Raw genomic sequence first — 454,783 nt, 5'->3', positions numbered from 1 at the left:
TCAGCGCACCGCGACCCCCGGCCCCAGCGGTATCCCGAGCGCCCACCACGCGAGGAACAGCAGCGTCCACGCCGCGGTCATCGCGATCGCCAGCGGCAGCGTGTACGCGGCGAGGGTGCCGATGCCCGCGTCCTTGCGGTAGCGCTGGAGGAAGCCGAGGGCCATCACGAAGTACGGGCTCATCGGTGTGATCGCGGTCGACCCGGAGTCCGCGATGCGGAACAGGGCCTGCGTCGTCTCGGCCGGCACGTGCGCAAGCATCAGCATCGGTACGAGGACGGGCGCCGCCAGGGCCCACATCGCGGACCCGCTGGTCACCATGACGTTGACGACGGTCAGCAGAAGCAGGATCAGCAGGAACACCACCACGATCGGCATCCCGCTGTGCTCCAGGAGTTCCGCTGCCCGCACCGCCAGTACGTCGCCGATGTGCGTCCAGTCGAAGTAGGCGAGGAACTGGGCGATCGCGAAGAACAGCACCAGTACCGGCGCCATCTGCTTCACGCCCGCCGCCATCAGCTTCGGTACGTCGCCGGGCTTCGCGATCGAACCCGAGCGCGCCCCGTACACGATGCCGGTGAGCGCGAACAGGACGGCCACCACCGCCGCGATGCCGTCGATGAACGGCGACTCGACGATGCTGCCGCCGTCCCCGCGCAGCGGAGAGGACGTCGGGGCGAGCGCCGCCACGACCAGCAGCAGGCCGCCGCCGAGCGCGAGCAGCGCCCGCCGCAGCGCGGACCGCTCCCGGTCGCTGAGGTCCAGCGTGCCCAGGTCCTCGACGTCGGCGTCCGGGTCCGGGTCGAGATCGGGCCGCTTCGCCAGCACCCAGCGCGTGACCAGCGTGATGACGGTGGCGAGCAGGAGGGAGGAGGCGATGTTGAAGAACCAGTTGGACAGCGGTGACACGTACGCGTCGTCGCCGCCCGTGATCTTCGCGGCGGCCGTCGTGATGCCCGCGAAGATCGCGTCGTTCGGCGTGGGCACCGGGCTCGCGTCGTACCCGGACGCGATCGCCGTGTACGCCACGACGATGCCGAGGATCGGGGAACGCCCCACGGCACGGAAGGCGAGCCCGCCGAGCGGAACCAGGATGATGTACGCGGCGGCCGACGCGACGTGCGCCACCGTCCCGGCGAACGCGACGGCGAACACCACCCACGACGCGGGCACCCGCGCGACCCCGACCTTCATCGCGGCGGACAGGAAGCCGCTGCGCTCGGCGACCGCGACGCCCATGATGACGACCACGATCGTCGCCATCGGCGGGAACTCGGCGAAGTTCGACACCATCGTCGACACCGCCATGGCGAGCCCGTCGCCGCTGAGCAGGTTCTGCACGGCGACCGTCTTGTGGTCGGCGGGCGATACCACGGACACGTCGAACCCGGCGAGCACCGCGCTGACGACGGCGAGCACCGCCGACAGGATCCAGAACAGCCAGAACGGGTGCGGCAGTCGGTTCCCCGCCCGCTCGACGACACCGAGCGCGCGGATGACGAACGGCAGCCGTGCCGCCTCGGACCCGGCTTCGGCCTCACCGGGCGATGGTGCCTCTCTCTGTACGGTCATGGTGACGGCTCCGAACTAGCGTGGCGGGGACGGGAGTTGGTGGTTCCGGAAGAACGCCCACATCACCTTGTGGGCCTGGATCGTCTGCGTCGTGTAGCCGCCGCCGCTGTAGCCGTCGGCGCCCGGCCAGGTGTGCCCGCCGTCGGTGACCGCGACGTGCTCCACCTCCGCGCCGCCCGCGCAGCCCGTCCACCGCGACGTCGTGATGTCGGGGCCGGTGACCTTGTCGGGTGTCCGGCCGCGGCAGCCGTCCCGGTCGGCCCACTCGCGCACCCAGTCCTGGATGGCGGGCAGCCCGCGGTCGGCGTCACCCGCGTACGGGATGGTGGTGTCGCCGGTGCCGTGGAAGTCGAGGACGGGCACCGGGCGCTCCGGGGCGCAGCCGCCCTCGCGTGTGCCCGGGTAGAAGGCCCCGGCGACCGGTGCGACGGCCGCGAACCGGTCGGACATCCGGCAGGCGAGCAGGCCGGTGAACCCGGCGCCGTTCGACTTGCCGGTGGCGTACACCCGCCGCTCGTTCACGCACAGCGAGCTTTCGAGGGAGTCGAGGAGATCCTTCGTGAACGCGACGTCGTCGACGCCGGCCGCCGCGTACGGCGCGCCCTGCCAGGCCTGCCGCTCACCGTCGCCGGTGCCGATGACGCCGTTCGGGTAGGCGACGATCGCGGGCAGCGTGGAGAGGCGCGAGAACGCCTCCGTGCCGGCCCCGGTGTTCCCGCGCCCGTGGTAGGCGACGATGAGCGGCCAACTGCGGTCTGGCGTATAGCCGTTGGGAAGGTGCAGTTGATACGTGCGCTCGCGGCCGCCGTTGGTCATGGTGTGCTGGGCGCTGGTGCCGGGTGGCTGCGGGGCGGGGGCTTCGCAGCCGGTGGAGTGGGCGGCCGACGAGGTGTGGGCCGGGGACGCGTGGGCCGGTGCGAACGGTACGGCGGCGAGCGCGGCGGCCAGTACGCAGGCACGCCGAAGTAGACCCTTCATGTGCGGCTCCAAATGAGGGTTGCTGGGAGGGGCGGGGGCTTACAGGTCGAGCCATTCCTCGACGAACGCCGATACGCGGTCCACGGCGGCGGCCACGATGGCCCGCCCGTCCTCGGCCGTGACCGACGTCGGGTCGCCGAGCACCCCGTTGGCGCTCAGTTCGTCGTAGGGCAGGGTCAGCGTCGGCTGCGAGAAGGAGCGGGCGAGTCGGGCCTCGGGCTTCAGTCCGTCGAGGGCCACGGAACCCGGCTCCAGGCGGTCCTGGTGCACCAAGTCCGGTGCCAGGTGCAACATTTGGGCGGTCTCCGCCTCCCCGCTGTGCCCGCTGACCTCGCTCACGCCCAGCTCCGCGATCACGCCGGACGCGAGCGACGTGACCGGCGTCCAGGCGAAGCGCACGTCGGGGTGGGACACGAGGAGGTCCTGCGCCACCGTGGTGAGCGTCGCGTTGTTGCCGCCGTGCCCGGTGAGCACGAGGAACCGCCGCCAGCCGTGCCGCCGCAGGCTCTCCACGTACTCGCGCACGACGGCGGCGAACGTGGTCGTCGTCAGTGTCACCGTCCCGGCGAACGCCATGTGGTGCGGGGAGACGCCGACCGGGAGCGGCGGGCCGATCACCACGCGTCCGGCGAGCCGGGCCCCGACGAGGTCCGCGATCCGCTCGGCGCGGATGGTGTCCGTGGCGATGGGCATGCCCGGGCCGTGCTGCTCGTAGGCGCCGGCGGGGATGAGGACGACGGGGGCGCGGGTGACGGCCTCGGCGGCCTCCTCGGTCGTCAACTCGGCGAGTTTCAGCGGCTGTTCGGTGGTCACGCCGGTTCACCTCCGTCGGGGAACTCGGCGCCGAGCACGGTGTCGCGGATCGCGGTCAGGTGCGCCCGGGTCAGCCGCTCCGCCGCCGTCGCGTCGCCTTCGCGTACCGCCTCGACGATCTGGAGGTGCTCGGCGTGGTCGCGCTCCCGGTCGTTATAGCGGTGCCGGATCTCGACCTGGTCGCGGGCGCGGACCTGGAGCAGCGCCTCGACGGTCTCCTTCAGCAGCGCGTTCCCGCTGGCCGTCGCGAGCGCCACGTGGAAGTGCACGGAGCGGCGCAGCGACTCCTCGGGCGGGAGCAGGGCGTTGGCCGCGGCGTGCTCCAACTGCTCGACTCCTTGCGGGAGTCGGATGCGGGCCGCCTCGGCCGCCACCGCCGGTTCGACGACGAGGCGTGCCTCGACGAGTTCGAGCACGGACCGCCGGGTGGTGCGCGGTCGGTGCGGATTGGCGAGCAGCCGCCGCTCGATGCCGGGCCCGACGTACGTCCCCGAGCCGTGCCGGAACTCCACGACCTGCATGGCCTCCAGGCGCCGCAGCGCCTCCCGCACGGTCGGCGTCGTCACCTCGAACCGCTTGGCCAGTTCGCGCGAGGAGGCCAGGGCGTCGCCGGGGATGAGCCGTTCGGTGCGGATGATCTCGACTATGTCGTCCGCGAGGCGCTCGGACAGCGAGGGTTGGTCGGCGTAACTCATAAAGTGAATAGATCACTTGCTCAGTGAGAGTGTCAACGGTTGTGAGACTCGGGGTGGCCGGTCTGGGATCGGCTGCCAGGGTGGTGTCGGTCGTCCCGCCGTGTCGTGACTCTTGTCAACGGTGGCCCTCAGAAGGTGCCTTCGCATGGACTTGTCCGACGTGGTGGGAGCCGACGCCGCTCTGGCCCACCTCGGTGTCCTGATCAGGAGATTGCCCGCCGTTCACGGCGTGGCCCGTCACAGTCCTGGCCCGGAGTGACTCTCACCCAGACCGACGCCGGCCGTCAGCGGCCGAACCGTTGGTCCCCGGAGGGAAAGGCACCCGACCACCGTGACGATCGTCGCGCACAGCCACCCGTACGTCATCGGCGTAGACACCCACGCCCGCAACCATGTCCTGGTCGTCCTGGCCGCCCCGACCGGCGAACTGCTCGATACGGCCGAGTTTCCCACCAGCAGATCCGGCATGACCCGGGCGGTTGCCTGGGCCGCTCGCCGCACCGGCGGCGACCTCACCGCACTATGGGTCATGGAATGCATCGCGACCTACGGCGCTCAGTTCGCCCGCACCGTCGCCGACGCCGGCTACCAGGTCATCGAAGCACCTCGGATGGGGGTACATCGCGGCAAGGGCAAGTCCGACCCGATCGACGCACGGCGCATGGCCGAGGCCGCGCTCCCGCTCGAGGAGCACGAGCTGCGCCACCCTCGCGCCGACGAGGGAGAACGCGCCGCGTTACGCGTTCTGGTGACTGCCAGAGACCAGATGACTGACGAGCGGACCGCGCACGTCAACGCGCTGAACGCATTGGTCCGGGCCGTGGACCTCGGCATCGATGGGCGTCGGGCACTAAACGGTCGGCAAATTCTCGAAATCTCCCGCTGGCGCACCCGCGAAGAGCCTGTCGCAGCGATGGCTGCTCGGGCGGAAGCCATGCGCCTGGCCAAGCGCATCGTCGCCCTCGACGAGGAACTGAGCGCCAACGTGAAGTCGATGACAGCGTTGGTGCGGGCAACGCCGGCCGCGGGGCTGCTGGACAAACCCGGGATCGGGCCCGTCACCGCAGCTGTCGTGATGACGGCCTGGTCCCACCACGGGCGGGTGCGTTCCGAAGCCGCCTTCGCCTGCCTGGCCGGCGTGAACCCGATCCCTGCCTCCTCGGGGAACACCGTGCGCCACCGACTCAACCGCGGTGGAGACAGACGCCTGAACCGAGCCCTGCACATGGCCACAGTCAGCCGCATGATCCACGACTCCGACACCCGCGCATACGTCGAACGCCGGACCGCTGAAGGCCGCACCAGCAAGGAGATTCGGCGGAGCCTAAAGCGCTATCTCGCACGCCAGATCTACCGCCATCTCAACAGAGCCGACAGCCCACCCCCATCGACTTGCGCATCATAGGAGAGTCCGTGCACGACTCGGTCGAGCAGGCCTACAGCACCCCGCGCTCCATCGCCACGACCACCGCCCGCGTCCGGTCGCTGACGTCCAGCTTCGCGAAGATGCGCAGCAGGTGTGTCTTCACGGTCGCTTCGCCGATCACGAGGCGCTTCGCGATGTCGGGGTTGGACAGGCCGTCCGCGACCGCCGTCAGGACGTCCACCTCGCGCACGGTCAGCGCCGTCTGCGTCGGCCGGCGCAGCTTCGCCACCAGTTTCTGCGCCACCCGCGGGGCGAGCACCGTCTCGCCGCGCGCCGCCGAGCGGATCGCGTCGACGAGCTGTTCGCGCGTGGTGTCCTTGAGCAGGTAGCCGATCGCGCCCGCCTCCACGGCCCGTTCGATCTCGGTGTCCGTGTCGTACGTCGTCAGGATCAGGACGCGGGTGCGGCTCGGCCCCGCGACGATCCGCTCGGTCGCCGCCACCCCGTCGAGCCCCGGCATCCGCAGGTCGAGCAGCGCCACGTCGGGGCGCAGCTCCTCGGCGAGCGCCACGCCGGAGCGGCCGTCGTCCGCCTCGCCGACGACCTCGATGCCGGGCTCCGGCGCGAGCAGGGCGACGACGCCGGCCCGCATCACGGTGTGGTCGTCGACCACGACGACACGCAGCTTGTCCGGTTCCGTCATGCCGTCTCCGTAGGTTGTGGGGCGGGCAGGGAGGCGAGGACCCGGGTGCCGTCGCCGAGCGAACTGGTCACGGACAGCTCGCCGCCGAGCTCGGCGAGCCTTCTGCGCATTCCGTCGAGGCCGAAGCCGCGGGCCTCGGCGACGTCGAAGCCGTTCCCGTCGTCGGTGATCTCCAGATCGATGGCGTCCGGGCCCGGCGTCAGGACCACGATCACCGTGGAGGCCCCGGCGTGCTTGCGGACGTTGGCGAGCGACTCCTGCGTGCAGCGCAGCAGCGCGATCCGGGTGTGCTGGTCGCAATCGACGTCCACAAGCTCCGCGTCGACGGCGATCCCGGTGTCCTCGGCGAACCGGTCCAGGGTGCGCCGCAGCGTCCCGGCCACCGGCCCCTGCTCGGCACCGCCCGGCGGTGGCGTCGCGCCGACGAGGGCGCGCGCCTCCGCGAGGTTCTCCCGCGCCGTGTGCTCGATGGACGTCAACTGCTGTGCCGTGCGGGCCGGTTCGGTGTCGATTCCCGCGCGGGCCGCCTCCGCGAGGACCACGATGGAGGCGAAGCCCTGCGCGAGCGTGTCGTGGATCTCCCGGGCGAGGCGGGCCCGCTCGGCCGCCGCGCCCTCCCGGCGCAGCGCCTCGGACAGATCCGCCTGCGTGCTGGCCAGTTCCTCCCGCAACCGGGCCCGGTCGTCGCGTACTTCGAGGGCGCGCGGCGTCACCGTCACGATCAGCACGGCGGCCGCGTACACCGCGAGGGTGGAGACGCCGTTGCGGGTCAGTGCCTGCGCTCCCCAGCCCTCCCGCAACAGCCCGCCCACCGTGATGGCGACGGCCCCGAGGCCACTGCCGATCAGGGCGCCGCGCCGGCTGTCCGCGTAGACCACGAACTGGGCGAGCGTCACGGTGAACAGAACGCCGAACCCGTCGCGCAGATAGGCCAGTTCACCGAGTACGACGACCAGCAGCGCCAGGTACGCGTATCCGCCGACCGCCCCGTCGCGCCCCCACCGCCGCACCGCCAGGTTCGCGGTACCGAGCACGGCCAGCAGCGCGAGCGACCCGTACCGCTGCCCCGCCGGGGAGTCGCCCAGGACGGTGATCAGGGCCAGCAGGCCCAGGATCGCCCAGGAGAACAGGTCCCAGGAGTGCAGGAGCCAGACCCAGAAGGGGTCGCCGCGCCGCGGCCGTTGCAACATCGTTTCAGCCTACGTTCGTCAGGACCCGGTCCGCCGGACTCCCGGACGTCTCCCGGTTCCGGCGCCGCCCGGGCCACCAACTCCGCTCACCCAGCAGCAACATGAGGGCGGGCAGGATCAGTACGCGGATGACGAAGGCGTCCAGGAGTACCGCGACGGCCAGGCTGAACCCGATCTGCTTCATCTCGATGAAGTGCAGCGACACGAAGCTCGCGAACACGGTCACCATCACGAACGCCGCGCTGGTCACCACCCCGGCCGAGCTGCCGACTCCGTCGAGCACCGCCTGCCGCGTCGGCACCCCGCGCTCGGCGGCCTCCTTGATGCGGCTGATCACGAACACCTGGTAGTCCATGGAAAGACCGAAGAGGATCACGAAGAGGAACAGCGGGACCCGGGAACCGATGGTGCCGGTCGAGTGGAAGTCGAGCAGCCCCTCGGCCCAACTCCCCTGGAAGGCAAGGGTGAGCACGCCCAGTGATGCCGCCGCCGAGAGCAGGTTCAGTACGACTCCGACGACACCGAGCACGACGGACCGGAACGCCCACACGGTCATCGCGAACGTCACGAGCAGCAACGCCCCGATGATCAGCGGGAGTTTCTGCTTCTGGTGCTCGGGATAGTCGGCGTAGCGGGCCACGTCACCGGAGACCGCCGCGTCGACGTCACCGCTCAACTTGCCGACGGTCTCCGGGAGATACTCCGTGCGAAGCCGCTCAAGGGACTCCTGTGCCGGCTTGGTGCTGACGTAGTGCGGGACGGGCAGTTCGAGCGAGGTGACGCGGTGGTCGGCGGAGGTCCGCAGGGTGTACGTGCCGTTGAGGCCGGGGTCGTCCTTGGCGTCGGCGGCGAGGGCGCGAAGGGCCCCGGCGACCTCGTCGGTGCGGTCGGCACCGGCTCGTACGAGGACCTGGTGTGACGCCTTGACCTCGGGGAACGCCGCGTTCAGCCGGTCGAAGGTAGGCATGGACTGGGTCTGCCGGGAGTGGGTCTCCCGGCCCATGTCGGTCAGCTTCATGCCGAGCAGGGGTGCGGCCAGGGCCAGCATCGCGAGTACCGCGACCATCAGCACGGCGCCGGGCCTGCGGGCGGTGAGCCGCAGCAGCGCGTTGTGCCGAACGGCCTTCTGCGGCTTCGCCTTTCGGGGCTTGCGGGCGGCGCGGCGCTCGGCCCGCGTACCGATCTTCACGAGCAGCGCGGGCAACACCGTCAGCGAACTGACCACGGCGACCAGCGTCACCACGATCGCGGCGGTCGCGATCGACGAGAAGATCACGTCGTCGGCGAGATAGAGCGTGGCGCTGGAGACGGCGACGGCGAAACCGGACAGCACGACGGCGCGACCGGAGGTGGCGGCGGCCAGCTCCACGAGCGCCCGGGTGCTCAACTTCCCGTCTGCGCGGGCCCGTTCCTCCCTCTCTCGCTTCAGATAGAAAAGCGTGTAGTCGACGCCGACGGCGAGCCCGATGAGCAGAATGATGTTCGTGCCGACCCCCGCGTCGGGGAAGACGTGCGAGGCGAGCATCGACAGGCCGATCGACGCGACGATCGCGGACAGCGCGAGCAGCAGCGGCACGGTCGCCATGGCCACCGACCGGAACACGAGGAGGAGCGTGAGCAGCGTGATGGGCAGCGCGATCATCTCCGTACGGGAGAGGTCGCTGCCGCGCAGCTTGTCGACGCCCTGGCTGATGGACGGCCCGCCGGTCTCCTCGACGCGAAGCTCCGGGTGTGCCTTCTGCGCCGCGGCGGTCTGCGCCCGCAGCGGGTCGACGTGCTTCTTCCCTTCGAGCTCGGCGCCCTTCATGGTGACGTCGACGCGGACCGCCCGGCCGTCCTTGGACCACACGGGCGTGGCCACGGACCGTACCTCGGGCAGCTTCCGCATCCGGCCGGTGATGTCATCGGCGACGGAGGCGCCCGTCGCCCGGTCCAGCGTCCCGGAGTCGCGGGTCTCGATCAGCACCCGCTCGACGGGCCGCTGCGCGAGCCCGCCGTCCCGGGCGATCGCCTCGCCGCGGCCGGCCTCGCCGACACCGAAGTCGGCCGACGTGGCGGCGTTGCCGCCCACGGCGATCCCGGCGCCGAGACACAGGACGACGAACAGGAACCAGCCGGCGATCGCCCTCCAGGGGTGTCCAGCGCTCCAACGAGCCATACGTACGGGGTAGTTGGTCATGACGTCCATGCTGGTCGCGGGGGCATGGGCGCGGACAGCGGCGACCGGTGGAACCGGGGGTCCACCGGTCGGTGGACACGGGGCCGGTCCACGACTCGGACGCCCGCCGGGATAAATGCCGCCTACAGCTACTCTCGGTGCGGCGCACGGCGAAACAGGAGGGGCCATGAACGGGACGGACGGGAACCGGGGCGACGGGCGCGAGGTGGCCGCCCTCGACGGCGTGAGCATGCGCCGCTACACCACCGGCCAGGTCATCCTCGACGGCATCGACTGGACCGTGCGGTCCGGCGAGCACTGGGCGCTGCTCGGGCCGAACGGTGCGGGCAAGACCAGTATCCTGCGTCTCATCGGCGCCACGAACTTCCCCACCACCGGCACCGTCGAGGTCCTCGGCCACCGGCTCGGCCGCGTCGACGTCCGCGAGCTGCGCGCCCTCATCGGCCACGTCTCCACCTCGCAGCGCGTCCCGCAGGACCTTCCCGGTCACACCGTCGTCCTCACCGGCCACAGCGGCACCGTCCAGCCGCTCTGGAAGTCGTACGACGACGAGGTGCGCGAGCGGGCCCACGCGCTGCTCGCCGAGCTCCAGATCAAGGAGCTCGCCGACCGCCCCTACGGTGTCTGCTCCGGCGGCCAGCGCGCCCGCCTCCTCATCGCCCGCGCCCTGATGGCGGACCCGGCGCTGCTCCTGCTCGACGAGCCGTTCAACGCGCTCGACCTGCCCTCCCGCGAGGACCTCATCGACACGATGCGCCAACTCGCGGCCGGACGGCCGGAGTTGGCGACGGTGACCGTGACCCATCACCTTGAGGAACTCTCCCCGGCCATCAGCCACGCCCTCCTGCTGCGCGAGGGCCGCGTACTCGCCCGCGGCACGGTGGAGGACGTCCTGACCAAGGACCTGATGACGTCGTGCTTCGGCCGCCCGATCGAGGTCACGCGCCACGCCGGGCGCTGGCTGGCGCGCTCCGGTGACCTGGTGTGACCGGACGCACGCGCTCCGGGCCGTGTCGGTGTTGGGCCGAACGGGTTACATGACGTAAGAATTGGGCGGTGCAGACAACAGTGCGAGCCCAAACGGGGTGGGGGAACTGAACAGCCACGACGTCACCGACGAACAGTGGGAAGGGCTCGCCCAGGTCGTCCCGCTGCGCAGCCGCAACGAGTGGCCGTCAGCCGTCGACCACCGGGCGATGCCGGAAGCGGAGACCGAACCGCGGCGCCGCTTCGTGGTGCTGCGCGTCAACGTCTTCGGCGACGCGCGCGAGGTCGCCGAGACCGTCATGTCCGGCATACCGGTCCTGCTCGACCTGACCGGCGCCGAGACCGAAGTGGCCAAGCGGGTCCTGGACTTCAGCAGCGGCGTCGTGCTCGGCCTCGGCTGCGGCATGCACCGCGTCGACCGCAATGTCTTCCTCCTGGCGCCTCCCGGCACGGAGGTACAGGGTCTTGTGCAGGGCGCCGTCTCCTGACCGCGCCTGTGTGCGGCACCTCCGGGCCGTCCGGCCTCTGAGGTCGCGACGACGGTCGGCCGGGGTGGACGTCGGGGCAAGCCCGATGGGCATAGTCCCCCGATCGTAGGAAGGGCCCTCTGCGCAAACGGTTCTGCGCCACTGACCCGCCTACGTTCGTCCCATGACCGTGCTACACCGGGCCTCGCCCCCGCCCCCCGGCACGTCCCCCGACCGCCCGCGCGTGACCCGGCTCAGGCTCGCCGCCTTCGCCCGGCACCGCGGCACCACCGTCCCCCTCGGCCCGTTCACCGCCGTGTCGGGCCCCAGTGGCAGCGGCAAGACCAGCATGCTGCGCGCCTTCGCCGCGCTCGCCGGACTCGGCGGCGGCGCACACCTGGCGGACGTCTTCCCCGACCCCCGCGCCTACGTTCCCGAGCGCGCACGGCCCGACGCCGAACGCCGCCGCGGCTTCCACATCGGCTGCACCGTCGAGGGCCCGGTGGGCCCCGTGCGTCTCGATCTGGCCGTGCAGGCCGAACCCGAACTCCGGGTCGTCGGCGAACGGTTGACCGGGCCCGACATCACCTACCTGGAGACCGCCCTGCGCGATCCCGGCCGGCGCGACGTCCAGGCCGCCTGGTACACGGCCGGTTCGGTGCCCGTGACGCGCGGGCCGCTCCCCGACGACCTGCTCGGTACGGCGATGCTCCCGCTGCGCGTCGCGGGCCGCACCGAGGGCCAGCGCAAGGTGCTCGCCGCGGCCGAACAGGTCGTCGTGGGCCTGCGCTCCACCTTCTCCTGCGACCCCGACCCCGCGCGGATGCGCGCCCCGTCCTCCGCCCCGACCTCCGCGGCGGCCGACCGGCTGCACGGCGGCTGCGGCAACCTCGCCGCGGTGCTGCGCCGCACCGGAGCCGAGTGCGGGAACCGGCACGCGCTGCTCGTCGCGGCGGCGCGCGCGGGCCTCGTGGGGCCGGTGGCCGACGTACGCGCCGAGACCGCGCCCGACGGGTCCGTGCGCGCCGTCGTGGACCGGGGCGGCGGGGTGATCAGCCCCGTCGAGCGGCTCGGGGACGGCGAGTTGAGGTACCTCGCCCTCGCGCTCGTCCTGCTCACCGGGCCCCGCGTGCTCGCCGTCGACGCGGCGGCCGAGGTCCCGGAGGCGTACCAGAGCCTGACCGTCCTCGCGGACGGCTTCGACCGGGGCCTCGACCGCGCCCAGTGCGCCGAACTCACCGCGCTGGCCGCCCGTATGTGCGCCCGCGGCCACATCCGGCTCGTCGCCGCGGTGGGCGAGGGCTCGGAGGCGGAGCGGGGGGCGCGGGCCGAGGGGGCGGCGATGGTAGACCTGGGGCGATGAACGAGGAACGTGAAGAACACCGCCCGCTCGACGTCGCGGCACTTCAGGCGCGCCTGGCCCGGTTCGCGGTCGCCCGCGACTGGCAGCCCTTCCACACGCCGAAGAACCTGGCGGCGGCGCTGAGCGTCGAAGCGTCCGAACTGGTCGAGATCTTCCAGTGGTTGACCCCCGAGCAGTCGGCCCGCGTTATGGAGGACCCGGACTCGGCCCACCGCGTGGAGGACGAGGTCGCCGACGTCCTCGCGTATCTGCTGCAACTGTGCGAGGTGCTGGGCATCGACGTGCTGGCCGCGCTGTCGGCGAAGATCGACCGCAACGAGCGGCGGTTCCCGGTGCCGGGCGAAGGGGTCGGATAGGGCGGGGGTCGGGTAGGGCGGAGGGCCGGCCAGGGCGGAGGCCGCGCCTCCGCCAACTGCCCACCCGGACACCGATTGTCACTCTCCGGAGTCGCTGACTTATCCACATCGAACCTTGTGTCCACAGATTTCGGGCTTCCCCTGGCTTTTCGACGCCCGTGCCTTCACTCTGGGTAGTGGACGAAGGAGTTCGGGCGGGACACGGACGGGGACGCGATGGATGCGGTGCGGCTCATCGGCGTCGGCCGACGGGCCCTGGCGGAGAGTCAGGACCCGCGGGACATCATGAGGGAGGCGTGGCAGGCGCAGGCTTTGGCGCAGGCGATAGGGAGTCGCCTCGCGATGCAGGGGCCGCCGGAGTTACGGGGCGAGGCGGTGGGGCTGAGCGAGGCGGGGGCGCGCGGCAGCGGGGGTTCGGCGACACCGGTCGTGGGGGCCGGCGGGATACGGGCGGCGCAGCTGACCGAACTGGGCGATGTGCACCGGGCGTTGATGGATCTCGGCGTACTGCTCGGTGACGTGGGCATCGCGCTCGTCGGGGTGGCGAGCGCGTCGTTCGAGGAAGGGGCCTATTGGCAGTGCATGGAAGCGATCGACGCGGCGGACGAGTCGCGGGACAGAATCCTCGAGATACTGCGGCGGCTCCCGGAGGGCTGTCGCGCGCTGCCCCTCGCCGGCCGGGAACCCGCGTCGCCTGAGCCGGACTCGGCGGCCTGAGGCCTGAGGACTGCGACCTGAGGCCTGAGGCCTGAGGGCTGCGACCGGAGACCGGTGGGCGCGCGGGCGCCCCGGGGTCCTGGGCGGACCCTGGGCGGCGCCGCGGGCGCCTGACGCGGTGGGGTGGTCCCGTCAGCTGTTCTCGCCGGTCGGTGGCGGCGTCCTGGGCGGCTGCTGGAGGTCGGCGTCGAGCTGGGTCAGGTCGGCGTTGAGCGCGGCCATCAGCTCTTCCATCTGCTGTAGCAGACCCTTGGGTGCGCCTTGCTGCTCCGGTTCGGTCGTGTCGTGCACGGCCTCATCGGGCACGGCTTCCTGGGACATGGCGGCCTCCTCGGCCCTCGCCCTCCCGCGGGGGAGGGCAGTTGACGCGATCGTGACGCCCGGCAGCGACCGCCGGCGCGGGTGCCGGGCGGTCCGGCTCCGCCCGAGTCAACGATCTCGACCGGGGCCGGGTCACTGCACGTCGCCGCCACCACGCGCCGGGTTGACGCGATTTCACCCGACCGTGGTGACGGGTCCGAAGGGTTCCCCGCTCAGCTGAGCTGCGGGACCACATCCGAGGCGATCAGTTCGAGTTGGTCCAGGTCGTCGAGGTCGAGCATTCTGGAGGTACATCCGTTGGGAGCCGACAGCTTGGTACGCGGCGAGGCGTTCGACGACCTCGGCGGGGGAGCCGGCGAGACCGTTGGCCTTGAGTTCGTCGACATCGCGGCCGATGGCGTCCGCGCGGCGCTTGACCTCGGCGTCGGTGCGGCCGACGCAGGCGATGAGGGCGTTGGAGTAGGTGAGCGCGTCCTGGGCGCGCCCGTGCTCGACGGCCGCGGCCCGCACGCGCTTGAACTGCTGCTCCGTGTCGGCGATCGAGGCGAAGGGGATGTTGAACTCGGTGGCGAACCTCGCGGCGAGCGCAGGGGTCTTCTTGGCGCCGTGGCCGCCGACGAGGATCGGGACGCGCGGCTGGGCGGGCTTGGGCAGGGCCGGGGAGTCCTTCAACTGGTAGAAGGTTCCGTCGTAGTTGAAGCGCTGCCCGACCGGCGTCTCCCACAGGCCCGTCACGATGGCGAGCTGCTCCTCGAGGCGGCCGAACTTCTCCTTCGGGAACGGGATGCCGTACGCGGAGTGCTCCTCCTCGTACCAGCCGGAGCCGAGCCCCAGCTCGACGCGGCCGCCGGACATCTGGTCGACCTGGGCGACCTGGATGGCGAGCACGCCGGGCAGCCGGAAGGTGCCGGCCGTCATCAGCGTGCCGAGCCGGATCCGGCTCGTCTCGCGGGCGAGGCCGGCGAGCGTCGTCCAGGCGTCCGTGGGCCCCGGCAGGCCGTCGACGGAGCCCATGTGGAGGTAGTGGTCGGACCGGAAAAAGGCTCCGTAGTTCAAGTCCTCGGCGGCCTTGGCGACGCGGAGCAGCGTCTCGTAGGTCGCGCCCTGCTGCGGTTCGGTGAATACGCGAAGATCCATGTACCCATCATGCAGGTCAGGGGCGCGCGCTTCGATGATGCGGACGCCGTCGCGCGGGCGAAAACCCATGGTGGCCGGCGGACGGCGGGAGCCATACTCGGCCGTGTGCTTCTGACGATCTCGACCACAGGCAATGCCGCGAATCCGGCCACCGACCTGGGCTTTCTGCTGCACAAGCATCCGGCGAACGCCCAGGCCTTCAGCACGGCGCACGGCACCGCGCACGTCCTCTACCCCGAGGCGGACGACGAGCGGTGCACGGCCGCGCTGCTGCTTGAGGTGGATCCCGTGGCGCTCGCCCGGCGGGGCAGGGGCAAGGGCCGGGGCGGCGCGCCCGACGCGGCGCTCGCGCAGTACGTCAACGACCGGCCCTACGCCGCGTCGTCGCTGCTGGCCGTCGCGTTGAGCAATGTCTTCTCCAGCGCGCTGCGCGGCGTGTGCAAGGCCCGCCCGGAGCGCGCGGAGCAGGCGCTGCCGCTGCGCATCGAGGTGCCCGCGCTGCCCGCGCGCGGTGGGCCCGACCTCGTACGGAAGCTGTTCGAGCCGCTCGGGTGGGCGGTCGAGGCGACACCGATTCCTCTGGACGAGCGGTTCCCCGAGTGGGGTGACTCGCGGTACGTGCGGCTCGTCCTGGAGGGCGAGTTGCGGCTCGCGCACGCGCTGCGGCACCTCTATGTGCTGCTGCCGGTGCTCGACGACGCCAAGCACTACTGGGTCTCGGCCGACGAGGTCGACAAGCTGCTGCGCGCGGGGGACGGCTGGCTGGCCGGGCACCCCGAGCAGAAGCTCATCGTCGGCCGGTATCTGGCGCGGCGCCGTTCGCTGACCCGGGAGGCCATGGAGCGCCTGGAGCTGGCCCGGCTCGCGGACGCCGACGACACGGACGTGGACGCGATCGACAACGCCGTGGACGAGGAGAGCGACACCGAGGAGCGGCCGGTCACGCTGGCCGTGCGGCGCCGGGAGGCGATCCTCGCCGAGCTCCGGGAGTCCGGCGCCGCCCGGGTGCTCGATCTGGGCTGCGGTCAGGGCCAGTTGGTGGGCGAGCTGCTCAAGGACGTCCGGTTCACCGAGATCGTGGGCGTCGACGTGTCGGTGCGGGCGCTCACCGTGGCATCCCGACTGCTCAAGCAGGACCGGATGAGCGAGCGGCAGGCCGCGCGCGTACGGCTCGTGCAGGGCTCGCTCGCGTACACCGACAAGCGGCTCAAGGGGTACGACGCCGCGGTGCTCAGCGAGGTCATCGAGCACCTCGACCTGCCGCGGCTGCCCGCGCTCGAGTACGCGGTGTTCGGTTCGGCGCGGCCCCGGACGGTCGTCGTGACCACGCCGAACGTCGAGTACAACGTCCGCTGGGAGTCCCTGCCCGCCGGGCATGTCCGGCACGGCGACCACCGGTTCGAGTGGTCGCGGGCCGAGTTCCGCGGCTGGGCGGAGCGGGTCGCGGGGCGGCACGGGTACGCCGTGCGGTTCGTGCCGGTGGGGCCCGACGATCCCGAGGTGGGGCCGCCGACACAGATGGCGGTGTTCACGATGACCGGTACCGCGGCCACCGCGGTCGACGACGAGAAGGAGGCGAAGGCCGTATGACCGCCACCGACACCGCAGGGCGCGTGCTGCCCGTGACCGACCTCGCCCTCGTCGTGCTGATCGGCGCGTCCGGTTCGGGCAAGTCCACGTTCGCGCACGCCCACTTCAAGCCGACCGAGGTGATCTCCAGCGACTTCTGCCGCGGTCTGGTCGCCGACGACGAGAACGACCAGAGCGCCAGCCGCGACGCCTTCGACGTGCTGCACTACATCGCGGGCAAGCGGCTCGCGGCCGGCCGCCTGACCGTCGTCGACGCGACCAACGTGCAGCAGGAGTCCCGCCGCCAACTCGTCGAGCTGGCACGGAAGTACGACGTGCTGCCCATCGCCATCGTGCTCGACGTTCCGGAGGATGTGTGCGCCGCACGGAACGCAGGGCGCACCGACCGCGCCGGCATGCCGCGCCGCGTCATCACCCGGCACACCCGCGAGCTGCGCCGCTCCCTCAAGCACCTGGAGCGCGAGGGCTTCCGCAAGGTGCACGTCCTGCGCGGCGCCGCGGAGGTCGAGGGCGCGGGCGTCGTGCGCGAGAAGCGGTTCAACGACCTGACGCACCTCACCGGCCCGTTCGACATCATCGGCGACATCCACGGCTGCGCGAGCGAACTCGACACCCTGCTCGGCAAGTTGGGTTACGTGGACGGGGAGCACCCCGAGGGCCGGACCGCCGTCTTCGTCGGTGACCTCGTCGACCGCGGCCCCGACACACCCGGCGTGCTGCGCCGTGTGATGGACATGGTGCGGGCAGGGACCGCGCTGTGCGTCCCCGGCAACCACGAGAACAAGCTGAGCCGCTGGCTCAAGGGTCGCAACGTGCAGCACACGCACGGACTCGCGGAGACAATCGCCCAGTTGGAGGGGGAGAGCGAGGAGTTCCGCGAAGAGGTGCGTACGTTCGTCGACGGCCTGGTCAGCCACTACGTCCTCGACGGCGGGAAGCTCGTCGTGTGTCACGCCGGGCTGCCCGAGAAGTACCACGGCCGCACGTCCGGCCGGGTCCGCTCGCACGCGCTGTACGGGGACACGACCGGTGAGACCGACGAGTTCGGCCTTCCGGTGCGCTACCCGTGGGCGGAGGAGTACCGCGGCCAGGCGGCCGTGGTCTACGGCCACACCCCGGTCCCGACCGCTACGTGGCTCAACAACACCATCTGCCTCGACACCGGCGCCGTGTTCGGCGGGAAACTCACCGCGCTGCGCTGGCCCGAGCGGGAGCTGGTCGACGTACCGGCCGAGCAGGTCTGGTACGAGCCGGCCAGGCCGCTGTCGACGGAGGCGCCGGGCGGGCACGAGGGGCGGCCGCTGGACCTCGCCGATGTGCACGGCCGCCGGATCGTCGAGACCCGGCACACGGGCCGGGTGACCGTGCGCGAGGAGAACGCGGCGGCGGCCCTGGAGGTCATGAGCCGGTTCGCGGTCGACCCGCGCCTTGTGCCGTATCTGCCGCCGACGATGGCGCCGACCGCGACGTCCCAGGTGGAGGGCTACCTGGAGCACCCCGCCGAGGCGTTCGCCCAGTACGCCGCCGACGGTGTGGAGCGGGTCGTGTGCGAGGAGAAGCACATGGGCTCGCGGGCCGTGGTCCTGGTCTGCCGGGACGCGGAGGCCGCGCGGGAGCGGTTCGGGGTCGCGGAGGACGACGGCGGATCGGTCACCGGCTCGGTCTACACGCGCACCGGCCGACCGTTCTTCGACGACGCGGCGACCACCGAGGCGGTCCTCGGGCGGGTGCGGGACGCCGTCACCGCCGCCGGTCTCTGGGCGGAGCTGGACACCGACTGGCTGCTGCTGGACGCCGAGTTGATGCCGTGGTCGCTCAAGGCGTCCGGGCTGCTGCGCGCGCAGTACGCGGCGGTGGGCGCGGCGTCCGGCGCCGTGTTCCCGAGCGCGCTCGGGGCGCTGGAGGCGGCGGCCGACCGGGGCGTCGACGTGGGCGACCTGCTTGAGCGGCAGCGGGGGCGGGCGGCCGACGCCGCCGCGTTCACGGACGCGTACCGCCGCTACTGCTGGAGCACCGACGGCCTCGACGGGGTGCGGCTCGCGCCGTTCCAGATCCTGGCCGCGCGGGGCCGCTCGCTCGCCGCGCTGCCGCACGACGAGCAGCTCGCGCTCATCGACCGGGTCGTCGCGCACGACACGACCGGGCTGCTGCGGACGACGCGGCGGCTGTACGTCGACACGGGGGACGCCGCGTCGGTGCGGGCCGGGGTCGACTGGTGGCTGGAGATGACCGGGCGGGGCGGCGAGGGCATGGTCGTCAAGCCGGTCGGGGCGCTGGTGCGGGACGCGAAGGGGCGGCTCGTGCAGCCGGGGGTGAAGTGCCGCGGTCGCGAGTACCTCCGGATCATCTACGGGCCGGAGTACACGCGGCCGGAGAATCTGGCGAAGCTGCGGCAGCGCTTTCTCGGGCACAAGCGGTCGTTGGCGATCCGTGAGTACGGGTTGGGCCTTGAGGCCCTGGACCGGTTGGCGGAGGGGGAGCCGTTGTGGCGGGTGCACGAGGCGGTGTTCGCGGTCCTGGCACTCGAGTCGGAACCGGTCGATCCTCGGCTCTGACCCCTGCCCCGCCCCCGGGTGGGCAAATAGAGCCCCTGCGGCGATTGAGCAGCGGGGGCCGGGGCGGAGCCCCAGGAGCGCAACCACGGTGTGGCGGGGAAGGATGGCCGCATGGGATTCCACGTCGACTCCGAGGCCGGCCGCCTACGCCGAGTGATTCTGCATCGGCCCGATCTGGAGCTGAAGCGCCTCACGCCCAGCAATAAGGACCAGTTGCTCTTCGACGACGTGCTGTGGGTGCGCCGGGCCCGGCAGGAGCACGACGGGTTCGCCGACGTGCTGCGCGACCGCGGCGTCGACGTCCACCTCTTCGGTGACCTGCTCACCGAGGCGCTGGACGTCGACGCCGCCCGCGGCCTCGTCCTGGACCGCGTCTTCGACGAGAAGGAGTACGGCCCGCTGGCCACGGCCCACCTGCGCGAGGCCTTCGAGACGCTGCCGTCCACGGCGCTCGCCGAGGCACTCATCGGCGGAATGACGAAGCGGGAGTTCCTGGCGGCGCACCCGGAGCCGACCTCCGTGCGCTTCCACGTCATGGAGCTCGACGACTTCCTGCTCGGCCCGCTGCCCAACCACCTGTTCACCCGCGACACCTCGGCCTGGATCTACGACGGGGTGTCCATCAACGCGATGCGCTGGCCGGCCCGGCAGCGCGAGACCGTCCACTTCGAGGCGATCTACCGCCACCATCCACTGTTCCGGGACGCCGGCTTCAACCTCTGGTCGGAGGGCCAGGTCGACTTCCCGTCGACCATCGAGGGCGGCGACGTACTCGTCATCGGGCAGGGCGCCGTCCTCATCGGGATGAGCGAGCGGACCACGCCGCAGGCCGTCGAGATGCTCGCGCACAAGCTGTTCGCGGCGGGCTCGGCCCGCACCATCGTCGCCCTCGACATGCCGAAGAGACGCGCCTTCATGCACCTCGACACGGTCATGACGATGGTCGACGGCGATACGTTCACGCAGTACGCGGGGCTCGGCATGCTGCGCTCGTACACCATCGAACCGGGCACGCCCGGCGCGGAGCTGAAGGTCACCGACCATCCGCCCGAGCACATGCACCGGGCGATCGCCGCGGCGCTCGGGCTCCCCGAGATCCGGGTGCTGACCGCGACGCAGGACGTGCACGCCGCCGAGCGCGAGCAGTGGGACGACGGCTGCAACGTGCTCGCGGTCGAGCCGGGCGTCGTCGTCGCGTACGAGCGGAACGCCACGACGAACACGTTCCTGCGCAAGCAGGGCATCGAGGTCATCGAGATCCCCGGCAGCGAGCTGGGCCGCGGCCGCGGCGGCCCGCGCTGCATGAGCTGCCCGGTGGAGCGGGACCCCGTCGACCGATGATGCCCCCTGCCCCCTGCCCCCTGCCCCCTGCCCCACGACCCCGAATGAATCCTGAATAGAAATGTGGAACATCGTATAGACTTCCAGTGTCCCGACCCCGTCCCCGAGTCATGCGCAGGAGCCCCGAATGAACCTCACCGGCCGCCACTTCCTCAAGGAGCTGGACTTCACCGCCGAGGAGTTCCGAGGCCTCGTCGACCTGGCCGCGGAGCTGAAGGCGGCCAAGAAGGCGGGGACCGAGACGCAGCACCTCAAGGGCAAGAACGTCGCGCTGATCTTCGAGAAGGCGTCCACGCGTACGCGCTGCTCCTTCGAGGTCGCGGCCGCCGACCAGGGCGCGTCGACGACGTACATCGACCCGGCCGGTTCGCACATAGGCAAGAAGGAGTCGAGCAAGGACACGGCTCGCGTCCTCGGCCGGATGTTCGATGCCATCGAGTTCCGGGGTGACGAGCAGTCCATCGTCGAGACGCTCGCCGAGTACGCGGGCGTCCCGGTCTACAACGGCCTGACCGACGACTGGCACCCCACCCAGATGCTCGCCGACGTGCTCACGATGACCGAGCACAGCTCCAAGCCGCTCACCGGGATGTCCTTCGCCTACCTCGGCGACGCTCGGTTCAACATGGGCAACTCGTACCTCGTCACCGGCGCCCTGCTCGGCATGGACGTACGCATCGTCGCGCCGAAGGCCTACTGGCCGGCCGACGAGGTCGTCGCCAAGGCCCGCGAGCTGGCCGCCGCCAGCGGCGCGCGCATCACGCTCACCGAGACCGTCGAGGAGGGCGTCGCCGGCGCCGACTTCGTGGTCACCGACGTGTGGGTGTCGATGGGCGAGCCGGAGGAGATCTGGGACGAGCGGATCAAGGCGCTCGCGCCGTACGCGGTGACGATGGACGTCCTGCGCGCGACGGGGAACGCGGACGTGAAGTTCCTGCACTGCCTCCCCGCCTTCCACGACCTGGGCACGAAGGTCGGCCGCGAGATCCACGCCAAGTACGGCCTGGAGTCCCTCGAGGTCACCGACGAGGTCTTCGAGTCGGAGCACTCCGTCGTCTTCGACGAGGCCGAGAACCGGATGCACACCATCAAGGCCGTCATGGTCGCCACGCTCGGCCAGCCGTAATAAACCACCCAAGTCATACATAACTGTTCAAACTGGTGGGGCCGGAACACCTTCCCGGCCCCACCGGCATGTGGCACACCCCGCCACTCCCGCACCACCAGAAAAGAGCACCACCCATGTCGCCGTCGCCGACGCCTGCCGGCCTGCGCATCAAGTCGCCCGAGTCCCTCATCGCCGAATCGGGCGCCGACCTCGAAGGCCACGGCCTCAAGCGCACCATGGGGCTCTTCCAGCTCGTGTGCTTCGGCGTCGGCGCGATCGTCGGCACCGGCATCTTCGTCGGCCTGTCCGACACGGTCGCCGAGGCCGGCCCCGCCGTCATCCTGTCCTTCATCCTGGCCGCGATCACCTGCATCTTCACGGCGTTCTCCTTCGCCGAGCTGGGCGGCGCGATCCCGGTCTCCGGATCCTCGTACTCCTTCGCGTACGCGACCCTCGGCGAGCGCGTCGCGTTCCTCGTCGGCTGGTGCCTGCTCCTGGAGTACGGGGTCTCGGTGTCGGCCGTGGCGGTCGGCTGGAGCCAGTACCTCAACGAACTGCTCGACAGCGTCTTCGGCTGGCAGCTGCCCGACGCCCTGTCCGCCGGGCCCGCCGACGGCGGCGTGATCAACCTGCCCGCCGTGCTCGTGATGCTGATGGCCGCAGCCCTGCTGGTGCGCGGCATCCGGGAGAGCGCGGGGGCGACCGCCGCGATGGCCGTGCTCAAGATCGGCATCCTGATCGTGTTCTGCGCGATCGCCTACTCCGCCTTCGAGGCCGGCAACCTGACCCCGTTCCTGAAGGACGGCATGGCCGGTGTCACCTCCGGCGCCTCGCTCGCCTTCTTCTCGTACATCGGCTTCGACGCGGTCACCACGGCCGGCGAAGAGGTCAAGAACCCGCGGCGCAACATCCCGCTCGCGATCCTCATCTGCATCGGCATCGTCACGCTGCTCTACGTCGCGGTGGCCGTCGCCGCCATCGGCGCGCTCGGCGCGGACGCCGTCGGGGACAAGCCGGCCGCGCTCTCCCTCGTCGTCGACCAGGTCACCGGGTCGAGCGTCGGAGGCGGCGTCATCGCCTTCGGCGCGGTCGTCGCCATCGCCTCGGTCGTGCTCGCGGTCATGTACGGGCAGACGCGGATCCTGATGTCGATGTCCCGTGACGGACTGATCCCGCGGGTCTTCGAGCGGGTCTCGCCGAAGACGCACACGCCGGTCGCGAACACGTGGATCGTGGCGATCGTCTTCGCGATCCCGGCCGCGTTCGCCTCGCTCGACGCCGTCGTCAACCTGACCACCATCGGCACCCTCGCCACGATGGTCGTCGTGAACATCGCGGTGATCGCGCTGCGCCGCTCGCACCCCGGCCTGAAGCGCTCGTTCCGGGTGCCGCTGTACCCCGTCAGCCCGATCCTGGGCGTCGGCTTCTGCCTCTACCTGATCTGGGGCACGGGCTGGACGACATGGGTCCAGTTCGCGGTGTTCCTCGTCGTGGGCGCGCTCGTGTACGCGCTGTACGGCCGCCGCAACTCGCGCCTCGGCGAAGGCGAAGGCGGGGGTGACGGCGAGGGGACTACGCCTCGGACGCCGGGCGCTGCGCCGGCACCGTAGACGGAAGGGTGAACCACACCGCCTTGCCGGAATCGGTGGGGCGGTGCCCGCACGACGAGCTGAGCGTGCGGATGAGGAGCAGGCCGCGACCGTGCTCCTGCCAGGGGTCGGGCGGCCCGTCGTCCTCGGGATTGGTGAGGTCGGCCGGCGGCGCCGGGTCCGTGTCGTGCACCTCGACCTGGCAGCCGGAGTCGAGCAGCTCCACGACCAGCTCGATCGGCGTCTCCCCCGTGGTGTGCTCCACCGCGTTCGCCACCAGCTCCGCCGTCAGCAGCTCCGCCGTGTCCGCGTCCGCGGCCGGTGACTCCAGCTCGGACAGCGCGGTCCGCACGAGGGCGCGAGCGACCGGCACGGCCGCGGCCGTGTGCGGCAGCGCTATGCGCCACGACGTGGGCGTGGGGGGACCGGAGAAGGGAATCACGGCGGAATCCTGGGGGCGGAGGGCGCGTCAGCGGCTCGGGGGCGGGCTCGGAGGAACGGGCTCAAGGGGGACTGTCCTGCGTTCAACCTTATGAATGGTACGGCGTGGGGCGAAAGAGGCTCCCGTCGGTGCAGGTCGAGACGTCCGGCCCTTTCTGTCTTATCGCGTACTCGTGACGGCGGTCACGATGCGGTGATACGGTCGACAGGTCTCGCCCCCTCCTCGGCACGCCCGCCACCAGCCGGAGGCATCGCATGAGTCCCTTCACCGGCTCCACCCCGCGCACCGACTCCTGGCAGCACCTGACGTACGCCGTGGACGAGAGCGGCGTCGCCACCGTCACGCTCGCCCGCCCCGAGAAACTCAACGCGCTCACCTTCGGCGCCTACGCCGACCTGCGCGACCTCCTCGCCGAACTGTCCCGCGAGAAGACCGTGCGCGCCCTCGTCCTCACCGGCGAGGGCCGCGGCTTCTGCTCCGGCGGCGACGTCGACGAGATCATCGGCGCCACGCTCTCCATGGACACCGCGCAGATCCTCGACTTCAACCGGATGACCGGGCAGGTCGTCCGGGCCGTGCGCGAGGCCCCCTTCCCGGTGATCGCCGCCGTGCACGGGGTCGCGGCCGGGGCGGGCGCCGTCCTGGCGCTCGCCTCCGACTTCCGCGTCGCCGACCCGAGCGCCCGCTTCGCGTTCCTGTTCACGAAGGTCGGCCTGTCCGGCGGCGACATGGGCGCGGCTTATCTGCTGCCCCGCGTCGTCGGCCTCGGCCACGCCACCCGCCTCCTGATGCTCGGCGACGCGGTCCGCGCGCCCGAGGCCGAGCGGATCGGCCTGATCAGCGAGCTGACCGACGAGGGCCGGGCCGACGAGGCCGCGCTCGCCCTCGCCGCGCGGCTCGCCGAGGGCCCGGCGCTCGCGTACGCGCAGACGAAGGCGCTCCTGACGGCGGAGCTGGACATGCCGCTCGCCGGGGCCATCGAGATGGACGCCGCCACGCAGGCGCTGCTCATGCACGGCGAGGACTACGCCGAGTTCCACGCGGCGTTCACCGACAAGCGGCCGCCGAAGTGGCAGGGGAGGTGAGCGTCGGATGACCGTACGCGCCCGGCGCATCGCCGTCATCGGAGGCGGCCCCGGCGGCCTGTACGCCGCCGCCCTCCTCAAGCGCCTCGACCCGGACCGGGAGATCACGGTCTGGGAGCGCAACGCCCCGTACGACACGTTCGGCTTCGGCGTCGTCCTGTCCGACGAGACCCTCGGCGGCATCGAGCACGCCGACCCGGTGGTCTACCGGGCGCTCCAGGACGAGTTCGTGCGCTGGGACGACATCGACGTCGTGCACCGGGGGCAGCGCCACACCTCGACGGGCCACGGGTTCGCGGCGCTCGGCCGGCGCCGCCTCCTGGAGATCCTGCACAGCCGCTGCCGCGCACTCGGCGTGGATCTGCGCTTCCAGGAGGAGGCGCCGCCGATTGCCGAACTCCGCGACGCGTACGACCTGGTGATCGCCGCGGACGGTGTGCACAGCAAGACCCGCGACGCGTACGCCGACGCGTTCGGGCCGCACATCGAGGAGCACCGCAACCGCTACATCTGGCTCGCCGCCGACTTCGCGTTCGAAGCCTTCCGCTTCGACATCGCGGAGACCGAGCACGGCGTGATGCAACTGCACGGGTACCCGTACAGCGATCACGAGTCGACGGTCATCGTGGAGATGCGCGAAGAGGTGTGGCGTGCGGCCGGGTTCGCCGACATGGACGTACGGGAGTCGATCGAGAGCTGCGCGAAGATCTTCTCGGACGCGCTCGGCGGTCGGTCCCTGAAGATGAACAACTCCTCGTGGCTCACCTTCCGCACCGTCGTCAACGACCGCTGGTCGCACGGCAATTGCGTGCTCATCGGCGACGCCGCGCACACCGCGCACTTCTCCATCGGCTCCGGTACGAAGCTCGCCGTCGAGGACGCGCTCGCGCTCGCCGCGTGCCTGACCGAGCAGCCCACGACGGGCGCGGCGCTGGCCGCGTACGAGGAGGAGCGCAGGCCCGTCGTGGCGTCGACGCAGCGGGCGGCGCGGGCCAGCCTCCAGTGGTTCGAGGAGCTGGGCCGCTATCTCGACCAGCCGCCGCGCCAGTTCGCGTTCAACCTGCTCACGCGCTCGCGCCGGGTGACGCACGACAACCTGCGGCTGCGCGACGCGGGCTTCACGCAGGCGGTGGAGCGGGAGTTCGGCTGCCCCGAGGGTACACCCCCGATGTTCACGCCGTTCCGGCTCGGCGGCCTTGAGCTGCGCAACCGGGTCGTCGTCTCGCCGATGGACATGTACTCGGCGGTGGACGGGGTGCCGGGCGACTTCCACCTCGTGCACCTGGGGGCGCGGGCCCTCGGCGGCGCCGGTCTCGTCATGACGGAAATGGTGTGCGTGAGCCCCGAGGGCCGCATCACGCCCGGCTGCGCTGGCCTCTACACGCCCGAACAGGCCGCGTCCTGGCGCAGGATCGTGGACTTTGTGCACACGCGGGCGCCCGGCACGGCGATCGGCGTGCAGCTCGGCCACTCGGGCCGCAAGGGCTCCACGCGCCTCATGTGGGAGGGCATGGACGAGCCGCTCCCGGACGCGGACGACAACTGGCCGCTGGTCGCGGCGTCCGCACTCCGCTACCGGCCGGACAGCCAGCTGCCGCGCGAGCTCACGACGGCCGAACTGGCCGACGTACGCGAGCAGTTCACGTCCGCGGCCCGGCATGCGGCGCGTTCGGGCTTCGACCTCCTCGAACTCCACTGCGCGCACGGCTACTTGCTGTCCGGCTTCCTCTCCCCGCTGACGAACCGGCGCACGGACGCGTACGGCGGCTCGCTGGAGGGCCGGCTGCGGTTCCCGCTGGAGGTCTTCGACGCCGTACGAGAAGTGTGGCCAGATGGACGGCCGATGACGGTCCGGATCTCCGCAACGGACTGGGCGGAGGGCGGCACCAGCGAGGAGGAGGCCGTCGCGATCGCCCGCGCGTTCGCCGCGCACGGTGCCGACGCCATCGACGTGTCCACGGGACAGGTCGTCTCCGACGAGCGGCCCGCGTTCGGGCGCTCCTACCAGGTGCCGTACGCGGACCGGATCCGCGCGGAGGCCGGTGTCCCCGTCGTCGCGGTCGGCGCGATCTCCTCGTGGGACGACGTCAACTCCCTTGTCCTGGCGGGCCGTACGGACCTCTGCGCCCTGGCCCGCCCCCACCTGTACGACCCGAACTGGACGCTGCACGCGGCGGCGGAACAGGGCTACACGGGGCCGGGCGTGGTGTGGCCCCAGCAGTACGGCGCGGGCAGCCGCCGCCCCCAGACGGGCCGCCTGGACGCACCGAAGCCGCGGCTCTCCCTGCCGGGGTGAGCGGGAGTACGCGACCGCCGGTCGCGCCGTGCTCCGGTTCGCGCAGTTCCCCGCGCCCCTGAAGTGCGCACTTCGTGCGCTCCCAGGGGCGTCACGTCAGGGGTGTGACGCGAACTCCGCCCCCGCCTCCCGCAGCCGCTCGTCCAGCGCCCGGAAGACCTCCGCCGCACGCACCCCCGGCCACCCGTCCGGCAGCAGCTCGGCCGGCAGGCCCGGGTCCGCGTACGGCAGGTGGCGCCATGAGTCGAGGGCAAGCAGGTAGTCGCGGTACGCCTCGCGGGGAGGGGTCGCGGAGCGGGACTGCCAGGCGCGCAGCACCGGTTCGTGCTCGTCCAGGAACGCCTCGTGGAGCTTGGCGAGGGCCGACAGGTCCCACCACCGCGCCACCGCGTCGGCCGTCGCCGCGAAGCCAAGGTGTTCGCCGCGGAACAGCTCCACGTACCCGGAGCAGCCGATGCGCTCCAGGGTGTGCCGGGTCTCCTCGTAGACGCCGAGCGGCGCGAGCCACACGCCGGGCGCCGCCGTGCCGAAGCCGAGGCCGGTGAGCGTGGAGCGCAGCACGTGCCGCTTGGCGCGCTCGGACTCCGGTACGGAGAACACGGCGAGCACCCAGCCGTCGGCGGACGAACCGCTGCCGTAGATGCGCCGGTCGCCGTCGTCGAGGAGCTGGCGTGCGTCGTCCGAGAGCGCGTACCCCGCGGCCCCGGCCTCCGTGCGGGCCGGGAGCAGCAGGCCGCGGCGCTTCAGGCGCGACACCGCCGAGCGGACGGACGGCGCGTCGACACCCACCGCACCGAGCAGCCGGATCAGCTCGGCGACGGGAAGCGGCCCCGGCAGGTCACGGCCGTAGGCGCCGTACAGGGTGACGATGAGGGAGCGGGGCGTATGCGTGGGCTGCTCGGGCACGTGATCACTCTACGGCTGAGGGCTCGCGGAGCCGGAACCGCTGGAGCTTTCCCGTGGCCGTGCGCGGCAGCGCGTCCAGGAACTCGATCGCGCGCGGACACTTGTAGGGCACGAGCTCGGCCTTCACGAACTCCCGCAGGCCCTCCGCGTCCTGGCGCGCCCCCGGCCGCAGCACCACGTACGCCACGGCCACCTGTCCGCGCTCCTCGTCGGGCCGCCCGACCACGGCCGCCTCCGCCACGTCCGGGTGGCGAAGCAGCGCGTCCTCGACCTCCGGGCCCGCGATGTTGTACCCGGCGGAAATGATCATGTCGTCGGCGCGGGCCACGTACCGGAAGTAGCCGTCGGGCTCGCGGACGTACGTGTCCCCGGTGACGTTCCAGCCGTGCCGTACGTACACGGTCTGCCGCTCGTCGGCGAGATAGCGGCAGCCGACGGGCCCGCGCACGGCGAGCAACCCCGCTTCCCCGTCCGGGAGTTGACGGCCCTCGGTGTCGATGATGCGGGCCTCCCAGCCGGGCACGGGAAGGCCCGTGGTGCCCGGCCGGATCGCGTCGTCGGCCGCCGAGATGAAGATGTGGAGCAGTTCCGTCGCGCCGATCCCGTTGATGATGCGCAGCCCGGTCGCCTCCTGCCAGGCCCGCCAGGTCGCCGCGGGCAGATTCTCGCCCGCGGACACGCAGCGGCGCAGCGAGGAGATGTCGAACGAGGGTGTCTCGGCGAGCAGGGCCAGCATCGCCCGGTACGCGGTCGGCGCGGTGAACACGACCGACACCCGGTGCTCGGCGATCGCGGGCAGCAGCTTCTGCGGGCCCGCCTGTTCGAGCAGCAGCGCCGAGGCCCCCGCCCGCAGCGGGAAGATCACGAGGCCGCCGAGCCCGAACGTGAAGCCCAGCGGCGGGCTCCCCGCGAACACGTCGTCGGGGCCGGCCTTCAGCACGTGCCGCGCGAAGGTGTCCGCGACCGCGAGCACGTCCCGGTGGAAGTGCATGCACCCCTTGGGGCGCCCGGTGGTCCCCGAGGTGAAGGCGATCAGCGCGACGTCGTCGGCGGCGGTGTCCACGGCCTCGTACGCCGCCGGTTTCCCGGCCGCGCGGTGCAGCAGGTCGTCGGGCCCGTCCCCGCCGAACGTGGTGACGCGAAGCCCCGGCACCTCGGCCTTCGCCAGGTCGTCGACCGAGCGGATGTCGCACAGGGCGTGCCCCACCCGCGCGATCCCGCACACGGTGGCCAGCTCGCCCGCCCGCGCCCCCGCGAGGACGGTCACGGCGACGGCCCCCGCCTTCATCACGGCGAGCCAGCAGGCAGCGAGATGCCGGGTGGTGGGGCCGCGCAGCAGCACCCGGTTGCCGGGGACGACGCCCAGGTCGTCGGTGAGCACGTGCGCGATCCGGTCGACCGTCGCCTTCAACTCACCGTAGGACCAGGGGGTTCGGCCGGGGGAGTGGAAGGCGGGGCGGTCCGCGCCGTGCCGTTCCACGGTGGCGTCGAGGAGTTCGGCGCCGCAGTTGAGCCGCTGCGGGTAGCGCAGCTCGGGCAGATCGAAGCGGAGGCCGGGCCACAGCTCGGCGGGCGGCAGGTGGTCGCGCGCGAAGGTGTCGACGTGCCCAGAAGGAAGCAGTGGGCTGGGCGGATGGTGGGTCATGGCCTGGCGCCCCCTCGTGGTGAGTGGCTCGCATGCCGTCGCCGGGTGAGGCGGCGCGCATCGAGCGTATCGTGATGGTGACGACAGTCAACGGGGCGCGATACGGTTCCTGTGTCGGGCCGGTAGGCAGTCGTGAGAGGAGCACCACGTATGGGGACATTCTCGCTCGAACCGGAGCAGCTCGCGTGGTGTGGTGAGCTGCGGGCCCTCGCGGCCGACCGCCTCGCCCCGCTCGCCGAGAAGGGTGAGCCGGGCCGCGTCAACCGCCCGCTCCTCGCGGAACTCGGCCAACTCGGGCTTCTTGAGCGCCTGTTCACCTCCGGCGCCCTCGATCTGTGTCTGCTGCGCGAGTCCCTGGCCCGCGTCTGCACGGAGGCCGAGACGGCGCTCGCGTTGCAGGGGCTCGGGGCGCACCCGATCCACGCGTACGGCGCCGCGGCGGTGCGCGAGCGGTGGATTCCCGAGGTGGGCGCGGGCCGGGCCGTGGCGGCGTTCGCGCTGAGCGAGCCGGGGGCGGGCTCGGACGCGGCGGCGCTGTCCCTGGAGGCCCGGCCCGACGACGGCGACGGCTGGCGGCTCACCGGCGAGAAGTGCTGGATCTCGAACGCCCCCGAGGCCGACGTCTACACCGTCTTCGCCCGCACCACCCCCGGCGCCGGCGCGCGCGGCGTGACGGCCTTCGCGGTCCCCGCCGACCGCCCGGGCCTCACCGGCGAGCACCTCGACATGATCTCGCCGCACCCCATCGGCACGCTCGCCTTCGACGGCGTCCCGGTCACCCGCGACGACGTGCTCGGAGAGGTCGACGTCGGGTTCCGCGTCGCGATGGGCACGCTGAACCTGTTCCGGCCCAGCGTCGGCGCGTTCGCCGTCGGCATGGCGCAGGCGGCGCTCGACGCGACGCTCACGCACACCGGTGAACGGGAGGCGTTCGGCGCCCCGTTGAAGGAACTCCAGACCGTCGCGCACCAGGTCGCCGACATGTCGGTCCGGGTCGAGTCCGCGCGCCTCATGGTCTACGCGGCGGCGTCCGCGTACGACGAGGGTGCCCCGGATGTCCCGCGCCGCGCCGCCGCCGCGAAGCTCATCGCCACGGAAGCGGCCCAGCAAGTCGTCGACACAGCAGTCCAGTTGCACGGCGCGCGGGCACTGCGCCGCGGGCACGTCCTTGAGCACCTGTACCGGGAGGTCCGGGCACCCCGCATCTACGAAGGGGCATCAGAGGTCCAACGGGCCATCATCGCCCGCGAGTTGTACAAGGAGGCGGCGCAGTGAGCGAAGGCATCGACCGGGTCAACCCGCCCGAACTCTCCCCGCCCACCGGCTTCTCCCACGCCGTCGTCGCGACGGGCGGCCGCCTGGTGATGCTCGCGGGCCAGACGTCCCTGGACGCCGACGGCAAGATCGTGGGCGACACCCTCCCCGCACAGTTCACCCGCGCCCTGACGAACCTGCTCACCGCCCTGCGCGCCTCCGGCGGCACCCCGGAGCACCTGGCGCGCGTCACGGTCTACGCCACGGACGTGGCGGACTACCGGGAGCACGCCCGCGAACTCGGCCGGATCTGGCGCGAGTTGGCGGGCCGCGACTACCCGGCGATGGCCGTGATCGGAGTGACCCGCCTGTGGGACGAACAGGCCATGCTGGAACTGGACGGCGTCGCGGTCCTGCCCTGAGCCCGGCGGGAGCCTAGGCTCGGCCGCATGACGCAGAAGACGGAACTCTCGGTGGACCTCTCCGTGGGCCCGATCGCGTACGAGGACACGGGGGGCGACGGCACGACCGTCGTCCTTCTCCACGGGCTCGCCCAGGACGGCACGGTGTGGCGGCACGTCGTCGACGAACTGGGCACGTCCGTACGGTGCATCGTGCCCACCCTCCCGTACGGGAGCAACCGCGTGCCCGTGCGCCCCGGCGCCCGGATCACGCCGCACTCCGTGGCGCTGCTCATCGGCGAGTTCGCCGACGCGCTCAAGCTGGGCGACGACACGGTGTTCGTGGAGAACGACGCGGGCCGCCTCCAGCAGCTCGCCGCGGAACGGCCCGACCGGGTCGGCCGCATGGTCATCGCGGGCTGCGAGGCCTTCGACAACTATCCGCCGGGGCCCGCGGGCAAGCTCCTGGAGGTCATGTCCCGGATCCCCGGCGGCATCACGCTGCTGGTGCGCACCCTGTCCGTCCGCCCCTTGCGCCGCATGCCCGGCACGGGGTACGCGGTGATGTCGCAGCGCCCGGTCCCGCACGAGCTCATCGACGGCTGGATCGAACCGCTGCGCAAGGACCCGGCGGCACGGAAGCTGCTGCTCCACTACCTCCGCTCCGGGGTGAAGACGGAGATGCTGGAAGCGGCGGAAGCGCTGCGCACCTACGACCGCCCGGCCCTGGTCGTCTGGGGCAAACAAGACCGCATGATGCCCCTCGCCCACGGCCGCCGCCTGGCGGACCTGCTCCCGCAGGGCCGCCTCCTGGAACTGGACGACTGCGGCACGCTGATCCCCTTGGACCAGCCACGTGCCTTGGCGGCGGCGATCCGCGAGTTCGCCCACTCAAGCCCCGCCGGCGATTGAGGCGCAGGGGCTTGAGTGGCTCAGATGTCCCGGAACGTCTCGATCTGGGCGCCGACGGAGTTGAGCCGCTCCGCCAGGTCCTCGTAGCCGCGGTTGATGACGTACACGTTGCGCAGCACCGACGTACCCTCCGCCGCCATCATCGCGAGGAGCACGACCACGGCGGGGCGCAGGGCCGGCGGGCACATCATCTCGGCGGCGCGCCAGCGGGTCGGGCCCTCGACCAACACCCGGTGCGGGTCGAGGAGTTGGAGGCGGCCGCCCAGGCGGTTCAGGTCCGTCAGGTAGATCGCCCGGTTGTCGTAGACCCAGTCGTGGATGAGGGTCTTGCCCTGGGCCGACGCCGCGATCGCCGCGAAGAACGGCACGTTGTCGATGTTCAGGCCGGGGAACGGCATCGGGTGGATCTTGTCGATGGGGGCTTCGAGCTTCGACGGGCGGACCGTCAGGTCGATGAGCCGCGTGCGCCCGTTGTCGGCGGGGTACTCCGCGGAGCGGTCGTGGTCGAGGCCCATCTCCTCCAGGACCGCCAGCTCGATCTCCAGGAACTCGACCGGCACGCGCTTGACCGTGAGTTCGGACTGCGTGACGACGGCCGCGGTCAGCAGGCTCATCGCCTCGACCGGGTCCTCGGACGGCGAGTAGTCCACGTCGACGTCGATGTGCGGCACGCCGTGCACGGTGAGCGTGGTCGTGCCGACGCCCTCGACCTCGACGCCCAGCGCCTCCAGGAAGAAGCACAGGTCCTGGACCATGTAGTTGGAGGAGGCGTTGCGGATGATCGTCGTGCCGTCGGCGCGGGCGGCGGCGAGCAGCGCGTTCTCCGTCACGGTGTCGCCGCGCTCGGTCAGCACGATGGGGCGGTCCGGCGCGATGTCCGGCTGCACCTCCGCGTGGTAGAGGCCCTCGGTCGCCGTGATGTCGAGACCGAAGCGGCGCAGCGCGATCATGTGCGGCTCGATCGTGCGGGTGCCGAGGTCGCAGCCGCCCGCGTAGGGCAGCTTGAAGCGGTCCATGCGGTGCAGCAGCGGGCCGAGGAACATGATGATCGACCGGGTGCGGCGCGCGGCGTCCGCGTCGATGGCGTTCATGTCGAGCTCGGCGGGCGGCACGATCTCCAGGTCCGCGCCGTCGTTGATCCAGCGGGCGCGGACGCCGATCGAGCCGAGTACCTCCAGAAGGCGGTACACCTCCTCGATGCGGGCGACCCGGCGCAGCACGGTGCGGCCCTTGTTGAGCAGCGAGGCGCACAGCAGCGCCACGCACGCGTTCTTGCTCGTCTTCACTTCGATCGAACCCGACAGCCGGCGTCCGCCGACCACGCGCAGATGCATCGGTCCCGCGTACCCGAGGGAGACGATTTCACTGTCGAGGGCTTCGCCAATTCGAGCGATCATCTCAAGGCTGATGTTTTGATTCCCGCGCTCGATGCGGTTCACCGCGCTCTGGCTGGTATTGAGCGCCTCCGCGAGCTGCGACTGCGTCCAGCCCCGGTGCTGGCGGGCGTCGCGGATGAGCTTGCCGATGCGTTCGAGGTAGTCGTCTGCCATGGCGGCAGGTTATCTCAGATATGAGATGTTGCATCTCGTGGGGCGCCCATGGGTGACCGCCGGCGTTCGCGGGTGTATCAGGGGGTGACGAGTCGCCGAGGTTCGCGGCCCGTACGACGATGAAGGGTGCGGGGTGCGGGTACGCGCCCAGGCGTGGGCTCGGCGGCACCGCTTGATGGCACCACCGGGTGATGTATTAGAGTTATCTCGACATCGAGATATCTACCGAGGCGCACCGAGGCCGCACGGTATCGAGGGTCGGACGGTAAGGGTTACCTAACTTAGCCTTACCTTAGAGGATCGTCGAGTCGGCGTGGCGGCAGGATGCGGTGGAACGCGCACTTATATGAAGGAGACTGTCGTGTCGGCGAACAGCTTCGACGCCCGCAGCACGCTGCGCGTGGGCGACGAGTCGTACGAGATCTTCAAGCTGGACAAGGTTGAGGGCTCGGCCCGCCTGCCCTACAGCCTGAAGGTCCTTCTGGAGAACCTGCTCCGCACCGAGGACGGCGCGAACATCACCGCCGACCACATCCGTGCGCTCGGCAACTGGGACTCCCAGGCTCAGCCCGCCCAGGAGATCCAGTTCACGCCGGCCCGCGTGATCATGCAGGACTTCACCGGCGTCCCCTGCGTCGTGGACCTCGCCACCATGCGTGAGGCCGTGAAGGCCCTCGGCGGCGACCCGGCGAAGATCAACCCGCTGTCCCCGGCCGAGATGGTCATCGACCACTCCGTCATCGCCGACAAGTTCGGCACCTCGGACGCGTTCAAGCAGAACGTGGACCTGGAGTACGGCCGCAACAAGGAGCGCTACCAGTTCCTGCGCTGGGGCCAGACCGCGTTCGACGACTTCAAGGTCGTCCCCCCGGGCACCGGCATCGTCCACCAGGTCAACATCGAGAAGCTGGCCCGTACGGTCATGGTCCGGGGTGGCCAGGCCTACCCCGACACCCTGGTCGGCACGGACTCGCACACCACGATGGTCAACGGCCTGGGCGTCCTCGGCTGGGGCGTCGGCGGCATCGAGGCCGAGGCCGCGATGCTCGGCCAGCCGGTCTCGATGCTCATCCCGCGCGTCGTCGGCTTCAAGCTGACCGGCGAGCTGCCGGCCGGCACGACCGCCACCGACCTCGTGCTCACGATCACCGAGATGCTGCGCAAGCACGGCGTCGTCGGCAAGTTCGTCGAGTTCTACGGCGAGGGTGTGGCCGCCACGTCGCTCGCCAACCGCGCCACCATCGGCAACATGTCGCCTGAGTTCGGCTCCACCGCCGCGATCTTCCCGATCGACGACGAGACGCTGAACTACCTGCGTCTGACCGGCCGCGACGCCCAGCAGGTCGCGCTCGTCGAGGCGTACGCCAAGGAGCAGGGCCTCTGGCTCGACCCGGCCGCCGAGCCCGACTTCTCCGAGAAGCTGGAGCTCGACCTCTCCACGGTCGTCCCGTCGATCGCCGGTCCGAAGCGCCCGCAGGACCGCATCGTCCTCGCGAACGCCGCCGAGCAGTTCAAGCAGGACGTGCGCAACTACGTCTCGGACGACTCCGAGGCGGGCAAGGAGTCCTTCCCGGCCTCCGACGCCCCGGCCGTCTCCAACGGCGTCCCGTCGAACCCGGTCACCGTGACCGCCCCCGACGGCTCGACGTACGAGCTGGACCACGGCGCCGTCACCGTCGCCGCGATCACCTCCTGCACCAACACCTCGAACCCGTACGTGATGGTGGCCGCGGCCCTCGTCGCGAAGAAGGCCGTCGAGAAGGGCCTGACCCGCAAGCCGTGGGTCAAGACCACGCTCGCCCCGGGCTCGAAGGTCGTCACCGACTACTTCGACAAGTCGGGTCTCACCCCGTACCTCGACAAGGTCGGCTTCAACCTCGTCGGCTACGGCTGCACCACCTGCATCGGCAACTCGGGCCCGCTGCCCGACGAGGTCTCGAAGGCCGTCAACGACCACGACCTGGCCGTGACGTCCGTCCTCTCCGGCAACCGGAACTTCGAGGGCCGCATCAACCCCGACGTCAAGATGAACTACCTGGCGTCCCCGCCGCTGGTCGTCGCGTACGCCATCGCCGGTTCGATGAAGGTCAACATCACCAAGGACGCCCTCGGCGTCGACCAGGATGGCAAGCCGGTCTACCTGGCCGACATCTGGCCGACGGAGGCCGAGGTCAACGACGTCGTCGCCAACTCCATCGGCGAGGACATGTTCTCGAAGTCCTACGAGGACGTCTTCGCGGGCGACGCCCAGTGGCAGGCGCTGTCGGTCCCGACCGGCAACACCTTCGAGTGGGACGACGAGTCGACCTACGTCCGCAAGCCCCCGTACTTCGAGGGCATGCAGATGGAGCCGGCCCCGGTTCAGGACATCGCGAACGCCCGCGTCCTCGCGAAGCTCGGGGACTCGGTCACCACCGACCACATCTCCCCGGCCGGTGCGATCAAGGCCGACACCCCGGCCGGCAAGTACCTGTCGGAGCACGGCGTCGAGCGCCGCGACTTCAACTCGTACGGCTCGCGTCGCGGCAACCACGAGATCATGATCCGTGGCACGTTCGCCAACATCCGCCTGCGCAACCAGATCGCGCCGGGCACCGAGGGCGGCTACACCCGCGACTTCACGAAGGACGACGCCCCCGTCTCCTTCATCTACGACGCCTCGCAGAACTACCAGGCCGAGGGCACCCCGCTCGTCATCCTGGGCGGCAAGGAGTACGGCTCCGGTTCGTCCCGCGACTGGGCCGCCAAGGGCACCGCGCTCCTCGGCGTCAAGGCCGTCATCACCGAGTCGTACGAGCGCATCCACCGCTCGAACCTCATCGGCATGGGCGTCCTGCCGCTCCAGTTCCCGGAGGGCCAGTCGGCCGACACGCTGGGCCTGACCGGCGAGGAGTCCTTCTCGATCTCCGGCGTCACCGAGCTCAACAACGGCACCACGCCGTCCACGGTGAAGGTCACCACCGACACCGGCGTCGAGTTCGACGCGGTCGTCCGCATCGACACCCCCGGTGAGGCGGACTACTACCGCAACGGCGGCATCCTGCAGTACGTGCTGCGCAGCCTGATCAGCGAGTAAGCAGGTCCGGCAGTAAGGCAGTTGGGCCGCGATCCCCGGTGGGGTCGCGGCCCTTCGCCATTCACGCGTCGGGGCCCTGCGCGCGCACGCGCCGCACCTGCTCGAGGGACTCGCTCAGCTCGCTCAGCCAGTCCTCCGCGTTGCGCTGCACGAGCCGTACGCACCACCCGAGCGCGTCGCTGCGGCTGCGGGCCACGCCCCCGGCGACCAGGGTGTCGAGCACCTGCCGCTCGGGCTGGCGCAGGCGGGTCATGACCGGGGCGGACACGTGCGTGAACAGGGCCTGCTCGGCGCCGCAGCGCACGCCCCACGACACCTTCTTGCCGAACCTGTGCTCGGCTTCCCGCGCGACCCCTACGCGTTCGTCGCGCGTACGCTCCCGGAACTCCTGGATGCGGCCTTCGACGGCGGCGGCCCGCTCCGCGTCGGAGGCGTCCTTGGCGAGCTGTGGCTCGGCGATGGACCCGACGAGGGTGATCTCCTCACGGTCCACGGTGATGTCGACGGGCCCCTCGAAGAGCCCGTCCGGCAACCGGCCGGCGAACCAGCCGCGCAACTTCTCGTGCTGTTCGGCTGTAATCATGTAATCAACGTTGCACCGCGAGGAGTTGGTGGCAACCCCCGGCGAGCATGGCCGGGAAATGTTCCACACGCGCGTCGGCTCTGTACGTTATTCTGTACGTCATGAAGACGATGAGTGTCACGGAACTGCGCTCGGGCATCGCCGATGCGCTCGACGCGGTCGAGAACGACGCCGAGGAGCTGGTGATCACCCGGGCCGGGCACGAGCCGATGGTCATCGTGTCGCTGGCCGAGTACGAGGCGCTCAAGGAGACCGACTATCTGCTGCGGTCGCCCGCGATGGCGGAGCGCCTGCGCCGGTCGATCGAGCAGGATCGGTCGGGCGGCGGGACGGCCCGAGAGCTGCTCGACGCGGACGGCGAATCCGACCAGGGTGCGGCGTGAAGGTCCTTTTTCTCGACGACGGCTGGAACGACTACCTGTGGTGGCAGGCGAACGACCGCAAGCTAATGAAGCGGATCAACCAGCTGATCGCCGACATCGACCGGGGTGGTCACGAGGGGATCGGCAAGCCCGAACCCCTCAGGAACGACCTCGCCGGATACTGGTCGCGGCGCATCAACTCCGAACACCGGCTGGTGTATCGCCTCGACGAGGACGACGTGATCCATGTCGTGGCTTGCCGCTTCCACTACCGTCAGGCGTGACGGCCGCGCAGGAACGAGGCCCAGGCCTCCGGCGTGACCGTGAAGTGGGGGCCGCGGTCGGCGTTCTTGGAGTCGCGGACGTGGATGGCGGTGGGGTGGGCGGCGATCTCGACGCACTGGCCGCCTTCATCACTGCTGTAGCTCGACTTCCGCCAGTCGTAGGCGACTTCTAGGCAGGCGCCACCTTCGTCGCTGCTGTAACTCGACTTGAACCAGTGCAGTCCGGTGATCATGGCTCTCCTAGGAGGCGATCCAGCAGGCCCTGGGTGGCTTTGGGGGTGAGGGCCTGAGATCGCAGCATCGCATATTTGTGTGCCAGCGAGGACACGGCGTGGGCGTCGGAGACCCATTGACTGCCGCGCTGGGACTCGGTGTAGGCGAGATGCTGATGGTCCGGGGTCTCCAGGAGGGTAAAAGGCCCTGCCGACCCGGAGTTCTCCGGCGCGTCCAGCGGCAGCACCTGGAGCGACAGCCCCGGGATGTCCGCGCACTCGCGCAGGAATCTCAACTGCGCTGCACGCACCAGCGGTTCGGCGAACGCCATCTTCAGTGCGGGCTCCCACACCACGAAGCTCATCGTCGGCGGCACCTTGCGGTGCAGGATCGTCTGGCGGTCGACGCGGGCCGCCGTCTTCGTCTCGACCTCGTCGTCGCTGTACGCGGGAACTCGCTGCCCCAGCAGCGTCCGGGCGTACTCCGCGGTCTGGAGGATGCCGGGCACGACCAGCGCGTCGTACCACGACAGTGCGATGGCCTCCCGCTCGTGCTGGATATACGACTCCGCCCACAACGGAAACTGGTCCACCTCCGGCATCGCCGCCACCGCCGCCGCCAACGCCCCCTTCGTTTCCAGGAGTTGGTCCATCGACGCCGCCAGTTTCGGGACGAGTGGGCGGCGCGCCTGCTCGATCGCCGCGATCGTCGACTCGGCCACTATCAGCCGGTCCGCGAGCGCCGCCTGCGTGTAGCCGGCGGCCTTACGGAAGAGGGCGACGAGGTCGGCGACCAGCCTCATCGCCGACGGATTCCTCGGCGGATGTTGCGCAGGGCTCATGACGGGCAATCTCCCCGCCCCCGTTCCGTCTTGACCCCACTCGAACCCCGACAAAAAATCTGTCGGGGTTAATTGACTGTTGCCAGTCAATCACTCTCCGCGACATTCCACTTGTGAACCAGGAACCCCGCGAGCGCTTCTACCGCCGCGAACGCCAATCCGTCCCCGCCGTCCGCGAGTTCACCCGCGCCGCGCTCGCCGACTGGGGCGTGCGGGGCGACCGCGCGCACGACATCGTGCTCTGCGTCAGCGAACTCGCCACCAACGCGCTGCTGCACGGCGTCCCGCCCGGCCGCGGCTACCTGTTGAGGCTGCTGCCCTGCGCGGACGCGCTCCGCGTCGAGGTCCACGACAGCGGCAACGGTGTGCCGCGCACGGTGAGGCCGGACGAGGGTGGCCGCGGGCTGATCCTCGTGGAGGCGCTCGCGGACAAGTGGGGTGTGGGGGAGCGGGACCCCGGCAAGGTGGTGTGGTGCGAGTTCGGAGATCTGGTTCCGCCGCCTCGTGGACGTATGGTGGAAGGCACGTGGGCGACGGGGGTGAGCGGTGGAACTGGGCGCAATGGGGCTGAAGCTCGCGTCCTCGGTGGTGGTGCCGCTGCTGAAGCGGTTCGTGCTGCCCCCGGCGAAGGTGGCGGGCGCCGAGTTCCCCGGTGAAAAGCCCGTCCGCGTACGGTCGTTGCTGTCGTTCGTCGGCGATCATCCCGCTCTCAGCCGTGACGACATGCACCGCCTGTCCCGGGAGCTGGTGCGCCGCGCCGTGCGGGCCGTGCCGCCGCACGAGGCCAGGCTGCCCGATGACGAGCACGACGCGGTGGGGCAGGCCCTCACCCGTACGCTCTTCGCGCTCGGTCAACTCGACATGAACGACGTCGACTTGGTGCTGCTCGGGCCCGAGGAGTTGGCCGTCACGCTGTCCACGGCGGCGGAGCGGGACATCAAGGGCCTGCTCACCGCGGACGCGGCCCGCTTCCACGACGCGCTGCTCGTCACGGCCTGCGTGCACATCGTGCGGTTCTTCACCGAGCGGCCCGGCTTCGAGGCCCGCGCCCAGCTGTCGAACTCCCGCCAACTCCGTGAGCAGAAGGAGACGTTGGACGGCATGGTGCGGATCCTCATCGGCGAGGACCATCGGGCCGCCGACCTCCGCTTCGAAGAGGACTACGCCCAGTACATCGTCGGGCGGCACGGGAAACTCACCATCGTCGGCGTCGACCTGCGGGACCCCGCGGGCCCGGAATGGCCGCTCGACGAGGCCTACTTGAGCCCCACCGCCGTCCCGCTGGCGGTCGCGGAGGAGGACGGCGACTACGAGACCGTGCCCGAGGAGAGCGTCGAGAGCGCGCTCGCCGCGCACGGCAAGGTCCTGCTGCACGGCCTCGCGGGCACCGGCAAGACGACGCTTCTGCAATGGCTCGCCCTGACCACCGCGCGCCAGGAGTCCGTGCCCGTCACGCTGCCGCAGCTGATCGGACGGGTCCCGTTCGTGCTGCCGTTGCGCGTCCTCGCCCGCCAAGGGTCGGAACTCCCGCTGCCCGAGCAGTTCCTGGAGTGGACGCGCTGCGCTCTCAGCGGCAGCGAACCCGACGGCTGGGCCGTCCGCGTCCTCAGGAACGGCCGGGCGGTGCTGCTCATCGACGGCCTCGACGAGATCCCCAAGGCCGACCGGCGGCGCGCCCGCCAATGGCTGCGCGACCTCGTGCGCGATTTCCCCGGCAATCTCTGGCTGTGCACCACCCGGCCCTCCGCGCTCGAACCGGGCTGGCTGCGCAGCGACGGCTTCCACGAGCTGAGCCTCAACCCGCTCAGCCACACCGACCTGCGTCTCTTCATCGAGCGCTGGCACATCGCGGCGTTCGCGCGCCAAAGAGAGGGTGCGCGACAAGGGGACGGCCCGAGCGAAGAAGAAGAGGCTGCGCGCGAGCGACTTGTCCAGGAGCTCGTCGAGTCGCTGCGCTCCAACCCAGAACTCGGCCGCCTCGCCACCAACCCCCTGATGTGCAGCCTCATCTGCGCCCTGCACCGCGAACGCCGCGGATTTCTGCCGCAGGGCCGGGCCTCCCTCTACCGGGCCGCCCTGTCCATGCTCCTTGAGCGGCGCGACGTGGAGCGCGACGTGTACCAGCGGGGCGACGACCGGCCCCGGCTCGACGAGGAATCCGCGACCGAACCGCTCAAGCGGCTCGCGTACCGGCTGATCCGCAACGGCGACGCCCAGATGGAGCGCACCGACGCCATCCACGAGCTGCTCCGGCTCCAGCCGCACGTCCCGAGCCTGGAGCGGCTCGGCGGGCCCGAGCGCGCGCTGGAGTATCTTCTGGAGCGCTCCGGGCTGCTCCGCGAGCCCGCGCCGGGCGCCGTGGACTTCATTCATCGTACGTTTCAGGACTACCTGGGTGCCAAGGCTGTTCTTGAGGACCGTGACTTCGGCATGCTGGTGAGACACGCTCACATGGACCAGTGGGAGGACGTGGTGCAGATGGCTGTCGCGCAAGCCGATCACAAAGGGCGGGCCGACCTGCTGATGCGCCTCAGCGACCGCGGCAAGCGCGAGAAGGACGTGACCGTCCAGGCCCGGATCCGCCTCCTGGCCCTCGCCTCACTCGAACAGGCCACCCGGCTCGAACCCGCCGTGCGCCAGACCATCGAGACCGAGGCCGCGAGCATGCTCCCGCCGCGCAGCCTGCGTCAGGCGCGCGTCCTCGCGCGTACCGGGCCGCTGCTCCTCGGGCTCCTCCCGAGGGCCGACGAACTCGAAGGGGACGCCGAGCTGGCGACCGCGCACGCCATCTGCCAGATCGGCGGCGACGCGGCCATCCCGCGCCTGCGCGAGTTCCTCACCACCTCGCAGTCCACCGTGCGCGCCCAGCTCCTCGGCCACTGGGACCGCTTCGACACCGAGACGTACGCCCGCGAGATCATCGCGCCGCTCCTCGAAGCCGCGCCCGGCGAGCCCGTCACCGTCCGTTCGCGCGCCGAACTCGACGCCCTGTCACGCCTGCCGGGCTGCGAACGCGTCGGTATCCACGGTGACTTCGAACCCGGCGCCGTACGCGCCGCCCTGTCCCCGGAGCACCTGCGCGAGCTGCGGCTGCGCGGCGCGTTGCAGATCGACGACCTCTCCCTCCTCCACGACTTCCAGCACCTGGAGAGCCTCACTCTCCAGGGCTGCCGCAACGTCAAGGACCCGGAACCGCTCACCCGGCTCCCGAAGCTGCGCAGCCTCGTCCTGGAGAACGTCCCGCAGTTCGAGCCGCTGGAACAGCTCGACCAGTGCGCGCGGCTCGAAGCCCTGCACATCGGCGCGGGCGTCCCGTGGCGCGGCGTAGCCGAACTGCCCAGGCCCGGCCGGCTCAAGACGCTGTCGCTGCCGCCGGGGACCTCCGACCTCGCCGACATCACCCGGTGCGTCGCGCTGGAGGAACTGCGCCTCCAGGACGCCAGCAGCCGGCTGCTCCCCGACGACTGGGGCGGGCTCCTCGGCCGCCTGCCGCAGCTGCGCACGCTGTACCTCTCGGCCGAACAGCTCAGCACGCTCCTCTTCAACCCGGCCAGCCAGATCCCGCAACTGACCAAGCTCTTCGTCTACGCCCAGCAGGGCACCCCGCTGCAACTGCGCCGCATGTCCCGCCGCCTCACCGGACTTGAGGAGTTGCATGTGACGCAGGGCGGCGACATCGACCTCGCCCCGCTGAAGGGGATCACGTCGCTGCGCCGCGTCCGGATCGCCTACCCGGGCGGCGCCGTCCAGGGCGTCGAGCAGCTGCCCGAGGGGGCCGAGCTGGAGATTTATCCGCAACCGTGAAGGTCCCGGCAGCCTTTGCGGTCCATCTGGCAACAGGTCGGCGCCACCGGTAAGTTCTAGGGTTCACGCAGAAGTTGACGATCCCTAGGGAAGCAGGACAGCCGAAGATGGCCAGGCCCAGAGCGCCCTTTCTGTACGGGCGCGAACCCCTGGTGGGATCGCTCGTCCCCTCGCTGACCGGGCTCGCCTTCCACGAACGCGCCCGCGCCAAGCGGGAGTTCGGATCCGACGTGCCGATCGTGCTGCTCACCGGCGAGCACGGCTCCGGACGCAGCGCCCTCCTCGACGCCCTCGCCCGCGGCTACCGGGGCCGCCTCCCGCTCGCCCACGTGCGCGCCGTCGTGCCGGGCTCTCCCGCCGCAGGCCTCGCCGAAGAGGTCCCCGAGGGCAGCGTGCCGCCGCAGCCCGCCGCGTCGCCCGCCGAGATCCTGGAGCGCCTCGTGTGCGCGCTCACCCCCACGTACGGCACCTACCGGACGCTGATGCCCGCCCTGTTCGCCGTGTCCGGCTGGCGCCAAGGGCAGACGGACGAGCGCGACGAGCTCTGCCGCAGGCACGCCCGGATGCTCCTGGCGAGCGGCCTCGCCCGCGGCACCGAGCGCGAGGTCGCCCGCGACTGGGCCACGCAGGTCGAGACCTCGCTCAGCGAGGCCGCCGCCCGCGACGGCGACCCCGACGACCCGGACGGAACACAGCCCGTCACCGCCGCCCTGCTGCGCCAGCTCGGCGCCAGGATGCCCCTGGAGCCCGCCCGCTCCTGGTTCCGCAAGCGGCACACCACCCCCGACGGCACCATCGCCGTGGAGGATCCGCTGTGGCTGCTGTCCCGCCGCTTCCACCGCGGCGGCGACTACCTCCACGCGGCCGAACAGGCCCTGACCGCCGCCTTCCTGGAGGAGACGGCCCACTCGCACGGTGTGCTGCGCCGGCTCAACCGCGAGCCCTGGCCGCTGATCCTGCTCGACGAGGCGCACACCCCCGCGGGCTCCCGCTTCCTCGAACTCCTCCTGGAACAGCGGGCCCTGGGGGAGCGCAAGTACGACGACCGGACCGTCGTCATCGCCACCCGCCTCGGCGACCTGCCGACGGAGGACGCGCCGCACGCCGTGCGCCGGCAACTCGTCGACCTGCTGCCGCCCGGCGGCGTCAGACGCTCCGGACACGCCGCCACCCTGTGGAGGCGGACGGGACACGAGCCGTCCGAAGGCCTCCTCGTCCTCCCGCTCACCCCGCTGACCAGGGACGACATTCTCTCCATGCTCGACCGGGCGTCCTCACGCCTGCTCCACCCGCACCTCGCCTCCGCGCTGCACGCGCTCACCGGGGGCCACCCCTCGGCCAGCACCGTGCTGGCCGACGCCGCCGTCGAGACCGCCAAGCAGAACCGGGCCGTCGCCCCGCGCGACCTGCTCGACCTGCGCGTCGAGGGCGGCCGAGCCGTCACCGAGGTGCTGCTGCGGGACCTGCTGCCCGACCGCAGACAGCGCGACCGCCTCATCAAGCTCTGCCTCGCCAGGGACACCAAGGCGGCCGAGGCGCTCGCCCAGGACCTCGGCCTCGTCGGCCCCGAGCAACTGCCCGCCACGGCCGCCGCGCAGTACCTCGTCGAGCGCAAGTGGCAGGAACTCCCCGACGCCGACAGCCCCTTGGTCACCAGCGGACTGCTGCGCACACTCCTCGTCCACGAGGCGCGGCGCACCCTGCCGCCGGGCGACGAACCGCACAGCTGGCGCTCCGTGCACGCCTTCCTCCACCTCCACCACGTCCAGCGCGCCGAGACCGAGGAGGCCGACGCCCTGCGCCACAACCTCGCCGCCGGGAACCCGGGGCAGGTCGTCGCGATGCTCGCCGACGAGTTCGACGCGGAGGAGGCCGAACAGAGCGTCGAGCACTGGCTGTTGTGCCTCCAGCGCTGCGCGTCCGCGCCCGTACCGCCCACCGATGACACCTGGCGCGACCAGCGCGTCGAGATCGCCGACGGCGAGCACGCGGCCCGCTACGCGCGCCTCGACCCCTCGGGCCGCAGCATCAACCGCCTGCTGCACGCCCTGTGGTACCTCTCCGAGCCGTACGCCGACGCCGCGCTCGACCCGGACGCCGACCGGATGTGCAAGGCCGTCGGCGAGGAGCTCGGCTTCCTCGCGCGCCGCCACCCCACCTGGTACGCGGCCCTCGGCCAGGCGGCCCGCGACTGGCCGACGGCCGCCCGCAAGAGACAGGAACTGCCCGTGACCGGGGGCACCAACTCCGGGGAGGGAGGCTGATGTTCGGCAGCAGGATCAGGGAGTGGGGGCCGCTGGACTGGTGCGTCGCCGCGGTGGTCGTCCTCGCGCTCGTGGCGGGCGGGATCTACGGCGGCTCGAAACTCATGCGCAGGTGCGACGACGGGCTGAGCGACATCCACGGCCAGTGCATCGGCGTGACCACACAGTCCTTCGAGGCGGACGACGACATCGGCACGCTCCTCGACGCCATCGCCAAGGAGAACGACCGGGTCGCCTCGGAGAGCGGCACCCCCTACGTCCGTGTCGGCCTCATGATGGCCTTCACCTCGGGCGACAGGAGCGCGATGACCAGCGACATGATCCGCCGCGCGCTCGCGGGCTCCCTCGCCGCGCTCAAGGAGGCGAACGCCGGGTCGGGCGGCCCGCAGGTCCAGCTGATGCTCGCACCGGTCGGCCGGCAGCTCGACCAATGGCGTCCCGTGGTCGACAAGCTGGGCTCGCTGGCCGCCGACGACAAGCACCCGCTCGTCGGCGTCACGGGCATACCGAGCAGCCAGACGGACACCAAAGCGGCCCTCGGCGAACTGAGCGCACGCAAGATCCCCACGGTGGGCCCGGTGATCAACGCCTCGTCGATGAACTTCCCGTACTTCTTCAAGACCTCGCCGGACGACAAGGAGTTCGCGAACGCCCTGAAGCACTACCTCGACACCTACCCGCAGGGCAGGAAGAAGGGGCTGCTGCTGCTCGACCGGCACTCGGGCGACGTGTAATCGGAAGACCTGACGAGCACCCTCGAGAACCGCTTCGGCAAGACCTACGGCCTCCGGACCAACCGGTCCCTCTTCACCGGGTCCTCCGGCAGCGACGAGGGCGAACCGGGCCTCTTCGTCGACGCGATCAACAAGATCTGCGGCGGCCGCGAGCCCACGGACACGGTCTTCTTCGCGGGCCGCGACCAGGACCTCCCGGGCTTCATCGACGCCCTCTCCGACGCGGGAAGCTGCAACCAAGGCGGCCCCCTGCGCATCCTGAAGTCCGGCATCGGCCTTGAGCCCACGCTCACCAGGCCGGAGGTCGAGCGGGACCTGAAGAAGGCGAACGCCACGATCGTCGACGCCGCGTCCTTCGACCCGCGCTGGGAGAAGCGGGGCGCCGCCGACCGGCCCGCCGGCGTCGACGACTTCCTCGACCGCTTCAACACGCTCAGGACCGCGCACACGCTCGGCGACAAGCCCCTGGCCGACGGCTACGCGGCTTCGTACTACGACGGTCTCCATCTGCTCACCGAGGCGATGAAGCGCACCTTCGCCGACATGAACAGGGGCAAGGGCAAGGGCGAGAAACTGCCGACGAGCCAGGAGCTCTACACGACCCTGTCGCAGCCCACCGTCAACAGCGTGAACATGTTCCAGGGGGCGACCGGAACGTACGGCTTCGCGGGCCAGGACACCCACAACAGATGGTCGGTGTGCAAGCCGGTGCCGGTCGTGGAGTTCCCTCCCGTACGTCACGACCGCAAGCTGTCGCTGTACCGGACGTACGGCGGCGACTGCCCCGGGTGACGCGCCGCGTGCGGCACGCCACCCGGGAACGTGTCACGACAGCAGCTCCACCTCCGCCACCGTCGCCGCCCCGCCGGTGAACACGAGCCGGTAGTGCTTGTGCGCCGCCGGGGACGGCACGGAGAACACCCGTGTCTGCTTGTCCCAGTCGAAGGACTCGCCTGAGCGGGTGTCCACCGTCTTCCAGTCCTTCGCGTCGTCCGAGGCCTCAAGGCGCCAGCCCGTCGGGGCCTTCGCCTTGTCCTCGGAGGTCAGCGTGTACTGGACCGCCTTCGCGCCGTCCGTCCCGACCGGCAGCTCCACCGACTCCGAACTCGCCGATGTGGCCGAGGAGTTGTCGAAGAGCGGGCCCGATCCGGTGATCGCGTCCTTGCGCGGCGAGGGCACCTTGTCGTCGTTCGTGATCGACGTCGGCGCGGCGTCCGCACCCGTGCCCCACTTCGACGGCTTGTCGCCCATCGCGAACTCGATGACGCCGCCCTTCGCGATCGCCGAATGCGGCAGCGAAGTCTTCGTCCACGTACGGCCGTTGACCTTCACGCCCTGCACGTAGATGTTCTTCGCGCTGTTCTTCGGCGCCTTGACGACGAGGTCCTTCCCGCCGTCCAGGTGCAGCGTCATCTTCGTGAACTGCGGGGAACCGATGGCGTATTCACCGCTGCCCATGACGAGCGGGTAGAAGCCCAGCGAGGAGAACAGGTACCAGGCCGACTGCTCGCCGTTGTCCTCGTCGCCGTGGTAGCCCTGCCCGATCCCGCTGCCGGTGTAGAGCCGCGACATGACCTCGCGGACCTTCTCCTGCGTCTTCCACGGCTGACCCGCCGCGTCGTACATGTACGTGACATGGTGCGCGACCTGGTTCGAGTGGCCGTACATGCCCATCCGCACGTCACGCGCCTCGGTCATCTCGTGAATGACACCGCCGTACGAGCCGGCGACAGCGGCGGAGCCGGTCTCCGGAGTGGCGAAGAACGTGTCGAGCTTCTTGGCGAGTCCGCTACGGCCGCCGTACAGATTGGCGAGGCCGCGGCTGTCCTGGACGGCGGTGAACGCGTAGCCCCAGGCGTTGGTCTCCGTGTAGTCGTAGCCCCAGATCGCCGGGTCGAAGTCGGCCGACTTCACACGCCAGTTGCCGTCCTTGTCCTTGCCCTGGAAGAAGCCCGGGCTCGAACTCCCCTCGGCCGCCTTGTCGTCGAACATGTTGACGTAGTCACGGGCACGGTTCAGGAAATACTCCGACTCCTCCTTGTAATGCTTCTCGCCGGTCTTCTTGTAGAGCTTCCGGCCCATTTCCGCGATGCCGTAGTCGTTGAGATAGCCCTCAAGAGCCCACGACATGCCCTCGTGCGTCTCCGACGACGTGTAGCCGAGGAACGGGACGTCTCCATGCCCTTGCGGCCGACACCCGCCGACGGCGCCACCACGGTCGCGTTCTTCACGGCCGCCTTGTACGCCGACTCCACGTCGAAGTCGTCGACGCCCTTCACGTACGCGTCCGCGAACGCCACGTCGGAGGAGGTGCCGGTCATCAGGTCCGCGTAGCCCGGCGAGGACCAGCGGGAGGTCCAGCCGCCGTCCCGGTACTGCTGCACGAACCCGTCGACCAGCTCACCCGCCTTCTTCGGCGTCAGCAGCGAGTAGGCGGGCCAGGTCGTGCGGTACGTGTCCCAGAAGCCGTTGTTGACGTACGGCTTGCCCTCGACGATCTTCGCGCCGGTGTGGGTCGGAGTGTCGGGACCCGGCATGGGCGAGAACGGCGACGCGTACTTGTACGCGGACTTCTTCCCGTCCTCCGAACGGACCTTCTCGAAGCCCGAGTTGGGGTACAGGTACAGCCGGTACAGCGACGAGTAGAGGCTCGTGCGCTGATCGTCCGTCGCGCCCTCGACCTCCACCTTCTTCATCAGCGTGTCCCACTGGGCGCGCGCAGCGTTCCGTACGTCCGTGAAGGACCGCTTCTGCGGCAGCTCCTGCGCCAGGTTGTCCTTCGCCTGGTCGAGGCCGATGAGGGACGTGGCGAGGCGCAGCGTCACCGTGCGGTCCTTGCCCGCGTCGAACGTGAAGTGGCCCTTCACGCCCGACGAGTCGGCGTCCTTCACCGGCTTGTCGAAGACCCCGTAGACGAAGAGCCGCGTCGCGCCCGCCGACAGGCCGGACTTCACGTCCGAGTAGCCGGTGACGACGCCGTTCTCCTTGTCGAGCGTGAGACCGCCCTGCTCGGAGACGTTGTCGAAGACCACGCTCGCGTCGTCGTCCGGGTAGCTGAAGCGGAGCGCCGCCGCGTGATCGGTCGGCGTCATCTCCGCCTTCACGCCGTTCTGGAACTTCACGCCGTAGTACGAGGGCGTCGCCGTCTCGTCGTCGTGCTTGAACGGCAGTGCCCGCCCGGAACGCGAAGTGTCGAGCGCGTCGCCCGTCTTCGCCGACGGCATCACCTGGAACGTCTGCCGGTCGCCCATCCACGGGCTCGGCTCATGGCTCGCCGCGAACGCCTCCATCGTGGGCAGGTTGTCCGCGTTGTTGTCGCGCGCGTAGTCGTACAGCCAGCTCAGCGAGCCCGCGTTGGTCACCGGCGTCCAGAAGTTGAAGCCGTGCGGGACGGCCGTCGCCGGGAAGGTGTTGCCGCGCGAGAAGCCACCGGTGGAGTTCGTGCCGCGGGTCGTCGACGCGTAGTCGCTCAAGTGCGCCTTCGGCTTCGCCGGCCTGGCCTTGGCGATGCTGATGTCGTCGAGCCAGCCGCGGAACTTCGCCGGCCCCTTGGGGGAGTCGTACGCGACGAGGACCCGGTCGACCGTCTTGCCGGCCGCCACCGAACCGATGCCCGACTTCACGGCGTTCCACTGGTTCACGTACAGCCGCTTGGCCGCGCCCTGCCCCTGCGGGGTGAGCAGCCCGCCGTAGGAGTCGACGGCCTTGAGGTCGCTCAGGTACGTGCCGTCGGTGAAGGCGAGGTCGACGGAGACGTTCGTGGCGTCGTAGTCGCGGTCGCCGTCCGCCATCGACGGGAAGATCTTGTACGCGAGCTCGGTGTCCTTGGCCACCGCCACGTCGACGTCGAAGACCTTGTTGTACGAGTAGGCGCGTCCTTCACCCTTGTGCGTGCCCGCGTAGCGCAGCGCGCGCGTGCCGGTGAAGCCGACGCCCGCCTTGGCGGTCGGCGAGGCCGTCGGGCCGCGGTCCACAAGCGAGAGCATGTCCTCGGGGGCCGGGGTGGAGTCGTCGCCGGTCGAGAGCTGGAAGTCGGCGAGCTGCGTCGCGTCGCTCGCGCCGTTGTTCTTCGTGAACTCGATACGGAAGTGGGAGTAGTCCGCCGGGCTCTGGATGTCGAACGACTTCAGCTGCTGCCGCTTGTCGAACGTCTCGCCGGAGCGGGAGTCGAGCGTCGTCCACTCCTTGCCGTCCGTCGAACCCTTCAGGGTCCAGTCCTTCGGGTCGCGCTCGTCGTGGTCGTTGGCCGACGTGAGCGCGTACTTGGAGATCTTGACCGGCTCGTCGAGGTCGTACTCGACCCAGGCGGTCGGCGTGAACGCCAGCCACTTCGTCGTCGGCTCGCCGTCGACGAGGTTCTCCTTGGTCTCACCGCCGCTGGTGTTCTCGTCACTGGCGCGTATGTCGGTGACATGGCCGTTCACATTGCCCGGCATGCCGCTGCTGTACGCGCCGTCGACGCCGCTCGCCCGCTTCTTCCCGTCGGCTCCGGTGTCGACGGTGTTCAGCCAGTCGGGGGCGGGCTGGCCGGCCTCGAAGGAGGAGCGGAACTCCGGCTTGCCGCCCGCGGCGTGCGCGGCGCCGGCGGGGCCGAGGCCCTGGCCCGCCGCCGTGAGCACAAGTGCGGCCGCGCCGAGCGCGGCCACGGTCCCGAGTCTGTGTCTGGATCTGAGCTGTCTGGATCTGCCTCGCATAAAGGCGCACCCTCCGGCTACTGGACAACGTTGTCAGTTGATGAGCAGAGTCCAGTAGGGGCTCAAGTGCCCAGTGGTGTCAAGGGTGTTGACCCCTTCGGGCGGCCCGGTTCGAAAAGGCGGACCCGACACGCCGTGTGTGCTCTGCCCGACGGGCTGTGATCGCCGAATCGGTCGGGCGAATCGCCCATGTACAGTGGCAAATCTTGTTAAAAGATCCCATTTCCGGCCTTTTGCTTTACAGCCCCCACAGGAGGCGTCGTGCGCGCTCCCGCGTTCCCGTCGTGGCTCACCGCGGTCTGCCCCGGCCTCGTCGCCGCGGCCGGTGTCGCGGTGCTCGACGTGGTGCTCGGCGAGGAGGTCGGACTGCTGCCCTTGTTCGCGATCGCGCCCGCGCTCACCGCCTGCTGCTCACCGGCCCGCAAGGTGGTCACGTGCGGCTTCGTCGCGCTCCTGCTGTGCGCCGCGGTGGCCTTGTACGACGAGTTGCTCTTCACGCGGCGCGGCGTGGTGGCCCTGCTCAGTGTGGCCGCGGTGACCGTGGCCTCCGCCGTCGCCGCCCACGCGCGCGTGCGGCACGAGCGGCAGGCCACCCGGCACCGCATGATCTCCGAGTTCGTACAGAGCGTCATCCTCGCCCCGGTGCCCCAGAACACCGAGCCCGCCCGGATCGCCGCCTCCTACGTCTCGGCGACCGAAGACGCCCGGATCGGCGGCGACTTCTACGAGGTGGTGCCGGCGCGCGACGTCGTCCGCGTCGTCATCGGCGACGTACAGGGCAAGGGGCTCAGTGCCGTGCGCACGGCCGTCGTCATGCTCAGCGCCTTCCGGATGAGCGCGCACGACGCCGACGACCTGGAGGACGTCGCCGCCAGGATGTCCTGCGCGCTGCGCCGCAGAGGCGTCGACGAACAGTTCGTCACCGCGGTCCTCGCCGAACTCGACCCGTCCGGGCGGCTCACGCTGCTCTCCTTCGGGCACCCGCCGCCGCTCGTCGTGCGGGCCGACGGCAGCCATGAGCTCGCGCACCCGCCGAGCGCCGCCCTGCCGTTCGGCCTGGACTGGCTGGGGCAGGACCCGCCGCAGCCGAGCCGCGTCGACCTGGCGGACGGCGACCGCGTGCTGCTCTACACCGACGGGCTCGCCGAGGCCAGGAACGCGGAGGACGCCTTCTATCCGCTCGTCCAGCGCGTCTCACTGCTGCGCGGCGAATCCCTCGACGACTGCCTGGTGCGGTTGCGCGGAGATGTGCAGGTGCACACGGACTCCGGTGTCGACGACGATTCCGCGCTGCTGCTCATGGAATACGGCGCGGTATCCGAGTAAGCGGCCCGAACGGTTCCGCTACGCCTCCGCCGCACCCTCCGCTACACCCTTTGTAGACAAGGAAGTTGGAAAGATCGGTTCGTCGCTCGTGCGACGTATTTCCGGGAGGTCTCAACTCGGAAAAGACCGATGCCCAAACCTGCATTCGATCTTGCCCCCCTCATAGTGAGTGGACTATACCTGTCGCCACCGCCCCGGCCTGTTCGAGATCCGGGCGGGCACCACCCAGCTCCACCTGCGTTACGCAGCACATCACCGCGGTGCCGGGGAGGATCCGGTTCACCGCCTGAGTCCTGGAGAAGGCGAGGACTTGAGCATGGGATCCACTTCCGAGCAGAACACCACTGGTGGCGTCGGACGCCGTGACCTGATGAAGCGCTCGGCGGCGCTCGGCCTGGTCGCCGTGCCGTCGATGGGTCTGCTGTCCGCGTGCGCCAGCGGCAGCGACGATTCCAGCAGCAAGGACAAGGGCGGCAAGAAGTCCGCCAAGAACCCGCTGGGCATCAACGAGAGCGCCGCGCTCTCCGTGGTCATCTTCGACGGTGGTTTTGGCACGCAGTACGCCAAGGACGCCAACAAGATGTACGAGCAGGCGCACCCCAAGTCGAAGGTCAACTTCCACTCGACGCAGAAGATCCAGTCCGAACTCCAGCCGAAGTTCAACGGCGGTACCCCGCCGGACCTCATCGACAACTCCGGTGCCGAGCAGATGGACATGGGTGTCCTCTTCTCGAAGAAGCAGCTCGCCGATCTCACGCCGCTGCTCGACGCCCCGTCCGTCGACGACCCGAAGAAGAAGTTCCGCGACACGCTGCGCCCCGGCGTCGTCGAGATGGGCCAGTTCGAGGGCTCGCAGTGCGTCGTGATGTACATGGCCTACACCGTGTACGGCGTCTGGTACTCCAAGAAGGCGCTCGACGGGCTCGACGCGGAATACCCGCAGACCTGGGACGACATGCTCGCCGTCTGCGCGAAGGCGAAGAAGAAGGGCATGGCGGGCTGGACGTACGCGGGCAAGTACCCGTACTACCTGCCGTTCTCGCTCTACCCGTTCATCGCGAAGATCGGCGGCCGCGAGGTCCTCGACAAGATCGACAACCTGGAGCCGAACGCCTGGAAGGACCCGGCCGTCAAGGCCGCCTTCGAGGCGTACTACGAGCTCTTCAAGAAGGGCTACATCCTCAAGGGCACGCCCGGCATCGACCACATCCAGTCGCAGACCGCGTGGGCCAAGGGCAAGGCGCTGTTCCTCCCGAACGGCTCCTGGGTGGAGAACGAGTCGGCGAGCGTCATCCCGAAGGACTTCGAGCTCACCGTCAGCGCGCCGTCCGGCCTCGACAAGAGCGACAAGATGCCGTTCGGCACCATCTGGGCGGCCGGCTCCGAGCCGTACATCGTCCCGGCGAACGCGAAGAATGCCAAGGGCGGCATGGAGCAGCTGCGCATCATGCTCAGCGAGAAGTCCTCGCAGAACACCACGAAGCTGGTGAAGTCGCTGACCGCGTTCAACGGCGGCACCGAGGGCATCAAGCTGACCTCGGGCACGGAGTCGGCCAACGCCGCCCTCGAACTGGCCAAGGACAACGTGGTCAACCCGCGCCTCCAGGACTGGTACGCGAAGCTCCAGAAGGAGCAGATCGGCGTCGCCTGCCTGGGCGAGATGATGGCAGGGCGCATGACCCCGGCCGAGGCCATCAAGAAGATCCAGGGCTTCGCGGACGCGACGGCCAAGGACTCGTCCATCAAGCACTACAAGCACCAGTAGCAGCAGGGCACATGCGCAACTGTCACCAGCGGCGGCGCCCGCCTACCGATCGGGGTCGTTAACCATGCAACACGGCAAGTACCGCTTCATCGTGGGGTTCTTGGTGGCCCCCTTGGCGTTGTACGCCGTCTTCGTCATCTGGCCGTTCATCCAGGCGATCTACTACTCGTTCACCGACTGGACCGGACTCAGCCCCGATTTCAAGATGGTGGGCTTCGCGAACTACGAGAAGATGTTCCAGGACGACGTCTTCTGGAAGGCGTTGCAACACAGCGCCATGTTCGTGGTGTTGCTGCCGCTGGTGACGCTCGGCCTCGCCCTGTTCTTCGCCTTCATGATCAATGTGGGCGGACGGCACCGTAAGGGCAACGCCGTCTCGGGCGTGCGGGGTTCGGGCTTCTACAAGATCGCGTACTTCTTCCCGCAGGTCCTGTCGATCGCGATCGTCGCGATCCTCTTCCGGTTCGCGTACAGCCCCAACGACGGTGCCATCAACGGGGCGTTGAACGCGGTCGGCCTGGACTCGCTCGCCCAGGACTGGCTGGGCGACCCGAACGTCGCCCTGTGGTCCATCATGGCCGTCCTGGTGTGGAGCACGGTCGGGTTCTTCGTGGTCCTCTTCTCGGCGGGCATGGCGTCCATCCCGAAGGACTTCTATGAGGCGGCGCTGCTCGACGGGGCCGGCCGGGCCACCACCTTCTTCAAGATCACCATGCCGCTGCTGTGGGACACCATCCAGTCCGGCTGGATCTACATGGGCATCCTCGCCCTCGGCGCAGAGGCCTTCGCCTCGGTCCAGATCATGTCGGTGGGGCCGGGCGGCCCCGACTACTCGACGACCGTCCTTCCCCTGTACGTCTGGCAATCGGCGTTCCGCGACGCGAACGCCGCCTACGCAACGACGATCGGTGTCGCCCTGCTCGTCCTCACGCTGCTGTTCGCGGCCGTCGTGATGCGCCTCGGTCGACGCGAGCGGCTGGAGTTCTGACCATGAAGACCACCGACACCCCGCCGTCCGAGGTCCCCGCCCAGCGCGGCAGCGGCGGCGACCCGGTCGCCAAGAGCAAGACCGCGCCGCAGGACAAGCAGAAGAGCAGCGGGGGCGGCGTCCTCAACGTCTTCTCGCACGGCATGCTCATCCTCTGGGCGATCATGGTCGTGATGCCGCTGCTCTGGGCGGTGATGACGTCCTTCAAGACGGACGGCGACATCTTCGGCTCGCCGTGGTCGCTGCCCGACAAACTGCACTTCGAGAACTGGTCGCGGGCGTGGTCCGACGCCCATATGAGCGACTATTTCCTCAACACCATTATCGTCGTGGGCTTTTCGCTGGTCGGCACGCTCGTGCTCGGCTCGATGGTCGCGTACGTGCTGGCCCGCTTCGAATTCCCGGGCCGCCAGTTCATCTACTTCCTGTTCGTCGGCGGCATGAGCTTTCCGATCATGCTGGCCCTTGTGCCGTTGTTCTACGTGGTGAAGAACCTGGCCCTGCTGGACACGCTGCCCGGACTGATCCTCGCGTACATCGCGTACTCACTGCCGTTCACGGTGTTCTTCCTGACCTCGTTCTTCCGAACGCTGCCGACCTCGATCGCGGAGGCGGCCTTCGTCGACGGGGCCTCGCACACGCGGACGTTCTTCCAGATCATGCTGCCGATGGCCAAGCCCGGCCTGATCAGCGTCGGCATCTTCAATTTCCTGGGGCAGTGGAACCAGTACATGCTGCCGACGGTCCTGAATCCGAGCCCGGACAACCGCGTCCTCGCCCAGGGCCTCGTGGAGCTCGCCACGAGCCAGGGCTACAAGGGCGACTGGTCGGGCCTCTTCGCGGGCCTGGTGATGGCGATGCTGCCGGTGCTCGCGGCATACATCATCTTCCAGCGTCAGGTCGTTCAGGGGTTGACCGCGGGGGCGCTGAAGTAGCCGTCTGGTTTCTGGTGCGACGAGGGGTCCGGCCCCGGGGCAAATCCCCCGTGGCCGGACTTCTGCGCGTTTCCGCGGGAACGTATTTATGTCAAGGGCTTGACGGCGGAGACACCTTCAGCGGAGCTTGGAGTTCATAACTTGTACAAGGTCTGGTCACGTACGGTGACGTGGGCCAAGGGACTAAGGGTGGGTCAATGGAGACTCCGGGGTCGCAGTCCTCGCTGCACCGGGCCAATCTCGAGCGGGTCGTACGTGCCGTACGTCTCGCCGGTTCGCTCACGCAGGCCGAGATCGCGAGGACGACGGGCCTGTCCGCCGCGACGGTCTCCAATATCGTCCGGGAGCTCAAGGACGGCGGAACGGTCGAGGTCACACCCACGTCGGCCGGTGGCCGCCGGGCCCGCAGCGTCTCGCTGAGCGGCGACGCCGGCATCGTGATCGGCGTCGACTTCGGCCACACCCACCTGCGCGTGGCGGTCGGCAACCTCGCCCACCAGGTGCTCGCCGAGGAGTCCGAGCCGCTCGACGTGGACGCCTCCGCGGCGCAGGGCTTCGACCGCGCCGAAGAGCTGGTCGAGCGCCTCATCGTGGCCACCGGCGTCGACCGGGCGAAGGTCGCGGGCATCGGGCTCGGCGTGCCGGGCCCCATCGACGTGGAGAGCGGCACGCTGGGCTCCACGTCGATCCTGCCGGGCTGGTCCGGCACCAAGCCCGCCGAGGAGCTCGCCAGGCGCCTCGGCGTCCCCGTGCACGTCGACAACGACGCCAACCTCGGCGCGCTCGGCGAGCTGGTGTGGGGCAGCGGCCGGGGCGTGAAGGACCTCGCGTACATCAAGGTGGCCAGCGGTGTCGGCGCGGGCCTCGTGATCAGCGGGAAGATCTACCGCGGGCCGGGCGGCACGGCGGGGGAGATCGGGCACATCACGCTCGACGAGTCGGGTCCCGTGTGCCGCTGCGGCAACCGCGGCTGCCTGGAGACCTTCACCGCGGCCCGCTACGTACTGCCCCTGCTCCAGTCCAGCCACGGCACCGACCTCACGATGGAGGGCGTCGTGCGGCTCGCGCGCGACGGGGACCCGGGCTGCCGCCGCGTCGTCGCGGACGTGGGCCGGCACATCGGCTCCGGCGTCGCGAACCTGTGCAATCTGCTGAACCCCAGCCGGGTCGTCCTCGGCGGCGATCTGGCGGAGGCCGGGGAGCTGGTCCTGGGGCCCATCAGGGAGTCCGTGGGGCGCTATGCGATCCCCAGCGCCGGACGCCAACTCTCGGTCCTCCCAGGGGCCTTGGGGGGCCGTGCGGAGGTGCTCGGCGCGCTGGCCCTGGCGCTGAGCGAGATGGGCGATTCGATGCTTTTGGACGGGTCCGGTGCAGGTGCTGTGCCCGCAGCTACACCTGCCTTCACTTAGAGAACGCATGACACCGTTGCCAACCCGTTAAGGATTTACTCCTTGACGCTGCGGTTGCGGCCGAGTTGACTTCCAGCCACCTCGGCCGCAACGTCGCGGCCTCGTCAGGGAGGTTTCTGAAGTGAACACGCGTATGCGTCGTGCCGCCGTTGCATTCTGTGCCACCGCCATGGCCGTGTCTCTCGCCGCCTGTGGCAGCGCCAAGGAGTCCAAGGACGAAGGCGCCAAGTCGAGCGCCAAGAAGGGTGACGCGCTGAAGATAGGTCTGCTCCTCCCGGAGAACCAGACCGCGCGTTACGAGAAGTTCGACAAGCCCATCATCGAGCAGCAGGTCAAGAAGCTGACCAACGGCAAGGGCAAGGTCCAGTACCTCAACGCCAAGCAGGACGCGAGCGTCCAGTCGCAGCAGATCGACACGATGATCACCAACAAGGTGGACGTGCTGATCCTCGACTCGGTCGACTCCAAGGCCGTCGCCGGCGGGGTCAAGAAGGCCAAGGACGCGGGCATCCCCGTCGTCGCCTACGACCGCCTGGCCGAGGGCCCGATCTCCGCCTACACCTCCTTCGACAACGAGGAGGTCGGCAAGGAGCAGGGCAAGGCGCTCCTGAAGGCCCTGGGCGACAAGGCCAAGCCGAGCAACGAGATCGTCATGATGAACGGGGCCGCCACGGACCCGAACGCCGGTGACTTCAAGAAGGGCGCCCACTCCGTCCTCGACGGCAAGGTGAAGGTCGCCAAGGAGTACGACACCAAGGAGTGGAAGCCGGAGAACGCCAACTCCAACATGGAGGCCGCGATCTCCGCCGTCGGCAAGGACAAGATCGTCGGCGTGTACTCCGCCAACGACGGCCTCGCGGGCGGCATCATCACCGCGCTCAAGGGCGCGGGCGTCTCGAAGCTTCCCCCGGTCACCGGCCAGGACGCCGAACTCGCGGGCGTGCAGCGGATCGTGACCGGCGACCAGTACATGTCGGTCTTCAAGTCGTACCCGCAGGAGGCCGAGACCGTCGCCAAGATGGCCGTCTCGATCGCCAAGACGGGCAAGCTCGACAGCTCCCTGCAGACCACCAAGGTCGACAGCGGCACCGAGAAGAGCATCCCCTCCGTGATCGTCCCGATCGTGTCGCTGACCAAGGACAACATCAAGGACACGGTCATCAAGGAGGGTTACTACACGGTCAACGACATCTGCACGGCCAAGTACAAGGCGGCCTGCGACAAGCTCGGCCTGAAGTAACCCGCGTACGGGCGCTCGACGCCCTCTGATGCACGTCCGGCGCCCCGCCGCCAACAGCCCCGCAGCTCAACGGCGGGGTGCCGGACGGAACACCCCCCTCGTTCTTCTGAGTTCAACCTCCCGCCGGGTCAGGCCTTGGCGGTGAAGGAGATGGTTCACGTGTCCGCTACGCCCGTGCTGGCGTTGCGCGGGGTCTCCAAGCGATTCGGTGCCGTGCAGGCGCTCACCGACGTAGAGCTTGAAGTCCACGCCGGTGAGGTGGTCGCCCTGGTCGGCGACAACGGTGCCGGAAAGTCCACCCTGGTCAAGACGATCGCAGGCGTGCACCCCATCGATGACGGTGTCATCGAGTGGGACGGCAAGCCCGTCGCGGTCAACCGGCCGCACGATGCCCAGGACCTGGGCATCGCCACCGTCTACCAGGACCTCTCGCTGTGCGACAACATCGATGTCGTCGGCAACCTCTTCCTGGGCCGCGAGATCAAGAAGCGCGGCATCCTCGACGAGATCGAAATGGAGCGCCGCTCCCGGGAGCTGCTGGAGACCCTGTCGATCCGGATCCCCAGCGTGCGGATCCCGATCGCCTCGCTCTCCGGCGGTCAGCGGCAGGTCGTGGCCATCGCCCGCTCCATGCTCGGCGAGCCCAAGCTGGTCATCCTCGACGAGCCGACCGCGGCCCTCGGTGTCGAGCAGACCGCGCAGGTCCTCGACCTCGTCGAGCGGCTGCGCGAGCGCGGCCACGCGGTCATCCTCATCAGCCACAACATGGCCGATGTGAAGGCCGTCGCCGACAAGGTCGCGGTCCTGCGGCTCGGCCGCAACAACGGCGTGTTCGAGGTCAAGAGCACGTCCCAGGAAGAGATCATCTCCGCCATCACCGGCGCCACGGACAACGCCGTGACCCGTCGTGCGGCTCGCGCGAATGGGGAGGCCCAGAAGTGAGCATCGACAAGACCAAGGCACCCTCGGACGAACCCGGAGTGGCCGCCGGCGCCGCCGTCACCGCCGTCGACCCCCGCCTCCTCGTGCGCGAGCAGGGCTTCGCGGGCTACGTCAGCGAGTTCAAGCGGAAGATCAAGGGCGGTGACCTGGGTGCCATCCCGGTCGTCATCGGCCTGATCGTCATCTGCGCGATATTCCAGAGCCTGAACTCGGCGTTCCTCGGCGCGGAGAACATCAACAACATCCTCGTCGCGATGGTCGCCACCGGCATGATGTCGGTCGGCATCATCTTCGTGCTGATGCTCGGCGAGATCGACCTGTCGGTCGGCTCCGTCTCCGGTGTCTCCTCGGCGATCACCGCGGTACTGAGCGTCACGCACGGCATGAACGAGTGGCTCGCCGTCCTGATCTCGCTCGCCGCGGGCGCGGTCATCGGCGCCCTGCACGGCTTCTTCTTCGCCCGGCTCGGCGCCCCCGCGTTCGCCGTCACGCTGGCGGGCCTGCTGTTCTGGAACGGCTTCATGCTCCAGATCCTGGGCTCCAACGGCACCATCAACATCGACGACGACGGCGTGGTCGGCAAGCTCACCACGTACTACTTCTCGGACGTCGCCGCCTCCTACGGCCTCGCCGTCATCGCGGTGCTGGCCTACTTCGTGCCGACCTTCCTCGGCAACAAGCGCCGCGAGGCCGCGGGCATCCCGTCCCGGCCGCTCAGCGACATCGTGCTGCGCACGGTGCTGCTCGCCATCGCCGTCTTCGGTGTGGCGGTCATCTTCAACCAGTACAAGGGCCTGCCGCTGGCGGTGCTGCTGTTCGGCATCGTCCTCGTCGGCAGCGACTTCGTGCTGCGCCGTACCTCGTACGGCCGCAAGGTCAACGCGCTCGGTGGCAGCGTCGAGGCCTCCCGGCGTGCCGGTATCAACGTCACGGCGATCCGGATCTCGGTCTTCTCCATCGCGGGCCTGTTCGCGGCGGTCGGCGGCCTCTTCTGGGCCTCCAAGATCGCGGCGGCCAACCAGAGCGCCGGCGCCGGTGACCTCCTGATGAACGTCATCGCCGCGGCCGTCATCGGCGGCACCAGCCTCTTCGGCGGCCGGGGCCGCACCTGGAACGCGCTGCTCGGTGTGCTGGTGATCACCTCGATCCAGTACGGCCTCGCCCTCCAGGGCATCGCCACCCCGATCCAGTACATGATCACCGGCGGTGTGCTGCTCGCCACGGTCGTCATCGACTCGATCACCCGTAAGACCCAGAAGACGGCCGGCCGCGCCTAGGACCTTTCCGGCGGGTCGGGCTGGACTCGGTGGGCCAGATCATTCGGCTCCCCGAGCGGGGTAATGGGGTCTCCCCTGCTCGAGCGAAGCCGAGAGCTTGGGGAAGTGTGCAGCTGCAAGGCGGAGGAGGGCGTCGACGCGGAGCGTCGGCAACCGACGACAACGCCGCAGATGGGCGTGCCAGACCCCGCGACTCCAGCAAGAGCCGCCGGACAGGTCCTGACGGCTGCCGAGCCTCTTCTGGCCTCGACTGACTGTGCCCGGTGTCAATGGTGACGCCGGGCACAGTCACGTACGGACGCGGCTGCGCTGGTGCCATTTCGTGACGAGGGCGTGACGAGGAACGCACGGCCCGCACGCCGTCGCGACAGGCGGAACATTAGAATCGACAGGCCCGGCAAGCTCGACAGCTCAACCAGCTACTCACAGCTCTATCGCAAGGAGGCACGGGTGCCGCTGCTGACCCGCATCACGGGACCGCGCGATCTGGACCGGCTCAGCCTGGAGCAGCTGGACCAGCTGGCAGACGAGATCCGGACCTTCCTCGTCGACGCGGTCTCCAAGACCGGCGGCCACCTCGGCCCGAACCTGGGCGTCGTCGAGCTGACGATCGCCCTGCACCGCGTCTTCGAGTCCCCCCAGGACAAGGTCCTGTGGGACACCGGCCACCAGTCCTACGTGCACAAGATGCTGACCGGCCGCAAGGACTTCTCCAAGCTGAAGATGAAGGGCGGCCTCTCCGGCTACCCCTCGCAGGCCGAGTCCGAGCACGACGTGATCGAGAACAGCCACGCCTCCACCGTCCTCGGCTGGGCCGACGGCCTGGCGAAGGCGAACGAGATCCAGGAGCGCGACGACCACGTCGTCGCGGTCATCGGCGACGGCGCCCTCACCGGCGGCATGGCCTGGGAGGCGCTGAACAACATCGCCGCCGCCAAGGACCGCCCCTTGGTCATCGTCGTGAACGACAACGAGCGCTCCTACGCACCCACCATCGGCGGCCTCGCGAACCACCTCGCGACCCTGCGCACCACGGACGGCTACGAGCGCTTCCTGGCCCGCGGCAAGGACCTCCTGGAGCGCACCCCGGTCGTCGGCAAGCCGCTGTACGAGACGCTGCACGGCGCCAAGAAGGGCCTCAAGGACTTCATCGCCCCGCAGGGCATGTTCGAGGACCTGGGCCTCAAGTACGTCGGCCCCATCGACGGCCACGACATCGAGGCCCTGGAGTCCGCGCTCACCCGCGCGAAGCGCTTCGGCGGCCCCGTCATCGTCCACTGCCTCACCGAGAAGGGCCGCGGCTACAAGCCCGCCCTCCAGGACGAGGCCGACCGCTTCCACGGCATCGGCCCCATCCACCCCGACACCGGCCTCCCGATCAAGGCCTCCGGCGCCGACTGGACCTCCGTCTTCGGCGACGAGATGGTCAAGCTCGGCCGGGAGCGCGAGGACATCGTCGCGATCACGGCGGCCATGCTCCAGCCGGTCGGCCTGAAGAAGTTCCAGGACGAGTTCCCCGACCGGGTCTACGACGTCGGCATCGCCGAGCAGCACGCGGCCGTCTCGGCGGCGGGTCTGGCGACCGGCGGCCTGCACCCCGTCTTCGCGGTGTACGCGACGTTCCTCAACCGCGCCTTCGACCAGGTCCTCATGGACGTCGCCCTGCACAAGTGCGGGGTCACCTTCGTCCTCGACCGGGCCGGCATCACCGGCACCGACGGCGCCTCGCACAACGGCATGTGGGACATGTCCCTCCTCCAGGTCGTCCCCGGCGTCCGCATCGCCGCGCCGCGCGACGCCGACCAGGTCCGCGCGCAGCTCCGCGAGGCGGTGCAGGTGTCGGACGCCCCCACCGTCGTCCGCTACTCCAAGGGCGCGGTCGGCCCGGCCGTCGAGGCGGTCGGCAAGATCGGCGGCATGGACGTGCTGCGCGAGGCCTCCTCGGACCGCCCGGACGTCCTCCTGGTCTCGGTCGGCGCCCTCGCCCCGATGTGCCTGGAGATCGCCGACCTCCTCGACAAGCAGGGCATCACGACGACCGTCGTCGACCCCCGCTGGGTCAAGCCGGTCGACGAGGCGATGGCCCCGCTGGCCGAGCGCCACCGGGTCGTCGTCACGGTCGAGGACAACTCCCGCGTGGGCGGCGTCGGTTCGTCGATCGCCCAGGCCCTGCGCGACGCGGGCGTCGACGTGCCGCTGCGCGACTTCGGCATCCCGCCGCGCTTCCTCGACCACGCCTCCCGCAAGGAGATCATGGCCGAGATCGGCCTCACGGCCCCGGACATCGCCCGCCAGGTCACGGGCTTGGTGTCGAAGCTGGACGGCCGGTACGAGGAGTCGCCGACCCCCACAGCAGAACCGGCCCGCGACTGACACCTTTCGCCCATTTCAAGCCCCTGCGGCGATTGAGCAGCGGGGTCCGGGGCGGAGCCCCGCGAGCGCAACACCCTCCGGGGCCGAGGTCTCGGGGCTCCGCCCCGGACCCCGCGCCTCAATCGCCGGCGGGGCTTGATCGGGCCCGACCATCCCCCATAAGGGGGCCCGGTCGGGCCCATTCGTATGAATGCGCAGGACTCACCCGCGCGCCGAAGGCTACTCGTCTCGATCATGTCGGGGACGACGACGCCCACGGAGGTAGCCGGTGAGCCACCAGCCAGACACAGGTACGGCACGGAGCCGCGACGGCCTGTTCCGGACCAAGTCCATCGAGCAGTCCATCCAGGACACCGAGGAGCCCGAGCACCAGCTCAAGAAGACCCTCTCCGCCCTCGACCTCACCGTCTTCGGCGTCGGCGTCGTCATCGGCTCGGGCATCTTCGTCATCACCGGCACCGCCGCCACCGACTACGCGGGCCCGGCCGTCACCATCGCCTTCGTCGTCGCCGCCGTGGTCTGCGCCCTCGCGGCGCTCTGCTACGCCGAGTTCGCCTCTACGGTCCCGGTCGCCGGATCCGCGTACACCTTCGCCTTCGCCTCGCTCGGCGAGTTCCCCGCGTGGATCATCGGCTGGGACCTGATCCTCGAACTCGCCCTGGGCTGCGCGACGGTCGCGGTCGGTTGGTCCGGCTACGTCCAGTCGCTCCTCGACAGCTGGGGCATCCCACTCCCGGAGGTCCTCCAGGGCCCGGGCTCGGGCAACGGCTTCAGCTTCAACATCGCCGCGTTCCTGCTGGTCGTCGCCGTGATGACGGTCGTCGTCATCGGCATGAAGCTGTCCGCGTGGGTGACGTCCGTGGTGGTCGCCATCAAGGTGACGGTCGTCCTGATCGTGATCGCGGTGGGCGCCTTCTTCATCAACTCAGACAACTACAGCCCGTACATCCCGCCCGCCCAGGACAACAAGGGCGGCTCGGGGCTGAGCGCCACACTTCTCGAAGGGATCGCCGGTTTCACGCCGTCCAGCTTCGGCGTGATGGGCATCTTCACCGCCGCGGCCGTCGTCTTCTTCGCGTTCATCGGCTTCGACGTCGTCGCGACCGCCGCCGAGGAGACCCGCAACCCGCAGAAGGACGTCCCGCGCGGCATCCTCGGCTCCCTCGCCATCTGCACGGTCCTGTACGTGGCCGTGTCCGCGGTCGTCACCGGCATGCAGAACTACAAGGACCTCGACCCGGGCGCACCGCTCGCGGAGGCGTTCAAGTCGGTCGGCCACCCGTTCTGGGCGGGCCTGATCTCCTTCGGCGCGGTCATCGGCCTGACGACCGTCTGCATGATCCTTCTCCTCGGCCAGAGCCGCGTCTTCTTCGCGATGAGCCGCGACGGACTGCTGCCCCCGGTCTTCAGCGCCGTCCACCCCAAGTTCCGCACGCCGTACCGCTCGACGATCATCCTGGGCCTCCTGACGGCCCTGGTGGCAGGCTTCATCTCCCTCGAAGAACTCTCCAAACTGGTCAACATCGGCACGCTGTTCGCCTTCGTCGTGGTCGCCCTCGGCGTCCTCATCCTGCGCCGCACCCGCCCCGACCTCCCGCGCGCCTTCAAGGCCCCCTGGGTGCCGTTCCTGCCCATCGTCTCCGTGGCGTGCTCGGTGTGGCTGATGCTCAACCTGTCCGTGGAGACGTGGCTGCGGTTCGCGGTGTGGATGGTCGTCGGCGTGGTGATCTACTTCGTGTACGGCAGGAGCCACAGCCGCGCGGCGCAGAACGCCCGCTGATTTCCTCCGCCCCCGTATGTCCTCCTTAGTCATGGTGTGCGGGGGCGGATAGCTTGACGCACATGCTCACCGAGGCGCCCCCGTCCCTCCCGTACGTGTCCGAAGTCCGCGGCGGCCCCTCCCGTACGAGTCGCACCCGCCGCTATTGGATCCGCCTCGTCCCCGCCCTCGCGGTGCTCGCCTGCGTCACCCGCATCCCGTCCTTCACGCGCCCGCTCTGGAACCCGGACGAGGGCTATCTCGCCGTCCAGGCAAGGATGTTGGCGCACGGCGGCACGCTCTACGAAACCGTTGTCGACCGCAAACCGCCGCTGGTTCCCTGGCTCTACGAGGCGGTGTTCGCGCTCTTCGGCTCGGGCTCGCTCACGCCGGTGCGGATCTGCGCGGTGGCGGCGCACGTGGTGACGGCGGTGTTCCTGGCGGCACTGGCCCGCCGCCGCTGGGGCGACACGGCCGGCCGCACGGCGGGGGTCCTGTACCTCCTCCTCTCCATCGGCCTCAATCCGGAGGACACGCAGGCCGCGACCTTCGAGGTGTTCATGCTGCCGTGGACAGCGGCGGCGCTGTGGTGCGCGGACCGCCGCCGATGGGGCTGGTGCGGGATCGCGATCGCGGGGGCGTTCCTGGCGAAGCAGACCGGGGGAGCGGTGCTGCTGCCGGTGGCGTGGATGCTGTGGCGTGCGGGTTGTCCCCGAAGTGGTGTGCTGCGGTGCGGAGTTGGCGTACTCGCGTCGATCTCCGCCGCCGCACTGGCCACGAACCCCGCGGGCTTCGTCTTCTGGACGGTGACGGGGTCGGGCGCGTACGCCTCGATCACCGGCTCCGAACTCCACGTCCTGCTACGGGGATTGGCGAACGCGGCGATCCTGTCGGCGGCCTGTGCGGGCGTGCTGCCGCCGATCGTCCGAGTGCTGCGCCTCGCGCGGACGGGCTGCGGCGAGTTGTGGCTCTGGCTGGCGTCCTCGGCCGGCGCCGTCGTCATCGGCTTCCACTTCTTCGGCCACTACTACCTCCAACTGGTCCCGTCCCTGGCCCTGTTGGCGACGCTGGCGCTGCACATTCTCCCTCGCGAACACCTGAGGCGTTCCCTGCTCGTCTCGGCGTGCTGCGCCACCCTGTTCCTGTCCTGGGGCCTGCTCGCCCCTCGCCCCGAACTCACCCACGCGGAACGGGTGGCCGCGACCCTGCGCGAGCGCACCGCGCCGGACGACCGGATCCTGATCTGGGGCATGCACCCGGAAACGTACTGGCTCTCGAACCGCCCCCCGGCCAGCCGCTTCCTGACGGCGGGCCTGCTCACGAACTTCAGCGGGGGCCGGGACGGGGGACGCGTGGGGGAACGCTTCGCGGTGCCGGGGAGCTGGTCCACGTTCCGCGCGGAGATCCGGGGACGGCCGCCGACGGTGATCGTCGACGATTCGCGGGGCGGGCCCTACGGGCCGGAGAGGGTGGGTTCGCTGCGGCGCATCCTCGGCGCGTATCGCGAAGTGGCCCGGGTGGACGGTTCCGTGGTGTACGAACGCGTCCGCCCGGGCCGGAGTACGGCCTGACCGTCGACCGACGGCCGCCGGTCAGCCGCCCTTCGCGGGGGACTTCTTGGCCGACTCGGGGATCTCGCGGTCGCTGCGGAGCGCCTTCCACAGGGTGTCGGCCTGCGGCTGCGCGGCCACGACCCGGTTGGGGTCCACCTTGTCGTACGCGACCGGAAGCATGATCGTCTCCATGGTCGACGGGTCGACCCCCTGCATGCTCCGCCCGAACGTGGCGAGCTTGGTGAGCGAGGCGAGCCCGTCGTCGGTCGTGAGCGACGCGGTGAGACTGTCCGCGATCTTGTACGTCTTGGTGGGGCTGCCCAACAGGTCCTGCTGCTTGATCTCGCTCAACAGGGCGAGCATGAACTGCTGTTGCAGCCCGATGCGCCCGAGGTCGGACCCGTCACCGATGCCGTGCCGGGTCCGCACGAAGGCCAACGACTCGGTGCCGTTCAGCTTGTGGGTACCGGCTTCGAGGTCGAGCCCGCTGGACTTGTCGTGGATGGCCTTGTCGACGGTGACGCTGACCCCGCCGATGGCGTCGACGAGGCCCTTGAACCCGGCGAAGTCGATCTCGACGAAGTGGTCCATGCGCACCCCCGACATCGCCTCGACTGTCTTCACGACACAGGCCGGACCGGCCAGCGAGTACACGGAGTTGAACATCACGCGCTCCGCCGACGGCGTCTTCGTGCCGTCCGCCTTGGTGCACCCGGGCCGGGTCACGAGCGTGTCGCGCGGAATGCTCACCGCGGTCGCACGGGTCCGCCCCTCGGGAATGTGCAGCACCATCGCGGTGTCGGACCGCGCCCCGGCGACCTTGCCGGTCCCGAGCGAGGCGTTGGCGCCGGCTCGCGAGTCGGACCCGAGCACCAGGATGTTCTGCCCGGACGTCGGCAGCTTCTCGGGCCGATTGCTCCCGAGCGCCTTGTCGAGGTCGACGCCGTCGATGTTGCTGTTGAGGTCGCTGTAGAGCCAGTAGCCGGCGCCGCCTGCGGCCAGTACGAGTACCAGCAGACCCAACAGGATCCACCGGAGTGTGCGCCGTGGGCGACGCGTCCGTGGCTTGCGCCGGCCCCCGGTGCGATGGGACGGGGGTGCTTCGGTGTCGGAGGTCATCTCGCTCAATCCTCTGTGCCCGGCGGCCGGTTGGGGCCGCCTCACGATGCCAAGGGTCCTGACGGCCCGGCGCGCGCGAAGGCGTGCCGCATGGGGGGACCGGCGAGGGAGCCACCGCCGGGGCGATGGCCGGAGTCCGCAGGAATCGGACTGACGCCCGAACTATAGACGGCTTGTCAATGGCCGGAGGGAGCGGTTCATGGCCCGAAGGCGGATGTGGAGGCGAAGGTGCCGTTTCCTTCACAACTTGTCGCGACCAGGCCGTTTCTGATCACGGATAGTGCTGATGTGCCATAAAAAGTCGGCGGAAATGGGGCGTGAGGGGCCATACGAGTTGGGGGACTCTGGACAAAGAGATGAGCAAAGTGTGAATATCCCGTGCAGCAGTTCTACGTGCAACTGTTGCGCTGAAGACGCCTGGGGGGGCGGTGGGGTCCAACAAGGACAGTGTTGTCATGTACGGCTTCGCTGCTCACGTTGCACATCTGCCGTCCGGAGGCGATCCGGTCGGCCCTGAGACACCGGATTCGAGGCACAGCAGATGAAGCTTTCCGTCATCGTGCCCATGTACAACGTGCGGGACTACTGCGTGACCGCCCTCAAGTCCCTTGCCTTCAACGCTCGTCAGGACTTCGAGTTCATCGTCGTCGACGACTGCTCGACCGACGGCACGTTCGAGCTGTTGCAGCGGGAGATCCGCAAGGTTCCCGGTGGTGTGCTCTACCAGAACCCGCGGAACTCCGGTATCTCCGCCACCCGCAACACCGGCCTGCGCCTGGCCAGGGGCCAGTACGTGGCGTTCCTCGACGGTGACGACTGGTTCGCACCCGGCTATCTCGCCCGGCTGGTCGCCGCCATCGACCACTTCGGATGCCACTTCGTGCGTACCGACCACATCCGTGTGGTGGGCAAGAAGCGTGAGGTCGTCCGCTCGCCCCAAGCCGTGCGCAACACCCTGCTGTCGCCGATCGACTCGATCATGCCCGTGGACGCGTCCACGATGGTCGACTACCCGCTGGTGTGGGCCGGGATCTTCAATCGAGAAGTGCTCGCGAGCCGCAATCTGCTGTTCTTCGACGAGACGCTGCGCACGGCCGAGGACCGCATGTGGACCTGGCGGCTGCACCTCTACGCCGACACGTATGCCGCCGTCGACCTGGCGGGCATCTTCTACCGTCGCGATGTCACCACGTCGCTCACCCGCATCCCTGACGAGCGCCAACTCGACTTCATCCCCTGCTTCGACCGGGTCACCCAGGAGGTGGCCGCCCATCAGTGGGGGCGGCACATCATGCCCAAGGTGATCCGGACCTACTGCGCGATGATGGCGATCCACCTGGAACGGGCCGACACCTACGAGGACGACGTCCGGGCCCTGCTCAAGGGGCGATCGGCCCGCGCGCTCGAGCAACTGCCGCAGGCGCTGCTCGAGAAGACCCTGGAGGAAATGGGGGAGCGGCGGGCCAAGTTGATCAACGCGGTGCGTGACATGCCCTACGAGGCCGAGCACGCCGTGCACATCGACTCCGCGGCCAAGCGTGGCGGACGGCGCCTGTCCCGCCGCGAGCGTCGTGCCGCGCCGGAGGCGCCGAACGACCGCCGAGCCTTCGAGGCGACGGCATGATGGGCAGTCAGATATTCGTCGCCTCCACGCTGTACGGCGCCCTGACGCTGTCGGCCGCCATCGACGCCGGCCAGTTCGGCCCCGCGCACAGCGTGCGCCGCATCCTCGTCGTGTGCACCAATACGGACATCCCCGAGGTCACCACTCCGCTGCACGCCATGCGTGGTTTCGAGGCGCTGCGCCCCCGGTTCGACATGGTGGTCTCGTGGAACGACGTGATCTTCCCGTACCACCCGAGCCAGTGGGACCCGCGCGTCGAGGACGCCCCCATGTGGCGGGAACTCCTCGGCGTGCGCTGGCAGTTGCCGAATCTGCCCATGGACCTGATCGTCGAGTCGATCCAGGTGAAGCCCGCCCTCACCTTCTGCAAGATCTTCCGCAACGCCCGGATCACGGTGTACGCCGACGGGCTCATGACGTACGGGCCCACCCGTAACGCGCTCCCGCGCGATGTGTACACGCGCATCCGGCGCACCCTCTACCTGGATCTGATCCCCGGCCTGCGCCCGCTGCTCCTGAGTGAGTACGGCGTGCAGGGGGAACCGGTCGACCCCGGAGCGGTGCAGCGCGTCTTCGGCGAGTTCGGGCAGTCCTGCGGGCAGGCCCTCGCCGGCCTGATTCCGGCGGGGTTCCCGGCAGGAAGGTCCGGCGCGGCCATGCTGCTCGGTCAGTACCTGTCGAGCATCGGGCTGTTGACCGAGGAGGAGGAAGAGCGGCTCCACCTGCGGATGTTCGAGGCCGCGGTGAACCTGGGCTTCACCTCCGTGGTCTTCAAGCCGCACCCGAGCGCGCCGCAGAGCTTCAGCGACTCCCTCGTACTGCGGGCCCGTGAACTCGACGTTCAGATCGTGGTGCTGGAGACCCCCTTGCTCGCCGAGGCCGTCTTCGGGTATCTGCGGCCCCGGGTGGTGATCGGCTGCTTCTCCACGGCGCTGTTCACGGCCCGTGCGGTCTACGGGATCCCGGCCGCCGCGGTGGGCGCCCGCGAGGTCCTGCGCAAGATGCGGCCGTACCCGAACAGCAACCGGATCCCGGTGACCATCTGCGAGGTCGCACTGCCCGACCTGGAGGGCAGCGGCTTCGCGGCCACCGACCTGCTGAGCGATCCCCGGTGGATCCAGCAGGAGTTGGCCGAGTACATCGCCACCGTCGGGTACTGCATGCAGCCGGAACGGAACCCGCAGCTGCGGGAGCGTGCCGTGGCCTACGTGGCGCGTGTCCTGCCGCACATGGAGGTCCGGCCGGTCCTGCGCATGCATTTCAAGCCCGACCTGCTGTACAAGCTGTCCCTGCCGGGGGCGCCCACGGATGTCGAATGGCAGGCGCTGGAGGCGGAGAAGGCCCGCAGGGGAAAGCGGTCCCTGGGCGGACCGAAGGCGAAGCCGTCCCAGGAATCGCTCACGGTCGACTCCTTCAACGAGCACCTGGAAGCCGGCGAGACCGACACCGCGCGGCGCATCGGCGAGGCGGTCCTCAAGGACCGCAAGCCCATGGACGTCCTCATCGGGATGGCGCGCATCCACGTCATGGAAGAGGACTTCGAGCAGGCCAAGCGGATGCTCTCGCTCGCCGCGATGTCGGGCGACGAGCGGGCGATGACCTGGATCAAGATCGCGGAAGTCGCCTCCCTGCTGGGCCGTGAGGGCAAGTCCCTGCGCGTCTTCGCGGCGCAGGAGGCACTGCGGATCAACCCCGAGTCCAGCGCCGCGGCCCGGCTCGTCACGGCACGGGGAGCGCGCAAGGCGGCCAGGTCGATGGCCCCGGGGTGACTGGACGCCGTGCCGCGCCCGGCACGGCCGCCGCAGGAAGTAGCTGACCGAGTATCCGTCCGCGTATCCGTCCGCGCAGACGGAACGCCGTCGAGACCCGAAGGAACGACACAGGCGATGCGTATCCACGTACTCGCCGACTCCGACACCCGATGGAAGTGGGGTGGCGAGTTGGCGCGACGGCTCCACCCCCACCCCTGGGTGCACGCCCACATGCTCAACGGCCGGGCCACGCCCACCGCGCGGCAGATGGCGGAGGTGGGCATCGAACCCGCCGCGGTGACCCAGTCGTCGGTGGCGGAGTTCGTCACCAGCGACGAGCTCCACCGGGCCGACGTGCTCATCGTGGGCTCCGTCGGCGGCACCACCCAGGCGGTCCTGCACGGGCTCACCCGCGCCTTCGAGGGCCGCGAACGCCGCCCCGTCCTGGTCACCGGCTACGTAGGCGTCGTCTACGAGAACCTGACGGACGGGCTGCTGCTGCGGGCGGGCGCCGATGTCGTGCTGGCCAACAGCCCCTTCGACGCCCGCCGCTTCCGGGAGATCTACCGGGGCCTCGGCATCGACGACCGCTGCGTGGTGCAGACGGCGCTGCCCTTCTTCGCCGACCAGCAGTACGACCCGCTGCGCACCGGCGCCACCCATCCGTTCACGGTCACGTTCGCCGTGCAGCCCTCCGTGCCGGAGGACCGCGACGGACGTGTCTACATCCTGCGGCGCGCCATCCAGCACGCCCGGCTGCGCCCCGGCCGCGAGGTGCTGATCAAGCTGCGTTCCAGGCCGGGCGAGCAGACCACGCACATCGAGCCCTACCACTACGAGTCGCTCGCCGAGCAGCTCGGCGAACCGCTGCCGCCCAACCTGCGGTTCGTGTACGGCAACATGGCCGAGGTCCTCGACCGCACCGACCTGATGGTCACGGTCAGCTCCACGGCCGCTCTTGAATCGATGCACCGCGGCATCCCCACGGTGATCCTCAGCGACCTGGGCGTGCGCGAACCGCACGGCAACCACTACTTCACCGGCTCCGGCTGTGTCGCCTCCTGGAACGAGATAGACGAGGGCGCCCAGCCATACGCGGAGACCGGCTGGCTGGAGGAACAGGGCATCCTCGCCCATGACCCCTACGCCCAACTGCGCGACCGAATCCACCAGTTGAGCCGGTATCCGCAGTCGGAGATCCGGCCGTACTACACGATGGAGAACGCCGCGGGCTATCTGCCCCGGCTCCTGGCCAGGCGCGGCCTGGCACCCGACGGAACGCCGCTGCCCCACTCAGCCGGTTCCGCCGGGCGACGCCCCGGTCTGATGGCCCGAACATCGCGGAAGGCGCTGCGCCGCGCCTACCGGTTCGGGGTCCAGAACGTGGCACCGAAGATCCAGCGCTGGGGCGGTCTCTAGGGACCCCGGCCACGCGCCACCCCGTCTTCCCCCCTCAAGCACCTCCCCCCCACCTCGCCCCCCACGCGTGCAGCCCCACCCTGCGCGTGCCCCGTTCGGTTACCCGTAACTCCACGAGGTATGACATGTCACCATCTGAAGGTCCTGTCGTCGTCGCCGTGATACCGGCGCGCGGTGGCTCCAAGGGCATCCCTGGCAAGAATCTCGCCCCGGTGGCGGGGGTGTCTCTGGTCGGCCGCGCCGTGCGGGTCTGCCGCGACGCCCGCGGGGTGACACGAGTCGTGGTGAGCACGGACTGCGCGGACATCGCGGCCGAGGCCCGCAGGTACGGCGCCGAGGTCGTGACGCGCCCCGAGGAACTGGCCACCGACACCGCGACGAGCGAGTCGGCGCTGCTGCACGCCCTGGACACCATCGAGGAACGCCACGGCGAAGCCACCGACGTCCTCCTGTTCGTGCAGGCCACCAGCCCGTTCCTGGCGAGACAGGACGTCGAGGGCGTCGTCTCGGCCGTCCTGGAGGGCGGCGCCGACAGCGCGCTCACCGCCTCCCCCTTCCACGGGTTCGTCTGGCGGGGCGTACGTGAGGAGGGCAGGCGCGCGCTCCAGGTGGCCGAGGGGGTCAACCACGACAGCGTCGAGCGACTGCGCCGCCAGGACCGGCCCGAGGAACTCCTGGAGACGGGCGCCGCCTACGCGATGCGTGCCCAGGGTTTCCGGGACAAGACCCACCGGTTCTTCGGCAACATCGCCCTGGTGCCCGTCGACGCGGCCCGCACCCTGGAGATCGACGAGCCCGCGGACCTGGAACGGGCCCACGCGCTCGCGCAGTTCGCGGACGAGGCGCCGTTGCCGACCCGCGCCGACATCGACGCCGTCGTGCTCGACTTCGACGGAACCCAGACCGACGACCGCGTCCGGGTCGACGAACACGGCCGCGAGAGCGTGGTCGTCCACCGCGGCGACGGCATGGGCATCGCGCGCCTGCGCAAGGCCGGCGTGCCCGTCCTCATCCTTTCCAGCGAGACCAACCCCGTGGTCTCCGCCCGGGCGGCCAAGCTCGGTGTCCCCGTCATCCAGGGCGTCGAGAGCAAGGACGTCGAACTGCGCAAGTGGTACCAGGCCGAGGGCATCGACCCCGGCCGGATCCTCTACGCGGGCAACGACGTCAACGACCTGCCCTGCTTCGAACTCGTCGGCTGGCCCGTGGCCGTGGCCGACGCCCACGACATCGTCCGTGAACGAGCACGCGCCGTGACCACGTCACGCGGGGGCCACGGCGTTGTCCGCGAAATAGCGACACACCTTCTCGGAAAGGCACTTTGAGCCATGCAGCACCGCCCTGCCCGCAAGATCGGTTCCCGTCTGGTCGGCCCTGGGTCGCCCGTCTACGTGATCGCCGAGATCGGCATCAACCACAACGGTGACCTGGAGAACGCCCTCGCCCTCATCGACTCGGCCGTCGAGGCCGGCTGCGACGCCGTCAAGTTCCAGAAGCGCACCCCGGAGATCTGCACGCCGCGCGACCAGTGGGACATCGAGCGCGACACGCCCTGGGGCCGGATGACGTACATCGACTACCGGCACCGCGTCGAGTTCGGCGAGGACGAGTACCGGGCCATCGACGAGTACTGCAAGAAGAAGGGCATCGACTGGTTCGCGTCGCCCTGGGACACCGAGGCCGTCGCCTTCCTGGAGACGTTCGACGTCCCCGCCCACAAGGTGGCCTCCGCGTCCCTCACCGACGACGAACTGCTCCGTGCCCTGCGGGCCACCGGCAAGACGATCATCCTGTCCACCGGCATGTCGACGCCGGCGCAGATCCGGCACGCCGTCGAGGTGCTGGGCAGCGCGAACATCGTCCTGCTGCACGCCACGTCGACGTACCCGGCCAAGGCGGAGGAGCTCAACCTCAGCGTGATCAACACGCTGCGGACCGAGTTCCCGAACGTCCCGATCGGCTACTCAGGACACGAGATCGGCCTGCAGACCACGCTGGCCGCCGTCGCGCTCGGCGCCTGCGCGGTCGAGCGCCACATCACCCTCGACCGCGCCATGTGGGGCTCCGACCAGGCCGCCTCCGTCGAGCCGCAGGGCCTCACCCGGCTGATGCGCGACATCCGCACCATCGAGCAGTCCCTCGGTGACGGCGTCAAGAAGGTCTACGAGTCCGAGCTCGGCCCGATGAAGAAGCTGCGCCGCGTCTCCGGCGTGGTGACCGGATCGGTGGCCCCGGTCGCATGACGAGCACCCTCGCCCTGGTGGAGAGCCCCGCCCAACTGCTGAACGTGGCGGAATGGGCACACGTGGGCGACCAGGGCGGGGGAGCTTCCCTTCGGGTGGCCGTACTGCTGCCGTTGGACCCCTGGTCGCGGGTCCAGCTCGCCGGGGTCACCGAACTGGCGGTGGCGTCCGGGCTCTCGGTCACCTCGTTCGAGGTGCGCTCCGGAACGGTAAGCCGCATGCGGCAGTTCGCCGCGGTGCGCAGGCTCGTGGCGGGGGCCGGGCGTCTCGTGGTGGGCGACCTGTTCTCCGGCATGGTGCAGACGCTGGTGCCGTCGGCCACGGCGCGCGAACTCGTGATCGTGGACGACGGCACGGCGACGACGGAGTTCGTCCGCGTCGTCACGGAGGGCCGCCGGCTCACCCGCTGGCATCAACAGGCCCAGGGCGCCGGTCGCGGCGGCCGGGCCCTCGACTGGCTGTCCGAACCCTCCCTGAGCCGTACGTTGTTCACCTGCATGGACGTCGACGCCCCCACCGGGATCCACGTCGCGGCCAACGCGTACAGCTGGACCCGTACCCGCTTCCCGAGCCCCACCACCCGGGGCGGGGCCGACCTCCTCGGCACCTCGCTGGTGGAGACCGGCATCGTCGGCGATGACCACTATCTGCGGGCGGTGGAGGACATCGTGCGCAGGCGCGGGGTCGATCGGTATCTGGCCCATCGCCGGGAGAGCCGGGAGAAGCTGCGCCGGATCGCCGAGGCCACCGGTGTGCGGGTGCTCAGGCCCGACCTGCCGCTCGAACTGCTGGCGGCCCAGGGGCCCGTGGGGCACACGGTGCTGACGTTTCCCTCCACGGTGGCCCACACGCTGCCCATCGTGCTGCGTGGCCTGGGGGTCAGGATCGAGCTGTGCGAGATCGGCGAGGAGTGGTTCACGCCGGGCACCAGCGAGCACGCCGTGGGATTCCTGCGAGCCATGGCGGAGTCGGCCCGGCGCAGGCACGGGTTGCCCAGCATGCGGGCCCTGGCCCGGAGTTGACGGGCCGGTCCGCGCTCAGACGCGCCGCCACTGACCCAGCTGGAGCCCGGTCGGTGAGGTCTGCCGGGTGGCCTGCGGCACTCCGTCGGTGTCGATGATGGCCAGCACGATCCGGCCGTACGCGTCCAGGGCCACGGCGGGATCGCCGAGGCAGGGGCGGCCGACCTCGGCCCACTGCACGCCCCACTCCTCGGCGTTGGTGACGAACGCGCCGAAGATCGGGCTGTCGTTCATGCCGCGGTGCACGAGGACGGTGCAGTCCTGTCCGTCGATCAGGGTGCGCAGGGCGCAGACGGCGCCGCCGCCCGGGGCGCCCCCGATCGGCACGATCGTCCCGTCGGGGCGGATGGCCAGCAGGCCGTGCGAGTAGGCGTCCGCGATGTAGAACGTCAGTTGGTCCTCGGAGGTCTCCAGGGCCGTGCCCGTGCCGGGCACCATCGTCACGTGGACGTCGCTGCGGCGCTCGAACTGGCCGCCGGGCGAGGGTTGTTGCCAGTGGTGCACCGGCTTGTCCGAGGGCGCGAGCACGCCGACGCGTCCCCTCGCGGTGACGCCGACGGTCACCCCGTCGTGGAGGGCGCTGCCCCGCAGGTCCTGCCACGCCTTCCAGTCGCCCCCGGTGTCCTCGTGCCGCAGATGGAGGCCGCGGCCCGCGTTGCGGGCGAAGACGTACAGGGTGCCGGTCGTGTCGACCGCGCCGACGGGGCGGCCGAGGCGCGGGTGGCGCTGGTCGGTCTCCTTGTACGGGTTGGACAGCGCGCGCCAGTCGTTGAGCGGCCGCCCCGACTGGTACTGCATGGAGTACATGAGGTCGGTCGTGGCCTTCCCGGCGCCGCGCTCACGCACTCGGTGGCCCAGGAAGTGCAGATAGCCGTTGGCCCCCTGGGCGATCGATATGCCGCTCAGGCCGGGAGGGACGGGAAACACCTGCGGCCCTTCCCAGTCGGGCCCGCCGGGCCGGGTCTCCGTCCAGCGCAACAGGCCGTCGGGGGAGAGTGCGAACAGGGTGAGACGGCCGTCCGTCCCCCGGGTCAGCCACTTGCCTCCGACGGTGCGATCGGCTCGATGCGTGCCGAGAGTCGTATCGCCGGAACCGAGGTCGGGTGCGCTCGGCGCATCCTTCGTCCGTCGCCGCATCGGGCGCCCCCTTTTGCACTCCCAGAACGGCCTCCCCCCACGGTGGCCAGAACCTCCACATTATATTGCGGATCCTCGACACTTTCTTCACTTAGCCGCTCAACTCCGGTCGTGCTGCCGTCGCGCCGCGTCGTGCCGCCCGGGCATCAGGGATATACCGTCCGCGGCCCCACGCACCGTGCTCCCGACTCCGCCACCCGTTCCCGCAGTTCACGATCCGCCGTCACCACCACGCACGGCCCCGCGGCCCCCGCCGCCACCGTGACGATGTGGTCGTCCCCCTCGCCGGGCGCCTCCTCGATCCGCACGCCGGGCACCGCCTCGACGCCGCGGGCCCGGCCCTCCAGGACCAGGACCACCTCCTCGTCCGGGTGCTCCCGCGCGTACTCGGCCAACCGGTCCCGCAACCGCTCCGCCGCCCCCCGCCGGTCCCGCCACCACCCGTCAGGCACGGAACCGACCACGTTCGCGCCGTCCACCACCAGGAGCGTCGTCATGGTCGCTCGCCCTTCTGCCACACGGCCGTGACGCGGCCGACCGCCTGGACGGCACGTGCCGTGCGCTGCTCGTTCGTACGGATCCGATTGCCGAACTCGATGTGCAGGAACGGTACGTGTTCCTCCGCCGCCTTGCGGCCCTGCACATTCGTGCGGCCCTCCAGGGGGCAGGTGGCGGACCAGGCGCGGCACACGGTGAAGCCCTTCTCGTGCAGGGCGCCGGCGAGGAGGCGGCCCTCCGGGCGGGCCAGGGTGCCGCGGCTCGTGGAGGCGACGACATCGCGACCCGGAGCGGAGGCGTCGGCGAAACCGTGCACCTGCACGGCGGGCAGTCCGCGCTCGGCCAGCGCCGCGCAGACGGCGTCGAAAACGGTGTCCCTGCGGTGCGCGACATCCGCCGCGTTCCCGTCGCCGGCCTTGCGATGTGCACCCGCAATCACCATGACCCCGCCGCGTGCACCCCGCAGGATGCCGACGCCGAGGCGTTCCGTGTTCCGGTCCGCGACCGGGTGCGGCACCTGAACCGTCCAGCGGCGGCTCGTGGGAGTCGCGTCCCGTGCGAGGTAGACGCGGCCCCAGCCGCGGGGTGACGGGCTCTCGTCACTGCGGTCGGCGACCTCCGTGTAGCGCCGCCCCGTCGCGCTGTCCGTCAGCGTACGGACGGTGAAGTCGATGCCGTCCAGGGTGCGTTGGCCCCCGGCATCATCCCCTTCGAGGAGGAGGCGCACGCCCCGCGCCACCGTCTCCCGGTCGCGGCGGGACGGCTCCCGATAGCCGGAGCCGGGCCGGAAGCGGGCCGTGTAGTCCTCGACGCGGGCCATGAGATCGACGCCGGAGCGGCTTCCGGGGCGGGCGTCGGTGTCCGTCTCCTGGCCGCCGGTACAGGCCGTCAGGAGGCCGACCGAGGAGGCGGCAAAGGCGAGACTTATTGCAACTGTGACCATCTTCATCCGGTTAACCGTCATAGTCGTATAAAAATAGCCCGGTGATCAGACGCCCCTCCCGCGCCTCGCGGCGCGCCCGCCGCCGGATGTCCGGCATCGTCCTGACCGTCCTGCTCGTGGGCGCCACCGCCTGTGGTCCGTTCGGCCCGGATGACGACAAGGCCGCCGCCGACGGTCCCTCGTTCACCGTCGCCGCGGCCGGCGACATCCTCATCCACCCGGAACTCACCGACCAGGCCCGCAAGGACGCGAAGGCGACGGGCAAGGGCGAGAAGGGGATCGACTTCGGGCCGATGCTGGCCGGGGTCGAACCCGTCATCAGCAGGGCCGACCTGGCCATCTGCCACTTCGAGCCGGTCGCGGGCAAGCCCGGCGGCCCCTTCGAGGGGTTCCCGGCCTTCCGGGTGCCGCCGCAGATCGCCACGACGATCAAGGACGTCGGCTACGACACCTGCTCCACCGCCTCCAATCACACCCTCGACCACGGCGCCTCCGGTGTCACCGACACGCTGAACGTCCTCGACAAGGCAGGTCTGAAGCACACCGGTTCGGCCCGCAGCGCCGCCGAGGCCGCCGAACCGCTCGTCATGAACGTCAAGGGCGTCAAGGTCGCCCAGCTCTCCTACGCCTTCGGCTTCAACGGCAACGAACTGCCGAGGGACAAGCCCTGGCTGGCCAACGAGACCGACTTCGACCGGATCTCCGCCGCGGAGAAGCGGGCCCGCAAGGCCGGCGCGGACGTCGTGATCCTCTCCATCCACTGGGGCCGCGAATACCACTCGGACCCGAGCCGCTCGCAGCTCGCGCTGGGACGCAAGATCGCCGAGAAGACCGGCATCAACCTGGTGATTGGCCATCACGCCCACGTCGTGCAGCCGATGGAGAAGGTCGACGGCACTTGGATCGCGTACGGGCTCGGCAACGAGATCGCGCGCCACGAGGTGCCCACGGGACTGACCGAGGAAGGCGTCATCGGCTGGTTCGAGTTCAGCAAGCGGGGCGGCGACTGGGACGTGCGCGCGAAGTACGTGCCGACGCTCACCGAGATCCCGCCGGACGCCGACGAGTCGGGGGCGGTCCCGGACGGCGCGGTCGAGGACCACAGGCTCGTCGACGTGGCGACCGCGCTCCGTGGCGACGACCTGACGTCGCAGCAGCGCGCCCGCTACCGGCTCGCGTTCCAGCGCACGGAGGGCACGCTGCTCAACCGCGGCGCCGCCCAGGACGGCATCGAGCCGTTGAGGGCACTGCCGAACTGATGCCGCTGCCGAACCGGTGGGGCTCCGGGCTTTCTTCGGGGCGCGTGTGACCGGTGTGAGGCATGGGTCACATTCACGCATGAGGCGTACAACCATTTGAGTCCCGGTCGGGTCAGAAGCATCCGGATCGCCGGAATGTGCCCGTGGTCCCGCGCCCCCGCGCGCTCAGACCCGCCCGAGAGGAGCCCTCCCTTGGCCGCTTCGCGTACGAAGCGGCGGCACAAGGTCCGCCGACGTTCCGACATGTCCCTGTTGGGTGGCATACGTCCGCCCATCGCAGTGCTGTCGGTTCTGCTTCTCGCTCTCGCGGGGGTCACCGCGCTCACCCTCGGCCGCCCCGACAACGCGGGGCTGCCGAAGGCCGTCATGACGTCACAGCAGCACTTCGCCGAGGACGGAGCGATCGCGCTGCGGGCCTCCGTCGACGAGGGCGTCACCGACCTGACGCGGACGGCCGGGCTGTTCAACGCCGGTGACCCGGTGTCCGCCGACGCCGTCCTCGACAAGATCGGCAACGTCTACCAGAAGTGGACCGGCAGCGCCGTCGTCGAGATCAAGTCCGGCAAACTCCTCGCCGCCCGCGGCGAGAACGTCCCGCTGACCGCGATCGACCGCACCAAGCTCGCCACCGAGGACGGCCTCGCGCCGCGCATGGTCCGCCTCCGGAACGGCGAGAGCAGACTCCTCTCCTTCGGGCTGCTCGCCTGGAAGGGACATCCGCAGCAGCTGATCGTCACCTCCGCGAGCCTGAAGTTCCCCGGCATCAGCCTCGGCAAGTTCCGCTCCATCGCCGTGGTCGATGCCTCCGGCACCGTGCTCAGCAGCGACGGCGTCCCCGAGCCCGAACAGGTGCGCACCGACGCCCAGCGCCAGGAGGCCAAGGAGTCCGACCGGCAGCTCAAGGCGTTCGCCAGGACCGCCGCGCGCAAGGCCGAACAGAACCCCGTCCAGTCGAAGGAGCCCGGCTCCGGCGGCTTCGCCGGCGTCAGCGGGCACCTGACGGGGGACCGCTACCAGGGCGAGCGGCAGATCGCCGGATACGCGACGCTGGCCGCGCCCGAGGCCGGTGAGACCACCGTCGCCACCTCGCTCGGCCTCAGCGTCGTCGCCATGACCAAGATCGCCGAGGATCCGCTGACGACCAGCAGCCCCGTCTTCGGCCTGATCGCCGCCGCCGCGCTGCTCCTCATCGGCGGCCTCACCGTCGCGTTCCTGCTCGGCGCCGTCCAACGCCCGCTCATCCGGCTGTTCCTGGAGAGCCGTCGCCTCACCCGCGGCGACCTCGCGCGGCCGGTCGCCGTGCCCCGCCGTGGCGAGGCCGCCCGGATCGGCGTCGCCCTGGAGCGGCTGCGCGGCCAACTGCTCGACGAGCACGAGGGAGCGCGTGCCCACCGGACTCCGGTGGTACGCCGACGCTTCGGCGCCCGTGCCCTCCTGGCGGTCGCCGCGGTACTGCTGCTCGTGTGGTGCGCCCCGCTGCTGCTCCTGCTCAACCGGGCCGGCGACACCGTGGTCGTACCGCAGCAGATGGTCAGCGATCAGCGCGAGCGCACCGACACCCTCAGCGACCGGGTGCGCCGCGCCCTCAACGAGGGCCAGACGGACCTCGCGTCCGTCGCCTCGCTGATCGGCGACCGCACCCGCCCCGCGGACATGGCCGAGGTGCTGGAGCGCACGATGAACGAGCACACGCGCTACGAGTCGATCTACGTTCTCGACGGTGAGGGAGCCGTCCTCGCCAAGGCCGGCGGCGACGTGCACAGCCCCCGGGGCCAGGCCCCCTCGACCAAGGCCGTCCGGGTCCTCGACCACCGCGGCAAGAAGCCCGTCATCCTCGGGACCGCGGAACTGCCGGGCCGCGACGGCGCGGTCGTGGTCGGCGAGATCCGCATCGACTTCCTCAACGCCCTGCTGAAGCGGCCCGGACTCGGTGACGTGCGGGTCGTGGACGCCAAGCACCGCATCATCGGCGGCAACACCGGATACCTCGCCTTCCACGGGCTGCCCGGCAGCCGCCTCGACGAACTGGTCGAGGGCGCCAACCAGAAGGTGGGTCTCGCCCCGCGCCCCAGCGGAGTGCTCTTCCGCGACGGACGCGACATCCAGATCGCGGCGGCGGCACCGTTCGCCGGCGGTGGCGCGGCGAAGTCGCTCGGCTGGTCCGTCGTCAGCTGGCAACCCGCGTCCGGCCTCTCCATCCCCGCGTACTCGTACCAGAACAGGACCGTGCTCGCGGGCCTGCTCGGGGCCACGGCAGCCGCCGCGTGCCTGGGCTGGCTGCACATCGTCGTCGTACGGCCGCTGCGCGAACTCGCCCGCCAGGCCGAGCGGCTCGCGGACGGCGACCGCAAGACGGTGCTGTACCCGCGCCACCACGACGAGGTCGGCGCCGTGACCCGCAGCCTCGAACTCGTACGCCAGCAACTGCAGGGACAACGGCAACAGCAGCGACGGCAGGGCGGTCCCCCGCGCACGCCCGCCGCGGCCGGAAGGAACCAGTAACACCGTGCTCTTCCTCTACACCGTGCTCGTGGTGTGCGGAGCCGTCCTGCTGATCGCCGGAGTGATCGAACAGCGACGGCACTTCGCCAACCTCGACCACATACCGACCCGCGTGCTCGTCAACGGCATCCGCGGCAAGTCGTCCATCACCCGCCTGTGCGCCGGCGCCCTGCGCGGCGGCGACCTGACCACGGTCGCCAAGACCACCGGCACCGCCGCCCGCTTCATCCACCCCGACGCCACTGAGGAGCCGGTCTACCGCAAGTTCGGCATCGCCAACGTCGTCGAGCAGATCGGGATCGTGCGCCGCGCCGCCGCGTACCACCCGGACGCGCTGGTCATCGAGTGCATGGCCGTCATGCCCGCGCTCCAGGAGATCAACCAGTCCAAGCTGATCCGCTCCACGATCGGCGTGCTGTGCAACGTCCGCGAGGACCACCTCGCCGAGATGGGCCCCACCCTCGACGACGTCGCCCGCTCGCTGTGCCGCTCCATGCCCGAGAACGGCATCTGCGTCACCGCCGAGGTGGACCGCTTCCACATCCTCCAGGAGGAGGCGGACGCCAGGAACTGCGAACTCGTCTACGCCGACCCGGAGATGGTCAGCGACGAGGAACTGCGCGGCTTCAGCTGGTTCACGTTCAAGGAGAACGTCGCCATCGCCCTCGTCGTCGCCGACCTCCTCGGCGTCGACCGGGCCACGGCACTCCAGGGCATGTACGACGCCCCGCCGGACCCGGGCGTCCTCTCCGTCGAACGCTACTTCGCCCCCGAGGACAAGAAGCTCCGCTTCGCCAACGTCTTCGCGGCCAACGACCCCGAGTCGACGCTGATGAACATCAACCAGCTGCTCGACCTCGGCGCCATCCACCGCCCGCTCAACGTCGTCATCAACTGCCGCCCCGACCGCGTCGAACGCAACGGGCAGATGGGCGAGATCATCCCCGAGCTCGACCCCGAGCACGTCTTCGTCATCGGCCACCCCGCCAAGTCCGCGATCGACGCGATCCCCGCGGCCTACCGCGACCGCGCCGTCGACCTGGGCGGCGACCGCCGCGACCCCGACGGGTTCATGGGCCAACTCCTCGGTCGCCTCGGCCGGGACACCTCGCTCGTGGCCATCGGCAACATCCACGGCCAGGGCGAGCACCTCCTGGAGTACCTCGCCGAACTCCCGCCGGACGAGAGCCCGGACGAGAGCCTCGACGGCGGTGAGGCCGCGCCCCCGGCCGAGATGCCCCAGCACATCGAGACCGTCCAGCTCTACGCACCGCGCATCGACCCGTACCAGCAGTACCCGCCGGCGTACGAGGAGCGGTACGCCGCGCCGCCCGCCGTCCCCGTGCAGCGGACCGACAGCCACTACCCCGCACCGCTCCTCGAACCGGTCCGCCCGCGCGGCATGTTCGACCCCGTCGTACCCCCGACCCCGCCCGCCGACGACTTCGAGCAGTGGCACAACTCAGCAGGAGAGCAGCACCGTTGATCCCCTCCGTCCTCACCCCCGAGATCGCCGCGGTGGGCATCGCCATCGGGCTGCTGTTCTCCCTGATCTGCTACCTGACGACCAACCTGTCGCCCGGCGGCATGATCACGCCCGGCTGGCTGGCCCTCACCCTCGTCGAGGACCTGCAGCGCGCGGCGATGGTCGTGGGCGTCACCGTCCTCACCTACGTCTGCACCCTGCTGATGCAGAAGTTCGTGATCCTCTACGGCAAGCGGCTCTTCGCCGCCGTCGTACTGCTCGGCGTCACGCTCCAGGCCACGGTCATGATCGTGCTGTCCATCGAGTTCCCGCTGATGTACGCGAACCAGACGCTCGGCTTCATCGTGCCCGGCCTCATCGGCTATCAGCTGGTCCGCCAGCCCAAGGGACCCACGCTGCTCGCGACCGGCTCGGTGACGCTGATGGCGTACGTCGTCCTGACCGCGGGCATCCTCCTCGGCTTCATGCCGTCCACCTGACACGCCTCGTCCCCGACCGGAGCCGAACTCCCATGCCCCCCAAGAAGAAGCGCCCCGTCCTGCACGCCGTCACCGTGCTCGCCCTCCTCGGTGCCAGCGGCTACCTCACCGTGGAGCTGAGAAAGGACGCGGACGCGAAGGCCCCCACCGTGCAGGCGGTCACCGACTCGCCGCTCCTGGAGACGAGCGGCGGCGAGCAGAGCGGCAAGCAGTCCTGGGAGCGCTTGAAGAATCCCGAGCGGTCCGTGCTGCGCGGTGAGAAGGGCCAGGTCCTCGCGACGTTCACCGACGGCGCCCGCACCGCGACGCTCAAGGGCCCCTCCCGCACCTTCAGCGAACCGGAGAACACCAAGTCCAAGGTCGTGACGGAGGACTGGGTGCGCCTCATGCCGGAGGCCTGGCGCAAGGGCGCCGAGAAACAGCAGTGGTTCAAGGACTGGTTCAAGCAGTACTACGGAAGCGAAGAGGACGACATCTTCGCCTACGCCTTCCAGTACGTGCAGGGCGCGCCCGTCAAGAAGGACGACGAGGGCCTCCAGTACGCGGGCGACGCGTTCTTCGGCCCGTTCAAGAAGGACGGCGTGGACCGCCTCGAACAGAACGACTTCTACGACTACCTGGGCATCCCCTACACCTTCCGCGACGGTACGACCCTGAGGCCGCACGCGGACCGCCTCCGCTCCCTGGACTGCTCCGGCTTCATGCGCATGATCTGGGGCTACCGGGCCCGCTTCCCGCTCGCCGCCACCAACAAGGTGGGCGACGGCCTGCCGCGCACCGCCGACGGCATGGCCCGCTCCAAGGTGGGCGTCGACATCATCAAGCTCCAGGGCCCCTCACCCTGGTACACCCGCCCCACCAACATCGACGTACTCCAGCCCGGCGACCTCCTCTTCTTCAAGATGGACCACCGCACGGCCAATCACCTGGACCACGTCGCCCTGTACCTCGGCCTGGACACCAACGGCCACCGTGTCTTCGTCTCCAGCCGCAAGGAGGTCAACGGCCCGACCATGGGCGACCAGGGCGGTACCTCCCGGGTCGACGGGAACGGTTTCTACGCGGGGCTGTTCCGGAGCGCGAAGCGGTTGTGAGGCCCGGGCCGAAGGGGAGAGGACCGGGCCCCCGGCCTAAGCTGGTTCCCGTGAACGGCGACTGGCTGATGCGTGGACGTGACGGCTCGCTCTGCGCGTACGCGTACGCCCCCGGCGGCGACGCGATCGTGTGCCGTGTCGAGCGGCAGCCCGGAGGCTCCTGGTCGGCTCCCCGTACCGTCGGCGGTGAGCAGCGCGTTCACCCCGGCGGGGCCGTCGCCCGCGGTGCGCAGGGGTACGCCCACCTCGTCGCCTGGCGGCCCACCGTCTCCGGCGAGGCCGGGCTCGTGCACTCGACGCACTTCCAGTCGCACCTGGCCGCGCTCGACTGGAGCTCCATCGGCCACCCGAACAAGAAGGGCGACCGCACCGGTCCGCCCGCCGTCGCCGTCGACGCGCAGGGGCGTGCCCACGTCTTCGTACGCAACAAGGGCGGCGGGGTCAGCCTGCGTGTGCAGGAGGAGAAGGGCGGGTGGGGGCCCTGGCACGACCTCAAGGGGGAGGACGTGCGCGGGGAACTCGCGGCCGTGACAGGGGAGTCGGGGCTCGTCACCCTGTACGGGGTCACCGCCGACGGTGGTCTGCTGCGCTGGCGTCAGGAGGAGCCGGGGCAGCCTCTCGTACGGGATGAGAAGCCTTGGGCCGCCGCTGCCCGGCCCGACACTCTGCGGGCCATCGCCACGTCGTCCGAACACACCACCCTCTTCTTCACCGATGAGGACGGCGCCGTGTGCGCCTGGCGCGGGGACGAGGCGCCGGTGCGGGTTCTGGACGCGGCCGGGCCCGGGGCCGTGGCGGCGGTTCGGTGTCAACTGGACGGCGTGGACTGCACGTTGCTCGCTCAGCGCACGGCCGGCGGTCGGGTCGCCTTCGCCGCGTATCCCACCGAGACGGAGTCCGCGGGGGCCTGGTGGGCGGAGTCCGGGCCGGAGTTGCCGGCGGATGCGGGGGTCGCGCTCGCGGAGGACGTCAATGGGCTTGTGGTGGCCGGTAGTTGGGCGCCGGGGCGGCTGTATCTCACGCGGCGCAAGCGTGATGAGCCGGGGCTCGCGTTGGAGGCGTGGCGGCAAGTGGTCTGAGGCCTTTCGTACCCCCCGCAAAGAGAACTGTGACGGCTCCCCACGAATATGTCGTGGGGAGCCGTCACAGTCGTGTCAGACGCGCCCGGTTACGCGGGGACCGAAGCCACACCCGCCTCCAGGAAACGCTTGCCCGTCGCCCGCTCGGAGACGCCCGCGCGGTCCAGGTACGGAGTGATTCCGCCCAGGTGGAAGGGCCAGCCGGCGCCCGTGATGAGGCAGAGGTCGATGTCCTGGGCCTCGGCGACGACGTTCTCGTCGAGCATCAGGCGGATCTCCTGCGCCACCGCGTCGAGGACGCGGTCACGGACCTGCTCCTCCGTGAGGACCACGTCGCCCTGCTTGAGCAGCGCCGCGACCTCCGGGTCCAGCTCCGGCTTGCCGGAATCGTAGACGTAGAAGCCGCGCTTCCCGGCCTTGACGACGGCCGCCAGGTTCGGGGACACCGTGAAGCGGTCCGGGAAGGCGCGGTTCAGGGTCTCCGAGACGTGCAGGCCGATGGCCGGGCCGACCAGCTCGAGCAGGACCAGCGGTGACATCGGGAGGCCGAGGGGCTCGACCGCCTTCTCCGCCACCGCCACCGGGGTGCCCTCGTCGATGACGTTCTGGATCTCGCCCATGAAGCGGGTCAGGATGCGGTTGACCACGAACGCCGGGGCGTCCTTGACCAGGACCGCCGTCTTCTTCAGCTTCTTGGCGACGCCGAACGCCGTGGCGAGCGCCGCGTCGTCCGTCTGCTCGCCGCGGACGATCTCCAGGAGCGGGAGGATCGCGACCGGGTTGAAGAAGTGGAAGCCGACCACGCGCTCGGGGTGCTTCAGCTTCGAGGCCATCTCCGAGATGGAGAGGGACGACGTGTTCGTCGCCAGGATCGCGTGCGCCGGGGCGACCGCCTCGACCTCCGCGAACACCTGCTGCTTGACGCCGATCTCCTCGAACACGGCCTCGATGATGAAGTCCGCGTCGGAGAAGCCCTCCGCCTTGTCGAGCACGCCGGAGACGAGGCCCTTCAGGCGGTTCGCCTTGTCCTGGTTGATGCGGCCCTTGCCGAGCAGCTTCTCGATCTCGGCGTGGACGTAGCCGACGCCCTTGTCGACGCGTTCCTGGTCGATGTCCGTGAGGACGACCGGGACCTCGAGGCGGCGCAGGAAGAGCAGGGCGAGCTGCGAGGCCATCAGGCCCGCGCCGACGACGCCGACCTTCGTGACCGGCCGCGCCAGGTTCTTGTCGGGCGCTCCCGCCGGGCGCTTGGCGCGCTTCTGGACGAGGTTGAACGCGTAGATGCCCGCGCGCAGTTCGCCGCCCATGATCAGGTCCGCGAGGGCCTGGTCCTCGGCGTCGAAGCCGGCCTGGAGGTCACCGGACTTGGCGTTCGCGATGATGCCGAGCGCGCGGTACGCGGCCGGGGCGGCGCCGTGCACCTTGGAGTCGGCGATGAACTTGCCGCGCGCCACGGCCTGGTCCCAGGCCTCGCCGCGGTCGACGTCGGGGCGCTCGACCTTGACGTCGCCCTTGAGGATCTGAGCGGTCCAGATGAGGGACTGCTCAAGGAAGTCGGCGCCCTCGAAGAGCGCGTCGGCGATCCCCAGCTCGTAGACCTGCTTGCCCTTGAGCTGCTTGTTCTGGTTGAGGCTGTTCTCGATGATGACCGAGACGGCCTTGTCCGCGCCGATCAGGTTCGGGAGGAGGACGCAGCCGCCCCAGCCCGGGACCAGACCGAGGAAGACCTCGGGGAGCGAGAAGGCCGGGAGCGCCTTCGAGACGGTGCGGTAGTTGCAGTGCAGGCCGACCTCGACGCCGCCGCCCATCGCCGCGCCGTTGTAGTACGCGAAGGTGGGGACCGCGAGCGCGGAGAGGCGCTTGAAGACCTCGTGGCCGCCCTTGCCGATGGCGAGGGCGTCCTCGTGCTTCTTCAGCAGCTCGACGCCCTTGAGGTCGGCGCCGACCGCGAAGATGAACGGCTTGCCGGTGACACCGACGCCGACGATGTCGCCCTCGGCGGCCTCCTTCTCCACCTGGTCGATCGCCGCGTTCAGGTTGGCGAGCGACGCGGGGCCGAAGGTCGTCGGCTTGGTGTGGTCCAGGCCGTTGTCCAGCGTGATGAGGGCGAACTTGCCCGCACCGTACGGGAGATCGAGGTGGCGTACGTTCGCCGACGTGACGACCTCGTCGGGGAAGAGGGCGGCTGCGCCCTTCAGGAGCTCAGCGGTGGTGGTGCTCACTTGTCGCCTCCGGCGTCCTTGTGGTGCGGGTTCTCCCAGATGACCGTGGCGCCCATGCCGAAGCCGACGCACATGGTCGTGAGGCCGTAGCGGACCTCCGGCTGCTCCTCGAACTGGCGGGCCAGCTGCGTCATCAGACGGACGCCGGAGGAGGCGAGCGGGTGGCCGTACGCGATGGCGCCGCCGTACTGGTTGACGCGCGCGTCGTCGTCGGCGATGCCGTAGTGGTCCAGGAAGGCCAGGACCTGGACGGCGAACGCCTCGTTGATCTCGAAGAGGTTGATGTCCTCGATGGACAGGTCGGCCTTCGCGAGGGCCTTCTCCGTCGCCGGGATCGGGCCGTAGCCCATGACCTCCGGCTCCACGCCCGCGAAGGCGTAGGAGACGAGGCGCATCTTCACCGGGAGGTTGTTCTCGCGGGCGAAGTCCTCGGAGGCGATGATCGAGGCGGTCGCGCCGTCGTTGAGACCGGCCGCGTTGCCGGCCGTGACGCGGCCGTGCGTACGGAACGGGGTCTTGAGGCCCGCGAGGCTCTCCAGGGTCGTGCCCGGGCGCATCGGCTCGTCGGCCGTGACCAGGCCCCAGCCGGTCTCGCCGACCTCGGCGTTGGTATTGCGGACGGAGATCGGCACCAGGTCCTGCTGGATCTTGCCGTTCGCGTACGCCTTCGCCGCCTTCTCCTGCGAGCGCACGGCGTATTCGTCGGCGCGCTGCTTGGTGATGTGCGGGTAGCGGTCGTGCAGGTTCTCGGCGGTCATGCCCATGAACAGCGCCGACTCGTCGACCAGCTTCTCCGACACGAAGCGGGGGTTCGGGTCCACGCCCTCGCCCATGGGGTGGCGGCCCATGTGCTCGACACCGCCCGCGATGACGGCGTCGTACGCGCCGAAGGCGATCGAACCGGCCGTCGTCGTGACGGCGGTCAGGGCGCCCGCGCACATGCGGTCGATCGAGTAGCCGGGGACGGACTGCGGCAGGCCCGCGAGGATGCCCGCGGTGCGGCCGATGGTCAGGCCCTGGTCACCGATCTGCGTGGTCGCGGCGACGGCGACCTCGTCGATCTGCGCGGGGTCCAGGTTCGGGTTGCGGCGCAGCAGCTCCCGGATGGACTTGACGACCAGGTCGTCGGCGCGGGTCTCGTGGTAGATGCCCTTCGGGCCCGCCTTGCCGAACGGGGTGCGGACGCCGTCGACGAAGACGACGTCCCTGACGGTACGAGGCACGATGGCTCTCCTCCTGGTGCGGGAATGCGCTGCGAATACGCTCATGCTACTTGCGGGTAACCAAGTCTTGAAGCCCCCCTGGTCGGAGCGGCGAAGGTCACATCCCTTTAAGCCCCTGCGGCGATTGAGCAGCGGGGTCCGGGGCGGAGCCCCGTGGCGTGGGGGAACGGTCGCGTATGCCAACGCGCCCCCCGGCCTGGGCCGAGGGGCGCGCTGAGCGGGAGGGTGCGGTCAGGCGTGGGACGCCAGCGCCGGAAGCAGGACCGGGGTCACCTGCTCCACCTGCCAGCGCCGCGCGCCGTGGGACGCGAGCGCCTCCGCGACGGATTCCGCGTCGATCTCCGCCGGCGGCTCCCAGCACACCCGGCGCACGGTGTCCGGCGTGATCAGGTTCTCCTGCGGCATCGAGAGCGTCTCGGCGAGGGCCGAGACCGCCGCGCGCGCCGCCGAGAGGCGGGCCGCCGCGGCGGGGTCCTTGTCGGCCCAGGCGCGCGGCGGGGGCGGTCCTGTCGTGGGCTGGCCCGGCTGCGGCAGCTCGGCGTCGGACAGGGCCCGCGCCCGGTCGACCGCCGCCTGCCACTGTTCCAGCTGGCGCCGGCCCATGCGGTGGCCGAAGCCGGGCAGCGCGGACAGCGCGTGCACATTGGGCGGCAGGGCGAGCGCGGCCTCGACGATCGCCGAGTCGCCGAGCACCTTGCCCGGCGACACGTCCCGCCGCTGCGCGACCTGGTCGCGGGCCGTCCACAGCTCGCGGACGACCGCCATCTGACGCCGGCGCCGCACCTTGTGCATGCCGGACGTGCGCCGCCACGGGTCCTTGCGGGGCGGCGCGGGCGGGGCCGAGGCGATGGCGTCGAACTCCTCGTGGGCCCACTCCAGCTTGCCCTGCCGGTCGAGCTCCTTCTCCAGCGCGTCGCGCAGGTCGACGAGGAGCTCGACGTCGAGCGCGGCGTAGCGCAGCCAGGGCTCGGGCAGCGGGCGCGTCGACCAGTCGACGGCGGAGTGGCCCTTCTCCAGTACGTAGCCCAGCACGTTCTCGACCATGGCGCCGAGACCGACCCGGGGAAGCCGGCGAGCCGCCCGGCCAGCTCGGTGTCGAAGAGCTGAGTGGGCCGCATGCCTATGTCGCGCAGGCACGGCAGGTCCTGCGTGGCGGCGTGCAGGTCCCACTCGGCGTCGCCGATGGCCTCGCCGAGCGAGGAGAGGTCGGGGCAGGCGACCGGGTCGATGAGCGCGGTGCCCGCGCCCTCCCGGCGCAGCTGCACCAGATAGGCGCGCTGCCCGTAGCGGTAGCCGGACGCGCGCTCGGCGTCGACGGCGACGGGGCCCGAGCCGGCGGCGAAGGCCGCGACGACTTCGGCGAGCGAGGCCTCGTCGGCGATCACCGGCGGGATGCCCTCGCGGGGTTCGAGGAGTGGGATGGGCGCACCGTCGACTGAACCAACAGATCCTTCAACAGAAGATCCGCCGTCGTCCAGAGGCAGCGACATTTGCGGCTGCCGCCGCGGGCCTCCGGTGGTGCGCAGTGAACTGTCTGCTGCGGTCTCTTGGGCGTCGGTCACCTGTCAAGAGTATCTGTGAACGCACGGCGCCCGTCGACGGAACGTTACGTCGACGGGCGCCGTGCGGAAGTAAACCGGACGAATCCGGCCATGGGTCGATCAGTGGATGATGCCGGTGCGCAGCGCGACCGCCACCATGCCGGCCCGGTCACCCGTGCCGAGCTTGCGTGCGATGCGGGCGAGGTGGCTCTTGACGGTCAGCGCGGACAGGCCCATGGAGACGCCGATGGCCTTGTTCGACTGGCCCTCGGCGACGAGCCGGAGCACCTCCACTTCGCGTCCTGAGAGTTCGCGGTAGCCGCCCGGGTGGCTCGGGGCACCCGGGGGGCGACGGTGCATACGGGCGGCCGCGGCGCCGATCGGGGCGGCGCCGGGGCGGGTGGGCAGGCCGATGTTCGTGCGGGTGCCGGTGACGACGTAGCCCTTGACGCCGCCCGCGAGGGCGTTGCGCACGGCGCCGATGTCGTCGGCGGCGGAGAGGGCGAGCCCATTGGGCCAGCCCGCGGCTCGGGTTTCGGAGAGGAGCGTCAGGCCGGATCCATCGGGGAGGTGGACGTCGGCGACGCAGATGTCGCGGGGGTTGCCGATGCGGGGACGAGCCTCCGCGACGGACGAGGCCTCGATCACGTCACGAACACCGAGCGCCCACAGGTGGCGGGTCACGGTGGAACGGACGCGGGGGTCGGCCACGACCACCATCGCGGTCGGCTTGTTCGGGCGGTAGGCGACCAGGCTTGAGGGCTGCTCGAGGAGAACGGACACCAGGCCTCCTGGGGTGCGGGACGGAGCCGGCTCGGGGATGAAGCCGGGGATGAACCGTGCTTTCAAGGTCACAGCAACCTTCGGCACCAAACCCGCTCGCCTTTAGAGAATGATCACGATTTGGTGAGTAACAATGTGAGCAATTCGGACACAGTAGCGATCATTCGAAAGGGTGCCGAATAGTCATGAGTCGCATCCAATCGAACCAAATCAGACCGACCGGGGCCATTTCGAAAGGACCCGAAACATGAGAAGGCCGCGTCGGAGAAGCTCCGACGCGGCCGGGAATCGACCCCTGTCAAGCCGAGAAGAGATCCCTGTGGACCGGTGCTCAGGAAGGTCGCGGCCCCCGGCGCTGCGGCAGCGTCACCACCGCACCGTCCGGGCCCTGCGGCCCCGCCGCCACCGGCGGAAGGCCCGCGATCTGGCACAGCACCTCGCACCACGCCGCGAGATGCGCCGCCGTGTCCGGGACGCCGCCCAGGCCCTCGCGCGGCGTCCACGACGCCCGGATCTCGATCTGCGAGGCGGGCGCCCGGTCGCCGAGCCCGCCGAAGTAGTGCGAACTCGCACGGGTGACCGTGCCCGAAGGCTCCCCGTAGGAGAGGCCGCGGGCCTCCAGCGCGCCCGTCAGCCACGACCAGGAGACGTCCGGGAGCAGCGGGTCGGCCGCCATCTCGGGTTCGAGCTCGGCCCGGACCAGGGTCACGAGCCGGAACGTGCCGTGCCAGGCCTCGTGCCCCGCCGGATCGTGCAGCAGGACGAGCCGGCCGTCGGCCAGATCCTCGTCACCGTCGACGACCGCGGCCTCCAGCGCGTACGAAAAGGGGGCCAGGCGCTGCGGCGGCCGCGTCGGGTCGATCTCGATCTCCGGGCGGAGCCGCGCGGACCGCAGGGCGTCGACCGCCGTGCGGAAGGCCGGCGGTGTGGGGTCGTGCTCCTGTGCAGCGTTCATGTCCCGAGCGTTCTGCCCCTCCCGCACTGATTCACTCATCCCGCCTGTGTCGTCGTGGTCGTCGCGCCCGTCGTCCGACCGTCGTCCCTGAGCCGCAGCCATGCCGGGAAGGTTAAGGGGAGCGAGCCCCGCGCGCGGGGAAGGACACCCCCTCGGAGCCCCCTTCCCCATGTCCTTCACAGGCGACGCGACGGGCGTGCGAAACTTTCGGGTGTGAGTGCCAACACCGAGGCCACGGGCCAGCAGCCGACAGCGACGTACGAACCCACGAAGGTCACCGAGAATTCGGCCTTCCTCAAGGCGTGCAGGCGCGAGCCCGTGCCGCACACGCCGGTGTGGTTCATGCGCCAGGCCGGCCGCTCGCTGCCCGAGTACCACAAGGTGCGCGAGGGCATCGGGATGCTGGACTCCTGCATGCGGCCCGACCTGGTCGCCGAGATCACGATGCAGCCGGTGCGCCGCCACGATGTCGACGCGGCGATCTACTTCAGCGACATCGTCGTGCCGCTCAAGGCCATCGGCATCGACCTCGACATCAAGCCCGGCGTCGGCCCCGTCATCGCCAACCCGATCCGCTCGCGCGCCGACCTGGCGCAGCTGCGGGACCTCACCCCCGAGGACGTCTGGTACGTCACCGAGGCCATGGGGCTGCTCACCGCCGAGCTCGGCGAGAAGCCGCTCATCGGGTTCGCGGGCGCGCCGTTCACGCTCGCCAGCTACCTCGTCGAGGGCGGCCCGTCCCGCAACCACGAGCACACCAAGGCGCTCATGTACGGCGACCCGGAGCTCTGGGCCGAGCTGCTCGACCGGCTCGCCGAGATCACCTCCGCGTTCCTGAAGGTGCAGATCGAGGCCGGCGCGAGCGCCGTCCAGCTGTTCGACTCGTGGGTGGGGGCGCTCGCGCCCGCCGACTACCGGCGCTCCGTGATGCCCGCCTCGGCGAAGGTCTTCCAGGCCGTCGCGGAGTACGGGGTTCCCCGGATCCACTTCGGTGTCGGCACGGGCGAGCTGCTCGGGCTCATGGGCGAGGCCGGCGCGGACGTCGTCGGCGTCGACTGGCGCGTCCCGCTCGACGAGGCCGCGCGCCGCGTCGGCCCCGGCAAGGCGCTCCAGGGCAACTTCGACCCGGCCATCCTCTTCTCCACGCCCGAGGCCGTCGAGACCAAGGCCCGCGAGGTCCTCGACGCCGCCGCGGGCCTGGAGGGCCACGTCTTCAACCTCGGCCACGGCGTGCCGCCCAACACCGACCCGGACTCGCTGACCCGGCTCGTCGAGTACGTGCACACGCAGACCGCGTCCTGACCCGACGGGGCCCGGTGCGGGCCGGGGGCTACCCCGCCCGCACCGCCGCCACCGCCTTCCGTGCCGCCACGAGCACCGGGTCCCACACCGGTGAGAACGGCGGCGCGTACCCCAGGTCCAGCGCCGTCATCTGCTCCACCGTCATGCCCGCGGTCAGCGCGACCGCCGCCACGTCGACCCGCTTCGCCGCGCCCTCGCGGCCCACGATCTGCACGCCGAGCAGCCGGCCCGTGCGCCGCTCGGCCAGCATCTTCACCGTCATCAGCGCCGCGCCCGGGTAGTAACCCGCCCTGCTGGTCGACTCGATGGTGACGGTCACGTACTGAAGGCCCGCACGGCGCGCGTCCTTCTCGCGCAAGCCCGTGCGGGCGATCTCCAGGTCGCACACCTTGCTGACGGCCGTGCCGACGACGCCGGGGAACGTCGCGTAGTCCCCGCCGACGTTGGAACCGATGACCTGGCCGTGCTTGTTGGCGTGGGTGCCGAGCGCGATGTGCCGCTCGCTGCCGGACACCAGGTCGAGGACCTCGACGCAGTCGCCGCCCGACCAGATGTTCTCGTGGCCGCGCACCCGCATCGACCGGTCCGTGAGCAGCCCGCCGTGCGCCCCGAGCGGCAGCCCGGCCTCCCGCGCCAGGGTCGTCTCCGGACGCACGCCGATCCCCAGCACCACCACGTCCGCCGGGTATTCGGCGTCGCCCGTGGCCACCGCGCGGGCCCTGCCGTCGTCCCCGGTGAGGATCTTCGTCACCTCGGCGTCGTCGACCATGGTGATGCCCATGCCGGTCATCGCCTCGTGCACGAGCCGGCCCATGTCCGCGTCGAGCGTCGACATCGGCTCGGCGCCGCGGTTCACGACCGTCACCTCGTACCCGCGGTGGATCAGCGCCTCCGCCATCTCCACGCCGATGTACCCGGCGCCCACGACCACGGCGTGCCGCCCCCTGGTCGCCCGCAGCGTGTCGAGCAGCGCCTGACCGTCGTCGAGCGTCTGCACGCCGTGCACGCCCGGCGCGTCGATGCCGGGCAGTTCGGGACGGACGGGCCGGGCACCGGTGGCGATCACGAGCTTGTCGTACGAGGTCCAGGACTCGGCCCCGCCGTCGAGTTCGCGGGACCGTACGCGCTGCCCCGCCACGTCGATCTCCGTGACCTCTGTGCGGGTGCGGAGGTCGATGTCCCGCTCCCGGTGCTCCTCGGGGGTCCGGGCGATCAACTCGTCCCGGTCCTCGACCTGTCCGCCCACCCAGTAGGGGATGCCGCACGCCGAGTACGACGTGAAGTGGCCGCGTTCGAAGGCCACGATCTCCAGGGCGGTGGGGCCCTTGAGGCGGCGTGCCTGTGATGCGGCGGACATGCCGGTGGCGTCGCCGCCGATGATCACGAGGCGTTCGCGTGCGGTGTCGGTGCTCATTTCCTCACGCTAACCCGGGGTTGCGGTCGCGGGGCTCCGCCCCGGACCCCGCTGCTCAATCGCCGCAGGGGCTTGATTTACCGGAGGGGCTTGATTTGCGACGGGCGATGCGTAGGAGCAGGAATGTCGCCGCGCCCAGCACGACCGCGAACGGGAGGATCGCCGCCAGGGCGATTCCGATCCACTTCAGGGCCGTCGCGAAGGCGTTCCAGCCGCCCGACAGGGCGTCGAGGACGCCGGGGTCGTCGTCCTTCGCCGGCACGGCCGAAGGCGTCTCGGTCAGGCGCAGGGTGATCGTCGCCAGCGTCGTGCGGTCCTTGAGCGAGTCCTGCTGCGCGAGCAGCGCCTCCAGCTCCGACTGGCGCGTGCCCAGCTCGCCCTCCAGGGTCACCACGTCGCTCAACTTCTCGGCCCGGTCCATGAGTTCACGTACCCGCGCCACGCTCGCCCGCTGCGACTTGATCCGGCTGTCGACGTCCACGACCTGGTCCGTGACGTCCTTCGCCGTCTCGTTCCGCTCCAACAGGCGCCCGCTGCCCGAGAGTTGGCCGAGTACGTCCTCGTACGACTCCTGCGGTACGCGCAGGGTCACGCGGGAGCGCTCGTGGCCCTGGCCGTCGCGGTCGGTCGCCTCGTCGCCGACCATGCCGCCCGCGTCCTCGGCGGCGGTGCGGGCCTCGTCGAGCGCGTCCGGGACGTCCTTGACGCGTACGGAGAGGTGGGCGGTGCGGATGATGTGGACGCCGGTGAGCTTCGGCGGCTTCTTGGCCTGTCCGTCGGCGGAGCCGGCCTTGCCGCCCGCCGCGCCGCGCCCGTCCGGGGCGGCGGCCTTTCCGTCGGAGTCGGCGGCGCTCTTGTCCGCCCCGTCGCTCGACGACGCCGAACAGCCGCTCAGCGCGAGCGCCGCGGCGAACAACACCGCGATGAGGAACCGTGGACGTGTGCGTGTCGTACCGGAAACGTGCATCGACATGACCCCCGAGGGGCGGGACGGCCACGGCGGCCGTCGGACGTCTCCTTCGACGCGTGGGGTCCCCCGAAAGGTGGTTGCCGGCCGGTCCCGAAGCGGTCACGGTCGGGACACGGTCACGTGCGTCAATCTGAGGCTGACGTTCTGACAAGGTGGGGGCATGCGTGAAGCGGACACTGTGACGAAGACGGGTCGGGGCAGGCGGGGCAGGAAGGTCCTCGTCATCGGCGGCGGGATCGCCGGCCTCGCGGCAGCCCACCGACTGCTCGACGGGAGCGAGCGGGGCGCGCCGGTCCACGTGACCGTCCTGGAGGCCGGCGAACGGCTCGGCGGCAAGCTGCGCACCGGCGGGATCGCCGGCGCGCGCGTCGACCTGGGCGCCGAGTCGATGCTGGCCCGCCGCCCCGAAGCGGTCGGCCTCGCCCGCGAGGTGGGCCTCGGCGACCGGCTCCAGCCCCCGTCCACGGCGACCGCCTCCATCTGGACCCGCGGCGCCCTGCGCCCCATGCCCAAGGGCCACGTCATGGGCGTGCCCGGCACCGCCGACGCGCTCGCCGGGGTGCTGTCCGACGAGGGCCTGCGCCGCATCCGCCGCGACGACCACCTGCCGCCGACCCACCTCGGCGACGACGTCTCCGTCGGCAGGTACGTCGCCGCGCGCCTGGGCCGCGAGGTCGTCGACCGGCTCGTCGAACCGCTGCTCGGCGGCGTGTACGCGGGCGACGCCGACCTGATCTCGATGCGCAGCGCCGTGCCGCAGCTGTTCGAGGAGGCGGGCCGGCATGTGTCGCTGACGGAGGCGGTCCGCGCCATCCAGGAGCGCGCCGCGGCCAACCAGCAGACCGGACCCGTGTTCATGGGCATCGACGGCGGCATCGGCACGCTGCCGGGCGCCGTGGCCGACGCCGTGCGCGCCAAGGGTGGCGAGATCCTGCTCGGCGAGCGCGCCACCTCACTCACCACCCGTGACGGGATCTGGCGCCTCGGCACCGAATCCGGCCGGACCTTCGAGGCGGACCAGGTGATCGTCGCGCTGCCGGCCCCCGCCGCCGCGAGCCTGCTGCGCACCGCGTCCCCGATGGCCTCCCAGGAGCTGCGCCGCATCGAGTACGCCTCCATGGCCCTGATCACGATGGCGTTCCGGAAGGCGGAGGCCGACGTCCCCGAGGGCAGCGGCTTTCTCGTCCCGCCCGTCGACGGCCACACCATCAAGGCCGCCACCTTCGCCTCCCGCAAGTGGGGCTGGATCGCGGAACAGAACCCGGACCTGCTCGTCGTCCGCACCTCGGTCGGCCGGTACGGCGACGAGAAGGACCTCGCCCGCGACGACAGCGACCTCGTCGACCTGTCCCGCCAGGACCTGCGCGAGGCCACCGGCCTTGCCGCCGCCCCCGTCGACGCGCACGTCACGCGCTGGAAGGACGGACTGCCCCAGTACCCCGTCGGGCACGCCGCCCGCGTCGACCGGATCCGCGAGCACATCGCCGCCGTGCCGGGCCTCGCCGTGTGCGGAGCCGCGTACGACGGCGTCGGCATCCCGGCGTGCATCGCGAGTGCCTACGCGGCCGTCGACGTGCTCGGTGGCGACACCGCGGCGCTCGACGAGCTGAAGGCCGACCCGGTGCAGAGCATGCACGGCGGAGCAGGAGAATGAGGACATGAGCGACGACACCCCCATCACCGACGCCGCGCGCGTACCGAACAAGGGCAAGCTGGCGAAGGATCTCAACGAGACCATCCGCTACACCCTCTGGTCCGTCTTCAAGCTGAAGGACGTGCTGCCGGAGGACCGCGCCGGCTACGCCGACGAGGTCCAGGAGCTGTTCGACCAGCTCGAGGCCAAGGACGTCACGATCCGCGGCACGTACGACGTGTCGGGCCTGCGCGCCGACGCCGACCTCATGATCTGGTGGCACGCCGAGACGGCCGACCAGTTGCAGGAGGCGTACAACCTGTTCCGCCGCACCAAGCTGGGCCGCGCCCTTGAGCCGGTGTGGTCGAACATGGCGCTGCACCGCCCCGCCGAGTTCAACCGCTCGCACATCCCGGCGTTCCTCGCCGACGAGAACGCGCGCGACTACGTCTCGGTGTACCCGTTCGTGCGCTCCTACGACTGGTACCTGCTGCCCGACGACGAGCGCCGCAAGATGCTCGCCGACCACGGCAAGATGGCGCGCGGCTTCCCGGACGTGCGGGCCAACACGGTCGCGTCGTTCTCGCTGGGCGACTACGAGTGGATTCTCGCGTTCGAGGCGGACGAGTTGCACCGGATCGTGGACCTGATGCGGCATCTGCGGGCGTCCGAGGCGCGGCGTCACGTCCGTGAAGAGGTTCCGTTCTACACGGGGCGCCGGAAGTCCGTTGCGGATCTGGTGGCTGGGCTCGCGTAACCGGTGCGCCCACCCGGGGCGGGGTCGCGGGGCTCTGCCCCGGACCCCGCGCCTCAATCGCCGGCGGGGCTTTATTGACCCAGTGGTTTCGGTTCCTTGTGGGGCGCGCAGGACGCCGCACCGTTGTCCGGCAGCTCTCCGTCCAGGAGATACGCGTCGACGCGGCCGTTGACGCAGTGGTTCGGGCCCCCGGCGATGCCGTGGGTGCCCGCCTTGCGTTCCGTCACCAGGGCGGAGCCCGCCAGGCGGCGGTGCAGTTCCTGGGCGCCCTTGTACGGCGTCGCCGCGTCCCGTTCGGCCGCGAGGATCAGGGTCGGCGGGAGTTCGCCGGGGGCGGTGCGGACGTCGAGCGGCTGTTGCCGGGGCGTGGACCAGTAGGCGCACGGCAGGTTCATCCACGCGTTGTCCCACGTCTCGAACGGGGCGCGCTTCGCGAGGGCCGTGTTGTCGCGGTCCCAGGTGCGGAAGTCAGTCGGCCAGGACGCGTCGTTGCACTGGACGGCCGTGTAGACGGCGTTGCCGTTCTCGTCCTCCTTGGCGGACGCCTGGATCGGCGCGGCCTGGTCGACGAGCGGCTTCGGGTCGCCCTTCACGTAGGCGGACAGCGCGTAGGCCCGCAGCGGCCAGTAGTCGTCGTAGTACCCGGTCTGAAGGAACGCGGACTGCAACTGGGCGGGCCCGACCTTGCCCCCGGCCGGCTTCCGGGACACCTGCGCGCGCACCTTCTCGTACGCGGCCAGCACCTTCTCGGGGGTCGTGCCCAGGTGGTACGTCTTGTCGTGGCGGGCGACCCACGCCCTGAAATCGGCCCAGCGGCGCTCGAAGGCGGCCGACTGTTCGAGGTTGTTGGCGTACCAGATCCCGTCCGGCGACGGGTCGACGGCCGAGTCGAAGACCATCCGCCGTACGTGCGAGGGGAACAGCTCCGCGTACACGGCCCCGATGTACGTGCCGTACGAAGCGCCCATGAACGTCAGCTTCTTCTCGCCGAGCGCGGCCCGCAGCACGTCCAGGTCACGGGCGTTGTTCAGCGTAGTGAAGTGCTCGATGTCCGGGTTCCGCTCGGCGCACCCGCGCGCGTACGCCTTCGCCTGCGCGACGCGCTTCTTCTTGTACGCGGCCGAGGGGTGGGTCGGCGACTGCGTCGGGCCCGTGCGGAACTTCTTGGGGTCCTCGCAGGACAGCGGCGCCGACCGGCCCACGCCCCGCGGGGCGTAGCCGACCAGGTCGTACGCGGCGGCGATGTGCCGCCACTCCGGCTGCGTTCCCGCCACCGGGAAGTACATGCCGTTGCCGCCGGGGCCGCCGGGGTTGAAGACGAGCGAGCCCTGGCGGGCGACCTTGTGTGCCTTGTCCTTGCCGGCCGTGCTCTTGTCCGACGTGTTCTTGCCGGTCGCCTTCGCGCGGCTGACGGTCAGCTTGATCTGCTTGCCCATCGGGTGCGCGTAGTCGAGCGGGACGGTGACGGTGCCGCATTGGACGGGCTTCGGCAGATCCTCCGCCTTGGGGCAGGCTCCCCAGCGGATCCCCGCGTCCGCGGCCCGCAGGGCGGCGATCGTGCTGCCGGCCTTCTCGGCGGCGGGCGGGGGCATGGTCGTGGGCGCGGCGGCGCCCGCGGGGGCGGTGGCCAGAGCCGAGAGGATCAAGGATCCCGCGGTGGCGCGGAGGGCGGGGGCTGCTCGCATCGCTTGGACGTATCCCTTCGTCGAGGCCCGCGAACCCATGCGGTGAAGCTGCCCGCGAGGCCGTGCGACTCGCGCACAAAAGGGATCCTTGGGGCGGCAGTTGACGAAGTAAAGGACCAGGTCGTGGGTGTCGGAAGCATGACCCTGATGCGTGGTAACTGCCCTCATCGGCGTGCGGGGCGGCTCACTCGGTGGTATGCCGCCCCATGCCGGTCAGCGCCGCCCGCAGCTGCGGGTCGTCGACCGCCCGCACCCCGCGCACCGCGACGGCGAGCAGGCTGCCGGCGCCCAGCGGCCTGCCCGCGATCAGCCGCTGCCCGGTCGGCGAGGCCCAGCGCGTGTACGGGTGGATCTCGACGCGGGCGAGCGTCAGACAGCTCAGCGTGAGCAGCAGCGGAAGCGCGAACCACAGCGCCACCGGTCCTTCTTGCCGCGCGCCCTCGTCCGGCAGCAGGACCGCGAGCGCGCCGAGCAGCACCACGGCGGCCGTCGCCTGCCGCACCTGGCGCACCGCTCCCGCGAGCGTCGTCCGCTCCTGGTCCGGCACCGCGAGCCCGGCCGCGACCAGGCGCTCGGCGAGCGCCCGCACCGCGTCACCGGCCGCGGCCGCCGCCCGCAGCGGCGCTATCCGCGCCTGACCCTCGGGCCCGATCGCGCCGAGCACCGAACGTTCCATGGCGTCCTCGCCGACCGGGTCGACGACGGTCGCCCAGCCCGTGTGCGCGAGCAGCAGGCGCCGGCTGCGGGCCATCGACACGAGCGTCACCTCGGCGACCCGGTCGGGGCCGCCCGACAGGAAGGCGGTCTCGTACAGGGACAGTTCCCGGCCCTGGTGCGGGCCGGTGTACGTGTCGCGGCCGGTCGCGCGCTCGCTGTCGGCGGCGCGGACGGCCGCGAGACACAGCCGCCCGCAGGAGACTCCAGCGGCGGCGCAGGCGACGAGGAGGAACAGGAGCCACAACATGCGCAGTTTCTACGACAGTTGCGCGGATACCGCTACGTCCCGCCCACGATGTGGACGGCCTGTTATCGCGTCGTGACGTTCGGGTTCGGACGGGACACGGCGGGCGGCAAGGGGAACGAGGGGGTGGGTGACGGCGACACCGGGGTCGGGGTGTTCGGCGTCGGGGTCGGGCCAGGCGGGGCGGGGGAGCGGGTCGCGGGCGGAGGGCTCGCGGTGGCCCCGTCGCGGGCGAGCGCGTCGAAGTCGACGAGGCCCGTCGCCTCCAGGACCTTGATGTGGTCGAGGACGGTGGTGTTGGCGTCGTCCGCGAGTTGCCGCACGAGCGCGTTGCGGGTCGAGGCGCGTACCTGGGCGACGAGTGAGAAGACCTGTCCGTGGGCGCGGCGCAGGATGTTGGCGAACCTGCGCTCGTAGTCCTCTCCGTGTGCTGCGGTCAACTCCCGTAGCCAGCCGCGTTGTTGGGCGTTCGGCTGGCTCGGCAGCTCCAGGTTCATCCGGGCCGCGACCTCGCGCACCCGGGCGTCCAGGAACGTGTGCCCCTCGACGAGGTGCTCGCCCGCGGTCTCGACCGCCTTGCTCGGTGCCCGCTCCTCGGCCTGCTGTCCGGCGGGCAGTTCCCACAGGCCGGCGAGCCGCACCTTGGTGATGAAGAGGCGGTCGGTGGCGGACAGTGGCCCGAATCTGGTGGCCACGGTCTGGGCGTTGAGCTCGCCGAGGCCGGTGCCCGAGCGGTCCGCGTACGACCAGAGGGGGAAGACGAGGGCGGCCAGCGTCGCCACGAGTCCGGTGACGATGAGTGCGGTGCCGTTGGGTGGGAACAGTCGCATGGGGCCTCCTGGTGCGGCACCGCACGCTAGTCCGTGACCAGGGTGTCTCGGTGGGCATCCGCCGGGAGTACGTCTCCTGCGGTATGCGTGTGGGGTGTTCGCGGCCCGCACCGGCGTCGCGGTCGCGGGGCTCTGCCCCGGACCCCGCTGCTCAATCGCCGCAGGGGCTTGATTTGGTCACCCGTTGGTGCGCCTCAAGGTGAGGGCTGCTGTCCTCAGGGCCCTGGTTATCGGGCGGCCGGTCAAGGGTTTGGGGCCGGAGCGGTCGAGCCACCAGCGGGTCAACTCGCGGCGTGCTCCCGCGTCTTGGACTCGTTGCGTGAGCAGCAGGTCCTCCGCGAAGTCGAGTGCGTCGCGTCGGTAGCCGCTCGTCATCGGTCGGCGTCGTGCGTAACCGAGGAAGAGCGTCCGGTACTCGGATCCGCGCAGGATCAGGGGAAGTTCGGGCGCGACCTTCGCGACGACGTCGGCCCGCTTGCCGGCGAGGGCGCGGGCCTGCACGGCGAGCTGCGCGCGGTCGAAGCCCTCCGGGACGGGGGTGCCGGCGACGAGCGCGGACAGCAGGGCGGCCTGGTCGAGCGCGAGTCGCTGCCGCGTGGCGTCGTCGACGGGTGGGGCGGCGGGCGCGGCCGACCGGTGGTCCGGGGTCTGCGCGCGGGGCCCGGACCCGGCCGCGACCGTCTCCCGGATGGCCTCCACCTCACGGCCCAACTCCCCGAGATCCTCAGGGAAGTTGTCGTCACGTTCGAGCAGCACGCCCGGCGGGGTGACGCGCGAGGCCAGTTCGGCGAGGACGTCGAGGACGACCGGCGGCACCGGGTGGGCGTGGCTGTCGTGCCAGACGCCGTCCCGCTCGAAGCCGCCCGCGACATGCACGTACGCGATGGCCTCGACCGGCAGCTCGGCCAGCGCCTTCGCCGGGTCCTCGCCGCGGTTGACGTGGTTCGTGTGCAGGTTGGCCACGTCGATGAGCAGCCGTACGCCGGTCCGCTCCACCAGCTCGTACAGGAACTGCCCCTCCGTCAGCTCCTCGCCCGGCCAGCCGAACAATGCCGCGATGTTCTCCACCGCGAGCGGTACCGGCAGCGCGTCCTGGGCGATCCGCACGTTCTCGCACAGCACGTCGAGGGCTTCGCGGGTGCGCGGCACGGGCAGCAGGTGCCCCGCCTCCAGCGGCTGCGAAGCGGTGCGCTCGCCCCCGGCCCGTACGAACGCGATGTGCTCGCTGACCAGCGGCGAACCGAGCGCCTGCGCACACGCGGCGAGGTCGGCGAGCCGCCCCTCGTCGGGCCGGTCGGCCCCGCCGAGCCCCAGCGAGACGCCGTGCGGGACGACGGTGACGCCGCGCTCGCGCAGCCGTAGCAGGGAGTCCGGCAGATGCCCCGGACACAGATTCTCGGCGACGGCCTCGACCCAGTCGATGCCCGGCATTGCCTCGACCATCTCCGCGATCTCGGGCCGCCAGCCGATCCCGGTACCCAGCTCCATGGAACTCCCCCTCCTCCGCCTCGGCTTCCTGGTGTCCTGACCGCGACGGGACGCCCCGAACCCCGGAGGGGCGAGGTTCAGAGCAACATTTGAGCTTCACCGAGCGGCCGGGGCGCACCGGCCGCGAACGGGGCCACGCGAAGGGACCGGGGGAGCCGACCCGGACCTGCACGCAGTGGGGTAGCCTTCCGAGTGGCCCCGGCCGTCCGTCATCCCCCGTGCGGACGGGCGGGGTCTTCTCCGTTCCCGGGCCCGTTCCCAGGCCACTGCCCAGGGCTCAGAGGCGGGCCAGGCCGGACAGGAAGTCGCCCGTCCGCGGCCCCTCGGACACGACGGTGTCGCTGGGCGGGATCTCCGTGAACCCGGCGTCCCGTACGACGGGCAGCCCGCTTGTGGTCAGCGCCGGCCAGCGCTCCGGGTCCGCGGTCCGCACCGACAGCGGGAAGCCCGCCTCGCGCCACTCCTTGCGCTCCGCGTCGGACAGCTCCCACCAGGCGAGCTGCGCCCCGTGCCCGGCCTGCGCCATCGTCTTGCCCGCGGTCATGCCGAGGTCCGGGTTGAGCCACAGGACCGGGGCCGACGCGTCGGGCGCGGGCGGCGGCTCCGGGTCGTCGAGGTCCGTGCCGGAGACCTGGAGGCGGGCCAGGTCCTTGGGCCAGCCGTCGAGGGGGACCGGAGGGAAGACCCGTACCTCGGCGGACCCGGTGGTGACCGTGATCCCGTCGAGGGCCTCAGCGCGCCGCCACTCCGCGCCCCTCGCCCGCCGCACCACCTTGCGGATCCGGGCGTCCTGCCAGTCGCGCATCGCCTGCGCCCACGGTCCTTCACCGGCCGACCGCTCGTCCGAGAGGATCACCAGCACGGCGCGCGCCGCGGCCTCCAGGGCGTCCGTCCGCGTCGGGGGCGCGGCCCGCTCGATGCGGACGACGAGCGGCAGCACGAACTGCGGCGCCTCGTCGCGGGAGGTCGGCTCGGTACGGAAGGGGTTGTCGGTCTGGGCGTCGTCGCTGGTCACGCCCTCCAGTTTGCCAGTACCCGGAGGCACCCTCCCGTCCCGACCGCGGGGCGCCCCGCGGATACGGGAACATGACCGCATGCACCTCACGCTGCGCGGCGCGGGCCGCCGCTACGGACTCGGCGGTCCCTGGGTGTTGCGCGGAGTCGACCTGGACGTGCCCGAAGGAGCCGTGTTCCGGGTGCGGGGGCCCAACGGAGCCGGGAAGTCCACCCTGTTGCGCCTGGTCGCCGGGATCGACGCGCCCTCCGAGGGCCGGGTCGTAGGACGCCCGCGCACGGCCTACGTCCCCGAACGTTTCCCGCCCGCCCTGCCGTTCACCGCCCGCGCCTACCTCACGCACATGGGCCGCATCCACGGCCTCGGCCGTACGACGGCCGCGCGGCGGGCGGGGGAGTGGCTGGAGCGGTTCGGCGCCGGCGAGTACGCGGGCGCGCCCCTCGCCGAGCTGTCCAAGGGCAGCAGCCAGAAGGTGGCGGTGGCCGCCGCCCTGCTCGCGGAGCCGGAGCTGCTCGTCCTCGACGAGGCCTGGACCGGGCTCGACACCGCGGCCCGCGACACCCTCGACGGCGCCGTCGCCGAACGCGCCGGGGCCGGCGCCGCCGTGCTCTTCGTCGACCACGACCCGCGCCGCCTCGCGGCCACCGCCGACGCGACGTACGAGGTGGAGGGGGCAACTGTCGTACGGAGCGCGGGAGTCGGCGGCGCGACCGTCGTCGTCGACGCCACCGGCCCCGCCGGTCACGCGCCCGCCCTGCCGCACCCGCACACCCACGTCCGCCTCGACCCGCGCACCGTACGGATCACCACCGACGCCGCGCACTCCGACGCCGTGCTGCGCACGCTGCTCGCCGCGGACCCGCCCTGGCACATCGTCGCCGTCCGCACGCCGGAGCCCACGGAGAACACCGCATGACCACGGCCCTGCTCGCCTACCAGTCGGCCCTGCTGCTGCGCTCCCAGCGCTGGCTGGCGCCGGTCGTCCTGTACGCCGCGTTCGCCGCCGTCGGCCTTCAGGCGGGGCAGCCGGTCCTCGACTCCCTCGCGTACACCGCGGCGGCCCTGCTGCCCGTGGGGGCCTGGCTGGCGCGGATCTGCGTCACCAACGAGCCGCCCGCGGCCCGCAGTTGCACCGCCGCGGCGACGTCACCGTGGCGCGCCCATCTGGCGAGTCTGGCCGCCGCGTTCCTCGCCACGGTGGCCGTCGGCGTCGTGGCGACCGTCGTCGTGGCGCTGATCAGCGACGGGGTCAGCACCGATCGCCTGGTGCACGTGGCCAGGTGGTCGGCCGCCGTGGCCGGGCTGCTCGCCGTGCTGGTGTGCGCGCTCGTCGGCGCCGCCGTCGGGGCCGTCACGACCAGGCCCGTGGTGCGCGGTACCGGTCTCGGTGTGGCCGCCCTGGTCCTGTGCGCGCTCGTCGCGCTGATCGCCCCCGGCTCACCGGCGAAGTCGGTGGTGAGTGCCCTGGTGACGGGTTCGCAGGACGGGTCGGTGCCGGTCCTGCTGCTGCCGCTCGCGGGGGCGGTGGCCGTGGCCGGAATCTGCGCGGCGGCGTCCTGCGCCCTCGCGTCCCGCCGCTGACCCGGCCCGCTGTCCGGTCACCCGGAGCAGGCGCTGCGCTGCGCCTCCTGCCTTCCCCAAGCTCTCGGCTTCGCTCGAGCAGGGGAGACCCCATTGCAGACCGGGCACAGGGTGACGCCCTTCGTCGACTCCGGGTACTCCGTGGGCTCCCGGCACAGCACGCACTCGGCGAACGGTTCGTCCGCCGCGGCGGCGGGTGCCGGGCGCTCCTCGGGGCCACCGGCGCAGTAGTCGCTCATGCCCCCAGCGTACGTACACGAGCGCACCGCCGAGCACGGTCACGCCCCGCGGGCCGCCCCCAGCAGCTGCGACACCCGCACGAACCGGTAGCCCTCCGCCCGCAGCTTCGGCACCACCGCCCGCACCACCCGCTCCGTCGTCGGTGCCGCACTGCGCGTGCAGTGCATCACGACTACCGAACCGGGTCGCACCCCGTCGAGCACCTGCCGCGTCACGGCGTCCGCGTCCGTGGCGAACGCGTCACCGCTCACCACGTCCCACTGCACCGCCGTCACCCCGGTCGGCGTCAGCGCCCGCAGCGCCGCCCGGTCGTAGCAGCCGCCGGGGAACCGGAAGTACGGCACGACGTGCTCGACCCCCGCCTTCCGGAACGCGCCGAACGCGCGGTCGACGTCGGCCCGCATGCCCCGCGCCGGCACCCTCGGCAGGCCGTAGCAGTCACCGGTGAAGGCGTAGTGGCTGTACGAGTGGTTGGCGACCTCGAACAGCCGGTCCCGCCCGATGTCCTTGGCCTCCGCGGGGTACTCCTCGGCCCAGCGCCCGGTCATGAAGACGGTGGCCGGGACCTTCAATTTCCTTAGCGTGCGGATCAGTTGGGGGTTGTCGAAGCGCTCCCCGGACCGCGCCCGGGACCCCTGGTCGGCCGTCATGTCGGCGTCGAAGGTGAGCGCGACGGTCCGCCCCTTCGTCGCCGCGCCGCGCTTGAAGACGGGGGTGGTGCCGCCCGGGCCGGGCGCGAGGGTGGGCTTGGGGGTGGCCTTCGGTTCCGGGGAGGTCTTCGGCGAGCTCTCCTGGGAGCCGGGGGGCCGCGTCGCGCCCGGGACCCCGGACGAGGCGGCTCCGCCGCAGCTGGCGAGGCCGAGAGCGAGCGCGCCCAGGGCGCAGGCGGCGGTGACGCTGCGTACATATCTGATCACGCGCCGACGATATCGTCGTATTCACCGCAAATCGTGCAAATCGGGGCGATGGGGCGTGACCTCGTGCTGTGGGGTACTCGGCCCCCATGACGACACCAATGGCTTTCCCCGACCTCTCGACCTCGGTCGTCCCGTTCATCGCCGGCCTGGTGATCGCGCTGGCCCTGATCTGGGCGGTCTGGATGGGCATCAGGTTCCGTCGCCGTGAACCCGGCCCTCCCGACCCGGCCGACCAGCCGAAACTCCCCCGTACGGGCCCGGTCCACGAGGTCCGCGAGATGCGGGAGCCCGACGAGATGCCGCGCACGGACAACGGCGGCTCCCGCCTGACACCGCACGAGCTGCACAGTGACGGCAACGCGGGCGGCAAGCGCAGCGAGGACCAGCGGCCGCGCCGCTGGAGCCGGGGCCACAGCGGCTCGTTCGGCAGCGGCGGCCCGGGGCGCACCTGACGAGGCGGGGCGTCACGTTCCCGGTGCTACGGAGCGTGACGCCCTCCGCGGTCGCACCCGGCGGTCGTGACGTGGGGGCGTCACGCCCTCAGAGCGTGGCCTCTGCCCGCCGCTCGCGCGCGTCGGCGTTCGGCCCGCAGCAGCCCGGCGCGCTCGCCCTCCGACGTGCCTCCCCAGACCCCCGTCGTCTGACCCGTGGCGACGGCCCACCGAAGGCACTCAGTGATCACCGGGCAGCGTCGGCAGACCTCCTTGGCGGTCTCCACATCGTCCATGGCGGGCCCGGTGGTGCCGACAGGGAAGAAGAGATCCGGGTCCTCATCGACACACGCCGCGCTGTCCAGCCACTCCATCTCCGTGTTCCTCACTGGCAACGGCATGCGGCGGCGGGTGCCCCCAACACCCGCACGGAAACGCGGAGTTTGAGCGATCCGGGCCAGGGGACCCGGGTCGCGGCCGAGAGGCCAGGGGAGCGAAGGGAAGCCGGGGCCGGGGGGTATGCCACCCCCGGCCCCGGCGTCGCCCTGCGACATGGAGCGGGAGGGGCTACAACGGAAGGGAAGGGAGTGAGTCGCCATGCCGAGCGGTTCCAGTGCCAAGCGTGAGCGCCAGTACGAGAAGATCAAGCAGAGCGCCCAGGACCGCGGCGAGAGCACGTCGCGCGCCAAGGAGATCGCCGCCCGCACGGTGAACAAGGAGCGGGCGAGGAGCGGCGAGTCGAAGCAGGCGAGCCGCACGTCGACGCAGGACATCTCCTCGGGCAGGCGCGGAGGCCTGCGCTCCCACCAGGGCTCCGGCGGTCCGACAAAGGACCAGCTCTACGAGGAGGCCAAGGACAGGGGCGTCAAGGGGCGCTCGCAGATGAACAAGTCCCAGCTCGCCAAGGCACTGGGGCGCTGATCGGCTGATGGACAGGGAACCGGACGCCGTCCCGAGGGACCTCCCCGACCAGCAGGCGGACGCCGACGAGACCGAGACCGAGACGGAAACCGAGACCGAAACCGAAGTCACCGGGCCGGCCACGGACCCCGGGGCGAACGGGGCCGATGACGCCCCGGAGGACGAGACCGGACCCGACGTCACCGTCCCGGACTCGGACGTGGCGGGCACCGGCCGCGCCGGCGCACCCCACGCCCCGGGCGTCCACCCCGACCAGCCCGTCCCGGACGAGCCCGCCGACTGATCCTCCGCAGGCCCGCAGGCCCGCACGCCCATGGGTCCGTGGCGCGTCAACGTCCCCGCAGGGCCCCCGCCACCTGGTCGAAGAGCGCCGCGTGGGCGCGGGCGCTGGCGGGGACCTCCGGGTTCCACGGCAGCACCGACGCCCGTCCGGCGACGGACGCCCAGTGCGGGTCGGCCGCGTACCGCTCGCGCGGCGCCGCGTTGGCGCGCGCGTCCGACAGGACGACGTCCGGGGCGATCTCGGCGACGTCCCGCCACGTCCCGGTGTACCAGTTGGCACCGGGGCCCTCGGGCGGCGCCACCATGCCGACACCGAGCCCGCCGAGCGCGCTCAGGTCGGGCCACTTGGTGGGCCGGGCCAGATGTACCGCGTCCGCCCCGGCGGCCGAGAGCGCCAGCACCCTGACGCCGCGCGCCCCACGGGCAGCGACCCCCAACTCCCGCTCGGCGCGGGCGAGTCCGTCCCGCGTCTCCGCGGGCTCCGAGGCCCCGAGCGAGCGCCCGAGCGCCGCGAAACGCTCCCGCACCCCGCCCAACGTACGGCCCTGTCCCACGTCGATCACTGCTACGGGGACGTGCTCCTCCAGATGCTTCGCCGTATCGGGCTCGATCCCGTAGACCTGCCCGCCGCCGTATGTGAGCGCCACGACCAGGTCGGGGCGCGCCGCGAGCACGTCGTCCAGGCCGAGCCCCGCTCCGGCGCCCAGATACGCGAGATCGTCCAGCGGCAGTGCGCCGGACTTGGCGTGATCGGGCTCGTCGCCGTCGTGGAACGAGCCGAAGATCCCCACGGGGCGTATGCCCAGATCCCACAGGCTCGCCCCGGCCTGTATATAGGCGACGACGCGCTGTGGCGCCTCGCTCGCGGACGCGCGGTGCCCGCGGTCGTCGGTGAACTCCCAGGCTGTGGTTGACCGTTCTCCCATGGGGGGACCTTGCCCAGGGCGCTCGCCCGACACGCGGCGCGCCACCCGCGAAAACCGGCCATGCGAACGGCCGCCCCCTCGAACGAGGGAACGGCCGACCGGTCATGCCACGGCGCGCGGGATCGGTAACGCCTTCTGGATCCTCAGTGCCAAGGCCCCGTCACGGCGAACGTCGTCCCCGGCGTATAGCAGTTCACGAACATCGTGTCGCCGTCCGGCGAGAACGTGACGCCGGCGAACTCGCCCCACTCGGGCTTGTCGGCCGTCCCGATGTTCTGCCGGCCCCGCGCCATGGCGTACACCTCGCCCTTGCGCGTCACTCCGAACACGTGCTGCGCGCCCTCGCCGTCCTCGCACACCATCAGGCCCCCGCCGGGCGCGAGGCAGATGTTGTCGGGCTCCTCGCCGGGCAGTTGGACGTCCGTGTCGGGGCCGAACACGATGACCAGCGTCAGGCGGCGCGACGACGGGTCGTAGCGCCAGATCTGCCCGTAGTGGTCGGCGGCCGAGCCCTCGCGGCTGCGGGCGTACGACGAGACGAAGTAGACGCTCGATCCGCCCCAGTAGCAGCCCTCCAGCTTCTGCGCGTGGGTGATGCCCTTGGGGCCGAAGTCCTGGTTGCGGATGGGCGTCTGCGCGGCCAGCGGGTCCGGTACGTCGACCCACTCGACGCCGCTGAACGTGGCGCCGGTCTCCTGGACCGCCGACAGGTCCGGCACGCCGGGCACCCGCATCGCCTGGAGCTTCCCGCCCGCGCGCAGCGAACCGAGGCCGCCCTTCGCGTTCTTGGGCAGGAAGCGGTAGAAGAGGCCGAAGGGCCTGTCGAAGGCGTCCTCCGTCTCGTACACGATCCCGTGCCGCGGGTCGACGGCGATCGCCTCGTGCTGGAAGCGGCCCATCGCGGTGAGCGGCACGGCGCCGGAGCGGTGGGGGTCGGTCGGGTCGACCTCGAAGATGAAGCCGTGGTCCTTGGTGTAGCCGTTCGTACCGGCCTTGTCCTCGGTCTCCTCGCAGGTCAGCCAGGTGCCCCACGGGGTGGGCCCGCCCGCGCAGTTGACCGCCGTGCCGGCGATGCCGACCCGCTCGGACAGGACGTCGTTCTTCCGGTCGACGGTGAGCACGGTGCAGCCGCCCTTGCCCATCGGGTCGTACGTCAGACCCTCGACGGTCGGCACCGCGATCTTCGCGGTGACCCGGTTCTCGTGGTTGCGCACGAGGTGTACGCGGCCCTGTCTACCGGCGAAGGCCGCCATCCCGTCGTGGTTCGATGGCACTTTGCCCTCGCCGGAGCGGAGTTGCTCCCCCTCCCGCGACAGGACCTTGTAGCGGAACCCCTTCGGGAGGTCGAGCAGCCCGGCCGGGTCGGGCACCAACGGGCCGTATCCGGCGCGCCCTTGGGCGGCGGCGGAGCCGGCGAACAGTTCGGACAGGTTCCCCGCGAAGGCGATGCCCACTCCCAGGGCGCCGGAGCGGGCGAGGACTTGACGTCGGGTCGCGGGCTGTCGTGCGTCAGCGGTGCGTGACATGGGTGCAACCTCCTGCTGGCGGACAGGAACTGTGACCCGGCTGTGTTTATCACGTGCCTTTCGCCCCGGGAACCACGCGCGTAGCGCACACAATCAGTGCACTACCCACGTATCAATTCGCCCGGCGGTCACTCCTGTACGAGCGCCTTCGCGTCGCGCGCGAGCGCGGTCAGCCGGGAGATCGCCCGGAAGTACTTCTTCTTGTAGCCGCCGTTCAGCATCTCCTCGCTGAACAGCCTGTCGAACGGAAGGCCCGATGTGAGCACGGGTATCTCCCGGTCGTAGAGCCGGTCCGCGAGGACGACGAGCCGCAGCGCGGTCGACTGGTCGGGCACGGCCGCCACATCGGTGAGGCAGACGGCGTTCAGGTCGTCCGTCAGCGCGCCGTACCGGCTGGGGTGCACGCGCGCGAGGTGCTCGAGAAGGTGCGGGAAGTCGTCGAGCGAGGCGCCCTCGGTGGCGTACGCCGCCTTGGTGACCTGCTCGTCGGTGAACGGGGCGGGGGCCTCGGGCAGGCCGCGGTGACGGTAGTCGTCGCCGTCGATGCGCAGCGGCCTGAAGTGGGCCGAAAGGCCCTGGATCTCGCGCAGGAAGTCGGCGGCGGCGAACCGGCCCTCGCCGAGCTTGCCCGGCAGCGTGTTCGACGTCGCGGCGAGCGCGACGCCCGCCTCGACGAGCTTCCCGAGGAGGGACGAGACGAGCACCGTGTCACCCGGATCGTCCAGCTCGAACTCGTCGATGCACAGCAGCCGGTGCCCGCCGAGCGTCTTCACGGTCTGCTGGAAGCCGAGCGCGCCCACCAGGTTCGTCAGCTCGACGAACGTGCCGAACGCTTTGTACGCGGGCTCGGCGGGGGTCGCGTGCCAGAGGGAGGCGAGGAGGTGGGTCTTGCCGACGCCGTAGCCGCCGTCGAGGTAGACGCCGCGCGGACCTGTCGGGGTGGCGGGCTTCTTGGCGAACCAGCGGCGCTTGCCGGAGCCGGACGCGTGCGCCCCGCCGAGACCGGCCGCGAAGGAGCTCAGGACCTGGACGGCCTCGGTCTGGCTGGGCTGCTTCGGGTCCGGTATGTACGTGTCGAAACGCACGGAGTCGAACCGGGGCGGCGGCACCATCTCGGCGACCAGGCGCTCCGCGGGGACGTGCGGCTCGCGGGCGCACAGCGACAGCGGCGACGCGTCGGGTATCGGGCTGATGCCCATCTGGCTGGACTCCCGGGAGTCGGCGGCTTCGAGGGATGACGACACGGTTACCCACCTTAGGCCCTGCCGTCACACTCCCGTCTGCCCCGCGGCGTCTGGCACGCACGCTCGCGGCGTTGCCGAAAGGCCCCAGTAGCTCCGCTACTAGAACCTTCCGGCGCCTTGCGATCGCACTCACCAGACGCCGCGGGGCCGCCCTTTGGGCGACGACGGGAGTGTGACGGCAGGACCTAGTCGTCGTGCCACACTGCACGACATGCGACGCCTGTTCCCTGTGACGTACGAAACAGCAGATGGCAAGGGGTACGAGGGGAGGGAGGCGGGCCCGGAGGGGCGCGAGTGGAGCCTCGACGAGCTCGCCGACGCCTACGCGTACCCACCCGAGGCCGGGCACGCGCCGTGGCTGCGGGCCAACATGGTCTCCACGCTCGACGGCGCGGCCCAGCACGACGGCCGCTCCAAGCCCATCTCCAACGCCACCGACATGCGGGTCTTCGGCATGCTGCGCGGGCTCGCCGACGTCGTCGTGGTCGGCGCGGAGACGGTCCGCCTGGAGGGCTACCGCCCCGCACGCGCGCGTGAGGCGTTCGCCGAGCGCAGGAAGGCGGCCGGGCAGGGCCCCGCCCCGCAGATCGCCGTGATCAGCGCGAGCCTCGACCTCGACTTCGAACTGCCCCTGTTCACCGACCCGCTGGTCCCGACGCTGCTGCTCACCGGCGCGGGCGCCTCGGCCGACCGGATCGCGGCCGCGCGCGCGGCCGGCGTGGAGGTGCTGATCGCGGGCGACGGCGCGGCGGTCGAGCCGGACCGCGCGGTGGCGGCGCTCGGCGAGCGGGGCCTGAGGCGCCTGCTCACCGAGGGCGGTCCGAGGCTGCTCGGTCAGTTCGTGGCCGGGCGGGTACTCGACGAGCTGTGCCTGACCGTGTCGCCGATGCTGACCGCCGGGGACGCCCAGCGGATCGCGGGCGGCTCGACCCTGGCCGTGCCGGAGCGGTTCGAACTGACGTCCCTGCTGGAGGAGGACGGATTCCTCTTCAGCCGGTACGCCCGGCGGCGGGGCGGACAGTAGCCGTTGCCGTCGGCAGCACGGCGACATTCGGCGGAATGAGTCGTTCCGTTTAGCTTTGGCTGGGCACACTAAATTTCGCAGACCCCGTGCGAATGCGGGGCAGGATGGTTTCCGCAGGTCCGCTGGTCCACCCGGAGGGTCGTCGTCAGGCGGCCCACGGTAGGAGAAGAAGGGCGCCCGTCGTGTTCACGAGCGTATTGATGATCGAGAAGGCTCTGACCTCCGCCGACGTGGAGTTCGTCACCACTTTGCACGGCGAGGAGGAGGTCTCCTTCCACGTGCTGCTCCAGCCCCGCGGGGACCAGGCGGACCGCCTGCTGCGGGCCATCGACGACGTAGCGATGGGGGAGTTCGACGAGGCGGGCAAGGAGAGCGAGGTGCCCGAGGGCGACGAGGCCAAGGGCCCGGCGGAGAAGGCCCTCGCCGTCTCCCTCGCCGCGCTCCACCAGGCGGGCAGCGAGGCGGTGGGCCGGCTCATCGAGGACCACCCGCTGGACGCCCTCAAGGCGCTCGTCGGCGAGGTGAAGGCGGACGAGGTCATCGTGCTGACCGATCCGCACTACGTCGAGGAGTTCTTCCACCGCGACTGGGCCTCGCGCGCCCGCCACCAGGTCGGCGTACCGGTCCTGAAGCTGTTCTCGCACAGCAAGGCGTAACACCAAGGCGTAAACGGGAGAGGGTCGGGACGGTACGGGCCGAGGCAATAGGCTGGGGCCCGTGCCGCGGTCGTCGTGACCGCGGCCGCGAACATCCGAGAACCCAGGGGAGACCACGCATGGCACCCGGCCGCCTGCCGAATTCCGCCGCCGACACGGACCGACCGCACTTCATCGGCATCGGCGGCGCCGGCATGTCGGGCATCGCCAAGATCCTCGCCCAGCGCGGCGCGCGCGTGGCGGGCAGCGACGCCCGTGAGTCCGCGACGGCGCAGGCGCTGCGCGAGCTCGGCGTGAGCGTGCACATCGGCCACGACGCCGGGCACCTCGCCTCCGACGCCACCTGCGTGGTCGTCTCCTCGGCCATCCGCGAGGACAACCCGGAGCTGGCCCGCGCCAAGGAGCTCGGCATCCCGGTCGTGCACCGCTCCGACGCGCTCGCCTCCCTGATGGACGGCCTGCGCCCGATCGCGGTGGCGGGCACGCACGGCAAGACGACCACGACGTCGATGCTCGCGGTGTCCCTGAAGTCCCTCGGTCTGAACCCGTCCTACGCGATCGGCGGCGACCTGGACGTCCCGGGCTCCAACGCCGATCACGGCGAGGGCGAGATCTTCGTCGCCGAGGCCGACGAATCGGACCGCAGCTTCCACAAGTACGCGCCGGAAGTCGCGATCATCCTCAACGTCGAGCTCGACCACCACGCGAACTACGCGTCGATGGACGAGATCTACGAGTCCTTCGAGACGTTCACCCGGAAGATCACGCCCGGCGGCACCCTCGTCATCGCCGCGGACCAGGCGGGCGCGGCCGAGCTGACCCGCCGGGTCCGGGACACGACGTCCCTCAAGGTCGTCACGTACGGCGAGTCCGAGGGCGCGGACATCCGCATCCACAAGATCACTCCGCGCGGCCTGGCCAGCGAGGTGACCGTCCTCCTCGACGGCAAGCTGCTGACCTTCACGGTCTCCGTCCCCGGCCGCCACTACGCGCAGAACGCGGTGGCGGCGCTCGCGGCGGGCGTCGCGATGGGCATCCCGGCCCGCAACCTCGCCTCGGCGCTCAAGTCGTACACGGGCGTCAAGCGCCGCCTCCAGCTCAAGGGCGAGGTGAACGGCGTGCAGGTCATCGACTCCTACGCCCACCACCCCACGGAGATGACGGCGGACCTGGAGGCGATGCGCGCGGCGGCGGCCGACTCGCGCCTCCTCGTCCTCTTCCAGCCCCACCTCTTCTCCCGCACCCAGGAACTGGGCAAGGAGATGGGCGCCGCCCTCGCCCTCGCGGACGCCTCCGTCGTCCTCGACATCTACCCGGCCCGCGAGGACCCGATCCCCGGCATCACCAGCGCCCTGATCATCGACGCCGCGCGCGAGGCGGGCGCCGATGTGCGGGCGGCCGCAGACAAGGACGAGGCGGTCGTCGCGGTCGCGGGAATGGCGAAGCCCGGCGATCTCGTTCTCACCATGGGCGCGGGCGACGTGACGGAGCTCGGCCCGCGGATCCTTGAACAGCTGAAGGGATGAGGCACATGTCGTACGACGTCGAGAAGCCGGACGAGCAGTGGCGCACGGAGCTGACCCCGGCGGAGTACGCGGTGCTGCGCCAGGCCGGCACGGAGCCCGCGTTCGTCGGTGAGTACACCGACACGAAGACGAAGGGCGTCTACGCCTGCCGGGCCTGCGGCGCCGAGCTCTTCACGTCCACCGAGAAGTTCGAGTCGCACTGCGGCTGGCCGTCCTTCTACGACCCGAAGGACACGGACGCCGTGGAACTCATCGAGGACCGCTCCCACGGCATGGTCCGCACCGAGGTGCGCTGCGCGCGCTGCGGCTCGCACCTCGGCCACGTCTTCGAGGGCGAGGGTTACCAGACGCCCACGGATCAGCGGTACTGCATCAACTCGATCTCACTGCGGCTGGAGCCGGCGGAGGGCGAGTAGGCGCGGAGCCGTCCGTGGTGATGCCCCGTACGCGCGGAGCGTGCGGGGGCATCGGTGTTGATGTCGGCTCGATGGTGGTCAGGAGGCGTCCGCCACGACGGTCCAGGGCCAGGGGCCGCGTGTGGGCAGGCTTCCTCTTTGGTGCGCTGCCGGGCCGTCCTGAGTCGTCAGTTCGTGCTGGGATTCATGGACCTCGGCGAGCAGCGTAGCCACTTCCTCGTCGCGGTAGGGGCCCTCAGCTCCGTGGGGAGGGTGATCTATACCGGACCGCCATTGCGGGTGTCGCCGACGGCGTGGCCGAGGAGGTCCTGCTGTGTGGTCGTCGCCGTTCTCCCGGTACTGGCACCAGGGCGGGCAGGGGGCGACGAGTTCGAGCGGATGGGTCGGTGACGGCCGGGCGTTGATGGATTCCTCGGCGTCGCCGACGATGACGGTGTCGTAGCGGTGGCGCAGGCCGCGCAGGCGCAGAGCGAAGTCGTCGAGTCCATCGATGAGTTCGGTCAGGCCGGGGACGTCGAGCTCCGCGGTGGTGTCGGGCGCCGCGAGCCAGAGCCTGGGCAGTTCCGCGTGTGCCTGTTCCTCATGGCCCAGTGCGAGTTGGACGGACAGGAGCGGAATTCCGGTCGTCGGGCTGAGGGAGGCCGGAGCGGCGAGTGCGATGGGCTCGCTGATGTGGCTCCCGGTCGCCTCGGCACGCGGCTCGCGAGCGCACCAGGAGGGGCACTCGGGGCCGGCGGGGTTCAGGGCGGTGACCGTTGCGTGGTGGGTCATGGTCTCTCCTCGGGTCGGCGTTGTTGCCTGTCGAGGAGTTTTGCGGTGATGCCCGGTGCTCGCCCCGTATGCTCCCGAAACGGCTATGAGGCCCTTGGTGGAGGTCCAGGGTGCAGCCCGTCACCCGTCGGTGGCAGGGGTCCGCCGACTCGTTCAGGGGAGCGGACAGGACGCGCTTGAGGTTCCGTATTACGCGTCATACGGTGGGGTCATGGCGAAGACGCGGATCAGCATCAGCCTCGACGAGACGCAGGCTCAGCGAATCAAGGAGCATGCCGGGCGGGCGGGCCTGGACGTGTCGGCTTATCTGATGCATGCGGCTACGCGGCAGATGGCCGAGAGCGATGCCATAGAGGAACAGTTCGCCGGGGTGGATGCCGTCATTGCGGCTGCGGAGCGAGACGCCGACGGGTATGGCGGCGAGCATGCCGCGGATCCGGTGGTGCTGACCGAGCAGGAGCGGCGGGAGGTCCAGGAGGCGCTCGACCTCGTGCACGGCCAAGGCCGGCAGGGGCACCGCCCGGGGCATGCCGCGTGAGCGCACGGGTGCCGGTATATGACTCCGGGATGCTGATCGCGCTGGCCGCCCGCAAGGCCAAGGCGGTCGCCCTGCACGACGGACTTCGGTCCGCGCCGCATCGGGCGCTGGTGCTCGGCCCCGTCCTGGCCCAGGTCTGGCGGCCGAAACCGGCTCTGGTGCACGCCCTGTCCGGGACCCTCAAGGACTGCACCGTTCCGCAGGCCCGCACGTCCGAGCCGCCGATGCGCGACACGAAGGCGGGCCGCCCGGAGTGCCTGGCCTGCGCCACGGGCCCTGACCTGGCCGACTGGCGGCGCATCGGTACAGCGCTAGGGCAGGCAACGCTGCCGATCAAGAAACGCCCGGACGCCGTGGATGCCTGGGTGGCGTTGGCGGCTGCCCGGCACGGCAGCGCGGTGATCTTCACCAGCGATCCGGACGACATCCAGGCGTACCTCGAAGTGCTGCAGCCGCCGGACGTTCACGTCGTCCCGGTGTGAGTGTGGCGGAAGTGAAGTCCTGTGGCTTCTGGGGTTATTGAGTCACGGCTGCCGTCCTTCTACGACCCGAAGAACACCGACGCCGTGGAACTCATCGAGGACCGCTCCCACGGCATGGTCCGCACCGAGGTGCGCTGCGCGCGTACTGCATCAACTCGATCTCGCTGCGGCTGGAGCCGGAGGCGGACTGATCGTCCGCGCCCTTACGTGTTGCGCGGTGCGGCTTCGAGCAGTCCTACCGCAACGCGTACGAAGGCACGCACCGTGGCCGGACGCAGTCGGTTGAGTGTAGGGAAACCAGGGTCGACGAAGGCTGGTTCGAAGGGGATCGTCACCACTTGTCGTTCAGGAACTCCCAGGCGGTCGGCGGCCTGGCGGAGCCGGTGGTCCGGGCGGCTGTCCTGGATGCCCTGGATACCGAGCGCGCCCGTTCCCTGCAGAGTCACCAACGCCAGGGCGTCGTCGGCGAGTTCACCGAAGCCGGCCAGACGTATCTTGCGGAGCAACTGGGCCGCGTCGCCGATCCGATCCGGCGCTTCGGCGCTGCACACCACGAGGCGGTCGGTGAGTGAGAGTACGGGCCACACCGCGTCCTTGATCTGGTCGGACCCCCAGTCCGTCAGGACCAATGGGTAGTACGGCTCGGCGAGGGCCAGCACCCGGGCGTGCTCCTGGTCGTGATTCGGGCTCTCGGGTAGGTAGCCCCTGCGGTGTGCCGCCACGTCGAGACCGGTGGACAGCCGCGCGGTATGCCTGGCGACCTCTGGGAACGAGGTGCCCGGTGGCAGAGTGGCGAGCCGGTGCAGGGGGACGCGTGGCCCCGCCGGGAGCATCGCATTCAGCGCGGAGTACCCGGGGGCGCCGTCCACGGCCAGGATGTGCTCTTGGCGCAGGGCGGCGGTCAGATGACCGAGCGCCATGGTCGCGGTTGCCCGGCCGCTATATGAATGGGCGCCGATCAGGGTGACCCGCAGGGAGTGGTCCAGACGGCCGCGTATTGCCGCGAGGTGTCGGACGTCCTCGGCGCGGCGGCCGAAGTGTGTTCCGCGCAGCCACCAGCGGCCCCGGCGGCTGAGCGGGTCGTGGTCGTGGGAGACCGGCTGCGGAACCACGGGTGGGCGGCGGTCCACCACGGTCGGGCCGGAGGCCACGGGCGCGTGGAGGGGGGCGTGCATGGCGAGGTAGCGGGCGAAGATGTCGGCCACCTCGCGGGCGGGCGGGCGCTGGGCGGGGTCATCGGACAGGCAGTTGAGCACCTGGCGGCGCAACTGGGCCCAGGTGTCGCCCTGCCACAGTTGCATGCCGCCAGGGCGTTCGCCAGGCCTGTTTCCCGGACGACTACTGATCATCTGGAGGAGCTGGCCCAGCTCGCGCAGGTTGTCGGCGACCGTTGCTGCAGACTCGAGCAGCGGACCTCGGCCGTCTACCGAACAGCCGGAGAGATCGGTGAGATATACCTGGCGGCGCAGCACTGTCAGCCGGTCTGCGGTGAACTCCTGCGGCACAACGCCGTGTAGATGACACAGGCTGAGCGCGGTCGCCAGCTGGTGGCCCACGGAGAGCCCTGCGAGCCGGTCGAAGGGAGCGTCGTCTGTGTCCCGCGAGTCTGCGAGGACGCTGCTGAGCAGCGGCGCAACCAGCTCGGCGTCGTCGGTCCGGCCGGGGGCGGTCATGGCCAGCCAGTATGGGGGACTCGTCTCCGCGAGATCCAGCGGCTCCGGCGCGAGTCGGCCGTGCAGCCTACGGAGCGCCTCGGCCTCCGTCCGCAGCGCCTGCACCGCATCGAGTTGTGCGCTGTCGGGCACGGTGCGCACCACGACCGGAGTGCCGTCGCGGGCGCGTCCTTCGTAGCTCACGAACCGGCGCCCGCCCATTCGCCTGTGCAAGGTGTACGGGCCGAGGCGTCCCGGGTCGTCGGGGCGCAGCGGCTCCCAACCGTCGGGGCCCGGGGCCTCGGCGTCCGGTTCCAGGTGTGCGGCGCCGCCGGTCTCGCTCCAAGTGCCGATGCCGAGTCGGCGCAGCAACCGTTGCTCGACGCTGCTGAAGGCCCGGTGTGCGGCGGGTACCACTCCGGAACCGTCCGGGTGGGCCAGCCAGGCAGGGAACTCCGGTGCACGGCCGGCGAGTTGATCGATCCGTTGGCCCACAGCCCGTCCGGTAGCGAGGAGTTCGGCGTGTGGCACTGTGTCGAGAAGGGCGTTGCGAGCCTCGTCGGTGAAGTCGAATACGCGCTGTGCGGGGGTGGGGTCGGTGACGGGCGAAGGCCGTGGCTCGACCAGGCCGCCGAGGAAGACCTCGGCGAGCTGCGCGGTCTCGGCACGCAGCGCTTCCTGTACCAGACGCATCACTGGAACCGTCAAAGGGGCCACCGCCGCCAGGTGGGCGGCGAGCCGGTACGCCTCGGGTGAGGCGGCGCTGCGGAAGTGCGGGAGGTGAAGCCGGTCGCGCAGCAGCTCGCGGGAGGGTGTGCCGGAGGGCGGGGCGAGCAGCTTGAGTTCCCGGGTGGCGCCGGGCGAGGCGAGCAGGCTCGCCCAGTCGGCCAGCGGGCCAGGGGACGGCTGGAGAACGGGTACGGGAACCTCGTCGTAGCGGACGAGATCCTTGGGGAGTACCGGGTCGCTTATTTCCCACGACGTGTTGGGGCCGCCGACACGCCGACTGGTCACGCGCCAGGACTCGGCCCGAACCCCGGAGGACTCCCACAGCTCTGGTGGCAGGACCTGAAGGATCGCCGATGGACCGTGCCGAGCCCACAAAGCGAGCAGCGGATGCAGAGCGCCGCTTCGCCAGGCCGCGCCAAGCCCGTCGGTGACCGTGAGGACCAGGGTGCGGCCGGAGGTGTCCACGAGGGAGGTCGGGGTGACGGGAGCGCTTCCCGACCGGAAAGGACGGGCGTGTAGGAGTGGTTCGCGGGATCCCTGGCTGTTCAGGCCGAGCACGCGTACCGAGGTGAACGCGCCGAGGTGCGTCAGGGTGGCACGCAGGTCAGCGGCGAGCCGGTGCCACAGCAGCATCGGTAGTCCGTCGTCGACGAGTAGCACCAAATGAAGCCAGCGTTCGCGTGCGGGTCTGAGTACCACGTCGGGAAGTCCGCTCTCGGCGAGCGCGGCGGCCGTGGCCGGCTCGTCGAGCTCCCAGCGGTGTCGGCTCGGCCGGCGAAGGCGCAGGGGCCGCAGGGCGCGGGCGGTGCCCCCTCGCTCCGCGAGAGCGGCACTCTGTGCGACGCGCACGGCTTTGGCGGGACGGTCTTCGCGACGAGGCCGGTCGGACGACCTGGGGCCGGCCCGATGGCGGGCGGAGAGCAGGTCGGGCGAGGGTAACGGGCGGGCCGTGGCGAAGAGTTCGGCGGGTTGGGTCGGGCCGGCGGGCTCATCGTCTGGCTCGGGCTCCGTGACGTCGGGGAGCGCGCCGGAGGCCCGTGCGGAGTCCGGTTCCGCGACGGTGGGAGCCGGGGCGGGTGCGGGTGGCTCAGGAACGGCGAGCGCTCCGATCCGCATGCCGTCGGGAACACGGTCGGCCAGCCACAGAATGTCGAGGGTTTCCTCCGCGTCGAGCTCGCAGCCTGCGGCGCGGACGACTTCCAGGACACGGGTGAGTCGACGCCCGGCAGCCGTGTCCGGCACTCCGTTTCCCGTTCCCTTGCCCACCGCTCTCCCGCCTCCTGCTCTGTGTCCCTCGTCTTCCGTCCCTGGTACGGGTGGCCGCTGTGCCGCGCGCCGCCGCCGTGCTACATCCCATCGCTCAGCTGGTGCAGCACGGCGTCCAGCAGACCTTCCGCGTCCAGGTCGATTCCCCCCTTGCGCAGGAAGACCGCGTTGAGCAACTGGTCGGTTGCCAGCTCCCCGGAGTTGCGGCGGCCGAGGAACGCGGTGAGGAGTCCGTCCGATGCGCTCAGCGCGTCCGCGCCGAGGTGAGCGCTGACGATGGCGCGCAGCCGGTCCTCGCCCGGAGCTGGCAGATCGAGTCGAATGCAGCGGCGCAGGAACGCCGGCGGGAAGTCGCGCTCCCCGTTGCTGGTGATGACCACCACCGGGAATTCGGTGCACTGGACCAGGCCGTGGCGGATGGATACCCGATCGCGATGGTCCGCTGTGAAGACCTTGAGATCTCGCTGGTCGTCAGGGAGCCGCGCCAGCTCCGGTATCTCGAATACGCCGTCCTCGAACACGGTGAGGAGGTCGTTGGGCAGGTCGATGTCACCCTTGTCCATCTCGTCGACCAGTAGAACTCGCGGCCGATCGGCCGGGACCAGCGCGGTCCCCAGCGCACCGAGCCGGATGAACTCGCCGATGGAGGGCTCCACTTCCCCCTTGTCACGGCGGAGCGTGGACTCCCGCAGTCGGCCGATGGCGTCGTAGCGGTACAGCGCCTCCTGAACCGTGGACTGGCTGTTGACCGGCCACCGCAGCGGTTCACCGAGCGAGAGTTCATGCGCGAGGGCTCGGGCCAGGGAGGATTTCCCGGCCCCCGCGGGCCCTGTCACCAGGAGCGGGCGGCGCAGATGCAGTGCGGCATTGACCACATCCGCGTGCTGGGGCTCGATCAGGTACGGGGCGGGGCCGCGATCCCTCCGGGCATCCTGTGCGGTGAAGCGCCGCCAGGGCGGGGCATCAGGCAGGGTCACAGGGCGTGCCACGCCGTCGCCGCGGAACAGGCGCCACTGATCGCCCGGGGCGGGCCCGGCCCCGTTGCCGGCAGCGGGCAGTCGGTCGGAACTCACCGTTCGCTCTCCTCGGGTTCGGCCAGATGGAGTCGGGGCAGTGGCCGCTCCGCGTCTGCCCACCCCACGACGGGCTGCCCTGGATGTTCCGCGGGTCGACTCAGTTGTTTGGCGCGGTAGGCGCGTACCCCGTCGGGAAGTTCATGAGTGGGCACGGTGTCAAGATGGTCCAGGGCCCGGGACCCGGGGGTGCCCTCGTCCCGCTCGTGGTCCACCGGCACGTCCACGCCGCGCTCGCGGTCCCAGACCACGACGGGCACCCCCATTGACATGCAGAGCACCACCACGTCGTCCCGCACACTGGCGGGCAGGTCAACCGTGACCCGGACAGCCTCCGGATTCTCCAGGAGTTGCCCGTAGGCGGCGGTCTTCGACAAGGTCCGCCCGGACAGCGTGAGCGCCTGCCCGTCGTCGATCTGCTTCCAGCGGCTGCGCCACGCGGGGACGAACCGCTTGCTGCGCTCGATGAGTTCGGGGCAGTGCACCGTCACTGGGTACTCCGCTCCGAGTACGGCGGGAACCAGATCGTCCGGCTCCGCCGCGCTCCAGGCGTCCACGGGGGTGTTCAAGCCGGCCCGGTCCACCAGCGTGGTCACCAACGGTGGGGGCCCGTCCAGTCGGCTCAGGGCCGGCGACTCCAGTACCCGTCGGATGTGAAGTGCCGCCTGCGAGCTCGCCATGGGCTGTCCGCCGGGGACGGCCACCGGCTGTGGACCGTTACCCCGGTCGGACCAGATCCTGATCCGCCACCGGTCCGGACCGGTGGAGCGTACCTGGATCAGCAGGCGTGGCCGCTCGCCCGGTTCTGGCCGTTTGCGGGCAGCCCACTCCTTGGCGTCCGACCGCCGCTCCTGCAGCGCTCCCGGTGGGATGAACAGCCGCTGCGCGACCGCGTCCGCCCACAGTCGCAGTCCGCTCTGCTGAACCGCGGACACTGCAGTGGCCAGGAACTCGGTGGCCCGGAGCAGGGCAGGCACCCTGATGCCGTTCTCGTCGGAGCGGCTGTCACCGGGCAGGGTCTCCAGGTGTTCGAGGAGCGGCCGGGCGCCGGGGGCCGCCGGCAGGTCGAGCAGCGGCAGCGCGGCGGCAGCCGACTTGGCCAGGAGCGGGGCGGCCGGTTCACCCAATTCGTCAATCAGTCGTAGCAGTTGGTCGTGCTCGGTTGGGGCGAGCAGCAGCGGCACGGACGACATCCGGCCGGCCTCCAGGACGGCCCGAGCGGCGGCGGGGTCGGCCGAATGCAGTTTGACCGACAGCGCTGCGACGGCCCGAGGATGATCGAGCAGGAACCCGGCCAGATCCTCCGATCCGGCCACCCGGGCGCCCATCGCCACCTTGCACGACTTCGCGACGGACTGCGCGATGTCCTGTCGTCGATATCCGTATGGCAGGAACCGCTCCAGAGCGGTGACCAATGCGTGGTAGCCGTGGTCGTGTTCGTGCGCAGTCCGTGGTCCGGTCTCGTGAGATATCAGCTGCACGCCTGCCATGCGCAGGTCTTTCTCGATCCGCTGCCAGGGGATGACCCAACTGCGGCGGGTCATCTGCTGCGGGTGATACGGCTGCCCCGGGTTCGGCATGAAGTGCGCGGCGACCAACCCGACCACGTCCCCGGTGTCCAGATGGCAGAGCGGACCGCCACTGTATCCGGGCCCGATGGCCAGCCCGGTGGGGTAGCCGTCCATGAAGGCGATGGCATCGTCACATGTCTTGACCATCGCGTCGGCGAAGGTGCTCAGGGCGCCGCTACCGTGCCAGGCGCGCACCCGCTGCCCCGACCGCATGGGTGCGTACACCGGAGGCGGCGGGGCTGACTCCGCCGCGGGCGCGGTGAGTCGCAGCACCGCGAGGTCGCCAAGCCAGAAGTCGTCGAGGTCCGCCGCGACCGGGCCACCGTCCCCGGCGACCGGAGGTATCCACACGTCGACCCGCGCGGTACCGGACTGGCCGTATGCGTGGCGAGGGAGATCGACGACGACCTCCGAGTCTCCCGGAGTCTCCTGCGCGAAGTGCTCCCGGTTCAGTGCGTCGTTGACGACATGAGCGCAGGTGAGTGCCATTCCGGCGCCGAGCAGTACGCCGGCGCCCGACGACCTCTGGGCTTTGGAGCTGCGAATGGAGACCATGGTGTGCGGAGGTCGGTCGCCGACCATTCCCGGTATGTGGCCGCTCTCGAAGGCGGTGCTCACGCGGTGCCTGTCGCGGATTCACCTTCGGGCCGTGTGTCGTCCTCGCCGTCCTGGGATGTGGTCGAGGTGTCCGCGCCGTTCTGCCCGGTCTCCGATAGCTGCCAGCTCGCCGACACTGTCAGATGGGCCTGCCCATTGGCGCTGACGACGCCGAACTTGAGGTCGCTGCCGATCTGGACACCGAAACTTACGCTGAGCTCTGATGGCGGCACGGCCGTCCGGCTCGCCGCATGGTGCACTTCTTCAAGGAGAGGCTTGATCGGGCGCAGGGTTTGCCTCAGCACCTCGCCCGACATGTTGGCGACGATCTGCCCGCCGCGCCCGACCGGCACCGCGGTTCCCATTCCGTCCGGCCGGTCGGCGGCCCGTCTGGCTCGCTCCGATGTCTCCTCATCGCCGGCCGAGGGTCCGCCCCCCACCGCCGGTCCTTCGGAGACGACGAACCTGACCGGTGTGCCGTCGGCGAAGGACTCCAGCGCGGCTTGGGAGGCAGGGTTCTCGATGGCCATGTATGTATTGTGCAGAGACACGTGGCGCGAGAGTCCCCCTGGCCTCAACTCGGTTACGTAATCGATGCATTGAAGCCAAAGTTGCGTCAGGTTGTGTGCGCTCCTACTGTGCGGTCCCGGCCGTCACCGGCCGGAAGGCCGGGTTGCTCACGCAGTCGGACATGCGCTCGGTGTTGGTCTCCTTGTTGATCGGGCAGGCGCCGATGATGAAGCGCGAGGAGACTCCGCCGGGAAAGGCGACCTCCACCTGGTCGGCGTACTTGTGCGTGTCGCCGATCGTCTCGTTGACGTCGATGCCGTTCGGGGCGTCCACGTAGTAGTTGTACGCGCCGCCCCTCATCCACTTGGTCCACTTCTTGAAGAGGTCGTGATCGCGGGTGGTGGAGACGAACGGGGACGGCTGGTTCTTGAGGACGTACTTCTCCAGGTCGTACTGCCCGTGCTTCACGTCCTTCGCCTCGAAGCCCTCCTTGAAGATGACCGCCGGAGCGCGCCCGTCCGCCCGGTACAGGGTCTGGCAGTCGTTCCGGTACTCCGGGGTCGGCGAGATTTTGTAGAGGGGGACGCGGTCGATGGCCGCGTAGAGGCGGTCCGGGACGACGGGGCAGGAGGGCGCCGCCTTCGCCACGGCCGTGGGGGACTTCGCGGTGTCGGCGTCCGGGGCGCCTGCCGTGGCCGACGGCGCGGAGGCGAGGGCCAGCACGGACACCGCGGCGGCGGGCAGGGCGGTGGCGAGGCGGCGGGCGGTTCGGGGGAACTTCTTGATCATCATGAGCAGAACCATCGGGTGCCGCGACCAGGAACCCCGCCAATCACCGGATCGTGGGCGTGTGCCGGTGCACCCGTAGTTCCTTGATCCCGTTGATGAAGTTCGAGACCAGGCGTTTCGGTGGGGCCGCGAGCGTCAGGGACGGGAGCGTTCGGCCCACCTCCTCGTACAGCACCTGTAGTTGGAGGCGGGCGAAGTGGGCGCCCAGGCAGACGTGCGGGCCGTCGCCGAAGGAGACGTGCGGGTTGGGGGTGCGGGCCGGGTCCAGGGTGAACGGGTCCGGGAAGACGCGTTCGTCGTGGTTGGCGGAGGCGTGGAAGACGACCACCTTGTCGCCCCGCTTGATGGGGGTACCCGCCAGGGCCGTGTCCTCGGTCGCCGTGCGGCGGAAGGTCAGGACGGGCGGGTGGCGGCGCAGCAGCTCGTCGAGGGCGAGGGGCAAGGACGCTTTTCCCGTGCGGAGTTGCTCGTACGCGGACGGGGAACCGGCAAGCAGCGCCAGGCCGCCCGGGGCCGCGCTGCGGACCGTGTCGTTGCCCGCGACGGTGAGCAGGAAGAAGAACATCTGGCGTTCGGGTGGGGTGAGGTCGGGGTCCGTGGCGAGCGTCGTCATGATGTCGTCGGCCGGGTGGGCGCGCTTGTGGGCCGTCAGCTCGTCGGCGTACGCGAACATGTCGGCCAGCGCGGAGGGGGAGCGCGGGTTCACCGGTGGGCCGGTGGTGGCCGCGGGGGACGTCTCCTCCGGGTCCTGGTAGCCGATGACGCGGCGGGTCCAGTGCAGCAGCAGCGCGCGGTCGGACTCCGGGACGCCCAGGAGGTCGGCCAGGTTCAGGAGGGCGTAGTCGTCGGTGACCGTGGCGACCAGGTCCACCGAGGCCGTGTCCGTGTCCTCGTCAAGCGCCTTGCGCAGCAGGGTTCTTGCCCGGTTCCGTGCCGACTCCTCGAACGCCTCCACCCGGCGCGGCGTGAACGCCCGGCTCACCAGACGGCGCAGCCTGCCGTGGGCGGGCGGGTCCTGGTTGAGCATCATGCCGCGGATGAACGGGAGGTCCGCCGGGTCCGGATCGCGGATCTGGGTCGCGCCCAGGTACGAGGAGTACGCCGACGCGTCCTTGAGGACCCGCACCACGTCCGCGTGCCGGGTGACCGCCCAGAAGCCGGGGCCCTCCGGCCAGCCCAGGACCGCGGGCTCCGGCTGCCAGGCCACCGGATGGTGATCGCGCAGCGTCCGGTAGCGGTCGTGCGGGACGCCACGCGCGTACACGCGCGGGTCGAAGACATCGGGGACGGTGGGCGTCACGAGCCGTCCGCCCGCAGGAAGTCCTCCATGACGCGGATCAGCGCGAGCGGCGCCTCGTCCATCGCGTAGTGGCCGCACACGGGGAGGTCGACGAGCTCGCCGCGGGTGAACCAGGTCAGCCATGTCGACCGCATCAGGGGCGCCGCCAGGGCCGGGTCGAGCTGCCCGGTGATCGCGAGCGCGGGGACCGTACAGGGCTCCAGGTCCGCGTGGAAGTCGTCGCCGGTCCACGAGTCGAGCCAGGCCCGGAAGGCCTTGGCGTCGCTGCACGCGAGCGAGCGCGCCACCATGCGGTCCAGCCACGCGGCGGGCCGTACGCCGCCCGTCGTGACGTCGATGATCGCCCGGCGGTTGGCGGGCGAGGTGTCGGCCGACACGAAAAGCTCCCGCTGCTCGGGCGGCATCGGCAGACCGGAGGCCGGGACCGGGGACACCCCGACGATGCGCCGCACCCGCCGCGGCGCGTTCGCCACCACGCGCTGCGCGACGCTGCCGCCCATGGAGTGCCCGATCAGCGAGAACCGCTCCCAGCCGAGCCGGTCCGCGAGGTCGAGCACATCCGCGGCGGCCTCGGTCGTCGTGTACGCGCCCGGCGTCTGTTTCGCCTCCCCGTAGCCGCGCAGGTCCACGAGCGCGTACTGGAAGGTCGTGCGGTCGAGGTCGGGCACGATCGGCGCGTAGGCGGCGCGGTCGGCGAACCAGCCGTGCACCGCGATCACCTTGTGCGAGCCGTCACCGTGCAGTTCGTACGGCAGGACGAAAGAGGAGGCCACGTCGACTCCCAGGGGGTGGGACTTCGGGCGGTGCGGGACGCCTCCAAGGTGGCGCGGCGCCGTGCCCGGCCACAAGAGGGCGCACGCGCGCGTGAACGAGTGCGCCCGCTCCGATCGGCGACAATGGGCGGGTGACCTCCCCCGAAGCGCCTCTCGACCGCCCCGACCTGCGCGCCGATTGCGCCGACTGCTTCGGCCTGTGCTGCGTCGCACTCCCCTTCGCCAAGTCGCACGACTTCGCGCACAACAAGGACGCGGGCACGCCCTGCCGCAATCTTCAGGGCGACTTCCGCTGCGGCATCCACGCCGGGCTGCGCGACGAGGGATACCCCGGCTGCACCGTCTTCGACTGCTTCGGCGCGGGACAGAGAATCTCCCAGGTCACCTTCGAGGGCGTCAGCTGGCGCGAGCGGCCCGAGAGCGCCAGGGTCATGTACGAGGCCTTCCCGGTCATGCGTCAACTGCACGAGCTGCTCTGGTACTTGAGCGACGTTCTGGAGCTGGCCGCGGCCGGTGCCGTGCACGGCGACGCCCGGCGGGCCCGTGAGGACATCGAGCGGCTGACCCGCGCGCGTAGCGACGAACTCGTCGCCGCCGACGTGCCGGCCGTCCGGAGCGACGTGAACGCCCTGCTGCTGAAGGCCAGCGAACTGGTACGCGCCGACGTGCCCGGCGCCCTGGGCCGCAAGAAGAACCACCGGGGCGCCGACCTGGTGGGGGCCCGGTTCACAAAGGCCGACCTACGGGGCGCCAATCTGCGCGGCGCCCTTCTCGTCGCGGCGGATCTGACCGGCGCCGACCTCCGCTCGGCCGACCTGATCGGCGCGGACCTGCGGGACGCCCGGCTCGCGGGCGCCGACCTCACCGGGGCGCTGTTCCTCACCCAGGCGCAGGTGAACGCGGCGCGCGGCGACGCCACGACCCGCATTCCGGCGGGTCTGCGGCGCCCCGCGCACTGGGCGTAGCCCCTTCGGGAGTCAGGAGGCGCACACCGAAGGCAGCGCCCGGGCAAGGCCCTTGAGGTGCAGCGCGTCGAACCCGCGCGCGTGGGCGTCACGCAGCGCCGCCGCCGTGAGCAGCGGCCCGCAGGCGGGAGAGGTACGGGTGGCGGCGACCTCGCGCAGCGCGTCCAGGAGCCGCGTCGTGATCCGGTCGAGCTGCGGCCGCACCTCCGTCGCCAGGTCGGGGCGCTCGGTCGGGCGCTGCTCGGGGTGGGCGTCCCAGCGGGCGTAGAGGCCGCGCTGCACGACCTTGTTGGCCTCGATCTGGTCCCGGAAGACGGACTGCGCGAACGCCGGGTCGATGCCGAGGTCCGCCGAGCGCTTCGCGACGTCGTCGAGGATCACCTGCTCGCGCGCGGGGTCGTCGATCGGCGCGTCCGTGCCGTACTTCGCCGCCGCGACCTTGTCCGCGAGCGCGAGCCGCTCGGTGGCGAGCGAGGTGATCGCGGCGAGGGCGCGAGGGTCGGCGTGGGAGGCGGTGGTGGAGGCGTGGGAGATGGAGGAGGTGGTGGCCGGGGCCGCGGACGCCGGGAGGGCCGCCCCGCCGAGGGCGAGCGCGGTGGCGGCGCCCAGGGTGACCAGGCAGCGGGCGGCGGTCGACGTGGTCCTGATGCGCAACGTGGGTCCTTCGCTTCGTACGGGCAACGGGTGCAAGGCTGGGCTGGGCTGCAAGGAGTGCAGGGGTGGTGCAGGGGGTGCAGGGGGGTGCCCCTGTTGTGTATCAGGCGTCGCGCCCGCTCCCACCGGGAGGTGCTCGCTTCCCCGAACGCCCCTCGAACAATCCACGGTTCACGCGATGGTGCGATCATGTTCCGCCCCGTGGATGCCGGTTGACGGCCACGGGTAGGGCGGCGCTCATGACACACGAGTCCTCGCAGCCCTTCCGCCTGCCGCGCTTCTACATGCCGTACCGGGCCCGGCTCAATCCGCACCTGGACGAGGCGCGGGCCCATTCCACGGTGTGGGCCCGCGAGATGGGCATGCTGGAGGGCAGCGGCGTCTGGGACCAGGACGACCTCGACGCGCACGACTACGGCCTGCTCTGCGCGTACACGCACCCCGACTGCGACGGCCCGGCACTCTCCCTGATCACCGACTGGTACGTGTGGGTCTTCTTCTTCGACGACCACTTCCTGGACATGTACAAGCGCACGAATGACCGCGCGGCCGGCAAGGCGCACCTGGACCGGCTGCCGCTGTTCATGCCGATGGAGCTCGACACCCCCGTGCCCGAGCCGGAGAACCCGGTCGAGGCGGGCCTCATCGACCTGTGGCGGCGCACCGTGCCCGCCATGTCGATGGACTGGCGGCGCCGCTTCGCGGAGTCGACCGAGCACCTCCTGAACGAGTCCATGTGGGAACTGTCCAACATCAACGAAGGCCGGATCGCCAACCCCGTCGAGTACATCGAGATGCGCCGCAAGGTGGGCGGCGCCCCCTGGTCGGCGGGGCTCGTGGAGTACGCGACCGCCGAGGTCCCGGAATCCGTAGCGCGGTCGAGGCCGCTGCGCGTCCTCATGGAGACGTTCGCCGACGCGGTGCATCTGCGCAACGACCTCTTCTCCTACGAGCGCGAGGTCATGGACGAGGGCGAACTCTCCAACGGGGTCCTCGTGTTGGAGACCTTCTTCGGCTGTACGACACAGGAGGCGGCGGAAGCCGTCAACGACGTGCTGACCTCGCGGCTGCACCAGTTCGAGCACACCGCGCTGACCGAGGTGCCCGCCCTCTCCGTGGAGAAGGGGCTCGCGCCGGACCAGGTCGCCGCGATCGCCGCCTACGCGCGCGGGTTGCAGGACTGGCAGTCCGGCGGCCACGAGTGGCACATGCGCTCGAGCCGCTACATGAACAAGGAGGCCGCCGCGCGGTCCGGACCGCCCCTGGGTGGGCCGAGCGGGCTCGGGACCGACGCCGTGGACGTACGGGCGCTGCTCGACGATGTCGGCGCCGAGCGCCTGCGCGCGTACACGCACGTGCCGTTCCAGAAGGTCGGCCCCTCCCGGATCCCCGACATCCACATGCCGTTCCGGGTGCGGCTCAACCCGGAGCTCGACGGGGCCCGCGCGCGGCTGCTCCCCTGGACGCACCACATGGGCATCCTGGCGGAGGGCGTCTGGGACGAGGACAAACTCCGGGCCTACGACCTGCCGTTGTGCGCGGCGGGGCTCGACCCGGACGGGTCGGCGGAGGCGCTCGACCTCAGCTCCCAGTGGCTCGCCTGGGGCACCTACGGCGACGACTACTACCCGCTGATCTTCGGACACCGCCGGGACCCGGCCGCCGCCCGGCTGTGCACCGCGCGGCTCTCCGACTGCATGCCCGTGAACGGCGAGGAGACCCCGCCGCCGGCCAACGCCATGGAGCGCGGCCTCGCCGACCTGTGGCGGCGCACCACGGCAGGCATGACGGCGGAGCAGCGGCGCACCCTGAAGGACTCCGTCGAGGTCATGACGGAGAGCTGGGTGTGGGAGGTGGTCAACCAGCTCCAGCAGCGCATCCCCGACCCCGTCGACTACCTGGAGATGCGCCGCGCCACCTTCGGCTCCGACCTCACCCTGAGCCTGTGCCGGACGGGTCACGGACCCGCGGTGCCGCCTGAGATCTACCGCACGGGCCCGGTGCGCGCCCTGGAGAACTCGGCGATCGACTACGCGATGCTGGTCAACGACGTGTTCTCGTACCAGAAGGAGATCGAGTACGAGGGCGAGATCCACAACGCGATCCTGGTCGTGCAGAACTTCTTCGGCGCGGACTACCCGACGGCCCTCGGCATCGTGAACGACCTCATCACGCAGCGCATGCGGCAGTTCGAGCACATCGTCACGCACGAACTCCCCGTCCTCTACGAGGACTTCGGCCTCGACAAGGACGCGCGCACGGCCCTCGACGGCTACGTCGAGGAATTGCGGAACTGGACGGCGGGCATTCTCCACTGGCACCGGAACGTCGACCGGTACCGCGACGAGTGGCTCGCGGTCCGCGCCCACGGCTTCGTCCCCGGGCGCGTTCCGGCGTCTCCTGTGCCTCCGGTGCCGACGGTTCCGGTCGGTTTCAAGAACTGCACGTCCGGATTGGGCGATTCGGGGAACTTCGCTGGGGCGTCAGCCGTCTTGTGAGGTGAGACGGCCGTTCACTGCACGGCCGGACAAGACGGCCGCTCGCGGTCGTACAACGGGGACTTTGTGAGAACACACGGGGGTGTTCTTTTCATGACCGAAATCTTCGAGCGCATCACGGACAAAATCACCGGCGTCGAGGAGGCCGCGAGCGAGATCGCCGCGGCCGCCGTGGGGGAACTGGCGCCGTACGTGGCGCCGTTGACGGTGCCGCCGGTGCTGCGGCCCGACTCCGGTGACGTCCGGCAGGAAACGGAGATCGCGCTGCGGCCCACGTGGCAGCGGCTGCACCCGCAGCTCCCGCCGACACTGATGTGGGGCTACGAGGGGTCGGTGCCGGGCCCGACGATCGAGGTGCGGCGCGGGCAGCGCGTCCGCATCGCCTGGACGAACCGCATCCCGAAGGGCAGCGAGTACCCGGTGACGTCGGTGGAGGTGCAGACTCCGCCGACCCAGCCGGGGCAGGACCCGCCGCCCCCGCCGACCACGCTGCCCGGCCGCGGCGGCGTCGCGGCGAGCGCGGACGTGGCGGCGCTGCCCGCCTGGACCGTGACGCACCTGCACGGCGCGCAGACAGGCGGCGGCAACGACGGCTGGGCGGACAACGCGGTGGGCTTCGGTGACGCCCAGCTCTCCGAGTACCCGAACGACCACCAGGCGGTGCAGTGGTGGTACCACGACCACGCCATGAACATCACCAGGTGGAACGTGTACACCGGCCTCTACGGGGCGTACCTGGTCAGGGACGACGAGGAGGACGCCCTGGGGCTGCCCTCCGGGGAGCGGGAGATACCGCTGCTGCTCGCCGACCGGAACCTGGACACGGACGAGGACGGCAGGCTCAACGGCAGGCTGCTGCACAAGACCGTGATCGTCGACCCGGCGAACGAGGAGACGGGCAAGCCCGTCACCATCCCGTTCAGCGGCCCGTACACGACGGTCAACGGGCGGATCTGGCCCTACGCGCGGGTCGACGCGGGCTGGTACCGCTTCCGCCTGGTGAACGCGTCGAACGCGCGGATCTACAACCTGGTGCTCATCGACGAGGACGGCGACCCGCTGCCCGGCGTCGTGCACCAGATCGGCAGTGACGGCGGGCTGCTGCCGCGGCCCGTCCCGATCGACTTCGACGACACCCTGGCGACGCTGCCCGTCGCGCCCGCCGAGCGCATGGACCTGCTCATCGACTTCGCGTCCCTCGCGGGCAAGCGGGTGCGCCTCGTCGACAAGGGGCGGAACGAGGCACCGGGGGTGCCGGACGTGCCCGGCGACGTGCGCTACCCGCACGTCATGGAGTTCCGGGTGGGCGAGTGCGGCGACCCGGATCCGTTCGTGCTGCCCGAGGTGCTCTCCGGGTCCTTCCGGAAGCTCACCCACGACATCGAGCACGGGCACCGGCTGATCGTCCTGACACCGCCCGCGACCAAGGGCGGCGGCGGACACCCGGAGATCTGGGAGATGGAGGAGGTCACCGACGATTCCGAGGGGGCCGAGGACATCCAGGTCCCGGGCGACGGCGTCATCCAGCTCGTCGACGACAAGGGCGAGTTGAAGACGTACCGGCGCATCTCCCGGACCTTCAACGACGGGCTCGGCTTCACCGTCGGCGAGGGCACGCACGAGCAGTGGAGCTTCCTCAACCTCGCCGTGAACCCGCCGGTCGTGCACCCGATGCACATCCACCTCGCCGACTTCCAGATACTCGGCAGGGACGTGTACGACGCCTCCGGGTTCGACGTGAAGGTGGGCGGCACGGTCGAGCCGGTCGCGTTCGACCCGAACACGGTGATCCCGCTGCCGCCCAACGAGCAGGGGTACAAGGACGTGTTCCGGGCCCTGCCCGGCCAGATGCTGCGCGTCATGGGCAGGTTCGACGGGGCGTACGGCCGGTTCATGTACCACTGCCACCTCCTGGAGCACGAGGACATGGGCATGATGCGGCCCTTCGTGGTGATGCCGAAGGAGGCCATGAAGTTCGACCACGGGGCCGGGCACGGCGGTGGCCACGGGGGCCACTCCGGCTAACGGGGTGCCGGGGGCCGGCGTTCGAGCCGGGCCCCGGCAGTCTCACTCGTTCGTGGATCGTCGTGGGCGTGCGCGGAGGGTAGGGCTCTGGCCGTGGCCGAGTGAGCCAGGGACCGGAGGCGGGCGACCCGATGGAACAGACTGCGTTGCGGCCCAAGTCGATGCCGGGTTCCGGGGGCCGGGCATCGACCACGGCGTCGAGGCCGGGGCCGTCGGCCGACCCCCTGAGGAAGCGTGCGGGGGAGCCGAAGTCCGGCGGCAGGCCGCACGCCGCCCGTCGGCGCGGCAGGCGCCTGTGCGGCGTGCTGTGCGGGCTGCTGTGCGCCGTCCTGCTCGTCCTCGCGGGCATCGGCCTCGGCACCGTGGGAGCCACCGTCATCGGCATGAGCAAGCTCGCCGAACTGAAGCGGCAGGCCCCGCCGCCGAGCAGCCCCGCCCCCACGCCGAGCCCCAGCACGGCGCCCGCGCCGCCCGCGTCGCCCCTGTCGAGGGGCGGGCTCGGCGTCGAGGTCGTCGACGCTCCGAAGACGTCCGGCGCGCTCGTCGTGGCCGTGCACATTCCGGGCCCCGGCTACACGGGCGGCCTGGTCCGCGGCGACGTCCTGGTGGCCCTCGGCGCCCAGCGCGTCGGCTCCGCACTCGACCTGGCGGCGCACGTGGCCGACGTGGCGGACACCCGGCCGGGACGACAGGTCGTGGTCACGGTCCGGCACGAGAACGGGCAACTGCAGAAGCTGGCGGTCACACCCGGGGTGATCACGTGACCGGTGGGGCGGGCGGTCGTGCACGCGCGCGTACGCAATCGCGCGGGATGGAGGGGTGCTCGGCCGCGCGCGCGTACGCAACGTGTGGGACGGATGGGCGGTCGGTCACGCGCGCGTACGCCACCGCGTGGCACGGACGGGCGGTCGGTCACGCTCGCGGACCCGCCCGGTGGATCCGGGTTCGGCGCGCGCCCCGCCCGCGGCGCCTGAAATCATGGGCAGAGGTCGGTCTCGCGCCGCCCCGCGCCGCCGGGCAGGATGGCTGCCCGTACGACGCCCGCACTTCCATGAGCGCCTACCCGTACGAAAGGCCAGGACATGACGACCGGTACCCCCGCGCCCTTCACCGCCGCCGACTACAAGGCCCGCATGGACCGTGCCGCGCAGTCCGCCGCCGACGCGGGGCTCGCAGGGGTGCTGGTCGCGCCGGGACCGGACCTCGTATGGCTCACCGGGTACCACGTGCCGGCCGACACCGAGCGGCTCACGCTCCTCGTGCTCGCGCCCGGCCAGGAGCCCACGCTCGTCGTGCCGACCCTGGAGGCGCCCGACGCCGCCAAGGCCGCGGGAGCCGACGCGATGACGCTGCGTGACTGGACCGACGGCAAGGACCCGTACGACGTCACGGCCCCGCTGCTCGACATGGCGGGCCGCTTCGGGGTCAGCGACAACGCGTGGGCGATGCACCTGCTCGGCCTGCAGAGGACGCTCCCGGAGACGTCATACGTATCACTCACCGAGGCCCTGCCCATGCTGCGAGGAGTGAAGGACGCCGCCGAGCTGGAGCGCCTCGCCGCCGCGGGCGCCGCGGCGGACGCCACGTACGAGGAGATCAAGAAGGTCGCCTTCGCGGGCCGCAAGGAGAACGACATCGCCCGCGAACTCTCCGACCTGCTCAAGCGGTTCGGGCACTCCCAGGTCGACTTCACCGTCGTCGGCTCGGGCCCCAACGGTGCCAACCCGCACCACGAGGCGAGCGACCGCGTCATCCAGGACGGCGACATGGTCGTGCTCGACTTCGGCGGCCTCAAGCACGGCTACGGTTCCGACACCACCCGCACCGTGCACGTCGGCGAGCCGACCGACGAGGAGCGCGAGGTGCACGACATCGTCCGGGAGGCGCAGACCGCGGCCTGTGACGCGGTGCGGCCGGGGATCGCCTGCCAGGACGTCGACCGGGTCGCCCGCAAGGTCATCACGGACGCCGGGTACGGCGAGTACTTCATCCACCGCACCGGGCACGGCATCGGCGTCACCACCCACGAACCGCCCTACATGATCGAGGGCGAGGAGCAGGAACTGGTGCCGGGCATGTGCTTCTCCGTCGAACCAGGCATCTACCTGCCCGGCCGGTTCGGCGTCCGCGTCGAGGACATCGTGACCGTCACCGAGGACGGCGGCCGGCGCCTCAACGCGACGGCGCGCGAGATGGCGATCGTGGGCTGAGCGGCCATGCCGTCGACGCCGCGGCAGCCCACTGCCGACGCCGTGCGCCGCGTCCTGGAAGCGATGCTTCCGGACGGGGTCGCTCCGCAGGCGCGCCCCGTCACCGAGGGCGGCGAGCACTCCACGTGGTGGGTGGGCAAGGCGCACGTGCTGCGCCTCGCCACCGACGGGGAGATGTCCACGCGGCTGCGGCGCGAGGTGCGCCTTCGCGACCTCGTACGCACCCACGTCCCGGTCGCCGTGCCCGCCTCCGTCGCGACGGGGGAGTGGGCGCCCGGCCTCGCCTGCACGCTGGACAAGCGCCTGCCCGGGGAGTCCGCCGAGGTCAAGGACGTCACCGCGGCAGGCGAGGAGGATCTCGCCGGGCTGCTCGCGGGGTTGCGTGACGTGCCGGTCGCGCGGACCGTGCCGATCGGCGTGCCGAAGGTGGCGCCGCGCTCCCTGGAGAGCCTGCGCCGCGAGGCCGGCGCCGCGGCCCTGAAGCTCGACGCGGACGGCGAGTTCGAGGCCGAGCGGCTCGATCAGCTCGCCGCGCGGGCCGTCGCGCAGCTCGTCCCGCAGCCCGACCCCGTGCTCGTCCACCACGACCTCAAGGGCGAGCATCTGACCGTGTCGGCGGACGGCCGGGTGCGCGGCGTCCTCGACTGGGCGGACGCGGCCGTCGGCGACGCCGCGGAGGACATCGCCGGGCTCACGATCGCGGTGGGCGCGCGCGCCGCGGTCCGCTCCGCGACGCTCGCGGGGTACGGGCCGCGGTCGTGCCTGCGAGGGCTGTGGCTGGCCCGGTGCGATGTCCTGGTGCGGCTCGGCGACCGGCTGTACGGGGCCGACGACAGCCCTGTGGGCCTGCTGCGGGCGCAGCTGGAGCGGGCGTGGGAGGCGATCCTGCTGGAGCTGGTCTCGGAGGGCTGATCCTGCCTCTTGCCCGCTCCCGGCCCCGCCTCCTGCCTGCTCCCGCCCCCGCCAACTGCCCGCTCCCGCCTCCCGCCTCCCGCCCGCTCCCGCCTCCCGCCCGCTCCTGTGCCTACCCCTCTCCCCGTCGCCGCCCTCCTGTCCGCTGCTACGGCGCCTCGGCGACTACGCAGGACTCCGCCGGGACGGTCAGCACCCCGTCCCTGCCCGGCAGTTCCACCGGCTCCCACGCGGCGAGCAGCCGTGCCACCGGGCGGCCCAGCGGGATCGACACCGGCACGTCCGACAGGTTCACCGCCACCCGCAGGTCACCGCGCCGGTAGGCGATCCACCGAGCCTGCTCGTCGTATGCGACCTTGACCGCCGCCAGATCCGGGTTCCGGAGGTCGGGGCGGGCGCGGCGCAGGGCGATGAGTTCGCGGTACCAGGCGAGCACGCGCGCGTGGTGGCCCGTTTCGCGTTCTTCCCAGCTCAGACAGGAACGCTCACGGGTCGCCGGGTCCTGGGGATCGGGGACGTCCTCCTCGGCCCAGCCGTGTGCCGCGAACTCCCGCCGCCTGCCCTTGCGTACGGCGTCGGCGAGAGCGGCGTCCGTGTGGTCGGTGAAGTACTGCCAGGGCGTGCTCGCCGCCCACTCCTCGCCCATGAACAGCATCGGCGTGAAGGGCCCGGTGAGCACGAGCGCCGCCGCGCACGCGAGCAGCCCGGGGCCGACGAGCGCGCCGAGGCGCTCGCCCTGCGCCCGGTTGCCGACCTGGTCGTGGGTCTGCGTGTAGGCGAGCAGCCGGTGCGCGGGGACGGTGGTGCGGTCCAGCGGGCGACCGTGGTGGCGGCCGCGGAACGTCGAGTACGTGCCGTCGTGGAAGAAGCCGTGGTCGAGCGTCTTGGCGAGCGCGGCCATCGGCCGGCGCGCGAAGTCCCCGTAGTAGCCCTGCCGTTCACCGGTGACGGCCGCGTGCACGGCGTGGTGCACGTCGTCGTTCCACTGCGCGTGCAGCCCGAGCCCGCCATCGGAGCGCGCGGTGATGACGCGCGGGTCGCCGAGGTCGGACTCGCCGATCAGGAACAGCGGCCGGCCGAGCTCCTCGGCGAGCGCGTCCACGGCCGCCGAGAGCTCCTCCAGGAACGGCAGGGCGCGCCGGTCGTGGAGTTCGTGGATCGCGTCGAGCCGCAGCCCGTCGATCCGGTAGTCGCGCAGCCAGGCGAGCGCGCTGCCGATCAGGTACGCGCGTACCTCGTCGGAGCCGGGCGCGTCGAGGTTCATCGCGCTGCCCCACGGCGTGTGGTGGGTGTCGGTGAAGTACGGGCCGAACGCGGGCAGATGGTTGCCGGAGGGGCCGAGGTGGTTGTGCACGACGTCGAGCACGACACCGAGCCCGTGCTCGTGCGCGCTGTCGACAAAACGCTTCAGCGCCTCGGGCCCGCCGTACGGCTCGTGCACGGCCCACGGGCCGACCCCGTCGTAACCCCAACCGTGCCGCCCCGGCATGGGGGACAGCGGCATCAACTCCACGTGCGTGACGCCCAGGTCGGCGAGGTGGCCGAGCCGCCCCGCGGCGGCGTCGAGGGTGCCCTCCTTCGTGTACGTGCCCACATGGAGCTCGTACAGGACCGCTCCGGTCAGTCCGCGCCCGGGCGGGTCGCCGCGCCACGCGTACCGCCTGTGGTCGACGACGGCGCTCAGGCCGTCCGGGCCGTCGGGCTGTCGCCGCGAGCGCGGGTCGGGCAGCACGGGCCCGCCGTCGACCGCGAACCCGTACCGCGTGCCGTCTTCGGCCTCGGCCTCGCCGGACCACCAGCCGTCTCCGCGGTACGGGTCGCGCGTCAACGCGCGCGTGGTGCTCCGTTCGTCCTCGGCGCCCCGCACATGGAGCGTTACCTGCTCGGCCTGTGGTGCCCACACCTCGAACTGCACGGACCGTTCCCCCTCGTGACCGGATGCCTGCCGACAGTGACGACTGGTACCCATGGTGCGTCAGTTGTGATCGACACGGGGCCGTTTTGCCTCGCTGGGGTACGCGTCACACGAAGTTGATGCGCTTCTGGACCACCGGGTACCCGGCCTTCGTGAAATTCGCCGCCATGGGGACGTTGCCCTCGTCCGTGGCGGCCGCGATGAACTCGGCGCCCCCGTTCGGCGAGGAAGTACGTCGTCTCCACCAGGAGGTCGTACGCGTAGCCGTGTCCGCGCTGTTCGGGCACCACGCCGATGAACCCGACGCACGGGCCCGAGGGATTGTGCGCGGGCACATGGAGGCGGGACGCGCATGCCCGCGTCCTCGGTCGCCGCCCTGCGCGGCTCTACCGCGGCCACGACCTCCGGCCGCTCGCGCCAGTCGGGCGGCAGCAGCAGGTCGTACTCGGTGCGGAACGGCGCCCGCCGCAACAGCTCGGCGCCACCCAGGTCCACTCCGGCCGGTACTCGCCGCCCTTCTTGACGGTGCGGTACACGGAGCCGACGAGGGCGCGGCCGACCAGGCCGGGGTCGTCGAGCGACTGGAAGAGGTGGGCGTCGGCCTCGGTGAGGGCGCGCACGACGAGGGGCCGGACGGCTGAGGTCAAGAACTCTCCTTGGGGAGCGGTCTGTTGGCGGCCGTGGCGCGCCGAACGTAACAGCGCGGGTCGGCTCACGCTCCCGGTTTTCTGGACACTGCGCCCTTCGCTGCCCGACAATTCCCGTTGTGACGTCCTCTTTTGAACACCACACGTACCCGGCTCGGCTCTCGGACGCCGAGCGGGACCGTGCGCTGAGGGTACTCAGGGACGGCGTCGCCCTCGGCAGGCTCTCGCACGACACGTTCGTGCGCCGCATGGAGCTGGTGTTCACCGCCCGCAGGACCGAGGACCTCGACCGGCTCACCGCCGATCTGCACCAGGAGAGCCGCTGGTCGCGGGCGCTGTTCGGCACCGTGGGCGCGGTTTCCGGGTTCACCGTGCGGCTGCGCAGGGCGTGGACCGTGGAGCGGCTGCCGAAGCTGCTGCTGCCGCCGGCCACCTCCCCGTACCCGCTGCGCATCGGCCGCGACCCGGCCAACGGGCTGCGGCTGAGCCACGACACGGTCTCGCGGGTGCACGCCGAGCTGAGCCGGCAGGCCGGGATGTGGGTGCTGCGCGACCTCGGCTCCACCAACGGCACGTCGGTGAACGGGCGGAGGGTGATCGGCGCGGCGGTCGTCCGGGACGGCGATCAGGTCGCCTTCGGGCGCATGGCGTTCAGGCTGTCCGCCGACTGACCCGGGGGCGCGTGCTCACCCGCGCGCGTGCCGTACTGCCGCCACCGTCGTCCGCGCCTGATGCTCTATCTGGTGGGCCACCGGCACCCACCGCGCGCCGAACCGCTCGGCGTACGCCTCGCACCACCGGGTGACGAGGGCGTCGAGGCGGGGCGCCGCCAGGTCGTCGGCCTCCTCCAGGACCCGCAGGAGCATCGCCGCGGCCCGCAGCGGAAGCCGCCGGGCGAACGCGTCGATGCTGCCGATGTACGCCATCGTGGCGTCCGGCGGCGGCGGTTGGACCCAGTCGTCCGCGAGCCCCGGCACCAGGCCGAGCGCCCAGCAGGCCGCCCCGAGGAGCGGTCCGCCGGTGTCGGGGAGCCGGGGCAGGGCCTCCGCGAGGATCTCCTCCACGAGCCGGGTGTCGCGGCTGAGCCGGGCCGACAGGCGCCGCAGCGCCCGCTCGGGCGCCGGGTGCAGGGCCGGGTCGTCCACCAGGTCGCTGGCCCACATCGGGACCTCCACGATCGCCGTGGAGCCGCCGTAGCGGTGCGCGTGGTGCCACGTCGACAGGCGGGCGTCGTCGGGCAGGCTCGGGAACGCGGCCTGCGCGTCCAGGTCCGGCATCACATGGACGCCACGCCCCGACGTCGGCCAGCCCGCCGCGTCCGACGCCCCGGTCTCCACCGGTATGTGCAGCTCGGCGGCCGACTTGGCGAAGGGCTCCGCGAGCCCCGGTATGTCGCGCGTCAACTGCACCCAGCTGCCGCCAAGTTCGGTGCCGTGCAGGGACACCTGGAGGTAGGGCCGCACCTCGTCGATCACGCCGACCAGGGTCTTCGTCTCCGGCGGGAGCCGGTCCGGGGGCAGCACCGACGGCGACCACTCCGGCTGCTCCGCGCCCGTGGGCCTGAAGAAGCCCCGGTGGTAGTCGAGCAGCGAGTGCGGCTCCGGAGCGTTGTGCAGGGCCGCGCCGTCCGGGTCCGCGCACAGCAGGAAGTGCCACGACCGGTCGGTTCGCAACTCCCGGTCGAAGAGCGCCTTTTCGGCCAGGTGCAGCGCCGTGGGGCCGCCCGTGGGCTCGTTGGCGTGCGCCCCCGCCACGATGAGGACGGCGCGTCGGTCGTGCCCTACGGACAGCAGGTGCAGGGGGCGCCCGCCACGCGAGGTCCCGACCTGGCGTAGGTGACACAGGTCGGGTCGGTGAGACGCCAGCTCCCGCGCTGACTGGGCCAACTCGGCCGAGGTGGGGTACCGCTGCTCCGTCAGGTGACTCACCCCCGTTGGTGCTCCCGGCGTCAGCAATCCGCAGTACCCCATGCTCCGCTCCATGTGTCAAGAAGGCCGATCCAGCGGCCCCGGGCCGCTCGGCAGGGGAGAGTTCACGCCACCGTGGCCCCCGTGCAGGTCAGACCCGTACGTCACCCTGAGTCACCGCTGTCACTCGTACGGTGGAACGGAGGCTGCGTGACGAAGGCCTCGGTGGTGCGCTGGGGGGAGCCGCGCGCAGCGACCGGTGCGCGCCCCGGTACAGAGTGGAGTCCCGCGGTGCTGTGCCCTTCCGGACCGGTCTCCTGTCCCGACGCACCGGGCTCCTACCCGCGCGAGGGGGCCGCGACGCAGCCTCCGAGCCTCGCCGCACCGCGGACCGCCCACGATCCGTTCCCGCTGTACCGAACCCTGCGGTCCACCCACCCGCTGCACCTCGACGAGCCCTTCGGCGCGTGGCTCCTCAGCCGCTACGTGGACGTGCGCACGGCGCTCGCCGACGCCCGGCTGGTCGCCCCGCCGCCCGGCCGCACCTTCGCCCACCTGGAAGCGGACACGCACACCGCCCAGCGAGCGCTCCTCGCTCCGGCCCTCCAGGGGCGCGTGTTGGCCACGTTGAAGGCGAGCGTGGAGCGCACCGCCTACGTGCTCGCGCGTCGTCTCACCGGGCGTCAAGAGGCCGACCTGGTCGAGGAGTTCTGCCACTGGCTGCCCGCCGTGGCCGTCGTCCGCGCGCTGGGCCTGCCCTACGAGGGCGCCGCCCACGTCGCCGCCCTGTGCCGCGGGGGGCTCACCCACCTGGGCGGCGCACCCGAGGCCCTGGACGCCTTCCTGCGCCCGCAGATCGCCCGCCGCCGCGCGCACCCGACGGACGACCTCCTGGGCGCCCTGTGCGCCGCGCGGGCCGACGGGCGGCCGCTGTCCGACGACACGGTCAGCGGGCTCGCCGCGACGTTCCTCGGCGCGGGCGGGGACGCCACCGCCCGCGCCCTCGCCGCGCTCCTCGCCAACCTCCTCGACCACCCCGAGCAGTTGGCGCTGGTGCGCTCCCGCCCCGAACTCTTCGACGCCGCCTGGGCCGAGTCGCTGCGCCGCGACCCCGCCGCGCACGTCGTCCTGCGCCGGGCCCTCGCGCCGGTCCCGGTGAGCGGCGGCACGATACCGGCGGGCGCCACGGTCGCGTGCCTGGTGGGGGCGGCGGGCAGGGACGCGACCCGGTTCGCCGACGCCGACCGCTACGACCTGTTCCGCGCGGCTCCCGGGCAGCTGGCCCACGGCACCGGGCGGCACCGCTGCCCGGGTGTCCAACTCGCCCGCCTCACCGCCGAGGCGGGCCTGCGCGCCCTGCTTACGGCGCTGCCGTCGATGGCGTGGGCGCCGGGCTTCAGGCCCGCCTACGAGGGCCTGCTCACCCGCTCTCCGGCGGCTCTTCGCGTACGTCTCGGCTGAGGCCCAGTACGTCGTCGTCCTCGTCGGCGCGCACGAGGAGGGCCACGGGGAGGTGAGCGAAGAGTTCGGCCACGCGCGCGTGGCCGGTGAAGCGGCGGCCGGGGGCGAGCAGGTTGATCCAGGCGCCGTCAGGGAGGGAAAGTTCCGTGGTCCGCCAGCCGCCGGCGTCGGCGAGCCGCAGGGAGAGGCGGGTCACGGCGACGACGACGCGGCCCGAGCGCGCGTAGGCGACGCAGTGCGCCTCGCCGGGGCCTCGTGCGGCCAGCGGCCTGTAGTCGGCGGCGGCGCCGAACCAGTCGGGGCGGGCGCGGCGCAGGCGCAGTGCCACCTGCGTGAGGGCGGCTTTGGTGCTGTGATCGTCGGGAGCGAGGCGGGCGGGGGTCCGGTTGTCGGGGTCCACCAGGGCCCGGTACTCGTGCTCCGTGTCCTGGTAGAGGTCCGGCACCCCCGGCATCGTGAGGTGGACGAGGGCGGCGCCCCAGATGTTCGCCCGCACGTGAGACTTCAGGGTGTCCATGAAGCGCAGGACCTCGTCGCCCGGCGGGCCGCAGGGGCCCGAGGCCACGAAGTCCTCCACCGCCCGCTCGTAGCCCGCGTCCTGTTCCGTCCACGTCGTGAACAGGCCCGCCTCGCGCGCGTGCTTGAGCATCGCCTGCTGGACGCGCGCCGGGTCGGCGGGGCCGAGCCCTGCGACGGTCTGCCAGGCGGCCCAGGCCAGTTGGGGACCGGGGGCGTCGGCGCCGCCGCCGTGTGCGGTCAACTTGGTGACCTGCGCGAGCAGCGTCTCCCACCGCTCGGGGCACTGGGTGAGGACGCTGATCCCGGCGCGTACGTCCGCGCTGCGTTTCGTGTCGTGCGTCGACAGGGCGGTGGAGGTGGCGGGCCAGTCGCGCTGCACGCGCGCGCAGTACGCGTGGAACTCCTGGGCGGACACGGCGGGGCTCGCGGGTGAGCCTCCCACTTCCAGGGCCGACAGCAGCGGCGTGCAGCGGTAGAAGGCGGTGTCCTCCACCGACTTGGCGCGCAGCGCGGACGCCGTCTGGGCGAACCGGTCACGAAACGCCGCGTGGTCCTGGCCGGTACCGCGCCGCCCCAACGCCAGCTCGCGGACGGCGTCGACCGCGCGCGCCTCCTCGGGCACCGCGAACACGGCCTTCGCCTCGTCGGCCGCGGACGGCGTCAGAACCGTCTCGGGGGCGTCGCCGCCGCCCGCGTAGGGCCGGTAGACGGGAACCCGCACCAGGAGCTCGCACAGCGCCGTACGCAGCGCCCAGGGGGCGTGGTCGCGCAGCTCCAGGTCTTCGGCGCACAGGGCGGTGGCCTCGCGGGTGAGCCGGTCGACCTCGGCGGCCAGCTCGTGCCGTACGACGTGGTGGGCGGACCGCCGCACGGTTTCCTCCCAGACACCGCCCAGGTCGGCCGCGGCGCCCGTGAACCGGCGGAAAGCGCCCAGGAGTTGATCGGCGCCCGCCGGGTCCGTGAACAGCCCGTCGATGTGCCGCAGCGCGTCATACCCGGTCGTGCCCGCCACCGGCCATCCGGCGGGCAGGTGCTCCGCGTCCTCCAGGATCTTCTCGACGACGGTCCACCGGCCCCCGCTCGCCTCACTCAACCGCAGCAAATAGCCACCAGGATCGGCGAGCCCGTCCGGGTGGTCGATCCGCAACCCGTCGACCACCCCCTCATCCAGCAGCGACAGCACCGTGCGATGGGTCGCCTCGAAGACCTCCGGATCCTCCACCCGTACGGCGATCAGATCCGAGATCGTGAAGAACCGCCGGTAGTTCAGCTCGGTACGCGCGAGACGCCACCACCCCAGCCGGTACCACTGTGCGTCCAACAACTCGGCGAGCGGCAGGGACGCGGTGCCCTCCCGCAGCGGAAACGCGTGCTCGTAGTAGCGCAGCACGTCCCCGTCCACCGTCAGGCGCTCCATCTCCCGGCCCACCGGACCGCCCAGCACCGGCAGCAGCACCCGGCCGCCCTGCGCCTCCCAGTCGATGTCGAACCAGCGCGCGTACGCGGACGAGGGCCCCTCCCGCAGCACCTCGCGCAGCGCCCGGTTGTGGGCAACGGCCGCCGCCATGTGGTTGGGCACCAGGTCCACGATCAGGCCCAGGCCGTGCTCGTGCGCCGTGCGGGCCAGCTCCCGCAAGCCCTCCATGCCGCCCAGCTCACCACGCACGCGCGCGTGGTCCACCACGTCATAGCCGTGCGTCGAGCCGGGCACCGCCTCCAGGACCGGCGACAGATGCAGATGGGAGACCCCCAAGGAGGCCAGATACGGGACCGCCGCCGCGGCGGCGGCGAACCCGAAGTCCGGTTGCAGCTGGAGCCGATACGTCGCCGTGGGCGTCGCGGGGGTCGGCGGCGCGGGCGGTGTCGGGCGCTGAGGCGTCATACGAAGCTACGTACCCGCGCCGCCGCCTTTCGTGTCATCACCGCATGCATACGCGCACGCGTGCCTCGTTAACGTCGGACGATGCCTGGTACACGGGGTACGACATCCAACACGGCCGGTGGAACGCTCGACGCGTACCGCCGGGTGCTCGCGGCGACGGGGCGCCCGCTGCCCGTCGTGTCGTTCCTCGGACGGCTGCCGGTCGCGGTGATCCAGTTCGGCAGCGTCCTCCTGGTGACCCGCACCAGTGGCTCGCTCGCCACCGGAGGCGTCGTCGCCTGCGCCCTCGCACTCGGCCAGGTGGCCATGGGGCCCTTCGTCGGGCGGCTCGCGGACCGGCGCGGGCAGCGCCCCGTCGTCCTCTGCTTCGCACTGTTCAACGGGCTCGCGATCGCCGCCTACACGCTGGGCGCCCTCGCGGGCCTGCCGACGGCCGTGCTGATCGCGCTCGGCGTCCTCGCCGGCGCCACGGTCCCCGGGATCGGCCCGCTCGCGCGGGCCCGCGGTGTCGCCCTCGTACGCCGTGAGAGCGCAGACGGCCGGGCGGACGAGCGGGTGGTGAACGCCGTGCTGTCCCTGGAGTCGACCATGGACGAACTCAGCTTCGTCCTCGGCCCGGCGCTCATCGGGATCGCCTCCGTAGTGGCACACCCCGCCTACGCGTTCGGCGCCGCCGCGCTCCTCGTCGCCGTCTGCGGCACCGCGTTCGCGCTGCACCCGACCGCGACGGCGGTGCCGCCCGCCCCGGCGAGGACGCGGCCACGCGCGCGTGCGGACCGGCCACGGCTGCCGCGCCAGGTCCACGAGGTGCGCGCCGGGCTCGTCCTCCTCGGCGTCCTCCTCGGCGGCTGCGGCGCCGGAATCACCGCGCTCACCGAGGAGTTGGGGCACGGCGACCAGGCGGGCCTCGTCTACGCCGCGATGGGCGTCATGAGCGCCGTCGTCGGCCTGTCCATGGCGGCCGTGCCCGCCCGGTTCACGCTGCGGGCACGCTGGCGCGTCGCCACGGCGGCGGCCGCCCTCCTGTCGCTCCCGCTCCTCGTCACGCACTCCATGGCGCTCCTGTACGTCGCGGTGACCGTCTTCGGCGCCCTGTTCGCCCCGAACCTGATCACCGGCTTCGGGCTCACCGAACAGGCCGTGCCGCGCGAACGGCTCGGCGAGGGCATGACGGCAGCCGTGAGCGCGTTCGTCGGCGGACAGGCCGTCACGCTCGCCGTGGCGGGCCGTCTCGCGCAGGCCCACGGGGCCGCCGCGGCCTTCGCGGTGGGCAGCCTGGCCGCCGGGCTCGCCTTCCTCGTCGCGCTGCGCATACGGCCCCTCCAGACGCCCGGCGAGACGGTCACACCGGCCGTTGCAGCACCGTGAGGCTGCGGCCCTCCAACGTGACCCGGTCTCCGGCCTGCACCTTCGGCCCCTCGCCCGCCGAAAGCCCGTCGGGCAGCGCCGTGTCGACGACGGCCTGCCACTGACGCCCGTGGTCGACCGGGACCACGAACTCCTGTGGCTGCGGCGAGGCGTTGAACAGCAGCAGGAACGAGTCGTCCTGGATGCGCTCGCCGCGCGCGCCGGGCTCCGAGATCGCGTTGCCGTTGAGGAACACGGACAGGGCGCGGGCCTGCGCCGCCCCCCAGTCCTGCTGCGTCATCTCCTCGCCCTCCGGGGTGAACCACGCGATGTCCGACAGGTCGTCGTGCGTGCCCTCGACCGGCCGGCCGTGGAAGAAGCGCCGCCTGCGGAACACCGGATGCTCGCGGCGCAGCCGCACCATCGCGCGCGTGAACTCCAGGATCGGGTCCGGTGTGGCGTCCGGGTCGGCCCAGCGCACCCACGCCACCTCGTTGTCCTGGCAGTAGGCGTTGTTGTTGCCGCCTTGGGTGCGCCCGAACTCGTCGCCGTGGCTGAGCATCGGGACGCCCTGCGACAGCATCAACGTAGCGATGAAGTTGCGCATCTGACGGTCCCGCAGGTCGAGCACCGCCGCGTCGTCGGTCTCGCCCTCGGCGCCGCAGTTCCATGAACGGTTGTGGCTCTCGCCGTCGCGATTGCCCTCCCCGTTGGCGTCGTTGTGCTTGTCGTTGTACGACACCAGGTCGCGCAGGGTGAACCCGTCGTGGCAGGTCACGAAGTTGATGGAGGCGAGCGGGCGGCGCCCGTCGTCCTGGTAGAGGTCCGACGAGCCGGTCAGCCGGCCCGCGAACTCGGCGAGCGTGCGCGGTTCGCCGCGCCACAAGTCCCGTACGGTGTCGCGGTACTTGCCGTTCCACTCCGTCCACAAGGGCGGGAAGTTCCCCACCTGGTAGCCGCCCTCGCCGACGTCCCAGGGCTCGGCGATCAGCTTCACACGGGAGACCACCGGGTCCTGCTGCACCAGATCGAAGAACGACGACAGGCGGTCCACTTCGTGGAACTGCCGGGCCAGGGTGGCGGCCAGGTCGAAACGGAACCCGTCGATGTGCATCTCCTCGACCCAGTAGCGCAGCGAATCCATGATCATCTGGAGTACGTGCGGGGACCGCATCAGGAGCGAGTTTCCCGTCCCCGTGGTGTCCATGTAGTAACGCGGGTCGTCGGTCAGCCTGTAGTAGGACGGATTGTCGAGGCCCTTGAAGGACAGCGTCGGACCCAGGTGATTTCCTTCGGCAGTGTGGTTGTAGACGACGTCCAGAATGACTTCGATTCCGGCCTGATGCAGCGCCCGCACCGCGGACTTGAACTCCAGTACCTGCTCGCCGCGGTCGCCCCACGACGCGTACATGTTGTGCGGGGCGAAGAAGCCGATCGTGTTGTAGCCCCAGTAGTTGTTCAGCCCCATCTCGACCAGCCGGTGGTCGTTGACGAACTGGTGCACCGGCATCAACTCCAGTGCCGTGACGCCCAGTTCCGTGAGGTGATCGATGATCGCCGGATGGGCGAGCGCCGCGTACGTGCCGCGCAGCTCCTCAGGGAGCGAGGGGTGCCGCATCGTCAGGCCCTTCACATGCGCCTCGTAGAGCACCGTCTCGTGGTACTCCGTGCGCGGCAGCCGGTCGTCGCCCCAGTCGAAGTACGGATTGACCACCACCGACGCCATCGTGTGCGGCGCCGAGTCCAGGTCGTTGCGCTCGTCCGGCGCGTCGAACGGATAGCCGTACACCGATTCGTTCCAGTCGATCCGCCCGCTGATGGCGCGCGCGTACGGGTCGAGGAGCAGCTTCGCCGAGTTGCAGCGCAGCCCGCGCGCGGGCTCGTACGGCCCGTGCGCCCGGTACCCGTAGCGCTGCCCCGGCATGATCCCCGGCAGATACGCGTGCCGCACGAAGGCGTCGGCCTCCCGCAGCTCCACCGCGGTCTCCGAGCCGTCGTCGTGCAACAGGCACAGCTCGATACGGTCGGCGGCCTCCGAGAAGACCGCGAAGTTCGTCCCGGCGCCGTCGTACGTGGCACCCAATGGATACGCCTGTCCTGGCCAGACCTGCATGCTGACGACTCTTCCTTCCCCAAGTCCTCAACCATGGTCGAGCAGGGGACACCCCAGTGGCCCGGCGGTCCGGGCGGCATCGGACACTCCTTTCCCGAAAGTGAAGCAACCACACGGCAGTTGGCGCCCTCTTACTCCAAGACCACGTCGGACCGGCATGCCCTCGACCGGGGCTGCCGGGGAAGTTGGGGGAAGATGTGCGGACAACGGTAAGACGCCATCTCGGGAAGCTGATGGCGGTGGTGGCGCTCGCGGTAGCGGGCGGCGCCTTCGCGGTCGGCGTGACACTGCCGGACGACGGCGGGAGCGACATCAGCAGGGCGGGTGCCGCGCGGCAGGACGCGGTGGCCCCCGAGGGCACCGTGGAGCCCGCGCCCGCCGAGAGCGCGAAGGGGGTGGGGCGCGATCCGCTCACGGACGCCGAGACGGAGCGCGCCGAGAAACTGGCGACGGCGGGGAACGGCCTGCGGATGGACGCGCGGGACGTGGAGGGCGACCGAGGCCCCCAGCACCTGTCGACGAACCTGACGGAGGTCGACCCCGGCCTCAGTGACGCCGCCGCGGGCGAACGCCGCGCCGACGTCGTGTACTACGACTACAAGAGCGACTCCGTCGTCACGAAGACGGTGAACCTCGACACGGGGAAGGTCGAGGACAGCAGGACCGACCAGGGCGTACAGCCGCCGCCCGCCCAGGACGAACTGGCAGAAGCGGCACAGCTGTTGATAGCGGACCCGCTGGGCGCCGATCTGAAGGGCGACTACAAGGACGCCACCGGCAAGCAGCTCACGAAGCCGGACCAACTGCAGCTGAGCGGCATGGTGTTCCGCAAGAAGACCGTCGCGAACGTCCCCGCCGGCCTCAAGGAATGCGGCGAGCACCGCTGCCTGCGTGTCATCACCAAGGTCGTCAACGGACCGTGGATCGACACCCGCGCCCTCGTCGTCGACCTGAGCGCCCGCACCGTCTCCCGCCTCGGCTGAGGACTCCGCCGACCTCTCCTCCATGAAGGAGCGCTTCCGTATGCACGTCAACAGAGTTCCGCGCGCCCGCAAGAGGCCCGCACTCGCGGTCGCGGGCCTCGCGGTCACCGCGCTGCTCACCGGCCTCTTCGCCACCGCACCCGCCGCCACGGCCGCCCCGCCACAGGCGCCCGCGGCCGCCGCGCCCGCCTGCTCGGACGCGTACCGCATCGAGCAGACCCTCGACGGCGGCACCACCTGGCGCATGTGCTGGCACTACAACACGCTGTCGGGGCTCGTCCTGGACGACGTCAGCTACCAGCCCAAGGGCGAGGCGCAGCCCATCCGCGTCCTCACCAGCGCACGGCTCGCACAGGTCCATGTCCCGTACGACGACGGGGAGGCCGAGTACGACGACGTCACCGGCACCGACTTCGGGCAGGCCCTGCAGAACCTGAAGCCCGGTGAGTGCCCCGGCGGCACCATCAAGACCGTCAAGGTCCCCGACATGGGCACCGTGAAGGGGCTGTGCACGACCACGCGCTCGCGCGGGCACGCGTACCGGCTGAGCGACGACGACTCGACCGGCGGCAGCGGCAAGGTCTACAGCGCCCAGGGCAAGGACCTGCTCGTCTACACGGTCAACAAGGCGTCCTGGTACGAGTACATCACCGAGTGGCGCTTCGCCTCCGACGGCACCATCACGTCCAACGAGGGCGCCACCGGCAGCCTCTCCCCGTACGACTACGACGGCACCGACGGCAAGGGCTGGCCCATCGGCAAGGGCGCGAACGCCTACGCCGAGAGCCACAGCCACAACGTCTTCTGGAGGCTCAACTTCGGCCTGGACGGCTCGCCCAAGGCCAAGGTCGAGCAGTACGACTCCAAGGTGACGCCGCCGCGGGGCGACGGATCGCCCACCACGAAGACGACCCGCACCCCCGTCACCAAGGAACTCGCGGGCGACATGTTGGACATGCGGTGGTGGCGCGTGGTCTCCACCGCGGGCAAGAACAAGGACAACCACCCCAGGTCGTACGAGTTCGTGCCCGGCCGCTCCAACCGGTTCCCCGGACGCGCCTTCACCAAGCACGACGTCTACTTCACCGAGTACAAGAAGTGCGAGCAGTACGCGAGCGACAACCCGGCGGCGAACTGCGGCGGCACGAGCGTCAACAAGTGGGTGAACGGCCAGACACTCACGCACCCGATCACGTGGGTCAACATCGGGTTCCACCACATCGCCCGTGACGAGGACCAGCAGCCCATGCCGGTGCACTGGCAGGGCTTTTCGCTCGCCCCCAGGGACGTGACCGCTATGAATCCGCTCACTCCCGCCGACCTCGCGGGGCAGAACGGGGTTCCCCGGAACGGCAGTTGAGAAACCGGCGGCTTCATCCGGCTGCATCGCCGCCCGCTCCCGGAGTACCCTTCCTTGATCGTTGCTGGGGGCTGTCTTCCACAAGCCCGGGAGCGACAAGTTCGGGCACGACATACGCGGGGGAGCGGAAGGCGGTGCGGAGCGGGTGAGCTCGGGAGGGCTGGAGCTGCCCCCTGGTGACGACGGTCACGAGGGCCAGGACAGCCAGGAGGCAGCCTCCACGGAGATCCCGCCCGGAGCGGTGTCGCTGGCCAGGCCCATGGACGTCGCGTCCCAGATCGGACCGGAGCTGGACTGGGGCGCCGACGCCTGGGGCGAGGTCCGTACGCGCGCGCAACGCGCGGGGCGGGCCTACATCTGGCTGAACCTGGTGGAGCAGCGGCTGCGCGCCGTCGTCGCCGCCGTGCTCCGCCCCGTCTACGCACCCGTGCACGGTGAGGACTGGGTGGTCGCGGCGGCGGGGCCCGCGGGGCAGGAGTGGGTGCAGCGGGCCGTCGCCGTGCGCGAGGTCAGCCGCCGCAAGGGCTATCTCCTCGACCCGGCCGACGACAACGTGCTGTCGTTCCTGACGCTGCCGCAGCTGCGCGAGCTGATGGTGCAGCACTGGCCGTGCTTCGAGCCGTACTTCGACGACCGCCGCGACGTCGAGCTCGCCCTGGACGAGCTGGAGGTCACGCGCAACGTGGTCTCCCGCAACCGTGCCCTCTCGGAAACGGTCCTCGCCCAGGCCGAGCGCGCCTCCTCCCGCCTCCTGGACATACTCGGCGCCGGATCAGACGTGCCCTCGGCCCGCCGGCTGCCCGTCGACGCCGTCGAGGAACTGGTCGGCGACCGGTACGCGGACGTGGTGGGGGTGCACTCGGACCGGGTCAGGCTGCTGCGCCAGTTCCCCGCCGAGGACCTCTTCGGCGAGGCGCGGCGCCTGGACGCCATCGGCATAGGCCTCAACCTGCTCGCGCAGAACTTCTCGGGCCGCCGCCTGGTCCGCCTCGCCGAGTCGGGCTGCCGCATACGGCTCCTCTTCCTCAACCCGGCGTCCAGCGCGGTCAAACGGCGCGAGAGGGAACTCGGGATCAAGCGGGGCGAGTTGAGCCGCTCCGTCGAGATGAACATCCTGCACATGCGCCGGGTCAGGGCCCGCCTCAGGGACCCCGGCGCCTTCGAGATCCGCGTCTTCGACGAGACGCCGCGCTTCAACGCCTACCTCGTCGACGGCGACGGCTCGGACGGCATCGCGGTCGTCCAGTCCTATCTGCGCAGGACGCGCGGGATGGAGGCGCCGGTCCTCGTGCTGCGCGGCGGGGGCCGCGTCGTCAAGGCGAGCGCGTCGAGGGACTCGGGGGAGAACGGCCTTTTCGTGACGTACCGCGACGAATTCGAGCAGACCTGGGCGGACGCGCGGCCGGTGTCGTAGCGGCCTCCCAGGGTGCCCCCGGGCGCTTCCGGGCCGGGCCCTGACGGGTGCCCGGCCGGATTGTCAGTGGCGCGTGCGAAGGTGGTGGTCATTGGGGGAACGCACCACGAGAAGGGGGCTGCCATGGGCTGGCACCGCGAGCTGCTGATCGGCTTCGACCTGGAGACGACCGGGACCGATCCGCGCGAGGCGCGCATCGTCACCGCCGCCGTCATAGAGGTGAAGGACGGCGCGGTCCTCGGGCAGCGGCAATGGCTGGCCGACCCCGGAGTGCCGATCCCCGAAGAGGCGATCGCGGTGCACGGTGTCACCAACGAGCGGGCGGCGGCCGAGGGCGAGCCGGCCGACCGGGTCGCCGACGCCCTCGCCGAGATACTGGTGGGCTACTGGCGCACGGGCGTCCCCGTGGTCGCGTACAACGCGACGTTCGACCTCACCCTGCTCTCCGCCGAGCTCGCCCGGCACGGACTGCCGTCGCTGCGCGAGCGCCTCGCGGGCGCCGAGCCGGGACCGGTCGTCGACCCCTACACGATCGACCGCACCGTCGACCGCTACCGACGGGGCAAGCGCAACCTCGAAGCGGTCTGCACCGAGTACGGCGTCCCGCTCGACGCGGCGCACGACGCCTCGGCGGACGCCCTGGCCGCGGCCCTGCTCGCCCGCGCGATAGGCGAGCGGCACGCGAAGGTCGCGCAGCTCGGCGCGGCCGAGCTGCATCGCAGACAGGTGGAGTGGTACGCCGAGTCGGCGGCCGACTTCCAGAACTTCCTGCGCCGCAAGGGGAATCCGGACGCGGTGGTGGACACGGTGTGGCCGATGCGGGTGCTCGACACACCGGCCGCCACGTAGCCGCTCCTCGCGCCTTTCGTGCCGCGGGGCCCGTTCAGAACGGGTACCAGCGCACCTCGGGGTCCCCGTCCCGCAGCGACGCCACCCGGCGACGGAACTCCGCCAGCGCCTTCGGGTTGGACGGCGCGTGCTGCGAGACCCACGCGCAGGACGCCGTCTCCCGCGCCCCGCGCAGCACCGCACATCCCTCCCACTCCCGTACATCCCACCCATACGCGGACACGAACCCGTCGTACGCCTCGGTCGGCAGCCCGTACCGGTCCCGCGACAGGGCCATCACGACCAGATCGTGCTCCCGCAGATCGGAGGAGAACGTCTCGAGATCGACGAGGACGGGTCCCTCGGGCCCGATGTGCACATTGCGCGGCAGGGCGTCACCGTGGATCGGCCCGGACGGCAGGTGCGGGGTCAGCGCCGCGGCGGCGGCCGCGAACCCGTCCCGCCGCTCGCGCAGATAGTCCGCGTCGGCCGGGTCGATCGCGTCGCCCGCGAGCCGCAGCCAGCGCTCGACCCCGCCGAGCAGCTCCCGCCGCGGCAGCTCGAAACCGGTCGGCACCGGCAGCGCGTGCACGAGCCTGAGCAGCTCCGCCAGGTCGCGCGGCTCGGCCGGGCGGACGGCCGCCGGGATCCGGTGCCACACGGTCACCGGGTGCCCGTCCACGACGAGCGCCTCGTCCTTCGCGGCGCGCACGGCGGGGACGCTGTGCCCGGCGAGGTAGGAGGCGATGGCCAGTTCGCGGCGGGCGCGATCGAGGAGTTCGGCGCCGCCGTGCTCGATGCTGCGCCCGATCTTGACGACGAGGTCGCCGGCGGCGAACACCGCGTTCTCGCCGAGCGCGAGCAGCTTCGCGGTTCGCGCCGCGTTGGTTCGCGCCGCGCCGTCGAGCACATCCGCCTGTGCCAGCACGTCCCGTGCTTGTGCCTCGTCCATCGTGTCGCCTCCCGCGTCATGCCTGGTACGGGGTCAGTCTCGCACTCGGTCGGGGGTGGGAATTCGTTGGACGGGACGTGGGGTGTTCGTTCAGCATGTGGGGCATGTGCAGCGCAGCCATGATGGCCGTTTCGGTGACCCGCCAGGTCCTGGGCTGCGCGCATGCTGTTCGGCTGCGCGTCGGCCCGGCGCTCTGACCGTCCCGGCCACGGGGCTCCGCCCCGGACTCCGCGCCTCAAACGCCGGTGGGGCTTGATTGCCCCCACCCGGCCCACGGTCAGGGCCCTCATCCGCCCAATTTCCTTACGGATGACAAGGACCGCAGGCCATGGCCGCCCGTTCCACCGGCACGTCGCGTTCGCGTGCCCTCTCACAGAATTTCCTCGCCGACCGCGCCGCCGCGCGCCGTTTCGCACAGTTGGCGACACCGGATCCCACCCCGCTGCTTCTCGAAGTGGGCGCAGGGAGCGGCGCGTTGACCGCGCCGCTCGCCCGTCGCACACCGGACCTCGTCGCGTACGAGATCGACGGTCGGCTCGTCGCACGGCTGCGCGAGCGGTTCGCCGCGCAGGCCCACGTCCGCGTACGGCATGCGGACTTTCTCGCGGTGCGGCCGCCCCGGGTGCCGTTCGCCGTCGCCGGGAATGTGCCGTTCTCACGGACGGCCGACGTCGTGGACTGGTGCCTGCACGCCGACGCGCTGACCCGCGCCGTGCTGCTCACCCAGCTCGAGTACGCCCGCAAACGCACGGGTGGCTACGGGAGTTGGACCCGCCGCACCGTCCTCACCTGGCCGCACTTCGAGTGGCGGCTGCTCGGCCGGGTGCCGCGCACCGCGTTCCGCCCGGCCCCGCGGGTCGACGCGGGCGTGCTCCGTATCGAGCGCAGGGCGACGCCGCTGCTGACCCCGGCCGAGTACCCGGGGTACGAACGGCTCGTCACGCTCGGCTTCTCGGGGGTCGGCGGCAGCCTGCGCGCCTCGCTGGGCCGCGCCCACCCGCGCCGCCGGGTCGAGGCCGCGCTGCGCGACGCCGGGATCCCGCCCGGCGCGCTCGTCGGGGAAGCGGCCCCGGGGCAGTGGCTGCGGCTCTGGGGTTCCCTCAACCGGTGATGAACGCCCGGTGATCGGCGCCGGCCATCGATGCCCGGCGCCGATCACCGGTAGGCACCCCCTTCCCCCCTCGCATAATCATTTGCACGAGACGTCTCGTCTCGCTTACGGTGAGGGCGTGACGAACCCGAATCACGGCGAACGCGCCCATATCGCCATGTTCTCCAGCGCTCTCCACGGGCACGTGAACCCGAGTCTCGAAGTGATCCGGGAGCTCGTCGCCCGTGGGCACCGGGTCACGTACGCGATCCCGCACCTGTTCGAGGAGAAGATCGCCGAGACCGGCGCCGAGCCGGTCCTCTTCCGCACCACGCTTCCCGGCCCTGACGACGACCCGGAGGCGTGGGGCTCCACGCTGCTCGACAACGTGGAGCCGTTCCTGAACGAGGCGATCCAGGCTCTCCCGCAGCTGATCGAGGCCTACGAGGGCGAGGGCGGCGTCGGCGTCCCCGACCTCGTGATCCACGACATCACCTCGTACCCGGCAGGCGTCCTCGCCCACCGCTGGGGCGTGCCCGTGGTCACGCTCTCGCCGAACCTCGTCGCCTGGGAGGGATACCAGGAGGAGGTCGCGAAGCCGATGTGGGAGGAGCCCCGGAAGACGCCGCGCGGCAAGGCCTACTACGACAAGTTCGACGCGTGGCTCAAGGACTCCGGCGTACCGAGGACCGCCGACGAATTCTGGGGCTCCTACGACCGCACCCTCGTGCTCATTCCGAAGGCGCTCCAGCCGAATGCCGACCGGGTCGACGAGAAGAAGAACACCTTCGTCGGCGCCTGCCAGGGCGACCGGTCCGCACAGGGCGACTGGGAGCGCCCCGCCGACGCCGAGCGCGTGCTGCTCGTGTCGCTCGGCTCGTCGTTCACCAAGCAGCCCGCCTTCTACCGGGAGTGCGTGAAGGCGTTCGGCGATCTGCCGGGCTGGCATGTCGTGCTCCAGGTCGGCCGGCACATCACCGCGGAGGACCTCGGGGAGGTCCCCGGCAACGTAGAAGTGCGGCAGTGGGTGCCGCAGTTGGCGATCCTCAAGCAGGCCGACGCCTTCATCACGCACGCCGGCGCGGGCGGCAGCCAGGAGGGCCTGTCCACCGCGACGCCGATGGTCGCCGTGCCGCAGGCCGTCGACCAGTTCGGCAACGCCGACATCCTCCAGGGCCTCGGCGTCGCCCGGCACGTACCCATGGAGGAGGCGAACGCGGAGACCCTCCGCGAGGCCGTCCTCGCTCTGGTCGACGACCCGGAGGTGGCGCGCCGCCTCGCCGCCGTTCAGCAGGACATGGCGAAGGAAGGCGGAACGCGGCAGGCGGCCGACCTCATCGAGGCCGAACTGCGCCGCCCCTGACGTCGGCGGTCCTCTGACATCAGGGTGGGGTAGACGCGATTTCTTACGGAACGGTTCCAGTGTTCCGTAAGAAACGTGTGCCCAATAGGTAACGAAATTGACTCGCCTGCGGTGTACGACCAATACCCCCCAGTAAAGGTTGCGTTCGTTCGTTCTTGAACTTGGTAAGAACGGATTCTTACCTTGAGGTGAACCTACTTTTGAACAAAGGAAGCTGGCGCGCCTCATGCCCCGAGACATACCGTCATTGCCCGAAGTGCGGCGCATCACCCAGAAAAAGCGTGACGCGTGGTGGACCGTCCTGTTGGTCGACCCGATCGCCACACCTCTCGTCCGGGTCACGGCGCGCTGGACGCGCATCACCCCGAACCAGATCACCTGGGGAGCCCTCATCCTGGGGCTCGGCGCTGCCGGCTGTTTCGCGATGGGGGACTGGCGCTGGCTGATCGCCGGAGCCGTCATCTATCACCTGAGCTTCGTGCTCGACTGCATGGACGGCAAGGTCGCCCGGCTGACCGGGCAGGGCTCCGTGTTCGGCGCCTGGCTCGACTACATCTTCGACCGGGTCCGCGTCATGGCCTGCGCCGTGGCGCTGATGGGCGGCCAGTTCCAGCGCACCGGCGACCTGATCTACGTCTGGCTCGCCGTGGTCGTCGTCTTCCTCGACGGGCTGCGCTACATCAACTCGCTGGAGATCTTCAAGACCCGGCACACGATGCGCAAGCAGATCAAGGCCCGCGTGCGGGCGGCACGGCGCGCTCAGAACGCCGAGCGCATCGCGTTCATGGAGGACCTGCTGCGGGCCAACCCGTCCGCGGACATGGAGCAGGACCTGAACGGGGCGGCAGCCGAGGCCGAGCACGCCCAGGACACCGAGCGTGCCGAGCACCCCGAGTACGCCGAGGGGGAGACGCCGGCGGAGGACGTGGAGTCGGCGCCGCGTCCCAAGGTCGTCGACCTGCACCAGGAGTTCCGCAGCCGCTTCCCCGTCTATCTGCGCTTCCGGTCCTTCCTGCTGCGCCACCGGGTCCGTACGCACCTCGTGAGCGGCATCGAGTTCCAGATGGCCGTCTTCATCATCGGACCGCTGATCGACCAGGTGATCGGGGCGACCGTCGTGGCCGCCGCGCTGCTGCTCGTCTTCGAACTCGCCATCGTCTACAAGCTGTTGCTGTCCACGCGCGACTTCGGCCGCACGCTGGAGGCCTTCGAGCGGGACAGCGCCGACGAGGCCGGCGAAGAGGAAGAGAGCGAGAAGGGCCTGTCCACCGCCGCGTGACGCGAGCGGTGAACAGGCCGTACAGGCCGTACAGGCCGTGGGTCCGCGGGGCCGGGGCGCGTCAGACGCGCACCTCCTCGCCGCCCTCGCGCGGGACCGGGGCGGGCTCGATGCCCGCCTCGTCGTGCGTCAGGTCCGGCAGCCGGCGCAGCCACTTCGGCAGATACCAGTTGCGCTCCCCGAGCAGCGCCATCACCGCCGGGAGCAGCACTCCGCGGATGACGGTCGCGTCGATCAGGATCGCGGCCGCGAGGCCCACGCCCATCTGCTTCATGGACTGCATGGACAGCGTCCCGAAGATGCTGAACACGGCGACCATGATGACGGCCGCGCTGGTGACCACGCCGGCGGTGGTGACGACGCCGTGCCGGATCGCGTCCAGGTTCGTACGCCCCTGAAGACGTGCCTCCTTGATCCGGGACACCACGAACACGTGGTAGTCCATCGACAGGCCGAAGAGGATCACGAACAGGAACAGCGGCAGCCACGTGATGATGGCGCCGACCCCCTCCGCGCCGACCAGCGAGGCGCCCCAGCCGTGCTGGAAGACGGCGACGAGGATCCCGTAGGCGGCGCCCACCGACAGCAGGTTGAGCGCGATCGAGGTGATCGCGACCGTCAGTGAGCGGAACGACAGCAGCATCAGCAGGAACGCGAACGCCACGACGAACGCGAAGACCGGGACGACGGAACCGACGATCTGGTCGTTGAAGTCCTTCGACCCGGCGACCTGCCCGGTGATCGGCGCCTCGACGCCGTCCACCTCGCCGAACGTGTCGGGCCGCACCTCGTCGCGCAGCAGCGCCAGGCTCTTCTCGGCCTTGTCCTGATCGGATCCGCCGACGAGCGGTACGTCGATGACCGCCACGTTCTCGTCCGGGTGCACGGTGACCTCGACCGGCCCGCGCGAGGCGCCCGAACTCACGGCCCGCGCACGGAAGTCGGCGAGCGCGGCGCGTGCGTCGGCGGCGTTGATGTCGTCGGCCTTCACGACCACCTCGGCCGGGTCCGAGCCGCCCGGGAACGCCGCGTTGACCCGGTCGTACGTCGCCACGATCGGCAGCGAGTCGCCGAACTCCTGGTCCAGGGTGAGGTTCTGGGTCTTCATGCCGAGCGCGGGAGCGGCGATCGCGAGCAGCGCGACGATCGCGACGGCGACGGACACGGCGGGCCGCGCGAGCACGACGCTCAGCACCCGGCTCCAGAACCGACTGCCCGAACTCCCGTCCCCATCAGCCCCGTTGACTCCATTGCGCCGCTTCGTCGGGTGCAGGAACGGGATCCGTCCCTTCTCCACCCGCTCGCCGAGGAGCGAGAGCAGCGCCGGAAGCACGGTCACGGACCCCACCATCGCGACCGCCACCACCATCAGCGAGGCGAGGCCCATCGCCTGGAACTCGGCGAGCCCGGTGAACAGCATGCCCGCCATCGCCACGCACACAGTGACCCCGGAGACGATGATCGCCCGGCCGCTGGTGGCCGCAGCGACGCGCAGCGCGGTCCCCGGGTCGTGCCCCTTCATCCGTTCCTCGCGCTCGCGCCGCACGTAGAACAGGCAGTAGTCGACGCCGACCGCCAGCCCCACGAGCAGCATCACCGAGTTGGCGGTGTCGCTCATCGGCTGGAGATGGCTGACGACGCCCATCAGGCCCATCGTCGCCATGATCGCCGTGACGGCGAGCGCCACCGGGAGCAGCGCCGCGACGAGCGCGCCGAACGCGATCAGCAGAATGCCGAGCGCCACCGGCACCGCCGAATACTCGGCGCGCTGGAAGTCGTCGCCGAACGCGTCGTCGAAGGTCTTGTTCATGCTCGCGGCGCCGATCTCCTCGATCCGCAGCGCGTCATGGTCTCCGGCGACGCCGGCGACGGCCTTCTGGACCGGCTCGACGCGGTCCGCCGCGGTGTCGGGGTCGCCCCGCATGTCGAACTGGACGAGCGCGGTGCGGCCGTCCTTCGAGATGGTCCGGGTGCCGGCGGCGTACGGCGAGCGCACCGCGGTCACCTGCCGCGTGCCCTCGACGGCCTTCACCACGTCGGCGACCGCTGCCCTGAACTCCGGTGCGGTGGCCCGCAGTTCACCGTTCTTGCTCTGGACGAGCACCGTCTCGCCCGCCGGTTCGTCGACGCCCGCGTCGTCGATGATGGCCGCGGCCTGGCTCGTCTCGCCCTTGAGCTGGTCGTCCTCCGAGACGTCCACGCGCCCCGCGACGGACCCCAGGCCCATCGCCACCACGACGAACAGCACCCAGATCCCCACCGCCGCCCACCGGTGCCGGGCGCTCCATCCGCCGGCCCGCGCCGCGAATCCGCGCACCCGGCGCTCCCGCTGTTCCCCGTTCCTCGCCATCAGGTCACCTCCGGGTTCGAAGGTATGGGCGGGATAAGTCCGGTTCGTCGTGCTGGTCGGTGAGGTCCGGGAGGCGGGGGTCCGCGCGGAGGATGACCCGAGTCCCCTACATCTATCGGGGGTTGAGCCGACGAAGGATGAACCGTCGAACCTTGATCCGAACCTCCGGAACCGTCCGATTTGTTATTACGAAACCTTGTTGAGCACGTCACAGGTTCATGTAGGTCTTGATCTGATCGCGTCAATCGGTCAGGGTTTCGTCTCAACCCCCGGACATCTTCCGGAGTTTGACAACCTTCGCGAAGGATCGTCCTGGGGCGCTGGCATTCCCCCCACACCACTGAGGAGACCCCTCTTCATGGCAACAAACCAGCATGCGCGCACGATGAAGCTCACCGCGGCGATAGCCACGGCGGCTACGGCAGTGGGCGTCACCATGTTCGGCGGCTTCTCCGCCACCGCGGCCCCCGCCGAGGGCAAGGTCTACGGGCAGGACGCCAAGGGCGCCGTGTCCGGCAGCTACATCGTGCTGCTCGACCAGAAGGCGAACGCCTCCGCGAAGAAGGACCTGGCCAAGGAGTACGGAGGCACGATCGAGCGGAACTACAGCTCGGCGGTCAACGGCTTCTCGGCGAGCGGCCTCTCGGACACCGAGGCCAAGCGGCTCGCCGCCGACGGCTCCGTGTCGAAGGTCGTCCAGAACAAGAAATTCCACATCGACGCCACCCAGGACAACCCGCCGTCGTGGGGCCTGGACCGCATCGACCAGGCGGACACCGCGGGCGACGGCAAGTACACGTACCCGGACAGCGCGGGCGAGGGCGCGACCGCGTACGTCATCGACACCGGCGTCCGGATCAGCCACAAGGACTTCGGCGGCCGCGCCTCCTACGGCTTCGACGCCGTCGACAACGACGACAGCGCCGACGACGGCAACGGGCACGGCACGCACGTCGCCGGCACCATCGCCGGTGAGGCGCACGGCGTCGCCAAGAAGGCGAAGATCGTCGCCGTCCGCGTCCTCGACGACCAGGGCTCCGGCACCACCGAGCAGGTCGTCGCGGGCATCGACTGGGTGACCAAGAACCACCAGGGCCCCTCCGTCGCCAACATGTCGCTCGGCGGCGGCGTGGACGAGGCGCTCGACGCGGCGGTCAAGAAGTCCATCGACTCCGGTGTCACCTACGCGGTGGCGGCGGGCAACGAGTCGGCGGACGCCTCGCAGTCCAGCCCCGCCCGGGTCCCGGAGGCCATCACGGTCGCCTCCTCGACCAAGGACGACGAGCAGTCGGACTTCTCCAACTACGGTTCCGTCGTCGACATCTACGCGCCTGGATCGGACATCACGTCCGACTGGAACACCGGGGACGACGCCACCAACACCATCTCCGGTACGTCGATGGCGACACCGCACGTCGTCGGCGCGGCCGCCGTCTACCTGGCAGGACACAAGGACGCGGCCCCGGCCGACGTCGCCAAGGCGCTCACCGACGGGGCCACCCCGGACGCCATCAAGAACGCGTCCGACGGCACCGCGAACAAGCTCCTGAAGGTCACCGAGTAAACGTTCCGGCTCGACGACCGGCGGCCGCCGTGCCCACCCCCACGGGGAACGGCGGCCGCCTTATCGTGTGCGCATGACTCAGGGGACCTCGACCGAGGGATACGCGGCTCTGCTGCGCGGCATCAACGTCGGCGGCAACAAGAAGGTGCCGATGGCCGGGCTGCGGCCGGTGATCGAGGGCCTCGGCCTCACCGACGTACGCACCTACCTCCAGAGCGGCAACGTCGCCTTCACCGCGCCCGACGGCGGCGACGAGGACGCGCTCGCCGCCGCGATCGGCAAGGCGATCGAGGCCGGGTTCGGCTTCACCGTCGACGTCATCGTGCGCGGCCACGCCTACCTGAAGGCGGTCATGGCGGACTGCCCGTTCCCGGCCGCCGAACTGGAGGCCAAGCAGCTGCACGTCACGTACTTCTCGGAGCAGGTGACCGCCGAGCGGTTCGCCGCCGTCGACCCGGCCGCGTACGCCCCCGAGGACTTCCGCATCGGCGACCGCGCCCTCTACCTCTACGCGCCCCAGGGCCTCGGCGTCTCGAAGCTGGCGGCCCAGCTGTCCCGCCCGGCGCTCAACAAGGGCCTGATCGCGACGAGCCGGAACTGGAACACCGTGACGAAACTGGTGGAGCTCACGGCCCCACGGTGAGCGCGTCCGTGAAAAGGTCGGTGCATGCGCTACGTAATCATCGGAGCAGGAGCGGTCGGCGGCGTCATCGGCGGAAGGCTCGCGCAGTCGGGGCACAGTGACGTCGTGCTCGTCGCGCGCGGCAGTCAGTACCGGGCGCTGCGCGACAACGGACTGCGCGTCGAGACGCCCGACGGCACGCACACCCACCAACTCCCCGTCGTGGAAGGCCCGGAGGCGCTCGGCACGCTGCGCGCCGACGACGTACTGATCCTCGCCGTGAAGACACAGGACAGCGCGGCGGCGCTCGCCGCGTGGGGACCGCGCCCCGTCGAGGGCGGCGGCACGGCGGCCGGCCGGCTGCCCCTCGTCTGCGCGCAGAACGGTGTGGAGAGCGAGCGGCTCGCCCTGCGTACCTTCCAGCGGGTGTACGGGATGTGTGTGTGGCTGCCCGCCACGTTCGTCGAGCCGGGCGTCGTCCGCGCCCAGGGCGCCCCGCTCTCCGGCATCCTGCACGTCGGCCGCTACCCGTCGGGCAGCGACGACACCGTCCGCGCCATCTCGGCCGACCTGGAGAAAGGGCCCCTCGAAGCGCCCGTCGTCGACGACGTCATGCGCTGGAAGTACGCCAAGCTCCTCGCCAATCTCGCCAACTCGATCGAGGCGGTCTCCGGCGTGCTCACCAGCGAGGAGAGCATCGCCCTGTTCCGCCGGGCACGCGCCGAGGGCGAGGCGGTGCTCGACGCCGCCGGGATCGCGTACACGAGCAAGGACGAGGAGAAGGCCGCCCGCGCCGACAAGATCCGCTTCGAGCCCTTCGACAGCAGCCCGCGCGGCGGCGGCTCCTCCTGGCAGTCCCTCCAGCGCGGCGCGGGCAGCATCGAGGCCGACTACCTCAACGGCGAGATCGCCCTCCTCGGCCGCCTGCACGGAGTGCCCACGCCGATCAACGACGTCCTCCAGGAACTCGCCGACGAGGCGGCGCGGGAAGGCCGTTCGGCGGGGGAGACGAGCGTGGCGGAGCTGATCGCGGCCGTCGACGCGCGGTGCGCCGCGTAACCCTGTCGCGTTTGTTCAAGAGGGGCGGGTACCGGTCCCTGTAGCGTCCTCGCCATGACCGAACTTCGCATGGACACCCTGTACCCGTACCTCGCCGAGAGCGCCGACGAGGCCACCCGCGTCGCAGCCGGCGTCAAGCGCGACCGGCTCGACGCGGCCTCGGGCTGCGGCGATTGGGACGTGCGCACGCTCGTGAACCACTGGGTCGCGTACACCTGGCACGGCATGCGACACCGCGCGCTGCGCACGCAGTTGCCGGAGGAGCTGACCGCCCGCGACTTCACGGCCGACGCGGACTGGGCGACGACCTGCGCCGCCGATCTCGACCAGGGCATCGCCGCCTGGTCCGAACCGGCCGCCTGGGAGGGCGAGATCGACCTCGGCTTCGCCAAGCAGCCCGCCGCCGAGGTCGCCGCCCTGTTGTGGATCGAACTCGTCCTGCACGGTTGGGACGTGGCCCACGCCACCGGCCAGGAGTTCCGCGTCTCGGACGGCGCGGCGGCCCTGCTCCTCCAAGTCGTCGAGGCGAACGCCGAGCTGTACCGCCAGTACGAGGGTTTCGACGCGCCCGTCGACGTGCCGGACGACGCGTCCGTGTACGCGAAGGCGCTCGCCCTCAGCGGGCGCGATCCGCGCTGACGGCACGGCTCACTCGCCGCGCCACTGGGCGTCCCGCCGTGCCCACCGCACGGCGGGCCCCACGCCGAGGCCCGCCACCACGAACAGCGCCCCGAGCACAGCCCAGCCCGCCGTCCCGTGCTGGATCGCGGTGACCGTCACGAGCGCGGGCGCAGCCATCGAGGCCGCGGCCTGCCCGGAGTTGAACACGCCCTGATAGACGCCCTGCGCGCGGGAGTCCGCGAGGCCGTAGCCGACGGTCCAGCCGCCCGCCGCCTGCAACACCTCGGCGAGCACCTGCACCACCGCGCCGATCACCAGGACCGTCAGCGCCCCCAGCGGTGAGATCCCCGCCGAGAAGGCGAAGAACGCGCAGGACAGCGCGAGCAGCAGCCCCGAGCGGCGCATCGCCTTCACCGCGCCCGGCAGGTCCTCCACCCCGCGGGTCGCCCGCACCTGGAGCAGCGCCACCAGCACACAGTTGAGAACCATGACGAGGGCCGCCGTCCACCGCGGCGCGTCGGTGTGCTGCGAGATCCACAGCGGCAGCCCCACCTCCAACAGGGCGTATTGCAGGGCCAGTACGGCGTTGAGGAAGGTCACCGCGAGGAACGGCGCGTCGCGCACCGCCCGCCACCGGCTCTCCGCCGGGGTGTCCATGGCCGGCCGCCGCCCCGCGCCGCCGGGCAGCCGGTGCACCATCAGCGCGGACCCGGCGAACGCCACCGCGTCGAAGAGGATCAGCGCGGTGTAACCGGCGCGGCTGTCGAATTGGAGGGCGAGCGCGCCGAACGCGCCGCCCAGGCCCATGCCCACGTTGGTGACCATCCGCAGGTGCGCCCGCCCCTCGACGCGTTCCCCCACGGGCAGCACGTCCGCGTACAGCGCGTTGCGCACGCCCATGCTGCCCTGGCTCAGCGTCGCGTAGCAGATCGCCGTGACCAGGAACGAGACGTACGAGTCGATCAGCGTGTACGCCACGAGCCCCGCGCCGCACCCGACCCAGAGCCCGGTCAGTACCGGCCGCCGCCCCCACCGGTCCGAGGCCCGCCCCGCCGGCACCCCCGCCGCGAGCCCGAACACCCCGGCCACCGTGAGACCCACGCCCACCGACGTGGCGCTCAGGCCCACGGACCGCGTGAAGTACAGGACGCTGACCGGGAAGAACAGGCCACGCCCGAACGCGTTGAGCAGCGTGAGAAGGGACAGCCGGCGCAGCACCGGCACCGTGGGCAGCAGCCCGGCGAGGCGCGTCGTGGGAGGTAGGGGCCGGGGCGGAGATGTGGTCATGCCGACAGCGAAGCCGGGTTCCGGTCCGCCGCGATAATCCTTTAGCCTCTCGCTAAAGGGTGGGGAAGGTGGCAGGCGCAGTGATCGAATTCCGCTTCGTCGTGGGGGACCTCGCCCGTACGTCCTTCGCGTACTCGCCCCTCCAGGAGACCGTGTACTCGCTGCGCTGCTGGCGCGACCCCGCGCGCTACCCGCATCAGCGGCCCTGGCTGCGCCGCCTCGCCCCCGCCTTCCGGCGCCTCGACACCGAGCTGCTCGGTGCCCTCGTCGCGCCCCACCTGTGGATACCGGACTACCTGACCCCGCGTCCCACGCGCCCGCGACCGGGGTTCGCGGAGCAGCTCGCCGAGGTTCGTGCCGTCCCGCCCGAGACCCTCGAGTCCGAATTCACCGCCGCCTACGACACGGTGACGGACCGTCTGCCGCCGGTGCTGCGCGAGGGGCTCGCCGACCCGGCCGCGTTCCGCCACCGCATCGCCGACGCGCTGGAGGCCTACTGGCACACGTGCCTCGCCCCGGACTGGTGGCCCCGCGTCCAGTCCGTACTGGAGGCCGACCTCACGTACCGCGGCAAGGTGCTCGCGGACGCCGGGGTGGGCGGCCTGTTCACCAGCCTCGACCGGCGGCTTTCCTGGGACGGCGACGTGCTCACCCTCGTCCAGCGCGACAGCCTCCGCGCCTGGTCCCCGGCCGACATCCCGATCGAGGGCCGCGGGCTCGTCCTCGTCCCCACGCTCTTCTGCCACGGCGCCCACACCATGATCGACCCCGGACTGCCGCCGCTGCTCAGCTATCCGGCCCGTGGTCGCGCCACCATCTCCGAGACCCCGCCCCCGGCGGGCAGCGAAGCCCTGACCCGGCTGCTCGGCGCGGCCCGCGCCCGCATCCTGGGCCTCCTTGAGGAACCCGCGTCGACCACGGAACTGGCCCACCGCCTCGACGTCACACCGGGCGCCGTCAGCCAGCACCTGTCGATCCTGTACGACGCGGGTCTCTTGCTGCGTACGCGCAGCGGGCGGAGCGTGCGGTACGCGCGCAGCGAGCTGGGGGAGCAGCTGTGCGGTTGACCGGCGCTCAGGCGCCGACCGCCACCAACTCCCGTACGCAGGACGCCTCGTAACGCTCCATCAGGACCCGCGCCACCTCGGGCGCGGGACCCAGTACGTCAGCGAGTACGTCGGCGTCCGCGGCGCCCGCCGCGATCCGGTCGGGGAGCCGGCCGGGCGCGAGGACGTACGGGGCGACCGCCACGCGCTCGCAGCCCAGTGCACGGAGTTCGCGCACGGCGTCCTCCGTGCGGGGATGGGATGCGGAGGCGAACGCAGGCCGCACGGCGCACCAACCGGTGTGCCGCCACTCCCGCGCGATTTCAGCGATCACTGCGATCGCCTCCGGGTCGGAGGAGCCCGCCGAGGCCAGGACGACCCCGGTCGTGGGCTTGTCGGCGGGGGACAACCCCGCCTCGTACAGGCGTCGTTCGAGGGCCGCGACGAGCAGCGGGTCGGGGCCCAGGACCTCCGCCTGGCGGATCCGCATCCCGCGCGGCGCCTCGCGCAGCACCGCCGGGATGTCCGTCTTCGCGTGGAAGGCGCGGGTGAGGAGCAGCGGCAGCGCGATCACGTCACGCACGCCCTCGGCCGCCAGCGACCCCAACACCCCGTGCACCGACGGCACGTTGAAGTCCAGGAACGCCGTCTCCACCCGCACACCGGGGTTCTGCGCCCGGACCTCGCCCACGAGGGCGTGCACGGTCGCGGCATGGCGCGGGTCGCGGCTGCCGTGGGCTATCACGAGGAGAACCGGGTGGGTGGGTGAGTGGCGCATCGTCGCTCAGTTCCTGAAGGGGAGTCCGTGGGCGTCGTCTCAGTCCTTGCCGCGGCGGCGAGGGCGCCGCCGGGCGGCCGGCACACGGTCGCCCGCGTGCCGGCCCTGGGGGCTCAGAAGTCCCAACCCTCCTCGTCCACAAGGGCCTTGGGGTCCTCCGCCGAGGCGAAGGACTCGCCGGCCATGCCCGCCGCGAGCGTCGTGCCGTCCGCCGGGTCGACCAGCAGGAACGAGCCCGTGCGCCGCGAGTCCGCGTAGGAGTCGATGGCGAGCGCCTCGGCGATGCGCACCTTCACGCGGCCGATGTCGTTGGCGACGAGCTGACCCGGCTCGGGGTGCTGGGAGAGGTCGTCGAGCGTGAGCCGCGACGGGATCTCCTTGACGATCGCCTTGACCGTACGGGTGGTGTGCTTGAGCAGCACCCGCTGGCCGACGACGAGCGGGGTGTCGGCCACGTGGCACACCGTCGCCTCGATGTCCTGCGAGGTGGCGGGCGCGTCGTGGCTCGGCACGATCAGGTCGCCGCGCGAGATGTCGATGTCGTCCTCCAGGAGGAGGGTCACCGACTGCGGCGTCCACGCGACGTCGACCGCCGTACCCAGCAGGTCGATTCCCGTGACCTTCGACGTGCGGCCCGACGGGAGCACCGTGACGGACTCGCCGACGCGGAACGTGCCGGCCGCGATCTGCCCCGCGTAGCCCCGGTAGTCCGGGTGCTCGGCGGTCTGCGGGCGGATCACGTACTGCACGGGCAGCCGCGCGTGGCAGCTCGTGAGGTCGTGGCTGACCGGCACCGTCTCCAGGTGCTCCAGGACGGTGGGGCCGCCGTACCAGTCCATGTTGGCGGACGGCTCCACGACGTTGTCGCCCGCGAGCGCCGAGATCGGGATCGCGGTGATCTCCGGGACGCCCAACTGCCCAGCGTACGCGGTGAATTCCTCGGCGATCTTCGCGAAGACGGTCTCCTCGTAGTCGACGAGGTCCATCTTGTTGACGGCGAGGACGACGTGCGGGACACGGAGGAGGGCCGCGACGGCCGCGTGCCGGCGGGTCTGCTCGATGACGCCGTTGCGGGCGTCGACGAGGACCACGGCGAGGTCGGCGGTGGACGCGCCGGTCACCATGTTCCGCGTGTACTGCACGTGGCCCGGGGTGTCCGCCAGGATGAAGCGGCGCCGCGGGGTCGCGAAGTAGCGGTACGCGACGTCGATCGTGATGCCCTGCTCGCGCTCGGCGCGCAGGCCGTCCGTGAGCAGCGCGAGGTCCGGCTCGGCGGCGCCGCGCGACTTGGACGCCAGCTCGACGGCCTCCAGCTGGTCCGTGAGGACCGACTTGGAGTCGTGCAGCAGGCGGCCCACGAGCGTCGACTTGCCGTCGTCGACCGAACCGGCCGTGGCGAACCGCAGCAGGGTCGTCGCCGAAAGCCCGGCCAGCTCTTCAGCGGCGGCGGAGGTGGTGGTGCTCATCTCTAGAAGTACCCTTCGCGCTTGCGGTCTTCCATCGCGGCCTCGGACATCTTGTCGTCGGCGCGGGTGGCCCCCCGCTCGGTGAGCCGGGACACGGCGATCTCGGCGATGACCTTCTCGATGGTCGTGGCGTCCGAGTCGACGGCGCCGGTGCAGGACATGTCGCCGACGGTGCGGTAGCGGACCTGCCGCGTCTCGACCGACTCGTCGTCCTTCGGGCCGCCCCAGTCGCCCGCGGTCAGCCACATGCCGCTGCGCTTGAAGACCGGGCGCTCGTGCGCGTAGTAGATCTGCGGCAGTTCGATGTTCTCGCGGGCGATGTACTGCCACACGTCCAGCTCGGTCCAGTTGGACAGCGGGAACACGCGGACGTGCTCGCCGGGCGCGTGCTGGCCGTTGTAGAGCTGCCACAGCTCGGGGCGCTGGCGGCGCGGGTCCCACTGGGAGAACTCGTCGCGCAGGGAGAAGACGCGCTCCTTGGCGCGTGCCTTCTCCTCGTCGCGGCGGCCGCCGCCGAACACGGCGTCGAACTTCTCCGACTGGATCTTCTCGGTCAGCGGCACCGTCTGGAGCGGGTTACGGGTCCCGTCCGGACGCTCGCGCAGCTTGCCGGCGTCGATGTACTCCTGCACGGACGCGACGTGCAGGCGCAGCCCGTGCTTCTCGACGGTGCGGTCGCGGTACTCCAGGACCTCGGGGAAGTTGTGCCCGGTGTCCACGTGCAGCAGCGAGAAGGGGATCGCGGCCGGGGCGAACGCCTTCAGCGCCAGGTGCAGCATGACGATGGAGTCCTTGCCGCCGGAGAAGAGAATCACCGGCCGCTCGAACTCGCCCGCCACCTCGCGGAAGATGTGCACCGCCTCGGACTCGAGAGCGTCCAAGTGGCTGAGCGCGTAAGGGCTGTCGGTCTCCTCGGAGCCCTCGGAGACGGAAGAAGCTACGGTCGTCATGCGGCGAGACCCCTCTCGGTGAGCAGCGCACGGAGCGCTGCCGCGGACTCCTGCACGGTCTGGTTCTGCGACTCGATGCGCAGGTCGGGCGATTCGGGTGCCTCGTACGGGTCGTCGACCCCGGTGAGCCCGGACAGCTCACCGGCGGCCTGCTTGGCGTACAGGCCCTTCACATCACGGTCGGAGCACACGTCCACGGGCGTGGCGACGTGCACCTCCAGGTATCCCGTGCCACCGGTCTGGTGGCGCTTGCGGACGGCCTCCCGGCTGTCGGCGTACGGGGCGATGACCGGGACGAGCACCAACACGCCGTTACGGGCGAGGAGTTCGGCGAGGTAGCCGATGCGCTGCACGTTCGTGTGCCGGTCCTCGCGGCTGAAGCCGAGGCCCGCCGTGAGGTACTCGCGGATCTCGTCGCCGTCGAGCACCTCGACCTTGCGGCCCTCGGCGCGCAGCGTGTTCGCCAGCTCGTACGCGATGGTGGTCTTGCCGGCGGACGGCAGACCCGTGAGCCAGATCGTGGCTCCGGTCACTTGGTTCTCCAAAGTCCGTATGTCGTTCATGGGTTCAGGCCCGGTCAGCCGTGCAGTCCGCACTCGGTCTTGGCCTGGCCGGCCCACCGTCCGGCGCGCGCGTCCTCGCCCTCCAGGAGGCGGCGGGTGCACGGGGCGCAGCCCACGGAGCCGTAGCCGTCCATCAGGAGCGGGTTCGTGAGGACGCCGTGCTCCTGGATGTACGCGTCGACGTCGTCCTGCGACCAGCGAGCGATAGGCGAGACCTTGACCTTCTGCCGCTTCTCGTCCCAGCCGACGACCGGGGTGTTCGCCCGCGTCGGGGACTCGTCGCGGCGCAGTCCCGTGGCCCACGCGGCGTACCCGGCGAGACCCTCTTCGAGGGGCTTCACCTTGCGCATCGCGCAGCACAGGTCGGGGTCGCGGTCGTGCAGCTTCGGGCCGAACTCGGCGTCCTGCTCGGCGACCGTTTGCCGCGGGGTGAGCGTGATGACGTTGACGTCCATCACGGCCTCGACGGCGTCCCGGGTGCCGATCGTCTCCTCGAAGTGGTAGCCGGTGTCGAGGAACACGACGTCCACACCGGGCATCGCGCGGGAGGCGAGGTGGGCGACGACCGCGTCCTCCATGGACGAGGTCACGCAGAACTTCTTGCCGAAGGTCTGTGCCGCCCACTGGAGGATCTCCAGGGGGGTGGCGTCCTCCAGGTCGCGCCCGGCCTGCTCGGCGAGCGCCTTCAATTCGTCCGTGTCCGTGGGGGCTTGAGCTGTCGTCATATCTGTTCCCCTCCACCTTCGTTGTGCTGAAGACCGCGGGCGAGCAGCCCGCGGAACTTCAACGTGAAGGCCCGATTGCAGGCCGCGCATTCCCAGGCGCCGTGACCTTCTTCGCTGGGCCGAAGATCCTCGTCGCCGCAGTACGGGCAGAAGAACGGTGCCGCGCGCTCGCTCATGAAGGGCCTCCCTCTTTTTTGAGGCTCGGTTCGCCTCCGGGGCGCCTGTTGCCGGTGTCGAGCCGACGACCGTGCTCGACCCTCCTTCGTCGGGCCTCCGCGCGCTCGCCGTCTCGACACCGGCGCGCCCCTTCGGCTCACTCGCCAACCTCATGACAGGGCCTCCGCAGAGGCACGGGCCGCCCAGGTCGCGAAGCGCTCGCCGTTCTCGCGCTCCGCTTCGTAGTTCTTGAGGACCCGCTCGATGTAGTCGGGCAGTTCGTCCGAGGTGACCTTCAGGCCGCGGACCTTGCGGCCGAACCCGGCCTCCAGGCCGAGCGCGCCGCCGAGGTGCACCTGGTAGCCCTCGACCTGGTTGCCGTCCTTGTCGAGCACCAGCTGGCCCTTGAGACCGATGTCCGCGACCTGGATACGGGCGCAGGCGTTCGGGCAGCCGTTGAGGTTGATGGTCAGCGGCTCGTCGAACTCCGGGAGACGCTTCTCCAGCTCGTCGATGAGCTGCGAGCCGCGCGCCTTGGTCTCGACGATGGCGAGCTTGCAGAACTCGATGCCGGTGCAGGCCATCGTGCCGCGCCGGAACGGCGAGGGCTTGACCTGGAAGTCGAGGGCTTCGAGACCGGCGACCAGCGAGTTGATCTGGTCCTCCGCGACATCGAGGATGATCATCTTCTGCTCGACGGTGGTGCGCAGCCGGTCCGAGCCGTGCGCGCCGGCCAGCTCGGCGATCTTGGCGAGCGTGGCGCCGTCGACCCGGCCGACGCGCGGCGCGAACCCGACGTAGAACCGGCCGTCCCGCTGCTGGTGCACGCCGATGTGGTCGCGCCACTTCTGCGAGGGCTCGGCGGGCGCCGGACCGTCGACCAGCTTCCGCTTCAGGTACTCGTCCTCGAGGATCTGGCGGAACTTCTCCGGGCCCCAGTCGGCCATCAGGAACTTCAGACGGGCGCGGGTGCGCAGGCGGCGGTAGCCGTAGTCACGGAAGATGCCGACCACGCCGGCCCAGACGTCGGCGACCTCGTCCAGCGGCACCCACGCGCCGAGGCGCTGCGCGAGCTTGGGGTTCGTGGACAGCCCGCCGCCGACCCAGAGGTCGAAGCCGGGCCCGTGCTCGGGGTGCTCGACACCCACGAACGCCACGTCGTTGATCTCGTGGACCACATCCTGGACAGGGGAGCCCGAGATCGCGGTCTTGAACTTGCGCGGCAGGTTGGAGAATTCCTTGTTGCCGATGTACCGGTCGTGGATCTCGTCCACGGCGGGGGTGCCGTCGATGATCTCGTCGGCGGCGATGCCGGCCACCGGGGAGCCGATGATCACTCGCGGGCAGTCGCCGCACGCCTCGGTCGTGGACAGGCCCACGGCCTCCAGCTTCTCCCAGATCGCCGGAACGTCCTCGATGCGGATCCAGTGCAGCTGGATGTTCTGCCGGTCGGTGATGTCGGCGGTGCCCCGCGCGTACTGCTCGGAGACCTCGCCGATCGCGCGCAGCTGCGCCACGCTCAGCCGGCCGCCGTCCACCCGCACGCGCAGCATGAAGTACTCGTCGTCCAGCTCCTCCGGCTCCAGGACGGCCGTCTTGCCGCCGTCGATGCCGGGCTTGCGCTGGGTGTAGAGACCCCACCAGCGCATGCGTCCGCGCAGGTCCTGCGGGTCGATGGAGTCGAAGCCACGCTTGGAGTAGATCGTCTCAATACGTGTCCGTACATTGAGACCGTCGTCGTCCTTCTTGAACTGCTCGTTGCCGTTGAGCGGAGTGAAGTGGCCCACGGCCCACTGGCCCTCGCCACGGTGACGGCTCACCTTGCGGCGGGGCGTGGCGGGAGCGGGTGTTTCTGGGGTGGCAGCCATGGAGTGCGTCCTTCAGGCAGGCTTTGGGCGGCTCTGACCTGCACACTTCGCGCAGGGGCGCGGCGGTGCGCAGAGGGATCAGGTGATGCGGGGGATCGGCGGTGCTGGAGAGATCAGCGCGCCGGACAGATGGCGCTGGACATGCGGCCGAAGTCGACGTGACGTCGACTCACCAAGGCGGTTCCAGCTGTAGACATGAGGAAAGCGTGTCACGGGACTTTGGGCCCGGTCCACCATCGTCCGCAATCTGGACGAGATCGTCTCGAATCGCGGACAATGGTGGCGCCGGTCACAGTGGTGGTGCCTCGCTCGACGGGGAGGCGGGGAGTCGTGGCGGCGGGGCGCGCTCAGGCGGCGGGAAAGGCTCCCGGCCACGGCCCGGCGGTCGGAAGGTCCGGCTCCTCCTCGGTCTCCGTCCTGAACACCTTGAACCCGCGCCGCTCGTAGTTGGCCATGGCGTGCTCGCCGTCCTTGCTGCACGTGTGCAGCCACACCCGCTTCGTGGGCTCCCGGTCCGGCCACCGCTCCGCCAGGTCCCACGCGCGCGCGACCGCGTACGAGAGGAGGTGGCCGCCGATCCGCCGCCCGCGGAACGCCGGGATCAGGCCGAAGTAGACGACCTCCACGACGCCGTCGTCCTGCGCGTCCAGCTCCACGTACCCGGCGGGCGTGCCCTTCTCGTACGCGACCCATGTCTCGGCACCCGGACGCGACAGCTGCTCCTGCCACTGCGCGTAGGTCCAGCCGAGCCGGTCGAGCCAGCGGATGTCGCTGCCCACGGACGCGTACAGGTACCGGCTGAACTCCGGCGAGGGGACCTCGGCGCGCACGATGCGCACGTCGTCGCCCTCGGGCGCGCTCGCGGGGCGCAGGTCGGAGGGCGAGGTCTGCTCGAGGGACCACGTGGTGACGGTGAGGGTGTCGCTGCTGCTCATGCGGCTCATCGGATCACGGCCGACGCGCTATGGCCAAGGCTGCCCGGAATGCGGGAGGATCCGGCATCGCGCAACAGCGCGCCCCCCAGTGCCACCCTGGTCGCGCGCCCTGTACGACATCCGCCGCGCCCTCGGCGGCGGCGAAGGCGACGGTCGCGACGGCAGTACGGAAGGCCTTCGCGGACCGGGGGATCCCGGGCAATTCAAGCCCCGCCGGCGACAACTAAAGCCCCGCCGGCGATTGAGGCGCGGGGCCCGGGGCAGAGCCCCGCGACCTCGGCCCGCTCGACCGCCCGTGTCGGCGCGGCACCGGTCGGCGCGGCACCGGTCGGCGCGGCACCGGTCAGCCCCGCCCCGGTCCGCGCCGCGCCAACCGCACCGCCAGGTCGAACGCGTTCTGGATCGACCCCGTGTTCGCGGCCCCCCGCCCCACCAGGTCGAACGCAGTGCCATGCGCGGGCGTGCAGATCGGGATCGGCAGCCCGCCCGCGATGGTCACCCCACCGTCGAACCCCATCAGCTTCATCGCGATCTGCCCCTGGTCGTGGTACATCGTGAGCACCCCGTCGAACTCCCCGGCCCGCGCCTTCAGGAAGATCGTGTCCGAGGGGAACGGCCCGCTCACGTCGAGCCCGGACTCGCGCAGGCCGCCGATCGCGGGCGTGATGATGTCCAGCTCGTGGCGGCCGAAGTGGCCGTTCTCGCCCGCGTGCGGATTGAGCGCGCACACCCCGATGCGGGGCGCCTCGACGCCCGCGCCGCGCAGCACCCGGTCCAGGAGTCGGCCCGCCGCGCTCACCCGCTCGTACGTGATCCCGGCGGCGACGTCCGCGATGGACACGTGCGAGGTGACGCGGGCGGTCCAGAGACCGGGCACCACGTTCAGCTCGGAGGTGAAGGAGTCGACGCCCAAATCCTCCTCGAACCACCGCAGTTCATCGCTCTGCGTCATCCCGGCCAGATGCAGCGAGGACTTGTTGAGCGGCGCGAACAGCATCGCGCCGACCTCCCCCGCCCGCGCCAGATCGAGCCCCGTCTTCAGCCGGCCGAGCGCCCAGCGCCCGCCCTCCGCCGTCGCCGCCTTGCGCTGGAAACCGCCCTCCGGGCGCCCCACGGCGGGCGGTGCCGGGTGCAGCAACTCCCGCGCCCAGCCCAGGTCGACGCCCGCGTCCTCACCCGCCGAGCGGAGCTCCTCCTCGTCGGCGAGGAGGACGAGGTCCGCGGATGCGCGGGTCCTCGGGTCGGACAGCAGTCGGGCCACCAGCTCGGGCCCGATCCCGGCCGGATCACCGAACGTGACGGCCACACGCGGCAGTTCAGAGGTCTGCGTACTCATGAGGTCTTCTCCGGAGTCTTGGTCTCGGCGGCCGGCGCTGCGGCCTCGGGGACGGTACGGGCCCGGCGCAGCCGCCGCGTCACCGGCGGTCCTGCCACCAGCACCAGGGCGAGCAGCAGGATCGTCACGGCGGCCGGGCTGTGCAGGATGAGCAGCGAGTTCTCGCCGGACAGCGCCGACGTCTGCACCAGCGCCTTCTCGAACAGCGGGCCGATGACCAGGCCGAGGACGAGCGGGGCCACGGGGAAGTTCAGCCGCTTCATCGCGTAGCCGACGAGCCCGAAGAACAGCACGATCCAGATGCTGAACATGCTGTTCTTCACCGAGTACGCGCCGATCAGCGAGGTCACGATGATCAGCGGGTACAGGAACGCGTAACGCACGCGCAGGAGTTGGGCGAAGACCGGCGCGAGCGGCAGGTTGAGGATCAGGAGCAGGAGGTTGCCGATGAAGAAGGAGACCAGCAGGCCCCACACCAGCTCCGGCTGGTTCTCGAAGAGCAGCGGGCCCGGCTGGATGCCGTAGACGAGGAACGCGCCGAGGAGTACGGCCGTCGTCGCGCCGCCGGGGACGCCGAGGACGAGGGTCGGCACGAAGTTGGCGTTGGAGGCGGAGTTGGTGGCCGCGTCCGGGGCGACGACGCCCTCGATGGCGCCCGTGCCGAGCTGCCCCCGGTTGCGGGAGAACCGCTTCTCCGCCCCGTACGCCATGAACGACGCGAGCGTCGTGCCCGCGCCCGGCAGGCAGCCGAGCAGGAAGCCGAGGACGGTGCCGCGCGCGGTGGGCGCGGCGGCCCGCTTGAGGTCCTCCTTGGTGAGGAGCAGATCGCGGAAGCGGGCGCGGATCGGCTCGGCCATGCCGATGTGCAGCTGGTTGAGCAGCTCGCCGATCGCGAACAGCCCGATCATGACCTCGACGAACGGGATGCCGCCGAACAGGTCGATCTGTCCGAACGTGTAGCGGGGTGTGCCGCTGCCGCCGTCCACACCCACGCAGCCGATCAGCACCCCCGTGAGCCCGAGCGCCATGCCGAGCAGCAGATTGCGCCCCGAGAAGACGACGATCGTGCACAGGCCGAGGATCATCACGGCGAGCATCTCCGGCGGCCCGAAGTCGAGCGCCAGGTTCGCGAAGAACGGGGCCACCGCCATCAGCGCGACCAGTGACACCATCGCCGAGACGAACGCGCCGAGCGCCGAGATCGCGAGCGCGGGCCCGGCTCTCCCGGCGCGTGCCATGCGATAGCCGTCGAGGGTGCTGACCACCGATGACGCCTCGCCGGGTGTCGCGATGAGGATCGCGGTGATCGTCGCCCCGAACTGGGCGCCGTGGTAGATCCCGGCCAGCATGATCAGCGCGGTGAGCGGCGAGAAGGTGAGCGTGACGGGAATGAGGATGGCCACGCCGGTCGCCGAGCCGAGGCCCGGCAGAATGCCGATGACGGTGCCGAGCAGCACGCCGACGAAGCACCACAGCACGTTCTCGGGGCTGAGCGCGGCACCGAATCCGGTGACGAGATGGTCGATCACAGCTGGCTCCAGACGGCGGGGTCGAAGAGACCGAACGGCAGCGGAATGCCGAGGATCGTGACGAACAGCAGGTAGGAGACCGCGAACACGAGCACGGCCACGAGCACGCTGCGCCCGAGCGGCTGGCGCTCCACGACCGCCGTGAGGAACAGGGTCATCAGGGTCAGCGCGGGCAGCAGCCCGAGGAACGGCACGAGCAGCGCGGTGACCACCATCGTCACCACGACCACGATCAGCTTCGTGCGGACCCGCCGCGCCTCATCGGCGCTCACCTCGGCGGCCTCCTCGACGTGCCCGTCGCCCTCCAACACCGAGCCGGTACGCAGTTCCTGACGGACCAGCAGCAGTCCGAGAACGGTGAGCAGCAGCCCGGCCGTGCGCGGCATCACGCCCGCGCCGATCGTGCCGTCCTCCGGCTGGGTCCACGGGTAGGCGAAGGAGCCCGCGAAGAACAGGGCGCCGAGCGCGGTCAGCGTGCCGTACGCGAGGAGGACGGGGCGGCGCGCCCGCGCAGGAGTGGGAGTAGGGGTGGTCACTTGAGGTCCTCCTTCACCTGGGCGTCGTACTGCTTGAGATACGCGGCGAACGCCGGCCCGCTGCGATGGGCGGGCGTGAGCATGTCGGCCTTCAGGTACTCGTGGTACGCCTTCGACCGCATGGCCCGATCCAGCGCCCTGATCCAGTACCTGCGCTGTACGTCGTCGATCCCGGCGGGCGCGAACACCCCGCGCCACAGGGTGACTTCGGCGTCCAGGCCCTGCTCCTTGGCGGTCGGGACCTTGCCGAGCACCGGGTCGTCGTAACGCTTCGCGGTCATGGTGCACAGCGCCTTCATGTCACCGCTCTGCAGGTACGGCTTCGCCGAGGAGGCGCTGGAGGGCGCGATGTCGATCTGCTTGCCGAGCAGCCCGGTCAGCACCTCACCGGTCGACCCGTACGGCACGACCCCGAACTTCCCGCCCTGCTTCTTGAACTTGCCGATCACCAGCGCGTCCGCGCCCGTCTTGCCGCTCGACCCGGTGACGACACGCTTCTCGCGCGCGGCCCGCACCACGTCAGGGCAGGTCTTGTACGGGGAGTCCTTGCGGGCCACGACGATGCGGGAGTCCTCCGCGAACATCATCAGCGGCGTGAACGACTTGTAGGTGAACGGCACGTCGTACACGAGCGGAAGCGTGTTGAGGGCGCCCTCCGCGACGAGCAGCGCGTTGCCGTTGCCCTTCTCCGCGAGGAAGCCGGCCCAGCCGACGGCTCCCGAACCGCCTTCCTTGTTCTCGACGTTGACGTGGTAGCCGCCGTCGAGCTCATTGAGCCCCTGGGCCATCACGCGCGCCGAGCGGTCACTGCCGCCGCCCGGCGCGAACGCGACGAGCGCGGAGACCGAACCGCGCGGGTGCCAGTCCTTCGGCACCTCGGGCGTGGCGTTGAGCAAGGTGCACGAGGTGAGTGCGGTGACCAGTGCCGTGGCTCCGGCGAGACGGCGTGCCGCACGCGGTGGTGACGTCATCGTCGACCTTCCTGCGGATCCGAGATCCTATGGGATATGGCCGCGACCGTAGGTGCGTCGAAGGAGCCATGACAAGAGGCGTGCGTGAATTGCCGTCACGCGGGCGGAAGTTGATCCCCCGGACTCGCCGTGTCGCGCCGCGCCGCGCCGCTACGCGTCGTCGAGCGAGCGCCGCTCGACACCCTCCAGGTGCGTGCGCATCGCGTGGGCCGGCGCCTCGGGATCGCCCGACTCGAAAGCGGCCAGGATCGCCGTGTGCTCGGCGATGGCCTGGTCGATGTCGAACGTGCCGTGGTCGACGGTCTGCCGCATCCGGTGCACGTGCGCGCTCAGCGACTCGGCCATCGCCGCCATGAACCGGTTCTGCGCCGCCTGGATGATCAGCAGGTGGAACGCCCAGTCGGCGGCGAAGTATTCGCGCAGGTCGGAGTTGTCCGCGGTGGTCGCGTCCCCGCCGCGCAGCTTGCGCACGTGGTGCGCCGCGAGCACATGCCGGGCGTGCGCGGCCCGCAGCTCCGGCACCAGGTCCTCGGTGTGCGCGACGGCCCGCTCCACCGCGCCGAGCTCCAACATGATGCGGGCGTCGAAGAGTTCGGTGACCTGCTCGGGGGAGAGCGGCGGCGCCACCTTGTACCCCTTGAGCGCGACCCGGTTGACCAGCCCCGTGTGCTCCATCTGAACGAGGGCCTCACGCACGGGAGTTGGCGACACGCCCAGCTCGCGGGCGAGCGAGTCGATACCGAGGGAGGAGCCGGGCGGCGTCGAGCCGTCGAGCAGCTTCTCCAGGATCGCGTCGTAGACCCCGTCGCGCAGCGCGCGGCGTGCCACGAGGGGGGAGCCGGTGCTCTGCGGGTGGGTGCTCTTCGGGCTCATCTCGCCGTCCAGGTTATCCGAGGGGAGGTGCGGACAGTCTGTCGCAGACCGAATAGATCCTATAGGGTCTACGATTCAAAAGGGATTGTCAGCGTGGATCGCCCGGCCGACGAGGGAGTCGCCCATGCCCCGCACCGCACAAGTCGCCCCACCCGCACCGCCGTTCCGCTCGGCCCGTGACTGGCCCATCGGAGCCGCCCTCCTCCAGTTCCCCGACGTCCACGACGCGCCCGCGGAGCAATGGGCTTCCGTCCTCGACGAGGTCGCCGTCGAGGGCTTCGACCACGTCGACCTCACCGACAGCTGGGTGCGCCCCGGCGACCTCGACGCCGACCGCAGGGACGAACTCGCCCGCACACTCAAGGAGTCGGGACTCGGCGTCACCGCGATATCCGCGATCCGCCGCAGCGTCATCGACCCCGACGAGGGTGCGGCCCGCGCCCACCTCGCGTACCTCCTGCGCACGATCGACGCGGCGGCCGACCTCGGCATCGGCGTCGTATCGGTGGGTCTGCACCGGGAGTTGACGCAGATGCAGCAAGAGGCTCTGTGGTTCTGGCACGAGCCCGGGGCCACCGACCCGATCGGCGACTTCCGCACCTGGGAACTGGCCGTCACCCGCCTGCGCGAACTCGGCGAACGCGCGGCCCGCTACGGGATACGCCTCTCGCTCGAAATGTACGAGGACACCTACCTCGGCACCGCGGACAGCGCGGTGTCCCTGGTCACCGACATCGGTCTCCCGAACGTCGGCCTCAACCCCGACATCGGCAACCTCGTCCGGCTGCACCGCCCCGTCGAGGACTGGCGTTCCATGCTGGAGAAGACCCTCCCGCACACCAACTACTGGCACATCAAGAACTATTACCGCGACCACGACCTGGCCACCGGCGCCTACTTCACCCACCCCGCGCCCTGCGAGGGCGGCCTGATCGACTACCGGCGCGCCCTCTCCATGGCCCTGGAGGCCGGCTTCGACGGCCCGATCTGCGTCGAGCACTACGGCGGCGACGGCCTGGGCGTCTCGGCCGCCAACCGCGACTACCTGCGCCGCGTCCTGCGCGCCCGCCTCGACCGCGCGGGCCGCCGCGCCACCACCACGTACGAGCAGGAGGACAGCGCGTGACCCGCTGGATCGGGACCAGCTTCAAGATGACCAAGACCCGTTCCGAGGCCGCGAGTTACGCGGCGCGCGTACGAGCCGCGGTCGGTGACGGCATCGACGGGGTGCGGCCCTTCCTGATCCCCTCGGCGACCGCCGTCTCCGTCGTCGCCGACACCCTCGGCCCCGGCTCGCCCGTCCTGACCGGCGTGCAGAACGCCCACTGGGACGACGCGGGTGCCTGGACCGGCGAGATCTCGGTGCCGCAGGCCGCCGACGCGGGCGCCCGACTCGTCGAGATCGGGCACTCGGAGCGGCGCGCCCACTTCGCCGAGACCGACGACACGGTCCGCCTCAAGACGGCGGCGGCCCTGCGCCACGGCCTCACCCCGCTGGTCTGCGTCGGCGAGGACGCGGCGGCCAGGGACGCGGGGCGCGGCGCCGACGTCGTACGCGCGCAGGCCGAGGCGGCGCTCGAAGGACAGTCGGACCCGGGCGCGGTGCTGCTCGCCTACGAACCGGTCTGGGCGATCGGCGAACGCGGCAGGCCGCCCCGCCCCGAGGAGATCGCCCCCGCACTCGCGGCCCTCGCCGAACTCCCGGTACGCGCCGTGCTGTACGGAGGCTCGGTCGACCTGGCGAACGCGCCGTGGCTCCTGGAACTCCCGGGCGTACAGGGCCTGTTCGTGGGACGCGCGGCATGGGACGTGGAGACGTTCCTGAAGCTGCTCGCGCTGGGACTGTGACGGCTGACGACGACGGAGTCGCTGTTTCACGTCACAGTCCCCTTCACGTCACACGTCCCCTTCGCCTCACACATCCCCTCGCCTCACCGTCCCCTTCACGTCACCGTTCAGGTGCGGACTCCCGCGCCGACGCCACCGCGGGTGCGATCGAGTGCGGAAGCAGGTCGCGCGGGTCGTCCGGCAGCAGCACCCGCACGTCCGCGTCGTCCGCGAAGCGGTACGGGCGGTGCGCGAGGAGGGCGCCGAGGTAGCGGCGGACGCGGGACATCTCGGCGCGCACCGTCACCGTGCGGCTCGGGTCGCCGAACAGATCCTCGGCCAGCGCGGAGGCGCTGCGTCCCGCCGGGTGCAGCGCCAGGACGTACAGCAACTCGGCGTGCCGCGGGCTCAGTTCGTGGGTCCAGGTGGCCGCCGCCCCGGACACCTCCAGGGACCAGCGGCGCGGGCGGCTCACGTCGAGCGCGATACGGGTCGCGCCCAGCGGCCGCGGCTCCTCGTCCACCATCAGGAGCCAGCCCCCGGGCAACGGCGTCACGCTGCAGGCCCCGAGCGCCGGCACCCAGGCGCAGCCCTCCACGAGGGACTTGGGCAGCGCGACCCGGTCCACCGGCGGCATCCCGGTGACCGCAGCCGTCCAGCCGTACGGGTCGACCGCGAGCGCCCGCCCGCTCATCCGGGCGAGCACCGGCGCGGCGACCGAACGCAGCCGCTCCAGGCCTCCCTGCAACTGTTCGCGCAGCCGGGCCTCGGCGAGCTGCGCCACCGAGTGCACCCACGACAGCGTCGCCGGATGCATCGTGTCCATCGGCCCGCTGACGTCGACGACCCCGAGGACCCGCCCGTCGCGCGGATCCGTCACCGGGGCGCCCGTGCATATCCACGGGTGCTGAGACTGCACGAAGTGCTCGGCGGAGAAGACCTGTACGGGACGGCGGGCCACCAGCGGCGTGCCGATCCCGTTGGTGCCGACGACGTCCTCCGCCCAGTGCGCGCCCAGTTCGAAGCCGAGCTTGTCGGCCATGCGCAGCACGCCGGGGTGCCCCTCACGCCACAGGATCCGGCCGTCGGCGTCGCTGATCACCATGATGTGCTGCGCCGCGTCGGCCACCGACACCAGCGCCTCGCGCAGCATCGGAAGGAGTGGGAGGAGCGGTGAGGCCTGCCGCCGCTCCTCCAACTCCTCGGCGGTGAGCAGCCACGCCCGGACGTCGTGGTCCGGGTCCACGCCGTCCCGCAGCATCCGCTGCCAGGAGTCACCTATCACCGGCCGGGGCCGTACCCGCGGCCGCAGTCCCGAGAGCGTGGCATCGCGTACGCCCTTGAGCAGGCGGGACGAGTGCGCCACGTCCATGGCGGACAACCGTTTGAGGTCGATCGTCGAATCCTTGTTCATGCCGGAAACCTCGGTTGTGGGGAGTTGCGTCCATCCTGCACCGAGAACCCGCGCGGGCGTGGGCCTTCCCGAGGAACGTTGCAACCCCCTGCAACCCTGGTGAACAACCGTGCGGAGTTTGAAGATGGGAGCAACGCCGCCGATGCGGCGTTCGAGCTCCCCTGGGGGGCCTGATGCGCGGGGATGGTGCCGTGTCGGCGCAGCACCATCCCCGCGTCATTCGGTGAACGGACGTCACTCGGTGAACGGACGTCACTTAGTGAACGGCCCGGATCAGCCGACCGGCTGAGGTCGCGCCCGTTCCGCCAGCGCCGACAGGTCGAGCGTGTGCGGCAGCGTGCCGAACCCCGCGCCCCTGTCGCCCCCGAACCGCCCCGCGCAGAACGCGTCCGCGACGTCGTCGGGCCCGTACCGCACCAGCAGCGAACCCTGGAGCACCAGCGCGATCCGCTCCACGAGCCGGCGCGCCCGCGTCTCGATGCCGTCCAGGTCGCCGAGTTCGGTCAGCAGGTCCTTCACCGCCGCGTCGAGCCGGTGATCTGCGCCGCGCGCCTTGCCGACCTCGATCAGGAACGCGTTGAGCGCCTGCGGCTCCCGCTGCAACGCCCGCAGGACATCCAGGGCCTGGACGTTGCCCGCGCCCTCCCAGATCGAGTTCAGCGGCGACTCGCGCAGCAGCCGCGGCATGCCGGACTCCTCCACGTACCCGTTGCCGCCGAGGCATTCGAGGGCCTCCGTCACCAGCGGCGTGCAGCGCTTCGTCACCCAGTACTTGGCCGCGGGCAGCGCGAGCCGCAGGAAGGCGTGCTCCCCGTCCTCGTACGCCGCCGCGAGCCGCAGCGCGAGCGTCGTCGCGGCCTCCGACTCCAGGGCCAGATCCGCCAATACGTTGCTCATCAGCGGCTTGTCGGCCAGCTTCGCGCCGAACGCCTCGCGGTACGCGCAGTGGTGGGTCGCCTGCGCCACGGCCTGCCGCATCAGGGCCGCGGAGCCGAGCACGCAGTCGAGCCGGGTCGCCGACACCATCTCGATGATGGTGCGCACCCCGCGCCCCTCCTCGCCGACCCGGCGCGCCCACGTCCCGTCGAACTCGACCTCGGCCGACGCGTTGGACCGGTTGCCCAGCTTGTCCTTCAGGCGCTGGAGGGCGAACGCATTGCGCGTTCCGTCCTCCAGGACGCGTGGCACGAGGAAACACGTGAGTCCCCCGGCGGCCTGCGCGAGCACCAGGAAACCGTCCGACATCGGCGCACTGCAGAACCACTTGTGGCCGGTGAGCGTGTACGTCCCGTCCCCGGACAGCGGTACCGCGCGTGTCGTATTGGCCTGTACGTCGCTGCCGCCCTGCTTCTCCGTCATCGCCATGCCGAAGAGCACTCCGGCCTTCTGCCCCGCGGGCCGCAGCCCGGAGTCGTAGACCGCGGACGTCAGCCGGGGCTCCCACTCGGCGGCGAGCTCCGGCTCGGCGCGCAGCGCGGGCACCGCAGCGTGCGTCATCGACAGCGGGCACAGGTGTCCCGCCTCCACCTGGGACCACACCAGGAACGCGGCGGCGCGCCGCAGATGACCTCCCGGCCGCGTCCACGCGGACGTGAGCCCCGCCGACACACCCTTGCCGAGCAGCCGGTGCCACGCCGGATGGAACTCCACCTCGTCGATCCGGTGGCCGTAGCGGTCGTGGGTGCGAAGGCGCGGCGGGTTCGCGTTCGCGAGCCGGCCCCACTCCTGGGCCTGCATCGACCCCGCGGTGCGACCGAGAAGTGTGAGGTCCGCGAGGGTCTCGTCCAGAAGTGCCGGGTCCAGATGCCGCTTCAGACCCTGCGTCAGGGCGTGGTCGGCGGAGAAGACGTCGTATCCCGAGAGCGGAGGGACCTGGTTAGTGACGGTATGCGTGCTGCCTGCCATGTCTGCCGAACCTACCCGCGCCACCGCAAACCCCACCACAGGCCGGGCCTGACGTCGGACGCCGCCCCTCCCGGCGGATACCGTTGAGTCGTGCAGCCAGCAAGTGAATCCCCCGAGCCGCCGTCCGGACGTCTTCACCGGGTGCGTGTCCTCTATCACAACGTCTCGAAACGGAAGACGGCCTGGCTGCTGCTCAAGGACACCGTCAACTCGTGCATGGAGTACCGCATCCTGGGCCTCGCGGCCGAGGCGGCGTTCTTCACCCTCCTGTCGGTGCCGCCGCTGCTGCTGTCCCTGGTGGGGCTGCTCGCCTACGTCGACACCTGGACCGGCGCCGACACCATCGCGGGCGTCCGCGACAACATCCTGGAGGCCTCCCGCACGGTCCTCACCGACCAGGGCGTGAAGGAGATCGCACAGCCGATTCTGGACGACGTCATCAAGGGCGGCAGGCCCGACGTCATCTCCATCGGCTTCCTGCTCTCGCTCTGGTCGGGCTCGCGCGCGGTGTCGACGTTCGTGGACACGGTGACCGTGATGTACGGACTCGACGGCGTACGCGGCATCGTGAAGACGCGGCTGCTCGCCTTCCTGCTCTTCCTGGTGGGGCTCGTCGTCGGCGCGATCGCGCTGCCGCTGATGATCGCGGGCCCGGACGCGGTGATCGGCCTCGTGCCCTGGTCCCAGTCCCTCGTGCAGATCTTCTACTGGCCCGTGGTCCTCGTCCTGTCCATCGCGTTCCTCACGACGCTGTACCACGTGTCCGTGCCGGTGCGCTCGCCGTGGATCGAGGACGTGCCGGGCGCTCTCGTGGCGCTCGCGATGTGGATCCCCGGCAGTTTCCTGCTGCGTCTCTACCTCACCAACACCATCGAGGGCCCGACGATCTACGGCTCCCTCGCCGCGCCGGTCGCCGTGCTGCTGTGGATCGGCGTCTCGGCGTTCGCGGTGCTCGTCGGCGCCGCGGTGAACGCCGCGATCGACCGGGTGTGGCCGTCGGTCGCGACGGGGGCGGCGCGCGCCGCGAACGAGCGTGTCCGCACGGCGGCCGCCGCCCAGCAGGTGGCGCGGGCGGCAGCCCTGGACCTCCCGGACGACGACGAGGAGCTGGAGGACGGCGACGACCCGGGCATGCCGTCCGAGTTCCCGGAGCGCTGGTCGAAGTTCCTGCCCCCGGAGGACGTCACGTCCCGCCTGCGCACGCACGCCCGCAAGAACGGTGACGGGTCGGAGGACGAGGAGGAGTGACCGGGGCCCGGGTGGGGCCCCGGCCGGCCGTCTACTTCCAGGCGCCTGCCGCCGCCTCCCGCTCCGCGAACTCCCCGAACGTGCGCGGCCCGCGCCCGAGAACCCGCCGTACGTCACCGGTGACCGAGGCGTTCCGCCCGTCGAGCAGCGTCGCGAACAGGTCCACCAGGAACGCCACTTCCTCCTCCGGCACCCCGAACCCGCCGAGCACGGCCCCGTACTCCCGCACCGGAACCGGGACATAGCGCTTCTCGGTCCCGGTGGCCGCCGCGACGGCCGCGAGCGCCTCGCCCCACGTCAGCAGCGCGGGCCCGGTGAGCTCCAGGACCTCGCCGGCGTACCGCTCCGAGGGCTCACGTAGTACGGCCACCGCGACCTCCGCGATGTCCGTCGCGTCGATGAACGGCTCGCGCAGCGCCCCCGGAGCCGCGAACGCCAGTTCCCCGCCGCGCACCTGGTCCGCGAGCGGCCCCTCGCTGAAGTTCTGCTGGAACCAGGCGCACCGCAGCACCGTCCACTCCGCCCCCGACGCCCGCAGCGCCTCCTCGGCGGGCAACGCCTGGTCCTCGCCGCGCGCCGACAGCAGCACGAGCCGCCGCGCCCCGAGTTCCACCGCCCGCCGCGCCAGCGCGCCCACCAGGTCCGCGGCGTCCGGCGCCCCGATGTCCGTGGGGAAGGCCAGATACGCCCCGTCGGCGCCGCGCAGCGCCCCGTCCCAGGTCCCGGGCTCCTCCCAGTCGAACCGCGTCGCGCCCGACCGGGAGGCCGCCCGCACGCTCAGCCCCGCGGCGCGCGCCGCGTCGGCGACCCGGCGCCCCGTACGACCGGTGGCCCCGGTCACCAGCACCGTCCGTGTGTTCCGCTCCGTCTGTGTCATGCCTCCACTCAACTGCCGCGCGCCGCCCACCGGCATCGCCGAGCCGCTCACCGCCATACGCGTCCGTCTACGCTGCCCCCATGGACGTACTCGCAGGGCTCCTCGAAGGGCCGAGGGCGCGCGGGGCTTTCGTGATCCGGGCCTGTTTCGAGCCGCCGTGGGCCGTGCGGATCGCCGACGAGGCGCCGCTCTCCGTGATGATCATGGTGGAGGGCGAGGCGTGGATCGTGCCGGAGGGGGACGGGGGTAAGCCCCGGCCCGTCCGCCCCGGCGACATCGCGATCGCCCGCGGCCCCGCCCCGTACGTCTGCTGCGACGACCCGGCCACCGAGCCGCGCGCCGAGATCGGCCCGGGACAGGACTGCCGCCCGCTGGGCCCCGCGCACGTCGGCCGCTACCGGGACCTCGGCGTACGGGAGTGGGGCGAGTCGCCGGACGCCCCGGCGAAGATGCTCATCGGCACGTACCAGCTGCGCGGCGAGCTGACCGCACGCCTCCTCGACGCGCTGCCCGCGCTGCTCGTGCTGCCCACCGAGGTGTGGCGGTGCCCGTTCACCCCGCTGCTCGCGGAGGAGATCGTGCGCGACGAGCCGGGGCAGGACGTCGTCCTCGACCGCCTCCTCGACCTGCTGCTCATCGCCTCCCTGCGCGCCTGGTTCTCCCGTCCCGAGGCCGACGCGCCCGCCTGGTACCGGGCGATGGGCGACCCGGTCGTGGGCGCCGCGCTGCGGCTCGTCCAGGACGAGCCGGCCCACCCCTGGACGGTCGCCGAACTCGCCGGGCGGGCCGGGGTCTCGCGCGCCGCGCTCGCCCGCCGCTTCACGGAACTGGTGGGCGAGCCACCGATGACGTACCTGACCGGCTGGCGCCTCGCGCTCGCCGCGGACCTGCTGCGCGAGGGCGGGGCGACGGTCGCGGCGATCGCCCGGCGCGTCGGGTACGGCAGCGCGTTCGCCCTGTCCACCGCGTTCAAGCGGGAGTACGGGGTGAGCCCGCAGGAGTACCGGACATGACCGGGAGCTACGCGGAGCGGGCGGCGGCGCGGGTGCCGGGGGCGACGGTGTGGACCCGGACGGTGGCGCGCGGCGGGGGAGCGGCCTCCCCGGTCCTGCCCGACGGCTGCATGGACCTGATCTGGAGCGAGGGCCGGCTCTTCGTCGCGGGACCCGACACCCGCGCCCACCCCACGGGCCCGGGCGAGGGCCGCCGCTACGCGGGCATCCGCTTCGCCCCCGGTACGGCGCCCGGGTACCTCGGCGTACCGGCCCACGAACTGCGGGACACCCGCGTCGAGTTGGCGGACCTGTGGCGCGGGGGAGAGGCCCGGCGGCTGACCGAACGGCTGGACGCCTCCGCCGACCCGGCGGCCGACCTCGAAGCCCTGGCGGCCCGCCTCGCCCACGCCGCGGGGCCGCCCGATCCCCTCCTCACCCATGTGGCGCGGGCGCTCGACGCGGGCCGCACCGTCACGGCCGTCGCCGTCGAGACGGGCCTCGGCGCCCGCACCCTGCACCGCCGCTCGCTGGCCGCGTTCGGGTACGGCCCCAAGACCCTGGCCCGCGTCCTGCGCCTCCAGCGGGCCCTCGCGCTCGCCCGTGCCGGCGTCCCGTTCGCCGACGCGGCGGCCCGTGCCGGATACGCGGACCAGGCCCATCTGGCGCGGGACGTAAGGGAGTTGACGGGAACGACACTCGGCCGACTGCTGGTATAGCTCACGCGAGCGGCGCGAACAGGTCCACCTGGTTCCCGTCCGGGTCGAGCACGACGGCGTACCGCTGCCCCCACGGCGCGTCCCACGGCTTGGCCTCGCCGTGGTGTCCCGCCCCGGTCAGCTCCTCGTACGCGGCGTCGACCCCCGCTGCGTCGCCGCAGTGGAACGCGAGCGTGACGCGGCCCCGGCCGCGCTCCCCGGCGCCCGGGTCCGGATCGAACATCAGCCGGATCCCGCCCGCCAACTCCGCTTCCACGTGCGGGAGTTGCTCGGAGCCCTCGGGGAACGTGAGGCCGAGGCGGCGGTAGAAGGCCAGCGAGGCGGCCAGATCGGTGGCGGCGACGCCGATGGCGTCCATACGGATACGGTTCTCGTTCATGCGGCCCACGGTAGGCAGCGGCCCCGCGGCCGGTCTTGTACGAAACGGACACCGCGCGTCTCCTTGTGCGCGACCCGAAACCGCCGTACACGAGGCATATGGCCTATAACGAAACGCTTGTAGCGACCGCGCGGCCCGCGAGCCCGGTCACGTTGGAAACCGACTACGATCCCGCCCCCTCCCGCTGGCTGTGGCTCGTGAAGTGGCTGCTCGCGCTGCCGCACTACCTCGTCCTGGCCGTGCTCTTCATCGCCTTCGTCCTCGTCACCGTGATCGCCTGGTTCGCGATCCTCATCACGGCCCGCTATCCGCGCGCCCTCTTCGACTTCAACCTCGGTGTGCTGCGCTGGAGTTGGCGCGTCACCTACTACTCGTACGGAACGCTCGGCACCGACCGCTACCCGCCGTTCACGCTCGGCCCGGCCCCCGACTATCCGGCGCGCCTCGACATCGCCTACCCCGAGCAGCTCTCGCGCGGCCTGGTCCTGGTCAAGTCGTGGCTGCTCGTGCTGCCCCAACTCCTCATCGTGTCGCTGCTCGTGGGCGGCTCCAGCGCGACGGGCGGCGTCGTCGGCGTGCTCACCTTCTTCGCCGCCGTGGCCCTGCTCTTCACGGGCGTGTACCCGCGCGGCATGTACGACTTCAACATCGGCCTGCACCGGTGGGCGGCGCGGGTGTCGGCGTACGCGGTGCTGATGACGGACACGTATCCGCCGTTCCGGCTCGACCAGGGGGAGCGTGAGCCTCAGTAACATCCGGGCGGCGGCACGCCGAGGACCCGGCGGAGTTCCGGCACCCCGCGTACCGGTCGGGCCGCGTCCGGATCGCCGACCACGACCACCCGGCCCCACCGTCCGGGTCATCGCGTACGCAGACGATTCCTCGTACGAGGGGGCGGCCATGGGCGGCGACCACCCGCTGGTGTGGTGCAGGGACCCGGCGCCGCCGTCGGCATCGGGCCGGACCTCGCTGGGAGCGATCCACTGGGCGGCACGCCGCCTCTAGGTCCTGGGCGCTAGCGGCCGAGCGCCGCCCCGATCCCCGCCACGGCCCCCGGTCCGACCCGGCAGCAGCCGCCGATGAGCCGGGCCCCGGCGTCCCGCCACGCGGTCACCTGGTCCGGCGTGAACGTGGCACGGCCCGCCCAGGCGCGCGCCTCGGCGTCCCACTCCTCGCCGCTGTTGGGGTAGACGACGACGGGCTTGCCGGTGACGCGGGCGGCGATACGCACCGCGGCCTCCACGTCCTGCGGTGCGCAGCAGTTGACGCCCACCGCGGCGATCTCCTCGGTGTCCGCCGCAACCGCGAACGCCTCCTCCAGGGGCTGCCCGGCGCGCGTACGGGTCCCGTCCACGCTGTACGACAGCCAGGCCGGCACCCCGAGCCCGCGCACCGCCCGCACCAGCGCCCGCGCCTCGTCCGCGTCGGGCACGGTCTCCAGCGCGAACGCGTCGGGCGCGGCCCCGGCCAGCACCTCGAGCCGCGGCCGATGAAAGGCGTAGAGCCCCTCCTCGGTCAGCCCGTACCGCCCTCGGTACTCCGACCCGTCGGCGAGCATCGCCCCGTACGGCCCCGCGGACGCGGCCACCCACAGGGGCCGCCGGACGTCGGCCTCCCGGGCCGCCTCGCGCGCCAACTCCACGCTGGACGCGATGAGTTCGGCCGCCCGCTCCCGCCCGACGCCACGCCGCGCGAACCCTTCAAAGGTGGCCTGATAGCTGGCCGTGATGGCGACATCGGCGCCGGCCTCGTAGTACGCGCGATGCGCGGCGACGATCGCCTCCGGCTCCTCGGCGAGCAACCGCGCCGACCACAGCTCGTCACTCAGGTCGTGCCCGGCGGCCTCCAACTGGTTGGAGAGACCACCGTCGAGAACGAGCGGGTGGGCGGCGAGGGTTTCCGTGCTGCTGAACATGGTGTCGACGTTAATGGACGGGCCATCGGGCGACCGGACGGGCTTGGGCCGGCCGGTGAGCGGTTTTGGAGCGCACGCTTCATAACGTGTTAGCGTCATGCGGGCGGAGGTGATCGGTCGCCGCCGCTCCAGTTATGAAGCGTGCGTTCCAAAACGGGAGCGCGCCCGCGCGCGAAAAAAGGAGGGGATCCGTGCCGCTCGCCGTCTACGTCCTGGGCTTCGGTATTTTCACGCAGGGCACATCCGAGTTCATGCTCTCCGGGCTGCTCCCGGGCATGGCCGCCGACCTGGGCGTCTCCATCCCCGACGCGGGGCTGCTCATTTCCGCCTTCGCGCTCGGCATGGTGGTCGGGGCGCCGCTGCTCGCCGTCGCGACGCTGCGGCTGCCGCGCCGCACCACGCTCGTCGGGCTCCAGGCCGTCTTCGTGGCGGCGCATGTCGTGGGCGCGCTGGCCCCCGGCTACGGTCTGCTGTTCGCGACCCGGGTGATCGGCGCCCTCGCGTACGCCGGGTTCTGGGCAGTGGCCGTGGCCACCGCGGTCGCCCTCGTGCCGGTGAGCGCCAAGAGTCGCGCGGTCGCGGTGATCGCGGGAGGCCTCACTCTCGCCACGATCGTGGGTGTTCCCGCCGGGACGGTCCTGAGCCAGCACGCCAGTTGGCGCGCAGCGTTCTGGGCGGTGGCCGCGGCGACCGTGGTCAGCCTCGTGTGCACGCGCCTTGTGGTGCCGGCAGACCGTGGCGCGGACGGTGCGGGGCGGGACCGCTCGGTCCGGGCGGAACTGCGCGGAATGGCCCGCCCCGCCCTCTGGCTGTCCTACGCCATCACCGCCTTCACCTTCGGCGCGGTCATCGTGACCTTCAGCTATCTGGCCCCGCTGCTCACCGACGTCACCGGGATCCCCGACGCCTGGGTGCCCGCACTGCTCGCACTGTTCGGCGTGGGTGGACTGCTCGGCCTCTTCGTCGGCGGCCGCACCGCGCAGGCCGCTCCGCTGGCCACGCTCGGCTGGGGGCTCGCGGCCCTCGCCGTGACCTCGGTGCTGCTCGCGATGACCGCGCAGGCGACAGCGGTGGTCGTCGCCCTCGTGTTCCTGCTCGGCGCGGCCGGATACGTCACCAATCCGGCCCTTCAGTCCCGCGTGTTCACGCTCGCGCCCGACGCGCCCACCCTCGTCGGCGCCACCAACACGGCGGCGTTCAACGTGGGCAACACCCTCGCCCCGCTCCTCGGTGGCCTCGCGATCGACGCCGGCTTCGGGTACGCGTCCGTGGCGTGGGTGGGGGCGGGACTCGCGGCGGCGGGCCTGGTGGGAGTCGTGTGGGCGGCCCGTCTGGAGCGGGCGCGGAGTTTTGTATCAGTACTCCAAAACTCGTAGGGTAGCGGTATGGCGAGGCCAAGACAGTTCGACGAGGAACGGGCCATCGGCGCGGCGATGGACACGTTCTGGCGGCACGGGTACGAGGGGGCGTCGACGCGCGCCCTGTGCGACAGCACTGGGCTCGGCCCCTCCAGCCTCTACAACACCTTCGGCGGCAAGCGGCAGTTGTACCTGCGCGCCCTGGAGCGCTACCACGCCACCGCCACTGCCGAGCAGCTGGAGATCCTGGCGGGCCCGGGTCCGGCGAGCGGACGGCTGCGCGCCCTGATGGTGCACGCCGTCGACACCGACCTCGCGTCCGCCGAGGCGGATCCGCACGGCTGCTTCGCCATCAACGCCGCGATCGAGGCGGCGGCGCACGACCCCGACGTCAAGCAGGTGGTGCGCCGCACCTTCGAACGGGTCGAGGGCGCGATCCGCACGGTCGTGGCGGCGGGGCAGGGCGACGGTGAGTTCCGGACGGACGTCGACGCGCGCACGCTGGCCCACCACGTGCAGAGCGCGTACTACGGTCTGCGGGTCCTCAGCCGGGTCCAGGACCGCCGCACCCTCCTGTCGACGGTCCGCGCGACGCTGGCCACGCTGGGCGCCGCCCCGGCGCAGGTCATTACGGCCGCACCGTGAGGACGAGCTTTCCGGTCACCCGGCCCGTGTCGCCCTCCGCGTGGGCCTTGGCGGCCTCGGCCAGCGGGTACGTGTCGGAGACGTGCACGGACATCCGCCCGGACGTGGCCAGGTCGGTGACCGCGCGCATGCCCGCCTGATCGTGCTCGACGAGCATCGCGGTGGCCCGCACCCCCAACTCGTCGGCGCGCGCGGTGACTTCGTCGAAATCGACGCCCAGGAGCGAGACCAGGATGCCGCCCGGCCTCAGCACCTCCAGGGAGCGCAGCCGGTCCTCGCCGCCGAGGGTGTCGAGGACCACGTCGATGTCGCCGGTCTCGGCCACGAAGTCCGCGGTGCGGTAGTCGATGACCTCGTCGGCGCCCAGGCCCCGCACGAACTCGTGCTTCGCGGCCGACGCCGTCCCGATGACGTACGCGCCGCGCGCCTTGGCGATCTGCACCGCCACATGCCCCACGCCACCGGCCGCCGCGTGCACCAACACCCGCTGCCCCGGCTCCAGTTGAGCGGTGTCGACGAGGGCCTGCCAGGCGGTGAGGCCGACCAGCGGCAGCGCGCCCGCCTCGACGTGGCTCAGCTCCGCGGGCTTCGGTACGAAGGCGCGGGCGGGCCCGGCCACGTACTCGGCGTGGGAACCGGCCCCGTACGGGTACGGCAGCATGCCGAACACCTCGTCGCCCGGCTTGAACAGGGCGACGCCGAACCCGACCGCCTCGACGACCCCGGACACGTCCCAGCCCAGGACGAACGGCGGCTCGCCCAGGAAGAGTCCCGAGCTGCGGTGCTTGTAGTCGGTCGGATTGAGGCCCGCCGCGTGCACGGCGACCACGATCTGCCCGATGCCGGCCTTCGGTCGCGGGACCTCGACCTCCTGGAGCACTTCGGGCGCGCCGAGGGTGTCCTGGCGGATGGCCTTCATGGTGGGGGTCGCGGTGGTGGTGTTGTCGTCGCTCATGTTTCCAGCGTGCGCCACGGGACCGACACCGGCAATGGCAAGATGGCCATCCAGCGATAGGATCGTGCCATGAGCGCCGCAAGTGCCACCCCCGGAAGCCCGCCGCACCGCGTGGTGGTGCTCGCGCTCGACGGGGTCTACCCCTTCGAACTCGGCATCCCCAAGCGGGTCTTCGGCTCGGCGGACGGCGCCTACGAGGTGCTGACCTGCGCCGCGACGGAGACCCGCACCGTACGCACGGACGCCGACTTCACGATCACCGTCGCGCACGGCCCCGAGGCGCTGGAGCGCGCGGACACCGTGATCGTCCCGCCGTTCGACGTAGCGCGCGTCACCGATCCACTGCCCGCCGCCGAACGGACCGCGCTCGCCCGGATCAGGCCCGGCGCCCGCACCGTCTCCATCTGCACGGGAGCGTTCGCGCTCGCCGCGGCCGGGATGCTCGACGGGCGGCGCGCCACCACGCACTGGGCGCTCGCGGACCGCTTCCGCCGGATGTTCCCGCACGTCGACCTCGACCCGGACGTGCTGTTCATCGACGACGGCGACGTACTCACCTCGGCGGGCGCGGCCTCAGGGGTCGATGTCTGCCTGCACCTGGTGCGCTCCGACCACGGCTCGGCGCTCGCCAACTTCGTGGCCAAGTGCTGCGTCGTCCCGCCGTGGCGCGAGGGCGGCCAGGCCCAGTACATCGAGCAGCCCGTGCCCGAGGAGGGCGACAGCGGCACCGCTCCGGCCCGCGCCTGGGCCCTGGAGCGCCTCGACCGGCCGCTCGCCCTGCGGGAGTGGGCCGCGCACGCCCGGATGAGCCCGCGCACCTTCGCCCGCCGCTTCCAGGAGGAGACCGGCACGAGCCCCGGCCGCTGGCTGATCCGCCAGCGCGTGCACAGGGCCCGCCACCTCCTCGAATCCACGGACCTCCCGGTCGACCGCATCGCGGCGGAGGTCGGCTTCGCCACGGGGACGTCGCTGCGCCAGCACCTGCACGCCACGATCGGGGTCACCCCGCAGGCGTACCGCCGCACGTTCCGGGCGGAGCCGCTGGGGGCGAGGTGACTGTGACGGCTGAGCACGGACATACCGTTCTCAGCCGTCACAGTCACCCGGGGCTCACACCCCCTCCGGCCACTCCCACCGCTCCAGATCCCTCAGCCACACCCGCGCGTTGCCGTCGGACGGGGCGCGCCAGTCGCCGCGCGGCGAGAGCGAACCGCCGGCCGAGACCTTCGGGCCGTTCGGCATCGCGGACCGCTTGAACTGCGCGAACTGGAAGAAGCGCCGGCAGAAGTACTCCAGCCAGTGCTTGATCTCCGCGAGGTCGTACGCGCCGCGCTTGTCCTCCGGGAAGCCGGGCGGCCACTCGCCCGCCTCGACATCGCGCCAGGCGTGCCACGCCAGGAACGCGATCTTCGAGGGGCGGAAGCCGTGCCGCAGCACGTAGTAGAGCGTGAAGTCGTGCAGCGCGTACGGGCCGATCTTCGACTCGGTGGACTGCAACTCCTCGCCGGGCACCAGCTCCGGGCTGATCTCCGTGTCGAGGATCGCGGTGAGGATCCTCCCCGCCTCGTCGCCGAACTGGTCGCTGCTCACGACCCAGCGGATGAGGTGCTGGATGAGCGTCTTCGGCACGCCGCCGTTGACGTTGTAGTGGCTCATCTGGTCGCCGACGCCGTACGTGCACCAGCCGAGCGCCAGCTCGGACAGGTCGCCGGTGCCGAGGACGATGCCCCCGCGCTGGTTGGCGAGGCGGAACAGGTAGTCGGTGCGCAGGCCCGCCTGGACGTTCTCGAAGGTGACGTCGTACGCCGGCTCGCCCTGCGAGAACGGGTGGTCCATCTCCTTGAGCATCAGGCGGGCCGTGTCCGTGATGTCCAGTTCGGCGGCCGTGACGCCGAGCGACTTCATGAGGGCGTGCGCGTTCGACTTGGTGTGCTCGCCCGTGGCGAAGCCCGGCATCGTGAAGGCCAGGATGTCGGTGCGCGGCCGGCCCGCCCGGTCCATCGCGCGGGCCGCGACGATCAAGGCGTGCGTCGAGTCGAGGCCGCCCGAGACGCCGATGACGATCTTGGGGCCGCCGATCGCGCCGAGCCGCTGCACCAGGCCCGAGACCTGGATGTTGTACGCCTCGTAGCAGTCCTGCGCGAGGCGCTCGGCGTCGGCCGGGACGAACGGGTAGCGCTCGACGCGGCGCTTGAGGCCCAGGTCGGTGCTCGTGGGCGGGTCCAGGTGGAAGTCCACACGGCGGAAGTCACCGGTGCGCGCGGCGTGCGTGCGGCGGTTGTCGTCGAACGTGCCCATCCGCTGGCGCTCCTGGCGCAGCAGGTCGAGGTCGACGTCGGCGACCGCGTGCTGGTCACCGAGCGGGAAGCGGTCCGTCTCGGCGAGCAGCACCCCGTTCTCGTAGATCATCGTCTGGCCGTCCCACGAGAGGTCGGTCGTCGACTCTCCCGCTCCCGCCGCCGCGTACACGTACGCGCTCAGGCAGCGGGCCGACGCGGAGCGGCACAGCAGCTTGCGGTCCTCGGCGCGGCCGACCGTGATGGGGCTGCCGGAGAGGTTCAGGAGAACCGTCGCGCCGGCGAGGGCGGCCTCCGCGCTGGGCGGCACCGGGACCCACATGTCCTCGCAGATCTCCGCGTGCAGGACCAGTCCCGGCACGTCCTCGGCCGCGAAGAGGAGGTCCGTGCCGAAGGGGACCTCCGTGCCCCCGACCCGGATCGTGCCGCCGCGCTCGTCGTCGCCCGCCGCGATCTGGCGCTTCTCGTAGAACTCCCGGTAGGTGGGGAGGTACGACTTGGGCGCCACGCCGAGGATCCGGCCGCGGTGCACGACGACCGCGCAGTTGTAGATGCGGTTGCGGTGCCGCAGCGGCGCGCCGACCACGAGGACCGGCAGGAGGTCGGCGGAGCCCGTGACGATGTCGGCGAGCGCCTCCTCCACCTCGTCGAGCACCGGGTCCTGGAGCACCAGGTCCTCGATGGAGTAGCCGCACAGCCCCATCTCGGGGAAGAGGGCGACGGCGACCCCGTCCTCCGCACAGCGGCGGCCCTGACGCAGGACGGCCTCCGCGTTGGTGCGCGGGTCGGCGATGGCGGCGTGGCCGGTGCACGCGGCCACGCGCGCGAAACCATGACTGTAGATCGACCGGAAATTCACCTCTCCATGATGTCAACCGGGCCGGGGCGGTGCGCGGCGGGGCCCGTGGGGTGGAGCCGCTTCCGGTGGACCCGTTGGATGCGGCACGATCGGCGGCGTGCCACCTGGAGCCCTCGCGGCTCCCCGAAGTGCCGTCACGTCGGACCACCGGAGGCCCCATGCCCGCCCCTCGCGCCGCCCTGGAAAGCTGGCTGCCCACGCCGTTCACGGCGGCGGGCCGCACCCACGACGTCTACGAGAAGGGGGCGGGCCCCGGCGTCGTCCTGCTCCCCGAGATACCCGGCATCACGCCCGAAGTCCTCGGCCTCGCCGACCACTTGGTGGAGCGCGGCTTCCACGTCGCGATCCCGTCGCTGCTCGGCACGCCGGGTCGCGAGGCGAGCATGGCGTACGCGATGCGGGGGATGGTCCGGATCTGTGTCTCGGCGGAGTTCCGCGCGTTGGCCACGGACGTGCGCCGCCCCGTCGCCGACTACGTACGTGCCCTCGCCCGCGATCTCGACGACCGGACGCCGGGCCCCGGCGTCGGCGTCATCGGGCTCTGTTTCAGCGGCGGGTTCGCGCTGGCGGCGGCCGTGGAGGAGGCGGTCGTCGCCCCGGTCCTCTCCCAGCCGTCGGTGCCGCTGCCCGCCTCCGCGCGGCGGCGCGCGGACCCCGGCGTCTCGCGCGCGGAACTCGCGGCGGTCGTCGACCGCACCGAGAAGTCCGGCCTGTGCCTCCTCGGCCTGCGCTTCAGCGAGGACAAGGTCGCGGCCCGCGAACGCTTCGCGACACTGCGGGCCCACCTCGGCGACGCGTTCGAGGTCATCGAGCTGGATTCGTCGCCCGGCAATCCGGACGGCTTCGGGCGCGGCGCGCACGCCGTGCTCACCGAGGAGGTCCGCGAGACGCCGGACCACGCGGCCTTCGCGGCGCGGGAGCGGGTGGTGGCCTTCCTGACGGAACGCCTCATGTGACGTGTGCGCCGGGTGACGGGGCCGCGGGCGGCGGGCGGCGGGAAATCCGCCGCCCGCGGCAACCTTTCCGACCCCGGTGGCGACCCTCGTGCACGGCGGCCGCTTTTCGCCCCTGCCCCCCAGGGCGGTCGTCGAGTCGGCCGGGGCGGCGACGGGACCGCCGCCTCGGCCGACACCGGCAGGGTGCGTCGGGTTACGTCAACTGCTCGAAGGTGAAGGTGAATTCGGCGGGCTCGGGCGTCAGCCGGTACTGGGGGAGGACGCCGGGGCCGCACGACTGCGTGCCGATGCCCTGGTGGGCGTGGTCGAGGTGCACCCGCAGTGTGTCGCCGGGTGTCAGGTCCGTGCGGTGGGTCGCCGCGTCGAGTTGCTGCGTCGTCCAGCGGCGGGCCGTGAGGGAGTAGGCGGGCTCGCCCTCGATGCGCAGGCCGCCGAGTTCCGCCCAGCGGACGTCGGCCCGTGCCCCGTTCTCCTGCGGGCGCACGTACGGGGTGTGCAGCGCGGCCACGTCCGACTCCCAGCGGCCGAGCCGCGAGGCTTCGCGCGTGTCCGGGTACGCCTCGCCGGGCCCGCCGCCGAACCAGCGCACAGCCAAGTCCCCTACAGGGAGCCCGAGTTGTACGCCGAGTCGGGGCAGCGGGAGCCGCCAGTCGCCCTCCGGGGTGACGGACACGGTCAGTCGCAGCCGCCGCTCGTCGGCCGTCCAGCGGTAGCTCGCGCGCAGCCCGATGTCCCGGCTGGCAGGGGAGACGCGCGTGTGGACCGTCAGTGCGTCGGCGCCCAACTCCACGCCATCCACGCGGTGTTGCATGCGGTGCAGTCCGAACTTCCGCCACAGCAACCCGAGCCGCTCGTCGTTCTGCCAGCTCGCGCCGTCGTCGTTGTCCGTGGGGGCCCGCCACACGTCGAGGCGGGGAGCGGAGGCGAGTGTCACGTCGCCGATCGTGCGCAGGGCCCCCGTGCGGGCGTCGAAGGTGGCCGGACCGAGCGCGAGCACATCCCCGGCGGTGTTCGGGCGTGCGCCAACTGCCGTGTCCACAGCGGACTTTCGCGGTGTCGGGACGCTCTGCCCCCACGCCACCTCCAGGCCCTCGCCGTCCACGGCCCGGACCGTCCAGTACCCGTCGCCCGCCGCGGGCGCCGACAGCTTCACGTCGGCGGACTCGCCGGGGGTGAGCGGCGGCACGGTGAGCGTGCCGCGCTCCACGGCCTCACCCTCCACCTCGTACGCCCAGTCGAAGGAGAGGTGCGACAGGTCGCGGAAGTCGTACCGGTTGGTGACGCGCACCGCTCCGGCGTCCCCGTCGACGGCGATCCGTACCGGCTCGATCACCTTCTTGAACTCGACGAGACCCGGCGACGGCGTCCGGTCCGGGAACAGCAGCCCGTCGCAGACGAAGTTCCCGTCGTGCAGTTCCTCGCCGAAGTCGCCGCCGTACGCGTACCCGTAGCGCTCGTCGGCGATCCCGTGGTCGATCCACTCCCAGACGAACGCGCCCTGTAGCCGGTCGTACTTCTCGAACAGCCGCTGGTAGTCGGCGAGTCCACCCGGTCCGTTGCCCATGGCGTGCGCGTACTCGCACTGGATGAAGGGCAGCGCCCGCCGCCGCGAAGGACCGCCGTCGAGACCCTGGCCGATCCGCTCGACCTCGGCGTGATCGGCGTACATGCGTGAATAGACGTCGGTGTCACGGCAGTTGATGTCGCCCTCGTAGTGGACGAGGCGCTCCGGGTCGCGGGCGCGGATCCACTCGGCCATCGCGGTCAGGCCGCGCCCGGTGCCCGCCTCGTTGCCGAGGGACCACAGGACGATGGACGGATGGTTCTTGTCGCGCTCGACCATGCGGGCCGCCCGGTCGAGCAGGGCGGGGGTCCAGCGCTCGTCGTCGACCGGGTTGTCGCGCCAGCCCTGCTCGACGAAGCCGTGGGTCTCCAGGTCGCACTCGTCGATGACCCACAGGCCGTACTCGTCGCAGAGGGAGAGGAACGCGGGGTGCGGCGGGTAGTGGGAGGTGCGGACCGCGTTGATGTTGTGGGACTTCATCAACTCGACGTCGCGGCGCATCGTGTCGAGGTCGAGCGCGCGGCCGAGCTCCGGGTGCCACTCGTGCCGGTTGACGCCCTTGAAGAGGATCGGCGTGCCATTGACCTTGATCAGCCCGTCCGACAGCTCTACGGTCCGGAAGCCGATCCGCAGCGGCACCCGCTCACCGGCCGTCGCGAGCTCGCCGTCGTACAGCCGCGGCGTCTCGGCCGTCCACGGCTCGACGGCGACGGTCACCGACTCCCCGGTGGCGGCGTCAACTCCCAGCTCGGGCACGGTGATCCGCCCTGCCACCTCGCTGTCGACACGCAGCGTGCCGAGGCCGGTGGTGTGGTCGTACGAGGCGTGCGTGAAGAAGTCCCGGATGCCGCCGGCGGGGCGGTGCAGGAGCGTCACGTCGCGGAAGATGCCGGGCAGCCACCACTGGTCCTGGTCCTCCAGGTAGGAGCCCGCGGACCACTGGTGCACGCGGACCGCGAGCACGTTGCCGGTGGGGGAGAGGAGGTGGCCGACCTCGAACTCGTGCGGCAGCCGGCTCCCCTTGAACTCGCCGAGCTCCGTGCCGTTCAGCCACACCCTCGCGCAGGACTCGACCCCGTCGAAGCGGACCACGGCCGAGCCGTCACCGGGCCAGTCACCCGGCAGATCGAAGACGCGGAGGTGGTCCCCGGTCGGGTTCTCGTCGGGGACGCGCGGCGGGTCGACGGGGAACGGGTACAGCACGTTCGTGTAGGCGGGCGCACCGTGCCCCTGCATCACCCAGTGCCCGGGAACGGACACGTCGCTCCAGCCGTCGGCGTCGTACCCCGGCGAGGCGAAGGACTCGTCGTGCGCGTCGGCCCGCGCGGCCAGCCGGAAGCTCCAAGTGCCATTGAGTGAGAGCGAGTTGGCGGACGACGTGGCGGACCAGGCGCGGGGCGGGAGAGCGCCGGTGCCCGGAGAGGGATCGGTTACGTAGGCGATGGACGTGGACATAGCGATTCCTTACGTCGAGATCGGCAGAATCAAGCCCCGCTCTTGGACGCGAGCCCGCAGGGTCCGGGGCGGAGCCCCGAGGCGTCAACCCCGTTGCGGCCCACGAACCCCTCCAGCGCGAACGTCGCCGCGCCAAGGCTCACCGGATCCGTAGGTATCGGCGAAAGGACGATGTCCGCCGCGGCGAACGGCCCCGCCAGCGCATGCCGGGCGACGGCCCGGCGGACCTCGGTCAGGAGAGGCCCGCCGAGCGCGCCCGCGACCCAACTACTGAGCACGACGACCTCAGGGTTGAGCAGATTGACGAGATCGGCGACGGCGGGCCCGAGATGCCGCGCGGTCTCCCGCACCACATCGAGCGCCTCCGCCGAACCCTCCACGGCCGCACGGCCGATCGCCTCGATCGTGGCGGTCTGGTCGTCGGGGTGGAGCAGCGGCGAACCGGGGTGCAGCTCCCGCAGGTTGCGCATGATGCCCGGCGCCCCCACATACGCCTCCACGCACCCCCGGTCACCGCAATGGCATGGCCGCCCGTCGAGCACGAGCGTGGTGTGCCCCCACTCGCCCGCGCTGTTGGTGACACCCCGGTGCAGCGTGCCGCCGAGCGCGAGGCCCGCGCCGACGCCCGTGCCGAGGTTGACCACGACCGCGTCGTCCCGGCCGCGCGCCGCGCCGAACCACAGCTCGGCAACCGTGCCGGCGCGCAGCGGATTGTCCAGGTAGAGGGGTACGTCGAGGTGCCGGGCGAGGAGTTCGCGCAGCGGTACGGCCTCGTGCCAGCCCCAGTTCGGGGCGTACACGCTGATGCCGCCCTGCCGGTCGACAAGGCCCGGCATGCAGACGCCGGCGCCGAGCACGGGACCGCCGGAGTTCGCGTCGAGCACGGCCCGGACCGCGCCCGCGATGACGGAGGCCACGTGCTCGGGTTCGTGCGCGCCGGGCCGCAGTCGGCGGTCGGCGCGGGCGACGGACCGCAGGTTCAGGTCGAACAGCTCGGCGTGCACATACGTCTCCGCGACGTCCACGCCGACGAGGGAACCGTGCTCCGCGTCGACGGAGACGAGGCCGCGCGGACGCCCGCCGGCGGAGTCCACGAAGCCGCCGGTGACCAGGACGCCCAGGTCGAGCAGCTCGCCGACGAGCGTGGCGACCGTCGCCGAGCTGAGGCCGGTCTCCGCGGCCAGCTCCTGCCGGGAGACGGCTGGCCGGTCGAGGCAGCGGCGCAGCACCTCGTACCGGTTCGCCGTCCGTATGTCACGGGACGTGCGCTTCATGCCGTCAGGCTAGGAGCGCCGGACGGACTTCGACAAGGGGTTGGAGAAAGGGTCTCCTGAAGTTTCCCGAAGTTTCCCCAAGCTCTTCCTGAAGCCTTTCGAAGCCTGCCGCGGCCGCGTCACGCACCGCGCGGAAGCAGCCTCCGCACGAACGCGTTGCTGAACTTCCCCTCCGGGTCCAGCCGTTCGGCCAGCGCCACGAAGTCCGCCGCCCGGGGGTACAGGTCGGCGACGCGCGCCGGGTCCGCCGTGAACACCTTCCCCCAGTGCGGCCGCGCCTCGAACTCCCGCAGCCGGTCCTCCACCAGCGAGACGACCGGGAGGACCCGCTCCGTTTCCGCCACCCACGTGAAGTGGAACGCGACCGTGTCCCGGCCGTACGCCGGACTCAGCCACTGCGTGTCCGCGGCGACGGTCCGCACCTCGCACACCTGCAACACGGGCGCGATCCGGTCCCGTACGGCATCGAGCGCGTGCATCGCGGCGACGGCGTGCTCGCGCGGCAGCAGGTACTCCGACTGCAACTCGTCGCCGTTGCTGGGCGTGAACTCGGCCCGGAAGTGCGGAAGCCGCTCGTGCCAGGGCCCCGGCACGCCGAACTGCTCGGTGCAGTGCACGGCCGACATCCCCGGCACCGGGTGCTGCGCCTCGACGGCGGCCTCGGCCCACGGGAAGTGCAGCGCGTCCGGCATCCGCCGCTTCACCCACACCTGGTCGAAGCGCGGCCCGCGCCAGTCGGTGAACAGGCTCACGCTGTACGCGGCCGACGACACGGCCGCGAAGTCCAGTTCCTGGAAGGGGAGTTCACGGAAGACGTGCTGCGCGACATCGAAGGTCGGCTCCACGTCCAGCGTCAAGGACAGCACCACACCGAGCGCGCCGAGCGACACGACCGCCCCCTCGAAACCGGCGTCGCCGCGCGCGAGCGTGACCGGTTCCCCGTCCGCGGTCAGGATCTCCACGGCCCGCACGGCCTCGGCCAGCGACCGGTTGCCGTTGCCCGAGCCGTGCGTGCCGGTGGCCACCGAACCGGCGACGGAGATGTGCGGCAGCGAGGCCATGTTGGGCAGCGCGAGCCCCTGCGCGTGCAGGGCGGCGGCCAGTTCGGCGTAGCGCACACCACCGCCCACCCGGACGGTGCGGTCCGCGGTGTCGACGTCGATACGGCTCGGCAGCGCGCCCAGCGACACGAGGGCCGCGTCGCGGTCCGTGTCCACGTCGGCGATCCGGTTGAACGAGTGGCCGCTGCCGAGGACCCGTATGTGCCCGCTCTTGGCGACGGCCGCCCGCAGCTCGTCGACGGTGGTCGGGCGGTGCAGCCGGCCTGCGGCGAACGTGATGTTGCGGGCCCAGTTGGTTATCGGAGGCACGGGATGCCTTTCTCGCAGTCGGGTGAGTGCGGCGATTGCATCACGCCACGGGGCTCCGCCCCGGACCCCGCGCCTCAATCGCCGGCGGGGCTTGATCGACGGCACCGGTGAACTGCCCGTGATCACCCCGGAGTAGCGTGTTCGCGCATGACGTACACCGACCTGCCACGCATCCTCCCGCGGAACGAGCGGACCACGCACAGGCGAATGCGGGAGCAGGGCAGCACCGACCGCGCCGACCTGGAGGCGATCCTCGACGCGGGCTTCGTGTGCCATCTCGGGGTCGTGGTCGACGGCGCCCCCGTCGTCGTACCGACCGTCTACGGGCGTGACGAGCGGTGGCTGTACGTGCACGGGTCGGTGGCCAGCCGCAGCCTCGCGGCCGACCCGGGCGCGCCGGTGTGCGTGACGGTGACCCACGTCGACGGCCTCGTCCTCGCCCGCTCCGTCTTCGAGCACGGGGTGAACTACCGCAGCGCCATGGTGCACGGCGTGCCGCGCGCGATAACCGACGAGGACGAGAAGCTGGAGGGCCTGCGGCGCCTCACCGAGCACGCGACGCCCGGCCAGTGGACGTACGCGCGCCGGCCGAACCGCAAGGAGCTCGCCGCCACCACGCTCCTCGCGCTCTCCCTCGAAGAGGCCTCCGTGAAGATCCGCTCCGGCGCGCCCGACGACGGGGAATCGGCCGACGCCGCGCTCGGGCTCTGGGCCGGGACCCTGCCGCTGAACGCCCGCTGGGGCGCCCCCACGGCCGATCCGCTGCTGCCCACCGGCATCACCGCGCCCGCCCACATCGTCGCCCGTGCGGGGACCCGGCAAGGCTGACCGGCCCGGCCGGGGCGTACCGTGAGGAGCCGAACCGTAGAACAGCAGAGGGTCGAGGAGTAACGGGATGCAGAGCCGTACGGCGCTGGTAGAGGACCTGATGGAGCGCTTCCCGCACGTTCCGAAGGAAGCGGTCTTCAAGGAGGACCTGCTGCGCGGCGGCGTCGCCTTCGACGCGTCGGCACTGAGTGACAACGAGGACGGCGAAGTCAAGCCGAAGTCGTACTTCATCTTCTCCTTCGACCACGGCACGCTCCCCGAGCTGGGCGAGGCCGCGCTGCGCCGCCCGCCCGAGGAGATCGTCCTCACCGGCGGCCCCTACGACCTGCGCCGCACGGTCGTCTCGGTCCGCGTGAACCCCTCGTCGCCGTACCGTGTGGCGGCGAACGAGGACGGCATGCTCGGCCTCTACCTCGACGGCAAGCGCATCTCCGACGTGGGCGTGCCGCCGATGCCGGAGTACTACCGGCACAAGCTCTCCAACGGGAAGTCGGTCATGGAGGTGGCCCCGACGATCCAGTGGGGCTACCTGATCTACCTGACCGCGTTCCGGGTCTGCCAGTACTTCGGCGCCAAGGAGGAGTGCCAGTACTGCGACATCAACCACAACTGGCGCCAGCACAAGGCCGCCGGACGCCCGTACACGGGCGTGAAGGACGTCGACGAGGTCCTCGAGGCCCTCGAGATCATCGACAAGTACGACACCGCGAAGGCGTCGAAGGCGTACACGCTCACCGGCGGCGCGATCACGACGAAGGTCCAGGGCCTGGACGAGGCGGACTTCTACGGGCGGTACGCCAAGGCCATCGAGGAGTACTTCCCGGACCGCTGGATCGGCAAGGTCGTCGCCCAGGCGCTGCCCAAGGACGATGTGCAGCGCTTCAAGGACTACGGCGTGCAGATCTACCACCCCAACTTCGAGGTGTGGGACGAGTACCTGTTCAAGATGTACTGCCCCGGCAAGGAGCGCTACGTCGGCCGCGACGAGTGGCACAAGCGGATCCTCGACTCGCGCGAGGTCTTCGGCGCGCGCAACGTGATCCCGAACTTCGTGGCGGGCGTCGAGATGGCCGAGCCGTTCGGCTTCAAGACGGTCGACGAGGCCATCGCCTCCACCACCGAGGGCCTGCGCTTCTTCATGTCGAACGGCATCACGCCCCGCTTCACCACGTGGTGCCCCGAGCCGACGACGCCGCTCGGCAAGGAGAACCCGAACGGCGCGCCGCTGGAGTACCACATCCGGCTGCTCGACGCCTACCGCTCGACCATGGACGAGTACGGCCTCTCGTCGCCTCCCGGATACGGTCCGGCCGGCGCGGGCCGGGCCGTGTTCTCGGTCAGCTCGTTCATGGACAGCCTCGCGCCCAACGAAGAGGCCGTGGAGTTCTGATCCCGGTTACGCGGCCGCCTGCCCACCGGCGGCCGCGCCCGTGCCCGGCGCGTCGATGAGCCGGCGCAGCAGGTCCGGCCGGGCGGCGGGGGTGACGTCCGCGAGGAGTGCGGCCAGGACCGCGATCCGGGTCTGGCCCGCGCGCAGTGTGCCGCTGAGCACGGCGCCCGCGGCGACCAGGTCGACGGCTCCGCCCCCGGTGTAGATCTCGGCGAGGGGCCCCGCGGATACGCGCGTAGAAACGGCGACGAGGACTCCGCGGCGTACGGCCGAGGACACCGCGTCGACCAGCTCCGGCGTCGCGTTCCCCGCGCCCGTGGCGACGAGCACGATGCCGCGCGCGCCCGCGGCGACGGCCGCCTCGAAGAGCGTGGCGTCGGCGTCGCTGTGGTGCATGACGATGTCGACGCGCGGGATCCGCGATGTCGCGGCGCCGGCCCCCGGCTCCGGCAGCGGGGCCGGGCGGCTCGGCTTGTGGCGGATGTCGACGCGGCCGAAGCCGAGCCGGCCGAGCGGTCCCGCGGACGGGTCGGCGAAGGCGTCGGCCGCGAGGGTCTGGGTCTTCACGGTGCCGCGGGCCGCGTGCACCTTCCCGTCGAAGGCGACGAGCACGCCCATGTCCCGGACGTTCGCGGCGACCTGCAACGCGTCGTACATGTTCCCCGGGCCGTCGCCCTCGGCCTGGCCGAGCGGCTTCTGGGCGCCGGTGAAGACGACCGGGCGCGGGTCGTCGTGGTGCAGGTCGAGCAGGAACGCGGACTCCTCCAGGGTGTCCGTGCCGTGCGTGACCACGATGCCGTCGACGGCCGGGTCGGCGAGCACCTCGCGCACGGTGCGCAGCAGCGTCAGCTGAAGCTCCGTCGTCATCCGCGAGCTGTTCACGTTGAACAGGTCGACGACGGTCACCTCGACGCCCTCCGGCAGCGCGGCCGACGCCAGCACCGTGTCCCCGCCGGCGTCGGCGGCGTACCCGGTGCCCTGCCAGCGGCTGGCTATGGTGCCGCCAGTGCTGATGAGGGTGATGCGTGCCATGTGACCTGCCTCGCGAATAGTCGGTGCCCCCGCGCGCGTGGGGAGCGTATGTTCGATCTATAGCAAGGATAAATCGCGATCTGCGCAATCGGATTGCGAATCCTGGCCGATGATCGCGAAAAGCGTGGTGCATGATTGCGCCATGGACCGGATCGACCTGCATATCTTGCGCGAGCTCCAGGAGGACGGCCGCCTGAGCAATCAGGACCTGGCCGCCCGCGTCGGCCTCAGCCCGTCCCCGTGCATGCGCCGCGTGCGGCAGCTGGAGAAGGACGGCGTCATCCAGGGCTACCGCGCGATCGTCGACCCGGACGCCGTCGGCCGCGGCTTCGAGGTCCTCGTCTCCATCGAGGTGCGCCGCGATCGCGCCTCCGTCGAGGCGTTCGAGCACGCGCTCCAGGACATCCCCGACGTCATCGAGGCGTACCGGCTCTTCGGCAGCCCCGGCTGTCTGCTGCGCATCGCGGTCGCCGACCTCGCCGCGTACGAACGCCTGTGGATCGAGCGGCTCACCGCGCTCGACGGGGTCACCGAGGTGAACTCGCAGATCATCATGAAGCGCGTCAAGGAACCGAAGGGGCTGCCGGTCTAGCGGATCCGCCGGCCCCGGCAGCCCCTTCGCGCCTACTACTCCCGCAGGCTCCGGACCAGCTCGCGCGGCAGGCCGTGCGTGTCGTGCAGGAAGTGCAGGTCGTCCTCGTCCAGCGGGCCCTGGAACCGCGGCCGGGACAGCACCTTTCTGCCGCGCTCCAGGAGCCGGTCGAAGCTCAGCTCCTCGTCGAGCAGCACCTGGCGGACGTGCGAAGGGTCGACGTCCTGGCGGAAGTGGTCCAGGGTGTGCCGGATCAGCTCGACCGGCAGGTCCCCGAGCGTGCGAGTCGGATCCTCGCGGCGCAGCACGGTCAGCACTCGCCGGATCAGCCGCCGCAGCACGTAGCCGCGCCCGGTGTTCGACGGCCGCACCCCGTCGCCGACGACCACGACGGACGAGCGCAGATGGTCGCCGACCACCCGGAACGACGGCTCGTCCAGCGGCCACAGGCCCGGAAGCAGCTCCCGCCACGGATCGAAGACGTCGCACTCGAAGACGGACGTCCTGCCCTGGAGCAGCGTGGACAGCCGCTCCAGACCGAGGCCGGTGTCGACGTTGCGCTGCGGGAGCGGCACCAACTCGCCGCCGTCCAGACGCCGGTAACGCATCGTCACGTGGTTCCACACCTCCACCCAGCGCTCGTCCCCGGTCGGCGTCGACTCCGGCGGGGTGTCCCCGGTCCACAGGAAGATCTCCGAGTCGGGACCGCACGGCCCCGTCGGCCCGTTGTCCCACCAGTTGTCCTCCACGGTCTCCTCGACCGGAACCCCGTACCGCTCCCACACCTCCCGCGAACCGGTGTCGGGCCCGGTCTGCCCGTCGCCGCCGAACACGGTCACGTACAGCATCCGCGGATCGATGCCGAAGCCCTCGGTGAGCAGCTCGTACCCCCACTCCAGGCTCCGCGGCCCCTCGTAGTCGCCGAGCGACCAGGTGCCGAGCATCTCGAAGACCGTCAGATGCGTGGGATCGCCGACCTCCTCCAGGTCCGTGGTCCGCAGACACCGCTGTACGTTGACGAGCCGCCGGCCGAGCGGATGCGGGCGGCCCTCCAGGTACGGGGTGAGCGGGTGCATCCCGGAGGTGGTGAACAGGACCGGGTCGCCGGGCGGTGACAGCAAGGTCGAGCCGGTGATCCGGCGGTGGCCGCGGTCCTCGTAGAACTCGGTGAACGTGCGGATGACGTCGTCGCTGCGCATGGGGTGACTCCTTCGCGTGATGCGGGCGGGAGGCACCGGAAGCGGCCGGGCGGGGCTCGGAGAAATCAGGTGGGACAACAGAACACCGGCGGCCGTTTCCGGTCGCCGGTGGATGAGACGGGTACGTCAGGCGGCGGCAACCGGCGAGCTGGTCGCTCGCGCGGCTGCGGTGGTGAGGCTCCTGCGCATGACGTTCATGGGGCCGAGGATAACGCGGCCCGCCTCCCGGGCCCACGCATTTTCCGCCGCACGGCTCAGGAGCGGCGCACCGCGCCCCTGGCCACCGAGGACAGCAGGGAACCGATGGCGATGCCGATGACGAGGTACACCCCGGCGGTGCCCAGCTTCGCCTGCCAGGTGAGGCCGGTGGTGAACGGCAGGAGCACCATGACCGCGGTCGCGAGGCCGATGATCCAGGTGAAGAAGCGCTCGGGCCGCGGGGTCGCCACGATCAGCAGGTGGAGGAGGACGGTCGCGGCGAGCGCCGCCATCGCCGCGCCGCCCGCGAGCGCCCCGGTCGTCGCGTTGCCCATCAGGCCCGCGCCCTGCGGAGCGAACACGGGGACGCCGAGCACACCTCGTACGAGGAGGAGGGCGACGACCGCCGTGAGCGCGGCGATCACGGCGGTCATCAGCCCGCCCGCCCACAGCTTCCCGGCGTCGAGGCGGGGCTGCGGCTCGGGCGGGTACGCCGGTTCGGGCTGCCCGTAGGGCGGCGGCTGCCCGTACTGCTCGTACTGGCTGTAGGACGGCCCATAGGGCGAGTTCTTGGGTTCCACGATGAGGCTTTCCGGTTGGGTTTCCGGTTGCGGTCGGGTCAGGCGAGCAGTTTGGTCTTCGCCTTTTCGAATTCCTCGTCGGTGAGCGCGCCGGACCTGTGGAGTCCGGCGAGCCGGGCCAATTCCTCGGTGTCACTGGTTCCACCGGCCGCGCCGCCCGGTTCCCCGGCGGCCTTTCGGATGTAGTCCTGGAACCTGGATTCGGCCTGCTTGGCCCGGTCGGCGTCCCGTCGGCCCATTCCGTTGCCACGCGCGATGACGTAGATCAGCACGCCGATGTACGGCAGCACGATGCAGAGAAAGAGCCAGCCGGCCTTGCTCCAGCCGGTCAGCGAGTCGTCGCGGAAGATGTCCATGACGATCCTGAACAGCAGGAACAGCCACATGACCCAGAGGAAGAGGAACAGCATGGTGAGGAAGAGGTCCAGCAGCGGATAGTCGTCCATGATTTCCTCTTTCCGGCGCGGCCGATGTTCGGTGCAGTATCACCCGCCTTTTCTCCTCCCGCATTTCGGCATCGATGGCTCGTATTCCGCTCGTATTCCCGGTCGCGGCCGGGGACTTCGTCACTCGGCTGGCGCCTTTCGCCTCGCCCGACGGCGCCGCAGCGGTTCCCCTTGCATTCAAAACAGCGCGCGCTCGCGCGTCGACTAGGAGGCAGCGGTGGCGGAGGAGACGGCGCCCATGGGGCCTGCCGAGCAGGCCGAACTCGCGCGGCTGCGAGGGCGGGTGGCCGAGCTTGAGGCCGGGCGCGGGGGCGCGGGGCGCCACCGGGGGCGGTCGTTCCTCGCCGTCGTGCTCATCGTGATCGGCTGCGTCCTCGCGCCGCTCGGCATCGTCGCGTCCTGGGCGGCCGACGAGGTCGGTGACACCGACCGCTATGTCGACACCGTCGGCCCGCTCGCCTCGAACCCCGACATCCAGAAGGCCGTCGCGAACCGCGCCACGAACGCGATCATGCAGCGGATCGACCTGAAGACCCTGCTCTCCGAGGTGCCGGGCGACGACCGGCCGCTCGTGCAGAAGTCTCTGGGCAAGCTGGGCGACTCCCTCGAAGGCGCGGTCCGCAGCTTCGTCCAGGACAAGGCGCAGGGGGTCGTCGCCTCCGACGCCTTCGAGAACATCTGGAAGCAGACCAACCGCAAGGCCCACAGCGCCCTCGACAAGGCGCTGACCGGCAGCGGCGGCGGGGCGGTCAAGCTGGAGGGCGGAGACACCGTCACCCTCGACCTGGGCCCGGTCGTCGAGCAGGTCAAGCAGCGTCTCGTCGACTCCGGGCTCACCGTCGCCGGCCGGATCCCGGAGGTCCACACCGACCTCACGCTCGTCACGAACGACAACATCGGCAAGGTCAAGACGTACATGCGGCTGCTTCAGGTGATGGGCAACTGGCTGCCTGTCATCGCCCTCGTCCTCGTCGCCGCGGGCGTGCTGCTCTCCGTACGCCGCCGCAGGTCGCTCGTGGCCACCGCGCTCGCGGTCGCCGTGAGCTGCGGTCTGCTCGGCATCGGGCTCCGCGTCTTCCGCGTGATCTACCTCGACCGGCTGCCGGCGAACGTCTCGCAGGACGCGGCCGCCGCGGTCTACGACACCATGACGCACTTCCTGTTCACCATGGTCCGGATGGTCGTCGCGCTCGGCGTCGTCGTCGCGCTCGCCGCGTGGCTCACCGGGCGGGGGAAGCGGGCGGGTCTCGTGCGCGGGCTGTGGGTCTCCGGAATCGACGGCGCGCGGCTCACCGCGGACCGGGCCGGGTTCCGCTCCGGGCCTGTCGGGCCGTTCGTGCGGCACCACCGGAAGTGGATCGTCTGGATCCTGCTCGCGGGCGCGCTCGTCGTCTACGTGCTGTGGTCGTACCCGACCGGCTGGGTGGTCGTCGGGATCGCGCTGTGCCTGCTGTTCCTGCTGGCCCTGGTCGAGTTCCTGGCGGCGGAGGGCGACGGGGACGGGCCGGACGCGACGGCGGGCACTCCGCCCACGCCGACCGCGGTCTGAGGGCGGGGGCAGGGGACGGTGAGGGCGATGGGGCAGGTCGACGCGGCCACGGTCGGGCGCATGACGGACACCCTGTTCATCGAGCGCTCGTGGAAGAGTCCCAGCTCGACCCGGTTCTGGGGTCTGTTGGTGCTGGCGGCGGTGATCGCGGCCGCCGGTGTGGTGGGCGACTCGACGGCCACGGTCATCGGAGCGATGATCGTCGCCCCGCTGATGACGCCGATCCTCGGCAGCGCGCTCGCTCTGGTCCTCGCGGACCGGGCGCAGGTCGTGCGGTGCGCGCTGCTCGTTCTGTGCGGGGCGCTGGCGGTGGTGGCGATCGGGATGCTGCTCGGATGGGCCGTGGCGCCGCCCGACGGCTTCGCGTCGAACTCGCAGGTGTCGTCGCGGATCAGCCCCCGCCTCATCGACCTGCTGGCCGCGCTCGCCACGGGCACGGTGGGCGCGTTCGCGCTGGTCCGCGCGGACATCTCCGACACGCTGCCGGGCGTCGCGATCGCCATCTCGCTGGTGCCGCCGCTCTCCGTCACGGGATTGCTGATCACGGTGGGCCGGTTCCACGACGCGTTCGAGTCGGGGCTGCTCTTCGCCACGAACGTCGCCGCGATCGTGGCGACCGGGACCGTGGTGTTCCTCGTGTACGGGGTCCGGGGCGCGGCCCTGGAGTCCGACCGCCACGTGGGGGAGTTCCACGGCCGTACGTTGGTGGCGGTCGTCGGGCTCCTGGTGCTGATCGCGGTGCCGCTCACCACGGGCACGGTGTCGGTGTGGCAGGACCGGATCCTCGCGAGGGACGCGCGGCCGGTCGCCGAGGAGTGGGCGGCGGGGCGGAAGTGGCAGATCGCGTCGGTGGAGGCGCGGCAGGGCGTGGTGGTGATCGGCGTCCTCGGCCTGCCGCCGCAGCCGGAGCCCACGGCGCTGCGCTCCGCACTCGACAAGCACGGCATGTCCGACGCGGACCTGGAACTCCACCTGGTGGGCGGCCGCACCCACTGGTGCGCGGCGGGCGGCACGACGTGCGAGGTGAAGAACACGTCCTGAGCGCGCCGAGTGCCGGGTGCTTCGGCGGCGCCGCGGCAGAGGCCGCCGTGATGCGGCCCTGCACCGTGCTGCCGCCTTGCCCACCCTGCCGCCCAAGACGGCAGATTGCCCAAGGCGGCGCAGACGCCACCCAGTGGCCGGGGCGGAGCCCCGGGGCTCGCGGGAGGTCAGGCGGGGAGGCGGGAGAGGAGGTTCGCGAAGTCCGTCGAAGGCGGGAGCGTGCCGAACGCCAAGCCCCGGTCGCCGGCCAGGCGGGTCGCGCAGAAGGTGTCGGCCACCGCCGAAGGCGCGTGCCGCACCAGGAGCGAGCCCTGAAGGACCAGCGCCGCCCGCTCGATGACACGGCGAGCACGAATCTGCGCGTCCTCCGGCGAGGCCAGCTCGGCCTGAAGCTCACGCCAGGCCGCGTCCAGACGCACATCCGCCCCGGCCGCCGCCTCCACCTCCGCCCGGAACGCCTCCAACGACTCCGGCTCCCGGGTCAACGCCCGCAGCATGTCGAGCGCGTTGACGTTCCCGGAGCCCTCCCAGATCCCGTTGAGCGGAGCCTCCCGGTACAGGCGAGGCATGCCTGACGCCTCGTCATAACCGTTGCCACCGAGGCATTCCAGCGCCTCCGCGACCGCCACCGGCTGCCGCTTGCACACCCAGTACTTGCCGACCGCCGTGGCCAGGCGAAGGAACGCCCGCTCACCCGCGTCCCCGCGCTGGGCGCGATCCGCGGCGCCGGCCAGCCGCAGGCCCAGCGTCGTCGCCGCCTCCGACTCCAGGGCCAGGTCCGCGAGGACGTTCCGCATCAGCGGCTGGTCGACCAACTTCGCCCCGAACACCGACCGGTGACGGGCGTGATGGGCGGCCTGGGCCAGCGACTCCCGCACGTGCGCCGCCGAGCCGAGGACACAGTCGAGGCGCGTCATCGTCACCATGTCGATGATGGTGCGCACCCCCTTGCCCTCGTCCCCGACGAGCCACGCCACCGTGTCGTCGAACTCCGGCTCGCTGGACGCGTTCGACCGGTTGCCGAGCTTGTCCTTGAGGCGCTGGATCCGGAACGTGTTGCGGGAGCCGTCCGGCAGCACACGCGGAACCAGGAAGCAGCTCAGCCCACCCGGCGACTGCGCGAGGACCAGGAACACGTCGTTCATCGGCGCCGACGTGAACCACTTGTGGCCGCGAAGCCGCCACGTGCCGTCCTGCTGCTCGACCGCGGCCGTCGTGTTCGCGCGCACATCCGTGCCGCCCTGCTTCTCCGTCATGCCCATCCCGGCGAGCAGACCGCGCTTGTCGGCGGGGGCGCGGAGCCCGGGGTCGTAGACGTCGCTGGTGAGCAACGGCTCGTAGACCTTGGCCAGTTCGGGTGTGCGGCGCAGCGCGGGCACCACCGCGTACGTCATGGACACCGGGCACATGTGGCCCTGCTCCAGCATCGTGGCGAGCATGAACGTGCCCGCGCGGGCCACGTGCGCGCCCGGCCGCGCGTCCGCCCACGCGGAACCCGCCGCGCCCGCGGCCACCGTGGCGCGCATCAGCGAGTGGTACGAGGGGTGGAAGTCGACCTCGTCGACCCGGTTGCCGTAGCGGTCGTGGGTGCGCAGCTCGGGCTCGTGCCGGTTGGCCTGGTCGGCCCAGAGGCGGGCCTCCTCGCTGCCCACGTAGCGGCCGAAGCGGTGCAGCTCGTCGACGTGCCACTCGGCGCCCTCGCGGCGTACGCCCTCCAGGAGGACCGGGTCGTCGGCGGTGTCGTGGCCGGTCAACGGCGGCGCCTGGTTGGTCACTTCGTGCGTCACCGAGGGGTTCGAGTGCATGAGGGGCTCCTCCAATGAGTACGGGTCAGGCGGTCGGCGCGCCCGCGCAGCGCAGCGCCATGGCGGTGAGTTCGGTGATCAGCTCGCCGGTGGCGGCCTCGTCGTGGGCGGCGAGCGGGTCGACGAGGACCTCGCCGATCGCGCCGGTGAGCGCGGCCGCGGTGATCTCGCCGTTCTGCTTCGGCAGCAGGCCCGCCGCCATGCCCTCGTGCACCACTTCGGCGAACAGGGTGTGGTAGCGGCGCCGGTAGTCGATGCGCTCGGCGCCGACCTTGGGGTCGGCGGGCGCGACGAGCAGCGCGTGGGCGAGGCCACGGTTCTCCAGGGCGCGCCGGGCGAAGATCTCCACCCCGCGCCCCAGCCGCAGCACCGGGTCGCCGTCGCCGTGGAGCACCTTGTCGATCACGGACACCTCCCGCGCCGCGGCCCGCCGGAACACCTCCACCGCGAGCGCCGCCTTCGAAGGAAAGTGCTGGTAGACCGAGCCGGCCGCGATCCCGGCGGCGTCGGCGACCGCCGTCACGGACGCCTGCGCCCAGCCCACTTCGGCGACGACGGAGGTGGCGCACGTGATCAGGTGCTCGCGCGCCGCTTCGAGTCGGCGAATTTCGGCTGGGGTCTTGCGGTAGGCCATGCAAGCAGTGAACCATCATTCAGAGTTTCCCGCCATGGTCGGTCCGCACCGGCTCGGTCCGTACCGGCCAGGCCGTCAGGAGAACGTGATGCACCTCAGTGCCCTGCTGGACAGCGCTGTTCGTTCGGGCAGTACGAAGGAAGCCGTCGTCTATCGCGAACAGCGTTGGAACTACCGGGAGTTCGCGGACGCCGCGCGGTGTGCCGCCACCGTGCTGCGGGACGCCGGGCTCGGCCCCGGTGACCGCCTTGCCGTGATGACGTACAACACCCCGGCCTTCCTCTTCGCCGCCTTCGGCGCCTGGGTCCTGGGCGCGACCCTCGTGCCCGTCAACCACAAGCTCCAGACGGACGAGGTGGCGCGCCAGCTGAAGCACTGCGGGGCGCGGACCGCCCTCGTCGACGCGGAGATCGGCGAGCGCGCGACCGCCGCCGACCCGGGCGTGCGCTGGCTGATCAGCCACCCGGACACCCCGGCGGCCGAGCGCCCGGCGGACGCCTTCGAGGCGCTGGTCGCCGCCGCCGAACCGTGGCAGGGCGAGGACCGTCCGGACAGCGATGTGGCGCAGATCCTCTACACCTCCGGCACCTCGGGCACGCCCAAGGGCTGCGTCCACTCGCACCGCACCGCCGCGCTGACCGCCGCGTACTCCGCGGCGACGATGTCGATGCGCGGTGACGAGCGCTTCCTGATCTGCATGCCGATCTGGCACGCGGCGCCGCTCAACAATATGACGCTCGGCACGCTCTTCGCGGGCGGCACCGTCGTGCTCCAGCGCGAGTACGAGCCCCGCGGCATGCTGGAGACGATCCAGCGCGAGCGGGTCACCGCCCTGTTCGGCGCCCCGATCGCGCTCATCGCCCCGATCCAGGCGGTCCCGGACCACGCCGACTATGACGTGTCGTCCGTGCGCGCCTGGCTCTACGGCGCGGGCCCGCTCGACGCCGACACCGTGCGCCGCCTGATGAAGGCGTACGGCACCGAGAACTTCCAGCAGGTGTACGGGATGAGCGAGACCGGGCCCGCGGGCGCCTCGCTCACCCCGGCCGAGCACGCGGACAAGGCGGGCTCGATCGGGCGCGGCGGCATGCCGGGCGTGGACCTGCGCGTCGTACGCCCCGACGGGAGCGACGCGGGGCCCGGCGAGAGCGGAGAGATCTGGCTGCGCACCGACACCCGCATGCTCGGCTACCTGGACGACGAGGCGGCGACCGCCGAGGTGTTCGCCGGTGACTGGTACCGCAGCGGTGACCTCGGCCGGATCGACGAGGACGGCTACGTCACGCTCGTCGACCGGATGAAGGACGTGATCATCACCGGCGGCGAGAACGTCGCGTCGCAGGAGGTCGAGGGCGCGCTGCGGGGCCACCCGGACGTGCTCGACGTCGCCGTCGTCGGCCGGCCGCACCCGCAGTGGGGCGAGACCGTGGTGGCCTTCGTCGTGCCGCGCGAGGGCGCGGAGCTCGATCTGGCCGGGACGCGGGCGTGGCTGGAGGAGCGGATCGCCCGCTACAAGGTGCCGCGCGAGCTGATCCTGCGTGACACCCTTCCGCGCACGCCCTCCGGGAAGATCACCAAGCATGTGCTGCGGGCCGAACTGTCCTGAGCTGCACGGCTGTAGGGTCTCGGCATGGCCGATGAGCAGGTACAGCAAGCGCGCAGGGGGCCGGGTCGGCCGCGTCAGGAGCACGTCACCAAGGCCGTGCTCGAGGCCGTCGTCGAGCTGGTGGCGGAACAGGGCATGGGCGCGCTGACGATGGACGCCGTCGCGACCCGCGCGGGGGTGAGCAAGCCGGCCATGTACCGGCGCTGGCCCACCAAGCAGGACCTGATCATCGCCGCCGCCGAGTCCCGCGTCGGGACGCTGACGGTGCCCGACATGGGGGACTTCAGGGCCGAGCTGCGCGCGGTCCTCATGGAGCGTGTGCGCGCCTACCGGCAGCCCGGCGTCGGCCGTCTGCTCGCCGGGGTGATCAGTGCGGCGGCGGAGGCGGGCGCGGGGCGCGAGGCGTTCGCGGCGTATGTGACGCGGGTGACGAGCGAGACGCGGCACGTGCTGGAGCGCGGCATCGCGCGCGGCGACGTCCGGCCCGACGCGCCGATCGCCGATGTCACGACCCTTGTCGCGTCGTCCCTCGTCTTCCGGCTCGTCGCCGAGCAGCGGGCGCCGGAGCGGGAGCTGGTCGAGTCCGTGGTGGACCTGATCGGCAGGGCGGTCGACGTCAGGCCGTGACGGGCGTAGTCGTGCGCTGACCCGCGGTCATCTTCCCTGCGCACCCGGCGAGTTGTGGCCGGGTGCGGCTTTTGTGCTGCCCGCGGGGTGCCTCACCGGCCCCGCGAAACATTCCTGAAACTCGTGGGTCCCGACCCCTTGCCCCGCCGCGATTCAATATCGATACTGCCGGTTACGTAATAAGCGTTTGCTCTTGGAAGGACCCTCTCCGTGCAGGACATCGCGAGCAGCACGATCGACCCCAAGCCGATCATCGACAAGCCCCTCATGCACTACGGTCCTCGTGTCCTGGAGCGCCTCGCGCCGGGGGCCGAGCAGGTCGAGTACACGCACTTCGGGATCAACCCGCTCACGCCGCACTTCGGCGCCGTCCTCAGCGGCGTCGACCTGTCGCGGCCGATCGGCGACGAGCTCGGCGAGGAGCTGCGCCAGGCCCTGCTCGAGTGGAAGGTGATCTTCTTCCGCGGGCAGTCCGCCGTCACCCCCGACCACCAGCTCGCGCTCTCCGCGGTCTGGGGCCCGCCGGAGCCCAACCCGTTCTTCGGCCAGACGGAGCGGGTCGGCGTCAACCGGCTCGGCAAGGACGCCAAGGTCTCCGGCAAGAAGAACATCTGGCACAGCGACCACTCGTTCATGACCAACCCGGCGCTCGGTTCGGTCCTGCGCGCCGTCGAGGTGCCCTCCGCGGGCGGCGACACGATGTGGTGCGACATGGCGGCCGCGTACGACAACCTCGACGACGACGTCAAGGAGCGCATCGAGAACCTCACGGCCGTCCACGACTGGGAGGCCAGCTGGGGCGCCATGATGAGCGAGGAGCAGAAGGCCGCGTTCCGCAAGCGGTATCCGCAGGTCGAGCACCCCATCGTGGTCCGCCACCCGCGCAGCGGCCGCAAGACCCTGTACGTCAACGAGCCGTTCACCCGCTTCATCAAGGGCGTCTCCGACGAGGAGAGCCGCGAACTGCTCGACCACCTCGTGCTCCAGGCGCGCATCCCCGAGTTCCAGATCCGCTTCCACTGGGAGGCCGACTCCATCGCGATCTGGGACAACATCGCCGTCCAGCACTACGCGATCAACGACTACTTCCCGCAGCGGCGCGTGATGGAGCGCATCGCCGTCGCCGGCGTGCCGATCTCCTGAGAACCCGCGAGACGGGCCCGGCCCGCACCGCCCGCCGGCTGTGGTGCGGGCCGGACCATCCACCCCCTTGCCCTTTCCTTCTGGAGGCCCCATGACCGCGGCACCGACCCTGCCCCAGCAGCCCGCTGGGGACGTCGAGGTCACCCGTGGCAGCAGTGCCCGCGCATGGACGGTGACCGCGCTCCTCGTGGTCTTCATGATGGTCAACTTCGCGGACAAGTCCGTGCTCGGCCTCGCCGCCGACGAGATCCGCGCCGACCTGCACCTGAGCGCCACCCAGTTCGGGCTCGCCAACAGCGCGTTCTTCCTGCTCTTCTCCGTCTCCGCGATCGTCGTGGGCATGGCGGCGGACCGGGTGTCGCCCAAGCTGCTGCTCCTGGTGATGGCCGCGCTCTGGTCCGTGGCGCAGGTGCCCGCGGCCATCGGCGGGGGACTCGCCGTGCTGATCGGCTCGCGGGTGTTCCTCGGCGCCGCGGAGGGCCCGGCCTTCCCCGTCGCCCAACAGGCCACCCTGTCCTGGTTCCCCAACGACAAGCGGAACCTGCCCGGCGCTCTGATCACCATCGGCATCACGCTCGGCGTGATCGTCTCCTCGCCGGGCCTGTCCTGGGTGATCCAGAACCACGGCTGGCGCTCGGCCCTGTGGGTGCTCTCCGGGATCGGCGTGGTGTGGGCCGTGCTGTGGGCGCTGTTCGGGGCGGACAGCCCGCGGGCCCGCGCCGCACGGCCCGCCGCGCGCGTGGACGACGGCGCGCCCAAGGTCGCGTACCGGAAGATCTTCGCCAGCCGTACGTGGATCGGCTCGACCCTCGCGTACTTCATGAGCTACTGGTCCGTGGCGCTGATGCTGGTGTGGATGCCGTCGTACCTGCGCAACGCGCTGGACTACTCGGCCTCCAGCGCGGGCAAGCTGGTCGTCCTGCCCTGGGCCGTCGGCGCCGTCGTCCTGCTCGGGCAGGCCGCGCTCACCGGGCGGCTCATGCGGCGCGGCGTCGTCAGCAGGCAGGCCCGTGGCTGGGTCGGCGGATTCATGCTCGCGATCGGCGCCGTCTGCTGCCTCGTGACGCCGTTCGTCGACTCGGTGCCCGCGCAGACCGTGCTCGTCGCCCTCGGCTTCGGCTTCAGCGGCTCGTACGCCACCGTGGCCGCGACCACCGTCGCCGAACTCGCCCCGGCCTCCCGCAGCGGCGGCGCGCTCGGCCTGATGAACGCGCTCGTCACGGTGTCCGGACTGCTCGCGCCCGCCGCCGTCGGCGCCCTCGTCGACGCGCAGGGCGACGCCGGCTATCAGCACGCCGTGCTCGTGACCGGAGTCCTCGTCGCGATCGGCTCCGTGCTCGCCTTCGCCCTGATCGACCCGGAGCGCGACCGCGCCCGGTTGTCCGGCTGACCCTCCGTCACGCAGCCTGCCCTTACCGGGGGTTACCCCCGGATGACATGATCGACGGTACGACCCCCCATTCCCCCCGCGTTTCCAAGGAGTTGCCCGTGAGCGCCGCAGCAGCACTCGACACCTCACCGCTGGACCAGGCCGTCAGCGACCTGCGCGAGCACGCACCGTCCTGGACCGCGACCCCGCTGGACGAGCGCATAGCGCTCCTGGAGCGGACCCTCCCGCGGATCTCCGAGGGCGCCGCCGCGATGGTCGCCGACGCGTCCGCCGCCAAGGGCTACGCCGAGACCTCGGAGTGGGCCGCCGAGGACTGGATCACCGCGCCCTGGGCCCTCGCCCAGACGATCACCGCGTACCTGCACGTCCTGCGCCGCCTCGCCGCCGGGCAGGAGCCGGTCGACCCCAAGTCCGTGCGCAGCCACGAGGGCCGCACCGTCGTCGACGTCTTCCCGACCCTCACCTCCGACCGGCTGCTGCTCAACGGCTTCACCGCGCAGGTGTGGACGCTGCCCGGCACCACCCGCGAGCAGGTCCTGGCCCGCGCGGCGGGGGAGTACCGGGGCCGGCAGGCCGAGCCGGCCGTCTCCCTGGTGCTCGGCGCCGGCAACGTCGCGTCGATCACCCCGCTCGACATCCTCCAGAAGCTGTACGCGGAGGGCGAGGTCGTCATCGCCAAGATGAACCCCGTCAACGCGTATCTGCGCCCGCACTTCGAGAAGGTCTTCGCCGAGTACGTGGACCGCGGCTGGGTCCGCTTCGTCGACGGCGGCGCCGCCGAGGGCGCGTACCTCACCGGGCACGAGGACATCGACACCATCCACGTCACCGGCAGCGAGCGCACCCACGACGCGATCGTGTGGGGCACCGACGAGCAGGCGCGGCAGCGCCGCGAGGCGGACACCCCGCTCAACGACAAGCCGTTCACCAGCGAACTCGGCGGCGTCAGCCCCTGCATCGTGACGCCGGGCCCGTGGAGCGACGCCGACTTCCGCTTCCAGGCCGAGCACATCGTCACCAGCAAGCTCAACAACTCGGGCCACAACTGCATCGCCACACAGGTCCTCGTCGTGCCCCGCGAGTGGGACGGCACGGAGAAGCTGCTCGCCGAGATCCGCAAGGTCCTCGGCGAGCTGTCGCCGCGGCCCGACTACTACCCGGGCGCCGCCGACCGCGTCGCCAAGGTCACCGACGCCCACCCGCAGGCCGAGAGGCTCGGCATCGACGACTCCTGCCGCGTCCTCGTCCCGGAGATCGAGGGCATGGACGACGTCATGATCACCGACGAGGTGTTCGCGAGCGTCCTCGGCGTGGTCCGCCTGCCCGGCGCCGACGTGTCGCACTTCCTTGCCGCCGCCACGGAGTTCGCCAACGACAAGCTCCCCGGCACCCTCGGCGCCACGCTGCTCGTGCACCCGAAGACGGAGCGCGCCCACGCGGGCGCCGTCGCCGACGCCATCGCCGCGCTGCGCTACGGCACGCTGGGCGTCAACGTCTGGTCGGCCTTCGGCTTCCTGCTCGGCTACACGCCGTGGGGCGCCTTCCCCGGCAACACCCGGGGGGACATCGGCAGCGGCATCGGCTTCGTGCACAACGCGTTCATGCTGGAGGACATCGAGAAGACGGTGGTGCGCGCGCCGTTCGCCCCGTCCCCGCGCGGCCTGTTCACCGGCTCGCCCTCGCTCTCCCCGCGCCCGCCGTTCTACGTCACGAACCGCACGGGCCTGACGACGATGAAGCGCCTCACGGACTACACGACGTCCCCGTCGGTGGCGAAGCTCCCGGCGATCTTCGCGTCGGCGCTGCGCGGCTGACCGCGATGAACTCCGGCCGGCTCACCGTGTGGGGCGGTGGGCCGGCCGGTCACATTCATCCGTTGAGGACGCGCGCCTTCTCCGCCGCGAACTCCGCGTCCGTGAGCAGGCCTTGCGCCTTCAGATCGGCGAGCGCCTGAAGCTGCGACACCCGGTCCGTCCCACCGGCCGCCGGCGGAGCCGCCTGCGGCACCGGCGGCGGTGCCATCGGCGCCTGCGCGTCCATCTCGCGACGCATGTCGCGCTCGTTCATCCGGCGGTTCATCCCGCGGGAGACCGCGGTGTGGGTGCCGGAGATGACCGCGGTCCGGGCGATGGTGCCAAGGAGTCCGGGCCGTCCGAATCGTTGCGGCATGCTGACCGTCCTCTGCGTTCTCGTACGTAGGTGTGTCGGTGTGTCGGTGTGTCGTCAGGCCGTGGCGAGGGCTTCGATGGCCGCGTCGACGGTCTCTCTCGGGATCCGCTCCAGCATCAGCACCTGCCCGTTCGAGTCGCGCACGGCCGTGCCGAGGCGGGCGGCCCAGGTGTTCTCCCAGGCCAGGACGAGCGCGGAGGACGAGGCCGGAAGGTTGTCGGAGACCGTCTTCAGGTCCTCGTCGCTGAGCAGGTCGAACCGCACGTCCGCCACCTGCTGGAACAGCTCGGTGACCTCGGGGTCGCCGAGCTCGACGACATCGACGGAGCCGTCGGCCGCCTTACGGATGAAGCACAGGTCGAGGATCCGTACGGTCCCGTCCTTCTGCAGGTCACGCAAGGCGGGCGCGACATCGCCGCTGAAGCGGTTGCCGTCGAAGGCGAGCACGGCGACATCCACCGGGCCGACGGTGTCGGTGTTGAGGCCACTGGCCACGGGCGAGCACCTTCCCTAGGTTTCCTTATCCGAAATAAACGGACGAAACAGATGAAACGGATACTAGGGCGAGGGTACAGCGCGAGCGAGCCCGGCGGCCCCGGCCTGTGAGTCCAGGAGTTCGGCGAGGCCCCGGCGGGTGGCGGCGAGGACGACGCGGTCGGTGGGCCGCAGCACGTAGCCGGGGTCCATCTCCCAGACGAGTCCGGGCTCCGGAGTCGACTCGTCCTCCTCCGGATCGGCCGCGAGATCGGCCCGCCGGTCGCCGCGCGCGGTGGAGTCGACGGCGAGCACGCGCCAGGCACCGGCCCGGAACGACGCGGCGACCGTACGCCCCTCCAGATGCGGATGGCCCGCCACGTCCAGCGCCGCGAACAGCAGCACACGGCGCTCCACCGGGATCGCGCCGAGGACCTGGCGGCCCATCATCGCCCCCGCGAAGGCGGGCGCCGCGAGGGTCGTGACGCTGCGGCTGCGGGTGAGGGCGAGCGGGTGGGCGGCGCGCAGCGTGCGGTAGACGGCGGTGGCGAAGGCGTCGTCGTACAGGCGCAGGCTCACCTGGAGGTCGGGCTTGACCGAGCGGGCGTAGAGCGCGGCCTCGAGGTTGGTGGTGTCGAGGCTGGTGAGGGCGAGGAGTGCGCGCGACCTCGATACCTTGGCGGCCTCCAGGACGCCCTCGTCGCGTACGTCGCCGATGACCGTCGGCACGCGCAGCCGGCGGGCGAGCGGGATACCGCGGGCCTCCGGGTTCTCCTCCACGCACACGACGGGGACGCCGAGTTCGTGCAGCCGGGCGAGGACGCGGGTGCCGATCTTGCCGAGGCCGAGCAGGACGATGTGCCCGGACAGGCCGCGCGGCGGGCGGCGCAGCGCGGAGGCGCTGCGGAAGGTGCCCATCGCCTCAAGGACCGCGGCCAGGAGCACGGGCAGCAGCAGCAACCCGGCGAACCCGGTGAGGAGTTGGATGATCTGCCGGGCCGCGGGCTCGCCGATCGCCGGGTCGTCGATGGCGAACAGGTCGAGCATGGTGAGATAGCCGGCCCGCAGCGGGTTCGACTCGGTCGTCGCCCAGGTGGCGAGCGCCAGACCGAGCACGCACACCACGAGCACGGCGAGGCTCCAGCGCACCCGGCGCGAGAACAGCGAGCCGAACGGCAGCGCCCGCGCGGCGAGGCGCCGCGGGGGCAGCGACGGCTCCGTCGGCGTGACCGTGTCGAGGACGACGCTGCCGCGCCCGACCGCCGCGGCGATCTCCTGGTCGTCCGGCAGCAGCAGCGGCTCCTCCTGGCCCGAGGTGTCCGAACCCTCGGTGTCCGACGGGTCGTTGTTCGACGAGGAGAGGATCGCGAGCGTGCACAGGCCGGGTGCGGCGGGGGCCCGGCCCCGGCCGCGCGGGGCGCGCTCGACCGCGCGCAGCAGCATCCCGTCGGCCTGCACGACCTTGCCGGTGCCCGCCACGGCGGTCGCGGCGAGCGCGGGGGCGGCCGTGTCGGCGTCGGACAGGATGGTGGTGGACGTGTCGAGGCTCTCCGCGGCGAGCTCGGGCTGCGCCAATGCGGCTGCCTGGTCGAGGAGTTGGGCCAGGTGCTGGCCGAGCTTGCGGTCGAAGAGGCGAATGACGAGGCGCAGTCGGGGGTTGAGTCGGCGGGCCGCCAGCGCGGCTCGGATATTGGTCTCGTCGTCGTCGTGCACCAGGGCCAGCGCGTCCGCCCGCGCCACCCCCGCCTCCGTCAACGCGTCCTCGCTGAGCACCGCCGCCTCCATGACGCGCGGCGCCTGCCCGGCGAGCGAGTCGTCATCGGACGGCGCGAGCCGGCCCATCGCGGCCTGCACCCGGTTCAGCAGCGCGGCGGCCCGCATCCGGCCGCCGCCCTGCGCGGGTTCGCCCGCGGTGCGCGTCGACGGTACGACGATGGTGACCTGGGCGCGGTACAGCTCACGCAACTCGGTACCGAGCCGCTCGGCGAGGGCGTCGTCCCCGCACACGACCATGTGCCGTGGCAGGGGCGTCTGTTGGCCTTGCCCGGACCCGTTGGCCTGCGGCGACTGCGGTGACTGTGCTGGCTGCGGTGGCTGGTGGGGAAGTGACACCGTGTCATGGTGCGTGGTCGTGGCGTGCGGCGTCCACCGGCACCGGGATCGACACGTGAAAAACCGGTGGCGGGCGCATGGAGGTCGTGGTTATCGTCATGGGCGTCAGGGTGGTTTCGGCCGCCGTGGAGTGTGCGCCGAGTGCGTGACCTGGGAGGTGTCGACCGATGGCTGTCGTTGAGACGGGCGCTGCCCGCATCCGGAAGTTCGTCAAGTCCACCTCCGTGGCCGCCGGCTGACCTCACACTCTTCTTTCCGCGTCCGACGACGCGGTGCCGGGGCCACCCTTTGAAGGGTCACCCCTTGTCTTCCTCTTCTTCTCCTTCTTCTCGTTCCACCACCGCCTCCGCTCTCGACGCGTACGGCTGGGACAAAGACTGGGCGGACGCGTTCGCCTCCTACGCCGAGCGCGGACTCGTGCCCGGTCGGGTGCTGCGCGTCGACCGCGGGCGGTGCGATCTCGTCACGCCGGAAGGGGTCGTGCACGCCGACACCGAGTACGTCGTGCCCCGCGACCCCATGAAGGTCATCTGCACCGGCGACTGGGCCGCCGTCGACCCGGCCGGCGCGGATCCCCGCTACGTACAGGCGTATCTGCCGCGCCGGACCGCCTTCGTGCGCTCCACGTCCTCCAAGCGGTCCGAGGGGCAGATCCTCGCGGCGAACGTCGATCACGCGATCATCGCGGTGTCGCTGGCCGCCGAGCTCGACCTCGGGCGGATCGAACGGTTCCTGGCGCTGGCCTGGGAATCGGGCGCGCAGCCCCTGGTCGTCCTCACCAAGGCCGACCTCGTACCCGACCCGGTCGGCCTGTCGTACCTCGTCTCCGACGTCGAGACAGCCGCGCCCGGCGTGCAGGTGCTGCCCGTCAGCGCGCTCGACGGTGGCGGGACGGAGGTGCTGCGGGCGGTCGTCGCCGACGGTACGTCCGTGCTGCTCGGCCAGTCCGGGGCGGGCAAGTCGACGCTGGCCAACGCGCTGGTCGGCGCGGACGTGATGGACGTCAACGCCGTCCGTGACATGGACGGCAAGGGCCGTCACACCACGACCACCCGCAACCTGTTCGCCCTGCCGGGCGGCGGCGTGCTCATCGATACGCCGGGGCTGCGTGGGGTCGGCCTGTACGACGCCGAGGGAGGCGTCGGGCAGGTCTTCGCGGAGATCGCACGGCTGGCGGAGGACTGCCGGTTCCACGACTGCGCGCACACCGTCGAGCCGGGGTGTGCGGTGCTGGCCGCGCTGGCGGACGGGTCGCTGCACGAGCGGCGGCTGGACAGTTATCGCAAGCTGCTGCGGGAGAACGAGAGGCTTGCGGCGCGGACGGATGCGAGGGTGCGGGCGGATCTGCGCAAGGTGTGGAAGCGGAGGGGGGCGGAGGGCCGTGCGGCGCTGGAGGTGAAGCGGGGGCGTGTCCGTTAGGTCCTTCGGCCTGCCCCGGGGGTGCGGCCTCGGGGCTCCGCCCCGGACCCCGCTGCTCAAGCGCCGCAGGGGCTTGATTGGCAGCGTCGTGTCCGATTTCCGCCAGCCGGGTAGGGCGGCTCGCGGCACACTGAACGTGTGATGACCGACGAAGACACGCGTTACGAAGCCGTTCGCAGCCGCGACGCGCGGTTCGACGGGGAGTTCTTCTTCGCCGTCGAGACGACCGGGATCTACTGCCGGCCGAGCTGCCCCGCTGTCACCCCGAAGCGGCGCAACGTCCGGTACTACGCCACGGCCGCCGCGGCCCAGGGCTCGGGCTTCCGGGCCTGCCGCCGCTGCCGGCCGGACGCGGTGCCGGGCTCGGCGGACTGGAACGTGCGCGCCGACGTCGTGGGCCGCGCGATGCGGCTCATCGGCGACGGGATCGTCGACCGCGAGGGCGTCGGCGGGCTCGCCACCCGGCTCGGCTACAGCGCCCGCCAGGTGCAGCGCCAGCTCACCGCGGAGCTGGGCGCGGGACCCGTCGCGCTCGCCCGCGCCCAGCGCGCCCACACCGCGCGCGTCCTGCTCCAGACGACTCCGCTGCCGGTCACCGAGATCGCGTTCGCGGCGGGGTTCGCGAGCGTCCGGCAGTTCAACGACACGATCCGCGAGGTGTACGCCCGCACCCCCACGCAGCTGCGCGCCGAGGCGCCGGACAAGCGGCGCGCGGTGGCTCCGGCCGCCGGGATCCCGCTGCGTCTCGCGCATCGTGGCGCCTATCGGGCGGGTCCCGTGTTCGACCTGTTGGGTGCCGAACTCCTCGACGGGGTCGAGGAGTTGACCGGGCGGGCCGGGGCGCGCACCTTCCGGCGCGCGCTGCGGCTTCCCTACGGAACCGGTGTCGTACGCGTCGACGAGACCACGCACCATCAGCCCGGCGCGCAGGCCGAGCACCGGGGCGGCTGGCTGGACGCACGCATCCAGCTGACCGATCTGCGCGATCTGACCACCGCCGTCGGCCGCCTGCGTCGCCTCTTCGATCTCGACGCCGACCCGTACGCGATCGACGAACGGCTCGCCCTCGACCCGCGGCTCGCACCGCTGGTCGCCGCCCGGCCGGGCGTGCGCTCGCCCGGCGCCGCCGACCCCGACGAAATGGCGCTGCGCCTGGTCGCCGGGCCCGCGGAGGCCGTGCGGCTCGTCGAGCGGTACGGCAAGAGGCTCGACGCGCCCAGCGGCAGCGTCGACCGCCTGTTCCCCGCGCCCGACGACCTGGCCGACGAGCCGGGCACGCTCGGCGCGCTCGCCCGCGCCCTGCACACCGGCGCGCTCCGCCTCGACCCGGGCGCCGACCGCGACGACGCCGAAGCGGCGCTCCGCGCGCTGCCCGGCATGACCCCGCGCACCGCCGCCCTGATCCGGCTGCGCGCCCTGGGCGACCCGGACGTGGGCGTGCCCGACGACTCCGTGACCGATGACGCGTGGCGCCCCTGGCGCTCGTACGCGCGTCAACTCCTCCTCGTAGAAGGACAGTTGCTGTGAACAGCGAAGACCGCACGACGTACTACGCCACGCTGCCCAGCCCCCTCGGCGAGCTGCTGCTCGCCGCCGACGCCTCCGGCGCCCTCACCTCCCTCTCCGTCCCCGGACAGAAGGGCGGCCGGGTCGTCGCCGACGGTTGGGTGCGCGACCCGGCGCGGTTCGCCGAGGCCGAGCGGCAGCTCGCCGCGTACTTCGCCGGTGAACTCAAGGAATTCGAGCTGGAGTTGAAGCCCGAAGGCACCGAGTTCCGGCGGCGGGTCTGGGACGCGCTCGACGATGTGCCGTACGGGGCCACCACCACGTACGGCGAGGTGGCCGCCCGGATCGGCGCCTCGCGTGCCGCCGTTCGGGCCGTCGGCGGAGCGGTCGGCGCCAACCCGCTGCTGATCGTGCGGCCCTGCCACCGGGTGATCGGCGCGGACGGCTCGCTGACCGGGTACGCGGGCGGCCTGGAGCGCAAGGTCGAGCTGCTGACCCTGGAGGGCTCCCTCTGAGAGGCGAGCGGCGGGCGTGCGGGTGGCTCAGCCCGCCTCCTCCTCCAGGCCCCAGCTGTGCACCTTCCGCGGGTGGATCCGGATGACCTCCTCGCTCATGTGGGGCCCCAACTCGTGGGGCCCCACGAGGAGTTCGGCCTCGCCGCGGATGTCCACGCCGCGCACCCGCCACGGCTTGACGCTCACGACGTCGTCGACCACGAGCGAGACGTTCGGATTGGCCTCCAGGTTGCGCCACTTCTTGGTCGTGCCCATCGAGTAGCCGCCGATCAGGATCGTCCCGTCGTCCTGCGGGAAGAAACCGACGGGATTGGCCTGCGGCCGCCCCTGCGGATCGACGGTGGCCATCCGGCCCAGGCGCTGCGACTTCAGATAGGCGCGTTCGGCATCGGTGAATTCGATGAATTCCGTCATGGGGACAGCCAAACACTCCCGCGGCCCGCGCACATCGGGACGTCGACCTAAGTCAGGTCCTAGGACGCGACCTAGGTCCCCGGGCCGAGCGCCACCGCCGCCGTGTACCCCTCTGGCATCGGCACGTCGCGCAGCGACCAGCCGTCCGGCGATCCGGGGGAGTCGGCCCGTACGCCGACGTAGTCGCGGTCGGTGCCACGGGACAGGCCCGTGCCGAGCCCCTTCAGGTAGGCCTCCTTGCGGACCCACGCGCGGGCCACCGCGAGCCGGCGTTCCTCCGGTTCCGCGAGCGCCGCCAGCTCCGCGCGCTCGCGGGGGTGCAGCACCGCCGTGAGCTCCTCGGCGATCTCGGCGGAGGGCAGCTCCTCCACATCGGCGCCGACCGGCGCGGGGGCCAGCGCCACCAGGGCGAGGTCACCGCTGTGGGAGAGGGAGAAGTGCGGGCCGGGGACGTCCGCGAGGGCCGGGCGGCCGTGCGGACCGCCGCAGCCGGGGCAGGGCAGACGCGTGAACCGTACGTCGCCGGGGGCGCGGCCTAGCCGCTCGCCCAGGACGGCGCGGAGCGCGAGATGCGCGGCGACGTAGCGCACCCGGTGCCGGTCGAAGTGGAAGGCCGCGGCACGCCGCGACTCCTCGGCGTCGAGGACCCCCGCCGGGGCCGCGCCGGGCGCAGCGCCCCCGGCCGTGTCGACCAGCCACAGCCGGACCGGCCCCGCAGCGGGCAGCTCCCGCACGCCGCCGTCCGTGCCCTCCATACCCTCCACGCCGTCCACGCCGTCCCCCTCAGCTGTCCCTACGCGTCGCGTTTCGCGCGGTTCCGTACGCGCACGATCACATACGCCACGAGCGCGGTCACCGCCGCCCCGAGCACCACCTTCGAGAGCACCCCGACGTACCGCTCCACGAGGTCCCACTGATCGCCCAGCCAGTATCCGGCCAGGACCAGGGCCGCGTTCCAGATCAGCGAGCCTGCCGCGGTGAGCGCGAGGAACACCGGCAGGCGCATCCGCTCCACGCCCGCCGGGATCGAGATGAGGCTGCGGAAGACCGGCACCATTCTGCCGAGCAGCACCGCCTTCGTGCCGTGCCGCTGGAACCACGCCTCCGTGCGCTCCAGGTCCGACACCTTCACCAGCGGGATCCGGCCCCACAACGCGTACATCCGCTCACGGCCGATGACCCGGCCGATCCAGTGGAGGACCGCCGCGCCGGCGACCGAACCGAGCGTCGTCCACACGAGAGCCGAGACGAGCGTGATCGAGCCCATGCTCGCGGCGAAACCGGTCAGCGGCAGGATGACCTCGCTCGGCAGCGGCGGGAACAGGTTCTCCAGGGCGATCAGCAGACCGGCGCCGGGCCCGCCGAGCGTGCCGATGAGGTCGGCCGCCCAGCCGGCCAGGCCGCCGGTGGGCTCCGCCGCGGCGGCCGTGTTCAGGGAGTGCATGCGAGGTCTGTCTCTCCGGCGTGGACGGTCCCCCGATGGTAATCGTTCGGCAAAGTTAGGTGCTCAGCCCCAGATCACGGCGCCCAGCCAGGCCCCGACGATCAGCAGGCACGCGAACAGTTCCACCAGCACGTTGGACCCGCCGGCCCGCATCGCCGTGCGCGTCGACGCGAGCGCGTCCCCGTGGCTCCCGAGCCGCAGCCGCTCCGATACGTAGATCCCGCCCATGAACCCCGGCACCGCCCCGACCACCGGCACGACGCAGAACCCGAGCACCGCGCCCGCGCCCGCCCAGAACTCCAGGCGGCGGGTCGCGCCCGCCTGCCGGAGCCGGCGCGGCGGCAGCTGCCAGCGCAGGACCTGGGCGGCCAGCAGGACGGCGGTGGCGCCGACGAGGACACCCCAGGCCAGCCCGTTCGGGTCCCGCAGCGCCCACACGGCGACCGCGGCCCACACGAGCCACGATCCGGGTACGCCCGGCACCAGCACCCCGCACAGGCCCAGCACCATGACGGCGCCGACCAGCAGGAGTTCCCACGCACCCATGTGCACAGGGTCCCCCAGGCGCGGCGAAAGCGCAGGTCAAACGAGTCCCGATGCGGACTCATCGGGCCACCCAGCCCCGTTCGTACGCATGCCACCCGAGCTGCAGCCGCGTGGTCACGCCCGCCAGCTCCATCAGCCGTTTCACCCGTCGCTGCACCGTCCTGAGCCCCAGGTCCAGCTGCTTGGCCACGCTCGCGTCGGTCAGACCGGCGAGCAGCAGAGAGAGGATCTCCAGGTCGAGATCGTCGGGCCCCTCCGCGGCGACCTCCTCCACCTCTCCCGCCGCCCCGAGCCGCAGCGGCAACGCCTGCCGCCACACCGCCTCGAAGAGCCCGGTCAGCGTTTCGAGGAGTCCACTCGCGTGCACCACGAGCGCCGCGGGCTCGGCGGCGTGCAGGGTCAGCGGCACCATGGCGAGCGCCCCGTCGGCGATCACCAGCTTCGTCGGCACCCGGTCCACGACCCGCACCTGCTCGTCCCGGCCGATCGCCGCCGACAGCTCGGACAGCCCGGCCGGCGCGGAGAGCACCTCGCGCTCGACGACGACGCGGTAGCCGACGCCCCGGCTGACGGCCTGCTCCTCCGCGTCGTTCTCCGTGGCGGGCACCGCGATCGGGGTGCCGGTGACGAGGGCGCACACCTCCTCCGTCGCGCCGAGCTGGATCTGCAGGAACCGCTGGGCCGCGGCCGCCGCCCCGGTCACCACCTCGACCAGGTCGTGCGCGGCGGGCTCGGTGGCCTGCGCCCGGAACTCCGCGGCGAGCCGGGCCGCCGCCAGCTCCGCCTCGTCCAGCTCGTGCCGTCGCTGGGTGAGCAGCGCGCCGAGGGCGACCCCGGGCGGCGCCGCGACCCAGCGGCCGGGGCGTGCCGACGACTGGGCGGCGAGCCCGTGCTGCTCCAGGCGGCGCAGCGCGTGCTCGGTCTCGGGCTCGGCGCGGGTGAGCCGCCGTGCCAGGTCGGGGACGTCGGCCGCGCCCACCGCGACGAGCGCCCGGTAGGCCGCCTCGTGCCCCTCGTCCAGACCTATCGCGTGCAGCATGCGGCGATCCCCTCCCCAGCGAACCGGTCCAACACCCCCCTGTGGCGGGAAACGGCCACGGCACATTCCCGCCGCATCCATCTTCCCTGTACCGGCCGTCACTCTGCCAATGTGACGCCACCGCAGCACCAACACCCGCTGGGAATGCGGCCTTTGGCCCGTATTCACCCGCGCTTCTACTTGGGGAGAGCGATGCGCCCGATATCGCGTGCGGCCCTGGGCACGGCGACTGCCGTCGTCCTCGGCATCACGGTGGCCGTGCCGTCCGGGGCAGTGGAGGGGAGCGCCCCGGACGGCGGGCGGCCGCTCGTCGGCAGCGCCGCGGCCAAGAGCTCCGCGGTCACGGTCACGCTGGTCACCGGCGACCGCGTCGTCGTCACCACCGACGCCGAAGGGCGCCCCACGGCGGCGGCCCTGCCCGCGGCCGACGGCAGCACCCCGCTGCTCCAGACCCGGCAGTCCGGCAAGGACCTCTACGTCTACCCGGACAGCGCCGCGAAGGCGCTCGCCGCCGGCCGCGTCGACGAGCAACTCTTCAACGTCACCGGCCTGATCCGGCAGGGCTACGACGACCGGCACAGCGCGACGCTGCCGCTCATCGCCACCTACGACACGTCCGTCGACGTCGCCCGCGGCGCACCCGCCGTGCCGCGCGGCGCGAAGCGCGGCCTCGTCCTCGACCCGGTCGACGGCGTCGCGCTGAAGGCCGACAAGAAGAAGGCCGCCGACTTCTGGGCGGACGTCTCAAGTCCCCGCTCCCGCGCGGCCGGTGACCTGAAGAAGCTGTGGCTCGACGCCAAGGTGAAGTCGCTGCTCGCCGACTCCACGAAGCAGGTGCACGCCGACGAGGCGTGGGCCGTGGGCTACGACGGCAAGGGCACCAAGGTCGCCGTCCTCGACACCGGCGTCGACACCGAACACCCCGACCTCAAGGGCCGCGTCGCCGAGTCGAAGAACTTCACCGACTCCGCCGACGCCGACGACCACCAGGGCCACGGCACGCACACCACGTCCACGGTCGGCGGCTCCGGAGCGGCGAGCGGCGGTAAGGAGAAGGGCGTCGCCCCGGGCGCCACGCTGCTCAACGGCAAGGTCCTCAACGACGGTGGTTCCGGCGCCACGTCGTGGATCATCGCCGGGATGCAGTGGGCCGTCGACCAGAAGGCCGACGTGGTGTCCATGTCGCTGGGCAACCCGGACGAGCTGGACTGCTCCGACCCCATGTCGCAGGCCACGCAGGAACTCGCACGGTCGTCGAAGGACACCCTCTTCGTCATCGCGGCCGGAAACTCCGGCCCCGCCACCAACACGGTCTCCTCGCCGGGCTGCGTGCCCGAGGTGCTCACCGTCGGCGCCGTCGACAGCGACGACCGGATCGCGAGCTTCTCCAGCCGCAGCCCCGTGCGGCGCACGCACACCCTCAAGCCCGAGATCGCCGCGCCCGGCGTCGCCATCAAGGCCGCGGCCGCGGGCGGCCGGGGCGTGTACGCGTACCAGTCCATGAGCGGTACGTCGATGGCGACGCCGCACGTCGCGGGCGCCGCCGCCCTCGTCAAGCAGCGCCACCCCGACTGGAGCGCGCAGCAGCTCAAGCAGGCGCTCGTCGCCTCCGCCGACACCGACATCCCCGGTGACGTGCGGGAGACCGGTGGCGGCCGGCTCGACGTGAAGGCGGCCGTCGACCAGAAGGTCCTCGGCGCGGGCGCCGTGCAGGGCGGCACCTTCAACTGGCCACAGGACAGCAGCGACCGCACCACCGTCCAGGTGCCGTACACCAACACCACTGACGAACCAGTGAAGTTGAGCCTCGCCGTCGACGGGGTCACCGGCAACGACGGCTCCGCCGTGAAGTCGCCGGTCGCCCGGCTCCGGGCACGCACGGTCACCGTCCCGGCGGGCGGTACCACGCGGGTCCCGCTGGCCGTCGACCCGACCGCGTCCCTCAAGAAGTCCCAGTACGGCGACGTCACCGGCCGCGTCCTCGCCACCGGGCCGGGCGGCGCGCACCTGAGCACCCCGTTCTCGCTGTACGTACAGCCGGAGACGGTGACCCTGCGCGTCAAGGTCGTCGACCGCCAGGGGAATCCGGCCGCCGCCGGTTCCTCGCTCGACCTCGTCGGGACCGACGATGCGTCCGGCGAGCGGCGCGTCAACGACGGCGCCGCCGACCAGACGTACCAGGTCAGACCCGGCGCGTACGCCCTGTCGGCGTTCGTCGCGACGCCGGAGACCGAGGGCACGCTCATCGGCTCCGCGACGTTCCTGGGCCGTCCGCAGCTGAACCTCACCAAGGACACCACCGTCGTCCTCGACGCCCGCAAGGCCCACAAGCTGAGCGTGAGGACGGACCGGGAGAGCGAGGTGCGCGGCGCCACCCTCGGCTTCGCCCGCACCTTCGGTGAGGACAACTGGCTGCACGCGGCGAGCATCCAGGGCTCGCGCACCGTGCGCGGCTACTACGCCGACGTCCAGGGCGAGGTCCGCGACGGCGACTTCGAGTTCGACAGCTTCTGGCGTGCCGCCGCCCCGCAGATCAGCGAGTTCGGCGTGGTCGGCGGGCCGGCACTGCACCCCGTGACCGGCTCCACGAACTCCTCGAACCTCGACGGCACGGGAACCTCCGAGATCGTCTCCGCGGGGACGGGAACGGCCGATGAACTGGCCGTGGCCAAGGGGAAGTTGGCGCTGGTGAAGCTGCCCGAAGGCGGCTCCGTCAGCACGGTCGCGCAGGACGCGATCGCGGCGGGCGTCAAGGGGGTCGTCCTGTACCGGGAGGCCGCGGGCCGCTGGTACCCGACCGTCGGCTTCGTCGGAGCGAAGATCCCGATGCTCGCGCTCGAAACGGCGGAGGGCCGGGCCCTCGCCGGGCGGATCGCGGCCGGGAAGACGACGCTGCGCTGGAAGGCGACGGCCAAGAGCCCTTACGTCTATACGCTCGCGTTCCCCGAGACGGGGCAGCTCCGCGAGGACCGGAGCTACCGGGTGGCGGACCGGACGCTCGCCACGAACAGCGCCACGTACAAGGCGATGGGTGCGGCCACGGACTACGTGGACCTGCCGTCGGTGTCCCGGCCGAGCGGCCTGACCACGTCCTTCGGCGACCTCGCGCTGGTCGCCGCGCCGTCCACCCGTACCGAGTTGTACTCGCCCGGCACCACGGGCTACGGACATCAGGTGTCCAGCAGCTTCCCGTGGGGCGAGTTCATGATCGACCCGGTGCGGACGTACGAGAAGGGCGAGCGGCGCGACGAGGAGTGGTACGGCGGCGCGATGGCTCCCACCACGCCGCTCGACGACTCGGGCAAGCAGGCGCTCGCCGCGGAGCGTCAGGGTGACCGGATCGGTGTGGCGCCCGGATTCTGGGGTGACGGTCAACACCTGGGCGTCCAGGGTTCGTTCGGCGACGTCGGCAACGTGGAGTTGAAGCGGAACGGTGAGCTCGTGGGCTCAACCGGCTGGCCGTACGGCGTCTTCACGGTCCCGGCCGAGGACGCGGCGTACGAACTCACCCTGAACACCGTGAAGTTGAACGGCGGCGCGACCTGGCTCCGCTCGCCGCGGACCACGACGACGTGGTCGTTCCGCTCGCACCTGGAGGAGGACACCTACTCGCAGGGCATCCCGCTGCTGTTCCCGAGGACGACGTTCCCCGAGGACGACATGAAGACACTCGCGGCGCGGGACGGCCAGAAGCTCACGCTGTCGGCGACGGGCCACGCGGGCTACGAACCGGGCGCCCTCGCGAAGGCCGCGCTCTCCTACTCGTACGACGGCGGGGAGACCTGGACCGAGGCGAAGACCTCGAAGCGGGACGGCACGTGGACGGCGACGGTCGACCATGCGGGAGCATCCGCCGCGCAGGTCACCCTCAAGGTCCAACTGACGGACTCGAAGGGCAACTCGGTCACGCAAACGGTGAACCGGGCGTACGACGTGCGTTAGTTCGGACGCTCACCCGATCCGGTCCGCCGGGCGGTCCTCCCGTGGGGGGTGGGGTCGTCCGGCGGGCCCATTTCGGTGGGGTTTTCCCGATGCCCCGTTTTCGTACGGCCCGTGCCGTGGACAATGAGGGCATGAGCCAGCAGGGGGAGAGGCACACCGGTCGCCCGGCCCAAGGGGACGACTGGTGGGGGAAGTTGTACGACAACGAGTCCGCCGCCGAGGACACCGGGCCGACCCCGACCCCGGACACCCTGGACGACCGCTTCACGTCAGCCGGAGCGATCGCGTCCCCGCGCCCACCGGGCGACTCCGACGCGGGACCGGGTCCTCAGGGGGCCCCACCCTTGTCGGGGGCCCCTGAGGCCACGGCCCCTGCCTCCGGGCCGGCCGCCCCGGCGGAGCCCCGCCACGCCGTGTATCCGGAGACGCGGAGCGTCTGGGGCGCCGCGGGTCTGCCACAGGCGTCCCCGGGCGACACCGCGCCACCCCTGCCGGAGGCGCCTGGGGCGGACGCTGCGCCGCCTCCGCCAGGGGAGTCGCAGGCCAATACGGATCCGCCGTCGCCACCAGCCCCCCAACCGGACTCCTTGCCCCCTCAGCCGGAAGAACCCCCGCCTCCGCGGGAAACCCCCCGCGCCGAAGTTGCTCCGCCTCTGCGGGACGCGGCCCGGCCCGAAGCTGCTTCGTCTCCGCGGGACGCGGCCCGCGCCGAAGTTGCTCCGCCTCCGCGGGACGCGGCCCGCGCCGAAGTTGCTCCGCCTCCGTGGGAAGTGCCCCGGCCCGAAGCCGCTCCGGCTCCGCGGGACGTGTCCCGGCCCGAAGTCGCTCCGGCTCCGCCCGAAGTGCCCCGGCCCGAAGTTGCTTCGCCTCTGCGGGACGTGTCCCGGCCCGAAGTCGCTCCGGCTCCGCGGGACGCGCCTCGGCCCGAAGTTGCTTCGGCTCCGCCCGAAGTGTCCCGCGCCGAGGCCGCCCCGTGTCAGCCGGATGAGCCTCAGCCCGCGTCCGTTCCGCCCCTGCCTGATGCGCCGCCCTCCCCGCCAGGAGTGCCCTTCGTAGAAGCGGCCGTTCCGGATCCGCCGGATGAGCCGCCGCGCTCGGGGCGGGCCGCCGCCTCCGCGCTCGACGTGCCCAGCGCCGAAGCTGTTCCGGCTGCGCCCCCGCGCTTGCCCGAAGCCGCGCCGGGAGAGCCGCCGTTCCTGCCCGATGCTGTTCCCGTCCGGTTGGATGCACCCCAGCCCCCGGCCACAGCCGGCCCCGGGGCTGTACCGGCCCCGCCCGACGCGTCCCCCGTCGTAGGCGTCCCGGCGCCGGCCCCCGCCGCAGGCGTCCCGGCCCCGCCCGACGCGGCCCCCGGCGTACGCGGGCCGAGGGTGGTGGCAGGTGGGTTTGTGGGGGATGGGCCGCCGACGTATGAGGCGGAGCCCACCGCGTTGCCGTTGGCGGATCCGGAGGGGTTGGGGGAGCTTGTCGCGGATACCGTGCTCGATGGGGCGCGGTGCGGGGTGTCGACCTTGCGGGCCGTGTCCGTGCGGGGGGATTCCGCGCGGTACCGGGGCGAGCCGCGGCGCGACAGTCTGCTCACCGCGCGGTTCGGGAGTGGGTCCACGGCGCTGATCCTCGTCGCGATGGCCACCGGCGCCCGCGCCACGCCCGGCGCCCACCTCGCCGCCGCCGAGGTCTGCGAGTGGATCGGGCGGGCCGTGGGGCTCAGCCACGCGCGGCTCGCCGAGGACGTGCGGGCCGGGCGCCGCGGCGACCTCAAATCCGGCCTGCACCGGCTCGCCGACCGCAGCCTCGGCAAACTGCGGGCCGGCGCCACCGAACAGGGCCTCGACCCGGAGGCGTACACGGCGACGCTGCGCTGCCTGCTGCTGCCCGCCGACCCGGCATGCCGCACCCGTGTGTTCTTCGGCGTCGGCGGGGGCGGACTGTTCCGGTTGCGGGACGGGGAGTGGCGCGACATAGAGCCGAGCGTGGCCGAGCAGAGCGGCGGCGGCCCCGTCGTCGGCTTCGGTTCGTCGCCGCCCGCCGAGACACCGGACGGCGACCGGCTGACCATGGACCTCAACATCACGACACCCCCGAGCCCCTACGAGCCCGCGCCCCCGCCACCCCGCGACGCCTTCCGGTTCCGCGCCTCCGTCGCCCGACCGGGGGACACCCTGCTGCTGTGCTCCCCGGGCCTCGCCGAACCACTCCGCGGCGAACCCGAGCTCGCCCGCCACCTGGCGAACAGGTGGGCGGACGCCGATCCGCCGGGCCTCGCCACGTTCCTCGCGGACACCCAGGTCCGCGTGAAGGGATACGCCGACGACCGAACGGCCGCGGCCGTTTGGGAGGCGTGAGCGCGCCCCGTATGGATTCATGGAACCCGGAAGCAACGCGAAGCAGTGGAAACGGGTTCCGGAAGGGCACGTGAGTCATGGCCAAGCAGAACGTCGCCGAGCAGTTCGTCGACATCCTCGTCCGCGCGGGCGTCGAGCGCATGTACGGAGTCGTGGGCGACAGCCTCAACCCGGTCGTCGACGCGATCCGGCGCAACGACGCGATCGACTGGGTCCACGTACGGCACGAGGAGACCGCCGCCTTCGCGGCCGGCGCGGAAGCCCAGGTCACCGGGAAGATGACCGCGTGCGCGGGCTCGTGCGGCCCGGGCAACCTGCACCTCATCAACGGGTTGTACGACGCCCACCGCTCGATGGCCCCCGTACTCGCCCTCGCCTCGCACATCCCGTCCAGCGAGATCGGCCTCGGTTTCTTCCAGGAGACCCACCCCGACCGGCTGTTCTCCGAGTGCTCGCACTACAGCGAGATGATCTCCAGCCCGCAGCAGATGCCGCGCGTCCTGCAGACCGCCATCCAGAACGCCGTCGGCCAGTCCGGCGTCAGCGTCGTGACGCTCCCCGGCGACGTCGCCGACGAACCCGCCCCCGAGAGGTCCATCGAGACGGCGATCGTCACCTCCCGGCCCAGCATCCGCCCCGGTGACGCCGAGATCGACAAGCTCGTCGAGCTGATCGACGAGGCCGGCAAGGTCACCCTGTTCTGCGGCAGCGGCACCGCGGGCGCGCACGCCGAGGTCATGGAGTTCGCCGAGAAGATCAAGTCACCGGTCGGCCACGCGCTGCGCGGCAAGGAATGGATTCAGTACGACAACCCGTACGACGTCGGCATGAGCGGGCTGCTCGGGTACGGAGCCGCGTACGAGGCCACCCACGAGTGCGATCTGCTGATCCTGCTCGGCACCGACTTCCCGTACAACGCCTTCCTGCCGCAGAAGGACGTCAAGATCGTCCAGGTCGACGTGCGGCCCGAGCACCTCGGCAGGCGCTCGAAGCTGGACCTCGCGGTCTGGGGCGACGTACGCGAGACGCTGCGCTGCCTCACGCCGCGCGTGAAGCCCAAGGAGAACCGCAAGTTCCTCGACCGGATGCTGAAGAAGCACGCCGACGCGCTGGAAGGCGTCGTGAAGGCGTACACGCGCAAGGTCGAGAAGCACACCCCCATCCACCCCGAGTACGTCGCCTCCGTCGTCGACGAACTCGCCGCCGAGGACGCCGTGTTCACGGTCGACACCGGCATGTGCAACGTCTGGGCGGCCCGCTACATCTCACCCAACGGGCGGCGCCGCGTCATCGGTTCGTTCTCCCACGGCTCGATGGCGAACGCGCTGCCGATGGCGATCGGCGCCCAGTTCACCGACCGGAACCGGCAGGTCGTCTCCATGTCGGGCGACGGCGGCTTCTCGATGCTGATGGGCGACTTCCTCACCCTCGTCCAGTACGACCTGCCGGTGAAGGTCGTCCTCTTCAACAACTCCTCCCTGGGAATGGTGGAGTTGGAGATGCTGGTGGCCGGGCTGCCTTCCTACGGGACCACCAACAAGAACCCCGACTTCGCTGCCATCGCTCGCGCCGCCGGTGCCTACGGCGTCCGCGTCGAGAAGCCGAAGCAGCTCGCAGGCGCCCTGAAGGACGCGTTCAAGCACAAGGGTCCCGCGCTCGTCGACGTCGTCACCGACCCCAACGCGCTGTCCATCCCGCCGAAGATCAGCGCCGAGATGGTCACGGGATTCGCCCTGTCCGCCTCGAAGATCGTCCTCGACGGCGGAGTGGGCCGCATGGTGCAGATGGCCCGCTCCAACCTCCGTAACATGCCGCGTCCGTAGGCGCCCGCGGGCAGGCACCCTCCGGTCACACCGGCCGCAGCCGCAGCGTCAGGATCTGGAACGGGCGCAGCGACAGGGCGAGACCGGCGTCCGAGGTGGCGGCCGGGCGCAGCGGACGCTCCAGGAGGTCCGTCTCGTCCGCGCCCGCCACCGGGAACGCCGCCGTGAGCGTCGCGCTCGCGCGCCCGCCCCGCGACTCGTAGAGCCGCACCACGACATCCCCGCTCCGGTCCTCCGCGAGCTTCACGGACTCCACCGTCACCGCCGGGTCGTCGACCGTGACCAGCGGCGTCACCGAGGGCGCGGGCGCGATCCGCAGCGGCAGGTTCAGGGCGAGCCCCTCCGCCACCGCGTCGCCCGTCGTCGCGCCCGGCAGCAGCGCGTGCGTGAAACGGTGCGTGCCCAGGTCCGTCTCCGGGTCGGGGGAGTGCGGGGCGCGCAGGAGCGTGAGGCGGACCGTGGTGCCGAGACCCTCGTCGTGCGCGGCGCGGGTCACATCGTGGCCGTACGTCGAGTCGTTGACGAGGGCGACCCCGTAGCCCTCCTCGGCCACCCGCAGCCAGCGGTGCGCGCAGATCTCGTAACGGGCCGCGTCCCAGCCGGTGTTGGCGTGCGTGGGCCGGTTGACGTGGCCGAACTGGATCTCCGCGGACGACCGCTCGGCGTGCACGTCCAGGGGGAACGCCGCCTTGAGGACCTTCTCCGACTCCTGCCAGTCGATGTCCGTGACGACGTCCAGGCGCCGGCTGTCCGCCGCGAGCCGGTACTCCTGCGTGATCCGGGACTTCCCGAAGGAGCGGGTGACGCGCACGGAGACCCGCAGCGGCCCCTCCTCGACCAGCTCCACCGACTCGGCCTCCGTGAGGTCGGTGCGGGTGTGCCGGTAGTGGGCGTCCAGGTCCCAGGCGTCGTACTGCGTGGGGTGGTCGGGGTGCAGTTGCAGCAGGTTGCCGCGGCTGCCGGGTGCGAGGGCCTCGCGGCCTCCGTTGTTCAAGTCCCTTACGGAGGTGACGAGTCCGTCGCTGTCGATGGTGACCGTGAGGTGCTCATTGGCGAGGACGATCGACTCCGTCTCCCGCGCCGCCGCCGCGTGCGCGCCGGGGCCCCGCATCTTCCCGGTGGTCTCGGTGAGCGCCTGCGCCCCGAGCCCGTCGACGTACACGTGCACCAACTGGCCGTCGTGCGCGACGACTTCGCTGCGCGGGTACGGGGAGGCGTTGAGCGCCGACGGTGCGGAACCGCCCAGGCGGTGCACGGCGTCCGACGTGATGTCGTCCAGCTCCGCGAGCACCTGCGCGTACGTCTCCCGTGCCTCGCGGTGGACCCAGGCGATCGACGAGCCCGGCAGGATGTCGTGGAACTGGTGCAGCAGCACCGTCTTCCAGATCCGGTCGAGGGCGTCGTACGGGTACGCGTACGACGTGTCGTGCAGTGCGGCCGCGGTGCACCACAACTCGGCCTCGCGCAGGGCGTGTTCGGAGCGCCGGTTGCCCTGCTTCGTCTTCGCCTGCGTCGTGTACGTGGCGCGGTGCATCTCCAGGTACAGCTCGCCGTACCACACGGGGGCCTTCGCGCCGTACTCCTCGTGCGCCGCCTCGAAGAACGCGGCCGGCTTCTCGATGGAGACGCGCGGCGAGCCCTCCAGGGAGCGCAGGCGGCGCGCCTTCTCCAGCATCTCGCGGGTCGGGCCGCCCCCGCCGTCGCCCCAGCCGAACGGGACGAGGGAGCGGGACGCGCCGCCCTTCTCCGCGAAGTTCCGTTCCGCACGGGCCAGTTCACTCGCGTGGAACTGCGCGTTGTACGTGTCCACCGGCGGGAAGTGGGTGAACACGCGCGTGCCGTCGATACCCTCCCACCAGAACGTGTGGTGCGGCATCTTGTTCGTCTGGTTCCAGCTCAGCTTCTGCGTCAGGAACCACTTGGCGCCCGCGAGCTTCGCCAACTGCGGGAAGGCCGCGGTGTATCCGAAGGAGTCCGGCAGCCAGATCTCCTCCGTCTCCACGCCCAGCTCTTCCTTGAAGAACCGCTTGCCGTGCACCAGTTGGCGTGCGAGGGCCTCGCCGCCGGGCATGTTGGCGTCCGACTCCACCCACATCGAGCCGACCGGCGACCAGTTCCCGTCCGCGACCGCCTTCTTGATGCGCTCCCAGATGTGCGGCTGGTGCTCCTTCACCCACGCGTACTGCTGCGCCTGCGAGCACGCGAAGACCAGCTCCGGGTAGTCGGCGGCCAGCGCGGTGACGTTCGCGAAGGTGCGCGAGGCCTTGCGGACCGTCTCGCGCAGCGGCCACAGCCACGCCGAGTCGATGTGCGCGTGCCCGGCCGCCGAGACCCGGTGCGCGCTCGCGTGCGCGGGCTGCGAGAGCACCTCGGCCAGCTCGGCTCGGGCCGCCTGCGCGGTGCCGGGGACATCGTGCAGATCGAGGGCGTCCAGCATCCGCTCCAGGGCGCGCAGGATGTCGTGGCGCCTGGCCCGGTCGGCGTCCAGCTCGTGCATCAGCTCCGAGAGCACCTCGACGTCCAGGACGAGGTGCCAGACCTCCTCGTCGAGTACGGCCAGATCGGCAGAGCGGAATCGGTAGTTGGGGCGATCCCCTGCGGTCAGTACGTCGCCCAGCAATGTGGGCTCGAAGTCCCGGAGCACCGTCGGATTGGCCGCCGCCTCCAGGAGCAGCCGCACCGGTTCCCCGCCGGTCGCGCGCGCCGCGATCGTCAGGTGCCGGTTGCGCGGGTGGATGCCCTTGAGCGGCACGCCCGACGCGTCGTAGAGCAGCCCCTCGGCCTGGAAGCCGGGCCCCTGCCCCGAGAAACCGGGGTCGACGACCGCCTCGACGTGCCGCCCCGCCCACTCCTCGGGCACCCGCCCCTCCAGGCGGAACCAGCTGGTGGACCACGGCTTTCCCCAGGCGGTGCCGGTCTCGAAGGGTTCGTACGTGCCCTCGAGGGCCTCGGCCACCGGCACCGGTTCCCCCGGCGCGTGCCAGACGCTCATGCTCAGCGGTACCCGCGCCCCGTACTGCGCGGGCCGCACGAACTGGCGCATCGCCCGGTCGAGTCGGCCTTCCACGAGGTGTCGGTCGTCGTGCACGGCGTCTCCTTCAGTGCTTCTGCGGTGCTGTCCGGTGCTCGTACTGTGCCGTTCCAGGCGGCGTCCACTCGCCTCCTTCCCCGGCGTGGCGCCGGGCACCCGGCAAGTCGTGGACCAATCAACAAGCGTGCCGATCAGGCAGCGGGGCATTCATCCCCGTGTACGCGTTCGAAGAACAGGCCGCGCAGGAGAAGTCCAGCCGGAGAGGCATGGGATCGGCGTGTGGGCGGGGGCCATGAAACGGCAGTCACGAGGGGGCGCCCCGATGGGCGACACGGGTTCAATGACGTACGAGAAGGGGGCCGCGGCGCCGCGCGCGGATCCGGAGGACGAGCCTCCGCGACAGCTCAAGCGAAAGCTGGGCAAGGCGGACTTACGGGCCGTCCCGGAGACGAGGCGGGCGCTGCGCGAACTCCTGCTGCACTGGGGCAGGCCCGGAAGATCGGAGGTGGCGGAGCTGCTCACCAGCGAGCTCGTGACGAACGCGCTGGTGCACACGGACTGCGAGGCGGAACTCACGGCGACCGTGGGGGCGCGCTCCCTGCGGGTCGAGGTCCGTGACTTCGTCTCGCGCAGGCCCAAGCCACGCGTACCGCACGCCGACGACGGTACGCACGGCACCAGTGGGCGCGGCCTCATCCTGGTGCAGTCCCTCGCGGACGCCTGGGGCGTCGCGGCGCTCGGCCCGGATGCCACGGGCAAGGTGGTCTGGTTCGAACTGGACGGCGGCGTCGCGTGATCTGATCCCACGACGCCGCCGTGCCACGGACGGGCTCAACCGAGCTGCTGCTCAAGGTCCTTGAGCTTCTGCTCCAGAGAGTCGAGCCGGGGCAGCGCCTGCGTGTCGTCCTCCGCCGTGAGGTCGACGGTGACGGGCGCCTTCTGGTCACGGGACTTACGGATGCCCTTGACGGCCTGCAAAGAGGGACGGGCGCGCAGCGGAAGCTGTTCCGGTGCGGGCGCCGCCTGCGGTAGTTCCGACGGCGAGGCCGCCGCCGGTATGGCGGACTCCGGGCCGCTCTGCCCGGAAGCGCCGGCCTCCACCTGCCGGGGGTCACGCGCGCCGAAACCACGGCTCAGCGCCTTCAGTTGGGCACGCTCCAGCTTCTGGTGCTCGCGCTGGCGCATCCGGTGCTGCGTCTTCTCCCGCTTGTCCTCGCGCACCTCGTCCACGGCCTCGTCGAGGGTGCGCACATTCTCCAGGAGCATCAACGACCAGGCGCTGTACGTCTCCAGGGGCGCGCGCAGCCAGCGCACCATCCGGATCTGCGGCAACGGCCGCGGCACCAGGCCCTGTTCGCGCAGCGCCGCGCGGCGCGTCTGCTTCAGGGCGCGGTCGAAGAGGACGGCCGCCGACAGGGACATCCCCGCGAAGAAGTGCGGGGCGCCCGCGTGGTCCAACCCTCGTGGCGCGTGTACCCAGTTGAACCAGGCGGCGGCCCCGGCGAACGTCCACACGAGTATCCGGGAGCCGAGCGCGGCGTCGCCGTGGCTGGCCTCGCGCACGGCGAGCACCGAACAGAACATCGCGGCGCCGTCGAGTCCGAAGGGGACGAGGTATTCCCATCCCCCGGTCAGATTCAGGTTCTGCTGGCCGAAGCCGACCAGGCCGTGGAAGGAGAGCGCGGCGGCGACGGCCGCGCAGCAGAACAGCAGCACGTACGAGGCGGTGCCGTAGACGGCCTCCTTGCGCCTGCGGCGCTCCTCGCTGCGTTCCCACGATTCGTCGGAGAACGCTCCCGCGTCCTTCTTGCTGCCCCCGGCGCGCCTGCCGCGCGCGAGCACTGCGACCGCCGCCAGCATGCCCAGGAGCAGTACGGCGCCCGGAAGCAGCCAATCCAGCGATATGTCGGTCAGTCTCATCTGGGGTCCCTTGCATCGCGATAGGGCTGAACGGCGCCATATTGGCCCAGCCGCCCGAGCCCGCAGGGGGTTTCGGGGCAAGAGAACGCCATTGGTGTGCAAGGGGGCGCGTAAAGCGGTCGTACGCTCGAACTCCCGCCGGTAAAACGGCAGTTGAGTTCGAATTACGTCACTCGTACGAGTGGTTCAGGCTGCCGCGGTTGCGGTGAGCCTGCCGACCCGGTCCGCGTCACAGGTACGCGGACAGGTCACGCAGGTGTCCTGCGGGCGCAGCGTGTAGAACATGCAGCAGCTCGCGCGGTCACGGGTCGGCAGCAACTCCCCGTCGGGGCCCGTCAGTTCGCGGAACGCGGCCTTCCCGACGTACGGCTTCGTGGCGCCGGGCAGCAGCGCCTCCAGGTCGGTCATGGCGCGCCGCTCCTCGCCGAGGAGGTGGCCGACGTACCAGAGGGACTCGACGATCTCGTCCGTCGCCATGCCCCACAGGGCGCGCGGGCCGCGCCGCATCCGCGGCCCGAAGCCGCCGAGGACGGGCTGGAGATGTTCGGCGACGGCCGCGCGGACCTCGGCGCGCAGGGCCTCCTCGTCGGGGACGACGCGGGCGCCCGGCATGTTCGCCGCCGGGTCGCCCGGGAGGCAGGCGAACTCGGTGACGCGGACGGCGAGCCGGCCGTGCGTGCGTTGGAAGGCGACCTCGGACGCGGGGAAGCGGGGGACGCGGCGGTGCAGGAACCAGGGGATCGTGATGAGCAGGCAGGCGGGCCAGGCGTAGCGGTGCAGGCCGAAGCTCGCGATGACGTCGGGGCGGGCGCGGGTGCCGTAGTCCTTGAGTACCTGCGCGTCGTCCCACGCGAGGAAGGCGTCGAGCGCGGCGCCGCCCTCGGCGAGCCGCTCGATGTGCACCCAGCCGGGCCCCCCGGGCAGCGCCTCGCCCACGGGCACCTCGGTGACGCCCAGGCCCGGGAACACCTCGGTGAGGCGGGCGTACGCGGCCGAGACCGCGCTGGGAGGCGCGCCGAGCGCCGACGTGGTGAAGGGCATGCGGGGCCACCGATTCACGATCGTTTACAGGTAAGCCTTACCTTACCCGAACGGGGCGGGGTTTGAACTGTCGGCCCGGCCCTCTATCGTTCGTCGTTGAGCTTCGGACAAACGGCAAGGAACGGCGGCGAAGGGGATGACCGGGGTGGAGCGGGCGAGACCACGCGCGGCACACGACTCCTCCATGGGAGTGCCGGAGCAGCGGTCGGCGTCGCGGTGGGCGCCGCAGTCCCCTGTACCCGCTCCCTCAGTGCCCGCTCCCGCCGCGCCGGCGTCCGTTCCCGAGCAGAGCCGTGGCGATCACACCCACAGCGAGCCTCCCGCGCCGCGACTCGCGCCGCGCGGGGCGGTCGAGCGGACGTCCGTGCGCGGCCAGGTGCTCGACGCGCTGCGGGCCGCGCTCGTCTCCGGCGATCTCACGCCCGGCGAGGTGTACTCGGGTCCCGCCCTGGGGGAGCGCTTCGGGGTCTCGGCGACGCCGGTGCGCGAGGCGATGCAGCAGCTGGCGCGCGAGGGCGCGGTCGAGGTCGTGCCCAACCGGGGGTTCCGGGTGACCCGGCGTTCGGACCGTGAGCTGGCCGAGCTCGCGGAGGTGCGGGCGCTCGTCGAGGTGCCGGTGGTGACGCGGCTCGCGCGTACGGTCGCGCCCGCGCGGTGGGCCGAACTGCGGCCGCTGGCCCGCGCCACGACGGCCGCCGCGGCAGTGGGGGACCGGGCGGGGTACGCGGAGGCGGACCGTGCGTTCCACCGCGCGCTTCTCGCGTTCGCCGGCAACGACCAGGTGGTCCGGGTCGCCGAGGACCTGCACCGGCAGGTGGGGTGGGCGGCGTCCGACCTCGCCGTCGACGCGATGCAGCACGCCGCGCTGCTGGACGCGTTGGAGGCGCGGGACTGTGGCGCGGTGACCGTTCTGGTGCGGGAGCACATCGGAGGGTGACGGCCTGCCGTCCCTACGCCGCGGGGCTCCGCCCCGGACCCCGCTGCTCAAGCGCCGCAGGGGCTTGAGCAGGCAACACCCCTGCCAGCCACGTCGGTACGCCGTCCAGGAGGCGGAACAAGCGGCCCGCCTCCGCGCGCAGGCGCGCCTTCGTGTCCGGCTCCGGCTCGGCCTCCGCCAGGGACGCGAGGGCCGGGGCCGTGCCGACCAGGTAGCCGAGTTCCTCGCGTATGCGCAGGGACTCCGTGAAACCGTGCCGCGCCTCCGCCAACTCACCCTCACGCAGGGCGAGTCCGGCGAGATGGCGCCAGGTGAAGGAGAGCAGGAGCGCGTCGCCGTGGGCCGTCGCGCCCGCGTGGGCCCTGCGGTACGCCGCGCGGGCCGCCTGCGGTGAGTCCGCCAGGTTCTCCGACATCAGGCCGCGCCGGAAGTCGAGCAACGCGCGGCCGGGCGCACCCGGGGCGATGAGCGCCGCCGCCCTGCCGAACGCCGAACGGGCCTCGTCGGAACGGTCCCGCGTCTTCAACAACGTCGCGGCGTAGGCGAGTTGGCCGCGTTCGCAGGCCGCGGCCCCGCGCTCCTCGTCCGTGTGGGCCAGCGCCTCCGCGGCCCGCAGGGCGTCCTCCGCGTCCGCCCACCCCTGCTCCGTGTACAGGCACCGCTCCACCAGTAGCGCCGCCCGTTGCAGGGCCGCCCCCGCGTCCGTCGTCGCGTGATGGTCGAGGAGCGCCGCGGCGTCGGCCCAGCAGCCGCGCGAACGCAGCCGCCATACCGCGGTCTGGAGTGGATCGTCCGCTGTGTTCGTTCCGGTACCAGACATGGCGGTATACGCCACATTGCCCTCCCGAGCACGCCATCGAGCCGAGTTGCCGTGGGGCATCTCAGCACGGATCAAGGCGCCCGGCCAAGGGGGTGGGTGAAAGATTTCACAAAGGGATGGGGTTCCCGGGCGCACCCAAGATCGCTAGGGCGGTGCGCAGGGGGTTGATGGGACGTCAGCTCATCCGCAACGCCAGGAAGAAGTCCAACTTGTCCTCCAGGCGCGAAAGATCACGACCCGTCAGCTGCTCGATGCGGCCCACGCGGTACCGCAGCGTGTTCACGTGCAGATGCAGCCGGGACGCGCAGCGGGTCCACGAGCCGTCGCAGTCGAGGAACGCCTCCAGCGTCGTGATCAGCTCGGCCCGGTGCTTGTGGTCGTAATCACGAAGGGGGTCGAGCAGGCGGGCCGTGAACGCGCGGCGTACGTCGTCCGGGACGAACGGCAGGAGCAGGACGTGGGACGCCAGCTCCTGGTGGCCCGCCGCGCAGACCACGCCCGTGCGGGCGGCCGCCACGCGTCGTGCGTGCCGCGCCTCCTCAAGGGCGCCGCGCAGCCCCTCCGCGGAGTGCACCGCGGCGCTCACGCCGATCGCCAGGCGCCCGTCGTCGGCGAGCCCGGCCGCGAGGGGTTCGCGCACGGCGGTCAGCAGCGTGTCCGCGAGCAGGCCCTGCTCCGAGCCGTCGTGCTCCGCGGCCACGGCGGGCAGCGGCATCAGGGCGATCGCCTCGTCCCCGGAGTGCGCCACGGCGATCCGGTCGGACGGCTCGGCGGCGTCCGGGCGCGCCCCGGCCTCCGGGGCGATGAGGATCTCCTCCAGGAGCGACTGGGCCACGGCCCCGCCCTCGGCCTTCTCGCCCCCCTGGTCCGTCCACTCCACGCGCGCCACGACGACCTGCCAGTGCGGGGCCGCGCCAAGACCCGGCAGCAGCACGGGCGCCGCGACGCGCAGGCGCGCCGCGATCTCCGCGGGGGCCGCGCCCGCCTGCACCAGCTCCAGGACCTCCTGCGCGAGCCTGCGCCGCACCGTGCGCGCCGCGTCCCGCCGCTCGCGCTCCACCGAGATCAGCTGCGTGACGCCCTGCAACAGGTCGAGCCGCTCCTCCGGCCAGTCGCCCGCGTCGGCCTCGACGGCGAGCAGCCAGTCCGCGAGGGCGCTCGCCCGCGTGTCGGCGGAGGGCGCGGGGGCGGCCGGCCCGTCCTTCGGCGCGGAGCGGACCGGGAACAGCGAGTACGTGACCCCTTCCACCGACACCCGGTGCGGGCTGCGCCGCCCGGTGCGCAGGGCCGCCAGGTGCTCGGCGGCGAGCCGGGTGCGGATCTCCGCTGGCAGCTCGGGCCCGGCCGCCGACGAGCCCGCGATCGCGCGCCCCGTCGGGGAGAGCACCCACGCCCGCAGGTCCAGGTCGCTGCCGAGCAGGTCGAGGACGACGTCCGGGCCGCCGCCAGCGGGCCCCGACGTCATCAGGCGCCGGTGCCGGTCGACGACCGCCGCGAGGTCCCCGGCGCGCTCGCCGGAGACCTGGCGCACGACGTGCTCGGTGATCGTCCCGAACGCCACCGACTGGGCCACCGAGAACAGCGGGACGCGGTGCCGGGCGCAGGCCTCGACGAAGTCCTCGGGGACGTAGCCGAACTCGGCGGTGCCCGCGGCGACGGCCGCGACGCCCGCCGCGGCCATCAGCCGGGCGAAGGGCTCCGAGTCGGCCGGCTCCCGGTGCCAGGCCAGGCCCGTGAGGACCAGCTCGCCCCCGGACAGATAGCGGCTGGGGTCCCGCAGGTCCGTCGTCATCACGCCGCGGACGGTGCGGTCGAGCTCCTCCTCGCCGCCGAGGAGCCTGAGGCCCAGCGCGTCCGTGTCCAGCAATGCGCGCAGCCGCATGTCTTCGTCGCCGCCGATCTGTCTCGAAGTCGTACCCAAGTGGAACCCCGCGGACCTGTGGCCTGGGTTTCCGGGGAAAAACGGTGAGGTTACTGATGCCACCCGTTCATACGAATCTACAAGACACCCCCGCGGGCCAGCCAACGCGTTCATGTTTTCCGTGACTGACACTGCCGGAGCACAGGCGGTGTACTGGCCTCACTCCGCGTGAACAGCACATGGACAGAACCGCACGAGCCCCTGTGATCCGCACATCCCGTGGCTCGATCGCATCGCCCCCGACGACGCACGAACCACGCACGATCCCTGCCCGATCCACGAACCTCACGGAGAAGAGGGCCGTTATGGACTTCCTTCGCCCCGGCAGCTGGGAGGAGGCGCTCGCCGCGAAGGCCGAGCACCCCACAGCCGTGCCGATCGCAGGCGGCACCGATGTCATGGTCGAGATCAACTTCGACCACCGCCGCCCCGAGTACCTGCTCGACCTCAACCGCATCGGTGAGCTGAGTGAGTGGGAGGTGGGCGGGGGGCCTCAGGGCGACACCGTCCGGCTCGGCGCCTCCGTCCCGTACACCAAGATCATGGAGCACCTGCGCGGTGAGCTGCCGGGGCTCGCCCTCGCCTCGCACACCGTCGCCTCCCCGCAGATCCGCAACCGCGGCGGCGTCGGCGGCAACCTCGGCACCGCCTCGCCGGCCGGTGACGCCCACCCGGCGCTGCTCGCCTCCGGCGCCGAGGTCGAGGTGGAGTCGGTCCGCGGCTCCCGGCGCATCCCGATCGACGAGTTCTACACGGGGGTCAAGCGCAACGCCCTCGCCGAGGACGAGCTGATCCGCGCCGTGCACATCAAGAAGGCCGAGGGGCCGCAGCAGTTCTCCAAGGTCGGCACGCGCAACGCGATGGTCATCGCCGTCTGCGCCTTCGGCCTCGCCCTGCACCCCGAGTCCCGCACCGTGCGCACCGGCATCGGCTCGGCCGCGCCCACGCCGGTCCGCGCCAAGGAGGCGGAGGAGTTCCTCGCCGCCGCGCTCGACGAGGGCGGGTTCTGGGACAACGGAAAGGTCATCACCCCGTCGGTCGCCAAGCAGTTCGCCACGCTGTGCTCCGGCGCCTGCAACCCGATCGACGACGTGCGGGGCACCGCCTCGTACCGCCGTCACGCGGTCGGCGTCATGGCGCGCCGCACGCTGACCTGGGCCTGGGAGTCGTACCGCGGCTCGGGCACTCGCACGGAGGGAGCCGCGTAATGCGCGTCAATTTCACGGTCAACGGCCGTAAGCAGGAAGCCGACGACGTCTGGGAGGGCGAGTCCCTTCTCTACGTGCTGCGCGAGCGGATGGGGCTTCCGGGATCGAAGAACGCGTGCGAGCAGGGGGAGTGCGGATCCTGCACCGTCCGGCTCGACGGCGTGCCCGTCTGTTCGTGTCTGGTGGCCGCCGGACAGGTCGAGGGCCGCGAGGTCGTCACCGTCGAGGGCCTCGCCGACCACGCCAAGTCCCGCGCGTGCAGCGGAAGTTCGCACGGTACGACGCTTCAGGACGCGCAGGGCTGGTCCGCCAAGGGTGCCGACTCGCAGACCGGTGAGGGCGGCGAACTCGCCCCGATCCAGCAGGCGTTCATCGACGCCGGTGCCGTCCAGTGCGGTTTCTGCACGCCCGGCCTCCTGGTCGCGGCCGACGAGATGCTGGAGCAGAACCCGAGCCCGTCAGACGCGGACATCCGCGAGGCGCTCTCCGGGAACCTCTGCCGCTGCACCGGCTACGAGAAGATCATGGACGCGGTCCGGCTCGCCGCCGCGCGGCAGTCGCAGCCCGAGGGAGTCTGAGCAGCATGGGTACGACAGGAATCCCCGGCAAGGTCACCCAGGGATCGCAGACCAAGGGCGGCATCGGTGAGTCCACACTCCGCCCGGACGGCACCCTCAAGGTCACCGGCGAGTTCGCGTACTCGTCCGACATGTGGCACGAGGACATGCTGTGGGGCCACATTCTGCGCTCCACCGTCGCGCACGCCGAGATCGTCTCCATCGACACGGGCGAGGCCCTCGCAACTCCCGGTGTCTACGCGGTACTCACGTACGACGACCTCCCCACCGCGGTGAAGAACTACGGCCTGGAGATCAAGGACACCCCGGTCCTCGCGCACGGCAAGGTCCGCCACCACGGCGAGCCAGTCGCCTGCATCGCGGCCGACCACCCGGAGACCGCGCGGCGCGCCGCCGCCAAGATCAAGGTCGAGTACCGCGAGCTGCCCGTCATCACCGACGAGGCCTCCGCGACCGCGCCCGACGCGGTGCTCGTTCACGAGAACCGCGACGACCACCACATCGGTCACGTCCCGCACCCCAACATCGTGCACCGCCAGCCGATCGTCCGCGGCAACGCCGAAGAGGCCGCCAAGAAGGCCGACTTCATCGTCAAGGGCGAGTACACCTTCGGCATGCAGGACCAGGCCTTCCTCGGCCCCGAGTCCGGCCTCGCCGTGCCGGCCGAGGACGGCGGCGTCGACCTCTACGTCGCCACCCAGTGGCTGCACTCGGACCTCGGCCAGATCGCCCCCGTCCTCGGCCTGCCCGAGGACAAGGTCCGGATGACGCTGTCCGGCGTCGGCGGCGCCTTCGGCGGCCGCGAGGACCTGTCGATGCAGATCCACGCGTGCCTCCTCGCACTGCGCACCGGCAAGCCCGTCAAGATCGTCTACAACCGTTTCGAGTCCTTCTTCGGGCACGTCCACCGCCACCCGGCGAAGCTGTACTACGAGCACGGGGCCACGCGCGACGGCAAGTTGACGCACATGAAGTGCCGCATCGTGCTGGACGGCGGCGCCTACGCCTCGGCCTCCCCGGCCGTCGTCGGCAACGCCTCGTCGCTCGCGGTCGGCCCGTACGTGCTCGACGACGTCGACATCGAGGCCATCGCGCTCTACTCCAACAACCCGCCCTGCGGCGCCATGCGCGGCTTCGGCGCGGTCCAGGCGTGCTTCGCGTACGAGGCGCAGATGGACAAGCTGGCCGACAAGCTGGGCATGGACAGGGTCGAGTTCCGGCAGCTCAACGCCATGGAGCAGGGCACCATCATGCCGACGGGCCAGCCCGTCGACTCGCCCGCTCCGGTCGCCGAACTCCTGCGCCGCGTCAAGGCGATGCCGCTGCCGCCCGAGCGCCAGTGGGAGTCCAGCGAGGGCGCCGACGTGCGCCAGCTTCCCGGCGGCCTGTCCAACACCTCGCACGGCGAGGGCGTCGTACGCGGTGTCGGCTACGCGGTCGGCATCAAGAACGTCGGCTTCTCCGAGGGCTTCGACGACTACTCAACAGCCCGTGTCCGCATGGAAGTTGTCGGCGGCGAGCCGGTGGCCACCGTGCACACCGCGATGGCCGAGGTCGGCCAGGGCGGCGTCACCGTGCACGCGCAGATCGCCCGCACCGAACTGGGAGTCACGCAGGTGACCATCCACCCGGCCAACACCCAGGTGGGGTCCGCCGGTTCGACCTCCGCGTCGCGCCAGACGTACGTCACCGGCGGCGCCGTCAAGAACGCCTGCGAGCTGGTCCGCGAGAAGGTCCTCGACCTCGGCCGCCGCAAGCTGGGCACCTACCACCCCGCGTGGGCCACCGCCGAACTCCTCCTGGAGGGCGGCAAGGTCGTCACCGACGGCGGCGAGGTCCTCGCCGACCTCGTCGACGTGCTCGAGGGCGAGGCCGTCGAGGTCGAGGAGGAGTGGCGGCACCGCCCCACCGAGGCCTTCGACCTGCGCACCGGGCAGGGCAACGGGCACGTCCAGTACTCCTTCGCCGCACACCGCGCCGTCGTCGAGGTGGATACAGAGCTGGGACTTGTCAAGGTCGTCGAGCTGGCCTGCGCCCAGGACGTCGGCAAGGCGCTCAACCCGCTGTCCGTGATCGGGCAGATCCAGGGCGGCACCACACAGGGCCTCGGCATCGCGGTGATGGAGGAGATCATCGTCGACCCGAAGACCGCCAAGGTCAGGAACCCGTCCTTCACGGACTACCTGATCCCCACGATTCTCGACACGCCGACCATCCCGGTCGACGTGCTCGAACTCGCCGACGACCACGCCCCGTACGGGCTGCGCGGTATCGGTGAGGCCCCGACCCTGTCGTCGACCCCGGCCGTCCTCGCGGCGATCCGGAACGCGACGGGTCTGGAGCTCGACCGGACCCCGGTCCGGCCCGAGCACCTGACGGGCACGGCTCCGGCCTAGTCCGCCTCCCCGCGGGGTGACGGCCGCTTCTCTGAGGCACCGTCACCCCGCCGCTCCTCCTCTGCGTCTCGGGCCGTCCCCCGGGTCGTGCAGCCATCCCAAAACCCGTGTGCCGTACGGCAGTTCACGGGAGCCCCTTTGAACCTTGGGAAACGAGGCACCATGACCCAGCAGTCCGTGGAGCCCAAGACCACCGCCGACGACGCGGGCGCGGGCTCGCGCCAGCCCGCCGGCAGGTCTTGGCTCGACCGCTACTTCCACATATCCGACAGAGGATCGACGTTCGCCCGCGAGGTGCGCGGCGGCATCACCACCTTCATGGCGATGTGTTACATCCTCCTGCTCAACCCGCTGCTGCTCGGCGGCCCCGACGCATCGGGCAACAAGCTCAGCCACGCCGGACTGATCACCGCGACCGCGCTCGCCGCCGCCGTGTGCACCCTGCTGATGGGCTTCCTCGGCAAGGTCCCGCTGGCGCTCGCCGCCGGCCTGTCCGTATCCGGCGTGCTCGCCACCCAGGTCGCGCCCAACATGACGTGGCCGCAGGCCATGGGCATGTGCGTGATGTACGGCGTGGTGATCGTGCTGCTGGTCGTCACCGGCCTGCGCGAGATCATCATGAACGCGATCCCGCTGGCCCTGAAGCACGGCATCACCATCGGCATCGGCATGTTCATCGCCCTGATCGGCCTGGTCAACGCCGGGTTCGTCGGCAAGGGCAACCCGGTGACCCTGGGCACGGGCGGTCAGCTCAAGGGCTGGCCCGTCCTCCTCTTCGCGATCACCCTGCTGCTCATCTTCATGCTCCAGGCCCGCAACATCCCCGGCGCGATCCTCATCGGCATCGTCGCCGGCACGGTCCTCGCCGTCATCGTCAACGCGGTCTTCGACCTCAGCCCGAAGGTCTGGGGCGGCAGCCCGCCCGAACTGACCGGCAGCGCGGTGTCGATGCCCGACTTCTCGCTCTTTGGCCACGTCGAGTTCGGCGGCTGGGACTCCATCGGCGGGATGACCGTCGGAATGATCGTCTTCACGCTTGTCCTCGCCGGGTTCTTCGACGCGATGGCCACGATCATCGGCGTCGGCACCGAGGCGAAGCTCGCCGACGACAAGGGCCGAATGCCGGGCCTGTCCAAGGCGCTGTTCATCGACGGTGCCGGCGGCGCGATCGGCGGTGTGGCGGGGGCCTCCGGGCAGACCGTCTTCATCGAGTCGGCGACGGGTGTCGGCGAGGGCGCACGCACCGGTCTGTCCTCGGTGGTCACCGGCTTCCTCTTCGCGCTCGGCCTGTTCTTCACGCCGCTCGCGCAGATCGTGCCCGGCCAGGTCGCCGCCGCCGCGCTCGTCGTCATCGGCGCGATGATGATGCAGAACGCCCGGCACGTGGACTGGTCCGACCGGGCCGTCGCGGTGCCGGTGTTCCTGACCGTGGCGCTGATGCCGTTCACGTACTCGATCACGGCGGGTGTCGGCGCGGGTGTCATCGCCTACACCGCGATCAAGGCGGCGCAGGGCAAGTTCCGCGAGATCGGCGCGTTCATGTGGGTGCTGACGCTCGTCTTCATCGTGTACTTCGCCCTGCACCCGATCGAGAGCTGGATGGGCGTCAAGTAGCCCACTTTCCGTCGTCGTACGCCGTACGCGGCCGTACGTATCTGTGAGGAGACCGAGACATGCTGGACATCGCCGATGAGCTGTACCGGTGGGTCGAGCAGGGGCGCGAGTTCGCCGTGGCCACCGTGGTGGCCGTCGGCGGCAGCGCGCCCCGGCAGCCGGGCGCGGCGCTCGCCGTCGACAGCGAGGGCACCGCGATCGGCTCGGTCTCCGGCGGGTGCGTGGAAGGCGCGGTGTACGAACTGTGCGCGCAGGCCCTCGAGGACGGTGAGCCGGTCCTCGAACGGTTCGGCTACAGCGACGACGACGCCTTCGCCGTGGGACTCACCTGCGGCGGCGTCATCGACATCCTCGTCACGCCTGTACGGGCGTCTGATACGGCCGTACTTGACGCGCTCCGCACCGCCGCCACGGGGGAGGCGGCGGCGCTCGCGCGCATCGTGTCGGGGCCGGACGAACTGATGGGGCGGGCGGTGCTCGTCCGCCCCGACGGCTCGTACGAGGGCGGGTTCGGGGCCCATCCCGAGCTGGACCGCACCGTGGCGGGGGAGGCGGCGGCGTTCCTCGACGCGGGGCGCACCGGCACGCTGGAGATCGGCGAGCAGGGCTCACGCTGCGGATCCCCGCTCACGATCCTCGTGGAGTCGTCCGTACCCGCGCCCCGCATGATCGTGTTCGGCGCGATCGACTTCGCGTCGGCGCTGGTGCGGATGGGCAAGTTCCTGGGGTACCGGGTCACGGTGTGCGACGCCCGTCCGGTGTTCGCGACGGCGGCGCGGTTCCCCGACGCCGACGAGATCGTGGTCGAGTGGCCGCACACGTACCTGGAGCGGGTGTCGGCGGAGATCGACGGTCGTACGGTGCTGTGCGTCCTCACCCACGACGCCAAGTTCGACGTGCCACTCCTCCGGCTCGCGCTGCGGCTCCCGGTCGCGTACGTGGGGGCCATGGGGTCGCGGCGCACCCACCTGGACCGCAATGAACGGTTGCGCGAGGTGGGCGTCACCGAACTGGAACTGGCGCGCCTGCGGTCCCCGATCGGGCTCGACCTCGGGGCCCGTACGCCGGAGGAGGTGGCGGTCTCCATCGCTTCCGAAATCGTCGCGTCCCGCCGGGGCGGCACCGGAGCATCCCTGACGGGCGCCCACACCCCCATCCACCACGACCCGACCTCGGCGCGGCGGATGGATTCGGTGGCGTGAGGTGTGGCGGGGCGACCCGGGGGGCGTTGACTTGGGCTGCCGGCTAGGTCCGACTTGGCGGCCCGAGGGGGTTTGCTTGGGCTGGGTCGACTGAGGTGGACCGGGATTTGCCGGGTCGGATGCGCTGTCCCGTGGGACGCGCGGCACCGGCGTGTTGTCGGCTGTGCCGGTTCCCGGTCATCTCCCACCCACCCGCCCCCCACCGGAGGGGGGCGGGTGGGTGGGAGATGGGCGGCGTGTCGGGTCTGAGGCCGGGGCGGCGCCGGGCATATCAAGCCCCTCCGGCGTTTGAGGAGCGGGGTTCGGGGCGGAGCCCCGGGTTTTGAAGTCCGGTTCAGGGCGACGGCTCACCCGGTCCCGGGGAGGCGTCCCGAGGGGCGACACCAACAAGCGGAGCGTGTCGCGTACTTGACGTTCAAGGTGGCGCGGCCGAGGCTGTGGGAGCGCTCCCGCAGAGCCGGCGGAAGCCTTCCATGAGGCCCGCCCCGTTGCTCAGGCCGTTCGACCGGACCCCAGGAGTCACCGTGCGAAGACCCTTCAGACTCGCCGCGATCGCCGCACTCGCCGTCCTCACCCTCTCCGCCGCCCCGCAGGCCACCGGTGCCGAGTCGGCGGCGGACGGCGGCCGTGGCCACAAGCTCTACGTACCCGAACCCAACCCGGACGCCGTGCGGCAGATCGCCGGGCTCGTCAAAACGGGCCAGTACCGCGACGCCGCCCGGATCACCGCGATGATCGCCACACCGCAGGCCGTCTGGTTCGGCGACCAGAGCCCGGCCGAGGTCGAGAAGCTCACCCGCGACGTGGCCAGGGACGCCGACCGCCGCGACGCCCTCCCCGTGTTCGCGCTCTACAACGTTCCGGGCCGCGACTGCTCCAACTACTCGGCCGGCGGCGCCGCCACCACCGCCGAGTACCAGGCCTGGATCGACGCCGTCGCCCGCGGCATCGGCTCCCGCGACGCCATGGTCGTCCTCGAACCCGACGCGCTGGCCCTGCTCCCCGCCGACTGCGGCCAGGACGACGCCCAGGGCACCAAGACCGCCGCGCGGTACGGCGAAGTCAATTACGCGGTCGACCAGTTGGAGCCGCTGCGCGGCACTCGTGTCTACCTCGACACCGGGCACCCCGGCTGGCACAGCGTCAACTCGATCGTGCCGCGCCTGATCAAGGGCGGCGTCGAACGGGCCGCCGGCTTCTACACCAACGCCTCCAACTACTTCACCGACGACGCCAACTCCTGGTACGGCAAGCTGATTTCGAGCTGCATCGCGTACGTCGAGAAGTCCTCCGGCGACGCCGCCGACTGCCCGAACCAGTGGACCCCGCACGCCGACGCGCAGGCCTGGATCGACGCACACGTACGCGTGCCGGCCTCCCGGATGGCGCACTTCGTGACGGACTCCAGCCGCAACGGCCGCGGCCCGTGGACCCCGCCCGCCGGCAAGTACACGGACGCCCAGGACTGGTGCAACCCGCCGGACCGCGGCCTCGGCGCCCGCCCGACCCTGCTGACCGGCGACCCTTCCCCAAGCTCTCGAACAACCTCGAGCAGGGGAGACCCCATTCAGGACGCCCGGCTGTGGATCAAGACGCCGGGGGAGTCGGACGGCCTGTGCCTGCGCGGCACCGCGGGTCCCGAGGACCCGGAGCGCGGCACGGTCGACCCGAAGGCCGGCGACTGGTTCCAGCAGCAGGCCCTCGAACTGGCGCGGTACGCCAATCCGCCGCTGCTGAGCGCGAAGTAGCGCCCACCCGGTCACCGCTTGTGCGGTGACGTTTCTCCAGTGACGCCCACCCCGTCGACGCCGTCCTCGCCGACGCCCGCCCCGCCGGAGTCGGCATCGGCATCGGCATCGTCGAGCAGCGCGTCCACCGCCCGCCCGAACACCCACCGCCCCGCCGCCGCGACCACCCGGTCCGCGGCGCGGGGCACCCCTCGTACCCGCAGCTCCTCGCGCCACTCGACGCGCGAGCCGCCGTCGCCCAGCGCCCGCACCTCGAACTCGGCCCAGCCGGTGACGACCCGGCCGCGCTTCTCCATCCGGCAGCGGCGCGGCGGCTGCCAGGCGACGACCTCCATCGGGTCGTCGAAGCCGCACCGGCCGACGCCGGTGCGCGCCACGAACACCGTGCCCGCCGCGTCCGGCGGCGGGGTCGTCACCGTGACACGGGTGAGCGGCACGGAGTCCCCGTGCCGCTCCCAGTCGGTCAGCCGCCGCCACGCCTCGGAGGCGCGCAGCGACGTGTCACGGACGATGCTGATATGGGCGGTCATGTCGTGATGGTAGGCACACGTCCGGGTGCGGGGTCCGCGCCCCCCGTTCGGGCGGCGTGTCGCGCGGGGCTCCAACTCGGCGCCCCGCGCGACCAGTTGCCCCGCTCCGGGCTGGTCAGGCCGCCTTGTACGCGGCGGCCAGCTTCTTCAGCGCCCCCTTGCGGTCGCCGGTGAGGGCGAGGTGCTCGGCCTCGGCGAACGGCTTGGCCCACGCCGCCGTCACCTTGCCGCCCGCCTTCTCCTGGATCTTGAGCCGGGCCTCGGCCACCGGATCCCGCTCACCCGCCCCCTTGTCCTTGCCGCTCGCCCTGGTCGTCAGCCCGTAGCCGTACGGGAACTGCGGATCGTACGAGGCGTCGCCCACGTTGATGGGGAGCTGGGCCTCGGACTTCGGCCAGGTGACCGGGAGTTGACCGGTGAAGGACCGCTTGCCGTAGAGGACGTCGGCCACGCCGTCGCCCTCCGTGCCCGGCAGCCAGGACGCGACGAGCGCGTCGATGTCGCCGAGCTGGTCGCCGATGAGCTGCGGGCGCCCGGAGACGATGAGCACGACGCACTTCATGGCGCCGCAGACCTTGTCCACGGCAGTCTTGTCGGCCGCCGACAGCGCGAGATCGTGACCGTTGCCGACGTCGCCGACGCCCTCCGCGTACGGGGTCTCGCCGACGACGACCACGCCGACGTCGTACCCGGACGTGGGCGCCGAGGCGTCCTTCGAGTAGTCGACCTTCGCGCCCGGCGCGGCCTTCTTCATCGCCTGGAGGATCGTGGTGCCGTCCGTGATCTTTCCGGAGGAGCCCTGCCAGGAGACGGTCCAGCCGCCGGTCTGGTTGCCGATGTCGTCGGCGTTGGACCCGGCGACGTACACCTTCTGCGAGGGCTTCAGCGGCAGCACGTTCCCGTCGTTCTTCAGGAGGACCTGCGACTTCGCCGCCGCCTCGCGTGCCACGGCGCGGTGCGCGGCGCCGCCGATCCGGTCGCTGTTGCTGGTGTCGGCGTACGGCTTCTCGAAGAGGCCGAGCTTGAACTTCTGCGTGAGGATTCGGGAGACCGCGTCGTTCACGCGCGCCTCGCTCACCCGGCCCGAGGTCGTCTCGGCGAGCAGGGTCTTCTCGAAGTCCGCGTACGCGTTCGGCACCATGATCATGTCGAGGCCCGCGTTGATCGACGTACGGACGTCCGAGGCGTAGTCGCCGGGGATCTGGTCGATGCCCGCGTAGTCGCTGATCACGAAGCCGTCGAAGCCGAGCTTCTTCTTCAACTCCCCATTGATCATCGCCGCGTTGGCGTGCATCTTCACGGGGCCCTGGTCGTCGCCGATGATGTCGAGCGAGGAGTACGAGGGCATGACCGTGCCCACCCCGCGCTTCACGGCCTCGCCGAAGGGTGCCAGGTGCACGGCCTCCAGCTCCTGCCGGGTGACCTTGGTGACGCCCTGGTCGATGGTGTACGCGCCGGTGGTCGAGGAGCCGTACTCGGTGCCGCCGTCGCCGACGTAGTGCTTGGCGGTGGCGAGCACCTTGTCGTTGCGGTCGAGGTCGCTGCCGTTCGCGCGGCCCTGGAAGCCCTGGATCATCGTCTCCATGGACTTGACGAGGGCCGGGTCCTCGCCGAAGGACTCGTAGGAGCGGCCCCAGCGTTCGTCGCGGGTCACGCAGAGGCAGGGCGCGAAGTCCCACGGGACGCCGGTCGCGCGTACCTCCGAGGCGGTAACCGCCCCGGTTTTCTCGGCGAGTTGGGGGTCGCGGCTCGCGCCGATGCCGATGTTGTGCGGCATGATCGTGGCGCCGACGACGTTGTTGTGGCCGTGCACCGCGTCCACGCCGTAGATCAGCGGGATCTGGAACCGCGTTGCCTGCGCCCGGAGTTGGTAGCCGTCGATCATCTTGGACCAGGCGGCGGGCGTGTTCGGGGTCGGTACGGAGCCGCCGCCGGAGAGCAGTGAGCCGAGGTTGTGGCTCGCGATGTCGCCCGGGGACTTCAGTGCGGCGCGCTCGGCCTGTGTCATCTGGCCGACCTTCTCCTCCAGGGACATCCGCGAGACGAGGTCGGCGACGCGCTTCTTGACCGGGAGCTTCGGGTCGAGATACGGCAGCCCTTGCGCGTCGATGACGACCTGCGGGGACTCGGCGGGCGGCTTGGCGCCGGTGACGGTCAGCTTCAGCGGGATCGTCTCGGCGGTCTCGGCCCGGGTGGAGTCCTTGGTGGTGGCGACCGTGACCGTCTTGGCGGCGCCGGACGCGGTGCCGGCGGGGAAGGTGACCTTGCCGGTGACCGGGGTGTAGTCCTTGCCGGCGTCGGCGGTGCCGCCCTCGGTGGCGTACTCGATGGTGACCGGGTCCTCGATCGGTACGTTCCCGGTGGTGGTCACGGACAGCTTCACCGCCGCCGAACCGCCCTCCTTCACCGGGTACACGGCCGCGTCCGTCGACACCTGTGCGCGCAGTGACTGATCGGCCTTGCCGTACAACTCCACGCCGTCCATGGCGAATTGGCTCTTCTTGCCGGTGGGCAGGGTGACCGCGTAGCCCCACATCTTGTCGAGCCCGAGGACGTGGTCGATGCCGCCGACGGGCTGGTAGTCCGTGCGGTACTCGAACTGCGTGAACGGCAGCTCGACCTGCTTCCAGCCGGTGAAGTCGTCGGTGAACGACGTCGTCCACAGCTCGGACGCCTCGCCGTGCGCGCCGCCGTCCTTGATCTCGTAGTTCAGCTTGCGGCCCGAGTCGTCGCCGTACCACCAGAAGCGGATGCCCTTGTGGGCCGACCAGTCGTGGGCGGGCTTGTCGGCGGCGTAGTCGTGGCTGAAGCCGCCGTAGCCGCTGATGTCGTAGGAGCCTTCGAGGACCTTGGCGCCCTCGGGGGCGTCGGCGCGCTCCTTGAGTTCGAGCTTGGGGTTGTCGTCCGTGTCGCCGCCCCAGGTGAAGAGGCCCTCGGCGGGCTGCGTGGCGAACGGCACCTCGCCCTCGAACCGGTCGACGGGGGTGGGGGCGGGGTCGTCGGCGGCGGAGGCGGCCGTGGTGCCGGTCAGCGGCAGCAGGCCCGCGGCCAGCGCCGATACGGCGATTAACGCGGCGCGTCTCCTGCGGCTGCCGCGGCCTCTGCGGCCTCTGCGGCCCGATCCGGTGGTGGTGTCGGTGTGACGCAAGGTTCCCTCCCGGTGGTCCCGTTGCGGGTGCTTGTGGTGCGTCGTGCCGTTTCCGAATTCAAGGCTTGAGTTAAAGGGGGAGGGGTGGGGGCGTCAAGGGTTCGGAACGTAAAGGGAGTTGGCCGTGAAATGGCGCCAGGTTGGCTACTTGTGACCGATTGACAGCGGGGTCGCGGCCCCCGATCGTTTGCTTCGGGGTGTGACACCTGACGGTTGGGGGACCGCGATGAGGTGGCAGGGGGACGCGCCGTCCGACGACGCGGATCGGGATCACGACGAGGGGCTCGGCCCGCCTCCGCGCTTGCCATCGCCTCCGCCGACGCCACCGTCTCCGCCGACGCCACCGGTCGCGCCCACGCCATCGACTCCGTCGGTGCCGTCGTCTCTTTCGGACTGGCGGGAGCCGTCGGAGTCCCTGTCGGCCTCGCGGGAACCGTCGGAGCCACCGGAGCCACCGGATGCGCCGGTACTGCCGTCTCCGTCGGAGGTATCGGATGCGCCGGTACTGCCGTCTCCGTCGGAGGTATCGGATGCGCCGGTACTGCCGTCTCCGTCGGAGGTATCGGATGCGCCGGTACTGCCGTCTCCGTCGGAGGTATCGGATGCGCCGGTACTGCCGTCTCCGTCGGAGGTATCGGATGCGCCGGTACCGCCGTCACCGTCGGAGGTATCGGAGGCACCGCAGCGGTCGGTTGTGCCGGTGCCGCCGTCTCTGTCGGACTCACGGGAGTCGCCGGAGCCGCCGGTCGCACCGACGCCACCGCGTCCACCGACGCCCCCTGTGCCACCGGTTCCGCCGGAGTCACCGTCTGCGGCGGTACCGCCAAAGCCGCCGGTCGCACCGACGCCCCCTGTGCCACCGGTTCCGCCGGAGTCGCCGCCTCCGGCGACCCCGCCGAAGCCGCCGGTCGCGCCGACGCCCCCGGTGCCACCGACGGCACCACGATCGCCGGTACCACCGCCGTCACCGGTTGCGCCGGAGTCGCCGGAGTCGCCGTCTCCGGCGGTACCGCCGAAGCCGCCGGTACGGCCGAAGCCGCCGGTTCCGCCGACGCCGTCGTCTCTGCCCGCGCCTCCGGGGTCAGCCGCGCCCCCGTCGCCGCCTCCGGGGTCAGCTGCGTCTCCGTCGCCCCCGCCTCCCGCGGGCGGGGTGGCCGGGTTCGGGCCCGCGCAGGAAGTTGCGTTCGGGCCGGCGGGGCGGGCCCCGGTGAGGCCGACCACAGGGCACGCCGATCCGGTGCGGGCCGTCGCCGTTGGGTTGCTCAATGTCAGTGGGCTCGGGCTGGGGTATGTGCTTGTGCGGCGTCGGGTGCTCGCGTTGCTGTGTGTTGCCGGTACGGCCGGTCTGCTCACCCTCGCGCTGCCCGCCGAACCGGACGGGGTGCCGTCGTGGGCGTTGATCGGGTACGGGGTGCTGCTGCTCGGCGCGGTGGTGGACGGTGCGCGGCGGGGACTGCGGGCGCCCGCAACTGCCGTACAGGTCAAGTCGATTGTGGCGATCGTGCTCGGTGTCGCGCTGCTCGCCGTGCCCGCCGGGGGCGCCGTCGCGTACGGCAGTCTGCGCGACGACGCCGTCGAGGAGATGCTGCTCGACCGGCTCGACAGCGCCGACGCCCTCGTCAAGAAGGCGTCGGGCCGCGACTTCGCCGAGGCGCGCGCCGACTACCGCACCGCCCTCGGCCGGTATCGCGACCTCGCCGCGGACCACCCGGACTCCAGGGCGGCGCACCGCGTGCACGACAGCCTCGACGCCTACTACAAGGCGGTGTCCGCGCCGTACGCCGACGGCGACCACTGCGCCGCCGTCGCGCCCCTCGAACACCTGCGGACGGTGCCCGGCACCATCGACCGCGCCGTCCTCGGCTCCCTCGCGACCTGGCCCGACAAACCCCTCGCCGTCTCACTCCTCAAGTGCGGTACGGGAAAGCTCGGCACCGCCGAGTCCGACGGCAAGGGCGGCGAACTGGGCCAACTCCTGCGTACGTTCCCCGAGTCGACGCAGGCGGCCCAGGTGGAGCCCGCCCTGCGCGCGGCCGTCGAACGGCGCGCCGGCGAGCTGAAGGGCGCCGACCCGTGCGCCGCCACCCGTGCGCTGCGCCGCATCGACGACACCGCGAAGAGCCTGCCCGCTCCGACGCCCGCGCACCTGCGCGGCGCAGTCGCGACGGCCGTGGAGGACGGGACGTACGCCTGCGGCATCGACCAGTTCAAGGACAAGAAGTTCGGCGCGGCGCACACGTCACTGACCGACTTCGCGGGCACGTACAAGAGCGACAAGCGGCGGGCCCGCGCCCAACAGGTCGCCATCGCCGCCGAGATCGCCCAACTGCGCCCCGCCGCGGGCGCCGGGCTGCCGCCGAAGGGCGCGCCGGGCGGCTCCCGCATGGAGATGGTGATCAGCAACGACGGGCCCGACCCCGTCGAGGTCCTCTACACCGGCCCGGTCACCGGCCGGATCACCATCCCCGCCTGCGCGTCCTGCAAGACGTATCCGACCGAGGCGGCGGGCCGCGCCAAGGCGTGCGGCGCGAACGGCAAGAGCTACCCGAAGAGGACGCTGCGGCTGCCCGCCGGCACGTACCACTTCCTGCACAAGCCGGGCGGCCGCGACGCGACGGCGAGCGGCCGCGCCGACGGCGGCAGCGTCCAGCCGGGATACAGCTACACACAGTGCAGTTACGTCGTGCGCGACGAACTGGGGGCGCAGCTATAGCTGGAGCTACAGCGCGAAGTAGCGCACCCAGATGTACGCGGCGCAGATCGCGACGGTGACGGCCGTGACGACGAGGCCGTACTTGGTGAACTGCCAGAAGGAGATGGGCTGCCGGTTGCGCTCGGCGATGCCGAGGACGACGACGTTGGCGCTGGCGCCGATGGCCGTGGCGTTGCCGCCGAGGTCGGCGCCGAGCGCGAGGGCCCACCACAGGACGTGGTCGGATGCACCGCCCATCTGATGGACGAGGTCGGCGGTGATGGGCGCCATCGTGGCGACAGCGTCCAGCCGGGATACAGCTACACACAGTGCAGTTACGTCGTGCGCGACGAACTGGGGGCGCAGCTATAGCTGGAGCTACAGCGCGAAGTAGCGCACCCAGATGTACGCGGCGCAGATCGCGACGGTGACGGCCGTGACGACGAGGCCGTACTTGGTGAACTGCCAGAAGGAGATGGGCTGCCGGTTGCGCTCGGCGATGCCGAGGACGACGACGTTGGCGCTGGCGCCGATGGCCGTGGCGTTGCCGCCGAGGTCGGCGCCGAGCGCGAGGGCCCACCACAGGACGTGGTCGGATGCACCGCCCATCTGATGGACGAGGTCGGCGGTGATGGGCGCCATCGTGGCGACGTACGGGATGTTGTCGACGACCCCGGACAGCACGGCCGAGCCGCCCAACAGCACCATGGACCCGCTGAGTTCGTTGCCTCCGATCAGCCCCGCGAGGCCCTTCGAGACCTCGCCGATGACCCCGGTCTCGATGAGCCCGCCGATCATCACGAACAGTCCGGCGAAGAAGGCGAGGGTGGGCCATTCGACCTCGGCGAGCACCTCGCCGGTCTCGACGCTGGAGACGGCGACGAGGACACCGGCGCCGAGCAGCGCGACGACGCTGGGCGCGTAGTGCAGCAAGGGCTGCAGGACGAATCCCGCGACGACCAGGGCGAGGACGATCAGCCCCTGGACGAGCAGGCGCGGATTCTTGATGGCCGCTCGCTCCTCCAGCACCATGACCGCGGCCGCGCGCTCCTCGTCGTAGACGAAGTCCTTGCGGAACATGAACCGGCACAGCAGCACCAGAACGACAGTCAACAGGGCGGACAGCGGCGCGAGATGGACCAGGAAGTCGTTGAACGTCAGGCCCGCGCGACTGGCGATGATGATGTTCGGCGGGTCGCCGACGAGGGTCGCGGTGCCGCCGATGTTGGAGGCGAAGACCTCGGCGATGAGGAACGGCGCGGCGGACAGCCGGAGGCGTTCACAGATCAGCAGCGTCACCGGCGCGATGAGCAGCACCGTCGTCACATTGTCGAGCAACGCGGACGCCAGGGCCGTGATCACGACGAGCATCACCATGACGCGGAACGGTTTCGCCCGCGCCCGTTTGACCGCCCAGATCGCCAAGTACTCGAACAGGCCGGTCTTCTTGAGCACACCGACGATCATCATCATGCCCGCCAGCAGGAAGATGACGTTCCAGTCGATGCCGGATTCGGTCGAGTAGAAGGCCGAGGCGTCGTCGGTCGCGCCGATCGCGAGCATCAGCCCCGCACCGCCGAGCGCGGCGGCGACCCGGTGGATCTTCTCGCTGATGATGAGGGCGTAGGCGCCGACGAAGACGGCGATCGCCGCCCAGCTGTGCCAGTCGTTCACGATGCTCCGATCACTGCTCCGATCAATGGACGGGCCGTGAGCGGACACCCCACAGCACATCGCCGACCAGACTTCCCGGCACACCGCCGGGAACCATACACGTTCTTAACGCGATGACCTGCGGCGGCCGCCATGCCAAGGACGACGGCCGACCCGCCGCGCGCACACGTTCCGTGACTCACCCGACCGGCCGAAGCGGCCCTGCCGGGGCAGGGCCGCTGTGGGTCTACTGCTGATGAGTGGCGGGCCGGCCCCGCCGACACATTCCAGGGACGAGGTGGCCGGGATGGCAGTCCAGACAGTCCACGCGCGCGACGCGGCGAGCGCCGCCCAGGCAAAGGCGCCGCCGACGCCGCAGCCGGCGGAACGCACCGACCCCGACCTGCTCATCGCCGCGTCGGTGCTGCTCGCCGACGCGGCGCTCGCCGCCCGCCGCACCGGCGCCGAGCTGACCGCGGCGGGAACCAGCTGGCGGGTCGGGTTGAAGGCGCTGCGCCGACCGGACTGGGCGTTCGGCGCCGCCCTGTCGGCCGCCCGCGCGGTGACGAACCCGGCCGGGCTCGGCTTCGCCGTCAACGGCGGCATCGTCGGCGAGACCGTCCGCTCCCTGGGCGCCGTCGCCCGCCGCAGGCCCGCCGCCGTGGCGATGGCCGTCGACGCGTTCGCGCTGCGCATCGAGGCCGCCGCCCGCGAGCACCCGAACCTGATGGAGCCGCTCGCCAAGCGCCTCACCGACGCGGTGATCGCGGGCCGCAGGTTCGAAGCGCTGCGCGCCGCACGGGAATTGGTCTCCCTGCTCGGCGTCACCCGCACCCTCACCACGTTCACCCCCGTGATGATGGAACTGCTCGCCCTCCAAGGGCTCCTCGACGAGAACCCGGCCAACGACGACTTCTCCTGGGTCACCCTGGCCGGAGGCGTCCCCGGCACCGACCCGTTCCTCGGCCTGCCTGCCGGGTTCATCCGGCGTCTCAACCCGGGCCCCGGCCGCGCCGAACGCGTCGAGCCCGACGCGATGCTCTCCCGCGTCCTGACCCGCTCCGGCAACGACATCGTCCGCTACATCGACGACATCTCCGTGCTCGGCAACCACGGCCTGGCCCTGCTGCGCCGCATCGACTGCGCCGACGGCGCGCGGCGGCACGTCCTGATGCTGCCCGGCACCAGCTTCGGCCGCATGCGCAACGGCACCCCGCAGGACCTCGTCGGCGCGTTCGACGGCGCGCTGCGCACCGACACCACGTACACCCGCGCGGTCAAGGACCTGCTGGTGAGGGCGGGCGTGCCCATCGGGTCCGAGCTGATGATCGTCGGCCACAGCCTCGGCGGGATCACCGCCATGAACCTCGCCTGCGACCTCGACATCGTGTCGACGTACCGGCTCACGCATGTGATCACCGTCGGCTCGCCCATCGACAACAAGTGCCCGCTCGACCCCGCGGTCCAGGTGGTCAGCCTCGTCAACAAGCACGACGTGATCCCCGGGCTCGACGGGCGCGGGCCCGCCTCCGCCCGCGACGTCCCCGCCAACTGGCTCGAACTCGCCTGGCTCGACGAGACGTACGACTACCCGCTCTCGCACGCCCCGCAGGCCTACGCCGACACCCTGAGCGGCGACGACCTGCCGCACCGCGCCCGCGTCAACGCGCTGATCACCGCGTACGACGGCGAGATCGTCGGCAACCAGCCGTACCAGCTGCTCGACAAGTGACGACAGCGAGGATCACGAGATGACGAGATCACGAGGAGTTCGGCGATGAACGCCATGAATGTCATGAACGTCGTGGACGCCGTGAACGGTGACACCACCAACGGTGACACCACCGTGCGTCGGCCGGCGACGGCCTGGCCCCTGGAGAGCTTTCTGGTCAATGCCGCGCTCGCGGCCCAGCGCGTCTCCTGGATCGACGCACCGGCCCGCGCCCTCGGCCTGCGGCCGTTCACCCGGCGGGAGTTGACCCGGCAGGCGCTCGGCCAGGTGCGGCGGTCCAGGTCGGGGCGGCCGGCGCGGGTGACCACGACGTTCGGCTCGTTCCTGATGCCGTTCTCCCGCGCGGACGCCGACGACCTGGTGCGGCGGGCGGCACAGGCGGGCGCGCTGGGCACCGTCACCGCCCTCGACGCCGAGGGCCGCCGCACGATCCCGACCCCGCACGCGGCGCCACCCCCGTCCGTCAATCCGGTGGCCGTGCGCTCCGCCGTCACCGAGGCGGCCGACGGGCTGCTCGCGGCGCGCCGGCCGGACGGCGTCTTCGACCGGGCCGCGTGGATCGCCGCCACTCGGCGGCTCGCCCGGCACCTCGTCCTCGGTGCCGAGGCCGCCGACGACACCCTCGTCAGCGAGATCATCGACGCCACGGCACGCTCCGCCGACCGCGCCGAACACGAGGCGCGAGGCGCCGCGTTGGGGCGGCGGATGGCGCCGTACGTGCGCGGGGACGGGGACACTTCTTCGGAGCGGGCGTATCTGGAGCACGCCCTTGAGCTCGTCACCCGGGCCCTCACCGACACGGCCGCGCAGGCCCTCGCGCTGATCGAGGAACAGCCGCCGGTGCCCGTGGGCGAGCGCGCGGAACGGAGCGTCGCCGAGGCGCTGCGCCGCGATCCACCGCTGCCCGCCACGATTCACGCGGTCGTCGAGCCGTTCCAGTGGGACGGCATGACGGTCGGGTCGAACACCGAAATCCTGTGCGCGACCGCGTGGTTGCGAGATCTGGACACGGACCTGGACACGGACCTGGACACGGCCGGTGCCCCGGAGGCCGAGGACCCCGCGATGTGCGCCGCCCGCGTCCCCTGCGCCGCGGCCGACCTCGGAGTGCTCGCCGCCACCGAGCTCGTCCGGGCCCTCGCCGAGCGGGCGGCGGACGCGGACGTCGCCACGGACATGCGCGAGGAGCCGGGCGGACCCGGTCCCGCCATGGGCGCGGACCCCGCCCACTACGCCGCGCTCGCCTCCGCCGGGGCCCGCCGCCTGGAGGAGCACGCGCGGCGCCTCGCCGACTGCGCACGGCAGTCCGGCTGGAACCGCGACGCCTTCGGGGAGCGGTGCCGGATGACCCTGCTCGCGCACGCGGAGCGCTGCGCCACGGCCGCCGCCGACGCCCGCAGGGCCGCGGACTGGCTCGCCAACTGACCCTCACCGTAAGGGTGTTGGGCTACCAGAAGGGTGTCGTCCGGCGTCCGCGGTCCCGGTCCACCATCGACTGCACCGTGAACCACGCCTCGTCGCACAGGCTCCGCGCCGCTGCCGAGCGTCCCGCGTACGCGGCGTCGGCGGCCGGCGCGGGGATCGGCTCGCCGATCGTGACGAACCACTTCGCCGGGAGCGGCACCGGTGTGGTCACGGGAAAGTAGGGCAGCCCGAACCGCCGGGCGAGCGCCCCGATCTCGCCGAGCTTCGGGAACGTCTCCTCCGCCCCCACGATGGACACCGGGACGACCGGCGCCCCGGTGAGCACCGCGGTGGCGGCGAAGCCGGGGTTGAAGGGGCGCAGCCGGTAGCGCGCGGAGAAGTCCTTGCCGACGCCCGCCATACCCTCGGGGAACACCGCGACCAGGCCGCCCCGCGTGAGCCGGTCGCGGCCGAGCGTCGGGTCGTCGCAGAAGACACCGTGCCGGCGCGCGTACGCGGCGAGCGCCGGCAGCCGGAAGACGAGTTTGTCCGCGTAGAAGTGCACCGGCCGGGGCAGCTCGCGCCGCAGGATCTTGCTCAGGACGAAGCCGTCGAAGCCCCAGGCGCCGGAGTGATTGGCCGTCAGGATCGCGGGGCCCGTCGCCGGGATGTGCTCGATGCCCGACAGTTCGACGCGGAGATAGCCGTCGGCCAGCCAGCCGAGGACGTCGTCCACGTTGGTCTCAAGGTTGCTCACAAGGTCCCACTTTGTGCTGAAAAGAAGCGAGCGCAAGGCTAAGGGTCCTATTGGGGTGGTTTGTGTAAGTCATGAACACCCCCGCAACCTCAAAGCCCCCCGCCGCTCCTGAGATCCCCGCCACCCCCGAGCTGATCACCGGCATGCTCGTCGACAAGTTCGAGGTCGACCGCGCCGCCGTCACGCCGGGCGCGCTCATGGCCGACCTGCTCGTCGACTCGCTGATGGCCGTGGAGCTGTCCGTCACGCTCAAGGACGAGCTCGGCGTCGCCGTCACCGAGGACGAGCTGAGCGCACTGACCTTCGCCGAGTTCAGCTCCCGCGTCGACGCGCGGCGCGGCCGGTGAGCGCCGTCCTCGTGACCGGGCTCGGCCTGGTCACCGCGGCGGGCCGGGACGCCGACAGCACCTGGGCCGCCGTCCGGGCCGGGCGCTCCACCGCCTGCCCCGACCCCACGCTCGCGGCCGCCGGGCTCCCGGTGACCCTGAGCTGCCGCGTCGCAGGCGCCGGCGAACTGCCCGCACGGCCGCGGGGCGTCACGCACCTCGATCCCGCCGCGCGGATGGCGCTGACCGCCGTCGGCGAGGCGCTCGACCGGGCCAAGCTGGACCCCGCCGAGTGGGACGGCTCGCGCGTCGCCGTGGTCACCGGCTCCTCCATGGCCGGCGAGCAGACCCGGCTGACCGCGCAGGAGCGGTTCGCGAGCGGCGGGGCGGGCAGCGTCTCCGCGTACTTCCTCACCGGCTTCCTGCCCAACATGGTGTGCGCGACCCTCGCGCTGCACCTCGGTGTCACCGGCCCCACCCTCCCCGTCGTGACGGCGTGCGCGGCGGGCAGCACCGCGCTCGGCGCCGCGCGGCAGTTGCTGACCTCCGGGCAGTGCGACATCGCCGTGGTGTGCGGCGTGGACGCGACGGTGCTGCCGCTGTTCGTGGCCGGGTTCGCCCAGCTCGGGGCGCTGTCCGACCGCCGCTCCTGTCCCTTCGACGCGGACCGCGACGGCTTCGTCATGGGGGAGGGCGCGGGCGCCCTGGTCCTGGAGCGCGCCGAGCACGCGGCCGCCCGCTCGGCGCCGCGCCTCGCGTCCTTCGTCGGCTACGGCACCAGCACCGACGCCCACCACCTCGTCGCCCCGCACCCCGAGGCCCGCGAGGCCGAACGGGCCGTGCGGGCCGCCCTCGCCGAAGCCGGTGCGGCGCCCGGTGATGTCGACCACATCAACGCGCACGGCACCTCGACCCCGCGCGGCGACGCCATGGAGGCCACCCTGTTCGCCCGCCTCTTCCCGCACCGGCCGCCCGTCACCTCCGCGAAGGGCGCCCTCGGGCACACGCTCGGCGCGGCGGGCGTGATCGAGGCTGCGCTCACGGTCCTGGCGCTGCGCGACGACGTGGTGCCGCCCACCGCCGGACTCACCGAACTCGACCCGGCGCTCGACATCGACGCCGTATCCGGAGCCGCCCGGGAGCGGTCCACGACCCTCGCGCTCAGCACCTCCTTCGGCTTCGGAGGACACAACGCAGCAGTTCTCTTGACCCCTGCTTGACCTGCGTAAAACCCTTCGTAAACCCCCTCTTGAACCCGTCGCACGACCCCCGATGGAGCACCTATAAAAGGGGGTTACACTCACTTGCTCGATACAAGCAACTGAATGAACGGGAAGGCGGGACATGGACAAGGGGACGGTCCATGACCGTGAAGCAGTGGACGACTACCCGGTGACGGGAAGCTCGAGTGCCGAGGACGCAGGGGCGGGTCTCGGCACGCAGTTGGTGCGGTTCTCGAGGCTGCTGACTGCCTACCGGCAGAAGGCCAGGCTCGAGAGCCGGTCCGGCGAACGTGTCCTGCTGGCCAAGCTGGTGCGCGACGGCGAACGCCGCGCCACCGACCTGGCCGCCGCGACCTTTCTCGACCTGTCGACGGTCAGTCGGCAGGTGCGGGCGATGGTCGACAAGGGACTCGTCGAACGGCGTCCGGACCCGGAGGACCGGCGGGGTGCGCTGCTGCGCGCCACCGCCGCCGGGAAGGCCGTGTTCGAGGAGTACCGGCGCCAGCGCGACGCGGGTTTCGCCCGCCTCCTCGGGTCCTGGCCCGAGGAGGACCGGTACCAGCTGATCCGGCTGCTCTCCCGCCTCAATGACGACCTGGAAGAGTTTGAATACGCGCGCCCCGGGCCCGGGAAAGTACCCGGGCCCGGTGGCGAGCAGGGAGCAACGCAAGAATGACTGAGGCCGTGTCCGCGTCCCGCGGAGACACCGCTGCCCGAGCAATATCCACCCCTCAACCGACCCCCTCGTCCGGTGGCCTGAGCCACCGGCAGATCCTGACCATCCTCAGCGGCCTGATGCTGGGCATGTTCCTGGCCGCGCTCGACCAGACCATCGTCTCCACCTCGATCCGCACCATCGCGGACGACCTCGACGGACTGAGCCAGCAGGCCTGGGCGACGACGGCGTACCTGATCACCTCGACGATCGCCACGCCGCTCTACGGCAAGCTGTCCGACCTGCACGGCCGCAAGCCGTACTTCCTCGCGGCGATCACGATCTTCATCGTCGGGTCCGCGCTGTGCACCTTCTCGACGTCGATGCCGGAACTCGCCGCGTTCCGCGCGGTGCAGGGCATCGGCGCCGGTGGTCTGATGTCGCTCGCGCTCGCGATCATCGGCGACATCGTGCCGCCGCGTGAACGGGCCCGATACCAGGGCTACATGCTCGCCACGTTCGCCACGTCCAGCGTCGCGGGGCCGCTCATCGGCGGCGCCCTCGCCGGTCAGGCCACCATCCTCGGCGTCACCGGCTGGCGCTGGGTGTTCCTGGTGAACGTGCCGATCGCCATCGTCGCGCTGTTCGTCGTCGCGAAGGTGCTCAACATCCCGCACGTCCGCCGGGACCGGAAGATCGACTGGTGGGGCGCGTTCACCATCGCGCTCGGTGTCGTCCCGCTGCTGCTCGTCGCCGAACAGGGCCGCGAGTGGGGCTGGGGCTCGACGGGCTCGATCGTCTGCTACGTCCTCGGCGGCGTCGGCATCGTCTCGTGGATCCTCGTGGAGCGCCGGGTCGGCGACGACGCGCTCATCCCGATGCGGCTGTTCCGCAACGCCATCTTCAGCAAGACCAGCTTCCTGTCCGTGCTGATCGGCGCGGGCATGTTCGGCGGCATGCTGATGATCCCGCAGTACCTCCAGATCGTGAAGGGCGCGAGCCCCACCAAGTCCGGTCTCGAGATGCTGCCGCTGATGGCCGGCATGATGATCGCGTCGATCATCTCCGGCCAGATCACCGGGAAGACCGGTCGCTACAAGATCTTCCCGACCCTCGGCACCCTCTTCATGGTGGCGGCGCTGCTGCTCTTCCACTTCAAGGTCGAGTGGGACACCCCGCTGTGGGAGACCATGCTCTACATGGGCCTCTTCGGGCTCGGCCTGGGCTGCTGCATGCAGACGCTGGTGCTCGCGGTGCAGAACGCGGTGCCGCCGCAGGACATGGGCGTGGCGACGGCGTCGTCCACGTTCTTCCGGCAGATGGGCGCCACCGCCGGTACGGCGATCTTCCTCTCGGTGCTGTTCTCGAACGTCGGCGACAAGATCGGCGACGCCTTCAAGTCGGCCGCGAAGACGCACGACTTCCAGGCCGCGCTGCACGACCCGTCGGTCATCCACGACCCGGCCAACAAGCCGGTCTTCGACATGCTCAAGGGCTCCGGCGGGGGCGGCAGCGGTGTGCTGAGCGACTCCTCGTTCATCCAGCACCTCGACCCGCGTCTCGCGGAGCCGTTCAAGCAGGGCTTCGCCGACGCGATGCACGTGGTGTTCCTGATCGCGGCGGGCGTCATCGTCCTCGCGTTCCTGATGGTCCTGTGGACCAAGGAGGTTCCGCTGCGCAAGATGTCGGGCCTCCAGGCGCGCGAGGCGGCGGAGCGGGGCGAGACGGAAGCGGCCCCGGAGGCCGCGCCCGTCGAGGCCCCCACGCGGACCGCACCGGCGGACTTGCCCCCGGTGGACGCCTCCGCGGGCATCAAGGGCTACGCCCGCGAACGCGACGGCTCGCCGCTCGTGGGCGCGGTCGTCACCCTGATCGACCTCAGGGGCGGACAACTCGGCCGTACGACGACGGGCCCCGACGGCGCGTACCTGCTCGCGGCTCCTGCCGGTGGCACGTACGTCCTGATCGGTTCCGCGGGCTCCCGGCAGCCGCAGGCCACGACGCTGACGGTCGGCGAGGACTTCCTCGACTTCGACCTGATGCTGGCCGGGGCGGCGGGCCTGACCGGCACCGTCGTCACGGCGGCGGACGAACTCCCGGTGCCCGGCGCGCTGGTGATCGCCACCGACGTACGCGGTGAGGTCATCGCCTCCGGCGCCGCCGACGCCCAGGGCGCCTTCGCCTTCGGCGACCTGGCGCCCGGCAACTACACCCTCGCCGTGAGCGCGGAGGGCCACCGGCCCACCGCCCTCCCGGTCGAGGTCGCCGGCGGCGGCCCCAACCGCTGCGAGGTCCGCCTCGTCCCGGGCGCCCGCGTCCATGGCGTGGTCCGCGACGCGTCCGGCACTCCGCTGAACGACGCCCGCGTCACCCTCCTCGACGCGGCGGGCAACACGGTCGGCACGGCCGTCACGGGCATCGACGGCGCCTACGCCTTCGACGACCTCGACGCCGGCCAGTACACCGTCGTCGCCAGCGGCTACGCCCCGCAGGCACTCCCGCTGTCCCTCAACGGCAACGGCAGGAACGACGCGGACGTGGAGCTGAGCCACTGACGCGCTGAGGTGGTTCACGGCGGAGGCCGTGGCACGACTCCCGGGTGACCGGGGGCCGGGCCACGGCCTCCGCTCTTGCGGCCCGAGGGAACCGCAACGGGCCCTCCCTCCACGACACTTCGGGCCGCGACGAAGCCACGGCCTCCTAGCGTGGGAGACGTTCCGGGGGCGCCACGACGCGCGGCCCACGCTTACCCGCGCCCTGCGACATTCCGGAGTAACGATGGAGACCATGAAGTCGACGCACTCCGTACCCGACCAGGAACGTCCGGGACGCGCCTCGGCGCCCGAGGGCTTGCGACGCACCATCGTGCTGCTCGTGATGTGCGTCGGCATGTTTCTCGTGCAACTCGACGTGACCGTCGTCAATGTGGCCCTGCCGACCATCGGCCACGACCTGGGCGGCGGCCTGTCCGGACTCCAGTGGGTGGTCGACGCCTACAGCGTGACGCTCGCCGCGTTCCTGCTGGCGGGCGGGGCGCTCGGGGACCGTCTCGGGCACCGGCGGGTGGTCGTCGTGGGGCTCGGGGTGTTCGGGCTCGCCTCACTGCTGTGCGCCCTGGCCCCCGCCGCCGGCACCCTCATCGCGGCCCGCGCGCTCCAAGGCGTCGGCGCGGCACTGCTGTTGCCGGGCACGCTCGCCGTCGTCCAGCGCACCTTTCCCGAGCGCGCGGAACAGGCGCGCGCCCTCGGTGTCTGGGCCGGGGTGTCGGCCCTGGCGCTGCCCGCCGGGCCGCTCCTCGGCGGATTCCTGGTGGCAGCCGCCGGCTGGCGCGCGGTGTTCTGGCTGAACGTCCCGCTGGTCGTGGTGGCCGCCCTGTTCACCCTGCGACTCGTGCCGGGTGGTGACGGCGCCGCGGACCGTCGGATGGATCTGCCCGGGGCCGCGCTCGCCGCGGCGGCACTCGGCGGCATCGTGTACTGCGCGGTCGCCGCGGGCGGGGACGTGTCCGCCATGGCCGTCGCGGTGGCGGCCCTGCTGTCGGTCGCGCTCCTGGCCGGATTCCTCTGGCGGGAACGGCGGGCGACGGCGCCGATGGTGCCGCTGGAACTGTTCCGCCGCCGGGCGTTCTCCGGCGCCAACACGGTGGCCGCCGCCATGAACTTCACCGGCATCGGCACGGTGTTCGTCGTGACCCTGTATCTCCAGGGTGTGCAGGGGCACGGTGCGTTCCAGGCGGGCCTGATGATGCTGCCGCTGTTCGTGCCGCTCGCGGCCGGAGCGCCCCTCACCGGACGCCTGGTCGCCCGCTTCGGGCCGCGCCCACCGATGCTCGCCGGGCTGCTCCTGGGAGCGGCGGGCGCGCTCTGCCTGCTCGCGGTCGGCCCGGACAGCGGATACCTGGTCCTGGTACCGGTCCTCATCGGCCTGGGCGCCGGCATGGGGCTGCTCACGGCCGCGGTCGTGGCGGCGGCGCTGCGGGCAGGACCCGAGGACCGGCCGGGGCTGTCCTCAGGGGTCAACAACACCGCCCGGCAGGCCGCCGGAGCGCTGGGCATCGCGGTGCTCGGCTCCCTTGTCGGGGACCCCGCCGCACACGACAGCTTTCTCGCGGGACTGCACCGGGTGGGGGTGCTGTGCGCCCTGCTGTGGGCGGCGGCCGCGCTGCTGACGGTCTTGACGATCCCGCGGAAGGAACCGGAGGAGGCCGTGGCGGCCTGATCCGGGCCGGTGCGATGGGCTACCGCCACGGGCTTCCGCCGTGGGCCGCGGCAATGGGCCGCAAACCCCCGCCCAAGTACTCCTCAAACAACGCAAACCCCTTGTACCGCACAGCGTGTTCCCCACCCTGCGTGGTAGTCGCCCTCCGACCGAGCAGCCCCGAGGGAGAGCCAAGGAGTCGAGCGCGTGCGTGAGTTCGCCGGCGATGCCAACTTCGTGGATCCGGCCGCTCACCGTCCGCAGCGAGGGCCGGCATCGTTACTACAGCCTCGCCTCCGCCGACGTGGCCTCCGCCCTGGAATGCTTGGCCCGTCTTTCACTGCCCTTCCGGCCGAACTCGCTGCGCTCGCACCGTCGCAGCTGCTCATTGAAGGCCGCCCGCACGGGCCGAGGCCCCACGGCGTACCGGATCACCCCGGCCGGTCAGGAACTGTTCGGCGCCATCGACGTCACCGTCCACGACACCGGCGGACCGCCGGTCACCGTCCGCCACTGCGTCGACTGGACGAGCGACAGGCACCATCTCGCGGGCCGGCTCGGAGCGTCCGTCCTGTCCTCGTTCCTGGCCCGCGGCTGGGTGGCACGGACCCGTGACAGCCGGATCCTGCGGGTCGGACCCGAAGGGCAGCGGGCCATCGCCCGCTGGTTGGGTACGGCGCCGGAGAGCCTGACCTGCTCGTAGCGGGTGTGGGCTCCTCAGAGCCAGTCCCGTCGCTTGAAGATGAAGTACAGGCTGACGCACACCGTGGCCATCAGGGCGATCGACAACGGATAGCCGAGCACCCAGTGCAGCTCCGGCATGTGGTCGAAGTTCATGCCGTAGACCGTGCCGACCAGCGTCGGGGCGAAGAGGATCGCCGCCCACGACGAGATCTTCTTGATCTCCTCGTTCTGCTCGAAGCCGGCCTCCGCGAGCGCCCGCATCTCCGCGTTCTGCTGCTGGGTGACCAGCGTCGCGTTCACCGTGAGGATGTCGGCGAGGGCCTGGCGGAAGGAGTCGACGCGTTCGCTGGTGTGGGTGACGTGGTCGGCCACGTCGCGGAGGTAGCGCTGGAGTTCCTCGTCCGTGCCGTACTTGGCGAAGCCTGCCATCAGGGCGTGCAGCATGCCGACCAGGGGGCGGGTCGCGCGCTGGAACTCGACCATCTCGCGGGAGAGTTCGTAGATGCGGCGGGAGACGGCGGGGGCGCCGGAGAAGACCTCCGTCTCGATCTCGTCGACGTCGTTCTGGACGCCGGACACCACCGGCGCGTACCCGTCGACGACCGCGTCCAGGATGGCGTAGAGGACCGCCTCCGGGCCGAGCCTGAGGAGGTCGGGGGCCGCCTCCATGCGGCGGCGGACCGCCGACAGGTCGGGGGCCGCGCCGTGCCGGACCGTGATGACGAAGTCGGGGCCCACGAACACGTGCAGCTCGCCGAAGTCGACCTCCTCCTGCGCGTCCAGATAGCGGGCCGCGCGCAGGACGACGAAGAGGGTCTCGCCGTACCGCTCCAGCTTCGGCCGCTGATGTGCCTCCAGCGCGTCCTCGACCGCGAGGCCGTGCAGGTCGAACTCGGCGGCCAGCGACTTGAGTTCCGAGTCCGAGGGGCGGGCCAGACCGATCCACGCCATCGTGCGCGGCTTCTCGCGCAGCTGCCGGTAGGTGTCCGTCAGGGTCTGCGGGGTCGCGACCCGCACCCCATCCCGGTACAGCGCCGCGTTCACCACACTGCCCTGGTCCTGCGACGCCGGCGCGGTCGTGGGCGCCACGGGCGGTTGCGGGGGCGGGGGTGTCGGGTCGGTCGAGCGGCGCCACGAGTAGCGGCGCGCCCCACCGTGCTCGCTCCGGTCGCCTCGGCCCTGCCGTCGTGGCATCGCCGCCTCCCTCCATGATGACGCTGCCGGGTCCTCGGCAGCGTAACCAGCGAAGGTGACAGTGCGGTGCAGCGCATCGCGGACGGCACGTGACCTACATTCCCGTTACGGTCCGGGTATGACGACGAAGCCGATCACCGCCCGCGCCCTGGGACGCGCCACCCTTGAGCGCCAACTGCTCCTCGAGCGCGCCGCATTGAGCGCCGAGGACGCCATCGAACGGCTCGTAGGGCTACAGGCGCAGGAGGTCCGCCCGCCGTATCTCGCGCTCGCCGCGCGCCTCGCCGACTTCACCCCCGCCGCGCTCTCCACCGCCCTGGAGCGCCGCCGCGTGGCCCGGCTCGTCACCATGCGCTCCACCATCCACATGCACACCGCCGACGACTGCATGACACTGCGCCCCCTCGTGCAGCCCGCCCGCGACCGGGAGCTGCGGATGTTCCGCAAGGGCCTCGTCGGAGTCGACCTGGACCGGCTCACCGACCTGACCCGGCGCTACGTCGAGGAGGAGCCGCGCACCCCGAAGGAGATCCGGGAGCTGCTCCTGCGGTACTGGCCCGACGCCGACCCGCAGGCCCTCACCATCGCGGCCCGCGGCTGCCTCCCGCTCGTCCAGGTCACCCCGCGCGGCCTGTGGCGGCGCAGCGGCGGGGTCCGGCTGACCACCGCCGAGCAGTGGTTCGGCCGCGCCACCGAACCGGCGCCCGCCCCCGACGACACGGTCCTCCGCTACCTCGCCGCCTTCGGGCCCGCCTCGGTGAAGGACTTCCAGCAGTGGGCCGGCATCACCCGAACCAAGGAGGCCTTCGAGCGGCTGCGGCCCCGGCTCGTGACCTTCCGCGACGAGCACGGCGTCGAGCTGTTCGACCTGCCCGACGCGCCCCGCCCCGACGAGGACACGCCCGCGCCGCCACGCCTGCTCGCCGAGTTCGACAACCTCCTCCTGTCGCACGCCGACCGCACCCGAGTGATCCACGAGGTCGACCGCGGCCGCAACTGGCAGGTGAACACCGCCTACTTGACGTTCCTCGTCGACGGATTCCTGGCCGGCCTTTGGACCCTGAAGGAGAACGGTGACGCGGGCACCGTGCTCACCCTCGAACCCTTCCGGAAGCTCACGCGCCCCCAGCGGGAGGAACTCGTCGCCGAAGCCGAGCGCACCGCCGCCGTCCTGGAGGCGCCGGGTCCCGTCACCGTGGACTTCGGCACCGTCCGGTCCCCGTGACCGTGTCCGCTCAGTCCGCCCGGCCCGTCGCCGCCACCGTCACACCGAGGCCTATCAGCGCGAAGCCACCCGTCCCGCCGATCATCGACAGCCGCCGGTCCGAGCGCGCGAACCAGGTGCGCGCCGCCGACGCCGTGAGCCCCCACAGCGTGTCGGTGACCAGGCCTATCGAGATCGGAATCAGGCCCAACAGGAGCATCTGCGTGGTGAGATGACCCAGGTCGTGGTTCACGAACTGCGGGAGCACCGCCGCGAAGAACACGATGCCCTTCGGGTTCGTCACCCCCACGAGCACCCCGTCGGCCACCGTGCGCAGATCGCCGCGCGGTGGTCCCGCCGGGCCCCGTATGTCCGAGGCCTTCAGATCGCGCCGGTGCCGGAACGCCTGCACGCCCAGGTACACGAGGTACGCCGCGCCCGCGAGCTTCACCGCCAGGAACAGCGCGGCCGACCGCTCCACGAGCGCGCCGATGCCGAGCGCCACCGCCACCACCAGCAGGTACGAGCCGACGACGTTGCCGAGCGCCGTCGCCACCGCGGTGCGCCGCCCGTGCGCGAGCGCCCGGCCGATCACGAACAGCACGCTCGGCCCCGGCACCACGATCACCAGCAGCGACATCGCCGCGAACGCCAGGTACCGGTCCATCGACACCATGTCCGCCATGCTCCCCACCCCCTTCGTCCCGTCCCTCACCCCACGCAGACCATTGAAGCCCACGCCACTGACAATCGACCCCGCGAGCCCGACACCCGCTACGGCAACAGCCCCGCCCGCCGAGCCGCCACCACCGCCTCGCCCCGCGTGTGCGTCCCCAACTTCCGCATGGCGGCGCGCAGATAGCCCTTCACGGTCTCCGGGCGGAGCCCGAGCCGCTCGCCCGCCCCCGCGTTCGTCGCGCCCGACGCCACGCACGCGAGCACGTCCACCTCGCGCGGTGTGAGCGTCACCGGCGCCTCGGCGGGCCGCACCGGATCCGCCGCCACCGCCAACTTGCCGCACACCGCGAGCAACTCGCCCCGCAGCCCCGGGTCGACGAGCTTCGGCGCGAGCGCCCGCAGCGCCCCGTGCGCCTCCCGGACCTCCTCCCACGCCCCGGCGTCCTCGGCCGCCGCCGGGGCCCGCGTCACGGCGAGCAGGGACTGCACCTCGTCGCGCACCACGAGCGCCTGCTCCACGTCCCGCGCCGCCGCCATCGCCGCGTCGAGCGCCCGGTCGCCGAGCGGTCGCGCCGTGCGCAGCGCCCCGTACAGGACGCCCCGCACCCGGCGCCGTACGACGACGGGCACCGCGAGGACCGAGTGCAGGCCCTCGGCCGCGACCGCGGCGTCGTACTCGTGGCTGATGTGCCGCGAGCCGTGGTAGTCGGTGACGGCGCACGCCCTGGCGAGGGAGAGGGCCTTGCCGCCCAGGCCGTTGCCCGCCGTGATGCCGAGGCCGCGCAGCGCGTCGGTCGACGCGCCGCTGAGTTCGGCGATCCGTACCTGTCCCGCCGACCGGTCAGGGCCCGCGGTCAGCCCGCCGAAGGCCACCGGGAGCCCGGTGCCCCGGCGCAGCCGCACCAGTGCGGCCCGCATCTCGACCGCCTCGGCCGCTCCTGCGCTCACCGTCCATCACCTCGCCGCGCACTGTTCACCCCCGTATGGGGGTGGTGAGACCTGCGTCACTCCCTACACGATGGCAGACACGACCCGCGACGGTGCGGGACATGCGGTGGATCCCGGGCCACCCAAGGACTTACGGAGCGCAGATGACGACGGCGAACGGACCGACAGCGAACGGACCGACGGAGAACGCGGTGGCGGGCAGCGGGGCGGCGGACAGCGGGCCCACGGCACAGTTCCGCACAGCCCGTGACTTCCTGCTGGAGCACGCACGGGACTACGAGTCGGCGTACGAGGGCTTCTCCTGGCCCCGCCCCGAGCGCTTCAACTGGGCCCTCGACTGGTTCGACGTCATCGCCGAAGGCAACGGGCGCACGGCCCTGCACATCGTGGAGGAGGACGGCCGCGAGATCACCCTCTCGTACGGGGAGATGTCGCTGCGCTCCTCGCAGGTCGCGAACTGGCTGCGCGCGCAAGGGGTCCGGGCCGGCGACCGGGTGCTGCTGATGCTCGGCAACCAGCAGGAACTGTGGATGGCGATGCTCGCCGCGATGAAGCTGCGCGCGGTCGTCATTCCGGCCACGCCGCTGCTGGGCCCCGCGGATCTACGGGACCGGGTCGAGCGCGGCCGCGCCGCCCATGTGATCGTGCGCGCCGCGGAGACGGCCAAGTTCGACGAAGTGCCCGGTGACTACGGCCGGATCGCCGTCAAGGACGTGGGCGCGGCCCCCGTGCCCGGCTGGCTGGACTTCGACGACGCGTTCGCCATGGACGGGGAGTTCGAGCCCGACGGCGAGACCCGCGCCGAGGACCCGCTGCTCCTGTACTTCACGTCCGGCACGACCGCCCGCCCCAAGCTGGTCGAGCACACCCATGTCTCGTACCCCATCGGGCATCTGGCGACGATGTACTGGATCGGGCTGCGCCCCGGCGACGTGCACCTCAACATCTCCTCGCCCGGCTGGGCCAAGCACGCCTGGTCGAACTTCTTCGCACCGTGGAACGCCGAGGCGACCGTCTTCCTCTACAACTACACGCGCTTCGACGCGGGGCGCCTGATGGCCACGATGGACCGCGCGGGAGTGACGTCCTTCTGTGCGCCGCCCACCGTGTGGCGCATGCTGATCCAGGCCGACCTCTCGGCCCTGAGTACGCCGCCCAGGGAGGTCGTCGCCGCCGGAGAGCCGCTGAACCCCGAGGTCATCGAGCAGGTCGAGCGCGCCTGGGGCATCACCATCCGCGACGGCTTCGGGCAGACCGAGACCTCCGTCCAGGTCTCCAACAGCCCGGGTCAGCGCCTCAAGTCCGGCTCGATGGGCCGCCCGAGCCCAGGTTTCAAGGTCGAGCTGCTCGACCCGGTGACCGGAGCGCCCGGCGCGGACGAGGGCGAGATCAGCCTCGACCTCTCCGCCCGCCCCGTCGGCCTGATGGTCGGCTACCACGGCGACCCGGAGCGCACGGCGGAGGCGATGGCGGGCGGCTTCTACCGCACCGGCGACATCGGTTCCCGCGACGCCGACGGCTACCTGACGTACGTGGGCCGCGCCGACGACGTCTTCAAGGCCAGCGACTACAAGATCAGCCCCTTCGAGCTGGAGAGCGCCCTGCTCGAACACGAGGCCGTCGCCGAGGCGGCCGTCGTGCCCGCACCCGACGAGCTGCGGCTCGCCGTCCCGAAGGCGTACGTCGTGCTCGCCGAGGGCTACGAACCGGGCCCGGACGCGGCGAAGTTGCTCTTCGAGCACTCCCGCGCGGTCCTCGCCCCGTACAAGCGCGTGCGCCGCATCGAGTTCGCCGAGCTGCCCAAGACGGTCTCGGGGAAGATCCGCCGCATCGAGCTGCGCGAGGCCACCGCCAAGGGGTCCGCCGCCGAGTACCGCGAGGAGGACTTCAAGTGAGTGCCGCAGCGGGGGAGTTGTCGTACACGCACGGGGTCAGCGAGGTACCGCTCCTCGGCGACACCGTCGGCCGCAACCTGCGACGCGCCGTCGAGGCGTGGCCCGAGCGCGACGCGCTCGTCGATGTGCCGAGCGGGCGCCGCTGGACGTACGCCCAATTCGACGCCGATGTCGATGAATTGGCGCGCGGACTGCTCGCCCGGGGGATCGCCAAGGGTGACCGCGTGGGCATCTGGGCGGTCAACTGCGCCGAGTGGGTGCTCGTGCAGTACGCGACCGCGCGGATCGGCGCGATCATGGTGAACATCAACCCTGCTTACCGGGCACACGAGTTGGCGTTCGTGCTCAAGCAGTCGGGTGCCTCGTTGCTCGTCTCGTCGACCGAGCACAAGGGCACGGACTATCGCGACCTCGTACGGCAAGTGGCTCCGGAATGCCCCGAGTTGCGTGATCAGGTGTTCATCGGCACGGACAGCTGGGACGCCTTGGTGGCGGCGGCGGACGGCGTCACGCGCGGCCAACTGGCGGCTCGAGAGGCCGAGTTGTCGTGCGACGACCCGGTCAACCTCCAGTACACCTCCGGCACGACCGGCTTCCCGAAGGGGGCCACGCTCTCCCACCACAACATCCTCAACAACGGGTACTGGGTGGGGGAGACGGTCGGCTACACCGAGCAGGACCGGGTGTGTCTGCCCGTGCCCTTCTACCACTGCTTCGGCATGGTGATGGGAAACCTCGGCGCCACCACGCACGCCGCCTGCATCGTCATCCCCGGCCCGTCCTTCGAACCGGCCGCCACCCTGCGCGCCGTGCAGCAGGAACGGTGCACCTCGCTGTACGGCGTACCGACCATGTTCATCGCGGAGTTGAACCTGCCGGACTTCGCGACGTACGACCTGAGCAGCCTCCGTACGGGGATCATGGCGGGCTCGCCGTGCCCGGTCGAGGTGATGAAGCGGGTCGTCGCCGAGATGCACATGGCCGAGGTCTCCATCTGCTACGGCATGACCGAGACGTCCCCGGTGTCCACGCAGACGCGCCGCGACGACGACCTGGAGCGGCGCACCGGCACCGTCGGCCGCGTCCTGCCGCACATCGAGGTCAAGGTGATCGACCCGGTCACCGGCGTCACGCTGCCGCGCGGCGAATCCGGCGAGCTGTGCACGCGCGGGTACAGCGTCATGCTCGGCTACTGGGACGAGCCCGAGAAGACCGCCGAGGTCATCGACGCCGGCCGGTGGATGCACACGGGCGACCTCGCGGTCATCCGCGAGGACGGCTACGCGCAGATCGTCGGACGCATCAAGGACATGATCATCCGTGGTGGCGAGAACATCTCCCCGCGCGAGATCGAGGAGTTCCTCTACGCGCACCCGAAGATCGCCGACGTACAGGTCGTGGGCGTGCCGCACGAGAAGTACGGCGAGGAGGTGCTCGCCTGTGTGATCCTTCGCGACCCGGCGGACACGCTGACGCTCGACGAGGTGCGCGCCTACTGTCGCGACCGGCTCGCGCACTACAAAATCCCGAGCCGTCTGCGCCTTCTCGAACGATTCCCGATGACCGTCAGTGGGAAGGTCCGGAAGGTGGAACTCCGCGAGGGATACGGGGAGTTGTAGAACGAACAACGGCAATCAACAACAGGGGAGCCCTCACAGGTCCCTTCGCATGCACACCCTGGGCCACCGGTCCAGGCCGTGCTCGGCCTCGGCCGCGCGGATCGCGCGCAGCCCCGGTGTGAGTTCGGTCCCGGAGAGCCGGCGAAAACCGAGGCGTTCGTAGTACGGGGCGTTCCACGGAACGTCGGCGAACGTGGTCAGGGTGAGGCCGGTCAGGCCCTGGACGCGCGCGCAGTCGGCGGCGCACGCGATCAGGGTCTGGCCCACGCCGCGGCGCGCGGCGTCGGGGTGCACGGTGACCTGCTCGACGTGAAAGGCGCCGTCGACCACCTCGGCGACCAGGTAGGCGACCACGGTCCCGGTGTCCTCGGCCGCGACCCAGGCGTGCCCCGCCCGCCGGAACCGCTCGAGCTCGGCGAGCGTGGGCGGCGCGTCGTCGGCGACCGCGGCCATGTCGACCGTACGGAAGATCTCGCCCGCGGCGGTCTCGATCGCCTGGAGGCGGGGGAGGTCGGCGGGCTCGGCGCTGCGGATCGGCATGCCGCCAGTATTGCTCCCCTACTACGCCCCTACTACGCCCTTACCTGTGCTCCTACTGCGCCCCGCCCGCGATCAGCTCGTCCGCCGGGCTGTTCACCGGTTGCGGCACCCCGGCCAGGTCGAGCACGAACAGCGGGACGCCGAGGGCGTCGGCGCGGGTGCTGGCCTCGTCCACGTAACCCGCCAGCGAGAAATAGGCGCAGGCCGCGGACTCCGTCATCGACTGCAGCCACAGGCACTCGACGTCGCGCAGCGTCGCGGGCCGCACCGACGGCTCGACCTGGGCCACGACTCCGCTCGCCGCGAGCCCGATGCCGGAGGGCGGGCGCTGGTCGGCCCTGCGTATGTCGTCGTAGCCGAGCCAGCGCAGATACAGGGCCGCGGCCGTCACGGCGTCGCGCGCGGTGCGGATGGCGACGGGCTGGAACGCGGGACGGGCGGGCGGGGGCGAGTCTGCGCGGTCGGGCGGCTGCGAGGCCGTGGGCGAAGGCGAGGTCGTGCGCGGCAGCGGGATGTGGGCGGGCGTGGGGCCCTGGTCGTCGTGGACGGGGACGCGGAGCACGGAGCCGCAGGCGCAGCCCAGTTCCGGCCGGGGCCACCGGTCGTGCCGCCCGCACATGGGGCAGCGCAGCGTCATCCAGTCGTCGTCCCAGGTGCGCTCCGAGACGGGGACGGGGGCGGCGCCGCGCACCATCGGGGGCGCGACGGGCGCACCGCAGGCGCAGGGCAGGGCCTGGGGCGCGTACAGATGCTCGCGCCGGCAGGTGGGGCAGCGCAGATGGGTGGGCTCGGCCATGGCAACTCCCCCTCGGTCCTGCCCCGGGAACGGATCGACGTCGGTCTCATCATCCACCTTGACGGCCTCCAAAGCGCCCCTCTACATTGCTTCCATATAGCAGAACCTAGTTTCCACATTGTGAAAGTTACTCGGAAGGGTCGCTTGAGCGAGCGGGGGAACTGGGGGACGGAATTCAGAGCTCGCCGCGGGGCGCGACGGGAGCGCGAATCCGACAGCCACAGCCGTAGCCGTAGTCGTACAGCTGGACAGCCGTACGCAGTCACAGCAGGAGTCGGGAGCACTCATGGCTCGAATGACCGCCGCCCGCGCGGCCGTTGAGATCCTCAAGCGCGAGGGTGTTACGAACGCGTTCGGCGTGCCCGGTGCCGCCATCAACCCCTTCTACAAGGACCTCAAGGAGAGCGGTGGCATCGACCACACGCTCGCCCGCCACGTCGAGGGCGCCTCGCACATGGCCGAGGGCTTCACCCGGGCCAACCCGGGCAACATCGGTGTCTGCATCGGCACTTCGGGTCCCGCGGGGACCGACATGATCACCGGCCTGTACTCCGCCACGGGCGACTCGATCCCGATCCTGTGCATCACGGGTCAGGCGCCGAGTCACCTGCTGCACAAGGAGGACTTCCAGGCCGTCGACATCGCCTCGATCGCCAAGCCGGTCGCGAAGATGGCGGTGACGGTCCTGGAGGCCGCGCAGGTCCCCGGCATCTTCCAGCAGGCCTTCCACCTGATGCGCTCGGGCCGCCCGGGCCCGGTCCTCATCGACCTGCCGATCGACGTGCAGCAGACGGAGATCGAGTTCGACGTCGAGACGTACGAGCCGCTGCCGGTCTACAAGCCGGCCGCGAGCCGCGCCCAGATCGAGAAGGCGATCAAACTCCTCGTCGAGTCCGAGCGTCCGCTGATCATCGCGGGCGGCGGCATCATCAACGCCGACGCGAGCGACCTGCTCGTCGAGTTCGCCGAGGTCACCAACACGCCTGTCATTCCTACGCTGATGGGCTGGGGCACGATCCCCGACGACCACGAGCTGAACGCGGGCATGGTGGGCCAGCAGACCGGTCACCGGTACGGCAACGCCACGTTCCTGGAGTCGGACTTCGTCCTCGGCATCGGCAACCGGTGGGCCAACCGGCACACCGGGTACAAGCTCGACGTCTACCAGGGCGAGCGCAAGTTCGTGCACGTCGACATCGAGCCGACGCAGATCGGCAAGATCTTCGCCCCGGACTACGGGATCACGTCCGACGCCAAGGCGGCCCTGGAGCTCTTCGTCGAGGTGGCGAAGGAGCTGAAGGCCGCGGGCGAGCTGCCGGACCGCTCCGCGTGGGTCGCCTCCCACCTGGAGCGCAAGTCCACGCTCCAGCGCCGTACGCACTTCGACGACATCCCCATGAAGCCGCAGCGCGTCTACGAGGAGATGAACAAGGCGTTCGGCAAGGACACGCGGTACGTGACGACCATCGGTCTGTCGCAGATCGCGGGCGCCCAGATGCTGCACGTCTACAAGCCGCGCCACTGGATCAACTGCGGCCAGGCGGGCCCGCTCGGCTGGACGATCCCGGCCGCGCTCGGCGCCGCCAAGGCGGACCCGGACACGCAGGTCGTCGCCCTGTCCGGCGACTACGACTTCCAGTTCATGATCGAGGAACTGGCGGTCGGCGCGCAGCACCGCATCCCGTACGTCCATGTCCTCGTGAACAACGCCTACTTGGGCCTGATCCGCCAGGCGCAGATCGGCCTGGACATGAACTTCCAGGTCAACCTGGAGTTCGAGAACCAGAACAGCCCCGAGCTCGGCGTCTACGGCGTCGACCACGTCAAGGTCGCCGAGGGCCTGGGCTGCAAGGCGATCCGGGTGACGGACCCGAACGAGCTGGGCGAGGCCCTGGAGCGCGCCAAGAAGCTCGCCCAGGACCACCGGGTCCCGGTCGTCGTGGAGGCGATCCTGGAACGCATCACGAACATCTCCATGAGCCCGACCGCGGACATCAGCGCGGTGAAGGAGTTCGAGGAGATCGCGACGGAGCCGGGCCACGCCCCGACGGCCATCCGCCCCCTGAAGGTCTGACCCACACGCCCCAAAGGGCGGGCCCCCGGTTCGTGTGAACCGGGGGCCCGCCCTTTGGTTGTCCAGGTGGGTGGTCGCGCGGCACGGGGGCTTCTGCCGGGGCCGCCGCCCCACGCCTTGTGCGCGCGGCACCACCCCTCGAAGGACTCCGCCGTCGCCCGCCTATCTCCCACCACCCGCACTGACCGTTGCGCGACCTCGGGGCTCTGCCGGGGCGGCGCCCCACGTGCCCGATGCGGCGCTCACGGCGTGGCCGCGGGGCGGTCGCCAGGGCCGCACGGTGACGCCTGCGACGCCGCCGACGTGATCGAGCGGCCCGGAAGTGGGCTGGAGTAGACGATGCTTGTTGTGACCGGGCCCAGTGTCGAGATGCGGCCCGTCGTGTGTTCCAGGGCGCGCATCGAGCGGGCCACGACCTTGAGGACGAAGCAGTCCTCGCCCGTGACGTGGTGGGCCTCCACGATCTCGGGGGTGGTGTCGAGCAGGTCGTGGAACGGCTTGTAGTTGCCCGTGGGGTAGCGCAGCCGGACGAAGGCGAGGATGTCGAGACCCAGGGCCTCGGGGCTCACGACGGCGGAGTAGCCGGTGACGACCCCGCTCTCCTCCAGTCGGCGCACCCGCTCCGTGACGGCGCTCGGTGACATGGAGACGGTGCGGGCCAACTCCGCGTAGCTGGCCCGCCCGTTGCGCTGCAGGGCTTCCAGGAGGCATATGTCGGTGGCATCAAGGGAATCAGCGGCCATGGGGGATGGATACCACGGAGTCCATGGTGAGAGGGGAGGAGGGCCGGGGATCGTGGGTTCTGGGGAGGGGGCGCGGGCCATAGCGTTCAGGGCATGAACACGACGCAGATCAGCGCCGCCCTCCGGGTACCGCCGGCGGCCCCCGCTGAGACCGCCGCCTTCTTCAGCGCACGGCTCGCCTTCCAGGCGGACGTGTCAGACGTCCATGCCTCGCTGGAGTCCGGCGCCCCGGGCTTCGTGCTCGTCGACTCACGGGGAGACGCCGCGTGGGCGCAGGCGCACGTGCCGGGAGCGCTGCACCTGCCCACCGCCGAGATCCCGGCGCGGGCGGCGAGCGTGCTGGATCCGGCGGTACCGGTCGTCACGTACTGCTGGGGCCCCGGCTGCGACGGCGCGACCCGTGCGGCGCTCGCCCTCGCCCAGCTCGGCTTCCGCGTCAAGGAGATGATCGGCGGCATCGAGTACTGGATCCGCGAAGGGCTCCCCGTCGAGGCGTCGAACGGCGTCGAGCAGCGGGCGGCCGACCCGTTGACGGCCCCGATCGGGTCCGTCCACTGCGCCTGCTAGCGGCCCACCGGCACATCGAAGAGCCCCGGACACGGACCGTCGTATCCGGGGCTCTGGCATCGGTGAGAGGAGAGTTGTTGCCGTCCGACGGCGCGCGACTGGCGAAACATGCATGCGCGCCACCGGACGGAGATCGGGGAAACCGAAACCCCAACGGGCAGGACCCGTCAGGGAATTGGCTGGGACCGCGGCGGCTGTCGTACGACGGTTCGTCCGTTCCCCTCCCTCAGGTCGAAAGGGGAGCGGAGGAACCATTACCACCGCACTGGCTCGTACGCTGCACAAGCCGCCGCGGTCCTCGTCCTCCCGTAGTCGTTCCCGTGACCACCCCTCATCCGGGTCACGCGAACGCCACGGGCCATTGCGTACGGGGGAAGACCTCCCGCCGACCCTCGTACGCAGTCTGGGGGCCCAGCCCGAAGAGGTCAGTCCTCGCGCAGGGCGCGGACCGCCTCCTCCACGCGCTTGCCGTAGTCGGCGTCGGCGGCGTGGAAGTGGGCCAGGTTCTTCTCGACGATGTCGTCTCGCGAGACCTGGGAGAGGCCGCCCGCGATGTTCGCGACCAGGCGTCCCTTCTCGTCCTCGGACATCAGGCGGTACAGCTCGCCCGCCTGGAAGAAGTCGTCGTCCTTCGTGTGGGCCGGCGCCTCGTGCGTCCCCGTGTAGCCGGAGACCTGGAGCGGCGCGGCGAGCGCGCGGCCGGTCTCGGTGGGGCCGTCGAAGGAGTTCGGCTCGTAGTTCTTGCGGCTGCGGGCGTACGCGTTGGCCGCCATGACGCCGTCGCGGCCGTAGTTGTCCGCGCCGCCGGCGACGGCCTTCGGGGCGTTCACCGCGAGCTGGGTGTGGTTGACGCCCAGGCGGTAGCGGTGCGCGTCCGCGTAGGCGAACAGGCGGCCCTGGAGCATCTTGTCGGGGGAGGGGCCGATGCCCGGAACGAAGTTGTTCGGGGAGAACGCGGCCTGCTCGACCTCGGCGAAGACGTTGTCGGGGTTGCGGTCCAGGACCAGGCGACCGACGCGCTGGAGCGGGTAGTCCTTGTGCGGCCACACCTTGGTGAGGTCGAACGGGTTGAAGCGGTAGTCCTCGGCGTCGGCGGCCGGCATCAGCTGGACGTAGACGGTCCAGGACGGGTTCACGCCGCGCTCGATGGCCTGGAGCAGGTCCGTCTGGTGGGAGTTGGGGTCCTTGCCCGCGATCTCCGCGGCCTGCTCCGAGGACAGCGAACGGATGCCCTGGTTCGTCTTGAAGTGGTACTTCACGAAGAAGGCTTCGCCCTGCTCGTTCGTCCACTGGTAGGTGTGCGAACCGTAGCCGTTCATGTGGCGGTAGGACGCCGGGATGCCGCGGTCGCCCATCAGCCAGGTCACCTGGTGCGTGGCCTCGGGGGCGTGCGCCCAGAAGTCCCAGACGTTCTCCGGCTCCTGCTTGCCCGTGAACGGGTCGCGCTTCTGGGAGTGGATGAAGTCGGGGAACTTCAGCGGGTCCTTGATGAAGAAGACCGGGGTGTTGTTGCCGACGAGGTCGTAATTGCCCTCTTCGGTGTAGAACTTCAGCGCGAAGCCACGCGGGTCGCGGACGGCGTCCGCGCCACCGAGGTTGTCGGCGACGGTCGAGAAGCGCAGGAACACCTCGGTGCGCTTGCCGACGGTGTTCAGGAAGTCGGCGTACGTGTAGTCGGTGACGTCGTCCGTCACCTCGAAGTAGCCGTACGCGCCGGAACCACGCGCGTGCACCACGCGCTCCGGGATGCGCTCGCGGTTGAAGCGGGCGAGCTTCTCCAGGAGGTGCTGGTCCTGGAGCAGGATCGGGCCGCCGACGCCTGCGGTGGCGGAGTTCTGGTTGTCGGCGACAGGGGCGCCGGACTCGGTGGTGAGCACACGCTTCGGCATTTGTACGAGGCGACCTTCCGTGCAGTGGCTGCTGACGATGAGAGCGGATACGGGGGCGATGGTGTGGAGCGTAAGGACCCCTGAACAGCTACGTCAACAGTTTGTTGAAGTTATGGGTACGCGAATTGGATACGCGAAGAAGGGTTCCGGGCCGCGACGGCGCCTGGGCGCGACAGGACAGGTGTCAGCGCCGCCACGGCCCGGAAGTCTGGGGGTCGCTCTTACGCGACCTGGTCGCCCGACAGGCGCTCGACCGCGCGCAGCAGCGCGGAGTGGTCGAGGCCGCCGTCGCCCTGGGCGCGCAGCGACGCGACCAGCTGGGCGACCGTGGCGCCGACGGGCAGCGCGGCACCGACATTGCGGGCGGCGTCGGTGACGATGCCCATGTCCTTGTGGTGCAGGTCGATGCGGAAGCCCGGCTTGAAGTCGCGGTTCAGGAAGTTGTCCTTCTTGCGCGTCAGCACGGTGGAGCCGGCGAGGCCGCCGTTCAGGACGTCCAGGGCCGCCTTCAGGTCGACGCCCGACTTCTCCAGGAAGACCACGGCCTCGGCGCACGCCTGGATGTTCACGGCGACGATCAGCTGGTTGGCGGCCTTCACGGTCTGGCCCGAGCCGTGCGGACCGCACAGCACGATGGTCTTGCCGAGCGCGTCGAGCAGCGGCTTGGCCTCGTCGAACTCGGCCTGCTCACCGCCGACCATGATGGACAGGACGGCCTCGATCGCGCCGGCCTCGCCACCGGAGACGGGGGCGTCCAGGACGCGAATTCCCTTGTCCTTGGCGGCCTTGGCGAGGTCCACGGACGTCTGCGGGGTGATCGACGACATGTCGATGAGCAGCGCGCCGGACTTCGCGTTCTCCAGGATGCCGTCGGGGCCGTACGCGATGGCCTCGACCTGCGGGGATGCGGGAACCATCGTCACGACGACGTCGGCGTCGCGCACGGCCTCGGCGATCGACTTCGCGGCGGTACCGCCGGCGGCCGTGAGGCGGTCCAGCTTGTCTTGCTCCAGGGTGAAGCCCGTGACGTCGTAACCCGCCTTGATCAGGTTCTCCGACATGGGGGAGCCCATGATGCCGAGCCCGATCCAGGCGACCTTGGGGAGATTGTTGCTCATGAGGGTGACTCCAAAGGCTCAGAAAGGCTTGATACGTCGATGAGTTGGCGTCGACCGAAGGGTCAGGCCGCGCGGTGCTCGCGCGGCAGCCAGTCGAAGGCCTCGGCGCTCGGGGCGTCGCCCGGCTTGTACTCCAGGCCCACGTAGCCCTCGTAGCCGGCCTTCTTCAGCTGGTCGAGCAGCTCTTCCAGCGGCAGCGAGCCGGTGCCGGGGGCGCCGCGGCCCGGGTTGTCGGCGATCTGCACGTGCGCCGTCTTGTCGGCGTAGGCGTTGATGACCGCCGGCAGGTCCTCGCCGTTCATGGACAGGTGGTACAGGTCCATCAGGAACTTGGCGTTGCCGAGGCCGGTCGCCGCGTTCACCTTGTCCACGATCTCGATCGCCTTCGGGGCGCTCACGATCGGGCACTTCGGCGACTCGGGTGCGTTGAGCGCCTCGATCAGCAGCACGGCGCCGACGCGGTCGGCCGCGCGGGCCGCCAACACCAGGTTCTCCAGGGCGAGTTCGTCCTGCTCCTGCTCGGACGCGCCGTCGACGCGGTTGCCGTACAGCGCGTTGAGCGCCGTGCAGCCGAGGGAGTGCGCGAAGTCGGCCGCGACGTCGATGTTCGCGCGGAACTTCTCGCTCTCCTCGCCCGGGATCGACAGGGCGCCCCGGTCCGGCCCCGGCAGCCGGCCCGCGTAGAAGTTCAGGCCGGTGAGCCGGACGCCCGCGTCGTTGATCGCGGCGCGCAGGGCGTCGAGCTCGGACTGTTCGGGGGTGGGGGCGTCGACCCAGGGCCACCAGAGCTCGACCGCGGTGAAGCCCGCCGCGGCGGCGGCCGCGGGGCGCTCCAGGAGCGGGAGCTCCGTGAAGAGGATCGACAGGTTGACGTTGAAGCGCTGGTCTGTGAAGCCCATCAGGGTCGGCGCTCCCTTCTGGTTCGTGTTCCGCATCAACTGGTGATTCCGTATTGCGGAAGTTCGTTTCTACTTGATGGAAGATTGCCTGCAAGGGCTCCTGGCTGTCAAGAGGGGTCGTCGAAATTCGCCGTGCCCGCGACTCCGTCCGGGCATCGAGAAACCGGCTCGTGACACGTGTTCGTCCGCGAAGTTCGGGGAAGGTGAACGCCCGTTGCCGGTCGCGGGAGTTGGGGGAGATGGGCGGATCCCGGTCAGTGCCGACGAACGGCCTTTCGCCGGTCTACGACGAGACGGGGGCCGCGTCCGCGCGGTTCTTGCGCTGGCTCGTCGAGCAGACCGGAGCGGGTGGGGCGAGCCGCGTGGCCAGCGCCGATTTCGCGCCGTACGAGCGGTGCAGCGTGGACCTGGTCGCCGACGTCGTGGAGCGCCTCGGCGCGCTCGGCTGGCTCACCGAGCACAACGACTCGGGCGCCGACCCGCCCCTCGTCAGCCCCACCGCCGCGGGGCTCGCCGAGGTCGCCGTCTGGGACGAGGCGTACGCCGACCGGGAGGCCAGGCGCCGCTACGCGAAGGCGGCCCTGTTCGCGTACTGGGACCGGGCCGGACAGCACCGCAGCGGCGACGAGTCACACCCCGACAACTTCCTGTGGGCCAGCGAGGCCTTCTACTGCGGTCGCCAACTCCCGGTCGAGGACCTGGAGTACGCCAGGGACCACCTGGAACTGCCCGCGCCCGTCCACGTCGGCCCGGCGGACCGAGGCGAGGGCATGGTGATCTCCTACGAGCAGCTGGCCCAGCTCGTCCAGGCATCCCTGCCCGACCCGCCAGAGAACGACGGTGAGCTGCGGCAGGTGCGCGCGCTCGCCGACGAGCTGACCGACACCATCGACCGCGGCGACCGGCCCGACGAGGGCCTGGTGCGGCGCTTCATGGAGCGCATCCCGGGCGTGCTGCAGAGCGAGAGCGCCTCGGTCGGCAAGGAGGTGCTGGTCGGCTTCCTCGCCGACTTCGTCCGGCAGACGCTGAGGCTGCCATGACGGACCACGGGGGCCCCACAACCGAATCCGACGACCAGATACCCGAGGTGTACGCGCGCCAGCCGCTCCTGAGCCAGCTGGTGCCGCGTCTCATCGGCCTGGAACGCGAGCGCCACCGGCGCAGCCGCCGCCGGGAGTTCGCCGACGACCTGCCCGTCGTGCTGCTCAGCGGGCGGCACGGCACCGGCAAGAGCGCCATGCTGAACGACCTCCAGCGGGCCTACGCCCCCGACACGGGGCCCTGGCCGGGGCCGCGCGTCCCCTTCGCCCGGATCAACTGCACGGACGTGGAGGAGCAGGCCAGGGTCGGCCCCGAGATCGCCAACAACTCGTACGCGGTCGAGATGCTCGTCGAGCTGATCCGCCAACTCTCGCTCCCCGTCGCCGGGTTCGGACGCCTCCGCTTCCCGAGGACGACCGCGGGACTGCTCGCCGTGATCTCGGCCCGGCGCCCCGGCATCGACGACGAACTCGACGTCGCCGACCGGCACGCCGCCGCCCTGATGGGCCCCTGGCCGGCCGGCGAACCCGCGCCCACCTGGGACGCGCTGTTCCGCCCCGCGCTGGCCGTGCCCCCGGACGGCGGCTCGCCCGACCCGGCCGAATTCCCCGAGGCGGCCGTGCGCGCCTACCTCGGCAGGCAGTACCGCCACCGCGCGCGCAGGCTGGGCCCCCGCGGCCTGGTCGGCTGGTACGAGAACCACCGCAGCGAGAGCGACAACCGGCTGCGCGGGATGCCGCCCGACGCGGCCGCCGAGCCGCCCCGCGTGCCGGCCGCGCAGCGCGCGCGGGCCGTGGCCCGGCTCTGCCAGGAGTTCCACCAGGGGCGCGGCTTTCGGCGCGGCGTCGAACGCATGCTGATGGCCGCGTTCCTCAGGGATGCGCGCTACGGGAGGCTGCGGCGCGGGAACCGGGCCCCGAGGCCGCTGATCCTGCTCGACAACGTGCACACCGACCCCGGCCGCGACTTCCTCGAACTCCTCCTGGAACAGCGGGCGTTGCAGGAACGGGGCGCCCGCGACCCGCTGGTCGTCCTCGCGACGGAGCTGCGCGGCGACGCCGACGATGACGAGACGCCCGAGGAGGAGCAGCAGACCGCCCCGTACCAGCGGGCCACGCGCCAGCCGCTGCACGAGGTCGGCGCGCGCACTCGCTGGAGCCGCGACAGCGCGGACCCGTCCGAAGGCGTGCTGCTCCTGCCGCTGCCCCGGCTCGACACGGAACACCTGGAACGCATGCTCCGCAGCGACGAGCGGGTCACCTTCGACCCGTACATCGCGACGGCGCTGCACGATCTGACCCGCGGCCACCCCATGGGGGCCCGCAGAATGTGCGACGCCGTCGTGCACAAGGCGCGCGGCGGGGACTGGGTGGCGGCCGAGGAACTGCTCGACCTGGACCACCCCGGCGGTGCAGGCGAGTCGGTCATCTGGCGGCTGCTCGACACCCTCGTCGGCAGCGAGAACCACGACGAGCTGTGCCTGCTGTCGCTGGCCTGGGACCGGGAGGCCGCCGAACAGCTCGCCGAGCGGTGGGTGCCGCGCCGGATCGACGACCTGGCCGCGGCCGACGGCGTCGCCGCCCAGCTGGAGCGGGAACGCTGGTCGCGCGGGCCGGGCAGCCGTCCGTTCATCACGGACCGCTTCCTGCGCGCGCTGCTCGTGCACCAGATGCGCAGCGGTCGCGGCGCGGGCGGCGTGGGCTGGGGCGACGCGCACGGGCTGCTCGCGCAGCACCACCGCCGCCGGGCCGAGGGCCGCGCGGGTCGGGCCGGGCGCGACGAGTGGGCCCGCTTCCTGTGGCACCGGCTGGCCGGGGGAGAGACCCAGGAGGTCGTCGGCCGGCTGCACGCGGAGTTCGTACGGCCCGACGGTGACGCCCTGGAGTGGCTGCGCACGCTGCGCACCGTGGCCCACGCGCCGCGCCCGCCCGGCGACCTCTGGTTCGAGCAGTGCCAGGAGGTCGGCAAGGGCCGCAGGGACCGGTTGCAGGTGCGGGCGGACCCGGAGGCGAGCCTGGAGAAGCAGGCGGTCTCCCGGCTGCTGCACGCGCTGTGGTACTCCGCCGACGAGCTCGCCGAGGCGGACCGGCTGCTGGCCTCGCGGATCGGGCAGGACCTGTCGTTCCTGTCCGCCCAGCACCTGACCGGGCGCGCGGTCCTCGCCCAGGCGGCGGTCCGCTGGCCGCGGGCGGTGCGGGACGGCGAGGACTGGCCGCTGGAGCGCAGCTGGGGAGGGGTGGCATGAGGGGCCGCCGGACGGACCGCAGGAACTGGCGCTGGCTGCCGCGGCGGCTCCGGTTCCGGGTCCTCGGCCTGATCGACGTGATCGCGCTGTGGGTGCTCGTCGGGGCGCTGGTCGGGGGCGGGGCGTGGTGGGGCGTCGACACGTATCTGGACCACCGGAACTACTGCTCCGACAGCCACGAGCTGCGGCGGACGGGGGCTGCCCGCGAGTGCATAGGGGTGACGGAGGGGCCGGACGCCTTCGGGCAGGAGCTGGATCCGGACGTGAAGGGCGTCATGGGGCGCATCGCGCGCGAGAACGAGGCGGCGAGGAACTCCGGCAAGGAGCAGGTGAGCGTCGCCGTTGTCATGCCGTACACCCAGGAGACGGCGGGCGCGGCCATGTCGCGGGAGCTGATCCTGCACTCGCTGGAGGGCGCCTACCTCGCGCAGCGCGAGTTCAACAAGGGCTCGAACACCAAGGACCGCGCGATCCGGCTCGTGTTCGCCAACGTGGGGGAGTACCTGCGGTATTGGGCGCCCGTGACCCGTGAACTGGCCGACCGGCTCAAGGACAAGGACGCTCCTCTCGTCGCCGCCATCGGCTTCCCCAACAGCGACAGCAGGACGCTGGACGCCGTGCGGAGCCTCGCGAAGCACCGGATCCCCTCCGTCAGCGCCGCGCTGAGCGCCAACGGCATGGAGAACCAGTACCTGTTCAAGGTCTCGCCCTCCAACAGGCAGTTCGCCGAAGCCCTGAAGGGCTATGTGGACGCGAACGGGATGAACCGCGCGAAGGCCTTCATGATCGCCGACAGCCGGAAGGACGACGACTACGTCACCAATCTGCGACAGGTCTTCTACGAGGAGTTCGGTGCGGACTACGGCATCAGCCACGACCCGGTGGACGGGCGGATCGGCAGGTACCAGGGGAAGAAGGGGCCGCAGCGGGGCAAGACCGGAGTCTTCGGTCAGGCGGTCGACGCCATGTGCTCTGCCGGTACGCGGACGGTGTTCCTCGCGGGCCGCGACGCCGACCTGGAACCGTTCCTGCAGTCCATCCGCACGACCCCTTCCTGTGGCCGCGCGTACCCGAAGGACGATCCGCTGCGCATTCTGCGGGTCAGCACGGGGCGCGACCCGCACACCGAGTCCCCGGTCATCCGGAGCATCGCCGACAGCATGCACATCCAGATCGTGACCGCGGTCGCGGTGGACGCGCCCCGCTGGAGCCACGGCGGCGCGCAGGCGCCCGGGCGCTTCCGGGATTTCGCGACGGCGTACAAGGACGCTTTCGCGCACGAGCGCGGGGACGCGCTCAACGACGGCTACGCGGCGATGTACCACGACGCGCTCGCCGCGGTGAACAGGGCCGTGTACGAGGCGTACAAGGACGGCGGCGTGCCCGTGACCCACGATGACGTCAACCGCCAGCTGGGCCAGGGTTCGCCTTCCGAAAAGTGCGCGCAGTGCGTACCGGCCGCCACCGGCGACTTCACGTTCGCCGACGAGCTGGAGGGGCCGAAAGGACACTGGCCCGTGTGCAAGCCCATACCCATCGTGACCTTCCCGAAGGAGAACCGGAGCAAATCGCCGCTCTACAGGACGTACGAGAGCGGGCGCAGCAAGTGCCCCGCACCTTGATCCCACTCGGATCCCCGCGGTGGCTCCCGGTGACCGCCCCCTGCACGTTAGGTTGAACGCGTGCGATTGAGAGTGGAGTTCACGACGGAGCCCTTCGACCTGGAGGAGGCGCCCGAGCACGCCCTCGCGGCACGCCGGGTCATCGAGGCGGCCGATCTCGACGAGGTCGACGTGGGGCCGTTCGGCAACACGGCGGAGGGCGGCGCGGACGAGGTGCTGACCGCGGTCGACGCCCTGCTGCGCAGCAGCCTCGAGAGCGGGGCGACGCGAATCTCGTTGCAGGTCAACGTGGTGGGGGACCCCAAGGGGAAGGGTGACGACGCGTGAACGACACCGGGGACGCCTTCATCACGGCGGTGAAGCCACTGGTCGACGCCATGGGCGGGGAGATGGTGCCGCCGGACGGCGCGGGCCCCGACGACGTCGTGCTCGCGTGGCAGGGCGCCGATGTCGTGGCCGTGCGCCTGCCCCAGTTGGCGGACTCGCTCGACCACATCCTGGCCGCCATGGAGCGCACCAAGGGGATGCCGCTGTCCGCGCTCGACCGCAGGCAGAAGCAGGAGGTCGTACGGCTCCTGGAGGCCCGCGGAGCGTTCTCCGTGCGGCACGGTGTGGAGACCGTGGCCGGCGCCCTCGGCGTTTCCCGCTTCACCGTCTACAACTATCTCAACCGGGACAAGACCCCCTGACCTGGGACTATACCGAGCTTGCCGTGCGCCTCCACGCCGCCGTCCGATATCCGGACGGCGGTTTTTTGTAACTCCGAGTTTTCAACAAAGTGTTGACGTGGTGTTTCCGGGGGCGTTAGCTATCTGCAGCCCGTCCAGCACAAGGCCACGGAAGGCTTAGCCGTGACTTCAGGTAGCGCAGCCACTTACCGGGGGCTGACCCGGTTCAACGCCTCGGACGAGAGCGCGGCCCAGGCCGAGCTCCACGAGGTGTGTGCTTCATCGGCGTGGGGGAGCAAGCTTCTCGCCCAGCGCCCCTTCGCTTCCGCGGAGTCCCTCTTCACCGCCAGTGACGCCGCGATGGCGGAGCTGACCGCCGACGACCTCGCCGAGGCGATGGCGGGGCACCCGCCGATCGGCCGCCCGAAGCCCGGCGACCCGACGTCGTCGCGCGAGCAGCGCGGCATGGTGGGCGCCTCCGAGGAGCTCAAGGAGGAGATGCTCGAACTCAACCTGGCCTACCAGGAGAAGTTCGGCCATGTCTTCCTCATCTGCGCCACCGGCGCCACCGCGGAGCAGATGCTCGATGCGCTCAGGACGCGGATCGGCCACACCGCCGAGCAGGAGCGGGAGATCGTCCGCACCGAACTGGGCAAGATCAACCGCATCCGCCTCACCCGCATCGTAGAAGCCCCGTAAGAACAGGAAGCGAACGCCTGATGAGCACCGAGACCACGGCATCGGTGTCCACGCACATTCTGGACACCAGCATCGGACGCCCCGCCGAGGGCGTCGCCATCTCCCTTGCGGTACGCGCCGGTTCGGACGCCGAGTGGCAGGCGCTCGGCGGCAGCGCCACCGACGCGGACGGGCGTTGCAAGGACCTGCCGGCGCTGCCGGAGGGCACCACCCACGTACGCCTCGACTTCGAGACCGAGGCGTACTTCTCGAAGAAGTCCGCCAACCAGCAAGCCGATGCGCAGCAGGACGCCCCCGCGAATCGGGACAGCGACACGACCGGAGCGTTCTTCCCGGAGGTGGCGATCACGTTCGCCGTCACGCCGGGCGAGCACTACCACGTGCCGCTGCTGCTCAACCCGTTCGGCTACTCCGTTTACCGAGGGAGCTAGCAGACATGCCCACGATCCTGGGACACAACCAGTACGGCAAGGCCGAGAACCGAGTCGTAAAGATCACGCGGGACGGCGACACCCACCACATCAAGGACCTGAACGTCTCGGTCGCCCTCAGCGGTGACCTCGACGACGTGCACCTCACCGGGTCGAACGCCAACTGCCTGCCGACGGACACCACCAAGAACACCTGCTTCGCCTTCGCCAAGGAACACGGCATCGAGTCGGCGGAGCAGTACGGCATCGAGCTGGCCCGGCACTTCGTCGAGAGCCAGCCGTCGATCCACCGGGCGCGCATCCGCATCGAGGAGTACTCGTGGGAGCGCATCGCCGGCTCCGACGCGGGCTCCAAGTTCATCGGCGCCGACGAGGTCAAGCACTCCTTCGTCCGCAAGGGCCAGGAGACGCGCCTCGTACAGATCACGTACGACGGCCAGAAGTTCGAAGTCCTCAGCGGGCTCAAGGACTTGACCGTGATGAACACCACGAACTCCGAGTTCTGGGGCTACATCAAGGACAAGTACACGACGCTCCAGGAGGACTACGACCGCATCCTCGCGACGTCGCTGTCCACCTGGTGGCGGCACAACTGGACGGGCGAGGAGGGCGAGCGCACGCCCAACTGGAACAAGTCCTACGAGCAGTCGAAGAAGCACATCCTCCAGGCGTTCGTCGAGACGTACTCGCTGTCGCTGCAGCAGACCCTCTTCCAGATGGGTTCGCGCGTCATCAACAACCGCAGCGAGATCGACGAGATCCGCTTCTCCGCGCCGAACAAGCACCACTTCCGGCAGGACCTCTCGGCCTTCGGCCTGGAGAACGAGGCGAAGGACGGCGCCGTGTACTGGGCCGCCGACCGCCCCTACGGCCTGATCGAGGCCACCATCCTGAGGGACGGCGCGGACCAGCGCATCCCGGTCGACATGACCAACCTCTGACGCTTTGTGCGTAGTTGACGCGGCAGCGCGCCCCTTCCCACCCGCAGTAGGCGGGGGCGCGCAGCACCCGGAGGGAACATAAAGCAATGGCAGTGCCAGCAAAGGGGCCGGCTGAAGCCGAGGGCCCGTGTTCCACCCCATCGGAGAGCACCGCATCGCAGGTGCACCCGGTGGACGAGAAGCTCCACCCGTCGCGGCTCGCGCCCGCGGCACTCCAGCACATCGCCGCCATGTACGCCGGCGTCGTCACCCCGCCGCTCATCATCGGCCAGGCCGTCCACCTCGACGCCGCGGGCCAGACCCGGCTGATCGCCGCGTCGCTGCTCATCGCCGGTGTGGCCACGCTGCTCCAGACCCTCGGCGTCAAGGGCTTCGTCGGCAACCGGCTGCCCTTCGTCAACGCCGCGTCCTCCGCGGGCATCGCACCGATGCTCGCCATCGCCGAGACGAACGCCAAAGGCGACCAACTCCCCGCCATTTACGGGGCGGTCATGGTGGCCGGCGTCTTCTGTCTCGCCATCGGCCCGTTCTTCGGCCGGCTGCTGAGGTTCTTCCCGCCGCTCGTCACCGGCGTCGTCATCACCCTCATCGGGGTGACCCTGATGCCCGTACCCGTCGGCTGGGCCCAGGGCGGCGACAAGACCGCCGCCGACTACGGCGACATGCGCTACCTCGCCCTCGCCGCCTTCACGCTCGTCGTCATCCTGCTGATCCAGCGCTTCGGCAAGGGCTTCGTCAAGCAAGTCGCCCTGCTCTTCGGCATGTTGGTCGGCACGCTCGCCGCGATCCCGTTCGGCATGGCGGACTTCAGCTCGCTGAGGTCGGCGCCCGTGGCCGCGCTCCCGACGCCGTTCGCCTTCGGCGCCCCCGAGTTCCAGCCCGCCGCGATCATCTCGCTCTGCCTCGTCATGCTCGTCCTGATGACCGAGTCCAGCGCCGGCATGCTCGCCATCGGCGAGATCTGCGAGCGCGAGACCGACGGGAAGACCATCACGCGCGGCCTGCGCACCGACGGCATCGCCACGTTCCTCGGACCGATCTTCGGCGGCCTGCCGACCTCGGCGTTCGCCCAGAACGTCGGCGTCGTCTCGCTGACCAAGGTGCGCAGCCGCTACGTCGTCGCCGTCGCGGGCGGCACCCTCCTGATCCTCGGCATCTTCCCGATGCTCGGCGCGGTCGTCTCCCTGGTCCCCATGCCGGTCCTGGGCGGCGCGGGCATCGTGCTGTTCGGCTCGATCGCCGTCAGCGGCATCCGTACGCTCTCCGAGGCGGGCCTCGACGACAGCTCCAACATCATCCTGGTGGCCGTCTCGCTCGGCGCGGGCATCATCCCGCTCGCCGCACCGAGCTTCTACGCAGATTTCCCGGCCTGGGCGCAGACCGTGCTCGGCTCCGGAATCAGCGCGGGCGCGCTCGTCGCCGTCTCGCTGAACCTCTTCTTCCACCATCTCGGCACCCGTGGCGCACCTGCCGCGGCACTCAAATCTTCCTAGGGTCCTGCCGTGCCCACACGTCACACCGACTGAAGGAAGCAGCACCATGGCTCCTGCCACGGCAAACCGCATCGTCATCGAGAACGTCGCCATCGCGACGGTCGACGCGCACGACACCGAGTACGCCTCGGGCCACATCGTCGTGGCGGACAACAAGATCGAGTCCATCGGCGCGGGCCCCGCGCCCGAGGGACTCGGCAACGTCGTCCGCCGGATCGACGGCACCGGCCACCTGGCCACGCCCGGCCTCGTCAACACGCACCACCACTTCTACCAGTGGATCACCCGTGGCCTGGCGACGGACCACAATCTGTTCAACTGGCTGGTGGCGCTGTACCCGACGTGGGCGCGCATCGACGAGCAGATGACGTACGCGGCGGCGCAGGGCTCCCTCGCGATGATGGCCCGCGGCGGTGTCACCACCGCCATGGACCACCACTACGTGTTCCCGAAGGGCTCGGGGGACCTGTCCGGATCGATCATCCGGGCGGCCTCCGAGATGGGCGTGCGCTTCACCCTGGCGCGCGGCTCCATGGACCGCAGCGAGAAGGACGGCGGCCTGCCGCCGGACTTCGCCGTGGAGACGCTGGAGGGCGCGCTCGCGGCGACCGAGGAGACGGTGCGCAAGCACCACGACGACTCCTTCGACGCGATGACGCAGGTGGCGGTCGCGCCGTGCTCTCCCTTCTCCGTCTCTACGGAACTCCTGCGCGAGGGCGCCGAGTTGGCGCGCCGGCTCGGCGTGCGGCTGCACACCCACGGCAGCGAGACCGTGGAGGAGGAGAAGTTCTGCCACGAGCTGTTCGGCATGGGCCCGACCGACTACTTCGAGTCGACGGGCTGGCTCGGCGAGGACGTGTGGATGGCGCACAGCGTCCACATGAACGACTCCGACATCGCCGCCTTCGGCCGTACGAAGACGGGTGTCGCGCACTGCCCGTCCTCAAATGCCCGCCTTGCGGCGGGAATCGCCCGCGTCCCCGACATGCTCGCGGCCGGCGTGCCGGTCGGCCTCGGCGTCGACGGCACGGCCTCCAACGAGTCGGGCGAACTGCACACCGAGCTGCGCAACGCCCTCCTCATCAACCGCCTCGGCGCACACCGCGAGGCGGCCCTGAACGCGCGTCAGGCGCTGCGCCTCGGGACGTACGGAGGCGCACAGGTCCTGGGCCGGGCAAGCCAGATCGGCTCGCTCGAAACGGGCAAGCTGGCCGACCTGGTGCTGTGGAAGATGGACACCCTCGCCCACGCATCGATCGCCGACCCGGTCACCGCGCTCGTCTTCGGCGCGGCCGCACCGGTCACCCTCTCCCTCGTGAACGGCAAGCCGGTGGTCGAGAACAGCCGCCTGCTGCACGTGGACGAGGACGCCATCGCCCGCTCCACGCGGGAGGAGGCGCAGCGCCTCGCGCGGATTGCCGCCGAGAGCTGACCTTTTGAGACTCCGGTCGGGGGGGACGGCCCCTGGCCGGGGACTCGAGCTGCCGAGCGGGCTGCTCGAGTGCCGCCCCTGGGACGTGGCCCAAAGCCTCACGTCCCCGGGGCGGCCAGTAATACCTGGGCGCACAACAACTGAATACAGGGACAGCAACACCAGTACGACCTGCACCTTGCACCACCTCCCAGAAGCGAAAAGCGCCGGCGGCCTGCCGGGGCTGGAAAACAACCGGAGGAGCCGCAGTGGCGACGAAGCCCAGGTTCACCAAGCAAGGCACCACCCCCGCCGAGGAATCCGCGGGGCACACCAAACATCCGGTCGACGAGAAGTTGCCACCGCTGAAGATGGCGACGACCGGCCTCCAGCACGTGGCGGCGATGTACGCGGGCGTGGTCGCGCCCCCGCTCATCGTCGGCGCCGCGATCGGCCTGAGCCCGAAGGATCTGACGTTCCTGACCGGCGCCTGCCTCTTCACGGCGGGCCTCGCGACGTTCCTTCAGACGCTCGGCATCTGGAAGATCGGCGCCCGCCTGCCGTTCGTGAACGGCGTGACCTTCGCGGGCGTCGCCCCGATGCTCGCCGTCGTCGGCTCGACGAAGGACAAGGACGACGCGCTGCCGATCATCTTCGGCGCGGTGATCGTCGCGGGCGTGCTCGGCTTCATAGCCGCACCCTTCTTCTCCAAACTGGTCCGGTTCTTCCCACCGGTCGTCACCGGCACGGTCATCACGCTCATCGGTGTCTCGCTGATGCCGGTCGCGTTCGGCTGGGCGCAGGGACCCGACACGAAGGCGCCGGACTACGGCTCGCTGAAGAACCTGGCACTCGCCGGCATCACGCTCGTGATCGTGCTGATCATCCGCCGCTTCACGTCGGGCTTCGTCAAGCAGATCGCGGTGCTGCTCGGCCTGGTCGTCGGCACGGTGATCGCGATCCCGTTCGGCGCCACGGACTTCTCGCCGGTCGGTGACGCGGACATCATCGGCTTCCCGACCCCGTTCCACTTCGGCGCCCCGCAGTTCGCCGGCGCGGCCATCGTCTCGCTGTGCGTCGTCATGGTCGTCTCGATGACCGAGTCGACCGCCGACATGCTCGCCCTCGGTGAGATCGTCGACCGTCCCGCCGACGAGAAGACCATCGCGGCCGGCCTGCGCGCCGACACCCTCGGCACCGCCATCAGCCCGCTGTTCAACGGCTTCATGTGCAGCGCGTTCGCCCAGAACATCGGCCTCGTCGCGATGACGAAGATCCGCAGCCGGTTCGTGGTCGCGGCGGGCGGCGGCTTCCTCGTCCTGATGGGCCTGTGCCCGATGGCGGCCTCGCTGATCGCGGTCGTGCCGCGCCCGGTGCTCGGCGGAGCGGGCGTCGTGCTGTTCGGCTCGGTCGCGGCCAGCGGCATCCAGACCCTGGTCAAGGCCAACCTGGACAAGGACAACAACGTCCTCATCGTCGCCGTCTCGCTCGCCGTGGGCCTGATCCCCATCGCGGTGCCGGACTTCTACCACGCGTTCCCGGAGAACGCGAAGATCATCCTGGACTCGGGCATCTCGACGGGCTGTGTCGCGGCCGTCGTACTGAACCTGCTGTTCAACCACATCGGCAAGGGGCGCGACGCCGCCGACGTCACGCATCCGATGGAGTCGGGCGGCGACATCGCGGAACCGCGCACCGAGGCGACGGCCGCGGGAGCGCACTGAGCGACGCGGCGGGGGTGACGCGGTCGGCGGCGCCACCCCCGCCCGCGTCTCAACCGCCGCACACGCGTGCCGACTTGATGTACCCGCCGAGGTTCTCGTCGTCCGTGCCGAGCAGCGCCCGGCCGTTCGCGCCCTCGCCCGGCAGGCACTCCACCGCCTCGATCTTGCGGCCGTCGAACGTCGCGGGCGCGGTCCGCGGCGCGCCGATCCGCAGCGTCGCCCCGGTGCCCGCCGCGTTCAGCGACACCCGGCCCGCCTCGCTCACCGACGAGGCGAAAGGACCGTCGTCCCCGGCGTCGGACACCGAACTCACCATCAGGCGCCCGGACTTGGTGACGGAGATGTCGGAGACGTGCCGCACATCCCCCTTCGGGTAGGGCGCACGGAACTCGGCCTTGCTCACCTTCCCGAACTCGGACTCCCCGTACTCGTTGACTTCGAGCGGCGCCGCGAACACCGTCGCCGGGCGGTCCGCGCCCGAGCCCCGGTCCGCCCACACCGCGACCGTCCTCCCGTGCGACGACGTGCCGAGCGCGAAGCTCTCGAAGTCCGCGCCCTCGGGGATCGCGGGCAGCGGGGCCAGGTCGAGCACCCGCGCGGTGCCCCCGTCGACGTGCAGCCGGTACACGAGACCCCTGCTGGCCAGCGCCATGAACTCGCCGTCCGTGCCCGGCACCGCCTCGATCGCCTCCAGGTCCTTGGGCTCCATGCCGTCCCATGCGACCGGCGTGACCTTCGTGTCCTTCGGTGCGGACGGGTGGAAGGTGACGCGGCTGATCCGCCGCTCGCCGGGCTTCTTGTTGTCGTGGACGACGAGGGCCTCCGTGGCGCCGTCGGCCGACGTCCCGCCGGTGAGCGCGAGACCGCTGACCCCGGACTTGGCGTCGTCGCCGACCTGCTGCCAGCCGCCGGGTTCAGGGGTGGGCGTGGGGGTGCCCGCGTGGGCGGGCGCGGCGAGGGCCAGCGTGACGAAGGCGGCGGAGAGCAGGGACTTGTGGCGCAAGTGCATCAGGCGGACCTCTCAGTTGACGCGCGTAGAAAGCGATGTGGAACCGGACCGTAGCGATCTTCGAGGAAGGTGACAAGGGGGCTGAACCGTTCGCACGCCGGCCGGGCGTTGGCGTGCGCATCCTGCTCAAGTACGGTCGGGGCAGGGCGAGTTGGGCTCTGAGGTGGGGGATATGAAGGAGCGGAACGAGCCGAAGGGACAGGGGAGCGGAGACTCGGGGCGCCTGGAGGCCTTCAGCGACGGTGTCTTCGCCATCGCCATCACCCTCCTGATCCTGGAGGTCGAGGTGCCGCACGTCGAGCACGGCGAGAGCCTGTGGCGCGCGCTCGGTCAGCAGTGGCCCTCGTACGCGGCCTACGTCGTCAGCTTCCTGGTCATCGGCATCATCTGGGTCAACCACCACCAGGTGTTCAGCCACGTGATCCGCGTCGACCGGCCGCTGATGTTCCTCAACCTGCTGTTGCTCATGATCGTCGCGGCCCTGCCGTGGCCCACGGCGCTGCTCGCCGAGTATCTGCGCAGCGACGACGCCGCCGCGCACACCGCGGCCGCCGTCTACAGCTTCACGATGGTCGCCATGTCGCTGGCCTTCCAGGCCCTGTGGTGGCACCTCACCCGCAGCGGGCACCTCTTCCACCCGCGCGTCGACCCGGAGGGCGCCAGGGGCACCCGGGCCCGCTTCGCCCTCGGCTCGCTCGGGTACCCGGCGACGGTGGCCCTCGCCTTCGTCTCGGCGCCCCTGACGCTCGCCGCCCACGCCGTCCTCGCGCTGTACTACGGCTTCAACCAGGTCCAGGTGCCGATCCGTCAGGAGCCCGAAGACCCCGGTTCCGTGAGGGACTTGGCGTAGAAGCGGCTGTCCTCGTAGGCGCGGAACGGGCCGAACGGACGGGTCGGGCGGTAGCCGTCGGCCTCGTACAGGCGCATCGCCTCGGTCAGGTGGATGCCCGTCTCCAGGACCATCCGGGTACGGCCCGCGTCCCGTGCGCTGTCCTCGAGTGCCGCCAGGATCCGGCGTGCGAGGCCCCGGCCGCGCGCCCGCTCCACGACGAACATCCGCTTCAGCTCGGCGTCACCGTCCGCGTAGCCCGCGTCGTCGCGCTCCTGGGCCCGCCAGCCGCCGCAGGCGACCGGCTCCCCGGCGTCGTACGCGACGAGGAACAGGCCCTGCGGCGGGTCGAAGTGCGCCGGGTGCAGATCGGTGAAGTCGTCGTAACCGAAGCGCTTCCGGTACTCCGCCTGCACAGCGTCGCTGAGCGAGACCGCGTCGGGGTGTCCGTAGGAACGGATGTGGAGGTCCATGGCCGGGGAGAGTGGTCGGCGCCGGTCAGAGGCCGAAGACGGACGGGTCCGAGGCCAGCTCCTTGAAGATCGCCCTCGGGTCCTTCACCAGCTTGCGCTCGGCCAGGTCCATGACGCCGCTCACCGCGGACACCTCGGCCGCCACCGAGCCGTCGGCCCTGCGCATCGTCTGGTGGACGCGGAACACCTTGCCGTCGCCGAACTCGAAGGCGCAGCTCACGTCGACGACGTCGCCGGCGCGCAGCTCCCGCAGGTAGCGGATGTTCGTCTCCAGGACGACGGGGCCCACCCCGCAGCCGAGCAGAAGGCTCTCGTCGAGGCCGGCGTGGCGCAGGAACGACCAGCGGGCGTGCTCCGCGTACTGCAGGTAGACAGCCTGGTTGAGGTGTCCGTTGACATCGATCTCGTAACCACGGACCTCGACCGGTACGGAAAACTGCTCTGCCACGACGTTCCTCTCGATGGTGGGGTGCGTGGTGCCGATCATGTCAACAGGCCGACGGGGTACGGCATTCCGGTCCGGGCACCGGACATCACGTCCGTCTCGGTGACGCCAGCAGATAGTGCGCCCCGCCGCGCGTCTCCGTGTGCTCGCTCACCTGCCAGCCCGCCTCGTGCAGCGCCGCCCCGCACGCCGCGAGCGCGGACCGATCCGGATGCCGTACGGCGACGGCCTCCGGCTGCGGGGTGTCGCGCACGCGATAGCCGGGGGTGTCCTCGCCAGCGGGGGCGAGGCCCGCCGCCTCCAGCGCGAGCGCGGCGGAGGGTGCGAGGCGGCTCCGCTCCCAGGCGCACGGCCTGTCCGTCGAGCCGTCGGGATTGGTCATGCGGCGTATCTCCAGCAGGCCCTGCCACGCCGTCCGCACCTCACGCGCACGCGCGGGTCCCGCGTCGGTCACCCGCTCCCCGCCGAGCCGGGCGGCGAACGGGCCACCGGGCGCGGCCGGTTCACCGGGTGGCTGGGCGGCCGGCTGGGCGGCCGGGGGCCCGTCCTCGGCCTCGCGCACGCGGTGCCCCGCCGGGGTCAGGAAGTGGTCGTGCGGGGGACGCGGATGCCGGAACGCCAGCTTCAGCACGACCAGTCGGGCGAGCAGCGCCGGGCTGCCGGTGATCCGGCCGGTCTCCGGGTCGGCGGCCTCGATGACGCGGCGCTGCGCGGCAGTCGGCGGTCTCGTCATGGCGTGCCTCCCGTCCGGGGCTTCCTCGGCTGCTCTTTCCCGTTCTCCAGTCGATGGTGCCGGACGGGTCTGACAACGGGCCGGGGCGAGGGGGCGGACGGGGCTCAGGGCCGCAGGTTCCAGCCGGAGATCACCGGTCTGCCGTGCTCGAAGGTGAGGCGGCTGACCGTGCCCGTCGCCAGCAGGAAGTGCGAGCCGCCCGACGGCGGCAGGCCCAGGCGCCGCGCCGTCAGGACGCGCAGGAAGTGGCCGTGCGAGACGAGGACGACGCTGCCCTCGTTGTTGGAGAGAGCCGCGTCGACCTTCGACAGCATCCGGTCGGCCCGCTCGCCGACCTGCTCCGGCGTCTCGCCGGGATGCTCGGGCGGCCCCGGCGGGACCCCGTCGTCGAACAGGTACCAGTCGGGCCGGGTGCGCTGGATCTCCCGGGTGGTGACGCCTTCGTACGCGCCGTAGTCCCATTCGTGCAGATCCGAGTCGACGGTGTAGCGCGTGAGGCCGGCGAGCTCGGCGGTCTCACGGGTCCGCTGGAGGGGGCTCACGAAGACGGCCCCCACGTGGTAACTGCCGACCAGGGGCGCGACGCGGCGTGCCTCCTCCCGGCCGTTGTCGGTGAGCGGGATGTCGGTGAGGCCGGTGTGCTGCCCGGTCAGGGCCCATTCGGTCTCGCCGTGCCGGACGAGAAGCAGATCACCCACGGTCGTACCTGTTCGTTAGGGGGCGTGCGGTTTCATGGTCATTGTCCCCGGCCGGGGGCGCGGGGGCCCGGCGGGGGCGGGCCGCCGATCACGGATTGTCAGACCCGGCCCGTAAGGTCGTAGAGGTCATCGAGGCATGAGCGGAGAGAGGGAAGGGAGGTGGCGTGGGCGTGCCGGATTCTCAGGGTGTCCCGCTGAGCGCTGCCGCCGTCTTCCTGCCGGATCCGCTGCCGCGCGCGGGCCGGATCGCCTTCTGGACCCCGGACGCGCCGGATGGGCCGGGCGGGCCAGGTGGATCGGGCGTGCCGGGCGGGCCAGGCCGGCCAGGCGGGTCGGAGATTCCGGGGGCCGACGGTGAGCTGACCGTCGTGCGGTCGCACGGGTCCGGTGTGCGCAGCCACAAGGTTCCCGCTCTCGTGCTGCCGGTCCTCGACGCGCTGCCGCACCTCCTTCGGGCCCGCCGCACCCGGGGAGCCCACCCGGCGGCGGCCGCCTGGGGCGCGGCCGCGGCGCACGCGCTGCACCTGGTGGCGCGGGGCCGCCTGCTGCCGGGTCTCACCGCGTCCGACCACGACGCGTGGCGCGCCGGCCCGCTCGACGAGGACGACGTGGCGCAGGTGCGGGGCATCGCCGCCGCCCTGCCACCCGAGGGATACGCGACGCCGGTTGCGGGGAGCAGGCCGCTGCGGGTCCCGCAGCCGGAGGCGCTGGTGCGGGCACTGCTCGACGCGGTGGCCGACGCGCTGCCCCGCACCCCGGCCGCGGCGCACGCGGCGGGCGCGCCGTTCGCCGCGGCTGCCGCCCAGCACATTCCGCGGGCCCGCCCCTGGGCGGTCGAGGCGGCGGCCGGGCTCGACGCGGGCGTGAAGGTGTCGCTGCGGCTGGACCTGTCGCAGGGCGCGTTGTTCGACGGAGACGACGGAGACGACATCGGCAGCGCCGAGGGCGACGCGGGTGCGCGCCGCGCGGGCGCCGCCATCGTCCAGGTGCACAGCCTCGCCGACCCCACGCGCGTGGTCGACGCCGCCGGACTCTGGGCGGGGGAGGCCGGTGAGCACTTCGGGCCGCGCGCCCGGATCGACGCGGTGCTCGCGGTGCGGCGGGCCGCGCTCGCCTGGCCGCCGCTCGGCCGCCTCCTGGAGCAGGATGTGCCGGACGTGCTGGCCCTGTCCGACAGCGAGCTGACGGATCTGCTCGGGCCCGGCGCCGCGCGCCTCGCCAAGGCGGGAGTCACCCTGCACTGGCCGAGGGACATCGCCCGCTCCCTGACCGCCACCGCCGTGGTGCGCGCACAGGCCGCGCCGGGATCGGCCACCGACGGGACGCCGTTCTTCGACAGCGAGGAACTGCTGAAGTTCAACTGGCAGGTGGCGCTCGACGGGGACCCGCTGACCGAGCGCGAGATGGACCTCCTCGCAGAGTCGCACCGCGCGGTGGTACGCCTTCGCGACCAGTGGGTGGTCGTCGACCCCGACCTCGTCCGCAAGGCCCGCAAGCGGGAGTTGGGCCTCCTCGAACCCGTCGACGCGCTGGCGGTCGCGCTCACCGGCGAGGCCGAGATCGACGGGGAGCGGGTCGCGGCCGTGCCCGCGGGCCGCCTCGCCGAGCTGCGCGACCGGCTCACCCGGGGCATCGACACCGTCGAGCCGCCCGAGGGCCTGCACGCGACACTGCGCGACTACCAACTGCGCGGCCTCGCCTGGCTCGACCTCATGACCTCGCTCGGCCTCGGCGGCTGCCTCGCCGACGACATGGGACTCGGCAAGACCGTCACGCTCATCGCGCTGCACCTGCGCCGCGACCGGCCCGCGCCCACGCTCGTCGTCTGCCCGGCGTCCCTGCTCGGCAACTGGCAGCGGGAGATCGAGCGGTTCGCCCCCGGCGTCCCGGTGCGCCGCTTCCACGGCGCGGACCGCACCCTGGCAGGCGTCGAAGGCGGGTTCGTCCTCACCACGTACGGCACCCTGCGCACCCGCGCCGCCGACCTCGCGGGACACACCTGGGGCATGGTCGTCGCGGACGAGGCGCAGCACGTGAAGAACCCCAACTCGGCGACGGCGAAGGCGCTGCGCACGATCGAGACCCCCGCGCGCGTGGCCCTCACCGGCACCCCGGTGGAGAACGACCTGTCGGAGCTGTGGGCCCTCCTCGACTGGACGACACCCGGACTGCTCGGCCCCCTCAAGGCCTTCCGTGCCCGGCACGCGCGCGTGGTCGAGGGCGAGGTCCCCCTCCAGGGCCAGGGCGGGACGAACCCGGAGGCGATCGAGCGGCTGGCCCGCCTGGTGCGCCCGTTCATCCTGCGCCGTAAGAAGTCCGACCCCGGCATCGTCCCCGAACTGCCCCCGAAGACCGAGTCCGACCACCCCGCGCCGCTCACCCGCGAGCAGGTGTCGCTCTACGAGGCCGTCGTGCGCGAGTCGATGGCGCAGATCGAGGAGGCCGAGGGGATCGGCCGGCGCGGCCTGATCATGAAGCTGCTGACGTCGCTGAAGCAGATCTGCAACCACCCGGCGCAGTACCTCAAGGAGGGCCAGGGCGACGGCACCCGGCCGCGCCTCGCGGGCCGCTCCGGCAAACTCGCCCTCCTGGACGAGCTGTTGGACACGATCGTGGCCGAAGAGGGCGCGGTCCTCGTCTTCACCCAGTACGTGTCCATGGCCAAGCTCCTCGCCACGCACCTGACCACCCGCGGCATCCCCAGCCAGCTTCTGCACGGCGGCAGCACCATCGTCGAGCGCGAGCGCATGGTCGACCGTTTCCAGTCCGGTGAGGTGCCCGTCTTCCTGCTCTCCCTGAAGGCGGCCGGCACCGGACTCAACCTCACGCGCGCGGGGCACGTGATCCACTTCGACCGCTGGTGGAACCCGGCCGTGGAGGAGCAGGCCACCGACCGTGCGTACCGCATCGGCCAGACCCAACCCGTGCAGGTCCACCGGCTCATCACCGAGGGCACCGTGGAGGACCGGATCGCCGAACTCCTCGCGACGAAGCGGGCGTTGGCGGACGCCGTGCTCGGCACCGGCGAGGCCGCGCTCTCCGAGCTGACCGACCGGGAGCTCACGGACCTCGTGACGCTGCGCAGGGAGGCGACGCGATGAGCCCGACGCGAAGGCCCCACAGGACGCACCGGCCGCACGTGCCGGGCCGCGCGGGCGCCGACGAGCAGGCGCGGGCCCGGCACCTGGACGCGCGCCGCACGTTCCCGCCGCTGCCCCCGCGCGCCGAGCCGGGCGGCGCCTTCGCCCTCACCTGGTGGGGCAATGCCTGGGTGGACGCCCTGGAGGACACGGCCCTGGACCAGGGCCGCCTCACGCGCGGCCGTGCCTACGCGGACCGGGGTCACGTCGACGCGATCACCGTCACCCCGGGCCGCGTCGTCGCCTACGTCCACGGCTCGCGCCCCCGCCCGTACCGGGCCGAACTGCGGCTGCGCACACTGCCGGACGAGGCGTGGGACCGCTTCCTGGACACGGCCGCGGCCCGCCCCGAGCACCTGGCGTCGCTCCTGGACAAGGACGTGCCGCACGCGCTGGCGGCGGCCGATCTGCTGCCCACGGTCGACGACCTCACCCCCGAGTGCACCTGCCCTGACCGCGGCCACCCCTGCAAGCACGCGGCGGCGCTCTGCTACCAGACGGCGCGGCTCCTCGACGAGGACCCGTTCGTCCTGTTCCTGCTGCGCGGCCGAGGCGAGCAGGAGCTGCTGCGGGCGCTGACCCGCCGCAGCTCGGTGCACGAGGCGGAGGAGCGCTCCAAGGCGCGGGCCCCCGAGCTGGACTCGCTCCCGGCGAAGGACGCGTACGTGAGCGCGCGGGTCGGTCAACTGCCGCAACTGCCACCGGAGTTCCCGCCCCCGCGGTACCCCGAGCGCCCGCCCTCCTACCCCCAGGCGCCCGACGCCCCCGACCCGCTCGCGCTCGACCTCCTCGCCACGGAGGCGGGGGTCCGCGCCCACGCGTTGCTCACCACCGGCGCCGATCCGATCGCTCCGCTGACCCCGTGGCAGGACGCGGTCCGGCTCGCGGCGGCCCACCCCGGCTCGGGCCTCACGGCGGCGACGCGCGCCCTGTATTCCTCGCTGTCCCGCGGCACCGGGCGCACGCCCACGGATCTGGCGCGGGCCGTCGCGGCCTGGCGCCAGGGCGGGCTCGAAGGTCTCTCGGTCCTGGAGGAGGAGTGGGACCCGCCGGCGGGCCCCTTCGACCGCGCCCGCCCTGCCCTCCTGGCCATGGGCCACCCGGACTTCCGGCCCCACCGCAACCATCTGTCGACGTCGTCCGTCCAGCTCCGGCTGGGCCGCGACGGGTGGTGGTACGGGTACGAGTCCGAGCCGGACCGCGACGACTGGTGGCCCCGAGGCGAGCCGGGCCGTGACCCGGTGTCGGCGCTCGACTCGTTGCTGGGCGGGAGCTGACCCCGGGGCCCGGCACCGTTCCCCCGGCCTCGGGGCTCCGCCCCGGACCCCGCTGCTCAATCGCCGCAGGGGCTAGATTGGCTGCTCAACCGCCGCTCGGGCTCGATTGGCTGCTCAACCGCCGCTCGGGCTCGATTGGCTGCTCAACCGCCGCTCGGGCTCGATTGGCTGCTCAACCGCCGCTCGGGCTTGAATGGCCCATGGCCAGCGACATGCCCCGCCCCGCGAAGAACTCCTCGAAGCGCTCCACGGAGAGCTCCGCAATGCGCGTCGCCGCGTCCGTGCCCGAGGGGTTGTGGAAGTGGTAGCCGGAGCCGTCAGGGGTGCGGGCCGTGACGAGGACCAAGTGGCCGCCGCGGCCGGGCGCCGGCTCGTGCGGGCGGCGGATCGACTTGTGCACGGAGGCGATGACGAGGCGGCCGGTGTCGAGCAGTTCGCCGATCTCGTCCACACCGAGCGCGCGGTGCACCTCCGCGCCGACGCCGTGCACCTCCCGTACGTACTCGACCGCGGGCGCGTAGATCATGCCGCGGATCTCGCCCTCGCCGTCCACCCGGTACGCGCCGAACTTCAGCGCCCCGTCGCGCAGTTCGAAGAGCGTGGGCGCGCCGGGGCCGAGCGCCATGCGCAGGCACGTCGCCCCGCACAGGTGCCCGCACCAGCGCGCGTAGTCCTCGACCGTCGCCGCGCCCGACTTCCGCCACGCGGGATCCCGCGCCCGGTCGAAGCGCCCGGACACGATGGGCCCGACCAGGTCGGGGGACGCGAACTGCGTGTGGCTGGCGTGCCCACAGGCACCGCATGTCGTCGAAGTGATCACGTCACTGACGGTATCCGCTCAGGAAGCGTCCGATCCGGCTGATCGCGGCATCGAGATCGTCGGCGTACGGAAGCGTGAGGATGCGGAAGTGGTCCGGGTGCGGCCAGTTGAAGCCGGTGCCCTGGACGACCTGGATCTTCTCGCGCAGCAGCAGGTCGAGGACAAACTTCTCGTCGTCGACGATGCGGTGCACCTTCGGGTCGATGCGCGGGAAGGCGTACAGCGCGCCCTTGGGCTTCACGCAGCTGACGCCGGGGATCTCGTTCAGCTTCTCCCACGCCTTGTCGCGCTGTTCCAGCAACCGGCCGCCGGGCGCGGTGAGTTCGCGGATCGACTGGCGGCCGCCGAGCGCGGCCTGGATGGCGTACTGGGCGGGCGCGTTCGGGCACAGCCGCATGGAGGCCAGCATGGTCAGGCCCTCCAGGTAGTTCTTCGCGTGCTGCTGCGGGCCCGTGACGACCATCCAACCGGAGCGGAACCCGGCGACCCGGTACGTCTTCGACAGGCCGGAGAAGGTGAGGACGACGAGGTCGGGGGCGAGGGTGGCGGCGGTGTGGTGCACCGCGTCGTCGTAGAGGATCTGGTCGTAGATCTCGTCGGCGAACACCATCAGGCCGTGCCGGCGGGCGAGATCGAGGATGCCCTCGATGATCTCCTTCGGGTAGACCGCGCCGGTCGGGTTGTTGGGGTTGATGATGACGACCGCCTTCGTGCGGTCGGTGATCTTCGACTCCATGTCGGCGAGGTCCGGGTACCAGTCCGACTGCTCGTCGCAGAGATAGTGGACGGCCTTGCCGCCGGAGAGCGTGGTGACCGCGGTCCAGAGCGGGAAGTCCGGGGCGGGGATGAGTACTTCGTCGCCGTCCTCCAGGAGCGCCTGGATCGCCATCGAGACCAGTTCGGACACGCCGTTGCCGAGGAAGACGTCGTCGACCCCGACATCGAGGCCGAGCGCCTGGTAGCGCTGGGCGACGGCGCGGCGGGCGGAGAGGATGCCGCGCGAGTCCGTGTAACCGTGGGCCTGGGGGAGCATCCGGATCATGTCCTGGACGATCTCCTCCGGCGCCTCGAAGCCGAACAGGGCCGGGTTGCCGGTGTTCAGGCGCAGGACGCTGTGGCCCGCCTCCTCAAGGGCGTTGGCGTGCTCGATCACCGGGCCGCGGATCTCGTAACAGACCTCGCTCAGCTTGCTCGACTGCCGGAACTCCATGCGCGTGCCCTCCAGGCGGACCAGGTGTCGCTCTCGTCACTTGGTTTTACCAAGTGGACGCTTGGAAAGTCCAACAAGTTGCATAGACTGCGCGCCATGCCACGCCGAAGCTACGACCAGTACTGCGCCGTCGCCCGCGCGCTCGACGTCGTCGGGGACCGCTGGACGCTCCTCATCGCGCGCGAACTCCTCGCCGGGCCGCGCCGCTACACCGATCTGCACGCCGACCTGCCGGGTGTCAGCACGGACATGCTGGCCACGCGGCTCAAGGACATGGAGCGGGACGGGCTGGCCGAGCGGCGCAGGCTCCCGGCGCCCGCGTCGGCGTACGTGTACGAACTGACCGAGCGTGGACGCGGATTGCTGCCCGTGCTCCGCGCCCTCGGGGAGTGGGGTGCGCCGGGCCTCGCCGAGCGGCGGCCCACGGACGCGGTGCGGGCGCACTGGCTGGCGCTGCCGCTGGCGCGCCAGTTGGAGACATTGGGGGAGCCGGGCGCGGTGGAGGTACGGGTCGACGAAGGGGTCTTCCATGTGCGGCTCGGCGGTGAGCCCGTCTATGGGGACGGGGTGTACCCGGACGGGGAGCCGGACGCGCGGCTGATCCTCGGGGAAGAGGTGTGCGGCGAGGTCGCCCGAGGGGTGGTCGGTCTGGTCGAGGCGGTGCGCGGCGGGCGCGTCACCGTGACCGTGACCGGGGAGAGCGTGCTGGCGAAGGCGCTGCGCGACGGCACCTCCTGAAACCTCTCCTCATGGGCGTCGCGCGAGGAACGGCGGCAATGTCCGGAGCGTCCCGAGGCGCGGCGTGACAAGAGTCGCAACATCATCCGCGGTCACAGGAAGCGCCACTTTGTGAAGGCCCCATGAACTCGGGCTCTACCGGTCGGTAACCCCTCTGATTCAGGCCAATTGCCGCTCTGATCAGGCCGTTGGATGCGTGTTAGCGTCCCGGTCGACCGGGGGCCGATGTGAAGAGTGAGAGGGACCCGTAGCGAATATGGGGCACATGCACCACATGACTGGAGGCTGGATCACCCCGCTCCTGTCGTACGTGATGGCCGTCGTGGGATCCGCTCTGGGTCTGCGCTGCACCGCACGCGCCCAGGCCGCGGGGCAGCGGTCCAAGCGGAACTGGCTGGTGACCGCGTCCGTCGCGATCGGCGCCGGGATCTGGACGATGCACTTCATCGCGATGCTCGGCTACACCGTCGACGGCACCGCGATCCGCTACGACATCCCCCTCACCCTCCTGAGCCTCCTCGTGGCGATCCTGGTGGTCGGCGCGGGCATGTTCGTCGCCGGCTACGGCAGGTCCCGCGCGCTCTCCGTCGTGCTCGGCGGACTCGGCACCGGGCTCGGCGTCGCCGCGATGCACTACATCGGCATGTCGGCCGTGCGGCTCAACGGGACCCTCTCCTACGACCCCGTGCTCGTGGCCGTCTCCGTGGTGATCGCCGTCGTCGCCGCGTCCGCCGCGCTGTGGGCCGCGCTGTCCGTGCGCGGACCCGTGGTCGCGGCCGTCGCCGCCCTCGTGATGGGCCTCGCGGTGAGCAGCATGCACTACACCGGAATGGCCGCCGCGAAGGTCAGCGTCCACCCGGGGACGGCGCCGCTTTCCGGCGCCACCGCGACCGCGTTCATCCTGCCGCTGGCCGTCGTGCTCGGCTCGTTCCTCTTCCTCACCTGCGCGTTCGTCGCACTGTCGCCGACGGCCGAAGAGCGTGCGCGCAGCGAGGCCGCGGCCCGCCCGCTGCACGAGGTCGAACTGCCCGCCACATAGGCGCGCTTCTCGCGCAGGCGAGCGCGACCGCTGCGCCCCTTTCGGCGTACGCCACCACCCCCCACCACACCACTCAGGCCCGGCCGAGGAGCTGACCCATGCCCGCGCGCTTTCCGCTGCCCGAACGGCTGCGCTCCAAATCGATCAGAGCCAAGGTCGTCACCCTGCTCACGGTCCCCGTCGTCTCCGTGATGGCGCTGTGGGGCCATGCGGCGGTGACCACGGCGTCGCAGATATCCGACAAGGAACAGCTGAAAGAGGTGAACTCGGCGCTCGTCACGCCGATTTCACGCTTCACCGTCGCCGTCCAGGGCGAGCGCGCGGCCGCCATGAAGTACCGCGCCGCCCACGACGCCACCACGCGGCAGGACTTCACCGAGGCAACGGACCGCACCGACAAGGCAGTTGACTCGCTCAACGCGGGACTGCGCTCCATCAGCACCGACCTCGCCGACCTCGACGCGTCGCTGCCCGGCCGCATCCAGAAGCTGAAGTTCAGCGCCGACTCGCTGTCCGGGCCGCGCCAGAAGGCGAAGGCCTGGGGCGGCGCGGAGGCCATCGGCGGCTACGACACCGCGGTCCGGCGGGCCCTGTCCGTACGGGCCGGACTCGCCGCGGCCGACAGCGACACGGCCCGCACACTCCTCCAACTCGCGCGCGCACGCGACGCGTTGAGCCGCCAGGACGCGCTGCTCGGCGCCGCGCACGCGGCGGGCGGGGAGATGACGCCCGGCCAGTACCGCGACTTCGTGGGCGACGTGGCGGTGCAGCGCAGCCTCACCGAGGCCGCGCTGCCCGACCTGACGGGGCGCGACGCCACGGGCTTCCGCGCCGCGCTCGGCACCACCGGCGCCCAGGACCTGAGCCACGTGCAGGACATGGTGCTCGCCGCGGGCGCGTGGCGGGCCGTCGACGCGGTGCCCGCCGGGCGCTGGCAGTCGGACGCGCAGGGCACCCTGACCGCCTTGGACAAGGCCGAGTCGCGCGCGATCGACGCGGCCGCGGGCGCCGAACCGTACTCCCTTTCCTCCCTGGGCAGTTCAGGGATCGCCGTGATCCTCGGCCTGCTCGGCGTGATCGTGTCGCTGCTGCTCTCCGTACGGATCGGGCGCGGCCTCGTCGCCGACCTCACGGGGCTGCGCGACACCGCGCTCGACATGGCGGCGACCCGGCTGCCCGCCTCCATGCGGCGCATCCACAACGGCGAGAACATCGACCTCGACAAGGAGGCACCGCTCGACGAGACGCCGCACAGCGACGAGGTCGGGCAGGTCGGCGCCGCCCTCACCACCGTGCAGCGCGCGGCGCTGCGCGCGGTCGCGGACCGGGCCGCGGTCCTCACGGGCGTCTCCGGTGTGTACGTGTCGCTCGCCCGGCGCAGCCAGGTGCTGCTGCACCGGCAGCTCGACCTTCTCGACGCGATGGAGCGCCGCACGGAGGACCCCACCGACCTCGAAGACCTGTTCCGCGTCGACCACTTGACGACGCGTATGCGGCGGCACGCCGAGTCGCTGCTGATCCTCTCCGGTTCGGCGCCGGGGCGTGCCTGGCGCAATCCGGTGCCGCTGATCGACGCCATTCGCGCGGGGATCGCCGAGACGGCCGACTTCGACCGGGTGCAGCTCCAGGACATCCCTGAGCTTCTGCTCGCGGGCTCGGCGGTCGCCGACGTGGTGCATCTCGTCGCCGAACTCACCGAGAACGCGTCGTCGTTCTCGCCGCCGCACACGCCCGTGGTGGTGCGTGGTGAGCCGGTCGGGGCGGGGGCCTGTCTGGAGATCGAGGACCGGGGGCTCGGCATGAGTGACGAGGCGCTCGCCGATGCCAACGCGCGGATCCACGCGGCCGACATCGATCTGCTCGACTCCCGCAAGCTCGGTCTGTTCGTGGTCAATCGGCTCGCCGAGAGGCAGCGGCTCGATGTGACGTTGCGGAGGTCGGTCTACGGGGGCGTCACGGCGGTCGTCTTCATCCCGCAGCGGCTCTTGGAGGCACCGTTCCCTCAGCGGGCCGCCACCCCGACGGTGAAGGCCGACCGTCCTACGCCCCGGGGCTCCGCCCCGGCCCCCGCTGCTCAATCGCCGCAGGGGCTGGAAAGCCTCGCGCCCGGTACGGGAGAGCTTCCGCGGCGCGTGCGCCAGGCCAGCATCAGCCCCGAGCTGCGCGAAAGCACACCCGCGCCGGACGGCCCCGGCGGACGGTCCCCGGAGGCCGCACGCGCCACCATGACATCGCTGAGCTCGGGCCGCAGACGCGCCCGCGCCGCCCGCGAGGAAGGCGGCCCGGCCGCCCCGAACGACGGAGGCCCCCGATGAACACCACGCCCCCGACGTACAACGTCACCGGCCTCGGCGGCGAAGGGCCCGGCGTCGACTGGCTCCTCGACGAGCTGGCCGCCCGCGTCCCCGAGGTCCGGTACGTGGTCATGCTCTCCGGCGACGGCCTGTGCGTCGGCGCCTCCACGGCACTCGGCCGCGACGAGTCCGAGCGCTTCTGCGCCATCGCCTCCGGCTTCCACTCCCTCGCCAAGGGCGCCGGCCACCACTTCGACGCGGGCGGCGTCGTCCAGACGATGGTCGAACTCGAAGGCGGCTTCCTGTTCGTGGTCGCCGCAGGCGAGGGCTCCTGCCTCGCCGTGTTCACCGACGGACACGCCGACATCGGCCTCGTCGCGTACGAGATGGCGCTGCTCGTGGACCGCGTGCGTGAACACCTCGGCGTACCGACCCGCGTGGGCGGCGATGCCCCGTGAAGGACGACGCCTGGTCCGACCGGTACGACGAGGACGCGGGGCCCCTCGTCCGGCTCTACGCCATGACGTCTGGCCGTGCCCGCACCGGCAACGGGGCGGAACGCATGGACCTCATGGCCATCGTCCGCCCCACCCGCACCAGGCCGAACGGGCCGCTGCCGCCCGAACAGCGCGAACTGCTCGCCCTGTGCCTGCGCGGCCCGCGCCCGCTGGCCGACCTGGCGTCCGACTCCGGCCTCCCGCTGGGCGTCGTACGCGTCCTGCTCGGCGACCTGACGGCGAAGTCCCTCGTCACGGTCACGCCGCCAAAGGCCCCGGCCGCCGACCCCGCCACGGGTGAACCCGCCGCGTACGCCCGCCCCGACGCCCACCTCCTCCGAGAAGTGATCAATGGCCTTCGCGCACTCTGACCCGACGACCGCGACCGCCCGCGCCGACTTCACCGCCCTGAAGGTGCTGATCGCGGGCGGCTTCGGGGTCGGCAAGACCACGATGGTGGAATCGGTCAGCGAGATCCGCCCGCTGCGCACCGAGGAGGACCTCACGGTCGCCTCGCGCGGCGTGGACCACCTCGACGGCGTCACCACCAAGTCGACGACGACCGTGGCCATGGACTTCGGCCGCATCACGCTGCGCGACGACCTCGCGCTGTACCTGTTCGGCACGCCGGGCCAGGACCGGTTCTGGTTCCTGTGGGACGAGCTGGCGACGGGGTGCCTGGGCGCGGTCGTCCTCGCGGACACCCGCAGGCTCGCCGACTGCTTCCCTGCGGTCGACTACTTCGAGAGCCGCGGCATCCCGTTCGTCGTCGCGGTGAACTGCTTCGACGGCGTACGTTCCCACTCCTCGGAAGCGGTCTCCCGCGCGCTCGACCTCGGCCCGGACACCACCGTGGTGCTGTGCGACGCGCGTGACCGGGAGTCCGGCAAGGAGACGCTGATCTCGCTGCTCGAACAGGTGCTGCGGCAAGACATATAGCCTGGTCGCGTGCCCAGGCTCAGAGAGATCACCGCGACCCGCTACGTGAACCCGCTGCGCACCGGCGGCTCCGTCCCCGGTGTGGTCGAGGCGGACGACCTGGGTACGTACGTGCTCAAGTTCACCGGGTCCGCGCAGGGCGTGAAGGCGCTCGTCGCGGAGATCGTCGTGGGCGAGCTTGCGCGCGCGTTCGGGCTGCGCTTTCCCGAGTTGGTGCTCGCCCACTTCGACCCGGCTCTGGGCGCGGACGAGCCGCACCAGGAGGTCAAGGACCTGCTGAACGCGAGCGGCGGCCTCAACCTCGGCATGGACTTCCTGCCGGGCGCGGCCGACTTCACGCCGGAGATCGCGGAGTCCTTCCCCGTCGACCCGCTGGAGGCGGGCCGCGTCGTCTGGCTCGACGCGCTGACGGTCAACGTGGACCGTACGGTGCACAGTTCGAACCTGATGGTCTGGCCCACCCTCGGCATCGCCGAACCGAAGCTCTGGCTCATCGACCACGGCGCGGCCCTCGTCTTCCACCACCGCTGGGACGGCTCGGACCCGTCCAAGGCGTACGACTTCCGGCACCACGCGCTGGGCGGCTACGGCCCCGACACGCGCGCGGCCGACGCGGAACTCGCGCCCAAGGTCACCGAGGATCTGCTGCGCGAGATCCTCGCGATGGTGCCGGACGCCTGGCTCGTGGACTTCCCGACTCCGGACGAGGCGCGGGACGCCTACGTCACGTACCTCCTGGCCCGCGCCCGCTCCTCCGCCTCCTGGCTGCCCACGGACTTCCCGTCCCGCGACGAGCTGGCGGCGGCGGACGCGAAGCGCGCGGCGGCGACGGAGCGGGGCCGCCCCGCCTGGCTGAAGCGCGTCCCCGACCTGCACGGAAAGCCCCCGGCCGAACAGGACTGGTCCCGCCACGTGGGCTGACGCCCACGGCACGGAGCGCCCCACCTGCAACCGTTCCATTGCGGGTCGCGGCTTGATGTGCAACTCTTGGGTTGCAGGAAGAGTCGTAGGGAGGACCCCATGTCCGACGCACACGCCACTCACACCGCGGCCGATCTCGCGGAGCTCGACCGCATCGCCCGCCGCATCGACATCGACGCCCCCGCCGAGCGGGTCTGGGACCTGGTCGTACGCCCCGGCTGGTACATCAACGACGGCGCCGTGGATCCCGAGCCCGACATCCGCTACGAGGGGGAGGTCGCCGTCGTGCGGCACGCCTCGCTGGGCGAGTTCCGCTTCCGTACCGTCGAGCTCGACAAGCCGCGCTACGCCGCCTTCCGCTGGATCGGCACCCCGTTCCGGGACGAGTCCACGGCCGCGACCCTCGTCGAGTTCTGGATCGACGAACGCCCGGAGGGCGGGGTGACGCTGCGCGTCGTCGAGAGCGGGTTCTCGGGCCTCGCCGACGACCCGGCCGCCTGGCTCAAGGAGCGCGAGGGCAACGACAAGGGCTGGCTCACCGAACTCGCCGCGGCGAAGGCGTTCGTCGAGGCCCGGGCATGACCGCCGCGCCGGCCGTCATGTGTGCCGCGCTCGGCGACGCGACCCGCTGGGAGATACTCACCCGGCTCGGGCGGGGCCCGATGTCCGCGTCCGCGCTCGCCCGCGAACTGCCGGTGAGCCGGCAGGCCATCGGCAAGCACCTGGAGGTGCTGCGCGAGGTCGGTCTCGTCGAGTCCGAGCAGCGCGGCCGCGAGGTGGTCCACATCGCCGTCGGCGCCCGGCTCGGCGCGCTCGCCCGGGAGCTCGACCGGATCGGCCGCTCCTGGGAGACCCGCCTGCTGCGCATCAAGGAACTGGCCGAAGGGCCGGACGCACGAGGGGAGAAGGAGTCATGACCGACCACGCCCCGGCGCTGCCGCCGGTGACCGACCGGGCCGCCTTCGAGGCCGCGATCGACAAGCTGCGGGAGCGCGAGAAGGCCCACACCCGCGAGGGCGACGCCATCGCCGCCGCCCGCCGTCGGCTGCCCATGGTGGAGGTGGACGGCGGCCTGGAGCCGACCGGACCCGAAGGGCCGCTCACGCTGCTCGACGCCTTCGAGGGCCGCCGACAGCTCCTCGCGTACTACTTCATGTGGAACGAGGGGCACCCGGCCGCCGAGCAGTGCGAGGGCTGCACCTGGTGCGCGAGCCAGGTCAGGGAGCTGTCGTACCTGCACTCGCGCGACATCACGTACGCGGTGCTGTGCCAGGGCCCGTACGACGAGAGCAGGCGGTACCGGGACTTCATGGGCTGGGACATGCCCTGGTACTCCGCGGTGCCGTCCCTGGACGAGCTTCTGACCGGGCGTCACGTCGGGATGATGCACCTGGTGAGCTATCTGCGGGACGGCGACCGGGTCTTCGAGACCTGGTGGACCACGCTGCGCGGCGTGGAACAGGTGGACAACAGCTACCGGTTGATGGACCTCACGGCCTACGGCCGCCAGGAGCTGTGGGAGGACTCCCCGGAGGGCTGGCCGCAGGGTCAGGGCGAACCGGCCGAGGACATCCGGCTGTGCACCGGGGGCCGGCCCATCCCGCACTGGCCGCGCCTCGCGGCGGGTCACAGCGACGAACTGGGCGGCTGAGGACGCGAAGGGGCCCGGCGCCGTCGGCGCCGGGCCCCACTCGTCGCGCAGGCGTCAGCCGAGCTGCTCGTACGCCGGGAGGGTCAGGAAGTCCGCGTAGTCCGCGTCCAGGGAGACCTGGAGGAGGAGGTCGTGGGCCTGCTGCCACTTGCCGGCGGTGAATGCCTCCTCGCCGACCTCGGACTTGATGCTCGACAGTTCCTCGGCGGCGACCTTGCGGGCCAGCTCCGCGGTGACGGGCTCGCCGTTGTCGAGGACGACGCCCGCGTTGATCCACTGCCAGATCTGGGAGCGGGAGATCTCCGCCGTCGCCGCGTCCTCCATGAGGTTGAAGATCGCGACGGCGCCGAGGCCGCGCAGCCACGCCTCGATGTAACGGATGCCGACCTGGACGGCGTTGACCAGGCCGTCGTAGGTGGGCTTCGCGTCGAGGGAGTCGATGGCGATCAGGTCGCCCGCGGCCACCGAGACGTCCTCGCGCAGGCGGTCCTTCTGGTTCGGCTTCTCGCCGAGGACCTTGTCGAAGGACTCCATGGCGATCGGCACGAGGTCCGGGTGGGCGACCCAGGAGCCGTCGAAGCCGTCGCCGGCCTCGCGGTCCTTGTCGTCGCGGACCTTCGCGAAGGCCACCTTGTTGACCTCGGCGTCGCGCCGGGACGGGATGAAGGCCGCCATGCCGCCGATGGCGTGCGCGCCGCGCTTGTGGCAGGTGCGGACGAGGAGTTCGGTGTAGGCGCGCATGAACGGCGCCGTCATCGTCACCGCGTTGCGGTCCGGCAGGACGAACTTCTGGCCGCCGTCACGGAAGTTCTTGACGATGGAGAAGAGGTAGTCCCAGCGGCCGGCGTTCAGGCCGGAGGCGTGGTCGCGGAGCTCGTAGAGGATCTCCTCCATCTCGTACGCGGCCGTGATCGTCTCGATCAGGACGGTGGCGCGCACGGTGCCCTGCGGGATGCCGACGTAGTCCTGCGCGAAGACGAAGATCTCGTTCCAGAGGCGGGCCTCCAGGTGCGACTCCGTCTTCGGGAGGTAGAAGTACGGGCCCTTGCCGAGCTCGATCAGCTTCTTCGCGTTGTGGAAGAAGTAGAGGCCGAAGTCGACGAGCGCGCCGGGGACCGGCTTGCCGGACTCGTCCACGAGGTGGCGCTCGTTGAGGTGCCAGCCGCGGGGGCGCATGACGACCGTGGCGAGTTCCTCGGCGGGCTTCAGCGCGTACGACTTGCCGGAGCGCTCGTCCGTGAAGTCGATGGCGCGGTTGTAGGCGTTGGTGAGGTTGAGCTGGCCGCCGATGACGTTCTCCCACGTGGGGGCGGAGGCGTCCTCGAAGTCGGCGAGCCAGATCTTCGCGCCGGAGTTGAGCGCGTTGATGGTCATCTTGCGGTCGGTCGGTCCCGTGATCTCGACGCGGCGGTCGTTCAGGGCGGCCGGGGCCTCGGCGACCTTCCAAGTGTCGTCCGCGCGGATCGCGGCGGTCTCCGGGAGGAAGTCGAGCGTGCAGGTGCGGGCGATCTCGGCGCGGCGCTCCGTGCGACGGGCGAGCAGCTCGTCACGGCGGGGCGTGAAAAGGCGGTGCAGCTCGGCCACGAAGGCGAGTGCCGCTTCGGTGAGCACCTCGCCCTGTCCGGGCAGGGTCTCGGCGTCGACGATGGCCAGCGGGGACGGCGCTGGTGCGGACATGTGGCTGTCACTTCCTTCAGCGAGCGAACGGCCCCTGCGGCACTGGGTGCCTGGGCCGCCTGGGTATGGCTGCTGGCCCCGCTTTGGGGGACCGGCCCTTCTCAACAGTGGATATTAGTTTCCTCATTGTGGAAGTTCAATGGTTTGTTGACGTCGAGATTCTCAGAGTCGACAGAACGTGGCTCTGCGTGCCACGCCCGGTTACTCAAGGTGCTCGAGATCCGCTTCCGTGTCGATGTCGTACGCCTCGGCGATGTCCCCGCACTCCACGAGCTCCAGCACCCCCGCACGCTCCTTGAGATACGCGCGCGCCCCGCGGTCACCGCTCGCACTCGCCGCGATCCCCGTCCAGTGGTCCCGGCCGAACAGCACCGGATGCCCGCGCTCCCCGCCGTACGCCGCCGCCGCGAGCGTGGCGGGGGAGTCGTACGCGGCGAGGACCCGGGCCACCGCCGCGGCGCCGATGCCCGGCTGGTCCACCAGGAGGACGAGCGCGGCCGACGCCGACGTGTCCGCGAGCGCGCCGAGCCCCGCCCGCAGCGAGGACCCCATGCCCTCCTCCCAGTCCGGGTTCTCCGTCACCTGGCACCCCTCAAGGACGGCCCGCGCCCGTACGTCGCCGGCCGCCGCCCCGAGTACCACGTGCACGGGATCGCATCCCCCCGCGCGCAAGGTGCGCACCGCGTGCTCCACGAGCGGCCGCCCGCGGTGCTGGAGCAATGCCTTGGGCCGCCCGCCGAGCCGCCGCCCGCCACCCGCGGCGAGCAGCAGCCCCGCCACCGTCTCCGTGCTCTTCGTCGTCATGCCCCCTGCATATCGCACGCGGGGCGCGATCGAAGTGGTCCGGATTTTCACAGTTGCCTTGCGCAACGGACTGGCGAATCGCCCGCGCGTGGCGTTAACTGGGCGGCCGTAAACCCGAGTTGGACGCCCGACCGTCGCTCCGGCCGGGTTGAGTAGTGCAGTAGTACCTGAGCAGGACAACACACGCACAAGGATGTGCGAGGGGGAGAGCTGTGTTGCGGAGCGTGGAGCAGAGGCTTGTGACCGGGAGCGACGAGGACCCGCGGGTGGACGAGCTGCGCACCGCCGTGTCCCGGTTGCGCCGCGAACTCGCCGCGCACCCGGTCGAGTTTCCCGACCGGGGGATCGCCGAGGACGAGCTGGCGGCGCTGGACGCGATGGCCGGCGGGGGCAGGCCCGAAGTGCCGAGGCTGCGCCGCTCGCTGTTGCTGGTCGCGGGGGCGATCGGCTCGGTGAGCGCGCTGTCCGGGGCGCTGTCCCAGGTCAGGGGAGCGGTGGAGCTGTTCGGAGGGCCGCCCTCCCAGCGCTGACCCGCTCGTCGCCGGGGCCTACGCCACCCAGTGCGGCCGCCCCGGCTCCTCGCCCGCCGCGCCGAGCCCGCCGACCGCGTCGTCGACGGACGCCGCGATCCGCCGCACCGCCTCCTCGGCGACGTCGATCGGCTGGACGTACGGGACGCGCAGCCGGTGCTCGAACGTGCCGGGGTCCGCGCCGAACCGTGACCCGCCCTCGATCCGCACCCCGTGCCGCAGCGCGGCCCGCCCGAGCGCGGAGGCGATCGGCCGCCCCAGGTCCACCCAGAGGGAGAGTCCGCCGGGCGGCAGCTGCCAGCGCCAGTCCGGGAATTCGCGGCGGAGCGCCTCGGCGAGCCGGTCCCGGCGCTCGCGCAGCACCGGGATCCGGCCGCGCAGGATGCTCTCCTCGTGGTCGAGCAGCCGCCCCGCCACCAGCTGGTCGAGGACCGAGCCCGACATGTCCGCGGTGACCCGCAGCGTCGTCAGTTCGGTGATCAGTCGGGTGCCCGCGCGCACCCAGCCGACGCGGAGCCCGCTCCAGTGCCCCTTGCTCAATGAGCCGACGGTGACGATCTGTTCGCCCCCGCCGGACGGGGCGAGGGAGGCGAACGGCGGCTCGCTCACCCCGTCGAGCGCGATGTCCGCGATCGTCTCGTCGATGACCAGCCAGGTGCCGGTCGCCCGCGCGGCGGCGATGATCCGCCGCCGCTGCTCGCTCGGCATGAGCCGGCCCGTCGGGTTCTGGAAGTCGGGGATCAGATACGCGAGCCGGGGCGCCGACTGCCGCAGCGTCGCGCCGATCAGTTCCACGTCCCAGCCGTCCTCGGTGACCGGAACCGGCGCGGTGCGCATCCCCAACTGCCGGATCACGGACAGGGCGTTGGCGTACGAAGGGTTCTCCACGAGGATCCGGTCGCCGGGCCTGCCGAGCAGCGTGAGGGTGAGCGACACGGCCTGTTGGGCGCCCGTCGTGACCAGGATCTGCTCGGGCAGCGTGGGCAGCCCGCGCCGCGTGTACCGCTCGGCGATCTGCGCGCGCAGCTCCGGCAGGCCGTACGGGTGGTAGCCGTTGGTCAGCGCGTGCCGGGCGACGTCCGGGGCCGCGGCGGCGTACGCGGCCGACAGTTCGTCCTCCAGGAACCCGGGCGCGGCGACCGCCAGATCGATCACGTCGTCCCCCGCGGCGGGCGTGGCCACGGCCGTCGGGCGCGCGCCCTCGGGCAGCTCGGTCCACGTCCCGGCGCCGCGCCTGCTGCGCGCGTAGCCGCTCTCGCGGAGCAGGTCGTACGCGGCCGTGACCGTGGCCCGGCTGACTCCGAGGGAGGCCGCGAACTCGCGTTCCGCGGGCAGCCGTGTGTGCAGCGCGATCCGCCCGTCGAGCAGCAGCGTCCGTACGCCCTGTGCGAGCGCGCGGTAGCCGGGGCGCTCCCCGGCGACGCCGGTCACGAGCGCGCCGAGCCGCCTGCCGCCGAGCCCGCGCCCGCCGTCGTCCACGGTGCGGACCACTGCCTTGTCACCCATGCCACAACTCCGTGATTGGCCCTGCTGTCCAGGCCAATCAGCGTACAGAGTGGGCCTCGATCGGAGAGGAGTGGCCTGGAGGAGGCCACAGAAGGAGGGGGTTGTCATGGACGGCGAGCGGCTCTGTGGGCGCGTGGTGGTCGGAGTCGGCGGTTCCCCGGCGAGCCTGGCCGCGTTGCGCTCGGCGGTCGCCGAGGCCCGACGGTCCGCCCGGCCCCTGGTGGCGGTGCTCGCGTGGGAGCCGCCGGAGGGTGAGGCCATGTATCGGCGGTGGCCGGACGCCGCGTGGGCCCGGCACTGGTTCGAGGAGGCCCGCGCGCGGCTGGCGGCGGCGTTCGAGGAGGCGCTCGGCGGTTTGCCGCCCGACCTCGACGTGACGCTCCGCGTGGTGCGATCCCGCCCGGGACCGGCCCTGCTCGAACACGCCGCGCGCCCCGACGACCTGCTCGTCGTCGGCGTACGCCCCCGGAGCCTGCGCCGCGCCGCCCACCGGCACGTGCGGCGGCACGCGGTGTGCCCGGTGCTCGCGGTGCCGGTGCGGCCGCTCCAGCGGGCGGAGCTACGGGCGCTGCGGCGGGTACGGGCGGCGGACTTCGAGGTGGTTCCGTAGGCCCCTATCGGCGCCGCAGCAACCCGTCCCGCGTCGCGCGCGCCACGGCCGCCGTCCGCGAGTCGACCCCCAACTTCGCGTAGATGTGCACGAGATGGGACTTGACCGTGGCCTGGCTCAGGAACAGCTCGCGGGCGATCTCCGCGTTGGACAGGCCGTCCCGGACGTGCCGCAGCACCTCCAGCTCGCGCCGGCTCAGAGCCTCGGCGGGCGCCCGCATCCGGTCCATGAGCCGGTCCGCGACGGCGGGCGCGAGCGCGGAACGCCCGGACGCCGCCGTGCGCACCGCGGCCGCGAGCTCCTCCGGCGGCGCGTCCTTCAGCAGATAGCCGGAGGCCCCCGCTTCGACGGCCGCGAGGATGTCCGCCTCGGTGTCGTACGTGGTGAGCACGAGAACGCGCGGCCCGTCGTCGAGGGCCGCGATCCGCGCGGTGGCCTCGGCGCCGTGCATCGTCCCCGCGCCGAACTGCAGATCCATGAGGACGACATCCACGTCGCCGGCCAGCTCCACCGCCCGCTCGGCGGTCGCGGCCTCCGCGACGATCACGAAGTCCGCCTCCGCATCCAGCACGGCCCGCAGCCCGGCCCGCACGACGGGATGGTCATCGGCGATCACCAACCGAATCACGCGACACCTCCGTGACCTATCGCCAACGCGCCGCCGACGACCGCGCCGGGACCAGCCATGGCCTGCGGCCTGCCGGGCCGGTTCATGCGGTGCCTCCTGTGGGCAGTGGCGTCGGCGCCGCGACGGGTGTGCCGTCGTGTCCGGTGCCGGGCATGGCCCGTGGCCCGCCGCGCCGGATCACGCGGCTTCACCGGAGGGCAGTGGCAGTGGCAGTGTCACCGCGACGGCTGTTCCGGTGCCCGGCTCGGATTCGACGGTGAACGTGCCGCCGAGTTCGGTCACCCGTGATCGCATCGCCACGAGGCCGAACCCGCCGTCGCCGCCGTCCGGTGCCCGGTCCGGGTCGAAGCCTGCGCCGTCGTCCACCACGTCCAGGGCCACCGAGGTCTCCATGAAGCTGAGGGTGATCTCCGCGCGGCGCGCACGCGCGTGCCGCACCGTGTTGGCGAGCGCCGACTGGGCGATGCGCAACAGCGCCACCTCGTACGGCGTGGGGAGTTCGAGCGGGGTGCCGCTCACCGAGAAACGGGCGGTGAGGCCCGGCGCCGTGACGCACAGCCGGTCGAGGGCCCCGGCCAGCGATCCGACGTCCAGCTCGGGCGGCGCGAGGGCGCGCACGAAGCGGCGGGCCTCCGCGAGGTTGTCCTGCGCCGTGGACCTCGCCTGCTCGACGTGCCCGGCGGCGGGGGAGCCGGCGGGCAGTTCGCGCCCGGCCGCGACGAGCAGCAGCTGGATCGAGGACAGGCCCTGCGCCAGCGTGTCGTGGATCTCGCGGGCCAGCCGCTCGCGCTCGGCGAGGGTGCCGCCTGCCCGCTCCGCCGCCGCGAGTTCGGCGCGGGTGGCGACCAGCTCCTCGATGAGCTGCTGCCTGCGCTCGCTCTCCCGGTACAGCGCCTGATAGCCGAGCACGGTCGCCACGGCGACGGCCGCGCCGAGCAACGGCCCTATGAACGCCCCCGGATTCACCGCCCCCTCATGGCCGACGTACGAGCAGATGGCCGCGCCCGCCGCGACGCCCACCGCGGGAACTCCCCAGCGCGCGGGCAGCAGATGCAGCAGCAGGAAGTACAGCGGGAACGCCAGCCACAGCCCGTCCGGCGAGAGCACGAGCAGCAGCGCCCACACCACACCGAGCACGGCGAGCCACCACGCGGCGCCCGCCCGCGTGGACCGTACGACGGGCAGCGCCGCGCCCACCCCGTAGACGACGCCCATCGCCCCGGCCACCGTCACCACCGCCGCGACCGGCTCCGCGGAGCGGCCGGTGAGGGCCCGTACGACGACGAGCGCGAGCAGCCCCGCCGTCAGCAGATGCAGACAGAGGCGCAGGGCGCGGAGCGCGGGTGTGAGGGAGCGTGGATCCATACGCTCACCAGCGTACGGAGCCGGGAGGCCGAACCCGTCAACCGAAAGTTCGAAAAGCAGGTCCTCCCTTCGATTCGGGTGAAGCATGCTGTGGCGCGATGCCCGCGCGGGCCCCCTGGCAGCAGTCTTGACCGCATGTTCGTCGCATGGAGAGATCTACGGTTCGCCAGGGGAAGGTTCGCCCTGATGGGAACCGTGATCGTACTGATCACGCTGCTCGTGGGACTGCTGTCGGGACTGACGGCGGGCCTCGCGCGGGACAACACGTCGGCGCTCACCGGGCTGCCCGCCGACCACCTCGCCTTCGCCCGGCCCGCCGACGGCCAGTCGGTGTCGTTCACGGCGTCCACGGTGCGCCCCGCGCAGTGGCGCGACCTCGCGGCGCGGAAGGGCGTCGAGAGCGCGGAGCCGATCGGCATCGGCACGGTGAACGCCGAGGCCGGCCGGCAGACGGCCGCCGTGTCCGCGTTCGGCGTGCGCCAGGACTCGGGACTCGCGCCCGACGCGACGGCGCCCGGCACGGCGGTCCTCTCCACCAAGGCGGCGAAGGAACTGGGCGCCTCCACGGGCGACAAGCTCACCCTCGGCGGCGCGAGCCTCACGATCACGGGCGTTTCCGGCGACGCCTCGTACAGCCACACACCCGTCGTCTGGACGCACCTCGACGACTGGCAGCGCATCACGCCCACGGGTGGCAACGGTGACCGCGCGACCGTCATCGCCCTGCGCACGGGTCCGGCCGCCGACCTCCCGGCAGCCGACAAGAAGTCCGGCACGGAGACGACAACGATCGACGGCGCCCTGTCGGCCATAGGGTCCTACCAGGCGGAGAACGGCTCGCTGCAACTGATGCGCGGCTTCCTCTTCGTCATCTCTGCGCTCGTCGTCGGCGCGTTCTTCACGGTCTGGACGATCCAGCGCAGCGCGGACATCGCCGTCCTGAAGGCCCTCGGCTCCTCGACCCGCTATCTCCTGCGCGACGCGCTCGGCCAGGCGGTCCTGATGCTGGTGGCCGGCACGGCCGTGGGCACCGGCCTCGCCGCCCTCATCGGCGCCTTCGTCCCCGACACGGTGCCCTTCGTCCTCGAACCGGCGACCGCGCTCGGCCCGGTCGCCGTCATGACGGTCCTCGGCCTCGCGGGCGCCGCCCTGTCCATCCGGCGGATCACCGCCGTCGACCCCCTCACCGCACTCGGGAGCGCCCGATGACCCTGCTGCTCGACGACATCACCCTCACCTACGCCGACGGGGACGGCCGCCTCACGGCCCTCGACCGGGTCGCCCTCCGGGTCCCGGCCGGCGGCCTCACGGCGGTGGTGGGCCCGTCCGGCTCGGGGAAGTCCAGCCTCCTGGCGGTCGCGGCGACGCTCGTCACGCCGGACACCGGCCGCGTGGTCGTCGACGGCACCGAGGCCACGGCCCTGAGCCGCTCGGACGCGGCGGAACTGCGCCGCCGCGCCATCGGCATCGTCTTCCAGCAGCCGAACCTGCTGCCGTCCCTCACCGCCCTGGAACAACTCCAGGTGATGGCCCACCTGGAGGGCCGCAAACCGAGGGAAGTACGCGACAGGGCACGCGAGTTGCTCGACGCGGTCGGCCTGACCGCCCAGTCCCACCGCCGCCCGCACCAGCTCTCGGGCGGCCAGCGCCAACGCGTGAACATCGCGAGAGCCCTGATCAACGCGCCGCGCGTCCTCCTGGTCGACGAGCCCACGAGCGCCCTCGACCACGAACGCGGCGCCGCGGTACTGGACCTGCTCCGCAACCTGACGCGAGAGCGCGAAACGGCGACCGTCCTGGTCACCCACGACAAGGCTCACTTGACGGTGGCGGACGAGATCCGCGAGATGCGCGACGGCGGTATCTCAAGCCCCGCCGGCGATTGAGGCGCGGGGTCCGGGGCGGCGCCCCGAGACGTCAGCCACTGTGCCCGGAACTGGCCAACGCCACGGACAACTCCTGGGCCACCTGCTGAAGGACCGGCACGATCTTCTCGGTCGCGGCCTCGGTGACCCGCCCCGCGGGGCCGGAAATGGAGATCGCCGCGGCGGTGGGCGAATCCGGCACGGACACCGCGAGGCACCGCACCCCGATCTCCTGCTCGTTGTCGTCGACGGCATACCCGGACCGCCTGACGTCCTCGAGCGCGTCGAGGAAACCCTCGGGCGTGGTGAGGGTCTTCTCGGTGGCGGCCGGCATCCCGGTCCGCCCGAGCAATGCCCGCACCTCGTCGGCGGGCGCGTACGCGAGCAGCGCCTTGCCCACACCGGTCGAGTGCGGCAGCACCCTGCGGCCGACCTCGGTGAACATCCGCATGGAGTGCTTGGACGGCACCTGAGCGACGTACACGACCTCGTCGCCGTCGAGGAGCGCCATGTTCGCGGTCTCGCCGGTCTCCTCGACGAGGCGCGCGAGGTACGGCCGCGCCCACGTGCCGAGCAGCCGGGACGCGGACTCGCCGAGCCGGATGAGCCGCGGACCGAGGGCGTAGCGCCGATTGGGCTGCTGGCGTACGTACCCGCAGGCGACCAGCGTCCGCATCAGGCGGTGGATCGTCGGCAGCGGGAGTCCGCTGCTGGCGGAGAGCTCGCTCAGGCCGACCTCACCGCCCGCGTCGGCCATCCGCTCGAGCAGGTCGAAGGCGCGCTCGAGGGACTGGACGCCGCCGGTGGGTGCGGACTTGGCGGCATCAGTGGTGCTGGCGTCGGACGTCGGCACAGCGCGTTCCTTTCGAGTGGCAGGCTGGATTGAAGCCTACCGGCGGCCTTGCGGCCAGTGATCCCTTGACCGGGAAGTTCGTGGGTAGCTACGTTCTGCGTGTCGGAATCTTAATTCCACTTTGTGGAAACGTCCAGGGTCCCCGGGTCTGCCATGCGGGTCTTGACGGTTCCCGAAGTCTGAGTGAGAGTCCTTCAACAGAACGTTGAAGCTTGAGGAGGCCCACGTGTCGGACCCCGACGTCCAGATCGAACTCGTGCTGCGCTCGACGCGCGTCGTCACTCCCGAAGGTACGCGCCCCGCCTCGGTCGCCGTCGCCGCGGGGAAGATCGTCGCCGTGCGCGCGCACGACGCGGAGGTCCCGGCCGGGGCCCGTCTGGAGGACTTCGGCGACGACGCGCTGCTGCCCGGCATCGTCGACACGCACGTCCACGTCAACGACCCGGGGCGCACCGAGTGGGAGGGCTTCTGGACCGCCACCCGCGCCGCGGCGGCCGGCGGCATCACGACCCTCGTCGACATGCCGCTCAACTCCCTGCCGCCGACCACGACCGTCGACAACCTTCGTACGAAGAAGGACGTGGCCGCCTCCAAGGCGCACATCGACGTCGGCTTCTGGGGCGGCGCGCTGCCGGACAACGTCAAGGACCTGCGCCCGCTGCACGACGCCGGTGTCTTCGGCTTCAAGTGCTTCCTCTCGCCGTCGGGTGTCGACGAGTTCCCGCATCTGAACGCCGACCAGCTCACGGCTTCCATGGCGGAGATCGCAGGCTTCGGCGGCCTGCTCATCGTGCACGCAGAGGACCCGCACGAGCTGGACGTCGCGCCGCACAACTCCGGCCCGAAGTACGACGACTACCTGGCGACCCGCCCGCGCGTCTCCGAGGACGTCGCCATCAAGGGCCTCATCGACACCGCCAAGCGGATCGGCGCCCGCATCCACATCCTGCACCTGTCGTCCTCCGACGCGCTGCCGCTGATCGCCGCCGCGAAGGCCGAGGGCGTCGAGCTGACCGTCGAGACCTGCCCGCACTACCTCACCCTCACCGCGGAGGAAGTCCCGGACGGGGCAAGCGAGTTCAAGTGCTGCCCGCCGATCCGCGAGGCCGCCAACCAGGACCTGCTGTGGCAGGCGCTCGCCGACGGCACCATCGACTGCGTCGTCACCGACCACTCGCCGTCCACGGCCGACCTGAAGACGGACGACTTCGCGACCGCCTGGGGCGGCATCTCCGGCCTCCAGCTGAGCCTCTCCGCGATCTGGACCGCGGCCCGCCAGCGCGGCTACTCCCTTGAGGACGTGGTGCGTTGGATGTCGGAGCGCACGTCGAAGCTGGTCGGCCTCGACGACCGCAAGGGCGCCATCGCGGTCGGCCGCGACGCCGACTTCGCAGTCCTCGCCCCCGAGGACACCTTCAACGTCGACCCGGCCGCCCTCCAGCACCGCAATCGCGTCACCGCGTACGCGGGCAAGACGCTGCACGGTGTCGTCAGGTCGACCTGGCTGCGCGGTGAACGCATCGTCGCCGACGGCGAGTTCACCGACCCGCGCGGCAAGCTGCTCGAAAGGAACAAGTAAAAGAGATGTCCGCGACCCCCGCGATACCCCACTTCACCGGTGACGCCAGCCCCTACGGCGGCGGCGACCCGTACGCCGACTACCGCACCGCGGACTTCCCGTTCACGCAGGACGCGAACCTCGCCGCGCGCCAGCTCGGCGCCGGTGTGATCGCCGCGAACGACGAGTTCTTCGCCCAGCGCGAGAACCTCCTCGTGCCCGAGCGCGCCGAGTTCGACCCGGAGCACTTCGGCCACAAGGGCAAGATCATGGACGGCTGGGAGACCCGCCGTCGCCGCGGCGCCTCGGCCGACCACCCGTGGCCGACGGAGGAGGACCACGACTGGGCCCTCGTCCGCCTCGGCGCGCCCGGCGTCATCAGCGGCATCGTCGTCGACACCGCCCACTTCCGCGGCAACTACCCGCAGGCCGTCTCCGTCGAGGCCACGTCCTTCGAGGGCGCGCCCACGCCCGAGGAGCTGCTCGCGGACGACGTGAAGTGGACAACGCTCGTACCCCGTACGGCCGTTGGCGGCCACGCGGCGAACGGCTTCGTGGTCGACTCCCCGCAGCGCTTCACGCACCTGCGCGTCAACCAGCACCCCGACGGCGGCATCGCCCGCCTGCGCGTGTACGGCCAGGTCCTCCCGGACCCGAAGTGGCTCGCCACGCTCGGCACGTTCGACGTCGTCGCCCTGGAGAACGGCGGCCGCGCCGAGGATGCCTCGAACCTCTTCTACTCGCCCGCCTCCAACACCATCCAGCCGGGCCGCTCCCGCAAGATGGACGACGGCTGGGAGACCCGGCGCCGCCGCGACACCGGCAACGACTGGATCCGCTACCAGCTCGTCGCCCAGTCGCAGATCCGCGCCATCGAGATCGACACGGCGTACCTGAAGGGCAACAGCGCCGGCTGGGCATCGGTCTCCGTGAAGGATGGCGCCGACGAAGACGGGGAGTGGACGGAGATCCTGCCGCGCACCCGCCTTCAGCCCGACACGAACCACCGCTTCGTGCTCGACACCCCGGCGGTGGGTACGCACGCGCGCGTGGACATCTACCCCGACGGCGGCATCTCGCGACTGCGCCTGTTCGGTTCCCTCACGGAGCAGGGCGAGTCTCAACTGGTGGCCCGCCACGCGGAGTTGGGCAACTAGCCCGTACTCTCCTCGCCTTGCGGGGCACACCGGCCTGACAGCACCGGTGTGCCCCGCATCTCCTTTTCCGCCCGAGTGAACTGACGGAAAACATGCGGTAGTTGGTGTTGACATGCCCACCTCTACGCGCGTCACACTATGGGCATGAAGACTCCCCCACGCTTCATCAGTGCCCTCGCCGTTGCCGCCGCCCTCCTTCTGGGCGGCGTGGGCGGCTCCACCGCGATCGCCGCACCGGCCGCGCAGGCCCCGGCCGTCGCCCCCCACTCCGTCTCGGCCGCCGCTGTCGGCGACATCTGCTACTCCGCGCTGCCCGCCGAGGCGCACGACACCCTGGACCTCATCGCGCAGGGCGGACCGTACCCGTACGAGCAGGACGGCACGGTCTTCTCCAACCGGGAGGGCATCCTGCCCGACCAGTCGTCCGGCTACTACCACGAGTACACGGTGATCACGCCGGGCTCGAGCGACCGCGGCGCCCGCCGCATCGTCACCGGAGACTCCGACAAGGAGGACTACTACACGGCGGACCACTACGCGTCCTTCGACCTGGTCGACCACTCCTGCTGAGACCTCCCGGTACGCCTGCCGAGCCCTCCCCGGCTCCGTAGGACCAGGTCTTTGATCAGGTCTTCTTCTGGGACTCGACGGCCGCGAACACGGCGATCGCGAGCACGATCAGCGTGATGCTGCCGTAGATCTCGTGGCCGTCGAGGAACCCGATCCGCTCGATCAGGCCCCAGCCCAGCCAGCCCGTGAACTCGTGCAGGATGCCGACCGCGCCCTGGAGCAGGGCGAAGCCGCCGATGATCTCGATGATCTGCAGCCACTGCTGTTTGTTCATGCTCAGGACTCTCGCCCCGCGGACCCCCCACCCACATCGGCCGCGGGGCGAGCCCCGCAGGACTCCGGTAGCGGAGCGCGGGCGCCGGCCGCGACCAAAGTCGACGGGGGTACGACTTTGGTCGCGGAAGCGGCGCTCAGGGCGGTACCCGGCGCCCGGGGTGCGTAGATTTGTCGACCATGGAAGCAGTGCGGCAGACCGGAACCCCGCAGGTGGCGGACACCCCCGCCGAGCGATGGCGCCGACGGCTGCTGCCCTCGGCCGTCGCCGACGAACTCGACCTGGACCCCGAGGGGCGGCCGGGCCGCAGGCGGCGCACCGCCCGTGACTGGATCGTCGACTTCAGCTGCTTCGGCATCGCGGTCTTCTTCGGCCTGATCTTCTCCGAGCAGGTCTGGGACGACCCGAACACGCCGCCCGCACTCGCCGTCGTCGACCAGGTGCTCGGCGCCGCGGCCTGCGCCGCGGTCTGGCTGCGCAGGCGCTGGCCGCTGGGTCTCGCCGTCGCGATGATCCCCGTGAGCTTCCTGTCCAACACCGCGGGTGGCGCGTCCATGATCGCGGTGTTCACGCTCGCCGTGCACCGCCCGTTCCGCTACGTCGGCTGGGTGGCGGGCATCTCCATCGCGCTCGTCCCGCTGTTCTTCTGGCTGCGGCCCGACCCCGAGTCCTCGTACCTGCTGTCGGTGTCGTTCACCGTCATCATCACGATCACGGTCGTCGGCTGGGGCATGTTCGTCCGCTCCCGGCGCCAGCTCCTGATGTCCCTGCGGGACCGGGCGCGCCGCGCAGAGACCGAGGCCGTGCTCCGCGCCGAGCAGGCACAGCGGCTCGCCCGCGAGGACATCGCCCGCGAGATGCACGACGTGCTCGCCCACCGCCTCACCCTGCTGAGCGTGCACGCGGGCGCCCTGGAGTTCCGCCCCGACGCGCCCCGGGGCGAGATCGCCCGGGCCGCGGGCGTGATCCGGGAGAGCGCGCACGAGGCACTTCAGGACCTGCGCGAGATCATCGGCGTGCTGCGCGCGGCCGACCACGGCGACGAGTCGGGGCGGCCGCAACCCACCCTCGCCGCGCTCGGCACCCTGGTCGCCGAGTCCCGCGAGGCCGGCATGAAGGTCGACCTCGACAACCGGGTCCCCGACACCGAGTCCGTGCCCGCCTCCACCGGACGCACCGCCTACCGCATCGCCCAGGAAGGCCTGACCAACGCCCGTAAGCACGCCCCGGGCGCCGAGGTCGCCGTCACGGTCGAGGGCAGCGCGGGGGACGGCCTCACGGTCATCGTGCGCAACCCGCCGCCGCCCGGCGAGGTGCCGCACGTCCCCGGCTCCGGCCAGGGCCTGATCGGCCTCACCGAACGCGCCACGCTCGCGGGTGGCCGGCTCGCCCACGGGGCGGAACCGGACGGAGGGTTCACGGTGCGGGCGTGGCTGCCGTGGCCGGAGTGAGGCCGGATCGGCGCGGATAGATGCGTTACCAGCGGTAATGAAATTGCAGGGGTTGGAAGCCTGTTCCCAAGGGTGCGCGCGGCGTAGGCTCCGGGCCGCATCGGCGCGGCGCCACAGGGGTGCCGGGGTGTGCCGAGGGTTCGGGAGTGGCGTCGTATGTCACCACAGGGGGATCCCCCGTTGGCCACCGCGCAGGGCGAAGGCTCGCACGGTGGAGGTCATCGAAGGAAAGGGCGGCGGGCGCGGGCGCGCGGCATCCGCAGGGAGATCATCGTCCTCGTCGTGCTGCCGCTGGTCAGTCTCGTCGCGCTGTGGGGTACGTCGACGGCGGTGACCGGCAGCGAGGCGATGAAGGTGCTCGACGCCTCCGACGTGCTCGACGACTTCATCCCGGTGGTGGTCGACACCCTCGGCACGGTGCAGAGCGAGCGCAGGGCCGCGCTCGACCACCTCGCGGACCGGCAGGACCCCCGGGCGCAGGACACGCTGCGCCGCAGGGTCGAGGCCACCGACGCCAAGGTCGCCGAACTCACGCGGCTCGCGCGGGACTCGAAGCTGCGCGGCAAGATCCGCGGCTGGGACGTGGCGGGCCAGGCCGAGCAGGTCGCCGGTCTGAAGCCGCTGCGCCGCGCCGTCGAGGCGGGCACCATCGGCGGGCGCGAGGCGTACCGGCGGTACAACGCCCAGGCGGACGGTTGGTACCGCCTCTACCTTCAGGGATCCAAGGCGATCTCCCAAGGGGGCGGGATCAGCGGCCAGTTGGCCGGACTCGCCGTGATCACGCAGAGCCGTGAGACGGTGCTCAGGGAGGGCGCCCTGCTCGGCTGGGCCGCCTCCGGGGGCGAGATCACGGCGGCCGACCAGCGCGAGGTGGCGGGCCTGATCGCCCAGCGCGCGTTGAGCGTGAGGACGGCGGGCGGCCTCCTGGAGGGCGCGGACCGCAAGCGGTTCAAGGACTTCTGGAGCGGCCCGCCGACGGCGTCGCTGCGTGCCGCCGAGCGGCGGCTGCTGACGGCCGCACCGCGGGCCGGCACCGGGAAGGACCTCGCACTGGCCGCCACCGCACGGGAAGTGAGCGCCGACGCGATCCACCTCGACAAGAAGATCACCGATCTCAACTTCCAGTCCGTCGACGACCTGGTTGCACGCGCCAAGCCCGTGTCCGTCCGGACCCTGGTCATCGCCGGTGTCACCGGGGTCGTCGGGCTCATCGCGGTGATCGCCTCCGTGGTCATCTCCGTGCGGATCGCCCGGCGCATCGTCCGCGAGCTCGGGCAACTACGGTCGCAGGCGCGGGAGTCGGCGGACGTCCGGCTGCCCGACGTGGTGCGGCGGCTCGGCGAGGGGCAGCAGGTCGACGTCGACGCGGAGTCGCCGCGGCGCGACCATCCGCGCAGCGAGATCGGCCACGTCGGCGAGGCGCTGCAGACCCTGGAGCGGGCGGCGATGCGGGGCGCCGTGGTGCAGGTGAACCTGCGACGCGGCATCTCCGAGGTGTTCGTGAACCTGGCGCGACGTCACCAGGCGCTGCTGCACCGGCAGTTGACGCTCCTCGACAGCATGGAGCGGCGTACCGACAACGACGACGAGCTGGCCGACCTGTTCCGCCTCGACCACATGACCACCCGTATGCGGCGGCACGCCGACGGCCTGGTCATCCTCTCCGGCGCCGCGGCGGGCCGGCACGGCGGCACGCCCGTCCCGCTGCTCTCGGTGATCCGCGGCGCGATCGGTGAAGTGGAGGACTTCGAGCGGATCGACGTGCCCCGGCTGCCCGACTTCTGGGTGCGCGGCCCGGCCGTGGCCGACCTCACCCATCTCGTCGCCGAACTCCTCGAGAACGCCACGATCTTCTCGCCACCCGGCTCCACCGTGCAGCTGGCCTGCGAGCGCGCGGCGAAGGGACTCACCCTGGAGATCCACGACCGGGGGCTCGGCATCGCGCCGGACGAGCGCGAGCTGATCAACCAACGCCTCGCCTCGGCCGCGGAGATCGACCCGTCGCGCACGGACCGGCTCGGCCTCCTCGTGGTCTCGCGGCTCGCCCACCGCCAGGGCATCACGGTGGCCCTGCGGGCATCGCCGTACGGAGGGACCACCGCGGTCGTCCTCATCCCGAGGGCCGTCCTCACCGCGCCCGAGGAAGGGACCGACGAGCCGCGCCAGGACACCGACAACGTGTTCGCCGTGCCGGCCAGGACCGACGGCATCGCCGCCCCTCCCGCGCCCCAGGGCGTACCACTGGGCAGCGCCGGCATCCCGCATCAGCCGGGGCGCCGCGAGGCCCCCGCCCCGCGGCCGGTCCGTGGCCATGGGCGGGCCGCCGCGCCCGCGCCCCTGATCAGCCCGGACGACACCATCGACGGTCTGCCGCGCAGAGTCAGACAGGCCGGCCTCGCCCCGCAACTGCAACGCCGCGCGGCCGAGTCGGCCGCCGCCACGGAGCGGCCGGCCGAACGCGACGCGGACCAGGTCCGGCTGCGTATGCAGTCGATGCAGACGGGCTGGCAGCGGGCCCGCGACACCGCCGACGACTGACACCGCGCCCAGCACCTCACCACTCCAGACACACCGAGAAGGGGAGCCCAACCGTGTCCGCATCGTCACCCTCGCCCCGTACGGCAGCCTCGGACGCCAACGTCCGAGGCGGTGAACTCGACTGGCTGCTCGACGACCTCGTCACGCGCGTCGGCAGCGTCCGCAAGGCGCTCGTGCTGTCCCGCGACGGCCTCGCCAAGGGCACCTCGCAGGACCTCGACCGGGAGGACAGCGAGCACCTCGCCGCCGTCTCCTCCGGCTTCCACAGCCTGGCCCGCGGCGTCGGCGAACAGTTCGCCGTGGGCCGGGTCCGCCAGACCGTCGTCGAACTCGACGAGGCCTTCCTACTGGTCGCGGCCGCCGGCGAGGGCAGTTGCCTCGCCGTGCTCACCACCGGCGACGCGGACATCGGCCGGGTCGCGTACGAGATGACGCTCCTGGTCAAGAGGGTCGGCGCCCATCTCGCCACGCAGCCCAGGGCCGAGGCGGCCGCCCCCTCGTCATGAGCGGCGCCGGGGAAACCGTGCCCGGGTTCGAGGCCGGAGCGAGCTCCCTCGTCCGCGCGTACACGCTCACCCGCGGGCGCACCGCGCGTACGGCGCACCGCAAGAAGCTGGACCTGGCAGCCATGGTGACCGTCGTCGACCCGCGCGTCGAAGGGGGTGGCGGGCTCGACGAGCGTACGGCCGACGAACTGGCCACGGAGTGGAGCCTCGGCCCCGAGCACCACCGGATCGTCCAGCTGTGCCGACGCCGCGCCCAGTCCGTCGCGGAACTCTCCGGCGTCCTCGACCTGCCCGCGGGGGTCGTCCGCGTCCTCCTCGGGGACCTGGTCGACGACGGCATCGCCCGCATCACCCGTCCCGTCCGCCCGGCCGAGCTGCCGGACGAACACATCCTCAGAGAGGTGATCAATGGCCTCCGCGCGCTCTGACGTGACGGCCGGTACCAGGCAGCAGGGCGGCGCGCCGGACACGCCCGCGCCGCTGCCGCCCGTATCGCTGAAGATCCTGGTGGCGGGCGGCTTCGGCGTAGGCAAGACGACGTTCGTGGGCGCCGTGAGCGAGATCAGGCCGCTGCGCACCGAGGAACTGCTCTCCGACGCGGGCGCCCATGTCGACGACACGACGGGCGTGGACGCCAAGGTGAGCACCACCGTGGCGATGGACTTCGGGCGGATCTCCATCAGCGAGCAGGTGGTCGTCTACCTGTTCGGTACGCCGGGCCAGGAACGCTTCTGGTTCCTCTGGGACGACCTGGCCGAGGGCGCGCTCGGCGCCGTCGTACTCGCCGACACCCGGCGGCTCGCCGACTGCTTCGCCGCGATCGACTACTTCGAGCGCGCGGGCCTGCCCTTCCTCGTCGCCGTCAACTGCTTCGAAGGCAGCCGCCACTACCCGATCTCGACGGTCCGCACCGCGCTCGATCTCGACGAGGCCGTACCGGTGCTGCTCTGCGACGCGCGGGGCCGGGAATCGGCGCGGGACGCGCTGGTGGCGTTGGCCGAGCACGCGCAGGCGGCGGGGACAGCACGCGAACGGGGGTGATCCTCGCGGCTACGGTGGCCCCATGACCGCGATCCGCCTGCTCATCGTCGACGACGACCCCCTCGTGCGCGCCGGCCTCACCTTCATGTTCGGCGCCGCCGATGACATCGAGATCGTCGGCGAGGCCGCCGACGGCAGTGAGGTGGACGCGCAGGTGGCCCGGCTGCACCCGGACGTCGTCCTCATGGACCTGCGCATGCCCACCCTGGACGGCCTGTCCGCCACCGAGGCGCTGCGCGCCCGCGCGGACGCGCCCGAGGTGATCGTCCTGACCACCTTCCACGCCGACGAACAGGTGCTGCGGGCACTGCGGGCGGGAGCCGCCGGGTTCGTCCTCAAGGACACCGCGCCGGGCGAGATCGTCGAGGCGGTACGCCGGGTGGCGGCCGGCACCCCGGTCCTCTCGCCGACCGTGACCCGGCAGCTCATCACCAAGGTCTCGGCCGACGACCCCGCCCTGGACCGGCGGGCACGCGCGCGTACGCGCTTGGCCGAACTGGCCGAGCGCGAGCGGGAGGTGGCCGTCGAGGTGGGCCGCGGCAGGTCGAACGCGGAGATCGCCGCGACGCTCTACATGAGCGTCCCCACGGTCAAGACCCACGTCTCCCGCATCATGGCCCGGCTCGACCTCAACAACCGCGTACAGATCGCCCTGCTGGCCCACGACGCGGGTCTGCTGGACGACGACTGAGACGTGTCGGCCCCTCGGGCCCATCAAGCCCCTGCGGCGATTGAGCAGCGGGGTCCGGGGCAGCGCTCCGGTCTTTTCAGTGTGTCGGGACTGGAGGTGCGGGGGTCAGGGGGCGCCCTGGTCTTTTCAGTGTGTCGGGACTGGAGGTGCGGGGGTCAGGGGGCGCCCTGGTCTTTTCAGTGTGTCGGGACTGGAGGTGCGGGGCTCAGGGGGCGCCCTGGTCTTTTCGGTGTGTCGGGACTGGAGGTGCGGGGCCCAAGGGGGGGCGCTCCGGTCTTTTCAGTGTGTCGGGACTGGAGGTGCGGGGCCCAAGGGGCGCCCCGATCTTTCCCGTGCGTCGACACGGGGGCGCGGGGCCCAGGTGGCGCCCCGAACTTTTCAGCCCCGCCGGCGATTGAGGCGCGGGGTCCGGGGCGGAGCCCCGAGGCGTAGGAAACGTCGACCGATCCCGGCGACGGGAACGTACGACGGACGCCGCGAGTTGAACCGCCGGAGGCAAGGTCACCCGATACCCCCGGGACGGAAGGGCAACGCCATGACCCGCAGCACCGACATCATCGACCTGGCGGAACTCGCGGGCGGCGCGCACCACTTCCACGCCGACCCGTACCCCGTCTACGACCGACTGCGCGCGGACGGCCCCGTCCACCACGTCCGCACACCCGGCCCCGGCCCCACCGAGGACCTCTACCTGATCGTCGGCCACGAGGCCGCCCGCGCCGCGTTCACCGACCCCCGCCTGGTCAAGAGCCCACCGTGGGGCATCGAGAACGACATGATGGGCCTGCACCTCCTCTTCGCGGACCCGCCGGAGCACGGCCGCCTGCGCTCCCTGGTCACCCGGGAGTTCACCCCGCGCCGGGTCGCGGCGCTCGCCCCGCGCATCCAGAAGCTCACGGACGAGTTGCTCGACGACATGGTGCCGCACGGCAGCGCCGACCTGATCGGAGCCCTCGCCTTCCCGCTGCCCTTCGCGGTGATCTGCGAGCTGCTCGGCGTCCCCGACATCGACCGCGAGCGGTTCCGCCGCATGTCGACGCAGGTCGTGGCGCCGACCAGCGAGGAGGAGGCGTACGAGTCACATGTCGAACTGGTCGGCTTCCTCGACGAGTTGATCGCGGACAAGGGCCGCGCCGCCCCCGCGGACGACCTGCTGAGCGCGCTGATCCGGACCACGGCGGAGGACGGCGACCGCCTCTCGCCCAGCGAACTGCGCGCCATGGCCTTCCTGCTGCTCGTCGCGGGCCACGAGACCACGGTCAACCTGATCGGGAACGGCGTCAGGGCCCTGCTCCGCCACCCGGACCAACTCGAGGCCCTGCGCGCCGACATGACCCTCCTGGACGGCGCCGTGGAGGAGATGCTGCGCTACGACGGCCCGGTCGAGACGGCCACGCACCGCTTCGCGGCGGAGCCGGTGGACATCGACGGCACGGTGATCCCGGCGGGCGCACCGGTACTCATCGGCATCGCCACGGCGAGCCACGACCCGCACCGCTTCGCGGAACCCGACCGCTTCGACATCCGCCGCGACGCCCGCGGCCACATGGCCTTCGGCCACGGCATCCACTTCTGCCTGGGCGCCCCGCTCGCCCGCCTGGAGGGACGGATAGCCGTCCGCTCCCTCCTGGAACGCTGCCCGGACCTGACCCTCACGGAAACCCCGGACACCTGGTTGCCCGGCATGCTCATCCGCGGCACCCGAAGCCTGCCGGTCCACTGGTAACCACGCCCACCGCCATCCCGGTGCTCCAACCCGGCCCTAGTCCTCAATCGTCCTCAATCGTCCAAGGGCGAGTCGAAGAACACCCTTGACACCCCCGCCTCCCCGATCCCATAGTTCTCGCCCCTGAGCGCAACGACGTTGCGCTCAGCGCACCGAGCAAGGGTACGGAGAGGAGCGAGGCGATGGCCGAGGAGAACGGCACGACCTCCGGCGACACCGGTGACACCGCACCCGGGGGCGACCCCGTCGATGCGGACGTCCTCGCCCCACCGCAGCCCGGGGTCCTTCAGGGCGCCGACCGTGCCCTGCTGGTCCTGCTGTCCTTCACCGAACGCCGCCCCGAGTGGGGCGTCAGCGAGATGGCCCGCAGACACGGCTGGGACAAGGCGGTCGCCCAGCGGCTGCTCACCACTCTCGCCTCCCGTTCCTTCCTCACCTGCGACACCACCACGCGCCGCTACCGGCTCGGCCCGGCCGTCTCCCGACTCGCACGCGCCGGTGAGCACAGCGGGGTGCTGCCCTCCCTGGTCCGTCCGATCCTCGCGGGGCTGCTGCGCGAGACCGGCGAGAGCGTCGTCCTGAACGTGCCGCAGGGCGCCGGCTACCGCTGCGCCGCGGCCGTCGACGGCACCGGGCCCGTCCGCTACACGGCGATCATCGGGGCCGTCATGCCCGGTCACGCCGGCGCTTCCGGGCACGCGATCTTCGCCCACTACCCCGAGGCGGAGCTGCGCCGGCTTTTCGGAGCCACCCCGCTCCAGCGCTTCAACGGCCACACCGTCACCGATCTCGACACCCTCCTGGCCCTGTACGCCGACGTACGCGCACAGGGCCACAGCGTCAGCCACGGCGAGTACGACGAGGCCGTCGCCGCCGTGGCCGCCCCGGTGTTCCAGGCCGGCACCGTCGCCGCCTCGCTCACCGTCATCGGACCCGCCCACCGCATCACCCGCGCCACCGACCGCATCACCGAGCTCGTCAAGGCGGGAGCCGAGGAGGCCACCGTCGCCTTCGGTTCCTGACCGCCGCCGACCCCGCCGACGGCCCGACCGCCACCCCACGACAGCACTCGTACGACGCGCCCGCACCCGTCGTACGCGGCTCGCCGTTGCCTGCCCACAACCGTCCTGCCCCTTCGAGGGACGGGCCCACCCGCCAAGAGGTGACCCCGTGTCGCACCACAGCTCGCCCGCCGCCACCGCCCCGCCGCCACCGAGCGGGCCGGGGCAGGGCGCATCGCCGGCCGGCGCCGGCCACCCGCGCGTCCGCGAGCCCATCGTGTTCGTCGTCCTCGCCGTGCTCTCCGTCGTCGGCGCCGTCATCGGCGCGGACCTCGTCGCGAAACTTGGCATCTCCGCGAACACCTCGGTCGTCGGCGCCCTGATCGCCATGCTGATCGGCCGCATCCCCCTCGCGGGACTGCGCTCGATGCGCTCCGTGCACCGGCAGAACCTCGCCCAGAGCGCGATCTCCGCCGCCACCTTCGCCTCCGCCAACGCCCTGCTCACCTCCATCGCGGTGCCCTACGTCTTCGGGCGCGAGGACCTGGTCTGGCCGATGCTCATCGGTTCCTTCGTGGGGCTGCTCATCGACACCTGGGTGCTGTACCGGTCCTTCGGTTCGAGGCTGCTGCCCGCCGACGGGGCCTGGCCGCCGGGCACCGCCGCCGCGGAGACCATCAAGGCCGGCGACAAGGGCGGAAAGCGCGCCCTCGTACTCGGCGCGGGCACCGTCGTCGGCGTCGTGGGCACCCTCTTCAGCCTTCCGCTGTCCGCCGCCGGCGTCGCCTTCCTCGGCAACGTATGGGCCCTGCTCATGTTCGGAGTGGGCCTCGGCCTGCGGGAGTTCAGCCCCGACCTGTTCCACACCGACCTCGGCGTGGGCTACGTGCCGCACGGCGTGATGGTCGGCGCGGGCATCGTCGCGCTCGGCCAGGCCGTCGTGATGCTGGTGCGCCGCCGTTCGGCGGCCGAGCCCGCGCCCACGGACACACCCGCCGACGCCCCGGCCGACCCCACCATCGCCCACACCGTCGACGAGACGCAGCTGCGCCGCTCCCTCGTGCGCGGCTACGCCCTCTTCGTGGCGGGCGCCGTGCTGCTCGCCGTGCTCGGCGGGCTGATCGGGGACATGAGCCCGCTCGGCATCGCCGGCTGGGTCCTGTTCGCCGCGTTCGCCGCCCTCGTGCACGAGCTGATCGTCGGGCTCGCCGCCATGCAGTCCGGCTGGTTCCCTTCCTTCGCCGTCACCCTGATCTTCCTCGTCTTCGGGCTGCTCATCGGCATCCCGTCCGTCCCGCTCGCCCTCCTCGTCGGCTACGTCTCCGCCACCGGTCCCGCCTTCGCCGACATGGGCTACGACCTCAAGGCGGGCTGGCTGCTGCGCCGCGACCACCAGCCCTGGGACCCGTACGAACGCGAGGGCCGCCGGGAACAGTTCCGTGCCGCGCTCATCGGCTTCGGCGCCGCCCTCGTCGTCGTGGCCGTGCTCTGGCAGTCGTACTTCAAGCAGGGCCTGATCCCACCCGTCGCCAAGGTCTACGCCGACACCGTCAAGAACGGCCTGGGCGAGCCCGGGGTGCTGCGCACGCTGCTGATCTGGGCGATTCCCGGCGGCCTCATCCAGCTCATCGGCGGCACAAAGCGGCAGATGGGCGTGATGCTCGCGACCGGCCTGCTGATCCTCACCCCGCACGCCTGCTGGATGGTGCTCGCCGCCCTCGCGGTCCGCGTCGGCTATCGCAAGTGGCGCGGCCCGCGCGCCGACGAGGAGCTGAACCTGGTCGGCGCCGGACTCATCGCGGGCAGCTCCCTGGGCGACTCCGCCCAGATCATCAAGGCGGGCTGACCACCGGAATCTCCCGCCCCCCCAAGCCACCTCTCGTACAAGCACCACCGCAAGGAGAAGGATTCACCATGGAGATGTTCAGCCGCCTCGAGCCCCGCGCCGAGTACCTGAGCTACGAACTCGCCCTCGCCGCGCGCAAGTTGGTCGAGCAGGTCATGCTCGTCAAGCCCGGTGAGCACGTCGTGCTCACCGGCGACACCAGCAGTGACCGGCGCGTCGTCGACGCGACCGCGCAGGCCGTCGCCGCCGCCGGCGCGCACCCCGTCGTCGTCTGGTCCGAGACCATGCCCAGCTCCTCCATGGAGCCGCCGCGCCCCGTGGCGGGCGCCATCGCGGACGCCGACGTATGGATCGAGTTCGCCGTCTCCTACGTGATGCACTCCGACGCCTTCCGCCGCGCGATGGCGAACGGCTGCCGGTACACGAATCTGACCGCCATGGACGTGCACATGCTCGTCGCGACGGTCGGCCGCCCCGACTTCCAGGGCGTCATCAAGCTCGGCAAGGCGCTCGTCCGGCTCCTGGAGCAGGCCGACGAGGTGCGCATCACCTCCGCGAACGGCACCGACATCACGGGCCGCAACGGCGACCGCCCGATCAACCTGCGCGGCAAGCCCGCCGAGAAGCCCGGCGAGACCGTCATGCTCTCCGGCCAGATCTCCTGGAACCCGCTCGAAGAGACCCAGGACGGCGTCCTCGTCTTCGACGGCGCCCTGTGGCCGCCGGACCAGCTGGGCCTGCTGCGCAACCCGGTGCGCTGCACCGTCGAGAAGGGTGTCGTCACGAAGATCGACGGCGAGGGCCAGGACGCGGAGATCTTCCGCCGCTGGATGGAGTCCTGGGACGACCCGAACATGTTCCGCGTCGCCCACTGGTCGCTCGGCTTCAACCCGGGCGTGCCCGCGCCGACCGGCCGCATCGTCGAGGACGAGCGCGTCTTCGGCTGCGTGGAGCTCGGCATCGGCACGAAGGGCGCGTGGATCGGGGGCGAGCCGTGGGTCTCCGCCGCGCACACGGACGGTTCGATCCTCGGCCCGTCCATCTACCTCGACGGTGAGTGCGTCGAGAAGGACGGGGTGTACGTCCACCCCGAACTGGTAGAGATCTGCCGGGAGTTGGGCGTGGCCGGGTACTGATTCGCCGCACCGGGGTGGCGGTTTCGGCCGCCACCCGCCCTACCCCAGGAGTCGATCCGACCATGACCACCTACCGCCACAGCGGACTCGTCTGCACCGACCACACCCTCGACGTCCCGCTCGACCACGCCCGCCCCGACGGCCCCCGCGTCTCCGTCTTCGCCCGCGAAGTCGTCGCCGAGGACATGGAGGGGCGCGAACTGCCCCGTCTGCTCTGGCTCCAGGGCGGACCCGGCGGCCGGGCCGAGCGCCCCAACGCTTCCGGCGCCTGGCTGCGCCGCGCCCTGAAGGAGTACCGCGTGGTCCTCCTCGACCAGCGCGGCACGGGCCGCTCCACCCCCGCCGACCGCACCACGCTCGCCGGACACCCGGACCCCGCCGCGTACCTCACGCACTTCCGCGCCGACTCCATCGTGCGCGACGCGGAACTGCTCCGCCGCCACCTCCAGGGCGACCGACCCTGGACGGTGCTGGGCCAGAGCTTCGGCGGATTCAGCACCCTGACCTATCTGAGCCTCGCCCCCGAGGGCCTCGACCGGGCCCTGATCACCGGCGGCCTCCCCACCCTCACCGGCCACGCGGACGATGTCTACCGCGCGGCCTACCGGCGCACGATCGAAGCCAACTCCCGCTACTTCACGCGCTATCCGGGGGACCGCGCGGTCGCCGAACGGGTCGCGGAGCACCTCGCGAAGCACGACGTGCGCATGCCGTCGGGGGAGCGTCTCTCGGTGCGCCGTTTCCAGACCCTCGGCATCACCTTCGGCACCTCCTCCGCATGCGACTCGCTGCACTATCTGCTGGAGTGCGCCTTCGTGGCCGGGGCGACGGGCCCCGCCCTGTCGGACCCGTTCCTGCGCGGCGTCGACGCGGTCGTCTCGCTCGCGCCGCGGCCCCTCTACGCCGTCCTGCACGAAGCGATCTACGCCCAGGGCGGCCGCGCCACCGACTGGTCGGCGCACCGGATCCGGGCGGAGTTCCCGGAGTTCGACGCGGAAGGCACGGGGCCGCTGCACTTCACCGGCGAGATGATGTACCCGTGGATGTTCGACGAGGACCCGGCGCTCGTCCCGCTCAAGGCCACGGCCGACGCGCTCGCTCACCGCACGGACTGGCCCGCGCTCTACGACCTCGACCGGCTCGCGGCCAACGAGGTCCCGGTGGCCGCAGCCGTCTACCGCGACGACATGTTCGTCGACCGTGAACAGTCCCTCCAGACCGCCTCCTCGGTGCGCGGCCTGCGCCCCTGGGTCTCCGAGCGGCATCTGCACGACGGCGTCAAGGCGGACCCGGCGGTCCTGGACCGCCTCCTCGCGATGACGTCATAGCCCGCGGATCAGCCCCCGGCGATCTCCTCCATCCGCACCACCCGCCGCTCTCCCCGCGACACCTCGCAGGCTTCCGCGACGCGCAGTGCCCGCAGGGCCTCGCGGCCGTCGCAGGGGTTGGTGCGCTCGCCGCGGACGACGTCCACGAATGCCTTCAGTTCGGCCTCGTACGCGGGGGCGAAGCGTTCCAGGAAGCCGGGCCACGGCTTCGGGGCGGCGCGGGGGCCCTCCGGTTCCGTGGAGGCGATGGGGGTCCGGTCGTCGAGGCCGACGACGACCGTGTCGTGTTCGCCGGAGAGCTCCATGCGTACGTCGTAGCCCGCGCCGTTGCACCGCGTCGAGGTGGCCGTGGCCAGGGTTCCGTCGTCGAGGGTGAGGAGCGCCGCCGCGGTGTCCACGTCCCCCGCCTCCCGGAACATGGCGGGCCCGGCGTCGGACCCGGTCGCGTACACCTCGACGACCTCGCGACCGGTCACCCACCGCAGCATGTCGAAGTCGTGGATCAGGCAGTCCCGGTAGAGCCCGCCGGACAGCGGGAGGTACGCGGCCGGTGGCGGCGCCGGGTCGGAGGTCATCGCCCGCACCGTGTGCACCCGGCCGAGCCTCCCCTCCCGCACGGCCGCCCGCGCCGCCGTGTACCCGGCGTCGAAGCGGCGCTGGAACCCGAGTTGGAGCACCGTGCCCGCCGCCTCGACCTCCGCGAGCGCGGCCAGCGTCCCCGGCAGGTCGAGCGCGATCGGCTTCTCGCAGAAGACCGGGAGCCCCGCCCGCGCCGCCCGCCCGATCAGCTCGGCGTGCGCCGCGGTCGCCGCGGTGATCACGAGCGCGTCCACGCCCCACGTGAAGATCTCGTCGACGCTCGGCGCGGCCGTCGCCCCGATCCGGTCCGCCAGCGCGACCGCCCGCGCGGGCTCCGCGTCGGTGACGACCAGCGAGCCGACCTCCCGGTACCGCTCCAGTACGCCCGCGTGAAAAGTGCCGATGCGGCCCGTTCCGATGAGTCCGATGCGCATGGCATCCAACGGTGACGGGCCTCCGGGTGGGTGTCAATCGTTTGTCCTGACAAAGCCCGTGTCTGTCACGTCGCGGGGGCTCCGCCCAGGACCCCGCGCCTCGATCGCCGGCGGGGCTCGATCCACTTGTCCTGACAACCGGACTTCCCGTCAACATCTCCCACCGATAGCCTCGCCCCGTGGCCAAACCCCTAGCTGACCCGACCGTCGACCTCGGCCTCAGCGTCGATCGCAGCAGCCCGGTGCCGCTGTACTTCCAGCTGTCCCAGCAGCTGGAGGCCGCGATCGAGCGCGGCGCCCTGACCCCCGGCAGCCTCCTCGGCAACGAGATCGAGCTGGCGGGCCGCCTCGGCCTGTCCCGGCCCACCGTCCGCCAGGCCATCCAGTCCCTCGTCGACAAGGGGCTGCTCGTGCGCCGCCGCGGCGTCGGCACCCAGGTGGTGCACAGCCAGGTCAAGCGCCCCCTCGAACTGTCCAGCCTGTACGACGACCTGGAGGCGGCCGGCCAGCGCCCCGAGACCCGGGTCATCGCCAACACCCTGGTGCCCGCTCCCGCGGAGGCGGCCGCCGCGCTCGGCGTCGGCGAGGGCGAGGAGGTGCACCGCGTCGAGCGGCTGCGGCTCGCGCACGGCGAACCGGTCGCGTACCTCTGCAACCACCTGCCCACGGGACTGCTCGCGCTCGACGACGAGCGGCTCGTGGCGAGCGGCCTGTACCGCCTGATGCGGGCCGCCGGCATCACCCTGCACAGCGCCCGCCAATCCGTCGGTGCCCGCGCCGCCACCGCCGCCGAGGCCGAGCGGCTCGGCGAGCGGGAGGGCGCGCCGCTGCTCACCATGCAGCGCACGACGTACGACGACACGGGCCGCGCGGTCGAGTTCGGCTCGCACACGTACCGGGCCTCGCGCTACTCCTTCGAGTTCCAACTCCTCGTACGTTCCTGAGAGTTGTGGGAACCGTGGGCGGCACGTGCGCGGTCAGAATGTTCTGACAAATGCATTGACCCTGCGGTGGGACCCCGCTACAAACACCTCCAGCCGCACCGGGCGGCCGGAGGAGAGGTGGCTCCACCATGCTCACGACCCGCAAAGCCCGCACGGCCGCAGGTGGCATAGCCGTCGTAGCCGTACTCGCGCTCGCCGCAGGATGCAGCGGCTCGGGCGGCAAGGACTCGGAGGACAAGGCCGACGGCGGCGGAGGCGGCGGCAAGGCCGTCAACACGCCCCGCATGAAGATCGCGATGGTGTCGCACTCGGGCGAGGGCGACACCTTCTGGGACATCGTGCGCAAGGGCGCCCAGCAGGCCGCCGACAAGGACAACGTCCAGTTCCTCTACTCCAACGACAAGGAGGCCAAGGGGCAGGCCGAGCTGGTGCAGGCCGCGATCGACAAGAAGGTCGACGGGATCGTCGTCACGCTGGCCAAGCCGCAGGCCATGGAGCCCGTGCTCGCGAAGGCGAAGGCCGCGGGCATCCCGGTCGTCTCGATCAACTCCGGCTCGCAGTTCTCGGCGAAGTTCGGCGCGCTCAGCCACATCGGCCAGGAGGAGGGCGTGGCCGGCGAGGCGGTCGGCACGAAACTCAGCGAAGAGGGCCGCAAGAAGACCCTGTGCGTCATCCACGAGCAGGGCAACGTCTCCCTGGAGCAGCGCTGCGACGGCGTCCGCAAGACCTTCAAGGGCAGCGTCGAGAACCTCAACGTGGAGGGCACCAACGCCCCCTCCGCCCAGTCGTCCATCGAGGCGAAGCTCCAGGCGGACAAGGACATCGACGCGGTCGTCGCGCTCGGCGCCCCCATCGCGGCGCTCGCCGTGAAGGCCAAGGACGACGCGGGCAGCAAGGCGGAGATCTCCACGTTCGACCTGAACGCCGAGGTCGTACGCCGCCTCAAGGCGAAGGAGGTCGCCTTCGCCGTCGACCAGCAGCCGTATCTACAGGGCTATCTGGCGGTGGACGAACTGTGGCTCTACAAGACGAACGCGAACGTGCTCGGCGGCGGCAAGCCGGTCTTCACAGGCCCGGCGATCGTCACCGAGAAGGATGTGCCGCGACTGGAGAAGTACACCGCGCGCGGTACCCGGTGAATGGATGCATGATCCCCGTGACCCATACTTGTGCGTTTGGGACCGGAATGTGGTCCTCATGGACCGGTTCACGGTCCGCCGGGGTCGGCCCGCCGATCCCGGTCGATGACGCAGCAGACCAAGAAGGGCACGGCCTCGTGGCACGGTTTCGGACCTGGGTGAGCATCGCTGTGGCGGGAGCCCTGGGCCTCTCGCTCGCCGGATGCAGCAGCACCGGCGGCAAGCGGGCGGAGGACGCCAGGAAGTCCCAGACCGCGCAAGGCAGGGCGGCGGTCGACACACCCCGCTGGACGTTCGCGATGATCACCCATTCGGGCGATGGCGACACCTTCTGGGACATCGTCCAGAACGGCGCGAAGCAGGCGGCCGTCAAGGACAACATCAACTTCCTCTACTCGCACGACGAGGAGGCGAACCAGCAGGCGCAGCTCGTCGACGCGGCCATCGACAAGAAGGTCGACGGAATCATCGTCACGCTCGCCAAGCCGGACGCGATGAAGTCCGCCCTGGCCCGCGCCGAGAAGGCCGGCATCCCGGTCATCACCGTGAACTCGGGCTCCGAGATCTACAAGAAGTACGGCGCGATCACACACATCGGCCAGGACGAGACCATCGCCGGCGAGGCCGTCGGCAAGGAGCTCAACAAGCGCGGCAAGAAGAAGGCGCTGTGCGTCCTGCACGAGCAGGGCAACGTCGGTCACGAGCAGCGCTGCGCGGGCGCCAAGAAGACCTTCGACGGGAAGATGACGAACCTGTACGTCGAGGGCACCAACATGCCCGACGTGCAGTCCTCCATCGAGGCCAAGCTGCAGTCCGACAAGTCCATCGACTCGGTCGTCACGCTGGGCGCCCCGTTCGCCGCCACCGCCGTGAAGGCCAAGGAGGACGCGGGCAGCAAGGCGGAGATCGACACGTTCGACCTCAACGACAAGGTCGCCCAGGAGCTCAAGGACGGCAGCCTCGGCTTCGCCGTCGACCAGCAGCCCTACCTCCAGGGCTACGAGGCCGTGGACCTGCTGTGGCTCTACCGGTACAACGCCAATGTGCTCGGCGGCGGACGGCCCGTCCTCACCGGTCCCGAGATCGTCACCAAGGACCAGGCCGCCAAGCTGCAGGAGTACGCGAAGCGGGGGACGCGATGAGCACGACGACTCCAACGAGCACGGGCGACGTCGACGAGCGGCTCGTCAAGGCCTCGCCCTGGAAGAAGCTCCTCGGCCGCCCCGAACTGGGCTCGGTCATCGGCGCCGTCGCCGTCTTCATCTTCTTCGTGATCTTCGCGGACAGCTTCCTGCGGGCGACCAGCCTCGCGACGGTCCTGTACGCGTCCTCGACCCTCGGCATCATGGCCGTGCCCGTGGCACTGTTGATGATCGGCGGCGAGTTCGACCTGTCGGCGGGCGTCATGGTGACGTCCTCGGCGCTGATCTCGTCGATGTTCAGCTACCAGATGACGGCGAACACCTGGGTGGGCGTCGGCGTCTCGCTCCTGGTGACGCTCGCCATCGGCGTCTTCAACGGCGTCATGCTGACCCGCACGAAACTCCCCAGCTTCATCATCACGCTCGGCACGTTCCTGATGCTGACGGGCATGAACCTGGGCTTCACGAAGCTCATCAGCGGCACCGTGTCGACGAAGTCGATCTCCGACATGCAGGGCTTCGACTCGGCCAAGTCCGTCTTCGCCTCCACGTTCACCATCGGCGGCGTCGACTTCAAGATCACGATCATCTGGTGGCTCGCCCTCGTACTGGTGGCCACCTGGATCCTGCTCCGCACCCGCGTCGGCAACTGGATCTTCGCGGTCGGCGGTGACCTCGCCTCGGCCCGCGCGGTGGGCGTCCCGGTCAACAAGACGAAGATCGGCCTCTACATGGGCGTCGCGTTCGGCGCCTGGATCTCCGGCCAGCACCTGCTCTTCTCCTTCGACGTCGTGCAGTCCGGCGAGGGCGTCGGCAACGAGCTGATCTACATCGTCGCGGCCGTCATCGGCGGCTGCCTGATCACCGGCGGCTACGGCTCCGCGGTCGGCGCGGCCATCGGCGCGCTGATCTTCGGCATGACCAGCAAGGGCATCGTGTTCGCCGAGTGGAACTCGGACTGGTTCAAGTTCTTCCTCGGGGCGATGCTGCTCCTCGCGACCCTGCTCAACGCGTGGGTCCGCAAGCGCGCGGAGGCGAGCAAATGACGACTGGCGAGCAGATGACGACCAAGGACACGACGCCCGCACCGCTCGTCGAGCTCGACGGCGTCAGCAAGTTCTACGGCAACATCCGCGCCCTCGACGACGTCTCGCTCGTCGTCAACGCGGGCGAGATCTCCTGCGTCCTCGGCGACAACGGCGCCGGCAAGTCGACCCTCATCAAGATCATCGCGGGGCTGCACCAGCACGACGGCGGCCGGTTCGCGATCGAGGGTGAGGAGACCCGTTCTGAGCAACCCGCGCGACGCCCTGAACCGGGGCATCGCCACGGTCTACCAGGACCTCGCCGTGGTCCCGCTCATGCCGGTGTGGCGCAACTTCTTCCTCGGCTCCGAGCCCACGAAGGGGACGGGCCCCTTCAAGCGCCTCGACGTCGAGCTCATGCGGCGGACGACGCACGAGGAACTGGCCCGTATGGGCATCGACCTGCGCGACGTCGACCAGCCGATCGGCACGCTGTCCGGCGGCGAGCGCCAGTGCGTCGCGATCGCCCGCGCCGTCTACTTCGGCGCGAAGGTCCTCGTCCTCGACGAGCCGACGGCGGCGCTCGGCGTCAAGCAGTCCGGTGTCGTCCTGAAGTACGTCGCGGCGGCACGTGACGCGGGCCTCGGCGTGGTTCTGATCACGCACAACCCGCACCACGCGTACCTCGTGGGGGACCGGTTCGTGCTGCTCAAGCGCGGCGCGATGTTCGGCAGCCACTTGCGCGACGACATCACGCTGGACGAGCTGACGCGGCAGATGGCGGGCGGCACGGAACTGGACGACCTCCGTCATGAGCTGGAGCGGGCGCCGGTGCCTACGCATCTTGGCGGGCATACGGCTGACGGGGCCGAGAAGTAGGGGCCTCCCCGACGCGCCCGCGTGTGCGTGTTTTCGGCTGTCCCGGGCGGCTGTGCGTTGCGCCGTTGGTCACCTTTGCGCAGTTCCCCGCGCCCCTTTCAGGGGCGCGGGGAACTGCGCGAGCGGGTGCCGGGCGGCTGTAACGCGCGGCACCGTCCAGGCAAGGTGCAGCGCCGGCGGCCTGGCCGCACCGGGCTGGGCCCCACCCCGGCGTGGCGTAAAACCCGGTATGCGGCGGAGCCGATTCGTGAGGCAGAATCGCCGCAATGAGCACCTACCGCGACCTCGCACACCGTGGCAGCGCACGGGCCACCGTTCTCCGGACGGTCGGCACCCGCGAGCGCCGCTCGCACACGACGGCCCCGCGCGTTCCCACCGTCGGCATCGACATCGGTGGCACGAAGGTGATGGCCGGTGTCGTCGACGCGGACGGCACCATCCTGGAGACGCTCCGTACGGAGACCCCGGACAAGTCCAAGAGCCCCAAGGTCGTCGAGGACACGATCACGGAGCTGGTGCTCGACCTCTCCGACCGGCACGACGTGCACGCGGTCGGCATCGGCGCGGCCGGCTGGGTCGACGCGGACCGCAACCGCGTCCTGTTCGCCCCCCACCTGTCGTGGCGCAACGAACCCCTGAGGGACCGCCTCGCCGGCCGCCTCGCGGTCCCCGTACTCGTCGACAACGACGCCAACACCGCCGCCTGGGCGGAGTGGCGGTTCGGCGCGGGGCGCGGCGAGGACCACCTGGTGATGATCACGCTCGGCACGGGGATCGGCGGCGCGATCCTGGAGGACGGCCAGGTCAAGCGCGGAAAGTTCGGCGTCGCCGGCGAGTTCGGCCACATGCAGGTCGTCCCCGGAGGGCACCGCTGCCCGTGCGGCAACCGCGGCTGCTGGGAGCAGTACAGCTCCGGCAACGCCCTGGTCCGCGAGGCCCGCGAGCTCGCGGCGGCCGACTCCCCGGTCGCGTACAACATCATCGAGCGGGTCCAGGGCCACATCCCCGACATCACAGGACCGCTCATCACGCAGCTGGCCCGCGAGGGCGACGCCATGTGCGTCGAGCTGTTGCAGGACATCGGCCAGTGGCTGGGCGTCGGCATAGCGAACCTCGCCGCGGCCCTCGACCCGTCGTGCTTCGTCATCGGCGGCGGCGTGTCGGCCGCCGACGACCTGCTGATCGCCCCCGCGCGGGACGCGTTCAAGCGCCAGCTCACCGGCCGCGGCTACCGCCCCGAGGCCCGCATCGCCCGCGCCCAGCTCGGTCCCGAGGCCGGCATGGTCGGCGCCGCGGACCTCGCCCGGCTCGTCGCCCGCCGCTTCCGCCGCGCCAAGCGCCGCCGCGTGGAGCGCCACGAGCGGTACGAGCGGTACGCCCGCACCCGCAGCACGACCGGCCCGTCCGTGGACAGCACGGACCAGGCATAGCCGATGCCAGGGACCGAGACAGTGACAGGAAAACCAGCCATGACCGTGCCCCGCCAGCCCCCGTCCGCGGACGAAGCGCCGCGACCGGCCGAGGACCGCGGCCATGTGATCCGACGGCGCGTCCTCACGCTCCTGACGATCGTGCTGCTCATCGGCATCCCCGCCGGCTACCTGGTGATCTCCGCCGGCCAGAGCCGGGACAGCGGCAAGGACAAGGAGGCGAAGTACTCGGCGACCGGCCTCACCGTCGGCTGGCCGTCCAAGGTGCAGCGCCGCCTCTACCAGATCCCGGTCCCCTCGTACTCGCGCAACGTCGCCTACTACGAGACGAACAACTACAAGGTGAGCCGCCTCTACGCGCAGTTCCTCACCAGCAACAAGGGCCTCGACCAGTTCCTGGAGGAGGTCGACGCCGGCTACACGGTCGGCGACCTGGCCACCGGCGACATCGCGATCAGCGACCGCGACCAGAAGATCGCGGGCTGGGACTTCACGGGCCCGGGCCCCTGGTACGGCCTCACCCACAAGCAGAAGGACCCGTCGCCGACCCAGACCATCGTGGTGAACCGCTCCAACCCGGACCACCCCATGGTGTACGTGGTGTCGATGACGCACCCGTGATCCGCCCCCCGGATCCCTGACCGGCGCCCGGGACGCTCGCTCTTCACGTCACCCCCACTCCGGGTCCACACCAGGAACCCGGAGTGAACACCTCACGTCCATTGTGGGGACCCGCCACCAGATCGCTCAGGCGCACTGGCTAGCGTGGAGGGTGTGAGTGACACGAAGACCCCGCGCCTGCAGTACCGGTTCGACGGCCGTGACGACGACACCGCCCCGGTGCTCATCCTCGGCCCGTCGCTCGGCACGACGTGGCACATGTGGGACCGCCAGGTGCCCGAGCTGGCCCAGCACTGGCGGGTGTTCCGCTTCGACCTGCCGGGACACGGCGGTTCGCCCGCGCACCCGGCGGGCTCCGTCGAGGCGCTCGCGGAGCGGCTGCTCGCCACGCTCGACGACCTCGGCATCCAGCGCTTCGGCTACGCGGGCTGCTCACTCGGCGGCGCGATCGGCGCGGAGCTGGCCCTGCGCCACCCGGAGCGCGTCGCGTCGCTCGCCCTGATCGCGGCCTCGCCGCGGTTCGGCACGGCCGACGAGTTCCGCCAGCGTGGCGTCATCGTGCGCAGCAACGGCCTCGACCCCATCGCCCGTACGGCCCCCGAGCGCTGGTTCATGCACGGCTTCGCCACCGCGCAGCCCGCGATCACGGACTGGGCCGTGCAGATGGTCCGCACGACGGACCCGGGCTGCTACATCGCCTCGTGCGAGGCGCTCGCCGCCTTCGACGTCCGCGAGGAGCTGGGCGACATCGGCGTGCCGACGCTCGTCCTCGTCGGCTCTGAGGACCAGGTCACGGGCCCCGCCGAGGCCCGCACGCTGGTCGCCGGCATACCGGACGCCCGGCTCGCCGTCGTGCCCGGCGCCTCCCACCTGGCCCCGGTCGAACAGCCGGCCGCCGTCACCGACCTCCTCGTACGGCACTTCACCTCGGCCTGGCCCGCCGCGCACGAGACCGGGCAGACCGCCATCCAGGCCGCCCCGGTCAAGCCGGTCCTCGCGCCGCCGCCCCCGTCGGCCCCGCCGCGCGCGGAGATAGCGGCCGCGCAGCAGCCGGAGGCCGCGACCCGGCCCGACCCGCACGACGCGGGCCTCAAGACGCGCCGCGAGGTGCTCGGCGACGCCCACGTGGACCGGGCCCTGTCCACGGCCGACGACTTCTCCGGTGACTTCCAGGAGTTCCTCACCCGCTACGCGTGGGGCGAGATCTGGTCCCGTCCCGGGCTCGACCGGCGCACGCGCTCCTCGGTGACCCTGGCGACGCTGGTCGCGGGCGGCCACCTCGACGAGCTGGTGTTCCACACGCGCGCGGCCCTGCGCAACGGCCTCACCGCCGCGGAGATCAAGGAGATCCTGCTCCAGACCGCCGTCTACTGCGGCGTACCGGCCGCGAACGCGGCGTTCAAGGTGGCGCAGCAGGTGATCCGCGAGGAGACCACGCCTCAGGAGTGAGGCGGGATGTGAAGCGGCGCGTGGACCGGGGCGTGAAACAGGGCGCCGACGGGCGCAGGATGGGACGTATGAAGCTGACGAAGAAGACCCACGCCTGCGTCCGGCTCCAGAAGGACGGCCAGACGCTCGTCATCGACCCGGGCGGGTTCTCCGAGGAGGACGCGGCCGTCGGCGCCGACGCGATCCTCGTGACGCACGAGCACCCCGACCACTTCAACGAGGACCGGCTGCGCGCCGGGATGGAGGCCAACCCCGGCGCGCACATCTGGACCCTGAAGTCGGTCGCGGAGCAGATCTCGGCGGCGTTCCCCGGCCGCGTCCACACGGTGGGCCACGGCGACACGTTCACGGCCGCCGGGTTCGACGTCCAGGCGCACGGCGAGCTGCACGCCGTGATCCACCCGGACATCCCGCGCATCACGAACGTCGGCTATCTCGTCGACGGCGGCACGGTCTTCCACCCCGGCGACGCCCTCACCGTTCCCGACCAGCCGGTCGAGACGCTGATGCTGCCCGTCATGGCGCCCTGGAACAAGATCGCCGAAGTGATCGAGTACGTACGCGAGGTCAAGCCGCGCCGCGCGTACGACATCCACGACGCGCTGCTCACGGACCTCGCGCGGCCGATCTACGACAACCAGATCGGCTCGCTCGGCGGTGCCGAGCACCTGCGCCTCACCCCTGGTGGCTCGGCGCAGGTCTGAGCTGCTTGCGGGCTACTTCTTAAGAAGCTCGAGAACTTCGTCGGTGGAGCCGATCTCCGCGATGCGCGGGAAGATCTTGCCGAAGCTGTGCTCGTGGGACTCGGCGTCCGTGTCGGTCGTCGCGTCGTCGACCAGCACCAGGTGGTAGCTCTGCTCCCACGCGGAGCGGGCGGTCGACTCGACGCCGATGGACGTCGAGATGCCGCAGAGCACGATCTGCGTGACGCCGCGGCGGCGCAGCTGGAGGTCGAGCTCGGTGCCGGTGAAGGCGCCCCAGTGCCGCTTGGTGATGACGATGTCGTCGCCGAGCGGGCCGAGCTCGTCGGGGAACTCGGAGAACGCGGGCGGCGGCGCCTGCGTCATGGCGCCCGCGGCGGCGCGGCCCGTCGGGAGGTCGCCGCCGTCCTGCGACCAGGCGACCTTCACGCGCACGACCGGCAGGCCCTTGGCGCGGAAGGCCTCGGCGAGCTTGGCCCCGTTCTTGAGGACGTCGGCGGAGGGGTGCACGGTCGGCAGGCCGAGGATGCCGTTCTGGAGGTCGATGAGGACGAGGGCGGGGCGCTCGTCGAGAGGGGTGTTGATCGTCATGTTCGGCAGGCTAACTGTTTAACAGAAAAACTTGCAAGATTGCCTGTCGATCCTGGGCGCGGCGCCGCTGTCAGTGCCGCCCGGTAGGTTGTGGGACATGCGCATTGCTACCTGGAACGTGAACTCGATCACCGCGCGGCTGCCGCGCCTCCTTGCCTGGCTGGAGAGCAGCGGCACGGACGTGCTGTGCATCCAGGAGACCAAGTGCTCGGCGGAGCAGTTCCCCGCGGACGAGCTGCGTGAGCTGGGCTACGAGTCGGCGGTGAACGCGAACGGCAGGTGGAACGGGGTGGCGCTGCTCTCCCGCGTCGGCCTGGAGGACGTGGTCAAGGGCGTACCCGGGGATCCTGGTTACGACGGGGTGGAGGAGCCCCGCGCCGTCTCGGCGACCTGCGGCCCGGTCCGCGTCTGGTCGGTGTACGTGCCGAACGGGCGGGAGGTCGACCACGCGCACTACGCGTACAAGCTCCAGTGGTTCGAGGCCCTGAAGGCGGCGGTCGCGGGCGACGCGGCGGGCTCGCGCCCCTTCGCGGTGATGGGCGACTACAACGTGGCACCGACGGACGACGACGTCTGGGACATCTCCCTCTTCGAAGGCGCCACGCACGTGACCCCGGCCGAGCGTGCGGCACTCACGGCGCTGCGCGAGACGGGCCTGACCGATGTCGTGCCGCGCCCCCTCAAGTACGACCACCCCTTCACGTACTGGGACTACCGCGCCCTCGGCTTCCCGAAGAACAAGGGCATGCGCATCGACCTGGTCTACGGGAACGAGCCGTTCGCCAAGTCCGTCTCCGACGCCTACGTGGACCGCGAGGAGCGCAAGGGCAAGGGGGCGTCCGACCACGCTCCGGTCGTGGTCGACCTGGACGTCTGAGCCTCCCGCTCCCCGCGGTCGTCGGCATCGATTGTCAGTGGCGGGCGCTAGCGTCTGCGCCCGTGACGGATCTGACGACGTACCTGAACTCGACCCAACTGGCCTACGACACCGCCGCCGGCGCCTACGCCGAGATCGTGCCCCCGCTCTTCCCGCAGGACCTGTACGCGCACGCGGTGTTCGGCGTCTTCGCCGAGCGCGTCAGGCGGGCGGGCGCCGGGCCCGTGGCCGACCTCGGCTGCGGGCCCGGGCATGTGACGGCCCATCTGGCGTCCCTCGGGCTCTCCGCGTTCGGCATCGACCTTTCGCCGAAGACGGTCGCCGAGGCACGTCGCGCCCACCCCGGACTGCGGTTCGAGGAGGGCACCATGACCGCCCTCGACCTGGCCGACGGCTCGCTCGGCGGCGTCGTCGCTTGGTACTCGACGGTGCACACGCCGCCGGAGCTGCTGCCGACGGTGTTCGCCGAGTTCCACCGCGTCCTCACCCCCGGCGGCTACCTGCTGCTCGGCTACAAGGTGGGCGACCTGCTGCGCCACCTGGACCACGCCTACGGCCACGACCTCTCGCTCGACGTCTACTGGCTGGACCCTGAGCACGTCGCAGGGCTCGTGGAGCAGGCCGGCCTCCCGGTGGAGGCGCGGCTGCTCCGCGAGCCCGAGGACTACGAGCGGGCGACCCAGGGGCGCCAGGGCATCCTGATCGCCCGGAAGCCGGTCGACGCTACGGCCTGAGCACGTTCAGGTCGATCGAGTCGGCCAGCGCCTTCAGGCCCGGGTCACCGGGGTGCAGATGGTCCCCGCTGTCGTAGGCGGGGAGCATCCGCGCCGGGTGGGCCGGGTCCCGTACGACGGCGTCGAAGTCGAGGAAGCCGTCGAAGCCCGAACCGGCGTCGCGCACAAAGGAGTTGATGGCCTCCCGCTGCGCGTCGGCGGCCGGCGTGCACAGGGCCTCGCCCTCGCACGGGGTGATGGTCGCCCCGATCACCTTGAGGCCCCGCGCGTGCGCCCGCGCCACGATCTCGCGGAGCCCCGCCTCGACCTCCTCGGCACTCGCACCCCAGCGCACGTCGTTCACGCCCTGGAAGACGACGACCGTCTTCGCCGAGGTCTGCGCGAACACGTCGCGGTCGAGCCGGTGCAGCGCGCTGACGCCGCCCGTGTCGGTGGAGAGCCCGTCACCGGGGTAGCGGTCGGCGACGACCCGGTTCGCGGAGATGCCCTCGTTCAGCACCCCGTAGTGCGGCACCTTCGACTGGGCGAGGAGCCGCGTGGCGAGCACGTTCGGCCAGCGGTGGTTCGCGTCCAGCGTCGATTTCACGCCATCCGTGATGGAGTCGCCGAGCAGCACGACGGAACCGGGGCCGCCACCCACGTCGACACCGGTGAGCAGCGGCCAGTACGAGATCGTCGAGCTGTACGAGGAGCCGTCCTCCTCCGTGGCGTGATCGCCCGCGGTGCTCACGTAGCTGCGCTGGATGGCCTGGCTGTGCACGGGCGCCGCGGTGACCGGCTCCGGCAGATGGAAGCTCACGAGGAGGTTGGCGCTCTCCGGCACGTCGAAGTCCACCGGGTCACTGAACGCCTGCCCACCGGCCGGGAGTTGGGTGCCGGAGGAGCCCTTGAACGTCAGCGGCACCGGCTTCCCGCGCGCCGCGGCCCCCGCCCCCTGCACCGCCACCGACGCGCTCCCGATCCGCACCGGAGTCGCGGCGAAGGTGTTCTCCATGCGGATGCGGACCCTCGGCCCGCCCGTGCTCGTGTGCACGACGAGCCGGATCGTGCGGTCCGCCCACGGCCCCACCGCGGTGTACCCGGCGGGCGAGGCCGACCAGCTGCCCGTCCACCCGGACGTCGCCGCGCGCACGGACATGCCGAAGACGTGCAGCGCCCCGCCGCTCGCCCGCGGCAGGTCGACGGAGGAGATCTGACGGCCCTCGCGCACCGGCACGGTCACCGCGTACAGCCGTGTCTTCTCGGCGACTTGGCCGTACGGCGTGTTCCGGTGCGGCAGCGCCACCGACTTCGTGGCGAGCGGCCCGGTGCGCCAGTCCGGCGCGCTGAGCGAGTACGTCGACCGGGAGCCGTCCGCGTACCGGACGACGCCGGATCCTGCCGCGTCCCCGCCGGTCCCCGCGACCAGGAAGGCGAGCGCGTCCCCGCGCCCGCTCACCCGCACGGACTGCCCGTTCGCCCGGACGTTGTCGGGCCCGGCCCCCGCCGTCCTCGGCCAGGTGAGCCGGGCCCGGTCGACCTCCATCGCGCGGCCGGGGGTCCAGCCGGCCGCGCCGAGGTCCTGCGCGGACAGGGAGCTGCCCGCACCGTCGAAGTCCGCTTCGCCGGGCGCCGTGTCGTCGCTGACGGCCCGGTTGTCGAAGAGCCGCTCCAGCGGGAGCGGCTTGGGTCTGGCCGGGGCGGCGTGGGCCGCGGCGACGGGGGTGACCCCCGCGCAGACGGCCAGGATGAACGCGGCTCCCCAAATGCGTCGGCGCAAAACCGACTCCCTCCGCTTGTGTGTCCGCCGTGGTGGTTGCGCCATGAAGCTAAGGACGGGGTGATGGCCCGTCAATGTGCCGCGAGGTAAACGGGGGAGAAACGCCGGTGTCCGGTTCCTGAACTCCACGCCGGACCGCCTCCGCGCGCCTGTGGTGCGGGCAGGTGCCCGGATGCCAATCTGGGCGATATGAAGATCCCTTTCGCGGCTAATTGGCGCAAGAAGCACGGTCCGGGCCACGGTGTCGCCGTCTTCCCGGTCGGCGACGACGGCGACGAGGCCGAGAGCGGCCTCGTCGAACTCCTCTCCGAATGTGAGCTGTTGCGCTCCCAGGCCGACGACGCGGGGGTCGAACTGGACGAGTCCGTGCGGTCGTTGGAGGCCCTCGACCAACTCGTGCCGCGCTGGCGCGAGGACGAGGACACGCTGCACTGGCTGGGCAACGACGCGGGTCTCTACCTCGGCTCGGTGATGGTGCGCCATGTGGTGGGCGCCAGTTGGGTGATCTGGGACAACGGTCAGCCGGTGGTGCGGCTCGCGTCGGGCCGCGAGATCGACGTCGTGGAGGCCGGGCACGAGTGGGCGGCGAGCGGCGCCCCGGAGCTCTCCCAGTTCTACGCGGAGGCCGCCGAGTCGTAGGACCTGCCCTGGGTCGGCGGGGGAGCGCCGCGTAGCTGAGCGTCAAATACGGTTAATGCCCATAAGTGCGTGTCGTCTGTTAAGTCCCATGTAAGCGTGGATAGTTTGCGCGGACCGACACAGCTGAAAGTGGGCAGGGACTGCCGATGGCCGTCGATCCGTTGATCGAGCTGCGAGACGTGAACAAGTACTACGGGGAGCTGCATGTCCTCCAGGACATCGACCTCACCGTCGGCAAGGGGGAGGTGGTGGTGGTCATCGGCCCCTCGGGGTCGGGCAAATCGACGCTCTGCCGGACGATCAACCGTCTGGAGACCATCGAGTCCGGAATGATCCGCCTCGACGGTCAGCCGCTCCCCGAGGAGGGGAAGGCGCTCGCGCAGCTGCGGGCCGAAGTCGGCATGGTCTTCCAGTCGTTCAACCTCTTCGCGCACAAGACGGTGCTCCAGAACGTCTCGCTGGCCCAGCTGAAGGTCAGGAAACGCAAGAAGGACGAGGCCGACAAGCGGTCCCGGGAACTCCTGGAGCGGGTCGGACTCGCCGCGCACGCCGACAAGTTCCCCGCGCAGCTCTCCGGCGGACAGCAGCAGCGCGTGGCCATCGCCCGCGCACTCGCCATGGACCCCAAGGCCCTCCTCTTCGACGAGCCGACCTCGGCCCTCGACCCGGAGATGATCAACGAGGTGCTCGAGGTCATGCAGCAACTCGCGCGCGACGGCATGACCATGGTCGTCGTCACCCACGAGATGGGCTTCGCGCGCACGGCCGCCGACCGCGTCGTCTTCATGGCGGACGGCAAGATCGTGGAGGACCGCAGCCCCGAGGAGTTCTTCACCGCCCCGGAGAGCGAGCGCGCCCGGGACTTCCTCTCCAAGATCCTGAAGCACTGACCGGGGGAGGGCACCACCACATGATCGCCAAGTCGCTACGGCTGCTCGCCGCCTTGGCCGTGACGGCCCTCGCCGCCACCGCCTGCGGAAAGGAGGGCAGCCCACCCGTCAAGGGACCATCCGCCGCCGAGCTCCCGCAGTACAAGATCGCCCAAGGGTTCACGCTGCCCGACTCCCCGACGTGGAAGAAGGCGGAGAGGCGCGGCCACTTCATCGTCGGCGCCAAGGAGGACCAGCCCTACCTCGGCGAGAAGAACCCCGCGGACGGCTCGTACTCGGGCTTCGACATCGAGATCGCCAAGATGGTCTCGGCCTCCCTCGGCCTCGACCCGAAGCGGATCCGCTTCAAGACCATCGCGTCGGCGAACCGCGAGACGGCGCTGCAGAACGGGCAGATCGACTACTACGTCGGCACGTACACCATCAACGACATGCGCAAGAAGCTCGTCGGCTTCGCGGGCCCGTACTACATGGCGGGACAGTCGCTGCTCGTGCGCACCGACGAGGAGGACATCAAGGGTCCTGGCGACCTCGCGGGCAAGCGGGTCTGCTCGGCCGCCGGCTCCACCCCGTACCAGCGCATCAAGGCCGACTATCCGAAGGCCGAGCTCGTCGCGTACGACACGTACTCGATCTGCGTCGACAACCTGCTGACCTACCAGGTCGACGCGGTCACCACCGACGACGCGATCCTGCTCGGCTACGCGGCGAAGGTGCCCGAGGAGATGAAGCTCGTCGGCAAGCCGTTCTCCGAGGAGCCGTACGGCATCGGGGTCCCGAAGAAGGACAACGCGCTGCGGTTCGCCATCAACGACGCCCTCGAGGCCCGCCAGAAGAACGGCGACTGGAAGAAGGCGTACGAGGCGACGCTCGGCCTGTCCGGCGAGCCGGCCCCGAAGCCGCCCGCCATCGACCGCTACCCGGCGAACTGAGGAGGCGTCCCATGAATGTCCTGACCGACAATCTCTCGCTGTACTGGAAAGGCTTCCTCGGCACCGTCGAACTCACCGTCTTCGCGTCGGTCCTGGCGCTGGTGCTCGGCTTCCTCATGGCCTCGTTCCGGGTCGCGCCCGTCGGATCCTTCCGGGCCTTCGGCACCGCGTGGGTCACCGTGCTGCGCAACACCCCGCTGACGCTGCTGTTCTTCGCGGTGCTGCTCGGCCTGCCGAGATTCGGGCTCGTGCTGCCCTTCACGGTCTTCGCGGTGCTCGCGCTCGGCTGCTACACCTCGGCGTTCATCTGCGAGGCGGTGCGCTCCGGCATCAACACGGTGCCCAAGGGGCAGGGCGAGGCGGCCCGCAGCCTCGGCATGACGTTCGGCCAGACGCTGACCCACGTCATCCTGCCGCAGGCCTTCCGGTCCGTGATCCCGCCGATCGGCTCCACGCTCATCGCGCTCGCCAAGAACTCCGCGATCGCGGGCGCCTTCAGCGTCGTCGAGCTGCTCGGCACCTACAAGACGCTCAGCGAGCTCGGCTACAACATCATCTGGACCTTCGTCTGGATCGCGATCGGATACCTGATCATCACGCTCGCCATCAGCGCCCTGTTCAACTTCCTCGAGAAGCGCTGGGGGTTCGCCCGATGAGCCGGATGAAAGCACTGCGGCACGACGCCACCGCCCTCTACGACATCCCGGGCCCGAAGACCGAACGCCGGCACAAGATGTACGGCGCCGTCTCGACGCTCATCGTGCTCGCCCTGGTCGGCTGGATCCTGTACCTCCTCTTCGACACCGACCAGTTCACGTACACGAAGTGGATGCCCTTCGAGTACACGGGCATCCAGAAGCTGCTCCTTCGCGGGCTCGGCAACACGCTCAAGGCCTTCGCCATGGCGGCCGTCCTGTCGCTCGTGCTCGGCACGGTCCTGGCCGTGGGGCGGCTCTCGGACCACAAGCCGGTGCGCTGGATCGCGACGCTGTTCGTCGAGTTCTTCCGCGCCATGCCGGTCCTGGTGATGATCTTCTTCATCTACGTGGCCCTGAAAATGGAGCCGCTGGCCGCGCTCGTCGCCGGCCTGACGCTCTACAACGGCTCCGTGCTCGCCGAGGTGTTCCGTTCGGGCATGAACTCGGTGGAGCGCGGACAGCGCGAGGCGGCGTACGCGCTGGGCATGCGCAAGACGCAGGTCATGACGCATGTGCTCGTCCCTCAGGCGGTGCGGGCCATGCTGCCCGCCATCATCAGCCAGTTGGTGGTGGCCCTGAAGGACACGTCGCTCGGGTATCTCATCACCTACGAGGAGTTCCTCCACGCCGGAAAACTGATCGCTTCCAACCTCGACTACGATTTGCCGTTCATCCCTGTGGTGATGGTGATCTCGCCGATCTACATCGGGATGTGCATGGTGCTGTCCTGGCTCGCCCAGTGGGTGGCCAAGCGCCAGCGGCGCAACCCCAAGACGGAGGCGGCCGATGTCGCCCCGGCCGAGCCAGGGACGCTGCTGCCAGGTACGTAAGTGCCGAAGCCAGGGAGAGCACGGCCCGTCCCCGCCCAGCGGCAGCCGGAGATCACTGCTCGCGTAGCCGAGGTTCGCAAGGATCGCGAAGTTCGTGAGGAGAAGGTCAGCTGCCGCGTGCCGGTCGGGACGCGCCTGCTTGCCGAGGATGAGCGGACCCTTGTCGCATTCGTACGCGGCGGGGGTGCCGCTCGCCTTGGTTTCGGGGCCCTTTTCCTGGCCCTATTTGGCGCGGTGCGCGGCGCGGCCCCCATTGGCCGGCGCGGCGGCAGGCAGCGGGGCCTCGGCCGCCTTCGTGACATCGGCGACCACCTCGACGACGTCGGGCCCGTACGCCCCGGAGTTCACGACCTTCAACAGCAGCACGAAGGAGTTGTTGCCGTGCTTGCGGGCGAGCCGCTCGTGGTGGCGGGCGAGATAGCGCGTGGCGGCCTGGTTGGTGACCGGCAGCTGCCCGCAGAACAGGAAGACCGGCCTCGCCTCGGGGGTGGCGGGGCCGGCGGTGAGACGGGCCAGGAGCACGTACTCGGTTCTGCCCGGCTCCAGGCGGTAGCGCTCGGAGCCGATCTGGAAGGCGCCGCGGTCCGGGCCCGGCTCGGGGTCGGTGTTCACGCGGATGCCGGGCAGCAGGCTGACCATGTGCGCGGCCATGCGTCTGTTGGAGGCCGGGCCGCCGACGCAGAACTCGGTCCGGTCCCCGAAGCCCTGCTGCGCGGTGTCGTGGGCGACGATCTGGGCGTGCGCGTTGCAGTCCTTGATGAGCGCGGAGAGCTCCAGGAGGGCGAAGACGTCGTGGCGCTTCACCGTCAGCTCGGGGCCGCCCGCGTCGCGATTCACGACGAGCAGCGACTCGGAGTTGTCGGGCAGCCCGAAGAAGGCCTGCTTGCGGCGGAGCTTGCGCCGCCACAGGTAGGTGCGGGCGAGCCAGCCCAGCGTGGCGCTGATGCCCGCCGCGATCAGGCCGAGGACGATGTTGCGCACGTCTTCAGTCATGGGGGCGCACTCTAGCGGGATGTTCGACCGGGGTTCGAGGGGGTCCTGACGGCGCGGGCCGATCAAGTTACGCTGCGCTGACGCCTGTTGACCGGAGGTACTGATGAGACGTTCAGTTGTGCGGAATCTGTCGGTCTTCGCCGCGCTCGGCAGCATGGTGGCGGTCGGTGCCGCGGCGCCGCCTTCGTCCGGTGCGCCTTCGTCCGGTGCGCGTACGCCCGTGAAGGAGCCGGTCGCGGTCGGCTCCGGCGGCGCCGTGGCGAGCGTCGACGCGGACGCCTCCGCGGCCGGCATCGAGGTGCTCAAGAACGGGGGCAACGCGGTGGACGCCGCCGTCGCCACCGCGGCCGCCCTCGGGGTGACCGAGCCGTACTCGTCCGGGGTCGGTGGCGGCGGCTACTTCGTCTACTACGACGCCAAGTCCCGCAAGGTCCATACGATCGACGGCCGCGAGACGGCGCCGCTGACGGCCGGCTCCGACCTCTTCCTGGAGAACGGCAAGCCGCTCGCCTTCAACGACGCGGTCACCAGCGGGCTGAGCGTGGGGACGCCGGGCACTCCGGCCACGTGGCAGTCGGCCCTTGACGCGTGGGGGAGCCGGGGGCTCGGCTCCGTGCTGAAGCCCGCGACGAAGCTGGCGAGCGACGGGTTCACCGTCGACGACACGTTCCGCTCGCAGACCGCGTCGAACGAGGCCCGGTTCCGCGACTTCCCCGACACGGCGAAGCTGTTCCTGCCGGGCGGGAAGCTCCCGGCGGTCGGCTCGACGTTCAAGAACCCCGATCTGGCGCACACCTACGAGCAGTTGGGCCGGGAGGGGATCGGTGCGCTGTACCGCGGCGACCTCGGCAAGGACGTCGTGAAGACGGTCAACAAGCCGCCCGTGGACCCGGGTTCGGGGTACAACGCGCGGCCGGGAAAGCTGTCGGCGAAGGACCTCGCGGCCTACGGCGCCAAGCTTCAGGCGCCGAGCAGGACCTCGTACCGCGGCCTCGGTGTCTACTCGATCGCGCCGTCCTCGTCGGGTGGCACGAGCGTCGGCGAAGCGCTCAACATCCTTGAGAACACCGACCTTTCGAAGGCGTCCGACGTCCAGTACCTGCACCGGTTCATCGAGGCGAGCCGGGTGGCCTTCGCCGACCGGGGGCGCTGGGTGGGCGACCCGGCCTTCGAGGACGTGCCCACGAAGGGGCTGCTGTCACAGCGGTTCGCCGCCTCCCGTGCGTGCCTCATCAAGGACGACGCGGTGCTCAAGAGCCCGCTCGCGCCCGGGGACCCGCGGCATCCCGGCAAGTGCGGCGAGGCCGGGGACAAGGCGGCGCCCACGACGTACGAGGGCGAGAACACGACGCACCTCACCACTGCCGACAAGTGGGGCAACGTCGTCTCCTACACCCTCACCATCGAGTCGACCGGCGGCAGCGGCATCACCGTGCCGGGGCGCGGCTTCCTGCTCAACAACGAGCTGACGGACTTCTCGTTCGCGCCCGCGAGCCCCGACGTACACGACCCGAACCTGCCGGGGCCGGGCAAGCGTCCGCGTTCGTCCATCTCGCCGACGATCGTGCTGGACCGGTCCAACAAGCCTGTGGTCGCGGTCGGTTCACCGGGCGGCGCCACCATCATCACCACGGTCCTGCAAACGCTGACGGGCTTCCTCGACCGTGATCTGCCGCTGGTCGACGCGATCGCGGCGCCGCGGGCGAGTCAGCGCAACGCGGCGCAGACGGAGCTCGAACCGGGGCTGTACGACAGTGCGTTGCGGGGGAAGCTGGAGGCCATCGGCCACTCCTTCAAGGAGAACCCGGAGATCGGCGCGGCGACGGGCGTCCAGCGTTTGCCGGGCGGGAAGTGGCTCGCGGCGGCGGAGAAGGTACGCAGGGGTGGCGGTTCGGCGATGGTCGTCACGCCCAGCAAGTAGCACGCGGCCGTCCGGTCCTACGCTCGGGGCTCCGCCCCGGACCCCGCGCCTCAATCGCCGGCGGGGCTTGATCCGTCGAGCCCGATCCAACAAGCCCCTGCGGCGATTGAGCAGCGGGGTCCGGGGCGGAGCCCCGAGGGCGCAACACCGGTTCCGCCGGGGCTAGCGGGCCGTAAGAACGCGCGGCCCCCCGTCCGTGATCGCCACGGAGTGCTCCGCGTGGGCGGCGCGGGAGGCGTCGTTCGTGCGGAGGGTCCAGCCGTCCGGCGCCTCGTGGTAGCCGTCCCCGCCGCCACCGATGACCATCGGCTCGATCGCCAGCGCCATGCCGTGCCGCAACCGCATGCCCCGGCCCGCACGCCCCTCGTTCGGCACCGGCGGATCCTCGTGCATCCGCCGGCCGATGCCATGGCCGCCGAACCCCTCCGGGATGCCGTACCCCGCCTCCCGGCACACCGTGCCGATCGCGTGCGCGATGTCCCCGATCCGGTTGCCGGCGACCGCCGCCCCGATCCCCGCGGCGAGCGCCCGCTCGGCCGTCTCGATGAGCCGTACGTCCTCCGGCCGCGCCCTGCCGACCGTGAAGCTGATCGCGGAGTCCCCGGCCCAGCCGCCGAGCTCCGCCCCGCAGTCGATCGACACCAGGTCCCCGTCCCGCAGCCGGTACGCGGTCGGGATGCCGTGCACGATCGCGTCGTTCACGGACGCGCAGATCACCGCGGGGAACGGCGTCGGCGCGAAACTCGGCCGGTAGCCGAGGAACGGGGACGTCGCCCCCGCCTTGCGCAGCACGTCGCGTGCCACCTCGTCGAGCTCCAGCAGGCTCACGCCCACGGCCGCGTGCTCACGCACCGCGGTGAGCGCGTCGCCCACGACCCGCCCCGCCTCCCGCATCTCGTCGATCGATGTGTCCGTCTTCAGTTCCACCATGCCAATAACTATACCGGTATTTAAATCCGGTACATAAACCCGGTATATGAATTGGGCTCTCGGGTAGCATGGGGGCATGGTCCGAACCCCTTTGACCCCCGAAGAGCGCGAGCGCGGCGAGCACCTCGGCCGGCTGCTGCGCGAGGCGCGGCTCGGGCGCAGCATGACCGAGGTGGCCGCGGGCGCGGGCGTCTCCGTCGAGACGCTGCGCAAGATCGAGACGGGCCGGGCGCCGACCCCCGCCTTCTTCACGGTCGCCGCGCTCGCCCGGGAGCTGGGCCTTTCCATGGACGAGCTGGTGACGCGCTGCGCGCTGGTGCCCGCCTGACGGATGCCGGTGTCCACCCCGAAAAGCGCGCGTAGCACCCCCGTAACACGCGAGGTGTTTGCTTCCGGAGCGTAAGGCTCCAAGAAGGGTGCAGGGCGCGACGATCGGCGGGGCGCGTGGCGGAAGTGGGACAACTCCCGGACCGGGTACGGGACTTCGCGGCATATCTGCAAGGCCTCAACGCCCGGCTCGATCAGCGCGCCGGCTGGTGCGGCGTCTTCTGGCAGCGGGACCCCGAGGGCATGCGGGCGTGTCTCGACGGCGTCGAGGTGCCGCCGTGGGACGTGGTCGAGGCGCTGCTCAAGGACCTCGCGGCCGGGACGGGCGCCGGGCACGCGGAGCGCGAGGCGGCCCGTGCGCGTGCTCTGCACCGCGCGTCGGCGCGCGCCCACGACGCCGGGCCCGGCGGGCGCGCGCGGCTCACCGACCGGATGGACGTGATGGAACGCGAGCGCCGGTACGCGGCGGCGCGTGCCCAGGAACTCGGTGCCCGCCTCGAATCCGCCGCCGACCAGGAAGAGGCCGACGCCGTCCGCCTCGAACTGGCGTGGGCGCGCGACGACCACGAGCGGGCGACGGCGCGGTTCGCCGAACTCGGGGCGAGGTTGGCGGAGTTGGGTCCGGATCCCGGGGACCGGAGCGCCGAGGCCGAGGCCGAGGCCGAGGTCGAGGTCGAGGTCGAGGGGGCGGCGACCGCGACCTGGCGGCCACCGCCACCACCACCGCCGTCCCGCCCCGCGCCTGCGCCTGCGCCCGCCAAGCAACGTAAACGGCGTGCCCGCGGCAGCGCCCGCTTCGCCGGTATGCCGGTGGGCGAACCGGAGGAGTCGGGGGTCGCGACCGCGCAGCCGTCCTCCGGGTCCGGGCACACCGCCACTCCCGCTGCCACGCCTGCTGCGACGCCCACCGGCGCCCGCTTCGCCGGCGCCGCGGTGGAGCCGGTGGCGGCCCCCGCCCCACCCCCGGTCGACGGCGCCGCGCACGCCGACGTCGCGGCCACCGTCGCCCTCCTCGCCCGCCACCGCGCCGAGGGTCGCAGCGGTGAGGCGCACATGGTCCTCGTGGACGCTGTCGCCGGACCGGCCGCCCAATTCCCGCTCTTCGCCGAGGAGTTGTCGAGGGCCGGGCTCGGCGCCGACTGGGCCACCCTGCTGTGGGAGGCCGGGTCGCTGCCGCTGGACCGGCTGGTCGCCGCCGCCGACGCGCTGGTCGCGGCCGGCCGCACCGGCGACGGGCGGCAACTGCTGCGCCAGGGCATGGGCAGCCCACCCGCCGAATTCGGCGCCGCGGTGGACCGGCTCGACGCTGAGGGCAGACACCACGAGGTGCGCACCCTCCTGGACGCGTACGTCCGCGGCCGCACCCCCGAAGAGGCCGCCCACAGCGCGCGCGGCGCCCCCGACCGGCTCGTCCCGCTGCTCCTCGACGCGGCGCGACGGGTCTCCGAGGATCGGTACTGGGACGTGGTGCACGCGCTGCGCGTCGCGGGCCTCGCCCACTGAACCGTCACCCGCACGGGTGTCGGGGCCGTCCCGATCCAGCGGGTTGCCGACGATGCCCTTGGCAAGCCCTCCCGTGAGGCTTAGGTTCGACCCTCTACCTCCGTTCTACGTGCGTAGAGACGTAAGGAAAAGGAGTGCTGCCGATGACCACCCCCTCCCGAGCCTCTCTGCACGACCGCCACCGCGAGGTCCTGCCGGACTGGCTGGCGCTGTACTACGACGAGCCGATCGAGCTCACGCACGGCGAGGGCCGGCACGTCTGGGACGCCGAGGGCAATAAGTACCTGGACTTCTTCGGCGGCATCCTCACCACGATGACGGCGCACGCCCTGCCCGAGGTGACGAAGGCGGTGAGCGAACAGGCCTCCCGGATCGTCCACTCGTCGACGCTCTATCTGAACCGCCCGATGGTCGAACTCGCCGAGCGCGTCGCCCAGTTGTCGGGCATCCCGGACGCCCGCGTCTTCTTCACCACGTCCGGCACCGAGGCCAACGACACGGCGCTGCTGCTCGCCACCTCGTACCGCCGCTCGAACCAGATCCTGGCGATGCGCAACAGCTACCACGGCCGTTCGTTCTCCACGGTCGGCATCACCGGCAACAAGGGCTGGTCGCCGACGAGCCTGTCCCCGTTGCAGACGCTGTACGTGCACGGGGGCGTGCGCGGACGCGGCCCCTACGCCCATCTGTCCGACGCCGAGTTCACCGACGCCTGCGTCGCGGACCTGCGCGACATGCTCGGCCAGACCCGGGGCAACGTGGCGGCGCTCATCGCCGAACCCGTCCAGGGCGTCGGCGGCTTCACCTCCCCGCCGGACGGCCTGTACGCCGCCTTCCGCGACGTCCTGCGCGAGCACGGCATCCTGTGGATCTCGGACGAGGTGCAGACCGGCTGGGGCCGCACCGGCGAGCACTTCTGGGGCTGGCAGGCACACGCGCGGTCCGGCCCGCCGGACATCCTGACCTTCGCCAAGGGCATCGGCAACGGCATGTCGATCGGCGGCGTCGTCGCCCGCGCCGAGGTCATGAACTGCCTTGACGCCAACTCCATTTCGACGTTCGGCGGCTCCCCGATCACCATGGCGGCGGGCCTCGCCAACCTCTCGTATCTCCTGGAGCACGACCTCCAGGGCAACGCCCGGCGGGTGGGCGGACTCCTCATCGAGCGCCTGCGCGCGATCGCCGCGACCGCGCCGGGCGTGCGCGAGGTGCGGGGGCGCGGGCTGATGATCGGCGTCGAGCTTGCGGGTCCTGGCCCCGACGCGGCGGAGGTCGTCGAGTCCTGCCGCGCGCAAGGCCTGTTGATCGGCAAGGGCGGCGGCCACGACTCGAGCGTTCTGCGGATCGCTCCGCCGATGAGTTTGACGGTGGCGGAGGCGGAGGAGGGGGCGGGGATTCTGGAGCGGGCGTTGCGGTCCACGTCCTAGCCCACCCAAGCCTCTCCGGCGATCGAGGCATTTGAGCCCCGCTCTGGGACGAGAGGCAGCGGGGTCCGGGGCAGAGCCCCGCAACCGCACGCCGGGTAGCGCTCCACGCGAGGGAGGCCCAGCCATGTCCACCGCGAACACCCTCTCCGTCCGCCAAATACTCGCCCTCGACCGCATCGCCGCAGGACAACCGGAGGTGGTCGCCGCGGCGGACCACCTCGACCGCCCCGTCCGCTGGGTGCACGTGGCCGAGGCCGCCGACGTGGGCGTGATGTTGAGCGGCGGCGAGATGATCCTCACCACCGGAGTCCTGCTCGCGGACGACGAGCGGCTGCAGACCGAGTACATCGACTCCCTGCACCGCGCGGAGGCCGCCGCCCTCGTCCTGGGCCTCGGCCGCGCGTTCCCGTCCTCCCCGGAGGGGATGCGCCGCGCGGCCGAACGGCACGGGCTGCCCATGGTGGTGCTGCACCGCCCGTTCCCCTTCGCCGAGCTGACGGAGGAGGTGCAATCCCGGCTCGTACGAAGGAAGTTCGCCGCCGTCAGCCTCTCGGAGGGGATCCGTACCGCGCTCACCGGCCTCATCACCGCGGGCGCCCCGCTGCAAGGACTGCTCGACGAGATCGCCGCGCACAGTGGCTGCCCGGTCGTCCTCACCAACCTCGCCCACCGCGTCCTCGCCACCGCGGGCGAACGCCCCGCCGTCGACGACGTGTTGCGCGACTGGGATCGCATCGCCCGGCAGCCCGGCGGGGTCGACGGGGAGGGCTGGATCCGCGCGGACCTCGGCGGCCGCGGCGAACGCTGGGGCTCCGTCGTCCTGTGCGGGCACCACGGCGACGGCGCGTCCGGGCGGCTGCTCGCGGACCGTGCGGCGGAGGCCCTGGTGCTGCACCACCTCCTGGCGGGCTCCGGGCCGAGCTGGGAGGAGCAGTCGGCCCGCTGTCTGCTCGCCGACCTGCTCGCCGGCGGCGCCCCGGCCCGCGGGCTGCTGCCCCGCGCCCGCGCGGCGGGCCTCCCGGTGAACCGCCGCACCTTCCTCCCCCTCGTCGTACGCGACACATCACCGTCCCAACTCGACCGCCTCCTGCGCCTATTGGGCCTGACCGGCCTCGTGGCGGAACTCGCCGAGCGCTCCACCGCCGTCCTCCTCAGCCTCGCCCGCGACCAGGCGCCGGAGGGCATCGCCGCACACTTCGCCGACCGGCTGCGTGCGGAGACCGGCGAAGCGCGGGCCGTCGTCGCGGCGGGCCCCGCCCGCACCGCCTGGGACGACGTCCCGGAAGCGCTGCGCGAAGCGCTGCACGTCGCCGACGCCGTCACCGGTGCGCCGCCCGGCCTCCCGTCGGTCGTCCGCATCGGCGACGTACGACTGCGCGGCCTCGTACGGCAGTTGCGCGACGACCACCGCGTACAGGCCTTCTCGGAAAGGGAGTTGGACGCCATCCTGTCCTCCGAGGACGCCGCGGAGCTCCTCCCGGTCCTGCGCGGCTACCTCACCACCGGCCGCAACAAGTCCCGCACCGCTCAGCTCACCCACATGAGCCGACCCGCCCTCTACCGCCGCCTGCAATCCATAGAGACGCTGCTCGGCGTCGACCTCGACGACTTCGAGCAGGCCGCGTCCGTCCATCTGGCCCTGCTCGCGCACGACGCGCAGTCGGGGCCGTGACACCGTGCAACGTCGACGCCCCCGCGCGTGACACGCTGCGACTCGGCCACAGCGCCCCCACCCTCTACCGTCTGAGCCATCACCATCCGCGCCATCGAAGAACCGTGGGAGGTCCCGATGAGCCCCGTGATCCGCGCCGCCATCTTCCAGACCGCATGGACCGGCGACAAAGAGTCCATGATCAAGGTGCACGAGCAGGCGGTCCGCGACGCCGCCGCCCAGGGCGCCCAAGTCCTCTGCTTCCAGGAGCTGTTCTACGGCCCCTACTTCTGCCAGGTGCAGGACGCGAAGTTCTACGAGTACGCGGAATCGGTGCCGGACGGACCCGTCGTCCAGCGCTTCCAGGCCCTCGCCCGCGAACACGGCATCGTCCTCGTCCTTCCCGTCTACGAGGAGGAGCAGCCGGGCGTCCTCTACAACACGGCCGCCGTGATCGACGCCGACGGCAGCTACCTCGGCAAGTACCGCAAGACGCACATCCCGCAGGTCAAGGGCTTCTGGGAGAAGTTCTACTTCCGCCCCGGCAACAGCGGCTGGCCGGTGTTCGACACGGCGGTCGGCAAGATCGGCGTCTACATCTGCTACGACCGGCACTTCCCGGAGGGCTGGCGCGCACTGGGCCTCGAAGGCGCCCAGATCGTCTTCAACCCGTCGGCCACATCGCGCGGCCTGTCCCGCTACCTCTGGCAGCTCGAACAGCCGGCGGCGGCGGTCGCCAACGAGTACTTCGTGGGCGCGATCAACCGCGTGGGCATCGAGGAGTACGGCGACAACGACTTCTACGGCACCTCCTACTTCGTCGACCCCGAGGGTCAGTTCGTGGGGGAGGTCGCCGACGACAAGGCGCCCGAACTCGTCGTCCGCGAGCTCGACATGGCGAAACTGCGCGAGGTCCGCGACCGCTGGCAGTTCTACCGCGACCGCAACCCGCAGGCGTACGAGCCGCTGACCCGCCCCTGATCACCTGTCATTGGAGGAGCACATGAGCGCCGTCCGAACGGTCATCCGCGGCGGTCTCGTCGTCACCGCCGCCGACGAGATGCACGCCGACGTCCTCATCGAGGACGGCCGCGTCGTGGCCCTCGCGGCCACCGGGAGCGACACCGCCGCGTCCTGGACGGACGCGCGCACGATCGACGCCTCGCAGAAATACGTCATCCCTGGCGGCGTCGACGGGCACACCCACATGGAGATGCCGTTCGGCGGCACCTACGCCTCGGACACCTTCGAGACGGGGACACGGGCGGCGGCGTGGGGCGGCACGACGACGATCGTCGACTTCGCCATCCAGACCGTCGGCCACTCCCTGCGCGAGGGCCTCGACGCCTGGTACGCGAAGGCGGACGGCCAGTGCGCCATCGACTACGGCTTCCACATGATCGTCTCCGACGTCCATGAGGACACGCTGAAGGAGATGGACCTGCTGGTGGGGGAGGGGGTGACGTCCTTCAAACAGTTCATGGCGTACCCCGGCGTCTTCTACTCCGACGACGGGCAGATCCTGCGGGCGATGCAGCGGGCCGGTGAGAACGGTGGCCTGATCATGATGCACGCGGAGAACGGCATCGCGATCGACGTCCTGGTCGAGCAGGCGCTGGCCCGCGGCGAGACCGACCCGCGCTACCACGGCCAGGTCCGCAGGTCCCTCCTGGAATCGGAGGCGACGCACCGCGCGATCAAGCTGGCGCAGGTGGCGGGCGCGCCCCTGTACGTGGTGCACGTGTCGGCGCAGGAGGCGCTCGCGGAGCTGGCGCGCGCTCGCGACGAGGGCCTCCCGGTCTTCGGTGAGACGTGCCCGCAGTACCTGTTCCTGTCGACGGACAACCTGGCGGAGCCGGACTTCGAGGGCGCCAAGTACGTGTGCAGCACGCCCCTTCGCCCGAAGGAGCACCAGGCGGCCCTGTGGCGGGGCCTGCGCACGAACGACCTCCAGGTCGTCTCCACCGACCACTGCCCCTTCTGTTTCAGCGGGCAGAAGGAGCTGGGCCGCGGCGACTTCTCGAAGATCCCGAACGGGATGCCGGGCGTCGAGAACCGCATGGACCTCCTCCACCAGGCCGTGGTCGACGGCCACATCTCGCGCCGCCGCTGGATCGAGATCGCCTGCGCCTCGCCGGCCCGGATGTTCGGCCTGTACCCGAAGAAGGGCACGATCGCGCCGGGCGCGGACGCGGACATCGTGATCTACGACCCGACGGCCGAGCAGACGATCTCCGCCGCCACCCACCACATGAACGTCGACTACTCGGCCTACGAGGGCAAACGGCTCACGGGACAGGTCGAGACGGTCCTGTCCCGCGGCGAACTCGTGGTAACGGACCGGGAGTTCACGGGGCGGGCAGGGCACGGGGTGTATATGCCGCGGGGGACGTGTCAGTACCTCGATTAAGAGGGGGCCGGCTGCTCGACTCGCATGGCGCGCACTACGCTCTGGACATTTCCGGAGGGAGTGATGGGTACGGCCGGCCAGGCGATGTACGGCTGGCGGATCAGCAGGTGGCCAGTGGGCGTGCCGAGACTTGTCCGGCGCTCGCGTCCGAGGTCGCGGGGCGCGTGAAGCGGGCCCTGCACCTCATCAAGAACATGCCGGGCGAGCGGCTGACGTCAGTGGGCGTGACACACGCGCCGGACCCCCATCACGGTCGCTTGCTTGTTCCGGATGACTTTCTTGACGTTGTAGATGTGCTGTTGGTCGCCACAGCCCCGCCGATCCTGCGGCTTGAGGAGCAAGCCTCGCGGTCGCGTTCGGACAGCCGAGCGGCCCAGATCCCGGCGGGCGTGCGGCTGGCGACGAGAGCGAAGCAGCGATCCAACGTGATCGGGCCGCCACCGATCACGAGACCCGCCTCGGTGTATGTGGCCGACCAGAAGGCTGTCGCGGTGAAGGTGTCGCGCGACGTGTCGTAGGCGATCACCGGGGCGTGGGTGTGCTGCCAGATGGCATCTGTCAGTGCGTCGGGGGCAGTCAAGCGGCTGGCCTTCAGCGCGCGGGCTGTCGCATCCGAGGCGCGGTGGGCCCGCTGAAGAATGGATGCCTCGGCTGCCTGCTCGCGCTGGCTGTTGACCCTTCCGGTATGCCAGGCCGAGTACCAGAAGTAGGCGAGGAGGCCGAGAGGAGTGATTAGCAGGACGAAGCAGCCTGTGGTGGTGCGACGTCGCATCACCACAGATCTCTTCGTAGCGGTCGGCATCAGCCGCCTGCGTAACCGATGCCGGCCGGCGTCTGGTCCATCACCTGATCGTACTTCGAGGTACCGGGGTTCTTCGGGTGGAAGGACTCAAGTCCGGCGCGGACCCGCCCATCGCGGCCATCACGTGTTTCGGCGGGCATGTGCGCGAACACCCTGGCCCAGCCGGGGCATTGCCCAAGAAGGTGCGCGGCGTCGCGGGTGTGGGTGTACCAGCAGCGGCGCGAGGCCGGGCCACATGAGCGTCAGGCGACCAGGTCGGCGACCAGCTTCTCGATCTCCGCGGCCGTCCGCTCGTCCGGGTGGCCGACGGTCATGCGTGCCGTGCCGGCGGGAAGTCCGCGTGCTGTCAGAGCGTGCTTGATGCGTCCGGTGCTGGGGCCGAGTAGCGCGACGACCCTGTCCACGCGGTCCTGGAGGCGGGCGAGTTCGTCGGCCGGGGCGCCGGCGCGGTGGGCCGCGGCGAGTTCGAGGAAGGGTTCGGGCAGCGCGCCGGAGCAGCCGGAGATCACCCCGGCGCCTCCCTCGTCGAGGACCGTGGTGAGCAGCGCGTCGTTTCCGGAGTAGACGGTGAAGTCGGCGGGCAGCGCGGATCGGTAGGCGGCGACCTCGGTGGAGGGGGAGCCGCTGAGCTTGACACCCGCGAATCCGCAGTCCGCGGCGAGCCGCGCGAACAGCTCGGGGTCGACTGTGATCCCGCTGCGCTCGGGGAACAGGTACGCGTACAGCTCCGCGTCGCCCGCGGCCTCGCGCACCCGGCGGAAGTAGTCGAGCAGCTCGCTCTCGTCGGCGGCGAAGTAGTACGGCGTGAGTGCCGCGATGCGGGTGGCGCCGGCGGCGACAGCGTCCCGGGTGAGGGCTACAGCGGTGTGCGCGTCGGGGGCGCCTGTGTGCGCCATCACGGCCTGGGGGCCGGCCGTCTCAAGGGCCAGTTCGAGGAGCTGCAGCCGTTCCGTGCGGTCCAGGGCGGGAAACTCCCCGGTGGTGCCCGCGATCATCAACTGCCCTGTCGTGGCGGCGGTGAAGTGGAACAGCTCGCGGGCGGCGGCCAGGTCCACGGCGCCGGTGGGAGTGAACGGTGTGGTCAGTGGGGTGATGACCGTGGACTGCGCAGGTGCGGAAAGGGACATGGCTGCAGATTTCCTCATGTTTTCGGGTGGCGGTGCGGGAGTCCTGGGCATTTCGTTAACGGTTAACCGTTGACGGTTGCCGATCGTACGCCTGAGGATGATCGGCGTCACGAGCCGCAGGGGTCGCAAGCGAACCCCGCATCACCCCGGAGCGCACCCATGCCCGCCCAGCAAGAACACCTCGTCAGCCTCTACCACTTGAACGACCTCGGCCCTGCGGAACTGCGTCGGCTGCTCCCCGGCCACCAGGACCTCCGCATCTCCGAGATCGGCCCCGACGAGGACCCGCGGGACCACCTCGAGACGCTGTCCACGGCCACCATCGTCCTCGCTCCGCTGGAGAAGGAACGCCGCATCACGGCGGAACTGATGGACGCGATGCCGCACTGCCGGCTGATCCAGTCGGTCGCGGTCGGCTTCGACGGCGTCGATCACGTGGCGGCCGCGGAGCGGGGCATCCCGGTGGCCAACCTGCCCGGCTTCAACACCGATGCCGTCGCCGACTGGACCGTGGGTGCCCTTCTCTATCTGCTGCGGCCCTTTGCCTTCGGCCACGCCAAGATCGAGCGCGGGGAATGGGGCCCCGAGGGGGTCCGGGGGCACGATGTGTCCGCGCGCACCGTCGGCATCGCGGGCTTCGGCAACATCGGGCGCGCGGTCGCCCGCAGGCTCGATGCCTTCGGCGCGGACGTCCTCGTCCACGACCCGAACCCGAGCGAGCCGCATCGTACGTATGTCTCCCTCGAGGAGCTGGCCGAGCGCTGCGACGTCCTGACGCTGCACATGCCGCTGAATGAGGCGACCCGTGGCGTCGTCGGAGCGGACCTGCTGGCTCGCATGCCGCGCGGCTCGTACGTCCTGAACGCCGGACGCGGCGGCGTGCTCGACGAGGCGGCCGTCGCGGACGCCCTGGACTCGGGGCAGTTGGCCGGTGCGGCGCTCGACGTGTTCGCCGAGGAGCCGCTGCCCGCCGGCTCGCCGCTGCGCGGTCGCGCCGGCGTCCTGCTCAACCCGCATGCCGCGGGCGTGACGTACGAGGCGTACCACAACCTGCGCTCGTCCGTGATCGAGAGCCTCGACCAGGTGCTCTCCGGCAAGGCCCCGCGGGCCGTCGTCAACGGTGTGGGGCCCGACGAGGCCCGCGGCTGAACACCGCGCGCACCCACTCGCCCGCGCCCCCGCTCTTCTTCCCCGCTTCCTCCCGTCCCCGAGACCGTATTGGTGCACGATGACGTCCACCCAACCCGGAACCCGGCCTTCCGGCCCCGGTTCCGACACCCCGCCGCCCGCAGCACCTCGTCGCCGTGTCGGCCGTGTGCGTTTCGCGGTGCTGGCCCTGCTCTTCGCCGGCATCACGATCAACTACATCGACCGGGCCACGCTGAGCGTGGCGCTGCCGCACATCAGCCAGGACTTCCACATCTCCTCGACGATGTCCGGGCTTGTCATGTCGGCCTTCTTCTGGACCTACGCGTTCGGGCAGATGCCGGGCGGCTGGCTCGCCGACCGCGTCGGGCCGCGGGTCGCCCTCTTCTTCGCGAGCCTGTGGTGGGGCGTGGCCACGGCGCTGATGAGCGTCGCCCGCGGCACCGGCATGCTCGTGGCCCTGCGCATGGTCCTCGGCCTCGGTGAAGCTCCCTCGTTCCCGGCCAGCGCCAAGGTCGTCGCGAAGTGGTTCCCCCAGAGCGAACGCGGCTTCGCCTCGGCCACGTTCAACAACGGCAACGCCGTCGGGGGCGCCCTGTCCATCCCACTCGTCGCCCTGGTGGTCGCCGGTATCGGCTGGCGTGCCGCGTTCCTGGTGGCAGGCGGGCTCGGTGTCCTGTGGGCGCTGGGATGGTGGCTGTACTACCGCGATCCCGAGCGCCACGGGCAGCTGAAGAAGCCGGAGTTCGACTACATCAGGGCCGGCCAGGACGTCACTGACGTTCCCGAGCAGGTAGCGGTCCGCTGGCGTGACCTGTTCCGCTTCCGCCTGATGTGGGCGATGATGCTCGGCTTCTTCTGCGTCAACTTCGTCGCCTACTTCTTCATCACCTGGTTCCCGTCCTACCTGGTGGACACGTACCACCTGTCGACCCTCAAGTTCGGGTTCCTTGGCATGGTTCCGGGCATTGCCTCGATGATCGGCGGCTGGTGCGGCGGCCTCGTCTCCGACTGGCTGGTGCGGCGCGGCACCCCGGTCACCAAGGCCCGGAAGATCTGCCTCGTGGGCGGTCTGCTCGGCACCTCCGTGATCGCGCTCGCCGTCATCTCACCGAGCGTCGGCATGGCACTGACCGCCTTGTCCGCCTCGTACTTCTGCTCCACCTTCGCCGCGGCCAGCGTGTGGTCGCTGCCGGGGGACGTGGCTCCGACCCCTGGCCACGTGGGCTCGATCGCGGGCATCCAGAACACGGCGGGCAACATCGCCGGGATCGTGTCGCCGCTCCTGCTCGGCGTGCTGATGGGGACCAACGGCTCGTTCGCCGTGCCACTCCTCACGGCCGGTTGTGTGGCACTCATCGGCGCGGCTACGTATGCGTTCCTGCTGCCGAAGGTGCGGCCGCTACGACTGGAGACGTCCGACTCCGACACGATGGCATAGTGGTCATCCGTCTCCGGTCAACCGTTGACGATATGACGGACCATGAGCGAATCCCGTGCGCGTACGGGCTGCAAGGAGGATCAGGCGTGAACCCGCTGGCAGTGGATCAGGTACGGCAGCTGCCGCTGGGCGAACACGTGGCGCACCAACTGCGCGGTCGGATCGTCAAGGGTGAACTCGAGCCTGGCACCCACCTCGTGGAGGGAACCCTCGCCGACAGCTTCGACGTCAGCCGGGGCCCCATCCGCGACGCGCTGCGCCGCCTCGAGGCCGAGGGCCTGGTGGAGTCCCGGCGCCGCGGAGTGTTCGTCACCGGGCTCGACGAGGACGACATCGACGAGCTGTTCACGCTCCGCGAGTCCATGGAGCGACTCGCTCTGACGCGCGCCATGGAACGCGCCGATGGGCAGGCGGCGGCGGACGCGCTCCAGGCTCAGGTCGAGATCATGGCGAGGGCGGCGGAGGCCAAGGACCCCGCCGCCTTCGCCGAGGCGGACCTGCGTTTCCACACCTTGTTCTACGAACTCGCCCAGCACCGGCGCCTGTCGGCGGTCTGGGACCAGTACCGTCCGGTGTTCACCGTCCTTCTGGACGTCACCAACACCCAGGACCGCGACCTGCACCCGTCCGTCGACTCCCACGCAGACCTGGTTCGCGCCTTCCGGGCGGGCGACGCCGAGCCGGCGGTGGCGCTGCTGAGCGAGCACATCCTCAGCGCCGGGGACCGGCTGAGGAAGGCGCGGCGGGGCACGGCCGTGTGAATTGGTGTGAACCAGCCGTGAGTTGCCGGTGCGCTGCCGCTGCCCTCATGCCTGCGCGCGTAGCACCCTCGGGCCCCGTGCCTCGATGCTGCCGGCGACCTCGGCGGGCAGATCGGCGTCCGTGACGACGGTGTCGAGTTCGGAGAGGCGGGCGACCGTGAACCGCTCGACGCCGCCCCACTTCGTGCTGTCGGCGAGCAGGGCCACCGAGGCGGCGGATTCCATGACGGCCCGCTTCAGCAGGACCTTGTCGGAGTTGTGGCTGGTCACGCCGTGGGACAGGTCCCAGGTGCCCGTGCTGAGGAAGGCCACGTCGATGTTGAGCGCGGCGACGGTCCGGGCCGCGAGTGGGCCACTGCTCGAACCGCTGTCGGCGTCGGCCTCTCCGCCGGTGTGGATCGCGTGAACGGACGGCAGAGCCATGAGGCCGAGCGCTGCGTGGAAGTCGTTGGTGACCACCGTCAGACCGGTGCGGTCCTTGAGCAGCGGGACGACTTCCTGGCAGGTGGTGCCGGCGTCGAGGTACACCACCATGGCGTCCTCGACGAGTTCGAGGGCGGCCCGAGCGACCGCCTGCTTGCGGGGCATCTCCAGGGCGGCGCGTGAGGCGCGCTCGCGGGGCGGCGTGCTGCCCGACCAGTCGGTGAGGCGGACGCCCCCTTGGACGGAGACGACCTGACCACTCTGCTCCAGGGCGGCGATGTCACGCCGGACCGTCATGTGGGAGACGTTCAGCCGGTCCGTCAGTTCACGGATACTGAGGACGCCGCTGCCCTGTAGGAGGCGCAGAAGTTCCTGCTGGCGCTGCTCGGGGATCAGAGGTGCCTTGCCGCCGCTCACTGTGTGACTCCCACTCCGTGGCTCCCGCTCTGTGACTCCGCTCTCACTGGCGTGACATCGTGTGAATCCAAGTTCTACGGTGTTGCGCCATGGGAACAAAGTTTAACGCCCTGGACGCGATCGTCCGGCCCGGGGCCCTCTTGATCGTCCGCCTCGACACCGCGGAGGAGGCCCTGGCGGTCTCCGAGGCGGCGATCGAGGGCGGCATCCGCGCACTGGAGATCACTCTCTCCGTGCCGGGAGCCCTGGGCGTCATCACCACGCTCGCCGAGCGTCACGGCAAGGACGGCGTCGTCATCGGCGCCGGCACGGTCCTCGACGAACAGTCCGCGCACCACTGCATCTCGGCCGGCGCCAACCTCCTGGTCAGCCCCAACCTGAACCCGGCGATGCTGGCGACCGCCAACCGCTACCAGGCCGTCACCGTCAGCGGCGCCTTCACCCCCACCGAGATCGTCGACTCGATGCAGGCCGGCGCCGACATCGTGAAGCTGTTCCCCGCCGAGTTCGGTGGCCCCGGATACGTACGCACGGTCAAGGCCCCGCTGCCGCAGGCCCCGCTCATGCCCGCGGGTGGCGTCACCGCGGACAACGTCAAGGAGTGGTTCGACGCCGGTGTCACCGCCGTGGGCGTCGGCTCCTCCGTCACCAAGGCCGCGCGCGCCGACGGGGACTACCGCAAGGTCACGCGGGCCGCCGAAGCCATGTTGTCCGCCATCGCCGAGGCCCGTGCCTGATCGGCGCCTGTCCCGCCGCACACGCACGCCACGTACCGTTCCCGCAGCCGTTCATGGAGCAAAGGAGCTCTTCCATGGCCGAGCAGACCGCCGCGCCTCCCGTCCCTCTCGACCTGGACAAGGGCGAGGCCGCGCTGCGCAAGTCGATCAGGATCCGCTGGGTGCTCGTCGCCCTGCTGGTGATCGGCGGCGTCGTCAACTATCTCGACCGGGCGACGCTCAGCATCGCGAACACCACCATCGCCGGCGAGTTCCAGCTGAGCTCGACCGAGATGGGGCTGCTGCTCGCGGCCTTCTCCTGGCCGTACGCGATTGCCAACCTGCCCGCCGGGTACCTCATCGACCGCTTCGGCCCGAAGAAGATGTACGCGTGGGCGGCCGGGCTGTGGTCGCTGGTGTCCATGGTCGGAGCGGCGGCCACCTCCTTCGGCACGCTGTACGCGGCACGGGTCGCGCTCGGCGTCGCCGAGTCGCCGTTCTTCGCCGCCGGACTCAAGGTCAACGAGCGCTGGTTCAACAAGGAAGAGCGCGCCCTGCCGATCTCCATCGTCAACACCGGCTCGCAGATCGCCAACGCCCTCGCCCCGCCGCTGCTCACCGGCCTGTTGCTGGCCTTCGGCTGGCGCGGCATGTTCCTCGCCATCGGAGCCATGGGCCTGGTCGTCGTCGCTGTGTGGCTGCGGATCTACCGTGATCCCACCCTTCGCGAGGAAGCGATGATCAAGGGAGCCGAAGCCGCCGAGGCGGCGGCCGCCGCGCAGCGGGCCGTCGGACCACAGGCCGGCTGGGGCCAGATGTTCAAGGAGAAGAACACCTGGTTCATGGTGCTCGGCGCCTTCGGCATCTTCTACACCGTGTGGGTCTACCTCACCTGGCTGCCCAGCTACCTGCAGACCTCGCGCGGCTTCAGCCTCGCCGACACCGGCTGGCTCTCCTCGCTCCCGTACCTGTGCGGCATCGCGGGCGTCCTGGCCGGCGGCTGGCTGTCCAACCGGCTTGTCCGCACGGGGCGTTCGGCGGTCACCGCGCGCAAGGTGCCCATCGTCGGCGGTGCCGCCCTCGCCGCCCTCGCGGTCCTGCCCGTCGCCTACGTACACAGCACCGGCCTCGCGATGACCCTGCTGTGCGTCGGCTACTTCGCCGCCCAGGTCCCGTCGGGCTGTCTGTGGACGCTGGCCGGTGACATCGCCGAGAAGCACCAGGTCGCCTCGCTCGGCGCGATCCAGAACTTCGGCGGATTCCTCGGCGCCGCGGCCGCGCCCGTCGTGTCCGGCGCGATCCTGGATGCCACAGGGAACAACTACCACCTGGTGTTCCTCGTCGGCGCAGCGCTGCTGATCGTGGGGGCCCTGTCGTACCTCCTGTTCGTCAAGGACCGCCGCACGGCCGTCGCCGCCTGACCCACGCCTTCCCGGAGCCCGCCCGTGAACACCCCTCGCGTCCCTCGTCTCTACCTGGCGATCGGCCCTGCCGGGTCCGGCAAGTCCAGCGTCGCCCGGATCGTCGCCGAGCGGACCGGCGCCGCCTACCTCGACAAGGACACCGTCTGCACGCGCCTGACCGAGGCCCTGCTCACCGAGGCCGGCACGGACCCGGCCGAACGGGACCACAACCCGTACTATCAGTCAGTGGTCATGGACCTGGAATACGCGACCCTCCTCGACCTGGCCGGCGACAACCTCCGCCTCGGCCGCCCGGTGGTCCTCGACGCTCCCTTCGGCCGCTACTTCGACGACCCCGGATACCTCGATGCGGCCGCCGCCCGGCACGGCTGGCCGCAGGGTACGGAGTGTGTGGTGGTCCGAGTCCGGGTGGACAAGGAGACCGCGCGTTCCCGCGTCCACGCCCGCGGGAACGCGCGCGACGCGTCCAAGCTCGCCGACTGGGACGCCTTCTGGGACAAGGCGTCCCGCGCCGAGTGCCACTGGACAGGCGCCCACCGCGTGGAGCTCGACAACGGGGTCGACGGTATCGACGCGGACGCGGTGGTGCAGGCGCTGAGCGCCGTACCTTCCGCGTAACCCATCCCCCTCAAGGCGGCCGGCACCGACGGGGCGTCGGCACGGCGGCGCGCCCCTCCCCGTAACACGCCACCCCGTCCCGTAACGGCGCGACAACAAGCGTTCAAAGCCGCGGAAATTGACGCTGCCTACGGTTCCGGTCATGGACGCACCCGTGCATACACCGATGTCGACACGGCCGTCCGCGCCCTCCGTAACGGGGCGCGGCGGCCGGAATCGGCGTGAGGAGACGTACGCCGAGCTGCGCGGCATGCTGCTGCGTGGCGAATTCGGTATGCGTACCCGGCTCGTGGAGCTGCACCTCGCCCAGCGCCTCGGCGTGTCCCGGACTCCCGTCCGGGAGGCGCTGGTTCGGCTCGTCGCGGACGGTCTTGTGGAGCGCGTGCCGGACGGTTTCTACACCGCCCGCCTCAACCTCGCCGAGTTGCGCGACCTCTACGAGTTGCGGATCACCGTGGAGTTGCGCGGCATCTCCCGCGCGCTGGAGTCCGACGGTGTGGTGCACGACGCCCGGCTGTTGGAGCCGTTGCGCGATCACTGGCGGTCGCTGCGCGCCGACATGCCGCCCCCGGACCCCGGATTCGTGCTCCAGGACGAGGAGTTCCACCGTACGCTGCTGTGCTCCTCGGGCAATCCCCGGCTGGCCGAGACGCTCCAGTCCGTCATCACCCGGATCCGGCCCGCGCGGATGTACGACTACCTCACCGAGGACCGCGTCGAGCGCACGATCATCGAGCACCTGGAGATCGTCGAGCATGTCCTCGCCCGTCGGCTGCCCGAGGCGCTGACCGCGCTCCGTCGGCACGTGGGGGAGTCCCTCGATGTCGTCGAGAGACGCGCCGCCCACGCCATCGCGCAGATGGCGCTGCATCAGGGCTGAGTGCGCCGCCCGTCCTCCTGCCGCTTCCCACCCCCCACACACGCAAAGCCTGGCAGTACCCGCTCCCGCCGCCCCCGCCTCCATCCCCCCCGCGCCGTCTGGAGTTCCCTCATGCCATCCGTACGCCCGGACGCCGACATATCCGCCGGATCGCCGGCACCGACCACCGAGTCCGCCCACGGCCTGCAACTCCAGGACGAGTTCGAGGACCGGCCCGTGCCGCCGGAGCACCGACGCTCGCTGCTGTCGGTGTCGTCTGTCTGGTTCGGATTTCCGATGGTGCTCACCAACGCCGTCTTCGGCGGAGTCATCGTCTTCAACCTCGGATTCGCCCGCGGCCTGCTCGCGATCGTCGTCGGCTGCCTGATCCTGGGCGGCTACGTCGGGGCGCTCAGCTTCCTCGCGGGACGAACCGGCAGCACCTTCGCCCGCATCGCCGCGGTCACCTTCGGGCCTCGCGGCGCCGTCGTGGCCTCCGGTTTCCTGGCGACCGTCGTCATCGGCTGGTTCGCCTTCCAGGTCGGGCTCACCGGCGCCACGCTGCACACCGCGCTCGGCTGGCCGACCCGGGTCACCGTGCTCGTCGCCGGGGTGCTCTATGTCGCCCTCGCCTACGCCGGCATCCGGGCGCTCGCCGCGATCGGCTGGATCGCGGCACCGCTGTACCTGGTACTCGGCGCCGTGGCCATCGTGTTGGCGCTGCGCGAGTCGAGCGTGTCCGACGTGCTGTCGTACGACGGGCAGGCGCCGGCCGGCGGGGCCCTGGCGTTCGGGGCCTGCGTCACCATGGTCGTCGCCGGGTTCGTCGACTCGGGCACCATGACCGCGGACTTCACCCGCTGGTCGAAGAGCGGCCGCGAGGCGGTGCTCGCCTCGCTCACCGCCTTCCCGGTCGCCAACCTCCTGGCGCTGGTCGTCGGTGCCGTGGTGGTCGGCGCGGGCGCCGCCGCCGCGCCCGGCTCCGCGGGCGGCGACTTCCTCGGTCTGCTGACCGAGCACAGCGGGCCGCTCACCGCTGCGGCCGTCGTCTTCGTCTTCGTCAACCTCGGTTCGGTCTCCGCGCACTGCCTCTACAACGCCGCCGTCGGCTGGAGCCAGTTGACCGGTGCCACCATGCGCCGCCTGGTGCTCATCATCGGGGCGGTCGGCCTGGCCGTCGCCCTCGCCGGGGTATGGGAGCACTTCGAGACCTGGCTGACCCTGCTGGGCGTCTTCGTGCCGCCCATCGGCGCGGTCCTCATCACCGACCAACTGCCGCGTCGCCGCTCGGCCGACTCCCGTCCGACGGGGCCGGGTCTGCGGCCGACGCCGCTGATCGCCTGGGCCGGCGGAGCGGGCCTCGCCCTGCTCGCGCACTACCAGGGGCCGCAGTACTGCTCGGCCGTCACCGGCATGCTCGCCGCCGCCCTCCTCTACCTGGCCGCCGAACGGCTGCTGCCCCCGGCCGCCTCCGCGACCCCCTCGCCCACCGCACCCGCAACCGCATCCGCATCCGCACAGGCGTCCGCGCCCGCGCCCGGAAGGAACTGACCATGGCAACCGTCGACGCGACTCCGTACACCTGGCCCTTCGACGGCGAGGTGGCCGTCGACCGCACCGCCCTGCTGTGCATCGACTGGCAGACCGACTTCTGCGGCCCCGGCGGCTACGTGGACACCATGGGCTACGACATCTCCCTCACCCGCGCCGGTCTGGAGCCCACCGCGCGTGTGCTCGACGCGGTCCGCGAGACGGGCATGACCGTCATCCACACCCGGGAGGGCCACCGCCCCGACCTGTCCGACCTGCCCGCCAACAAGCGCTGGCGCTCCGCGCGGATGGGCGCCGAGATCGGTTCCGCCGGACCGTGCGGCCGCATCCTGGTGCGCGGCGAGGCCGGTTGGGAGATCGTGCCCGAAGTGGCCCCCGTCGACGGCGAGTTGATCGTCGACAAGCCGGGCAAGGGCGCCTTCTACGCCACCGATCTGGACCTGCTCCTTCGCACCCGCGGCATCACCCACCTGGTGCTCACCGGCATCACCACGGACGTCTGCGTGCACACCACCATGCGTGAGGCCAACGACCGCGGCTACGAATGCCTGTTGCTGTCGGACTGCACCGGCGCCACCGAGCGGAGCAACTACGAGGCGGCCCTGAACATGATCAGCATGCAGGGCGGCATCTTCGGCGCCGTCGCCACGAGCGACCAGTGGCTCGCGGCCGTGAAGGAAACCGCGTGAGTGTCGCTGCCGTGGTCCGGGTCCGCCGGGCCATGGCACACCTGGCCCAGGGCGAGCGGCCCGAGGCGTGGATCGCGCCGCGCCCGGAGGCGGCCGGAACGACGGCGGTCTACGTTTCCCGAGGCGCCGAGCACCAGGGGCCGCCCGGCGGCGGCGTCACCCTCGGCCACCGGGCAACCGCGCCCTCTGCGGAACCCGCCCCATGAGCATGCCCCGGCTGGTGCTGATCCACGGCGCCGCCACCACCTCGCGCATCTGGGACGGCCTCCTCCCGCACCTCGTCGGGGCGGGCCACGAGGTGATCCGCCCCGACCGGCCGTGCTCCGGCGACCTCGACACCGAGGTCGCCGCGCTCGCGGACCTCTGCGTCGGCGCGACGGTGGCCGGCGTGAGCGGCGGGGCCACGCTGGGCCTGGAACTGGCGGTCCGCGGCGTACCCCTGCGCGCGGCCGTCCTCCACGAGCCGGCCGCCGGCTCACTGGCGCCCGGCCTGCTCGCCCACGTCGCAGAGGGCCTGCGCACCAACGGAGTTGCCGGCTTCGGGAACGCCCTCTACGGACCGCGCTGGACCCTCGCCGACGCACCGGCGACACCCGGCGTCGTAGAACGCGAATTCGCGATGTTCCGCACCTTCGAGCCGGCCCTGCCGGCCCCGGACTGCGGGCCGGTACTGCTCACCACCGGCGCCGAGTCACCGCCGTCCCGGCACGCCTCGGTCGCGGCCGTCGCCCGCCACTGCGGCCTGCCGTGGACCACGATCCCCGCCGCCTCGCACGCCGTTCACCTGGAGTCCCCCGCCTCGTTCGCGGCCACGATCCTCGCCCATGCCGCGCTCAGGGCTTCGTCAGCGTGACCCCGTCGGGCTGCCGCGAAAGCTCCGGGTTGGACGAGGCGACCACGTCCGAGTGGCGGTGGCCGCGGTCCATGAAGCCGCCCGTGAAGGCCAGGGCGAGGCCCGCGACGGCGAGTGCCGCGCCCACCAGGGTGGGGGAGGTCCAGCCCCAGCCCGCGGAGATGGCCAGGCCGCCGAGCCAGGCGCCGCCCGCGTTGGCGAGGTTGAAGGCGGAGTGGTTGGAGGCCGCCGCCATGGTCGGCGCCGCGTCCGCCTTGGCCATCAGGAGCATCTGCACGGGCGTCGTGATGAGGGAGCCAAGGGCGCCGACGAGGGCGATGACGATGAGCGCGGGCACCGTGCTGTGGACCGCGAAGTAGAACGCCACGAGCGCCGCCGCGAGCAGGGCGAGACCCGCGTACAGGGTCGGGCGCAGGGCGCGGTCCGTGAGCGGGCCCGCGATCAGCGTGCCGAGGGTCATGCCGACGCCGTAGAGCGCGAGGACCAGGGTGGTCGAGGAGTCGGAGATGCCCGTGACGTTGGTCAGCATGGGCACCAGGTAGCTGTAGACGGCGAAGAAGCCGCCGAAGCCGACCACGGCCGTGGCCAGGCCGATCACCACCTGCCGGTTGCCCATCGCCCGCAGCTCGTGCCGGATCCCGGTCTGCCCGCCGCGCGGCTGGTGCGGGACGAAGAGGGTGAGCGCCGCGAGGGCGACACCGCCGATGACGGCGACCGCCCAGTAGGCGGAGCGCCAGCCCAGGTGTTGGCCGAGGGCCGTGCTCGCCGGGACGCCGACGATGTTCGCGACGGTCAGGCCGAGGAACATCTTCGACACGGCGCGCGCGGCCCGGTCGGGTGTGACGAGCCGGGACGCGACGACGGCGCCCACGCCGAACAGCGCTCCGTGCGGCAGACCGGCGAGGAAGCGCGCGGCGAAGAGCAGCCCGAAGTTCGGGGCGAGCGCGGACGCGACGTTGCCGACCACGAACAGGCCGGACAGGAGCAGCAGCAGCCGCTTGTGGGGGATGCGCGCGCCGATGCCCGTCAGGACGGGGGCGCCGACGACGACACCGAGCGCGTATGCGGAGACGAGGTTGCCGGCGTGCGGCACCGACACGTCGATGCCGTCGGCGATCTGGGGCAGCAGCCCCATCGTGGCGAACTCGGTGGTGCCGATGCCGAACGCGACAACAGCCAGGGCCAGGAGGGCCAGCGGCATGGTGCAGGAAGCCTTTCGAAGAACGGGGAGGCCGGTCCCTGGGACAGGGATCGGCCGACAACCCGTGCAGCAGCAGGGCAGACCCGCGCATTCCGCGATCGCCCCACGAGCCCCCGTGACCTCCGTCACCCCGCGCGCCGTCCGTGCGCGTACGCCGGTGCTCTTGATCCTTGAAGGCGGCCGTACGAAGGTGGGTCGGCGGGCACGTCGGGGACACGGCCCCGTCGTGCGCCACGGCGCGGGGAGGACCAGCGTGCGGCGCGACCACTGGATCCGGCGGATCCGCCGGCTCGATCCCGACACCGACTACCACGAGATCTACGGCATCAGCTCGTCGTACGAGTTCCCGTGGGACACCATGCAGGCTCTCGGATTTGCCCTCTATCGGACGTACGCCGTGCCGAGCATCGGTCAACTCCTCGGCCGTACCGGCGAGTTCACTGAGCGCGCGCAGAAGCGGTACGACGACACGGTGCTCATCCTCGACGCGGTCGGCGAGCACGGCCCGGACGCGGGGGAGGGGCGCGAGGCCGTCCGCCGGATGAACCGGATGCACGGCGCGTACGACATCTCCAACGACGACTACCGCTACGTCCTGTCGACCTTCGTCGTCGTGCCGAAACGCTGGATGGACGCCTACGCGTGGCGGCCGTACTCGCGCCACGAGGTGCGCGCGGCCACCAACTACTACCGCGATCTCGGCCGGCGCATGAACATCAAGGACATCCCGGAGACGTACGAGGAGTTCGAGCGCCTCATGGACGACTACGAGCGCCGGCACTTCGCGTACGACCCGGGCGGCCACGCGGTGTCCGAGGCGACGCTCGACCTGATGGCGTCCTGGTACCCGGGCCCGTTCGGCGCCGCCGTGCGCGGCGCCTCCGTCTGTCTGATGGACCCGCCGCTGCGCGCCGCGTTCGGCTACAAGGACCCGAAGCCGGCCGTCGAGCGGGTGGTGCGGGGCGGACTCAGGATGCGCGGCCGGTTCGTCCGGCTGCTCCCGGCGCGGAGCACACCGCGGCACGGCCGGGACAGCAGCACCGTGCGCGGCTATCCGAACGGGTACCGGATCGCCGACCTCGGCACGTTCCCCGGCCGCTCGCGCAGCGAGGGGGAGCGCCGCTCTCGGCGGTGACAAAAGCTGGACGCGCGTAGAGCTCACCCGGAGGGCCTCTTGCCAAGCCTCCCCGGGAAGTCCACGATTGAGCCTTTCACTGGCGGCTCGGCACCCAACACGAGGGGCTCCCCATGGACTTCGGACTCGTCCTACAGACCGACCCGCCCGCGTCCGCGGTCGTGGACCTGATGAAACACGCGGAGCGCTCCGGTTTCACGTACGGGTGGACATTCGACTCGTGCGTGCTGTGGCAGGAGCCGTTCGTCATCTACAGCCGGATCCTCGCGGAGACGGAGCGGCTGACCGTGGGCCCGATGGTCACCAACCCGGGCACGCGCACCTGGGAGGTCACCGCGTCGACCTTCGCGACGCTCAACGACATGTATGGCAACCGCACCGTGTGCGGCATCGGGCGCGGCGACTCCGCGATGCGCGTCGCCGGGCGCAAGCCGAACACCCTGGCGCGGATCAGCGACGCGATGAAGGTGATCCGCTCGCTCGCGCGGGGCGAGGAGGCCGACCTCGGCGGGGGCTCCGTCGTCCGGTTCCCCTGGGTGCGTCCGGGCGCCGAACTCCCCGTGTGGATGGCGGCGTACGGGCCCAAGGCGCTCAAGATGGCCGGCGAGGAGGCCGACGGTTTCATCCTCCAGCTCGCCGACCCGTTCCTCACCGAGTGGATGGTGAAGGCGGTGCGGGACGCGGCGGAGGCGGCGGGCCGCGACCCCTCCGCGGTCAAGATCTGTGTCGCCGCGCCCGCCTACGTCACGGCCGACGACTCGCCCCAGGCGCTGGCGCACGCGCGCGAGCAGTGCCGCTGGTTCGGCGGCATGGTCGGCAACCACGTCGCCGACCTGGTGGCCAAGTACGGCGCGCACTCCGGCATGGTCCCGGACGCCCTCACGGAGTACATCAAGGCACGCGAGGGCTACGACTACGCGCACCACGGCCGCTCCGGGAACCCGGACACGGCGTTCGTGCCCGACGAGATCGTGGACCGCTTCTGCCTCCTCGGCCCGCCCGCCGCACACCTCGAAAAGCTGGAAGCGCTACGGGAGTTGGGCGTCGACCAGTTCGCGGTGTACGCGATGCACGACGCGAAGGAAGCGGTGATCGACGCGTACGGCCGGGACGTGATTCCCGTGCTGCACACATGACATGGCATCGCATGACGTGACATGACCAGCGAGTGAGCAATACCCGTACCAGGCAAGGCAGTTGACGGCACCCGCACCCGCATCCGCACCCGCCCCGCACGGCCGCTGTCCCCGTCTCATTCCGCAGAACGGACTGCTCATGACCGACACGGCTCCCAGAACATCCCCGCCCGCGGTGGAACTCACCGCCGACGCCTACCCCGCCGGCAGCCCCTACGCCAACGAGGACCTGCGCCCCGTCCCGATCGCCGACCGGCACTGGACCACGTACAACTTCGTGGCCCTGTGGATCGGGATGGCGCACTGCATCCCGTCGTGGACGCTCGCGTCGGGGCTCGTCGCCCTCGGCATGGACTGGAAACAGGCCGTCCTCACCATCGCCCTCGCGAACGTCATCGTCCTGCTCCCCATGCTGCTGACCGGGCACGCGGGGCCCAAGTACGGCATCCCCTTCCCGGTCCTCGCGCGGGCCGGCTTCGGGGTGCGCGGCGCCAACCTGCCCGCGCTGGTGCGGGCGGCGGTGGCCTGCTGCTGGTTCGGCATCCAGACGTGGATCGGCGGCCAGGGCATCTTCGTACTCCTCGGGAAGATCTTCGGAGGGTGGACGGGAGCGGCCGAGGTCGGCGGCTATCCGTGGACCCTCTGGCTCTGTTTCTTCCTCTTCTGGGTGCTCGAACTCGCCATCATCTACCGGGGTATGGAGACGCTGCGCCGCTTCGAGAACTGGGCGGCGCCGTTCGTGCTCGTCGGCGCGGTGGTGCTGCTGGTGTGGATCGCGAACAAGGCGGGCGGCTTCGGTCCGCTGCTGCACGAGCCGTCGAAGGTCGGCTGGGGTCCGGACTTCTGGAAGGTCTTCTTCCCCGGCCTGATGGGCATGATCGGCTTCTGGTCCACGCTGTCGTTGAACATCCCGGACTTCACCCGCTTCGGGAAGGGCCAGCGGGCGCAGGTCTGGGGGCAGACGCTGGGCCTGCCGACGACCATGACCCTGTTCGCCCTGATGTCGGTCCTGGTGACGGCCGGTTCGGAGAAGGTGTACGGGGCGCCGATCTGGGACCCGGTGGCGCTGGCGGGCAAGACGGACAACGTGTTCGGGCTGCTCTTCGCGCTCATCACGGTGTTCGTGGCGACGATTTCGGTGAACGTCGCGGCGAACGTGGTCTCGCCCGCGTACGACCTCGCGAACCTGGCGCCGAAGCTCATAAGTTTCCGAACGGGCGCCGTCATCACGGGAGTTGTCGGGGTCCTCGTCATGCCGTGGAAGCTGACGTCGACGCCTGAGCTGTACATCTTCACGTGGCTCGGCGTCGTCGGCGGTCTGCTCGGCACGGTCGCGGGCATCCTGATCGCCGACTACTGGATCGTGCGGCGGACGGTGCTGCACCTCGCCGATCTGTATGTGCGGGGCGGGCGTTACTGGTACCGCGGCGGCTGGAACTGGCGGGCCGTCCTCGTCTTCGTGGTCGGCGGCGTGCTGGCCGTCGGCGGCTCGTACTCGACGCTGAACGCGAAGGGCGAGAAGGCGGGCCCGTTCCCGGTGGACGGTCTGATCCCCTTCCTCAAACCGCTGGCCGACTACGGCTGGGCCGTGGGCCTCACCGCGTCGCTCGTGCTGTACACGGTGTTGATGGCGGGGCGGCGCCGGGACTGACCCGGCTCCTGCACCCGGCTTCTGTGACCTGGCTCATTGACGGACCCGCACTCCATCAGGTTTGGTATACCAAATCGGGAGTGCGGGTCCGTCGCGTGTGCGCTCGCTCGCCAAATGCCCGATTTGGGCAGCCAGTTCGCCCGTGAGGAATCGGTGTTTTCTTCGCGTACACCTATTGATTACCGCAAAACTGGCCCGTAGCGTTTTCCCGCCAAGAGGAAACAAAGTTCCTCATCGCGGAAAACGTGGACATCCAGGAGCGCGTCATGGCTGCCGTGCACGAACAGACCCCCACCGCCGGTGTCGACGGGCCCGCCCGCACCAGTCCGGGTCTCTACAGTCCCGATCTGGCCCCCACCAAGAAGGAGGGGCGCCGCTGGGGCGCGTACAACGTCTTCACCCTGTGGGGCAACGACGTGCACAGCCTGGGCAACTACGCGTTCGCCGTGGGCCTGTTCGCGCTCGGGCTCAGCGTCTGGCAGATCCTGATCGCCTTCGCGGTCGCCTCCGCGCTGCTCTTCGGACTCCTCACGCTGTCCGGCTACATGGGCCAGAAGACCGGCGTTCCCTTCCCGGTGATGAGCCGGATCGCCTTCGGCATTCGCGGCGCGCAGATCCCCGCCGCCGTGCGCGGGGCCGTCGCCATCGCCTGGTTCGGCATCCAGACGTATCTCGCCGCGTCCGTGCTCGGCGCCGTCATCAAGAAGCTGGCGCCCGGCGCCGCCTCGCTCGACCACAACTCGATCCTGGGCCTGTCCACCCTCGGCTGGATCACCTTCCTGATCCTGTGGGTCGTCCAGGTCGTGATCGTCAGCTACGGCATGGAACTCATCCGCAAGTACATGGCGTTCGCCGCGCCCACCATCCTCATCACGATGTGCGCGCTCGCCGCCTGGATCTTCGTCAAGTCGGACATGTCCATCGCGGTCTCCACCGGCTCCGCGCCCACCGGGCTCGACGCCTGGCGGCAGATCCTCGAGTCCGCCGCGCTGTGGGTCGTCATCTACGGCACGTTCGTCCTGAACTTCTGCGACTTCACCCGCTCCGCGAAGAGCCGGCGCGCCATCGTCGCGGGCAACCTGGTCGGCATCCCGCTCAACATGCTGTTCTTCGCCGGCATCGTCGTCGTGCTCTCCGGCGGCCAGTTCAAGATCAACGGTGCGGTCATCTCCGGCCCCGAGGACATCGTCGCGACCATCCCGAGCACCCCGCTGATGGTCCTCGCCTCGCTCGCCTTCATCGTCCTGACCATCGCGGTCAATCTGCTCGCGAACTTCGTCGCGCCCGTCTACGCGCTGGTCAACCTGTTCCCGCGGAAGCTCGACTTCCGCAAGGCCGGGATCGTCAGCGCCGTCATCGGCCTCGTCATCCTCCCGTGGAACCTCTACAACAGCCCGACCGTCGTGAACTACTTCCTCGGCGGGCTCGGCGCGCTGCTCGGCCCCGCCTTCGGTGTCGTGATGGCCGACTACTGGCTCGTCCGCAAGACGCGGGTCAACGTCCCCGACCTCTACACCGACGCCGCCGACGGCGACTACCACTACCGCTCCGGGTTCCACCTGCGGGCCGTCGGCGCGTTCGCCCCGTCCGCCGCCGTCGCGGTCGTGATCGCCCTCGTGCCCGCGTTCAAGACGCTCTCCGGCTTCTCCTGGTTCATCGGCGCCGGCCTCGCCGCGCTGCTCTACGTTGTCCTCGCGGACCGCAGCCGTATCGCGAACGACAAGGACGGCGAGGAGATCGCGGTCCCGGCCGCCTGACCCCGCTCCCGCACCACCTCGAAGCACAACAAGAAGAAAGCGGTCGCCCGCCATGCGCATTCTCGTCTGCAACGTCAACACCACCGAGGACATGACCGAGAGCATCGGCGCGCAGGCCAGGGCCGTCGCCTCGCCCGGCACCGAGATCGTGCCGCTCACCCCGGCGTTCGGCCCCGACTCCTGCGAGGGCAACTACGAGAGCTACCTGGCCGCGATCGCCGTCATGGAGACGGTCCGCGCCTACCCGGAGCCCTTCGACGCCGTCGTGCAGGCGGGCTACGGCGAGCACGGCCGCGAGGGCCTCCAGGAACTCCTCGACGTCCCGGTCGTCGACATCACCGAGGCCGCGGCCAGTACGGCGATGTACCTCGGCCACAAGTACTCCGTGGTCACCACGCTCGACCGGGCCGTGCCGCTCATCGAGGACCGCCTCAAGCTGGCCGGGCTCACCGACCGCCTGGCCTCCGTACGCGCCAGTGGCCTCGCCGTCCTGGACCTCGAACGCGACCCGGACGCCGCCGTCAAGGCCATCGTCGAGCAGTCCGCGCGCGCCGTGGAGGACGACCGGGCCGAGGTCATCTGCCTGGGCTGCGGCGGCATGGCGGGCCTCGCCGACGAGGTCAAGGCGCGCACGGGCGTGCCCGTCGTCGACGGGGTCGCGGCGGCCGTGACCGTGGCCGAGTCGCTCGTACGGATGGGCCTGAGCACGTCGAAGGTGCGCACGTACGCGCCGCCGCGCCCCAAGCGGTTCAAGAACTGGCCGCCGCGCCAGGGCTGAGTCAGGAGCCCTTGCCGAGCGAGGCCGCCGCGTCCCCGGCGGCCTTGCGGGCTCCTCTGATCACGGTGTCGTTCGACGGCGCGTGCTTCGTCTCGAAGTCGCTGCCGTTGTAGGTGACGGTCAGCAGCATGTTCCCCGCGCGGACCGTCACGACGGACTCGCGGGTGTCCTGCTTGTCCTTCGTCGTGAGCGAGCTCGTCACACGCGCCTCGTCCCCGAGGCCCTTGAGCGGGCTGTTCCGCTTCTCGCCGTCCCCGGCCGCGAACGCCTTCTTCGCCAGGTCGTCGGAGTCCTTCACCTCGAAGGAGACGTCGAGCCAGCGGTAGTCGTACCCCTTCAGGGCGCTCCACGAGCAGCCGCGGCGGACCGACTCGTCGGTGGCGGACAGCTCCTTGCCGGCCGTCTTGGCGTCCGGCACGAGGGACTTGATCGTGGAGGCGGGCAGCGCCTCGCAGGGAGCCGGCGGCTTCGGATAAGTCTTCGAGGCCACGGCCTCACCGGGCTTGTCGGGCGCCGAGGACGACTGCGGCGCCGACTCGGAGTGGTCCTTGCTCGCGGACTGCTCCGCCATGGGGCCCGAGTAGGCCCAGCCCGCGCAGGCGAGCACGGCGACGGGCAGCAGGCGGGCGGTCAGGGTGACCGGGAGCGGGAGAGAACGCACGGCGTACGTCCCTTACGTCAGGGCGGGCGGGGGACGCCAGTCTCACATGAGTTGCTGTGTGCGGATACCGCCACTTCCGTCACTGTGACATCACGCTGGGGCGTCGGACCGGAGGGTCCGCGGGATCCGTGGGGCGGACCGGTAGGATCCGCAAACGTTGTTGGAGGCTGCGGGCACCGGGTCCGCCGAGGTGGTTGGGGGTCGGCGTGGTAGCTGGTCGTGTGGTGCGCTTCGACGGCGCGCGTGGTTATGGGTTCATCGCGCCGGACGACGGCGGCGAGGACGTCTTCCTGCATGTGAACGACCTCCTGATCCCCGAGTCGTACATCCGCACGGGCCTCAAGGTGTCGTTCGACATCGAGGAGGGCGACCGCGGCCCCAAGGCCTCGTCGGTGCAGCTCGCCGAGGGGGCCTCGGCCCCGGCGCCCGGCCGGCACGCGGCCGAGGGCGACGACGTGCTCTGCGATGTGCTGCGCGTCGACGAGTTCACGAACGAGGTCACGGAGCTGCTGCTGCGCTCGGCGCCCTCGCTGACGGGTGAACAGATCCTGGCGATCCGCCGGGAGTTGGTGCAGAGCGGGCGCAAGCACGGCTGGGTCGACAGCTGATCAGCTGATCACCACGGGGAGCTCGACACCTCGGCAGTGAGCACCGCCACCCCCGCGTCGACGAGGTCGGCCGCGAGCAGACGCTGATCCCCGGGGGCGGCTCCGGCCTGAAGCACCCGCTCCCGCTGCGCGAGGGTGTGCAGCAGTAGTCCGATGAAGAAGTCCCACCGGTTCTCCCTTACGCGGTCCGGGAGTTCGGGCATGCAGTGCGTGATCCGGGAGTGCAGCCGCAGCAGACCGCGCGTCCAGGGGTGTGCCCTGAGGTCGTTCGGCGCGATGCCCTCGACGTACATGGCGTTGACGACGAACCGCAGGAACCAGCTGGGCCGCTCGGGGTCCTCCAGGCGTTCGACCATCGGGCGCACCAACACCCCGGTGAGCGCCCGCAGTTCCCTGCCCCGGCCCTGAGCGTCGATCGCCTCCAGCAACTCCAGCTGACGCGCCGTCGTGACGGTGAGCCGTTCCTCGTAGATGGCGTCGACCAGCCCCCGTTTCGTACCGAAGTGATAGGCGACCGCGGACGTGTTGCGCTGGTCCGCCGCCGCGGCGATCTCCCGAAGTGACGTGGCGTGGATGCCTTGTTCGGCGAAGAGTCGCTCCGCCACGTCGATGAGGCGGCGTCGTGTTCCGTTCGTGTTCGTGTTCGCGGGGGCCATGGCGAAGAGTGTCGGTTGTCTTGCTTGTTTAACGCAAGCGCGTTAAGACGGCTGCGTGACCGACACGTCCCGACTTGAAGGCCGCCGGCCCGCCGCGTACGTCCTGCGGCTCGTCCCGCTGATCCTGCTCACCGAGGTCGTCGCGCTCGAACTCGCCCTGGTCTACCCGGCGTTGACGCACATGGCGGCCGAGTTCCGCACTCCGTCGATCGGCTGGACGCTCACCGTCGTGAGCCTCGTCGGGGTGGTGGCGCAGCCGCTGCTCGGCAAGGTCGCCGACGGGCACGGCAAGAGGCGGGTGATCGTGTGCGCGGCGGGCGCCTTCGCGGTCGGCTCGCTGGTGTGCGCGCTCGCGCCGAACTTCCCGGTCTTCCTCGCGGGGCGGGCGGTGCAGGGCGTCGCGATGGTGATCGCCCCGGCCGCGTACGGGCTGATCCGCGATGTGTTCCCGGTGCGCCTCGTGCCGGTGGCGATGGGCGCGATCACCACCGGCATCGGGCTCAGCGTCATCGTGGGCCCGGTCGTCGGCGGGGCGCTCACGCAGGCCTTCGGCTTCCGCGCGATCTTCTGGTTCTGCGTGCTGTACGCGGTGGTGCTCACGCCGCTCGTGGTCGTCACGTTCCCGGAGTCGGGGGTGCGGCTGCGGCGGCGCGTGGACGTCGCCGGGGGACTGCTCTTCGGCTGCGGCGCCGCGGGAGTGCTGCTCGCGGTGGGGCAGGGTGGCCGGTGGGGGTGGGGCTCGGCCCGGCTGGTCGCGGTGGCCGTCGGCGCGTGCGTGCTGCTCGCCCTGTTCGTGGTGTGCGAGCTGCGTGCCGCGTATCCGCTGATCGATTTGCGGCTGCTCGCGGGGCCCGGGCTGCGCTGGACGCTGCTCGCCGCGTTCGGCGGCTCCGTCGCGATCGGCGGCCAGGCGCTCACGCTGCCGCAGCTCGTGCAGACACCGAAGGACACCGGGTTCGGGCTCGGCATGGCGCCGCTCGGTGTCGCCATCTTCCTTGTCCCGCAAGGGTTGTTGAGCGCGGCGGGCGGTCCGCTCGGCGGGCTGCTCGCGCGCCGGCACGCCCCGCGCACCGGCTTGCTGATCGCCCTCGGCTGCCTCGCCACGGGCGCCACGCTGCTGTCCGTACTGCACACACAGGTGTGGCACATCCTGCTCGCGGCCCTGTTCGCGGGCGTCGGCTTCGGCTTCTTCTTCGTGTCCGTGTCGAACCTCGTCGTGGAGGCCGTGCCAGCGACACACACCGGGGTCGGCGCCGGGATGATGGGCGTCGCCAACAACCTCGGCAACGCCACCGGTGTCACCGTCCTCGGCGCCGTACTCGCCCAGCACGTCCTCGACGGATCCGCGGCAGGCGACAAGATCCTCTACGCCGAGCCGGGCTACGTCTCCGCGTTCCTGGTGGCGGCGGGCTTCGCCGCCATGGCACTGCTCGTCGCCGCGTTCATGCGGCACGGGCGGACCCCGGCGACCGGTGGCGTGGGCGCCGCCGCGCGCGAGACCGGACCCGTCGAGGCCGCTCCATGACCAACGCCCTTGCGAACAAGGATGGTTGACATGCAGAAAGCTCACCGGCCCAACATTCTCCTCATCGTCTCCGACCAGGAGCGCCAGCGTGACTGGCTCCCCGTAACGGTCGAACTCCCCTGGCGTGAGCGGCTGTTGGCCGAAGGGCTGGAGTTCACGAACTACTGGACGCACTCCTCGCCCTGCTCGCCCTCGCGCGCCACGATGATGACCGGCCAGTACGTCACCCAGCACCAGGTCGCCGAGAACGTCATCTTCCCCTGGCAGCCGGAGCTCGACCCCTCCGTCACCACCGTCGGCGCCGCGCTGCGGGGAGCCGGCTACCGGTCCTCGTACATCGGCAAGTGGCACCTGTCCCGCTCGGCGCGGCCCGACATGGAGGCGTACGGCTACGGGGACTGGGACGGCAACGACCACCACTTCATGGGCCTCGCGGGCACCGGAGTGCACTTCGACCCGGTCATCGCGAACAACGCGGCGCACTGGCTGCGCCGGAACGCGGACTCGCCCGAGCCCTGGTTCCTCACCGTCGCGCTCGTCAACCCGCACGACGTGATGTGGTATCCGATCGACCAGCCCGAGTACCAGCGCGCGCACCCCCGGACGATGGAGTTCGTCCGCCAGTTCCTCGACGGCGACTGGGGCGGCGGGCAGGCCGTCCCGCCGTACGAGCAGCTCTACGACGAGGTGTTCAGCGAGCTGCCCGGCAACTTCGACGACGATCTGCACACCAAGCCGGACACCCAGCGGCAGTGGCGCCACGACCAGCAGCACGGCCTGTGGGGGTACATCGACCCGGCCGACAAGGGCGCGTGGCTGCGCCAGCTCGACTACTACGCCCAGCTGCACCGCCTCGCCGACGCGTCCCTCGGCAAGGTGCTCGGCGCGCTGGAGGAGTCCGGTGGCTGGGATGACACGGTCGTCATCTTCACGTCCGACCACGGCGACATGTGCGGCGGCCACGGCCTGCGCTCCAAGGGGCCGTTCGTCTACGACGAGATCATGCGCGTGCCCTGCTACGTGAAGGTGCCGGGGACGACCCGGCCCGGCACGGTCAGCGATTCCCTCGCCTCGCACGTCGACCTCGCCTCGACGATCTGCGCGCTCGCGGGGGTGCCCGCGCCCGACTCGTTCCGCGGCGTGGACCTCACGCCCGTGTTCCGGGACCCGCGGGCGTCGGTGCGCGAGTACGTGCTGTTCGCGCACGAGGCCACGCACACCCGTGCGATCCAGCGGACGCGCTACGCGGTGCGTGGCATGTTCGACGGCCGGTTCAAGTACGCCCGCTACTTCGGCGTCGGCGGCGGGCTCCCCGCCGACCTGGGCGCGAAGCCCGAGCCCTCCACGATGCTCTACGGCCCGGACGCCGACTTCGACGACAACGACCACGAGCTGTACGACCTCCAGGAGGATCCGGGCGAGCTGGTGAATCTCGCCATGGACCGGGCGCGGCGCGTGGAGCTCAGGGAGCGGTTCGGGAAGCTGCGCGAGGTGGAGGGGGTGGACTTCGCGCGCTGACCGATCCATGGGGATCGTTCTGTAGGGCGGCGTCCCATTTGCCGCTTGGGGTTATCCAATCTTCACCAAGGGTTGTCCGGCATCCGGACAACCCTCTTGTGTGCGGACTGTATGCGAAATACGTTCTGCCGTATTCCTTGATCGCTCACCGATCGCCCACCCCTCACCCCTGGCGGAGGTAAGCCCTCGTGCGCCGAACAGCGGTTGCCGTGACGGCAGTTGTCCTGGCGATGTCCACTTTGTCGGGCTGCGGCTCCCTGCAGTCCTCGGCCACGGAGGTGGGCGGGGAGCGGATGGCCGACAACCGTCCGGTCCGTGACGGCGGAACGCTGACCGTGGCCCTCAACGCCGACCCCGACAAACTGGACCCGACCCTCGCCCAGACCCTCGTGGGCCGCACCGTCTTCGCGGGCATGTGCGAGAAGCTCTACGACGTCGACGAGCAGGGCAAGGTCGTCCCGCAGCTCGCGACCCATCTGCCCAAGGTGTCCAAGGACGGCCGCACCGTCACCTTCGACGTACGCAAGGACGCCAAGTTCAGCGACGGCACCAAGCTGAACGCCGACGCCGTCGTCACCTCCCTGATGCGCCACCGCGACCTGTCCGGCTCCGCCCGCGCCACCGAGCTGACCCCGCTGAAGTCGGCCAGGGCCACGGGCCCGTACGGCGTCGAGCTCACCCTCAAGCAGCCGTACGTGCCGCTGACCGCGGTGCTCGCCGACCGCTCCGGCATGGTGATGTCGCCGACCGCGCTCAAGAAGTACGGCAAGAACTTCACCAACCACCCGTCCTGCGTGGGCCCTTACCGGTTCGTCGAGCGCGTCGGAGGCGACCGCATCGTCGTCGCCAAGGACCCGAACTACTACGACGCCAAGGACGTCCACCTGGACAAGGTGATCTACAAGCCGATCCCCGACGGCAGCGTCCGCCTCGCCAACCTGCGCTCCGGCGACGTCCAGGTCGGCGACCAGATGGTCCCCGTCGACGTGAAGAGCGCGCTCACCGACAACAAGCTGCGGCTCTTCAACTCGCCCTCCCTCGGCTACCAGGGCATCGGCATCAACGTCGGCAACGTCAAGGGCCTCGGCCAGGCGCCCGGCAAGGTCGACACCCCGATGGCGAAGGACGTCCGCGTCCGCGAGGCCTTCGAGCTGGCCATCGACCGCGACCTCATCAACAAGGTCGCGTTCCAGGGCATGTACGAGCCCGCCTGCGGCCCGATGTCCCCGGCGTCCGCGATCGCGCCCGGCGTCAAGGCCTCCCAGTGCCCGAAGCGCGACGTCCCCAAGGCGAAGCGGCTGCTGAAGGCGGCGGGCGTCAAGGGCGCCGTGCACGTCGAGCTGAAGATCCCCACGACGCCCGAGTGGAGCCGGATCGGCCAGATCATCCAGGCCATGGTCAAGGACGCAGGGTTCGCCCTGACCCTGCGCCCCACCGAGTACGCCACCATGCTGGAGCAGACCGACGACGGCGACTACCAGGCCTTCCAGAGCGGCTGGTCCGGGCGCCTCGACCCGGACGGCAACATCGCGAGCTTCCTCCAGACCAAGGGCGCGATGAACGCCTACGGCCTGTCGAACACCAAGGTCGACGCGCTCATCAAGCGCGGCCGCACCGAGTCCGACCCCGCCGAACGCGACAAGATCTACGCCGAGCTGATCCGCGAAGTGAACGCCGAGCACACCCTGATCTACCTCTACCGCCAGAAGAACTACGTCGTCACCGGGCAGGACGTCGCGGGCCTGCGCGTCTACGGAGACGGCCTCGTCCGAGTCAAGGATGCGGGGTACGTCAAGTGACGACCGCTCACATTGCCGACAAAAAGCCCCAGTTGAAGAAGACCGGGCTGCTCGCCGGGCATCCGATGGCCGCGTACGTGCTGACCCGCATCCGGCAGTCCGTCATCACGATGTTCCTCGTGTCGATCGTCGTGTTCGCCGGCATCCGCGCACTGCCCGGCGACCCGGCGCTCGCCCTCGCCGGTGAGGAGCGCAGCCCGAAGGCGCTGGCCGCGATCCGCGCCTCGTACGGGCTCGACGACAACATCGTGGTCCAGTACGGCCGGTTCATCGGGCACGCGCTCCAGGGCGACCTGGGCAACTCCTCGCGCACCGGGCTCCCGGTCTCCGACGCCATCGCGCAGGCGCTGCCCGTCACCCTCGAACTCGCCGCGCTGTCCCTGCTGTTGGCGATCGTCCTCGGTGTCGGCGCCGGTGTCGTCGCCGCCGTGCGGCGCGGCAAGAGCGCCGAGTGGATCGCCAACGCCCTCGCGCTGCTGGGTCTTTCGGTGCCGACGTTCTGGCTCGGCATCGTCCTGGTCCTCGCCTTCGCGATCGCCGTGCCGGTCTTCGCGGCCTCCGGCTTCGTCCCGTTCGGCACCGACCCGATCGACAACCTGCGCCGCATGGTGCTGCCCGCGATCGTCCTCGGCTCCGGGCTCGCCGCCGTCGTCATGCGCCAGACCCGCGCCGCGATGCTCGACTCGCTCTCCGCGGACTACGTGCGCACGGCCCGCGCCAAGGGCCTCTCGCGCCGCGAGGTGGTCGGCGGGCACGCGCTGCGCAACTCGCTCGTCACCGTCGTCACCGTGCTCGGCCTCCAGCTCGGACACCTGATCTCCGGCGCGGTCGTCACCGAGCAGATCTTCGTGCTCCCCGGCTTCGGCAAGCTCACCATCGACGCCGTCTTCACCCGCGACTACGCGACGCTGCAAGGCGTGGTGCTGTGCACGTCGTTCGCGTACATCTTCATCAATCTGCTGGTCGACGTGGCGTACTCGGTCATCGACCCGCGCATCCGGCTCGGAGGTGCCCGGTGACCACCCTCGTCCTCACAGGAATACGCGCACGGGCCGCCGGGAACGCCAAGCTGCGCGCCCTGCGCAAGAACAAGCTCGCCATGACCGGCGCCGTCATCGCCGCGATCTTCGTGCTCGCCGCGCTGTTCGCGCCGCTCGTCGCGCCCTACGACCCCGCGCGCGCCGACTTCGGGGACGTGCTCGCCGCGCCGAGCTGGGCGCACTGGCTGGGCACCGACGACCTCGGGCGCGACCAGCTGTCCCGCGTCGTGTTCGGGGCCCGCGCCTCGATGCAGGTCGGCGTGCTCGCGGTCGTCCTCGCCTTCGTGATCGGCGTCCCGCTCGGGCTGCTCGCCGGGTACTACGGCAAGGTCGCCGACAGCGTGGTCTCCCGCGTCACCGACACGATGCTCGCCTTCCCGTTCCTGGTCCTGGCCGTCGGCCTCGCCGCCGTCCTCGGCCCCTCGCTCACCAACGCGACCATCGCGATCGGCATCTCGCAGATCCCGGCCGTCATCCGCATCTCCCGCGCCGAGACGCTCCGCCTCAAGCACGTGGACTACGTGGCCGCGGCCGTCGCGAACGGAGGCGGCGACGGCACCGTCCTGTTCCGGCACATCCTGCCCAACGCCACCTCGGCGCTGATCGTGCAGGCCACCGTGGGCATCCCCACCGCCATCATCGGCGAGGCCCTGCTCAGCTTCCTCGGCCTCGGTGTGCAGCCGCCCGAGCCGTCCCTCGGCGTGATGCTGTCGTCCGCCCAGGCCTTCCTCGCGCCCGCGCCCTGGATGGCGGTGTTCCCCGGCCTCGCGGTCGTCGCCGCGACGCTGGCGTTCAACCTGCTCGGCGACGGCCTGCGCGACGTCCTCGACCCCCGTGGAGCGACCCGATGAACGACCTTGTTTCCCCGGCGTCAGAACCCGTTCTCAGCGTCCGGGACCTGTCCGTTTCCTTCCGCTCCGACACCCGCACCGTGCACGCCGTCGACCAGGTCTCCTTCGACCTGCGCGCCGGTGAAGTGCTCGCCGTGGTGGGCGAGTCGGGCTGCGGCAAGTCCGTCACCTCCATGGCCGTCATGGGCCTGCTGCCGCCCACCGCGCACATCACGGGATCCGTCCGGATCGGTGACAAGGAACTCGCGGGCGCGGACGACAAGGCGTACGGGAAGATCCGCGGCAACGAGATCGCGATGATCTTCCAGGAGCCGATGACGTCCCTGAACCCGGTGCTCACCATCGGGCGGCAGATCGGCGAAGTGCTCCGCCGCCACCAGGGCCTGAACAAGAAGCAGGCACGCGCGCGTGCCGTCGAACTCCTCGACCTCGTGGGCATCCCCGCCCCGGCCGAGCGCGTCGACGAGTACCCGCACCAGCTGTCCGGCGGCATGCGCCAACGCGTCATGATCGCCATCGCGGTGGCCTGCGACCCGGCGGTCCTCATCGCCGACGAGCCGACGACCGCGCTCGACGTCACCGTGCAGGCGGGCATCCTGGAGGTGCTTCAGTCGCTGCGCGAGCGGCTCGGCACCGCCATCGTCCTCATCACGCACGACCTCGGCGTCGTGGCCGACACCGCCGACCGGGTGCTCGTCATGTACGCGGGCCGCCCGGTCGAACAGGCGCCGGTGCACGAGCTGTTCGCCGACCCCCGCCACCCGTACACGCGCGGGCTGCTCTCCGCAGTGCTGCGCCCCGGCGGCGAGGGCAAGCGGCGGCTCCCCGAGATCCCGGGCCTCGTGCCGAGCCTCGACTCCCAGCCCGACGCCTGCACGTTCGCGCCGCGCTGCGCTCGCGCCGACGACACCTGTACGTCGAGCCGTCCCGGCCTCAAGGCCGTCGCCGCGGACGCCGGGGCAGGCGCCCCGCACCGCGCCGCCTGCTGGCACCCGCACACCCTCCAGGAGACCGCGTCATGAGTCCTGAGAACAGCTCCCCGGTCCTTGAACTGGTCGACCTGGAACGCCACTTCGCGGGCGCCACCGGCACCGTCCGCGCCGCCGACGGCGTCACCCTGACCGTCGGCCGCGGCGAGGTCGTCGGCCTCGTAGGCGAGTCCGGCAGCGGCAAGTCGACCGTAGGACGCTGCGCCGTCCGCCTCGACGAGCCCACCGGCGGCACCGTGCGCGTCAACGGCACCGACGTGACCACCATGTCCCGGCGCGCCCTGCGGCCGCTGCGCAAGGACTTCCACCTGGTCTTCCAGGACCCGTCGTCCTCGCTCGACCCGCGGATGACGGTCGGCCAGATCATCGCCGAGCCGCTCAAGCTGCACGGCATCGCGAAGGGCGAGGCGGCACGCGCGCGTGTGGCCGAACTCCTCGACCAGGTAGGGCTGCGCCCCGAGCACGCCGACCGGCATCCGCACGAGCTCTCCGGCGGCCAGCGCCAGCGCATCTCCATCGCCCGCGCGCTGTCCGTCGAGCCGGATCTGCTGATCGCCGACGAGCCGACCTCCGCGCTCGACGTGTCCGTGCAGGCCTCGGTCCTCAACCTCCTCGCCGACCTGCAACGCGACCGCGGTTTCGGTTGCCTGTTCGTCACGCACGACCTCGCGGCCGTCGAGTACCTCGCCGACCGGATCGCCGTCATGTACCTCGGCCAGATCGTCGAACAGGCGCCCACGCGCGAGCTGTTCGCGGACCCGAAGCACCCCTACACGCAGGCGCTGCTCTCGGCCGCGCCCGTCCCGGACCCGACCACGCAGCGCAGCCGCGAACGCATCGTCCTCAGCGGCGAGTTGCCCAGCCCGCTCGCCCCGCCGGCCGGGTGCCGCTTCCACACGCGCTGCCCGCTCGCCGTCGACCGCTGCCGCACCGAAGTGCCGTTGCTGCGGACCTTTGACAGCGCGGCGGGCGGCCGGGAGGTCTCCTGCCACCTCGTCGCGGACGACGGCACGGCCCCGGACGCGGCAGCGCCGCCGGACGAGCTGTCGGCAGCGTCTCGTACGATCCCGGAAACCCGCACCGCCACCAGCTAGGAGCCTCCTTGTTCACCACCCGCCCGACCCTCCAGGGCACCTTCGGCATGGTGTCCTCCACGCACTACCTCGCCTCCCAGTCCGCGATGGCGGTCCTGGAGGACGGCGGCAACGCCTACGACGCCGCCGTCGCCGCCGGCTTCGTGCTGCACGTCGTGGAGCCGCACCTGAACGGTCCCGCCGGCGAGGTGCCGATCATCCTCGCGCCGACCGGGGGAGAGGTGCGGGTGCTGTGCGGGCAGGGCGGGGCGCCGGCCGGTGCCACCGTCGCGCACTACAAGTCCCTGGGCCTGGACCTCGTCCCCGGCACAGGACCCCTCGCGGCCGCGGTCCCCGGCGCGTTCGACGCGTGGATGCTCCTCCTGAAGGACCACGGCACCAAGACCCTCGCCGACGTCCTCAAGTACGCCATCGGGTACGCCGAGGACGGGCACGCGCCCGTGGAGCGCGTCGGCGAGACCGTCGAGACCGTGCGCGAGCTCTTCGAGACCGAGTGGCCGTCGTCGGCCGAGGTCTACCTCGTCGACGGCAAGTCCCCCAAGCCCGGCGAACTGCTGCGCAACCCCCAGCTCGCCGCCACCTGGAAGCGGGTCATAGCCGAGTCCGAGGACGCCGGCGGCGCCGATCGTGCGGCCCAGATCGAGGCCGCCCGGAAGCTGTGGCGCGAGGGCTTCATCGCCGAGGCCCTGGTCCGCCAGTCGCAGCGGCCCACGAAGGACACCAGCGGCGAGCGGCACGTCGGCACGCTGACCGCCGAGGACCTCGCGTCCTGGTCGGCTTCCTACGAGGCCCCGGCGACGTACGACTGGAACGGCTGGACGCTGTGCAAGGCCGGCGGCTGGAGCCAGGGCCCCGCCTTCCTCCAGCAGCTCGCCGTGCTGCCGCCCGAGCTGCCCGCCTACGGGTCGGCGGACTACGTCCACCTCCTGATCGAAGGCTGCAAGCTCGCGATGGCGGACCGCGAGGCCTGGTACGGCGACGCGGCCGACGTGCCGGTGGACGCCCTGCTGTCGGACGAGTACAACGCCGCGCGCCGCGCCCTGATCGACCCCGAGAAGGCCTCCCACGAGCTGCGTCCGGGCAGCCCGCTCGGCGCCGAGCCGCGCCTGAGCGCGCACGCCCACGCGGTCGCCTCCGGCGAGGAGGGCTTCGACGCGATGGGCGTCGCGGGCGCCGGCGAGCCCACGGTGCAGAAGTCCTCCTCGGACGAGGAGGTGTCCGCGAACGGCACCACCCGCGGTGACACCTGCCACATCGACATCGTCGACCGCTGGGGCAACATGGTCGCCGCCACGCCCTCCGGCGGCTGGCTCCAGTCCAACCCGGTCGTCCCCGAGCTCGGCTTCCCGCTCGGCACCCGCCTCCAGATGACCTGGCTGGAGGAGGGCCTGCCGAACTCGCTCACGCCCGGCAAGCGCCCCCGCACGACGCTGACCCCGTCCCTCGCCCTCAAGGACGGCGTCCCGGTGATGGCCTTCGGCACGCCCGGCGGCGACCAGCAGGACCAGTGGCAGGTGCACTTCTTCCTGGCGGTGGCGCTGCGCGGGGCGGTGCGCGGCGGGCTCGACCTGCAGGGCGCCATCGACGCCCCGAACTGGCACAACGACTCGTTCCCCGGCTCCTTCTTCCCGCGCGGCATGCGTCCCGGCTCGGTCACCGTCGAGTCCCGCATGGACGCGGAGGTCGTCGCCGAGCTGCGCCGCCGCGGCCACGACGTGACCGTCGGCGACGCCTGGTCCGAGGGCCGCCTGTGCGCCGTCGCCCGCGACCCGCGCACCGGCGTCCTGTCGGCCGCGGCGAACCCGCGCGGCATGCAGGGCTACGCGGTCGGTCGCTGACCGGTCACGCCGAGTGTGGCCCCCGGAAATCATCCGGGGGCCACGTCCCGTTCATCTGCCGTGGGGGCGCTGTCAGTGGGGTGTGTTTCCATGGAGTCATGATCGAAACGAAGACGGAAAGCATCGAAGACTTTCCGAACGCAAAGGACAAGAAGTGCCAGGAAGACTTCCTGAGCACGCACATCAACCACAAGCTCCTGACCGCTGTCGAGGACATCGTCCGCGCCGCGGCGGCCGCCGAGATCACCCCGCGCTTCCGGCAGCTCGACGCCAGCGAGATCGAGGAGAAGAGCGCGCCGCACGACCTCGTGACCGTCGCCGACAAGCGCGCCGAGGAGCACCTCACCCGCGAGCTCGCCGCCCTCCTGCCCGGCTCCGTCGTGGTCGGCGAGGAAGCGGTCGCGGCCGACCCGAGCTCCTACGAGGCGATCCAGGGCTCCGCCCCGGTGTGGATCGTCGACCCGGTCGACGGCACCCGCCAGTTCGTGCACGGCGACCCCGGCTTCTGCACCCTCGTCGCCCTCGCGCTCGACGGCGTGGTGCTCGCCTCCTGGACGTACGCGCCCGCGCTCGGCGAGATGGCCGTGGCGGTCCGCGGCCGGGGCGCGCGGCTCAACGGCGAGGTGCTGCACGCCGGGCCCCAGGCGGCCGGCACAGACCTGCGCGTCGCGACCTCGCACCCCGACTTCACGACCGACGAACAGAAGCGCTCCCTGCTCGGCCTGTGGACGGACGGCGTCGCGCCGCGCCCCTGCGGTTCGGCGGGTCTGGAGTACCTGGGCATCGCCCGCGGCACCGTCGACGCGATCGCGTTCGGCTGGGAGCTGGCCTGGGACCACGCGGCCGGAATTCTCCTGGTCGAGGAGGCCGGCGGGGCGCACCTCACGCGTGACGGGATCCCGTTCTCGATCCGCGGCGGGAACGCGCTGCCGTTCGCGGCGGCCCGGGACGCGGCCACCACGCGACGGGTGGCGGGTCTGCTGGCGGGCTGACCCGCGGACCGGCGCTGTCGGTGGCCCGGCATATCCTGTGCGGGCAGTGGCCATCGGCTGACAAAGGAGTCCGAAGGTGCCGTCGATGCTCGATGCCGTCGTGGTGGGTGCGGGGCCGAACGGGCTGACCGCAGCCGTTGAGCTGGCCAGGCGCGGATTCTCCGTCGCCGTGTTCGAGACCGAGGGCACGGTGGGCGGTGGCGCACGCACCGAGGAGCTGACGCTCCCCGGCTTCCGCCACGACCCGTGCTCGGCCGCGCACCCCCTGGGCGTCAACTCCCCGGCGTTCAGGGACCTGCCACTGGAGCGCTACGGACTCGACTGGGTCCACCACGAACTGCCGATGGCGCACCCGTTCCCCGACGGCACGGCGGCGACGCTGTCGCGGTCCGTCGCCGAGACCGCCGCGTCGTTCGGCCCGCGCGACGCGGGCGCGTACCGCCGCCTGATCGAACCCCTGCTGCCGCACTGGGACACCCTGGTCCGCGACTTCATGTCGCTGCCGCTCAGCGCGCTGCCCCGCGACCCGGTCACCCTCGCCCGCTTCGGCCTCGTCGGCCTGCCGCCGTCGACGTGGCTGATGCGCCGCTTCCGCGACGAGAAGGCGCCCGCCCTGCTCTCGGGCCTCGTCGCCCACGTCATCGCGCCGCTGTCCGGCTTCGCCACGTCCGCGATCGGCCTCGTCTTCGCCCTGGCAGCCCACGCGCGCGGGTGGCCCGTCGCCCGCGGCGGCTCCCAGGCGATCTCCGACGCGCTCGCCGCGTACCTGAGGGACCTCGGCGGCGCCGTCCACACCGACTACGAGGTGAAGCGGCTCGACGACCTGCCGCCCGCCCGCGCCTACATCTTCGACACGTCACCGACGGCCGTCGCCAGGATCGCCGGGCTCGGCCGCTATTACGAACGTTTCCGGTACGGGGCGAGCGTCTTCAAGGTCGACTACGCGCTCGACGGTCCGGTGCCGTGGACCGCCAAGGAGGCGCGCACCGCCGGGACGGTGCAGGTCGGCCCGTACCGCTCGGACATCTCCAAGGCGCTGCACGCCGCCTCCCGCGAGGGCCGCGGCCCCGAGGCGCCGTTCCTCATCACGGTGCAGCCGACCGTCGCCGACCCCACGCGCGCCCCCGCGGGCAAGCACACGTTCTGGGCGTACGGGCACGTGCCGAACGGCTGGGACGGCGACCTCACCGACGCCATCGAGCGCCAACTGGAGCGCTTCGCACCGGGGTTCAGGGACCTGATCCTCGCGCGCGCGACAGCGGGCCCACCCGAACTCGCGGTCCGCAACGCGAACTACGTGGGCGGCGACATCGCCTCCGGCGCGGCCAGCGGCCTCCAACTGCTCCTGCGCCCCAAGCTCTCCCTGTCCCCGTACACCACCCCGCACCCCGCCGTGTACATCTGCTCGTCGGCGTCCCCGCCGGGACCGGGCGTCCACGGCATGTCGGGGCACAACGCCGCGAAGGCGGTGTGGAGGAGGCTGCGCGCGTCATGAGTGCCCAACTCGTGCTGGTCCAGGGCGACATCACCGAACAGGAGGTGGACGCGATCGTCAACGCGGCCAACTCCTCACTGTTGGGCGGCGGGGGAGTGGACGGCGCGATCCACCGGCGCGGCGGCCCCGAGATCCTCGCCGAGTGCCGTGCCCTACGGGCCTCCCAGTACGGCAAGGGCCTGCCCACGGGCCAGGCGGTCGCGACGACGGCGGGCCGCCTCCCGGCGCGCCACGTCATCCACACGGTGGGCCCCCGCTGGTCGACGACGGAGGACCGCTCCGACCTGCTGGCCTCCTGCTACCGCGAATCCTTGCGGGTGGCGGACGAGCTGGGCGCGCGGACGGTGGCGTTCCCGGCGATCTCCACGGGCATCTACGGGTGGCCGCTCAACGACGGGGCACGGATCGCGGTGGAGACGGCCCGCACGACACCCACGTCGGTACAGGAGATCCGCTTCGTACTCTTCGACGACGGGGCACGAGAGGCTTTTGAGCGAGCGCAATCAGAAGATTTCAGCGATGAGCGGGCAAATTCAAGCCCCTGCGGCGATTGAGCAGCGGGGTCCGGGGCGGAGCCCCGAGGCGTAGGACCGGTCGACGTCAATGTCGCATTCTCGCCAGCCAAGCGCCCCACCTTGCCCGATCCTAAAGACATGCACACCGACACCGATCGCTGCGTACGCGCCGTGCAGGCCAAGGACACCCGCTTCGACGGAGTCTTCTTCACCGCTGTGGTGACCACCCGCATCTACTGCCGCCCCGGCTGCCCGGTCGTGCCGCCCAAGCCGCGCAACATGCGGTTCTACCCCAGCGCCGCCGCCTGCCAGCAGGCCGGATTCCGGGCCTGCAAGCGGTGCCGCCCCGACACCAGCCCCGGCTCACCGGAGTGGAACCAGCGCGCCGACCTCACCGCCCGCGCCATGCGCCTCATCGGCGACGGCGTCGTGGACCGCGAGGGCGTCCCCGGGCTCGCCCGCCGCCTCGGCTACAGCTCCCGCCAGATCGAGCGGCAGCTCCTCGCCGAGCTGGGCGCGGGCCCGCTCGCCCTGGCCCGCGCCCAGCGCGCCCAGACGGCACGGCTCCTCATCGAAACCACCCAACTGCCGTTCTCGGACGTCGCGTTCGCGTCCGGCTTCGCCTCGATCCGCACGTTCAACGACACAGTGCGTGAGGTCTACGCCCTCTCCCCAGGCGAACTGCGCGCCCGCAGGCCGCAGCGGAACGCGGACACCGTGGCCGGCGCGATCGACCTCCGCCTCCCGTTCCGCGCACCCCTCAACCCCGACAACCTCTTCGGCCACCTCGCCGCGACCGCCGTACCCGGCGTGGAGGAGTGGCGCGACGGCTCCTACCGCCGCACCCTCCGCCTGCCGCACGGCCACGGCATCGCGACACTCACCCCACCGGGTGTCGCCGGTTCCACGCACATCGCCTGCCGCCTGATCCTCACCGACCAGCGCGACCTCACCGTGGCCATCAGCCGCTGCCGCCGCATGCTGGACCTGGACGCGGACCCGGTCGCCGTGGACGAGCAGCTGCGCACCGATCCGCTGCTCGCCCCGCTCGTCGACAAGGCGCCGGGCCGCAGGGTGCCGCGCACCGTCGACGAGGCCGAGTTCGCCGTACGCGCGGTGCTCGGGCAGCAGGTCTCCACCGCGGCCGCCCGCACCCACGCCGCCCGCTTGGTCCTCGCCCACGGCGAACCCGTCGACGACCCCGAGGGCGGCCTCACCCACCTCTTCCCCTCACCGGCGGCGCTCGCCTCGCTCGACCCGGAGTCGCTCGCGCTGCCCCGCAGCCGCCGCACGACCCTCACCACCTTCGTACGCCAACTGGCGGACGAGGAACTGGTGTTGGGACCCGAGTCGGACTGGGAAGCGGCCCGGGCCCGGCTCGCCGAACTGCCCGGCTTCGGCCCCTGGACCATCGAGGCGATCGCCATGCGGGCCCTCGGCGACCCGGACGCGTTCCTCCCCACCGATCTCGGAATGCGCCGCGCCGCCCAGGAGTTGGGCCTGCCCCACACCCCGGCGGCGCTGACCGCGAGGGCGGCGGCGTGGCGGCCCTGGCGCGCGTACGCGACCCAGTACCTGTGGGCGACCGACAGCCACCCGATCAACTTCCTCCCCGCGTAAGGGATACACGTCATGCACGCACAGAAGAACCACACCGTGATCGACAGCCCCTACGGCCCCCTCACCCTCGTGGCCACCGATGGCACACTCTCCGGCCTCTACATGGCGGGCCAGCGGCACCGCCCCGCCGACGAGACCTTCGGTGGCCGCGACGAGCGCCCCTTCGGCCCGGTCATCGACCAGCTGAACGCCTATTTTCAGGGCGAGTTGACGCAGTTCGACCTGCCGCTCGACCTGACCGCCGGCACCCCGTTCCAGCGCTCGGTCTGGGAGCGGCTCCAGCGGATCCCGTACGGCGAGACCCGCACGTACGGGGAGCTGGCCGACGCGCTCGGAAAGCCGAACGCCTCCCGGGCCGTCGGCCTCGCCAACGGCAAGAACCCCATCGGCGTCATCGTCCCCTGCCACCGCGTCATCGGCGCCAACGGCGACCTGACCGGCTACGGCGGCGGCCTCGACCGCAAGCGCCGCCTGCTGGACTTCGAGCGCCCGCACGCAGCCGACCGCGATGCCGCACTGTTCTAGGCGGTACTAACCCTCGTACACCCCGTACGCGGGCAGCCCCGCCGGTTCGAAGACGTGCACGGACAGGCCGCCCTTCGTGGAGCGCTGACTGACGGGGCGCAGGCCCGCCGGGGCGCCGCCTTCCGGGAACAGGCGGCGGCCCCGGCCCACCACGACCGGGGCGATCGCGAGGCGCAGCTCGTCGACGAGGCCCGCCGCGAGCAGCGACTGGGCGAGCCGGGCGCTGCCGTGGATCTGGAGTTCACGGCCGGGCTGCCGCTTCAGGGCGTCGACCTCGGCCGCGATGTTGCCCGCCAGGATCGTGGTCGGATCCCAGTCGGCCTCGGTCAGGCTCTGCGTGGCGACGTACTTCGGCAGTCCGTTCATGACCGCCGCGAAGGGGTGGTCGGTCATCGTCGGCCAGTCACGCGCGAAGTTCTCGTACGTCCGGCGCCCGAACAGCAGCCCGTCCGCCTCGCCGAGCCAGCTCTCGGCGATCTCCATGAACTCCTCGTCCACGTAGGGCACGAACCAGCCGCCGCGCGTGAACCCGTCGCTGGTGTCCTCGTCCGGGGAACCCGGCCCCTGGGACACACCGTCCAGCGTCAGGAACTCCTGAACCACCAGCTTCATCCGAGCACCGCTCTCTCGTAGGCCCTGCCCTCGGTCCCCTGTGCTCAGCCTGCCGGACGGAAGGGGGGTGCGCACCGCGGTCTACGCAAGGGAGAGTTCGCCGAGCAGCCGCGGCACCGCGGTCCCGATCGGCTCCCGTACGACCTCGTCGGCCACGTCGTCGTACGGGGTCGGTTCGGCGTTGACCACCACAAGGCGGGCGCCGTGCTCGGCGGCGAGGCCCGCGAGACCGGCCGCCGGATGGACCTGGAGCGAGGATCCGACCGCGAAGAAGACCTCGCACGCCTTGGTGATCTCGACGGCCTCGCCGAGCACCAGCGGATCGAGCTGCTCGCCGAACATCACCGTCGTCGACTTGAGGATGCCGCCGCAGAGCAGACACAGCGGATCGTCCTCGCCCGCGTCCAGCCGCGCGAGCGCCTCCGCCATGGGGCCGCGGGCGTCGCACTGGGTGCACATGAACTGCCGGGCGGAGCCGTGCAGTTCGAGCACCTTGCGGGCGGGAGTGCCGGCGAGCTGGTGCAGCCCGTCGACGTTCTGCGTGATGACCCGGACCGGGACGCCCGCCTGGTCGAGATCCGCGATGGCCCGGTGCGCGGGATTCGGCTCGGCGGTCAGCGTGACGGCCCGGCGCCGCACCTGCCAGGCGCGGCGCCGGATCTCCGGGTCATGCATGTAGTACTCGTACGTGACGAGCTTCTCGGCGTCCGGATCCTTGCGCCATACGCCGTTCGGGCCGCGGTAGTCCGGGATTCCGGAGTCCGTGCTGATACCGGCGCCGGTGAGGATCGCAACCAGAGTCATGGGCCCAACGGTAGGTCAGTCCGTCTCCTCCGCGTGCACCGGCTTCGGGATCAGCAGTGACGTGAACAGGGCCGCCACGATGAGCACGAGGCCCGCCACGACACCGGCGCTGTAGCCGCCGACCGAGGTGCCGCCGGTGGGGGCGACCGAGTCCATCGCCGCGTAGAGGACCACGAAGCTGAGGCCCGCGCCGAGGTTGAAGCAGCCCGCGTTGAGGCCCGGCAGGAAGCCGGGGTTCTCGGGCGGGGAGAGCACGATGCCGAGGCCGTTCAGCATGATGTTGGCCATGCCCGCGTACGTGACACCGAGCAGGATCGACACCGCGAGGACCAGGCCCGACGAGTGCGTCTGGAGGGTCAGCAGCGCCAGGACCGTCGAGACCGCCGTGGCGATCAGTCCGGTGCGCAGGATGCGTCCGTAGCCGAACGTCGCCGCGAGGCGCCCCGAGATCGGGCCCATGGCGAGGCCCGCGAGCGCGTACGGGGTCAGCGTCCACCAGGTCGCGCCCTCGGCGCCGAGGCCGAGGCCCACGGAGGTGTCCTGCGCGAAGCCGGGCAGCAGACCGTTCATGATCGCGAAGACGCCGGTCATGGTCAGCATGGTCGACAGGAGGAGCGACCAGGTGGCGCGGCGTTTCAGCAGGTGCGTGGTGACCAGCGGGTGCGAGGAGCGGTTCTCCGTCCGCCAGAACGCCCAGAACGCGAGCGCGGCCACGACGAGGAGGCCGATCGCGAGCGGCCAGTTCGCGGCGGCCAGCTTGCCCGCCTCGTTGAACGCGATGAGGAGCGCGCCGACGGAGATGACCAGGAGCAGCACGCCCGGCCAGTCCATGGCGGGCCGCTGGTCCGCGCGGGACTCGGGGGCGAAGAGGCGCACGAGCACGGCCGACACGGCCGCGAAGGCGGTCATGACCCAGAAGATCGACGCGTAGCCGTAGTGCTCGGCGAGCGAGCCGCCGGCGAACGAGTCGACGCCTGCGATGCCGCCGTTGACGGCCGTGACGACGCCCATGAGGGTGCCGTACCGCTTCGGGTCGGGGATCTCGACGCGCAGCATGATCAGCGCGAGCGGGATAGTCGGGCCGGACGCGCCCTGGATGACACGGCCCACGGCGAGCATCCCGACGGAGGTCGCGAGCGCGGAGATCACACACCCGACGGCCATCAGGACCATCATCCCGGTGAGCACCTTGCGGCGGCCGATCAGGTCACCGAGGCGCGGCAGGAACAGCGAGAACAGCGCGGCGGCCGTGAAGAAGGCGGTCTGCGTGACACCGATCGCGGACGCGGTGGTGTCGAGCTCGTCCGCCATCGTCGCGAGCGCGGGGCTGAGCATCGAGGCGTTGAGCTGGAAGGCGAAGCTGGCCGCGAGCAGCGCGACCATGAGCGCGCCGATCCGGACCGGGCGTCCCGCATCGGGGCCGCCGGCCGAGGAGTGGGGGGAGGCGGCGACGTTCATGCGGAGGGCTCTCCGATACGGGCGAGCGCGTCGACCACGAGGTTCCAGAACTTCTCGTGGTCCAGGTCGACGGCGACCTGGGTGTGGCAGTCGTCGGGCGCGGGCGCGCGCAGGTCGGTGACGGTCATGCCGAGCGTGAGGGACCCGCGCAGCTCGATGTCCACGGGCGCCTTGCGGACGGTCATGACGCTCGGGTCGATGACGTACGCGACGGCGCACGGGTCGTGCACGGGCGGGTGCTCGAAGCCCTGGTTCTCGCGGTAGGCCTCGCGGAAGAAGTCGAGCAGTTCGAGGACGAACCGCGCGGGCTTCGTCCCGACGGCGGCGATCTTCTTCTCGACCTCGGGGGTGGCGAGCGCCTGGTGGGTGAGGTCGAGGCCGACCATGGTGACCGGCCACGGCTCGTTGAAGACGATGTGCGCGGCCTCGGGGTCGATCACGATGTTGAACTCGGCGACCGGGCTCCAGTTGCCCTCGTGGTAGCCGCCGCCCATGAGCACGACCTCGCGGACGCGCTCGACGATGCGGGGCTCCTTGCGGGCGGCGAGCGCGATGTTCGTGAGACCCGCGGTCGGCACGATGGTGATCTCACCCGGCTCGTGCGCCATGACCGTGTCGATGATCAGGTCCACCGCGTGCCGCTCGTCGAGCTCGAAGGCGGCGGGCGGCAGATCGGGCCCGTCGAGGCCCGTGTCGCCGTGGATCTCGGGCGCGGTCTCGATCGTACGGATCAGTGGCCGCGGGCAGCCCGCCGCGAACGGCACCCCGGTGATCCCGGCGATCGCCGCCACGGAGAGCGCGTTGCGCGTCACCTTCTCCAGGGTCTGGTTGCCGACGACGGTGGTCACGGCGACCAGCTCGATGTCGGGGTTGCCGTGCGCGAGCAGCATGGCGACCGCGTCGTCATGACCCGGGTCGCAATCGAGGATGATCTTCCTGGCCAACGGTTCGAGCCCCTTTGCTCCGGTTACGAAAACTGTCCACGCAAAGCTCACTCGGCGCCACATGAGTTGTCAACGCGCGTAGAACTTCGGGGTGGAGCGAATCAGGCTACCGGGATGCCGTTCTCCAGCTCCACGGGGCCCATGTCCGCGGTGAGCGCGTCCGGGGCGGTGGGGTTGACGCCACGGGGCTCCGCCGCTCAATCGCCGCGGGGGCTTGACGTGCCCTCCGCGAGTGCCCGCAGGCCCGCGTCCGTCGCGCTGCCCGGTTCCGCGAAATGGCAGATCACGCTCAGCCAGGGCGCCTCCGCCACCTCGAGACGTACGTAGGTCAACGCGACGTCCCCCAGGACCGGATGCCGGTACCGCCGCACCGAGGAGCGGAACTCCGTGACGTCGTGGGCCGACCAGAGCGCCGCGAACTCCGGGCTCGTGGCGCACAGCTCGGACACCAGCTCGCCGAAGCGGGGGCTGTCCGCCGCGTACGCCGCCTGCTGTCGCAGCAGCCCCACCAGCCAGCGCGCCTCCGCCTCCCACTCGGGCATCAGCTCCCGCACCTCGGGCGCCCGGAAGAGCTGCCACACCGTGTTCCGCTCGCGGGCCGGCCGGTGGATCAGGGTGCCGAGCAGCGCGGACTGCGTACGGTTCCACGCCAGGATGTCGAAGCACCGGTCGATGACGAACGCGGGGCTGGGGTCCAGGCGCGCCAGGAACGCCCTTACGCCGTCGGGGAGTTCGGCGGAGTGCTCGCGCGCGGGCGGCGGCAGCTCGGCGAGCCGGAACAGGTGGTCACGCTCGACCGTGTCCAGGCGCAGCACCCGCGCGAGCGCCGCGAGGATCTGCGCGGATACGTTGATGTCGCGGCCCTGCTCCAGCCACGTGTACCAGGTCAGGCTCACCCCGGACAGGAGCGAGACCTCCTCGCGGCGCAGGCCCGGCGTGCGGCGCCGCCCACTCGTCGGCAGTTCGGCCAAGAGGGCCGCGGGGTCGGCCCGTTCGCGCCGGGAGCGCAGGAACGCGCCGAGTTCCTTGCGGCTGTGCTCGTTCAGAGGTCCCCCAAAGACGTGCCCGATACCGGTGCTGCGGACACTAGGAAGAATGCCACTCTGCCTGCGGGCCGTGCGGGCGCCGAAGGTGGAGGCATGTCCAACTCGCCCTCCGCCGAGGGAACTTCGTGAAGGGAACTTCCATGCCCGCCACCGCATCCGCCCCGCGCACCGTCCTGCTCACCGGCGCGACCGGCGGCGTGGGCCGCCCTCTCGCCCGCCGCCTGCACGAGGACGGCTGGCGCGTGTACGCCACGTACCGGAAGCCGGCCGACGCCGAGAGCCTGTGCGCCGACGGCCTCGTGCCCGTCGCCCTCGACCTCATCGACGAGGAGTCCGTCGCCGCGGCCGTCGGCGCGGTCGGGCCCCGCCTCGACGCCCTGGTCAACAACGCCGGCATCGTCGTCCAGGGCCCGCTGGAACTCGTCCCCGGCGCCGAACTGCGCCGCCAGTTCGAGCTGAACGTGCTCGCTCCGATGGCCGTCACCCGCGCCTTCCTGCCCGCCCTGCGCGCCTCCGGCGGCCGCGTCGTCAACGTAGGAGCGGTCACCTCGCTGATATCCGTCCCGTTCGCCGGGCCGATCGCCGCGTCCAAGGCCGCCCTCGCCTCGCTCACCGACGCCCTGCGCATGGAGCTGCGCCCCCAGGGCGTCGCCGTGTCGCTGGTCCTGCCCGGCGCCATGAACACGGAGATCTTCGCCAAGGCCGACAAGGCGATGGCCGACGCGGGCTGGGTGGGATCGCCCGAGACGCAAGCCCATTACGACCGGGCCGTGCGGGACTTCCGCAAGGCGTCCGAGCGGATGCGGTCCGGGCCCGTCGACCCCACGGTGGACGCGATCCGCAAGGCGCTCACCGCGCGCCGCCCCGCCGCGCGGTACGTCAGCGGCCGGGACGCCAAGGTCCTCGCCGCGCTGCGCCGCCTGCCCACCGGGCTGCGGGACCGCGTCCTGAGCCGCGCGGTGGGCCTCACCGCCGACACCTTCAGCGCGGTGTAGCGGGCGCGGGTCAGGGTGTCTCCACCAACGCGGCGGTCCGGGCGGCGAGTTCGCTGATGCGTACGCCGTCGAAGCCGAAGACGGCGCTGCGGACCCGGTCCTCCAGGGGCTCGGTCCACTGCGGCGGGATCGCGGCGGCGCCGCACAGCACCCCCGCGAACGAACCGGCCGTCGCACCGTTGGAGTCCGTGTCGAGGCCGCCGCGGACCGTCAGGGCGACGGTGCGGGTGAAGTCACCGTCGCCGTAGAGCAGCCCGGCGGTGAGCACCGCGGCGTTCGGGACCGTGTGGATCCAGCCGAGGCCCGCCGTCTCCTCCGCGACCGTGGACAGCGTCTCCTCCCAGCTGAGCCGGGAGCCGTGCAGGGAGGCGGTGCGGCGTACGACGCGGGCCAGGCGGCTGCTCGCGGGGATCACGCAGAGCGCGGCGTCGAGGGCGGCGCGCGGGGTCGGCGCCGTGAAGGCGGCGGAGATCAGGGCGGCGGCCCACATCGCTCCGTAGACGCCGTTGCCCGTGTGCGACAGGACCGCGTCGCGGCGGGCGAGGGAGGCGGCGCGGCGCGGGGCGCCGGGGTTGGTCCAGCCGAAGACGTCCGCGCGGATCAGGGCGCCGATCCACTCCTGGTGGGGGTTGTCGTACGTCGCCGTCAGCGGGGGCTTCAGGCCGTTCGCCAGATTCCGGTACGCCGCGCGCTCCGCCGTGAACGTCTGGAGGTAGGGGAGGCGGAGCAGCCACAGCTCGCCCACCTGTTCCGTCGTGAACGCGAAGCCGTGGGTCTCCAGGAGGTGCAGACCGAGCACCGCGTAGTCCACGTCGTCGTCGCGGCAGCTGCCGTGGATGCGGCCGCGCACGCACTGCCGCCACTCGGGGCGCAGCGCCAGCGCCACGTCCTGCGACGGGGGCTCGGGCAGGTAGTCGGTCAGGGGCAGGGCCTCGGCCTGCCGCAGATAGCGGTCGATGCGCTCGCGCGTCCACACCTCGCCCTGCTCGACCGGCTTGCCGAGCATGTTGCCCGCGACGCGGCCGAGCCAGCCGCCGAGCAGGCGGTCGGCGAGGGTGCGGTCGGTGAGCCCGGGGCCCGTCGGCGTCATGAGACCGGTGTACCCGCTTTTGAAGATCAACGGTCGTGCTGGTTTGCGGCTCTTTGTGCGAATAATTCGGCGGCGGTCGCCGGTCCGCAGGCCGGACGGCCATGGGCAGCGGCCCCCTCCTGCGGTTAAGGTCGCAGCGGCGCGACTGCCTTGCCTCGAGCAGGGCGCAACAGCAAGGGGAGAGCAAGGTGGCGGACGCTGCACAGGCCGCGCGGCACGTGTTGATCGCGGCGGACAAGTTCAAGGGATCGCTCACCGCGGTGCAGGTCGCACAGCGCGTGACGGCGGGTCTGCACCGGGTCGCGCCCGAGGTCACGGTGGAGTCCGTGCCGGTCGCGGACGGCGGCGACGGGACGGTGGCGGCGGCGGTCGCGGCCGGGTTCGAGCGCCGCGAGGTTCCGGTGACCGGGCCGCTCGGCGAGCCGGTCGTCGCCGCGTACGCGCTGCGCGAGGGCACGGCCGTCGTGGAGATGGCGGAGGCGTCCGGGCTTCAGCTGCTGCCCGAGGGCGAGTTCGCGCCGCTGACGGCGACGACGTACGGGTCGGGCGAGGTGATCGCCGCGGCGCTCGACGCGGGGGCGCGCTCGATCGTGTTCGGGGTGGGCGGCAGCGCCACGACCGACGGCGGCGCGGGGATGCTGGCCGCGCTCGGCGCGCGGCTGCTGGACGCGGAGGGCGCGCCGGTCGGGCCCGGCGGTGGCGCGCTCGCGGGCCTGGCGTCGGCCGATCTGTCGGGGCTCGACGCGCGGCTCGCCGATGTCGAACTCGTCCTGGCGAGCGACGTCGACAATCCGCTCACCGGGCCGAAGGGCGCGCCCGCGATCTACGGGCCGCAGAAGGGTGCGTCCCCGGAGGACGTCGCCGAGCTGGACGCGGCGCTCGCCCACTACGCGAAGGTGCTGTCCGAGTCGGTGGGGCCGAAGGCGCTCGAGTACGCGGAGTCGCCGGGGGCGGGCGCCGCGGGCGGCATCGGGTACGGCGCCCTTGTCGGCCTGGGCGCGAGCTTCCGGCCGGGTATCGAGGTCATGCTCGACGTTCTCGGCTTCGCGCCCGCGCTGGAGCGGGCCGAGCTGGTGATCACCGGTGAGGGTTCGCTGGACGAGCAGACGTTGCACGGAAAGGCGCCGGCGGGTGTCGCGGCGGCGGCGCGTGCGGGTGGCGTCGAGGTCGTCGCCGTGTGCGGACGCCTCGCGCTCCCGCCGGAGGCGCTGGGCCGCGCGGGCATCCGCCGCGCGTACGCCCTCACGGACGTGGAACCGGACGTGGCGCGCTGCATCGCCGAGGCGGGCCCGATCCTGGAGGACGTCGCGGAACACATCGCGAGGGACTTCTTGCGCTGAGACGGGGTCCGGGGCGGAGCCCCGTGGCGTGGGAGCTGATCGGCTCCGCGTACCGGCCGGCCAGGCCAACTCACCGCTGGAGGCAACACGTTGAACCTGAACCGATACATCCGCACCACGGACGACGTGATGGAGATGCTCGACCGCCGCTTCCCGCACACCGGCGGAGCCGACTGGTGGGACGGCTTCTACGCCGACCGGGACCGCGACGTCCCGTTCTTCGTGGACAAGCCCGACGAGAACCTGGCTGCCCACCTCGACAACGGCCTGCTCCCCCCAAAGGGCCGCGCCCTCGACCTGGGCTGCGGCCCCGGCCGCAACGCCCTCCACCTCGCCGCCCGCGGCTACGACGTCGACGCCGTCGACCTGTCGGGAACGGCCGTGGCGTGGGGGAGGGAGCGCGCCGCCGCCGCGGGCGCGGACGTACGGTTCCACGAGGGCAACATCTTCGACGCCCAACTCCCGTACCCCGCCTACGACGTGGTGTACGACTCCGGGTGCCTGCACCACCTCCCGCCGCACCGCCGCATCAGCTACCTCGCCCTCCTCGACCGCGTCCTCGCACCCGGCGGCCACTTCGGCCTCACCTGTTTCGCCGCCGGCGCGATGGGATCGGAGGCGTCCGACGAGGAGCTGTACCGGAGCGGCGACCTGGGCGGCGGTCTCGCCTTCGCGCCCGACGAGATCCGGGGACTCTTCCGCGGGCTGGAGGAAGTGGAGCTGCGTCCGATGGCCGTCCAAGCGCCCGAATCGGCGACGTACGGCGTGCCCGTCCTCCTCACCGCGCTCTTCCGGCGGCCGGCCTCCTGACCGCAACACCTAAGCGTCCGACGTGAGTTGACGCCAGTACGTGTCCGCGGGCGCGCGCAGCGACCGCCACGCGTCGACGAACAGCCGGGTCGCGGCGCGGCCCGGCCAGTCCGCCGGAAGCAGGGCGTCCGGCAGCCGCGGATCCCGCTCGAACGTGGTCCGCCACGCATGCACGAGCCGCGTCCGCGCGACGAAGGCGGCACGGGGGTCCGACGCGCCCGTCGCCGCGATGTCCTCGAACCGCGCCAGGAACTCCTCGTGGGCGCGGCGCACGGCGCTCAACTCCCAGGTTGTGCGCACGAGTTCGGCGTCGTCCTCCGTCCGGCAGGTCAGCCACAGGGCGTGTGCCGCGAGCCCCTGCTCCCGCAGCAGCCCCTTCAGCGCGGGGACGCCGCCGGGGTCGGCCGCGCACCACAGCCCGGGCCCGAGCGGCCCGAAGCCCTCGAACGCCAACTGCTGCTCCACCAGGGCCCTTTCATGCCAGGCCTCGCCGGGCGGACGCAGCAGGAGCTGCTGCCACTCGCCGCCCCACGGGGTGGCGGCCACGGCCCGCTCCAGCCGGTGCGTCCACGCGGTGAGCAGCCGCACGAGCCGGGGTTCGAGCACGAGCCGCGTGCGCCGCCCCACCGGCTCCGAGCGCAACCAGCCCTCCTGGACGAGCCGGCCGAGCGCCCGCCGCGCCGCCGCCTCGCCGATCCCGCACGCGCCGAGCGCCCCGACGACCGCGCCCGCCGCCACCCGCTCCGCGCCCGGATACCGCACGTACTCGCCGAGCACGGTGAGCCCGAGCGTGCGCGCGCTCGGCGAACCGTCACCGCGCCGCCGCGTCCGAGGTGCGTCCAACGTCCCGTACCTCCCCACGTGTTGACCTCTTGCCCGCCCCGATATAGGACGTAAGAAGCGCAAGGCTCGACTTTATGTCCTACGTCCGGCACGGCGAAAGGCGTACGAGTGCAGCAGCCGCCCCGACTTCCCGCCCGTTTCGGCGCGTTCCTCGCCCCGTACCACGGGCTCGACGGCAGCCCGTCCCTGCGGATCCGCCAGGACCTCGACCTGGTCGGCGTCCTCGACGACCTCGGATTCGACGAGGCGTGGATCGGCGAGCACCACTCCGCGGGCTACGAGACGATCGCGTCCCCCGAGGTGTTCATCGCCGCGGCGGCGGAACGCACGCGTCGTATCCGCCTCGGTACGGGCGTCAACTCCCTCCCGTACCACCACCCGTTGATGCTCGCGGACCGCCTCCTCCAGCTCGACCACCAGACCCGGGGCCGGGTCATGCTCGGCGCCGGGCCCGGGCAGCTGGCCTCCGACGCGTTCATGATGGGGATCGACCCGATGCGGCAGCGCGACATGATGGCGCAGGCGCTCGACGCGATCGTCCGCCTGGTGCGCGGCGAGACGGTCACGGAGAAGACGGCCTGGTACGAACTGGCTGACGCGCGTTGTCAGTTGGGCCCCTATCGCCCCGCCGAGGGCCTGGAGATGGCGGTGGCGTCCACGGTCTCGCCCTCCGGGTCCGTCCAGGCGGGCCGGCACGGCGTCGGGCTGCTCTCGCTGGCCGCGGGCGACCCGGCGGGGCTCTCGGCGCTGCGCGGGAACTGGGAGGCGTACGAGAAGTCCTGCGCGCGGCACGGCCACGTGGCGGACCGGGACGTGTGGCGCCTGGTGGTGCCCATGCACCTGGCGGAGACCCGCGAGCAGGCCCGCGAGGAGGCGGCGCACGGCGTCCGCCACCTGGTCCGCTACATCGAGGGCCTGTCGGGCACGACCCTGCCCTGGGGGCGCACCGCCGACGACGCCCTCGACCGGTTCACGACCGACGGATTCCCGGTCTTCGGCGTCGCCACGATCGGCACGCCGGACGACGCGATCGCCCGCGTCGAGGCTCTCGCGGAGGCCTCCGGCGGCTTCGGCACGCTCCTCGTCCTCGACCTGCCGCTGGCCACGACCCGTGCCAGGCACCGCAGTTACGAACTCCTCGCCGACCGGGTGCTCCCGCACTGCACCGGAGCGAACGCGCGCCGCACGGCCTCCATGGAGTGGGCGCACGCCAACAGCGCCCGCTTCGTCGGCGCGATGCGGGCGGCCGTGGAAGCGGCGGTGCGTGACGGGGGTGCGGCATGAGCGGGGGCGGCCTGATGCGGGCCGCGGTGTGGCGGCGGGGGACGTTCCTGGTCGACGACGTGCCCGTACCCGTGCCGGGACCGGGGCAGGTGCTCGCCGAGCCCCTCGCCACCGGCATCTGCGGGTCCGACCTGTCGGCGGCCCGGCACACCGAGGACTTCCTCACGGCCTCCCGCGACTCGGGCACGGAGTCGTTCCTCTTCGACCCCGAAGCCGACCTCGTCATGGGGCACGAGCTGTGCGCGCGGGTGCTGAGCCCGGGCGAGTGGGAGGGGCGGGTCGTCGTGGGGCTGCCGTGGGCGCTCGACGCGGGCGGCACGCTGCGCACCATCGGCTACGCGACCGGGTTCCCCGGCGGATTCGGCGAGCGCGTCGTGCTGCAAGAGGCCGCGCTGATCCCCGTACCGGAGCATGTGCCGCCACGCGTCGCCGCGCTCACCGAACCCCTCGCCGTGGGCTACGGGAACGTCGCGCGGGCCGAACCCGCCTCCGGCTCAGGGGCGTTGGTCGTCGGGGCTGGACCCATCGGGCTCGGCGCGGTCGCGGCGCTGGTGGAGCGGGGCGTGGCGCCCGTCGTCGTGTCTGAGCCCTCGCCGCGGCGGCGGAAGCTGGCGGCGCGGTTCGGCGCGCACGTGGTGGTCGACCCGGGGGTGGGCGATCCCTTCGAGGCGTGGCGGGAGGCGGCCGGGGCGGGGCAGCGGCTCACGGTCGTCGAGTGCTCGGGCCGCGCCGGGATGTTCAACGAGATCCTCCACCGGGCGCCGCGGGAGACGCGCGTGCTGCTGATCGGCGCGTGCATGACGGAGGACGTGTTCCGGCCCGTGGTCGGCCTCTACAAGGACATCACCGTGACCATGTGCATGGCCTATCCGCCGCGGGAGTTCGCGCGCACGCTGGAGCGGATCGCGGACGGTTCGGTGGACGCCGCCGCGCTCATCACGGGCGAGGTGGGCCTCGCGGGCGTCGCCACGGCCCTCGCGACGCTCGCCACCCCGGACACCCACGTCAAGGTCCTGGTCCGCCCCGGCCTCCCGGGCGCGGGCCTGCATCCCGGCACCTGACCCGGAACCTGGCCCGGTTCCTCGCACGGAGTCTCACCTGGTTCCTCACCCCGTTGACAGCCGGTACGCGTCCAGCGCCAGCGTCATCTCCATCAGATCCCGTGGCCGCGACAGGGAGCGCGACGTCAACTGCTCCAGCCTGCGCAAGCGGTTGAAGACCGTATTGCGGTGGCAGTACAGCCGCCCTGCCGCCCGGCCCGCCGAACCCTCGCACGCCAGCCACGCGTCCAGCGTCTCCAACAGGACCGCCCGGTCCGCCGGTTCGAGCGTGAGCAGCTCGCCGAAGACGCCCGCCACGAGGCGCTGCGCCAGGTCCGGCTGGCTCACGACGAGCGCCGTCGGCATCCGCTCGTCGAGGCGGACCACGCCCGTCGTGTCCGGAGGGCAGGTGCGCAGCGCCAGTTCGGCCAGGCGGCGGGCGTGGCCGAGCTCGGCGAGACCCTTCACGACCGGGCTGACCCCACCGGGGCCCGGGCAGCGGCCGTCGAGCAGCGCCGCCAGATCGTCCAGCGTGCGGCCCGCCCCGAGCGCCGCCACCCCCACCTCGCAGTCCGCGCGCATCCGCCACACGAACCGGAACCGCGCATCCTGGAGCCGCCGGTGGAACGCCTCGCGCCCGCCCTGTCGCTCCACCCGGAGCACGACGACGGCGTACGGGCCGTGCTCGGGCAGATCGAGCCCCGCCGCCGCGCGCGCAACGAGGCCCGGCGCCGGGCGGCCGTCCAGGAGCGCGTCGAGCAGCGCCTGCGTCTGCTCGTCGGTGCGGCGGCGCAGCTCCAACTCCGTTGCCCGGTAAGCCTCTGAGGCCGCCTCCGCCTGCGCGTCGACCGCCGCCCACACCATCGTCGCCGACCGCATCAGCGCCTTCAGCCGGGCCGGTTCGCCGCCCGCGCTCTCCATCAGGGCGTCCCAGACCAGATAGCCCGCGTTGCGGTAGGCGTGGATCAGGAGGTCGAGCGGGAGCCCCTGGCCGGCGCGCCGGCGGCCCGCGTCCTCCGCGTACTCCAGGTCCCTGCGCGGCGAGTCACGCGGCGCCGAGATCGTCTCGATGCCGATCCGCATCGCCTGCTCGGCCTCCCGCCACTGATCGTCGTACGGCAGCACGCGCGCGTAGACGTCCGAGTACGCGAAGAGCTGCCGCAGATGCTCGTCGACGAGTTCCGGCACCCGCTCAAGCAGCGTCCCGCAGGCCTCCTTCAGGAGCTTCCAGTCCTGACCCGTGCGGTGCTTGCGTGCGCCCATCGCCCCTCCCCAACGAGCCGTAAAGCGACGGCAAAGAACTCACCGCTTGTGCGGAGGATGCCATCCGCCGCCCGTCCCCGGCAGGCCCCTGACACGCGGTCTTGTGCGCGGGCACAACCGGGGCGGTCGGGGGCTGGGCCCGCGCAGCGATTCGCGGGCCGCCCGTGGACGGGCCGTCCGCGCGGTGCTGTCGTGAGCGCCACCGGTCCAGGGACACCGGGCCAGGGAGGGACGTACGCAGTGAGTGATGCAGTGAGCGGTGCAGTGACCGAAGCAGTGATCGATGCAGAGGAACCCGGGCTCGTCGTCGACGACGTGTCCGTCGGCTACGGACCCGTCCGCGCGCTGCGCGGCGTGAGCCTGGAGGTGCCGGCCCGCTCCGTCGTCGCCGTGCTCGGCGGCAACGGAGCGGGCAAGACGACGCTGCTGCGCGCCGTGTCGCGCACCCTCGGCTTCCACGGCGGCGCCGTGACGTCCGGCACGGTGGACTTCGGCGGGCGACGGATCGGCGGTCTGTCCGCCGACCGCGTGGTGGCCGCCGGGATCTGCCAAGTCCCTGAAGGGCGACGGGTGTTCGCGCGGATGACCGTCGCGGACAATCTGCGGGCCGGGGCGCTCGGCTCGCGCGGTTCGCGCGCCGACAAGGCGGCGGCGCTGCGGCGCGTACACGAACTGTTCCCCGTGCTCGCCGACCGGGCGCAACAGCGGGCCGGGCTGCTTTCCGGCGGCGAGCAGCAGATGCTGGCCGTGGGCCGCGCCTTGATGGCCGCGCCGAAACTGCTGCTCCTGGACGAACCGTCGCTGGGCCTCGCCCCGTTGATGGCCACCCGGATCGCCGACACGATCCGCGAGATCAACGCCCAGGGCGACCGCTCGGTCTCCGTACTCCTCGTCGAACAGAACGCGGCGCTCGCGCTGCGCCTCGCCTCGTACGCGTACGTCCTGGAGGTCGGCGAGATCACCCTGCACGGCCCCGCCGACGAACTCGCCGGCTCCGACGAGGTGCGCCGCCGGTACCTGGGCGTGGTCGACGAGACGGCCGCCTCGGACGCCGCCGCCGCGACCGGCGGGGCCGCGCACGCGCCGACGCTGAGCCGCTGGGGAGGCGAGCGATGACCGCAGCCGCGACCCTCACCACCGACGTACCGCCCTTGTACGTACGGGACTTGACCGTGCGGTTCGCGGGCCTCGTCGCCCTCGACGCCATCGGCCTCACCGTCGATCCGGGCACCGTGCACGCCGTCATCGGCCCGAACGGCGCGGGCAAGTCCACCACCTTCAACGTCCTCTCCGGCGTCTACCGGGCCACCTCGGGCACCGTCCACCTCGGCGAGCGCGAACTCACCGGCCTGCCCCCGCACCGCATCGCCGGACTCGGCGTCGCCCGCACCTTCCAGAACCTCGCCCTGCCGCCGCACGCCACCGTCGCCGACAGCCTGCTGCTCGGACGGCACCGGCTGACCCGCGCGGGCTTCGTCGCGGCGGGCCTGCGGCTGCCGTCGGCGGCCCGCGAGGAACGCGCCCACCGCGAACGGGTCGCGGAGATCGCCGAGTTCGTCGGGATCGCCGACCAACTGTCCACACCCACCGGCTCGTTGCCGTACGGCGCGCAGAAGCTCGCCGAACTCGCCCGCGCCCTGTGCATGGAGCCCAAGATCCTCCTCCTCGACGAGCCCGTCGCCGGCATGACCACCGACGAACGCCGCCGCACCGCCGCCGTCATCGCGGGCGTCCGCGACAGCCTCGGCATCTCGATCGTCCTCGTCGAACACGACATGGGCGTCGTCATGCGGCTCGCCGACGAGGTGACGGTCCTCGACTTCGGCCGCCGCATCGCGGGCGGCCCCCCGGAGCGGGTGCAGAACGACCCGGCGGTGGTCCAGGCGTACCTGGGCACCCCCGAAGAGCCGGAGGCCACCGCATGACCGACTTCTCGACGTTCCTCGAACTCCTCATCAACGGCGTCTCGATGGGCTCCGTCTACGCCCTCATCGCGCTCGGCTTCGTCGTCATCTTCCGCGCCACCGAGGTCGTCAACTTCGCCCACGCGTCACTGCTGCTCGCGGGCGGATACGTCATCGCGTCGCTCCACGACGACATCGGGTTCTGGCCCGCGGTCGGTGTCGGCATCGCGGCGGCCGCCGTCGTCGGCGCCGCCGTCGAGTTCCTCGTGATGCGGCGCTACCGCGGGCGCGACCACAGCGTCCTCGCCATCGTCACCATCGGCGTCGACATCCTCCTCACCACCGAACTCACCCGCCGCCTCGGCACCGACGTGCTCGCCATGGGGGACCCGTGGGGCGACGCCGTGCTCACCGTCGGCGGGGTCTCCATCGCGCACACCCGGATCGCCGCGTTCGCCGCGGCGGCCCTGCTCATCACCGCGTTCCTGCTCACGTTCCGCTACACCTCGTGGGGCGTCGCGATGCGCGCCGCCGCCGAGAGCAGCGAGACCGCCGCGCTGATGGGCGTGCGGCTCGGCCGGGTGTCGCTCGGCGCGTGGGCCGTGGCGGGCGGGCTCGCCGCCGTCGCCGCGCTGTTCCTGACCGTGTTCCCGACGCCGGGCCTCGAACGGGCCACGTCTCTGGCCGCGTTGAAGGCCTTCCCCGCCGCGATTCTCGGCGGGCTCGACTCCACCACCGGCGCGCTCGTCGGCGGGCTCATCGTCGGCGTCACCGAGTCCCTCGCCGCCGGCTACCAGAGCGAACTCGCCTTCATGGGCCGCGGCCTCGGTGACCTCGCGCCCTATCTCGTGATGACCGTGATCCTGCTGCTGCGGCCCTCGGGGCTCTTCGGGACGAAGGAGCTCGCCCGTGTCTGACGCACTCGCCTCGGAGACCCGACCCGCCAAGTCCCGCACTACGTCCGGCAGTTCATTGCGCGTCCTCCTCTCGCGCCGCCGTACGTACGTCATCGCGGCCTGCGCCCTCCTGCTGCTCGCCCTGCCGTTCTACCTGGAGCGCTTCTGGCTATAGGCGGGCCTGTTCGCCATGGCCGCCGCCATCGGCGCCATCGGCCTCAACCTGCTGACCGGCGCGACCGGGCAACTCTCCATGGGGCACGCCTTCTTCCTCGCCGTCGGCGCCTACGGGTACTGCGTGTTCGCGGGCGAACGCGGCCAGACACTCAACGGGCTCGGCCTCCCGCCGTGGCTCGCCGCCGTGCTCGCGGTGCTCGTCGCGGGCGTCGCGGGCGGACTGTTCAGCCCCATCGCGGGCCGCCTCAAAGGCGCGTACCTCGGCATCGCGACCCTCGCACTGATCTTCATCGGACAGCACGTCCTGTTCAACGCGGAGGACCTCACGGGAGGCGCCAACGGACGCGACGTGCCCGCCATGAGCCTGTTCGGCCTCACCTTCGACGAGCGTCAACTCACCGTCGCGGGCGTGCCGTTCGGCGCCTCCGAGAAGCTCTGGTACCTGGGGCTGCTGCTCGCGCTCGGCTGCGGACTCTTCGCCCGCGGCGTGCTGCGCGGACGGCCGGGCCGCGCCCTCAACGCGATCCGCGACCACCGGATCGCGGCCGGGGTCCTCGGCGTCCCGGTCGCCCGCTACCGCGGCTTCGTCTTCGTCCTGTCGTCGATGTACGCGGGGCTCGCGGGCGTGCTGCTCGCCCTCGTCTTCCAGCGCACCGTGCCCGACTACTTCGGCATCACGCTCTCCCTCGAGTACCTCGCCATGATCGTCATCGGCGGCCTCGGATCCGTGGCGGGCGCCGTCGTCGGCGCGGCCTTCGTCTCGCTCCTGCCCCAACTGCTCACCCGCTACAGCGACGCCCTGCCCCTGGTCTCCGCCCCCGGCACCGGCGGCGTCGCCCCCGGCGAGGCCTCCCGCTATCTGTACGGCGCCGCCGTCGTGGCGGTGGTCCTTTTCCTACCCGGCGGACCAGGGCCTGCATTGGGGTCCCTGTCTGCGCGGCGGCGTTCGGGCGAACGACAGGGACCCCAATGCAGGCCCTGTGCAGCTCGCCGCCCGGCGCGCCCGGAAACACCCTCAGGAGGACGCATGACCACCCGCACCCGATCTCGTACGATCACCGTGTCCGCCATGGCCGCGCTGCTCGCGCTGACCGCCGCTTGCAGCTCGAAGGCCAAGGACGACGGCGGTGACAAGCAGAGCGCCGGCGGCATCAAGACCGGCAAGGGCATCACAGGCAAGACCATCAACCTCGGCGTCCTCACCGACATGACCGGCGTCTACGCGACACTCGGCAAGAGCGTCACGCAGGCGCAGCAGCTCTACGTGAAGCAGTTCAACGCGGCGGGCGGCGCCTGCGGCTACAAGGCCAAGCTCACCGTGCGCGACCACGGCTACGACCCGCAGAAGGCCGTCGCCGGCTACACGGAGCTGGCGCCCGACGTGCTCGGCTTCCCCCAGTTCCTCGGCTCGCCGTTCGTGGCCGCCGTCAAGCAGCGCATCGACGGCCAGGACAAGGCGGTCGTGCTGCCGCAGGCCTGGTCGGCGCATCTGCTCGGCAGTAAGTACGTGCGCGTCATCGGCTCGACGTACGACATCGAGACGATCAACGCGATCGACTTCCTGATGAAGGAGAAGGGCCTCAAGAAGGGCGACAAGCTCGGCCACGTCTACTTCGAGGGCGACTACGGCGAGAACGCGCTCCAGGGCTCGACGTACATGGCGAAGGAAGCCGGGCTCACCGTCGTCGAGCAGAAGATCAAGCCGACGGACAACGACATGACCGCCCAGGTCTCCGCCCTGAAGAAGGCCGGCGTCAAGGGCGTGGTGATCAGCGCGGGCCCGCGCCAGGCGGCGTCGCTCGTCGGCGTCGCGGCGGCGGCGAAGCTGAACGCGCCGATCATCGGCAACAACTCGGCCTACTCACCACAGCTGCTCGGCACGCAGGCGGCCCCCGCCCTGCTGAAGAACTACTGGGTCGCCTCGCCCTCGCTGCCCATCGGCGCGGACACCCCGGAGGCGAAGAAGCTCGTCGCCGACTACAAGAAGGCGTACCCGAAGGACTCGCTCGACAACGGCGTCGTCGCCGGCTGGACCGCCGCGGCCGTGTTCGGCGAGGCACTGAAGAAGGCCTGCGAGAGCAAGGACCTCACGCGCGAGGGCGTCGACAAGGCGCTGCTGTCCCTCAGCGACTTCGAGAACGGCTTCGGCGTCACCCAGGACTTCTCCGACCCGCAGGCCCCGTCCTCACACGAATCGGTGATCCTGCAACCCGACAAGTCGGCGGTCGGCGGCATGAAGGTCGTGCGTCAGCCGTCCGAGTCCGAGGAGGCCAAGGGCTTTACGCCCAAGGCGGGTTGACGCCCGCGGGAGCCGGTCGCGCCGGGGCATCCGTACACGCCCCGGCCTGGCCGACACACCCCGCCTCGCCCCGAAAACACGTGGACCGCCCGCACCCCGCCACGGGACACTCCGATGCTCGGCCCCACTACGGCCGGTAACCCACACCCCTCCAACACCCAAGGGACGGGATCGGATTGACCTCATCACGCGAAGTGCCACCGAGTCGCGGCTCGGTACTGCTCGCACTCCGCTACTACGGACGGGAGCTGGCCCGGGCACGCCGGTTCGCGGTCCCCGCGATGCTGCTGCCCGCGCTCGGCAACATCGGACTCTTCTACCTCGCACCGCTCGTCGTCGCCAAGATCGTCGGCCACCTCGCCGACGGCGGCGAGCGCACCCTCGGCGCGCTGCTGCCGTACATCCTCGTCTTCGCCGGCGTACTCCTCGCCGCCGAGGTGCTGTGGCGCATCGGATTCCACTGCATCAACCGGCTCGAGGCGGGCGCCATCTCGCGCCTGTACGTGATCGGCATGGACGAGCTGTACGCGAAGGACGCCACGTTCTTCCACGACAACTTCGCGGGCTCGCTCACCAAGCGAGTCCTGAGCTTCGCCTCCCGCTTCGAGGAGTTCGCCGACGTACTGATCTTCAACGTGATGGCCAGCTTCGTGCCCATCGTGTTCGGATCGGTCGTGCTGTGGCGGTACGAGCCGTGGCTCGTCGTCGTGCTCCTGGCGATGATCGCGATCACCGGGCTCTGCGTACGGCCCCTGATCCGTCGCCGCCAGAAGCTGGTCAACGCGCGCGAGGCGGCCTTCACCCACATGTCGGGGCACGTCGCCGACAGCCTGATGAACATGGAGACGGTCCGCGCCTTCGCCGCCGAGGAGCGCGAGGCCGCCGAGCACCGGGAGCGGGTCGCGGACGCGCGCGGCCACATACTGCGCGCCTGGGACTACGGCAATCTGCGCGTGGACACCCTCGTCGCCCCGCTCTCCGTGCTGACCAACGCCCTCGGTCTGCTGCTCGCCGTCGCCCTCGCGGGCAGCGGCCAGGGCGTCGAGGCGATCGTCGTCGCGTTCACGTACTTCACCAACGCGACGCGGATCATGTTCGAGTTCAACCAGATCTACCGCCGTCTGGAACGCGCCATGACGGAGGCGGCCCAGTTCACGGAGCTGCTGCGGGACAAGCCGAAGGTGCTCGACCCGGCCGAGCCCGAGGAGCCCCAGGGGTCCTCGGCCGCCGCCGTCCGCTTCGAGCGGGTCGCCTACGCGCACGAGGGCTCGGGCCCGCTGTTCACCGGCCTCGACCTGACCGTGCCCGGCGGCACACGGCTCGGCCTGGTCGGCCGCTCCGGCGGCGGCAAGACGACACTGACCAGGCTGCTCCTGCGCATGATGGACATCGACGACGGGCGCATCCTGATCGACGGCCAGGACATCTCCAAGCTGCGCCAGGCCGACCTGCGGTCCCTGATCGCGTACGTCCCCCAAGAGCCGGCCATGTTCCACCGCAGCCTGCGCGAGAACATCGCCTTCGCCAGGCCGGGGGCGAGCGCGGACGAGGTCCGGCGGGCGGCGGAGGCGGCGCACGTCACCGAGTTCGCCGACACGTTGCCCGAGGGGTTCGACACGATGGTCGGGGAGCGCGGCATCAAGCTCTCCGGCGGCCAGCGCCAGCGGGTCGCGCTCGCCCGCGCGATCCTGCGGGACGCCCCGATCCTGCTCCTGGACGAGGCGACCAGCGCGCTCGACTCCGAGAGCGAGCTGCTGGTGCAGGAGGCGCTCTGGCGGCTCATGGAGGGCCGCACGGCGCTGGTGGTCGCCCACCGCCTGAGCACGGTGGCCGGAATGGACCACCTCGTCGTCCTGGACCACGGCCGCATCGTGGAACAGGGCACCCACACCGACCTCCTGGCCGCCCACGGCACGTACGCCAACCTGTGGCAGCACCAGTCGGGAGGCTTCCTGGAGGAGGTGGCGTAAGCCTGGCGGCGCCGTGGCTCGGGCCTCGCGAAGCACCTGCCCGGCACCGGGGCGCCGCCGTGCCCACCCTGCCGCCCAAGGCGGCAGATTGGCCAAGGCGGGACGGCACCATCAAGCCCCGGCGGCGATTGAGTCTTTCAAGCCCCGCCGGCGATTGAGGCGCGGGGTCCGGGGCGGAGCCCCGAGGCCGCAACCACGGCGCCGCTGACACGAAAAAGACGGTGGGCCCGAGCCAAAAGGCTCGGGCCCACCGCCCACACGTCCCGCCGGGCTACGGCAACTGCGCCGCACGCGCCTCACGCCGGTTCCCGCGGAAGTTGTTCACCCGCCGCGCCGTCGCGAAGAGCGGAATCACGGCACCGAGAACGACCTGCAGCGTGCAGCCCGTCGCAAGGAGCAGCTGCCCACCGGGCGCGTCGAACGCCCACGCCGCCAGCAGCCCCATGCTCGCCACGATCCACGCCAGCATCGCCACCGCGAGCCGCCCCCGCGGCTTCGGGTACTCGACACGGCTGACCATGAGCCACGCCGTACCGATGATCGCGAGGAGCGTCGCCACGAAGGGCAGCTCGAGCAGCACGATCGAGACGACGGTCAGCGCGCCGAACGGCGACGGCATCCCCTGGAAGGTGCCGTCCTTCACCGTCACGCACGAGAACCGCGCAAGCCGCAGCACCACCGCCAGCAGCACCACGATGGCGCCCACAGCGGCGACTCTCTGGTGCGCGTCGTCGGCGACCATCCCGTACACGAGCACGAAGTACGCGGGCGCCAAGCCGAAGCTGATGAGGTCCGACAGGTTGTCCAGCTCCGCGCCCATCGGCGAGGAACGCAGCTTGCGCGCCACCAGACCGTCGAACAGGTCGAAGATCGCGGCGGCGAGCATCAGGATCACGGCGGTCGCGGCGGAGTGCCGCGCCATGCCGGAGTCCGAGCTGCCCTGGATGTGCGGGATCAGGATCCCGGTCGTCGTGAAGTAGACGGCCATGAAGCCGCACGTGGCGTTGCCCAGCGTGAGGGTGTCCGCTATCGACAGACGCAGCGAGAGCGGCATCTCCTCCGTGCCGTCCGCCATGTCCGAGTCATCGGCCCAGGCCTGGGTCTCGGGGTCAGTCACGGTCAATTCGGGTCACCCCAGCCACCGTATTCTGGCCGACCTCGACGTCGGCCTCGACGCCCTCGGGAAGGTAGATGTCGACACGCGAACCGAAGCGGATCAGGCCGATCCGCTCGCCCTGCTCGACCTTCGTGCCCTGGGGGATGTACGGCACGATGCGGCGGGCGACGGCGCCGGCGATCTGCACCATCTCGATGTCACCGAGCTCGGTGTCGAAGTGCCAGACGACGCGCTCGTTGTTCTCGCTCTCCTTGTTGAACGCCGGGACGAAACCGCCGGGGATGTGCTCGACGGAGGTCACGGTGCCCGCGAGGGGAGCGCGGTTCACGTGCACGTTCAGCGGGCTCATGAAGATCGCGACGCGGGTACGCCCGTCCTTCCACGGCATGATGCTCTGCACCACACCGTCGGCCGGGGAGATGACCCGGCCCTCGGCGATCTCGCGCTCGGGGTCGCGGAAGAACCACAGCATGCCGGCCGCCAGAGCGGTGGTCGGGACGGCGAGTGCTGCTGCCTTCTTGGAGCGACGCGAGCGCGCCAGGCTGAGGGCAGCCGTGGCGACGGTCGGGAGAAGCCACGGCGAGGCTCCGCGCGCAAGACGTCCCTTGAGGACGCCGTCGCGTGGTGCAGAGATTTGGCTGTGGGGCATGGATGACCTTCGTAGCGGATGAGGCCGCGCAGTTTACGGGGGACGGCGGCTTTTCCGGGGATGCTATCGGTTGCGAGCCACAACTGGGCAAGCCAGGAAGCCACATCGGACGGTAGGCGTCCCCCGGAGCGCGCCTACGGGGTGTGATCTTCTTCGCGAAGAAACACCCCGTAAACGGACATCTGGCCCAGGATCAGCCTTGGGATCGATACTCCTCGAGGAGTCGACGACCAATGATCATTTTCTGGATCTCGGCGGTACCTTCGCCGATCAACAGCATCGGGGCCTCGCGGTAGAGGCGCTCGATCTCGTACTCCTTGGAGAAGCCGTAGCCACCATGGATCCGGAACGCGTCCTCGACGACTTCCTTGCAGTATTCGGAGGCCAGGTACTTGGCCATCCCTGCCTCGAGGTCGTTACGTTCCCCGGAGTCCTTTTTGCGTGCTGCATTGACCATCATCGCATGGGCGGCCTCGACCTTGGTGGCCATCTCGGCCAACTTGAACTGGATCGCCTGGTGCTGCGCGATGGGCTTTCCGAAAGTGTGCCGTTGCTGCGCGTAATCGACACCCAGCTCAAATGCACGCTGTGCGACGCCGCAGCCACGCGCGGCGACATTCACGCGCCCGACTTCTACGCCGTCCATCATTTGGTAGAAGCCCCGGCCGGTCTCTCCGCCCAGTACGCGATTGGCCGGAATGCGCAGGTCATCCATGATGAGTTCGGTCGTGTCGACGCCCTTGTACCCCATCTTGTCGATCTTTCCGGGGATGGTCAGGCCCGGACGGACCTCACCGAAACCGGGTTCCTTCTCCACGAGGAACGTCGTCATCGACTTATGGGGCGCGGAGCCCTCCGGGTGACCTTCATCACTTCGCGTGAGAACGGCCACAAGCGTTGACGAACCGCCGTTCGTCAGCCACATCTTCTGGCCGTTCAGACGGTAACTGTCGCCGTCCTTAACCGCCTTTGACGTGATGGCCGACACGTCGGAGCCAAGTCCCGGCTCCGACATGGAAAATGCGCCGCGCACCTCACCGAGCGCCATGCGGGGCAGGAAGTACTCCTTCTGTTCCTGCGTCCCGTGCTGCTTGAGCATGTAGGCGACGATGAAGTGGGTGTTGATGATGCCGGAGACCGACATCCAGCCGCGCGCTATCTCCTCCACACACAGCGCATACGTGAGCAGTGACTCGCCCAGACCCCCGTACTCCTCGGGAATCATCAGCCCGAACAGGCCCAACTCCTTGAGCCCGTCGACGATCTGTTGCGGGTACTCGTCGCGGTGCTCGAGTTCGGTCGCGACCGGGAGGATCTCTTTGTCGACGAAGTCCCTGACCGTGGAGAGGATTTCCCGCTGCACATCGGTCAGGCCGTGGGTCTGGGCGAGTCGGCTCATGGCTACTTCTCCTGCTGCTTCAGTTCCGGACGGCCGGGCTGTTCGCCGCCGCGCTCCTTGATGTACGTCTCGGTCGGCACCATCACCTTGCGGCGGAAGACGCAGACGAGCGTGCCGTCCTGCTTGTAGCCCTTGGTCTCCACGTGGACGATCCCGCGGTCCGACTTCGACCTGGACGGAGTCTTGTCCAGGACGGTCGTCTCGCCGTAGATGGTGTCGCCGTGGAAGGTCGGCGCCACGTGCTTGAGCGACTCGATCTCCAGGTTGGCGATCGCCTTGCCCGACACGTCCGGAACGGACATCCCGAGGAGGAGCGAGTAGATGTAGTTCCCGACGACGACGTTCTTGCCGAAGTCCGTCGTCTTCTCCGCATAGTTCGTGTCCATGTGGAGCGGGTGATGGTTCATCGTCAACAGACAGAAGAGGTGGTCGTCGTACTCCGTGACCGTCTTTCCGGGCCAGTGCTTGTAGACGTCCCCGACGGTGAACTCTTCGTAAGTGCGGCCGAACTGCATGATGTCGCTACGCCTCCGGGATCTCGAACTTCGACGTGCGCCGCATACCGGCCGCACGCCCCTTCCCGGAGATGACCAGCGCCATCTTCCGGCTGGCCTCGTCGATCATCTCGTCGCCGAGCATCGCGGAGCCCTTCTTGCCGCCGGCCTCGGACGTGCAGTAGTCGTACGCGTCCAGGATCAGCTCCGCGTGGTCGTAGTCCTCCTGGGAGGGCGAGAAGACCTCGTTGGCGGCCTCGACCTGGCCGGGGTGCAGGACCCACTTGCCGTCGAAGCCGAGGGCGGCGGCGCGGCCGGCGACCTCGCGGAAACCGTCGACGTTCTTGATCTGCAGGTACGGGCCGTCGATCGCCTGGAGGTCGTTGGCGCGGGCCGCCATCAGGATCTTCATCAGGATGTAGTGGTACGCGTCGGCACCGTAGCCGGGCGGCTGCTCGCCGACGACCAGGGACTTCATGTTGATGGACGCCATGAAGTCGGCCGGGCCGAAGATGATGGTCTCGGTGCGCGGCGAGGCCTCGGCGATCGCGTTGACGTTGTTGAGGCCCTGCGCGTTCTCGATCTGCGCCTCGATGCCGATCTTGCCGACCTCGAAGCCCATCGTCTTCTCGATCTGGGTGAGCAGGAGGTCGAGCGCGACGACCTGCTCTGCGCTCTGCACCTTCGGCAGCATGATGCAGTCGAGGTTCTGGCCCGCGCCCTCGACGACGGTCACGACGTCGCGGTAGGTCCACTCGGTCGTCCAGTCGTTGACCCGCACGACGCGCGTCTTGCCCGTCCAGTCGCCCTCGTTGAGGAACTTGACGATGGTGTGCCGCGCCTCGGGCTTGGCGAGCGGGGCGCAGGCGTCCTCCAGGTCGAGGAAGACCTGGTCGGCGTCGAGGCCCTGGGCCTTCTCCAGGAAACGCGGGTTCGAGCCGGGTACGGCCAGACACGAGCGGCGCGGGCGAAGGCGGTTGACCTGGGTCATGCGGGGACCTCCAGTGGGTCGAGGTGGTTCGCTGTGCGGATCTCGTCGACGATACGACCGATGATCTCCGTGATGCCGAAGTCCTTGGGGGTGAAGACGGCGGCGACACCCGCCCGCTTCAGGTCCTCGGCGTCGGCGTTGGGGATGATGCCGCCGACGATCACGGGGATGTCGGTGGCGCCCGCCTCACGCAGGCGGGCGAGCACGTCGGGCACCAGCTCGGCGTGCGAACCGGACAGGATCGACAGGCCGACGCAGTGCACGTCCTCGGCGAGGGCGGCGGACACGATCTGTTCCGGGGTGAGCCGGATGCCCTGGTAGACCACCTCGAACCCGGCGTCGCGGGCCCGTACGGCGATCTGCTCGGCGCCGTTGGAGTGCCCGTCGAGGCCCGGCTTGCCGACCAGCAGGCGGAGCTTTCCGCCGAGTTCGTCGCCGGTGCGGCGGACCTTCTCGCGGACCTCGGCCATCGGCGTGCCCTCCTCGGCGGCGACGGCGACCGGCGCCGACGAGACGCCCGTGGGGGCGCGGAACTCGCCGAACACCTCGCGCAGGGCCGCGGCCCACTCGCCGGTCGTGACGCCGGCGCGGGCGCATTCGAGGGTGGCCTCCATGAGGTTCTCCGTGCCCGCAGCGGCCTCCTTGAGGCGGTCGAGCGCCTGGCCGGTGGTCGGGTAGAGGAACGGATCGCCCATGCCCTGCCGGTCGGTGGACTCCTCGCGCGTCGTGCGCCAGTCGTCGATGGCGCGGACGACCCTGGCCTCGACGTCGTGGTCCACCGTCATGATCGCGGTGTCCAGGTCGGCGGTGAGCGGGTTCGGCTCGGTCGACTCGTAGACGTTCACGCCGACGATCTTCTCCTCGCCGGCCTCGATGCGGGCGCGGCGTTCCGCGTGCGAGGAGACGAGCTGCGACTTGAGGTAGCCGGACTCGACGGCGGCCATGGCGCCGCCCATCTCCTGGATCCGCTCGATCTCGGCGAAGGACTCGGCGACCAGCTCGTCGACCTTCTTCTCGATGACGTGCGAGCCCGCGAAGATGTCCTCGTACTCCAACAGGTCGCTCTCGTGGGCGAGGACCTGCTGGATGCGCAGGGACCACTGCTGGTCCCAGGGGCGGGGGAGGCCCAACGCCTCGTTCCAGGCCGGGAGTTGGACGGCGCGGGCGCGGGCGTCCTTGCTGAGTGTCACGGCCAGCATTTCGAGGACGATCCGCTGGACGTTGTTCTCCGGCTGCGCCTCGGTCAGGCCGAGGGAGTTGACCTGCACCCCGTACCGGAAGCGGCGCTGCTTCGCGTTCTCGACGCCGTACCGCTCGCGCGTGATCTGGTCCCAGATCCGCCCGAACGCCCGCATCTTGCACATCTCCTCGATGAACCGCACACCGGCGTTCACGAAGAAGGAGATGCGGGCCACGACGTCCCCGAACTTCTCCTCGGGGACCTGCCCTGAGTCGCGTACGGCGTCGAGAACCGCGATGGCGGTGGACATCGCGTAGGCGATCTCCTGGACCGGCGTGGCCCCCGCCTCCTGGAGGTGGTAGCTGCAGATGTTGATCGGGTTCCACTTCGGCATGTTCGCCACGGTGTACGCGATCATGTCGGTGGTCAGGCGGAGCGAGGGCCCCGGCGGGAACACGTGGGTGCCCCGCGACAGGTACTCCTTGACGATGTCGTTCTGCGTCGTGCCCTGGAGCGCGGCGAGGTCCGCGCCCTGCTCCTCCGCGACCACCTGATAGAGCGCCAGGGTCCACATGGCGGTGGCGTTGATGGTCATCGAGGTGTTCATCTGCTCCAGGGGGATGTCCTGGAACAGCCGCCGCATGTCACCGAGGTGGGACACCGGGACGCCGACGCGGCCGACCTCACCCCGCGCGAGGATGTGGTCGGGGTCGTACCCGGTCTGGGTCGGCAGGTCGAAGGCGACCGACAGACCCGTCTGCCCCTTGGCGAGGTTGCGCCGGTACAGCTCGTTGGACGCCTCGGCCGTGGAGTGACCGGCGTACGTGCGCATCAGCCACGGCCGGTCCTTCTGACGCTCAGTCATCTGCACTGTCTCCTACGGGAGTTCAGAAGGTCTCAGACGTTCCGGAACCGGTTGATGGCGTCGATGTGCTGCGCCCGCTTCTCGTGGTCGCGCACGCCGAGGCCCTCCTCGGGGGCGAGCGCGAGGACGCCGACCTTGCCCTGGTGGAGGTTGCGGTGCACGTCGTACGCGGCCTGGCCGGTGTCCTCCAGCGAGTAGACCTTCGACAGCGTCGGGTGGATCTTGCCCTTGGCGATGAGCCGGTTGGCCTCCCACGCCTCGCGGTAGTTGGCGAAGTGCGAGCCGATGATCCGCTTCAGCGACATCCACAGGTAGCGGTTGTCGTACTCGTGGTTGTAGCCCGACGTGGACGCGCAGGTGACGATGGTGCCGCCCTTGCGCGTGACGTAGACGGAGGCGCCGAAGGTCTCGCGGCCGGGGTGCTCGAAGACGATGTCGACGTCCTCGCCGCCGGTGAGTTCGCGGATCCGCTTGCCGAACCGCTTCCACTCGCGCGGGTCCTGGTTGTGCTCGTCCTTCCAGAACTTGTAGCCCTCGGCGTTGCGGTCGATGACGGCCTCGGCGCCCATGGCCCGACAGATATCGGCCTTCTCGGGGGAGGAGACGACACAGATGGGGTTGGCGCCGCCGGCGAGCGCGAACTGGGTGGCGTACGAGCCGAGTCCGCCGCTCGCGCCCCAGATGAGGACGTTGTCGCCCTGCTTCATGCCGGCGCCGTTCCTCGACACCAACTGCCGGTACGCGGTGGAGTTCACGAGGCCGGGAGCGGCGGCCTCCTCCCAGCTGAGGTGGTCCGGCTTCGGCATCAGCTGGTTGGACTTCACGAGCGCGATCTCGGCGAGTCCGCCGAAGTTCGTCTCGAAGCCCCAGATGCGCTGCTCGGGGTCGAGCATCGTGTCGTTGTGGCCGTCGCTGGACTCCAGCTCGACGGAGAGGCAGTGCGCGACGACCTCGTCGCCGGCGTGCCAGGCGTTCACGCCGGGGCCGGTGCGCAGCACGACGCCCGCGAGGTCGGAGCCGATGATGTGGTACGGCAGGTCGTGACGCTTCGTCAGCTCGCTCAACTTGCCGTAGCGCTCCAGGAATCCGAAGGTCGCCATCGGCTCGAAGATCGAGGTCCAGACGGAGTTGTAGTTGACCGAGGAGGCCATCACGGCGACGAGTGCCTCGCCGGGGCCGAGCTCGGGGATCGGCACGTCGTCCAGGTGGATGGACTTGCGCGGGTCCTTGTCGCGGGTCTCGAGCCCGGCGAACATCTCCGTCTCGTCCTTGTGCACGGTGATCGCGCGGTACGAGTCGGGGAGCGGCAGAGCGGCGAAGTCGGCAGACGTGGCGGTCTGCGACTGAATCGCGTCCAGGATTTCCTTCACGGTGGTGCCTCCGGCGAAGAGCGTTTTGAGGGGGAACGCTGGTCGGGGTCTGGCTCAGGGCTGCGGTGGTGCTGAGGGTGTGCCGTCGGTTCGGCGGGGTGGTGCTGTGGCAGCGCTTGGTGTGGCGCGGAAGGTTGCCTGTGACGCAGGCGTCCGGGCGCGCGAATCACGGTCGTACGTGCCTCGCGGGGACAGCCATCGCACGGAAGTTTTCTGTGCGCCGGCCGCCCGGACACCTTCAACGTATGGCACAGCGTGACAACGCACAAGGCACTGCGTGCCATGAATTTCGCTCAGGTGAATTTTTTGCTGTTCAAGTGAGCGATGATCGATCAGGCGAGGTCAGGGGCTGGTTTCCTTGCCGGGAAAGGATCGATGATCGATCGCCGGGGTGGGAGGGGGCGCGACGGAGGAACGTAAAAGGCGCCTCACCTGGCACGCAGTGCCAGGTGAGGCGCCCTAGAAGCGGTGGCCCCGCTACCGGTTCTTCAGCGCCTCTTCGATCGTGCGCATGACCTCCGGAAGCGGCGCGTCCGTGCGGGCCACCGTCACCAGCACCTCGCCGTTCTGCGAGACCTGCGCGGGGGCCGAGGACGACGCGGCCGAGGACGCGGCCGGGGTGCGGCCCGCGCCGATGCCGGTGCCGAACGTGCGGCGGACGATCGCGAAGGCGTGGTCGAGCTGGGTCTCGACGTCGCCCTGGCCGCCGGCCCGCAGCCAGCGCCGCAGGACGTGGTTGTGGGCGGTGACGACGGCGGAGGCGGCCACCTCGGCGAGCAACGGGTCGTCATTGCCGTCGTGGTGGGCCTGCTCGTCGAAGTGGCCGAGGAGATAGCGCGTGAACAGCCGCTCGTAGCGGGAGACCGAGGCGATCTCGGCCTGGCGCAGCGTCGGCACCTCGCGGGTGAGCTGGTAGCGCGCCACGGCCACCGAGGGCGAGCCCGCGTACATCTTCATGACTTCCTTGATGCCCCGGCACACCGTGTCCAGCGGGTGCTCCAGGGGCGGCGCCGCGTTCAGCACGGCCTCCGCGCGCACCAGGGTGTCGTCGTGGTCCGGGAAGATCGCCTCTTCCTTGGAGCGGAAGTGGCGGAAGAACGTGCGCCGGGCGACCCCGGCGGTCGCGGCGATCTCGTCGACCGTCGTCGCCTCGTACCCCTTCGTGGCGAAGAGTTCCATCGCCGCGGCCGCGAGCTCGCGGCGCATCTTGAGCCGCTGGGCGGCGGCCCGGTTGCCCGCGGCGCTCTCCGGGGCGTCGGGCGTGGCGGAGGTACGAGGGGACTGGTCGGCCTTGGACATGACCCGAACGTACTGCATGTACGTGCCCGGCGGTGCCCCGGTCAGCGGGCCGCCCGACTCCCCGAGCAGCCCACCCCAACCGGATTCGGCCTCCCCGACCGAATCAGCGGCAGGACCTGTCTGGCAGATCTGGCCGGAGTCGCGGGTCCTGGCACCCCCATCTGCGGCGTTGTCGTCAATCACCATCTTCCCCGAGCTCTCGACTCCGCTCGAGCAGGGGAGGCCGCCCGTGACCAGCCCGACCCTCCCCCAGCCTTCGGCCGGGGGAGCCCCCTGAACAGGCCCTACGCATATTCGCGGAAACCACGGCCCGTCTTGCGGCCGAGGCAGCCCGCGGCCACCAGGTGCTCGAGGAGCGGTGCCGGGGCGAGGCCCGGGTCGCGGAACTCGTGGTGCAGCACGCGCTCGATGGCGAGGGAGACGTCCAGGCCGACCACGTCGAGGAGTTCGAACGGGCCCATCGGGTAGCCGCCGCCGAGCTTCATCGCGGCGTCGATGTCGTCGAGCGACGCGTAGTGCTCCTGAACCATCTTGATCGCGTTGTTCAGGTACGGGAAGAGCAGCGCGTTCACGATGAACCCGGCCCGGTCCCCGCAGTCCACGGGGTGCTTGCGGACCTTGCGGGTCAGCTCGCGGACGGTGGCGTGCACCTCGTCGGAGGTGAGCACCGTGCGCACGACCTCGACGAGCTTCATGGCCGGCGCCGGGTTGAAGAAGTGCATCCCGATGACGTCCTGCGGGCGCGAGGTGGCGCGGGCGCAGGCGACGACGGGCAGCGAGGAGGTCGTGGTCGCGAGGATCGCGCCGGGCTTGCAGACCTTGTCGAACGTCGCGAACAGCTGCCGCTTCACGTCCAGGTCCTCGGCGACGGCCTCCAGGGCCAGGTCGACGTCGGCGAACGCGTCGTAGGACCCGGCGGGGGAGATGCGCGCGAGCGTCTCCTCGGCGTTCTCCGCCGTCATCCGGCCCTTGTCGACGGATCGCTTGAGCGACTTGCCGATACGGGACTTGGCCGTCTCCGCCTTCTCCTCGCTGCGGGCCGCGAGCACCACGTCGTACCCGGCCTTCGCGAAGACCTCGGCGATCCCGGAGGCCATCGTCCCCGAGCCCGCGACGCCGACGGAGCTGACCGTGCGCCCGGGCCCGGTGAGCGCGTCGCTCAGCGGCGTCAGCGCGTCGCGCACCACGACGGAACTGCCCGGCGCCTCGTACGTGTAGAACCCGCGTCCCGCCTTGCGCCCGGTCAGACCCGCCTCGCTGAGCTGCTTGAGGACCGGGGCGGGGGCGTGCAGCCGGTCGTGCGACTCGGCGTACATGGCGTCGAGGACGGTACGGGCGGTGTCGACGCCGATCAGGTCGAGCAGGGCGAGGGGGCCCATCGGCAGCCCGCAGCCCAGCTTCATCGCGGCGTCGATGTCCTCGCGGGAGGCGTACTTGGCCTCGTACATGGCGGCGGCCTGGTTGAGGTAGCCGAAGAGCAGCCCGTCGGCGACGAAACCGGGCCGGTCGCCGACCGCCACCGGGTCCTTGCCCAGCTCGATGGCGAGATCGGTGACGGTGGCGACGGCGGCCGGCGCGGTGAGCACGCTGGACACCACCTCGACGAGCTTCATCGCCGGCGCCGGGTTGAAGAAGTGCAGGCCGAGGACGCGCTCGGGCCGCGCCGAATCGGCGGCGAGCCGCGTCACCGACAGCGCGTTGGTGCCGGTCGCGAGGACCGTGTCGGGGCGCACGACGGCGTCGAGTTCGCGGAAGACCTGCTGCTTGATCTCGTACGACTCCGGGACGACCTCGATCACCAGGTCCGCGTCGGCCGCGGCCTGAAGGTCGGTGAACGTACGGAAGCGGGCGAGCAGATCCGCCCGCTGCCGCTCGGTGAGGTGCTCGCGGCGCACCGCACGCGCTGTCGAGGCCTCCAGGGACGCCACGGCCTGCGCGGTGGCGGACTCGCTGATGTCGATGCCGACGACCTCGCGCCCGGCACGCGCCAGGACCTCGGCGATGCCGATGCCCATGGTGCCGAGGCCGACGACGGCCACAGTTGAGATACGGGACAGGGGAGCGTCCATCTGGGAACTCCAGAAGATGAGGGTGAGGACTGCTGCGACTGAATCCACCGCACGCGCGTGACCGGCAGGCGCGGGGTGCGCGTGCTGCCAACAGGCGTAAGCAATGCGGGAGTTGAATCGAACCGGCGGCCCTGTCCCGGGGCCGAGCCGTACTGCGGTACACACGGGTACCGAACCGACAGACACTCACGGCGGCTGCGTCACCAGGCCGCCGCGAGCGGTGCTGCGGGAAGTATGCCCCGCTCACCTGAGCTTAACCAGCGAGTAACGAGCGCGCCAGCCCTCACTGTTGGAAGGTCGCTGTGATCTACGTCGCCGCAGGCCGTGCGCGTCTACTCTCGACGTCATGGACGAAGAGTCGCGAACGGTAACGGAACGCATCCGGAAGGAATCCGGCGGAACGCCCGCGTTCGAGCAGCTGGCCGCCTCCCACGACAGGGACGAGCTGGCCGCGGTGCTCACCGCCCCGCAGCAGCCGCTGTGGGCGCGGGAACTGGCGGCGTACCGGCTCGGCATGGCGGGCGACGACCGCGCCTTCGAATCCCTCGTCCTGCTGCTCAATCACCGTGACCCGCAGCGCTGCGCCGCGGCGGCGCAGGCGCTCGCCGCGCTCGGCGACCCACGCACGGCGCGGGCGGCCGCCGCCCTCGCGACCAACGAACTCCGCGTCGCCTACGCCCTGTACCCCATCCGCCTCCTCACCCAGCTCCGCGCCCCGGAGTCGGCGCCGGCCCTGATCGCCACGCTCCGCCGCCGCCTCGTCCCGCACGACCCGTACCGCAAGGTGGCGCTCGCCTGCGTCGAGGGCCTGGGCAGCCTGGCCGACCCCCGCGCCCGCGAGGTCCTCACGGAAGCGGCCGGCCACCAGCGCCTCGCGATGGCGGCGGAGGCGGCACTGGCGCGCCTGCCGCGGGGGTGACCGGCTCTCGCCGGGGCGCGGTCACAGCAAGGTGAGTTGAGTCGGGGACTCGGGTGACGGGGTCTCCTCGCGCGCGGGGATGCGCCGGGGCGTGGTCGCCGCCCGGGACGGGCCGATGCCGAACTCCTCGGCCAGTTCGTGGACCTGGCGGGTCACCCGGCGCTGGTACCACTTCGGGGCGTAGGCGCCCTCCGCGTACAGGCGCTCGTAGCGGCGCACCAGGTGCGGGTGGTGCTGGGCGAGCCAGCCCATGAACCACTCGCGGGCGCCGGGGCGCAGATGCAGGACCAGTGGGGTCACGGACGTCGCGCCCGCCTGGGCGATGGCGCGGACCGTCGCCCGCAGCTGGTCCGGGTGGTCGCCCAGGAAGGGGATCACCGGGGCCATCAGGACCCCGCAGCCGACACCCGCGTCGGTGAGGGCGCGTACGACATCGAGGCGGCGCTCGGGCGCGGGTGTGCCCGGCTCGACGGTGCGCCACAGCTCACGGTCCACGAAGCCGACCGAGACGGAGATCCCGACGTCCGTCACCTCGGCGGCCTGGCGCAGCAGCGGCAGGTCGCGCAGGATCAGCGTGCCCTTGGTCAGGATCGAGAACGGGTTCGCGTAGTCGCGCAGCGCCTCGATGATGCCGGGCATCAACTGGTAGCGGCCCTCGGCCCGTTGATAGCAGTCGACGTTCGTGCCCATCGCGATGTGCTCGCCGTGCCAGCGTCGCGAGGCGAGATGGTGGCGCAGCAGCTGCGGCGCGTTCACCTTCACCACGATCTGGCTGTCGAAGCCGAGCCCGGTGTCGAGATCCAGATACCGGTGGGTGTTGCGGGCGAAACAGTAGACGCACGCGTGCGTGCATCCGCGGTATGGGTTGACGGTCCACTCGAACGGCATCCGGGACGCCCCCGGCACCCGGTTCACGATCGACCGGGCCCGGATCTCGTGGAACGTCACCCCGCGGAATTCCGGGCTGTCGAACGTGCGGCTCACCACCGCGTCCGCGCCGAACAGCGCGGCGTCGCGGGTCCGCCCGTGGTCGGTGGGCCCGTCCGTGAGGTTCTCCCAGCGCATGACGCCTCCTCGGTAGCACTGACCACAGAATAGAACACATGTTCCCTTGATCGTGCGAACCCTGCCCGATAAGGGCCGGGACCCGATTTGGGCGGCCGGTACGGAGGGTGGTTGGCTTGCCACAGCCCATGGGCCGGGCCGCACGCTCCCGCCCGGGCCGCCACTGAAGAACCGATTGCTGGAGGAAGTGCCATGGCGCAGGTCGAGGCCACCACGGAACGTGTCGTCGCCGCGAAGCCGGACGACGTCTTCGACGCCCTCGCCGACTACAGCGGCACGCGCGCGAAGATGCTGCCCGAGCACTTCAGCGAGTACGAGGTGCGCGAGGGCGGCGACGGCGAGGGCACGCTCGTGCACTGGAAGCTCCAGGCCACCAGCAAGCGCGTGCGCGACTGCCTGCTCGACGTGACCGAGCCGACCGAGGGCGAACTCGTCGAGACGGACCGCAACTCCTCGATGGTCACGACGTGGCGCGTCACGCCGGCCGGCGACGGCCAGTCCCGCGTCGTCGTCACGACCGTGTGGAACGGCGCGGGCGGCATCGGCGGCTTCTTCGAGAAGACCTTCGCCCCCAAGGGACTCGGCCGCATCTACGACGCCGTGCTCGCGGGACTCGCGACCGAAGTCGAGAAGTGACCCCCGCGGGCGGCCAGTTGTGACCCTCGCGCACTGATCCGCCGCTCACCGATTCGAGTGGTCTTCATTCCGCCGCCGTTGTACGCCGTAGGGCTCCCACCGGCGGATACGTCGCTCCGGCCCACCTGAACAGCGCCTCGTCGCGCTTGCCCCCAGTTGTCGCGCAATGCGAGAAATGGCCGCGCAAGGGTGACGAGGGGAGCTGCAGGTGGGCACGGTGACGCTGGTGACCGAACCGGTCGGGGGTCCGGTGACCCCGCCCGAGCTCCCGCCCGATCCCCCGCCGGAGCCGCAACGGCCCGCGGAACCCGCCGAGTTGCCCGGCCACGGGCTCAGCCCGCGCCGCGTGCGCATGGTCTTCGTCGGCCTGATGCTGGCGCTGCTGCTCGCCGCCCTCGAGCAGATGATCGTCGCCACGGCGCTGCCCCGGATCGTCGGCGAACTGCACGGCCTGGACAGGATGTCCTGGGCGATCACCGCCTACCTGCTGACCTCCACCATCGGCCTGCCGATCTACGGAAAGCTCGGCGACCTCTTCGGCCGCAAGGGCGTCTTCCAGTTCGCCATCGTCGTCTTCATCATCGGCTCCGCGCTCGCGGGCCGCGCGCAGACGATGGACCAACTCATCGCGTTCCGCGCCCTCCAGGGCGTCGGCGCGGGCGGACTCATGATCGGCGTACAGGCGATCATCGGCGACATCGTGCCGCCGCGCGAACGCGGCCGCTACATGGGCCTGATCGGCGCCGCGTTCGGCCTCGCCTCGGTCGCGGGCCCGCTGCTCGGCGGCTACTTCACCGACCACCTGTCCTGGCGCTGGTGCTTCTACATCAACGTCCCGTTCGGCCTGCTCACCCTCGTGGTGACGGCGATCGTCCTCAAGCTCCCCAAGCCCACGAAGAAGCCCCGACTCGACGTCCTGGGCGCCCTGTTGCTGGCGGTGGCCTCAACATGCCTCGTGCTTCTGACCAGTTGGGGCGGGACCGAGTACGAGTGGGGCGACCGCGTCATCATCGGGCTCGGCGCGGGCGCCCTCGCCTCGACGCTCCTCTTCCTCCTCGCCGAGCGGTTCGCCGCCGAACCCCTCATCCCGCTGCGGCTGTTCCGCGACTCGGTGTTCAACGTCAGCGGCCTCGTCGGCATGGTCGTGGGCGTCGCGCTGTTCGGCGCGGCGAGCTATCTGCCGACGTTCCTCCAGATGGTCGACGGGGCGTCGGCGACCGAGTCGGGCCTCCTGATGCTGCCCATGATGGGCGGGGTCGTCGTCGCCTCCATCGTCTCCGGCCAGCTCATCAGCCACACGGGCCGCTACAAGCTCTACCCGATCCTGGGCGGCGCGCTCTCGACGGCGGGCATGTACCTCCTGTCCCGCCTCGAAGCGGATACCCCCCGCCTCGAATACAGCGTCTACATGGCCGTGTTGGGCGCGGGCATCGGCCTGATCATGCCGGTCCTCGTGCTCGCCGTGCAGAACTCGGTACGCGCCTCGGACCTCGGCACCGCCACCAGCGCCAACAACTACTTCCGGCAGATCGGCGGCAGCGTCGGCGCCGCGATCTTCGGCACGCTC

Annotated in this window: 388 protein-coding genes and 8 pseudogenes (1 of these 396 cut by a window edge); 240 read left to right on the top strand and 156 right to left on the bottom strand. The window is 71.3% G+C overall.

The window, feature by feature from the left end; all coding sequences use genetic code 11:
* From ACP4E5_RS13920 to ACP4E5_RS13905, 4 genes are read right to left on the bottom strand one after another with little or no spacing between them, the layout of a single operon-like run.
* Entirely contained in the window at positions 1–1,572 is a 1,572-nt protein-coding gene (locus ACP4E5_RS13920) for an AbgT family transporter (protein WP_425828500.1), read from the bottom strand.
* A gap of 15 nt (positions 1,573–1,587) precedes the next feature.
* On the bottom strand, positions 1,588–2,550 hold the full coding sequence (locus ACP4E5_RS13915; protein WP_425828498.1) for a CE1 family esterase: 963 nt from the start codon (positions 2,548–2,550) through the stop codon (positions 1,588–1,590).
* A 39-nt stretch (positions 2,551–2,589) separates the two neighbouring features.
* Complete coding sequence (locus ACP4E5_RS13910; protein ID WP_425828496.1) at positions 2,590–3,363, bottom strand: creatininase family protein; 774 nt, start codon at positions 3,361–3,363, stop codon at positions 2,590–2,592.
* A complete protein-coding gene (locus tag ACP4E5_RS13905; protein WP_425828494.1) occupies positions 3,360–4,058 on the bottom strand; it encodes a FadR/GntR family transcriptional regulator in 699 nt (232 codons plus the stop codon). Before ACP4E5_RS13905 ends, ACP4E5_RS13910 begins: the two co-directional genes overlap by 4 nt.
* 331 nt (positions 4,059–4,389) lie before the next feature.
* Between ACP4E5_RS13905 and ACP4E5_RS13900 the strand changes: the two genes are divergently transcribed.
* The gene (locus ACP4E5_RS13900; RefSeq protein WP_425824813.1) at positions 4,390–5,463 is read left to right on the top strand and encodes an IS110 family RNA-guided transposase; all 1,074 of its coding nucleotides are present in this window, start codon (positions 4,390–4,392) and stop codon (positions 5,461–5,463) included.
* A 31-nt stretch (positions 5,464–5,494) separates the two neighbouring features.
* Here the strand turns inward: ACP4E5_RS13900 and ACP4E5_RS13895 are convergent, their stop codons facing one another.
* Genes ACP4E5_RS13895 through ACP4E5_RS13885 form a run of 3 tightly spaced genes read right to left on the bottom strand, consistent with a single transcriptional unit; the run spans position 5,495 to position 9,496 of the window.
* Positions 5,495–6,127, bottom strand: coding sequence for a response regulator (locus tag ACP4E5_RS13895; RefSeq protein ID WP_425828492.1), 633 nt, complete (start codon positions 6,125–6,127; stop codon positions 5,495–5,497).
* Positions 6,124–7,317, bottom strand: coding sequence for a sensor histidine kinase (locus ACP4E5_RS13890; RefSeq protein ID WP_425828490.1), 1,194 nt, complete (start codon positions 7,315–7,317; stop codon positions 6,124–6,126). Before ACP4E5_RS13890 ends, ACP4E5_RS13895 begins: the two co-directional genes overlap by 4 nt.
* Positions 7,318–7,321: 4 nt before the next feature.
* Positions 7,322–9,496 (bottom strand): MMPL family transporter, encoded by a 2,175-nt coding sequence (locus tag ACP4E5_RS13885; protein WP_425828488.1) that lies wholly within the window; start codon positions 9,494–9,496, stop codon positions 7,322–7,324.
* 166 nt (positions 9,497–9,662) lie between these two features.
* Between ACP4E5_RS13885 and ACP4E5_RS13880 the strand changes: the two genes are divergently transcribed.
* The 5 genes from ACP4E5_RS13880 to ACP4E5_RS13860 all read left to right on the top strand — a co-directional run bounded on the left by ACP4E5_RS13880 (position 9,663) and on the right by ACP4E5_RS13860 (position 13,386).
* The gene (locus ACP4E5_RS13880) at positions 9,663–10,484 is read left to right on the top strand and encodes an ABC transporter ATP-binding protein (protein ID WP_425828485.1); all 822 of its coding nucleotides are present in this window, start codon (positions 9,663–9,665) and stop codon (positions 10,482–10,484) included.
* A 106-nt stretch (positions 10,485–10,590) separates the two neighbouring features.
* Positions 10,591–10,971, top strand: a complete 381-nt coding sequence (locus ACP4E5_RS13875) for a cell division protein SepF (protein ID WP_266718951.1) — start codon at positions 10,591–10,593, stop codon at positions 10,969–10,971.
* A gap of 163 nt (positions 10,972–11,134) precedes the next feature.
* A complete protein-coding gene (locus ACP4E5_RS13870) occupies positions 11,135–12,313 on the top strand; it encodes an AAA family ATPase (RefSeq protein WP_425828483.1) in 1,179 nt (392 codons plus the stop codon).
* Positions 12,310–12,669: a nucleotide pyrophosphohydrolase gene (locus ACP4E5_RS13865; protein ID WP_425828481.1), complete on the top strand. Its 360-nt coding sequence runs from the start codon at positions 12,310–12,312 to the stop codon at positions 12,667–12,669. Before ACP4E5_RS13870 ends, ACP4E5_RS13865 begins: the two co-directional genes overlap by 4 nt.
* Positions 12,670–12,885: 216 nt before the next feature.
* A complete protein-coding gene (locus ACP4E5_RS13860) occupies positions 12,886–13,386 on the top strand; it encodes a DUF6099 family protein (protein WP_425828479.1) in 501 nt (166 codons plus the stop codon).
* A 132-nt stretch (positions 13,387–13,518) separates the two neighbouring features.
* Here ACP4E5_RS13860 and ACP4E5_RS13855 read toward each other — a convergent pair whose 3' ends face one another.
* Both ACP4E5_RS13855 and ACP4E5_RS13850 read right to left on the bottom strand, forming a co-directional pair.
* A complete protein-coding gene (locus ACP4E5_RS13855) occupies positions 13,519–13,707 on the bottom strand; it encodes a hypothetical protein (protein WP_425828477.1) in 189 nt (62 codons plus the stop codon).
* A gap of 212 nt (positions 13,708–13,919) precedes the next feature.
* Positions 13,920–14,844 (bottom strand): annotated as a pseudogene (locus ACP4E5_RS13850) (LLM class F420-dependent oxidoreductase).
* Positions 14,845–14,949: 105 nt separating this feature from the next.
* On the opposite strand from ACP4E5_RS13850, the gene ACP4E5_RS13845 reads away from it, so the two are divergent.
* The 5 genes from ACP4E5_RS13845 to ACP4E5_RS13825 all read left to right on the top strand — a co-directional run bounded on the left by ACP4E5_RS13845 (position 14,950) and on the right by ACP4E5_RS13825 (position 23,048).
* Positions 14,950–16,434, top strand: a complete 1,485-nt coding sequence (locus ACP4E5_RS13845) for a 3' terminal RNA ribose 2'-O-methyltransferase Hen1 (protein WP_425828475.1) — start codon at positions 14,950–14,952, stop codon at positions 16,432–16,434.
* Positions 16,431–18,989: a polynucleotide kinase-phosphatase gene (locus ACP4E5_RS13840; RefSeq protein WP_425828473.1), complete on the top strand. Its 2,559-nt coding sequence runs from the start codon at positions 16,431–16,433 to the stop codon at positions 18,987–18,989. The genes ACP4E5_RS13845 and ACP4E5_RS13840 overlap by 4 nt, the downstream gene beginning before the upstream one ends.
* 111 nt (positions 18,990–19,100) lie before the next feature.
* Positions 19,101–20,330, top strand: coding sequence for an arginine deiminase (locus ACP4E5_RS13835; protein ID WP_425828471.1), 1,230 nt, complete (start codon positions 19,101–19,103; stop codon positions 20,328–20,330).
* A gap of 127 nt (positions 20,331–20,457) precedes the next feature.
* A complete protein-coding gene (gene argF / locus ACP4E5_RS13830) occupies positions 20,458–21,456 on the top strand; it encodes an ornithine carbamoyltransferase (protein WP_425828469.1) in 999 nt (332 codons plus the stop codon).
* A 116-nt stretch (positions 21,457–21,572) separates the two neighbouring features.
* Positions 21,573–23,048 carry an amino acid permease gene (locus ACP4E5_RS13825; RefSeq protein ID WP_425828467.1) on the top strand — a complete coding sequence of 492 codons (1,476 nt, stop codon included), beginning with the start codon at positions 21,573–21,575 and terminating at the stop codon, positions 23,046–23,048.
* Here ACP4E5_RS13825 and ACP4E5_RS13820 read toward each other — a convergent pair.
* The gene (locus ACP4E5_RS13820) at positions 23,011–23,466 is read right to left on the bottom strand and encodes an ATP-binding protein (protein ID WP_425841308.1); all 456 of its coding nucleotides are present in this window, start codon (positions 23,464–23,466) and stop codon (positions 23,011–23,013) included. The two genes, ACP4E5_RS13825 and ACP4E5_RS13820, sit on opposite strands and share 38 nt — an antisense overlap.
* A gap of 257 nt (positions 23,467–23,723) precedes the next feature.
* Here ACP4E5_RS13820 and ACP4E5_RS13815 point away from each other — a divergent pair, with 257 nt between their 5' ends.
* Together ACP4E5_RS13815 and ACP4E5_RS13810 are read left to right on the top strand one after the other, a co-directional pair.
* Entirely contained in the window at positions 23,724–24,554 is an 831-nt protein-coding gene (locus ACP4E5_RS13815; RefSeq protein WP_425828465.1) for an enoyl-CoA hydratase family protein, read from the top strand.
* Positions 24,555–24,561: 7 nt separating this feature from the next.
* Positions 24,562–26,850, top strand: a complete 2,289-nt coding sequence (locus tag ACP4E5_RS13810) for a bifunctional salicylyl-CoA 5-hydroxylase/oxidoreductase (RefSeq protein WP_425828463.1) — start codon at positions 24,562–24,564, stop codon at positions 26,848–26,850.
* A gap of 96 nt (positions 26,851–26,946) precedes the next feature.
* Here the strand turns inward: ACP4E5_RS13810 and ACP4E5_RS13805 are convergent, their stop codons facing one another.
* Together ACP4E5_RS13805 and ACP4E5_RS13800 are read right to left on the bottom strand one after the other, a co-directional pair.
* Positions 26,947–27,756 (bottom strand): PaaX family transcriptional regulator, encoded by an 810-nt coding sequence (locus ACP4E5_RS13805; RefSeq protein ID WP_425828461.1) that lies wholly within the window; start codon positions 27,754–27,756, stop codon positions 26,947–26,949.
* Between the two features lie 4 nt (positions 27,757–27,760).
* On the bottom strand, positions 27,761–29,401 hold the full coding sequence (locus ACP4E5_RS13800) for an AMP-binding protein (RefSeq protein WP_425828459.1): 1,641 nt from the start codon (positions 29,399–29,401) through the stop codon (positions 27,761–27,763).
* 150 nt (positions 29,402–29,551) lie between these two features.
* On the opposite strand from ACP4E5_RS13800, the gene ACP4E5_RS13795 reads away from it, so the two are divergent.
* The 3 genes from ACP4E5_RS13795 to ACP4E5_RS13785 are packed head-to-tail and all read left to right on the top strand — an operon-like array spanning position 29,552 to position 31,968.
* Positions 29,552–30,676, top strand: a complete 1,125-nt coding sequence (locus tag ACP4E5_RS13795; RefSeq protein WP_425828457.1) for an acyl-CoA dehydrogenase family protein — start codon at positions 29,552–29,554, stop codon at positions 30,674–30,676.
* Positions 30,673–31,077, top strand: a complete 405-nt coding sequence (locus ACP4E5_RS13790) for a RidA family protein (RefSeq protein ID WP_425828455.1) — start codon at positions 30,673–30,675, stop codon at positions 31,075–31,077. Before ACP4E5_RS13795 ends, ACP4E5_RS13790 begins: the two co-directional genes overlap by 4 nt.
* 27 nt (positions 31,078–31,104) lie before the next feature.
* Complete coding sequence (locus ACP4E5_RS13785) at positions 31,105–31,968, top strand: alpha/beta fold hydrolase (protein ID WP_425828453.1); 864 nt, start codon at positions 31,105–31,107, stop codon at positions 31,966–31,968.
* 20 nt (positions 31,969–31,988) lie between these two features.
* On the opposite strand, the gene ACP4E5_RS13780 is transcribed toward ACP4E5_RS13785, so the two are convergent.
* On the bottom strand, positions 31,989–33,518 hold the full coding sequence (locus tag ACP4E5_RS13780) for a UDP-N-acetylglucosamine 1-carboxyvinyltransferase (protein ID WP_425828451.1): 1,530 nt from the start codon (positions 33,516–33,518) through the stop codon (positions 31,989–31,991).
* Between the two features lie 361 nt (positions 33,519–33,879).
* Between ACP4E5_RS13780 and acnA the strand changes: the two genes are divergently transcribed.
* Positions 33,880–36,594, top strand: a complete 2,715-nt coding sequence (acnA, locus tag ACP4E5_RS13775; RefSeq protein WP_425828449.1) for an aconitate hydratase AcnA — start codon at positions 33,880–33,882, stop codon at positions 36,592–36,594.
* Between the two features lie 61 nt (positions 36,595–36,655).
* Here acnA and ACP4E5_RS13770 read toward each other — a convergent pair whose 3' ends face one another.
* On the bottom strand, positions 36,656–37,177 hold the full coding sequence (locus tag ACP4E5_RS13770; RefSeq protein WP_425828447.1) for a hypothetical protein: 522 nt from the start codon (positions 37,175–37,177) through the stop codon (positions 36,656–36,658).
* Between the two features lie 101 nt (positions 37,178–37,278).
* Here ACP4E5_RS13770 and ACP4E5_RS13765 point away from each other — a divergent pair, with 101 nt between their 5' ends.
* Both ACP4E5_RS13765 and ACP4E5_RS13760 read left to right on the top strand, forming a co-directional pair.
* A complete protein-coding gene (locus tag ACP4E5_RS13765; protein ID WP_425828445.1) occupies positions 37,279–37,560 on the top strand; it encodes a type II toxin-antitoxin system Phd/YefM family antitoxin in 282 nt (93 codons plus the stop codon).
* Positions 37,557–37,823: a Txe/YoeB family addiction module toxin gene (locus ACP4E5_RS13760; protein ID WP_425828443.1), complete on the top strand. Its 267-nt coding sequence runs from the start codon at positions 37,557–37,559 to the stop codon at positions 37,821–37,823. The genes ACP4E5_RS13765 and ACP4E5_RS13760 overlap by 4 nt, the downstream gene beginning before the upstream one ends.
* Here the strand turns inward: ACP4E5_RS13760 and ACP4E5_RS13755 are convergent.
* Both ACP4E5_RS13755 and ACP4E5_RS13750 read right to left on the bottom strand, forming a co-directional pair.
* On the bottom strand, positions 37,814–38,056 hold the full coding sequence (locus tag ACP4E5_RS13755) for a DUF397 domain-containing protein (RefSeq protein ID WP_425828441.1): 243 nt from the start codon (positions 38,054–38,056) through the stop codon (positions 37,814–37,816). The two genes, ACP4E5_RS13760 and ACP4E5_RS13755, sit on opposite strands and share 10 nt — an antisense overlap.
* Positions 38,053–38,838, bottom strand: coding sequence for a helix-turn-helix domain-containing protein (locus ACP4E5_RS13750; protein ID WP_425828439.1), 786 nt, complete (start codon positions 38,836–38,838; stop codon positions 38,053–38,055). The genes ACP4E5_RS13755 and ACP4E5_RS13750 overlap by 4 nt, the downstream gene beginning before the upstream one ends.
* A 128-nt stretch (positions 38,839–38,966) precedes the next feature.
* Here ACP4E5_RS13750 and ACP4E5_RS13745 point away from each other — a divergent pair.
* The 5 genes and pseudogenes from ACP4E5_RS13745 to ACP4E5_RS13725 form a co-directional block, all read left to right on the top strand.
* Positions 38,967–39,359 (top strand): annotated as a pseudogene (locus tag ACP4E5_RS13745) (ATP-binding protein); the annotation flags it as partial.
* A gap of 79 nt (positions 39,360–39,438) precedes the next feature.
* Positions 39,439–42,681, top strand: a complete 3,243-nt coding sequence (locus ACP4E5_RS13740; RefSeq protein WP_425828437.1) for an NACHT domain-containing protein — start codon at positions 39,439–39,441, stop codon at positions 42,679–42,681.
* A 107-nt stretch (positions 42,682–42,788) separates the two neighbouring features.
* Positions 42,789–44,945 (top strand): ATP-binding protein, encoded by a 2,157-nt coding sequence (locus ACP4E5_RS13735; protein ID WP_425828435.1) that lies wholly within the window; start codon positions 42,789–42,791, stop codon positions 44,943–44,945.
* A complete protein-coding gene (locus ACP4E5_RS13730; protein ID WP_425828433.1) occupies positions 44,945–45,679 on the top strand; it encodes a type 1 periplasmic-binding domain-containing protein in 735 nt (244 codons plus the stop codon). The genes ACP4E5_RS13735 and ACP4E5_RS13730 overlap by 1 nt, the downstream gene beginning before the upstream one ends.
* A 543-nt stretch (positions 45,680–46,222) precedes the next feature.
* Entirely contained in the window at positions 46,223–46,471 is a 249-nt protein-coding gene (locus ACP4E5_RS13725) for a hypothetical protein (protein ID WP_425828431.1), read from the top strand.
* A gap of 33 nt (positions 46,472–46,504) precedes the next feature.
* Here the strand turns inward: ACP4E5_RS13725 and ACP4E5_RS13720 are convergent.
* Positions 46,505–50,103 (bottom strand): annotated as a pseudogene (locus ACP4E5_RS13720) (GH92 family glycosyl hydrolase).
* A 531-nt stretch (positions 50,104–50,634) separates the two neighbouring features.
* On the opposite strand from ACP4E5_RS13720, the gene ACP4E5_RS13715 reads away from it, so the two are divergent.
* From ACP4E5_RS13715 to ACP4E5_RS13665, 11 genes are all read left to right on the top strand, one after another.
* On the top strand, positions 50,635–51,699 hold the full coding sequence (locus tag ACP4E5_RS13715; protein ID WP_425828429.1) for a PP2C family protein-serine/threonine phosphatase: 1,065 nt from the start codon (positions 50,635–50,637) through the stop codon (positions 51,697–51,699).
* 316 nt (positions 51,700–52,015) lie between these two features.
* The gene (gene ngcE / locus ACP4E5_RS13710; RefSeq protein ID WP_425828427.1) at positions 52,016–53,464 is read left to right on the top strand and encodes an N-acetylglucosamine/diacetylchitobiose ABC transporter substrate-binding protein; all 1,449 of its coding nucleotides are present in this window, start codon (positions 52,016–52,018) and stop codon (positions 53,462–53,464) included.
* 64 nt (positions 53,465–53,528) lie between these two features.
* On the top strand, positions 53,529–54,452 hold the full coding sequence (locus tag ACP4E5_RS13705) for a carbohydrate ABC transporter permease (protein WP_425828425.1): 924 nt from the start codon (positions 53,529–53,531) through the stop codon (positions 54,450–54,452).
* A gap of 2 nt (positions 54,453–54,454) precedes the next feature.
* A complete protein-coding gene (locus ACP4E5_RS13700) occupies positions 54,455–55,387 on the top strand; it encodes a carbohydrate ABC transporter permease (RefSeq protein ID WP_425828423.1) in 933 nt (310 codons plus the stop codon).
* Between the two features lie 197 nt (positions 55,388–55,584).
* Entirely contained in the window at positions 55,585–56,796 is a 1,212-nt protein-coding gene (locus ACP4E5_RS13695; protein WP_425828421.1) for an ROK family transcriptional regulator, read from the top strand.
* A gap of 133 nt (positions 56,797–56,929) precedes the next feature.
* A complete protein-coding gene (locus tag ACP4E5_RS13690) occupies positions 56,930–58,036 on the top strand; it encodes an ABC transporter substrate-binding protein (RefSeq protein ID WP_425841305.1) in 1,107 nt (368 codons plus the stop codon).
* 150 nt (positions 58,037–58,186) lie between these two features.
* A complete protein-coding gene (locus ACP4E5_RS13685; protein WP_425828419.1) occupies positions 58,187–58,978 on the top strand; it encodes an ATP-binding cassette domain-containing protein in 792 nt (263 codons plus the stop codon).
* Positions 58,975–60,255: a sugar ABC transporter permease gene (locus ACP4E5_RS13680; RefSeq protein ID WP_425828417.1), complete on the top strand. Its 1,281-nt coding sequence runs from the start codon at positions 58,975–58,977 to the stop codon at positions 60,253–60,255. The genes ACP4E5_RS13685 and ACP4E5_RS13680 overlap by 4 nt, the downstream gene beginning before the upstream one ends.
* A 450-nt stretch (positions 60,256–60,705) precedes the next feature.
* Positions 60,706–62,628: a 1-deoxy-D-xylulose-5-phosphate synthase gene (gene dxs / locus ACP4E5_RS13675; RefSeq protein ID WP_425828415.1), complete on the top strand. Its 1,923-nt coding sequence runs from the start codon at positions 60,706–60,708 to the stop codon at positions 62,626–62,628.
* A 268-nt stretch (positions 62,629–62,896) separates the two neighbouring features.
* Positions 62,897–64,408: an amino acid permease gene (locus ACP4E5_RS13670; RefSeq protein ID WP_425828413.1), complete on the top strand. Its 1,512-nt coding sequence runs from the start codon at positions 62,897–62,899 to the stop codon at positions 64,406–64,408.
* A gap of 62 nt (positions 64,409–64,470) precedes the next feature.
* On the top strand, positions 64,471–65,958 hold the full coding sequence (locus tag ACP4E5_RS13665) for an ArnT family glycosyltransferase (RefSeq protein ID WP_425828411.1): 1,488 nt from the start codon (positions 64,471–64,473) through the stop codon (positions 65,956–65,958).
* Between the two features lie 21 nt (positions 65,959–65,979).
* Here the strand turns inward: ACP4E5_RS13665 and ACP4E5_RS13660 are convergent, their stop codons facing one another.
* Positions 65,980–67,059, bottom strand: a complete 1,080-nt coding sequence (locus tag ACP4E5_RS13660; protein WP_425828409.1) for an LCP family protein — start codon at positions 67,057–67,059, stop codon at positions 65,980–65,982.
* Positions 67,060–67,600: 541 nt separating this feature from the next.
* On the opposite strand from ACP4E5_RS13660, the gene ACP4E5_RS13655 reads away from it, so the two are divergent.
* The 6 genes from ACP4E5_RS13655 to ACP4E5_RS13630 all read left to right on the top strand — a co-directional run bounded on the left by ACP4E5_RS13655 (position 67,601) and on the right by ACP4E5_RS13630 (position 75,118).
* Entirely contained in the window at positions 67,601–68,683 is a 1,083-nt protein-coding gene (locus tag ACP4E5_RS13655) for a glycosyltransferase family 2 protein (protein WP_425828407.1), read from the top strand.
* Positions 68,683–70,452 (top strand): polysialyltransferase family glycosyltransferase, encoded by a 1,770-nt coding sequence (locus ACP4E5_RS13650; RefSeq protein WP_425828405.1) that lies wholly within the window; start codon positions 68,683–68,685, stop codon positions 70,450–70,452. The genes ACP4E5_RS13655 and ACP4E5_RS13650 overlap by 1 nt, the downstream gene beginning before the upstream one ends.
* 117 nt (positions 70,453–70,569) lie before the next feature.
* On the top strand, positions 70,570–71,853 hold the full coding sequence (locus ACP4E5_RS13645) for a DUF6716 putative glycosyltransferase (protein WP_425828403.1): 1,284 nt from the start codon (positions 70,570–70,572) through the stop codon (positions 71,851–71,853).
* A 125-nt stretch (positions 71,854–71,978) separates the two neighbouring features.
* Positions 71,979–73,178 carry a cytidylyltransferase domain-containing protein gene (locus ACP4E5_RS13640; RefSeq protein ID WP_425828401.1) on the top strand — a complete coding sequence of 400 codons (1,200 nt, stop codon included), beginning with the start codon at positions 71,979–71,981 and terminating at the stop codon, positions 73,176–73,178.
* 3 nt (positions 73,179–73,181) lie between these two features.
* Positions 73,182–74,096 carry an N-acetylneuraminate synthase family protein gene (locus tag ACP4E5_RS13635; RefSeq protein ID WP_425828399.1) on the top strand — a complete coding sequence of 305 codons (915 nt, stop codon included), beginning with the start codon at positions 73,182–73,184 and terminating at the stop codon, positions 74,094–74,096.
* A complete protein-coding gene (locus ACP4E5_RS13630; RefSeq protein WP_425828397.1) occupies positions 74,093–75,118 on the top strand; it encodes a hypothetical protein in 1,026 nt (341 codons plus the stop codon). Before ACP4E5_RS13635 ends, ACP4E5_RS13630 begins: the two co-directional genes overlap by 4 nt.
* 15 nt (positions 75,119–75,133) lie before the next feature.
* On the opposite strand, the gene ACP4E5_RS13625 is transcribed toward ACP4E5_RS13630, so the two are convergent.
* The 3 genes from ACP4E5_RS13625 to ACP4E5_RS13615 all read right to left on the bottom strand — a co-directional run bounded on the left by ACP4E5_RS13625 (position 75,134) and on the right by ACP4E5_RS13615 (position 77,702).
* The gene (locus ACP4E5_RS13625; RefSeq protein WP_425828395.1) at positions 75,134–76,255 is read right to left on the bottom strand and encodes a PLL family lectin; all 1,122 of its coding nucleotides are present in this window, start codon (positions 76,253–76,255) and stop codon (positions 75,134–75,136) included.
* 146 nt (positions 76,256–76,401) lie between these two features.
* Positions 76,402–76,752 (bottom strand): PIN domain-containing protein, encoded by a 351-nt coding sequence (locus ACP4E5_RS13620; RefSeq protein WP_425828393.1) that lies wholly within the window; start codon positions 76,750–76,752, stop codon positions 76,402–76,404.
* Positions 76,749–77,702 (bottom strand): hypothetical protein, encoded by a 954-nt coding sequence (locus ACP4E5_RS13615; protein ID WP_425828391.1) that lies wholly within the window; start codon positions 77,700–77,702, stop codon positions 76,749–76,751. The genes ACP4E5_RS13620 and ACP4E5_RS13615 overlap by 4 nt, the downstream gene beginning before the upstream one ends.
* 80 nt (positions 77,703–77,782) lie before the next feature.
* Here ACP4E5_RS13615 and ACP4E5_RS13610 point away from each other — a divergent pair, with 80 nt between their 5' ends.
* The 6 genes from ACP4E5_RS13610 (at position 77,783) to ACP4E5_RS13585 (ending at position 85,595) form a co-directional block, all read left to right on the top strand.
* Entirely contained in the window at positions 77,783–78,955 is a 1,173-nt protein-coding gene (locus tag ACP4E5_RS13610) for a CapA family protein (protein ID WP_425841302.1), read from the top strand.
* A gap of 243 nt (positions 78,956–79,198) precedes the next feature.
* Entirely contained in the window at positions 79,199–81,457 is a 2,259-nt protein-coding gene (locus tag ACP4E5_RS13605; RefSeq protein ID WP_425841290.1) for a HAMP domain-containing protein, read from the top strand.
* A gap of 4 nt (positions 81,458–81,461) precedes the next feature.
* Complete coding sequence (gene pgsB / locus ACP4E5_RS13600; protein WP_425828389.1) at positions 81,462–82,943, top strand: poly-gamma-glutamate synthase PgsB; 1,482 nt, start codon at positions 81,462–81,464, stop codon at positions 82,941–82,943.
* Entirely contained in the window at positions 82,940–83,422 is a 483-nt protein-coding gene (locus tag ACP4E5_RS13595) for a poly-gamma-glutamate biosynthesis protein PgsC/CapC (RefSeq protein WP_425828387.1), read from the top strand. Before pgsB ends, ACP4E5_RS13595 begins: the two co-directional genes overlap by 4 nt.
* A gap of 32 nt (positions 83,423–83,454) precedes the next feature.
* On the top strand, positions 83,455–84,516 hold the full coding sequence (locus tag ACP4E5_RS13590; protein ID WP_425828385.1) for a C40 family peptidase: 1,062 nt from the start codon (positions 83,455–83,457) through the stop codon (positions 84,514–84,516).
* Positions 84,517–84,566: 50 nt separating this feature from the next.
* On the top strand, positions 84,567–85,595 hold the full coding sequence (locus ACP4E5_RS13585) for a PLL family lectin (RefSeq protein WP_425828383.1): 1,029 nt from the start codon (positions 84,567–84,569) through the stop codon (positions 85,593–85,595).
* A gap of 89 nt (positions 85,596–85,684) precedes the next feature.
* On the opposite strand, the gene ACP4E5_RS13580 is transcribed toward ACP4E5_RS13585, so the two are convergent.
* From ACP4E5_RS13580 to ACP4E5_RS13560, 5 genes and pseudogenes are all read right to left on the bottom strand, one after another.
* Positions 85,685–87,817: a 3-hydroxyacyl-CoA dehydrogenase NAD-binding domain-containing protein gene (locus ACP4E5_RS13580; protein ID WP_425828381.1), complete on the bottom strand. Its 2,133-nt coding sequence runs from the start codon at positions 87,815–87,817 to the stop codon at positions 85,685–85,687.
* Positions 87,814–89,040, bottom strand: a complete 1,227-nt coding sequence (locus ACP4E5_RS13575; RefSeq protein ID WP_425828379.1) for a thiolase family protein — start codon at positions 89,038–89,040, stop codon at positions 87,814–87,816. Before ACP4E5_RS13575 ends, ACP4E5_RS13580 begins: the two co-directional genes overlap by 4 nt.
* A gap of 231 nt (positions 89,041–89,271) precedes the next feature.
* Positions 89,272–90,602: pseudogene (locus ACP4E5_RS13570) on the bottom strand (HRDC domain-containing protein).
* A 99-nt stretch (positions 90,603–90,701) separates the two neighbouring features.
* Positions 90,702–91,364 carry a response regulator transcription factor gene (locus ACP4E5_RS13565; protein WP_266602921.1) on the bottom strand — a complete coding sequence of 221 codons (663 nt, stop codon included), beginning with the start codon at positions 91,362–91,364 and terminating at the stop codon, positions 90,702–90,704.
* 331 nt (positions 91,365–91,695) lie between these two features.
* Positions 91,696–92,319 (bottom strand): DUF3000 domain-containing protein, encoded by a 624-nt coding sequence (locus ACP4E5_RS13560; protein ID WP_425828376.1) that lies wholly within the window; start codon positions 92,317–92,319, stop codon positions 91,696–91,698.
* A gap of 213 nt (positions 92,320–92,532) precedes the next feature.
* Between ACP4E5_RS13560 and hemE the strand changes: the two genes are divergently transcribed.
* Positions 92,533–93,621 carry a uroporphyrinogen decarboxylase gene (hemE, locus tag ACP4E5_RS13555; RefSeq protein WP_425828374.1) on the top strand — a complete coding sequence of 363 codons (1,089 nt, stop codon included), beginning with the start codon at positions 92,533–92,535 and terminating at the stop codon, positions 93,619–93,621.
* 28 nt (positions 93,622–93,649) lie between these two features.
* Here the strand turns inward: hemE and ACP4E5_RS13550 are convergent, their stop codons facing one another.
* A complete protein-coding gene (locus ACP4E5_RS13550; RefSeq protein WP_425828372.1) occupies positions 93,650–95,035 on the bottom strand; it encodes an FAD-dependent oxidoreductase in 1,386 nt (461 codons plus the stop codon).
* 55 nt (positions 95,036–95,090) lie between these two features.
* Positions 95,091–96,008, bottom strand: a complete 918-nt coding sequence (locus ACP4E5_RS13545; RefSeq protein WP_425828370.1) for a DUF4349 domain-containing protein — start codon at positions 96,006–96,008, stop codon at positions 95,091–95,093.
* Between the two features lie 157 nt (positions 96,009–96,165).
* Here ACP4E5_RS13545 and hemG point away from each other — a divergent pair, with 157 nt between their 5' ends.
* Both hemG and hemQ read left to right on the top strand, forming a co-directional pair.
* Complete coding sequence (gene hemG, locus ACP4E5_RS13540; protein ID WP_425828368.1) at positions 96,166–97,659, top strand: protoporphyrinogen oxidase; 1,494 nt, start codon at positions 96,166–96,168, stop codon at positions 97,657–97,659.
* 4 nt (positions 97,660–97,663) lie between these two features.
* Entirely contained in the window at positions 97,664–98,395 is a 732-nt protein-coding gene (gene hemQ, locus ACP4E5_RS13535) for a hydrogen peroxide-dependent heme synthase (protein ID WP_425828366.1), read from the top strand.
* Positions 98,396–98,466: 71 nt separating this feature from the next.
* On the opposite strand, the gene ACP4E5_RS13530 is transcribed toward hemQ, so the two are convergent.
* The 5 genes from ACP4E5_RS13530 to ACP4E5_RS13510 form a co-directional block, all read right to left on the bottom strand.
* Entirely contained in the window at positions 98,467–100,080 is a 1,614-nt protein-coding gene (locus tag ACP4E5_RS13530; protein ID WP_425828364.1) for an alpha/beta hydrolase, read from the bottom strand.
* Between the two features lie 184 nt (positions 100,081–100,264).
* Positions 100,265–101,044 carry a TIGR04222 domain-containing membrane protein gene (locus tag ACP4E5_RS13525; protein WP_425828362.1) on the bottom strand — a complete coding sequence of 260 codons (780 nt, stop codon included), beginning with the start codon at positions 101,042–101,044 and terminating at the stop codon, positions 100,265–100,267.
* A 62-nt stretch (positions 101,045–101,106) separates the two neighbouring features.
* A complete protein-coding gene (locus tag ACP4E5_RS13520; RefSeq protein ID WP_425828360.1) occupies positions 101,107–101,871 on the bottom strand; it encodes a DUF4142 domain-containing protein in 765 nt (254 codons plus the stop codon).
* A 177-nt stretch (positions 101,872–102,048) separates the two neighbouring features.
* Positions 102,049–103,359 carry an MbnB/TglH/ChrH family RiPP precursor modification enzyme gene (locus tag ACP4E5_RS13515; protein WP_425828358.1) on the bottom strand — a complete coding sequence of 437 codons (1,311 nt, stop codon included), beginning with the start codon at positions 103,357–103,359 and terminating at the stop codon, positions 102,049–102,051.
* Positions 103,360–103,636: 277 nt separating this feature from the next.
* Positions 103,637–104,374 (bottom strand): peptidyl-tRNA hydrolase, encoded by a 738-nt coding sequence (locus ACP4E5_RS13510; RefSeq protein WP_425828356.1) that lies wholly within the window; start codon positions 104,372–104,374, stop codon positions 103,637–103,639.
* A gap of 79 nt (positions 104,375–104,453) precedes the next feature.
* Here ACP4E5_RS13510 and ACP4E5_RS13505 point away from each other — a divergent pair, with 79 nt between their 5' ends.
* Together ACP4E5_RS13505 and ACP4E5_RS13500 are read left to right on the top strand one after the other, a co-directional pair.
* Positions 104,454–105,290: an ATP-binding cassette domain-containing protein gene (locus ACP4E5_RS13505; RefSeq protein WP_425828355.1), complete on the top strand. Its 837-nt coding sequence runs from the start codon at positions 104,454–104,456 to the stop codon at positions 105,288–105,290.
* The gene (locus tag ACP4E5_RS13500) at positions 105,287–105,955 is read left to right on the top strand and encodes an ABC transporter (protein ID WP_425828353.1); all 669 of its coding nucleotides are present in this window, start codon (positions 105,287–105,289) and stop codon (positions 105,953–105,955) included. The genes ACP4E5_RS13505 and ACP4E5_RS13500 overlap by 4 nt, the downstream gene beginning before the upstream one ends.
* A 17-nt stretch (positions 105,956–105,972) precedes the next feature.
* Here the strand turns inward: ACP4E5_RS13500 and ACP4E5_RS13495 are convergent, their stop codons facing one another.
* The gene (locus ACP4E5_RS13495; protein ID WP_425828351.1) at positions 105,973–106,194 is read right to left on the bottom strand and encodes a hypothetical protein; all 222 of its coding nucleotides are present in this window, start codon (positions 106,192–106,194) and stop codon (positions 105,973–105,975) included.
* Between the two features lie 39 nt (positions 106,195–106,233).
* A complete protein-coding gene (locus ACP4E5_RS13490) occupies positions 106,234–107,112 on the bottom strand; it encodes a polysaccharide deacetylase family protein (RefSeq protein WP_425828349.1) in 879 nt (292 codons plus the stop codon).
* Between the two features lie 86 nt (positions 107,113–107,198).
* Here ACP4E5_RS13490 and ACP4E5_RS13485 point away from each other — a divergent pair, with 86 nt between their 5' ends.
* Positions 107,199–107,564, top strand: a complete 366-nt coding sequence (locus ACP4E5_RS13485) for a DUF6479 family protein (RefSeq protein WP_425828348.1) — start codon at positions 107,199–107,201, stop codon at positions 107,562–107,564.
* Between the two features lie 80 nt (positions 107,565–107,644).
* On the opposite strand, the gene ACP4E5_RS13480 is transcribed toward ACP4E5_RS13485, so the two are convergent.
* Positions 107,645–107,917 (bottom strand): WhiB family transcriptional regulator, encoded by a 273-nt coding sequence (locus tag ACP4E5_RS13480; RefSeq protein ID WP_425828347.1) that lies wholly within the window; start codon positions 107,915–107,917, stop codon positions 107,645–107,647.
* Positions 107,918–108,140: 223 nt separating this feature from the next.
* On the opposite strand from ACP4E5_RS13480, the gene ACP4E5_RS13475 reads away from it, so the two are divergent.
* Positions 108,141–108,464 (top strand): plasmid stabilization protein, encoded by a 324-nt coding sequence (locus ACP4E5_RS13475; RefSeq protein WP_425828346.1) that lies wholly within the window; start codon positions 108,141–108,143, stop codon positions 108,462–108,464.
* Positions 108,465–108,471: 7 nt separating this feature from the next.
* Positions 108,472–108,747, top strand: coding sequence for a hypothetical protein (locus ACP4E5_RS13470; RefSeq protein WP_425828344.1), 276 nt, complete (start codon positions 108,472–108,474; stop codon positions 108,745–108,747).
* A 46-nt stretch (positions 108,748–108,793) separates the two neighbouring features.
* Here the strand turns inward: ACP4E5_RS13470 and ACP4E5_RS13465 are convergent, their stop codons facing one another.
* From ACP4E5_RS13465 to zapE, 3 genes are all read right to left on the bottom strand, one after another.
* On the bottom strand, positions 108,794–109,672 hold the full coding sequence (locus ACP4E5_RS13465) for a TroA family protein (protein WP_425828342.1): 879 nt from the start codon (positions 109,670–109,672) through the stop codon (positions 108,794–108,796).
* Between the two features lie 143 nt (positions 109,673–109,815).
* Positions 109,816–111,198: a PhoX family protein gene (locus tag ACP4E5_RS13460; protein WP_425828340.1), complete on the bottom strand. Its 1,383-nt coding sequence runs from the start codon at positions 111,196–111,198 to the stop codon at positions 109,816–109,818.
* A 128-nt stretch (positions 111,199–111,326) separates the two neighbouring features.
* A complete protein-coding gene (gene zapE, locus ACP4E5_RS13455) occupies positions 111,327–112,397 on the bottom strand; it encodes a cell division protein ZapE (protein ID WP_425841277.1) in 1,071 nt (356 codons plus the stop codon).
* Between the two features lie 256 nt (positions 112,398–112,653).
* Between zapE and ACP4E5_RS13450 the strand changes: the two genes are divergently transcribed.
* The 4 genes from ACP4E5_RS13450 (at position 112,654) to msrB (ending at position 116,064) form a co-directional block, all read left to right on the top strand.
* Positions 112,654–113,466: a pyrimidine reductase family protein gene (locus ACP4E5_RS13450; RefSeq protein ID WP_425828338.1), complete on the top strand. Its 813-nt coding sequence runs from the start codon at positions 112,654–112,656 to the stop codon at positions 113,464–113,466.
* Between the two features lie 200 nt (positions 113,467–113,666).
* The gene (locus ACP4E5_RS13445) at positions 113,667–114,122 is read left to right on the top strand and encodes an indole-3-glycerol phosphate synthase (RefSeq protein WP_422434539.1); all 456 of its coding nucleotides are present in this window, start codon (positions 113,667–113,669) and stop codon (positions 114,120–114,122) included.
* Between the two features lie 119 nt (positions 114,123–114,241).
* On the top strand, positions 114,242–115,648 hold the full coding sequence (murC, locus tag ACP4E5_RS13440; RefSeq protein ID WP_425828336.1) for a UDP-N-acetylmuramate--L-alanine ligase: 1,407 nt from the start codon (positions 114,242–114,244) through the stop codon (positions 115,646–115,648).
* A 5-nt stretch (positions 115,649–115,653) separates the two neighbouring features.
* Positions 115,654–116,064, top strand: a complete 411-nt coding sequence (gene msrB, locus ACP4E5_RS13435) for a peptide-methionine (R)-S-oxide reductase MsrB (protein ID WP_425828335.1) — start codon at positions 115,654–115,656, stop codon at positions 116,062–116,064.
* Positions 116,065–116,142: 78 nt separating this feature from the next.
* Here the strand turns inward: msrB and ACP4E5_RS13430 are convergent, their stop codons facing one another.
* Complete coding sequence (locus tag ACP4E5_RS13430; RefSeq protein WP_425828333.1) at positions 116,143–116,835, bottom strand: DUF6907 domain-containing protein; 693 nt, start codon at positions 116,833–116,835, stop codon at positions 116,143–116,145.
* A 211-nt stretch (positions 116,836–117,046) separates the two neighbouring features.
* Here ACP4E5_RS13430 and ACP4E5_RS13425 point away from each other — a divergent pair, with 211 nt between their 5' ends.
* The 3 genes and pseudogenes from ACP4E5_RS13425 to ACP4E5_RS13415 all read left to right on the top strand — a co-directional run.
* Complete coding sequence (locus ACP4E5_RS13425; RefSeq protein ID WP_425828331.1) at positions 117,047–117,373, top strand: hypothetical protein; 327 nt, start codon at positions 117,047–117,049, stop codon at positions 117,371–117,373.
* A gap of 29 nt (positions 117,374–117,402) precedes the next feature.
* Positions 117,403–117,855: a hypothetical protein gene (locus ACP4E5_RS13420; RefSeq protein WP_425828329.1), complete on the top strand. Its 453-nt coding sequence runs from the start codon at positions 117,403–117,405 to the stop codon at positions 117,853–117,855.
* A gap of 51 nt (positions 117,856–117,906) precedes the next feature.
* Positions 117,907–118,008: pseudogene (locus tag ACP4E5_RS13415) on the top strand (peptide-methionine (R)-S-oxide reductase); the annotation flags it as partial.
* A 50-nt stretch (positions 118,009–118,058) separates the two neighbouring features.
* Here ACP4E5_RS13415 and ACP4E5_RS13410 read toward each other — a convergent pair.
* The 7 genes from ACP4E5_RS13410 to ACP4E5_RS13380 all read right to left on the bottom strand — a co-directional run bounded on the left by ACP4E5_RS13410 (position 118,059) and on the right by ACP4E5_RS13380 (position 128,115).
* Positions 118,059–121,502 (bottom strand): SAV_2336 N-terminal domain-related protein, encoded by a 3,444-nt coding sequence (locus tag ACP4E5_RS13410; protein WP_425828327.1) that lies wholly within the window; start codon positions 121,500–121,502, stop codon positions 118,059–118,061.
* A gap of 80 nt (positions 121,503–121,582) precedes the next feature.
* Complete coding sequence (locus tag ACP4E5_RS13405) at positions 121,583–122,575, bottom strand: AAA family ATPase (RefSeq protein ID WP_425828325.1); 993 nt, start codon at positions 122,573–122,575, stop codon at positions 121,583–121,585.
* Positions 122,572–124,764 (bottom strand): VMAP-C domain-containing protein, encoded by a 2,193-nt coding sequence (locus ACP4E5_RS13400; RefSeq protein WP_425828323.1) that lies wholly within the window; start codon positions 124,762–124,764, stop codon positions 122,572–122,574. Before ACP4E5_RS13400 ends, ACP4E5_RS13405 begins: the two co-directional genes overlap by 4 nt.
* Positions 124,761–125,273: a CU044_2847 family protein gene (locus ACP4E5_RS13395; RefSeq protein WP_425828321.1), complete on the bottom strand. Its 513-nt coding sequence runs from the start codon at positions 125,271–125,273 to the stop codon at positions 124,761–124,763. The genes ACP4E5_RS13400 and ACP4E5_RS13395 overlap by 4 nt, the downstream gene beginning before the upstream one ends.
* A 103-nt stretch (positions 125,274–125,376) precedes the next feature.
* On the bottom strand, positions 125,377–126,042 hold the full coding sequence (locus tag ACP4E5_RS13390) for an ADP-ribosyltransferase (protein WP_425841275.1): 666 nt from the start codon (positions 126,040–126,042) through the stop codon (positions 125,377–125,379).
* Between the two features lie 43 nt (positions 126,043–126,085).
* On the bottom strand, positions 126,086–127,342 hold the full coding sequence (locus ACP4E5_RS13385; RefSeq protein WP_425828319.1) for a cytochrome P450: 1,257 nt from the start codon (positions 127,340–127,342) through the stop codon (positions 126,086–126,088).
* Entirely contained in the window at positions 127,339–128,115 is a 777-nt protein-coding gene (locus tag ACP4E5_RS13380; protein WP_425828317.1) for an alpha/beta fold hydrolase, read from the bottom strand. Before ACP4E5_RS13380 ends, ACP4E5_RS13385 begins: the two co-directional genes overlap by 4 nt.
* Before the next feature lie 131 nt (positions 128,116–128,246).
* On the opposite strand from ACP4E5_RS13380, the gene ACP4E5_RS13375 reads away from it, so the two are divergent.
* Entirely contained in the window at positions 128,247–129,080 is an 834-nt protein-coding gene (locus tag ACP4E5_RS13375; RefSeq protein WP_425828315.1) for a pentapeptide repeat-containing protein, read from the top strand.
* A gap of 12 nt (positions 129,081–129,092) precedes the next feature.
* On the opposite strand, the gene ACP4E5_RS13370 is transcribed toward ACP4E5_RS13375, so the two are convergent.
* Positions 129,093–129,734 (bottom strand): chorismate mutase, encoded by a 642-nt coding sequence (locus ACP4E5_RS13370; protein WP_425828313.1) that lies wholly within the window; start codon positions 129,732–129,734, stop codon positions 129,093–129,095.
* A gap of 239 nt (positions 129,735–129,973) precedes the next feature.
* On the opposite strand from ACP4E5_RS13370, the gene cyc2 reads away from it, so the two are divergent.
* The 5 genes from cyc2 to ACP4E5_RS13345 all read left to right on the top strand — a co-directional run bounded on the left by cyc2 (position 129,974) and on the right by ACP4E5_RS13345 (position 137,379).
* On the top strand, positions 129,974–132,232 hold the full coding sequence (cyc2, locus tag ACP4E5_RS13365; RefSeq protein ID WP_425828311.1) for a germacradienol/geosmin synthase Cyc2: 2,259 nt from the start codon (positions 129,974–129,976) through the stop codon (positions 132,230–132,232).
* Positions 132,233–132,325: 93 nt separating this feature from the next.
* On the top strand, positions 132,326–134,257 hold the full coding sequence (gene phsA, locus ACP4E5_RS13360; RefSeq protein WP_425828309.1) for an O-aminophenol oxidase PhsA: 1,932 nt from the start codon (positions 132,326–132,328) through the stop codon (positions 134,255–134,257).
* 131 nt (positions 134,258–134,388) lie between these two features.
* A complete protein-coding gene (locus tag ACP4E5_RS13355; RefSeq protein ID WP_425828307.1) occupies positions 134,389–135,021 on the top strand; it encodes a PDZ domain-containing protein in 633 nt (210 codons plus the stop codon).
* A 318-nt stretch (positions 135,022–135,339) separates the two neighbouring features.
* A complete protein-coding gene (locus tag ACP4E5_RS13350) occupies positions 135,340–136,467 on the top strand; it encodes an aminopeptidase P family protein (protein WP_425828305.1) in 1,128 nt (375 codons plus the stop codon).
* A 6-nt stretch (positions 136,468–136,473) separates the two neighbouring features.
* Positions 136,474–137,379 carry an aminoglycoside phosphotransferase family protein gene (locus ACP4E5_RS13345; protein WP_425828303.1) on the top strand — a complete coding sequence of 302 codons (906 nt, stop codon included), beginning with the start codon at positions 136,474–136,476 and terminating at the stop codon, positions 137,377–137,379.
* Between the two features lie 148 nt (positions 137,380–137,527).
* Here the strand turns inward: ACP4E5_RS13345 and treZ are convergent, their stop codons facing one another.
* On the bottom strand, positions 137,528–139,294 hold the full coding sequence (gene treZ / locus ACP4E5_RS13340; RefSeq protein WP_425828301.1) for a malto-oligosyltrehalose trehalohydrolase: 1,767 nt from the start codon (positions 139,292–139,294) through the stop codon (positions 137,528–137,530).
* A 106-nt stretch (positions 139,295–139,400) separates the two neighbouring features.
* A pseudogene (locus ACP4E5_RS13335) lies at positions 139,401–139,941 on the bottom strand (hypothetical protein).
* A gap of 119 nt (positions 139,942–140,060) precedes the next feature.
* Between ACP4E5_RS13335 and ACP4E5_RS13330 the strand changes: the two are divergent.
* On the top strand, positions 140,061–140,612 hold the full coding sequence (locus tag ACP4E5_RS13330) for an FHA domain-containing protein (protein WP_425828299.1): 552 nt from the start codon (positions 140,061–140,063) through the stop codon (positions 140,610–140,612).
* Between the two features lie 15 nt (positions 140,613–140,627).
* On the opposite strand, the gene ACP4E5_RS13325 is transcribed toward ACP4E5_RS13330, so the two are convergent.
* On the bottom strand, positions 140,628–141,869 hold the full coding sequence (locus tag ACP4E5_RS13325) for a M14 family zinc carboxypeptidase (protein ID WP_425828297.1): 1,242 nt from the start codon (positions 141,867–141,869) through the stop codon (positions 140,628–140,630).
* Positions 141,870–142,058: 189 nt separating this feature from the next.
* On the opposite strand from ACP4E5_RS13325, the gene ACP4E5_RS13320 reads away from it, so the two are divergent.
* Positions 142,059–143,309: a cytochrome P450 gene (locus tag ACP4E5_RS13320; RefSeq protein ID WP_425828294.1), complete on the top strand. Its 1,251-nt coding sequence runs from the start codon at positions 142,059–142,061 to the stop codon at positions 143,307–143,309.
* Here the strand turns inward: ACP4E5_RS13320 and treY are convergent.
* Positions 143,269–145,710 (bottom strand): malto-oligosyltrehalose synthase, encoded by a 2,442-nt coding sequence (treY, locus tag ACP4E5_RS13315; RefSeq protein ID WP_425828292.1) that lies wholly within the window; start codon positions 145,708–145,710, stop codon positions 143,269–143,271. The two genes, ACP4E5_RS13320 and treY, sit on opposite strands and share 41 nt — an antisense overlap.
* Before the next feature lie 81 nt (positions 145,711–145,791).
* Here treY and ACP4E5_RS13310 point away from each other — a divergent pair, with 81 nt between their 5' ends.
* A complete protein-coding gene (locus tag ACP4E5_RS13310; RefSeq protein ID WP_425828290.1) occupies positions 145,792–147,078 on the top strand; it encodes an MFS transporter in 1,287 nt (428 codons plus the stop codon).
* On the opposite strand, the gene glgX is transcribed toward ACP4E5_RS13310, so the two are convergent.
* Positions 147,053–149,170 carry a glycogen debranching protein GlgX gene (gene glgX / locus ACP4E5_RS13305; protein ID WP_425828288.1) on the bottom strand — a complete coding sequence of 706 codons (2,118 nt, stop codon included), beginning with the start codon at positions 149,168–149,170 and terminating at the stop codon, positions 147,053–147,055. The two genes, ACP4E5_RS13310 and glgX, sit on opposite strands and share 26 nt — an antisense overlap.
* Positions 149,171–149,403: 233 nt before the next feature.
* Here glgX and ACP4E5_RS13300 point away from each other — a divergent pair, with 233 nt between their 5' ends.
* The 4 genes from ACP4E5_RS13300 to ACP4E5_RS13285 all read left to right on the top strand — a co-directional run bounded on the left by ACP4E5_RS13300 (position 149,404) and on the right by ACP4E5_RS13285 (position 153,776).
* On the top strand, positions 149,404–150,153 hold the full coding sequence (locus ACP4E5_RS13300; protein ID WP_425828286.1) for a Tat pathway signal sequence domain protein: 750 nt from the start codon (positions 149,404–149,406) through the stop codon (positions 150,151–150,153).
* A 40-nt stretch (positions 150,154–150,193) separates the two neighbouring features.
* Positions 150,194–151,513 carry a copper amine oxidase gene (locus ACP4E5_RS13295; RefSeq protein ID WP_425828284.1) on the top strand — a complete coding sequence of 440 codons (1,320 nt, stop codon included), beginning with the start codon at positions 150,194–150,196 and terminating at the stop codon, positions 151,511–151,513.
* A gap of 145 nt (positions 151,514–151,658) precedes the next feature.
* Positions 151,659–152,927, top strand: a complete 1,269-nt coding sequence (locus ACP4E5_RS13290; protein WP_425828282.1) for an SAV2148 family HEPN domain-containing protein — start codon at positions 151,659–151,661, stop codon at positions 152,925–152,927.
* A 123-nt stretch (positions 152,928–153,050) separates the two neighbouring features.
* Positions 153,051–153,776 carry a 3'-5' exonuclease gene (locus tag ACP4E5_RS13285; RefSeq protein ID WP_425828280.1) on the top strand — a complete coding sequence of 242 codons (726 nt, stop codon included), beginning with the start codon at positions 153,051–153,053 and terminating at the stop codon, positions 153,774–153,776.
* Positions 153,777–153,810: 34 nt separating this feature from the next.
* Here ACP4E5_RS13285 and ACP4E5_RS13280 read toward each other — a convergent pair whose 3' ends face one another.
* Complete coding sequence (locus ACP4E5_RS13280) at positions 153,811–154,707, bottom strand: phosphotransferase enzyme family protein (RefSeq protein WP_425828278.1); 897 nt, start codon at positions 154,705–154,707, stop codon at positions 153,811–153,813.
* 328 nt (positions 154,708–155,035) lie between these two features.
* Between ACP4E5_RS13280 and erm the strand changes: the two genes are divergently transcribed.
* From erm to ACP4E5_RS13265, 3 genes are all read left to right on the top strand, one after another.
* Positions 155,036–155,818 (top strand): ErmE/ErmH/ErmO/ErmR family 23S rRNA (adenine(2058)-N(6))-methyltransferase, encoded by a 783-nt coding sequence (gene erm, locus ACP4E5_RS13275; RefSeq protein WP_425828276.1) that lies wholly within the window; start codon positions 155,036–155,038, stop codon positions 155,816–155,818.
* A gap of 157 nt (positions 155,819–155,975) precedes the next feature.
* Positions 155,976–157,160 (top strand): macrolide-inactivating glycosyltransferase, encoded by a 1,185-nt coding sequence (mgt, locus tag ACP4E5_RS13270; RefSeq protein ID WP_425841272.1) that lies wholly within the window; start codon positions 155,976–155,978, stop codon positions 157,158–157,160.
* A gap of 226 nt (positions 157,161–157,386) precedes the next feature.
* Positions 157,387–158,439, top strand: a complete 1,053-nt coding sequence (locus tag ACP4E5_RS13265) for a CDP-alcohol phosphatidyltransferase family protein (RefSeq protein ID WP_425828274.1) — start codon at positions 157,387–157,389, stop codon at positions 158,437–158,439.
* Positions 158,440–158,500: 61 nt separating this feature from the next.
* Here the strand turns inward: ACP4E5_RS13265 and ACP4E5_RS13260 are convergent, their stop codons facing one another.
* A complete protein-coding gene (locus ACP4E5_RS13260; RefSeq protein ID WP_425828272.1) occupies positions 158,501–160,789 on the bottom strand; it encodes an MMPL family transporter in 2,289 nt (762 codons plus the stop codon).
* Positions 160,790–161,147: 358 nt separating this feature from the next.
* Here ACP4E5_RS13260 and ACP4E5_RS13255 point away from each other — a divergent pair, with 358 nt between their 5' ends.
* From ACP4E5_RS13255 to ACP4E5_RS13240, 4 genes are all read left to right on the top strand, one after another.
* Complete coding sequence (locus tag ACP4E5_RS13255; RefSeq protein WP_425828270.1) at positions 161,148–162,353, top strand: S8 family peptidase; 1,206 nt, start codon at positions 161,148–161,150, stop codon at positions 162,351–162,353.
* Between the two features lie 73 nt (positions 162,354–162,426).
* Entirely contained in the window at positions 162,427–162,996 is a 570-nt protein-coding gene (locus tag ACP4E5_RS13250) for a DUF1697 domain-containing protein (protein ID WP_425828268.1), read from the top strand.
* 24 nt (positions 162,997–163,020) lie between these two features.
* Positions 163,021–164,034 carry a ketopantoate reductase family protein gene (locus tag ACP4E5_RS13245; protein ID WP_425828266.1) on the top strand — a complete coding sequence of 338 codons (1,014 nt, stop codon included), beginning with the start codon at positions 163,021–163,023 and terminating at the stop codon, positions 164,032–164,034.
* A 54-nt stretch (positions 164,035–164,088) separates the two neighbouring features.
* On the top strand, positions 164,089–164,673 hold the full coding sequence (locus tag ACP4E5_RS13240) for a TIGR03086 family metal-binding protein (protein WP_425828264.1): 585 nt from the start codon (positions 164,089–164,091) through the stop codon (positions 164,671–164,673).
* Positions 164,674–164,682: 9 nt separating this feature from the next.
* Here the strand turns inward: ACP4E5_RS13240 and ACP4E5_RS13235 are convergent, their stop codons facing one another.
* Positions 164,683–165,942 (bottom strand): MFS transporter, encoded by a 1,260-nt coding sequence (locus tag ACP4E5_RS13235; protein ID WP_425828262.1) that lies wholly within the window; start codon positions 165,940–165,942, stop codon positions 164,683–164,685.
* 68 nt (positions 165,943–166,010) lie between these two features.
* Between ACP4E5_RS13235 and ACP4E5_RS13230 the strand changes: the two genes are divergently transcribed.
* Complete coding sequence (locus tag ACP4E5_RS13230; protein ID WP_425828261.1) at positions 166,011–167,009, top strand: ArsR/SmtB family transcription factor; 999 nt, start codon at positions 166,011–166,013, stop codon at positions 167,007–167,009.
* A 7-nt stretch (positions 167,010–167,016) separates the two neighbouring features.
* Here the strand turns inward: ACP4E5_RS13230 and ACP4E5_RS13225 are convergent, their stop codons facing one another.
* From ACP4E5_RS13225 to ACP4E5_RS13165, 13 genes are all read right to left on the bottom strand, one after another.
* Positions 167,017–167,766, bottom strand: coding sequence for a sirohydrochlorin chelatase (locus ACP4E5_RS13225; protein ID WP_425828259.1), 750 nt, complete (start codon positions 167,764–167,766; stop codon positions 167,017–167,019).
* Between the two features lie 113 nt (positions 167,767–167,879).
* On the bottom strand, positions 167,880–169,232 hold the full coding sequence (locus tag ACP4E5_RS13220) for a sulfate adenylyltransferase subunit 1 (protein WP_425828257.1): 1,353 nt from the start codon (positions 169,230–169,232) through the stop codon (positions 167,880–167,882).
* A gap of 2 nt (positions 169,233–169,234) precedes the next feature.
* Positions 169,235–170,182 carry a sulfate adenylyltransferase subunit CysD gene (gene cysD / locus ACP4E5_RS13215; protein WP_425828255.1) on the bottom strand — a complete coding sequence of 316 codons (948 nt, stop codon included), beginning with the start codon at positions 170,180–170,182 and terminating at the stop codon, positions 169,235–169,237.
* Positions 170,179–170,745, bottom strand: coding sequence for an adenylyl-sulfate kinase (gene cysC / locus ACP4E5_RS13210; RefSeq protein ID WP_425828253.1), 567 nt, complete (start codon positions 170,743–170,745; stop codon positions 170,179–170,181). The genes cysD and cysC overlap by 4 nt, the downstream gene beginning before the upstream one ends.
* A gap of 14 nt (positions 170,746–170,759) precedes the next feature.
* Positions 170,760–171,470 carry a phosphoadenylyl-sulfate reductase gene (locus tag ACP4E5_RS13205; protein WP_425828251.1) on the bottom strand — a complete coding sequence of 237 codons (711 nt, stop codon included), beginning with the start codon at positions 171,468–171,470 and terminating at the stop codon, positions 170,760–170,762.
* Positions 171,467–171,646 (bottom strand): hypothetical protein, encoded by a 180-nt coding sequence (locus ACP4E5_RS13200; RefSeq protein ID WP_425828249.1) that lies wholly within the window; start codon positions 171,644–171,646, stop codon positions 171,467–171,469. The genes ACP4E5_RS13205 and ACP4E5_RS13200 overlap by 4 nt, the downstream gene beginning before the upstream one ends.
* Positions 171,647–171,796: 150 nt before the next feature.
* On the bottom strand, positions 171,797–173,494 hold the full coding sequence (locus ACP4E5_RS13195) for a nitrite/sulfite reductase (RefSeq protein ID WP_425828247.1): 1,698 nt from the start codon (positions 173,492–173,494) through the stop codon (positions 171,797–171,799).
* A 347-nt stretch (positions 173,495–173,841) separates the two neighbouring features.
* Entirely contained in the window at positions 173,842–174,429 is a 588-nt protein-coding gene (locus ACP4E5_RS13190; RefSeq protein WP_425828245.1) for a GNAT family N-acetyltransferase, read from the bottom strand.
* A 343-nt stretch (positions 174,430–174,772) separates the two neighbouring features.
* Entirely contained in the window at positions 174,773–175,765 is a 993-nt protein-coding gene (locus ACP4E5_RS13185) for a 4-hydroxythreonine-4-phosphate dehydrogenase PdxA (protein WP_425828243.1), read from the bottom strand.
* Entirely contained in the window at positions 175,762–177,294 is a 1,533-nt protein-coding gene (locus tag ACP4E5_RS13180; RefSeq protein ID WP_425828241.1) for a tripartite tricarboxylate transporter permease, read from the bottom strand. The genes ACP4E5_RS13185 and ACP4E5_RS13180 overlap by 4 nt, the downstream gene beginning before the upstream one ends.
* Positions 177,291–177,830, bottom strand: coding sequence for a tripartite tricarboxylate transporter TctB family protein (locus ACP4E5_RS13175; protein ID WP_425828239.1), 540 nt, complete (start codon positions 177,828–177,830; stop codon positions 177,291–177,293). The genes ACP4E5_RS13180 and ACP4E5_RS13175 overlap by 4 nt, the downstream gene beginning before the upstream one ends.
* Positions 177,827–178,801, bottom strand: coding sequence for a tripartite tricarboxylate transporter substrate binding protein (locus ACP4E5_RS13170; RefSeq protein WP_425828237.1), 975 nt, complete (start codon positions 178,799–178,801; stop codon positions 177,827–177,829). Before ACP4E5_RS13170 ends, ACP4E5_RS13175 begins: the two co-directional genes overlap by 4 nt.
* Positions 178,802–178,951: 150 nt before the next feature.
* Positions 178,952–179,674 (bottom strand): GntR family transcriptional regulator, encoded by a 723-nt coding sequence (locus tag ACP4E5_RS13165; RefSeq protein WP_425828235.1) that lies wholly within the window; start codon positions 179,672–179,674, stop codon positions 178,952–178,954.
* Between the two features lie 124 nt (positions 179,675–179,798).
* Here ACP4E5_RS13165 and ACP4E5_RS13160 point away from each other — a divergent pair, with 124 nt between their 5' ends.
* Together ACP4E5_RS13160 and ACP4E5_RS13155 are read left to right on the top strand one after the other, a co-directional pair.
* Positions 179,799–180,800, top strand: a complete 1,002-nt coding sequence (locus ACP4E5_RS13160; protein ID WP_425828233.1) for a sugar phosphate isomerase/epimerase family protein — start codon at positions 179,799–179,801, stop codon at positions 180,798–180,800.
* Positions 180,797–181,522, top strand: a complete 726-nt coding sequence (locus ACP4E5_RS13155) for a triose-phosphate isomerase (RefSeq protein WP_425828231.1) — start codon at positions 180,797–180,799, stop codon at positions 181,520–181,522. The genes ACP4E5_RS13160 and ACP4E5_RS13155 overlap by 4 nt, the downstream gene beginning before the upstream one ends.
* A gap of 100 nt (positions 181,523–181,622) precedes the next feature.
* Here the strand turns inward: ACP4E5_RS13155 and ACP4E5_RS13150 are convergent, their stop codons facing one another.
* Both ACP4E5_RS13150 and ACP4E5_RS13145 read right to left on the bottom strand, forming a co-directional pair.
* Positions 181,623–182,915 (bottom strand): GAF domain-containing protein, encoded by a 1,293-nt coding sequence (locus tag ACP4E5_RS13150; protein WP_425828229.1) that lies wholly within the window; start codon positions 182,913–182,915, stop codon positions 181,623–181,625.
* A gap of 273 nt (positions 182,916–183,188) precedes the next feature.
* On the bottom strand, positions 183,189–184,820 hold the full coding sequence (locus ACP4E5_RS13145) for an acyl-CoA dehydrogenase family protein (RefSeq protein ID WP_425828227.1): 1,632 nt from the start codon (positions 184,818–184,820) through the stop codon (positions 183,189–183,191).
* 90 nt (positions 184,821–184,910) lie between these two features.
* Here ACP4E5_RS13145 and ACP4E5_RS13140 point away from each other — a divergent pair, with 90 nt between their 5' ends.
* A complete protein-coding gene (locus ACP4E5_RS13140) occupies positions 184,911–186,068 on the top strand; it encodes a YihY/virulence factor BrkB family protein (protein ID WP_425828225.1) in 1,158 nt (385 codons plus the stop codon).
* 31 nt (positions 186,069–186,099) lie between these two features.
* Here ACP4E5_RS13140 and ACP4E5_RS13135 read toward each other — a convergent pair whose 3' ends face one another.
* Entirely contained in the window at positions 186,100–186,945 is an 846-nt protein-coding gene (locus tag ACP4E5_RS13135; protein ID WP_425828223.1) for an NAD(P)H-binding protein, read from the bottom strand.
* An 80-nt stretch (positions 186,946–187,025) separates the two neighbouring features.
* On the opposite strand from ACP4E5_RS13135, the gene ACP4E5_RS13130 reads away from it, so the two are divergent.
* On the top strand, positions 187,026–187,958 hold the full coding sequence (locus tag ACP4E5_RS13130) for a helix-turn-helix transcriptional regulator (protein WP_425828221.1): 933 nt from the start codon (positions 187,026–187,028) through the stop codon (positions 187,956–187,958).
* Positions 187,955–188,656: a helix-turn-helix domain-containing protein gene (locus ACP4E5_RS13125; protein WP_425828219.1), complete on the top strand. Its 702-nt coding sequence runs from the start codon at positions 187,955–187,957 to the stop codon at positions 188,654–188,656. The genes ACP4E5_RS13130 and ACP4E5_RS13125 overlap by 4 nt, the downstream gene beginning before the upstream one ends.
* Position 188,657: 1 nt before the next feature.
* Here the strand turns inward: ACP4E5_RS13125 and ACP4E5_RS13120 are convergent, their stop codons facing one another.
* A complete protein-coding gene (locus ACP4E5_RS13120; RefSeq protein WP_425828217.1) occupies positions 188,658–189,035 on the bottom strand; it encodes a VOC family protein in 378 nt (125 codons plus the stop codon).
* A 98-nt stretch (positions 189,036–189,133) separates the two neighbouring features.
* Here ACP4E5_RS13120 and ACP4E5_RS13115 point away from each other — a divergent pair, with 98 nt between their 5' ends.
* Positions 189,134–189,787, top strand: coding sequence for a DUF4389 domain-containing protein (locus ACP4E5_RS13115; protein WP_425828215.1), 654 nt, complete (start codon positions 189,134–189,136; stop codon positions 189,785–189,787).
* 263 nt (positions 189,788–190,050) lie between these two features.
* Here ACP4E5_RS13115 and mmuM read toward each other — a convergent pair whose 3' ends face one another.
* Positions 190,051–190,950 (bottom strand): homocysteine S-methyltransferase, encoded by a 900-nt coding sequence (mmuM, locus tag ACP4E5_RS13110; protein ID WP_425828213.1) that lies wholly within the window; start codon positions 190,948–190,950, stop codon positions 190,051–190,053.
* A gap of 191 nt (positions 190,951–191,141) precedes the next feature.
* Between mmuM and ACP4E5_RS13105 the strand changes: the two genes are divergently transcribed.
* On the top strand, positions 191,142–192,326 hold the full coding sequence (locus tag ACP4E5_RS13105; RefSeq protein ID WP_425828211.1) for a Cmx/CmrA family chloramphenicol efflux MFS transporter: 1,185 nt from the start codon (positions 191,142–191,144) through the stop codon (positions 192,324–192,326).
* Positions 192,327–192,335: 9 nt separating this feature from the next.
* Positions 192,336–192,953, top strand: coding sequence for a TetR/AcrR family transcriptional regulator (locus ACP4E5_RS13100; protein ID WP_425828209.1), 618 nt, complete (start codon positions 192,336–192,338; stop codon positions 192,951–192,953).
* Here ACP4E5_RS13100 and ACP4E5_RS13095 read toward each other — a convergent pair.
* On the bottom strand, positions 192,937–193,908 hold the full coding sequence (locus ACP4E5_RS13095; RefSeq protein WP_425828207.1) for an NADP-dependent oxidoreductase: 972 nt from the start codon (positions 193,906–193,908) through the stop codon (positions 192,937–192,939). The genes ACP4E5_RS13100 and ACP4E5_RS13095 overlap by 17 nt on opposite strands.
* Before the next feature lie 69 nt (positions 193,909–193,977).
* Between ACP4E5_RS13095 and ACP4E5_RS13090 the strand changes: the two genes are divergently transcribed.
* On the top strand, positions 193,978–194,964 hold the full coding sequence (locus ACP4E5_RS13090) for a GlxA family transcriptional regulator (RefSeq protein WP_425828205.1): 987 nt from the start codon (positions 193,978–193,980) through the stop codon (positions 194,962–194,964).
* A 54-nt stretch (positions 194,965–195,018) separates the two neighbouring features.
* Here the strand turns inward: ACP4E5_RS13090 and ACP4E5_RS13085 are convergent, their stop codons facing one another.
* The gene (locus ACP4E5_RS13085; protein ID WP_425828203.1) at positions 195,019–197,064 is read right to left on the bottom strand and encodes an NAD(+) synthase; all 2,046 of its coding nucleotides are present in this window, start codon (positions 197,062–197,064) and stop codon (positions 195,019–195,021) included.
* Positions 197,065–197,222: 158 nt separating this feature from the next.
* On the opposite strand from ACP4E5_RS13085, the gene ACP4E5_RS13080 reads away from it, so the two are divergent.
* Complete coding sequence (locus ACP4E5_RS13080; RefSeq protein ID WP_425828201.1) at positions 197,223–198,020, top strand: dienelactone hydrolase family protein; 798 nt, start codon at positions 197,223–197,225, stop codon at positions 198,018–198,020.
* 193 nt (positions 198,021–198,213) lie between these two features.
* Here the strand turns inward: ACP4E5_RS13080 and ACP4E5_RS13075 are convergent, their stop codons facing one another.
* The 3 genes from ACP4E5_RS13075 to ACP4E5_RS13065 form a co-directional block, all read right to left on the bottom strand.
* The gene (locus ACP4E5_RS13075; RefSeq protein WP_425828199.1) at positions 198,214–201,039 is read right to left on the bottom strand and encodes a glycoside hydrolase family 2 TIM barrel-domain containing protein; all 2,826 of its coding nucleotides are present in this window, start codon (positions 201,037–201,039) and stop codon (positions 198,214–198,216) included.
* Between the two features lie 29 nt (positions 201,040–201,068).
* Positions 201,069–202,313, bottom strand: a complete 1,245-nt coding sequence (locus ACP4E5_RS13070; RefSeq protein ID WP_425828197.1) for an ROK family protein — start codon at positions 202,311–202,313, stop codon at positions 201,069–201,071.
* 119 nt (positions 202,314–202,432) lie between these two features.
* Positions 202,433–203,683 carry an FAD-binding protein gene (locus ACP4E5_RS13065; RefSeq protein WP_425828195.1) on the bottom strand — a complete coding sequence of 417 codons (1,251 nt, stop codon included), beginning with the start codon at positions 203,681–203,683 and terminating at the stop codon, positions 202,433–202,435.
* Positions 203,684–203,830: 147 nt separating this feature from the next.
* Here ACP4E5_RS13065 and ACP4E5_RS13060 point away from each other — a divergent pair, with 147 nt between their 5' ends.
* Both ACP4E5_RS13060 and ACP4E5_RS13055 read left to right on the top strand, forming a co-directional pair.
* A complete protein-coding gene (locus ACP4E5_RS13060) occupies positions 203,831–204,511 on the top strand; it encodes a pyridoxamine 5'-phosphate oxidase family protein (protein ID WP_425828193.1) in 681 nt (226 codons plus the stop codon).
* Positions 204,512–204,578: 67 nt separating this feature from the next.
* Complete coding sequence (locus tag ACP4E5_RS13055; protein WP_425828191.1) at positions 204,579–205,901, top strand: radical SAM protein; 1,323 nt, start codon at positions 204,579–204,581, stop codon at positions 205,899–205,901.
* Positions 205,902–205,907: 6 nt separating this feature from the next.
* Here the strand turns inward: ACP4E5_RS13055 and ACP4E5_RS13050 are convergent, their stop codons facing one another.
* On the bottom strand, positions 205,908–206,933 hold the full coding sequence (locus ACP4E5_RS13050) for an asparaginase (protein WP_425828189.1): 1,026 nt from the start codon (positions 206,931–206,933) through the stop codon (positions 205,908–205,910).
* Positions 206,934–207,075: 142 nt separating this feature from the next.
* Here ACP4E5_RS13050 and ACP4E5_RS13045 point away from each other — a divergent pair, with 142 nt between their 5' ends.
* A complete protein-coding gene (locus tag ACP4E5_RS13045) occupies positions 207,076–207,525 on the top strand; it encodes an Lrp/AsnC family transcriptional regulator (RefSeq protein WP_425828187.1) in 450 nt (149 codons plus the stop codon).
* A 35-nt stretch (positions 207,526–207,560) separates the two neighbouring features.
* Here ACP4E5_RS13045 and ACP4E5_RS13040 read toward each other — a convergent pair whose 3' ends face one another.
* The 3 genes from ACP4E5_RS13040 to ACP4E5_RS13030 all read right to left on the bottom strand — a co-directional run bounded on the left by ACP4E5_RS13040 (position 207,561) and on the right by ACP4E5_RS13030 (position 209,949).
* Positions 207,561–208,724: an alanine--tRNA ligase-related protein gene (locus tag ACP4E5_RS13040; RefSeq protein WP_425828185.1), complete on the bottom strand. Its 1,164-nt coding sequence runs from the start codon at positions 208,722–208,724 to the stop codon at positions 207,561–207,563.
* A 254-nt stretch (positions 208,725–208,978) separates the two neighbouring features.
* Positions 208,979–209,503 (bottom strand): DUF6069 family protein, encoded by a 525-nt coding sequence (locus ACP4E5_RS13035; RefSeq protein ID WP_425828183.1) that lies wholly within the window; start codon positions 209,501–209,503, stop codon positions 208,979–208,981.
* Positions 209,504–209,541: 38 nt separating this feature from the next.
* Positions 209,542–209,949 (bottom strand): SHOCT domain-containing protein, encoded by a 408-nt coding sequence (locus tag ACP4E5_RS13030; RefSeq protein ID WP_425828181.1) that lies wholly within the window; start codon positions 209,947–209,949, stop codon positions 209,542–209,544.
* A gap of 217 nt (positions 209,950–210,166) precedes the next feature.
* Between ACP4E5_RS13030 and ACP4E5_RS13025 the strand changes: the two genes are divergently transcribed.
* Both ACP4E5_RS13025 and ACP4E5_RS13020 read left to right on the top strand, forming a co-directional pair.
* Complete coding sequence (locus ACP4E5_RS13025; RefSeq protein WP_425828179.1) at positions 210,167–211,498, top strand: hypothetical protein; 1,332 nt, start codon at positions 210,167–210,169, stop codon at positions 211,496–211,498.
* A 27-nt stretch (positions 211,499–211,525) separates the two neighbouring features.
* Positions 211,526–212,539, top strand: coding sequence for a TIGR00341 family protein (locus tag ACP4E5_RS13020; protein WP_425828177.1), 1,014 nt, complete (start codon positions 211,526–211,528; stop codon positions 212,537–212,539).
* Positions 212,540–212,706: 167 nt separating this feature from the next.
* On the opposite strand, the gene ACP4E5_RS13015 is transcribed toward ACP4E5_RS13020, so the two are convergent.
* Together ACP4E5_RS13015 and ACP4E5_RS13010 are read right to left on the bottom strand one after the other, a co-directional pair.
* Positions 212,707–214,344, bottom strand: coding sequence for an acyl-CoA dehydrogenase family protein (locus ACP4E5_RS13015; RefSeq protein WP_425828175.1), 1,638 nt, complete (start codon positions 214,342–214,344; stop codon positions 212,707–212,709).
* 25 nt (positions 214,345–214,369) lie between these two features.
* Entirely contained in the window at positions 214,370–214,978 is a 609-nt protein-coding gene (locus ACP4E5_RS13010) for a TetR/AcrR family transcriptional regulator (protein ID WP_425828173.1), read from the bottom strand.
* 88 nt (positions 214,979–215,066) lie between these two features.
* Between ACP4E5_RS13010 and ACP4E5_RS13005 the strand changes: the two genes are divergently transcribed.
* The 5 genes from ACP4E5_RS13005 to ACP4E5_RS12985 all read left to right on the top strand — a co-directional run bounded on the left by ACP4E5_RS13005 (position 215,067) and on the right by ACP4E5_RS12985 (position 221,558).
* Positions 215,067–216,584, top strand: coding sequence for a class I adenylate-forming enzyme family protein (locus tag ACP4E5_RS13005; protein ID WP_425828171.1), 1,518 nt, complete (start codon positions 215,067–215,069; stop codon positions 216,582–216,584).
* A 24-nt stretch (positions 216,585–216,608) separates the two neighbouring features.
* Positions 216,609–217,211: a TetR/AcrR family transcriptional regulator gene (locus tag ACP4E5_RS13000; protein WP_425828169.1), complete on the top strand. Its 603-nt coding sequence runs from the start codon at positions 216,609–216,611 to the stop codon at positions 217,209–217,211.
* 210 nt (positions 217,212–217,421) lie between these two features.
* The gene (locus tag ACP4E5_RS12995; protein WP_425828167.1) at positions 217,422–218,354 is read left to right on the top strand and encodes a TauD/TfdA dioxygenase family protein; all 933 of its coding nucleotides are present in this window, start codon (positions 217,422–217,424) and stop codon (positions 218,352–218,354) included.
* Positions 218,355–218,445: 91 nt separating this feature from the next.
* Positions 218,446–219,744: an MFS transporter gene (locus tag ACP4E5_RS12990; RefSeq protein ID WP_425828165.1), complete on the top strand. Its 1,299-nt coding sequence runs from the start codon at positions 218,446–218,448 to the stop codon at positions 219,742–219,744.
* Positions 219,745–219,842: 98 nt separating this feature from the next.
* Positions 219,843–221,558: an aldehyde dehydrogenase family protein gene (locus ACP4E5_RS12985; protein ID WP_425828163.1), complete on the top strand. Its 1,716-nt coding sequence runs from the start codon at positions 219,843–219,845 to the stop codon at positions 221,556–221,558.
* Between the two features lie 55 nt (positions 221,559–221,613).
* Here the strand turns inward: ACP4E5_RS12985 and ACP4E5_RS12980 are convergent, their stop codons facing one another.
* From ACP4E5_RS12980 to ACP4E5_RS12970, 3 genes are all read right to left on the bottom strand, one after another.
* Positions 221,614–221,913: an SHOCT domain-containing protein gene (locus tag ACP4E5_RS12980; protein ID WP_425828161.1), complete on the bottom strand. Its 300-nt coding sequence runs from the start codon at positions 221,911–221,913 to the stop codon at positions 221,614–221,616.
* A 54-nt stretch (positions 221,914–221,967) separates the two neighbouring features.
* Positions 221,968–222,408, bottom strand: a complete 441-nt coding sequence (locus tag ACP4E5_RS12975) for a DUF6325 family protein (protein WP_425828159.1) — start codon at positions 222,406–222,408, stop codon at positions 221,968–221,970.
* A 63-nt stretch (positions 222,409–222,471) separates the two neighbouring features.
* On the bottom strand, positions 222,472–224,400 hold the full coding sequence (locus tag ACP4E5_RS12970; RefSeq protein ID WP_425841269.1) for a potassium channel family protein: 1,929 nt from the start codon (positions 224,398–224,400) through the stop codon (positions 222,472–222,474).
* A 402-nt stretch (positions 224,401–224,802) separates the two neighbouring features.
* Between ACP4E5_RS12970 and rsgA the strand changes: the two genes are divergently transcribed.
* The 3 genes from rsgA (at position 224,803) to ACP4E5_RS12955 (ending at position 227,939) form a co-directional block, all read left to right on the top strand.
* Positions 224,803–225,918 carry a ribosome small subunit-dependent GTPase A gene (gene rsgA, locus ACP4E5_RS12965; protein WP_425828157.1) on the top strand — a complete coding sequence of 372 codons (1,116 nt, stop codon included), beginning with the start codon at positions 224,803–224,805 and terminating at the stop codon, positions 225,916–225,918.
* A 141-nt stretch (positions 225,919–226,059) separates the two neighbouring features.
* Positions 226,060–227,445, top strand: coding sequence for a DNA-3-methyladenine glycosylase 2 family protein (locus ACP4E5_RS12960; RefSeq protein ID WP_425828155.1), 1,386 nt, complete (start codon positions 226,060–226,062; stop codon positions 227,443–227,445).
* Positions 227,442–227,939, top strand: a complete 498-nt coding sequence (locus ACP4E5_RS12955) for a methylated-DNA--[protein]-cysteine S-methyltransferase (protein WP_425828153.1) — start codon at positions 227,442–227,444, stop codon at positions 227,937–227,939. Before ACP4E5_RS12960 ends, ACP4E5_RS12955 begins: the two co-directional genes overlap by 4 nt.
* A gap of 27 nt (positions 227,940–227,966) precedes the next feature.
* On the opposite strand, the gene ACP4E5_RS12950 is transcribed toward ACP4E5_RS12955, so the two are convergent.
* From ACP4E5_RS12950 to ACP4E5_RS12930, 5 genes are all read right to left on the bottom strand, one after another.
* Positions 227,967–228,353: a PPOX class F420-dependent oxidoreductase gene (locus ACP4E5_RS12950; RefSeq protein ID WP_425828151.1), complete on the bottom strand. Its 387-nt coding sequence runs from the start codon at positions 228,351–228,353 to the stop codon at positions 227,967–227,969.
* A gap of 71 nt (positions 228,354–228,424) precedes the next feature.
* Positions 228,425–229,126 (bottom strand): 4'-phosphopantetheinyl transferase family protein, encoded by a 702-nt coding sequence (locus tag ACP4E5_RS12945; RefSeq protein ID WP_425828149.1) that lies wholly within the window; start codon positions 229,124–229,126, stop codon positions 228,425–228,427.
* Between the two features lie 20 nt (positions 229,127–229,146).
* Positions 229,147–229,797: a DedA family protein gene (locus tag ACP4E5_RS12940; RefSeq protein WP_425828147.1), complete on the bottom strand. Its 651-nt coding sequence runs from the start codon at positions 229,795–229,797 to the stop codon at positions 229,147–229,149.
* 63 nt (positions 229,798–229,860) lie between these two features.
* Positions 229,861–230,343 carry a DUF456 domain-containing protein gene (locus tag ACP4E5_RS12935; protein ID WP_425828145.1) on the bottom strand — a complete coding sequence of 161 codons (483 nt, stop codon included), beginning with the start codon at positions 230,341–230,343 and terminating at the stop codon, positions 229,861–229,863.
* Positions 230,344–230,401: 58 nt separating this feature from the next.
* The gene (locus tag ACP4E5_RS12930; RefSeq protein WP_425828143.1) at positions 230,402–231,382 is read right to left on the bottom strand and encodes a winged helix-turn-helix transcriptional regulator; all 981 of its coding nucleotides are present in this window, start codon (positions 231,380–231,382) and stop codon (positions 230,402–230,404) included.
* 192 nt (positions 231,383–231,574) lie between these two features.
* On the opposite strand from ACP4E5_RS12930, the gene ACP4E5_RS12925 reads away from it, so the two are divergent.
* From ACP4E5_RS12925 to ACP4E5_RS12915, 3 genes are all read left to right on the top strand, one after another.
* Positions 231,575–235,324 (top strand): S8 family peptidase, encoded by a 3,750-nt coding sequence (locus tag ACP4E5_RS12925; protein WP_425828141.1) that lies wholly within the window; start codon positions 231,575–231,577, stop codon positions 235,322–235,324.
* Between the two features lie 878 nt (positions 235,325–236,202).
* The gene (locus ACP4E5_RS12920) at positions 236,203–237,669 is read left to right on the top strand and encodes a protein phosphatase 2C domain-containing protein (RefSeq protein ID WP_425828139.1); all 1,467 of its coding nucleotides are present in this window, start codon (positions 236,203–236,205) and stop codon (positions 237,667–237,669) included.
* A 77-nt stretch (positions 237,670–237,746) separates the two neighbouring features.
* Positions 237,747–239,492: a pyruvate dehydrogenase gene (locus ACP4E5_RS12915; RefSeq protein ID WP_425828137.1), complete on the top strand. Its 1,746-nt coding sequence runs from the start codon at positions 237,747–237,749 to the stop codon at positions 239,490–239,492.
* A gap of 25 nt (positions 239,493–239,517) precedes the next feature.
* Here ACP4E5_RS12915 and ACP4E5_RS12910 read toward each other — a convergent pair whose 3' ends face one another.
* Complete coding sequence (locus tag ACP4E5_RS12910) at positions 239,518–242,580, bottom strand: alpha-mannosidase (protein ID WP_425828135.1); 3,063 nt, start codon at positions 242,578–242,580, stop codon at positions 239,518–239,520.
* A 283-nt stretch (positions 242,581–242,863) separates the two neighbouring features.
* Between ACP4E5_RS12910 and ACP4E5_RS12905 the strand changes: the two genes are divergently transcribed.
* A complete protein-coding gene (locus tag ACP4E5_RS12905) occupies positions 242,864–243,319 on the top strand; it encodes an ATP-binding protein (protein WP_425828133.1) in 456 nt (151 codons plus the stop codon).
* 35 nt (positions 243,320–243,354) lie between these two features.
* Here ACP4E5_RS12905 and ACP4E5_RS12900 read toward each other — a convergent pair whose 3' ends face one another.
* Together ACP4E5_RS12900 and ACP4E5_RS12895 are read right to left on the bottom strand one after the other, a co-directional pair.
* Complete coding sequence (locus ACP4E5_RS12900) at positions 243,355–244,443, bottom strand: DUF2637 domain-containing protein (protein ID WP_425828132.1); 1,089 nt, start codon at positions 244,441–244,443, stop codon at positions 243,355–243,357.
* A 186-nt stretch (positions 244,444–244,629) separates the two neighbouring features.
* A complete protein-coding gene (locus ACP4E5_RS12895) occupies positions 244,630–245,484 on the bottom strand; it encodes a (2Fe-2S)-binding protein (protein ID WP_425828130.1) in 855 nt (284 codons plus the stop codon).
* Positions 245,485–245,620: 136 nt separating this feature from the next.
* Here ACP4E5_RS12895 and ACP4E5_RS12890 point away from each other — a divergent pair, with 136 nt between their 5' ends.
* Entirely contained in the window at positions 245,621–246,421 is an 801-nt protein-coding gene (locus ACP4E5_RS12890; protein WP_425828128.1) for a GntR family transcriptional regulator, read from the top strand.
* A gap of 13 nt (positions 246,422–246,434) precedes the next feature.
* On the opposite strand, the gene ACP4E5_RS12885 is transcribed toward ACP4E5_RS12890, so the two are convergent.
* Entirely contained in the window at positions 246,435–247,241 is an 807-nt protein-coding gene (locus tag ACP4E5_RS12885; RefSeq protein WP_425828126.1) for a hypothetical protein, read from the bottom strand.
* 175 nt (positions 247,242–247,416) lie between these two features.
* A complete protein-coding gene (locus tag ACP4E5_RS12880) occupies positions 247,417–249,123 on the bottom strand; it encodes a PucR family transcriptional regulator (RefSeq protein WP_425841267.1) in 1,707 nt (568 codons plus the stop codon).
* Between the two features lie 344 nt (positions 249,124–249,467).
* Here ACP4E5_RS12880 and ACP4E5_RS12875 point away from each other — a divergent pair, with 344 nt between their 5' ends.
* The 6 genes from ACP4E5_RS12875 to ACP4E5_RS12850 all read left to right on the top strand — a co-directional run bounded on the left by ACP4E5_RS12875 (position 249,468) and on the right by ACP4E5_RS12850 (position 257,908).
* Positions 249,468–250,370, top strand: a complete 903-nt coding sequence (locus tag ACP4E5_RS12875) for an FAD binding domain-containing protein (RefSeq protein WP_425828124.1) — start codon at positions 249,468–249,470, stop codon at positions 250,368–250,370.
* Entirely contained in the window at positions 250,370–250,948 is a 579-nt protein-coding gene (locus ACP4E5_RS12870; RefSeq protein ID WP_425828122.1) for a (2Fe-2S)-binding protein, read from the top strand. Before ACP4E5_RS12875 ends, ACP4E5_RS12870 begins: the two co-directional genes overlap by 1 nt.
* A 5-nt stretch (positions 250,949–250,953) precedes the next feature.
* Positions 250,954–253,344, top strand: coding sequence for a xanthine dehydrogenase family protein molybdopterin-binding subunit (locus ACP4E5_RS12865; RefSeq protein WP_425828120.1), 2,391 nt, complete (start codon positions 250,954–250,956; stop codon positions 253,342–253,344).
* Between the two features lie 162 nt (positions 253,345–253,506).
* The gene (locus ACP4E5_RS12860) at positions 253,507–254,958 is read left to right on the top strand and encodes an NCS2 family permease (protein WP_425828118.1); all 1,452 of its coding nucleotides are present in this window, start codon (positions 253,507–253,509) and stop codon (positions 254,956–254,958) included.
* A gap of 59 nt (positions 254,959–255,017) precedes the next feature.
* Entirely contained in the window at positions 255,018–256,160 is a 1,143-nt protein-coding gene (locus ACP4E5_RS12855; protein WP_425828116.1) for an XdhC family protein, read from the top strand.
* 524 nt (positions 256,161–256,684) lie between these two features.
* Positions 256,685–257,908 (top strand): glycoside hydrolase family 6 protein, encoded by a 1,224-nt coding sequence (locus tag ACP4E5_RS12850; RefSeq protein WP_425828114.1) that lies wholly within the window; start codon positions 256,685–256,687, stop codon positions 257,906–257,908.
* An 11-nt stretch (positions 257,909–257,919) separates the two neighbouring features.
* On the opposite strand, the gene ACP4E5_RS12845 is transcribed toward ACP4E5_RS12850, so the two are convergent.
* Positions 257,920–258,438: an SRPBCC family protein gene (locus ACP4E5_RS12845; RefSeq protein ID WP_425828112.1), complete on the bottom strand. Its 519-nt coding sequence runs from the start codon at positions 258,436–258,438 to the stop codon at positions 257,920–257,922.
* A 115-nt stretch (positions 258,439–258,553) separates the two neighbouring features.
* Complete coding sequence (locus tag ACP4E5_RS12840; protein ID WP_425841264.1) at positions 258,554–261,505, bottom strand: glycoside hydrolase family 3 protein; 2,952 nt, start codon at positions 261,503–261,505, stop codon at positions 258,554–258,556.
* 1,288 nt (positions 261,506–262,793) lie between these two features.
* Between ACP4E5_RS12840 and ACP4E5_RS12835 the strand changes: the two genes are divergently transcribed.
* Positions 262,794–264,299: a hypothetical protein gene (locus tag ACP4E5_RS12835; RefSeq protein ID WP_425828110.1), complete on the top strand. Its 1,506-nt coding sequence runs from the start codon at positions 262,794–262,796 to the stop codon at positions 264,297–264,299.
* 6 nt (positions 264,300–264,305) lie between these two features.
* Here the strand turns inward: ACP4E5_RS12835 and ACP4E5_RS12830 are convergent, their stop codons facing one another.
* Positions 264,306–264,644: an SLC13 family permease gene (locus tag ACP4E5_RS12830; protein WP_425841261.1), complete on the bottom strand. Its 339-nt coding sequence runs from the start codon at positions 264,642–264,644 to the stop codon at positions 264,306–264,308.
* Positions 264,645–264,656: 12 nt separating this feature from the next.
* Complete coding sequence (locus tag ACP4E5_RS12825; protein ID WP_425828108.1) at positions 264,657–265,952, bottom strand: ArsB/NhaD family transporter; 1,296 nt, start codon at positions 265,950–265,952, stop codon at positions 264,657–264,659.
* 286 nt (positions 265,953–266,238) lie between these two features.
* Between ACP4E5_RS12825 and ACP4E5_RS12820 the strand changes: the two genes are divergently transcribed.
* Complete coding sequence (locus ACP4E5_RS12820) at positions 266,239–267,663, top strand: lipase family protein (protein WP_425828106.1); 1,425 nt, start codon at positions 266,239–266,241, stop codon at positions 267,661–267,663.
* 45 nt (positions 267,664–267,708) lie between these two features.
* Positions 267,709–269,088 carry a DEAD/DEAH box helicase gene (locus ACP4E5_RS12815; RefSeq protein ID WP_425828104.1) on the top strand — a complete coding sequence of 460 codons (1,380 nt, stop codon included), beginning with the start codon at positions 267,709–267,711 and terminating at the stop codon, positions 269,086–269,088.
* Between the two features lie 22 nt (positions 269,089–269,110).
* Here ACP4E5_RS12815 and ACP4E5_RS12810 read toward each other — a convergent pair whose 3' ends face one another.
* Positions 269,111–269,824 (bottom strand): 1-acyl-sn-glycerol-3-phosphate acyltransferase, encoded by a 714-nt coding sequence (locus tag ACP4E5_RS12810; protein ID WP_425828102.1) that lies wholly within the window; start codon positions 269,822–269,824, stop codon positions 269,111–269,113.
* Positions 269,825–269,895: 71 nt separating this feature from the next.
* Between ACP4E5_RS12810 and ACP4E5_RS12805 the strand changes: the two genes are divergently transcribed.
* The 6 genes from ACP4E5_RS12805 (at position 269,896) to ACP4E5_RS12780 (ending at position 276,928) form a co-directional block, all read left to right on the top strand.
* Positions 269,896–270,171 carry an acyl carrier protein gene (locus tag ACP4E5_RS12805; RefSeq protein WP_425828101.1) on the top strand — a complete coding sequence of 92 codons (276 nt, stop codon included), beginning with the start codon at positions 269,896–269,898 and terminating at the stop codon, positions 270,169–270,171.
* A complete protein-coding gene (locus tag ACP4E5_RS12800; RefSeq protein ID WP_425828099.1) occupies positions 270,168–271,370 on the top strand; it encodes a beta-ketoacyl-[acyl-carrier-protein] synthase family protein in 1,203 nt (400 codons plus the stop codon). Before ACP4E5_RS12805 ends, ACP4E5_RS12800 begins: the two co-directional genes overlap by 4 nt.
* A gap of 124 nt (positions 271,371–271,494) precedes the next feature.
* Positions 271,495–272,049, top strand: coding sequence for a MarR family winged helix-turn-helix transcriptional regulator (locus tag ACP4E5_RS12795; RefSeq protein ID WP_425828097.1), 555 nt, complete (start codon positions 271,495–271,497; stop codon positions 272,047–272,049).
* A 119-nt stretch (positions 272,050–272,168) separates the two neighbouring features.
* Positions 272,169–274,583 carry an MFS transporter gene (locus ACP4E5_RS12790; RefSeq protein ID WP_425828095.1) on the top strand — a complete coding sequence of 805 codons (2,415 nt, stop codon included), beginning with the start codon at positions 272,169–272,171 and terminating at the stop codon, positions 274,581–274,583.
* A 232-nt stretch (positions 274,584–274,815) separates the two neighbouring features.
* Complete coding sequence (locus ACP4E5_RS12785; protein ID WP_425828093.1) at positions 274,816–276,246, top strand: MFS transporter; 1,431 nt, start codon at positions 274,816–274,818, stop codon at positions 276,244–276,246.
* Positions 276,247–276,436: 190 nt separating this feature from the next.
* Positions 276,437–276,928 carry a hypothetical protein gene (locus tag ACP4E5_RS12780; protein WP_425828091.1) on the top strand — a complete coding sequence of 164 codons (492 nt, stop codon included), beginning with the start codon at positions 276,437–276,439 and terminating at the stop codon, positions 276,926–276,928.
* 14 nt (positions 276,929–276,942) lie between these two features.
* Here ACP4E5_RS12780 and ACP4E5_RS12775 read toward each other — a convergent pair whose 3' ends face one another.
* On the bottom strand, positions 276,943–278,103 hold the full coding sequence (locus ACP4E5_RS12775) for a magnesium and cobalt transport protein CorA (protein WP_425828089.1): 1,161 nt from the start codon (positions 278,101–278,103) through the stop codon (positions 276,943–276,945).
* 118 nt (positions 278,104–278,221) lie between these two features.
* On the opposite strand from ACP4E5_RS12775, the gene ACP4E5_RS12770 reads away from it, so the two are divergent.
* Positions 278,222–279,328: a winged helix DNA-binding domain-containing protein gene (locus tag ACP4E5_RS12770; RefSeq protein WP_425828087.1), complete on the top strand. Its 1,107-nt coding sequence runs from the start codon at positions 278,222–278,224 to the stop codon at positions 279,326–279,328.
* A gap of 10 nt (positions 279,329–279,338) precedes the next feature.
* On the opposite strand, the gene ACP4E5_RS12765 is transcribed toward ACP4E5_RS12770, so the two are convergent.
* Both ACP4E5_RS12765 and ACP4E5_RS12760 read right to left on the bottom strand, forming a co-directional pair.
* Positions 279,339–279,983, bottom strand: a complete 645-nt coding sequence (locus tag ACP4E5_RS12765) for a LysE family translocator (RefSeq protein WP_425841259.1) — start codon at positions 279,981–279,983, stop codon at positions 279,339–279,341.
* A 98-nt stretch (positions 279,984–280,081) separates the two neighbouring features.
* Positions 280,082–280,903, bottom strand: coding sequence for a helix-turn-helix transcriptional regulator (locus tag ACP4E5_RS12760; RefSeq protein ID WP_425841256.1), 822 nt, complete (start codon positions 280,901–280,903; stop codon positions 280,082–280,084).
* 173 nt (positions 280,904–281,076) lie between these two features.
* Between ACP4E5_RS12760 and ACP4E5_RS12755 the strand changes: the two genes are divergently transcribed.
* Positions 281,077–282,828, top strand: coding sequence for an AMP-binding protein (locus ACP4E5_RS12755; RefSeq protein ID WP_425828085.1), 1,752 nt, complete (start codon positions 281,077–281,079; stop codon positions 282,826–282,828).
* The gene (locus tag ACP4E5_RS12750) at positions 282,825–284,447 is read left to right on the top strand and encodes an AMP-binding protein (RefSeq protein ID WP_425828083.1); all 1,623 of its coding nucleotides are present in this window, start codon (positions 282,825–282,827) and stop codon (positions 284,445–284,447) included. The genes ACP4E5_RS12755 and ACP4E5_RS12750 overlap by 4 nt, the downstream gene beginning before the upstream one ends.
* A 33-nt stretch (positions 284,448–284,480) precedes the next feature.
* Here the strand turns inward: ACP4E5_RS12750 and ACP4E5_RS12745 are convergent, their stop codons facing one another.
* Together ACP4E5_RS12745 and ACP4E5_RS12740 are read right to left on the bottom strand one after the other, a co-directional pair.
* Positions 284,481–284,987 carry a GNAT family N-acetyltransferase gene (locus tag ACP4E5_RS12745; RefSeq protein WP_425828081.1) on the bottom strand — a complete coding sequence of 169 codons (507 nt, stop codon included), beginning with the start codon at positions 284,985–284,987 and terminating at the stop codon, positions 284,481–284,483.
* A gap of 52 nt (positions 284,988–285,039) precedes the next feature.
* Positions 285,040–285,783, bottom strand: coding sequence for a hypothetical protein (locus tag ACP4E5_RS12740; protein ID WP_425828079.1), 744 nt, complete (start codon positions 285,781–285,783; stop codon positions 285,040–285,042).
* Between the two features lie 295 nt (positions 285,784–286,078).
* Between ACP4E5_RS12740 and gcl the strand changes: the two genes are divergently transcribed.
* Positions 286,079–287,857, top strand: coding sequence for a glyoxylate carboligase (gcl, locus tag ACP4E5_RS12735; protein ID WP_425841253.1), 1,779 nt, complete (start codon positions 286,079–286,081; stop codon positions 287,855–287,857).
* Between the two features lie 242 nt (positions 287,858–288,099).
* On the opposite strand, the gene ACP4E5_RS12730 is transcribed toward gcl, so the two are convergent.
* A complete protein-coding gene (locus ACP4E5_RS12730) occupies positions 288,100–288,600 on the bottom strand; it encodes an Lrp/AsnC family transcriptional regulator (RefSeq protein ID WP_425828077.1) in 501 nt (166 codons plus the stop codon).
* Positions 288,601–288,693: 93 nt separating this feature from the next.
* Here ACP4E5_RS12730 and ACP4E5_RS12725 point away from each other — a divergent pair, with 93 nt between their 5' ends.
* Positions 288,694–289,167, top strand: a complete 474-nt coding sequence (locus tag ACP4E5_RS12725) for a rhodanese-like domain-containing protein (protein WP_425828075.1) — start codon at positions 288,694–288,696, stop codon at positions 289,165–289,167.
* 425 nt (positions 289,168–289,592) lie between these two features.
* Here ACP4E5_RS12725 and ACP4E5_RS12720 read toward each other — a convergent pair whose 3' ends face one another.
* The 3 genes from ACP4E5_RS12720 to ACP4E5_RS12710 all read right to left on the bottom strand — a co-directional run bounded on the left by ACP4E5_RS12720 (position 289,593) and on the right by ACP4E5_RS12710 (position 293,073).
* A complete protein-coding gene (locus ACP4E5_RS12720) occupies positions 289,593–291,056 on the bottom strand; it encodes a catalase (protein ID WP_425828073.1) in 1,464 nt (487 codons plus the stop codon).
* 221 nt (positions 291,057–291,277) lie between these two features.
* Positions 291,278–292,174: a 2-hydroxy-3-oxopropionate reductase gene (locus ACP4E5_RS12715; RefSeq protein ID WP_425828071.1), complete on the bottom strand. Its 897-nt coding sequence runs from the start codon at positions 292,172–292,174 to the stop codon at positions 291,278–291,280.
* A 62-nt stretch (positions 292,175–292,236) separates the two neighbouring features.
* Complete coding sequence (locus ACP4E5_RS12710) at positions 292,237–293,073, bottom strand: TIM barrel protein (protein ID WP_425828069.1); 837 nt, start codon at positions 293,071–293,073, stop codon at positions 292,237–292,239.
* A 257-nt stretch (positions 293,074–293,330) separates the two neighbouring features.
* On the opposite strand from ACP4E5_RS12710, the gene ACP4E5_RS12705 reads away from it, so the two are divergent.
* The 11 genes from ACP4E5_RS12705 to ACP4E5_RS12655 all read left to right on the top strand — a co-directional run bounded on the left by ACP4E5_RS12705 (position 293,331) and on the right by ACP4E5_RS12655 (position 305,348).
* Positions 293,331–294,113 (top strand): hypothetical protein, encoded by a 783-nt coding sequence (locus tag ACP4E5_RS12705; protein ID WP_425828067.1) that lies wholly within the window; start codon positions 293,331–293,333, stop codon positions 294,111–294,113.
* Positions 294,110–296,359, top strand: coding sequence for a hypothetical protein (locus ACP4E5_RS12700; RefSeq protein WP_425828065.1), 2,250 nt, complete (start codon positions 294,110–294,112; stop codon positions 296,357–296,359). The genes ACP4E5_RS12705 and ACP4E5_RS12700 overlap by 4 nt, the downstream gene beginning before the upstream one ends.
* Positions 296,356–297,981, top strand: a complete 1,626-nt coding sequence (locus ACP4E5_RS12695; RefSeq protein WP_425828063.1) for an ABC transporter substrate-binding protein — start codon at positions 296,356–296,358, stop codon at positions 297,979–297,981. Before ACP4E5_RS12700 ends, ACP4E5_RS12695 begins: the two co-directional genes overlap by 4 nt.
* 60 nt (positions 297,982–298,041) lie before the next feature.
* On the top strand, positions 298,042–298,308 hold the full coding sequence (locus tag ACP4E5_RS12690; protein WP_425828061.1) for a hypothetical protein: 267 nt from the start codon (positions 298,042–298,044) through the stop codon (positions 298,306–298,308).
* A 50-nt stretch (positions 298,309–298,358) separates the two neighbouring features.
* On the top strand, positions 298,359–298,670 hold the full coding sequence (locus tag ACP4E5_RS12685) for a helix-turn-helix domain-containing protein (protein ID WP_425841251.1): 312 nt from the start codon (positions 298,359–298,361) through the stop codon (positions 298,668–298,670).
* A gap of 162 nt (positions 298,671–298,832) precedes the next feature.
* Positions 298,833–299,348, top strand: coding sequence for a 2-oxo-4-hydroxy-4-carboxy-5-ureidoimidazoline decarboxylase (uraD, locus tag ACP4E5_RS12680; RefSeq protein ID WP_425828059.1), 516 nt, complete (start codon positions 298,833–298,835; stop codon positions 299,346–299,348).
* A gap of 20 nt (positions 299,349–299,368) precedes the next feature.
* Entirely contained in the window at positions 299,369–299,779 is a 411-nt protein-coding gene (gene uraH, locus ACP4E5_RS12675) for a hydroxyisourate hydrolase (RefSeq protein ID WP_425828057.1), read from the top strand.
* Positions 299,780–299,784: 5 nt separating this feature from the next.
* Positions 299,785–300,720: a factor-independent urate hydroxylase gene (pucL, locus tag ACP4E5_RS12670; protein WP_425828055.1), complete on the top strand. Its 936-nt coding sequence runs from the start codon at positions 299,785–299,787 to the stop codon at positions 300,718–300,720.
* Positions 300,721–300,806: 86 nt separating this feature from the next.
* Complete coding sequence (locus ACP4E5_RS12665) at positions 300,807–302,213, top strand: nucleobase:cation symporter-2 family protein (RefSeq protein ID WP_425828053.1); 1,407 nt, start codon at positions 300,807–300,809, stop codon at positions 302,211–302,213.
* Positions 302,214–302,259: 46 nt separating this feature from the next.
* Positions 302,260–303,645 (top strand): 8-oxoguanine deaminase, encoded by a 1,386-nt coding sequence (locus ACP4E5_RS12660; protein ID WP_425828051.1) that lies wholly within the window; start codon positions 302,260–302,262, stop codon positions 303,643–303,645.
* Positions 303,646–303,995: 350 nt separating this feature from the next.
* Positions 303,996–305,348, top strand: a complete 1,353-nt coding sequence (locus tag ACP4E5_RS12655; protein WP_425841248.1) for a nucleobase:cation symporter-2 family protein — start codon at positions 303,996–303,998, stop codon at positions 305,346–305,348.
* 49 nt (positions 305,349–305,397) lie between these two features.
* Here ACP4E5_RS12655 and ACP4E5_RS12650 read toward each other — a convergent pair whose 3' ends face one another.
* On the bottom strand, positions 305,398–306,357 hold the full coding sequence (locus ACP4E5_RS12650; RefSeq protein ID WP_425828049.1) for a hypothetical protein: 960 nt from the start codon (positions 306,355–306,357) through the stop codon (positions 305,398–305,400).
* A 172-nt stretch (positions 306,358–306,529) separates the two neighbouring features.
* Here ACP4E5_RS12650 and ACP4E5_RS12645 point away from each other — a divergent pair, with 172 nt between their 5' ends.
* The gene (locus tag ACP4E5_RS12645) at positions 306,530–307,207 is read left to right on the top strand and encodes a TMEM175 family protein (RefSeq protein WP_425828047.1); all 678 of its coding nucleotides are present in this window, start codon (positions 306,530–306,532) and stop codon (positions 307,205–307,207) included.
* Here ACP4E5_RS12645 and ACP4E5_RS12640 read toward each other — a convergent pair.
* The 4 genes from ACP4E5_RS12640 to ACP4E5_RS12625 all read right to left on the bottom strand — a co-directional run bounded on the left by ACP4E5_RS12640 (position 307,165) and on the right by ACP4E5_RS12625 (position 309,535).
* Positions 307,165–307,659 carry a GNAT family N-acetyltransferase gene (locus ACP4E5_RS12640; RefSeq protein WP_425828045.1) on the bottom strand — a complete coding sequence of 165 codons (495 nt, stop codon included), beginning with the start codon at positions 307,657–307,659 and terminating at the stop codon, positions 307,165–307,167. The genes ACP4E5_RS12645 and ACP4E5_RS12640 overlap by 43 nt on opposite strands.
* Before the next feature lie 25 nt (positions 307,660–307,684).
* Positions 307,685–308,107: an acyl-CoA thioesterase gene (locus tag ACP4E5_RS12635; protein ID WP_425828043.1), complete on the bottom strand. Its 423-nt coding sequence runs from the start codon at positions 308,105–308,107 to the stop codon at positions 307,685–307,687.
* An 85-nt stretch (positions 308,108–308,192) separates the two neighbouring features.
* Positions 308,193–308,837 (bottom strand): hypothetical protein, encoded by a 645-nt coding sequence (locus tag ACP4E5_RS12630; protein WP_425828041.1) that lies wholly within the window; start codon positions 308,835–308,837, stop codon positions 308,193–308,195.
* A 104-nt stretch (positions 308,838–308,941) separates the two neighbouring features.
* A complete protein-coding gene (locus ACP4E5_RS12625; protein ID WP_425828039.1) occupies positions 308,942–309,535 on the bottom strand; it encodes a histidine phosphatase family protein in 594 nt (197 codons plus the stop codon).
* Positions 309,536–309,705: 170 nt separating this feature from the next.
* Between ACP4E5_RS12625 and ACP4E5_RS12620 the strand changes: the two genes are divergently transcribed.
* Both ACP4E5_RS12620 and ACP4E5_RS12615 read left to right on the top strand, forming a co-directional pair.
* Positions 309,706–312,636: a DEAD/DEAH box helicase gene (locus tag ACP4E5_RS12620; protein ID WP_425828037.1), complete on the top strand. Its 2,931-nt coding sequence runs from the start codon at positions 309,706–309,708 to the stop codon at positions 312,634–312,636.
* A complete protein-coding gene (locus tag ACP4E5_RS12615) occupies positions 312,633–313,952 on the top strand; it encodes an SWIM zinc finger family protein (RefSeq protein WP_425828035.1) in 1,320 nt (439 codons plus the stop codon). Before ACP4E5_RS12620 ends, ACP4E5_RS12615 begins: the two co-directional genes overlap by 4 nt.
* A gap of 172 nt (positions 313,953–314,124) precedes the next feature.
* On the opposite strand, the gene ACP4E5_RS12610 is transcribed toward ACP4E5_RS12615, so the two are convergent.
* Both ACP4E5_RS12610 and ACP4E5_RS12605 read right to left on the bottom strand, forming a co-directional pair.
* Complete coding sequence (locus ACP4E5_RS12610; protein ID WP_425828033.1) at positions 314,125–314,772, bottom strand: peptidase; 648 nt, start codon at positions 314,770–314,772, stop codon at positions 314,125–314,127.
* Between the two features lies 1 nt (position 314,773).
* Entirely contained in the window at positions 314,774–315,982 is a 1,209-nt protein-coding gene (locus ACP4E5_RS12605; protein ID WP_425828031.1) for a pyridoxal phosphate-dependent aminotransferase, read from the bottom strand.
* 96 nt (positions 315,983–316,078) lie between these two features.
* Between ACP4E5_RS12605 and ACP4E5_RS12600 the strand changes: the two genes are divergently transcribed.
* The 10 genes from ACP4E5_RS12600 (at position 316,079) to ACP4E5_RS12555 (ending at position 324,061) form a co-directional block, all read left to right on the top strand.
* On the top strand, positions 316,079–316,720 hold the full coding sequence (locus ACP4E5_RS12600) for a winged helix-turn-helix transcriptional regulator (protein ID WP_425828029.1): 642 nt from the start codon (positions 316,079–316,081) through the stop codon (positions 316,718–316,720).
* A gap of 256 nt (positions 316,721–316,976) precedes the next feature.
* Positions 316,977–317,759 carry an MHYT domain-containing protein gene (locus ACP4E5_RS12595; RefSeq protein ID WP_425828027.1) on the top strand — a complete coding sequence of 261 codons (783 nt, stop codon included), beginning with the start codon at positions 316,977–316,979 and terminating at the stop codon, positions 317,757–317,759.
* A gap of 98 nt (positions 317,760–317,857) precedes the next feature.
* A complete protein-coding gene (locus ACP4E5_RS12590) occupies positions 317,858–320,074 on the top strand; it encodes a sensor histidine kinase (protein WP_425828025.1) in 2,217 nt (738 codons plus the stop codon).
* Complete coding sequence (locus ACP4E5_RS12585) at positions 320,071–320,511, top strand: roadblock/LC7 domain-containing protein (RefSeq protein WP_425828023.1); 441 nt, start codon at positions 320,071–320,073, stop codon at positions 320,509–320,511. Before ACP4E5_RS12590 ends, ACP4E5_RS12585 begins: the two co-directional genes overlap by 4 nt.
* Before the next feature lie 62 nt (positions 320,512–320,573).
* On the top strand, positions 320,574–320,921 hold the full coding sequence (locus ACP4E5_RS12580) for a DUF742 domain-containing protein (RefSeq protein ID WP_425841245.1): 348 nt from the start codon (positions 320,574–320,576) through the stop codon (positions 320,919–320,921).
* Complete coding sequence (locus ACP4E5_RS12575; RefSeq protein WP_425828021.1) at positions 320,902–321,489, top strand: GTP-binding protein; 588 nt, start codon at positions 320,902–320,904, stop codon at positions 321,487–321,489. The genes ACP4E5_RS12580 and ACP4E5_RS12575 overlap by 20 nt, the downstream gene beginning before the upstream one ends.
* Positions 321,490–321,498: 9 nt before the next feature.
* On the top strand, positions 321,499–322,410 hold the full coding sequence (locus ACP4E5_RS12570) for a HipA family kinase (RefSeq protein WP_425828019.1): 912 nt from the start codon (positions 321,499–321,501) through the stop codon (positions 322,408–322,410).
* A 99-nt stretch (positions 322,411–322,509) separates the two neighbouring features.
* Positions 322,510–322,992, top strand: coding sequence for an SRPBCC family protein (locus tag ACP4E5_RS12565; protein ID WP_425828017.1), 483 nt, complete (start codon positions 322,510–322,512; stop codon positions 322,990–322,992).
* Positions 322,989–323,327, top strand: coding sequence for an ArsR/SmtB family transcription factor (locus tag ACP4E5_RS12560; protein ID WP_425828015.1), 339 nt, complete (start codon positions 322,989–322,991; stop codon positions 323,325–323,327). The genes ACP4E5_RS12565 and ACP4E5_RS12560 overlap by 4 nt, the downstream gene beginning before the upstream one ends.
* A complete protein-coding gene (locus tag ACP4E5_RS12555) occupies positions 323,324–324,061 on the top strand; it encodes a DUF899 family protein (RefSeq protein WP_425828013.1) in 738 nt (245 codons plus the stop codon). Before ACP4E5_RS12560 ends, ACP4E5_RS12555 begins: the two co-directional genes overlap by 4 nt.
* Before the next feature lie 54 nt (positions 324,062–324,115).
* Here the strand turns inward: ACP4E5_RS12555 and aceB are convergent, their stop codons facing one another.
* Positions 324,116–325,738, bottom strand: a complete 1,623-nt coding sequence (gene aceB / locus ACP4E5_RS12550) for a malate synthase A (RefSeq protein WP_425828011.1) — start codon at positions 325,736–325,738, stop codon at positions 324,116–324,118.
* A 201-nt stretch (positions 325,739–325,939) separates the two neighbouring features.
* Positions 325,940–326,542 carry a nucleotidyltransferase family protein gene (locus ACP4E5_RS12545; RefSeq protein ID WP_425828009.1) on the bottom strand — a complete coding sequence of 201 codons (603 nt, stop codon included), beginning with the start codon at positions 326,540–326,542 and terminating at the stop codon, positions 325,940–325,942.
* Between the two features lie 212 nt (positions 326,543–326,754).
* On the opposite strand from ACP4E5_RS12545, the gene ACP4E5_RS12540 reads away from it, so the two are divergent.
* A complete protein-coding gene (locus tag ACP4E5_RS12540; protein ID WP_425828007.1) occupies positions 326,755–327,072 on the top strand; it encodes a DUF5955 family protein in 318 nt (105 codons plus the stop codon).
* An 18-nt stretch (positions 327,073–327,090) separates the two neighbouring features.
* Here ACP4E5_RS12540 and yczR read toward each other — a convergent pair whose 3' ends face one another.
* Entirely contained in the window at positions 327,091–328,578 is a 1,488-nt protein-coding gene (gene yczR, locus ACP4E5_RS12535) for a MocR-like transcription factor YczR (RefSeq protein WP_425828005.1), read from the bottom strand.
* Between the two features lie 106 nt (positions 328,579–328,684).
* On the opposite strand from yczR, the gene ACP4E5_RS12530 reads away from it, so the two are divergent.
* A complete protein-coding gene (locus ACP4E5_RS12530; RefSeq protein ID WP_425828003.1) occupies positions 328,685–329,188 on the top strand; it encodes a universal stress protein in 504 nt (167 codons plus the stop codon).
* Between the two features lie 4 nt (positions 329,189–329,192).
* On the opposite strand, the gene ACP4E5_RS12525 is transcribed toward ACP4E5_RS12530, so the two are convergent.
* Entirely contained in the window at positions 329,193–329,816 is a 624-nt protein-coding gene (locus ACP4E5_RS12525) for a response regulator (RefSeq protein WP_425828001.1), read from the bottom strand.
* Between the two features lie 177 nt (positions 329,817–329,993).
* Positions 329,994–331,181 (bottom strand): sensor histidine kinase, encoded by a 1,188-nt coding sequence (locus tag ACP4E5_RS12520; protein ID WP_425827999.1) that lies wholly within the window; start codon positions 331,179–331,181, stop codon positions 329,994–329,996.
* A gap of 135 nt (positions 331,182–331,316) precedes the next feature.
* Between ACP4E5_RS12520 and ACP4E5_RS12515 the strand changes: the two genes are divergently transcribed.
* Positions 331,317–332,390 (top strand): ABC transporter permease, encoded by a 1,074-nt coding sequence (locus ACP4E5_RS12515; protein WP_425827997.1) that lies wholly within the window; start codon positions 331,317–331,319, stop codon positions 332,388–332,390.
* Positions 332,387–333,067, top strand: coding sequence for an ABC transporter ATP-binding protein (locus ACP4E5_RS12510; RefSeq protein ID WP_425827995.1), 681 nt, complete (start codon positions 332,387–332,389; stop codon positions 333,065–333,067). The genes ACP4E5_RS12515 and ACP4E5_RS12510 overlap by 4 nt, the downstream gene beginning before the upstream one ends.
* Before the next feature lie 31 nt (positions 333,068–333,098).
* Here the strand turns inward: ACP4E5_RS12510 and ACP4E5_RS12505 are convergent, their stop codons facing one another.
* Entirely contained in the window at positions 333,099–333,899 is an 801-nt protein-coding gene (locus ACP4E5_RS12505; protein WP_425827993.1) for an IclR family transcriptional regulator, read from the bottom strand.
* Positions 333,900–334,125: 226 nt separating this feature from the next.
* Here ACP4E5_RS12505 and allB point away from each other — a divergent pair, with 226 nt between their 5' ends.
* The 3 genes from allB to ACP4E5_RS12490 all read left to right on the top strand — a co-directional run bounded on the left by allB (position 334,126) and on the right by ACP4E5_RS12490 (position 337,184).
* Positions 334,126–335,478 (top strand): allantoinase AllB, encoded by a 1,353-nt coding sequence (gene allB, locus ACP4E5_RS12500; RefSeq protein WP_425827991.1) that lies wholly within the window; start codon positions 334,126–334,128, stop codon positions 335,476–335,478.
* A 5-nt stretch (positions 335,479–335,483) separates the two neighbouring features.
* Positions 335,484–336,614 (top strand): allantoicase, encoded by a 1,131-nt coding sequence (alc, locus tag ACP4E5_RS12495; protein WP_425827989.1) that lies wholly within the window; start codon positions 335,484–335,486, stop codon positions 336,612–336,614.
* A gap of 144 nt (positions 336,615–336,758) precedes the next feature.
* Positions 336,759–337,184: a guanyl-specific ribonuclease gene (locus ACP4E5_RS12490; protein WP_425827987.1), complete on the top strand. Its 426-nt coding sequence runs from the start codon at positions 336,759–336,761 to the stop codon at positions 337,182–337,184.
* Positions 337,185–337,239: 55 nt separating this feature from the next.
* Here ACP4E5_RS12490 and ACP4E5_RS12485 read toward each other — a convergent pair whose 3' ends face one another.
* Entirely contained in the window at positions 337,240–337,458 is a 219-nt protein-coding gene (locus ACP4E5_RS12485) for a hypothetical protein (protein ID WP_425827985.1), read from the bottom strand.
* Between the two features lie 179 nt (positions 337,459–337,637).
* Here ACP4E5_RS12485 and ACP4E5_RS12480 point away from each other — a divergent pair, with 179 nt between their 5' ends.
* The 11 genes from ACP4E5_RS12480 to ACP4E5_RS12430 all read left to right on the top strand — a co-directional run bounded on the left by ACP4E5_RS12480 (position 337,638) and on the right by ACP4E5_RS12430 (position 350,722).
* Entirely contained in the window at positions 337,638–338,909 is a 1,272-nt protein-coding gene (locus ACP4E5_RS12480) for a sensor histidine kinase (RefSeq protein ID WP_425827983.1), read from the top strand.
* Positions 338,910–339,065: 156 nt separating this feature from the next.
* The gene (locus tag ACP4E5_RS12475; RefSeq protein WP_425827981.1) at positions 339,066–341,447 is read left to right on the top strand and encodes a sensor histidine kinase; all 2,382 of its coding nucleotides are present in this window, start codon (positions 339,066–339,068) and stop codon (positions 341,445–341,447) included.
* A 53-nt stretch (positions 341,448–341,500) separates the two neighbouring features.
* The gene (locus tag ACP4E5_RS12470) at positions 341,501–341,953 is read left to right on the top strand and encodes a roadblock/LC7 domain-containing protein (RefSeq protein ID WP_425827979.1); all 453 of its coding nucleotides are present in this window, start codon (positions 341,501–341,503) and stop codon (positions 341,951–341,953) included.
* Positions 341,950–342,381, top strand: coding sequence for a DUF742 domain-containing protein (locus ACP4E5_RS12465; RefSeq protein ID WP_425827977.1), 432 nt, complete (start codon positions 341,950–341,952; stop codon positions 342,379–342,381). Before ACP4E5_RS12470 ends, ACP4E5_RS12465 begins: the two co-directional genes overlap by 4 nt.
* Positions 342,362–342,994: a GTP-binding protein gene (locus ACP4E5_RS12460; RefSeq protein WP_425827975.1), complete on the top strand. Its 633-nt coding sequence runs from the start codon at positions 342,362–342,364 to the stop codon at positions 342,992–342,994. The genes ACP4E5_RS12465 and ACP4E5_RS12460 overlap by 20 nt, the downstream gene beginning before the upstream one ends.
* A gap of 22 nt (positions 342,995–343,016) precedes the next feature.
* Positions 343,017–343,685: a response regulator gene (locus ACP4E5_RS12455; RefSeq protein ID WP_425827973.1), complete on the top strand. Its 669-nt coding sequence runs from the start codon at positions 343,017–343,019 to the stop codon at positions 343,683–343,685.
* Positions 343,686–344,220: 535 nt separating this feature from the next.
* Positions 344,221–345,411: a cytochrome P450 family protein gene (locus ACP4E5_RS12450; protein ID WP_425827971.1), complete on the top strand. Its 1,191-nt coding sequence runs from the start codon at positions 344,221–344,223 to the stop codon at positions 345,409–345,411.
* Positions 345,412–345,593: 182 nt separating this feature from the next.
* Entirely contained in the window at positions 345,594–346,433 is an 840-nt protein-coding gene (locus tag ACP4E5_RS12445) for an IclR family transcriptional regulator (RefSeq protein ID WP_425827969.1), read from the top strand.
* A 148-nt stretch (positions 346,434–346,581) separates the two neighbouring features.
* Positions 346,582–348,258 (top strand): OPT/YSL family transporter, encoded by a 1,677-nt coding sequence (locus ACP4E5_RS12440; protein ID WP_425827967.1) that lies wholly within the window; start codon positions 346,582–346,584, stop codon positions 348,256–348,258.
* 68 nt (positions 348,259–348,326) lie between these two features.
* Positions 348,327–349,394, top strand: a complete 1,068-nt coding sequence (locus ACP4E5_RS12435; protein ID WP_425827965.1) for a 2,5-dihydroxypyridine 5,6-dioxygenase NicX family protein — start codon at positions 348,327–348,329, stop codon at positions 349,392–349,394.
* 62 nt (positions 349,395–349,456) lie between these two features.
* Positions 349,457–350,722: an alpha/beta fold hydrolase gene (locus tag ACP4E5_RS12430; protein ID WP_425827963.1), complete on the top strand. Its 1,266-nt coding sequence runs from the start codon at positions 349,457–349,459 to the stop codon at positions 350,720–350,722.
* Between the two features lie 8 nt (positions 350,723–350,730).
* Here the strand turns inward: ACP4E5_RS12430 and ACP4E5_RS12425 are convergent, their stop codons facing one another.
* Positions 350,731–351,735, bottom strand: a complete 1,005-nt coding sequence (locus tag ACP4E5_RS12425; protein WP_425827961.1) for a Gfo/Idh/MocA family protein — start codon at positions 351,733–351,735, stop codon at positions 350,731–350,733.
* Between the two features lie 179 nt (positions 351,736–351,914).
* On the opposite strand from ACP4E5_RS12425, the gene ACP4E5_RS12420 reads away from it, so the two are divergent.
* The 9 genes and pseudogenes from ACP4E5_RS12420 to ACP4E5_RS12380 all read left to right on the top strand — a co-directional run bounded on the left by ACP4E5_RS12420 (position 351,915) and on the right by ACP4E5_RS12380 (position 361,068).
* Entirely contained in the window at positions 351,915–352,679 is a 765-nt protein-coding gene (locus ACP4E5_RS12420) for a GntR family transcriptional regulator (protein WP_425827959.1), read from the top strand.
* A 128-nt stretch (positions 352,680–352,807) separates the two neighbouring features.
* Positions 352,808–353,818 carry a sugar ABC transporter substrate-binding protein gene (locus ACP4E5_RS12415; RefSeq protein WP_425827957.1) on the top strand — a complete coding sequence of 337 codons (1,011 nt, stop codon included), beginning with the start codon at positions 352,808–352,810 and terminating at the stop codon, positions 353,816–353,818.
* Positions 353,819–353,955: 137 nt separating this feature from the next.
* Positions 353,956–354,960 carry a sugar ABC transporter substrate-binding protein gene (locus tag ACP4E5_RS12410; RefSeq protein WP_425827955.1) on the top strand — a complete coding sequence of 335 codons (1,005 nt, stop codon included), beginning with the start codon at positions 353,956–353,958 and terminating at the stop codon, positions 354,958–354,960.
* The gene (locus ACP4E5_RS12405; RefSeq protein ID WP_425827953.1) at positions 354,957–356,006 is read left to right on the top strand and encodes an ABC transporter permease; all 1,050 of its coding nucleotides are present in this window, start codon (positions 354,957–354,959) and stop codon (positions 356,004–356,006) included. The genes ACP4E5_RS12410 and ACP4E5_RS12405 overlap by 4 nt, the downstream gene beginning before the upstream one ends.
* Positions 356,003–356,864: pseudogene (locus ACP4E5_RS12400) on the top strand (ATP-binding cassette domain-containing protein). The gene ACP4E5_RS12405 and the pseudogene ACP4E5_RS12400 overlap by 4 nt, the downstream one beginning before the upstream one ends.
* A gap of 266 nt (positions 356,865–357,130) precedes the next feature.
* The gene (locus ACP4E5_RS12395; RefSeq protein WP_425827951.1) at positions 357,131–358,294 is read left to right on the top strand and encodes an ROK family glucokinase; all 1,164 of its coding nucleotides are present in this window, start codon (positions 357,131–357,133) and stop codon (positions 358,292–358,294) included.
* Between the two features lie 39 nt (positions 358,295–358,333).
* On the top strand, positions 358,334–358,915 hold the full coding sequence (locus ACP4E5_RS12390; RefSeq protein ID WP_425827949.1) for a sugar kinase: 582 nt from the start codon (positions 358,334–358,336) through the stop codon (positions 358,913–358,915).
* 153 nt (positions 358,916–359,068) lie between these two features.
* Complete coding sequence (pcaDC, locus tag ACP4E5_RS12385; RefSeq protein ID WP_425827947.1) at positions 359,069–360,364, top strand: bifunctional 3-oxoadipate enol-lactonase/4-carboxymuconolactone decarboxylase PcaDC; 1,296 nt, start codon at positions 359,069–359,071, stop codon at positions 360,362–360,364.
* Between the two features lie 68 nt (positions 360,365–360,432).
* Positions 360,433–361,068, top strand: coding sequence for an MBL fold metallo-hydrolase (locus ACP4E5_RS12380; RefSeq protein WP_425827945.1), 636 nt, complete (start codon positions 360,433–360,435; stop codon positions 361,066–361,068).
* Between the two features lie 12 nt (positions 361,069–361,080).
* Here the strand turns inward: ACP4E5_RS12380 and ACP4E5_RS12375 are convergent, their stop codons facing one another.
* The gene (locus ACP4E5_RS12375; protein ID WP_425827943.1) at positions 361,081–361,656 is read right to left on the bottom strand and encodes a hydrolase; all 576 of its coding nucleotides are present in this window, start codon (positions 361,654–361,656) and stop codon (positions 361,081–361,083) included.
* 97 nt (positions 361,657–361,753) lie between these two features.
* Between ACP4E5_RS12375 and ACP4E5_RS12370 the strand changes: the two genes are divergently transcribed.
* Both ACP4E5_RS12370 and ACP4E5_RS12365 read left to right on the top strand, forming a co-directional pair.
* Positions 361,754–362,533: an exodeoxyribonuclease III gene (locus ACP4E5_RS12370; RefSeq protein ID WP_425827941.1), complete on the top strand. Its 780-nt coding sequence runs from the start codon at positions 361,754–361,756 to the stop codon at positions 362,531–362,533.
* 62 nt (positions 362,534–362,595) lie between these two features.
* Positions 362,596–363,267 (top strand): class I SAM-dependent methyltransferase, encoded by a 672-nt coding sequence (locus tag ACP4E5_RS12365; protein WP_425827939.1) that lies wholly within the window; start codon positions 362,596–362,598, stop codon positions 363,265–363,267.
* On the opposite strand, the gene ACP4E5_RS12360 is transcribed toward ACP4E5_RS12365, so the two are convergent.
* On the bottom strand, positions 363,257–365,071 hold the full coding sequence (locus tag ACP4E5_RS12360) for an SGNH/GDSL hydrolase family protein (protein WP_425827937.1): 1,815 nt from the start codon (positions 365,069–365,071) through the stop codon (positions 363,257–363,259). The genes ACP4E5_RS12365 and ACP4E5_RS12360 overlap by 11 nt on opposite strands.
* Positions 365,072–365,215: 144 nt before the next feature.
* Here ACP4E5_RS12360 and ACP4E5_RS12355 point away from each other — a divergent pair, with 144 nt between their 5' ends.
* From ACP4E5_RS12355 to ACP4E5_RS12335, 5 genes are all read left to right on the top strand, one after another.
* Positions 365,216–365,665 (top strand): DUF6278 family protein, encoded by a 450-nt coding sequence (locus tag ACP4E5_RS12355; protein WP_425827935.1) that lies wholly within the window; start codon positions 365,216–365,218, stop codon positions 365,663–365,665.
* Positions 365,666–365,811: 146 nt separating this feature from the next.
* Positions 365,812–366,555 (top strand): amino acid ABC transporter ATP-binding protein, encoded by a 744-nt coding sequence (locus ACP4E5_RS12350; RefSeq protein WP_425827933.1) that lies wholly within the window; start codon positions 365,812–365,814, stop codon positions 366,553–366,555.
* 20 nt (positions 366,556–366,575) lie between these two features.
* Entirely contained in the window at positions 366,576–367,487 is a 912-nt protein-coding gene (locus tag ACP4E5_RS12345; RefSeq protein ID WP_425827931.1) for a glutamate ABC transporter substrate-binding protein, read from the top strand.
* Between the two features lie 11 nt (positions 367,488–367,498).
* A complete protein-coding gene (locus tag ACP4E5_RS12340) occupies positions 367,499–368,143 on the top strand; it encodes an amino acid ABC transporter permease (RefSeq protein ID WP_425827929.1) in 645 nt (214 codons plus the stop codon).
* Between the two features lie 5 nt (positions 368,144–368,148).
* Complete coding sequence (locus ACP4E5_RS12335; RefSeq protein WP_425841242.1) at positions 368,149–369,015, top strand: amino acid ABC transporter permease; 867 nt, start codon at positions 368,149–368,151, stop codon at positions 369,013–369,015.
* A gap of 222 nt (positions 369,016–369,237) precedes the next feature.
* On the opposite strand, the gene ACP4E5_RS12330 is transcribed toward ACP4E5_RS12335, so the two are convergent.
* The gene (locus tag ACP4E5_RS12330; RefSeq protein ID WP_425827927.1) at positions 369,238–370,008 is read right to left on the bottom strand and encodes a hypothetical protein; all 771 of its coding nucleotides are present in this window, start codon (positions 370,006–370,008) and stop codon (positions 369,238–369,240) included.
* Positions 370,009–370,111: 103 nt separating this feature from the next.
* Between ACP4E5_RS12330 and ggt the strand changes: the two genes are divergently transcribed.
* Complete coding sequence (gene ggt, locus ACP4E5_RS12325; RefSeq protein ID WP_425827925.1) at positions 370,112–371,929, top strand: gamma-glutamyltransferase; 1,818 nt, start codon at positions 370,112–370,114, stop codon at positions 371,927–371,929.
* 162 nt (positions 371,930–372,091) lie between these two features.
* Here ggt and map read toward each other — a convergent pair whose 3' ends face one another.
* Positions 372,092–372,859 carry a type I methionyl aminopeptidase gene (gene map / locus ACP4E5_RS12320; protein WP_425827923.1) on the bottom strand — a complete coding sequence of 256 codons (768 nt, stop codon included), beginning with the start codon at positions 372,857–372,859 and terminating at the stop codon, positions 372,092–372,094.
* A gap of 76 nt (positions 372,860–372,935) precedes the next feature.
* On the opposite strand from map, the gene ACP4E5_RS12315 reads away from it, so the two are divergent.
* The 6 genes from ACP4E5_RS12315 to hydA all read left to right on the top strand — a co-directional run bounded on the left by ACP4E5_RS12315 (position 372,936) and on the right by hydA (position 380,177).
* Positions 372,936–373,187 (top strand): helix-turn-helix domain-containing protein, encoded by a 252-nt coding sequence (locus ACP4E5_RS12315; RefSeq protein WP_425827921.1) that lies wholly within the window; start codon positions 372,936–372,938, stop codon positions 373,185–373,187.
* A gap of 116 nt (positions 373,188–373,303) precedes the next feature.
* Positions 373,304–374,689, top strand: a complete 1,386-nt coding sequence (locus tag ACP4E5_RS12310; protein ID WP_425827919.1) for a hypothetical protein — start codon at positions 373,304–373,306, stop codon at positions 374,687–374,689.
* 143 nt (positions 374,690–374,832) lie between these two features.
* Positions 374,833–376,116, top strand: a complete 1,284-nt coding sequence (locus tag ACP4E5_RS12305) for an aspartate aminotransferase family protein (protein ID WP_425827917.1) — start codon at positions 374,833–374,835, stop codon at positions 376,114–376,116.
* Positions 376,117–376,240: 124 nt separating this feature from the next.
* Positions 376,241–377,788: a PucR family transcriptional regulator gene (locus ACP4E5_RS12300; RefSeq protein WP_425827915.1), complete on the top strand. Its 1,548-nt coding sequence runs from the start codon at positions 376,241–376,243 to the stop codon at positions 377,786–377,788.
* Positions 377,789–377,905: 117 nt separating this feature from the next.
* Entirely contained in the window at positions 377,906–378,748 is an 843-nt protein-coding gene (locus ACP4E5_RS12295; protein WP_425827913.1) for a nitrilase-related carbon-nitrogen hydrolase, read from the top strand.
* A gap of 22 nt (positions 378,749–378,770) precedes the next feature.
* The gene (gene hydA, locus ACP4E5_RS12290) at positions 378,771–380,177 is read left to right on the top strand and encodes a dihydropyrimidinase (protein ID WP_425827911.1); all 1,407 of its coding nucleotides are present in this window, start codon (positions 378,771–378,773) and stop codon (positions 380,175–380,177) included.
* A 247-nt stretch (positions 380,178–380,424) separates the two neighbouring features.
* Here the strand turns inward: hydA and ACP4E5_RS12285 are convergent, their stop codons facing one another.
* The 3 genes from ACP4E5_RS12285 to ACP4E5_RS12275 form a co-directional block, all read right to left on the bottom strand.
* A complete protein-coding gene (locus ACP4E5_RS12285; protein WP_425827909.1) occupies positions 380,425–380,949 on the bottom strand; it encodes a hypothetical protein in 525 nt (174 codons plus the stop codon).
* A 29-nt stretch (positions 380,950–380,978) separates the two neighbouring features.
* Entirely contained in the window at positions 380,979–381,119 is a 141-nt protein-coding gene (locus ACP4E5_RS12280) for a hypothetical protein (protein ID WP_425827907.1), read from the bottom strand.
* 102 nt (positions 381,120–381,221) lie between these two features.
* The gene (locus ACP4E5_RS12275) at positions 381,222–382,106 is read right to left on the bottom strand and encodes a dihydrodipicolinate synthase family protein (RefSeq protein WP_425827905.1); all 885 of its coding nucleotides are present in this window, start codon (positions 382,104–382,106) and stop codon (positions 381,222–381,224) included.
* A 159-nt stretch (positions 382,107–382,265) separates the two neighbouring features.
* Here ACP4E5_RS12275 and ACP4E5_RS12270 point away from each other — a divergent pair, with 159 nt between their 5' ends.
* From ACP4E5_RS12270 to ACP4E5_RS12260, 3 genes are all read left to right on the top strand, one after another.
* Positions 382,266–383,255 carry an NAD(P)-dependent oxidoreductase gene (locus ACP4E5_RS12270; protein WP_425827903.1) on the top strand — a complete coding sequence of 330 codons (990 nt, stop codon included), beginning with the start codon at positions 382,266–382,268 and terminating at the stop codon, positions 383,253–383,255.
* A gap of 79 nt (positions 383,256–383,334) precedes the next feature.
* Positions 383,335–384,693, top strand: a complete 1,359-nt coding sequence (locus tag ACP4E5_RS12265) for an MFS transporter (protein WP_425827901.1) — start codon at positions 383,335–383,337, stop codon at positions 384,691–384,693.
* A gap of 86 nt (positions 384,694–384,779) precedes the next feature.
* Positions 384,780–385,454, top strand: a complete 675-nt coding sequence (locus tag ACP4E5_RS12260) for a GntR family transcriptional regulator (protein WP_425827899.1) — start codon at positions 384,780–384,782, stop codon at positions 385,452–385,454.
* A 45-nt stretch (positions 385,455–385,499) separates the two neighbouring features.
* Here ACP4E5_RS12260 and ACP4E5_RS12255 read toward each other — a convergent pair whose 3' ends face one another.
* Positions 385,500–386,294, bottom strand: a complete 795-nt coding sequence (locus ACP4E5_RS12255; RefSeq protein ID WP_425827897.1) for a DeoR/GlpR family DNA-binding transcription regulator — start codon at positions 386,292–386,294, stop codon at positions 385,500–385,502.
* Between the two features lie 89 nt (positions 386,295–386,383).
* Here ACP4E5_RS12255 and ACP4E5_RS12250 point away from each other — a divergent pair, with 89 nt between their 5' ends.
* From ACP4E5_RS12250 to ACP4E5_RS12215, 8 genes are all read left to right on the top strand, one after another.
* Complete coding sequence (locus ACP4E5_RS12250; RefSeq protein ID WP_425827895.1) at positions 386,384–387,031, top strand: bifunctional 4-hydroxy-2-oxoglutarate aldolase/2-dehydro-3-deoxy-phosphogluconate aldolase; 648 nt, start codon at positions 386,384–386,386, stop codon at positions 387,029–387,031.
* 74 nt (positions 387,032–387,105) lie between these two features.
* A complete protein-coding gene (locus ACP4E5_RS12245; protein WP_425827893.1) occupies positions 387,106–388,431 on the top strand; it encodes an MFS transporter in 1,326 nt (441 codons plus the stop codon).
* 24 nt (positions 388,432–388,455) lie between these two features.
* The gene (locus tag ACP4E5_RS12240) at positions 388,456–389,052 is read left to right on the top strand and encodes a P-loop nucleotide/nucleoside kinase family protein (protein ID WP_425827891.1); all 597 of its coding nucleotides are present in this window, start codon (positions 388,456–388,458) and stop codon (positions 389,050–389,052) included.
* Between the two features lie 142 nt (positions 389,053–389,194).
* Positions 389,195–389,932: a GntR family transcriptional regulator gene (locus ACP4E5_RS12235; RefSeq protein WP_425827889.1), complete on the top strand. Its 738-nt coding sequence runs from the start codon at positions 389,195–389,197 to the stop codon at positions 389,930–389,932.
* Positions 389,933–390,043: 111 nt separating this feature from the next.
* Complete coding sequence (locus ACP4E5_RS12230) at positions 390,044–391,462, top strand: cytosine permease (protein WP_425827887.1); 1,419 nt, start codon at positions 390,044–390,046, stop codon at positions 391,460–391,462.
* 2 nt (positions 391,463–391,464) lie between these two features.
* The gene (gene biuH / locus ACP4E5_RS12225) at positions 391,465–392,151 is read left to right on the top strand and encodes a biuret amidohydrolase (RefSeq protein WP_425827885.1); all 687 of its coding nucleotides are present in this window, start codon (positions 391,465–391,467) and stop codon (positions 392,149–392,151) included.
* A complete protein-coding gene (locus ACP4E5_RS12220; protein WP_425827883.1) occupies positions 392,148–392,357 on the top strand; it encodes a hypothetical protein in 210 nt (69 codons plus the stop codon). Before biuH ends, ACP4E5_RS12220 begins: the two co-directional genes overlap by 4 nt.
* A complete protein-coding gene (locus ACP4E5_RS12215) occupies positions 392,354–393,004 on the top strand; it encodes an alpha/beta fold hydrolase (RefSeq protein WP_425827881.1) in 651 nt (216 codons plus the stop codon). The genes ACP4E5_RS12220 and ACP4E5_RS12215 overlap by 4 nt, the downstream gene beginning before the upstream one ends.
* Here ACP4E5_RS12215 and ACP4E5_RS12210 read toward each other — a convergent pair.
* The gene (locus tag ACP4E5_RS12210; RefSeq protein ID WP_425827879.1) at positions 392,985–394,205 is read right to left on the bottom strand and encodes an MFS transporter; all 1,221 of its coding nucleotides are present in this window, start codon (positions 394,203–394,205) and stop codon (positions 392,985–392,987) included. The two genes, ACP4E5_RS12215 and ACP4E5_RS12210, sit on opposite strands and share 20 nt — an antisense overlap.
* A 253-nt stretch (positions 394,206–394,458) precedes the next feature.
* Between ACP4E5_RS12210 and ACP4E5_RS12205 the strand changes: the two genes are divergently transcribed.
* From ACP4E5_RS12205 to ACP4E5_RS12185, 5 genes are all read left to right on the top strand, one after another.
* Complete coding sequence (locus ACP4E5_RS12205) at positions 394,459–395,340, top strand: oxygenase MpaB family protein (protein ID WP_425827877.1); 882 nt, start codon at positions 394,459–394,461, stop codon at positions 395,338–395,340.
* Between the two features lie 113 nt (positions 395,341–395,453).
* The gene (locus ACP4E5_RS12200; protein ID WP_425827875.1) at positions 395,454–396,476 is read left to right on the top strand and encodes a TIGR03842 family LLM class F420-dependent oxidoreductase; all 1,023 of its coding nucleotides are present in this window, start codon (positions 395,454–395,456) and stop codon (positions 396,474–396,476) included.
* Between the two features lie 139 nt (positions 396,477–396,615).
* Positions 396,616–398,127, top strand: a complete 1,512-nt coding sequence (locus ACP4E5_RS12195; RefSeq protein ID WP_425827873.1) for an NCS1 family nucleobase:cation symporter-1 — start codon at positions 396,616–396,618, stop codon at positions 398,125–398,127.
* Between the two features lie 266 nt (positions 398,128–398,393).
* Positions 398,394–399,884 (top strand): NCS1 family nucleobase:cation symporter-1, encoded by a 1,491-nt coding sequence (locus tag ACP4E5_RS12190; protein WP_425827871.1) that lies wholly within the window; start codon positions 398,394–398,396, stop codon positions 399,882–399,884.
* Between the two features lie 52 nt (positions 399,885–399,936).
* Complete coding sequence (locus ACP4E5_RS12185; protein ID WP_425827869.1) at positions 399,937–400,662, top strand: aspartate/glutamate racemase family protein; 726 nt, start codon at positions 399,937–399,939, stop codon at positions 400,660–400,662.
* Between the two features lies 1 nt (position 400,663).
* On the opposite strand, the gene ACP4E5_RS12180 is transcribed toward ACP4E5_RS12185, so the two are convergent.
* Positions 400,664–401,323, bottom strand: coding sequence for a hypothetical protein (locus ACP4E5_RS12180; RefSeq protein ID WP_425827867.1), 660 nt, complete (start codon positions 401,321–401,323; stop codon positions 400,664–400,666).
* Between the two features lie 206 nt (positions 401,324–401,529).
* Between ACP4E5_RS12180 and ACP4E5_RS12175 the strand changes: the two genes are divergently transcribed.
* Positions 401,530–401,931: a cold-shock protein gene (locus ACP4E5_RS12175; protein ID WP_425827865.1), complete on the top strand. Its 402-nt coding sequence runs from the start codon at positions 401,530–401,532 to the stop codon at positions 401,929–401,931.
* Between the two features lie 8 nt (positions 401,932–401,939).
* On the opposite strand, the gene ACP4E5_RS12170 is transcribed toward ACP4E5_RS12175, so the two are convergent.
* Positions 401,940–402,587, bottom strand: coding sequence for a TetR family transcriptional regulator (locus ACP4E5_RS12170; RefSeq protein ID WP_425827863.1), 648 nt, complete (start codon positions 402,585–402,587; stop codon positions 401,940–401,942).
* Between the two features lie 55 nt (positions 402,588–402,642).
* Between ACP4E5_RS12170 and ACP4E5_RS12165 the strand changes: the two genes are divergently transcribed.
* The 13 genes from ACP4E5_RS12165 (at position 402,643) to ACP4E5_RS12105 (ending at position 418,388) form a co-directional block, all read left to right on the top strand.
* Positions 402,643–404,112, top strand: a complete 1,470-nt coding sequence (locus tag ACP4E5_RS12165; RefSeq protein ID WP_425827861.1) for an MFS transporter — start codon at positions 402,643–402,645, stop codon at positions 404,110–404,112.
* 30 nt (positions 404,113–404,142) lie between these two features.
* Positions 404,143–405,630 carry a sulfatase-like hydrolase/transferase gene (locus tag ACP4E5_RS12160; protein ID WP_425827859.1) on the top strand — a complete coding sequence of 496 codons (1,488 nt, stop codon included), beginning with the start codon at positions 404,143–404,145 and terminating at the stop codon, positions 405,628–405,630.
* A gap of 209 nt (positions 405,631–405,839) precedes the next feature.
* Positions 405,840–407,429 carry an ABC transporter substrate-binding protein gene (locus ACP4E5_RS12155; protein WP_425827857.1) on the top strand — a complete coding sequence of 530 codons (1,590 nt, stop codon included), beginning with the start codon at positions 405,840–405,842 and terminating at the stop codon, positions 407,427–407,429.
* A 65-nt stretch (positions 407,430–407,494) separates the two neighbouring features.
* Positions 407,495–408,448: an ABC transporter permease gene (locus ACP4E5_RS12150; protein ID WP_425841239.1), complete on the top strand. Its 954-nt coding sequence runs from the start codon at positions 407,495–407,497 to the stop codon at positions 408,446–408,448.
* A 50-nt stretch (positions 408,449–408,498) separates the two neighbouring features.
* Entirely contained in the window at positions 408,499–409,320 is an 822-nt protein-coding gene (locus tag ACP4E5_RS12145; RefSeq protein ID WP_425841236.1) for an ABC transporter permease, read from the top strand.
* Positions 409,317–410,342 carry an ABC transporter ATP-binding protein gene (locus ACP4E5_RS12140; protein ID WP_425827855.1) on the top strand — a complete coding sequence of 342 codons (1,026 nt, stop codon included), beginning with the start codon at positions 409,317–409,319 and terminating at the stop codon, positions 410,340–410,342. The genes ACP4E5_RS12145 and ACP4E5_RS12140 overlap by 4 nt, the downstream gene beginning before the upstream one ends.
* Positions 410,339–411,403: an ABC transporter ATP-binding protein gene (locus ACP4E5_RS12135; protein WP_425827853.1), complete on the top strand. Its 1,065-nt coding sequence runs from the start codon at positions 410,339–410,341 to the stop codon at positions 411,401–411,403. The genes ACP4E5_RS12140 and ACP4E5_RS12135 overlap by 4 nt, the downstream gene beginning before the upstream one ends.
* 8 nt (positions 411,404–411,411) lie before the next feature.
* Positions 411,412–413,241 (top strand): gamma-glutamyltransferase family protein, encoded by a 1,830-nt coding sequence (locus ACP4E5_RS12130; protein WP_425827851.1) that lies wholly within the window; start codon positions 411,412–411,414, stop codon positions 413,239–413,241.
* Between the two features lie 98 nt (positions 413,242–413,339).
* Positions 413,340–414,233 (top strand): inositol monophosphatase family protein, encoded by an 894-nt coding sequence (locus ACP4E5_RS12125; protein WP_425827849.1) that lies wholly within the window; start codon positions 413,340–413,342, stop codon positions 414,231–414,233.
* Positions 414,234–414,309: 76 nt separating this feature from the next.
* Positions 414,310–415,728 (top strand): phytoene desaturase family protein, encoded by a 1,419-nt coding sequence (locus tag ACP4E5_RS12120; RefSeq protein ID WP_425827847.1) that lies wholly within the window; start codon positions 414,310–414,312, stop codon positions 415,726–415,728.
* Positions 415,725–416,282: an O-acetyl-ADP-ribose deacetylase gene (locus tag ACP4E5_RS12115; RefSeq protein WP_425827845.1), complete on the top strand. Its 558-nt coding sequence runs from the start codon at positions 415,725–415,727 to the stop codon at positions 416,280–416,282. Before ACP4E5_RS12120 ends, ACP4E5_RS12115 begins: the two co-directional genes overlap by 4 nt.
* A 99-nt stretch (positions 416,283–416,381) precedes the next feature.
* Entirely contained in the window at positions 416,382–417,863 is a 1,482-nt protein-coding gene (locus ACP4E5_RS12110; RefSeq protein ID WP_425827843.1) for an AlkA N-terminal domain-containing protein, read from the top strand.
* A 12-nt stretch (positions 417,864–417,875) separates the two neighbouring features.
* A complete protein-coding gene (locus ACP4E5_RS12105) occupies positions 417,876–418,388 on the top strand; it encodes a methylated-DNA--[protein]-cysteine S-methyltransferase (RefSeq protein ID WP_425827841.1) in 513 nt (170 codons plus the stop codon).
* A 6-nt stretch (positions 418,389–418,394) separates the two neighbouring features.
* Here the strand turns inward: ACP4E5_RS12105 and ACP4E5_RS12100 are convergent, their stop codons facing one another.
* The 5 genes from ACP4E5_RS12100 to ACP4E5_RS12080 all read right to left on the bottom strand — a co-directional run bounded on the left by ACP4E5_RS12100 (position 418,395) and on the right by ACP4E5_RS12080 (position 423,408).
* Entirely contained in the window at positions 418,395–419,000 is a 606-nt protein-coding gene (locus ACP4E5_RS12100; protein WP_425827839.1) for a dihydrofolate reductase family protein, read from the bottom strand.
* A gap of 81 nt (positions 419,001–419,081) precedes the next feature.
* A complete protein-coding gene (locus ACP4E5_RS12095) occupies positions 419,082–419,804 on the bottom strand; it encodes an SIR2 family NAD-dependent protein deacylase (RefSeq protein ID WP_425827837.1) in 723 nt (240 codons plus the stop codon).
* A 15-nt stretch (positions 419,805–419,819) separates the two neighbouring features.
* Entirely contained in the window at positions 419,820–421,262 is a 1,443-nt protein-coding gene (uriT, locus tag ACP4E5_RS12090; RefSeq protein WP_425827835.1) for a uridine transporter UriT, read from the bottom strand.
* Positions 421,259–422,206 carry a uridine-preferring nucleoside hydrolase UriH gene (uriH, locus tag ACP4E5_RS12085; protein ID WP_425827833.1) on the bottom strand — a complete coding sequence of 316 codons (948 nt, stop codon included), beginning with the start codon at positions 422,204–422,206 and terminating at the stop codon, positions 421,259–421,261. Before uriH ends, uriT begins: the two co-directional genes overlap by 4 nt.
* Positions 422,207–422,403: 197 nt before the next feature.
* Positions 422,404–423,408 carry a helix-turn-helix transcriptional regulator gene (locus tag ACP4E5_RS12080; protein ID WP_425827831.1) on the bottom strand — a complete coding sequence of 335 codons (1,005 nt, stop codon included), beginning with the start codon at positions 423,406–423,408 and terminating at the stop codon, positions 422,404–422,406.
* Here ACP4E5_RS12080 and ACP4E5_RS12075 point away from each other — a divergent pair.
* Positions 423,393–424,247, top strand: a complete 855-nt coding sequence (locus tag ACP4E5_RS12075; protein ID WP_425827829.1) for an SDR family NAD(P)-dependent oxidoreductase — start codon at positions 423,393–423,395, stop codon at positions 424,245–424,247. The two genes, ACP4E5_RS12080 and ACP4E5_RS12075, sit on opposite strands and share 16 nt — an antisense overlap.
* Positions 424,248–424,257: 10 nt before the next feature.
* On the opposite strand, the gene ACP4E5_RS12070 is transcribed toward ACP4E5_RS12075, so the two are convergent.
* Complete coding sequence (locus tag ACP4E5_RS12070) at positions 424,258–425,337, bottom strand: ADP-ribosylglycohydrolase family protein (protein ID WP_425827827.1); 1,080 nt, start codon at positions 425,335–425,337, stop codon at positions 424,258–424,260.
* A gap of 188 nt (positions 425,338–425,525) precedes the next feature.
* Here ACP4E5_RS12070 and ACP4E5_RS12065 point away from each other — a divergent pair, with 188 nt between their 5' ends.
* Both ACP4E5_RS12065 and ACP4E5_RS12060 read left to right on the top strand, forming a co-directional pair.
* Positions 425,526–426,677, top strand: coding sequence for a glycerate kinase (locus ACP4E5_RS12065; protein ID WP_425827825.1), 1,152 nt, complete (start codon positions 425,526–425,528; stop codon positions 426,675–426,677).
* A gap of 96 nt (positions 426,678–426,773) precedes the next feature.
* Positions 426,774–427,487 carry a class I SAM-dependent methyltransferase gene (locus ACP4E5_RS12060; protein WP_425841234.1) on the top strand — a complete coding sequence of 238 codons (714 nt, stop codon included), beginning with the start codon at positions 426,774–426,776 and terminating at the stop codon, positions 427,485–427,487.
* 9 nt (positions 427,488–427,496) lie between these two features.
* Here ACP4E5_RS12060 and ACP4E5_RS12055 read toward each other — a convergent pair whose 3' ends face one another.
* The gene (locus ACP4E5_RS12055; RefSeq protein WP_425827823.1) at positions 427,497–428,330 is read right to left on the bottom strand and encodes a PaaX family transcriptional regulator; all 834 of its coding nucleotides are present in this window, start codon (positions 428,328–428,330) and stop codon (positions 427,497–427,499) included.
* A 108-nt stretch (positions 428,331–428,438) separates the two neighbouring features.
* On the opposite strand from ACP4E5_RS12055, the gene ACP4E5_RS12050 reads away from it, so the two are divergent.
* Together ACP4E5_RS12050 and ACP4E5_RS12045 are read left to right on the top strand one after the other, a co-directional pair.
* The gene (locus ACP4E5_RS12050; RefSeq protein ID WP_425827821.1) at positions 428,439–429,614 is read left to right on the top strand and encodes an LLM class flavin-dependent oxidoreductase; all 1,176 of its coding nucleotides are present in this window, start codon (positions 428,439–428,441) and stop codon (positions 429,612–429,614) included.
* Positions 429,611–430,675 (top strand): zinc-binding dehydrogenase, encoded by a 1,065-nt coding sequence (locus ACP4E5_RS12045; RefSeq protein WP_425827819.1) that lies wholly within the window; start codon positions 429,611–429,613, stop codon positions 430,673–430,675. Before ACP4E5_RS12050 ends, ACP4E5_RS12045 begins: the two co-directional genes overlap by 4 nt.
* A 45-nt stretch (positions 430,676–430,720) precedes the next feature.
* Here the strand turns inward: ACP4E5_RS12045 and ACP4E5_RS12040 are convergent, their stop codons facing one another.
* Positions 430,721–431,917, bottom strand: coding sequence for an RsbRD N-terminal domain-containing protein (locus tag ACP4E5_RS12040; protein ID WP_425827817.1), 1,197 nt, complete (start codon positions 431,915–431,917; stop codon positions 430,721–430,723).
* 264 nt (positions 431,918–432,181) lie between these two features.
* Here ACP4E5_RS12040 and ACP4E5_RS12035 point away from each other — a divergent pair, with 264 nt between their 5' ends.
* The 6 genes and pseudogenes from ACP4E5_RS12035 to ACP4E5_RS12010 all read left to right on the top strand — a co-directional run bounded on the left by ACP4E5_RS12035 (position 432,182) and on the right by ACP4E5_RS12010 (position 439,163).
* Complete coding sequence (locus ACP4E5_RS12035) at positions 432,182–433,033, top strand: ABC transporter ATP-binding protein (RefSeq protein ID WP_425827815.1); 852 nt, start codon at positions 432,182–432,184, stop codon at positions 433,031–433,033.
* A complete protein-coding gene (locus ACP4E5_RS12030; RefSeq protein WP_425827813.1) occupies positions 433,030–433,842 on the top strand; it encodes an ABC transporter ATP-binding protein in 813 nt (270 codons plus the stop codon). Before ACP4E5_RS12035 ends, ACP4E5_RS12030 begins: the two co-directional genes overlap by 4 nt.
* Positions 433,839–434,738, top strand: coding sequence for a branched-chain amino acid ABC transporter permease (locus ACP4E5_RS12025; protein ID WP_425827811.1), 900 nt, complete (start codon positions 433,839–433,841; stop codon positions 434,736–434,738). The genes ACP4E5_RS12030 and ACP4E5_RS12025 overlap by 4 nt, the downstream gene beginning before the upstream one ends.
* Before the next feature lie 55 nt (positions 434,739–434,793).
* Positions 434,794–435,805: pseudogene (locus tag ACP4E5_RS12020) on the top strand (branched-chain amino acid ABC transporter permease); the annotation flags it as partial.
* 116 nt (positions 435,806–435,921) lie between these two features.
* Entirely contained in the window at positions 435,922–437,193 is a 1,272-nt protein-coding gene (locus ACP4E5_RS12015) for an ABC transporter substrate-binding protein (RefSeq protein ID WP_425841231.1), read from the top strand.
* 194 nt (positions 437,194–437,387) lie between these two features.
* Positions 437,388–439,163, top strand: a complete 1,776-nt coding sequence (locus tag ACP4E5_RS12010) for an ABC transporter ATP-binding protein (protein ID WP_425827809.1) — start codon at positions 437,388–437,390, stop codon at positions 439,161–439,163.
* 271 nt (positions 439,164–439,434) lie between these two features.
* Here ACP4E5_RS12010 and pssA read toward each other — a convergent pair whose 3' ends face one another.
* The 9 genes from pssA to ACP4E5_RS11965 all read right to left on the bottom strand — a co-directional run bounded on the left by pssA (position 439,435) and on the right by ACP4E5_RS11965 (position 450,596).
* Positions 439,435–440,238, bottom strand: coding sequence for a CDP-diacylglycerol--serine O-phosphatidyltransferase (gene pssA, locus ACP4E5_RS12005; protein ID WP_425841229.1), 804 nt, complete (start codon positions 440,236–440,238; stop codon positions 439,435–439,437).
* 34 nt (positions 440,239–440,272) lie between these two features.
* On the bottom strand, positions 440,273–440,929 hold the full coding sequence (locus ACP4E5_RS12000; protein WP_425827807.1) for a phosphatidylserine decarboxylase: 657 nt from the start codon (positions 440,927–440,929) through the stop codon (positions 440,273–440,275).
* A gap of 193 nt (positions 440,930–441,122) precedes the next feature.
* On the bottom strand, positions 441,123–442,328 hold the full coding sequence (locus ACP4E5_RS11995) for an acyl-CoA dehydrogenase family protein (RefSeq protein WP_425827805.1): 1,206 nt from the start codon (positions 442,326–442,328) through the stop codon (positions 441,123–441,125).
* 2 nt (positions 442,329–442,330) lie between these two features.
* Positions 442,331–442,843, bottom strand: coding sequence for a MaoC family dehydratase (locus ACP4E5_RS11990; RefSeq protein ID WP_425827803.1), 513 nt, complete (start codon positions 442,841–442,843; stop codon positions 442,331–442,333).
* Between the two features lie 7 nt (positions 442,844–442,850).
* The gene (locus ACP4E5_RS11985) at positions 442,851–443,813 is read right to left on the bottom strand and encodes an HpcH/HpaI aldolase/citrate lyase family protein (protein WP_326022380.1); all 963 of its coding nucleotides are present in this window, start codon (positions 443,811–443,813) and stop codon (positions 442,851–442,853) included.
* Positions 443,810–445,858, bottom strand: coding sequence for a protein meaA (locus tag ACP4E5_RS11980; RefSeq protein ID WP_425827801.1), 2,049 nt, complete (start codon positions 445,856–445,858; stop codon positions 443,810–443,812). The genes ACP4E5_RS11985 and ACP4E5_RS11980 overlap by 4 nt, the downstream gene beginning before the upstream one ends.
* A 32-nt stretch (positions 445,859–445,890) precedes the next feature.
* Complete coding sequence (ccrA, locus tag ACP4E5_RS11975; RefSeq protein WP_425827799.1) at positions 445,891–447,228, bottom strand: crotonyl-CoA carboxylase/reductase; 1,338 nt, start codon at positions 447,226–447,228, stop codon at positions 445,891–445,893.
* A 477-nt stretch (positions 447,229–447,705) separates the two neighbouring features.
* On the bottom strand, positions 447,706–448,545 hold the full coding sequence (locus tag ACP4E5_RS11970; protein WP_425841226.1) for a TetR family transcriptional regulator: 840 nt from the start codon (positions 448,543–448,545) through the stop codon (positions 447,706–447,708).
* Between the two features lie 266 nt (positions 448,546–448,811).
* Complete coding sequence (locus ACP4E5_RS11965) at positions 448,812–450,596, bottom strand: 3-hydroxyacyl-CoA dehydrogenase family protein (RefSeq protein ID WP_425827797.1); 1,785 nt, start codon at positions 450,594–450,596, stop codon at positions 448,812–448,814.
* Positions 450,597–450,942: 346 nt separating this feature from the next.
* Here ACP4E5_RS11965 and ACP4E5_RS11960 point away from each other — a divergent pair, with 346 nt between their 5' ends.
* On the top strand, positions 450,943–451,515 hold the full coding sequence (locus ACP4E5_RS11960) for a HEAT repeat domain-containing protein (RefSeq protein WP_425827795.1): 573 nt from the start codon (positions 450,943–450,945) through the stop codon (positions 451,513–451,515).
* A gap of 21 nt (positions 451,516–451,536) precedes the next feature.
* Here the strand turns inward: ACP4E5_RS11960 and ACP4E5_RS11955 are convergent, their stop codons facing one another.
* Positions 451,537–452,580 (bottom strand): Rv2578c family radical SAM protein, encoded by a 1,044-nt coding sequence (locus ACP4E5_RS11955; protein ID WP_425827793.1) that lies wholly within the window; start codon positions 452,578–452,580, stop codon positions 451,537–451,539.
* Between the two features lie 192 nt (positions 452,581–452,772).
* On the opposite strand from ACP4E5_RS11955, the gene ACP4E5_RS11950 reads away from it, so the two are divergent.
* Both ACP4E5_RS11950 and ACP4E5_RS11945 read left to right on the top strand, forming a co-directional pair.
* Complete coding sequence (locus ACP4E5_RS11950) at positions 452,773–453,216, top strand: SRPBCC family protein (protein ID WP_425827791.1); 444 nt, start codon at positions 452,773–452,775, stop codon at positions 453,214–453,216.
* Between the two features lie 208 nt (positions 453,217–453,424).
* Positions 453,425–454,783: the 5' portion of an MFS transporter gene (locus tag ACP4E5_RS11945; RefSeq protein WP_425827789.1), read on the top strand. 1,062 nt of this gene lie beyond the right edge of the window; the window shows 1,359 of its 2,421 coding nt (coding positions 1–1,359); it begins with the start codon at positions 453,425–453,427; its stop codon lies beyond the right edge, outside the window.

It is taken from the genome of Streptomyces fractus, from assembly GCF_049844455.1.
Classification (GTDB): Bacteria; Actinomycetota; Actinomycetes; order Streptomycetales; family Streptomycetaceae; genus Streptomyces; species Streptomyces fractus.
The sequence above is the reverse complement of the archived record's forward strand: the minus strand, read 5'-3'. Positions and strand labels throughout refer to the sequence as shown.

Excerpts from the sequence above, each read along its gene's own strand:
- ACP4E5_RS13835 (WP_425828471.1), top strand. The coding sequence starts at position 19,101 with ATGGGATTCCACGTCGACTCCGAGGCCGGCCGCCTACGCCGAGTGATT.
- ACP4E5_RS13170 (WP_425828237.1), bottom strand. The coding sequence starts at position 178,801 with ATGACGTCACCACCGCGTGCGGCACGCCGTCTCGCCGGAGCCACGGCA.
- ACP4E5_RS12490 (WP_425827987.1), top strand. The coding sequence starts at position 336,759 with ATGAAGACTCCCCCACGCTTCATCAGTGCCCTCGCCGTTGCCGCCGCC.
- ACP4E5_RS13030 (WP_425828181.1), bottom strand. The coding sequence starts at position 209,949 with ATGGACGACTATCCGCTGCTGGACCTCTTCCTCACCATGCTGTTCCTC.
- ACP4E5_RS13470 (WP_425828344.1), top strand. The coding sequence starts at position 108,472 with ATGGACAGGGAACCGGACGCCGTCCCGAGGGACCTCCCCGACCAGCAG.
- ACP4E5_RS13705 (WP_425828425.1), top strand. The coding sequence starts at position 53,529 with ATGCAACACGGCAAGTACCGCTTCATCGTGGGGTTCTTGGTGGCCCCC.
- ACP4E5_RS12900 (WP_425828132.1), bottom strand. The coding sequence starts at position 244,443 with ATGAGACTGACCGACATATCGCTGGATTGGCTGCTTCCGGGCGCCGTA.
- ACP4E5_RS12530 (WP_425828003.1), top strand. The coding sequence starts at position 328,685 with ATGGACGGCGAGCGGCTCTGTGGGCGCGTGGTGGTCGGAGTCGGCGGT.
- ACP4E5_RS12390 (WP_425827949.1), top strand. The coding sequence starts at position 358,334 with ATGACCGTGCCCCGCCAGCCCCCGTCCGCGGACGAAGCGCCGCGACCG.
- ACP4E5_RS12045 (WP_425827819.1), top strand. The coding sequence starts at position 429,611 with ATGAGCGGGGGCGGCCTGATGCGGGCCGCGGTGTGGCGGCGGGGGACG.
- ACP4E5_RS12280 (WP_425827907.1), bottom strand. The coding sequence starts at position 381,119 with ATGCCCGCCGAAACACGTGATGGCCGCGATGGGCGGGTCCGCGCCGGA.
- hydA (WP_425827911.1), top strand. The coding sequence starts at position 378,771 with ATGAGCGCCGTCCGAACGGTCATCCGCGGCGGTCTCGTCGTCACCGCC.
- ACP4E5_RS12725 (WP_425828075.1), top strand. The coding sequence starts at position 288,694 with ATGAACACGACGCAGATCAGCGCCGCCCTCCGGGTACCGCCGGCGGCC.
- ACP4E5_RS13560 (WP_425828376.1), bottom strand. The coding sequence starts at position 92,319 with ATGAACGCTGCACAGGAGCACGACCCCACACCGCCGGCCTTCCGCACG.
- ACP4E5_RS12935 (WP_425828145.1), bottom strand. The coding sequence starts at position 230,343 with ATGGGTGCGTGGGAACTCCTGCTGGTCGGCGCCGTCATGGTGCTGGGC.
- ACP4E5_RS12335 (WP_425841242.1), top strand. The coding sequence starts at position 368,149 with ATGAAAGCACTGCGGCACGACGCCACCGCCCTCTACGACATCCCGGGC.
- ACP4E5_RS13145 (WP_425828227.1), bottom strand. The coding sequence starts at position 184,820 with ATGGCAGGCAGCACGCATACCGTCACTAACCAGGTCCCTCCGCTCTCG.
- ACP4E5_RS12250 (WP_425827895.1), top strand. The coding sequence starts at position 386,384 with ATGGGAACAAAGTTTAACGCCCTGGACGCGATCGTCCGGCCCGGGGCC.
- ACP4E5_RS12465 (WP_425827977.1), top strand. The coding sequence starts at position 341,950 with ATGAGCGGCGCCGGGGAAACCGTGCCCGGGTTCGAGGCCGGAGCGAGC.
- ACP4E5_RS12745 (WP_425828081.1), bottom strand. The coding sequence starts at position 284,987 with ATGCCGATCCGCAGCGCCGAGCCCGCCGACCTCCCCCGCCTCCAGGCG.
- ACP4E5_RS12100 (WP_425827839.1), bottom strand. The coding sequence starts at position 419,000 with ATGAAGCTGGTGGTTCAGGAGTTCCTGACGCTGGACGGTGTGTCCCAG.
- ACP4E5_RS13220 (WP_425828257.1), bottom strand. The coding sequence starts at position 169,232 with ATGAGCACCACCACCTCCGCCGCCGCTGAAGAGCTGGCCGGGCTTTCG.
- ACP4E5_RS12315 (WP_425827921.1), top strand. The coding sequence starts at position 372,936 with ATGGTCCGAACCCCTTTGACCCCCGAAGAGCGCGAGCGCGGCGAGCAC.
- ACP4E5_RS13050 (WP_425828189.1), bottom strand. The coding sequence starts at position 206,933 with ATGGCACGCATCACCCTCATCAGCACTGGCGGCACCATAGCCAGCCGC.
- ACP4E5_RS12940 (WP_425828147.1), bottom strand. The coding sequence starts at position 229,797 with ATGCACTCCCTGAACACGGCCGCCGCGGCGGAGCCCACCGGCGGCCTG.
- ACP4E5_RS12865 (WP_425828120.1), top strand. The coding sequence starts at position 250,954 with ATGGGTACGACAGGAATCCCCGGCAAGGTCACCCAGGGATCGCAGACC.
- ACP4E5_RS13640 (WP_425828401.1), top strand. The coding sequence starts at position 71,979 with ATGTCACCATCTGAAGGTCCTGTCGTCGTCGCCGTGATACCGGCGCGC.
- ACP4E5_RS13885 (WP_425828488.1), bottom strand. The coding sequence starts at position 9,496 with ATGACCAACTACCCCGTACGTATGGCTCGTTGGAGCGCTGGACACCCC.
- ACP4E5_RS12160 (WP_425827859.1), top strand. The coding sequence starts at position 404,143 with ATGCAGAAAGCTCACCGGCCCAACATTCTCCTCATCGTCTCCGACCAG.
- ACP4E5_RS12105 (WP_425827841.1), top strand. The coding sequence starts at position 417,876 with ATGCACGCACAGAAGAACCACACCGTGATCGACAGCCCCTACGGCCCC.
- ACP4E5_RS12885 (WP_425828126.1), bottom strand. The coding sequence starts at position 247,241 with ATGTCTGGTACCGGAACGAACACAGCGGACGATCCACTCCAGACCGCG.
- ACP4E5_RS13695 (WP_425828421.1), top strand. The coding sequence starts at position 55,585 with ATGGAGACTCCGGGGTCGCAGTCCTCGCTGCACCGGGCCAATCTCGAG.
- ACP4E5_RS13625 (WP_425828395.1), bottom strand. The coding sequence starts at position 76,255 with ATGCGGCGACGGACGAAGGATGCGCCGAGCGCACCCGACCTCGGTTCC.
- hemG (WP_425828368.1), top strand. The coding sequence starts at position 96,166 with ATGCGTGAAGCGGACACTGTGACGAAGACGGGTCGGGGCAGGCGGGGC.
- ACP4E5_RS12345 (WP_425827931.1), top strand. The coding sequence starts at position 366,576 with ATGATCGCCAAGTCGCTACGGCTGCTCGCCGCCTTGGCCGTGACGGCC.
- ACP4E5_RS12350 (WP_425827933.1), top strand. The coding sequence starts at position 365,812 with ATGGCCGTCGATCCGTTGATCGAGCTGCGAGACGTGAACAAGTACTAC.
- phsA (WP_425828309.1), top strand. The coding sequence starts at position 132,326 with ATGACCGAAATCTTCGAGCGCATCACGGACAAAATCACCGGCGTCGAG.
- ACP4E5_RS13120 (WP_425828217.1), bottom strand. The coding sequence starts at position 189,035 with ATGAACGAGAACCGTATCCGTATGGACGCCATCGGCGTCGCCGCCACC.
- ACP4E5_RS12730 (WP_425828077.1), bottom strand. The coding sequence starts at position 288,600 with ATGGCCGCTGATTCCCTTGATGCCACCGACATATGCCTCCTGGAAGCC.
- ACP4E5_RS13610 (WP_425841302.1), top strand. The coding sequence starts at position 77,783 with ATGTCCGGCATCGTCCTGACCGTCCTGCTCGTGGGCGCCACCGCCTGT.
- ACP4E5_RS12000 (WP_425827807.1), bottom strand. The coding sequence starts at position 440,929 with ATGCCCCACAGCCAAATCTCTGCACCACGCGACGGCGTCCTCAAGGGA.
- ACP4E5_RS13810 (WP_425828463.1), top strand. The coding sequence starts at position 24,562 with ATGACCGTACGCGCCCGGCGCATCGCCGTCATCGGAGGCGGCCCCGGC.
- ACP4E5_RS12195 (WP_425827873.1), top strand. The coding sequence starts at position 396,616 with ATGACCGACACGGCTCCCAGAACATCCCCGCCCGCGGTGGAACTCACC.
- ACP4E5_RS13545 (WP_425828370.1), bottom strand. The coding sequence starts at position 96,008 with ATGTCGATGCACGTTTCCGGTACGACACGCACACGTCCACGGTTCCTC.
- yczR (WP_425828005.1), bottom strand. The coding sequence starts at position 328,578 with ATGGGTGACAAGGCAGTGGTCCGCACCGTGGACGACGGCGGGCGCGGG.
- ACP4E5_RS11985 (WP_326022380.1), bottom strand. The coding sequence starts at position 443,813 with ATGACCCAGGTCAACCGCCTTCGCCCGCGCCGCTCGTGTCTGGCCGTA.
- zapE (WP_425841277.1), bottom strand. The coding sequence starts at position 112,397 with ATGGGCATCAGCCCGATACCCGACGCGTCGCCGCTGTCGCTGTGCGCC.
- ACP4E5_RS13880 (WP_425828485.1), top strand. The coding sequence starts at position 9,663 with ATGAACGGGACGGACGGGAACCGGGGCGACGGGCGCGAGGTGGCCGCC.
- ACP4E5_RS12285 (WP_425827909.1), bottom strand. The coding sequence starts at position 380,949 with ATGCGACGTCGCACCACCACAGGCTGCTTCGTCCTGCTAATCACTCCT.
- ACP4E5_RS12870 (WP_425828122.1), top strand. The coding sequence starts at position 250,370 with ATGCGCGTCAATTTCACGGTCAACGGCCGTAAGCAGGAAGCCGACGAC.
- ACP4E5_RS13920 (WP_425828500.1), bottom strand. The coding sequence starts at position 1,572 with ATGACCGTACAGAGAGAGGCACCATCGCCCGGTGAGGCCGAAGCCGGG.
- ACP4E5_RS12235 (WP_425827889.1), top strand. The coding sequence starts at position 389,195 with ATGGACGCACCCGTGCATACACCGATGTCGACACGGCCGTCCGCGCCC.
- ACP4E5_RS12140 (WP_425827855.1), top strand. The coding sequence starts at position 409,317 with ATGAACGACCTTGTTTCCCCGGCGTCAGAACCCGTTCTCAGCGTCCGG.
- ACP4E5_RS13515 (WP_425828358.1), bottom strand. The coding sequence starts at position 103,359 with ATGGAGCTGGGTACCGGGATCGGCTGGCGGCCCGAGATCGCGGAGATG.
- ACP4E5_RS12275 (WP_425827905.1), bottom strand. The coding sequence starts at position 382,106 with ATGTCCCTTTCCGCACCTGCGCAGTCCACGGTCATCACCCCACTGACC.
- mmuM (WP_425828213.1), bottom strand. The coding sequence starts at position 190,950 with ATGTTCAGCAGCACGGAAACCCTCGCCGCCCACCCGCTCGTTCTCGAC.
- ACP4E5_RS12925 (WP_425828141.1), top strand. The coding sequence starts at position 231,575 with ATGCGCCCGATATCGCGTGCGGCCCTGGGCACGGCGACTGCCGTCGTC.
- ACP4E5_RS13505 (WP_425828355.1), top strand. The coding sequence starts at position 104,454 with ATGCACCTCACGCTGCGCGGCGCGGGCCGCCGCTACGGACTCGGCGGT.
- pssA (WP_425841229.1), bottom strand. The coding sequence starts at position 440,238 with ATGGCGGACGGCACGGAGGAGATGCCGCTCTCGCTGCGTCTGTCGATA.
- ACP4E5_RS12860 (WP_425828118.1), top strand. The coding sequence starts at position 253,507 with ATGACCCAGCAGTCCGTGGAGCCCAAGACCACCGCCGACGACGCGGGC.
- argF (WP_425828469.1), top strand. The coding sequence starts at position 20,458 with ATGAACCTCACCGGCCGCCACTTCCTCAAGGAGCTGGACTTCACCGCC.
- ACP4E5_RS13620 (WP_425828393.1), bottom strand. The coding sequence starts at position 76,752 with ATGACGACGCTCCTGGTGGTGGACGGCGCGAACGTGGTCGGTTCCGTG.
- ACP4E5_RS13055 (WP_425828191.1), top strand. The coding sequence starts at position 204,579 with ATGCAGAGCCGTACGGCGCTGGTAGAGGACCTGATGGAGCGCTTCCCG.
- ACP4E5_RS12760 (WP_425841256.1), bottom strand. The coding sequence starts at position 280,903 with ATGCGGGCCGCACTGGTGCGGCTGCGCCGGGGCACCGGGCTCCCGGTG.
- ACP4E5_RS12890 (WP_425828128.1), top strand. The coding sequence starts at position 245,621 with ATGACCGGGGTGGAGCGGGCGAGACCACGCGCGGCACACGACTCCTCC.
- ACP4E5_RS13260 (WP_425828272.1), bottom strand. The coding sequence starts at position 160,789 with ATGGCGAGGAACGGGGAACAGCGGGAGCGCCGGGTGCGCGGATTCGCG.
- ACP4E5_RS12215 (WP_425827881.1), top strand. The coding sequence starts at position 392,354 with ATGAGCATGCCCCGGCTGGTGCTGATCCACGGCGCCGCCACCACCTCG.
- cysC (WP_425828253.1), bottom strand. The coding sequence starts at position 170,745 with ATGAACGACATACGGACTTTGGAGAACCAAGTGACCGGAGCCACGATC.
- ACP4E5_RS11970 (WP_425841226.1), bottom strand. The coding sequence starts at position 448,545 with ATGCAGTACGTTCGGGTCATGTCCAAGGCCGACCAGTCCCCTCGTACC.
- ACP4E5_RS12740 (WP_425828079.1), bottom strand. The coding sequence starts at position 285,783 with ATGGCCGAGCCCACCCATCTGCGCTGCCCCACCTGCCGGCGCGAGCAT.
- ACP4E5_RS13815 (WP_425828465.1), top strand. The coding sequence starts at position 23,724 with ATGAGTCCCTTCACCGGCTCCACCCCGCGCACCGACTCCTGGCAGCAC.
- ACP4E5_RS13265 (WP_425828274.1), top strand. The coding sequence starts at position 157,387 with ATGCCCCGAGACATACCGTCATTGCCCGAAGTGCGGCGCATCACCCAG.
- ACP4E5_RS12190 (WP_425827871.1), top strand. The coding sequence starts at position 398,394 with ATGGCTGCCGTGCACGAACAGACCCCCACCGCCGGTGTCGACGGGCCC.
- ACP4E5_RS12795 (WP_425828097.1), top strand. The coding sequence starts at position 271,495 with ATGGACAAGGGGACGGTCCATGACCGTGAAGCAGTGGACGACTACCCG.
- ACP4E5_RS12395 (WP_425827951.1), top strand. The coding sequence starts at position 357,131 with ATGAGCACCTACCGCGACCTCGCACACCGTGGCAGCGCACGGGCCACC.
- msrB (WP_425828335.1), top strand. The coding sequence starts at position 115,654 with ATGTCGTACGACGTCGAGAAGCCGGACGAGCAGTGGCGCACGGAGCTG.
- ACP4E5_RS12355 (WP_425827935.1), top strand. The coding sequence starts at position 365,216 with ATGAAGATCCCTTTCGCGGCTAATTGGCGCAAGAAGCACGGTCCGGGC.
- ACP4E5_RS12270 (WP_425827903.1), top strand. The coding sequence starts at position 382,266 with ATGCCCGCCCAGCAAGAACACCTCGTCAGCCTCTACCACTTGAACGAC.
- ACP4E5_RS13520 (WP_425828360.1), bottom strand. The coding sequence starts at position 101,871 with ATGCGACTGTTCCCACCCAACGGCACCGCACTCATCGTCACCGGACTC.
- ACP4E5_RS13080 (WP_425828201.1), top strand. The coding sequence starts at position 197,223 with ATGCCCGCCCCTCGCGCCGCCCTGGAAAGCTGGCTGCCCACGCCGTTC.
- ACP4E5_RS13310 (WP_425828290.1), top strand. The coding sequence starts at position 145,792 with ATGCCTGGTACACGGGGTACGACATCCAACACGGCCGGTGGAACGCTC.
- ACP4E5_RS12645 (WP_425828047.1), top strand. The coding sequence starts at position 306,530 with ATGAAGGAGCGGAACGAGCCGAAGGGACAGGGGAGCGGAGACTCGGGG.
- ACP4E5_RS12095 (WP_425827837.1), bottom strand. The coding sequence starts at position 419,804 with ATGACTCTGGTTGCGATCCTCACCGGCGCCGGTATCAGCACGGACTCC.
- ACP4E5_RS12380 (WP_425827945.1), top strand. The coding sequence starts at position 360,433 with ATGAAGCTGACGAAGAAGACCCACGCCTGCGTCCGGCTCCAGAAGGAC.
- ACP4E5_RS13855 (WP_425828477.1), bottom strand. The coding sequence starts at position 13,707 with ATGTCCCAGGAAGCCGTGCCCGATGAGGCCGTGCACGACACGACCGAA.
- ACP4E5_RS13700 (WP_425828423.1), top strand. The coding sequence starts at position 54,455 with ATGAAGACCACCGACACCCCGCCGTCCGAGGTCCCCGCCCAGCGCGGC.
- ACP4E5_RS12990 (WP_425828165.1), top strand. The coding sequence starts at position 218,446 with ATGACCGCGGCACCGACCCTGCCCCAGCAGCCCGCTGGGGACGTCGAG.
- ACP4E5_RS12815 (WP_425828104.1), top strand. The coding sequence starts at position 267,709 with ATGAACGCCATGAATGTCATGAACGTCGTGGACGCCGTGAACGGTGAC.
- ACP4E5_RS12770 (WP_425828087.1), top strand. The coding sequence starts at position 278,222 with ATGACGACGAAGCCGATCACCGCCCGCGCCCTGGGACGCGCCACCCTT.
- ACP4E5_RS12590 (WP_425828025.1), top strand. The coding sequence starts at position 317,858 with ATGCCCGCGCGCTTTCCGCTGCCCGAACGGCTGCGCTCCAAATCGATC.
- ACP4E5_RS12075 (WP_425827829.1), top strand. The coding sequence starts at position 423,393 with ATGCCCGCCACCGCATCCGCCCCGCGCACCGTCCTGCTCACCGGCGCG.
- ACP4E5_RS13150 (WP_425828229.1), bottom strand. The coding sequence starts at position 182,915 with ATGAACAAGGATTCGACGATCGACCTCAAACGGTTGTCCGCCATGGAC.
- ACP4E5_RS12015 (WP_425841231.1), top strand. The coding sequence starts at position 435,922 with ATGACCACCCGCACCCGATCTCGTACGATCACCGTGTCCGCCATGGCC.
- ACP4E5_RS13185 (WP_425828243.1), bottom strand. The coding sequence starts at position 175,765 with ATGAGTACGCAGACCTCTGAACTGCCGCGTGTGGCCGTCACGTTCGGT.
- ACP4E5_RS13010 (WP_425828173.1), bottom strand. The coding sequence starts at position 214,978 with ATGGCCTACCGCAAGACCCCAGCCGAAATTCGCCGACTCGAAGCGGCG.
- ACP4E5_RS12880 (WP_425841267.1), bottom strand. The coding sequence starts at position 249,123 with ATGCGGCTGCGCGCATTGCTGGACACGGACGCGCTGGGCCTCAGGCTC.
- ACP4E5_RS13070 (WP_425828197.1), bottom strand. The coding sequence starts at position 202,313 with ATGAAGCGCACGTCCCGTGACATACGGACGGCGAACCGGTACGAGGTG.
- ACP4E5_RS13785 (WP_425828453.1), top strand. The coding sequence starts at position 31,105 with ATGACGCAGAAGACGGAACTCTCGGTGGACCTCTCCGTGGGCCCGATC.
- ACP4E5_RS12115 (WP_425827845.1), top strand. The coding sequence starts at position 415,725 with ATGAGTGCCCAACTCGTGCTGGTCCAGGGCGACATCACCGAACAGGAG.
- ACP4E5_RS12785 (WP_425828093.1), top strand. The coding sequence starts at position 274,816 with ATGAAGTCGACGCACTCCGTACCCGACCAGGAACGTCCGGGACGCGCC.
- ACP4E5_RS13240 (WP_425828264.1), top strand. The coding sequence starts at position 164,089 with ATGACCGAACTTCGCATGGACACCCTGTACCCGTACCTCGCCGAGAGC.
- ACP4E5_RS12895 (WP_425828130.1), bottom strand. The coding sequence starts at position 245,484 with ATGCCCTTCACCACGTCGGCGCTCGGCGCGCCTCCCAGCGCGGTCTCG.
- ACP4E5_RS13295 (WP_425828284.1), top strand. The coding sequence starts at position 150,194 with ATGCACGTCAACAGAGTTCCGCGCGCCCGCAAGAGGCCCGCACTCGCG.
- ACP4E5_RS12695 (WP_425828063.1), top strand. The coding sequence starts at position 296,356 with ATGAGGGGCCGCCGGACGGACCGCAGGAACTGGCGCTGGCTGCCGCGG.
- ACP4E5_RS13840 (WP_425828473.1), top strand. The coding sequence starts at position 16,431 with ATGACCGCCACCGACACCGCAGGGCGCGTGCTGCCCGTGACCGACCTC.
- ACP4E5_RS12455 (WP_425827973.1), top strand. The coding sequence starts at position 343,017 with ATGACCGCGATCCGCCTGCTCATCGTCGACGACGACCCCCTCGTGCGC.
- ACP4E5_RS12300 (WP_425827915.1), top strand. The coding sequence starts at position 376,241 with ATGTCCACCGCGAACACCCTCTCCGTCCGCCAAATACTCGCCCTCGAC.
- ACP4E5_RS12125 (WP_425827849.1), top strand. The coding sequence starts at position 413,340 with ATGATCGAAACGAAGACGGAAAGCATCGAAGACTTTCCGAACGCAAAG.
- ACP4E5_RS13870 (WP_425828483.1), top strand. The coding sequence starts at position 11,135 with ATGACCGTGCTACACCGGGCCTCGCCCCCGCCCCCCGGCACGTCCCCC.
- ACP4E5_RS12520 (WP_425827999.1), bottom strand. The coding sequence starts at position 331,181 with ATGGATCCACGCTCCCTCACACCCGCGCTCCGCGCCCTGCGCCTCTGT.
- ACP4E5_RS12555 (WP_425828013.1), top strand. The coding sequence starts at position 323,324 with ATGACCGACCACGCCCCGGCGCTGCCGCCGGTGACCGACCGGGCCGCC.
- ACP4E5_RS13115 (WP_425828215.1), top strand. The coding sequence starts at position 189,134 with ATGGCCTATAACGAAACGCTTGTAGCGACCGCGCGGCCCGCGAGCCCG.
- ACP4E5_RS12905 (WP_425828133.1), top strand. The coding sequence starts at position 242,864 with ATGACGTACGAGAAGGGGGCCGCGGCGCCGCGCGCGGATCCGGAGGAC.
- ACP4E5_RS12595 (WP_425828027.1), top strand. The coding sequence starts at position 316,977 with ATGGGGCACATGCACCACATGACTGGAGGCTGGATCACCCCGCTCCTG.
- ACP4E5_RS13630 (WP_425828397.1), top strand. The coding sequence starts at position 74,093 with ATGACGAGCACCCTCGCCCTGGTGGAGAGCCCCGCCCAACTGCTGAAC.
- ACP4E5_RS12445 (WP_425827969.1), top strand. The coding sequence starts at position 345,594 with ATGGCCGAGGAGAACGGCACGACCTCCGGCGACACCGGTGACACCGCA.
- ACP4E5_RS12515 (WP_425827997.1), top strand. The coding sequence starts at position 331,317 with ATGTTCGTCGCATGGAGAGATCTACGGTTCGCCAGGGGAAGGTTCGCC.
- cysD (WP_425828255.1), bottom strand. The coding sequence starts at position 170,182 with ATGACGACCGTAGCTTCTTCCGTCTCCGAGGGCTCCGAGGAGACCGAC.
- ACP4E5_RS13780 (WP_425828451.1), bottom strand. The coding sequence starts at position 33,518 with ATGGCAGACGACTACCTCGAACGCATCGGCAAGCTCATCCGCGACGCC.
- ACP4E5_RS13160 (WP_425828233.1), top strand. The coding sequence starts at position 179,799 with ATGCCCCGCACCGCACAAGTCGCCCCACCCGCACCGCCGTTCCGCTCG.
- ACP4E5_RS13420 (WP_425828329.1), top strand. The coding sequence starts at position 117,403 with ATGCTGATCGCGCTGGCCGCCCGCAAGGCCAAGGCGGTCGCCCTGCAC.
- ACP4E5_RS13465 (WP_425828342.1), bottom strand. The coding sequence starts at position 109,672 with ATGGGAGAACGGTCAACCACAGCCTGGGAGTTCACCGACGACCGCGGG.
- ACP4E5_RS12640 (WP_425828045.1), bottom strand. The coding sequence starts at position 307,659 with ATGGACCTCCACATCCGTTCCTACGGACACCCCGACGCGGTCTCGCTC.
- ACP4E5_RS13285 (WP_425828280.1), top strand. The coding sequence starts at position 153,051 with ATGGGCTGGCACCGCGAGCTGCTGATCGGCTTCGACCTGGAGACGACC.
- ACP4E5_RS13300 (WP_425828286.1), top strand. The coding sequence starts at position 149,404 with ATGGCGGTGGTGGCGCTCGCGGTAGCGGGCGGCGCCTTCGCGGTCGGC.
- ACP4E5_RS12040 (WP_425827817.1), bottom strand. The coding sequence starts at position 431,917 with ATGGGCGCACGCAAGCACCGCACGGGTCAGGACTGGAAGCTCCTGAAG.
- ACP4E5_RS12600 (WP_425828029.1), top strand. The coding sequence starts at position 316,079 with ATGCCACGCCGAAGCTACGACCAGTACTGCGCCGTCGCCCGCGCGCTC.
- ACP4E5_RS12170 (WP_425827863.1), bottom strand. The coding sequence starts at position 402,587 with ATGGCCCCCGCGAACACGAACACGAACGGAACACGACGCCGCCTCATC.
- ACP4E5_RS12110 (WP_425827843.1), top strand. The coding sequence starts at position 416,382 with ATGCACACCGACACCGATCGCTGCGTACGCGCCGTGCAGGCCAAGGAC.
- ACP4E5_RS13860 (WP_425828479.1), top strand. The coding sequence starts at position 12,886 with ATGGATGCGGTGCGGCTCATCGGCGTCGGCCGACGGGCCCTGGCGGAG.
- map (WP_425827923.1), bottom strand. The coding sequence starts at position 372,859 with ATGGTGGAACTGAAGACGGACACATCGATCGACGAGATGCGGGAGGCG.
- aceB (WP_425828011.1), bottom strand. The coding sequence starts at position 325,738 with ATGTCCGCACCAGCGCCGTCCCCGCTGGCCATCGTCGACGCCGAGACC.
- ACP4E5_RS13195 (WP_425828247.1), bottom strand. The coding sequence starts at position 173,494 with ATGGCTGCCACCCCAGAAACACCCGCTCCCGCCACGCCCCGCCGCAAG.
- ACP4E5_RS13165 (WP_425828235.1), bottom strand. The coding sequence starts at position 179,674 with ATGAGCCCGAAGAGCACCCACCCGCAGAGCACCGGCTCCCCCCTCGTG.
- ACP4E5_RS13060 (WP_425828193.1), top strand. The coding sequence starts at position 203,831 with ATGACGTACACCGACCTGCCACGCATCCTCCCGCGGAACGAGCGGACC.
- ACP4E5_RS12450 (WP_425827971.1), top strand. The coding sequence starts at position 344,221 with ATGACCCGCAGCACCGACATCATCGACCTGGCGGAACTCGCGGGCGGC.
- ACP4E5_RS13425 (WP_425828331.1), top strand. The coding sequence starts at position 117,047 with ATGGCGAAGACGCGGATCAGCATCAGCCTCGACGAGACGCAGGCTCAG.
- ACP4E5_RS13500 (WP_425828353.1), top strand. The coding sequence starts at position 105,287 with ATGACCACGGCCCTGCTCGCCTACCAGTCGGCCCTGCTGCTGCGCTCC.
- ACP4E5_RS13690 (WP_425841305.1), top strand. The coding sequence starts at position 56,930 with ATGCGTCGTGCCGCCGTTGCATTCTGTGCCACCGCCATGGCCGTGTCT.
- ACP4E5_RS13735 (WP_425828435.1), top strand. The coding sequence starts at position 42,789 with ATGGCCAGGCCCAGAGCGCCCTTTCTGTACGGGCGCGAACCCCTGGTG.
- cyc2 (WP_425828311.1), top strand. The coding sequence starts at position 129,974 with ATGACACACGAGTCCTCGCAGCCCTTCCGCCTGCCGCGCTTCTACATG.
- ACP4E5_RS12295 (WP_425827913.1), top strand. The coding sequence starts at position 377,906 with ATGAGCCCCGTGATCCGCGCCGCCATCTTCCAGACCGCATGGACCGGC.
- ACP4E5_RS12930 (WP_425828143.1), bottom strand. The coding sequence starts at position 231,382 with ATGCTGCACGCGATAGGTCTGGACGAGGGGCACGAGGCGGCCTACCGG.
- ACP4E5_RS12185 (WP_425827869.1), top strand. The coding sequence starts at position 399,937 with ATGCGCATTCTCGTCTGCAACGTCAACACCACCGAGGACATGACCGAG.
- ACP4E5_RS12665 (WP_425828053.1), top strand. The coding sequence starts at position 300,807 with ATGGCAGTGCCAGCAAAGGGGCCGGCTGAAGCCGAGGGCCCGTGTTCC.
- ACP4E5_RS13135 (WP_425828223.1), bottom strand. The coding sequence starts at position 186,945 with ATGACACAGACGGAGCGGAACACACGGACGGTGCTGGTGACCGGGGCC.
- ACP4E5_RS12135 (WP_425827853.1), top strand. The coding sequence starts at position 410,339 with ATGAGTCCTGAGAACAGCTCCCCGGTCCTTGAACTGGTCGACCTGGAA.
- ACP4E5_RS13895 (WP_425828492.1), bottom strand. The coding sequence starts at position 6,127 with ATGACGGAACCGGACAAGCTGCGTGTCGTCGTGGTCGACGACCACACC.
- ACP4E5_RS12435 (WP_425827965.1), top strand. The coding sequence starts at position 348,327 with ATGGAGATGTTCAGCCGCCTCGAGCCCCGCGCCGAGTACCTGAGCTAC.
- ACP4E5_RS13280 (WP_425828278.1), bottom strand. The coding sequence starts at position 154,707 with ATGGACGAGGCACAAGCACGGGACGTGCTGGCACAGGCGGATGTGCTC.
- ACP4E5_RS13095 (WP_425828207.1), bottom strand. The coding sequence starts at position 193,908 with ATGAGCGACGACAACACCACCACCGCGACCCCCACCATGAAGGCCATC.
- ACP4E5_RS12230 (WP_425827887.1), top strand. The coding sequence starts at position 390,044 with ATGCCATCCGTACGCCCGGACGCCGACATATCCGCCGGATCGCCGGCA.
- hemQ (WP_425828366.1), top strand. The coding sequence starts at position 97,664 with ATGAGCGACGACACCCCCATCACCGACGCCGCGCGCGTACCGAACAAG.
- ACP4E5_RS12655 (WP_425841248.1), top strand. The coding sequence starts at position 303,996 with ATGGCGACGACCGGCCTCCAGCACGTGGCGGCGATGTACGCGGGCGTG.
- ACP4E5_RS13395 (WP_425828321.1), bottom strand. The coding sequence starts at position 125,273 with ATGGCCATCGAGAACCCTGCCTCCCAAGCCGCGCTGGAGTCCTTCGCC.
- ACP4E5_RS13550 (WP_425828372.1), bottom strand. The coding sequence starts at position 95,035 with ATGAGCACCGACACCGCACGCGAACGCCTCGTGATCATCGGCGGCGAC.
- ACP4E5_RS12575 (WP_425828021.1), top strand. The coding sequence starts at position 320,902 with ATGGCCTTCGCGCACTCTGACCCGACGACCGCGACCGCCCGCGCCGAC.
- ACP4E5_RS12805 (WP_425828101.1), top strand. The coding sequence starts at position 269,896 with ATGAACACCCCCGCAACCTCAAAGCCCCCCGCCGCTCCTGAGATCCCC.
- alc (WP_425827989.1), top strand. The coding sequence starts at position 335,484 with ATGTCCGCGACCCCCGCGATACCCCACTTCACCGGTGACGCCAGCCCC.
- uraH (WP_425828057.1), top strand. The coding sequence starts at position 299,369 with ATGAGCACCGAGACCACGGCATCGGTGTCCACGCACATTCTGGACACC.
- ACP4E5_RS13480 (WP_425828347.1), bottom strand. The coding sequence starts at position 107,917 with ATGGAGTGGCTGGACAGCGCGGCGTGTGTCGATGAGGACCCGGATCTC.
- ACP4E5_RS13345 (WP_425828303.1), top strand. The coding sequence starts at position 136,474 with ATGCCGTCGACGCCGCGGCAGCCCACTGCCGACGCCGTGCGCCGCGTC.
- uriT (WP_425827835.1), bottom strand. The coding sequence starts at position 421,262 with ATGAACGTCGCCGCCTCCCCCCACTCCTCGGCCGGCGGCCCCGATGCG.
- ACP4E5_RS13795 (WP_425828457.1), top strand. The coding sequence starts at position 29,552 with ATGGGGACATTCTCGCTCGAACCGGAGCAGCTCGCGTGGTGTGGTGAG.
- ACP4E5_RS11995 (WP_425827805.1), bottom strand. The coding sequence starts at position 442,328 with ATGAGCCGACTCGCCCAGACCCACGGCCTGACCGATGTGCAGCGGGAA.
- ACP4E5_RS12685 (WP_425841251.1), top strand. The coding sequence starts at position 298,359 with ATGGGCGGGGAGATGGTGCCGCCGGACGGCGCGGGCCCCGACGACGTC.
- ACP4E5_RS13475 (WP_425828346.1), top strand. The coding sequence starts at position 108,141 with ATGCCGAGCGGTTCCAGTGCCAAGCGTGAGCGCCAGTACGAGAAGATC.
- ACP4E5_RS13485 (WP_425828348.1), top strand. The coding sequence starts at position 107,199 with ATGACGACACCAATGGCTTTCCCCGACCTCTCGACCTCGGTCGTCCCG.
- ACP4E5_RS13725 (WP_425828431.1), top strand. The coding sequence starts at position 46,223 with ATGAACAGGGGCAAGGGCAAGGGCGAGAAACTGCCGACGAGCCAGGAG.
- ACP4E5_RS12820 (WP_425828106.1), top strand. The coding sequence starts at position 266,239 with ATGGCAGTCCAGACAGTCCACGCGCGCGACGCGGCGAGCGCCGCCCAG.
- ACP4E5_RS12970 (WP_425841269.1), bottom strand. The coding sequence starts at position 224,400 with ATGGTCGTGTGCGGGGACGACGCCCTCGCCGAGCGGCTCGGTACCGAG.
- ACP4E5_RS13445 (WP_422434539.1), top strand. The coding sequence starts at position 113,667 with ATGATCGAGAAGGCTCTGACCTCCGCCGACGTGGAGTTCGTCACCACT.
- gcl (WP_425841253.1), top strand. The coding sequence starts at position 286,079 with ATGACCGCCGCCCGCGCGGCCGTTGAGATCCTCAAGCGCGAGGGTGTT.
- ACP4E5_RS13730 (WP_425828433.1), top strand. The coding sequence starts at position 44,945 with ATGTTCGGCAGCAGGATCAGGGAGTGGGGGCCGCTGGACTGGTGCGTC.
- ACP4E5_RS12615 (WP_425828035.1), top strand. The coding sequence starts at position 312,633 with ATGAGCCCGACGCGAAGGCCCCACAGGACGCACCGGCCGCACGTGCCG.
- ACP4E5_RS12150 (WP_425841239.1), top strand. The coding sequence starts at position 407,495 with ATGGCCGCGTACGTGCTGACCCGCATCCGGCAGTCCGTCATCACGATG.
- ACP4E5_RS13430 (WP_425828333.1), bottom strand. The coding sequence starts at position 116,835 with ATGACCCACCACGCAACGGTCACCGCCCTGAACCCCGCCGGCCCCGAG.
- ACP4E5_RS13800 (WP_425828459.1), bottom strand. The coding sequence starts at position 29,401 with ATGACCCACCATCCGCCCAGCCCACTGCTTCCTTCTGGGCACGTCGAC.
- ACP4E5_RS13765 (WP_425828445.1), top strand. The coding sequence starts at position 37,279 with ATGAAGACGATGAGTGTCACGGAACTGCGCTCGGGCATCGCCGATGCG.
- ngcE (WP_425828427.1), top strand. The coding sequence starts at position 52,016 with ATGGGATCCACTTCCGAGCAGAACACCACTGGTGGCGTCGGACGCCGT.
- ACP4E5_RS13685 (WP_425828419.1), top strand. The coding sequence starts at position 58,187 with ATGGTTCACGTGTCCGCTACGCCCGTGCTGGCGTTGCGCGGGGTCTCC.
- ACP4E5_RS11980 (WP_425827801.1), bottom strand. The coding sequence starts at position 445,858 with ATGACTGAGCGTCAGAAGGACCGGCCGTGGCTGATGCGCACGTACGCC.
- ACP4E5_RS13390 (WP_425841275.1), bottom strand. The coding sequence starts at position 126,042 with ATGATCAAGAAGTTCCCCCGAACCGCCCGCCGCCTCGCCACCGCCCTG.
- ACP4E5_RS11955 (WP_425827793.1), bottom strand. The coding sequence starts at position 452,580 with ATGCGCTGGGAGAACCTCACGGACGGGCCCACCGACCACGGGCGGACC.
- ACP4E5_RS12480 (WP_425827983.1), top strand. The coding sequence starts at position 337,638 with ATGGAAGCAGTGCGGCAGACCGGAACCCCGCAGGTGGCGGACACCCCC.
- ACP4E5_RS12790 (WP_425828095.1), top strand. The coding sequence starts at position 272,169 with ATGCTGGGCATGTTCCTGGCCGCGCTCGACCAGACCATCGTCTCCACC.
- ACP4E5_RS12265 (WP_425827901.1), top strand. The coding sequence starts at position 383,335 with ATGACGTCCACCCAACCCGGAACCCGGCCTTCCGGCCCCGGTTCCGAC.
- ACP4E5_RS13650 (WP_425828405.1), top strand. The coding sequence starts at position 68,683 with ATGGGCAGTCAGATATTCGTCGCCTCCACGCTGTACGGCGCCCTGACG.
- erm (WP_425828276.1), top strand. The coding sequence starts at position 155,036 with ATGGCCGCCCGTTCCACCGGCACGTCGCGTTCGCGTGCCCTCTCACAG.
- ACP4E5_RS12755 (WP_425828085.1), top strand. The coding sequence starts at position 281,077 with ATGACGACGGCGAACGGACCGACAGCGAACGGACCGACGGAGAACGCG.
- ACP4E5_RS12715 (WP_425828071.1), bottom strand. The coding sequence starts at position 292,174 with ATGAGCAACAATCTCCCCAAGGTCGCCTGGATCGGGCTCGGCATCATG.
- ACP4E5_RS13530 (WP_425828364.1), bottom strand. The coding sequence starts at position 100,080 with ATGCGAGCAGCCCCCGCCCTCCGCGCCACCGCGGGATCCTTGATCCTC.
- ACP4E5_RS12030 (WP_425827813.1), top strand. The coding sequence starts at position 433,030 with ATGACCGCAGCCGCGACCCTCACCACCGACGTACCGCCCTTGTACGTA.
- ACP4E5_RS12425 (WP_425827961.1), bottom strand. The coding sequence starts at position 351,735 with ATGCGCATCGGACTCATCGGAACGGGCCGCATCGGCACTTTTCACGCG.
- ACP4E5_RS13040 (WP_425828185.1), bottom strand. The coding sequence starts at position 208,724 with ATGCGCAGCGACGACGTCATCCGCACGTTCACCGAGTTCTACGAGGAC.
- ACP4E5_RS12585 (WP_425828023.1), top strand. The coding sequence starts at position 320,071 with ATGAACACCACGCCCCCGACGTACAACGTCACCGGCCTCGGCGGCGAA.
- ACP4E5_RS12485 (WP_425827985.1), bottom strand. The coding sequence starts at position 337,458 with ATGAACAAACAGCAGTGGCTGCAGATCATCGAGATCATCGGCGGCTTC.
- ACP4E5_RS13665 (WP_425828411.1), top strand. The coding sequence starts at position 64,471 with ATGCTCACCGAGGCGCCCCCGTCCCTCCCGTACGTGTCCGAAGTCCGC.
- ACP4E5_RS13075 (WP_425828199.1), bottom strand. The coding sequence starts at position 201,039 with ATGTCCACGTCCATCGCCTACGTAACCGATCCCTCTCCGGGCACCGGC.
- ACP4E5_RS13020 (WP_425828177.1), top strand. The coding sequence starts at position 211,526 with ATGGGGCAGGTCGACGCGGCCACGGTCGGGCGCATGACGGACACCCTG.
- ACP4E5_RS13235 (WP_425828262.1), bottom strand. The coding sequence starts at position 165,942 with ATGACCACATCTCCGCCCCGGCCCCTACCTCCCACGACGCGCCTCGCC.
- ACP4E5_RS12710 (WP_425828069.1), bottom strand. The coding sequence starts at position 293,073 with ATGGGCTTCACAGACCAGCGCTTCAACGTCAACCTGTCGATCCTCTTC.
- ACP4E5_RS12340 (WP_425827929.1), top strand. The coding sequence starts at position 367,499 with ATGAATGTCCTGACCGACAATCTCTCGCTGTACTGGAAAGGCTTCCTC.
- ACP4E5_RS12980 (WP_425828161.1), bottom strand. The coding sequence starts at position 221,913 with ATGCCGCAACGATTCGGACGGCCCGGACTCCTTGGCACCATCGCCCGG.
- ACP4E5_RS12845 (WP_425828112.1), bottom strand. The coding sequence starts at position 258,438 with ATGACCGCCCATATCAGCATCGTCCGTGACACGTCGCTGCGCGCCTCC.
- ACP4E5_RS13225 (WP_425828259.1), bottom strand. The coding sequence starts at position 167,766 with ATGCGCCACTCACCCACCCACCCGGTTCTCCTCGTGATAGCCCACGGC.
- ACP4E5_RS12720 (WP_425828073.1), bottom strand. The coding sequence starts at position 291,056 with ATGCCGAAGCGTGTGCTCACCACCGAGTCCGGCGCCCCTGTCGCCGAC.
- ACP4E5_RS12510 (WP_425827995.1), top strand. The coding sequence starts at position 332,387 with ATGACCCTGCTGCTCGACGACATCACCCTCACCTACGCCGACGGGGAC.
- ACP4E5_RS13645 (WP_425828403.1), top strand. The coding sequence starts at position 70,570 with ATGCGTATCCACGTACTCGCCGACTCCGACACCCGATGGAAGTGGGGT.
- ACP4E5_RS12630 (WP_425828041.1), bottom strand. The coding sequence starts at position 308,837 with ATGACGAGACCGCCGACTGCCGCGCAGCGCCGCGTCATCGAGGCCGCC.
- mgt (WP_425841272.1), top strand. The coding sequence starts at position 155,976 with ATGTTCTCCAGCGCTCTCCACGGGCACGTGAACCCGAGTCTCGAAGTG.
- ACP4E5_RS13125 (WP_425828219.1), top strand. The coding sequence starts at position 187,955 with ATGACCGGGAGCTACGCGGAGCGGGCGGCGGCGCGGGTGCCGGGGGCG.
- ACP4E5_RS12330 (WP_425827927.1), bottom strand. The coding sequence starts at position 370,008 with ATGACTGAAGACGTGCGCAACATCGTCCTCGGCCTGATCGCGGCGGGC.
- ACP4E5_RS13635 (WP_425828399.1), top strand. The coding sequence starts at position 73,182 with ATGCAGCACCGCCCTGCCCGCAAGATCGGTTCCCGTCTGGTCGGCCCT.
- ACP4E5_RS12855 (WP_425828116.1), top strand. The coding sequence starts at position 255,018 with ATGCTGGACATCGCCGATGAGCTGTACCGGTGGGTCGAGCAGGGGCGC.
- ACP4E5_RS12305 (WP_425827917.1), top strand. The coding sequence starts at position 374,833 with ATGACCACCCCCTCCCGAGCCTCTCTGCACGACCGCCACCGCGAGGTC.
- ACP4E5_RS12080 (WP_425827831.1), bottom strand. The coding sequence starts at position 423,408 with ATGCGGTGGCGGGCATGGAAGTTCCCTTCACGAAGTTCCCTCGGCGGA.
- ACP4E5_RS12765 (WP_425841259.1), bottom strand. The coding sequence starts at position 279,983 with ATGGTGTCGATGGACCGGTACCTGGCGTTCGCGGCGATGTCGCTGCTG.
- ACP4E5_RS12245 (WP_425827893.1), top strand. The coding sequence starts at position 387,106 with ATGGCCGAGCAGACCGCCGCGCCTCCCGTCCCTCTCGACCTGGACAAG.
- ACP4E5_RS13590 (WP_425828385.1), top strand. The coding sequence starts at position 83,455 with ATGCCCCCCAAGAAGAAGCGCCCCGTCCTGCACGCCGTCACCGTGCTC.
- ACP4E5_RS12775 (WP_425828089.1), bottom strand. The coding sequence starts at position 278,103 with ATGCCACGACGGCAGGGCCGAGGCGACCGGAGCGAGCACGGTGGGGCG.
- ACP4E5_RS13890 (WP_425828490.1), bottom strand. The coding sequence starts at position 7,317 with ATGTTGCAACGGCCGCGGCGCGGCGACCCCTTCTGGGTCTGGCTCCTG.
- ACP4E5_RS11960 (WP_425827795.1), top strand. The coding sequence starts at position 450,943 with ATGGACGAAGAGTCGCGAACGGTAACGGAACGCATCCGGAAGGAATCC.
- ACP4E5_RS13245 (WP_425828266.1), top strand. The coding sequence starts at position 163,021 with ATGCGCTACGTAATCATCGGAGCAGGAGCGGTCGGCGGCGTCATCGGC.
- ACP4E5_RS13045 (WP_425828187.1), top strand. The coding sequence starts at position 207,076 with ATGGACCGGATCGACCTGCATATCTTGCGCGAGCTCCAGGAGGACGGC.
- murC (WP_425828336.1), top strand. The coding sequence starts at position 114,242 with ATGGCACCCGGCCGCCTGCCGAATTCCGCCGCCGACACGGACCGACCG.
- ACP4E5_RS13660 (WP_425828409.1), bottom strand. The coding sequence starts at position 67,059 with ATGACCTCCGACACCGAAGCACCCCCGTCCCATCGCACCGGGGGCCGG.
- ACP4E5_RS12950 (WP_425828151.1), bottom strand. The coding sequence starts at position 228,353 with ATGACGGAATTCATCGAATTCACCGATGCCGAACGCGCCTATCTGAAG.
- ACP4E5_RS13605 (WP_425841290.1), top strand. The coding sequence starts at position 79,199 with ATGTCCCTGTTGGGTGGCATACGTCCGCCCATCGCAGTGCTGTCGGTT.
- ACP4E5_RS12700 (WP_425828065.1), top strand. The coding sequence starts at position 294,110 with ATGACGGACCACGGGGGCCCCACAACCGAATCCGACGACCAGATACCC.
- ACP4E5_RS13355 (WP_425828307.1), top strand. The coding sequence starts at position 134,389 with ATGGAACAGACTGCGTTGCGGCCCAAGTCGATGCCGGGTTCCGGGGGC.
- treY (WP_425828292.1), bottom strand. The coding sequence starts at position 145,710 with ATGACGCCTCAGCGCCCGACACCGCCCGCGCCGCCGACCCCCGCGACG.
- ACP4E5_RS13495 (WP_425828351.1), bottom strand. The coding sequence starts at position 106,194 with ATGAGCGACTACTGCGCCGGTGGCCCCGAGGAGCGCCCGGCACCCGCC.
- ACP4E5_RS13865 (WP_425828481.1), top strand. The coding sequence starts at position 12,310 with ATGAACGAGGAACGTGAAGAACACCGCCCGCTCGACGTCGCGGCACTT.
- ACP4E5_RS13615 (WP_425828391.1), bottom strand. The coding sequence starts at position 77,702 with ATGAAGATGGTCACAGTTGCAATAAGTCTCGCCTTTGCCGCCTCCTCG.
- ACP4E5_RS12545 (WP_425828009.1), bottom strand. The coding sequence starts at position 326,542 with ATGACGACGAAGAGCACGGAGACGGTGGCGGGGCTGCTGCTCGCCGCG.
- ACP4E5_RS13090 (WP_425828205.1), top strand. The coding sequence starts at position 193,978 with ATGAGCGCCGCAAGTGCCACCCCCGGAAGCCCGCCGCACCGCGTGGTG.
- ACP4E5_RS13200 (WP_425828249.1), bottom strand. The coding sequence starts at position 171,646 with ATGAGCGAGCGCGCGGCACCGTTCTTCTGCCCGTACTGCGGCGACGAG.
- ACP4E5_RS12605 (WP_425828031.1), bottom strand. The coding sequence starts at position 315,982 with ATGGAGTTCCGGCAGTCGAGCAAGCTGAGCGAGGTCTGTTACGAGATC.
- ACP4E5_RS13825 (WP_425828467.1), top strand. The coding sequence starts at position 21,573 with ATGTCGCCGTCGCCGACGCCTGCCGGCCTGCGCATCAAGTCGCCCGAG.
- ACP4E5_RS13525 (WP_425828362.1), bottom strand. The coding sequence starts at position 101,044 with ATGTTGTGGCTCCTGTTCCTCCTCGTCGCCTGCGCCGCCGCTGGAGTC.
- ACP4E5_RS13190 (WP_425828245.1), bottom strand. The coding sequence starts at position 174,429 with ATGAGCAGCAGCGACACCCTCACCGTCACCACGTGGTCCCTCGAGCAG.
- ACP4E5_RS12650 (WP_425828049.1), bottom strand. The coding sequence starts at position 306,357 with ATGCACTTGCGCCACAAGTCCCTGCTCTCCGCCGCCTTCGTCACGCTG.
- ACP4E5_RS12405 (WP_425827953.1), top strand. The coding sequence starts at position 354,957 with ATGAGCACGACGACTCCAACGAGCACGGGCGACGTCGACGAGCGGCTC.
- ACP4E5_RS11990 (WP_425827803.1), bottom strand. The coding sequence starts at position 442,843 with ATGCAGTTCGGCCGCACTTACGAAGAGTTCACCGTCGGGGACGTCTAC.
- ACP4E5_RS11965 (WP_425827797.1), bottom strand. The coding sequence starts at position 450,596 with ATGGACGCTCCCCTGTCCCGTATCTCAACTGTGGCCGTCGTCGGCCTC.
- ACP4E5_RS13000 (WP_425828169.1), top strand. The coding sequence starts at position 216,609 with ATGGCCGATGAGCAGGTACAGCAAGCGCGCAGGGGGCCGGGTCGGCCG.
- ACP4E5_RS12875 (WP_425828124.1), top strand. The coding sequence starts at position 249,468 with ATGGACTTCCTTCGCCCCGGCAGCTGGGAGGAGGCGCTCGCCGCGAAG.
- ACP4E5_RS12430 (WP_425827963.1), top strand. The coding sequence starts at position 349,457 with ATGACCACCTACCGCCACAGCGGACTCGTCTGCACCGACCACACCCTC.
- ACP4E5_RS13015 (WP_425828175.1), bottom strand. The coding sequence starts at position 214,344 with ATGCACTCGAACCCCTCGGTGACGCACGAAGTGACCAACCAGGCGCCG.
- ACP4E5_RS12565 (WP_425828017.1), top strand. The coding sequence starts at position 322,510 with ATGTCCGACGCACACGCCACTCACACCGCGGCCGATCTCGCGGAGCTC.
- ACP4E5_RS13740 (WP_425828437.1), top strand. The coding sequence starts at position 39,439 with ATGGGGCTGAAGCTCGCGTCCTCGGTGGTGGTGCCGCTGCTGAAGCGG.
- ACP4E5_RS12560 (WP_425828015.1), top strand. The coding sequence starts at position 322,989 with ATGACCGCCGCGCCGGCCGTCATGTGTGCCGCGCTCGGCGACGCGACC.
- ggt (WP_425827925.1), top strand. The coding sequence starts at position 370,112 with ATGAGACGTTCAGTTGTGCGGAATCTGTCGGTCTTCGCCGCGCTCGGC.
- ACP4E5_RS13755 (WP_425828441.1), bottom strand. The coding sequence starts at position 38,056 with ATGATCACCGGACTGCACTGGTTCAAGTCGAGTTACAGCAGCGACGAA.
- ACP4E5_RS11950 (WP_425827791.1), top strand. The coding sequence starts at position 452,773 with ATGGCGCAGGTCGAGGCCACCACGGAACGTGTCGTCGCCGCGAAGCCG.
- ACP4E5_RS13250 (WP_425828268.1), top strand. The coding sequence starts at position 162,427 with ATGACTCAGGGGACCTCGACCGAGGGATACGCGGCTCTGCTGCGCGGC.
- ACP4E5_RS13350 (WP_425828305.1), top strand. The coding sequence starts at position 135,340 with ATGACGACCGGTACCCCCGCGCCCTTCACCGCCGCCGACTACAAGGCC.
- ACP4E5_RS13770 (WP_425828447.1), bottom strand. The coding sequence starts at position 37,177 with ATGATTACAGCCGAACAGCACGAGAAGTTGCGCGGCTGGTTCGCCGGC.
- ACP4E5_RS12580 (WP_425841245.1), top strand. The coding sequence starts at position 320,574 with ATGACGTCTGGCCGTGCCCGCACCGGCAACGGGGCGGAACGCATGGAC.
- ACP4E5_RS13130 (WP_425828221.1), top strand. The coding sequence starts at position 187,026 with ATGGACGTACTCGCAGGGCTCCTCGAAGGGCCGAGGGCGCGCGGGGCT.
- ACP4E5_RS13915 (WP_425828498.1), bottom strand. The coding sequence starts at position 2,550 with ATGAAGGGTCTACTTCGGCGTGCCTGCGTACTGGCCGCCGCGCTCGCC.
- biuH (WP_425827885.1), top strand. The coding sequence starts at position 391,465 with ATGGCAACCGTCGACGCGACTCCGTACACCTGGCCCTTCGACGGCGAG.
- glgX (WP_425828288.1), bottom strand. The coding sequence starts at position 149,170 with ATGCAGGTCTGGCCAGGACAGGCGTATCCATTGGGTGCCACGTACGAC.
- ACP4E5_RS13450 (WP_425828338.1), top strand. The coding sequence starts at position 112,654 with ATGCGACGCCTGTTCCCTGTGACGTACGAAACAGCAGATGGCAAGGGG.
- ACP4E5_RS12360 (WP_425827937.1), bottom strand. The coding sequence starts at position 365,071 with ATGGCGCAACCACCACGGCGGACACACAAGCGGAGGGAGTCGGTTTTG.
- ACP4E5_RS12960 (WP_425828155.1), top strand. The coding sequence starts at position 226,060 with ATGACCGACGAAGACACGCGTTACGAAGCCGTTCGCAGCCGCGACGCG.
- ACP4E5_RS13255 (WP_425828270.1), top strand. The coding sequence starts at position 161,148 with ATGGCAACAAACCAGCATGCGCGCACGATGAAGCTCACCGCGGCGATA.
- ACP4E5_RS13460 (WP_425828340.1), bottom strand. The coding sequence starts at position 111,198 with ATGTCACGCACCGCTGACGCACGACAGCCCGCGACCCGACGTCAAGTC.
- ACP4E5_RS13100 (WP_425828209.1), top strand. The coding sequence starts at position 192,336 with ATGGCGAGGCCAAGACAGTTCGACGAGGAACGGGCCATCGGCGCGGCG.
- ACP4E5_RS12210 (WP_425827879.1), bottom strand. The coding sequence starts at position 394,205 with ATGCCGCTGGCCCTCCTGGCCCTGGCTGTTGTCGCGTTCGGCATCGGC.
- ACP4E5_RS13005 (WP_425828171.1), top strand. The coding sequence starts at position 215,067 with ATGCACCTCAGTGCCCTGCTGGACAGCGCTGTTCGTTCGGGCAGTACG.
- ACP4E5_RS12915 (WP_425828137.1), top strand. The coding sequence starts at position 237,747 with ATGGCCAAGCAGAACGTCGCCGAGCAGTTCGTCGACATCCTCGTCCGC.
- ACP4E5_RS12415 (WP_425827957.1), top strand. The coding sequence starts at position 352,808 with ATGCTCACGACCCGCAAAGCCCGCACGGCCGCAGGTGGCATAGCCGTC.
- ACP4E5_RS12200 (WP_425827875.1), top strand. The coding sequence starts at position 395,454 with ATGGACTTCGGACTCGTCCTACAGACCGACCCGCCCGCGTCCGCGGTC.
- ACP4E5_RS12475 (WP_425827981.1), top strand. The coding sequence starts at position 339,066 with ATGTCACCACAGGGGGATCCCCCGTTGGCCACCGCGCAGGGCGAAGGC.
- pucL (WP_425828055.1), top strand. The coding sequence starts at position 299,785 with ATGCCCACGATCCTGGGACACAACCAGTACGGCAAGGCCGAGAACCGA.
- ACP4E5_RS12025 (WP_425827811.1), top strand. The coding sequence starts at position 433,839 with ATGACCGACTTCTCGACGTTCCTCGAACTCCTCATCAACGGCGTCTCG.
- ACP4E5_RS13655 (WP_425828407.1), top strand. The coding sequence starts at position 67,601 with ATGAAGCTTTCCGTCATCGTGCCCATGTACAACGTGCGGGACTACTGC.
- ACP4E5_RS12370 (WP_425827941.1), top strand. The coding sequence starts at position 361,754 with ATGCGCATTGCTACCTGGAACGTGAACTCGATCACCGCGCGGCTGCCG.
- ACP4E5_RS13205 (WP_425828251.1), bottom strand. The coding sequence starts at position 171,470 with ATGACGACAGCTCAAGCCCCCACGGACACGGACGAATTGAAGGCGCTC.
- ACP4E5_RS12460 (WP_425827975.1), top strand. The coding sequence starts at position 342,362 with ATGGCCTCCGCGCGCTCTGACGTGACGGCCGGTACCAGGCAGCAGGGC.
- ACP4E5_RS13905 (WP_425828494.1), bottom strand. The coding sequence starts at position 4,058 with ATGAGTTACGCCGACCAACCCTCGCTGTCCGAGCGCCTCGCGGACGAC.
- ACP4E5_RS12070 (WP_425827827.1), bottom strand. The coding sequence starts at position 425,337 with ATGACGCCGACGGGCCCCGGGCTCACCGACCGCACCCTCGCCGACCGC.
- ACP4E5_RS13750 (WP_425828439.1), bottom strand. The coding sequence starts at position 38,838 with ATGAGGCTGGTCGCCGACCTCGTCGCCCTCTTCCGTAAGGCCGCCGGC.
- ACP4E5_RS12660 (WP_425828051.1), top strand. The coding sequence starts at position 302,260 with ATGGCTCCTGCCACGGCAAACCGCATCGTCATCGAGAACGTCGCCATC.
- ACP4E5_RS12375 (WP_425827943.1), bottom strand. The coding sequence starts at position 361,656 with ATGACGATCAACACCCCTCTCGACGAGCGCCCCGCCCTCGTCCTCATC.